Annotated in this window: 380 protein-coding genes, 7 tRNA genes, 3 rRNA genes, 10 pseudogenes and 1 riboswitch (1 of these 401 only partly in view); of the genes and pseudogenes, 186 read left to right on the top strand and 214 right to left on the bottom strand. The window is 42.3% G+C overall.

The window, feature by feature from the left end:
- Nucleotides 1-303 precede the first annotated feature (303 nt).
- Together BDD30_RS25050 and BDD30_RS24235 are read right to left on the bottom strand one after the other, a co-directional pair.
- Nucleotides 304-390, bottom strand: coding sequence for a DUF7706 family protein (locus BDD30_RS25050; RefSeq protein WP_422615914.1), 87 nt, complete (start codon nucleotides 388-390; stop codon nucleotides 304-306).
- A 274-nt stretch (nucleotides 391-664) separates the two neighbouring features.
- A complete protein-coding gene (locus BDD30_RS24235; RefSeq protein WP_249039930.1) occupies nucleotides 665-844 on the bottom strand; it encodes a type I toxin-antitoxin system SymE family toxin in 180 nt (59 codons plus the stop codon).
- Nucleotides 845-888: 44 nt separating this feature from the next.
- Here BDD30_RS24235 and BDD30_RS24240 point away from each other — a divergent pair, with 44 nt between their 5' ends.
- On the top strand, nucleotides 889-1,050 hold the full coding sequence (locus BDD30_RS24240; protein ID WP_249039931.1) for a hypothetical protein: 162 nt from the start codon (nucleotides 889-891) through the stop codon (nucleotides 1,048-1,050).
- Nucleotides 1,051-1,104: 54 nt separating this feature from the next.
- Here the strand turns inward: BDD30_RS24240 and BDD30_RS24245 are convergent, their stop codons facing one another.
- Nucleotides 1,105-1,323 (bottom strand): helix-turn-helix transcriptional regulator, encoded by a 219-nt coding sequence (locus tag BDD30_RS24245; RefSeq protein WP_249039932.1) that lies wholly within the window; start codon nucleotides 1,321-1,323, stop codon nucleotides 1,105-1,107.
- 102 nt (nucleotides 1,324-1,425) lie between these two features.
- On the opposite strand from BDD30_RS24245, the pseudogene BDD30_RS12300 reads away from it, so the two are divergent.
- The 5 genes and pseudogenes from BDD30_RS12300 (at nucleotide 1,426) to BDD30_RS12320 (ending at nucleotide 8,038) form a co-directional block, all read left to right on the top strand.
- Nucleotides 1,426-4,195 (top strand): annotated as a pseudogene (locus BDD30_RS12300) (CHC2 zinc finger domain-containing protein).
- Between the two features lie 844 nt (nucleotides 4,196-5,039).
- A complete protein-coding gene (xerC, locus tag BDD30_RS12305) occupies nucleotides 5,040-6,074 on the top strand; it encodes a site-specific tyrosine recombinase XerC (protein ID WP_049795249.1) in 1,035 nt (344 codons plus the stop codon).
- Between the two features lie 925 nt (nucleotides 6,075-6,999).
- Nucleotides 7,000-7,092: pseudogene (locus BDD30_RS25055) on the top strand (RHS repeat-associated core domain-containing protein); the annotation flags it as partial.
- A 117-nt stretch (nucleotides 7,093-7,209) separates the two neighbouring features.
- Nucleotides 7,210-7,482 carry a hydrolase gene (locus tag BDD30_RS24250; RefSeq protein WP_012777140.1) on the top strand — a complete coding sequence of 91 codons (273 nt, stop codon included), beginning with the start codon at nucleotides 7,210-7,212 and terminating at the stop codon, nucleotides 7,480-7,482.
- Nucleotides 7,483-7,495: 13 nt separating this feature from the next.
- A complete protein-coding gene (locus tag BDD30_RS12320) occupies nucleotides 7,496-8,038 on the top strand; it encodes an SMI1/KNR4 family protein (protein WP_012777139.1) in 543 nt (180 codons plus the stop codon).
- 50 nt (nucleotides 8,039-8,088) lie between these two features.
- On the opposite strand, the gene BDD30_RS12325 is transcribed toward BDD30_RS12320, so the two are convergent.
- From BDD30_RS12325 to BDD30_RS12335, 3 genes are all read right to left on the bottom strand, one after another.
- Complete coding sequence (locus tag BDD30_RS12325; protein WP_041381610.1) at nucleotides 8,089-8,286, bottom strand: DUF7706 family protein; 198 nt, start codon at nucleotides 8,284-8,286, stop codon at nucleotides 8,089-8,091.
- A gap of 13 nt (nucleotides 8,287-8,299) precedes the next feature.
- Nucleotides 8,300-8,623 carry a SymE family type I addiction module toxin gene (locus BDD30_RS12330; RefSeq protein WP_012777138.1) on the bottom strand — a complete coding sequence of 108 codons (324 nt, stop codon included), beginning with the start codon at nucleotides 8,621-8,623 and terminating at the stop codon, nucleotides 8,300-8,302.
- Nucleotides 8,624-8,695: 72 nt separating this feature from the next.
- Entirely contained in the window at nucleotides 8,696-9,097 is a 402-nt protein-coding gene (locus BDD30_RS12335; protein ID WP_012777137.1) for a helix-turn-helix domain-containing protein, read from the bottom strand.
- 102 nt (nucleotides 9,098-9,199) lie between these two features.
- On the opposite strand from BDD30_RS12335, the gene BDD30_RS12340 reads away from it, so the two are divergent.
- The 4 genes from BDD30_RS12340 (at nucleotide 9,200) to BDD30_RS12360 (ending at nucleotide 15,550) form a co-directional block, all read left to right on the top strand.
- Nucleotides 9,200-11,968 carry a CHC2 zinc finger domain-containing protein gene (locus BDD30_RS12340; RefSeq protein WP_012777136.1) on the top strand — a complete coding sequence of 923 codons (2,769 nt, stop codon included), beginning with the start codon at nucleotides 9,200-9,202 and terminating at the stop codon, nucleotides 11,966-11,968.
- Nucleotides 11,969-12,812: 844 nt separating this feature from the next.
- Entirely contained in the window at nucleotides 12,813-13,847 is a 1,035-nt protein-coding gene (gene xerC, locus BDD30_RS12345; RefSeq protein ID WP_049795249.1) for a site-specific tyrosine recombinase XerC, read from the top strand.
- 1,069 nt (nucleotides 13,848-14,916) lie between these two features.
- Entirely contained in the window at nucleotides 14,917-15,198 is a 282-nt protein-coding gene (locus tag BDD30_RS23910) for a hypothetical protein (protein WP_012777133.1), read from the top strand.
- 4 nt (nucleotides 15,199-15,202) lie between these two features.
- Nucleotides 15,203-15,550, top strand: coding sequence for a hypothetical protein (locus BDD30_RS12360; protein ID WP_012777132.1), 348 nt, complete (start codon nucleotides 15,203-15,205; stop codon nucleotides 15,548-15,550).
- Nucleotides 15,551-15,596: 46 nt separating this feature from the next.
- Here the strand turns inward: BDD30_RS12360 and BDD30_RS12365 are convergent, their stop codons facing one another.
- From BDD30_RS12365 to BDD30_RS12375, 3 genes are all read right to left on the bottom strand, one after another.
- Nucleotides 15,597-15,794, bottom strand: a complete 198-nt coding sequence (locus BDD30_RS12365; RefSeq protein ID WP_012777131.1) for a DUF7706 family protein — start codon at nucleotides 15,792-15,794, stop codon at nucleotides 15,597-15,599.
- Nucleotides 15,795-15,807: 13 nt separating this feature from the next.
- A complete protein-coding gene (locus BDD30_RS12370) occupies nucleotides 15,808-16,131 on the bottom strand; it encodes a SymE family type I addiction module toxin (RefSeq protein WP_012777130.1) in 324 nt (107 codons plus the stop codon).
- Nucleotides 16,132-16,207: 76 nt separating this feature from the next.
- Nucleotides 16,208-16,600: a helix-turn-helix domain-containing protein gene (locus BDD30_RS12375; protein WP_012777129.1), complete on the bottom strand. Its 393-nt coding sequence runs from the start codon at nucleotides 16,598-16,600 to the stop codon at nucleotides 16,208-16,210.
- A 113-nt stretch (nucleotides 16,601-16,713) separates the two neighbouring features.
- On the opposite strand from BDD30_RS12375, the gene BDD30_RS12380 reads away from it, so the two are divergent.
- The 5 genes from BDD30_RS12380 to BDD30_RS12405 all read left to right on the top strand — a co-directional run bounded on the left by BDD30_RS12380 (nucleotide 16,714) and on the right by BDD30_RS12405 (nucleotide 22,379).
- Nucleotides 16,714-19,413, top strand: a complete 2,700-nt coding sequence (locus BDD30_RS12380) for a CHC2 zinc finger domain-containing protein (RefSeq protein WP_012777128.1) — start codon at nucleotides 16,714-16,716, stop codon at nucleotides 19,411-19,413.
- 10 nt (nucleotides 19,414-19,423) lie between these two features.
- Nucleotides 19,424-19,621, top strand: a complete 198-nt coding sequence (locus BDD30_RS23165; protein WP_147408123.1) for a hypothetical protein — start codon at nucleotides 19,424-19,426, stop codon at nucleotides 19,619-19,621.
- Nucleotides 19,622-19,631: 10 nt separating this feature from the next.
- A complete protein-coding gene (xerC, locus tag BDD30_RS12385; protein ID WP_012777127.1) occupies nucleotides 19,632-20,654 on the top strand; it encodes a site-specific tyrosine recombinase XerC in 1,023 nt (340 codons plus the stop codon).
- A gap of 1,178 nt (nucleotides 20,655-21,832) precedes the next feature.
- Nucleotides 21,833-22,072 carry a hypothetical protein gene (locus BDD30_RS12400; RefSeq protein ID WP_012777125.1) on the top strand — a complete coding sequence of 80 codons (240 nt, stop codon included), beginning with the start codon at nucleotides 21,833-21,835 and terminating at the stop codon, nucleotides 22,070-22,072.
- Nucleotides 22,073-22,079: 7 nt separating this feature from the next.
- Nucleotides 22,080-22,379 carry a hypothetical protein gene (locus tag BDD30_RS12405; RefSeq protein WP_012777124.1) on the top strand — a complete coding sequence of 100 codons (300 nt, stop codon included), beginning with the start codon at nucleotides 22,080-22,082 and terminating at the stop codon, nucleotides 22,377-22,379.
- Here BDD30_RS12405 and BDD30_RS23585 read toward each other — a convergent pair.
- The gene (locus tag BDD30_RS23585) at nucleotides 22,360-22,518 is read right to left on the bottom strand and encodes a hypothetical protein (RefSeq protein ID WP_158307052.1); all 159 of its coding nucleotides are present in this window, start codon (nucleotides 22,516-22,518) and stop codon (nucleotides 22,360-22,362) included. The genes BDD30_RS12405 and BDD30_RS23585 overlap by 20 nt on opposite strands.
- 93 nt (nucleotides 22,519-22,611) lie before the next feature.
- A complete protein-coding gene (hpaR, locus tag BDD30_RS12410) occupies nucleotides 22,612-23,049 on the bottom strand; it encodes a homoprotocatechuate degradation operon regulator HpaR (RefSeq protein WP_012777123.1) in 438 nt (145 codons plus the stop codon).
- 513 nt (nucleotides 23,050-23,562) lie between these two features.
- On the opposite strand from hpaR, the gene BDD30_RS12415 reads away from it, so the two are divergent.
- From BDD30_RS12415 to hpaA, 11 genes are all read left to right on the top strand, one after another.
- Nucleotides 23,563-24,195, top strand: a complete 633-nt coding sequence (locus BDD30_RS12415) for a fumarylacetoacetate hydrolase family protein (RefSeq protein WP_012777120.1) — start codon at nucleotides 23,563-23,565, stop codon at nucleotides 24,193-24,195.
- Entirely contained in the window at nucleotides 24,192-24,956 is a 765-nt protein-coding gene (locus BDD30_RS12420; RefSeq protein WP_012777119.1) for a fumarylacetoacetate hydrolase family protein, read from the top strand. Before BDD30_RS12415 ends, BDD30_RS12420 begins: the two co-directional genes overlap by 4 nt.
- Entirely contained in the window at nucleotides 24,953-26,419 is a 1,467-nt protein-coding gene (gene hpaE, locus BDD30_RS12425; protein ID WP_012777118.1) for a 5-carboxymethyl-2-hydroxymuconate semialdehyde dehydrogenase, read from the top strand. Before BDD30_RS12420 ends, hpaE begins: the two co-directional genes overlap by 4 nt.
- 64 nt (nucleotides 26,420-26,483) lie before the next feature.
- Nucleotides 26,484-27,362, top strand: a complete 879-nt coding sequence (gene hpaD, locus BDD30_RS12430; protein WP_012777117.1) for a 3,4-dihydroxyphenylacetate 2,3-dioxygenase — start codon at nucleotides 26,484-26,486, stop codon at nucleotides 27,360-27,362.
- A gap of 13 nt (nucleotides 27,363-27,375) precedes the next feature.
- Nucleotides 27,376-27,762: a 5-carboxymethyl-2-hydroxymuconate Delta-isomerase gene (locus BDD30_RS12435; RefSeq protein ID WP_012777116.1), complete on the top strand. Its 387-nt coding sequence runs from the start codon at nucleotides 27,376-27,378 to the stop codon at nucleotides 27,760-27,762.
- Between the two features lie 2 nt (nucleotides 27,763-27,764).
- The gene (locus tag BDD30_RS12440) at nucleotides 27,765-28,988 is read left to right on the top strand and encodes a Bcr/CflA family multidrug efflux MFS transporter (RefSeq protein WP_012777115.1); all 1,224 of its coding nucleotides are present in this window, start codon (nucleotides 27,765-27,767) and stop codon (nucleotides 28,986-28,988) included.
- A complete protein-coding gene (locus tag BDD30_RS12445; protein WP_012777114.1) occupies nucleotides 28,985-30,460 on the top strand; it encodes an NAD-dependent succinate-semialdehyde dehydrogenase in 1,476 nt (491 codons plus the stop codon). Before BDD30_RS12440 ends, BDD30_RS12445 begins: the two co-directional genes overlap by 4 nt.
- A 4-nt stretch (nucleotides 30,461-30,464) precedes the next feature.
- On the top strand, nucleotides 30,465-31,268 hold the full coding sequence (gene hpaH, locus BDD30_RS12450) for a 2-oxo-hept-4-ene-1,7-dioate hydratase (RefSeq protein ID WP_012777113.1): 804 nt from the start codon (nucleotides 30,465-30,467) through the stop codon (nucleotides 31,266-31,268).
- Nucleotides 31,269-31,279: 11 nt separating this feature from the next.
- Nucleotides 31,280-32,086 carry a 4-hydroxy-2-oxoheptanedioate aldolase gene (gene hpaI, locus BDD30_RS12455; protein WP_012777112.1) on the top strand — a complete coding sequence of 269 codons (807 nt, stop codon included), beginning with the start codon at nucleotides 31,280-31,282 and terminating at the stop codon, nucleotides 32,084-32,086.
- Nucleotides 32,087-32,183: 97 nt separating this feature from the next.
- A complete protein-coding gene (hpaX, locus tag BDD30_RS12460; protein WP_012777111.1) occupies nucleotides 32,184-33,560 on the top strand; it encodes a 4-hydroxyphenylacetate permease in 1,377 nt (458 codons plus the stop codon).
- 25 nt (nucleotides 33,561-33,585) lie between these two features.
- Nucleotides 33,586-34,476, top strand: coding sequence for a 4-hydroxyphenylacetate catabolism regulatory protein HpaA (hpaA, locus tag BDD30_RS12465; RefSeq protein ID WP_012777110.1), 891 nt, complete (start codon nucleotides 33,586-33,588; stop codon nucleotides 34,474-34,476).
- 402 nt (nucleotides 34,477-34,878) lie between these two features.
- Here the strand turns inward: hpaA and BDD30_RS12470 are convergent, their stop codons facing one another.
- Complete coding sequence (locus BDD30_RS12470) at nucleotides 34,879-35,358, bottom strand: Hcp family type VI secretion system effector (protein ID WP_012777109.1); 480 nt, start codon at nucleotides 35,356-35,358, stop codon at nucleotides 34,879-34,881.
- A gap of 1,045 nt (nucleotides 35,359-36,403) precedes the next feature.
- Between BDD30_RS12470 and BDD30_RS12480 the strand changes: the two genes are divergently transcribed.
- The 7 genes from BDD30_RS12480 to BDD30_RS24695 all read left to right on the top strand — a co-directional run bounded on the left by BDD30_RS12480 (nucleotide 36,404) and on the right by BDD30_RS24695 (nucleotide 39,662).
- A complete protein-coding gene (locus tag BDD30_RS12480) occupies nucleotides 36,404-36,709 on the top strand; it encodes a YjeO family protein (protein WP_071823678.1) in 306 nt (101 codons plus the stop codon).
- A gap of 283 nt (nucleotides 36,710-36,992) precedes the next feature.
- Nucleotides 36,993-37,472, top strand: a complete 480-nt coding sequence (locus BDD30_RS12485) for an Hcp family type VI secretion system effector (RefSeq protein ID WP_012777107.1) — start codon at nucleotides 36,993-36,995, stop codon at nucleotides 37,470-37,472.
- A 1-nt stretch (nucleotide 37,473) separates the two neighbouring features.
- Nucleotides 37,474-38,343: an RNase A-like domain-containing protein gene (locus BDD30_RS12490; RefSeq protein ID WP_012777106.1), complete on the top strand. Its 870-nt coding sequence runs from the start codon at nucleotides 37,474-37,476 to the stop codon at nucleotides 38,341-38,343.
- A 17-nt stretch (nucleotides 38,344-38,360) separates the two neighbouring features.
- Nucleotides 38,361-38,672 (top strand): contact-dependent growth inhibition system immunity protein, encoded by a 312-nt coding sequence (locus tag BDD30_RS12495; RefSeq protein WP_012777105.1) that lies wholly within the window; start codon nucleotides 38,361-38,363, stop codon nucleotides 38,670-38,672.
- Between the two features lie 45 nt (nucleotides 38,673-38,717).
- Nucleotides 38,718-39,017, top strand: a complete 300-nt coding sequence (locus BDD30_RS12500; protein WP_041381608.1) for a contact-dependent growth inhibition system immunity protein — start codon at nucleotides 38,718-38,720, stop codon at nucleotides 39,015-39,017.
- A gap of 55 nt (nucleotides 39,018-39,072) precedes the next feature.
- Nucleotides 39,073-39,396, top strand: a complete 324-nt coding sequence (locus tag BDD30_RS12505) for a hypothetical protein (RefSeq protein WP_012777104.1) — start codon at nucleotides 39,073-39,075, stop codon at nucleotides 39,394-39,396.
- Between the two features lie 131 nt (nucleotides 39,397-39,527).
- Nucleotides 39,528-39,662, top strand: coding sequence for a hypothetical protein (locus BDD30_RS24695; RefSeq protein ID WP_282958034.1), 135 nt, complete (start codon nucleotides 39,528-39,530; stop codon nucleotides 39,660-39,662).
- 235 nt (nucleotides 39,663-39,897) lie between these two features.
- Here BDD30_RS24695 and BDD30_RS12515 read toward each other — a convergent pair whose 3' ends face one another.
- From BDD30_RS12515 to BDD30_RS12530, 6 genes are all read right to left on the bottom strand, one after another.
- Nucleotides 39,898-42,864 carry a PfaD family polyunsaturated fatty acid/polyketide biosynthesis protein gene (locus tag BDD30_RS12515; RefSeq protein WP_012777103.1) on the bottom strand — a complete coding sequence of 989 codons (2,967 nt, stop codon included), beginning with the start codon at nucleotides 42,862-42,864 and terminating at the stop codon, nucleotides 39,898-39,900.
- Nucleotides 42,865-42,868: 4 nt separating this feature from the next.
- On the bottom strand, nucleotides 42,869-47,119 hold the full coding sequence (locus tag BDD30_RS12520) for a hotdog fold thioesterase (protein WP_041381606.1): 4,251 nt from the start codon (nucleotides 47,117-47,119) through the stop codon (nucleotides 42,869-42,871).
- A gap of 79 nt (nucleotides 47,120-47,198) precedes the next feature.
- Nucleotides 47,199-49,784, bottom strand: a complete 2,586-nt coding sequence (locus BDD30_RS24255) for an SDR family NAD(P)-dependent oxidoreductase (protein ID WP_041381605.1) — start codon at nucleotides 49,782-49,784, stop codon at nucleotides 47,199-47,201.
- Entirely contained in the window at nucleotides 49,766-53,884 is a 4,119-nt protein-coding gene (locus BDD30_RS24260) for a type I polyketide synthase (protein WP_231849187.1), read from the bottom strand. The genes BDD30_RS24255 and BDD30_RS24260 overlap by 19 nt, the downstream gene beginning before the upstream one ends.
- Before the next feature lie 137 nt (nucleotides 53,885-54,021).
- Nucleotides 54,022-54,174 carry a hypothetical protein gene (locus BDD30_RS23590; protein ID WP_158307051.1) on the bottom strand — a complete coding sequence of 51 codons (153 nt, stop codon included), beginning with the start codon at nucleotides 54,172-54,174 and terminating at the stop codon, nucleotides 54,022-54,024.
- A gap of 60 nt (nucleotides 54,175-54,234) precedes the next feature.
- A complete protein-coding gene (locus tag BDD30_RS12530; RefSeq protein ID WP_012777099.1) occupies nucleotides 54,235-54,546 on the bottom strand; it encodes a DUF6347 domain-containing protein in 312 nt (103 codons plus the stop codon).
- 935 nt (nucleotides 54,547-55,481) lie between these two features.
- On the opposite strand from BDD30_RS12530, the gene hpaB reads away from it, so the two are divergent.
- From hpaB to BDD30_RS12590, 12 genes are all read left to right on the top strand, one after another.
- Nucleotides 55,482-57,044, top strand: a complete 1,563-nt coding sequence (hpaB, locus tag BDD30_RS12535; protein WP_012777097.1) for a 4-hydroxyphenylacetate 3-monooxygenase, oxygenase component — start codon at nucleotides 55,482-55,484, stop codon at nucleotides 57,042-57,044.
- A 20-nt stretch (nucleotides 57,045-57,064) separates the two neighbouring features.
- A complete protein-coding gene (gene hpaC, locus BDD30_RS12540) occupies nucleotides 57,065-57,580 on the top strand; it encodes a 4-hydroxyphenylacetate 3-monooxygenase, reductase component (RefSeq protein ID WP_012777096.1) in 516 nt (171 codons plus the stop codon).
- A 337-nt stretch (nucleotides 57,581-57,917) separates the two neighbouring features.
- A complete protein-coding gene (gene dtpB / locus BDD30_RS12545) occupies nucleotides 57,918-59,387 on the top strand; it encodes a dipeptide/tripeptide permease DtpB (RefSeq protein ID WP_012777095.1) in 1,470 nt (489 codons plus the stop codon).
- A 666-nt stretch (nucleotides 59,388-60,053) separates the two neighbouring features.
- Nucleotides 60,054-64,187, top strand: a complete 4,134-nt coding sequence (locus tag BDD30_RS12550; protein ID WP_012777093.1) for a DUF637 domain-containing protein — start codon at nucleotides 60,054-60,056, stop codon at nucleotides 64,185-64,187.
- Nucleotides 64,177-64,377: a hypothetical protein gene (locus BDD30_RS12555; RefSeq protein ID WP_012777092.1), complete on the top strand. Its 201-nt coding sequence runs from the start codon at nucleotides 64,177-64,179 to the stop codon at nucleotides 64,375-64,377. The genes BDD30_RS12550 and BDD30_RS12555 overlap by 11 nt, the downstream gene beginning before the upstream one ends.
- A gap of 1,423 nt (nucleotides 64,378-65,800) precedes the next feature.
- Entirely contained in the window at nucleotides 65,801-65,998 is a 198-nt protein-coding gene (locus BDD30_RS12560; RefSeq protein WP_012777090.1) for a hypothetical protein, read from the top strand.
- Nucleotides 65,999-66,635: 637 nt separating this feature from the next.
- A complete protein-coding gene (locus BDD30_RS12565) occupies nucleotides 66,636-73,166 on the top strand; it encodes a Tc toxin subunit A-related protein (RefSeq protein WP_012777088.1) in 6,531 nt (2,176 codons plus the stop codon).
- A 121-nt stretch (nucleotides 73,167-73,287) separates the two neighbouring features.
- The gene (locus BDD30_RS12570) at nucleotides 73,288-74,616 is read left to right on the top strand and encodes an IS4 family transposase (protein ID WP_012777087.1); all 1,329 of its coding nucleotides are present in this window, start codon (nucleotides 73,288-73,290) and stop codon (nucleotides 74,614-74,616) included.
- A gap of 386 nt (nucleotides 74,617-75,002) precedes the next feature.
- Nucleotides 75,003-82,196 carry a Tc toxin subunit A-related protein gene (locus tag BDD30_RS12575; protein ID WP_012777086.1) on the top strand — a complete coding sequence of 2,398 codons (7,194 nt, stop codon included), beginning with the start codon at nucleotides 75,003-75,005 and terminating at the stop codon, nucleotides 82,194-82,196.
- A 57-nt stretch (nucleotides 82,197-82,253) separates the two neighbouring features.
- Nucleotides 82,254-86,660, top strand: a complete 4,407-nt coding sequence (locus tag BDD30_RS12580) for a SpvB/TcaC N-terminal domain-containing protein (RefSeq protein WP_012777085.1) — start codon at nucleotides 82,254-82,256, stop codon at nucleotides 86,658-86,660.
- 52 nt (nucleotides 86,661-86,712) lie between these two features.
- Nucleotides 86,713-87,021: a phage holin family protein gene (locus BDD30_RS12585; RefSeq protein WP_012777084.1), complete on the top strand. Its 309-nt coding sequence runs from the start codon at nucleotides 86,713-86,715 to the stop codon at nucleotides 87,019-87,021.
- Between the two features lie 125 nt (nucleotides 87,022-87,146).
- Nucleotides 87,147-87,989, top strand: a complete 843-nt coding sequence (locus BDD30_RS12590; RefSeq protein ID WP_012777083.1) for an RHS repeat protein — start codon at nucleotides 87,147-87,149, stop codon at nucleotides 87,987-87,989.
- 392 nt (nucleotides 87,990-88,381) lie between these two features.
- Here the strand turns inward: BDD30_RS12590 and dhbA are convergent, their stop codons facing one another.
- The 10 genes from dhbA to fepB form a co-directional block, all read right to left on the bottom strand.
- Nucleotides 88,382-89,140 (bottom strand): 2,3-dihydro-2,3-dihydroxybenzoate dehydrogenase, encoded by a 759-nt coding sequence (gene dhbA, locus BDD30_RS12595; protein WP_012777082.1) that lies wholly within the window; start codon nucleotides 89,138-89,140, stop codon nucleotides 88,382-88,384.
- Between the two features lies 1 nt (nucleotide 89,141).
- Entirely contained in the window at nucleotides 89,142-90,017 is an 876-nt protein-coding gene (locus BDD30_RS12600; RefSeq protein WP_012777081.1) for an isochorismatase, read from the bottom strand.
- A complete protein-coding gene (locus BDD30_RS12605; protein ID WP_012777080.1) occupies nucleotides 90,004-91,647 on the bottom strand; it encodes a (2,3-dihydroxybenzoyl)adenylate synthase in 1,644 nt (547 codons plus the stop codon). Before BDD30_RS12605 ends, BDD30_RS12600 begins: the two co-directional genes overlap by 14 nt.
- On the bottom strand, nucleotides 91,644-92,825 hold the full coding sequence (locus BDD30_RS12610; protein ID WP_012777079.1) for an isochorismate synthase: 1,182 nt from the start codon (nucleotides 92,823-92,825) through the stop codon (nucleotides 91,644-91,646). The genes BDD30_RS12605 and BDD30_RS12610 overlap by 4 nt, the downstream gene beginning before the upstream one ends.
- A gap of 277 nt (nucleotides 92,826-93,102) precedes the next feature.
- Nucleotides 93,103-93,942 (bottom strand): ABC transporter ATP-binding protein, encoded by an 840-nt coding sequence (locus BDD30_RS12615; RefSeq protein WP_049795184.1) that lies wholly within the window; start codon nucleotides 93,940-93,942, stop codon nucleotides 93,103-93,105.
- A gap of 167 nt (nucleotides 93,943-94,109) precedes the next feature.
- Nucleotides 94,110-97,247, bottom strand: a complete 3,138-nt coding sequence (locus BDD30_RS12620; RefSeq protein ID WP_012777077.1) for a condensation domain-containing protein — start codon at nucleotides 97,245-97,247, stop codon at nucleotides 94,110-94,112.
- A gap of 136 nt (nucleotides 97,248-97,383) precedes the next feature.
- Nucleotides 97,384-99,510, bottom strand: coding sequence for a TonB-dependent receptor (locus tag BDD30_RS12625; protein ID WP_012777076.1), 2,127 nt, complete (start codon nucleotides 99,508-99,510; stop codon nucleotides 97,384-97,386).
- A gap of 666 nt (nucleotides 99,511-100,176) precedes the next feature.
- Nucleotides 100,177-101,241, bottom strand: a complete 1,065-nt coding sequence (locus tag BDD30_RS12630; protein ID WP_012777075.1) for a FecCD family ABC transporter permease — start codon at nucleotides 101,239-101,241, stop codon at nucleotides 100,177-100,179.
- The gene (locus tag BDD30_RS12635; RefSeq protein WP_249039933.1) at nucleotides 101,238-102,188 is read right to left on the bottom strand and encodes a FecCD family ABC transporter permease; all 951 of its coding nucleotides are present in this window, start codon (nucleotides 102,186-102,188) and stop codon (nucleotides 101,238-101,240) included. Before BDD30_RS12635 ends, BDD30_RS12630 begins: the two co-directional genes overlap by 4 nt.
- Before the next feature lie 125 nt (nucleotides 102,189-102,313).
- A complete protein-coding gene (gene fepB / locus BDD30_RS12640) occupies nucleotides 102,314-103,297 on the bottom strand; it encodes a Fe2+-enterobactin ABC transporter substrate-binding protein (RefSeq protein ID WP_231849186.1) in 984 nt (327 codons plus the stop codon).
- Between the two features lie 272 nt (nucleotides 103,298-103,569).
- Here fepB and BDD30_RS24700 point away from each other — a divergent pair, with 272 nt between their 5' ends.
- The 3 genes from BDD30_RS24700 (at nucleotide 103,570) to BDD30_RS12650 (ending at nucleotide 105,403) form a co-directional block, all read left to right on the top strand.
- The gene (locus BDD30_RS24700; RefSeq protein ID WP_269450449.1) at nucleotides 103,570-103,692 is read left to right on the top strand and encodes a hypothetical protein; all 123 of its coding nucleotides are present in this window, start codon (nucleotides 103,570-103,572) and stop codon (nucleotides 103,690-103,692) included.
- Nucleotides 103,689-103,841 carry a hypothetical protein gene (locus BDD30_RS23595; protein WP_170152960.1) on the top strand — a complete coding sequence of 51 codons (153 nt, stop codon included), beginning with the start codon at nucleotides 103,689-103,691 and terminating at the stop codon, nucleotides 103,839-103,841. The genes BDD30_RS24700 and BDD30_RS23595 overlap by 4 nt, the downstream gene beginning before the upstream one ends.
- A 218-nt stretch (nucleotides 103,842-104,059) precedes the next feature.
- The gene (locus BDD30_RS12650; RefSeq protein WP_012777070.1) at nucleotides 104,060-105,403 is read left to right on the top strand and encodes a condensation domain-containing protein; all 1,344 of its coding nucleotides are present in this window, start codon (nucleotides 104,060-104,062) and stop codon (nucleotides 105,401-105,403) included.
- Nucleotides 105,404-105,467: 64 nt separating this feature from the next.
- Here the strand turns inward: BDD30_RS12650 and BDD30_RS12655 are convergent, their stop codons facing one another.
- Nucleotides 105,468-108,599, bottom strand: a complete 3,132-nt coding sequence (locus BDD30_RS12655) for an amino acid adenylation domain-containing protein (RefSeq protein WP_012777069.1) — start codon at nucleotides 108,597-108,599, stop codon at nucleotides 105,468-105,470.
- 83 nt (nucleotides 108,600-108,682) lie between these two features.
- Nucleotides 108,683-110,332, bottom strand: coding sequence for a condensation domain-containing protein (locus BDD30_RS12660; RefSeq protein ID WP_012777068.1), 1,650 nt, complete (start codon nucleotides 110,330-110,332; stop codon nucleotides 108,683-108,685).
- 521 nt (nucleotides 110,333-110,853) lie between these two features.
- Between BDD30_RS12660 and BDD30_RS12665 the strand changes: the two genes are divergently transcribed.
- Nucleotides 110,854-113,637, top strand: coding sequence for an RHS repeat domain-containing protein (locus BDD30_RS12665; RefSeq protein WP_012777067.1), 2,784 nt, complete (start codon nucleotides 110,854-110,856; stop codon nucleotides 113,635-113,637).
- A gap of 162 nt (nucleotides 113,638-113,799) precedes the next feature.
- Here the strand turns inward: BDD30_RS12665 and fbaA are convergent, their stop codons facing one another.
- From fbaA to BDD30_RS12730, 13 genes and pseudogenes are all read right to left on the bottom strand, one after another.
- Nucleotides 113,800-114,876, bottom strand: a complete 1,077-nt coding sequence (fbaA, locus tag BDD30_RS12670; protein WP_012777066.1) for a class II fructose-bisphosphate aldolase — start codon at nucleotides 114,874-114,876, stop codon at nucleotides 113,800-113,802.
- Nucleotides 114,877-114,929: 53 nt separating this feature from the next.
- Entirely contained in the window at nucleotides 114,930-116,093 is a 1,164-nt protein-coding gene (gene pgk, locus BDD30_RS12675; protein WP_012777065.1) for a phosphoglycerate kinase, read from the bottom strand.
- A gap of 82 nt (nucleotides 116,094-116,175) precedes the next feature.
- The gene (gene epd / locus BDD30_RS12680) at nucleotides 116,176-117,195 is read right to left on the bottom strand and encodes an erythrose-4-phosphate dehydrogenase (RefSeq protein ID WP_012777064.1); all 1,020 of its coding nucleotides are present in this window, start codon (nucleotides 117,193-117,195) and stop codon (nucleotides 116,176-116,178) included.
- Nucleotides 117,196-117,415: 220 nt separating this feature from the next.
- Complete coding sequence (locus BDD30_RS25060; RefSeq protein ID WP_197535165.1) at nucleotides 117,416-117,682, bottom strand: transposase; 267 nt, start codon at nucleotides 117,680-117,682, stop codon at nucleotides 117,416-117,418.
- Nucleotides 117,683-117,732: 50 nt separating this feature from the next.
- A pseudogene (locus tag BDD30_RS12690) lies at nucleotides 117,733-117,905 on the bottom strand (IS1-like element transposase); the annotation flags it as partial.
- A gap of 309 nt (nucleotides 117,906-118,214) precedes the next feature.
- Nucleotides 118,215-118,295, bottom strand: coding sequence for a cytochrome bd-I oxidase subunit CydX (cydX, locus tag BDD30_RS12695; protein ID WP_071823676.1), 81 nt, complete (start codon nucleotides 118,293-118,295; stop codon nucleotides 118,215-118,217).
- A 15-nt stretch (nucleotides 118,296-118,310) separates the two neighbouring features.
- The gene (cydB, locus tag BDD30_RS12700) at nucleotides 118,311-119,450 is read right to left on the bottom strand and encodes a cytochrome d ubiquinol oxidase subunit II (RefSeq protein ID WP_012777062.1); all 1,140 of its coding nucleotides are present in this window, start codon (nucleotides 119,448-119,450) and stop codon (nucleotides 118,311-118,313) included.
- Nucleotides 119,451-119,479: 29 nt separating this feature from the next.
- Nucleotides 119,480-121,030, bottom strand: a complete 1,551-nt coding sequence (locus BDD30_RS12705; RefSeq protein WP_012777061.1) for a cytochrome ubiquinol oxidase subunit I — start codon at nucleotides 121,028-121,030, stop codon at nucleotides 119,480-119,482.
- 97 nt (nucleotides 121,031-121,127) lie between these two features.
- Nucleotides 121,128-121,724, bottom strand: coding sequence for an HvfX family Cu-binding RiPP maturation protein (locus tag BDD30_RS12710; RefSeq protein ID WP_012777060.1), 597 nt, complete (start codon nucleotides 121,722-121,724; stop codon nucleotides 121,128-121,130).
- Nucleotides 121,725-121,728: 4 nt separating this feature from the next.
- Nucleotides 121,729-122,460: an HvfC/BufC family peptide modification chaperone gene (locus tag BDD30_RS12715; RefSeq protein ID WP_012777059.1), complete on the bottom strand. Its 732-nt coding sequence runs from the start codon at nucleotides 122,458-122,460 to the stop codon at nucleotides 121,729-121,731.
- A 10-nt stretch (nucleotides 122,461-122,470) separates the two neighbouring features.
- Nucleotides 122,471-123,301, bottom strand: coding sequence for an MbnB/TglH/ChrH family RiPP precursor modification enzyme (locus BDD30_RS12720; RefSeq protein ID WP_282958035.1), 831 nt, complete (start codon nucleotides 123,299-123,301; stop codon nucleotides 122,471-122,473).
- Entirely contained in the window at nucleotides 123,274-123,591 is a 318-nt protein-coding gene (locus BDD30_RS12725) for a hypothetical protein (RefSeq protein WP_012777057.1), read from the bottom strand. Before BDD30_RS12725 ends, BDD30_RS12720 begins: the two co-directional genes overlap by 28 nt.
- Nucleotides 123,592-123,594: 3 nt before the next feature.
- On the bottom strand, nucleotides 123,595-124,545 hold the full coding sequence (locus BDD30_RS12730) for an MBL fold metallo-hydrolase (protein ID WP_012777056.1): 951 nt from the start codon (nucleotides 124,543-124,545) through the stop codon (nucleotides 123,595-123,597).
- 241 nt (nucleotides 124,546-124,786) lie between these two features.
- On the opposite strand from BDD30_RS12730, the gene BDD30_RS25065 reads away from it, so the two are divergent.
- Complete coding sequence (locus BDD30_RS25065) at nucleotides 124,787-125,002, top strand: IS1 family transposase (protein WP_071823675.1); 216 nt, start codon at nucleotides 124,787-124,789, stop codon at nucleotides 125,000-125,002.
- A gap of 378 nt (nucleotides 125,003-125,380) precedes the next feature.
- Here the strand turns inward: BDD30_RS25065 and tkt are convergent, their stop codons facing one another.
- Complete coding sequence (gene tkt / locus BDD30_RS12740) at nucleotides 125,381-127,375, bottom strand: transketolase (protein WP_012777055.1); 1,995 nt, start codon at nucleotides 127,373-127,375, stop codon at nucleotides 125,381-125,383.
- 623 nt (nucleotides 127,376-127,998) lie between these two features.
- On the opposite strand from tkt, the gene BDD30_RS12745 reads away from it, so the two are divergent.
- The 3 genes from BDD30_RS12745 (at nucleotide 127,999) to BDD30_RS12755 (ending at nucleotide 130,141) form a co-directional block, all read left to right on the top strand.
- Nucleotides 127,999-128,688, top strand: coding sequence for a PAS domain-containing protein (locus tag BDD30_RS12745; RefSeq protein ID WP_012777054.1), 690 nt, complete (start codon nucleotides 127,999-128,001; stop codon nucleotides 128,686-128,688).
- Between the two features lie 125 nt (nucleotides 128,689-128,813).
- Nucleotides 128,814-129,455: a helix-turn-helix transcriptional regulator gene (locus tag BDD30_RS12750; RefSeq protein ID WP_049795247.1), complete on the top strand. Its 642-nt coding sequence runs from the start codon at nucleotides 128,814-128,816 to the stop codon at nucleotides 129,453-129,455.
- Between the two features lie 17 nt (nucleotides 129,456-129,472).
- Nucleotides 129,473-130,141 (top strand): helix-turn-helix transcriptional regulator, encoded by a 669-nt coding sequence (locus BDD30_RS12755; protein WP_012777052.1) that lies wholly within the window; start codon nucleotides 129,473-129,475, stop codon nucleotides 130,139-130,141.
- 306 nt (nucleotides 130,142-130,447) lie between these two features.
- Here BDD30_RS12755 and BDD30_RS12765 read toward each other — a convergent pair whose 3' ends face one another.
- Nucleotides 130,448-131,479 (bottom strand): IS630 family transposase, encoded by a 1,032-nt coding sequence (locus BDD30_RS12765; RefSeq protein WP_041381472.1) that lies wholly within the window; start codon nucleotides 131,477-131,479, stop codon nucleotides 130,448-130,450.
- Between the two features lie 649 nt (nucleotides 131,480-132,128).
- Here BDD30_RS12765 and BDD30_RS12775 point away from each other — a divergent pair.
- Complete coding sequence (locus BDD30_RS12775) at nucleotides 132,129-132,380, top strand: helix-turn-helix domain-containing protein (protein ID WP_012777049.1); 252 nt, start codon at nucleotides 132,129-132,131, stop codon at nucleotides 132,378-132,380.
- Nucleotides 132,381-132,491: 111 nt separating this feature from the next.
- Here the strand turns inward: BDD30_RS12775 and BDD30_RS12780 are convergent.
- Both BDD30_RS12780 and dnaQ read right to left on the bottom strand, forming a co-directional pair.
- A tRNA-Asp gene (locus BDD30_RS12780) sits at nucleotides 132,492-132,568 on the bottom strand.
- Between the two features lie 129 nt (nucleotides 132,569-132,697).
- Nucleotides 132,698-133,444, bottom strand: coding sequence for a DNA polymerase III subunit epsilon (gene dnaQ, locus BDD30_RS12785; RefSeq protein WP_012777048.1), 747 nt, complete (start codon nucleotides 133,442-133,444; stop codon nucleotides 132,698-132,700).
- A 56-nt stretch (nucleotides 133,445-133,500) separates the two neighbouring features.
- On the opposite strand from dnaQ, the gene rnhA reads away from it, so the two are divergent.
- Nucleotides 133,501-133,971, top strand: coding sequence for a ribonuclease HI (gene rnhA / locus BDD30_RS12790; RefSeq protein ID WP_041381603.1), 471 nt, complete (start codon nucleotides 133,501-133,503; stop codon nucleotides 133,969-133,971).
- Here rnhA and BDD30_RS12795 read toward each other — a convergent pair.
- Complete coding sequence (locus tag BDD30_RS12795; RefSeq protein ID WP_012777046.1) at nucleotides 133,968-134,684, bottom strand: methyltransferase domain-containing protein; 717 nt, start codon at nucleotides 134,682-134,684, stop codon at nucleotides 133,968-133,970. The two genes, rnhA and BDD30_RS12795, sit on opposite strands and share 4 nt — an antisense overlap.
- 43 nt (nucleotides 134,685-134,727) lie before the next feature.
- Here BDD30_RS12795 and gloB point away from each other — a divergent pair, with 43 nt between their 5' ends.
- Nucleotides 134,728-135,480: a hydroxyacylglutathione hydrolase gene (gene gloB, locus BDD30_RS12800; protein ID WP_012777045.1), complete on the top strand. Its 753-nt coding sequence runs from the start codon at nucleotides 134,728-134,730 to the stop codon at nucleotides 135,478-135,480.
- 71 nt (nucleotides 135,481-135,551) lie between these two features.
- On the top strand, nucleotides 135,552-136,916 hold the full coding sequence (gene mltD / locus BDD30_RS12805; RefSeq protein ID WP_012777044.1) for a murein transglycosylase D: 1,365 nt from the start codon (nucleotides 135,552-135,554) through the stop codon (nucleotides 136,914-136,916).
- A gap of 234 nt (nucleotides 136,917-137,150) precedes the next feature.
- Here mltD and BDD30_RS12810 read toward each other — a convergent pair whose 3' ends face one another.
- Nucleotides 137,151-137,468 carry a hypothetical protein gene (locus BDD30_RS12810; RefSeq protein WP_012777043.1) on the bottom strand — a complete coding sequence of 106 codons (318 nt, stop codon included), beginning with the start codon at nucleotides 137,466-137,468 and terminating at the stop codon, nucleotides 137,151-137,153.
- 969 nt (nucleotides 137,469-138,437) lie between these two features.
- Here BDD30_RS12810 and BDD30_RS12815 point away from each other — a divergent pair.
- Together BDD30_RS12815 and BDD30_RS12820 are read left to right on the top strand one after the other, a co-directional pair.
- Nucleotides 138,438-139,631 carry a 2OG-Fe(II) oxygenase family protein gene (locus BDD30_RS12815; protein ID WP_012777041.1) on the top strand — a complete coding sequence of 398 codons (1,194 nt, stop codon included), beginning with the start codon at nucleotides 138,438-138,440 and terminating at the stop codon, nucleotides 139,629-139,631.
- A 1,049-nt stretch (nucleotides 139,632-140,680) separates the two neighbouring features.
- The gene (locus BDD30_RS12820) at nucleotides 140,681-141,616 is read left to right on the top strand and encodes a 2OG-Fe(II) oxygenase family protein (RefSeq protein WP_041381599.1); all 936 of its coding nucleotides are present in this window, start codon (nucleotides 140,681-140,683) and stop codon (nucleotides 141,614-141,616) included.
- Between the two features lie 411 nt (nucleotides 141,617-142,027).
- On the opposite strand, the gene BDD30_RS12825 is transcribed toward BDD30_RS12820, so the two are convergent.
- The 8 genes from BDD30_RS12825 to BDD30_RS12860 form a co-directional block, all read right to left on the bottom strand.
- A complete protein-coding gene (locus BDD30_RS12825) occupies nucleotides 142,028-143,209 on the bottom strand; it encodes an MFS transporter (protein ID WP_121302669.1) in 1,182 nt (393 codons plus the stop codon).
- A 49-nt stretch (nucleotides 143,210-143,258) separates the two neighbouring features.
- Nucleotides 143,259-143,930: a dTMP kinase gene (locus tag BDD30_RS12830; protein WP_012777038.1), complete on the bottom strand. Its 672-nt coding sequence runs from the start codon at nucleotides 143,928-143,930 to the stop codon at nucleotides 143,259-143,261.
- On the bottom strand, nucleotides 143,923-145,056 hold the full coding sequence (locus BDD30_RS12835) for a radical SAM protein (RefSeq protein ID WP_012777037.1): 1,134 nt from the start codon (nucleotides 145,054-145,056) through the stop codon (nucleotides 143,923-143,925). The genes BDD30_RS12830 and BDD30_RS12835 overlap by 8 nt, the downstream gene beginning before the upstream one ends.
- A gap of 4 nt (nucleotides 145,057-145,060) precedes the next feature.
- Nucleotides 145,061-145,906, bottom strand: coding sequence for an inositol monophosphatase family protein (locus BDD30_RS12840; protein WP_012777036.1), 846 nt, complete (start codon nucleotides 145,904-145,906; stop codon nucleotides 145,061-145,063).
- Nucleotides 145,903-146,358 (bottom strand): hypothetical protein, encoded by a 456-nt coding sequence (locus BDD30_RS12845; protein WP_012777035.1) that lies wholly within the window; start codon nucleotides 146,356-146,358, stop codon nucleotides 145,903-145,905. The genes BDD30_RS12840 and BDD30_RS12845 overlap by 4 nt, the downstream gene beginning before the upstream one ends.
- A 39-nt stretch (nucleotides 146,359-146,397) precedes the next feature.
- Nucleotides 146,398-146,925, bottom strand: coding sequence for a hypothetical protein (locus BDD30_RS12850; RefSeq protein ID WP_049795183.1), 528 nt, complete (start codon nucleotides 146,923-146,925; stop codon nucleotides 146,398-146,400).
- A gap of 21 nt (nucleotides 146,926-146,946) precedes the next feature.
- Nucleotides 146,947-147,987: a hypothetical protein gene (locus BDD30_RS12855; protein WP_012777033.1), complete on the bottom strand. Its 1,041-nt coding sequence runs from the start codon at nucleotides 147,985-147,987 to the stop codon at nucleotides 146,947-146,949.
- Nucleotides 147,988-148,633: 646 nt separating this feature from the next.
- Nucleotides 148,634-150,019, bottom strand: a complete 1,386-nt coding sequence (locus BDD30_RS12860) for an SLC13 family permease (RefSeq protein WP_012777032.1) — start codon at nucleotides 150,017-150,019, stop codon at nucleotides 148,634-148,636.
- A gap of 572 nt (nucleotides 150,020-150,591) precedes the next feature.
- Between BDD30_RS12860 and BDD30_RS12865 the strand changes: the two genes are divergently transcribed.
- The 3 genes and pseudogenes from BDD30_RS12865 to BDD30_RS24265 form a co-directional block, all read left to right on the top strand.
- Nucleotides 150,592-151,314 (top strand): helix-turn-helix transcriptional regulator, encoded by a 723-nt coding sequence (locus BDD30_RS12865; protein ID WP_041382701.1) that lies wholly within the window; start codon nucleotides 150,592-150,594, stop codon nucleotides 151,312-151,314.
- A gap of 698 nt (nucleotides 151,315-152,012) precedes the next feature.
- Nucleotides 152,013-152,735, top strand: a complete 723-nt coding sequence (locus BDD30_RS12870; protein WP_041381597.1) for a helix-turn-helix transcriptional regulator — start codon at nucleotides 152,013-152,015, stop codon at nucleotides 152,733-152,735.
- A 50-nt stretch (nucleotides 152,736-152,785) separates the two neighbouring features.
- Nucleotides 152,786-152,854 (top strand): annotated as a pseudogene (locus tag BDD30_RS24265) (hypothetical protein); the annotation flags it as partial.
- 381 nt (nucleotides 152,855-153,235) lie between these two features.
- Here BDD30_RS24265 and BDD30_RS12875 read toward each other — a convergent pair.
- The 3 genes from BDD30_RS12875 to pyrG form a co-directional block, all read right to left on the bottom strand.
- Entirely contained in the window at nucleotides 153,236-153,445 is a 210-nt protein-coding gene (locus BDD30_RS12875; protein ID WP_041382700.1) for a helix-turn-helix domain-containing protein, read from the bottom strand.
- A 374-nt stretch (nucleotides 153,446-153,819) separates the two neighbouring features.
- A complete protein-coding gene (gene eno / locus BDD30_RS12880; protein ID WP_012777028.1) occupies nucleotides 153,820-155,121 on the bottom strand; it encodes a phosphopyruvate hydratase in 1,302 nt (433 codons plus the stop codon).
- Between the two features lie 72 nt (nucleotides 155,122-155,193).
- A complete protein-coding gene (gene pyrG / locus BDD30_RS12885; RefSeq protein ID WP_012777027.1) occupies nucleotides 155,194-156,831 on the bottom strand; it encodes a glutamine hydrolyzing CTP synthase in 1,638 nt (545 codons plus the stop codon).
- A 455-nt stretch (nucleotides 156,832-157,286) separates the two neighbouring features.
- Here pyrG and BDD30_RS12890 point away from each other — a divergent pair, with 455 nt between their 5' ends.
- From BDD30_RS12890 to BDD30_RS12900, 3 genes are read left to right on the top strand one after another with little or no spacing between them, the layout of a single operon-like run.
- A complete protein-coding gene (locus tag BDD30_RS12890; RefSeq protein ID WP_012777026.1) occupies nucleotides 157,287-157,634 on the top strand; it encodes a hypothetical protein in 348 nt (115 codons plus the stop codon).
- Between the two features lies 1 nt (nucleotide 157,635).
- Nucleotides 157,636-158,256: a restriction endonuclease fold toxin 5 domain-containing protein gene (locus tag BDD30_RS12895; RefSeq protein ID WP_012777025.1), complete on the top strand. Its 621-nt coding sequence runs from the start codon at nucleotides 157,636-157,638 to the stop codon at nucleotides 158,254-158,256.
- The gene (locus BDD30_RS12900; protein ID WP_012777024.1) at nucleotides 158,257-158,979 is read left to right on the top strand and encodes an Imm52 family immunity protein; all 723 of its coding nucleotides are present in this window, start codon (nucleotides 158,257-158,259) and stop codon (nucleotides 158,977-158,979) included.
- Between the two features lie 385 nt (nucleotides 158,980-159,364).
- Here the strand turns inward: BDD30_RS12900 and BDD30_RS12905 are convergent, their stop codons facing one another.
- The 8 genes from BDD30_RS12905 to rlmD form a co-directional block, all read right to left on the bottom strand.
- Nucleotides 159,365-159,583, bottom strand: coding sequence for an AAA family ATPase (locus BDD30_RS12905; protein ID WP_012777022.1), 219 nt, complete (start codon nucleotides 159,581-159,583; stop codon nucleotides 159,365-159,367).
- A complete protein-coding gene (locus BDD30_RS12910) occupies nucleotides 159,580-159,996 on the bottom strand; it encodes an ATP-binding cassette domain-containing protein (RefSeq protein WP_012777021.1) in 417 nt (138 codons plus the stop codon). Before BDD30_RS12910 ends, BDD30_RS12905 begins: the two co-directional genes overlap by 4 nt.
- Nucleotides 159,989-161,104 (bottom strand): hypothetical protein, encoded by a 1,116-nt coding sequence (locus BDD30_RS12915; RefSeq protein ID WP_147408133.1) that lies wholly within the window; start codon nucleotides 161,102-161,104, stop codon nucleotides 159,989-159,991. The genes BDD30_RS12910 and BDD30_RS12915 overlap by 8 nt, the downstream gene beginning before the upstream one ends.
- Before the next feature lie 20 nt (nucleotides 161,105-161,124).
- Nucleotides 161,125-161,370: a TauD/TfdA family dioxygenase gene (locus BDD30_RS25070; RefSeq protein WP_422615915.1), complete on the bottom strand. Its 246-nt coding sequence runs from the start codon at nucleotides 161,368-161,370 to the stop codon at nucleotides 161,125-161,127.
- 331 nt (nucleotides 161,371-161,701) lie between these two features.
- Nucleotides 161,702-162,481: a nucleoside triphosphate pyrophosphohydrolase gene (gene mazG, locus BDD30_RS12925; protein WP_012777019.1), complete on the bottom strand. Its 780-nt coding sequence runs from the start codon at nucleotides 162,479-162,481 to the stop codon at nucleotides 161,702-161,704.
- Nucleotides 162,482-162,582: 101 nt separating this feature from the next.
- Nucleotides 162,583-164,814: a GTP diphosphokinase gene (gene relA / locus BDD30_RS12930; protein WP_041382699.1), complete on the bottom strand. Its 2,232-nt coding sequence runs from the start codon at nucleotides 164,812-164,814 to the stop codon at nucleotides 162,583-162,585.
- Nucleotides 164,759-164,887 (bottom strand): hypothetical protein, encoded by a 129-nt coding sequence (locus BDD30_RS24705; RefSeq protein WP_282958036.1) that lies wholly within the window; start codon nucleotides 164,885-164,887, stop codon nucleotides 164,759-164,761. Before BDD30_RS24705 ends, relA begins: the two co-directional genes overlap by 56 nt.
- A gap of 195 nt (nucleotides 164,888-165,082) precedes the next feature.
- Complete coding sequence (gene rlmD / locus BDD30_RS12940) at nucleotides 165,083-166,414, bottom strand: 23S rRNA (uracil(1939)-C(5))-methyltransferase RlmD (protein ID WP_012777017.1); 1,332 nt, start codon at nucleotides 166,412-166,414, stop codon at nucleotides 165,083-165,085.
- A gap of 91 nt (nucleotides 166,415-166,505) precedes the next feature.
- Between rlmD and BDD30_RS12945 the strand changes: the two genes are divergently transcribed.
- Nucleotides 166,506-168,836, top strand: a complete 2,331-nt coding sequence (locus BDD30_RS12945) for an ATP-binding protein (protein ID WP_012777016.1) — start codon at nucleotides 166,506-166,508, stop codon at nucleotides 168,834-168,836.
- A 4-nt stretch (nucleotides 168,837-168,840) separates the two neighbouring features.
- Here BDD30_RS12945 and dgt read toward each other — a convergent pair whose 3' ends face one another.
- Nucleotides 168,841-170,367, bottom strand: a complete 1,527-nt coding sequence (gene dgt / locus BDD30_RS12950) for a dGTPase (protein ID WP_012777015.1) — start codon at nucleotides 170,365-170,367, stop codon at nucleotides 168,841-168,843.
- Between the two features lie 126 nt (nucleotides 170,368-170,493).
- Here dgt and mtnN point away from each other — a divergent pair, with 126 nt between their 5' ends.
- Nucleotides 170,494-171,195: a 5'-methylthioadenosine/S-adenosylhomocysteine nucleosidase gene (mtnN, locus tag BDD30_RS12955; protein WP_012777014.1), complete on the top strand. Its 702-nt coding sequence runs from the start codon at nucleotides 170,494-170,496 to the stop codon at nucleotides 171,193-171,195.
- Nucleotides 171,196-171,344: 149 nt separating this feature from the next.
- A complete protein-coding gene (gene btuF, locus BDD30_RS12960; protein WP_012777013.1) occupies nucleotides 171,345-172,172 on the top strand; it encodes a vitamin B12 ABC transporter substrate-binding protein BtuF in 828 nt (275 codons plus the stop codon).
- A gap of 88 nt (nucleotides 172,173-172,260) precedes the next feature.
- Here the strand turns inward: btuF and erpA are convergent, their stop codons facing one another.
- Nucleotides 172,261-172,605 carry an iron-sulfur cluster insertion protein ErpA gene (gene erpA / locus BDD30_RS12965; protein ID WP_041382698.1) on the bottom strand — a complete coding sequence of 115 codons (345 nt, stop codon included), beginning with the start codon at nucleotides 172,603-172,605 and terminating at the stop codon, nucleotides 172,261-172,263.
- Between the two features lie 136 nt (nucleotides 172,606-172,741).
- Here erpA and BDD30_RS24710 point away from each other — a divergent pair, with 136 nt between their 5' ends.
- The 3 genes from BDD30_RS24710 (at nucleotide 172,742) to hemL (ending at nucleotide 175,183) form a co-directional block, all read left to right on the top strand.
- Entirely contained in the window at nucleotides 172,742-172,867 is a 126-nt protein-coding gene (locus tag BDD30_RS24710) for a hypothetical protein (RefSeq protein ID WP_282958037.1), read from the top strand.
- A 197-nt stretch (nucleotides 172,868-173,064) separates the two neighbouring features.
- Nucleotides 173,065-173,850 (top strand): DUF1460 domain-containing protein, encoded by a 786-nt coding sequence (locus BDD30_RS12975; RefSeq protein ID WP_012777010.1) that lies wholly within the window; start codon nucleotides 173,065-173,067, stop codon nucleotides 173,848-173,850.
- Nucleotides 173,851-173,899: 49 nt separating this feature from the next.
- On the top strand, nucleotides 173,900-175,183 hold the full coding sequence (hemL, locus tag BDD30_RS12980; protein WP_012777009.1) for a glutamate-1-semialdehyde 2,1-aminomutase: 1,284 nt from the start codon (nucleotides 173,900-173,902) through the stop codon (nucleotides 175,181-175,183).
- A gap of 39 nt (nucleotides 175,184-175,222) precedes the next feature.
- Here hemL and BDD30_RS12985 read toward each other — a convergent pair whose 3' ends face one another.
- Entirely contained in the window at nucleotides 175,223-175,459 is a 237-nt protein-coding gene (locus BDD30_RS12985) for an antitoxin (RefSeq protein WP_231849184.1), read from the bottom strand.
- A gap of 437 nt (nucleotides 175,460-175,896) precedes the next feature.
- Between BDD30_RS12985 and BDD30_RS12995 the strand changes: the two genes are divergently transcribed.
- Complete coding sequence (locus BDD30_RS12995) at nucleotides 175,897-176,484, top strand: beta-class carbonic anhydrase (protein WP_012777007.1); 588 nt, start codon at nucleotides 175,897-175,899, stop codon at nucleotides 176,482-176,484.
- Between the two features lie 1,509 nt (nucleotides 176,485-177,993).
- Here the strand turns inward: BDD30_RS12995 and BDD30_RS13005 are convergent.
- The 5 genes from BDD30_RS13005 to hrpB all read right to left on the bottom strand — a co-directional run bounded on the left by BDD30_RS13005 (nucleotide 177,994) and on the right by hrpB (nucleotide 186,152).
- The gene (locus tag BDD30_RS13005) at nucleotides 177,994-178,461 is read right to left on the bottom strand and encodes a DUF6392 family protein (RefSeq protein WP_041382697.1); all 468 of its coding nucleotides are present in this window, start codon (nucleotides 178,459-178,461) and stop codon (nucleotides 177,994-177,996) included.
- Nucleotides 178,462-178,498: 37 nt separating this feature from the next.
- Nucleotides 178,499-178,966, bottom strand: coding sequence for a DUF6392 family protein (locus tag BDD30_RS13010; RefSeq protein ID WP_012777003.1), 468 nt, complete (start codon nucleotides 178,964-178,966; stop codon nucleotides 178,499-178,501).
- Entirely contained in the window at nucleotides 178,966-180,645 is a 1,680-nt protein-coding gene (locus tag BDD30_RS13015) for an S-type pyocin domain-containing protein (protein WP_012777002.1), read from the bottom strand. The genes BDD30_RS13010 and BDD30_RS13015 overlap by 1 nt, the downstream gene beginning before the upstream one ends.
- Nucleotides 180,646-181,189: 544 nt before the next feature.
- Nucleotides 181,190-183,655 carry a bifunctional glycosyl transferase/transpeptidase gene (gene mrcB, locus BDD30_RS13025; protein WP_041381594.1) on the bottom strand — a complete coding sequence of 822 codons (2,466 nt, stop codon included), beginning with the start codon at nucleotides 183,653-183,655 and terminating at the stop codon, nucleotides 181,190-181,192.
- 58 nt (nucleotides 183,656-183,713) lie between these two features.
- On the bottom strand, nucleotides 183,714-186,152 hold the full coding sequence (gene hrpB, locus BDD30_RS13030; protein ID WP_041381592.1) for an ATP-dependent helicase HrpB: 2,439 nt from the start codon (nucleotides 186,150-186,152) through the stop codon (nucleotides 183,714-183,716).
- A gap of 91 nt (nucleotides 186,153-186,243) precedes the next feature.
- On the opposite strand from hrpB, the gene sfsA reads away from it, so the two are divergent.
- The 8 genes from sfsA (at nucleotide 186,244) to panD (ending at nucleotide 193,066) form a co-directional block, all read left to right on the top strand.
- Nucleotides 186,244-186,954 (top strand): DNA/RNA nuclease SfsA, encoded by a 711-nt coding sequence (sfsA, locus tag BDD30_RS13035; protein WP_012776999.1) that lies wholly within the window; start codon nucleotides 186,244-186,246, stop codon nucleotides 186,952-186,954.
- A gap of 304 nt (nucleotides 186,955-187,258) precedes the next feature.
- Complete coding sequence (gene dksA / locus BDD30_RS13045; protein WP_011145244.1) at nucleotides 187,259-187,714, top strand: RNA polymerase-binding protein DksA; 456 nt, start codon at nucleotides 187,259-187,261, stop codon at nucleotides 187,712-187,714.
- Nucleotides 187,715-187,773: 59 nt separating this feature from the next.
- Nucleotides 187,774-188,670: a tRNA glutamyl-Q(34) synthetase GluQRS gene (gluQRS, locus tag BDD30_RS13050; RefSeq protein WP_012776997.1), complete on the top strand. Its 897-nt coding sequence runs from the start codon at nucleotides 187,774-187,776 to the stop codon at nucleotides 188,668-188,670.
- A gap of 79 nt (nucleotides 188,671-188,749) precedes the next feature.
- Nucleotides 188,750-190,321: a polynucleotide adenylyltransferase PcnB gene (gene pcnB, locus BDD30_RS13055; RefSeq protein ID WP_012776996.1), complete on the top strand. Its 1,572-nt coding sequence runs from the start codon at nucleotides 188,750-188,752 to the stop codon at nucleotides 190,319-190,321.
- 2 nt (nucleotides 190,322-190,323) lie between these two features.
- The gene (gene folK, locus BDD30_RS13060; protein WP_012776995.1) at nucleotides 190,324-190,839 is read left to right on the top strand and encodes a 2-amino-4-hydroxy-6-hydroxymethyldihydropteridine diphosphokinase; all 516 of its coding nucleotides are present in this window, start codon (nucleotides 190,324-190,326) and stop codon (nucleotides 190,837-190,839) included.
- 66 nt (nucleotides 190,840-190,905) lie between these two features.
- Nucleotides 190,906-191,697, top strand: coding sequence for a 3-methyl-2-oxobutanoate hydroxymethyltransferase (gene panB / locus BDD30_RS13065; RefSeq protein WP_012776994.1), 792 nt, complete (start codon nucleotides 190,906-190,908; stop codon nucleotides 191,695-191,697).
- A 53-nt stretch (nucleotides 191,698-191,750) separates the two neighbouring features.
- Nucleotides 191,751-192,605, top strand: coding sequence for a pantoate--beta-alanine ligase (gene panC / locus BDD30_RS13070; protein WP_012776993.1), 855 nt, complete (start codon nucleotides 191,751-191,753; stop codon nucleotides 192,603-192,605).
- An 80-nt stretch (nucleotides 192,606-192,685) separates the two neighbouring features.
- Nucleotides 192,686-193,066, top strand: a complete 381-nt coding sequence (gene panD / locus BDD30_RS13075; protein WP_012776992.1) for an aspartate 1-decarboxylase — start codon at nucleotides 192,686-192,688, stop codon at nucleotides 193,064-193,066.
- A 200-nt stretch (nucleotides 193,067-193,266) separates the two neighbouring features.
- On the opposite strand, the gene BDD30_RS13080 is transcribed toward panD, so the two are convergent.
- Together BDD30_RS13080 and BDD30_RS13085 are read right to left on the bottom strand one after the other, a co-directional pair.
- Nucleotides 193,267-194,037: an ABC transporter permease gene (locus BDD30_RS13080; protein WP_012776991.1), complete on the bottom strand. Its 771-nt coding sequence runs from the start codon at nucleotides 194,035-194,037 to the stop codon at nucleotides 193,267-193,269.
- Complete coding sequence (locus tag BDD30_RS13085; protein WP_012776990.1) at nucleotides 194,034-194,960, bottom strand: ABC transporter ATP-binding protein; 927 nt, start codon at nucleotides 194,958-194,960, stop codon at nucleotides 194,034-194,036. Before BDD30_RS13085 ends, BDD30_RS13080 begins: the two co-directional genes overlap by 4 nt.
- 187 nt (nucleotides 194,961-195,147) lie before the next feature.
- On the opposite strand from BDD30_RS13085, the gene can reads away from it, so the two are divergent.
- The 3 genes from can to BDD30_RS13100 all read left to right on the top strand — a co-directional run bounded on the left by can (nucleotide 195,148) and on the right by BDD30_RS13100 (nucleotide 196,960).
- A complete protein-coding gene (can, locus tag BDD30_RS13090) occupies nucleotides 195,148-195,801 on the top strand; it encodes a carbonate dehydratase (RefSeq protein ID WP_012776989.1) in 654 nt (217 codons plus the stop codon).
- Nucleotides 195,802-196,364: 563 nt separating this feature from the next.
- A complete protein-coding gene (locus BDD30_RS13095) occupies nucleotides 196,365-196,619 on the top strand; it encodes an AbrB/MazE/SpoVT family DNA-binding domain-containing protein (RefSeq protein ID WP_041381588.1) in 255 nt (84 codons plus the stop codon).
- A complete protein-coding gene (locus BDD30_RS13100) occupies nucleotides 196,619-196,960 on the top strand; it encodes a type II toxin-antitoxin system ChpB family toxin (RefSeq protein ID WP_012776987.1) in 342 nt (113 codons plus the stop codon). Before BDD30_RS13095 ends, BDD30_RS13100 begins: the two co-directional genes overlap by 1 nt.
- A gap of 150 nt (nucleotides 196,961-197,110) precedes the next feature.
- Here BDD30_RS13100 and hpt read toward each other — a convergent pair whose 3' ends face one another.
- Nucleotides 197,111-197,647: a hypoxanthine phosphoribosyltransferase gene (hpt, locus tag BDD30_RS13105; RefSeq protein WP_041381586.1), complete on the bottom strand. Its 537-nt coding sequence runs from the start codon at nucleotides 197,645-197,647 to the stop codon at nucleotides 197,111-197,113.
- 363 nt (nucleotides 197,648-198,010) lie between these two features.
- Complete coding sequence (cueO, locus tag BDD30_RS13110) at nucleotides 198,011-199,585, bottom strand: multicopper oxidase CueO (RefSeq protein WP_012776985.1); 1,575 nt, start codon at nucleotides 199,583-199,585, stop codon at nucleotides 198,011-198,013.
- 193 nt (nucleotides 199,586-199,778) lie between these two features.
- On the opposite strand from cueO, the gene BDD30_RS13115 reads away from it, so the two are divergent.
- The 3 genes from BDD30_RS13115 (at nucleotide 199,779) to speD (ending at nucleotide 201,923) form a co-directional block, all read left to right on the top strand.
- Nucleotides 199,779-200,126, top strand: coding sequence for a YacC family pilotin-like protein (locus tag BDD30_RS13115; protein WP_041381584.1), 348 nt, complete (start codon nucleotides 199,779-199,781; stop codon nucleotides 200,124-200,126).
- Between the two features lie 110 nt (nucleotides 200,127-200,236).
- Nucleotides 200,237-201,097 (top strand): polyamine aminopropyltransferase, encoded by an 861-nt coding sequence (speE, locus tag BDD30_RS13120; protein WP_012776983.1) that lies wholly within the window; start codon nucleotides 200,237-200,239, stop codon nucleotides 201,095-201,097.
- Between the two features lie 31 nt (nucleotides 201,098-201,128).
- Nucleotides 201,129-201,923: an adenosylmethionine decarboxylase gene (gene speD, locus BDD30_RS13125; protein WP_012776982.1), complete on the top strand. Its 795-nt coding sequence runs from the start codon at nucleotides 201,129-201,131 to the stop codon at nucleotides 201,921-201,923.
- A gap of 91 nt (nucleotides 201,924-202,014) precedes the next feature.
- Here speD and BDD30_RS13130 read toward each other — a convergent pair whose 3' ends face one another.
- The 5 genes from BDD30_RS13130 to BDD30_RS13155 all read right to left on the bottom strand — a co-directional run bounded on the left by BDD30_RS13130 (nucleotide 202,015) and on the right by BDD30_RS13155 (nucleotide 205,822).
- Nucleotides 202,015-202,554 carry a cysteine hydrolase family protein gene (locus tag BDD30_RS13130; RefSeq protein WP_012776981.1) on the bottom strand — a complete coding sequence of 180 codons (540 nt, stop codon included), beginning with the start codon at nucleotides 202,552-202,554 and terminating at the stop codon, nucleotides 202,015-202,017.
- Between the two features lie 649 nt (nucleotides 202,555-203,203).
- Nucleotides 203,204-203,608, bottom strand: coding sequence for a DUF1240 domain-containing protein (locus BDD30_RS13140; protein WP_012776979.1), 405 nt, complete (start codon nucleotides 203,606-203,608; stop codon nucleotides 203,204-203,206).
- Nucleotides 203,601-204,299 carry a hypothetical protein gene (locus BDD30_RS13145; RefSeq protein WP_012776978.1) on the bottom strand — a complete coding sequence of 233 codons (699 nt, stop codon included), beginning with the start codon at nucleotides 204,297-204,299 and terminating at the stop codon, nucleotides 203,601-203,603. The genes BDD30_RS13140 and BDD30_RS13145 overlap by 8 nt, the downstream gene beginning before the upstream one ends.
- 253 nt (nucleotides 204,300-204,552) lie before the next feature.
- Nucleotides 204,553-204,951, bottom strand: coding sequence for a DUF1240 domain-containing protein (locus BDD30_RS13150; protein ID WP_041381582.1), 399 nt, complete (start codon nucleotides 204,949-204,951; stop codon nucleotides 204,553-204,555).
- On the bottom strand, nucleotides 204,944-205,822 hold the full coding sequence (locus BDD30_RS13155; protein WP_012776977.1) for a hypothetical protein: 879 nt from the start codon (nucleotides 205,820-205,822) through the stop codon (nucleotides 204,944-204,946). The genes BDD30_RS13150 and BDD30_RS13155 overlap by 8 nt, the downstream gene beginning before the upstream one ends.
- A 278-nt stretch (nucleotides 205,823-206,100) precedes the next feature.
- Here BDD30_RS13155 and BDD30_RS25075 point away from each other — a divergent pair.
- Both BDD30_RS25075 and BDD30_RS13160 read left to right on the top strand, forming a co-directional pair.
- Nucleotides 206,101-206,181: pseudogene (locus tag BDD30_RS25075) on the top strand (hypothetical protein); the annotation flags it as partial.
- Nucleotides 206,182-206,377: 196 nt separating this feature from the next.
- Nucleotides 206,378-206,857, top strand: coding sequence for an Hcp family type VI secretion system effector (locus BDD30_RS13160; RefSeq protein ID WP_012776976.1), 480 nt, complete (start codon nucleotides 206,378-206,380; stop codon nucleotides 206,855-206,857).
- 68 nt (nucleotides 206,858-206,925) lie between these two features.
- Here BDD30_RS13160 and BDD30_RS13165 read toward each other — a convergent pair whose 3' ends face one another.
- The 14 genes from BDD30_RS13165 to agaR form a co-directional block, all read right to left on the bottom strand.
- Complete coding sequence (locus tag BDD30_RS13165; RefSeq protein WP_012776975.1) at nucleotides 206,926-207,360, bottom strand: DUF1240 domain-containing protein; 435 nt, start codon at nucleotides 207,358-207,360, stop codon at nucleotides 206,926-206,928.
- Nucleotides 207,353-208,249, bottom strand: a complete 897-nt coding sequence (locus BDD30_RS13170) for a hypothetical protein (protein WP_071823670.1) — start codon at nucleotides 208,247-208,249, stop codon at nucleotides 207,353-207,355. Before BDD30_RS13170 ends, BDD30_RS13165 begins: the two co-directional genes overlap by 8 nt.
- Nucleotides 208,250-208,589: 340 nt before the next feature.
- A complete protein-coding gene (locus BDD30_RS13175; protein ID WP_231849183.1) occupies nucleotides 208,590-209,006 on the bottom strand; it encodes a DUF1240 domain-containing protein in 417 nt (138 codons plus the stop codon).
- A 404-nt stretch (nucleotides 209,007-209,410) separates the two neighbouring features.
- Nucleotides 209,411-209,812 (bottom strand): DUF1240 domain-containing protein, encoded by a 402-nt coding sequence (locus BDD30_RS13185; RefSeq protein ID WP_012776971.1) that lies wholly within the window; start codon nucleotides 209,810-209,812, stop codon nucleotides 209,411-209,413.
- Nucleotides 209,805-210,569: a hypothetical protein gene (locus BDD30_RS13190; protein ID WP_012776970.1), complete on the bottom strand. Its 765-nt coding sequence runs from the start codon at nucleotides 210,567-210,569 to the stop codon at nucleotides 209,805-209,807. The genes BDD30_RS13185 and BDD30_RS13190 overlap by 8 nt, the downstream gene beginning before the upstream one ends.
- Nucleotides 210,570-210,989: 420 nt before the next feature.
- Nucleotides 210,990-212,894 (bottom strand): hypothetical protein, encoded by a 1,905-nt coding sequence (locus BDD30_RS13195; protein WP_012776968.1) that lies wholly within the window; start codon nucleotides 212,892-212,894, stop codon nucleotides 210,990-210,992.
- Nucleotides 212,895-212,938: 44 nt separating this feature from the next.
- Nucleotides 212,939-213,793, bottom strand: a complete 855-nt coding sequence (locus tag BDD30_RS13200; RefSeq protein WP_012776967.1) for a tagatose bisphosphate family class II aldolase — start codon at nucleotides 213,791-213,793, stop codon at nucleotides 212,939-212,941.
- Nucleotides 213,794-213,802: 9 nt separating this feature from the next.
- A complete protein-coding gene (agaF, locus tag BDD30_RS13205; RefSeq protein WP_012776966.1) occupies nucleotides 213,803-214,237 on the bottom strand; it encodes a PTS galactosamine/N-acetylgalactosamine transporter subunit IIA in 435 nt (144 codons plus the stop codon).
- Between the two features lie 22 nt (nucleotides 214,238-214,259).
- Nucleotides 214,260-215,153 carry a PTS system mannose/fructose/sorbose family transporter subunit IID gene (locus tag BDD30_RS13210; protein WP_041381581.1) on the bottom strand — a complete coding sequence of 298 codons (894 nt, stop codon included), beginning with the start codon at nucleotides 215,151-215,153 and terminating at the stop codon, nucleotides 214,260-214,262.
- A complete protein-coding gene (gene agaW, locus BDD30_RS13215; protein ID WP_012776964.1) occupies nucleotides 215,143-215,928 on the bottom strand; it encodes a PTS N-acetylgalactosamine transporter subunit IIC in 786 nt (261 codons plus the stop codon). Before agaW ends, BDD30_RS13210 begins: the two co-directional genes overlap by 11 nt.
- 10 nt (nucleotides 215,929-215,938) lie before the next feature.
- On the bottom strand, nucleotides 215,939-216,421 hold the full coding sequence (agaV, locus tag BDD30_RS13220; RefSeq protein ID WP_012776963.1) for a PTS N-acetylgalactosamine transporter subunit IIB: 483 nt from the start codon (nucleotides 216,419-216,421) through the stop codon (nucleotides 215,939-215,941).
- Nucleotides 216,387-217,604 carry an AgaS family sugar isomerase gene (locus BDD30_RS13225; RefSeq protein ID WP_012776962.1) on the bottom strand — a complete coding sequence of 406 codons (1,218 nt, stop codon included), beginning with the start codon at nucleotides 217,602-217,604 and terminating at the stop codon, nucleotides 216,387-216,389. The genes agaV and BDD30_RS13225 overlap by 35 nt, the downstream gene beginning before the upstream one ends.
- Nucleotides 217,601-218,896, bottom strand: coding sequence for a D-tagatose-bisphosphate aldolase, class II, non-catalytic subunit (locus BDD30_RS13230; protein ID WP_041381579.1), 1,296 nt, complete (start codon nucleotides 218,894-218,896; stop codon nucleotides 217,601-217,603). Before BDD30_RS13230 ends, BDD30_RS13225 begins: the two co-directional genes overlap by 4 nt.
- Nucleotides 218,897-218,931: 35 nt before the next feature.
- Nucleotides 218,932-219,705 (bottom strand): transcriptional repressor AgaR, encoded by a 774-nt coding sequence (gene agaR, locus BDD30_RS13235; protein WP_012776960.1) that lies wholly within the window; start codon nucleotides 219,703-219,705, stop codon nucleotides 218,932-218,934.
- 401 nt (nucleotides 219,706-220,106) lie between these two features.
- On the opposite strand from agaR, the gene ampC reads away from it, so the two are divergent.
- Nucleotides 220,107-221,264 (top strand): class C beta-lactamase, encoded by a 1,158-nt coding sequence (ampC, locus tag BDD30_RS13240; RefSeq protein ID WP_012776959.1) that lies wholly within the window; start codon nucleotides 220,107-220,109, stop codon nucleotides 221,262-221,264.
- 94 nt (nucleotides 221,265-221,358) lie between these two features.
- On the opposite strand, the gene BDD30_RS13245 is transcribed toward ampC, so the two are convergent.
- Nucleotides 221,359-222,882 (bottom strand): Tle-like phospholipase domain-containing protein, encoded by a 1,524-nt coding sequence (locus BDD30_RS13245; protein WP_012776958.1) that lies wholly within the window; start codon nucleotides 222,880-222,882, stop codon nucleotides 221,359-221,361.
- Between the two features lie 1,186 nt (nucleotides 222,883-224,068).
- Here BDD30_RS13245 and BDD30_RS13250 point away from each other — a divergent pair.
- From BDD30_RS13250 to BDD30_RS13285, 8 genes and pseudogenes are all read left to right on the top strand, one after another.
- Nucleotides 224,069-224,224: pseudogene (locus BDD30_RS13250) on the top strand (helix-turn-helix domain-containing protein); the annotation flags it as partial.
- Between the two features lie 269 nt (nucleotides 224,225-224,493).
- Nucleotides 224,494-225,126: a response regulator transcription factor gene (locus BDD30_RS13255; protein ID WP_012776955.1), complete on the top strand. Its 633-nt coding sequence runs from the start codon at nucleotides 224,494-224,496 to the stop codon at nucleotides 225,124-225,126.
- Nucleotides 225,123-226,667 carry an MASE1 domain-containing sensor histidine kinase gene (locus BDD30_RS13260; protein ID WP_012776954.1) on the top strand — a complete coding sequence of 515 codons (1,545 nt, stop codon included), beginning with the start codon at nucleotides 225,123-225,125 and terminating at the stop codon, nucleotides 226,665-226,667. The genes BDD30_RS13255 and BDD30_RS13260 overlap by 4 nt, the downstream gene beginning before the upstream one ends.
- 217 nt (nucleotides 226,668-226,884) lie before the next feature.
- On the top strand, nucleotides 226,885-228,183 hold the full coding sequence (gene uhpC, locus BDD30_RS13265) for an MFS transporter family glucose-6-phosphate receptor UhpC (protein ID WP_012776953.1): 1,299 nt from the start codon (nucleotides 226,885-226,887) through the stop codon (nucleotides 228,181-228,183).
- A gap of 52 nt (nucleotides 228,184-228,235) precedes the next feature.
- Entirely contained in the window at nucleotides 228,236-229,267 is a 1,032-nt protein-coding gene (locus BDD30_RS13270) for an ABC transporter substrate-binding protein (RefSeq protein WP_012776952.1), read from the top strand.
- A gap of 124 nt (nucleotides 229,268-229,391) precedes the next feature.
- Entirely contained in the window at nucleotides 229,392-231,470 is a 2,079-nt protein-coding gene (locus BDD30_RS13275; RefSeq protein WP_012776951.1) for an ABC transporter permease, read from the top strand.
- Nucleotides 231,471-231,485: 15 nt separating this feature from the next.
- Entirely contained in the window at nucleotides 231,486-232,541 is a 1,056-nt protein-coding gene (gene fbpC / locus BDD30_RS13280; protein WP_012776950.1) for a ferric ABC transporter ATP-binding protein, read from the top strand.
- 191 nt (nucleotides 232,542-232,732) lie between these two features.
- Nucleotides 232,733-232,939, top strand: a complete 207-nt coding sequence (locus BDD30_RS13285) for a hypothetical protein (protein WP_041381578.1) — start codon at nucleotides 232,733-232,735, stop codon at nucleotides 232,937-232,939.
- Nucleotides 232,940-233,291: 352 nt separating this feature from the next.
- Here the strand turns inward: BDD30_RS13285 and BDD30_RS13290 are convergent, their stop codons facing one another.
- The 5 genes and pseudogenes from BDD30_RS13290 to BDD30_RS13310 all read right to left on the bottom strand — a co-directional run bounded on the left by BDD30_RS13290 (nucleotide 233,292) and on the right by BDD30_RS13310 (nucleotide 239,424).
- Nucleotides 233,292-234,449 (bottom strand): MFS transporter, encoded by a 1,158-nt coding sequence (locus BDD30_RS13290; RefSeq protein WP_012776949.1) that lies wholly within the window; start codon nucleotides 234,447-234,449, stop codon nucleotides 233,292-233,294.
- A gap of 5 nt (nucleotides 234,450-234,454) precedes the next feature.
- A complete protein-coding gene (locus tag BDD30_RS13295; RefSeq protein ID WP_012776948.1) occupies nucleotides 234,455-235,687 on the bottom strand; it encodes an aldehyde dehydrogenase family protein in 1,233 nt (410 codons plus the stop codon).
- Between the two features lie 113 nt (nucleotides 235,688-235,800).
- Entirely contained in the window at nucleotides 235,801-237,402 is a 1,602-nt protein-coding gene (locus BDD30_RS13300; protein WP_012776947.1) for a hypothetical protein, read from the bottom strand.
- Between the two features lie 676 nt (nucleotides 237,403-238,078).
- Nucleotides 238,079-238,700, bottom strand: a pseudogene (locus BDD30_RS13305) (pyridoxal-phosphate dependent enzyme).
- A 100-nt stretch (nucleotides 238,701-238,800) separates the two neighbouring features.
- Entirely contained in the window at nucleotides 238,801-239,424 is a 624-nt protein-coding gene (locus tag BDD30_RS13310; protein ID WP_012776945.1) for a TetR/AcrR family transcriptional regulator, read from the bottom strand.
- 226 nt (nucleotides 239,425-239,650) lie between these two features.
- On the opposite strand from BDD30_RS13310, the gene BDD30_RS13315 reads away from it, so the two are divergent.
- Together BDD30_RS13315 and BDD30_RS13320 are read left to right on the top strand one after the other, a co-directional pair.
- Complete coding sequence (locus BDD30_RS13315; protein ID WP_012776944.1) at nucleotides 239,651-240,871, top strand: Tm-1-like ATP-binding domain-containing protein; 1,221 nt, start codon at nucleotides 239,651-239,653, stop codon at nucleotides 240,869-240,871.
- A gap of 689 nt (nucleotides 240,872-241,560) precedes the next feature.
- Entirely contained in the window at nucleotides 241,561-241,992 is a 432-nt protein-coding gene (locus tag BDD30_RS13320; protein ID WP_231849182.1) for a bleomycin resistance protein, read from the top strand.
- A 474-nt stretch (nucleotides 241,993-242,466) separates the two neighbouring features.
- Here BDD30_RS13320 and BDD30_RS13325 read toward each other — a convergent pair whose 3' ends face one another.
- Genes BDD30_RS13325 through BDD30_RS13345 form a run of 5 tightly spaced genes read right to left on the bottom strand, consistent with a single transcriptional unit; the run spans nucleotide 242,467 to nucleotide 246,702 of the window.
- Nucleotides 242,467-243,903 carry a carboxypeptidase M32 gene (locus BDD30_RS13325; protein ID WP_012776941.1) on the bottom strand — a complete coding sequence of 479 codons (1,437 nt, stop codon included), beginning with the start codon at nucleotides 243,901-243,903 and terminating at the stop codon, nucleotides 242,467-242,469.
- Nucleotides 243,900-244,778 (bottom strand): DMT family transporter, encoded by an 879-nt coding sequence (locus BDD30_RS13330; protein WP_012776940.1) that lies wholly within the window; start codon nucleotides 244,776-244,778, stop codon nucleotides 243,900-243,902. Before BDD30_RS13330 ends, BDD30_RS13325 begins: the two co-directional genes overlap by 4 nt.
- Nucleotides 244,771-245,442: a 2OG-Fe(II) oxygenase family protein gene (locus BDD30_RS13335; RefSeq protein ID WP_012776939.1), complete on the bottom strand. Its 672-nt coding sequence runs from the start codon at nucleotides 245,440-245,442 to the stop codon at nucleotides 244,771-244,773. The genes BDD30_RS13330 and BDD30_RS13335 overlap by 8 nt, the downstream gene beginning before the upstream one ends.
- On the bottom strand, nucleotides 245,432-246,553 hold the full coding sequence (locus BDD30_RS13340; protein ID WP_121302677.1) for a HesA/MoeB/ThiF family protein: 1,122 nt from the start codon (nucleotides 246,551-246,553) through the stop codon (nucleotides 245,432-245,434). The genes BDD30_RS13335 and BDD30_RS13340 overlap by 11 nt, the downstream gene beginning before the upstream one ends.
- Before the next feature lie 47 nt (nucleotides 246,554-246,600).
- The gene (locus tag BDD30_RS13345; protein ID WP_071823668.1) at nucleotides 246,601-246,702 is read right to left on the bottom strand and encodes a pantocin A family RiPP; all 102 of its coding nucleotides are present in this window, start codon (nucleotides 246,700-246,702) and stop codon (nucleotides 246,601-246,603) included.
- A 1,435-nt stretch (nucleotides 246,703-248,137) separates the two neighbouring features.
- On the opposite strand from BDD30_RS13345, the gene BDD30_RS13350 reads away from it, so the two are divergent.
- The gene (locus tag BDD30_RS13350; RefSeq protein WP_012776937.1) at nucleotides 248,138-249,478 is read left to right on the top strand and encodes an MATE family efflux transporter; all 1,341 of its coding nucleotides are present in this window, start codon (nucleotides 248,138-248,140) and stop codon (nucleotides 249,476-249,478) included.
- A gap of 160 nt (nucleotides 249,479-249,638) precedes the next feature.
- Here BDD30_RS13350 and BDD30_RS13355 read toward each other — a convergent pair whose 3' ends face one another.
- The 4 genes from BDD30_RS13355 to BDD30_RS13370 all read right to left on the bottom strand — a co-directional run bounded on the left by BDD30_RS13355 (nucleotide 249,639) and on the right by BDD30_RS13370 (nucleotide 253,010).
- Nucleotides 249,639-250,310 (bottom strand): DUF799 domain-containing protein, encoded by a 672-nt coding sequence (locus BDD30_RS13355; RefSeq protein WP_012776936.1) that lies wholly within the window; start codon nucleotides 250,308-250,310, stop codon nucleotides 249,639-249,641.
- Nucleotides 250,307-250,666 (bottom strand): DUF4810 domain-containing protein, encoded by a 360-nt coding sequence (locus tag BDD30_RS13360; RefSeq protein ID WP_012776935.1) that lies wholly within the window; start codon nucleotides 250,664-250,666, stop codon nucleotides 250,307-250,309. The genes BDD30_RS13355 and BDD30_RS13360 overlap by 4 nt, the downstream gene beginning before the upstream one ends.
- 21 nt (nucleotides 250,667-250,687) lie before the next feature.
- The gene (locus BDD30_RS13365; protein ID WP_012776934.1) at nucleotides 250,688-251,359 is read right to left on the bottom strand and encodes a CsgG/HfaB family protein; all 672 of its coding nucleotides are present in this window, start codon (nucleotides 251,357-251,359) and stop codon (nucleotides 250,688-250,690) included.
- A 571-nt stretch (nucleotides 251,360-251,930) separates the two neighbouring features.
- The gene (locus tag BDD30_RS13370; protein ID WP_012776933.1) at nucleotides 251,931-253,010 is read right to left on the bottom strand and encodes a Fic family protein; all 1,080 of its coding nucleotides are present in this window, start codon (nucleotides 253,008-253,010) and stop codon (nucleotides 251,931-251,933) included.
- A 327-nt stretch (nucleotides 253,011-253,337) separates the two neighbouring features.
- Here BDD30_RS13370 and fdnG point away from each other — a divergent pair, with 327 nt between their 5' ends.
- From fdnG to BDD30_RS13415, 9 genes are all read left to right on the top strand, one after another.
- Nucleotides 253,338-256,385, top strand: a complete 3,048-nt coding sequence (fdnG, locus tag BDD30_RS13375) for a formate dehydrogenase-N subunit alpha (RefSeq protein WP_012776932.1) — start codon at nucleotides 253,338-253,340, stop codon at nucleotides 256,383-256,385.
- Between the two features lie 18 nt (nucleotides 256,386-256,403).
- Nucleotides 256,404-257,324, top strand: coding sequence for a formate dehydrogenase subunit beta (gene fdxH, locus BDD30_RS13380; RefSeq protein WP_012776931.1), 921 nt, complete (start codon nucleotides 256,404-256,406; stop codon nucleotides 257,322-257,324).
- Complete coding sequence (fdoI, locus tag BDD30_RS13385; protein ID WP_012776930.1) at nucleotides 257,324-257,962, top strand: formate dehydrogenase cytochrome b556 subunit; 639 nt, start codon at nucleotides 257,324-257,326, stop codon at nucleotides 257,960-257,962. Before fdxH ends, fdoI begins: the two co-directional genes overlap by 1 nt.
- A 649-nt stretch (nucleotides 257,963-258,611) precedes the next feature.
- A complete protein-coding gene (locus BDD30_RS13390) occupies nucleotides 258,612-259,934 on the top strand; it encodes an SLC5/6 family protein (RefSeq protein WP_012776929.1) in 1,323 nt (440 codons plus the stop codon).
- Nucleotides 259,935-260,825: 891 nt separating this feature from the next.
- Complete coding sequence (locus tag BDD30_RS13395; RefSeq protein ID WP_041381573.1) at nucleotides 260,826-261,599, top strand: HisA/HisF-related TIM barrel protein; 774 nt, start codon at nucleotides 260,826-260,828, stop codon at nucleotides 261,597-261,599.
- Nucleotides 261,600-261,601: 2 nt separating this feature from the next.
- Nucleotides 261,602-262,783 carry a phosphoribosyltransferase gene (locus tag BDD30_RS13400; RefSeq protein ID WP_012776926.1) on the top strand — a complete coding sequence of 394 codons (1,182 nt, stop codon included), beginning with the start codon at nucleotides 261,602-261,604 and terminating at the stop codon, nucleotides 262,781-262,783.
- A 24-nt stretch (nucleotides 262,784-262,807) separates the two neighbouring features.
- Nucleotides 262,808-263,470, top strand: a complete 663-nt coding sequence (locus tag BDD30_RS13405; protein ID WP_012776925.1) for an HAD family hydrolase — start codon at nucleotides 262,808-262,810, stop codon at nucleotides 263,468-263,470.
- A 206-nt stretch (nucleotides 263,471-263,676) separates the two neighbouring features.
- Complete coding sequence (locus tag BDD30_RS13410; protein ID WP_012776924.1) at nucleotides 263,677-264,936, top strand: adenylosuccinate synthase; 1,260 nt, start codon at nucleotides 263,677-263,679, stop codon at nucleotides 264,934-264,936.
- An 11-nt stretch (nucleotides 264,937-264,947) separates the two neighbouring features.
- Entirely contained in the window at nucleotides 264,948-265,376 is a 429-nt protein-coding gene (locus BDD30_RS13415) for an NUDIX domain-containing protein (protein ID WP_012776923.1), read from the top strand.
- Between the two features lie 934 nt (nucleotides 265,377-266,310).
- Here BDD30_RS13415 and BDD30_RS13425 read toward each other — a convergent pair.
- The 10 genes from BDD30_RS13425 to BDD30_RS13470 form a co-directional block, all read right to left on the bottom strand.
- Nucleotides 266,311-266,610 (bottom strand): helix-turn-helix domain-containing protein, encoded by a 300-nt coding sequence (locus BDD30_RS13425; protein ID WP_041381569.1) that lies wholly within the window; start codon nucleotides 266,608-266,610, stop codon nucleotides 266,311-266,313.
- A gap of 34 nt (nucleotides 266,611-266,644) precedes the next feature.
- Nucleotides 266,645-267,460: an MrpH family fimbial adhesin gene (locus tag BDD30_RS13430; RefSeq protein ID WP_012776921.1), complete on the bottom strand. Its 816-nt coding sequence runs from the start codon at nucleotides 267,458-267,460 to the stop codon at nucleotides 266,645-266,647.
- Between the two features lie 35 nt (nucleotides 267,461-267,495).
- The gene (locus BDD30_RS13435; RefSeq protein ID WP_012776920.1) at nucleotides 267,496-268,041 is read right to left on the bottom strand and encodes a fimbrial protein; all 546 of its coding nucleotides are present in this window, start codon (nucleotides 268,039-268,041) and stop codon (nucleotides 267,496-267,498) included.
- A gap of 11 nt (nucleotides 268,042-268,052) precedes the next feature.
- A complete protein-coding gene (locus BDD30_RS13440) occupies nucleotides 268,053-268,544 on the bottom strand; it encodes a fimbrial protein (RefSeq protein WP_012776919.1) in 492 nt (163 codons plus the stop codon).
- A gap of 13 nt (nucleotides 268,545-268,557) precedes the next feature.
- Nucleotides 268,558-269,124 (bottom strand): fimbrial protein, encoded by a 567-nt coding sequence (locus BDD30_RS13445; protein ID WP_012776918.1) that lies wholly within the window; start codon nucleotides 269,122-269,124, stop codon nucleotides 268,558-268,560.
- Nucleotides 269,117-269,716, bottom strand: a complete 600-nt coding sequence (locus BDD30_RS13450; RefSeq protein ID WP_012776917.1) for a fimbrial protein — start codon at nucleotides 269,714-269,716, stop codon at nucleotides 269,117-269,119. Before BDD30_RS13450 ends, BDD30_RS13445 begins: the two co-directional genes overlap by 8 nt.
- 30 nt (nucleotides 269,717-269,746) lie before the next feature.
- On the bottom strand, nucleotides 269,747-270,490 hold the full coding sequence (locus tag BDD30_RS13455) for a fimbria/pilus periplasmic chaperone (RefSeq protein WP_012776916.1): 744 nt from the start codon (nucleotides 270,488-270,490) through the stop codon (nucleotides 269,747-269,749).
- A 37-nt stretch (nucleotides 270,491-270,527) separates the two neighbouring features.
- Nucleotides 270,528-273,134: an outer membrane usher protein gene (locus tag BDD30_RS13460; protein WP_012776915.1), complete on the bottom strand. Its 2,607-nt coding sequence runs from the start codon at nucleotides 273,132-273,134 to the stop codon at nucleotides 270,528-270,530.
- A 20-nt stretch (nucleotides 273,135-273,154) separates the two neighbouring features.
- Nucleotides 273,155-273,709, bottom strand: coding sequence for a fimbrial protein (locus tag BDD30_RS13465; protein ID WP_041381565.1), 555 nt, complete (start codon nucleotides 273,707-273,709; stop codon nucleotides 273,155-273,157).
- Nucleotides 273,710-273,791: 82 nt separating this feature from the next.
- Nucleotides 273,792-274,331, bottom strand: coding sequence for a fimbrial protein (locus BDD30_RS13470; protein ID WP_041381563.1), 540 nt, complete (start codon nucleotides 274,329-274,331; stop codon nucleotides 273,792-273,794).
- Between the two features lie 684 nt (nucleotides 274,332-275,015).
- Between BDD30_RS13470 and BDD30_RS13475 the strand changes: the two genes are divergently transcribed.
- From BDD30_RS13475 to BDD30_RS13510, 10 genes and pseudogenes are all read left to right on the top strand, one after another.
- A complete protein-coding gene (locus tag BDD30_RS13475; protein ID WP_012776912.1) occupies nucleotides 275,016-275,591 on the top strand; it encodes a tyrosine-type DNA invertase in 576 nt (191 codons plus the stop codon).
- A 513-nt stretch (nucleotides 275,592-276,104) separates the two neighbouring features.
- Nucleotides 276,105-276,230, top strand: a complete 126-nt coding sequence (locus tag BDD30_RS24715; RefSeq protein WP_282958038.1) for a hypothetical protein — start codon at nucleotides 276,105-276,107, stop codon at nucleotides 276,228-276,230.
- A gap of 814 nt (nucleotides 276,231-277,044) precedes the next feature.
- The gene (locus BDD30_RS13485) at nucleotides 277,045-277,653 is read left to right on the top strand and encodes a plasmid pRiA4b ORF-3 family protein (protein WP_012776910.1); all 609 of its coding nucleotides are present in this window, start codon (nucleotides 277,045-277,047) and stop codon (nucleotides 277,651-277,653) included.
- Nucleotides 277,654-278,406: 753 nt separating this feature from the next.
- Nucleotides 278,407-280,326 (top strand): lipase family protein, encoded by a 1,920-nt coding sequence (locus tag BDD30_RS13490; RefSeq protein WP_012776909.1) that lies wholly within the window; start codon nucleotides 278,407-278,409, stop codon nucleotides 280,324-280,326.
- Nucleotides 280,323-281,072, top strand: coding sequence for a hypothetical protein (locus BDD30_RS13495; RefSeq protein ID WP_012776908.1), 750 nt, complete (start codon nucleotides 280,323-280,325; stop codon nucleotides 281,070-281,072). Before BDD30_RS13490 ends, BDD30_RS13495 begins: the two co-directional genes overlap by 4 nt.
- Before the next feature lie 78 nt (nucleotides 281,073-281,150).
- The gene (locus BDD30_RS23600) at nucleotides 281,151-281,315 is read left to right on the top strand and encodes a hypothetical protein (RefSeq protein ID WP_012776907.1); all 165 of its coding nucleotides are present in this window, start codon (nucleotides 281,151-281,153) and stop codon (nucleotides 281,313-281,315) included.
- The gene (locus BDD30_RS13500; RefSeq protein ID WP_012776906.1) at nucleotides 281,312-282,061 is read left to right on the top strand and encodes a hypothetical protein; all 750 of its coding nucleotides are present in this window, start codon (nucleotides 281,312-281,314) and stop codon (nucleotides 282,059-282,061) included. Before BDD30_RS23600 ends, BDD30_RS13500 begins: the two co-directional genes overlap by 4 nt.
- An 80-nt stretch (nucleotides 282,062-282,141) precedes the next feature.
- Nucleotides 282,142-282,306 carry a hypothetical protein gene (locus BDD30_RS23605; protein ID WP_012776905.1) on the top strand — a complete coding sequence of 55 codons (165 nt, stop codon included), beginning with the start codon at nucleotides 282,142-282,144 and terminating at the stop codon, nucleotides 282,304-282,306.
- Nucleotides 282,307-282,359: 53 nt separating this feature from the next.
- Nucleotides 282,360-283,103: pseudogene (locus tag BDD30_RS13505) on the top strand (hypothetical protein).
- Nucleotides 283,104-283,294: 191 nt separating this feature from the next.
- On the top strand, nucleotides 283,295-284,062 hold the full coding sequence (locus BDD30_RS13510; protein WP_012776902.1) for a DUF4123 domain-containing protein: 768 nt from the start codon (nucleotides 283,295-283,297) through the stop codon (nucleotides 284,060-284,062).
- A gap of 672 nt (nucleotides 284,063-284,734) precedes the next feature.
- Here the strand turns inward: BDD30_RS13510 and BDD30_RS23610 are convergent.
- The 9 genes from BDD30_RS23610 to fucA form a co-directional block, all read right to left on the bottom strand.
- On the bottom strand, nucleotides 284,735-284,887 hold the full coding sequence (locus BDD30_RS23610) for a hypothetical protein (protein WP_012776900.1): 153 nt from the start codon (nucleotides 284,885-284,887) through the stop codon (nucleotides 284,735-284,737).
- 548 nt (nucleotides 284,888-285,435) lie between these two features.
- A complete protein-coding gene (gene cas6e, locus BDD30_RS13515; protein ID WP_012776899.1) occupies nucleotides 285,436-286,110 on the bottom strand; it encodes a type I-E CRISPR-associated protein Cas6/Cse3/CasE in 675 nt (224 codons plus the stop codon).
- The gene (cas5e, locus tag BDD30_RS13520; protein ID WP_041382685.1) at nucleotides 286,097-286,843 is read right to left on the bottom strand and encodes a type I-E CRISPR-associated protein Cas5/CasD; all 747 of its coding nucleotides are present in this window, start codon (nucleotides 286,841-286,843) and stop codon (nucleotides 286,097-286,099) included. Before cas5e ends, cas6e begins: the two co-directional genes overlap by 14 nt.
- 11 nt (nucleotides 286,844-286,854) lie before the next feature.
- A complete protein-coding gene (gene cas7e, locus BDD30_RS13525; RefSeq protein ID WP_012776897.1) occupies nucleotides 286,855-287,889 on the bottom strand; it encodes a type I-E CRISPR-associated protein Cas7/Cse4/CasC in 1,035 nt (344 codons plus the stop codon).
- Between the two features lie 20 nt (nucleotides 287,890-287,909).
- Nucleotides 287,910-288,491 carry a type I-E CRISPR-associated protein Cse2/CasB gene (gene casB / locus BDD30_RS13530; RefSeq protein WP_012776896.1) on the bottom strand — a complete coding sequence of 194 codons (582 nt, stop codon included), beginning with the start codon at nucleotides 288,489-288,491 and terminating at the stop codon, nucleotides 287,910-287,912.
- Nucleotides 288,492-288,499: 8 nt separating this feature from the next.
- Nucleotides 288,500-290,092, bottom strand: coding sequence for a type I-E CRISPR-associated protein Cse1/CasA (gene casA, locus BDD30_RS13535; RefSeq protein ID WP_012776895.1), 1,593 nt, complete (start codon nucleotides 290,090-290,092; stop codon nucleotides 288,500-288,502).
- Between the two features lie 14 nt (nucleotides 290,093-290,106).
- Nucleotides 290,107-292,824, bottom strand: a complete 2,718-nt coding sequence (locus tag BDD30_RS13540) for a CRISPR-associated helicase/endonuclease Cas3 (protein ID WP_012776894.1) — start codon at nucleotides 292,822-292,824, stop codon at nucleotides 290,107-290,109.
- A gap of 622 nt (nucleotides 292,825-293,446) precedes the next feature.
- Entirely contained in the window at nucleotides 293,447-294,802 is a 1,356-nt protein-coding gene (locus BDD30_RS13550; protein ID WP_012776893.1) for a Fic family protein, read from the bottom strand.
- A 113-nt stretch (nucleotides 294,803-294,915) separates the two neighbouring features.
- Entirely contained in the window at nucleotides 294,916-295,563 is a 648-nt protein-coding gene (gene fucA / locus BDD30_RS13555) for an L-fuculose-phosphate aldolase (RefSeq protein ID WP_012776892.1), read from the bottom strand.
- Nucleotides 295,564-295,982: 419 nt separating this feature from the next.
- On the opposite strand from fucA, the gene fucP reads away from it, so the two are divergent.
- From fucP to miaE, 10 genes are all read left to right on the top strand, one after another.
- Nucleotides 295,983-297,293 carry an L-fucose:H+ symporter permease gene (gene fucP, locus BDD30_RS13560; protein WP_012776891.1) on the top strand — a complete coding sequence of 437 codons (1,311 nt, stop codon included), beginning with the start codon at nucleotides 295,983-295,985 and terminating at the stop codon, nucleotides 297,291-297,293.
- 13 nt (nucleotides 297,294-297,306) lie between these two features.
- Complete coding sequence (fucI, locus tag BDD30_RS13565; RefSeq protein WP_012776890.1) at nucleotides 297,307-299,085, top strand: L-fucose isomerase; 1,779 nt, start codon at nucleotides 297,307-297,309, stop codon at nucleotides 299,083-299,085.
- A 51-nt stretch (nucleotides 299,086-299,136) separates the two neighbouring features.
- Complete coding sequence (fucK, locus tag BDD30_RS13570) at nucleotides 299,137-300,576, top strand: L-fuculokinase (RefSeq protein WP_041381558.1); 1,440 nt, start codon at nucleotides 299,137-299,139, stop codon at nucleotides 300,574-300,576.
- Between the two features lie 12 nt (nucleotides 300,577-300,588).
- On the top strand, nucleotides 300,589-301,290 hold the full coding sequence (gene fucR, locus BDD30_RS13575) for an L-fucose operon activator (protein WP_012776888.1): 702 nt from the start codon (nucleotides 300,589-300,591) through the stop codon (nucleotides 301,288-301,290).
- Entirely contained in the window at nucleotides 301,291-301,461 is a 171-nt protein-coding gene (locus tag BDD30_RS23615) for a hypothetical protein (RefSeq protein ID WP_170152961.1), read from the top strand. It begins immediately after the preceding gene.
- A 650-nt stretch (nucleotides 301,462-302,111) separates the two neighbouring features.
- The gene (locus BDD30_RS13580; protein WP_012776887.1) at nucleotides 302,112-303,203 is read left to right on the top strand and encodes a PLL family lectin; all 1,092 of its coding nucleotides are present in this window, start codon (nucleotides 302,112-302,114) and stop codon (nucleotides 303,201-303,203) included.
- 634 nt (nucleotides 303,204-303,837) lie between these two features.
- Complete coding sequence (locus BDD30_RS13585; RefSeq protein ID WP_012776886.1) at nucleotides 303,838-304,947, top strand: PLL family lectin; 1,110 nt, start codon at nucleotides 303,838-303,840, stop codon at nucleotides 304,945-304,947.
- Between the two features lie 505 nt (nucleotides 304,948-305,452).
- Nucleotides 305,453-306,565 (top strand): PLL family lectin, encoded by a 1,113-nt coding sequence (locus tag BDD30_RS13590; protein ID WP_012776885.1) that lies wholly within the window; start codon nucleotides 305,453-305,455, stop codon nucleotides 306,563-306,565.
- A gap of 470 nt (nucleotides 306,566-307,035) precedes the next feature.
- Nucleotides 307,036-309,591, top strand: a complete 2,556-nt coding sequence (mutS, locus tag BDD30_RS13595; protein WP_012776884.1) for a DNA mismatch repair protein MutS — start codon at nucleotides 307,036-307,038, stop codon at nucleotides 309,589-309,591.
- A gap of 4 nt (nucleotides 309,592-309,595) precedes the next feature.
- Nucleotides 309,596-310,357, top strand: coding sequence for a tRNA isopentenyl-2-thiomethyl-A-37 hydroxylase MiaE (miaE, locus tag BDD30_RS13600; protein ID WP_012776883.1), 762 nt, complete (start codon nucleotides 309,596-309,598; stop codon nucleotides 310,355-310,357).
- A gap of 74 nt (nucleotides 310,358-310,431) precedes the next feature.
- Here the strand turns inward: miaE and BDD30_RS13605 are convergent, their stop codons facing one another.
- The 14 genes from BDD30_RS13605 to cysG form a co-directional block, all read right to left on the bottom strand.
- The gene (locus tag BDD30_RS13605) at nucleotides 310,432-310,761 is read right to left on the bottom strand and encodes a zinc ribbon domain-containing protein (protein ID WP_012776882.1); all 330 of its coding nucleotides are present in this window, start codon (nucleotides 310,759-310,761) and stop codon (nucleotides 310,432-310,434) included.
- Nucleotides 310,762-310,770: 9 nt separating this feature from the next.
- Entirely contained in the window at nucleotides 310,771-311,478 is a 708-nt protein-coding gene (locus tag BDD30_RS13610; protein WP_012776881.1) for a zinc ribbon domain-containing protein, read from the bottom strand.
- Between the two features lie 1,015 nt (nucleotides 311,479-312,493).
- Complete coding sequence (gene rpoS / locus BDD30_RS13615; RefSeq protein ID WP_012776880.1) at nucleotides 312,494-313,492, bottom strand: RNA polymerase sigma factor RpoS; 999 nt, start codon at nucleotides 313,490-313,492, stop codon at nucleotides 312,494-312,496.
- Between the two features lie 51 nt (nucleotides 313,493-313,543).
- Entirely contained in the window at nucleotides 313,544-314,521 is a 978-nt protein-coding gene (gene nlpD / locus BDD30_RS13620; protein WP_041381556.1) for a murein hydrolase activator NlpD, read from the bottom strand.
- 168 nt (nucleotides 314,522-314,689) lie between these two features.
- Nucleotides 314,690-315,319 carry a protein-L-isoaspartate(D-aspartate) O-methyltransferase gene (locus tag BDD30_RS13625; RefSeq protein ID WP_012776878.1) on the bottom strand — a complete coding sequence of 210 codons (630 nt, stop codon included), beginning with the start codon at nucleotides 315,317-315,319 and terminating at the stop codon, nucleotides 314,690-314,692.
- Nucleotides 315,313-316,077 carry a 5'/3'-nucleotidase SurE gene (gene surE / locus BDD30_RS13630; protein WP_012776877.1) on the bottom strand — a complete coding sequence of 255 codons (765 nt, stop codon included), beginning with the start codon at nucleotides 316,075-316,077 and terminating at the stop codon, nucleotides 315,313-315,315. Before surE ends, BDD30_RS13625 begins: the two co-directional genes overlap by 7 nt.
- Complete coding sequence (truD, locus tag BDD30_RS13635) at nucleotides 316,055-317,104, bottom strand: tRNA pseudouridine(13) synthase TruD (RefSeq protein WP_041381554.1); 1,050 nt, start codon at nucleotides 317,102-317,104, stop codon at nucleotides 316,055-316,057. Before truD ends, surE begins: the two co-directional genes overlap by 23 nt.
- Nucleotides 317,105-317,107: 3 nt before the next feature.
- Nucleotides 317,108-317,581 (bottom strand): 2-C-methyl-D-erythritol 2,4-cyclodiphosphate synthase, encoded by a 474-nt coding sequence (ispF, locus tag BDD30_RS13640; RefSeq protein ID WP_012776875.1) that lies wholly within the window; start codon nucleotides 317,579-317,581, stop codon nucleotides 317,108-317,110.
- A gap of 12 nt (nucleotides 317,582-317,593) precedes the next feature.
- A complete protein-coding gene (ispD, locus tag BDD30_RS13645; RefSeq protein ID WP_012776874.1) occupies nucleotides 317,594-318,331 on the bottom strand; it encodes a 2-C-methyl-D-erythritol 4-phosphate cytidylyltransferase in 738 nt (245 codons plus the stop codon).
- 5 nt (nucleotides 318,332-318,336) lie between these two features.
- Nucleotides 318,337-318,657: a cell division protein FtsB gene (gene ftsB / locus BDD30_RS13650; RefSeq protein ID WP_012776873.1), complete on the bottom strand. Its 321-nt coding sequence runs from the start codon at nucleotides 318,655-318,657 to the stop codon at nucleotides 318,337-318,339.
- Between the two features lie 144 nt (nucleotides 318,658-318,801).
- Nucleotides 318,802-319,434, bottom strand: a complete 633-nt coding sequence (gene cysC, locus BDD30_RS13655) for an adenylyl-sulfate kinase (protein WP_012776872.1) — start codon at nucleotides 319,432-319,434, stop codon at nucleotides 318,802-318,804.
- Nucleotide 319,435: 1 nt separating this feature from the next.
- A complete protein-coding gene (cysN, locus tag BDD30_RS13660) occupies nucleotides 319,436-320,878 on the bottom strand; it encodes a sulfate adenylyltransferase subunit CysN (RefSeq protein ID WP_041381553.1) in 1,443 nt (480 codons plus the stop codon).
- Between the two features lie 11 nt (nucleotides 320,879-320,889).
- Entirely contained in the window at nucleotides 320,890-321,798 is a 909-nt protein-coding gene (gene cysD, locus BDD30_RS13665) for a sulfate adenylyltransferase subunit CysD (protein ID WP_012776870.1), read from the bottom strand.
- A gap of 10 nt (nucleotides 321,799-321,808) precedes the next feature.
- Nucleotides 321,809-323,221 (bottom strand): siroheme synthase CysG, encoded by a 1,413-nt coding sequence (gene cysG, locus BDD30_RS13670; protein ID WP_012776869.1) that lies wholly within the window; start codon nucleotides 323,219-323,221, stop codon nucleotides 321,809-321,811.
- Nucleotides 323,222-323,407: 186 nt separating this feature from the next.
- Between cysG and BDD30_RS13675 the strand changes: the two are divergent.
- A pseudogene (locus tag BDD30_RS13675) lies at nucleotides 323,408-323,720 on the top strand (type II toxin-antitoxin system HicB family antitoxin).
- 241 nt (nucleotides 323,721-323,961) lie between these two features.
- Here the strand turns inward: BDD30_RS13675 and BDD30_RS13680 are convergent.
- From BDD30_RS13680 to cysJ, 3 genes are read right to left on the bottom strand one after another with little or no spacing between them, the layout of a single operon-like run.
- Nucleotides 323,962-324,696 carry a phosphoadenylyl-sulfate reductase gene (locus BDD30_RS13680; protein ID WP_012776867.1) on the bottom strand — a complete coding sequence of 245 codons (735 nt, stop codon included), beginning with the start codon at nucleotides 324,694-324,696 and terminating at the stop codon, nucleotides 323,962-323,964.
- Complete coding sequence (gene cysI / locus BDD30_RS13685; protein WP_012776866.1) at nucleotides 324,693-326,423, bottom strand: assimilatory sulfite reductase (NADPH) hemoprotein subunit; 1,731 nt, start codon at nucleotides 326,421-326,423, stop codon at nucleotides 324,693-324,695. The genes BDD30_RS13680 and cysI overlap by 4 nt, the downstream gene beginning before the upstream one ends.
- Nucleotides 326,423-328,225: an NADPH-dependent assimilatory sulfite reductase flavoprotein subunit gene (cysJ, locus tag BDD30_RS13690; RefSeq protein WP_012776865.1), complete on the bottom strand. Its 1,803-nt coding sequence runs from the start codon at nucleotides 328,223-328,225 to the stop codon at nucleotides 326,423-326,425. Before cysJ ends, cysI begins: the two co-directional genes overlap by 1 nt.
- A gap of 267 nt (nucleotides 328,226-328,492) precedes the next feature.
- Between cysJ and queD the strand changes: the two genes are divergently transcribed.
- Complete coding sequence (gene queD / locus BDD30_RS13695) at nucleotides 328,493-328,855, top strand: 6-carboxytetrahydropterin synthase QueD (protein WP_012776864.1); 363 nt, start codon at nucleotides 328,493-328,495, stop codon at nucleotides 328,853-328,855.
- 45 nt (nucleotides 328,856-328,900) lie between these two features.
- On the opposite strand, the gene queE is transcribed toward queD, so the two are convergent.
- Nucleotides 328,901-329,572, bottom strand: coding sequence for a 7-carboxy-7-deazaguanine synthase QueE (gene queE, locus BDD30_RS13700; RefSeq protein WP_012776863.1), 672 nt, complete (start codon nucleotides 329,570-329,572; stop codon nucleotides 328,901-328,903).
- 170 nt (nucleotides 329,573-329,742) lie between these two features.
- Between queE and BDD30_RS13705 the strand changes: the two genes are divergently transcribed.
- Nucleotides 329,743-331,128 (top strand): amino acid permease, encoded by a 1,386-nt coding sequence (locus BDD30_RS13705; protein ID WP_012776862.1) that lies wholly within the window; start codon nucleotides 329,743-329,745, stop codon nucleotides 331,126-331,128.
- A 345-nt stretch (nucleotides 331,129-331,473) separates the two neighbouring features.
- Here the strand turns inward: BDD30_RS13705 and BDD30_RS13710 are convergent, their stop codons facing one another.
- The 9 genes and pseudogenes from BDD30_RS13710 to gmhB all read right to left on the bottom strand — a co-directional run bounded on the left by BDD30_RS13710 (nucleotide 331,474) and on the right by gmhB (nucleotide 339,667).
- Complete coding sequence (locus BDD30_RS13710) at nucleotides 331,474-332,256, bottom strand: endonuclease/exonuclease/phosphatase family protein (protein ID WP_012776861.1); 783 nt, start codon at nucleotides 332,254-332,256, stop codon at nucleotides 331,474-331,476.
- Between the two features lie 88 nt (nucleotides 332,257-332,344).
- Nucleotides 332,345-333,116: pseudogene (locus tag BDD30_RS13715) on the bottom strand (IS982 family transposase).
- Nucleotides 333,117-333,279: 163 nt separating this feature from the next.
- Nucleotides 333,280-333,356, bottom strand: a tRNA-Asp gene (locus BDD30_RS13720).
- A gap of 53 nt (nucleotides 333,357-333,409) precedes the next feature.
- A 5S ribosomal RNA gene (rrf, locus tag BDD30_RS13725) occupies nucleotides 333,410-333,525 on the bottom strand.
- Nucleotides 333,526-333,646: 121 nt separating this feature from the next.
- Nucleotides 333,647-336,668: ribosomal RNA gene (locus BDD30_RS13730) — 23S ribosomal RNA — on the bottom strand.
- Between the two features lie 161 nt (nucleotides 336,669-336,829).
- A tRNA-Ala gene (locus BDD30_RS13735) sits at nucleotides 336,830-336,905 on the bottom strand.
- Between the two features lie 129 nt (nucleotides 336,906-337,034).
- A tRNA-Ile gene (locus tag BDD30_RS13740) sits at nucleotides 337,035-337,111 on the bottom strand.
- Nucleotides 337,112-337,180: 69 nt separating this feature from the next.
- Nucleotides 337,181-338,725 (bottom strand): 16S ribosomal RNA (locus BDD30_RS13745).
- Together the 16S, 23S and 5S rRNA genes with 3 tRNA genes alongside form the textbook arrangement of a ribosomal RNA operon.
- Before the next feature lie 375 nt (nucleotides 338,726-339,100).
- Nucleotides 339,101-339,667 (bottom strand): D-glycero-beta-D-manno-heptose 1,7-bisphosphate 7-phosphatase, encoded by a 567-nt coding sequence (gmhB, locus tag BDD30_RS13750; protein WP_041381550.1) that lies wholly within the window; start codon nucleotides 339,665-339,667, stop codon nucleotides 339,101-339,103.
- Nucleotides 339,668-339,861: 194 nt separating this feature from the next.
- On the opposite strand from gmhB, the gene metN reads away from it, so the two are divergent.
- From metN to proS, 6 genes are all read left to right on the top strand, one after another.
- The gene (metN, locus tag BDD30_RS13755) at nucleotides 339,862-340,893 is read left to right on the top strand and encodes a methionine ABC transporter ATP-binding protein MetN (protein WP_012776857.1); all 1,032 of its coding nucleotides are present in this window, start codon (nucleotides 339,862-339,864) and stop codon (nucleotides 340,891-340,893) included.
- The gene (locus BDD30_RS13760) at nucleotides 340,886-341,539 is read left to right on the top strand and encodes a methionine ABC transporter permease MetI (RefSeq protein ID WP_012776856.1); all 654 of its coding nucleotides are present in this window, start codon (nucleotides 340,886-340,888) and stop codon (nucleotides 341,537-341,539) included. The genes metN and BDD30_RS13760 overlap by 8 nt, the downstream gene beginning before the upstream one ends.
- A 65-nt stretch (nucleotides 341,540-341,604) precedes the next feature.
- Entirely contained in the window at nucleotides 341,605-342,420 is an 816-nt protein-coding gene (locus tag BDD30_RS13765) for a MetQ/NlpA family lipoprotein (RefSeq protein ID WP_012776855.1), read from the top strand.
- A 144-nt stretch (nucleotides 342,421-342,564) separates the two neighbouring features.
- Nucleotides 342,565-342,963: an Rcs stress response system protein RcsF gene (gene rcsF / locus BDD30_RS13770; RefSeq protein WP_012776854.1), complete on the top strand. Its 399-nt coding sequence runs from the start codon at nucleotides 342,565-342,567 to the stop codon at nucleotides 342,961-342,963.
- Nucleotides 342,960-343,667: a tRNA (N6-threonylcarbamoyladenosine(37)-N6)-methyltransferase TrmO gene (gene tsaA / locus BDD30_RS13775; protein WP_012776853.1), complete on the top strand. Its 708-nt coding sequence runs from the start codon at nucleotides 342,960-342,962 to the stop codon at nucleotides 343,665-343,667. The genes rcsF and tsaA overlap by 4 nt, the downstream gene beginning before the upstream one ends.
- Before the next feature lie 126 nt (nucleotides 343,668-343,793).
- Entirely contained in the window at nucleotides 343,794-345,518 is a 1,725-nt protein-coding gene (gene proS, locus BDD30_RS13780) for a proline--tRNA ligase (protein WP_012776852.1), read from the top strand.
- 93 nt (nucleotides 345,519-345,611) lie between these two features.
- Here the strand turns inward: proS and nlpE are convergent, their stop codons facing one another.
- A complete protein-coding gene (nlpE, locus tag BDD30_RS13785) occupies nucleotides 345,612-346,277 on the bottom strand; it encodes an envelope stress response activation lipoprotein NlpE (RefSeq protein ID WP_041381547.1) in 666 nt (221 codons plus the stop codon).
- 268 nt (nucleotides 346,278-346,545) lie between these two features.
- Between nlpE and rof the strand changes: the two genes are divergently transcribed.
- Nucleotides 346,546-346,812 (top strand): Rho-binding antiterminator, encoded by a 267-nt coding sequence (rof, locus tag BDD30_RS13790; protein ID WP_012776850.1) that lies wholly within the window; start codon nucleotides 346,546-346,548, stop codon nucleotides 346,810-346,812.
- A 33-nt stretch (nucleotides 346,813-346,845) separates the two neighbouring features.
- On the opposite strand, the gene tilS is transcribed toward rof, so the two are convergent.
- From tilS to rpsB, 19 genes are all read right to left on the bottom strand, one after another.
- The gene (gene tilS / locus BDD30_RS13795; RefSeq protein ID WP_012776849.1) at nucleotides 346,846-348,174 is read right to left on the bottom strand and encodes a tRNA lysidine(34) synthetase TilS; all 1,329 of its coding nucleotides are present in this window, start codon (nucleotides 348,172-348,174) and stop codon (nucleotides 346,846-346,848) included.
- The gene (locus BDD30_RS13800) at nucleotides 348,174-348,353 is read right to left on the bottom strand and encodes a hypothetical protein (RefSeq protein WP_147408134.1); all 180 of its coding nucleotides are present in this window, start codon (nucleotides 348,351-348,353) and stop codon (nucleotides 348,174-348,176) included. The genes tilS and BDD30_RS13800 overlap by 1 nt, the downstream gene beginning before the upstream one ends.
- 33 nt (nucleotides 348,354-348,386) lie before the next feature.
- Complete coding sequence (gene accA, locus BDD30_RS13805) at nucleotides 348,387-349,346, bottom strand: acetyl-CoA carboxylase carboxyl transferase subunit alpha (RefSeq protein WP_012776848.1); 960 nt, start codon at nucleotides 349,344-349,346, stop codon at nucleotides 348,387-348,389.
- Nucleotides 349,347-349,358: 12 nt separating this feature from the next.
- A complete protein-coding gene (gene dnaE, locus BDD30_RS13810) occupies nucleotides 349,359-352,841 on the bottom strand; it encodes a DNA polymerase III subunit alpha (RefSeq protein ID WP_012776847.1) in 3,483 nt (1,160 codons plus the stop codon).
- 208 nt (nucleotides 352,842-353,049) lie between these two features.
- Nucleotides 353,050-353,637, bottom strand: a complete 588-nt coding sequence (rnhB, locus tag BDD30_RS13815) for a ribonuclease HII (RefSeq protein ID WP_041381544.1) — start codon at nucleotides 353,635-353,637, stop codon at nucleotides 353,050-353,052.
- Entirely contained in the window at nucleotides 353,637-354,821 is a 1,185-nt protein-coding gene (gene lpxB, locus BDD30_RS13820) for a lipid-A-disaccharide synthase (RefSeq protein ID WP_012776845.1), read from the bottom strand. The genes rnhB and lpxB overlap by 1 nt, the downstream gene beginning before the upstream one ends.
- Nucleotides 354,822-354,825: 4 nt before the next feature.
- On the bottom strand, nucleotides 354,826-355,614 hold the full coding sequence (gene lpxA / locus BDD30_RS13825) for an acyl-ACP--UDP-N-acetylglucosamine O-acyltransferase (protein ID WP_012776844.1): 789 nt from the start codon (nucleotides 355,612-355,614) through the stop codon (nucleotides 354,826-354,828).
- A gap of 3 nt (nucleotides 355,615-355,617) precedes the next feature.
- Nucleotides 355,618-356,070, bottom strand: coding sequence for a 3-hydroxyacyl-ACP dehydratase FabZ (gene fabZ, locus BDD30_RS13830; RefSeq protein ID WP_012776843.1), 453 nt, complete (start codon nucleotides 356,068-356,070; stop codon nucleotides 355,618-355,620).
- A 120-nt stretch (nucleotides 356,071-356,190) separates the two neighbouring features.
- Nucleotides 356,191-357,219, bottom strand: coding sequence for a UDP-3-O-(3-hydroxymyristoyl)glucosamine N-acyltransferase (gene lpxD, locus BDD30_RS13835; protein ID WP_012776842.1), 1,029 nt, complete (start codon nucleotides 357,217-357,219; stop codon nucleotides 356,191-356,193).
- A 3-nt stretch (nucleotides 357,220-357,222) separates the two neighbouring features.
- The gene (skp, locus tag BDD30_RS13840) at nucleotides 357,223-357,720 is read right to left on the bottom strand and encodes a molecular chaperone Skp (protein WP_041382682.1); all 498 of its coding nucleotides are present in this window, start codon (nucleotides 357,718-357,720) and stop codon (nucleotides 357,223-357,225) included.
- Between the two features lie 110 nt (nucleotides 357,721-357,830).
- Complete coding sequence (gene bamA, locus BDD30_RS13845) at nucleotides 357,831-360,224, bottom strand: outer membrane protein assembly factor BamA (RefSeq protein WP_012776840.1); 2,394 nt, start codon at nucleotides 360,222-360,224, stop codon at nucleotides 357,831-357,833.
- 34 nt (nucleotides 360,225-360,258) lie between these two features.
- Complete coding sequence (gene rseP, locus BDD30_RS13850; RefSeq protein WP_012776839.1) at nucleotides 360,259-361,614, bottom strand: sigma E protease regulator RseP; 1,356 nt, start codon at nucleotides 361,612-361,614, stop codon at nucleotides 360,259-360,261.
- Nucleotides 361,615-361,644: 30 nt separating this feature from the next.
- Nucleotides 361,645-362,493 (bottom strand): phosphatidate cytidylyltransferase, encoded by an 849-nt coding sequence (gene cdsA / locus BDD30_RS13855; protein WP_012776838.1) that lies wholly within the window; start codon nucleotides 362,491-362,493, stop codon nucleotides 361,645-361,647.
- 9 nt (nucleotides 362,494-362,502) lie between these two features.
- Nucleotides 362,503-363,198: a (2E,6E)-farnesyl-diphosphate-specific ditrans,polycis-undecaprenyl-diphosphate synthase gene (gene ispU, locus BDD30_RS13860; RefSeq protein ID WP_049795242.1), complete on the bottom strand. Its 696-nt coding sequence runs from the start codon at nucleotides 363,196-363,198 to the stop codon at nucleotides 362,503-362,505.
- 409 nt (nucleotides 363,199-363,607) lie between these two features.
- Nucleotides 363,608-364,804, bottom strand: coding sequence for a 1-deoxy-D-xylulose-5-phosphate reductoisomerase (gene ispC / locus BDD30_RS13865; RefSeq protein WP_012776836.1), 1,197 nt, complete (start codon nucleotides 364,802-364,804; stop codon nucleotides 363,608-363,610).
- 147 nt (nucleotides 364,805-364,951) lie between these two features.
- Nucleotides 364,952-365,509 carry a ribosome recycling factor gene (gene frr, locus BDD30_RS13870; protein WP_012776835.1) on the bottom strand — a complete coding sequence of 186 codons (558 nt, stop codon included), beginning with the start codon at nucleotides 365,507-365,509 and terminating at the stop codon, nucleotides 364,952-364,954.
- A gap of 120 nt (nucleotides 365,510-365,629) precedes the next feature.
- Entirely contained in the window at nucleotides 365,630-366,358 is a 729-nt protein-coding gene (gene pyrH, locus BDD30_RS13875) for a UMP kinase (RefSeq protein ID WP_012776834.1), read from the bottom strand.
- 146 nt (nucleotides 366,359-366,504) lie between these two features.
- Nucleotides 366,505-367,362 carry a translation elongation factor Ts gene (gene tsf, locus BDD30_RS13880; protein ID WP_012776833.1) on the bottom strand — a complete coding sequence of 286 codons (858 nt, stop codon included), beginning with the start codon at nucleotides 367,360-367,362 and terminating at the stop codon, nucleotides 366,505-366,507.
- Nucleotides 367,363-367,514: 152 nt separating this feature from the next.
- On the bottom strand, nucleotides 367,515-368,240 hold the full coding sequence (gene rpsB, locus BDD30_RS13885) for a 30S ribosomal protein S2 (RefSeq protein WP_012776832.1): 726 nt from the start codon (nucleotides 368,238-368,240) through the stop codon (nucleotides 367,515-367,517).
- Nucleotides 368,241-368,667: 427 nt separating this feature from the next.
- Between rpsB and map the strand changes: the two genes are divergently transcribed.
- From map to BDD30_RS13905, 4 genes are all read left to right on the top strand, one after another.
- Complete coding sequence (gene map / locus BDD30_RS13890; RefSeq protein ID WP_012776831.1) at nucleotides 368,668-369,465, top strand: type I methionyl aminopeptidase; 798 nt, start codon at nucleotides 368,668-368,670, stop codon at nucleotides 369,463-369,465.
- Nucleotides 369,466-369,602: 137 nt separating this feature from the next.
- Nucleotides 369,603-372,275 carry a bifunctional uridylyltransferase/uridylyl-removing protein GlnD gene (gene glnD / locus BDD30_RS13895; protein ID WP_012776830.1) on the top strand — a complete coding sequence of 891 codons (2,673 nt, stop codon included), beginning with the start codon at nucleotides 369,603-369,605 and terminating at the stop codon, nucleotides 372,273-372,275.
- A 29-nt stretch (nucleotides 372,276-372,304) separates the two neighbouring features.
- Entirely contained in the window at nucleotides 372,305-373,129 is an 825-nt protein-coding gene (gene dapD / locus BDD30_RS13900; RefSeq protein ID WP_012776829.1) for a 2,3,4,5-tetrahydropyridine-2,6-dicarboxylate N-succinyltransferase, read from the top strand.
- A 212-nt stretch (nucleotides 373,130-373,341) separates the two neighbouring features.
- A complete protein-coding gene (locus tag BDD30_RS13905; RefSeq protein ID WP_012776828.1) occupies nucleotides 373,342-373,728 on the top strand; it encodes a DUF3461 family protein in 387 nt (128 codons plus the stop codon).
- Between the two features lie 64 nt (nucleotides 373,729-373,792).
- On the opposite strand, the gene BDD30_RS13910 is transcribed toward BDD30_RS13905, so the two are convergent.
- The gene (locus BDD30_RS13910) at nucleotides 373,793-374,242 is read right to left on the bottom strand and encodes a flavodoxin (RefSeq protein ID WP_012776827.1); all 450 of its coding nucleotides are present in this window, start codon (nucleotides 374,240-374,242) and stop codon (nucleotides 373,793-373,795) included.
- A 660-nt stretch (nucleotides 374,243-374,902) separates the two neighbouring features.
- Here BDD30_RS13910 and BDD30_RS13915 point away from each other — a divergent pair.
- Nucleotides 374,903-375,244, top strand: coding sequence for a hypothetical protein (locus BDD30_RS13915; RefSeq protein WP_012776826.1), 342 nt, complete (start codon nucleotides 374,903-374,905; stop codon nucleotides 375,242-375,244).
- Nucleotides 375,245-375,476: 232 nt separating this feature from the next.
- Here the strand turns inward: BDD30_RS13915 and truC are convergent, their stop codons facing one another.
- The 4 genes from truC to BDD30_RS23620 form a co-directional block, all read right to left on the bottom strand.
- Nucleotides 375,477-376,247, bottom strand: a complete 771-nt coding sequence (truC, locus tag BDD30_RS13925) for a tRNA pseudouridine(65) synthase TruC (protein WP_012776825.1) — start codon at nucleotides 376,245-376,247, stop codon at nucleotides 375,477-375,479.
- A 1-nt stretch (nucleotide 376,248) separates the two neighbouring features.
- Nucleotides 376,249-376,581 (bottom strand): YqcC family protein, encoded by a 333-nt coding sequence (locus BDD30_RS13930; protein WP_012776824.1) that lies wholly within the window; start codon nucleotides 376,579-376,581, stop codon nucleotides 376,249-376,251.
- Nucleotides 376,582-377,118: 537 nt separating this feature from the next.
- Nucleotides 377,119-377,670, bottom strand: a complete 552-nt coding sequence (gene syd / locus BDD30_RS13935) for a SecY-interacting protein (protein ID WP_012776823.1) — start codon at nucleotides 377,668-377,670, stop codon at nucleotides 377,119-377,121.
- Between the two features lie 110 nt (nucleotides 377,671-377,780).
- Nucleotides 377,781-377,957, bottom strand: a complete 177-nt coding sequence (locus tag BDD30_RS23620; protein ID WP_170152962.1) for a hypothetical protein — start codon at nucleotides 377,955-377,957, stop codon at nucleotides 377,781-377,783.
- Between the two features lie 679 nt (nucleotides 377,958-378,636).
- Between BDD30_RS23620 and BDD30_RS24720 the strand changes: the two genes are divergently transcribed.
- From BDD30_RS24720 to BDD30_RS13980, 10 genes are all read left to right on the top strand, one after another.
- Nucleotides 378,637-378,759, top strand: coding sequence for a hypothetical protein (locus tag BDD30_RS24720; RefSeq protein WP_282958039.1), 123 nt, complete (start codon nucleotides 378,637-378,639; stop codon nucleotides 378,757-378,759).
- A 342-nt stretch (nucleotides 378,760-379,101) separates the two neighbouring features.
- Nucleotides 379,102-380,421, top strand: coding sequence for a B12-binding domain-containing radical SAM protein (locus tag BDD30_RS13940; RefSeq protein ID WP_012776822.1), 1,320 nt, complete (start codon nucleotides 379,102-379,104; stop codon nucleotides 380,419-380,421).
- Between the two features lie 132 nt (nucleotides 380,422-380,553).
- On the top strand, nucleotides 380,554-381,936 hold the full coding sequence (locus BDD30_RS13945) for a hypothetical protein (protein ID WP_041381538.1): 1,383 nt from the start codon (nucleotides 380,554-380,556) through the stop codon (nucleotides 381,934-381,936).
- 76 nt (nucleotides 381,937-382,012) lie between these two features.
- On the top strand, nucleotides 382,013-382,648 hold the full coding sequence (locus BDD30_RS13950; RefSeq protein WP_041381537.1) for a 2OG-Fe(II) oxygenase: 636 nt from the start codon (nucleotides 382,013-382,015) through the stop codon (nucleotides 382,646-382,648).
- Nucleotides 382,649-382,706: 58 nt separating this feature from the next.
- Nucleotides 382,707-384,128 carry an AMP-binding protein gene (locus BDD30_RS13955; RefSeq protein ID WP_049795182.1) on the top strand — a complete coding sequence of 474 codons (1,422 nt, stop codon included), beginning with the start codon at nucleotides 382,707-382,709 and terminating at the stop codon, nucleotides 384,126-384,128.
- 2 nt (nucleotides 384,129-384,130) lie between these two features.
- The gene (locus tag BDD30_RS13960) at nucleotides 384,131-385,219 is read left to right on the top strand and encodes a type III PLP-dependent enzyme domain-containing protein (protein ID WP_012776818.1); all 1,089 of its coding nucleotides are present in this window, start codon (nucleotides 384,131-384,133) and stop codon (nucleotides 385,217-385,219) included.
- On the top strand, nucleotides 385,212-386,285 hold the full coding sequence (locus BDD30_RS13965) for a hypothetical protein (RefSeq protein WP_041381535.1): 1,074 nt from the start codon (nucleotides 385,212-385,214) through the stop codon (nucleotides 386,283-386,285). Before BDD30_RS13960 ends, BDD30_RS13965 begins: the two co-directional genes overlap by 8 nt.
- A 69-nt stretch (nucleotides 386,286-386,354) precedes the next feature.
- Complete coding sequence (locus BDD30_RS13970) at nucleotides 386,355-388,196, top strand: ABC transporter ATP-binding protein (RefSeq protein WP_012776816.1); 1,842 nt, start codon at nucleotides 386,355-386,357, stop codon at nucleotides 388,194-388,196.
- 36 nt (nucleotides 388,197-388,232) lie between these two features.
- Nucleotides 388,233-389,471, top strand: coding sequence for a condensation domain-containing protein (locus tag BDD30_RS13975; RefSeq protein ID WP_012776815.1), 1,239 nt, complete (start codon nucleotides 388,233-388,235; stop codon nucleotides 389,469-389,471).
- 157 nt (nucleotides 389,472-389,628) lie between these two features.
- A complete protein-coding gene (locus tag BDD30_RS13980) occupies nucleotides 389,629-389,823 on the top strand; it encodes a phosphopantetheine-binding protein (protein ID WP_012776814.1) in 195 nt (64 codons plus the stop codon).
- Here BDD30_RS13980 and BDD30_RS13985 read toward each other — a convergent pair.
- Nucleotides 389,820-390,851 (bottom strand): IS630 family transposase, encoded by a 1,032-nt coding sequence (locus tag BDD30_RS13985; RefSeq protein ID WP_041381472.1) that lies wholly within the window; start codon nucleotides 390,849-390,851, stop codon nucleotides 389,820-389,822. The two genes, BDD30_RS13980 and BDD30_RS13985, sit on opposite strands and share 4 nt — an antisense overlap.
- Nucleotides 390,852-391,099: 248 nt before the next feature.
- Here BDD30_RS13985 and BDD30_RS13990 point away from each other — a divergent pair, with 248 nt between their 5' ends.
- The 7 genes from BDD30_RS13990 to BDD30_RS14020 all read left to right on the top strand — a co-directional run bounded on the left by BDD30_RS13990 (nucleotide 391,100) and on the right by BDD30_RS14020 (nucleotide 396,311).
- Nucleotides 391,100-392,233 carry a hypothetical protein gene (locus tag BDD30_RS13990; protein WP_012776812.1) on the top strand — a complete coding sequence of 378 codons (1,134 nt, stop codon included), beginning with the start codon at nucleotides 391,100-391,102 and terminating at the stop codon, nucleotides 392,231-392,233.
- A 72-nt stretch (nucleotides 392,234-392,305) separates the two neighbouring features.
- Nucleotides 392,306-392,836: a GrpB family protein gene (locus BDD30_RS13995; RefSeq protein WP_012776811.1), complete on the top strand. Its 531-nt coding sequence runs from the start codon at nucleotides 392,306-392,308 to the stop codon at nucleotides 392,834-392,836.
- A 25-nt stretch (nucleotides 392,837-392,861) separates the two neighbouring features.
- Nucleotides 392,862-393,263, top strand: coding sequence for a hypothetical protein (locus tag BDD30_RS14000; protein WP_012776810.1), 402 nt, complete (start codon nucleotides 392,862-392,864; stop codon nucleotides 393,261-393,263).
- A gap of 30 nt (nucleotides 393,264-393,293) precedes the next feature.
- Nucleotides 393,294-393,911 carry a 2OG-Fe(II) oxygenase family protein gene (locus BDD30_RS14005; RefSeq protein WP_012776809.1) on the top strand — a complete coding sequence of 206 codons (618 nt, stop codon included), beginning with the start codon at nucleotides 393,294-393,296 and terminating at the stop codon, nucleotides 393,909-393,911.
- A gap of 32 nt (nucleotides 393,912-393,943) precedes the next feature.
- The gene (locus BDD30_RS14010) at nucleotides 393,944-394,732 is read left to right on the top strand and encodes a hypothetical protein (protein WP_012776808.1); all 789 of its coding nucleotides are present in this window, start codon (nucleotides 393,944-393,946) and stop codon (nucleotides 394,730-394,732) included.
- Between the two features lie 2 nt (nucleotides 394,733-394,734).
- Nucleotides 394,735-395,724, top strand: a complete 990-nt coding sequence (locus BDD30_RS14015) for a hypothetical protein (protein ID WP_012776807.1) — start codon at nucleotides 394,735-394,737, stop codon at nucleotides 395,722-395,724.
- The gene (locus BDD30_RS14020) at nucleotides 395,721-396,311 is read left to right on the top strand and encodes a tyrosine-protein phosphatase (RefSeq protein WP_012776806.1); all 591 of its coding nucleotides are present in this window, start codon (nucleotides 395,721-395,723) and stop codon (nucleotides 396,309-396,311) included. Before BDD30_RS14015 ends, BDD30_RS14020 begins: the two co-directional genes overlap by 4 nt.
- Here the strand turns inward: BDD30_RS14020 and BDD30_RS23625 are convergent.
- From BDD30_RS23625 to BDD30_RS14035, 4 genes are all read right to left on the bottom strand, one after another.
- A complete protein-coding gene (locus BDD30_RS23625) occupies nucleotides 396,306-396,452 on the bottom strand; it encodes a hypothetical protein (RefSeq protein ID WP_170152963.1) in 147 nt (48 codons plus the stop codon). The genes BDD30_RS14020 and BDD30_RS23625 overlap by 6 nt on opposite strands.
- 37 nt (nucleotides 396,453-396,489) lie before the next feature.
- On the bottom strand, nucleotides 396,490-396,981 hold the full coding sequence (locus tag BDD30_RS14025) for a P-loop NTPase family protein (RefSeq protein WP_012776805.1): 492 nt from the start codon (nucleotides 396,979-396,981) through the stop codon (nucleotides 396,490-396,492).
- Nucleotides 396,959-398,014, bottom strand: a complete 1,056-nt coding sequence (locus tag BDD30_RS14030) for an aminotransferase class I/II-fold pyridoxal phosphate-dependent enzyme (protein ID WP_012776804.1) — start codon at nucleotides 398,012-398,014, stop codon at nucleotides 396,959-396,961. The genes BDD30_RS14025 and BDD30_RS14030 overlap by 23 nt, the downstream gene beginning before the upstream one ends.
- 216 nt (nucleotides 398,015-398,230) lie before the next feature.
- Nucleotides 398,231-398,833 carry a 2OG-Fe(II) oxygenase family protein gene (locus BDD30_RS14035; protein ID WP_012776803.1) on the bottom strand — a complete coding sequence of 201 codons (603 nt, stop codon included), beginning with the start codon at nucleotides 398,831-398,833 and terminating at the stop codon, nucleotides 398,231-398,233.
- 434 nt (nucleotides 398,834-399,267) lie between these two features.
- Here BDD30_RS14035 and BDD30_RS14045 point away from each other — a divergent pair, with 434 nt between their 5' ends.
- From BDD30_RS14045 to xni, 5 genes are all read left to right on the top strand, one after another.
- Nucleotides 399,268-400,299 carry a nucleotidyltransferase family protein gene (locus tag BDD30_RS14045; protein WP_012776802.1) on the top strand — a complete coding sequence of 344 codons (1,032 nt, stop codon included), beginning with the start codon at nucleotides 399,268-399,270 and terminating at the stop codon, nucleotides 400,297-400,299.
- 7 nt (nucleotides 400,300-400,306) lie between these two features.
- Nucleotides 400,307-401,113 (top strand): 5'-nucleotidase, lipoprotein e(P4) family, encoded by an 807-nt coding sequence (locus BDD30_RS14050; protein ID WP_012776801.1) that lies wholly within the window; start codon nucleotides 400,307-400,309, stop codon nucleotides 401,111-401,113.
- Between the two features lie 391 nt (nucleotides 401,114-401,504).
- Entirely contained in the window at nucleotides 401,505-402,353 is an 849-nt protein-coding gene (queF, locus tag BDD30_RS14060; protein ID WP_041381530.1) for an NADPH-dependent 7-cyano-7-deazaguanine reductase QueF, read from the top strand.
- 154 nt (nucleotides 402,354-402,507) lie between these two features.
- Complete coding sequence (gene ppnN / locus BDD30_RS14065) at nucleotides 402,508-403,875, top strand: nucleotide 5'-monophosphate nucleosidase PpnN (protein WP_012776799.1); 1,368 nt, start codon at nucleotides 402,508-402,510, stop codon at nucleotides 403,873-403,875.
- Between the two features lie 65 nt (nucleotides 403,876-403,940).
- Nucleotides 403,941-404,699 (top strand): flap endonuclease Xni, encoded by a 759-nt coding sequence (gene xni / locus BDD30_RS14070; RefSeq protein WP_041381528.1) that lies wholly within the window; start codon nucleotides 403,941-403,943, stop codon nucleotides 404,697-404,699.
- Here the strand turns inward: xni and BDD30_RS14075 are convergent.
- The 8 genes from BDD30_RS14075 to BDD30_RS14110 all read right to left on the bottom strand — a co-directional run bounded on the left by BDD30_RS14075 (nucleotide 404,696) and on the right by BDD30_RS14110 (nucleotide 415,191).
- Entirely contained in the window at nucleotides 404,696-406,069 is a 1,374-nt protein-coding gene (locus BDD30_RS14075) for a TolC family outer membrane protein (RefSeq protein ID WP_012776797.1), read from the bottom strand. The genes xni and BDD30_RS14075 overlap by 4 nt on opposite strands.
- 2 nt (nucleotides 406,070-406,071) lie before the next feature.
- Complete coding sequence (locus BDD30_RS14080) at nucleotides 406,072-407,400, bottom strand: HlyD family type I secretion periplasmic adaptor subunit (RefSeq protein WP_041381527.1); 1,329 nt, start codon at nucleotides 407,398-407,400, stop codon at nucleotides 406,072-406,074.
- Nucleotides 407,401-407,466: 66 nt separating this feature from the next.
- Nucleotides 407,467-409,197, bottom strand: a complete 1,731-nt coding sequence (locus BDD30_RS14085; protein ID WP_012776795.1) for a type I secretion system permease/ATPase — start codon at nucleotides 409,195-409,197, stop codon at nucleotides 407,467-407,469.
- Between the two features lie 75 nt (nucleotides 409,198-409,272).
- Nucleotides 409,273-409,668 carry a protease inhibitor Inh/omp19 family protein gene (locus BDD30_RS14090; RefSeq protein WP_012776794.1) on the bottom strand — a complete coding sequence of 132 codons (396 nt, stop codon included), beginning with the start codon at nucleotides 409,666-409,668 and terminating at the stop codon, nucleotides 409,273-409,275.
- 53 nt (nucleotides 409,669-409,721) lie between these two features.
- Entirely contained in the window at nucleotides 409,722-411,176 is a 1,455-nt protein-coding gene (gene prtA, locus BDD30_RS14095; protein ID WP_012776793.1) for a serralysin, read from the bottom strand.
- Nucleotides 411,177-412,467: 1,291 nt separating this feature from the next.
- The gene (rlmM, locus tag BDD30_RS14100; RefSeq protein WP_012776792.1) at nucleotides 412,468-413,568 is read right to left on the bottom strand and encodes a 23S rRNA (cytidine(2498)-2'-O)-methyltransferase RlmM; all 1,101 of its coding nucleotides are present in this window, start codon (nucleotides 413,566-413,568) and stop codon (nucleotides 412,468-412,470) included.
- The gene (locus tag BDD30_RS14105; protein ID WP_012776791.1) at nucleotides 413,561-413,956 is read right to left on the bottom strand and encodes a DUF423 domain-containing protein; all 396 of its coding nucleotides are present in this window, start codon (nucleotides 413,954-413,956) and stop codon (nucleotides 413,561-413,563) included. The genes rlmM and BDD30_RS14105 overlap by 8 nt, the downstream gene beginning before the upstream one ends.
- Nucleotides 413,957-414,270: 314 nt before the next feature.
- On the bottom strand, nucleotides 414,271-415,191 hold the full coding sequence (locus BDD30_RS14110; RefSeq protein ID WP_012776790.1) for a transcriptional regulator GcvA: 921 nt from the start codon (nucleotides 415,189-415,191) through the stop codon (nucleotides 414,271-414,273).
- 448 nt (nucleotides 415,192-415,639) lie between these two features.
- Here BDD30_RS14110 and csdA point away from each other — a divergent pair, with 448 nt between their 5' ends.
- Together csdA and csdE are read left to right on the top strand one after the other, a co-directional pair.
- Nucleotides 415,640-416,848: a cysteine desulfurase CsdA gene (gene csdA, locus BDD30_RS14115; protein WP_012776789.1), complete on the top strand. Its 1,209-nt coding sequence runs from the start codon at nucleotides 415,640-415,642 to the stop codon at nucleotides 416,846-416,848.
- A gap of 3 nt (nucleotides 416,849-416,851) precedes the next feature.
- The gene (gene csdE, locus BDD30_RS14120) at nucleotides 416,852-417,313 is read left to right on the top strand and encodes a cysteine desulfurase sulfur acceptor subunit CsdE (RefSeq protein ID WP_012776788.1); all 462 of its coding nucleotides are present in this window, start codon (nucleotides 416,852-416,854) and stop codon (nucleotides 417,311-417,313) included.
- Here the strand turns inward: csdE and tcdA are convergent.
- Together tcdA and mltA are read right to left on the bottom strand one after the other, a co-directional pair.
- Nucleotides 417,310-418,122, bottom strand: a complete 813-nt coding sequence (tcdA, locus tag BDD30_RS14125) for a tRNA cyclic N6-threonylcarbamoyladenosine(37) synthase TcdA (RefSeq protein ID WP_071823773.1) — start codon at nucleotides 418,120-418,122, stop codon at nucleotides 417,310-417,312. The genes csdE and tcdA overlap by 4 nt on opposite strands.
- Nucleotides 418,123-418,170: 48 nt before the next feature.
- The gene (gene mltA, locus BDD30_RS14130) at nucleotides 418,171-419,268 is read right to left on the bottom strand and encodes a murein transglycosylase A (RefSeq protein WP_012776786.1); all 1,098 of its coding nucleotides are present in this window, start codon (nucleotides 419,266-419,268) and stop codon (nucleotides 418,171-418,173) included.
- 216 nt (nucleotides 419,269-419,484) lie between these two features.
- On the opposite strand from mltA, the gene BDD30_RS14140 reads away from it, so the two are divergent.
- The 3 genes from BDD30_RS14140 to BDD30_RS14150 all read left to right on the top strand — a co-directional run bounded on the left by BDD30_RS14140 (nucleotide 419,485) and on the right by BDD30_RS14150 (nucleotide 419,824).
- Nucleotides 419,485-419,561: transfer RNA gene (locus BDD30_RS14140), tRNA-Met, on the top strand.
- A 79-nt stretch (nucleotides 419,562-419,640) separates the two neighbouring features.
- A tRNA-Met gene (locus tag BDD30_RS14145) sits at nucleotides 419,641-419,717 on the top strand.
- 30 nt (nucleotides 419,718-419,747) lie between these two features.
- A tRNA-Met gene (locus BDD30_RS14150) sits at nucleotides 419,748-419,824 on the top strand.
- Between the two features lie 93 nt (nucleotides 419,825-419,917).
- On the opposite strand, the gene amiC is transcribed toward BDD30_RS14150, so the two are convergent.
- Nucleotides 419,918-421,165 carry an N-acetylmuramoyl-L-alanine amidase AmiC gene (gene amiC / locus BDD30_RS14155; RefSeq protein WP_012776783.1) on the bottom strand — a complete coding sequence of 416 codons (1,248 nt, stop codon included), beginning with the start codon at nucleotides 421,163-421,165 and terminating at the stop codon, nucleotides 419,918-419,920.
- Between the two features lie 245 nt (nucleotides 421,166-421,410).
- Between amiC and argA the strand changes: the two genes are divergently transcribed.
- Entirely contained in the window at nucleotides 421,411-422,745 is a 1,335-nt protein-coding gene (gene argA / locus BDD30_RS14160; protein ID WP_012776781.1) for an amino-acid N-acetyltransferase, read from the top strand.
- Between the two features lie 245 nt (nucleotides 422,746-422,990).
- Here argA and recD read toward each other — a convergent pair whose 3' ends face one another.
- From recD to BDD30_RS14200, 8 genes are all read right to left on the bottom strand, one after another.
- Complete coding sequence (gene recD, locus BDD30_RS14165; protein ID WP_012776780.1) at nucleotides 422,991-424,847, bottom strand: exodeoxyribonuclease V subunit alpha; 1,857 nt, start codon at nucleotides 424,845-424,847, stop codon at nucleotides 422,991-422,993.
- Entirely contained in the window at nucleotides 424,847-428,452 is a 3,606-nt protein-coding gene (gene recB / locus BDD30_RS14170; RefSeq protein WP_012776779.1) for an exodeoxyribonuclease V subunit beta, read from the bottom strand. Before recB ends, recD begins: the two co-directional genes overlap by 1 nt.
- Complete coding sequence (gene ptrA / locus BDD30_RS14175) at nucleotides 428,449-431,337, bottom strand: pitrilysin (RefSeq protein ID WP_012776778.1); 2,889 nt, start codon at nucleotides 431,335-431,337, stop codon at nucleotides 428,449-428,451. The genes recB and ptrA overlap by 4 nt, the downstream gene beginning before the upstream one ends.
- A 15-nt stretch (nucleotides 431,338-431,352) precedes the next feature.
- Complete coding sequence (gene recC, locus BDD30_RS14180) at nucleotides 431,353-434,727, bottom strand: exodeoxyribonuclease V subunit gamma (protein WP_012776777.1); 3,375 nt, start codon at nucleotides 434,725-434,727, stop codon at nucleotides 431,353-431,355.
- Nucleotides 434,705-435,091, bottom strand: coding sequence for a prepilin-type N-terminal cleavage/methylation domain-containing protein (locus BDD30_RS14185; protein WP_012776776.1), 387 nt, complete (start codon nucleotides 435,089-435,091; stop codon nucleotides 434,705-434,707). Before BDD30_RS14185 ends, recC begins: the two co-directional genes overlap by 23 nt.
- Nucleotides 435,088-435,555 (bottom strand): YgdB family protein, encoded by a 468-nt coding sequence (locus tag BDD30_RS14190; protein ID WP_012776775.1) that lies wholly within the window; start codon nucleotides 435,553-435,555, stop codon nucleotides 435,088-435,090. Before BDD30_RS14190 ends, BDD30_RS14185 begins: the two co-directional genes overlap by 4 nt.
- Nucleotides 435,556-435,560: 5 nt before the next feature.
- Complete coding sequence (locus BDD30_RS14195) at nucleotides 435,561-436,148, bottom strand: prepilin peptidase-dependent protein (RefSeq protein WP_012776774.1); 588 nt, start codon at nucleotides 436,146-436,148, stop codon at nucleotides 435,561-435,563.
- 167 nt (nucleotides 436,149-436,315) lie between these two features.
- The gene (locus BDD30_RS14200; protein WP_012776773.1) at nucleotides 436,316-436,831 is read right to left on the bottom strand and encodes a prepilin peptidase-dependent protein; all 516 of its coding nucleotides are present in this window, start codon (nucleotides 436,829-436,831) and stop codon (nucleotides 436,316-436,318) included.
- Between the two features lie 636 nt (nucleotides 436,832-437,467).
- Between BDD30_RS14200 and BDD30_RS14205 the strand changes: the two genes are divergently transcribed.
- Both BDD30_RS14205 and BDD30_RS14210 read left to right on the top strand, forming a co-directional pair.
- Entirely contained in the window at nucleotides 437,468-437,779 is a 312-nt protein-coding gene (locus BDD30_RS14205) for a type II toxin-antitoxin system HigB family toxin (RefSeq protein ID WP_012776772.1), read from the top strand.
- Complete coding sequence (locus BDD30_RS14210) at nucleotides 437,776-438,198, top strand: helix-turn-helix domain-containing protein (protein WP_012776771.1); 423 nt, start codon at nucleotides 437,776-437,778, stop codon at nucleotides 438,196-438,198. Before BDD30_RS14205 ends, BDD30_RS14210 begins: the two co-directional genes overlap by 4 nt.
- 198 nt (nucleotides 438,199-438,396) lie before the next feature.
- Here BDD30_RS14210 and thyA read toward each other — a convergent pair whose 3' ends face one another.
- The 4 genes from thyA to rppH form a co-directional block, all read right to left on the bottom strand.
- Complete coding sequence (gene thyA, locus BDD30_RS14215; RefSeq protein WP_012776770.1) at nucleotides 438,397-439,191, bottom strand: thymidylate synthase; 795 nt, start codon at nucleotides 439,189-439,191, stop codon at nucleotides 438,397-438,399.
- Nucleotides 439,188-440,063 carry a prolipoprotein diacylglyceryl transferase gene (gene lgt / locus BDD30_RS14220; protein WP_012776769.1) on the bottom strand — a complete coding sequence of 292 codons (876 nt, stop codon included), beginning with the start codon at nucleotides 440,061-440,063 and terminating at the stop codon, nucleotides 439,188-439,190. The genes thyA and lgt overlap by 4 nt, the downstream gene beginning before the upstream one ends.
- Before the next feature lie 74 nt (nucleotides 440,064-440,137).
- A complete protein-coding gene (gene ptsP / locus BDD30_RS14225) occupies nucleotides 440,138-442,384 on the bottom strand; it encodes a phosphoenolpyruvate--protein phosphotransferase (protein ID WP_012776768.1) in 2,247 nt (748 codons plus the stop codon).
- A gap of 9 nt (nucleotides 442,385-442,393) precedes the next feature.
- Nucleotides 442,394-442,924 carry an RNA pyrophosphohydrolase gene (gene rppH, locus BDD30_RS14230; protein ID WP_012776767.1) on the bottom strand — a complete coding sequence of 177 codons (531 nt, stop codon included), beginning with the start codon at nucleotides 442,922-442,924 and terminating at the stop codon, nucleotides 442,394-442,396.
- Between the two features lie 112 nt (nucleotides 442,925-443,036).
- Nucleotides 443,037-443,141, top strand: a riboswitch (TPP riboswitch).
- 100 nt (nucleotides 443,142-443,241) lie between these two features.
- Between rppH and thiB the strand changes: the two genes are divergently transcribed.
- The 6 genes from thiB to rluA all read left to right on the top strand — a co-directional run bounded on the left by thiB (nucleotide 443,242) and on the right by rluA (nucleotide 453,470).
- Entirely contained in the window at nucleotides 443,242-444,228 is a 987-nt protein-coding gene (gene thiB / locus BDD30_RS14235) for a thiamine ABC transporter substrate binding subunit (RefSeq protein ID WP_197535163.1), read from the top strand.
- Nucleotides 444,204-445,808 (top strand): thiamine/thiamine pyrophosphate ABC transporter permease ThiP, encoded by a 1,605-nt coding sequence (thiP, locus tag BDD30_RS14240; RefSeq protein ID WP_012776765.1) that lies wholly within the window; start codon nucleotides 444,204-444,206, stop codon nucleotides 445,806-445,808. The genes thiB and thiP overlap by 25 nt, the downstream gene beginning before the upstream one ends.
- A complete protein-coding gene (thiQ, locus tag BDD30_RS14245) occupies nucleotides 445,801-446,517 on the top strand; it encodes a thiamine ABC transporter ATP-binding protein ThiQ (RefSeq protein WP_012776764.1) in 717 nt (238 codons plus the stop codon). Before thiP ends, thiQ begins: the two co-directional genes overlap by 8 nt.
- Before the next feature lie 1,207 nt (nucleotides 446,518-447,724).
- The gene (locus BDD30_RS14255; RefSeq protein WP_012776763.1) at nucleotides 447,725-448,642 is read left to right on the top strand and encodes an AEC family transporter; all 918 of its coding nucleotides are present in this window, start codon (nucleotides 447,725-447,727) and stop codon (nucleotides 448,640-448,642) included.
- A 1,067-nt stretch (nucleotides 448,643-449,709) separates the two neighbouring features.
- Entirely contained in the window at nucleotides 449,710-452,616 is a 2,907-nt protein-coding gene (gene rapA, locus BDD30_RS14265) for an RNA polymerase-associated protein RapA (protein ID WP_012776761.1), read from the top strand.
- A 161-nt stretch (nucleotides 452,617-452,777) separates the two neighbouring features.
- The gene (rluA, locus tag BDD30_RS14270; protein ID WP_012776760.1) at nucleotides 452,778-453,470 is read left to right on the top strand and encodes a bifunctional tRNA pseudouridine(32) synthase/23S rRNA pseudouridine(746) synthase RluA; all 693 of its coding nucleotides are present in this window, start codon (nucleotides 452,778-452,780) and stop codon (nucleotides 453,468-453,470) included.
- Nucleotides 453,471-453,708: 238 nt separating this feature from the next.
- Here rluA and djlA read toward each other — a convergent pair whose 3' ends face one another.
- Complete coding sequence (gene djlA, locus BDD30_RS14275; protein ID WP_012776759.1) at nucleotides 453,709-454,527, bottom strand: co-chaperone DjlA; 819 nt, start codon at nucleotides 454,525-454,527, stop codon at nucleotides 453,709-453,711.
- Nucleotides 454,528-454,710: 183 nt separating this feature from the next.
- Here djlA and lptD point away from each other — a divergent pair, with 183 nt between their 5' ends.
- The 6 genes from lptD to apaH all read left to right on the top strand — a co-directional run.
- A complete protein-coding gene (lptD, locus tag BDD30_RS14280; protein ID WP_012776758.1) occupies nucleotides 454,711-457,065 on the top strand; it encodes an LPS assembly protein LptD in 2,355 nt (784 codons plus the stop codon).
- A gap of 69 nt (nucleotides 457,066-457,134) precedes the next feature.
- Nucleotides 457,135-458,436, top strand: a complete 1,302-nt coding sequence (gene surA / locus BDD30_RS14285) for a peptidylprolyl isomerase SurA (RefSeq protein WP_012776757.1) — start codon at nucleotides 457,135-457,137, stop codon at nucleotides 458,434-458,436.
- Nucleotides 458,423-459,415 (top strand): 4-hydroxythreonine-4-phosphate dehydrogenase PdxA, encoded by a 993-nt coding sequence (gene pdxA / locus BDD30_RS14290; RefSeq protein WP_197535162.1) that lies wholly within the window; start codon nucleotides 458,423-458,425, stop codon nucleotides 459,413-459,415. The genes surA and pdxA overlap by 14 nt, the downstream gene beginning before the upstream one ends.
- On the top strand, nucleotides 459,408-460,226 hold the full coding sequence (gene rsmA / locus BDD30_RS14295) for a 16S rRNA (adenine(1518)-N(6)/adenine(1519)-N(6))-dimethyltransferase RsmA (RefSeq protein WP_012776755.1): 819 nt from the start codon (nucleotides 459,408-459,410) through the stop codon (nucleotides 460,224-460,226). The genes pdxA and rsmA overlap by 8 nt, the downstream gene beginning before the upstream one ends.
- Nucleotides 460,227-460,238: 12 nt before the next feature.
- Nucleotides 460,239-460,616, top strand: a complete 378-nt coding sequence (apaG, locus tag BDD30_RS14300; protein ID WP_012776754.1) for a Co2+/Mg2+ efflux protein ApaG — start codon at nucleotides 460,239-460,241, stop codon at nucleotides 460,614-460,616.
- Between the two features lie 2 nt (nucleotides 460,617-460,618).
- Nucleotides 460,619-461,373, top strand: partial view of a bis(5'-nucleosyl)-tetraphosphatase (symmetrical) ApaH gene (gene apaH, locus BDD30_RS14305; protein ID WP_012776753.1) — the 5' portion only. The gene runs 70 nt beyond the window's last position; the window shows 755 of its 825 coding nt (coding positions 1-755); its start codon is at nucleotides 460,619-460,621; the stop codon falls past the right edge of the window.

Consider the following 461,373-nt stretch of genomic DNA (forward strand, 5'->3'; position numbering starts at 1 on the left):
AGACCTAAAGAGTTTATCGTTATAGCAATATCTGATCCTTATACCATATTACTAAACACTATTACTGGTGAGGTTTTTGTTATGACCAGTGAATCTATCAATGGATGCACTTTGAACAAGTTTCAGCTATTTTGAATTATTTATCAGAGGCGGTGCTGGAACTATTTTCTTAGGTAAAGAAACATTCACAGAGAATTATCAAATATGTTGGGCCTCTCAGACAAATGAGTTGGGAAGAAATAGCAAATTAAATGATGTTAAGGTCGGAAAGATCCGGCGTGATCTTCCGGCCTTCTTATTGATCTATCTTGGCGCATACCCTCGGTAAGCCAGAGCAGATCGAAGCTTAGAGATCGCATCCTTAATCTGATACGCTTCCTCGTCATTCACCGCGCAAGCCCGTATCTCCGCCCAGTTCAGCCGCTTAACCAGTTGGGCCAAAGGCCAGCGCTTCAATGTGGGTTAACTGAATGTCCTGTAAATGTTTCAATCACCATTTTCATTTTATCCCCTCCCTTAGCCCGCGTTGTACTCAGCCAGCATCTCACGCATCCGCAGCTTAAATCTCATTAAGCTGGTTCTGTTGCCGCTGGTATTGCTGATTGCTGTTGTTGGGTGGCTTCGCTGTCCTGGTATTCAGTACCAGACAGCCATCCATCAACCTTCACCGTAATCTGGCCGCCGGTATTAAACCCCGCCTGTTAAGCCACTGGCCCTTAAGATGTATTGCCGGGGTGACATTGTTGACCTTATTCCCGTTCGCACATACCCCACCGTGTAATAACGTTTCTGTTTTCACGGCTTTATTTATCGCCGCTTCTGCCTTAGAATGCGCCTTAGCCATAGTAACTACCCTTTTAGTTGCTTGTGGTAAGCGGCAGGGGTGAGGTGCGAACTCACTGTCTGCCGCGCTATTCTCAACGCTTAGTACCGTTAAATCCCATTGCCTGTTTCAACCATCGCTTTCTTGACAAAGCTGTCAAGTACCACGATCAACGCTTGTTGATCGGTATCTGGCAACAGGTCCGCTTTTTGCCACAAGGAATGTAATGTGTGGTTGCGGGATCTTCACTTCATCCGATATAGCCTTGCGGCCAACCAATTTCATCTATCGTGACCTGGAGTAACATCAGCGATCTTAATAACCGTTTCCAGATGGGGCGCACTCGCGCCTTTCTCCCAACGATTATAAGCGCGTGGATCAACTCCCAGCAGCTCAGCCAGCCGAACCTGACTTAAATTACGTGCCTCACGCAACAAACGAAGACGCTCTGCAAATGCTGACATATCCAACCCTGCACACAATGAATCAATAGGGTTCATTGTACCGTCTCCTTTTTTAGCTGCCTGTTGCAAATCCCACAATGTATAGATAATATAATCTACATATATGTCTATTGACAAGGGTTTAAAAGGAACATTTTTATGGCCCGCATTCCCGAAACCGAATTACAGCACCTGAAAGCCGCCGTCTCCTTAGTCGCCGTGGTGGAGCAACAGGGGCGACAGCTCTTTAAACGCGGCAAAGATTACGTGCTGCTGTGCCCGTTCCATCAGGAGAAAACCCCGTCAATGGTTATCTCACCGGCAAAAAATCTTTATCACTGTTTTGGCTGTGATGCCGGCGGCTCCGTGCTGGACTGGGTAATGAAAACCAAAGGCTTAAGTCTGCGCCGGGCCGTGGAACAGTTGCGCGGGATACTGGGAGATAACCCCTCGGTGGTGCCCGCTGGTGCAACCGGATGAACCCGCCATGCTGGCCGATGATGACGCCGGACGGCAGGCGCTGCTCAGTCGGGTCGTCGGGTTCTACCATCATACGCTGTTGAATGCCCCCGAAGCCCTGGCTTATCTGGAAAAACGGCGGCTCAACCACCCGGAATTAGTCGCCCAGTTTAAACTGGGCTTTGCCAACCGCACGTTAGCCTATCGCCTGCCCATCAAGGCGGTGCAGGCCGGCGCACAGATCCGCGCCCGTCTTCGGGCCGTGGGGCTGATGCGCGACAGCGGGCACGAGCACTTTACCGGTTCGCTGGTCATACCGGTTATCGACCCGAACGGCCAGATCCGTGAGATCTACGGGCGCAAAATCACCGACCGCTTACGCAGCGGAACGCCGCTGCATCTGTACCTTCCCGGCGCACATGACGGGATATGGAATGAGCCGGCGCTGATCAGTTCAGGGGCGGTTATCCTCTGTGAATCCTTGATCGACGCCCTGTCGTTCTGGGTAGCCGGTCACCGCCATGTCACCGCCGCCTATGGGGTGAACGGCTTCACCGATGAGATGCGGCAGGCGTTTCAGCGGTATGGTGTTAAGCAGGTCTTGATCGCCTACGACAATGATCCGGCAGGCAATGAAGCGGCGGTAAAACTGGCCGCCGAACTAACCGCCGTCGGTATCACCGTGTTCCGGGTGGTGTTCCCCGAGGGCATGGATGCCAACGGCTATCTGTGTCAGGTCGCCGAGCCGGAACGGGCCTTCGGGTTGTTGCTCGACAGTGCCGTGCCGATGCAGGAAGCGGCAGAGGTACAGGCCACCACCGCAACAGAGCGGGCCGCACTGGCTGAACATCAGCCGGTTCCGGTGCCGGAAACGGTCAGCACCTTAGCCGCCGGTATAGCCGCGTTGCCGTCAATGCCGAATGTGGTCTGGGAAACCGGCGCTAATGGTGAGATATCCCTCACCCTCGGCACACAACAGTGGGGTATCCGGGGCCTGTCACAGGTGAAAACCGGGGCGGCGGTGATGAAAGTGAATGTCCAGGTCGTTGATACCGACAGCGGCGTGATGTTCGCGGACAGCGTGGACATGATGAGCGCCCGCAGCCGGGGCGGGTATGCGCGACTGGCCGCCACCGAACTCGGGCTGGCCGAAGGCGACCTGCGCCGGGCGCTGGGGCAGGTGTTGCTGGTACTGGAACAGTGTCAACAGGCCGGTGTCAGTGAACAAACCGAAACCCCACCGGTTCCCGAACTGAGCGAGGACCAGCGTGCAGCGGCGCTGGCGCTGCTGCAAGACCCGAAACTGAGCGAGCGTATCACCGCTGACTTAGCCGCCTGTGGTGTGGTAGGGGAAAGCACCAACCTGCTGGCCGGTTACTTAGCTGCCGTCAGTCGCAAGCTGGACCGTCCGCTGGCCGTGCTGATACAGAGCAGTAGCGCCGCCGGGAAAAGTTCACTGATGGATGCGGTACTCAATCTGATACCGGAAGAAGAACGATTGCAATACAGCGCCATGACCGGCCAGAGCCTGTTCTATCTGGGCGAAACCAATCTCCAGCATAAAATCTTAGCCATTGCCGAAGAGGAAGGGGTGCGGCAGGCCGCCTATGCGCTTAAGCTGTTACAAAGCGACGGCGAACTGACCATTGCCAGTACCGGTAAAGATGACGCCAGCGGCAATCTGGTGACTAAACAGTACACGGTAAAAGGCCCGGTGATGCTGATGCTCACCACCACGGCAATAGATGTCGATGAAGAGCTGTTAAACCGCTGTCTGGTGCTGACGGTGAACGAATCGCGGGAACAGACCGAAGCTATCCACGCGTTGCAGCGCCATAAGCAGACCCTCGAAGGCTTACTGGCGGAGAATGAAAAGACGTATATCACCGAACTGCATCAAAACGCCCAGCGGCTGTTACGCCCGCTGAATGTCGTTAACCCTTATGCTTCACAGTTAACGTTCATGAGCGATAAAACCCGCACCCGACGCGACCACATGAAATATCTCACCCTGATACAAAGTATCGCCCTGCTGCATCAGCACCAGCGGGAGGTGAAAACCGCGGAACACCGGGGCAAACGGCTTGAATATATCGAGGTGACCAAAGACGATATTAGCTTAGCCAACCGACTGGCCCACGAGATATTAGGCCGCACGCTGGATGAGATGCCGCCCCAGACAAGGAAACTGTTGCTGCTGATACAGCAAATGGTGAAAGAGACGGCGGCAACGCAGCAACGCCCGGTGAATGCTGTCCGTTTTACCCGCCGGGATATCCGCAGTTACACCCAATGGAGCGATAACCAGTTAAAAGTCCATTGTCAGCGACTGGCCGACATGGAATACCTGTTAGTCCACGGCGGCAGCCGGGGCCATCTGTTGCAGTATGAACTGCTGTGGAACGGCGACAGCGCAGAAGAAGCCCACCTGTGCGGCCTGATTGACCTGACAGCGCCGGAAAAACCCTGAATATGACTCACGCAAGTTGGACTGACTGAACCGCAAGTTGCCCCTAAGTTGGGGTCAAGTTGGGTCCAAGTTGGAGGTCGTAAAACCGGCTTCAGGCCGCAGCAATACTGGATGTAACGGTTCGCAAGTTGGGGAAGGCTGAAAAACACTGTTCCGGCAATAATAAGAAAAAGTCGTCGTATCGTACTGCCAGCTCATCATCGAACCCGAAAACCCGGAATACGACCGACGCAAGTTGGACTGACTGAACCGCAAGTTGCCCTCAAGCTGGGGTCAAGTTGGGTCCAAGTTGGAGGCCGGAAAATGGACGCCAGACCGCAGCAATACTGGGTGGAGCGGTCCGCAAGTTGGGGCAGACAGAAAAGGACTGTTCCGGCCACTTAAAAATCAAGCCATCGTACCGGAGTGACGTATCACACACCGATAACAATAACCGCTGTTCCCTACAGGAAATCCCATCATGTCATCACCCGTTAAACATCAATCCACCCCCCGCCCGCTGACCCTGCGCCAGCATCTGGACGCGTATCTGGATACCCTGCTGTTGCAGGGGGCGAGTCAAAAGAGCCAGTCCGCCCGTCATGAACGGCTGTCACCGTTCGTCAACTGGTGTGAGGAACAGGGCATCCTGTCAGCTTCACAGGTGACCGGGCCGTTACTGGAAAACTGGCAGCAATATCTGGCCCGGTACCGCAAAACCAACGGTCAGCCTTATACGCCGGACAGTCAGCGCCGACGCCTGCGCGCCTTACGCCTGTGGTTCGACTGGTTGCAGCAACAGCACGCTATCCCGACCAGCCCGGCGGCAACACTGGCCGCGCCAGACAGAAAAAAACGCCCCTCAGTGACGGAGACCCACGGTCAACCCGACGCCATACCGGCCCGCTTCGCCACCTTACGCCAGCATCTGGCCGCCTGGCTGGAAGCCGTGCGGGGACAGGGCTTAAGCGAACGGACTCAGGAGTCCTATGAAGAGCGGCTGTTGCCGTTCATCAGCTGGTGCGAAGCGCGTGGCGTGATGACGGCGCCGCAGGTCAGCCTGCCGTTGCTGGAAAGTTACCAGCGCTGGCTGAGAAGCTCCCGTAAAGCGAACGGTCAACCCTACAGCCCGGGCAGTCAGCGGGACCGCCTGAGTGTCTTACGTCAGTGGTTCCGCTGGCTGCTGCAACGTCACCATATCCTGTATAACCCGACGGATAACATGGTATTGCCAAGAGAAGAAAAACGGCTGCCGGCGCAGGTGATGAATGAAGACGAAACCCACACGGTATTAGCCGCAACGGATATCAACACCCCAACCGGGCTGAGAAATCGCGCTATCCTTGAAGTACTGTGGAGTACCGGTATCCGGCGGATGGAAGTGGCGAACCTGCTGTTAAGCGAGGTGGACTTCGGGCGCGGCGTAGTGCTGGTCAGACAGGGTAAAGGCGGTAAAGACCGGGTGGTGCCCATCGGCGAACAGGCGCTGCACTGGTTAAGTCGCTGGCTCAGCGTCCGGCCCGAGTTAACGCGGCGGGGGGACAGCGGTCACCTGTTTATCACTAAGAAAGGCCGGGGACTGGCCAGAGGCACGTTAACCCAGATAGCCGCCGACAGCATCCGTAAACAGGCGCAACTGGCTAAACCGGGGGCCTGCCATCTGTTCCGCCACTCAATGGCAACCCAGATGCTGGAGAACGGCGCGGACACCCGGCACATCCAGGCGATACTGGGGCATGAAAAGCTGGAAACCACCCAAATCTATACGCGGGTGGCAATCGGCCACTTAAAGGAAGTGCATGAGCAGACGCACCCGGCAGAACGGCAGTCAAAGCAGGCAACGCCGCCAGACGATAAGCAGGCAAATAGCGACCAGCCGGACAGCCCGAAGCCGGTCTGAAACCTCAGTGCGGCTGGACAGTCCGAAGGTTAGCCGGTTCCCTGTAAGCGAGTGGGGTGCAGTGAAAGGCAGACTGTGCGCGTCCCTGCGCACAGACTGCCTCCCTACCTTCGGCGTGCCCGGCAGTAAATGCCGGCCGCCCGGCGCTGAACCCCGGCGTTCTCTGTGACAGTCGTTGCCGGTCAGCCGCCATTCAACATAATGTGGCATTAAGCGCAATGGGCCTGAACGGCCCGCCACGCTTAACAAAACATTATGTCGGCGCCGCCCACCCAAGGGCGCTGCGCGGTCACCTAACCTCCGGTGCGCGGCTGGCCGCCGGGTTCAGCCTCTCAGCCCCAGCGGCGCACCGGGTTCGCTCGCTCACCCGCTGCTGTCACTATCAGTGCTAAAATCCACCGCCGCAGTCGCCGCCGTCCGTGGCGGCTCCGGCGCCCAAACCTGCCTTAAATCGTTGCCGGTCAGCCCGTTAAGGTCAACGGCCCTGAAGGCAGGCCAGCAAGCTGGCGCGGTTTATGGCCCCCGCCCAACCCCGCTGCACTGGCTGCGTCCGGCTCGCAGTCGCAGGCTCCTCGCTCGTTCCCGTCCTCGCCATCTCCGCCCCGTCCGCCCCCGCAGGCAGGGGCTCCCCGCTTAACGGCTTCACCTGCGGGCCTCGCCGGCCCGCCCCCGGCCAACCCGCGTCAGCGGCGCAGGCAAGCTGCCCCGCCGTCGCGAGTTCCCGATAAAACCCGGTTCCGGCAGGAAAAGGGGGCTGAAACCCGGCGCTGACGTCGGGGAAAAAGTGAGCTACAATCGGCAAAGTGCCCGTCGGGGCGAGTTGGCATGCTCTTTAACAGGGTGGGAAAAGGTGGCCAGAAAAAAGGCTGCTAAATCAGGGGGAAAAGTCGGCTAAACCGTATGATGGCGTCGGAATAGTGCCGAAGACCCGCTCGGGCTGGAAGGGGGTCCGAATCCCTATTCGTATGTTCATAACCCGGCGAACTGGATTGATCCGCTTGGTCTTGCTAGTTGCCCTAGCACAAAAGAAATTTCAAGGGGTGATAATCCTTATCAAACAAGGGTAGATCCAAGAATCCCAAATAGACCTGATCCCAAGTATTCAATAGACACAAGTACTTTCACTAGTGGCAAAATGACTGCTAATGGTGGTATCAGAAACAATAAAGAATTTTGGCAACAATGGAGTAATTTGCAGCCAGATTCTTTGAGTAAAAGTAATATGTACCGAATAAAAGAGTTAGGATTATCACCTAAAATAGATAATCAATGGATTAAAGCGTTTCCAGAACATGTGAATTACAAAGGTGAAACATTAATTCACCATCATGTTGATTTTGGGCGTTACGCAATACCTGTCCCGAGTTCAACTCATGTTGGCAGCGGCGGTATATGGCATACAAAATAAAAAGGAGAATTTTATGTTGCTAACGATCAAAGAAATAAGCGAACAATTAGATGAAAAATTCTCACCGTTAGGCGATGACTTTGATGATCTGAAATTATCGAAAAGATACAAACCGTTATTAAACGTTGAAATTTCAGAAAAAAAACTGAATATCATATTCCCTAAAGAATTTCTATCATTCATGAAAGACTATGATTTAGATAATTTTTCATTAGGAAACATATCATTTGGTAATAGTTCTGATTATCTCGAAATGATAGTAAATATTAATAGTGAGGGTACTTTTAATCATTGGTGGATTGGTGAAAATAGACCTAAAGAGTTTATCGTTATAGCAATATCTGATCCTTATACCATATTACTAAACACTATTACTGGTGAGGTTTTTGTTATGACCAGTGAATCATCAATGGATGACTTTGAACAAGTTTCAGCTAATTTTGAATTATTTATCAGAGGTGCTGGAACTATTTTCTTAGGTAAAGAAACATTCACAGAAATTATCAAATATGTTGGCTCTCAGACAAATGAGTTTTGGGAAGAAATAGCAAATTAAATGATGTTAAGGTCGGAAAGATCCGCGTGATCTTCCGGCCTTCTTATGATCTATCTTGGCGCATACCCTCGGTAAGCCAGAGCAGATCGAAGCTTAGAGATCGCATCCTTAATCTGATACGCTTCCTCGTCATTCACCGCGCAAGCCCGTATCTCCGCCCAGTTCAGCCGCTTAACCAGTTGGGCCAAGGCCAGCGCTTCAATGTGGGTTAACTGAATGTCCTGTAAATGTTCAATCACCATTTTCATTTTATCCCCTCCCTTAGCCCGCGTTGTACTCAGCCAGCATCTCACGCATCCGCAGCTTAATCTCATTAAGCTGGTTCTGTTGCCGCTGGTATTGCTGATGCTGTTGTTGGGTGGCTTCGCTGTCCGGTATCAGTACCAGACAGCCATCCATCACCTTCACCGTAATCTGGCCGCCGGTATTAAACCCCGCCTGTTTAAGCCACTGGCCCTTAAGATGTATTGCCGGGGTGACATTGTTGACCTTATTCCCGTTCGGCACATACCCCACCGTGTAATAACGTTCTGTTTTCACGGCTTTATTTATCGCCGCTTCTGCCTTAGAATGCGCCTTAGCCATAGTAACTACCCTTTTAGTTGCTTGTGGTAAGCGGCAGGGGTGAGGTGCGAACTCACTGTCTGCCGCGCTATCTCAACGCTTAGTACCGTTAAATCCCATTGCCTGTTCAACCATCGCTTTCTTGACAAAGCTGTCAAGTACCACGATCAACGCTTGTTGATCGGTATCTGGCAACAGGTCCGCTTTTTGCCACAAGGAATGTAATGTGTGGTTGCGGATCTTCACTTCATCCGATATAGCCTTGCGGCCAACCAGTTCATCTATCGTGACCTGGAGTACATCAGCGATCTTAATAACCGTTTCCAGATGGGGCGCACTCGCGCCTTTCTCCCAACGATTATAAGCGCGTGGATCAACTCCCAGCAGCTCAGCCAGCCGAACCTGACTTAAATTACGTGCCTCACGCAACAAACGAAGACGCTCTGCAAATGCTGACATATCCAACCCTGCACACAATGAATCAATAGGGTTCATTGTACCGTCTCCTTTTTTAGCTGCCTGTTGCAAATCCCACAATGTATAGATAATATAATCTACATATATGTCTATTGACAAGGGTTTAAAAGGAACATTTTTATGGCCCGCATTCCCGAAACCGAATTACAGCACCTGAAAGCCGCCGTCTCCTTAGTCGCCGTGGTGGAGCAACAGGGGCGACAGCTCTTTAAACGCGGCAAAGATTACGTGCTGCTGTGCCCGTTCCATCAGGAGAAAACCCCGTCAATGGTTATCTCACCGGCAAAAAATCTTTATCACTGTTTTGGCTGTGATGCCGGCGGCTCCGTGCTGGACTGGGTAATGAAAACCAAAGGCTTAAGTCTGCGCCGGGCCGTGGAACAGTTGCGCGGGATACTGGGAGATAACCCCTCGGTGGTGCCGCTGGTGCAACCGGATGAACCCGCCATGCTGGCCGATGATGACGCCGGACGGCAGGCGCTGCTCAGTCGGGTCGTCGGGTTCTACCATCATACGCTGTTGAATGCCCCCGAAGCCCTGGCTTATCTGGAAAAACGGCGGCTCAACCACCCGGAATTAGTCGCCCAGTTTAAACTGGGCTTTGCCAACCGCACGTTAGCCTATCGCCTGCCCATCAAGGCGGTGCAGGCCGGCGCACAGATCCGCGCCCGTCTTCGGGCCGTGGGGCTGATGCGCGACAGCGGGCACGAGCACTTTACCGGTTCGCTGGTCATACCGGTTATCGACCCGAACGGCCAGATCCGTGAGATCTACGGGCGCAAAATCACCGACCGCTTACGCAGCGGAACGCCGCTGCATCTGTACCTTCCCGGCGCACATGACGGGATATGGAATGAGCCGGCGCTGATCAGTTCAGGGGCGGTTATCCTCTGTGAATCCTTGATCGACGCCCTGTCGTTCTGGGTAGCCGGTCACCGCCATGTCACCGCCGCCTATGGGGTGAACGGCTTCACCGATGAGATGCGGCAGGCGTTTCAGCGGTATGGTGTTAAGCAGGTCTTGATCGCCTACGACAATGATCCGGCAGGCAATGAAGCGGCGGTAAAACTGGCCGCCGAACTAACCGCCGTCGGTATCACCGTGTTCCGGGTGGTGTTCCCCGAGGGCATGGATGCCAACGGCTATCTGTGTCAGGTCGCCGAGCCGGAACGGGCCTTCGGGTTGTTGCTCGACAGTGCCGTGCCGATGCAGGAAGCGGCAGAGGTACAGGCCACCACCGCAACAGAGCGGGCCGCACTGGCTGAACATCAGCCGGTTCCGGTGCCGGAAACGGTCAGCACCTTAGCCGCCGGTATAGCCGCGTTGCCGTCAATGCCGAATGTGGTCTGGGAAACCGGCGCTAATGGTGAGATATCCCTCACCCTCGGCACACAACAGTGGGGTATCCGGGGCCTGTCACAGGTGAAAACCGGGGCGGCGGTGATGAAAGTGAATGTCCAGGTCGTTGATACCGACAGCGGCGTGATGTTCGCGGACAGCGTGGACATGATGAGCGCCCGCAGCCGGGGCGGGTATGCGCGACTGGCCGCCACCGAACTCGGGCTGGCCGAAGGCGACCTGCGCCGGGCGCTGGGGCAGGTGTTGCTGGTACTGGAACAGTGTCAACAGGCCGGTGTCAGTGAACAAACCGAAACCCCACCGGTTCCCGAACTGAGCGAGGACCAGCGTGCAGCGGCGCTGGCGCTGCTGCAAGACCCGAAACTGAGCGAGCGTATCACCGCTGACTTAGCCGCCTGTGGTGTGGTAGGGGAAAGCACCAACCTGCTGGCCGGTTACTTAGCTGCCGTCAGTCGCAAGCTGGACCGTCCGCTGGCCGTGCTGATACAGAGCAGTAGCGCCGCCGGGAAAAGTTCACTGATGGATGCGGTACTCAATCTGATACCGGAAGAAGAACGATTGCAATACAGCGCCATGACCGGCCAGAGCCTGTTCTATCTGGGCGAAACCAATCTCCAGCATAAAATCTTAGCCATTGCCGAAGAGGAAGGGGTGCGGCAGGCCGCCTATGCGCTTAAGCTGTTACAAAGCGACGGCGAACTGACCATTGCCAGTACCGGTAAAGATGACGCCAGCGGCAATCTGGTGACTAAACAGTACACGGTAAAAGGCCCGGTGATGCTGATGCTCACCACCACGGCAATAGATGTCGATGAAGAGCTGTTAAACCGCTGTCTGGTGCTGACGGTGAACGAATCGCGGGAACAGACCGAAGCTATCCACGCGTTGCAGCGCCATAAGCAGACCCTCGAAGGCTTACTGGCGGAGAATGAAAAGACGTATATCACCGAACTGCATCAAAACGCCCAGCGGCTGTTACGCCCGCTGAATGTCGTTAACCCTTATGCTTCACAGTTAACGTTCATGAGCGATAAAACCCGCACCCGACGCGACCACATGAAATATCTCACCCTGATACAAAGTATCGCCCTGCTGCATCAGCACCAGCGGGAGGTGAAAACCGCGGAACACCGGGGCAAACGGCTTGAATATATCGAGGTGACCAAAGACGATATTAGCTTAGCCAACCGACTGGCCCACGAGATATTAGGCCGCACGCTGGATGAGATGCCGCCCCAGACAAGGAAACTGTTGCTGCTGATACAGCAAATGGTGAAAGAGACGGCGGCAACGCAGCAACGCCCGGTGAATGCTGTCCGTTTTACCCGCCGGGATATCCGCAGTTACACCCAATGGAGCGATAACCAGTTAAAAGTCCATTGTCAGCGACTGGCCGACATGGAATACCTGTTAGTCCACGGCGGCAGCCGGGGCCATCTGTTGCAGTATGAACTGCTGTGGAACGGCGACAGCGCAGAAGAAGCCCACCTGTGCGGCCTGATTGACCTGACAGCGCCGGAAAAACCCTGAATATGACTCACGCAAGTTGGACTGACTGAACCGCAAGTTGCCCCTAAGTTGGGGTCAAGTTGGGTCCAAGTTGGAGGTCGTAAAACCGGCTTCAGGCCGCAGCAATACTGGATGTAACGGTTCGCAAGTTGGGGAAGGCTGAAAAACACTGTTCCGGCAATAATAAGAAAAAGTCGTCGTATCGTACTGCCAGCTCATCATCGAACCCGAAAACCCGGAATACGACCGACGCAAGTTGGACTGACTGAACCGCAAGTTGCCCTCAAGCTGGGGTCAAGTTGGGTCCAAGTTGGAGGCCGGAAAATGGACGCCAGACCGCAGCAATACTGGGTGGAGCGGTCCGCAAGTTGGGGCAGACAGAAAAGGACTGTTCCGGCCACTTAAAAATCAAGCCATCGTACCGGAGTGACGTATCACACACCGATAACAATAACCGCTGTTCCCTACAGGAAATCCCATCATGTCATCACCCGTTAAACATCAATCCACCCCCCGCCCGCTGACCCTGCGCCAGCATCTGGACGCGTATCTGGATACCCTGCTGTTGCAGGGGGCGAGTCAAAAGAGCCAGTCCGCCCGTCATGAACGGCTGTCACCGTTCGTCAACTGGTGTGAGGAACAGGGCATCCTGTCAGCTTCACAGGTGACCGGGCCGTTACTGGAAAACTGGCAGCAATATCTGGCCCGGTACCGCAAAACCAACGGTCAGCCTTATACGCCGGACAGTCAGCGCCGACGCCTGCGCGCCTTACGCCTGTGGTTCGACTGGTTGCAGCAACAGCACGCTATCCCGACCAGCCCGGCGGCAACACTGGCCGCGCCAGACAGAAAAAAACGCCCCTCAGTGACGGAGACCCACGGTCAACCCGACGCCATACCGGCCCGCTTCGCCACCTTACGCCAGCATCTGGCCGCCTGGCTGGAAGCCGTGCGGGGACAGGGCTTAAGCGAACGGACTCAGGAGTCCTATGAAGAGCGGCTGTTGCCGTTCATCAGCTGGTGCGAAGCGCGTGGCGTGATGACGGCGCCGCAGGTCAGCCTGCCGTTGCTGGAAAGTTACCAGCGCTGGCTGAGAAGCTCCCGTAAAGCGAACGGTCAACCCTACAGCCCGGGCAGTCAGCGGGACCGCCTGAGTGTCTTACGTCAGTGGTTCCGCTGGCTGCTGCAACGTCACCATATCCTGTATAACCCGACGGATAACATGGTATTGCCAAGAGAAGAAAAACGGCTGCCGGCGCAGGTGATGAATGAAGACGAAACCCACACGGTATTAGCCGCAACGGATATCAACACCCCAACCGGGCTGAGAAATCGCGCTATCCTTGAAGTACTGTGGAGTACCGGTATCCGGCGGATGGAAGTGGCGAACCTGCTGTTAAGCGAGGTGGACTTCGGGCGCGGCGTAGTGCTGGTCAGACAGGGTAAAGGCGGTAAAGACCGGGTGGTGCCCATCGGCGAACAGGCGCTGCACTGGTTAAGTCGCTGGCTCAGCGTCCGGCCCGAGTTAACGCGGCGGGGGGACAGCGGTCACCTGTTTATCACTAAGAAAGGCCGGGGACTGGCCAGAGGCACGTTAACCCAGATAGCCGCCGACAGCATCCGTAAACAGGCGCAACTGGCTAAACCGGGGGCCTGCCATCTGTTCCGCCACTCAATGGCAACCCAGATGCTGGAGAACGGCGCGGACACCCGGCACATCCAGGCGATACTGGGGCATGAAAAGCTGGAAACCACCCAAATCTATACGCGGGTGGCAATCGGCCACTTAAAGGAAGTGCATGAGCAGACGCACCCGGCAGAACGGCAGTCAAAGCAGGCAACGCCGCCAGACGATAAGCAGGCAAATAGCGACCAGCCGGACAGCCCGAAGCCGGTCTGAAACCTCAGTGCGGCTGGACAGTCCGAAGGTTAGCCGGTTCCCTGTAAGCGAGTGGGGTGCAGTGAAAGGCAGACTGTGCGCGTCCCTGCGCACAGACTGCCTCCCTACCTTCGGCGTGCCCGGCAGTAAATGCCGGCCGCCCGGCGCTGAACCCCGGCGTTCTCTGTGACAGTCGTTGCCGGTCAGCCGCCATTCAACATAATGTGGCATTAAGCGCAATGGGCCTGAACGGCCCGCCACGCTTAACAAAACATTATGTCGGCGCCGCCCACCCAAGGGCGCTGCGCGGTCACCTAACCTCCGGTGCGCGGCTGGCCGCCGGGTTCAGCCTCTCAGCCCCAGCGGCGCACCGGGTTCGCTCGCTCACCCGCTGCTGTCACTATCAGTGCTAAAATCCACCGCCGCAGTCGCCGCCGTCCGTGGCGGCTCCGGCGCCCAAACCTGCCTTAAATCGTTGCCGGTCAGCCCGTTAAGGTCAACGGCCCTGAAGGCAGGCCAGCAAGCTGGCGCGGTTTATGGCCCCCGCCCAACCCCGCTGCACTGGCTGCGTCCGGCTCGCAGTCGCAGGCTCCTCGCTCGTTCCCGTCCTCGCCATCTCCGCCCCGTCCGCCCCCGCAGGCAGGGGCTCCCCGCTTAACGGCTTCACCTGCGGGCCTCGCCGGCCCGCCCCCGGCCAACCCGCGTCAGCGGCGCAGGCAAGCTGCCCCGCCGTCGCGAGTTCCCGATAAAACCCGGTTCCGGCAGGAAAAGGGGGCTGAAACCCGGCGCTGACGTCGGGGAAAAAGTGAGCTACAATCGGCAAAGTGCCCGTCGGGGCGAGTTGGCATGCTCTTTAACAGGGTGGGAAAAGGTGGCCAGAAAAAAGGCTGCTAAATCAGGGGGAAAAGTCGGCTAAACCGTATGATGGCGTCGGAATAGTGCCGAAGACCCGCTCGGGCTGGAAGGGGGTCCGAATCCCTATTCGTATGTTCATAACCCGGCGAACTGGATTGACCCATTCGGGTTAGCAGCTTGTCCAACACAAAAATACGAAGTTAGTACATTCGATGATTTACAGAGACGTTCTAAGGTGGGTGATAAATTAGATATCCACCATGCGGCTCAAAAACATCCTGCGGGGCAGGTAATTACTGGTTATGATCCTAAAGTAGCTCCATCAATAGCTCTCCCTAGAGGAGAACATAAACTGATTCCTACTATGAAAGGACCGTATACGGGATCGGCTAGAGATTTATTGGCAAAAGATATTAGAGATTTGCGCAATTATACTAATGCCCCTCCTTCAGCAATAAAAGATTTGCTCAATTTAAATAAAGAAATGTATCCAGAAGCCTTCACTAAAATAAGGTAATAAGATGAATTCTCAACTATTTGTAGATATATTAAAGCTTGTAGTAAGAGATGCTGCTATCGAAGACACTATCTCAATACTTGAATCTCCCCCAGGTAGAAAGCCACAAAGGGAATTAACTGAACTATCTGATTTTTATAATGAAAAATCGAAGGAAGAGAAAGAAACAATCAATAAAATAATAAGAATAGTGGCTGATAATACACTGTTCGGTATTCTTTGTGTTATTGATGGTGTACGTGCAATAGAAAATGAAGAAAATAAAGGTGAGCTAATATTGACCTATAAAAAGGAAAGTATAATTAACTTAAATAAAAATAGTAATCTACACGATATATATAATGCTAGTTAATTAATAAAGTCGGAAGATCCCCGAGATCTTCCGGCTTTATTATGATCTATCGTGGCGCATACCCTCGGTAAGCCAGAGCGGATTGGAGCTTAGCGATCGCATCCTTAATCTGATACGCTTCCTCGTCATTCACGGCACAGGCGCGTATCTCCGCCCAGTTCAGCCGCTTAACCAGTTGTGCTAAGGCCAGTGCTTCAATATGGGTTAACTGAATGTCCTGTAAATGTTCAATCACCACGTTCATTTTATCCCCTCCCTTAGCCCGCGTTGTATTCAGCCAGCATCTCACGCATCCGCAGCTTAATCTCATTAAGCTGGCTCCGCTGCCGCTGGCATTGCTGCTGATAGTGTTGCGTGGCTTCACTGTCAGGAATGAGCACCAGACAGCCATCCATCACCTTCACCGTAATCTGGCCGCCCGTATTAAACCCCGCCTGTCTGAGCCACTGGCCCTTAAGATGTATCGCCGGTGCAGCGTTGTTGACCTTGTTCCCGTTCAGCACATAACCCACCGTGTAATAACGTTCTGTTTTCACGGCTTTATTTACAACGACTTCTGCCTTAGAATGCGCCTTAGCCATAGTAACTACCTCTTTTAGTTGCTTGTGGTGAGCGGCTGTGACAGGGGGCAACCTGTCTCAGTCGCGCTATCTCTCTTTACTCTCTGTTATGACCAATCACCGTATCCAGCATCTCCGACACAAACTTCTGTCTGGCTTTCGGCAACTGACTGATAATCTCAATCTGTTGTTCCAGTCGGGAACTGGGTCCCCGTTTACTATTACGCCTGACCGAGGGCAATCCAAGCAGTTCATCCAACGATAAGTTCAGTATCTGCGCCAGTAATGGCAGAAGTGCCGCTGAAACTTTTAATCGCCCGCCTTCATAATGCGCCATTGTCTGCTGAGCAATCCCCAACTGGTCCGCCAGTTGCTGCTGGGTGAGTTGTTGCTCCTTGCGAGCCAGCGCAATCCGCGCGCCTAACTCTTTAAAGAATGTTTCATCCTTCGTCTTCATGGCCTGTATCTGCCTGTGAGTTAACGGTGCCATGAGGATACTCCCTGTTTTTAATCTTACAGTTGACAATACTCTATTTTAGAGTACTCTGCAACAGAGTTATTTTTACTCTTTGCATCTTGACAGGTTTTTGGAGGAACAGCTATATGGCACGGATACCCGAAGCCGAATTACAACACCTGAAAGCCGCTGTCTCCTTAGTGGCCGTGGTGGAACAACAGGGCCGAAAGCTGGTTAAACGGAGCAAAGATTACGTGCTATTGTGCCCGTTCCATCAGGAGAAAACCCCGTCAATGGTATTGAGTCCTGAAAAGAACCTCTATCACTGCTTCGGCTGCAATGAAGGCGGCTCGGTACTGGACTGGGTGATGAAAACCGAAAGCTTAAGCCTGCGCCATGCGGCAGAACGGTTGCGTGCCTTGCTGGGCGAAAATCCGGCGGTCAAGCCGCTGGTTGCGCCGTCTGAACCAGCGTTGCTGGCCGAAGATGAAGCGGGCCGGCAGGCGCTGCTGCATCGGGTGGTGGAGTTCTATCACCATACGTTGCTGAACGCGCCGGAGATGCAGGCGTACCTGACACAGCGGCGGCTCAATCACCCGGAGTTAGTCGCTCACTTCCGCCTGGGCTTTGCCAACCGCACGCTGGGGTATCGGCTGCCGTCGAAGAAGCTCAAACCGGGCGCGGAAATCCGGGCGCGACTGCGGGCAGTTGGCCTGATGCGGGAATCGGGTCATGAACACTTTACCGGCTCGCTGGTTGTGCCGGTTATTAATCCTCAAGGGCAAATACAGGAAATCTACGGACGTAAAATCGGTGACCACCTGCGGGCGGGTACGCCATCGCACCTTTATCTGCCGGGCGCACATGGCGGCGTCTGGAATGAAACGGCGCTGATGGCCGCGAAAAGCCTTATCGTGTGTGAATCGCTGATTGATGCGATGTCGTTCTGGGTCACCGGTCATCGGAACGTGACCGCCGCTTACGGGGTCAACGGGGTGACAGCCGACCACTGGCAGGCGTTCGAACGGCATGGCATCAAACAGGTGCTTATCGCGTTCGACAATGACAGCGCGGGCAATGAAGCCGCGGTGAAACTGGCGGAGGCGCTGCTTGTGCGGGGTATCACACCGCTGCGCGTGATGTTCCCCCCTGAAATGGATGCCAACGACTATCTGTGTCAGATGGCCGAGCCGGAAGCCGCTTTCGCCCTGCTGCTTGAGAGCGCGACGCCAATGTCAACCGCAGTGACAACGCGCACGGAAGTGAAGGTATCAGCAGAAGCCGCCCCGCCTCCGGCTTTAGCCGCTGCTGTGGCGGCAGTGCAAAACCCGACGCCCGGCCTCATCTGGGAAGCGGGGGCAGACGGGGAACTTAAGGTCTCGCTGGGCAGCCTGCACTGGTGCATTCGGGGGTTGTCTTCCGTGAAAGCGGGCGCAGTTGCCATGAAGCTCAATGCGCAGGTCATTGATACCCAAAGCGGCGTGATGTTCCTGGATGGCGTTGACCTGATGAGCGCACGCAGCCGTCAGGGTTACGCGCGGATGGCAGCGGCTGAGCTGGGGCTGGCTGAGGGGGATATTCGCCGGGCACTGGGACAGGTATTACTGGCGGTTGAACAGTGGCAGCAGCGGGCGGAAATGGGAACTGAGCAGAAAACGCAAGAAATGAACGACGCCGAGCGGGCAGCGGCGCTGGCGCTGCTGCAAGACCCGCAACTGAGTGAGCGCATCACCGCTGACTTAGCCGCCTGTGGCGTGGTGGGGGAAAGCACCAACCTGCTGGCCGGTTACTTAGCTGCCGTCAGTCGCAAGCTGGACCGTCCGCTGGCCGTGCTGATACAAAGCAGTTCGGCGGCAGGTAAAAGCAGCTTAATGGATGCCGTACTCAATCTGATACCGGAAGAAGAACGGCTGCAATACAGCGCCATGACCGGCCAGAGTCTGTTCTATCTGGGGGAAACCAATCTCCAGCATAAAATCTTAGCCATTGCCGAAGAGGAAGGGGTGCGGCAGGCCGCCTATGCGCTTAAGCTGTTGCAAAGCGACGGCGAACTGACCATTGCCAGCACTGGTAAAGACGATGCCAGCGGTAATCTGGTCACCAAACAATACACAGTGAAAGGACCGGTGATGCTGATGCTCACCACCACCGCGATTGATGTCGATGAAGAGCTGTTAAACCGCTGTTTAGTCCTGACCGTGAACGAATCGCGGGAACAGACCGAAGCTATCCATGCCTTGCAACGTCATAAGCAGACCCTTGAAGGTTTACTGGCGGAAAATGAGAAGACCTATATTACCGAACTACATCAAAACGCCCAGCGGCTGTTGCGCCCGCTCAATGTGGTTAACCCTTATGCTTCACAGTTAACGTTCATGAGCGATAAAACCCGTACCCGCCGCGACCACATGAAATATCTCACCCTGATACAAAGTATCGCCCTGCTGCATCAGCACCAGCGCGAGGTGAAGACAGCGGAACACCGGGGCAAACGGCTTGAATATATCGAAGTCGCCAAAGAAGATATCCGCCTGGCGAACCGGCTGGCCCACGAGATATTAGGCCGCACACTGGATGAGATGCCGCCGCAGACGCGCAGGCTGTTGCTGCTGATACAAAACTGGGTCAGGGAAAGCGGGCAGCCGCGCCATGAAATGTTATTTACCCGCAAAATGTTGCGGGATGCGGTGCAGTGGGGCGATACCCAGCTGAAAATCCATCTCTCGCGGCTGGTTGAAATGGAGTACCTGCTGTTGCACCGGCGCGGGCTGACGTTCATCTACGAACTGTTGTTCGACGGGGAAGACAGCGACACCGCGCACCTGAGCGGGCTGATAGTGCCCTGAATGGGACAGTATGAAATCGTCCGGTCGGGGTAAGGCGTTAAATGGTCGCCTTCCGGTCGGTATCAAGTCGGCGAGAGGTCGGGTTAACCGTATCAGCGCAAAGGCAGGCACAACAAGGCTTCACAACAAAACGGTCGGGTTCAGCGAAAAATCACTGTTCCGGCAGGACAGAATAAAAAATCGTAGCGTACCGACAGCACACCCATAAGAGGCAGACGATGGAAACACAACCGACTTTTACCCTTGCAACCTTACGCCAGCAGCTTGAGGCATATCTGGAAATCCAGACCGCCAGCGGGCACAGCACCCGGACACCGGAAACCTACCGGGAATGGTTAACGCCGTTCGTGGACTGGTGCGAGATGCGGGCGGTCTACCATGCGCCGCAGGTCTCTCTGCCGTTGCTGGAGAGCTGGCAGCGGTATCTGCGCCGTTACCGCAAGGCAGACGGACAGCATTACGGCAACAACAGCCAGTTACAGCGACTTCGTTGCCTGCGGGGTTGGTTCCGCTGGTTATTGCAACGCCACCATATCCTGTATAACCCGGCTGACATGCTGATACTGCCGAAAGAAGAGCAGCGGCTGCCCGCGCAGGTACTGAGTGACGTCGAGACGGAGCAGGTACTGAACAGTCTCGACACCCAGACGCCTCTGGGTCTGCGTAACCGCGCCGTGCTGGAAGCGCTCTGGAGTACGGGTATCCGGCGCACAGAACTGATTAATCTGAGACTCGGCGACATAGACCGCCATCGCGGAGTGGTAGTTGTGCGACAGGGAAAGAACGGACACGACCGGGTGGTGCCGATAGGGGAACGGGCGCTGGCGTGGCTGGAACGGTATCTGGCTGACGTGCGCCCGCAACTGGCTTACCGATATGACAGCGGATATGTGTTTATCACCGTCAGAGGTAACCCGTTATCACGCAACACCTTAACGCAGATGGCAGGGCACACCATCCGTGAGGAAGCCAAACTCGACAAAGCCGGGTCATGTCACGTGTTCCGGCACTCAATGGCCACGCAGATGCTGGAGAACGGCGCTGATACCCGGCATATCCAGGCCATACTGGGGCATAAAAAGCTGGAGACGACACAAATCTATACGCGCGTGGCTATCGGTCACTTAAAAGAAGTCCATGAGCAGACGCACCCGGCAGAGCGGAAACCGAAAAAGCAGAAAACGCCGCCGGACAACAGGCAGACGGAGAGCGCTAAGCCGGACAGTAAGCAGCCGAACTGACTGCCCACAGTCGCCGGAGAATTTTTAATGTTAGCCGGTTCCCTGTGAGCGCGTGGGGTGCAGTGAAAGGCAGACCGCGCGCGTCCCTGCGCACGGACTGCCCCCCTGCCATCGGCGTGCCGGCGGTAAATGCCAGCCGCCCGGCACTGAACCCCGGCGTTCTCGGTGACAGTCGTTGCCGGCCAGCCGCCATTCAACATAATGTGGCATTAAGCGCAATGGGCCTGAACGGCCCGCCACGCTTAACAAAACATTATGTCGGCGCCGCCCACCGCAGGGCGCTGCGCGGTTACCTCAACAACGGTGCGCGGCTGGCCGCCGGGTTGAGCTTCTCAGCCCCAGAGGCGCACCGGGTTCGCTCGCTCACCCGCTGCTGTCACTATCAGTGCTAAAATCCACCGCCGCAGTCGCCGCCGTCCGTGGCGGCTCCGGCGCCCAAACCTGCCTTAAATCGTTGCCGGTCAGCCCGTTAAGGTCAACGGCCCTGAAGGCAGGCCAGCAAGCTGGCGCAGTTTATGGCCCCCGCCCCAACCCCGCTGCACTGGCTGCGCCCGGCTCGCAGTCGCAGGCTCCTCGCTCGTTCCCGTCCTCGCCATCTCCGCCCCGTCCGCCCCCGCAGGCAGGGGCTCCCCGCTTAACGGCTTCACCTGCGGGCCTCGCCGGCCCGCACCCGGCCAACCCGCGTCAGCGGCGCAGACAAGCTGCCCCGCCGTCGCGAGTTCCCGATAAAACCCGGTTCCGGCAGGAAAAGGGGGCTGAAACCCGGCGCTGACGTCGGGGAAAAAATGCGCTAACATCGGCAAAGTGCACATCGGGGTTTTGGGTTCGCGGGGGGGAGTGAAGTGGGGAGATATGGCTCTTTAACAGGCTGTTATTAAAGAAAAAAATCCCGTCTAAAAAGTATGGTCGTGTCGGGGTAATCCCTAAGACCCATTCGGGTTAGCTCCTTGCCCAACCCCGCCTAAAAAAATCAACCTAACTAAAGATGGTGTTTAGCATGTTAAGGATAGGCATGTTGGTAACGTCCCTGGCTGGTCACACAAGAGTAAGTGGACTCTCAATAATGCTGATGTCAAATCAACCATAAGGGATGTATTCCGTAAGCCAGATATACCCAATGGATTTCAAGATGCATCGCGACGGCAAGGGAGCGAATCCCCGGGAGCATAGATAACTATGTGACCGGGGTGAGTGAGTGCAGCCAACAAAGAGGCAACTTGAAAGATGACGGGTATAGAGTTATTCGAGATGGTGATCGTTTTATATATGAAAAAACTTTGAAAAGGGATGTAGGTATAACTCCAGAGGGGGAAATGTTGAATAAAGTAAGGGTTGTGACTGAATCAAATGGTGATCTAGTTACGGCATTCCCGCAAAGTGTGTTTAAAGATCTTAAGCCAACCGATGTGATTTTTTGAGGATATTATGGGACTAGATATACATTTTACGACAAAAAATAATGAAATTATTCATATTGTTATGAGCAAAACTCTACATTCAAATATATTCTCCTCTTCAACCAGATGGAGTAGTGCAAAGAATTTAAGAAAGATTAAAGATTACTATAAAACTGATTGTTTATTGAAGAACAAGGATGCCAGTTCTTTTATTCACGAATTGTCTGAAATGAAAGACAGAATCATTGAAGGAAAAGATAAGCTGCATAAGATCATTGAAAAAATAAACGGAAAAGAAATCAGTTTTATTAGAATAAGCGGTGATTAGTAATCCTTGAAATCAGCCGGAAGATCCCCATGATCTTCCGGCCTTGTTGTTTCTTACCGTGGGGCATACCCGTGATACGCCAGCTCGACTGGAGCCGCCCTATTGCAGCCTTAATCTGCCAAGCTTCTCCATTATTCACCGTGCAGGCATGTATCCAGCCCCTACTATCCAAGAGGTTAAATCTCACCCATCAGTAAGTATGGCTATAGCAATGAAATCTCTCTCTTATTCCTTACTTTTCAGTACCTATCTGCGGATCATCACCCACGGCAATCAATTCCTCCAACAAAACTAAAAGCTGAGCCAGCTTCTCCGGTGAAAAGGCTTTTTCAATAGCCTGATATCCCTGTTCCACCTGCTCTTTTGCCTTTTCATAAAGTTTCTGCCCTTCCGGCGTTAAAGAAACATAAAGTTTGCGCTGGTCATTTATCGGCTTAAGGCGAAAGATCAATCCATCACGCTCCATGCGCGTCAGTATTCCAGTCAAACTTGGACGAAGAATGCAAGTCTGGCAGGATAAATCATAAAAATCGATTGACCGGTTATCAGATAGCACACGAATGATACGCCACTGCTGTTCAGTCAAATTATGACTTTTAAGGATTGGGCGAAAAAACCCCATCGCGGTTTCCCGCGCCTGAAGTAATGCAATTGTCAGAGATTCATGCATGAGTAGTGAAGGCTCTTATCTTAGTTAATCACTAATTTACTCCCTGTCGAGAGTCTATACCCTTCATCCTTCAAGTTGCTGCTTTGTTGGCTGCTTTCTCTCACCCCAGTCACAGAGTTATCTATGCTCCTGGGGATTCGTTCACTTGCCGCCGCGCTGCAACTCGAAATCTATTGGGTATATATGTCATTTTATAACCACAACAAAAAAAGACTAACACGTCCTACCACTAACCACAAAGAAAAAATCATAAAGATATTAATAAGTAAACAAAAATAAAACGCTAATACAAGGTTAATAAAAAGTTAATATAAAAATAAAGCTTTTATTTGTAAAAATATTAATACATTGATTAATAACAACAAAAAACAAATTTAGCAAAGAAATTGTTACCAAGATCACAATTAAAACTAACAAAAACATTAGCATATTGCAACAAAACGATTTATATTTTATTAACATATTAATAAATGCATCTTAAAACTGTCTGCTTAAGTTTATGAGGAGTTGTTAATGAAAGGCACTGTTTTCGCCGTAGCCCTCAATCATCAGAGCCAGGTAGATTTCTGGCATGACTCATTTCAGCAAGAACCTTATAAAACCTTACCTAAGACACCTGTATGGTTTATCAAACCACGGAATACCGTCATCAGCTCCAACGAAGTTATCCCCCACCCTACAGGTGAAGAAGTTCAGAGCGGTGCAACACTAGCACTCGTAATAGGCAAAACTGCTCGCAAAGTCGCCATTGAAAACGCAGCCAAATATATCGCAGGTTATGCGTTAGCGAATGAAGTTAGCCTGCCTGAAATAGCTTTCTATCGCCCAGCAATTAAAGCTAAGTGTCGTGATGGTTTTTGCCCTATAGGTCAAATGGCAAATCCAGAATCAATTGATGAGCTGGATATCATTACTGAAATCAATGGCCAGGAAGTTGATCGTTGGTCAACAAAAGATCTGGTGCGCTCCGCCGCAGAATTAATCGCAGCATTAAGCGATTTCGCAACACTGCAAGAGGGTGATGTGATCCTACTTGGAACGCCACATCAACGTGTATCCATCAAACCAGGTGACAAGGTTGTTATCCGGGCAGCAGGCTTCCCATCGCTGGAGAATCACGTTGTGCAAGCAGGAGAAAAAGCATGAAGCACGCAAGAGTCCATTATCAGGGTCAAGATCTGAATGTTACTGTTGATGATCAGGAAAGTATCTGTCTGCCAGATGGCAGTAAAGTCAGCTGCGAATCCGTTCAATGGCTACCACCAGCAAATGGCACGCTATTTGCCCTCGGTTTGAACTATGCTGATCACGCTACTGAACTTGAATTTAAACCACCTGAGGAACCACTGGTTTTTATCAAAGCATCCAATACCCTGACCGGTCATCGCCAGATTTCTGTTCGTCCTGATAATGTGGAATACATGCATTATGAAGCTGAGCTGGTTGTTGTCATCGGCAAAACCGCCCATAAAGTTACCAAAGAAAATGCCATGGATTACGTTGCCGGATACACCGTCTGTAACGATTACGCGATCCGCGATTATCTGGAAAACTACTATCGCCCTAATCTCCGCGTCAAAAGCCGCGACACACTGACACCGATTGGTCCGTGGATCACAGATAAAGCCGACGTACCCGATCCCCATAATCTGATATTAAGCACCTGGGTCAATGGTGAACTACGTCAACGCGGCACAACTGCCGATCTCATCTTCGATATTCCTTTCCTGATTGCTTACCTAAGCGACTTTATGACTCTGCAACCGGGAGACATGATCGCCACCGGTACACCCAAAGGGCTATCTGACGTAATTCCGGGTGATGAAGTTGTTGTTGAAGTTGAAGGTGTTGGGCGTCTGGTCAACCGTATTGTCAGCCAGCAAGAATATGAGGAGAGCTTGTCATGACGATGATTAACCATTGGATAAACGGCAAAAACGTCACCAGCAAAGAGTATTTTGAAACCACAAACCCTGCTAGCGGTGAAGTACTAGCTGAAGTTGCGTTTGGTGGTCAGGAAGAGATTAATCAGGCGGTTGCCGCGGCAAAGGAAGCTTTCCCGAAATGGGCTAATCTGCCAATGAAAGAACGTGCTCGCCTGATGCGCCGTTTAGGGGAACTGATTGATGAGAATGTGCCTGAAATTGCAGCAATGGAAACCAAAGATACCGGTTTGCCAATTCATCAGACGCAAAATGTTCTCATTCCACGTGCTTCTCACAATTTCAATTTCTTTGCCGAGATTTGTCAGCAAATGAACGGTAGTACCTATCCAGTTGATGACAAGATGCTCAACTATACGCTGGTGCAACCCGTCGGTGTTTGTGCACTGATCTCGCCGTGGAATGTGCCATTCATGACTGCCACCTGGAAGGTTGCACCTTGTCTGGCGCTGGGCAACACCGCTGTTTTGAAAATGTCAGAGCTTTCTCCATTAACCGCAAATCGGCTTGGGGAATTGGCTCTGGAAGCAGGAATTCCTGCCGGTGTACTGAACGTGGTTCAAGGCTACGGTGCGACTGCCGGTGATGCACTAGTGAAACATCACGATGTACGCGCCGTTTCTTTTACCGGCGGTACCGCAACGGGTCGCCAGATTATGAAAAATGCTGGCCTGAAAAAATATTCAATGGAATTGGGCGGTAAATCGCCGGTTTTGATCTTCGAAGATGCCGACATTGAACGCGCACTCGATGCGGCCCTATTTACGATCTTCTCGATTAACGGTGAACGCTGTACCGCAGGCTCACGTATTTTCATTCAGGAAAGCATCTATCCTGAATTTATTAAACGTTTTGCTGAACGCGCTAATCGCCTGCGCGTTGGCGACCCGCAAGATCCAAACACGCAGATTGGTGCACTTATCAGCAAACAGCATTGGGAAAAAGTCTCCGGTTACATCCGTCTGGGTATTGAAGAAGGCGCAACTCTGCTGGCAGGAGGCCCAGATAAACCGATTGATTTGCCGGAACACCTAAAAGACGGCAATTTCCTGCGCCCAACGGTTCTGGCGGATGTTGATAACCGTATGCGCGTCGCTCAGGAAGAGATCTTCGGCCCGGTCGCTTGTCTGCTGCCATTCAAAGATGAAGCAGAAGGTCTGCGCCTGGCTAATGACGTGGAGTATGGTCTGGCTTCTTATATCTGGACGCAAGATGTCAGCAAAGTATTACGTCTGGCCCGTAATATCGAAGCAGGTATGGTATTTGTCAACACCCAGAACGTCCGCGATCTGCGCCAACCATTCGGCGGCGTGAAAGCCTCCGGAACAGGTCGTGAAGGCGGTGAATACAGTTTTGAAGTGTTTGCTGAGATGAAAAACGTCTGTATTTCTATGGGCGATCACCCAATCCCACGTTGGGGGGTGTAACAGATTCATCAGCGTTAACCACGGCAAACCCCGGTTTGCCGTCCTGATATCAAGCGAGGATTTTATGGGTAAGTTAGCGTTAGCAGCCAAAATTACACATGTGCCATCTATGTATCTGTCTGAACTTCCGGGGAAACATCACGGTTGCCGTCAGGGAGCCATTGACGGACACAAAGAAATCAGCCGCCGTTGCCGTGAAATGGGCGTCGACACCATTATCGTGTTTGATACACACTGGCTGGTGAACAGTGCCTATCACATCAACTGCGCCGATCATTTCTCCGGCATTTACACCAGTAATGAATTGCCACACTTCATCCGTGATATGAGCTATGAATATGACGGTAACCCTGAACTTGGGCAAATAATTGCAGAAGAAGCCCGCAATATGGGCGTGCGAGCTCAAGCACATGAAATCCCAAGTCTGAAACTGGAGTACGGTACTCTGGTACCAATGCGCTATATGAACAGTGACAAACATTTTAAAGTGGTCTCTGTCTCCGCATTTTGTACCGTCCACTCTTTTGAAGACAGTCGTCGTCTTGGGGAAGCCATTCTGAAAGCCATTGAAAAATATGATGGTACGGTTGCCGTGCTAGCCAGTGGTTCCCTCTCTCACCGCTTTATCGATGATCAACGGGCCGAAGAAGGTATGAACAGTTATACCCGCGAATTTGATGAACAGATGGATCACCGGGTCGTCCAGCTTTGGAAAGAAGGTAAGTTCAAAGAGTTCTGCAAGATGCTGCCAGAATATGCAGATTACTGCTATGGCGAAGGTAATATGCACGACACCGTGATGCTGTTGGGATTACTCGGCTGGGATAAATATGACGGTAAAGTGGAATTTTTGACTGAATTGTTTGCCAGTTCCGGCACGGGACAAGTCAATGCCGTATTCCCGCTGCCTGATTACATTACTAATAAACAAGTTATCGCCTGATTTGGAGTAACCCATGCCACATTTTTATGCTGAATGTACGGAAAACATTCGTGAACAAGCCAATCTGCCAGAGTTGTTTAGTAAAGTGAATCAGGCGCTGGCGGAAACTGGCATTTTCCCATTGGGGGGAATCCGCAGTCGCGCCATTTGGCTGGATACCTGGCACATGGCTGACGGTAAACATGATTACGCATTTGTCCATATGACGCTGAAAATCGGCGCTGGACGCAGTCTTGAAAGCCGTCAACAGGTTGGTGAGCTGTTATTCACGCTGATTAAAGAACACTTTGCCTCGCTGATGGCGCGACAGTACCTCGCCCTCTCTTTTACGATGGAAGAGTTGGACCCGGTATTAAACTACAAACAAAACAACGTCCATTCCCTATTTCGTAAGGAATAACGATGCCGAAGCCCTTTAATCAACATCCCCCGCGCTGGCTGATCCCTTTATTGGGTTCACTGGCGGCTTTCGGGCCGCTGTCGATTGATATGTATCTGCCGGCCTTGCCAGAAATGGCAAGGCAATTACAAGCAACACAAGGACAGATGCAATATACCTTGGGCGCATTTTTCATCGGTTTCTGTATTGGAATGCTGTTATATGGTCCATTGAGCGACCGTTTAGGGCGAAGAAAACTGTTGCTCAGTGGTATGACGTTATTCGTCGCCGCCAGTCTGTTGTGTACGCAGGTGACACAAATTGAGCATCTGATTTTACTGCGTGCATTACAGGCATTTGGCAGCGGTGCAGCGGTTGTCATGGCCAGAGCCATCGCCCGTGATATCTATGGCCCACAGGAATTACCCCGGGTGATGTCACTCATGACTTTGGTGACCATGATAGCGCCACTTATCGCACCGTTACTTGGTGGCCTACTGTTAACCAGCTTCAACTGGCGGGCCATATTTATTCTACTAACCCTGGTCGGCTGTATCAGTGGATTATTATTATTGTTTTTGTTACCAGAAACACTGCCTGCCAATCATAACAGTGGAAAGCTTATCACCACGTTTAAAAACTACGGCAAGTTACTGGCTGACGGTGAAGCAATGGCAATTATCAGCACGGTGGCGTTCTCTTGCGCTGCCATGTTCGCTTTCATCAGTGGTTCACCTTTCGTTTATATCAACTATTTTCAGGTTCCAGCCAATTATTACGGACTATTGTTCGGCTGTAACGTATTGGGCATGATCGCTATGGTGTTGCTCAATGTCCGGTTACTAAAAGTTTACAACCTTTCCCGTCTGTTATTGATCCAAACCAGTGCGCAATTACTGTTTGGCATTTTATTGGTTATCTTTTATCAGCAAAATCTTACTGTTATCGTTACTTTGGTCGTACTGGTTATATCACTGGTTAATGCCATTGGTACTAATGGCCTCTCTTTATTACTTCAACATCGAGGCCAATTTGCCGGCAGTGCCAGCGCACTCGCTATTGCTACGCAATTCGCTATGGCGGCACTCGCCAGCATTGCAGTTTCCTTATTACAGGATGAAACCCCTTTTGCTATGGCTCTTGTGATGGCAGTTTGTGCTGGATTGAGTTGGTTATGTCAGCAACTGGCAACCGCTCGCCAGCAAACATCATGCACACAAGTTTTTTCAGGAGAAAAAAAGCAATGACAAATAATAATGTCAATATCGCCCTACTGCGTCAGCAAGCTTATATCAACGGACAATGGATCGATGCTGATAACAAAGTGACTTTTAATGTGGCTAACCCAGCAAATGGAGAAGTTATTGCACAAGTTAGTGATCTGGGCGCTGCTGAAACAGAACGCGCCATTGAAGCGGCTCAACAAGCCCTGCCAACCTGGAGAGCAATGACCGCCAAGCAACGTAGCCAACTTCTGCAACGCTGGTTCCAGTTAATAATGGAAAATCAACAAGCACTAGCTGAATTACTCAGTCTGGAACAAGGGAAACCACCAGCAGAAGCAATGGGAGAGATCGCTTATGGCGCCAATTTCATTGAGTGGTTTGCGGAAGAAGGTAAGCGTACTTACGGTGAAACTATCCCAAGCCCTCTACCGGGCCGTCGGCTCATCACTATCAAGCAGCCAATTGGCGTTGTTGCTGCCATCACGCCGTGGAATTTCCCTAATGCCATGATCACCCGCAAAGTTGGCCCTGCTCTGGCAGCCGGTTGTACTGTGGTACTAAAACCCGCCTCAGAAACACCGCTTTCAGCCTTGGCTCTGGCGGCTCTGGCTGAACAAGCTGGTATTCCGGCTGGCGTACTGAATGTGGTCACCGGAATCAATGCGAAAACCATCGGCGGCGTTCTGACCCGAAGCCCAATTATCCGCAAACTCTCTTTTACCGGTTCAACCCGCATCGGTAAGTTACTGATGGCACAAAGCGCCGATACCGTGAAAAAGTTATCACTGGAACTGGGTGGAAATGCACCATTTATTGTCTTTGATGACGCGGATATTGATGCGGCAGTACAAGGCGCATTGACAGCCAAATTCCGCAACAGTGGCCAAACCTGTGTTTGTGCTAACCGTATTCTGGTCCAGGAAACCATTTATGACACATTCGCAACACGTCTGGCACAAGCGGTCAATACATTGCATGTTGGCCCAGCCAGTGATGTCAAATCACAACAAGGCCCGCTGATCAATCAGGCTGCTATTGATAAAGTGCAGGAACACATCAGTGATGCCATTTCTCACGGCGCACGCATACTGACTGGTGGAAAACCACATGCTCTGGGCGGTTTATTCTTCGAACCTACCGTGCTAGCTGATGTCAATGAATCCATGCTTGTCTCCCATGAGGAAACATTCGGCCCCATTGCGCCTCTATTCAAATTCCGTGACGAAGCAGAAGCTATTCAGCTGGCCAATGATACTGAATTTGGACTGGCCGCCTATTTCTACTCTCGTGATATTGGCCGAATCTACCGCGTAGCTGAAGCGCTGGAAAGCGGCATGGTCGGAATCAACGAAGGTTTGATTTCTAATGAAGCCGCTCCATTCGGCGGCATTAAACAATCTGGGCTAGGGCGTGAAGGCTCACGTTACGGCATTGAAGATTATCTGGAAGTGAAATATCTCTGCTTTGGTGGCATAGAAGATGCAGGAGCTTAACCGCATGTTACAGAAAGAAGTCATATCACAAATTGCACACCGGCTGCATCAGGCAGAGAAAAGCCGTGAGCAAATACGCCAGATCTCGTTGGATTATCCTGAAATAACCATTGATGAGGCTTATGCTATTCAGCGCGAATGGGTAGATTTAAAAATTGCGGAAGGTCGCATACTCAAAGGCCATAAAATTGGCCTGACCTCTAAAGCCATGCAAGCCAGTTCGCAGATCAGTGAGCCAGACTACGGTGCGCTGTTGGATGATATGTTTTTCCCTGATGGCAGCGACATTCCATGTGATCGCTTTATTGTTCCCCGTCTCGAAGTCGAACTGGCATTCATATTGGCAAAACCTTTACGTGGCCCGAACTGCACGCTGTTTGATGTTTACAATGCAACAGATTATGTCATTCCAGCACTGGAATTGATCGATGCCCGTTGCCACAACATCGATCCAGAAACCCATCGTCCGCGCAAAGTGTTCGATACGATTTCAGACAATGCCGCCAATGGCGGTGTGATTATGGGAGGACGCCCGATTAAACCAGAAGAGTTTGATCTGCGCTGGATCAGCGCCCTGCTCTATCGCAATGGCGTGATTGAAGAATCCGGTGTCGCGGCAGCGGTACTTAATCATCCAGCTAACGGTGTCGCATGGTTAGCAAACAAACTAGCCCCACATGGTGTTCAACTTGAAGCAGGACAAATCATTCTCAGTGGCTCTTTTACTCGCCCGGTTCCAGCAAATAAAGGAGATACCTTCCATGTGGATTACGGCCCCATCGGTGCTATCAGTTGTCGTTTTGTTTAAAGAGGAAAAATATGGATCGGTTAACCAATAAATTTAAACAAGCATTAAAAGCAGGCCGCCCACAAATCGGCTTATGGTTGGGGCTTTGCAGCTCCTATAGTGCAGAATTAGTTGCCGGAGCCGGTTTCGACTGGTTACTCATTGATGGCGAACACGCTCCGAACAACGTTCAAACGATTCTAAGCCAATTACAAGCAATTGCCCCATATCCAAGCCATCCCATTGTACGTCCGCCCTGGAATGATCTGGTGATCATCAAGCAGCTACTGGATGTGGGTGCCCAAACTTTATTAATTCCCCTGATACAAAACGCCGAGCAGGCTTACGAAGCGGTTCGTGCAACCCGTTACCCACCAGAGGGTATCCGTGGTGTAGGTAGCGCTCTGGCAAGGGCTTCCCACTGGAACAGAATTCCTGATTATCTGCATCGTGCCAACGATGAAATCTGCGTTCTGGTTCAGGTAGAAACCCGTGAAGCACTGCGTAACCTGCCGGAGATCCTCGAAGTAGATGGTGTGGATGGTGTTTTTATCGGGCCGGCGGATTTGAGTTCAGATATGGGTTTTGTCAATAATCCGCAACACCCTGAAGTAAAGGCCGCAATTGAGCAGGCAATCGCCCAAATCAAAGCAGCGGGTAAAGCACCGGGCATTCTGATGTCAGCGCCTGATGTTGCTGAACATTACCTGAAACTCGGCGCGCTATTTGTTGCTGTTGGTATTGATACGACTTTGCTGGCACGTTCAGCAGAAGCGCTGGCTGCACGATTCGGCGCAAGTAAAGACCTGCCAGCAACACCTTCATCTGATGTCTATTAATCTCAACTAGCGCAACATTAACAACCGATTTACCCGACAACTTTTTGATTTGCCATAACAATGTAATACAGATAAAAAAATAATAAGGAAAATTACAATGAGCGATTCATCAACTGCCGCGCAACAGCCGGGCAATCTAGCAGCTCAACATAAGCAACTCACGGCACAACAGCAATCCGTCATTAATAAACTATTTCGTCGTCTGATTATTTTCCTATTCGTATTATTTGTATTTTCATTTCTGGATCGAATCAATATCGGGTTTGCTGGCCTGACAATGGGTAAAGATCTTGGACTGAATGCGACAATGTTCGGTCTGGCAGCAACGCTATTTTATGCCACTTATGTCATCTTCGGCATTCCCAGTAATATCATGCTTAGTATTATCGGGGCACGACGCTGGATAGCCACGATCATGGTGCTCTGGGGGATCTCTTCCACTGCCACCATGTTCGCCACCGGCCCAACCAGTCTGTACATCTTACGTATGCTGGTCGGTATCGCCGAAGCGGGTTTCGTACCGGGTATCCTGTTGTATTTGACTCATTGGTTCCCGGCTTACTATCGCGCCCGTGCTAATGCGCTGTTTATGGTGGCAATGCCGGTAACAATGGCTTTTGGTTCTCTGGCTTCCGGTTATATTCTGGAAATGGATGGCCTGATGAACCTTCACGGCTGGCAGTGGCTATTCCTGCTGGAAGGTTTTCCTTCAGTATTACTAGGAATTATCGTTTGGTTCTATCTTGATGATTCGCCAAAACGAGCTAACTGGCTGACAGATGAAGACAAAAAATGCTTACAAGAGATGATGGATAACGACCAGTCTGCTCTGGAGCAATCGGCAGACTCATCAACTCATCAGGCAATGCAAAAACGCAGTATATGGCGTGAGATTTTCGCGCCAATCATGCTGATGTATACCTTGTCCTATTTCTGCCTGACCAACACACTAAGCGCGATTAATATCTGGACGCCGCAGATTGTGCAAAGCTTCAATCAGGGCAGTAGTAACATTACGATCGGCATTCTGACCGCCATTCCTCAGTTTTGTACCATTGTCGGGATGGTTTACTGGAGTCGTCGTTCAGATCGGTTACAAGAACGTAAAATACATACAGCTCTGCCCTATCTGTTCGCTGCCGTGGGCTGGATATTGACCTCATTAACCAACCACAGTGTCATTCAACTGCTTGGGATTATTATGGCTTCAACCGGTTCATTTACCGCAATGGCGGTCTTCTGGACCACGCCGGATCAAGCTATCAGCTTACGAGCAAGAGCGATCGGCATCGCAGTTATTAGCTCTACAGGTAACATAGGTTCAGCACTCAGCCCGTTATTAATCGGCTGGCTGAAAGATCAGACAGGGAGCTTTAATACCGGTCTCCATTTCGTCGCCGGATTACTGGTCATTGGTGCCGTCATTATCTGGATGATCCCAATGAAACATTCCAGACAGAAAACAACGTCATAATTTTCAATAAAAAGGAAAAACCGTCATGATTGAGCCTATCATTGCCAATATTGATATCAGCAAAGACTATGATGAGACTCAAGGCACTGATGATGTGCATTATCAAACATTTGGCCGAATGGCAGCATTTTTCGGTCGTAACATGCAGGCTCATCGCCATGATGGTTTCTTCCAGCTTCATTTTCTGGTCACCGGACATATTGAATTACAGTTAGATGAGCAACACTATTCTGTACAAGCCCCGCTGTTTATCCTAACGCCGCCATCTGTTCCTCACGCTTTTTTTACTCAAGATGACAGTGACGGATACGTCCTTACCGTGCGACAGGAACTGATATTACCGCTATTAGAATCACTCTATCCTGTAAACAAAGACGTTCTTGATATTCCCGCTATTTGCTTATCTGTCGCAGATAAACCGGCAGAGTTAGAGGCTTTTAACCATTATTGGGCGCTGATAGCTCGCGAATCATCTAATAACTTTGCCGGGCGGGAACAATCATTAACATTTTTAGCGCAAGCATTATTCACCTTGCTATTGCGCAATATTCCTCTTGATGACCATCCCGTTAATGGTGTGCGAGGGGAGATTAAAATATTCCAGCGATTTAACCAACTAATAGACAGCTATTACCATCATCACCTTGCCGTACCAGAATATGCTAACAAATTAGGAATTACAGAATCGCGGTTAAAAGATATGTGCCGGAGGTTTGCCAACCGGCCACCTAAAAGATTAATTTTCGATCGCCAGTTACGTGAAGCTAAACGACTACTATTATTCAGTGATTGCGCCATATTTGAAATTGCCTATCAACTTGGGTTCAAAGATCCCGCCTATTTTGCTCGTTTCTTTAATAGATTGGTTGGCTGCTCCCCCAGTTTTTGGCGGGAAAGACATATTCATGAAAAATAAATGTCAGTGCTGAACAGCAAAAACTAAATAATCAAGTATGCTCATCAGGAAAATATGCCTATTTTATTGTTTGCAGAAATAGCTATATTTTTCGAACAATGGATTAAGCATTATATTTAGGTAGCGATAACTGAACGCTACCTATACCCGTTATCTTTCAAGTTGCCTCTTTGTTGGCTGCACTCACTCACCCCGGTCACATAGTTATCTATGCTCCCGGGGATTCGCTCCCTGGCCGTCGCGATGCATCTTGAAATCCATAGGGTATATACCCGTTATCTTTCAAGTTACCTCTTTGTTGGCGGCACTCACTCACCCCAGTCACATAGTTATCTATGCTCCTGGGGATTCATTCACTTGCCACCGCGCTGCAACTCGAAATCTATTAGGTATAAATGTAAACTAATATACGCGATCTTCACAAATACTATATCCAGATGTCCCGGCGATATAGTGCTTCCAGGTTATATTTTGATAAGAAATTGACAACATTTCCTCTGGTTGATTATCCGCATGAGTTACTGAATGAGGATACAACACACTAAAACTCTTTATCGTGGCCTTGGTAATCATGACTGAATAATATTTTTCCTGAGCACCTATACTTGACGTTCTGTAGAATTCAAAAAGAAGCTCCAGCTCTTCATTATCAGAGATAGCAATACCTAATAACGGCGATGATTTATCTATTGGTTTGACAAATCTAACAGGTTGATGATTAACATTTTGCTCTCTGGTAATATCATGTTCGAAAGATAGAACAAATATCTGATCCTCATGACCAATTTGATATTTATTACCAATGGAATCATAAGATGAACACCCAGCAGATATCAGTCCTTGTTTCTTTCCTCTTATCGTAACGTAAATGGAGTTAGCCATTTATCTCTACCTTTTTAATTTAGTTAGTAAAAAATCATATAAAACATCTACTCTTAGGCTGGATATCGTCCTCAGCCATAAACTCAGCATACAATAATAGTACTTAATTATCGCATCATGCACAGATACTTAAACACTAAAGCACTCATAGATACTTTCCTCCTCTTTCTTCTCTCCTTCCTATATCACCCCATCAATTTGTACGCAAGGCTAATCAAAGTTGCTACTATTAATTCTACAGATAACCCAAGTTCAGCACTTCGTCTACTATTAACTATCTGTCTGAAAACCCAGACAGACTGTTTTGATTTTATTCTATATTTCGTTATCAAATTATTAATTCTGAAATTATCTGGATGATGCCAATGAAAAAAATCCCAAACTAAAAGCAATACCATGGCTTAAATAAAGAAGAAGAAATCATTATGACTGAATCTATCATTTAAACGACAAGCCATATAACAGCTACCGTCCTATCTGCTTTTTAGTTGTGACGACTTTCTGTTATCAACTTATCCAAGATTTAACCATTTTTATTACAAAACCTCTTTCCTGAATTAAAATTCTGAATATACTGGAGCTTTACGATTCACGGTAACTATGAAGGATAAGTGATGGCAACCGGAATGCCAATATAGATAATTTTATCAAATAAAAGGAAATAACAGATGAAATCTCCTTACTATACGGTAGATAAATTGGGATCTTTAGGTTCTGATGTGACATATCCCATACTCCATAAATGGCTACCTAATAACTCGCGCAATGTATCTATACCCAATAAATTTTGAGTTGCAGCGCGGCGGCAAGTGAACGACTCCCTAGGAGCATAGATAACTCTGTGACTGGGGTGAGTGAAAGCAGCCAACAAAGCAGCAACTTGAAGGATGAAGGGTATAGTCAAAGCGGTTTACGGGTATATAAGGCAATCTGTTCACAAAGCAAAAAAACTTAATAATAAAGTACGCTCACTAAGGTAAAACACCTATTTTACTATTTATGGAAGTAGAGAAAAGACAATGCATTTAATCATGAGAGTTCCAGAATGAGCAAATTAGCTTTAAATATCACTTATGCCATCTTTTGTACGTTATTTATATATATGATGTCCTCTTTAGAAGAAGAATATTACACCAATGGTAGTAATGTAAAGGACATCTGTGATACTTATAGAGCACTGCTAGATGATACCCGCGAGCTATTCTCTCCAACGTGTTTACTGATTATATCACCCCTAATTTATGCAACTGTAAAAAAAAGATTTAAATCATTTTCCCTTAATATCATTACATTCACTCTATTGGCATATTGGATATGGCGTTTTTTTATCAGACTAATGATATGTATTTAGAATAATTTCAACTGTTCAGGTGGTGACTGGCAGGGGCTGCCTGAATATAAATGCGATTGTCACAAACATGTTCCCCGAATACGAATAGCTCAAATTCTTAAGTCCACTTTGTATTAGATTTTTTAGCTAGCTATTCTTATGTTTTTTCATTTTCATGCTTTCATTCTCTTTGACAAATGTAAATTATTTCAAATTTACAAATTTATGGTTGATTTTTACACACCCCCTACTTTATACATTTCTTGACTCAGAATCGAAAAAGCTGCATTAAGGAGTAACGAGTATGGCAAATATCATTTATTTAACACTGAAAGGTAAAAAACAGGGGCTGATTTCTGCTGGCTGCGGCTCCTCAGACTCTATAGGAAATAATTATCAACACGGCCATGAAAATGAGATTTTTATTTACTCACTTCAACATTTAATGACGAGAGAACAACATGTATCTCATCATCCGGTTATGGTGATAAAACCCATCGATAAATCTTCGCCTCTATTGGCTCGAAGCCTTGACGAGAATGAGGAACTAGAATGTCTATTTGCGCATTACAGAACATCGCTCACTGGAGGATTAGAAAAACACTATTCCGTCAGACTGGGTCATGCCTCTATCACCAGCATAAAATACAATTTTCCGCATTCTAAAGATAATAATGCAGGCATACCACAAGAAATTATCTGTTTCTCTTACAAAGATATCACATGGAACAATATTATCTGTTCAACAGGTTCTTATAGCTTCTGGGATGACAGAGTTTATTAATATGAATAATACTGCCTATTTGACTGATGACACTGTTGATTTAGATTCTGAAAATGGATTACGCATTGTTTTATCGCCGGTTCAGCTAGCGGCAATTCTGTCAGATAATACCATCACAGAAGAGGAGACCTGGAGTAATAGAATATTAGGTGGTGCGGGTTTAGCCGCAGGGGTAGTTGAACTTATTGGCGCTGGCGGTCTTTGTCTGGCACCTGATCCGACAACACTAACTAAGGCTGCCTGTGTTATTGTCGGGGCACACAGTCTTGATGTGATGAATGCTTCTGTCAGTCAAATGATGACTGGCAGAGAAACAGCGACGGAAACTTATCGTGCAGCAGTAGAACTAGCAAAAGAATTTGGTGCTGATAATTACACCGCTTCTGAAATAGGACTCACCGTCGATATTGCTGTACCGTTGTCATTCGCTTCAATGGTGGGTGCTATTAGAGTTGCCTCTGTACGGGTAGGCAGAATTAAATTAATTGAGCATGAATCTCCTACAGGTTTAAAACCGGGCGGCCATACTTTAGCTAAACATGTTGGGTTATCTGAGCAGGAATTGAGGACTAGAATACTAAACAGTAAAGGAAGATTAAGAGAAGCAAGCACATTTTATAATCAAGATGTTGCAGAGAAAGTGATTTCGAAAGCCTTAAAGAATAATCAGATAAAAATAACCACTTTATTGAAATACACCCCAAAAGGAGTAAGACAAGAGATAGATTATATATCAAACACGCCTGTTGGTTTCGGATTTATTAAAGGATCTGAAAACTTGCAAGAATTATACAAAGTTAGAATAGTTTTAACTCATTCCGAATTTAATGGTAAACTGTATTATATATTAACAGCGTTTCCCACATATTAAGATCTTAGGAAAGAAAAATGGAACTAAATCGCCTAATGTTTGCTTATTTCAATCAAGACTATGACATAATATCTGGCCCTGAGCTTGATGATGTTATCAATGACTATCTTGATACCACGAATGAAGCAATGAAGAAAAATCTAATACAGGAGATAGCGTCTTTTATCCATAATTCAGAAAACATAGAGAAAGATTTTCAAGCGCTCTATTATAGTTCCAGTTTTTGCCCTAAATTATGGGATACCACAGCACTTGAGTTTTTAGAGCACGTATCAAAAAAAGCACAAAATTTCCTAAACGAGCATACTAAAAAAGATGAATACAAATAGTTAAAGTATTCTTAAATGAAAAAATACATAAATAGGTTTAATTCAATGGAAAGAGGAATAGAAAGAAAATCTATAGCTAATTTAATGACTACTTATTTTTATCAATATTATCAATCATTTGATAAAACAACAGATGAAATAATGGCTGACCATCTAAACTGTCAATATCCAATAATCATAATAAGTTTAATAAGAGGAGTTAATAATTTTACCCGTAATTCTGATGACGTAGAAAAAGACTTTCATAATTTTAATTATGATGAATTTGTTCCTAAATTAATGGGAAACCACCACGTTAGACTTTCTAAATCATGTATCCAAATCAGCCCAATAATATTTGGATAAAGATGGCTAACCATAGTGATTTTTAATGTAACAGTAAATAAAAAGGTCAAATACAATGGGAATGAAAGAAAGATTACAATATATAGATAAGTTTAAAAAAGCTTTTGATCGTCAAGATTATGAGTTACTTGGCAAGATGCTTAATGAATTAGGTGAATTACGAATGAATTATCTTAATACCGTACCAATAGTATTATTAGACAGTATTCATTTACTTATCTGCTATGTTAAAGATATCAAAAAAAATTCTGCTAACTCGCATTACAATGAATTTGAGCAGAAATTACGTGAAACTATTGACACTATATTAGAACACTTAGAGAATACATCTCAAATAATGCAAAATTTTATAAATGAACACCTTGAAAAGGATGAATAAATCAATTTTATCACCGTGAAATTCTTAAGTAAAAACAGGCGCTTTTGAAGGTAATAAATAATTATACCCAATAAATTTCGAGTTGCAGCGCGGCGGCAAGTGAACGAATCCCCAGGAGCATAGATAACTATGTGACTGGGGTGAGTGAAAGCAGCCAACAAAGCAGCAACTTGAAGGATGAAGGGTATAGACATTATACTTCAAAAGCGCCATTCAATGATAATCTATATCCAATAGATTTCGAGTTGCAGCGCGGCAGCAAGTGAACGCATCCCCAGCAGCATAGATAACTATGTGACTGGGGTACGTGAAAGCAGCCAACAAAGCAACAGCTTGAAAGATGAAGGGTATATACCTAGAAAATAAATACTGACCGATGATTAAGAAACATATTGAATAGGCAAAAATGAAGCCATTTAAAATTCTTATAACTGAATAAGGTGTTTCTTCTCAGAGAAGAAACACCTCAAACTATTAAGGTTTGTTTTTGGTTGTTATAACTCAATCAGCCCCTTCTTTGAAAGTGATGTCGATGATCTGGCGGGCGTTAGCCATAGCATCGAAAATACGCTCTTCAAAGAAGCACACATCATCCTGCGACATTGACAGGTTAGAATACATTCGCGATAACGGTGAGAACTGGATGCCGTAGTGTTTGGCAGTCTCACGAATGATGATGTCGCAGATCTTTACCTTATCACTGTAGTCTTGGGATCGTTCGAGCGGCTCCTGTTGACAATGATACACCAGCGCGGTTGGCATGCCCTGAATCACCAGCGGTAAATCAGCTGCTTCAGCCGCCTTGACGAAGACGTTGGACAGTTGACGGGTAATGTTAGCCATGCGGTCGTAGCAACCCAGATCACGCTCAATCAGAGAGAGGGTTGCCTTGATAGCCGCCAGCCCCAGCGGATAACCGTTAAAAGTACCGGCATGGATCACCTTGCCACGGGTATACAAGTCCATGATGTCGCGGCGGCCAACGATGGCAGAAACCGGCATTGCACCGCCGCCCAATGCCTTACCAAAAGTCGCCAGGTGTGGGGTAACGCCCAACAGTTGCTGTGCACCGCCAAGACCCAAACGCACACCAGTGATAATCTCATCGAAAATCAGCACAATATTGTATTTTTCACACAACGCCTTGGCCTTCTCCAGATAACCTTCACGCGGGAAAATGCCACCACCGTTGAGGCAGATAGGCTCCATCAGCACAGCGGCGATTTCATCATGATAGCGCTCAATAGTAGCCTCAAGTACGTCGATATCGTTCCACGGCAGCATAAAGGATTGCTCAGCAATCGAGCCAGTCGCTCGTCCCCAAGTATCGAGCAAGTCGCCCTGGAATTGCTCCGGCACCGGATAGTGAAGATCCTGCTTATTCCGCCATCCAATGATATTATCGGCACTGCCGTGGTAATGACCGTGGAAACGGATAAAACGATTTTTACCGGTAAAACCACGTGCCAGACGTAATGCGTTCTGTACCGCCTCAGTACCACTCAGGCAGAAGCGCACCATCTCAGCACAGGGAATATGCTTCACCATGGTTTCACACACATCCACTTCCAGATCGCAGGTATCCACCGACGTGACCTTACCCATGTACTGGATCAGCGACTCGTTATAGGCTTCGTTATGATGGCCGACAAACAGCGCGCCGAACTTACAGAACAAATCGAGGTATTCATTACCATCCAGATCCCAAATACGTGAGTTGCGCCCACGGTTGAACGGGATCACCAATGGCCGTTCAGCATCGCCGAAGTTGTAATGAGTGCCACCTGGCAACAGATCGCAGCACTTTTTATAAAACTCTTTTGACCTTTCCAATGACAGTTTTGTTGCTGTGTCCATAAATTGCTTACTCTCCACCTGTGTTTGTGATGTCAAATTACCGTTGGTATAGCTCGCATCTTTGAATAAGTTAAACGGCACGTACCGTTTAACCGATTCTGGAAGTGTGACGTGCATCAGTTCAAGCAGGGCAATGCGAGTCAGGTAAGCGGCACCATTCATCAGTAGATGAGCAAGTTCTGCCACCTTGCGCTGAGCCACGTCCTCCAGTGGCGTGCCCTGCAACCACTCGTTCATCGCCCCCATTGCCGATCCGCACCAAATCTGGTAATCCATATGCCGGGTCGCTTCACCGTTTATCGCCCAACGTGATGACTGACCGAGATACCACTGGAACAACAACGCCATTTTTTTCTTTGGCCGCTGTTCCGCCTTTTCAATCTCCGCCGGCAAGTTGCAACGCTGGAAATAGGCCACCGTTTCCTGCCAGATATCAGCCAGCGGTTTATGGAAGATCTGCGTTTCCAACAAGGCCACGTCCTGCGCCGAGAGTTCATCCAAACTGTCGTACTGCTTATATAGTGCCTGAAGTTTCTGGGCGCGTATTGCATACATATTGCCCAGTTTTAGTACCTGTACTTTAGCGCCCAACTCAAACATATCCGCCGATGGCACCATCGCCACGTCGCCTATTTGGGCCTTACCTAACATCTGTTTTACCACCTCAGAAGTGCCAGCCTCTATACAAGCTTGGTTTATTGACCCAGTCACCACATACGCTGCGCCAAGAGCAAAGGCAGACAAAATAGCGTGAGGGGTTCCCAAACCACCGGCTGCCCCAATCCGCACTCGGAAACCATAGCAAGATTCGCGCTCAATATCGTCGCGTAGTTGTACCATGGAGCGAAAAATGCAGGACAGCACCCCTTGATCAGTATGGCCGCCGGAGTCCCCTTCCACAGTAATGTCATCTGCCATCGGTACCTGACGCGCCAGCTCTGCCTGCACGACAGTAATCATTCCCTGATCCAACAGTTTTTTCAGCATGTTTTCCGGTGCCGGACGCAAGAAATTTTGGGCAACCTCACGGCGTGATACCTTGGCTATGATGCGGTTTTGGCGCAGGATGCTACCATCTTGTTGCTGTGTCAGCCCACAAGCTCGGTAGTACACCAACGCCACGCTCAGGTTGATATAAGCCGAAGCCTCAATCACCCTGACCTGTTGCTCCATGCACAACCGCACACAGGCCATTTCCCATTCCGGATTGCTGGGAGTATGAAGTAGGTTGACACCGAATGGCCCGTTAGGGAGATGCTGGCGCAACGTGGTAATCGCCTCAGCAATGCGTGAAATGCTCAACCCGCCAGCGCCAAATATGCCCAAGATACCTTGCTGGCCCAAGGCAATTACCATCTCTTCCGAGTGAATGCCATTTGCCATCGCCCCAGCGTAATAGGCCAGACGTACACCATAATCCCGTCGGAAACTGTCATCCCCCAGATCGGCTGCCGTCACCGCCGGTAACGTGCCGAGCACAACCGCCTGTTCAGAGGGAAGTGGCTCACTGGCCGGTAACAGCACCACTCCGTCACCCAATTGCACGACTTGCAGAGCATGGTCAAGATCATACAAACTGGCAGATTGGTTAACAAATAAACGATAACTCATTTTTTCATGCTCCCTGTGTCAACAACATCGTAGAAGAAGTGGCTGGTAGAGACAGGCGCCGGGTAAAGCCTACCCCCAGGTTATCGCACAAACCAATGACGTTGCCGCGATAAATGATTTCAGCAATGAAGATCAGCGAGATAGCCGTCAAGGCGGTGCCATTATCTTGGTACTGTGCATCGATCGATTTACAGGTCAGACGATAACGTAACACGTCGCGCTCACGCTTGACTTCACTACGGAATTTGGCGCTGTACTGAAGGTTATACAGTGTTTGGGAGACCAAATCGCTTTGCGACTTCAACCCCAGATAATATAGGTAGAACTTCATCAGTTGTTCACAGCCTTCAACCAATAACGTGGCCGGCATGATCGGATCGTTCTTGAAATGCACTTCGAATACCCAGTGCTCGGGATCAATATCCACTTCACCGATCACCTCCCCCAAGCCAAAAGGCCCTCCGGACAGGTCAACATCCAGTACTCGGCTAAGCATGCGTGAATGTGGAGCAGAAAGTCTGCCAGTGCCTTCAACGGCATATTGCGGGCCAAAACAGGCGGCAATGTCTCCTTGCATCAGAGCATTAATATGTTGTTCGTCAAAACGTCGGCGCGAACAACGTAGTGGCGGAGTGAAGGGCTTGGCCCGTTTTGCGGCGGCAAAATACGGCGTGGTATCTATCTGCCTGACTTTGGCAATGTCGCGCATAGTGAAAAAGCCCGAATTAGCCTCCTGTTTTAACACCAAACGCTCACCGACATAGCAGTAATATTCATAGGCAATTAAGACCATGCCTCCAGCTCGCACGCAGGATTTGATATCAACCCGGCCACGCAACACCTCACCCACCTTCGGCATCTCGCTGTACATCGTGGTTTGGCTGTCTACCGCGCGGTAGCTCAATTGTCCTTTGAATAAGTGGTCGCAGCCAATGACGGTGAAAGCCACTATCAGCGCGTGGGACGATTCCAAGACGATAAAATCCGGAGTCTTACCGTCTACCACATACCAGGCATCAACAGGGATATCGTACTCCCACTCAATGTAACAAGGCTCAAGCCGATCCTTAACCGCGGACAACGCGGTAATGCGCGAGACAAACAGGTAAGGTGGAGATGGCATGCGGGTACGTACCGGATAACAATCCACCTTGTCATACTCAGCTCCCAGCACATTCGCCACTAAACCGTCAGTCAGTTCAACAATCTGACGTTCATCAAACAATGGCGCACTAGCGACGGGGGAATGCTCGTTTAGGATGCGATTGAGCAACTGATAATAGGACTGTTCAAGGCGCAGGTACTGCAACTGAGTTTGCGCATTGCGCACCAGGTACTTAAGCGCGGTAGCCGTAGGGGTTATCTGAGTATCAGGGTTCGCCGCAATATTCACCGCACCAGAGAAACGTGCCAGATTGGTCTCATTGATAATGAAATCAACCAGCATTTTCTCCCCGGCGGTATAGACCGTAACTTTCAACCCCTCCGTAGCAGGTGCTATGGTTTTCGCAGGCCGGGTACGGGTGCCATCCTGTGGTTCGCGCAGGATCATATGACTGTAAGCGCGGTCAATACCGATATGATTGATCGCCGCACGCCGTAATCCCCGTGCCGGTTGCGGCCAAAACTGTGTTTGCCTTGGTAGGGAAAAATGATCTCCGACGTTATCAGCCAACTGAGTGGATTGTGCATAAATGGGCAACGCCGGCAGGTAACGCTGGGTTAGTTGCAACGCTACCTTGATAATTCCCAACAGACCATTAGCCGCCGACAGATGACCATAGTACGCCTTCAGTGTGCCTAAGGTCAGCGGTGCCTGACGCTGCGGTGAGGCATATACCCGGCTCAATGCGGCCAGCTCGGTGGCAATCTCATCAGGCCGCCCACCAGCGTAAACTTCAACGTAGCCGATCTGTTCCGCAGTGCAACCCGCGGCTACCAGTCCCTGCGTCGCCGCAGCAACCATCTCCTTTTCATCGATTTTAAACGCCAGTTGGCGATCCACCGTATGACTGATTGCCAAACCTTCAACTACGGCATAAATAGGGGTAGCCTCACGCAGAGCATCCTGTTCACGCCGCAGCACCACAACACCACCACCATCTCCCACCGCTTGATTCGCCTGACATGACTGATGATCCCATAGGACATTTTCCACCCCGCCGGCAAAACTACAGCTGGCAACAATCACGGCCTCGACTTGTTGACGGGCGAGCAGGAATTGCGCCAGCTCAAAAGCTTTGAACGGCGCGCTTTCTTCACTGTACAACGAAAACACCGGGCCATTCAGGTGCAAGTGTGCGGCAAGCCGACTCGCCACTACGTTACCAATTCCACCAGTAATACCCTCTGGGTACGGGGCTGAACATAGACTGTCCTTCAGGATGGTTTGTAACGCCAGCACATCGGTATCAGGTAATTCAATGCCATGACTGCGCAGACTATGTTCCAGTTGCCAGCCAATTTCATTGCGTGCCTGACTACGCAGGCTGCCATAGTCCACTCCACCGGCCACAATTACGGCAATATTACGTTTACTGCCATCTAGCGTATAACCCGCATCGAAAAAAGCTCGCTCAGCTACCGGCAATAAAAACAAATGGGAAAGTAGATATGGACTGACTACATTCGGTGGTAGTTTGAAACGTTTGCAGTCGAATTCGAATTTCTCAATGTAGGAACCCAACGGTGGTTGTTCTACCCCACGCATCGCCAACACATCAGCTCGCTGTTCGATCCCCTGCCAACGCGTTCGCGGCAATGGATACAGATGCTGTATCCCCTGCTGTACCACTTGGTCCAAGGTATCGGTATCTTCTGTCTGCGCCAAGTGTACGCCCACACCCACCAGCGCCAAAGGCTCGATCGCCAGCGGACGCCAGGATTCGCTTTGTGTAGCTCGCAGCCGTGGATGATCCTCACTGATCACCATATGAGCATTGACACCACCGAAGCCGAACGCATTAATCCCAGCACGCTTTGGTCGGCCATTGGCAGGCCACGGCAGGGCACTACGAACCACGTGTTCCAAACCAATCTGGCCGCCCGGCGTAGTGACCAGTTGCTGAACGCCAAGGGTCGCTGGAATCAAATCGTGCTGCATGGCCAGGAGCACTTTCAACAGGCTGCCCATGCCAGACGCTGTCAGCATGTGGCCATTGTTGGCTTTGTTGGCCCCCAATAGTGGCCTCTTTTCCACGCCGTCAAAGAAGGCTTCGACCGTCGCCAATTCGATTTGATCACCTACCGGAGTACCAGTAGCGTGGCACTCGAGGTAGTCGATCTCCGGGCTGCTGTTGCGGTAGGCACGCTCCAGCGCCAATCGCTGCCCGTTGATGTCTGGTACCAAAATATGCTTGGCACCGGCGTCGTTGGATAAACCGACCGATTCAATTACGCCATAAATTTTGTCATTGTCGCGGATAGCATCGGCATAGCGTTTAATCGCCACAATGCCAACCCCTTCACCAGCTTTCAATCCTTCAGAAGTGCGGTCAAAGGGCACCGATGCACCACCATCTGGGAAAGCCCGTAAAACATTAAACCCTTGATTAACATAGATATGATCGGCATGACAAACAGCACCGGCCAGCATCATCTCTGCCTTGCCGCTGGCAAGGTAATCCATCGCCATTTTTATCGCGTAAAGCGCAGATGAACAGGCGGCATCCAGAGCATAACTCGGCCCCTGCAAGCCCAATGCCTGAGCGGCGATGGTGGCATTATGTCCACCGGTTATCAGGTTAAGGTCTGAATGCTCTTCTTCCGGCCAAAATTGATCAAAGCCGAAATCAGGACGCCCAATTAATTGCTGGATATATGGCGTTAATAAACGATGGTAAAACGGATTCATCAAACGCTTACCGCTGTGCGTCGGCATACCGATGTTACCAATTAACAACCCTGTCTTTTTTAACACGGCTGGCTTATCTCGATATCCGCTATCATTCAGCGCTTTTGCAGCCGCATAAATCGTCCACTTAAACAAATTATCTAAAGTAAGTATTTCATTCTCAGGCAGCGCATAGCCTTTCGCATCAAAGTGAAAATCGCGAATATGTCCATTTCGGTTATAGTTTATTTTATCAACAGTGCCTGAAATCGGATGATAATAAAGTGCAGGATCGACACCGAGTTCCTTAGCAGACAACGGGGTTGCACTATCATTTTTCAGGCAAAGATTTTCCCAGTATTTTTCAATGGTATCTGCCTCAGGAAACAGACAACCCAACCCCACAATGGCAATATTTTCCATGACAGAGTAACTCCTAAGCATGACAAAATTTCCCTGAGTACAACGTCTGCACTCAGGGGCATACCAAACTGATTTCGTTTTACTCGGAAAGATTAGCTTGTGTTTTTTCCACCTGTTTCGAGTCGATTTGGGTGAATAATTCCCTCAACGCAGCCGAGACGATAAATTTGACATTATGCAAATGGCTGTAAACATTCCCCATTGAGTTATGTAAGGTAATATCAGCAACTAGCTCTTGGGCAGTTTTGGTATTAATTCGCATAACGGCATAGAATTCCTCACCAAATGTCAAGGCAGCATATTGTTCAATTTTACCAATTGCGCATGGCAAGCCTGCTTCATCAGATCGCTGCATTAACCAGAATAAGGGCAATTGCAGAGCAACATCATGAATAAACAGGTTGAAGGAATTAACTGGGAACTGTCCCTGTAATTCAGGCGCTACATTATCCAATCGGCATTTCAATATCAGATATTGATCATCAATATAGATAACCTGACGTATTCCCCGGAATATGCTGCCATGGAACAACATACCGCCCTGACGCATATCACCATATAAAGGATACGTCTGGGCAATCTGAGTGTTCAAATCGGTATACAACGCTTCGCTGGCCGCAGCCCGGCAATGGATGGCGAGGAATAACGTGGCTTGATAGTGTCTGATCACACTTTTTCCCTGCTGACTAGTAATGGCAATATCTAACGCCAGCCTCTCATCCCCGCGCATATAGCTACAGTTGGGCGTCAACACCGCGGTGTAGTTGCCAATCTGGGTACCATCAAACACAATCTCCTGCAATACACTGAAATCCATCACATCCTGAAGTTGGTAGCCCGGGAAACGCTCTTCGCAGATACGCGTCATCCAGCTGATCGCTGCGGTGGCAGGTAATACCGGGTTGTTGTTGATAACATAGTGATACAGGAACGGGTTGGCTTCCAGCGTTAGAAAACGCTCAACTTGCTCCGCATCCGGCAGCGATTTCACTCGTTGCGTAACCTTGTAGTTTTCACCACCAACAATCACCTGCTTAGATTTGGTATCAATAAATTCCTGTACGAAATAGTGGGTTCCCACGCTACCAGGGATGATCACCATGTTGCGGGCACTATAGGAGCGTCTTAATGTGTCGTTGACCATGCCTGCGTCCCACGGTCCCCAGTTGATAGCGCGGATGACCAGACTGTTGTCTCCTTTCAGCGGCAAGTAGGCAAATTTATTTAGGGTTTCATTAGCCATCGCATAATCGGTTTGCCCGGCATTGCCGAAATAACCAACAACAGATGAAAACAGCACCACATGGCGCAAGCTGGCGATATCCATAATCCGGCACAGGTTTTCTAACCCTTTGATCTTAGCGTCAAACACCGAGCGCAAATCATCCAGCGTTTTCTTCTCAATAAACTTGTCCGCCAGGTTGCCGGCACCGTGAATGATACCAGTCACTGGCCCAAATACCTGCTGAGCTTCGGCAATCGCCGCCGCAACCTGTTGCACATCGGTAATATCACAGTGCAAGTAACGGGCTTCGCCTCCAACCTGCGCAATCTCTAGCAAAGTTTGGTTAATCTCATCAGCATGTACCAACCTACTCAGCATAGTGTCGATCTTTACCGGTGTGGGCTGGATCTGCTGAGATCGCAGGTAAGCTATCGCGGCAGACTTGCGCTCATTAAGCGTAGTGGCACCCCGTGCCCATGTTGGCAAAGGTGCATCTAAATCGGTTCTTCCCAACAAGACAAAACGAGCCTGACTGCGTTTAGCCATCTCGATGACACATTGGGCCGTGATGCCGCGTCCTCCGCCGGTCACCACAAAAACGTCTTCACGGCTGACCAAGAATGGTGCATCAATGGGTGCCTTCGTAGCAGGCGTCAGCACCAGCGTCATCCGCTCGCCATTCACACCACGACCAACTTCGGCCAAATCGGTACGGCTATCCTGTAGTTCTTCAATCAGGATCTGAGCAACATCATTAGGTTCCACCCAAACGTCGACGTCGAGAGTACGGCAGAACACGTTTTTCCACTCAATATTCAGTGATTTGGTCAAGCCGCTGATCCCGCTAGCAACCACCTCAGACAGCTCATTGTTATCCGATGTTGACAGCGCACCATCCCCACGGACGACAACAAAGAAATAACCCACATGGTTTTCATCACGGTTCAAACTGCCCTGCAAACGCTTAGCCAACAGGAACGTGGTTTCAATCGAGAGATAACCCTGCGCGCTGAATACCTTAGCCAGCGTTTTCACGCTCTGCCGTGGCGACTGAAGGTAGATCACACCATCTATCGGCCCCTGCGCCTGTTCAATTTCACTGATTGCCACATCCAATGTGGCTTCATCAACGCGGTTCAGAGCGTAGTATCTGGTAGTTTTGGCACATTTTTCATTTTTTGCTATACCCGCTCCCAAAGTCAGTATCGACACTTGCTGGCCCTGCTGTTGCAGCTGTTTAACCACTTCATCGACGGCTGTTTTGCCCTCATCCACCACCAGCCAGTGCCGAGACAACGCAAACGCCAGCGGGTAACAATCCGGGGCCGGTAACGACTGTGATATCACCGTATAACGTGCAACCTGATGTTCAACTGACGCGACCTCTTCGGCAAAAATAGACTGAACCGCAGGCATAACGCTCAGTTGCGGTTCAGCCAAGACTTTTTTGCGCTATCGGCCTTTGGCACAGAGGAAGTTGAAGTCACGAAGCCCAGTGTGCGCAACGGTGCTTCTGCCCTCCCCCCTTCTAACGCTTGCAGGCTATGCTGGGTCTGGCCGTTCCCCTGTTCACGAGCATTGTCGCCAATCAAGGAATCCTTCGACGCCGCCGCTTCCTCTATCGGTACATCACCTGAATTTTTACGACGAATATCGGCGATAATCTCATCGTTCATCTGTTTAAAGAACATAGAGATCTTACGGATATTACTCAGCACTTCGATATCAAAGGCTTCCAGATATTTGTTCTTCAATACATCGTGATAAATGCCGGAGTCTGCGGAGAAGGTATCAAACATCGCGCCGAAAATTTCCAGACGTTTGATAGAGTCAATGCCAAGATCGGCCTCAAGATCCATTTCCGCATCGATCATATCCTGCGGGTAGCCGGTTTTGTCGCTGATGATGGCAACCAGTTTGCCAATGATGTTTGCCTCGGTAATTTGCTCTAACCGTTTGATTTTTAGTTCTAATTCCGGGTCACCTATACTGGGTTTAGCCAATGTAACTGGCTGATTCATCACCGGCGCGGAAGGGGTGACAAACATGGCCGGACGCGGCTCAACAATTTCCTTCATGATCGGTGCCGGCGCGACGACAGGAGTAACCTTCGGCGTCACAACGGCAGCCACTGACTGCACGGCCTGCCCTGACTGGAACAAACTCTGCTGGGTAGCAAAATATCGCTCATGATTGGAGTGATACAACTCCAGGTTTTTTTCCAGCAACTGCACACTTTGCCCCAGACTGGACAACATAGTCGGCAAGTTCTGGTGATCTTGAAACTTTTCCAACAAGGTATATTGCTTGTTCAACAACGACCCCAGTAGTTGGATATACTCTTTCTGGTTGGTCTGAAACTGCTCATGCAGCTGGCTCATGACCCGCTGCGCCTGCAACAGCCCCTCCAAATTGCTATCCCCCATGTTCTCATTCAATTGATTATTTTGTTCCATAGGATTGTCTCGCTTCTGAATTGCAACTGACGTACTTCGCTGTAAGAGTGGAGTTGGCCCCTTTGGCGATCCCGTCTGTATCACCGGCGCTGGTGGCGGTTTGGAGATGACTGGTGCTGCCACAACAGGCGCACGATTGGCCATGAACCGCTCCACCATAGCGGTGTCGCCATCACGCATCGCGCGCTCGCGCCGTGCCTGATTCTTATCTGACATGAAAAAACCTCCACTGAGCCTGAAAGTCAGATGGTTAGTTTTTTCCTCCGATGGCAGTTGTACACGGGCATGCCGATCCAAAACATTTAACCTGACTCCCTCTGCCAGTAACCTGGCCTGAGCCCGAGCCAGCTGTAACCTCTCCTCACCTTTATCACTGGTATTGACCGAAATGATACTGTGCTCCCTGCCATTGAGGATGTCCGCAACCAACTTACTCAATACCCCTTTTGGACCAATTTCGACAAACAGGCGGCCACCTCGTTGATAGATGGTTTCGATCGTTTCGCGGAATCGTACTGGCATAACCAATTGTTCCGCCAGCAGGCTGGCAATGTCCGCAGGTGACTGACTGTAAGGTGCCGCCGTCGCACTTGAGAACAGTGCGCACTGAGGTGACCGAAAGCTGATTTGCTCCAAATATTCACGGAATGGCGCATAAGCCGATTGGATAAATTCCGTGTGGAACGCAGCTGATACAGGTAACAGGCGGCAGTGGATTTGTCTGGCCTTCAGTTCATTATGTAGCTGGTGGATCAACGTTGTGGCCCCAGCCAGCACCACCTGCGAGGCGGAGTTATCGTTAGCAACAGTAATCTCCGGATAGAGTTCGAGTATATTTTCACGTTGTTCTAGTGTTAACGACGCCGCCAGCATTGCCCCAACGTCTGCTCCCCGGTCATCGACAGCCGACGCCGCAGCCATTCCTCGCGCCAGTGACACCCGGTAAAAATCAGCATCCGACAGCACACCAGCCGCCCATAAAGCGGTAACTTCACCATAGCTGTGGCCGGCAACAAAATCAGGGTTAAAGCCACTCTCTTTCAGAATCGCAAAATAGCCGGCGCTGATAGCCCCCAATGCCGGTTGGGCATTAGCCGTATCGGTCAGGATAGCGTTTTGTTGTTGCCGTTCAGCGTCGGAAAACACAGGTGTGGGATAAATCACGTGTGACACCCTCTGGCCGCGCTCGTTGACCGCGATTGCATCCAAAGCCTCCAACGCCTGACGCATTTCAGGGTAATCATTGGCAATATCACGACCCATATTGACATACTGCGATCCCTGCCCGGGGAACAACGCGACCACTTTACCATCCAGATTTTTCGCCGAGGGCTGGTAGTAAATTCCCAGTGGGTGTTCCCAGCCACTCGCACTCTTTTGCTTTAACTGTTCCACCGCCACCGCCATAAGTTCCGCCGCCTGTGTGGCAGACGTAGCAACAAACAGCAAACGCGCTTGATGAGGTTGCAATCCATTAAGATCCTGATGTACAAGGTGTTCGCGTAACACTTGCCCAGCAGACGACGCACTGCCAAAGCGTGCTAGCGCCGCCTCACATCGGACCAACAATTGTTGGGGGGTCTCGCCGCAGAACAGCAAGGTGACTGCTTGTCCATTCAAACGATAGGCACCACTCTGTTCCGGCTCGTACTCTTCCAGAATTGCGTGGAAATTGGTTCCGCCAAAACCGAAAGCACTGAGAGCCGCGCGACGCGGCGCACCGTTGAGAGGTCGTAACCAAGGGCGAGGCTCATTGTTGATGTAGAACGGTCCATTATCCCCGGATAGCATTTCGTCAGGCTGGCTGACGTTAATCGTAGGAGGTAACACCTTGTGGTACAGTGCAAGCGTCGTTTTAATCATTGATGCTGCCCCCGCCGCACTACGGGTATGCCCAATCTGAGACTTAATGCTGCCTATAGCCACTGATTTCGCCGCGATATTATATTCATCAAAGACCATACGCAGGCTTTTTAGCTCTGTATTATCACCGGTAGCTGTCCCGGTGCCATGCGCCTCGATCAGTTGAATATCTGCTGGAGTGAGGCCGGCACTAGCATAAGCACGCTTAAGTGCTTTTACTTGGCCTTCGTAACGAGGGGCAAAAATGCTTTTTGCTTTACCATCGCTAGACGCTTCAATCGATTTGATCACCGCATAGATTTTGTCACCATCCAACTCGGCATCTTTCAGACGTTTCAACACCAGCATGCCCACACCATCACCGAGCATGATGCCATCGGAGTCACGATCGAAAGGACGCGACAAGTTGCTTTTCGACAGAGCCGGGGTCTTGCTGAAACAGATAAAAGAGAACGCTGAGTTCTCCAAGTTGACTCCCCCCGTCAGCACAACATCACAGCTGCCTGAATTGAGCTCACCGATGGCAGCTTTAATCGCCGCCAAACTGCTCGCACAAGCAGCATCCACCATGTAGGTCGTCCCTCCAAGGTCAAAATGGCTGGCGATACGACCACAGGCCACATTACCGAGAAAGCCGGGTAAACTGTCCTCATTCCATTCAAGGCATGAATCATGCACCCGATCGATCACCTCGTCCACAACCTCCTCTGGTAAGCCGGACTTGATCATGATTTTACGCAGATACGGGGTTTGCTGGCGAGCCGACAGCGAGAATAAGGTATTGCCATTACCGCTGCCGCCCAAAATAACGCCGATACGATCGCGGTTCACGCACTTATTTTCCTGGCCAATTAATCCGGCATCCAGCATTGCCTGTTTAGCCACATACAATGAAAATAATTGGATGGTACTGATTGAATCAATGATAGTTGGTGGAATTTTAAATTCCACTGGGTCAAAATCAATGGCAGGAACAAAACCAGCTTTGTGACTATATGTTTTGTCTGCAACCGATGCATCTGGATGATAAAAATCCTCTTTACTCCAATATTCTATCTCTGACACCGTGGTAATATCGGTCAAAGAATCTCTTTTAGCTATTATATTTTCCCAGAACTCATGCAAATTTGAAGCATCGGGGAAATGGCTAGCCATGCCGATAATAGCAATATCGCCCTGACCTTTCTTACCATACATTGAAATTGAATATGTCTCAGACATATACTCCTCACGCTGTAAGTGAAATAATCTCATGCACAACACACATCAATAAATTGTATTAGGCGCTGTGAATTCACCGCCGTTATTGATACCAAAATGATCTTTCCATGACCGTTTAATAACACATCAAAAATTTCTTACTGTAATATTGTTATATTTCCTGCGACGACAGCAATTACGGCGATTAACGCTACAATAACCGTAACCTGCATCGCAGAGAATGAATCAAGGGAAATTATAAATATGGCGACGATGATAAACGCACTGAAGGCACGGATTAAAAAGTACATTAACCATTCTCCCAGCGTTTATACCCTTCATCTTTCAAGCTGCTGCTTTATTGGCTGCGTTCACTTGCCGCCGCACTGCAACTTGAAATCTATTGGGTATATAAGAATATTATTACCAAGATAACTCTTATTTTCACGATCATATTTTTTGACAGTCTGTATCACACTGTCAAAAATAACTTCCACCGTAACGGAAACAATCGCCACCAGTGAATATAATGCCAGAAAAATATCAATGGAGGTTGGATTTCTTGCCATGCTACTGAGGAAAAAATAAATACCACCAATAAGCATAGTATCAATAACACTACGAATCACAGAATTAAGGAAAACCGATCTAGATAACCTGTTACCCCTAAAAATTGCGGTCATAATATTCTCTTACCTTGCTAATAGATATACCCCACTATACCCTTCATCCTTCAAGTTGCTGCTTTGTTGGCTGCTTTCACTCACCCCAGTCACATAGTCATCTATACCCGTCATCTTTCAAGTTGCCTCTTTGTTGGCTGCACTCACTCACCCCGGTTACATAGTTATCTATGCTCCCGGGGATTCGCTCCCTTGCCGTCGCGATCCATCTTGAAATCTATTGGGTATATGCTCCTGGGGATTCGTTCACTTGCCGTCGCGCTGCATCTTGAAATCTATTGGGTTTATTTTGTATTTTCCAAGGCAATAAAACCGGCCTTATTTTATAATAATTGATATACATCGGTTTAGCTTAACTTTCAAATTTCAGTGAAAATTGATTTCTATCAAGAACCAAAGATAATATATCTCCTTTAAATCAATTAAATACAAGAATAACCACGTATTAAGAAACCTTTATATCTATAGACAATGGTAAAAAATGGAAGATAAGACTACAAAAAAATAAAAAATAATATTTTATACCAAATAAAATAAAAAATTAAAAAATACAGCGGAATAGATAATAAAATCGTAAAAATTACGTTAAAACAAACTCATCACTAAAAGATCGCCTGGATCACAGTTTAGTGACAAATCACAGCCGCTCAACGAAAAGTACCAGCGAACCTTCCAAAAATCTATTCAAGAAAAGCCGTTCTGAGGCTTCAATTAAGAAACACAAAATAAACATTAAATTAACATATCAGTGCCAATATTGATTATATTTATACCCAATAAATTTCGAGTTGCAGCGCGGCGGCAAGTGAATGCATCCCCAGGAGCATAGATAACTATGTGACTGGGGTGAGTGAAAGCAGCCAACAAAGCAGCAACTTGAAGGATGAAGGGTATATATCAAAACAGGCGCTTTTTATTCAGACTGTGAGGTAGACATGAAACCAGAAGATTTTCGCGCCGATAAAAAACGCCCGTTTACCCGTGAAGAGTACCTAAAAAGCCTTCAAGATGGCCGCGAAATTTATATTTATGGTGAACGCGTAAAAGATGTCACCACACATCCTGCGTTCCGTAATTCTGCTGCTTCAATCGGTCAATTATATGACGCACTGCACTCCCCAGAAACTCATGATACTTTATGCTGGAATACCGATACCGGCAGCGGTGGGTATACTCACAAATTCTTCCGCTTTGCCACCTGCGCAGATGAGTTACGTCAGCAACGTGATGCTATCGCTGAATGGTCACGTCAAACTTATGGTTGGATGGGTCGTTCACCTGACTATAAAGCGGCATTCGGCAATGCACTAGGCGCATTTCCTGAATATTATGGTCAGTTTTCCGACAACGCTCGTATCTGGTATAAACGCATTCAAGAAGCGGGCGTTTACTTTAACCATGCCATCGTTAATCCACCAATCGATCGTCATAAACCCGCTGATCAGACGCGTGATGTTTATATCCAACTGGAAAAAGAAACAGATGCAGGTATCATCGTCAGCGGTGCAAAAGTGGTAGCGACCAACTCAGCACTGACTCACTATAATTTTATTGGTTTCGGTTCCGCGCAAATAATGGGAGATAATCCTGATTTCGCCCTGATGTTTGTCGCACCAATGAATGCTGATGGGGTAAAACTAATTTCCCGCGCTTCTTATGAACTAGTAGCAGGTGCAACAGGTTCTCCATTCGATTATCCCTTATCCAGTCGCTTTGATGAGAATGATGCGATTCTGGTAATGGATAAGGTACTTATTCCTTGGGAAAATGTCCTGATTTACCGTGATTTTGACCGTGCTCGTAACTGGGCAGTTCAAGCCGGATTCGCAAGCTTATACCCATTACAGGCTTGTGTACGTCTGGCCGTGAAACTGGATTTTATTACCGCCTTACTGCAAAGGAGTCTGGAATGTACCGGAGTGATAGAATTCCGGGGTGTTCAAGCTGATTTGGGTGAAGTGGTTGCCTGGCGTAACCTATTCTGGTCGCTGAGTGATGCAATGTGGGCCGAAGCCAAACCGTGGAAAGGCGGAGCTTATATGCCGGATATTCAAGCGATACAAACTTATCGGGTTATGGCACCAACGGCTTACACTAAGATTAAGAATATTATTGAAAAAAATGTTACCAGTGGCCTGATTTATCTGCCATCCAGTGTACGCGATATGAATAACCCAGAAATTAACAAATATCTGGCCAAATATGTTCGCGGTTCCAACGGCATAGATCACGTTGAACGAATTAAGATCTTAAAACTGATGTGGGATGCAATTGGCAGTGAATTCGGTGGTCGTCATGAGTTGTATGAAATCAATTACGCTGGCAGCCAAGATGAAATTCGTATGCAATGTCTACGTCATGCCCATGGTTCTGGCAATATGAAAAAAATGATGGATATGGTTGATCGCTGCCTTTCTGATTACGATCAGAACGGCTGGCTCAGACCACACTTATACAACAATAACGATATTAACCAGTTAGATAAGCTGCTGAAATAACCAGTAGCAGGAGGCCAATTATGTCTGTAGAAAATGAACATCGCCTGCGTTTCAGAGATGCGATGGCGAGCCTGTCAGCAGCGGTGAATATCGTCACCACCGATGGCAATTCCGGATGCTGTGGTATTACTGCCACAGCGGTATGCTCGATCACCGATACGCCACCCACTCTGATGGTATGTCTTAACCGTAACAGTGCTATGAATGTCGTTTTTCAGGAAAATGGCCGCCTGTGTGTGAATATCTTAAACCACGAGCAAGAATTGATGGCACGCCACTTTGCTGGTATGACTGGAGTTAGCATGGAAGAACGCTTTCGCTGGAATATTTGGCAGAAAGGAGTGCTAGGTCAACCTGTATTGACCGGTACCCTCGCCAGTCTTGAAGGTGAAATTGAACAAGTTCAGGAAATAGGTACTCATAATGTATATCTGGTCCAAATCAAGCATATTACGGTGAGCGAACAAGGACATGGTCTAATCTACTTCAAGCGTAATTTCCGTCCAGTTATGCTGGAAACGGCAGCCGCTGTTTAACTACCTATCCATCAGATAACTTAAACTGCTCCTCCAATATTCAGGCCCTAAGCGGCCTGAATAGTCTTCTTTTCTTGTCTGACAGTTAACCACTCTACTAAACCCTACAATTTTTGATATTCACCTGATGAATATACTATTAAATTCGACATTGTTATTCATATTAGTGTGATCGGCCACTAGGAACCCATTTTAACCATATAATAATCTACCTTTCTCACAAACAATCGGACAAATCATATAAAAATATAACATTATCGACAGATAATGTTGCTAAACGTTACTGTACATTTCTGTGTGTATTCCAATCCATAATATTAACTTGAGGCAATTAACTATGAATAAACCCGCTTCCATCGGTTTATTACAACAACCCAAGCCGTTCTTTATGATTTTCTTTGTCGAGCTTTGGGAGCGATTCGGCTACTACGGCGTACAGGGTATTCTTGCTGTTTATTTTGTACACAAACTAGGATTTTCCCAAGAACAAGCATTTACCACCTTCGGAGCATTTGCTGCGTTGGTCTATGGCCTGATCGCTATTGGTGGCTACGTCGGTGACCACTTACTGGGAACCAAACGAACCATTGTGTTAGGTGCCATCGTTCTGACGGTTGGTTACTTTATGACAGGTCTTTCCATCTTGAAACCTGAATTAATTTTCTACGCATTAGGAACAATCGCCGTTGGTAATGGCCTGTTCAAGGCCAACCCGGCCAGTCTGCTATCTAAATGCTATCCACCGAAAGATCCTCGTCTGGACGGAGCATTTACTTTGTTCTACATGTCAATCAACATCGGCTCATTGTTCTCACTCGCGATTGCACCAGTCATTGCTGAAAAATTCGGTTATGCCGTTACCTACAATATTTGTGGTATTGGCCTGATTATCGCCTTGTTGGTCTATGTCTTATATCGCAATACGGTTCGTAATATTGGCTCTGAACCGGATCATCGACCAATCAACTATAAAAACCTGCTTCTGGTTCTGGCAGGAACTGTTACGATGGTTTTCGTCTGTGCATGGCTGATGCACAATGTGAAGATTGCGAATATTGTTCTGATTGGGCTGTCTGTGGTTATCGTGTTTATCTTCTTCCGTGAAGCATTCAAACAGGATAAAGTTGGCCGTAACAAAATGTTTGTCGCTTTCATTCTGATGCTTCAAGCCATTGTGTTCTTCATCCTATATGCTCAGATGCCAACATCCTTGAATTTCTTCGCCATCAATAACGTTCACCATCAGTTACTTGGTTTTAATATCAACCCAGTCAGTTTCCAGGCCCTTAATCCATTCTGGATAGTGGTTGCCAGTCCGATATTAGCGGCTCTATACACTCACTGGGGTTCTAGAAGTAAAGACCTGACAATGCCAGCTAAGTTTACAGTTGGTATGTTCCTGTGCTCCTTAGGTTTCCTGACTGCCGCGGCTGCCGGTTTGTGGTTTGCTGATGAACAAGGTTTGACTTCACCTTGGTTTATCGTTCTGGTTTATCTATTCCAAAGCCTTGGTGAATTGATGATCAGTGCACTCGGTCTGGCAATGGTTGCGGCTCTGGTTCCTCAGTACTTGATGGGCTTTATTCTGGGGATGTGGTATTTAACGCAAGCAACTTCATTCCTACTTGGTGGCTATGTGGCAGCCTTTACCGCGATACCTGAAGGTATTACTGACCCACTAGAAACATTACCAGTCTATACTAACGTATTCGGCAAAATTGGGATTACAACCTTTATTGTCGCCATCATCATGGCAATCACCGTACCGTTGTTAAACCGTATGATGAATGGAAAACAGAAAGCATAATTTACTTCAAATAAAACCTCGCCAAAGGAGGTTATACCGCTCGTTTATATATTTTATGCGGGCGGAATTCGCTACTTTTCCTCTATTCATAGTAAAATATTAACAATCTTATTTTTAATAAGCATATGAAATAAAGGTTAATTATTTCTTACATTTATTATTAGAAAGTCCTATTACAAATTTTATAATTGTTTTATCTCTGATATTTAAAAAAAATAATAGCGCTGTGATTTTCTGAAATATTTGGATGATATATTTTTACTCTCTAACCAATTCAGTTCAAATTTCATCCAATCATCAGAAATCATATTTGTTGCCTCTTTCCTGACAGGAATATACCCAATAGATTTCAAGTTGCAGCGCGGCGACAAGTGAACGCAGCCAACAAAGCAGTAACTTGAAAGATGAAAGGTATAAATAACCTTTTTATTTTATCCACGATACAGGGGCAACATGGATATTTTATTTACCTCATATTTAAAAGGAATCAAAGCATGAGCTCATACACACCAGAACCAGCGTGATATTACTTTAAATGTTAATGGCAAAATTGAACTGGGAAATATCAGATCTAAAACCGATTTTAATCTGAGTGCTAAAGAAACTCATATTGCGCCAAATATCCAGATACAGGCAGGACAGGATATTACTCTGGCAAGTACTCAATTGGATAATAAAGGCAGTGTAACAGCCGACCGGGATATGCGGATATTTGGTGATACTCTGCGTAATAGCGGTGATAAAGCCTTGCTACAAGCCAATAATAACATGTGGATACAGAAAGATGCTCAGGGGAATAAAGGTAAACTCGTCGAGAATAGATCGGCGACAATAAAAACCGTCAATGGAGATTTGGTTGTCAGGACTCATGAACTGAATAATATCCGGAGTATCTATTATTTCGAAAAAAGAGAAACCGTACCCAACCCGACAGATAAAAATTTTGATATCCTTGCAGCACAATATAAGAGTGAATATAAATTAAAAAGCATGCAACCCAGTGTCATCCTGTCTGGCGGAAATATTTATGTTAACAGTGACCTGTTATCAAATCAGGAAATGAGCAAAATTAAAGCCGGAAAAGATATATTTTTGACGGGCAAAAATCTTTCCAATACCAGCAGAATATCTGAGGACACATCAGGATCTTTTAATCTCTTTGAATACTTCCCTAAGGATACTTATGTTTCCATAACCGATTCACTTAATATCCCTACGGGTATCTATCAACTGGCTTCTAATGGTATTTCTGGAAAAATTGAAACCTATCATCAATGGGATGATAAAAATTATCATATCTTACCAAACGGTGCAGTGAAATATGATATTCGAAAAGACAAACTGGTTGCTGAACGCGCAAGTATCATCACAAAAGGTCATCTTGTCGCCGACTTTAGTGACAGTATTCATATTGATACTCATTATCCTTACAGTTCCCCGACGGGGTTAAGTGTATTCCATTATCCCGTCGACAGTGAAAAACTGCCAGCAATACTGTCCGCTGAAAATATCTTATTGCATGCGGGAAAAATAACCCTCAGGGATAAAATCACAGCGGCTCATGATATCAATATTGTTTCCGAGAGTGATATCACCCTAAAAAATTCCATACTGTTGTCACCCAATAGTTTATCTATGGCGGCTATCAATAATATTCATCTCTGGCGCAGTCATATAAGCGGAAAGGATGTGACCACTATCAGCCGTCATGGGGATATTGAATTTCATAACGGTGATGAAGTCGGTTATATTTGGGAACAACATAAAACGGGTGAGCATCCTGCATCTAATCAATTAAATGCCAGCGGTAATTTAACTATCAACTCGGGTAAAAACCTGCTTTTACAAAATGTCTATTTACAACCGAGTGAAAATATCTCTTTGTCAGCCCATCATGATGTTACGATAGAAAACCATGCAGATACTTATACTTTTGCAAAATCAAACACAGCCAATCGGCATAATGCCCCCATATCGGGGATTTTACATGCCTTAAAATCATTAACGATTAATGCGGGGAATAATCTTTCTGCCAAAGGCTCAGAGATGTCTGCCGGAAAAGAGATTTATTTAAGTGCGGCCAAAGATATTGATCTGAGTGCCTATGAACCCACGTATCAGGCTGATTTACCTTTATCTAAAGAATCAACCGAATTCAGCAGCAAAATCACGGCAAAGAATCATATCAGCGTGATGAGTGGTGGAGATATTAATGGGACATCCGCTCAGATACAGGCCAACGGTAATACATTATTATCCGCAGGAAGGAATATTACTCTCTCTGCCCTGACTTATTCTGCCCTTAATAAGACCAACGATAATAATAAAGATGACCGGCATATTATTGCTCAGGTTCGTGGCGATAAAAAATTGACGATGGCGGCAAACGGTGACATCACCACCGCAGGTTCTCAGTTGACTTCGGGGGGTGACATCACGCTCTCCTCCGGCGGCAATATGCGTTTTGAATCTGTCCAAAACCACATCTACCGGGAAGGTAACCGGGAATTCACCGAATCCGTCACTCAGCAGGCCACTGAACTGGTCAGCGACGGCGTCCTGACGGTTATCTCAAACGGCAGCATTCTGTTTCAGGCCACCAAACTGGCTGCCAAAGGGGCCATGGATATCGCGGCGAAAGGGGGTTATCTGTACGCTCAGGCCATGGAAGAATCCAGCCACTATGAAAAAACAGAAACTAAACGTCAGTGGTATGGCAAAAAGAAAACCATTAAACGTACCCGTCATGATGTCACCAACAAAGTCACTGAATTTACCGCGGGGGGTGACATCAATCTGCTAAGTCGGGACGACAGTACTTATGAAGCCAGCAAAATTGCCACTCATCAAAATGCCAAACTGACCAGTACACACGGTAAGGTCGACTTCAAAGCAGTAAAAGACAGCACTTTTGAACAGACTATTACCCACTCAAAAGGCTTTTATATCAAACAGACGGATAAAGGCTATACCGAAGATAAGTGGGTGCTTCCTGCTATCTATATCGGCGGAGCATTCACCGTCGAGGCGGCCAATGGGGTTAGCGCGGATATCAAAGCCCAGAATGGTCAATCGTTACACAATGCGGTGTCAGTCTTCGGCAATACGCCGGAAACCGCCTGGCTGAAAGGGCTGAATGAACGTCAGGATGTGCAATGGAATTTAGTCAAAGATGCGTATGACAGCTGGGATTACAAAAGCCAGCAGCTAAATCCGGTGGTTTCTGCGGTGATAGCCATTGCGGCAGCGGCGGCAACCGCAGGCAGTTCTCTGGCTGCATCCGTTGCATCTCATGCCGGCAGTAGCGTGGCCGGCGGGGCGTTAACGGCGGGAATGTCATCACTGTCGGCACAGGCGGCGGTCGCTATTGTGGATAGTCAGGGGGATCTATCCAAAGCATTAAAAGCGTTGGGGAGCAGTGATGCAGTGAAATCCACCATTACTTCCATGGTGATGGGGGGCGCATTGGCGGGCTTTGATTCCTATATGGGATGGGATAAGGCTGCGAATGGCACGCCAATTGACCCGGCGAAAGCAACATTACCTTCACTGAGTAATGGTGACTGGAGCAAAGTGGCTCAACGAGTAGCAGGCCAGTCCGTCATCAGTTCCAGCCTGAACACCACCATTAACGGTGGCAGTTTTAAAGACAATTTCACCGCCGCACTACTTGCCAATGTTGGTAGCCAGATTAACGCCGAAGGTGCCGGGTTAATTGGTGATAATGGTCAGGTGTTAGGTTTACCCGGAAAAGCCATCAGCCATGCGGCGGTCTCTGCACTAGCGACGGAAATTGGCGGCGGGGATGCCAAAGGGGCTGCTGCCGGGGCATTGGCCGCAGAACTGGCCGCTATCACGCTGGATAAAACCTTCAGCGACCCGATGGCAATTCAGGTAGGTGGCAAAATCATCGGCGGCGTTGCGGGGGCGATTGTAACCAACAGCGCAGAGGGCGCTAATAGTGGTGCCAATGCTGGGGAAATTGTGATTCTCTTTAACCACCTGCACTCCATAAATGCCTATAATCTGGTCAGAGAACTTCAGGAAGCGAATAAGCAAGGCACTTCTACTGAAGCAATCTGGAACAAATATAGAAACTTAAGTGCAGCGGAACGGGCAGAATTTTTGTCTAATTGTGCCGGGAACGGGGGATTATGCACACTCACCTATCAGGCCGAAATGGAAGGTGGAATAAAAACAGCGGATGCTATTAGTGGTTTAAGATGGATGTTTGACTTATCGGCTGAGGATGCCCATCGTATCAGCCAGTTTGTGACGACAGAAAATCAGAACGATTTAGGGCTGTTATATAACTCGTTGCCAGCTTGGGAAAAAGGAGTCCTGATAGCCAAAGAGGCGATAGAATCTGCCGGTATTGGTGGTGCTATCGGCGGTAAAGCTTCGGTTGCTTCGATTGTTAGAGGAAATAAATCAACTAACATAGGGAAAGGAAGTAATGTACGTATTAATAGTGAATCATCTGTAAGATCAAATAATCAGATAACTATTCCTAAGTCACGAGTTGGACATATTTTCCGCAAAGCGGAAGGACACGTGGCTGATACTCCTGAAAATAGAAAATTAATATTGGATGTTGCAAATGATAAAACGGCTATTTTAGGTGGTGATCGTTATGGTAACAGTTGGTCTGCACGCATGTTGCCGGATGGAACTCAAGCTTGGGTTCAAACTCGTGGGGACACAGTGATAAATGCTGGGATAAATAATCCACCTAAATCATATGACCCTCAGACAGGACTATCTTCACTGAAGCCAAGAGGTAGTAAAAATGGACAATAAGATGATTACAATAGAACAAGCTTACAAGGCTATGTTTTATTTTTTGGAACATGAATACGAATTGACGAAGTCGGATGATATCGGTTGTTTATTGGGATCAATGGATTGGACGATCTGGGATGATTCAACTGGCCCAGCAGATCCAGCTATGTGGGAAGAGTGGTTAGCTGCGGTTAAACGGACTTTATAATAGATTAGAGTGAACTGCACCCCAAAAGTTGGATACTCAACTTATAAAGGTGCAGTTCACACGGCCAGCTTGGGAAAAAGGTGCCCTGATAGCCAAAGAGGCGATAAAATCAGATTAAAAACGTCACGTTTAAAACCAGTAAGCGATATCAGGGGAAGAGTATTTATCAAGCTAGAACTCAAGCCGTACAATGGAGAAAACTTAAAATAGCCTGACGATATAAAGACACCCTTTTATGTTTTTTCATATAATCCCCCTTTTTTCAGGATTTAAATTCTGCTTAATTAACCTGTTTTCCTGTTTTTTTATTGCATGATTTTAATGACTTGCTTGGTAAAATGATGGATAGAAAATACCTGAATATTAGCTTGTGCGGATAATATTCTTTTTCTTACTGATTTCTTTTCAATTCTCGGTTAAAGATTAATGGATTTCGATAAAATGTCATTAACTGTTCTGCTAATAATTTTCACTTATTGGATTAAATCAGGATTTTATATGAGGTTTTTAATCTATCTGTATTCTCATTTTTAAATGATCATGGCAAGTTAAATCAATGTAAATAAAAGGAGAATTAAATACATTAAATATGATAAGAAGCAATCCGTTTTTAATTAATCCGTGTTTTTTAAATAGAGTATTAATGGCGTGCTGATTTTTTAATCCTGAGTTAACCTACTACCGATAAAAAAGGATAAAGTAAAAAGAGAAAGTGAATAATTTAAAAAGATGAAAGGGATAAACCTGTAAAACGATTATTATTACGGTGGTTTATTATTTTTTTAATTAAAAACTTATTGAGTAAATAAGGTTTCATAATTCCGCCACACGTGGTTTTCTTCAACCCATTGTTATACATAGGATTGTTAGTAGATAAGGTGTAGCACCATTTTGGAAAGTTATTTACATGACTTTCATTAAACCATTTTTTTAAACGCGAATGGCTTTTTCCTTTTTCCAGGTTTAAAATCCAAGAGGGTAAAAGACAGGCTAAGGGGATTAAAATTAACCCCCTGATTCTTTAATTATTTTTAATGATGATAAATAAACCTTTTGGTGACTTTTTCACGGCTAATGTGTTTAATGAGGTTAATTTTGTTAAAGGTTTTAATCTCATCGCATATTCTTATTATTGGGTTAATTCTGTCATTTGGTCACCTCATTTATCAGTTTAAAATCCGTTTTTCCTGACATTTTCTCTTTCAATCAGTCCGATTGATATAAGATTTAAAACAAAATGAAAGATATAGGATTTCATGGTGGTTATACCGTTTATGAGCATGGCCCTGCTTCAGATGTGATTGTTTTTTTCAGTGTATAACTATCTATACCCGCCATCTTTCAAGTTGCCTCTTTGTTGGCTGCACTCACCCCGGTCACATAGTTCTCTATACTCCCGGGGATTCGCTCCCTGGCCGTCGCGATGCATCTTGAAATCCATAGGGTATATACCGAATATGATTTTAGTTTATTAACAGATCGTCTCTATCGTCGTTATCTGAAACAAAATGAGCTCAGACCAGCAATGGAATTTATGTCTATTGTTGAGCGTTTATTTGGCAAGATTCAAAGCAATACAGCTGATTGGAAAATGATGGGAGTGAATTTTGAGGTTTGGTGAACAGAACTTAGTTAAAACAAAGTTCCAGACAAAAAACCAGCACTTTGTCAATAATCTGAGCCCCAAAAACGGGGCCTGTAAACAGTCAGAATTGTTCCTTTTGTTACTGTTCCCCGCCCAGTGCAAGGGTTTACGGCGGATTTTTCTAACTATTCCCACAGCCTATTACAAAATATTAATCATCTTATTTCGTAAAGCTTCGTCTAAAATAAAAACAATTATTTCATGTACTTATTATAATCATAAACAACTATTATTGATGAAACTATAAATTTTGTTATTGCATAACAACGGCTGTTTAAATAAACAATAATGTAATAACGTTATGAAATAGTTAATAGTTGAATGATTTCTTTTTATTTGTCAGTTAATTTCAATTTATTTCAAACCATTATCAGACGTTATATTCGCTGCCTTCTTTTGATGAATATATACCCAATAGATTTCGAGTTGCAGCGCGGCGGCAAGTGAACGCATCCCCAGGAGCATAGATAACTCTGTGACTAGGGTGAGTGAAAGCAGCCAACAAAGCAGCAACTTGAAGGATGAAGGGTATAAATAACCTTTTCATTGTATCCATGACACCCATGGCAGCAGCATAAGTGTTTTATTTATTTAATATTTAAAAGGAATAAACATGAAGACACTCACGCCCGAATTCAAAAAAGTATTAAAAGATAATGGCTTTAATTCCCCGATAGATATTTGCCACCTCTCTTTTGACGAATTTCACCACAAGATGGACGGCAAGCTCTCTTGGTCAAAGATCCTAAGCTTATATCTTAATGCACAACAAGATAATCGATTACATGAAGCACGTATTCTCAAACGTGCTAATCCTCAGTTACAAAATGCCATACATCTTGCTCTCACAACCCCTCATGCTGATCTGCAAGGTTATAACCGTAAATTTGGTGGTAGAGCCAATCAATACGTAATGCCAGGAGCGGTATCTTCCATGTTTTCTCCTGCAGCTTATTTAACAGAACTTTATCGTCACGCGCAGGATTTACATGTACAAAGTTCTATTTACCATCTAGATACACGTCGCCCGGATCTAAAATCACTGACACTCAGCCAGCAAAATATGGATGATGAAGTTTCTACCCTTTCTCTGTCTAATAAGGTGTTGCTGGCAGGGATTAAGACTTTACCCGGGTTGGAAAATCATACTAAGGTAATGCAAGAGTTATCAACCTTCCGCCTTGCTGGTTCAATGCCGTATCACGATGCCTATGAAAATATACGTCAAGTTATTCAGTTACAGGAGCCAATATTAAACCCATTTAATATATCCCCAGAAACCCCAATTGCTAAGCTGATATATCAAACCTCCTTGCTCAAGATTAATGCTTCTGTCTCTCCTGATTTGTTTAATATTCTAACAACCAAGGTTACAGAAGATAATGTCCAAGACCTTTATCAACTGAGCTTTGGTGATATTTCCCCCACTCTAATGGTCAAATCAGAACAGTTGGCAGGTTATTATCATCTGACTGATCAAGAAGCCCATCGATTTATTAAACAGGAAGAAATTGCACGAGTACATCAGCTGATGAGTGATGAAGACAGTGATCAACCCGCTCAATACTATCTACTGAGAATCAATAAGATTATTCGTTTGTCTCGAATAACAGAACTCTCCCCAGCCATCCTTAAAAGCATTATCTCTAGTAGTATCCATATATCTCAACCTACAGCATCTGAAGATGAAGATATTTATGACATCATAGAAGTTCCCGCCCTTCCTCCATACAATGAATTTCGTGACGAGCCGGATATTAATACAGAGACATTAAGAAAGGTCTTTCATGTTAAATATTACATGCAACGTTACGGTATTGATGTGGCAACTGCACTGATACTGTGCAAAATTCCCATTTCAGGAGAAGCTGATACAACAAATTTTTCTCACCTCAATTTGACCAAATCGCTGGCAGATATTCATCAGTTAACTATTAATGAGCTGGATTTATTGCTAGTTGCCATCGGTGAGAGAATAAACAATTTATCCGATATCAGTGATAGCCATCTGTCTGCTCTAATTGACAAACTTTATACCGTTACCGAGTGGCTACGTACACGAAAATGGAGTGTGTATCAGCTGTTTGTCATGGCTACCACCAGCTATGACAAAACGATAACCCCCGAAATCCAAAACTTACTTGATACTATCTACAATGGCTTGCAAGGCTTTAACCATGATGAAAGTAAGCCGGGCCAGCTATTGGCGGCCCTGTCTCCTTATGTCGCTGCTGCCCTGCAATTGCCGTCTGAGAACGTCGCTCACCATGTGCTCACTTGGGCAGATCAACTAAAACCTGGCGACGGCACAATGACGGCAAAAAAATTCTGGGAATGGTTGCAAGTTCAACATGATTCAGAACAACCATCACTTTCTGTCACACCAGAACACGCTGCCCAGTATTGCCAATGCCTGGCGCAACTGGCGCTGATTTATCACTCCACTGACCTCAGCGAAAACACCTTACGTCTGTTTGTGACAAAACCACAACTCTTTGGCATGACAGCGTTAACGCACAATGCATTATCACTGATAATGCTGACGCGTTTTGCTGATTGGGTTAATTCACTAAGAGAAAAAGCCTCTTCTATATTGGTCAAATTTGAAGAGGAAACATTGACAGCTGAACAACTGGCCAGCGCTATGGATCTTGATGAAAACCTACTATTGCAAGCCAGTCATCAAGTGCAAAATAATTTATCTAACTGGGCATCTATCGACACCCTCCAGCAATGGGTTAGCGTCGCACGTCAATTAAACATCTACCCCCAAGAAGTTTCTACGCTGGCACAACTACTTACCGCAGAATCTCCCCCTACCTATGCTCAATGGGAAAATGTAGCTGCGATATTAACCGCTGGACTGAATACTCAAAAAGCCAATGCCTTATACACTTTTCTGGATGAATCCCGTAGTACTGCTTTGAGCGAGTACTATATCCGTAAGGTCGCCAACGTAAATGCAAAAATTAAAAACCGTGATGACCTGTATCAGTATTTATTAATCGATAACCAAGTTTCCTCCTCTATCAAAACTACGCCGATCGCGGAAGCCATCGCCAGTATCCAGCTGTATATCAACCGGGCATTGAAAAATATGGAAGGAGATATCGTCACAAACGTCACCTGCCGTCCATTCTTTACCGATTGGGATAAATACAATAAACGCTATAGCACCTGGGCCAGTGTTGCTAAGCTCATTTATTACCCTGAAAATTACATTGATCCGACAATACGTATCGGGCAAACAAAAATGATGGATGCTCTGCTGCAATCCATCAGCCAAAGTCAATTAAATACCGATACCGTAGAAAATGCTTTTATGTCTTATCTGACATCGTTTGAACAAGTCGCTAATTTGGAAGTCGTCAGTGCCTATCACGACAATATTAATCGTGATCGAGGGCTCACCTATTTTATCGGACACAGTAAAACAGAAATTCATCAATATTACTGGCGTAGTGTGGATCACAATAAATTCAGCGATGGTAAATTCGCGCCTAATGCCTGGAGTGAGTGGCTCAAAATTGACTGCCCGATGAATCCTTATAACAGCACTATTCGTCCGGTCATATACCAATCTCGCTTATATTTGATCTGGCTGGAGCAAAAGAAGATCGCTAAACAGACAGCAACTAATCAAACAATCGAAGACTATTATTACGAACTGAAACTGGCACATATCCGTTATGACGCCACCTGGAGCGCACCAATAACCTTCGATGTGAATGACAAAATATCTGTTGTTTTTAGAACATTAACACCGTTAGAACAAGTGAACACATCGATATTATTAGAACAATTAATCAAATATCAAAAGCAGCTAGGGGAGAAACTGACGGAACAACAAGACATAGAAGAGAAAACAAGGTTAGCTGGTATGACACCACTAAATCCACTCAGTCCACCCATTCCTGAGGAACCACAGGAATCGTCGGAAATATTGCAGGCGTTAATAAAACAGCGGAAGGAACAACTGAGACTATGGGAGGAAGAACTGAAACAACGAGGACAATCAACGACGGAAATAAGCATACTGAAAAAACAAAAAGAATTGAATCAACAGGAGATACAGAAACAACAGTATCTGCTGGAACAAAAACCGGGGTTCTATTGTGCAAGTGATCAAGACAATAAACTACTGGTAATGTTCTATCAAAAACAGGAGACAGTAAATAAATACACAATAAATGAACCAATAACCGGGCTGAATATCACCTCAAATATGTTATCTGAAGATATAAATCTCGGAGATTACATAACTAATACTCGTAAACAGTTTGATACCGGTGCTGGAATTAATAGTGTCATCAAGGTCAATAACTCGTATGAAACCGCATCATCAACAGGGGCTAATAACGATAATATCTTAACGCTTTACCATAATATAAACGGGGCTCAGTATATACAGTGGGGAGCTTATCGCATTCGCCTTAATACCCTGTTTGCCCGTCAATTGGTTAACCGCGCCACTGCCGGAATTGACACTATTTTAAGTATGGAAACTCAAAATATTCAGGAGCCTCAGTTAGGTAAAGGCTTCTATGCTACATTTGTGATCCCCCCCTATAATCCATCGATTCATGGTGAGCGTTGGTTTAAACTTCATGTCAGATATCCTGCTGGTGATAATCCATATACTATCTACTCAGGTCAGTTAGAAGATACCAATGTAAATATCACGCTATTTATCCCGCTAATCTCCGATCCTAATGCTCTTCCCAATCCTGATTATCACGTCAGAGTTAATATGACTTTCCAGAATGTCCGGGAAGATTCATATAATTACCGCCCAGGCTCTCTCTTTATTAAAAACCATCAAGAGCAAGTATTCGTAAAATTTGATTCTAATCTAGAACATTTCCAGAGCGTCGATGTTCTGAATGATATTAGCAGCGAACCCATGGATTTCAGCGGTGCTAACAGTCTCTATTTTTGGGAATTGTTCTACTATACCCCGATGTTAATTGCTCAGCGTTTGCTAAACGAGCAAAACTTCGATGAAGCTGATCGTTGGCTGAAATATGTCTGGAGTCCATCCGGTTATATTAAACATGGTCAGATTCAACACTACCGCTGGAATGTCCGTCCACTGCTAGAAGACACCAGCTGGAATGATGATCCCTTAGAATCAGTCGATCCTGATGCGGTAGCACAACATGATCCAATGCATTACAAAGTTGCTACTTTTATGCGTACCCTTGATTTGTTGATAGCTCGTGGAGATTACGCCTATCGGCAGTTGAAACGAGAGACGCTCAATGAAGCTAAAATGTGGTATATGCAAGCGTTGCATTTGTTAGGTGATAAACCGTATCTATCGTTCAATTCAGTGTGGAGTAAACCAAGTCTGGGTGATGCCGCTAAAACCGAAAAACAAAAAGAACACTCCAGCGCAATAGTCGCCTTGCGGCAAGGTAATGTTGAGTTACACAACAACCCAACAGATCTCTTTCTGCCACAAGTTAATGAAGTGATGTTGAACTACTGGCAGACACTAGAACAACGACTGTACAATCTGCGCCATAACCTCTCCATTGATGGTCAGTCATTGCATCTGCCGATATATGCTACACCAGTAGATCCTAAAACATTACTCAGCGCTGCTGTCACCAACTCACAGGATACTAAAAATCTGCCATCTGAATTTATACCGTTATGGCATTTCCCTCTGATGTTGGAAAACGCCCGCAGCATGGTGAATCAGTTAACACAATTCGGTTCCACATTACAAAATATTATCGAACGTCAGGATGCAGAAGCATTAAATAGCCTCCTGCAAAATCAGGCAAAAGAGCTGATATTAACGACTCTGAGCATACAGGACAAAACTATTGAAGAATTGGATGCTGAAAAAACTGTACTGGAAAAAACCAAAGACGGAGCGCAATCACGCTTTGATAGCTACAAAAAGTTATACGATGAAAATGTCAACGCCGGTGAAAACCGAGTGATAGCGTTGCATGCCTCCGCTGCCGGCCTCAGCACAGCCTTTCAAACATCACGTCTGGCAGGTGCCGCTCTGGATCTCGCACCCAACATTTTCGGTTTCGCTGATGGAGGCAGCCGCTGGGGAGCGATTGCCGAAGCGACAGGTCATGTCATGGAGTTTTCTGCCAATGTCATGAATACAGAAGCGGATAAAATTAGTCAGTCCGAAGCCTACCGTCGTCGCCGTCAAGAATGGGAAATCCAGCGGAATAATGCCGAAGCAGAGATAAAACAAATCAATTCTCAACTCAGTTCGCTAGCAATACGCCGTGAAGCCGCGGTATTGCAAAAAACTAGCCTAAAAACACAACAGGAACAAACCCAGGCACAATTGGCTTTCTTACAACGCAAATTCAGCAATCAAGCGCTGTATAACTGGTTACGTGGTCGACTGTCCGCTATTTACCTCCAATTCTATGATTTGGCAGTAGCCCGTTGCTTAATGGCAGAAATGGCCTATCGCTGGGAGACTAATGATACTTCTACCCGCTTTATTAAGTCCGGGGCCTGGCAGGGAACACATGCCGGCTTGCTTGCAGGCGAAACCTTGATGCTGAATTTGGCACAAATGGAAGATGCACATCTGAAGTGGGATCAACGCGCTCTGGAAGTAGAACGTACTATCTCATTGACACAAGTATATGAAACATTGCCAGAACAACCGTTTAATCTGGCAACACGTATTTCTACCCTGCTGGTAGGTACAACCGAATCGCCTGACGATGACAATCATCCTGTCACGCTGAAAAACAACCAACTACGCACCACAATCTCTTTGGCAAGTCTATCCCTACATAATGACTATCCAGAGGATAACGGCGTCAGTAACATCCGACGCATTAAACAGCTCAGTGTTACCCTACCAGCCCTGTTAGGGCCATACCAAGATGTGCAGGCAATTCTGTCCTACAACGGAGATACCTCCAGGTTAGCCAAAGGATGTCAGGCTCTCGCCGTTTCTCATGGCATGAATGACAATGGTCAATTCCAGTTAGATTTCAACAATGGAAAATGTCTGCCATTTGAAGGGATCGCTATTAATGATACAGGCACATTAACGCTGAGTTTTCCGAATGCGACAGGTAAACAGCAAACTATATTGCAAACATTAAGCGATATCATTTTGCATATTCGCTATACCATTCGCCAATAACCCGCTCAATTCAGTGCTAAAACAGGCTCCTAGTGGGGTAATGCCGATCAGTTAAGGATCAGTTGAACGATCCAGTGGTTGTGTAAGAATCCGGAAATGTTCCTTATTTCCGGATTTTTTTATGCGTATTGCTCAGGCTCTTGACCTCGTTTCCTGTTATGACACCACCCGCAACCCACTAACCTCCCTCGGAGATTTTCTCAACCCTGACCTTATCGTCCGCTGCCTCGCCGAATCTGGCACTGTCACCCTGCGCAAACGTCGTCTCCCCCTGGAAATGATGGTCTGGTGTATTGTCGGCATGGCGCTGGAGCGCAAAGAGCCCCTTCATCAAATCGTCAACCGTCTGGATATTATGCTGCCTGGCAACCGCCCCTTCGTTGCCCCCAGCGCCGTTATTCAGGCTCGTCAGCGCCTGGGAAGCGATGCTGTCCGTCGTGTGTTTACACAAACAGCAAAAATGTGGCATGACTCTGTGACTCATCCCCACTGGTGCGGTCTGACATTACTGGCCGTCGATGGGGTGGTCTGGCGAACTCAGGATACCCCGGAGAATGATGCCGCCTTCCCGCGTCAAACCTACTGCGGACAACCGGGACTTTATCCCCAGGTAAAAATGGTCTGCCAGATGGAGCTGACCAGCCATCTGTTAACCGCAGCCGCCTTCGGTACGATGAAAGAAAGTGAATATACGCTGGCGGAGCAGCTGATAGACCAGACCGGTGACTACACCCTGACCCTGTTTGATAAAGGTTACTACTCGCTGGGGTTGCTGAATGCCTGGCATCAAGCGGGAGAGCATCGTCACTGGATGATACCGTTGAAAAAAGGGGTTCAGTACGAGGAGATACGGCGGCTGGGTAAAGGTGACTCCCCGGTCAGGCTGAAAACCAGCGCTCAGTCGCGGAAAAAATGGCCGGGACTGGGAGAAGACATGACGGCCCGGTTGCTGACGTTTACCCGGAAAGGAAAACTCTGTCATGTCCTGACCTCAATGACAGACGGCATGCGCTACCCGGGAGGGGAAATGGCAGACCTTTACAGCCATCGTTGGGAAATTGAGCTGGGTTATCGAGAAATCAAACAGACAATGCAGCTGAACAGGCTGACGCTGAGGAGTAAAAAACCGGAACTGGTAGAGCAGGAGTTATGGGGCGTGCTGCTGGCCTACAATCTGGTGAGATATCAGATGATAAAGATGGCAGGAAGCCTGAAAGGTTACTGGCCGAATCAACTGAGCTTCTCAGAATCGTGCGGGCTAGTGATGAGGATGCTGATGACGTTACAGGGTGCCTCGTCGGGTCGAATCCCTGAACTGATGCGAGATCTGGAGAGTATGGCGCAGTTAGTGAAGCTCCCGGTAAGGAGAAAAAGGGCCTTCCCGAGGGTAGTAAAGGAAAGACCTTATAAATACAGAAAAGCCCAGAAAAACAGCCAGTCAGTTGCTTAACTGACTGGCATTACTCCTAGTGGGGCCTGTATCTCTTTGCTAAATCAGTATTACAAAATATTAATCATCTTCTTTTTCATAATAGACCATATGTAACAAAAGCAATTATTTCATTTCGTTATTGTTAATTAATTATATTACTTTGGATGCAATTATAAATTTTGTTATTGCATTATAACGGCCATTTAAAGAAATAATAGATAATAACGTCATGAAATAGTTGAATGGTGTTCTTTATTTACCCACGACGTTCAATCTATTCAGTCGGCTATCAAACGTTGTTTTTGCCGCCTCTTTTGATGGATTTAAACAACTTTTTTCATCGTACCCACGATAAGCAAGGCCGCATAAGTGTTTTATTTACGTAATATTTAAAAGGAATAAATATGAATACACTCAAACCTGAGTACCAACAAGCATTAGGAGAAAGCTTTACTTCTCTGACCGATATCTGCCATCTCTCTTTTGATGAACTCCGCCAAAAGGTACGGAACAAACTTTCATGGTCACAAACCCTCAGCTTATATCTTGATGCAAAACAGGCGCAAAAAGATAATCGACTGCATGAAGTTGGTATTCTGAAACGCGCTAATCCTCAGTTACAAAATGCGGTACAACTTGCCCTGATCAACCCCCATGCTGACCAACAAGGTTATAACAGTAAATTTGGTAACCGTGCCAGTCAATATGCAGCACCAGGCTCAATTTCTTCCATGTTCTCTCCTGCCGCTTACCTGACTGAACTTTACCGTCAAGCATGCGATTTACATGCGAGAGATTCTAATTATCACCTGGATACACGCCGCCCAGATCTACAGTTACTAACGCTAAGCCAGAAAAATATGGATACTGAAATATCCACACTTTCTCTGTCTAATAATATATTGCTGGAAGGTATTATTAGCCATCAGGGAGGACGAGGTAGCTATGCTGAAATAATGGAAAAATTATCAACCTTCCGTTCTTGTGGATCAATGCCATATCACGATGCTTACGAAAGCGTGCGTAAAATTATTCAGTTACAGGCTCCAGTATTTGAACAATCCAGTACATCACCGAAAACAACCATCGCCAAACTCATGTATCAAATCTCTCTGTTGGAGATTAATTCATCTGTCTCACCTGAATTGTTTAATATCCTGACAGAAGAAATTACCGAAACCAATGCAAAGAATCTTTATAATAATAATTTTGGTAATATTGATCCTTCCCTAATAGAAGATCCGGAATATCTGAGAAATTATTATAATTTGACTGATGAAGAATTTAGTCATTTAACTAAATTAAATATTACATTAACTACAAAAAAAATAAGAAGCATAAGACCTTCTGTCGAAGAATATGATTATCTTCTGCTGTTGAAACTGAATAAATTCATTCGTTTGTCCAAAGCAACAAACCTGCCAATAACAATATTGGTAGAAATTACCCTTAATACCAACCCAGAGCTAAACATCAATGCAGAAGTATTAAAGAAAGTCTTTCGTGTAAAATACTACATGCATCGTTACGGTATTGATGCTGAAACTGCACTAATACTGTGTAAAGTCCCCATTTCACAACGTAATGATAATAACAGCTCCAGCCAATTTGATCGTTTATTCAATACGTCAAAACTGCATGGACCAGATTTTTCTGCCGAGAATAAGGAAATTGATTTAAATCCAAACAATACTAACGACTGGAAAAAAACTGCGCTTAAACGTGCTTTTAATGTCGATGATGCCTCACTTTATCGCCTATTAAAGATCGTCAATGGTGGTAAAACGACTAGCAAAATTGTCCATGATATAGAGAATCTTTCTCATCTCTATCTAGCCAAATTACTGGCAGATATCCATCAGCTAACTATTGATGAATTAGGTTTATTACTAATTGCTACGGATGAAGGAAAAACCAACTTACTCAAGATCACAGCTAATGAGCTGGCCTCGTTAATTAACAAACTCTATGACGTTACCAAATGGCTGCATGCACAGAAGCTAAGTGTATATCAGTTGTTCATCATGACCACTAATGACTATGATAAAACCCTGATCCCAGAAATATATAACTTACTAGACACTGTATATAACGGCTTACAAGATTTTGATAAGAAAGCGGATAAAACCAAAAAAAATCTGTTGGCAGCCATTTCACCTTATATCACCGCCGCTTTGCAATTACCGTCTGATCATGCGGCACATGCCATCCTCACCTGGGCGGATAAGCTAGAACCCGGCAAAGGAAAAATGACAGCTGAGAAATTATGGAGCTGGTTACGGGTAAACCCTGTTACCACTCAATCGGAATTCCAGAAACAGGCTGAACCCGTTATTCAGTACTGCCAATGCCTGGCACAACTGGCGCTAATCTACCGTTCCACTGGTCTCAGCGAAAACGCTTTCCATCTGTTTGTAACAAAACCGCAAATCTTTGGCACTACAGCCGAAACGGAATCAACACCTAACGCATTATCATTGATCATGATGACACGCTTTGCTGACTGGAGTCATTCACTAGGTAAAAAAGCCTCTTTTGTCCTGACCGAACTTGAAAAAGGAACATTAACGGCAAAACAGCTGGCTGGCGCTATGAACCTTGACAAAACTCTGCTATTACAAGCCAGTACCCTAGAACAAAAACATAGCCCATTAATTTCAGTAGTTACCAACGAAATAAAGCCAATCAATCCCTTCCTCAGTTGGACATCTATCGACGCCATTCTGCAATGGGTTGACACAGCACGCCAATTACATGCCTCTCCAGAGAATGTTTCAGATCTGGCGGAATTACTCACCAACAATCTTTCCGCTGCTTATAGCAAATGGGCAAACATAGCTACGACATTAACCGTGGGTTTAACTACCCAAAAAGCCAATACTCTGCATGCATTTCTGGAAGAATCCCGCAGTACGGCATTAAGCGAGTACTATATCCGCAACGTCGCCAACAAAGACCTCGCGATTAAAAACCGTGATGACTTGTATCAGTATTTATTGATTGATAACCAAGTTTCCGCCGCGATTAAAACTACGCGAATTGCTGAAGCGATTGCTAGCATCCAACTGTATATTAACCGGGCATTGAAAAACATAGAGGAAAATACAGTCCAGAATGTAACCAGTCGTCAATTCTTTACCGATTGGGATAAATATAATAAACGCTACAGCACTTGGGCCAGCGTATCGAAACTCGCTTATTACCCTGAAAATTACCTTGATCCGACCATGCGTATCGGACAAACAAAAATGATGGATACATTGCTGCAATCTGTCAGTCAAAGTCAATTAAATACCGATACTGTAGAAGATGCCTTTAATTCTTATTTAACGTCATTCGAACAAGTGGCTAATCTGGAAATCGTCAGTGCCTATCACGACAATATTAATAGTGATCAGGGACTAACCTATTTTATCGGACACAGTAAAACAGAAGTTAATCAATATTACTGGCGTAGTGTGGATCACAATAAATTCAGCAACGGCAAATTCGCCGCTAACGCCTGGAGTGAGTGGTACAAAATTGACTGTCCAATTCATCCTTATAAGGACACTATCCGCCCGGTAGTTTACCAATCCCGCCTGTATATAACCTGGCTGGAACAAAAGAAGATAACTAAACAGGAAGAAAATAGCCAAAAAACTACCCAAGAATATCATTATGAATTGAAGCTGGCACATATTCGCTATGACGGAACTTGGAATACCCCCATCACCTTTGATGTAAATAGCAAAATATCTGCTTTAAAATTGGACAATAAAGCACTCGGATTCTATTGTGCAGGTTATCAGGGGGAAGATACCTTGCTGGTTATATTTTATGGCAAGGAAAATAACTTGAATGATTATAAAAATGTCTCAATGCAAGGATTGTATATTTTCTCAGATATGTCCTCAAAATCCATGCCAATTACACAAATTACATCTTATCGGGATAATAGCTATCAACACTTCGATACCAACAATATCATAAGAGTGAACAATCGATATGCAGAGAAATATGAGATCCCCTCATCAATAAACAATAATAAGGGTTACGATTGGGAAGAACATTACCTCGGTATGGTATATGGTGGGAATATTTCAGCTATCAGCCTCGAATCTAAATCAGATAATTTAAAAATCAAAATCTCACCTAAATTAAGAATTATTCACAACGGATATGAAGGCCAACAACGTAATCAATGTAACTTAATGAAGAAATATGGCAAATTGGGCGATAAATTTATTATCTATACCAATTTGAGCATCAACCCAGATAACTCAACAAAGAAACAACTATTTTTCCCCATCTATCAGTACAGTGGAAACACCAGTAAGCTTGATAGAGGAAGACTGCTATTCCATCGGGATACCAATTATTCATCTAAAGTCGAAGCATGGATACCTGATGCAAAGCGAACATTGCGCAAAGATAATGCTGCCATTGGTGATGATTATATTACCGATCCCCAGAATCAGCCGAATGATCTTAAGAAATACATCTTTATGATTGACCACATGGGAATTGCTACTGATGTTTCCGGACCAATAGATATCAACACGGAAATTTCTTCGACAAAAGTTAAAGTAACTGTGAATGCTGGCAGCAAAGTACAAACTTTTACAGCAAATACACATGTTGCCACTCAACCATCACCCAGCTTCGAAGAGATGATTTATCAGTTTAATTCCCTCGAAATAGATGGTTCGGGTCTGAATTTTATTAATAATTCAGCCAGTATCGATATCACCTTTGCCGCATTTGCTGAGCCATTTGCCGAAGGAGGAAATGATCGTAAGCTGGGAGAAGAACATTTCAGTATTACTGTCACTCGTAAGGTAAATGCCGATAATAATGTCCTGACCCTTTACCATGATGCAAACGGGGCACAATATATGCAGTGGGGGCTCTACCGTACCCGCCTTAACACACTGTTTGCCCGCAAATTAATTAGCCGCGCTACCGCTGGGATCGATACTATTTTAAGTATGGAAACTCAGAATATTCAGGAGCCACAATTAGGTAAAGGTTTCTATGCTACGTTTGTAATACCCCCTTATAACCCATCGATCCATGGTAATGAACGCTGGTTTAAGCTTTATCTCAAACATGTCGTAGATAATAACTCACATATTATCTATTCAGGTCAGCTAGACGATACCCATGTAAGCATGACTTTATTTATTCCTCTTGATGATGCTCCACTCAATCAAGATTTTCACGCCAAGGTTTATATGACCTTTCAGAAATCACCGTCAGATAGCACTTGGGGGGGACCTCATTTTGTCAGAGATGCTAAGGGGGTAGTCACAATAAACTCTAAATCTATTTTGACCCATTTCGAAAGTGTCAATGTTCTGAAAGATGTTAAGGGCGAACCGATGGATTTCAGCGGCGCTAACAGTCTCTATTTCTGGGAACTGTTCTATTATACCCCGATGCTGATTGCTCAACGTTTGCTGCACGAACAAAACTTTAATGAAGCTAACCGTTGGCTAAAATATGTCTGGAATCCGTCTGGTTATATTGTTAATGGTCAAATTCAGCATTACCGCTGGAATGTCCGCCCATTACAAGAAGACACCAGTTGGAACGATGATCCACTAGATTCTGTTGATCCTGACGCCGTAGCTCAACATGATCCGATGCACTACAAAGTTGCTACGTTTATGCGTACCCTCGATTTGCTAATAGCGCATGGAGATTATGCTTATCGTCAGTTGGAGCGGGACACGCTCAACGAAGCAAAAATGTGGTATATGCAAGCTCTACACTTATTAGGTGATAAACCTCATCTTTCACTCAATTCAACGTGGAACGAACCTGATCTGAGAGATGCCGCTGATATTGAGAGACAAAAAGGCCATTCTCGTTTAATGACAGACTTACGACAAGGCCAATCTACAAACGACACATTAACAGACCTTTTCCTGCCGCAGATAAATGAAGTCGTACTGAGCTACTGGCAGAAACTGGAACAACGGTTGTACAACCTGCGCCATAACCTGTCGATTGATGGTCAACCATTGCATCTGCCTATTTACGCGACACCAGCAGATCCGAAAGCGTTGCTCAGTGCCACCATCGCCAATTCACAGGCTGGAGGGGCGCTTCCGCAACCATTTATATCACTATGGCGTTTCCCTCACATGCTGGAAAACGCACGCAGTATGGTAAGCCAACTCACCCAGTTTGGTTCCACATTGCAAAATATTATCGAACGCCAGGATGCAGAAGCATTAAATACGCTGTTGCAGAATCAAGCAGCAGAACTGATATTGACCAATTTAAACATACAGGACAAAACCATCGAAGAGTTGGATGCTGAAAAAACGGCGCTGGAAAAAAACCGTGCGGGAGCTCAATCACGTTTCGACAGTTACAGCAAACTGTATGATGAAAATATCAATGCCGGAGAAAAACAGGCAATGACGTTGCGTGCCTCCGTAGCTGGCCTTTCGACTGCTCTTCAGGCGTCACATCTGGCAGGCGCAGCACTTGATCTGGCACCCAATATTTTCGGTTTCGCTGATGGCGGCAGCCATTGGGGGGCGATTGCTCAAGCTACCGGTAATGTCATGGAGTTCTCCGCCAGTGTCATGAACACAGAAGCGGATAAAATCAGTCAATCTGAAGCCTACCGTCGCCGCCGTCAGGAATGGGAAATTCAACGTAATAACGCTGAAGCGGAACTAAAACAAATTGACGCCCAGCTCAATTCGCTGACTATACGTCGTGAAGCCGCGGTATTACAGAAAACCAGCCTGAAAACCCAGCAAGAACAAACTCAGGCACAACTGACTTTCTTGCAACGTAAGTTCAGCAACCAAGCACTGTACAACTGGCTACGTGGTCGACTATCCGCTATTTACTTCCAGTTCTACGATTTGGCGGTCTCACGTTGCCTGATGGCCGAAATGGCCTATCGTTGGGAAACTAATGATACTTCTGCACGCTTCATTAAACCCGGAGCCTGGCAAGGAACACATGCCGGCCTGCTCGCAGGTGAAGCCTTGATGCTGAATCTGGCACAAATGGAAGATGCACACCTAAAACAGGATCAACGTGTATTGGAGATTGAACGTACAGTCTCACTGGCAGAACTCTATAAAAATAAAGGTCAATTTTCTCTGACGGGAAAAATGACAGAACTGGTAAATAAAAGATCAGACTATGCCGGTAGTGGAAATAATACCCTGAAATTCGATGCAAGAATTAACTCTCTACAAGCATTGATTTCATTAGCTGATTTAAAAATCCGCGATGATTATCCAACAGATAGCGGAGTAGGCAACATTCGCCGTATTAAACAACTCAGTGTCACACTGCCAGCGCTGTTAGGACCATATCAGGATGTACAAGCGATTCTATCTTATAGTGGAGAGGTCGCCGGATTAGCTGAAAGTTGCAAATCACTGGCGGTTTCCCATGGGATGAATGACAGCGGTCAGTTCCAGCTGGATTTCAATGATGGCAAGTTCCTGCCGTTCGAAGGAATCTCAGTCGATAATGGTACTCTGACCTTGAGCTTCCCAAATGCAACGGGAAAACAAAAAGCCATGCTGGAGAGTCTGAGCGATATCATTCTGCATATTCGCTACACCATTCGCCAATAACCATCTCAACCAAGTATTAAAACAGGCCCCAAAACGGGGCCTGCAAGGAGTCTTTATATGCAAAACTCACAAGATTTCAATATTACGGAGCTGTCGTTGCCCAAAGGGGGGGGCGCTATCACAGGTATGGGTGAAGCATTAACACCCGCCGGACCAGATGGTATGACCGTACTTTCTCTGCCGTTACCTATTTCTGCCGGGCGCGGTTATGCCCCCTCATTAACCCTGAACTATAACAGCGGGTCCGGTAATAGCCCATTTGGACTAGGCTGGGATTGCAACGTTATGTCGGTTCGCCGCCGCACTCATTTCGGTGTCCCCCATTATGACGAAACCGATACCTTCCTCGGACCAGAAGGCGAAGTTCTGATTGTCGTGGATCACCCACGCGATGAATCCACATTACAAGACATCAATTTGGGTACCACTTTCACCGTTACCCGCTACCGTCCCCGTTTGGAAAGTCATTTCAGCCGGTTAGAGTACTGGCAACCGAAAACAACAAACGCAACAGATTTTTGGCTGATATACAGCCCAGATGGACAGGTACACTTGCTAGGCAAAAATCCTCAAGCACGCATTAGTCACCCATCAGAAACCAAAACAGCTCAGTGGCTACTAGAAGCTTCAGTGTCACCGCATGGTGAGCAAATTTATTATCAGTACCGCCCCGAAAATGAAACAGGTTGTGAAACTGATGAGATTACAGCACATCCACAAGCTACGGCTCAACGCTATCTCCACACCGTACACTACGGCAACCTGACAGCCAGCGAAACGCTGCCAGGTCTGGATGGTCATGTCTCGTCACAAGCAAATTGGCTGTTCTGTCTGGTATTTGATTACGGCGAACGCAATAATGACTTACAAACACCGCCAGCATTTACAACAACGGATAACTGGCTTTGCCGACAGGACCGTTTTTCCCGCTATGAATACGGTTTTGAATTGCGTACTCGTCGCTTATGCCGCCAGATATTGATGTATCACCGTCTGCAAAAACTGGCCGGACAGGCAAAAAAACACGATGAACTGACGTTGGTTTCACGCTTGATATTGGATTATGACGAAAGCGCAATAGCCAGCACGCTGGTCTCTGTTCGCAAAGTGGGGCATGAACAAGATGGTACCGCCATCACCCTTCCACCATTAGAATTTGCATATCAGGACTTTGCGCCACAGCATAATGTTCGTTGGCAACCGATGGATGTGCTGGCAAATTTCAATGTAATCCAGCGTTGGCAACTAATTGATCTGAAAGGCGAAGGGGTACCCGGTCTGTTGTATCAAGATAAAGGGGCTTGGTGGTACCGTTCTGCACAGCGCCAAACTGGAAGCGACCCCAATGCCGTCACTTGGGAAAAAATGCAACCCTTATCGGTTATTCCCTCTCTGCAAAATAATGCATCACTGGTAGACATCAACGGCGATGGCCAGCTTGACTGGGTAGTCACCGGGCCAGGATTACGGGGATACCACAGCCAACTTCCAGATGGCAGCTGGACACGTTTTACCCCACTCAACGCTCTGCCAGTAGAATATTTTCATCCCCGTGCCCAACTTGCCGATTTAATGGGAGCCGGGCTGTCTGATTTGGTCCTGATCGGGCCAAAAAGTGTGCGTTTATATGCCAATACCCGTGACGGTTTTACCAAAGGTCAGGATGTAGTGCAATCCGGTAATGTAACCTTGCCAATACCGGGCGCAGATGCCCGCAAATTAGTGGCTTTTAGTGATGTACTTGGCTCCAGCCAAGCACATCTGGTTGAAGTCAGCGCAACTAAAGTTACCTGCTGGCCAAATCTGGGACACGGGCGCTTTGGTCAGCCAATCATCCTACCGGGATTTAGCCAGCCTGAAGCTGAGTTTAACCCAGCTCAGGTTTATCTGGCTGACCTGGATGGTAGCGGTCCGGCTGACCTGATTTATGTTCATACAAACCGTCTGGATATCTTCCTAAATAAAAGTGGCAACAGTTTTGCCGCACCTGTGACATTAACCTTTCCAGATGGTCTACGTTTTGATAATACCTGTCAGTTACAAGTCACCGACATTCAAGGCTTGGGCGTCTCCAGCCTGATACTGAGCGTACCACATATGGCGCCTCATCATTGGCGTTGTGACCTGACACTGCATAAACCCTGGCTCCTCAGTGAAATGAATAACAATATGGGGGCTAATCACACGCTGCGTTATCGCAGTTCCGCCCAATTTTGGCTGGATGAAAAAGCCAAAACACTCGCCTCTGGACAAACACCGATTTGCTATTTGCCCTTCCCAGTACATACTCTCTGGCAAACGGAGACAGAAGACGAAATCAGCGGCAACAAATTAGTGACAACCATGCGTTATGTTCACGGTGCCTGGGATGGACGTGAACGAGAATTTCGCGGATTTGGTTATGTTGAACAAACGGATAGCCATCAATTAGCTCAAGGCAGTGCACCTGAGCGTACACCACCAGCGCTGACCAAAAACTGGTATGCTACCGGTCTCCCTGAAATAGATAACACATTATCAACCGAGTATTGGCAAGGCGATACTCAGGCGTTTAATGGTTTTACACCACGCTTCACCACCTGGGCAAATAACCAAGATGTTCTCCTGACACCAGAAGACGACAACGCCCGATACTGGTTAAGCCGGGCGCTGAAAGGCCAACCGCTACGCAGTGAACTGTATGGGCTGGATGGCAGTGCACTAGAACAAATTCCCTATACTGTCACCGAATTCCGTCCACAGGTACGCCGATTACAGAATACAGATAGTCGATATCCTGTACTTTGGCCATCCGTGACAGAAAGCCGCAGCTATCACTATGAACGTATTGCCAGCGATCCACAGTGTAGCCAAGATATCACGCTATCCAGCGACTTATTCGGCCAGCCTCTGAAACGGATTTCAATCCAATATCCACGTCGCAACCAACCTACAATCAGCCCGTATCCCGATACATTACCCGAGACCCTGTTTGCCAGCAGTTATGATGATCAGCAACACAAATTACGGCTAACCTATCAACAATTCAGTTGGCACCATCTAACTAACAATACCGTTAGGATGCTGGGATTATCGGATGGTACCCGAAGTGATACGTTTACTTATGACGCTGAATATCTCCCTACCGGTGGTTTAAACCTGGAAATTCTGCATGCTGAAAATAGCCTCATTGCAGATGACAAGCCGCGTGAATACCTTGGTCAGCAAAAAATATTTTATACCGATGGACAAAATACAACACCTCTGCAAATACCAACACGGCAAGCACTGATTGCTTTCACAGAGACAACTGTATTTAATCAATCCACATTGTCAGCGTTTGATGGGAGTATCACATCTGAGAAATTGCCAACAACGCTGAAACAAGCAGGGTATCAACAAGCAGATTATCTGTTCCCTCGTACCGGAGAAGGCAAAGTTTGGACAGCGCGTCATGGTTATACTGATTACGGTACAGCCACGCAGTTCTGGCGCCCGCAAAAACAGAGCAACACCCAGTTCACGGGAAAAATCACATTAACCTGGGATGTCAATCATTGTGTTGTGATACAAACACGAAATGCTGCCGATCTGACAACATCAGCGAAATATGACTGGCGTTTTCTAACGCCCATACAACTCACCGATGAGAACGACAATGTACACTTTATCACGCTGGATGCACTGGGCCGCCCGATAACACATCGCTTTTGGGGAACAGAAAACGGTGTGATGACCGGTTATACCTCACCGGAAAAGACCGCGTTCCTTCCACCAACCGATGTAAACGAAGCTATTGATCTGACTGGACCGCTCCCTGTGGCACAGTGTCAGGTCTATGCGCCGGAAAGCTGGATGCCAACATTAAGTCAGAAAACCCTAAGTATATTGTCAGCACAAGAACAACAAATGTTGCAAAATTCCCGAATCATCACCAAAGACGGGCGTATCTGCATATTAGCTCATCGCCGCTGGTTACAAAGCCGAAGCGTATCCACTCAATTAATCAGCCTGTTAAACAGCACCCGTTTACCCCCTCACAGCCTCACACTGACTACGGATCGTTATGACAACGATACTGCTCAACAAATTCGTCAACAAGTGACATTCAGTGACGGTTTTGGCCGTTCGCTGCAAGTAGCGGTCCGACATGAAGCGGGCAAAGCCTGGCAACGCAATAAAGAAGGGTCGCTGGTCACGAAAATTGAGGACACCAATACTCGCTGGGCGGTAACCGGACGTACTGAATATGACAATAAAGGACAACCCATACGGACCTATCAGCCTTATTTTCTCAATGATTGGCGTTATGTTAGCAATAGTAGCAGCCGACAAGAAGCTTATGCTGATACCCATATATATGACCCCGTTGGTCGAGAAGTGAAGGTTATCACCGCAAAAGGCTGGTTTCGACGAACCTTGTTCACTCCCTGGTTTACTGTCAATGAGGATGAAAATGACACAGCAGCTGAGGTGAAAATGTAACTTGATAAATCCCGCCTGGCTAACGGGCGGGAAACAAATATAGAGGTGAAAGGTGTCGTTCATAATACCGTCAGATACTCAACTTATTATCTGGTTGATCGTTGGTTTTATTGCGGCCTGGGGTGGATTAGTCAGATATATCATAGACATGCAGAATAAACAGTATACATGGAGTTGGATTAACGTACTCTGTCAACTCATCATTTCCTGCTTCACTGGTGTGCTAGGAGGATTACTGAGTTTTGAAAGTGGCGGCAGCATCTATATGACTTTTGCAATTGCCGGGCTGTTCGGCACAACAGGAAGTACTGGGCTGAATTGGCTCTGGCGCCGACTTTCTATTCACCACGGAGGAAAGTAATAACCGTTTTTTTTCATTAACAAGAATCTAACCGCCATTATATGAACACCTCAACACCAACTATGCTGAGGAAACTGCGATCGCAGAAATAATTAAATGCAGCAATATAATAAAAGAGGCAAGTCATGAAAGACATGAATCCCAAACTTTATCAATCCACTCCCACCGTCAGCGTCCATGATAACCGTGGCCTGACTATCCGTGACATTGGTTTTCATCGTGTTATCCACCATCAGTATGATGTTCGCGGGAACTTGAACCAAAGCATTGCTCCGCGTCTGTACGACGAAAAGCAAAATGATAGTACGATAAAACCTAACGTTATCTGGCAGTATAATTTAACCGGCAATACCCTGTGTACAGAGCGCATTGATGCAGGTCGCACAGTCATCTTGAATGATATTGAAGGCCGCCCAGTATTAACCGTGACTGCAAGTGGTGTCATACAAACCCGGCAATATGAATCTTCTTCCCTACCCGGCCATCTGCTGTCCGTAACAGAACAAGAACCAACGGAAAAAACACCTCATATTATCGAACTCCTCATCTGGGCCAGAGGTACTGAACCAGAGAAAAACCATAACCTTGCCGGTCAGTGTGTACGACACTACAACACCACCGGAGTAACCCGACCAGAGAACTTCTCGCTGACAGGTACCGTTTTATCACAATCCCAACAATTGCTACTCGATGGTCAAGAGGCAAACTGGGCCGGTGACAATGAAACCATTTGGCAGAACCTATTGACCAGCAGAGTCTATACTACCCAAAGTACCTATGATGCCACTGGCGCTTTACTGACTCAGATTGATGCGAAAGGAAATATCCAGCGTCTGGCCTATAACGTAACTGGTCAATTAAAAGGTAGCTGGTCAACGCAAAGAGACCAAAATGGACAAATTATCGTCAAATCTCTGACTTATTCCGCTGCCGGACAAAAATTATGCGAAGGACACGTAACAGCGTGATCACCGAATACGGTTATGAACCGGAAACCCAGAGGCTTATCGGTACCAAAACTTATCGCTCATCAGACTGCAAAATATTGCAGAATTTACACTACGAATATGACCCAGTAGGTAATGTCATTTGTATACATAATGACGCAGAAGCCACTTGTTTCTGACGTAATCAAAAATTAGTATCGAAGAACACTTATCTCCATGATTCTCTGGATAATTTAACCAAAATCCAGCATAGAGCATCTGCTACCCAAACAATGACACCGCAGATAGATCGCTTAATAGAAGCATCGCCCTTTAGGGCGGTGAGCAGTCACAGAGGTCGGATGCTAGAAATGAAAAAAGTATTTCATTTCTAGCAATCTCTAATACAGCACGTTATTCACAATGATAGGCGATTAAGCACCAAGTGTTGCACCACCATCGATGACAATATCTTGTAAAGTAATATGGCTTGCCAGATCAGAAGCCATAAACAATATCGCATCAGCAATTTCTGTTGGCGTCGCTATCTTCCCAAGCGGAATGCCAAGTTTGAATAATTCAGAAAATCCCTGAATAACTTGCTGCTTAGAAGCTTCTGTTTGCCACATATCACGCTGCATTGGCGTATCTGTCGATCCCGGTGAAACAAGATTACAACGAACGCCATAAGGTGCTAATTCCAGCCCAACACTCAGACAGAGACTACGTAATGCTGCTTTAGAAGCACAATAGGCCGACATTCCAACACGAGGAACATGAGCCGCATTTGACGCAATAGTGACGATAGCCCCCGCTTTTTGACGTTGAAACTGGGGAATAGTCGCCTGAAATAGATTGAATGCCCCCCCCGCGTTGACAGACAAGCACTGTTGCCAATCTTCAAACGTTATCTCTTCAGTCGCTCCAAGGCGTAATATTCCTGCACCATTGACCAGTACATCAAGTCGTGGCTGTTGTACAAGGAGCTGTTCGCAACAACGTGAAACGGCAATCGTATCGCTGATATCAAGCAAATAAGGTGTAAAGGGCAAATCCCCCTCTGGGAAAGTGATATCAAACCCAATCACTTTCGCACCCGCTTGCTGAAAACGGTAAGCTGTCTGATAACCAATACCGCTACCAGCGCCGGTTATCCAGACAATTTTATCGCTAAAATCAAGCGTAATACTCATTTCAGGCTCCCTGATGCTCAGTGAATAACGCCATCCAACCATTTACTGTTGGATTTTTCATTAATGAAATAAAATCCACTTCATATCCTTGCTGGCGCCAATGGGAAATGAGAGACATGATGCGTACAGAATCCAACCCATAATCGAGCAAGTTTTCATCGTCACCAATATCACCACTATCCTCATCTAATAAAGGCAGTAATAGCCCTTTTAGGCGAGTCTTATTCCATTGCACTTGTTTTGCATTTAAGGCAATAAGAAGTTGTTCGGTAGTCTCTACACGTCCACAGCGCCCAGCGGTATATTTAAGCGCCATCATATGTTCTTCATAACTGAAATCAGCTAAAGCATCCGCCACCATAAAGGGCTGTATATCACGCATAAACGCATCAGTTGCTGTCATTAGACAACCAATATGTGCATAAACCCCACAAATAATCAGTTGATCACGTCCAGCTACTTTCAGCTGTTGCTCAAAATCAGTACGCTGAAATGCGCTATATCGCCATTTCTCCATAACAGTATCGCCAGCCTGAGGTACGAGCATATCTGTGATCTTTTGCAGTTCGGGGTGGCAGTTTAGCCCTGGCCCCCACATATCATTCAACAACGCCCTCTTCTCATCACTTTGCTGGTTAGGTTGAGCGGAATAAAATACCGGTATTCCATTCTCCCGACAGGTTTCTACCAGTCTGGCAATATTAGCCACAACTTGATTAATTAATGGGCTATTTTCTTCCCAGAAGTTAAGAAAGTAATTTTGCATATCATGAACTAACAATGCAGCCCGATTTTTATCCAATGACCAATTGACCTTGTTTGTTGGAAGTTCTTCTGCCACGGGTAAATCATAACTATTCAGTTTAGGAATGCTCATTTCTTTCTCCAACAAGTGATGACTGAACAAATTGCTTAACAAATTGACGTAATTGTTGCTTGTCTATTTTTCCAATATGTGTCAATGGCAGTGAAGGGACAGATTCAAACCGGTCAGGTAATTTATAATCTGCTATTCCCTGTTCACGTAGATAACGTCGTAAGGCTACGGCTTTTATCGGTTTTCGTGATACGACAAAAGCACAGCTTTTTTCCCCCATTAACTCATCAGGAACAGCGACAAGCGCGGCATAAATGACATCAGGATGCTGAAGTAATAGATTTTCAACTTCCTCTGTAGCAATTTTTTCCCCACCGCGATTGATTTGATCTTTTTCACGTCCTACTACTTGTAAATAACCATCAGGTGTCATGATGACAAGATCACCAGAACAATAGAATCCATTACTATCAAAGCATTGCTGATTATGCTGTGGACTGCGGTAATATCCACGGAAAGTATAAGGCCCCTGAGTCATCAATCGGCCAGCAATACCATGAGGAACAGGATTACCATCGTTATCAGCAACCCAAACTTCATCATCCGGACTTATAGGGCGGCCTTGGGTCATAAAAATATGCTGTTCGTCATCATCCAGCCGGGTATAGTTCACTAATCCTTCAGCCATACCAAAAACTTGTTGTAATTGACATCCCATTTCTTTTGGAATACGTCTGGCCAGGCTCTCGCTTAACCTTGCCCCACCGACCTGTAGCAATCGCAAGCTTTTTAGTGCGTCGCAGTTACCACCAAGAGCTATCGCTTCAAGCCACACACTGACTGCTGGCGGTACCAGTGCAACAGCATTCACCCGATGTTGCTGGATCAGCGGAAAACAACAATCAGCGCCGGGGTTATGCGCTAAAATAACCTGTCCTCCGCAGTAAAATGCCCCTAACGCTCCCGGTGAACTCATAGGAAAGTTATGCGCAGCAGGAAGTGCACATAAATAGCGAGTTTCAGCATTAAACTGACAAATTTCCGCACTAGCGCGAATACTGTAGTAATAATCATTATGCGTTCGGGGAATAAGTTTAGGTGTTCCCGTACTTCCTCCCGACAATTGGAAAAATGCAACTTCATCAGCAGGTGTTGGATTAGCGACAAAGTCGCCAGCACCTTGTGCCAACAGAGTCTCAACATCCAGAATACTGTCATTATCACCACGTAAGACAACGTGACATAAAGACGGGATACGGATTCTGAGTTCATCAATAAAATCGTCGTCGCTAAATAAGGAATGGTTGCGATCGGCAATTAATAATGCGGGGTTAATCTGATCAGCATAAGCACAAAGTTCACTACGCTGATGGCTAAATACCGCATTAATCGGAACTACGCCAAGTCGCAATAACGCAAAGAAAACAATATAAAACTCAGCCTCATTGCCTAATTGAACTAAGGCGGTTTGTCCTCGTTTAACGCCTCGTTGTTGTAGTGCTGCGGCTAAACTATCCACTAGCAGATTAAGTTCAGCATAGCTGAACTGACGTTCTCCACAGATAAGTGCAATTTTTCCGTTGTCTGACTGACGGGTAAAAATGTCACAAAGAGGGAGATCTATCCAATAACCAAGCTGACGATAGCGTTGTTCCAACGCTTTCGGCCAACGATTAAATTCAACTATCATGCCGGGCATACCTCCTGTGAAAACTCGAATGCACGTAACATTGTTGAAAACTTAACCTCTGTTTCCTGCCACTCTGACTCTGGATTCGAATCAGGCACAATGCCAGCTCCCGCAAACAACCTTATCCGCGAACCAATCACTTCACCACAACGGATAGTCACCACCCATTCACCATCCCCTTTCGCATCGCACCATCCCACAATGCCGCCAAAGAGATTTCGTTTAAACGGCTCTAATTTCTCAATTAAGTTTTTCGCAGTCTGATACGGCGTGCCACAAAGAGCTGGCGTAGGATGAAGCAAACAAGCAACAGAAAGTGCGTTTTCCTGCGGTGCCTTTAGCACTCCTTCGATATCAGTCGCAAGGTGCCATAGTACAGGCGTACTGATGGTGGAAGGCATTTTAGAGATATGTAGCTTTTGGCAACGGCTTTCGAGTACGTTTCTGATCATATCGGTCACCAACCGATGTTCATAATTATCCTTGATAGACTGAATAAGCGCTTGGCGTAATTTGTGATCATCTTCTGGGTTTTCACTACGCTTTGCTGAACCTGCCAACGGTTGAGAAAAGATAGTGTTGCCCTGTTTACGTACTAATAATTCTGGGCTAGCACCAATCAATGCCCCATTTTCCAACGGAACATGGAAGTTGTAACACCAACTATTTTGCTGATTAAGATGTCGTAATAATTGAATGGAATCTAATGGCTGATGAGTTTCGATATCAAGTAACCGCGAAAGGACAACTTTGTCTAATGCATGATTGTGCATTGCATCAATAGCGGTATTCACCATATGGCTAAAGTGTACTTTATCAGGCCACTGACAGCGTCTCTTTTCTGTATAGATAGAATTGGAAATAGGCGCTGGAAACTGCTGTCTTTGGAACCAATGGCATTTTTTAGGAACAAAAAGTGCCGCATTTTGCTGTTTATCGAATGGAATTGCCCCCACCAGAATAGGATTTTCAATCCCATCATTCTTCGCTTGCTGGAATAATTGACCTATTTCTTGCTGAATCAAGCTATCAGGGTTTACTGCATCATCAAGTGGCTTTGATAAAATCGCATATTGTCCCTGTGCTAACAGACTTTTACTGGATGAAAGAAACAGAAAATCCTTATTATTAAGATTATTAAAACCAGTCAGCAAAGCATCTCTATATAGATCTAGCACAAGTCTTACCTCTATCGGTTAATCGTGTAATCACGAAAATGGAATTTCCCTCGATATAATTTTGCATCACTTGCTACAAATAAAATTATGACTTAGATGGTCAATAATTAAATTTCGATATAATTTAATCTTATTAAAGTCTATATCTTAAAAATATTTCTCTCTTATTCCATTTAGATATTTTATTCGTTCCATCCTATTATTCTGTCCGATATTAAAAGTTATTGCTTAAATCTATCAGGAATATCATTTTAATAAATAAGTTTAAAAATCATAGCTATCCCCCGATAAAACGCCGTCTTTGCGGGATAATTAAAGGAGTATGACTGATGGGATCATCAATAATGACACAATCGAGCCCAAAAACCTCAGAAACCAATGTTGTCGTCATAATCTCACCAGGAGCCCCTTCCACCACAATCCGCCCTCCAGCCATCACAATCAAGTGATCTGCATACCGGCAAGCCTGATTTAAATCATGAAGTACGGCGATAAGTGTATATCCAGCTTCTTGATTAAGGCTACAAAACAACTCAAGCAACTCAATTTGATGAGCAATATCAAGATAGGTTGTCGGTTCATCAAGCAATAACAATGGCGTTTGCTGAGCCAGCACCATGGCAATCCAAACCCGTTGGCGCTGCCCGCCTGACAGCTCGTCAACAACACATTCAGCAAGCTGTGTTATACCGGTCATATCCATTGCCTGGCGCACCGCTTCATAATCCTCATGACTCCATTGACGCAATAACCGCTGATGGGGAAAACGCCCGCGTGCCACTAAATCAACAACTGTGATCCCCTGAGGTGCTTGTACACTTTGCGGTAATAATCCCAGCTGACGAGCCAAAGCGCGTGTCGGTATAGTGTGAATATCGTGGCCATCAAGGCAAACTCTGCCATATTCCGGACGTAGCAGGCGGCATAAACTTCTTAACAGCGTAGATTTACCACAGCCATTAGGGCCGATAATCACGGTAAAACGACTATCAGGAATACGCAGATTCAGTTCATCACAGACGATATGTTCACCGTAACCCAAGCGCAATTCTTCCACACTCAAACGACAAGGTAATAAAACACTTTGGCTATCATGTTTTGGCGTCAACGTTGTCATCAACTCTCTCACAGAAACACTATTAATCAGCCAGCATCAATATTCATATAAATTCTGACTTCAAGAGGATCATTCAGTATTAAATAGAAACCCTTATTCAAAGGGTATCTATACCTGTTATCTTTCAAGTTGCCTCTTTGTTGGCTTCACTCACCCCGGTCACATAGTTAGCTATGCTCCCGGGGATTCGCTCCCTGGCCGTCGCAATGCATCTTGAAATCCATAGGGTATATACACGTGGATAATCTTGGTAAGATCGCTCTAAGCGGTATATCGCTATCCTGTGTTTTTGCAAACAGTATCAAAATGTCATTGATAGTTTCTGATATTTGAGCGATTTGAGCCGTACTATAACGATCTGAACGATAATTAAATAAAACACGTACCGTTTCTTCACCTGCAATCATTTCTTCCGTAATTTCAAAGTGAAGCCCCAGCAGAGATTCCTGTTTTTCCAAAACAACCTGTTGAAATGCAATCTGGCTTCCATCCAACATATGGAATTCACCGCTCAAACTACTTTTCGCATGAAACTGAATATATACCTCAAACAAATGATCTTTTCCTTGATCTGAGTGGCCTGATAAAGCTTCTTCAATCAGATCAATAGGAATATCGGTATAAGGTAACGAGTCATTGATGTTACTCTTAACCTGAGTGATAAGATCAGTAAATGTCATTTGTTCAGTAAAACGAACCCTGTGTATCACCAGTGTGGTAAAATAACCAATAGTATCAAAGAAGCTCGCATCATCACGTCCCGAAGCTGACGTTCCCACAAGCAGATCATCAGTTGCCCCCAGTAAATTGAGCGATGCAACAATACTGGCGTAAAGAATATTAAAGAATGAAGCACCATTTTTTCTGGCCAGTGACTGTAAGCCTTGAGCCACCACTTTTTCAATCTCAAACTCAACAGCTTCACAGGAATTTGCCTGCCCAGATAATTCGCTGGCCGCATTTTTAAAAATGGGTTCTCCGCTTGGTGCCCCCCGTAAATGATTAACCCAATAATCAAGATGAGACTGATTTATTCCCTCATCATTTTGTCTAATTGCATATTGATAGAATGGTAAGGGTTGCTCTTGCCACGCAGGCGTCTCATTTATCAGCCTATATTTATAAGCATGTTTAAGCTCTTCCATTAACAAAACAATAGACCACTCATCAAGTACGACATGATGGAATAACATGGATAAAAACTGCTGGCCTGAAGCGTTATCGGTTACAAATTTAATGCGCAAAGGAAGTTCTTCAGATATATCAAACTGATATTTTCCCTCTTTTTTTAATATTTCTTCCGAGGAAAGGGAGCCATATTCGCGAGAACCCCAGAACCACTGGTAATTCGATAAATCTTTCATTGGGACGACACGTTGATAAACTTCTCTCTCTTTCTCATAAAATAAGCTACGCAATACAGAATGTCTTTGCAGTACATCAAAAAAAGCTTCCTGGAGTACCCGCTCATCGATATTTGCAGAAAATTTTAAAATAAAAGGTAAGTTGAAGATATCGTTGAAATCAAATGCCGCATACGCTTTCCATAGCGATTTTTGCGCAAGGGATAAAGGTGCAACAACCGCAATATCTCCTTCAAATTGTTCTTCACCCAACTCATTGTTGTTCTCATCAATAGGATCATGACATTGTGCATATTCGGCAAGTTTCCATGCCGTCGGATAACTAAAGAGATGATTAATATGGATCTCTATGTTATGTAAGCTCAGTAATCTGCCTATCACACGGGTGCCAATAAGTGAGTGCCCGCCATGATCAAAAAAGTCATCACTGGCTGTCATTTCTGGTGAAGAGAGCGCTTGTCTGAATTCATTTAAGATAATATTGGCTATTTTACGCTGGTTATCGCTTCTGTCAGTTGCTTCATGTTTTTTTTGCTGTTTGACAACAGTCAGTGATGCGTCACTGATATCTTCATGTTTTTTCTTCGCTGGAAGCGAAAAAATAGACGTAAATTTTGGCGCAATAGCAACATTTTGTTCATGAATAAATGTGCAAAAACCTTCTAACAGAAATGCACCAATATGTGCAGACACTGACGGACCCGTTATTAATTCAAAAAACCATTGTTCCTCATTTACATTTCCAGCAGCCAATGAGATATCAAAATGGGCATTCAACGGTGGAATGGATAATAACTCAACAATTGCATCATTCAACCTAAGTGATAACTGGGATTCATTAAGCCAAGTCACAAGAATATGTGGGTTGTCATGCCCGTACTCTACTTCATTGCTAGCTTGTGGATTGCCACTTTCTATCTGCCTTTCAATATCGACAATTATTTTGTTAAAGCTTCTATCATCCTGGCACACACGCAATGACATCAATTTTGAATCGAAAAATGGGCTGTTGAGTTCATCATGTGTATATTCCGGGTCGCACGATACACTAACATTCACATCCAAATGAGAGCCTATCACTGCAATATAGCAACCGAACAATGTCACTATCGTTGCCAATGCTGAATATGCTGTTTTCTCCGTAGGTAAAAATGGAGCAAGTGCATCAACATCAATTGTAGTACGATATCTAGTTACAAGACGATCATGAATGGAATCATCGAGATAACTAATTTTACCCGTTTCTTTAATTAACGCGTTCTTGGCGGTATCGGATTTATAGAGCCAGGGAATGCCTATTTTTCCAGACTCACATGATAACCATTTAGCCGAAAGTCCCTGTCTAAATAAATCTTCCTTTCCAAACCCGATGGTCTTCAAATCATTATTATAAGCATCGGAAAGCATGATAAGCATCTGCGATAATGATACAGTATCTCTCAGAATATGATGCACGATCACACCCAAAATAACCCCACGCCTTCCATTCATAAACAACATAAATTTAACAGGTGGATGTTCATCAAGACCGATAGGTTTACACTGTTCCTTGAGGAGACTATTTATCGCTTCTTCATCAGACTGAACCTGATAAATTTCAACAGGAGAATTCGCTGTTATATCGAAATACTTACGCAAATCGCCTTCATCATCAAAACGATACCGAACATTAATTCCAGCCATCTCTTTAGTAAGAAACGCTAGTGCTCTGATAAGCCGACCTATGTTGATATTTCCTGTCAATGACCAAGCACAGGCAAACTGACCAGAAGTATCAGAATCCTGTTGATGATGAAGCCACATCATCTCTTCAAATTCCGTTAAATCCTTTTCAATTTCCTGGACTTCCGAAGGTGAATAACTATCAGCATGGGTATGAAATACTTCATCCAGAAGCAATGCTTCATCATCTGTCAGTAACCGCTTAAACTCTCTTGCCATATTCCCACTTCTCCAGTCAACGCTGGGTTTACATATAATCTTTTACCATTTTTCGGACAGAGGGGTGCCGTGATTCCGCTTATACCTTTGTCCGGTTACTTATTGAGTTATTGTTTCAAGCCGTTGATTGATCACCTTAAAACTTCAGTTCAAACGTCGCACCAATCATTCTCGGACGCTGATAAATTGCTGAATTAACATTATTATCTGGAACTAATAAACGTTTGTCGGAGTCGAACAGATTCTGCGCAAATAATGTGGCACGTCCCCACTTGAAGTTATAACCAAGCTGAAGGTTAGCTATCCAATATGCTGGGATTTTCCCGCGGGCAGAATTGTCATACTGAGAGTAGTAAGTATCTGAGAACATAACATTGCCGCTAACATCAATATCTTCTGTCAGTAAATATTTAGCCAAGAGGTTTGCGGTATATCCTGGCGCCCGAGGTAATTCATTACCCTGAATACCGCTCTCTGAGAAGCTTTTAATCTTCGTTTTCAGCAAACCGAGACTACCGTTTAGCTCAAGTTTTTCAACCGGCTGCCAGCGAGCACCCACTTCTGCACCATACGTTTCAACCTGATTAGCATTACGTATCATGGTTGCATTTGGCCCCAGGTAGTAAGGTAACTGCATATCCTTATAATCGTTATAGAAAAGATTAGAAGTGAGTTCCAGCTTACCATCCATCAAGCTGTTACGTGTATAAAGGCTGTAGTTCCAGACATATTCAGGATCATAGGTATAATTAGGATCACCGGTATAAGTATTGTCAAGGATAATCCCTGCACCACCTGCGTTATAGCCTCGACCAACAGCTATTCCGATGGTTTGATCTTTCTGCGGTTTCCAGGCGATATCAATTTTAGGCAGAAAAGCGTTATAGGTTTCATTAAAATTAATTTTTACACGTTCGCTTCCCCCTCCTTTACGCGTTCTATGCTCACGTTCAAAGCGGCTTGATAAAGTTACATCAACCTTGGGAACAACCGTGTAGGTCAAGACAGTATAGGCAGAGGCTGTTTCTGTTTTATCATCAAATTTGCTGCCCCCGAAAAGATCGATAGACTCATCCTGTTTACCATAGAAATAACGCACACCCGCCAAACCATTCAGCCTATTATCAAGCCCTTGAAAACGGATAAGCGGTTCAAATTCTAACTCTTTACCATCAGTATCCGCTTTTGGAATTTTAGACGAAGTTAATCTGTGATAAGCAAGATCGGTATAAATTAATTTATTTTCCAAACTAATGGTATCTGACAAAGCCCATGAAACATCCCAGATCCCACTGGTCGTTTTTCGTTCTATAACTGGCCTGAACAGCTCATGCCTTAAATTAAGCGTATGCCTTGGATTGTATGCTTCGTTCTGAGGAGCCCGACTATCAAGATGGTTAACCGTTAATTTCGTGGATAACTCTGGAATAGACAGTGGTTCAAACAGCAGCTTCGCGCGGACCGTGGTTGATTCAATTTTGTGCGGATCGCCAACAGGATCATAAGAGACCAGGTTTGCAAAGCTGTCGCGATCTTGACGATCGACACTAAGACGGAAAGCCAGTTGATCTTCAATCAAAGGGCCAGAAGCCATCGCAGCAATTTGCTGATAGCCCTGATTTGCGAAACCACTTTTGATTGCGCTCTCCCAATAAAAGGTAGGATCGAGTGATTTAATGATCACTGCTCCTGCAATTGCGTTCCTTCCCTGAATATAACTTTGTGGATCACGAAATACCTCGACACTTTCTACATCCCATAAAGATTGTGTACCAAAAGCCAGCTCATTATAGGTAAACGAGCGCCCATCAATAGAGACGTTGATTCTGGGCCGTGTCCCACTAAGGAAAGCCATCCCGCCCTGTGAAGGGCCTGAACCATCAACACCGCGAACAGCAGGGAGAGCATTACTAATACCGTTATCAACAACGTTTGGTGTCATTTGCAGTAACGTGTTGACATCAGGGTTGGGAATAGATTTTATTTTACGAAGATTATAAACAGAGACACTGGAACCACTATCATAAATCGAGCGGTTGACTTTCTCTCCGGTTACCACCAACACATCTTCTTCTGGTGATAATGCCTTGGTATCTCCTTTTCGATCGTTTTGTGTGTTTTTTTCCTCTGCCGCAATAGCATCAGTGCCTGTCAACACAATAGCACCGAGAAATAAGGCACTAAAAGTACTTACAAAACGTGATTTTTTAGTATGCTCTCTTTCTGATGCATCATGTTGCAGAGTTGAGTGCAGCCTATTCATTCATTTGTCTCCTTTAGCCAGCTTACACGAAATAGTTTTAATTGATTAATAAATTAAATCGTGACATTGCTGACCGGTGTACCCCAGTCTGTAAAAACATGGTGCGACTTAACCCATGTTAATTTCGTATAGAATAATTTCGTACTATTATTAATACTTTTATGTTTTGGTCTATTATTTCTTAAATAGTAATAATTATCATAACAAGGTATATTATTATATGTAAATAAAAATCATTATCATTAAATGTGATCAGCACAACAGAAAAATAAATTTCCCATACAAAACAATTTTTTATTTCAAATAAATAAAGAAAACAAAAGATAACTCGGTAAAATATGTGGTTTTAGCAAGGTATTTAGCCAGAAAAGAAATTAACTGAGAATATATCCCTATATTTTATGGAATTAATTTTTAGTCCTAAAAAACAAGCTAGGAAAATAAAGAAGTAATTCACAGCCTAAGTTAGCAATATAAATAACTAAAATCTTCCGTCAATTGAGGAAGATAATGAACCCCAAAATAAATATATACCCTTCATCCTTCAAGTTGCTGCTTTGTTGGCTGCTTTCACGCACCCCAGTCACATAGTTATCTATGCTCCTGGGGATGCGTTCACTTGCCGCCGCGCTGCAACTTGAAATCTATTGGGTATAGAGGTTTTTATTAAATTTGCCGAGAACGGGTCAGTAACCAAATCAGATAAACTCCGCCAACGAGCCCTGTCATTAGTCCGATGGGAACTGCTGCTTGTAAAGGTAAAAGCTGTGTAAACAGATCAGCTGCCAGCAAAAGGCAAGCACCCATTAATGCGGCACTGACGATAGGAATATTTTTCGAACAGGTCAAGCGAACGACAAGCTGAGGTGCGGCCAAAGCAACAAAAGCAATCGGCCCTGCTGCGCCGGTGGCAAGAGCAGCTAACACTACAGCACAGAAAATCATGATAAGACGAACGCGTTCCACCTTAATGCCGAGCTGACTGGCAATATCATCCCCCATCTCGATAATGTTCAATTTCCTTACCGTAAAAAGAGCCAAAGGTACCAGCAATACAACTCCCGTTAAAACAGGAAAAACATGTCCCCATGTGCGCGCATTAAGTGATCCAGCAAGCCACAAATTTGCCATTACGGTATTATCCAGATTTCCTTTTACCAGTAATAAGCCATTCAGGGCAGTTAGCACTGAACCCACACCAATCCCCGTTAAAATAAGACGATATCCACCTATTGCACCCGATTTTAAAGATAACAGATACACAACTATTGCAGTCAAAATTCCACCAGCAATAGCGGCAATCGCCACTTGTGTTGCATCATTATCAGATAAAACTATCTGCATAATGGCACCCGTCGCCGCACCTGTTGTAAAACCAATTACATCTGGAGAGCCTAATGCATTTCTAGAAATAGACTGAAAGATAGCACCAGATACCCCCAGTGCCGCGCCTACAAAAATTGCGGTTAACACTCGAGGTAAACGAATATCCATGATGATCTTTTCGCTGATAGTACCGGAGTCCGCCCCCAAAAACGTACTGATAATTTGTGTGATTGTAATATTGAATTTGCCGATAGTCATAGAAAAAACGGCTAATACCATAATCAACAGTAGCATAACACAAATCACCATAAGGTTTCTGGGAACAAAAACAAAAGACATTTTTCCTTGTCGCCAGACCTTACCGGAAATATTAATCTCAGTCTCGCAGTAATTCCGTCTGCTCATAATTGGACAATTTTCCATTTTCTGATAAGGAAAACAAAGCACGGCCCTCCGATTAACGCCACCATAATGCCAACACTAATTTCCCCAGGATACCCTACGACTCGTCCCAAGCTATCAGCAGCAACCACCATCACTCCAGATATAAGCATAGAATAAGGAAGTACCCAACGATAATCAGGCCCTGCAATTAAACGAGCAAAATGAGGAGCTGTCAGGCCGATGAAACTAATGGGTCCTGCGGCTGCCGTTGCACCGCCAGATAACATAATGATAACCAGTGCAGATAAAATCCAAACTTTGGTTTGATTAACACCCAGTGATTTTCCCAGATCATGACCAAGTGCTACCGTATCAAGAGACTTTGTCAGCATTAAAGCGATCATCACTCCTGAAACTACCAGAATAGAGATAGGGAAAAGTACTTCATAACCTCGCCCTTGAAGTGAACCCACCACCCAGTGCCGGAATTGATTAAATACCTCGTCTTCACTATTTATGGTGATAATCTGGGTGACAGAGAATAATACAACGGACAAAGCAGCACCCGCCAATACCATTCTTACCGGGTTCAAGCCATGCTGAATTCCCCCAAGTAAATACACTCCACAACCCGCAATGGCCGCCCCTGCCAGACCAAACCACATATAGCCAATAACGTCGGAAATACCCCAAAAAGCAATTGCTGAGACAATCGAAACCGCTGCCCCAGCATTGATACCTAGGATACCCGGATCAGCCAATGGATTACGGGTAAGTGCCTGCATAATGGCACCAGCGACCCCCAATGAACAACCAACAATAATCGCTAGCAGAGTACGAGGCACTCTCAGATAACGAACTAATAAATGTTCACTATTAGCAGGATTAAAAGCGGTGAATGCCTCCCAAGTGACTTTTAGCGTGACAGGACGAGTCCCAACAAAAAGACTAAAAACTGAAAATGCCACAAGTAATAACCCGCAAATCAGCAACCCTTTTCGCTGAAATTTAAATTGCCGGTTATGGGATTGCGCACCAGAATTAGCAGCTGAAAAAATCAATTTTTTCATATCCAGCTCAAATAATTACTCAGTTATTTCGCTTTCTGCTTAATGCCAAATCGTTTAACAATGCTGTCGGCAATTTCTTTTGCACTGTAATAGTCAATTCGAAACGAATTCACACCAAGACCATAGACTTGTCCTGTTCTAACCGAAGCCAAATTAGCAAGTACAGGGTCCTTTAAGAATTCAGCAGCTCTGTCATTTCCTGCACTTAAAAGAAATGTCGTGGGTGCGGTTAACTGCGTAATATTTTCATATTGTGCCCAAACAAAATCGCCGGTTTTATTTCCACTGTTATGCCACGCAGGATCTGCCGGCTCGATAGAAAATCCAAGCTGTGAAAGCAGTAAAGCATGTGGACTTATACTCGTTGATATGGGGTTAATCGTTCCCGGTCCCCCATAGCTGATAATATTAACCTTACCCTCAGGTATTGCAATTTTTGCCCGGCATTCAGCAAGATAGTTATCAAAACCAGTAATTCTGGCCGTCACTTTATCTTCAAGCCCTGTCGCTTTTCCTAATTCAGTCGCCAAACCTTGCCATGTCTGTTTACCATAATCCAAGATAATCGTAGGCGCGATTTGTTTAAGTTGTTCTACCTGAGCATATGCAGAATCAGCGCCACTCATAGAAACCACAATCAGATCGGGTGCAACAACATAAGCCATTTCCAGATCAATATTGCCGGCTTGCCAGAGCTTTTCCAGTCCCCGTTCTTGGGCAACATTGTCCCATTGAGCGAAAAATTGCCCATTCGTGGCTGTTGCACTTGCGACCACAGGGGCATCAATTGATAACAGTATTCCTGTTATCGAAACGGTAGCTGATAAAATACGCTGGGGTTTTGTGGGGATAGTGGTGATAGAGCCATCAGCATTTTTAAAATCTCTTGGCCAAGAAAGGCTTTCCGTCTGAGCTGCATTTTCTGCATTTGCAGCATAAACAGTCCCCCCAAATAAACTGACCAGAGTAATGACCAAGCCATATACAAGGGTTAACATCGATTTCATTCTGGCATTCTCAGATAGTGATTGTAGTTCAGCGATACAGAAACTTCGCATACCCTTTCAGATAATCCAAAGTGGACGTAATGTATCATTTTGTCTAATATCCGACAATGAGATTAATAATGATTATCATACACAATAACGATGATCACGAAATACGTCACATTATTGTTGTATTACACAACAAATGTTTCATTTTCTCAGTAATAAAACCAACTCAGATCTCAGCCAGAGTAATAAATGAAAAATGGTACTCAAACAGGAGAGTGAATGTCATGGGAACAAATAGGCAATTATGCATTGGCTTGTCCATCGCAACGACTTGGTTACTTGGCCGTTCAATTCATTTACTCAATTTATACCCAATAGATTTCGAATTGCAGCGCGGCGGCAAGTGAACGCATCCCCAGGAGCATATACCCTATGGATTTCAAGATGCATCGCGACGGCCAGGGAGCGAATCCCCGGGAGCATAGATAACTATGTGACCGGGGTGAGTGAGTGCAGCCAACAAAGAGGCAACTTGAAAGATAACGGGTATAGATAACTCTGTGACTGGGGTGAGTGAAAGCAGCCAACCAAGCAGCAACTCGAAGGATGAAGGGTATATTCCTGGAAGAGCTGATATCTGCATTAACTAAGGAAAGCTTGTTCAGATGGGAATATCGTGGCTCAACATTGCGTAAACACCTATCACAAGCATAGAAGAGAGTTTTATCCATTTTTTTATTCTATTTTCTATGATGAATTCATAAGGTTTATCCAATGCTAAATATCACTCAAACTTCTAGCTGGATGCCATTGACACAGGCACAACAATATTACTGGCACGAGTTCAGCCTGCATTCTGAAAAAGTTGTTTCGACTGTCGCCCACTATCTGGATATTCAAGGTAATGTCGATCAGGAAGCACTTTGCAAAGCAATAACGATGATGATTAGTGAAACAGATGTACTCTCTATTCGTTTTCAGCTCCTCAAAGAAGAGCGGTTCCCTTCACAACAACCGAATCAAGCCACCACACCACAGCTAAAATTCATCGACTTACAGACGCAACCCGATGCCTTCCAAACAGCGTTACAACTTATGCGGGCCGATGTGGAATCTCCGCTGAATTTATTAACTCAACCGCTATCCGCTCAGTGGCTATTCAAATTAAGTGAGTCTCATTATCTCTGGTACAACCGCGCTCACCATATTCTTCTTGATGGATTTGGTATGGCACTTATTGAACATCATTGTGCGCATTTCTATTCATACTATCTTGGTAAGAAAACCAATTCTGATACTTCCTTTCATTCACTCAGCAGCTACCTCACTGAAGAACAAGAGTACTGCAACAGTGAGCAATACGAAAAGGATCGCTTGTACTGGCAAAATTACCTTTCATCCACGCTCCTTACAACCATGGATATCGCCCGTGCCGATTATAGTACCAAACACCATTACGCCAGTTGCACGCTCTCCGAAGATATTGCCACAGGTTTAACGCGTTTATCGGCAAATATAGGGATCGCCTGGCCTGATCTGTTAGTGGCACTTTCAAGCATCTACCTACTTCACCATTTCTCTACACAGACACAAAATGGTGAATATTCAATGCCGTTATGGTTACCCTATATGAATCGCCGAACCCGTTTCAGAACCAATACACCGGCATTAATGACGAATATTCTTCCCTTATTGATAAACGCCAACCCGAATGAGACATTAGAAACCTTTTTGAAAAAAACGATCAATGCACTTCATACTCAACGGACTCATGCCAGATATCGTATCGAACAAATCTTTTTAGATCATAACTTACCTCAAGATACCCGTTATTTATTTTCTCCACTTATTAATGTATTACCTTTTGACTCTCCCCATTTTGTCAATTGCCAGACTAAACGCCACATACTCACCAGCGGGCTTTACGACTGTTTTAGCTTTAACATTATCTATCGCGGGAAAGTCGATGCTGGGGAATTAGTTGTTGATCTTGATGCTGATTCATCAATGTTTGGCAAAAAAGAGGTTGAAAATCATCAGAAAAACCTGACTGATTTTCTACAAAAAGTACTTACAGGAAACTGGCTTTCACTGCCTATAAAAGCGCTTTATTCATAGAATAAAAAAATCACTTACCTATAAAAGAACCGGAGTCTGACTCCGGTTCTTTAGCAAAAACAGGTTACATGCTTTGTGAAAGCAAAGAGAAAACCTGCCGGGCATTCCTGCATTTAACTAAAAGCTGAGGCGTCAGAGCAACACCAAATTTTTCAGTGAGACACAACGCGATTTCTTTGAGATGAGAAGGTCTTAATCCCAGCGCTAAAAACTCAGAATTTTCATTCAAACCAGATAACTTCTGAGCACCAATGGCATGCAAATAAATGCCAAGGATTGATTGGTAATATTCATCTTCTGCGCTGTTATTGACTCTTTGACTCTCCGATATAACGGACTTGTTATCAGCCAAATTATCTGTCTTCGATTGCGTAAAGAATGCCCTAATTTGATGTCGATCTATTTTACCGTTTGCAGACAAAGGAAATGCCTGGATATGAGCAAAACGTGTTGGTATATGAGAGACAGGTAAAAGTTTGTGAGAAAAATCCCGTAATTCTGAAGCAGGAATTTCCCGACTATTTAGTGTCGTATACATAGCGCCTAACGTTGCGTCACCATTTTGCTCATTTGGATAATCAACGATCACAATATTATTGATTTGTGGATGCTTACATAGCTCACTTTCAATATCAGGCAGAGACACTCTAATCCCCCGAATTTTGACATAACCATTTACTCTGCTAGCAAAAATAATTGTGCCATCCTTTCGGTAATAGCCCTGATCTCCTGTTCTAAATGCTCTTAACTGTTCACCTTTAGGCGTAGTGATAGTAACAAAATCTTTTTGCACCACAATACCACCTTCAAGATAACCTAAAGCAAGATTAACGCCCGTAGTATAAATCCGGCCAGTTACAAACGCCGGACAATGTTCATGGCTATCATTACAGATAAAATATTGAGTCGCCGGTAAGGGCTTACCATAGGGAATAAGGCTAACATCCTCTGAGGTAATTTCATGCCATATACTCCAAATTGTCGTTTCAGTCGGTCCCCCCAGAGAAAATAATCGGATATCAGGATAAGTTGTTCTAATTTCCTTGATGACCATAGGCTTAATATAATCACCACCCTGCGCTATCAGTCTGAGAGAAGAGAGAGAACTTCCTTTTTGGCATGCAATTAACATTTCCAAAATTGCAGGCACTGAACACCAAATAGAAACTTTGTGTTTCGAAACCAGCCGATTCCAATGGATAGCATCTTTCTCTTCATGAGGTTCAGGAATAACCAGTGTTGCACCGATAGTCAGTGATGCAAAAAGGTCGAAAACAGACATATCATGATGTAATGGCGTAACGGAAATAAACACATCATCCTGTTTAACCTCCCATTTATTCATCGTTTGCTCGATAACATTAGATGTTGCTTTGTTATTAAGTACAACACATTTGGGTTTACCTGTTGTTCCGGAGGTATACAGATAATAAGCGGGGTCAATGCTATGACTCAGTGATGATAACGTCTCTAAGGAGAATAAAGCGTTTTCAGAAACCGATGTGAGTAGTGTCTCCAGTGTGATGGCTTTATCACTATTCAACTCTCCGGTATTTACAATGAGATCAGGATGGCAATTCGTTAGCAAATACTCCAAACGTTCAGAAGGGGAATTAACATCAATCGGCACCCAGATAATCCCCAAAAGCGCACATGCGATTGTCACCATTACGTGCTCAGGACTACGAGGCAAACAAATCGCAACAACACTCCCTTTATGCATCCCACAACGATGCAGGTTATTCACTATCTTTTGAACATATTCCCCCAACTCAGAATAAGCAATTTGCCGCTCCCCACAGATAATGGCGGATTTTTTTAATTTTCCCCCCAATAGGTTATCTGCGATACGAGTTAGGAAATTTGAACAAATGAAATCACTATCATCACCGTTATCTTTATAATGGTGATATTCAATCGCCTCAGAAAAATCCACCATGAGATTTCCCTGATGGCAGATAAGCGTTATTGTCTGAGTGATTGTTTGTAAAATATCCTGCACGATATTTTTTTCTAGCGCTTTTTCCGCATAATCAAGGGATAACACCAGATTTTTATTCTGGTCTAGGGACAAACGAATATCCATCGCAACTTGTGGCGTCTGCGTTAATCCATCATAAAAATAGACATCGCTAGATGCAGATAGTGTTTTCCATGACAAACCATTCGTTAATACAACGGGTAACGCTAACCCTATCTGATGTTGATTAAATATCAACTTATTAATATCAACACCGGAAAAATCCCGATGTTCCAAAGATGCAAAAATATCATTTTGAAAAGCACTTGCTCTTTCCAAAAATGGCACTTGGTCTCTTTTAAAATAAGCAGCAATAAATGAAGACTCATTACTAAACTGCATTTTCTGGCCGGGAATAGCAACCGGAACACCGATACATAACGTACTATCTTGTGTCCAAAATGACATTATTTCCAAGATAATCGTGGATAAAATCGTATTTTGAAACAGGCCATAAGATGAAGCTATTTTAGATAAATGACTCAATGTTGCGCTGGGAACGGTGACCGTCTCCCTGCTGTAACGAGAGGATTTAATTGATTCTGGTGGTCTCTTCCAAGGCAAAGTCGGCGGGCCAGGATATTCTTTCAGTTTTTCCGACCAATATTTAGCATCACTTTGTTTTTTCGAGATAGAAGGCTGTGGAAGCAGGTGAGCAATATTGCTCGTTTGCCTACCGCCTTTCTGTTCATTCCCCTCTTCCTCAAACAATTTAAACAATATTAGAGAAATAGCACTGCCATCCAAAATCAGTGCGTCAAAACTCACAAACACCATTGTCGTAAAATGGTCATTATCCTCATCTTCTGGCTCTGCCAATTTAATGACCCAAATATGCCAAGGAGAGCGAGAGAGATCGTGGATTTTATGAGAATACATCTGCCTCATCTCATCGATCTTTTGATAAGCCACTGAACGCGGGATACCTGTGAAATCAATTTCATCAAGATTCAGAATAATGGCATCGGAGACATGTTGCACCAATGAACTTTCATCTATATGGGTACGTAACGCATCATATTGCTGTACTAATCTGGTTAGCCGAGTCCTAATGACAGAAAACTCGATGTTACCTCTAAATTCCCTGAAATCATGCATGGCAACACCACCCAATGGTAGCAATTCACTTCGGCCAAGTAGGTACGCGCGTTGTAATGGTGTCAGTGCGGTATCCATGATATTCCCTCGATTTTTGATTATGAGAAAGAACAAAACCTACGTTAACGAACTAAATATTTAACACCCTTCAAACAGAAAGATTACTTCGGCCTGCTAAGGATTTTCAGTAGTGCCTCAGCCGTCTTTTCAGCCATTCCCTGCGATCTCAACGTTATCGTCTGCGCCAGTGCATTTAATGTTCGATGAGTCTTAATATCTGCAATTATCAGCTCTGCCTGTGGGATATATTTGTTAATAAATGCCGTTAATTCTTCCGCGACATCAACATCAATATCCAATGCAGAAAGAGAAGTATTAGCGTTGATATTTTCTTCATTCGTCAGCCGAGACAGTAGAAGAATGAGCATTTTCTCAACACAAGAGGAGGTCACCTTTTCAGTATCCACATCCTGATGCAAAGCAGAAAAATGAGATGAGAAAAAATAATCCAAGGGCTGGTTTATCAATTCAGGCGAACGAATGATCATCCGAATCAAAGAGAGATATGTATCAAACATTCTGCGGATATACGGTTCAGGAAAAATATCCAGACGAACATCCCAATTAACCAAAATTCCTTCATAAGAAGGCGCAACCTGGACATCCAACGCAACCTGTGGCCCTTGCGAAATAACAAAGGTCATTTCACCAAAAGCACGGGTTACATTTTCGGAAAATAAATTATCGCCACTGATACCAAAACCGGATGTAAAAACGATGGGCGAAATTTGCATGTTACCGTGGTACCTGGAAAGATCTCGCATAACGCTGACTCCCGGGTAAGCACGGTGAGAAAGGAGTAAAGCGATTTGATCCGCAAAATGATGGCATAACGTAACCATCGACTCATGACGCTGTAATTCAACACTTAAAATAAATAAATCTGAAAAATCACCAACAATTTTGTCTACATCACCGAGGTAATATTCTCGCTGGAACGTAGGCACATTTAATCTAAACTTGTCAGACTGAGTGCAAATCCCCACCGTACAAGCGAAAAGAGATAGGAATAGTGTTGATAGCGTAATCTGATATTCTTTAGCTGTTGCCTTTAACGATTGCTTTTCTTCTTTAGTCAGTTGAACAGCTAATCGATCACTACAATATTCTCCCGTTGGGAAATGGCGATGCATATGAGGTAACTTCGGGGCTTGTGGAATTTGCGCAATACGCGTACTCCACCACTTTTTATCACGCTCACGTAAAGCCAATAAAAGTTTATCAGCCTGCATCCGCTCTAAATAGTGAAAATAAGTGCGCCCTTCTTCTTTCGGTTGATGTTCAGGCTGGTGATAAAATCGGGCTAGATCTTCCATGAGGATACGAAAACTTTGCGCATCACCTGCAATCATGTCCAGATCAACATGCAAACGAAAGTCTCCATCCTTTAAAAGAGTGACACTCAAATCGATAGGCTGACCATGTTCAAGATCCAGTCTCTGGTGAGTTTTGCTTTTTCGTTTCCTTTCCAAAAAATCAGCAATGCCTTTTTCGTCATATATGCTGACATCATCAATGTGCAATTTGTTATTGGAAGACAGACTTTCTATAGTTTGCATGCCATCCGGTGTAACGCGCAGTCGTAACATCGGATGAATATCAAAGAGGTACTGTACAGCAATTTTCAGCCGTTCAAGATCAAGTCCCGTACCATCAAATTCTGCATACAAATGTGCGGTAACACCACCCAACGTCTGTTCATATTGCCGGCCAACCCAATAAGCGGCCTGCATGGTCGTTAGCTCTCTCATTTGGTTTCCATAAAGTTTAGATTATCAATGACAACAAGAATACGTATTACATGAGAATGATAATAAAAATTATTATTATTTGATAAATAAAGCAACATGAATATGAATTATCCTGATGTTGAATATTGATCCTATTGATCATGTTGAGAGTAATCTAAAGGTAAAAACTGCCTGGTTCTATGAGCGCCAAGTCCTTATGGGAAGAATCATGTAAATTGATAGTATTTTATTAAGTCAGTTATAAAAATTCGGCCCTCGATATATAGTTAATATTTTTCACCATAATCAGGGCTGAATATAGTGACTTTCTGCCACTACAAAGTGACAAACAACTTCAGCCAGGATACATATCACGATCTGACTCTTTAACTCCTATCAACTTAATCTTAAAAAGTAACAACGTGTTTGCATTAATAATATAGTAACAAATCGCTTTCCTTGCCCATTTAATGATAAGTTTTTTTTGTTGTTATCGTGACTTAAACTTCCCCTCAGATTAAACAGCACAAAGGAACTGAAATATGAGCAGTTATCATTCCGCAATTTCTCAAAAAACTCCATCAATCAATGTATTAGATAACAGAGGAAGGAATATACGCACTCTGGAATACTTACGTACTCAAGCTGATGAAAACAGTAACGAGCTGATTACTCTCTATGAGTTCAATATTCAAGGGTTTCAGGTGAAAGGTACTGATCCACGCAAAAATAAAGACCAGAGTGGCCCTAACTTCACGCGTATCTTTAATCTGGCAGGCAATGTTCTACGTGAAGAAAGTGTTGATGCTGGTCAGACTATCACTCTCAACGATATTGAAGGCCGCCCGGTGTTTACCATCAATGCAACAGGTGCCCGCCATAATCATCACTACGAAGGCAACACGCTGCCCGGTCGTCTGCTCACTATCACCGAACAAATACAGACAGAAGAGAAAATTATTGAGCGCCTGATCTGGGCAGGCAATACAACTACAGAAAAAAACAATAACCTTTCTGGCCAGTGTACTCACCACTACGACACAGCAGGTTTAACCCAACTGAACAACCTTTCTCTAACTGGAGCAGTTTCATCACAATCTCAACAGTTATTAATCGATGGCCAAGTAGCTGATTGGACCGGTGAAGACCAAAGTATTTGGCAGAAAAAACTGAGTAATGATATCTACACGACTCAAAATAAAACTGATGCTACTGGCGCTTTATTGACCCAAACCGATGCAACAGGGAATATCCAGCGTTTGGCCTATGATGTAGCTGGACAACTAAAAGGTAGCTGGTTAACACTCAAAGGCCAGAACGAACAGATTATCGTTAAATCCCTAACTTATTCCGCCGCCGGACAAAAATTACGTGAAGAACACGGTAACGGCGTTATCACTGAATACACCTATGAACCGGAAACCCAACGGCTTATTGGTATCACCACCCGCCGTCTGTCAGACACCAAAGTGTTACAAGATTTACGTTATGAATATGACCCGGTAGGTAACGTAATCAGTATCAATAATGACGCAGAAGCCACTCGCTTCTGGCGCAATCAAAAAGTTGTACCAAAGAACACTTATACCTACGATTCCCTGTACCAACTTATCAGTGCGACAGGGCGTGAAATGGCAAATATTGGGCAGCAAAGTCATCAGCTCCCCTCCCCGGTTCTGCCCTCTGATAACAACAGCTACACTAACTATACCCGCAGCTACAGCTACGATCACAGCGGCAATCTGCTGCAAATCCGACACCATTCAGCCGCCACTCAAAATAGCTACACTAAGGACATAACGGTATCAAATCGAAGCAATCGAGGGGTTCTCAGCACATTAACTACAGATCGAAATAAAGTTGATACACTGTTCGATGCTGGTGGACATCAAACCAGTCTGTTGCCCGGACAAACTCTGGTCTGGACTCCACAAGGTGAGCTGCAACAAGTCAACAACGGTACAGGAAATGAATGGTATCGCTACGGCAGAGATGGGATTCGGCGACTGAAAGTGAGCGAGCAACAAACACAGAATACTACCCAGCAACAGCGAGTCACTTATCTACCTGGATTGGAACTCCGCATAACACAAAATAGCACCACCATAACAGAAAACCAGCAAGTTATCACAGTCGGTAAAGCCGGTCATGCGCAGGTCAGAGTACTACATTGGGAAAATGGTAAACCAGAAGCCATCAGCAACAATCAACTGCGCTATAGCTACGACAACCTTATCGGCTCCAGCCAGCTTGAACTGGATCACGAAGGACAAATTATCAGTCAGGAAGAGTACTACCCATTCGGTGGTACCGCACTATGGGCGGCAAACAATCAGACAGAAACCAGTTATAAAACCATTCGTTATTCAGGTAAAGAACGTGATGCAACGGGGCTATATTATTACGGCTACCGATATTATCAGCCATGGGCAGGACGGTGGTTAAGTGCTGATCCAGCAGGGACAGTGGATGGATTAAATTTATATCGAATGGTGAGGAATAATCCTATATCCGCATTTGATGATAATGGATTAATGTTTTCTAAAGCGGTGATCAAAGGAGTTACTTCAGCAATAGCCGCTGCCGGTGGACTTGGCTATGAAGCCTATAAACATGCTAATAAACCGCCAGAAACACCAGCCGTTGAACAACAATCCATTTCAAGCGTAGGTAATAATAAAATTCATACACAACATCTGAAAGCAGCCGAAAAGCAACAAAACTTTAGTCTACTTGATACAGTGAAAAAGAACTTTTCTGGCAGAGGAAAAGTCTTCTCAGATGCAGCTGAAGGCAAATTACCCGCTCATGAATCAGTAATGAATGAAGGAGGAAATATCGCAGCATTATATGAGTTTTCTAAAACGGGTAATATTTCTCAGTTGGATAAAACGAGCTTGTTGAGTAATGCCGCACAAGATGCCAAGGAAAACATTCCCACTCGCTTTAAACAAGCTACAAAGGCATTAGTAACAGTGGGTACAACAACGCCTGAAGGTGTAAAAGAACTTGCAGAAACCGCTAAAAAAACCGTCGATGTTATGGAGGATACCGCCATCGTTGGCGGCTCAATAGCTCTCGCAGGTAACGCTGCAATTACTGCGGCCAAAATCGCTTTTCCTGTTGCGTCTATCCCATTAACCATTGCACAAGCAGCATGGGTTGCAAGCTCGGTAGGAAAAACAGTTAACGACGTTAATGATGTAGCGAAAAAGCATATTGAAAAAAGCGAAATTACGCATAACACAAGAACTGATTTATTAACTCAAGTTAAACAAATTAACAAAGAGAACCGGCAAAAGATCATATTTGGCAAAAATGAATAATTCCATACGAATAAAATAAATACTCAACTAATGCCAGTCAGTTAAATCAATAACTGGCTGGCAGTTTCAGAAACAGCATTCTGTCGCACAATAGAATTTTTTCAAAATAGCGGATACGTGTTGCAAAAAGCCCCCGCTATAGTCGCGGCGGGAGCAAATCACTTACAACACATCAACTGCATTTAATTCCTTGAAAGCCTGTTCCAGACGGGTGGTCATAGAAACCTGGCCTGCACGCAGCCATACGCGCGGATCATAGAATTTCTTATTTGGTTTATCTGCGCCTTCTGGGTTACCCAGCTGGCCTTGCAAATAGCCTTCGTTCTTCTTGTAGTAGTTCAGAATACCTTCCCAAGTCGCCCATTGCGTGTCAGTATCGATATTCATTTTAACGACACCGTAGCTAACAGCTTCTTTGATCTCTTCTGCTGTAGAACCAGAACCGCCGTGGAAAACGAAATCCAGGCTATTGTGTGGCAAATTGAATTTTTCAGAAACATAGTCTTGAGAATTACGCAGAATTTTTGGCGTCAGCTTAACGTTACCTGGCTTATAAACACCATGAACATTACCAAAAGAAGCCGCAATGGTGAAACGTGGGCTGATAGCATTTAGCTTCTCATAAGCGTAAGCAACGTCTTCCGGTTGAGTATATAGGGCAGAGCTGTCCATATGGCTATTATCAACACCATCTTCCTCACCACCAGTACAACCCAATTCGATTTCCAGTGTCATATCAATTTTTGCCATGCGAGCCAGATACTTACTGCAAATTTCAATATTTTCTTCCAGGGATTCTTCTGACAAATCGATCATATGAGAAGAGAACAACGGCTTACCGGTCGCTGCATAATGCTTCTCACCAGCATCTAACAAACCATCAATCCATGGCAGCAATTTACGTGCACAGTGGTCAGTATGCAGGATCACAGGAACACCATAATGCTCAGCCATCTGATGAACATGGTGAGCCCCAGAAATTGAACCCAGAATAGCCGCTTGTTGGCCTTCAGCTTTCAACCCTTTACCGGCGATAAAAGCAGCACCACCGTTAGAAAACTGAATAATAATTGGAGAACGAACTTTTGCGGCAGTTTCCAAAACTGCGTTGATTGAATCAGTACCTACACAGTTTACCGCTGGCAACGCAAAGTTGTTTTCTTTGGCTATTGCGAACACTTTTTGAACATCATCACCAGTGATGACACCCGGTTTTACGAAATCAAAAATTTTAGACATGTTACGTGGGTCCTGTTTGGAGCGGGCAGATAAACCTGCCCGTCATGACTTAATTACTGTTTTGCACGTTCTTCCAGCATCACAACCGCAGGCAGTTTTTTTCCTTCTACAAATTCAAGGAAAGCCCCACCACCGGTAGAGATGTAAGAAATCTTGTCAGCAATACCGAACAGGTCGATCGCTGCTAGAGTATCGCCGCCACCTGCGATAGAGAATGCATCACTATCAGCAATTGCGCGGGCTACAATTTCAGTTCCTTTACGGAAATTAGGGAATTCAAATACACCAACCGGGCCATTCCACAGAATAGTCTTGGCATTTTTCAAAATCTCCGCCAGACGTTGAGCAGATTCATCACCCAGATCGAGGATTTGCTCATCATCTTTAATATCGCTGGTAGATTTCAGGGTTGCTTCTGCGGTTTCAGAGAATTCTGTCGCTACCCGAACATCCGTCGGCACCGGGATATCACAACTTGTCAGCAGCTTTTTCGCTTCTGGGATCAGATCATCTTCATATAGGGAACGACCAACATTATGGCCTTCTGCGGCAACAAAAGTATTCGCAATCCCGCCCCCCACAATCAGTTGATCAGCAATTTTTGACAACGTGTCCAGAACAGTCAACTTAGTTGAAACTTTAGAGCCACCAACGATAGCAACCATTGGACGAGCTGGCTTATCTAATGCTTTACCCAAGGCTTCAAGTTCTGCGAACAACAACGGACCCGCGCAGGCAATAGGAGCAAACTTAGCCACACCATGAGTAGAAGCCTGAGCACGATGAGCCGTACCAAACGCGTCCATGACATAAACATCACACAAGGAAGCGTATTTTTTAGCCAGTATTTCGTCGTCTTTCTTTTCACCTTTATTAAAGCGAACGTTCTCCAGAACAACCAATTCACCTTCTGCTATATTCACCCCTTCCAGATACTCTTTCTCCAGACGAACCGGAGAAGATAATTTCTCTTTCAGGTAGTCTACTACTGGTTTCAGCGAGAATTCTTCCTTATATTCGCCTTCAGTAGGGCGCCCAAGGTGAGAAGTGACCATGACTTTGGCACCCTGTTTTAATGCTGCTTCGATGGTCGGCAAAGAAGCACGAATACGCGCGTCAGAAGTGACTTTGCCATCCTTTACCGGAACGTTCAGGTCAGCACGAATCAAAACTCGCTTACCCGCCAGATCTAAATCGGTCATCTTAATTACAGACATGGTGAATCCTCTCGTTGATTCTCTAAATTATTTAATCTTATGCCGTGTGCAGATCTATTATGCACCGTCTGCCAGCAACAGATCATTTAAACCCGGTAGCAGCCATCGCTAACGTTGTATCCAACATTCGGTTAGCAAAGCCCCACTCATTATCACACCAAACCAGTGTTTTAATCAGATGTTGACCACTGACCCTCGTTTGTGTGCCATCAACAATCGCACTGTGGGGATCATGGTTAAAATCTGTTGAGACTAACGGCAATTCTGTATAGTCAACTATACCACGAAATGAAGTCGCTGCTGATTCCTGCATTAATTCATTGATTTTTCTAACATTTACTGGGGATTTTACCGTAACACTCAAATCGATAGCCGTAACGTTAATCGTTGGTACACGTACTGAGATAGCTTCAAAGCGGTCACAGAATTTTGGAAAAATCCGAGTTATCCCTACCGCCAATTTAGTATCCACCGGAATAATAGATTGGCTGGCTGCCCGGGTACGCCGTAAATCTTTATGATAGGCATCAATCACTGGCTGGTCATTCATTGAGGCATGAATTGTTGTCACTGTGCCGGACTCAATTTCAAATGCATCATCCAATAATTTAATGATGGGAATAATACAATTAGTGGTACAGGAAGCATTGGATACAATGCGATCCCCAGTTGTCAATAAGTGCTGATTTACACCATAAACCACCGTCGCGTCTAAATCATTTCCCCCCGGATGAGAAAACAGCACTTTTTTTGCACCACTGACAAGATGCGCTTCCCCATCAGCTCTGCTGCCATAAATCCCGCTGCAATCAAGGACAACATCAATCCCCAGTTCTCGCCAGGGTAGAGCCGATATATCTGGTTGATGAAACAAGCGAATATTATCGTCACCAACCTGCAACAAATCATTGTTCAGACGCACATCCCAAGCAAAGCGGCCATGGCTGGAATCATACTTCAGCAAGTGAGCAATTCCTTCGGCATCTGCCAACTCGTTAACAGCAATAATGGCTATTTCTGCCCGGCGACCAGATTCATAAAGAGCACGCAAGACACTGCGCCCTATCCTGCCAAAACCGTTTATTGCTACCTTGATTGTCATGTTACTCCCGAATAATAGTAATTATCACGCAACCGCTTAGAATAACCGACTCAATCATTAATGTACCGACTGTTTATCACAAAATTGTTAAAACAATGACACCCAAAACGCCTTCAGACAACAAAATGAAACGATTCAGCTATTAAGGCCATGAGATTACGGGAAAAGGAAATTGAGCGCAATAGCAAAAAGTAATCAATTCACAAGTTGATAAAACTTATTACGTTGACATCCTCCCCGCCCTAAATAGGGTGCCGCAAAAGACTGGCATTGAAAATAAACCCACAGAGATTGATGGCCTGTTATTGGGACTGACACCCCATAACAGGCTAAAAATAACCCATAATATCAGGGCAACGGCCCTTGATAAGTTATAGGCTATGGCGTGCAAGGTAAATTCCCCTCTGACTGCCGATAAACCTCTGCGCCGAAAACGCTCCAACCCCTGGATACCCCGTAAGGCAGAAAATACCGGATTGACTGTAATGTAATACGGCCGAAGCTACCCCTTCAAAAAACGAGCCCATCAGTGTGGATTGATGTTGAGAGTCCTGCAGGGTGTGAGTTTTTTAACGCCCGTACGACGGTGTTATGCCGAGCTTCAGCGTTCTTGCTGTATCCCTGACTTCTGCGCCGTTATGTGCCATTTCAACGAGTTGCTCTTTAACGCCAGGTTTTCGGGCGTCATAGGTATAGGTCAGCTGGAAAACAATCAGGTTGATAGTGATTGGCATTCTAATAACACAGGTTCTGCTTTTTATATTTTATCATGTGCGTGTATTCAAATTTAATTTCTACTAATCCACAATGTGTTTGTGCTATTGCATTCATATTAAAAATTAACTATTTCTCGTAAATAATAGGGCACTGAAATAGTACCCTATCAGAGTTATACCCGTCATCTTTCAAGTTGCCTCTTTGTTGGCGGCACTCGCTCACCCCGGTCACATAGTTATCTATGCTCCCGGGGATTCACTCCCTTGCCGTCGCGATGCATCTTGAAATCCATAGGGTATATATTAATCATCACTTGCCAGTGCTACAACAATAGCTACAGCACACGCTAACAGAGTTCCAAGCACCCAGGCAAAATACCACATAGTCTCTCCTTAAACTCAGTATAGCGAGTGTGAATTTTCTTCAATCATATGTTCATCAAGACGGACGAACATTTTATAGTAACACCAGATAGTATATATCAGGATAACAGGAACCATCACGCCTGCAACTACTGTCATGATCTGCAGAGTAAGCTGACTTGAAGTACTGTCCCACAGTGTTAGGCTGACATTTGGCTCGCTTGATGAAGGCATAACAAACGGGAACATAGCCACAGCCACAGTACTGATAATACCCAGAATAGATAATGATGAACTGAGAAATACCAGACGAAAATGATTAGCTCTGGCAAATAATGTGGATACCAGAGGCATAACTATTCCTGTTAATGGAAGCCACCACAGAACTGGATTATGATAATAGTTTCGTAACCATGCTCCGGGTATCTGTGCAACAGTTTTTCCCAGTGGATTTGAGAGCGCAGAATGATCGAGCTGTGAGGTCAAAACAAAACCCTCGATATTTTCCATCACCATACTTCCGGCAATGAGGAAAAGCACTGTAGTCAGCACTCCAGCGACCTGAACACTACGCTTTGTACGTACATGTATACTCCCGGATGTACGTAACAGCAGGAATGCGCTTCCATGCATTGCAAACATACATAATGCTATTGCGCCGGTTAAAATCCCAAACGGATTAAAAAGAGCAGGAAAGCTACCAATGTATGTAATACGCATCCATTCATCAATGTGAAAAGGAACACCTTGTAGCAAATTACCGATGATTAGACCAAAAATAAATGGTGGTACTACACTGCCAATAAATATTCCCCAGTCCCACATTCCACGCCAGTAAGGATTCTCAATTTTTGAACGATAATCGAAACCCACTGGTCGGAAAAACAATGATGCCAATACCAGAATCATTGCACCATAAAAACCTGAAAATGCCGCAGCATACACTATAGGCCAGGCTGCAAACAGTCCTCCACCAGCGACGATCAACCATACCTGATTTCCATCCCAGTGAGGGGCGATACTGTTGATCATAATACGTCGCTCTATATCTGTTTTACCAATAACACGAGTCAGTCCACCAACCCCCATGTCAAAACCGTCAGTGATAGCAAAAGCCACACAGACCACACTTAATAATATCCACCAGATAATTCGAAGTGTTTCGTAACTTAACATAAATTGCCTCTGTGACAATATGAAAGATTTCAGCTTCTTTCGAAATGATAACGACCGGTATGGAGACAACTGGGTCCCAGACGGGAGAACTTAATCATCAGAAACATTTCAGCAATTAAGAACAGACTATAAAGTCCACAAATTATTAAAATCGAAGTTATCATATCTGTAGTACTTAGGCTGGAGTTAGCCACGGCAGTAGGCAGGATTTCACCAACAGCCCATGGCTGACGACCATATTCAGCCACAAACCAACCTGACTCACAGGCAACCCACGGCAGAGGAATACAACAGAATAGAACCCAATTAAGCCAGCGTGACTGTCCTGCCCGTTTACGTATCACACTAAAGAACACCAGAGATATGGCAATCAGCAGCATCATTCCACTTGCGACCATAATACGGAATGCAAAGTAAAGTGGGGTGACAGAAGGAATACTGTCATCAGTAGCTCTATTAATATCAGATTCTGTAATGTCTTCTGGATGAACACTATACTGCTTTAACAACAGACCATAACCAAGATCTTCCTTTACCATATCAAACTGCTGGATAATATCTGGAGAGTCTTTACCCTGTCTGATATTCTCCAGTAAAGCCCATGCTTGAATGCCATTAATGATACGTTGGCGGTGCTCAGCTTTAAGGTCTTTCAAACCGGTGACTTGTTTATTTAGTGACCGTGTAGCAATCAGACCTAATGCATAAGGGATCTTAAGAGCATACTGGTTGGTCATATTCTCCTGATCGGGTATGGCAAAAAGATTGAACGATGCGGGGGCTGGGACGGTATCCCATTCAGCCTCAATTGCCGCAAGCTTCACTTTCTGAACTTCTCCCATTACGTATCCAGATTCGTCACCAAGAACAATCACAGACAGGCAGGACATCAGCCCAAACGTTGCAGCTATAATAAAAGAACGTTTAGCAAAAACAACATCACGACCTTTCAGCAGATACCAGGCACTGATACCAAGGACAAAAAATGCGGCAGTAACGTATCCTGCCGATACGGTGTGTACAAACTTTACCTGTGCAACCGGATTGAAAAAGACGTCGCTAAGACTTATCATCTCCATGCGCATAGTTTTTGAACTGAATTCGGCCCCTACGGGATTCTGCATCCATGCATTAGCCACCAGAATCCACATAGCTGAAAGGTTAGATCCTAATGCAACCAGCCAGGTTACAGTCATATGTTGTACTTTACTAAGACGATCCCAGCCAAAGAAAAACAGACCAACAAAAGTCGATTCCATGAAAAATGCCAGCAGTGCTTCTATCGCCAATGGCGCACCAAAAATATCCCCCACATAGTGCGAATAATAAGACCAGTTTGTGCCAAACTGAAATTCAAAAGTTAACCCTGTAGTGACACCAAGGGCAAAGTTAATAGCAAAAAGCTTTCCCCAGAATCGGGTCAAATCTTTATATATCTCTTTATTGGTAATGACATACAATGTATTCATTACAGCCAGCATCACTGATAACCCAAGAGTTAAGGGTACAAAAAGAAAGTGATAAAGTGCTGAGGCAGCAAACTGAAATCGCGAAAGTGTTACTACATCAATATCGATCATAGCTATCTCTTCTATAAAGATAAAACTAATAAATTACAGAGTGTTCTGGCCATAGAATAACTCTGGCTATATTTAGTATTTAACGATCGACTTTACTTTATTTTTTAAAATAGGATCGAAAGGCTACTTTTAACCAGTGGTCGACACTCAAGTATTTACCGCCACCGTAGACTAATAGAACTAGGAGCATGATGAAATAAGTTGCAGAAAATTCAATTCCATTATTAAGAATTACAGGGTCACCTAACTGTGTAATATAGTTATACCGTCCAGGGAAATTCTCAATTAACCACTGCAAAAAAGCCGTCATTCGTTGACTGGATTCCATATTGTTACTGGCAATGGCTAGCCATCCATGAGACCAGTGAACCATCAGGCTGGCCACACTCATTACAACCATCATTGGAATAGCCATAATACGAGTAAAGAGACCGAGAGCAATACATATCAGTCCCAATACCTCAGTAGAGGTTGCCAAAAATGCCAGCAACCATGGAAATGGCAGGCCGAGTCCGCCCTCTGCTGTCGGTTGTGCAAACCAGGCAACGGTACCACTGAAGCCTAATACCTTCGAGTGCGCTCCTTCATAAATTACGGGAATTAAATATAGACGGATTAGCAATAGCGCAATGAAATCCAACTTCATGATTGTAGATACGATAGTATTATATCTTGAAACTACTTTTGTAAACATATGATTAACCCCTGTACTTTAATAACAAAACTTCGTCACTACTGTTGGTTTCCAGCCACGACATCAAATTTTCATCAGAAAATAATGACAGAGAATCACGCTGAATAAAGGTTTCCACTGTCATTCTGCCATTAATCTCTGATATCAACTTTAAGTCTTGATCGTTAATATTCTTTTGGTAAATTGAATTATCCCGCTTTCTATATATTATATAATAATACATGAGTGGGAAATTTTCATAACACGGCTTACCTTTTTTAATTTGGAATGGCAAGCAAGTTATTTTTAACGTTGGATTTATTATAATGTCAACACAATGCATTTTCTCTGTCAGCGAAATTATTTTCTGTCCCTTTGAAACATTGCTATCATCAATTTCAATTGAATATATTAACCATTCATATTCAAGTAAAGCCAGATATCTGAGTGGTATATTTTTTTGATGGCAAATAAAAATAAGTAATTCAGTCGCTATCTGATGAAATTCTGGCTGACTGGCACAGTGCGCATAAATAAAGTCATTGACCAGTGTACACATACAGTCGCCGCTAATGTTCTGACAAAATAAAGGGAAAACGCTCTGTAAAACACTATCAATATTTTCTCGTATAATCTTCCTGTAAAGGATTTCTCCAGGAGACAGTGCTTTCCCCTCTATATTCCTGGTACGAATTAGTGTAGAAAATGCCTCTTCCGCTGAAGATAATAATACAGGCACTGAATGATGTGCTTTCATTGTACCTCGATTACGAAATGTATTTTCTTATTTCTGTTAATTCTGAGCATAGTTCATCCAGTGGAGGAACATTATTATCCCGCTCAAGTAATAATGGCCTGGTGCCATGGATCTTAAATGTCATTTTCGCCAACTCAAGTACATCGTCTGCAACAGGCATACCATGTGTATCAAGCAGGAATTCGTCATATGCCAGATGACCAGCAATGTGATAATATACAATAGAGTTTGTTGGAATGCAGCGGATATACTCTAAGGCATCAAACTTATGATTATAAGCATTTACATACACATTATTAATATCCAGTAACATTCCACAACCCGTACGAATTAGTAGCTCTCCCCAAAACTCAGCTTCAGGCATTTCGCCTTCATAACGATAATAAGATGATATATTTTCAAGTACCAATTGTCGACCTAACACATTCTGTACCTGATCTATTCGCTTAGACAGATAAGGCAACACCTCGGGAAAAGCAGGAACCGGAAATAAATCATAAAGATATCCTTGTGAGTCACGTGAAAAACTTAAATGATCGCTATAAGTATCAATGTGATATTCGTCCAGAAATTGACGAATATCATTTAAATAAACCTCATTTAGTGGATTAGTATCCCCAATTGATAAACTTAAACCGTGGGCGATAAAAGGGTATTTTTTTCTAATGTCCAGCAAACACTCTTTTTTCGCACCGCCAATATTCATCCAGTTATCCGGAGCCAGCTCAAGAAAATCAATATCCCTTCTTGGTGGCTGCTGTAGCAGTGCCATTATATGTTCACTCCGGAGCCCTATACCCACACTGTTATTAACTATTTCCCGCATATGCCATTGACACATTTACTATTTTCTACCTGTTGAGGGGATTCTTTATTACCAATTCCTTTCCCGGACAAACCGCATTTACCATCTCTGGAACGCACCAGTTGATCCTGTGGGTCATGCTTCAATTCTGCCTGACCATAAATTTTCTCTGTTCCACATTTACCACTGGCACATTTACCGGTACTGGTTGGTGATTTATTCTCTATCTTGCTAGCCTGTAAAGCCTCAGTTGCAGCTGCCGAAGCAATTCCTCCTACCGCTATACCTGCTACAACTACAATTGATAGTACAATATCTCTTTTCATTGATTATTCCTTCTCATTAGCTAAGCGTATTGGAAAACAAGAAAGATCCCGACTGCTATACACTGCACCATGGTAATACTGCTTCACAATCTTGATTGACTGTTCTTTTTGACGCAGGCCTTTTCCCATAAAGTGATTTAAAATAAGTACCTTAGGATTGATTTCGGCAGCCACTTTGCCAACAACTTCAGGAGATGCGTGCAGAAAGTTAGAAGTTTCATCTGCATTCGCTTCAATTGCCAATGGCATGACCAGCATGTCAGCACCTTTGGCAAAAGGAATGAATGCTTTATTACTACCATTCTGGTCAGCTGAAATGACAATTGTACCTTTACTGGTTTCAATACGAAACGCCAGACAGGGCACATCACCATGTGGAATGCCAATAGCAGTAATTTTCATTTCTCGATCCTGATATACCAGTTGAGGTTCTGCTGATGAGTAATCCACATCTTTTATATTGCTGGATATTTTTATACCGTCAGTGGCGTTATACACTCCATTTAGATAGGAATAAGCTCCCCCTTCCTTTTTAAACAAATCAGAAAAATATTTCGTCATTGAAGGGAAAGCTCCGCCTCCTGCAGGCCCAACAATATCAATATTCTCCTTATCCTTCAGAAAATACCCACCCTTTAAAATTGCAGCAAGATCAGATACATGATCAGTATGAAAATGCGTTATACCGATAAACTTCAAATCCTCAAGACGGGCTCCAGACTGACCAAAACGGAGAAAAACGCCACCGCCAGCATCGATCAAAATAGCTGATTTGCCATTTAACCAGATAAGCTCGCCTGAAGAGGCTCGTTGATCATCGCTAATTGGCCCACCAGAGCCTAAGATCTGCAGTGTAAAGTCCTTTTTTTCGCATTGCATACCCGCAGCTAACGTATTAGCAGATAATACTATTGAGAATGAAAGTAAAACTATTTTGCTGAGTCGAAAGTGCATAATATACATTTCCTTTTTATAATCACGGGAATTATGTTATTGATGAAAAATATATTACATTCCCTTAAAACTATAAAACTGATTATATTTGTAATATTAACCACTTTTATCAATATAAGAGTATGTAAACAGTTCTCCTATTTTATCAATAGGTTACCTTTTTATACTTTTTGTATGATTTTTTAGTAATGTCTCCAATCAATAGAAATCTCTGGCACTCTACTGGTATTTTAGGTTTTCTGTGGCTACCGTTACTGTTCATTGCCCCAGCTGCCATTCAGATGAAGTTTACGTCATGGTCATAACTGTTCCCAACACGAGCGCTTTCAGCTATCAGGATGTCATCCCAAAACGCTCTTACTGGATGCCGGTTATTTTCATGATGAGGTTATCGCTGAGGCTCAAAAACACGGTTTATTTATCATACGGAGAAAGACCTGTATATTTGCTCGGCTAATGACAGGTTACGTCATGTCAGTACAGTCAAACCGTCCGAAAAAAGCCGTGGGCATCGGGCCTATATTCTGCCTTACGGGGTATCTAGGGGTCGGAGCGTTTTCAGCGCAGAGGTTTAGCGGCAGTCAGAGTGGAATTTACCTTGCACACCATAGCCTATAACTTATCAAGGGCCGTTGCCCTGATATTATGGGTTATTTTTAGCCTGTTATGGGCTGTCAGTCCCAATAACAGGCCATCAATCTCTGTGGGTTTATTTTCAGTGCCAGTCTTTTACGACACCCTCTAAAGGAGGAGCTTTACGGCGCATCGGATAAATCAATAAAGAGCACACCCAGCTAAAGTTTGATCCGGATGCGCTCGCTGACAAACCTACTGATTATTTCAGTAGCGCTTTAGCCTTAGCGACTACATTTTCTACAGTGAAGCCGAACGCTTTAAATAATTGCTCGGCTGGCGCTGATTCACCAAATTGATTCATGCCAACAATAGCACCATTTATACCGACATATTTAAACCAGTAATCAGCAATACCGGCTTCGATTGCAACACGTGCAGAAACCGTAGCAGGCAGAACAGCTTCGCGATACGCCGCATCCTGTTTATCAAAAGCATCAGTAGACGGCATAGAAACTACACGTACCTTACGGCCTTCCTGAGTCAATTGATTGTAAGCCCCTACAGCTAATTCAACTTCTGAGCCTGTTGCGATCAGAATCAGCTCTGGCTGACCTTCACAATCTTTCAGAATGTAAGCACCTTTCTCAATATTAGTCAGTTGCTCAACGGTACGTTCTTGCTGAGCCAAATTCTGGCGAGAGAAAATAAGTGCTGATGGACCGGTTTTACGTTCGATAGCGTATTTCCACGCAACCGCAGACTCAACCTGATCACACGGGCGCCATGTACTCAGATTTGGCGTTACACGCAAACTTGCAATCTGTTCCACCGGCTGATGGGTTGGACCATCTTCACCTAAGCCGATTGAGTCATGGGTATAAACAAAGATGCTGCGAATTTTCATCAGTGCCGCCATACGCACTGCATTACGAGCATATTCAACGAACATCAGGAAAGTGGCACCGTAAGGCACAAAACCACCATGCAGAGCAATACCGTTCATAATGGCTGACATGCCAAATTCACGCACTCCATAATGGATGTAGTTACCAGCCTGATCTTCGTTCAATGGCTTAGAACCTGACCACATAGTCAGGTTACTTGGTGCCAAATCAGCAGAACCGCCCATAAACTCAGGCAACACTTTACCGAATGCTTCCAACGCATTCTGAGATGCTTTACGGCTGGCAATATTGGCCGGGTTCTGTTGCAACTGTTCGATAAATGCTTTTGATTCAGCTTCCCAATTTGTGGGTAATTCACCACAGGTACGGCGTTTAAATTCAGCCGCTAATTCAGGATACGCTTTTTCATAAGCAGCGAATTTTTCATTCCAGATTGCTTGTTTTGCTTTACCCGCTTCTTTTGCATCCCACTCTGAATAGATTTCCGCTGGAATTTCAAATGCTGGATGATTCCAGCCTAACGCTTCACGAGTTGCGGCTATTTCTGCATCACCCAATGGAGCACCATGAGAATCGTGAGTACCTGCTTTAGTTGGTGCGCCAAAACCGATCACCGTTTTACACATCAACAATGAAGGTTTATCAGAAACTTTACGGGCTTCTTCAATCGCTGCTTTAACCGAGTCTGCATTATGCCCATCAACACCGCGAACCACATGCCAGCCATAAGCCTCAAAACGGCTTGCTGTATCATCGGTAAACCAGCCTTCAACATGACCATCAATGGAAATACCATTGTCATCATAGAAAGCAACCAGTTTGCCCAGTTTTAATGTTCCCGCCAAAGAACACACTTCATGAGAAATGCCTTCCATCATGCAGCCGTCACCCATAAATACATAAGTGTTATGGTCAACGATATCATGACCGGGACGGTTAAATTGCTCAGCCAAGGTACGTTCAGCAATCGCGAAACCTACCGCGTTGGCAATCCCCTGCCCTAAAGGACCCGTCGTAGTTTCTACGCCTGGAGTATAACCATACTCAGGATGGCCTGGGGTTTTGGAATGTAACTGACGGAAATTTTTCAGATCTTCGACTGAAACCTCATAACCGGTGAGATGCAACAGACTATAAATCAACATAGAACCATGACCGTTAGACAATACAAAACGATCACGATCGGCCCAATGTGGGTCAGTTGGGTTATGATTCAAATAATCACGCCATAAAACTTCAGCGATATCAGCCATTCCCATAGGCGCACCAGGGTGCCCTGATTTTGCTTTCTGCACAGCATCCATACTCAGGAAGCGAATCGCATTGGCAAGGGTTTTACGAGTGGTCATTTTTTACTCCAAGTGGGATAAAAGCGTTTAGGGGATAATTTTCTCAGCACAGCGTACAAACCGCAATCTTTAAAGCCCAAAAGGGAAACTATCTTAATTTCACCTGGACGGCAATTCTTTGATTTAGGTTGCTGCTTTACATGAATTTCAGCGTTACCAGAGCAATAAACAAGCTAACTACGTAATATTGAAGAAATGAGTTCATTAAACATAACCATTAGCCACAAATCAAGACATAAGGCGGCAAGACATAAAATACCCAATTGAATGAAAATACGTCTTTGATTTATGGTAATTTCCAGCTCTTACATTCGTTGTTTATATTGGTCATATATTGCATATCAATATCCTGTCAGTGTTCTGATTTATAGATATTACTGTCACACTCAACAAAAAAATTAAATAATGCAAAATAAAATAATAATTATGGTTATATTTTCTTACATGATGAAATTTTTACGAAAAATAATAAGTAATTCTATTAACAAACATCGATAAAATAAAAAATTATTATTTTTTAGTGAATTAATTATTGCAATCCATTATATGATCAGGTTATTTTAAATAGAATAATAAAAATAGCCACTCAGATAACTATTTAATTAATCATTAGGACAATTCTTATGTCGAATAGAAAAAACAGACCAAATAATATCACTCCGCAATTAATTTATATGTGGGAAAAAAGTGATGAACCATGGGGAGCCAAAGATTGCCAGTCAAAATTTATATATGCAAATCCTGCTTTTTACCAACTGCTCAACCTGCCTGAAGATTTCGATATTGTAGGACGTTCTGTCGGTGAATTACCCTCAACCATTGCAGAATATGACGAAGAATTCAACCTTCAAGATCAAAAAGTCATTCAAACAATGCAAACAGTCACTTCATTTAAGACCCATCTGTTTGGCAAGAATAAAGTTAAACAAACCTACCTCTGCGATAAATATCCACTTTGTGATGAAGATGGTAACTGCATCGGTATCACTTTTCACCTGTATAAAACGCAAGATTTTTCTGTTTCTTACTATTATGAAAGAACATCGCCAAGAGCTCTGGAATTCACGCCTCCTAACGACACACTAACTCAAATTGAGTGGGAAGTTCTTTTTCTGGCCCTGCGCTCATTGGATGAAGAAAGTATCAGCGAAGAATTAATGATTAGTACAGAGGATGCAATTAACCATATTCAGTCAATTTACCGAAAATTCAATCTACCTCTACATATAGAACTGGAAGATTTCTGCAAAGAAAATAACTTTGATCTTTACATTCCTGAGAGATTTGCCGCTATAAGAAGCAAATCATTATAAGTTATTACTCATTACAGGCTTCATAAATATCCAGAACTAAGGTCAAGGCTCAGGTATTTTTTTAATAAAATAGGGATTATACTGTGCATTACAAAAAATTAACTGTATCTCCTCAAATTATTAATATGATGGAAACCAGTCATGAACCGTGGGGAATTAAAGATGCAAGCTCCCGCTTTGTTTACGAAAACAAAGCGATGGCAATGCTGAGAGATCTTCCCGTTGGTTTTAATGTCGAAGGGCGTCTTGATAATGATTTGCCATGGGCAGGTGCAGAATTTGCCGAGCAATTCCAAATACATGATAGAGCAGTAATGCAATCAGAACAAAGAATATGTTCATTAGAAACACATTTATATGGTAAAGAAAAACTTCTTTCCTCATATTTCTTTGAAAAATTCCCCTTTTATGATGAAAGTGGTCAATGTGTTGGCACCATTTTTCATGCCTGGAAAGCCGAAGCCTTTTCTCTAACACGCTTTTTTTATGGTAAACTTCCAGCTTCTATCATGTTTCAGCCTCCCTCTGAATTATTTACTCAACGGGAATGGGACGTCATTTTCCTATTTTTGCAGAAATACACCAGCAAACAAATCGGACGAATATTAAATATTTCTTATCGCACTGTAGAAACGCATATGTTACGAATATATAAGAAAATTGGTATTAATTCCGGTCAACAATTAGAAGAATTTTGTCGTCTTAATGATTTCGATTTGTATGTTCCTGAAAGATTTTTAAAACCAGGAAGTAAAATGTTTATATAAAATTAAGAACAAAAAATATGAAAACTAAACACAATATATCGGCACAGATAATAAACACAATGGAAAATAGTTATGATCCTTGGGGAATTAAGGATAAAAGCACTTGTTTTATTTACGAAAATAAAGCAATGACTATGTTACAAAATATTCCTGTTGATTTTAATGTCGAAGGGCGTTTTGATAGTGAATTACCCTGGGCGGGAGCTACCTTTGAAGAACAATTTCAACGACATGATAGAACAGTAATGTATTTGGGAAAAAGTGTATATTCATTAGAAACACATATATTTGGCAAAGAAAGACTTCTTTCCTCATATTTATTCGAGAAATTCCCTTTTTATAATGAAAATAATGAATGTATTGGCATAATTTTCCACGGGCAGAAAGCAAAACCCTTCTCTTTAAAACAGTTTTTTAATGGAAAACTACCACCTTCCATTATGTTCTGCTCGCCCTCAGAGCAGCTTTCATCGCAAGAATGGGAAATTATTTTTCTTTTCCTAAAAAAACACAGTAAGAAAAAAATCAGTCAAATACTTAACATTCCTTATCTATCTATAGAAAATCATATGGAAAGAGTATACAAAAAACTAGAAATTAATTCTTATTCTCAATTAGAGGAATATTGCCGATTAAATAATTTTAATTTTTATATACCGGAAAGATTTTTATTTCATTACATATAAATACTATCTTTATAATAAATTTTTTATAAGTTATATCACATTATCAAGGGAAAATATCAATCTTTCCAGGAAGAGAAAGAATTTTATTTTAGTTATTTTAATGTAATTTTTATTAAAATAACTAAATTTTCTAAAACTTTATTATTACAGCACATATTGATGAAAAATTATCTATACCCGTCATCTTTCAAGTTGCCTCTTTGTTGGCTGCACTCGCTCACCCCGGTCACATAGTTATCTATGCTCCCGGGGATTCACTCCCTTGCCGTCGCGATGCATCTTGAAATCCATAGGGTATATACCCGCTTAACTTGAAGATGCAGGATTCAGAATCTGAAAATTGTCATTAATACGGCGTGACAGACTCCCGGCAAGTTCCGGTAATATTTCCGTAAAAAAGTGATGTATTGCCTGCCTGAACAAGGCCGCCGAGGCGAAGTAACGATTATTTCTGACTTGTTCATTCATCACTTTCCACAGCCTTTCTATCGGGTTCAGATTTGGGCTGTAGGGCGGTAAGTAATGAAGTTCAATATTCATCACATAAGCCCAGTCTTTCACCAACTCACTCCGGTGATAACCGGCTCCGTCAAGGATAATATGAACCTTCTGACTGACCGGATAGGTTTCACGCAGGGCAATGAAGAATTCTGCGATGTGATAACTGTCGATACGATCATATTCGTGTACGACTGTTTTGCTGATATCGGCCAGATTCAGGGCTCCCATCAGGTTCAGACGGGTACGGCTTCCCGTGGTTTTCACTACGGTTTTCTGGCCTTTACGCATCCAGCCATAAGCCAGTTTCGTCCCCTGAGTGGGATGGACGCCATCAATGAACAGGATGGGCTCATTGTCTCCGGCTTCCTGCTTGAGTTTCCCGTAGGTTTCTATAAAGGCCCGCTGCTGTTCCGCGTTGAACTTGTGTGGCACGCCGGTCGGTTTTTTATAACTAAATCCATTGTGGTGCAGCCATTTATTCATGCCGGGAACGGTGTAACTGATATTCCACGCTTCTTTGACAAGGTGGATAACCGCCTGTGTGGTGGGCAGAAGATTCGCGGTCAGATAAGCGATAAGTTCCTTCGTCTGTGTTTCGCTGAGGTGGCTCTGAGAGCCGCCATTGTCGGGCTTGAGTTTGCGGTGATTAAGGTAATCGCTGATATGACGATTAACGGTCATTTCATGCAGGCGCAGGGCCTGAGCGATCATGACAGAGCTCCAGCCCTCAGAGGCCAGCAGGACCGCTTTGATACGATCACACTCCCGCTTATCACGGCAGGTGTGATGAAGGTGTTCAAGTTCGGCTTTTTGTTCGTCGGTAATGAATATTTTCATGACGGATACCCTGAACCTCATTTGGGCGAAAATCAAGCAGTTTCAATGAGCACGGGTATATACCCGTCATCTTTCAAGTCGCTGCTTTGTTGGCTGCACTCACTCACCCCGGTCACATAGTTATCTATGCTCCCGGGGATTCTTTCCCTTGCCGTCGCGCTGCAACTCGAAATCTATTGGGTATAAACCCATTGATCAATTTTCTAATCTTTTTAAAGAACATAATCGTAGGTCTTAAAACACATATAGAAGTCGTTTTTACAATATACCATTATAAAAAGAGTGGGTAATAATTCTTTATTCAGCCATAATATTAGAACTAGATTTATCACTAGTGAAACTAAAGTTTCATATCCTATTGTAGGAAAATAGGATTAAAGTACCTTTGAGAAACTATAAATCAACTCAGCTATTAAATTAATAATACTTCACAAGAATAATAAATTTGATCTTTACATTCTACAATAACACCTTCAATATATGGGGAATATTCTTTTCAAACCATCCATTAAATTATTAAGTATTCTTTTCTATAGCCTCTTTAATTCACCCTCATTGATAATCTGTGCTTAATTACTATTAAACAATAAAAATATTGATAATTTATTTGTTATCAATATTTCCTCATAATTAAAATCAGGAGATTATTATGGGTATCCAAGATTGGCATCCGGCAGATATTATTGCAGCCCTACGCAAACAAGGAACAAATCTTTCAGCGGTTTCCCGCAAAGCAGGCTTGGCATCATCTACACTGAGTAATGCATTACATCGCCCATGGCCAAAGGGAGAAGCCTTGATCGCTATCGAATTGGGTCTACATCCATCCGATATTTGGCCATCGCGCTATAAACCCGGCAAAGAAAATAAGTTCCTGATAAAAGGCATAGAATGCTGGTAGCGTACTAATGTCTTATTTCAATGCAATTTCACCATTGTCTATAAAGAGATTATTATGTAGATATGACGTCAATGAAAAAGCCCCGGGAAATTACCCAGGGCTTAGGAATCTTGGCGGTGCGGACGGGACTCGAACCCGCGACCCCCGGCGTGACAGGCCGGTATTCTAACCGACTGAACTACCGCACCGCGCAGCGTTCTGGTTGAGAACGTGTTGAATACTACGAATCCAAATTCATTCCGTCAATGTTTTTTATAACAAAGCGGCGTGTTTGATCAACTTTTCACCCTAAAAGGTAATTTATTTGCTATTTTCTTTTAACTCTGTCCAGAATTTGTACGCCACAAGCAACTTCCACCTTTCTTCTCAACTAAATCCAACCTGGATTCATGAGCCGCAAGTTCTTCACCTGTTGCATAAATAACTTTTAACGCAGTTTGCGGACGAGTAATACGCTGCACTTCAGAAACATTAGCACTACCAGATACTTCACCTTCCATCGAAAATGCAAGAGCAGTCTGCCCGCCTGTCATTATTAGATAGACATCTGCCAATATCTCAGCATCAAGTAATGCCCCGTGCAGGGTTCTTTGAGAGTTGTCTATATCATAACGATCACACAACGCATCAAGGTTGTTTCTTTTCCCCGGAAATAACGCTCTCGCGAGTTGTAAGCTATCAGTAACCTTGCAGAAATCAGTAGTTGGCGGGATATCACGGTTCAGTTTCCCAAACTCATAATCCATAAAGCCGATATCAAAGGGAGCGTTATGGATGATCAATTCGGCACCGCGAATAAATTCAATAAACTCATCTGCAATATCAGCAAACAGCGGCTTATCTTGCAAAAATTCATCACTTATTCCATGAACTTCAAATGCTTCAGGATCGACCAATCTATCAGGCTTAACATAGATATGAAAATGGCGCCCAGTCAGACGACGGTTAACAACCTCTACAGCCCCAATTTCAATAATTTTGTGTCCTTCATAGTGAACACCTAATTTATTCATACCAGTGGTTTCGGTATCGAGGACAACTTGTCGTGTAATTGCAGTGCTCATAATGCCTTTTTGTGTCAGACTTAAGGTTTTGGATGAATAAGAAGAGTCTACCAGAGATGAGCAAGCAGGTAGAAATTTTCACCGATGGATCTTGTCTCGGAAATCCGGGGCCAGGTGGATACGGTGTTTTACTACGTTATCAACAACACGAAAGAACCCTCAGCCAAGGCTTTCATCACACAACTAACAACAGAATGGAGCTGATGGCTGCCATTATTGGTCTGGAAACACTGACCCGCCCCTGCAAGATTGTGTTAACCACTGATAGCCAATATGTACGTCAAGGCATCACAAAATGGATTCATAACTGGAAAAGACGCGGCTGGCGTAAAGCAGATAAATCCCCTGTCAGCAACGTAGATTTGTGGCAGCGCCTTGACCAAGCAATTACTCGCCATGATATTGACTGGCAATGGGTCAAAGGTCACGCCGGGCATCATGAAAATGAACGTTGTGATGAATTGGCTCGCACCGCGGCAAACTCACCAACAGAAACCGACACTGGATATATCGAAAACACAGATTAATTGCGTTTTCGATAACATTTTGTTGCGCCAACTGCACTATTCAATTTGGGCTTTAGCAGTGTGACTTTTATCTGATTTAGGGTTAGTGGCAATGTCCGTTTACGGGCAATAATCAGACTCACACAACCAAATACAGGGAAGTATCGATTAAAAAAGCCGGTTTCATTTCGCCAGGGTAATACCTGAAAATTTCCGCGATACAACACTTCGTAATTAAGCAGACTTAACCAGTCAAGTTGGCGCATCAGGGAAAACATATGGCTACAATAAGGCTGATAGCGCCATAATCCGGGCACTAATTTCCCTAAACCAAGCAGACTCAATGAATTGAAGCCACTAATGATCAACCAACCATCATCAATCATCACGCGATCAACTTCTCGTAACAGGCGATGCGGATCATCACTGTAAGCCAGCATATGACTAAGCAGACAAGCATCAACACATTTTTCTTCAAATGGCAAATGGTAAGGATCGGTAATCACCTGCATATTCTTCCCTTCCTTACCGACATTAATCTGATTAAAAATTGGACACTCTTTACTATCAATTTCGGCACTCAAGTTACCGATTTTCAACAGATGGAAACCAAATATTTTCTGCCACCAAGGTTGCAATTGACGTTCCAAAGCGGCACGGTAATATTCCCCCCAAGGTAAATCAGCCCAAGAAGCCGGGGGACTCATGTTCTGTATTGTATGTGCAGATTTCATTGGCTTCTTTCCTTAATAAACTGCTGTTAATAAGAGGCATACAATGAAGCTTATCAGCATTCCTGCCCTTTCAGATAATTACATTTGGTTACTCTGTGATGACAATAGACATTCTGTAATCGTCGATCCGGCGGAATCACAGCCGGTTCTTGATACCTTAAAATCACACGGCTGGATACCCGATGCGATTCTACTTACCCATCACCATCATGATCATGTTGGTGGTGTTCCAGGCATTCTTGATCAGTTCCCTGAACTACCAGTATACGGCCCGGAGGAGACACAGAGCAAAGGTGCTACCATGATAGTACGTGGCGGTAATAGCATCAATTTTGGTAATTTTTCTTTCCAAGTTATAGATGTTCCAGGCCATACTCTGGGACATATTGCTTTTTATCAAGCACCTTACCTCTTTTGTGGGGATACATTATTTTCCGGTGGCTGCGGGCGACTCTTTGAAGGAACGGCTGAGCAAATGTATACATCTATAGGAAAAATAGCCGAGCTACCTGATGACACACTCATCTGTTGCGCTCATGAATATACCGTTTCTAATATGAAGTTTGCGCACGCGATTTTGCCCAATCAAGCTATCAGCGAATATCAACAAAAAGTAACCCAAATGAGGGAAAATAATCAACCAACAGTACCAACTACGTTACAAATAGAGAAAAAAATCAATATTTTCCTAAAATGTGATGATATTGATTTACAAAGAAATATTGGAATTAAACCTAACTCTCAACCACTTTCCGTCGTTTTCCGTCAACTCAGAATAAATAAAGACCGATTCTGATTTAGATAGTTGCCATATCAAGCTAAGATAAGTATCATTGCTCGTCTTTTAAGCAACTATAAAAATTAATCATGAAGACAAAAGCGATCCTATTCGCATCTGTCTTGCTGGTTGGCTGTCAATCCGGGCCAGATTGGTCAACGACAGCCGGACAACGGGCACAGAATTCGTCTTCAACGAGTCTGAAAACAGGCAAGACCGCAGCAACTGATGATACCGGTCAGTTTGCTGCCCGCTGGAAGGATGGTGATCCTGGCAGTCAACAAGAGCTGTGGGAATACATCCGTGATGAGTTGAAGATGAAGTTCCCTGATAACTACAGGGTTCGTGAACAACGAAATTACTACTTAAAACACAAGAGCTATCTCCACGATGTAACTTTACGGGCTGAACCGTATATGTACTGGATAGTCGGGCAGATCAAGCAACGCGATATGCCGATGGAACTGGTGCTAGTGCCCATAGTGGAGAGTGCTTTTAACCCGCATGCTACCTCACGCGCTAAAGCAGCAGGTCTGTGGCAGATCATCCCAGATACTGGCCGCAACTACGGTCTTACTCAAGACAAATGGTACGATGCACGCCGAGATGTTGCCGCCTCAACAACTGCCGCATTGGACCTATTGCAACGCCTTAATAAAATGTTTAATGGCGATTGGCTATTGACTATTGCTGCTTACAACAGCGGTGAGGGCCGTGTTATACGTGCAATGAAAGGGAATGAAGCAAAAGGCAAGCCGACAAATTTCTGGTCATTATCACTGCCAAGAGAAACTGCGATCTATGTGCCTAAGGTTCTGGCGCTTAGTGATGTTATTCGCAACAGCGATAAATATGGCGTTACGCTGCCAAAATCCAATAATCAACGAGCTCTTGCGCAAGTTGATGTTGGACAACAAATCACACTGTCTCAAGCCGCAGAAATGGCAGGCATGTCTCTGACTTCTATTAAGGCATACAACCCTGGATATAAACGAGGAGTGACATCGCCTAATGGCCCGCATTACATCATGCTGCCAAAGGCAAAAGTTGATCAATTTAAAAACTTACTGGCAAATGGAACCGTTTTAAACAATATTCGTCAGGAAGTTGCTAAAAACAACCTCCGCCTGAATAAACAAAGCCAATATAAAGTTCGTTCAGGTGATACCTTATCCGTAATTGCAAAACGGTTTAATATTTCCATCCGTGAATTACAGCGTATGAATAACCTAAGGACTGCTAATTTATTGAAAATTGGGCAGACATTGAGGGTAAATAACGACAACGCCATTATCTACCGCGTTCGTCAAGGCGATTCAGTGGCCAGCATTGCTAAACGTCACGGTATCAATATCAAGGACTTAATAAGCTGGAACGATGGTATAAAAATTACAGATGTAAAACCTGGAATTGAATTAACGCTTTATGTCAATGAATTTTCTGATGAAGCGTAAGATCTTTTCCAAGTGATATTTTATTGTTGAAGCAAATAATAGATGGCCCTCTTTGGGGGCCATTATCTTTACATCCGGCGAGATAAAACTAAAATTGCAATAGGCATATACCTAATAGATTTCGAGTTGCAGCGCGGCGGCAAGTGAACGAATCTCCAGGAGTATAGATAACTATGTGACTGGGGTGAGTGAAAGCAGCCACAAAGCAGCAACTTGAAGGATGAAGGGTATAGATCACAGTGCAGTATCTGTTACACATTGGATAAAAGGTTTTATCTCTTCACTTCTTTTCTTATCTAAAGGTTTTTTTGTTTCATCGGAAACACTAAACTTTCCTTTAAATTTTCCATCTGCATTCGCTGTTTTCTTATCTGACTTTCCAACAATACTAATTGTGTACACATGCCCTTTAGGCAATAAATCCGTACATTTACTTAAAGCACCTTTTTCTTCCGCATTAATTTCATTATTAACATCATTTACTGATATTTCTGCAAAAGAAAACGGAATGTAAGCCAAACCAAGCAATAAAGCACATGATAGAAATTTCATCTCTTTTCCTTATTTAATAAATTGATATAACAATTAACAGCACTAACTAACATTGACATTTCTTTAATAAAGACAGATTCTGTTCGGTAATTACTATTAATAACGCGAGATCTTTAGATTTCACTAAGCTAAAGGTTAGTCATTCGATCCAATTTTGAAGAATCTGTCATACCTACCCCCATCCTCAAACATGATTACACTATAGCCTAAAATTTCCCCAAAATAATACTTTCTTATCGTAAAACGATAATAATTTTATACCCTATTAGGATAATTAAGTAAAAGATACCTTTTACCTTTAAGAACCTATCTCAGTTGGGATTACCTCATGATATAAAAAACAAAATATACTTCAGCTGTTATGTCGATTCATTATCTGGAATAAACGCCTATTAGGATAAATACTAAATAAATCCGCTATCAAAACATTAATTCATTAAATAATTCACATTGTCAGTATTGCTGTTGTTTATGGCAATTAGATGCAGACGAAATTATTAATATAAATAAAAAACGATGAGTAAAATATATAGTCACATCAGGTAAAATCAATTTAATCAACATATAACAATTAGATAAAATTTTTATTAAAAATAATCTTTAGATTAATTCTCGACACTCTATCCAACATAGATAATTACAGTAGAATTAATAACGAATGTAAAAATAACCATATTCACGGGCCAATAAAAAGAGTAATAAAACATAATTATTAAGATCTATACCCAATAGATTTCAAGTTGCAGCGCGGCGGCAAGTGAACGCATACCCAGGAGCATAGATAACTATGTGACTGGGGTAAGTGAAAGCAGCCAACAAAGCAGCAACTTGAAGGATGAAGGGTATAGGTTTAATGAAGAAACGGATTAATACACTATAATAGAAAAAGATAAATATATTTATACCCAATAGATTTCAAGATGCATCGCGACGGCAAAGGAGCGAATCCCCGGGAGCATAGATAACTATGTGACCGGGGTGAGTGAGTGCAGCCAACAAAGAGGCAACTTGAAAGATAACAGGTATAAACAAAATTTTTCAAACTCAAAGGTAAACAAAGTGGAGATAAATTATGTCGAATACAACTTATCAAGTTCCATTTCCAAACTTCTTTTATTTCGAACTAATAAGAATGGAAGATCTGAATGGCTAACGAATTTCACCCAAGAATCGAAAATATTTACGAATAAAACAAAAATTCTATCACTACACCTAAGGAATACGACGATGGAAAACTCCTCAACAATGCGAGCACCAGTGAAACTACCACCAATGCCATCTGAAAGCACCGCCTTAAAAACCTGTAAATCGGTTAACATGGCACGATCCCGTCTGGAAGGGGAGGAACTCATTTTTACTGACAATGACGGCTTCGAACGAGCCATCCGGGATGGTTTTTTCCTCTTGGAAGCGCCATCCTACATGAATTTTAAATACGGCGATCGATTGGCATACCATTTCTTTGAACCCGCTACAGAAGGGGATCTTCGGCCTTATACGGGATTCAAATCGTATACTTTCTCCAACAGTTACGAAGGTTATTCCGATAAAAAACATGATCAATGGGAAAGTTTCCGCATCGAACGGGAACACTGGAATCTCATTCCAGCCGAGGTTGCAACACTTGGTCGTCAGATGGTACATGCTGGTATATGTATATTACGCTCAGTATTAAATTATGTTGGCATTCCTCGCAGTGACTGGGAATTAGTCACAGGCGGCTGTTCAGAAGGGCTGGGAACCCAGAATATAAAGTTTAATCATTACCGATCAGAGAAAGCCACTCGTGGCTCCAAGCTTCATCGAGATGTAGGATGGGTAACAGTCCTAAGAACAACTGAACGGGGTCTTCTGGCCTATATAGATGATAAGCTTTTAGCTATCGATCCCGTTCCTGGTTACCTAATTATTAACTTTGGTAGTTCAATCGAAGTGTTGACAGAAAATCTAATCAAGAATGTTCGGGCCAGTATACATGGCGTTGTTCGTACAGAACGAAACGGGCAGCGCGATAGAGTGTCATATACAGCGTCTTTAGCCAACAATCTGACTGATAATATCTACAAATATGGTCCAAAAGGCCCAATCAGCGTTCAATCCGTCAAAGAATATGTTGCCCAGGAAGTTAGTCGGTCATACGATGATGATGATAATACTTTGTAGATTACTTCTTTAATGAAAGCACCAAATATATTAAAACTATTTTCTAGCAACCTGTTTACGACAAATTTTTCTTTATCTAAAACCGAGAGAATAGGAATAATGTAAACAGGTTTTCTACGTGCTTTTGATTTGGTAAAAATATCAGCGAATACGTATATCACTAATAAATATAACAAAGCTTTATCCTTTGAAATAAGCTTTAAATAATTTTTTAATAAAATTATATTGCCACCTCATTCCTTTAAGTTACTCATCATCAACAAATTATAAAATAGCCATCTATACAGACCAGATTAATTTCAAAAGGAGATCAATTCGTAATAGAATGAAAAAAAATGAATTATTTCTGCAACACAGAATAATTATGAAAAAACAACGCCAGATTGAATAACATCCAGTCAGTTAGCATTCTAATCATAACAATTCTATAAACTTTCTACTGTAAGAGATAATTATATTAATCTGTTACAATGTTTAAACTCAAAATCTGAGTTTTAATTTATATACCTATGATTAAACAAGAGATTAAATTAAAACAGAACGTTTATTATCTTACTCGATATCAATAATTGCAGAAAAACCAATTCCAATTCTGGAAAAATTTCATCTATAAATTATCATATTTATCAAAACATAACGGGATGATTTATATGATTTTTATTAAAAATAAATTTTTAACAAAAAAATATATTGTTTTTTTATCGCAGCCATTTGCTTTTTAATTCTTTCTATGCCATATATTAATTACATAGATAAGAAACATTAATTATGTAAATGCATATGTGGCGAAATTGTTACTTATAGCTATGATAAATAATTATATGCTATCTCTTTTCTAAAAAACGACCAATATCGAGTGAAGATAAGTTTACTTTTGCATCCACAATTGGACCAAGGGGGGATTAATATTTCTATCAATATGACAAAAATAGCATTCTGACACCAATAAAACCATTCCTCAATTTTCAAAATAAGAAGATTGAAGAAATCATTTATGAATTTAATTTAAATTAATAGCCTTTTTGCGACATTATCGCAGGACCATAATCATGAAAACATCATCAACCATGCGATCTACAATTAAACTACCAGCAATGCCATCCGAAATAATTGCTGCAAAAACTTATAAATCAGCAAACATAGTACGCTCCCATTTAGAAGGAGATAACCTTGTTTTTACTGATAATGATGGCTTTAACCAGGCTCTTCGACATGGTTTTTTCCTCCTGGAAGTTCCACCTTATATGGATTTTGAATATGGTGATCGATTTGCATACCACTTCTTTGAACCCGCCACAGAAGGAGAACTTCGTCCCTATACGGGATTTAAATCATGCACATTTTCCAACGGCTACGAAGGTTATTTCGATAGAAAACATGATCAATGGGAAAATTTTTATATCGAACGAAAGCACTGGAACTTAATTCCGACCGAAGTTGCGACACTTGGTCGCCAGATGGCACATATAGGTATATGCATATTACGCTCGGTGTTAAACCATGTTGGTATTCCTCGTAGTCACTGGAAATTAATCACTGGTGGTCTTTCCGAAGGACTAGGACACCAAATGTTTGGATTCAATCATTACCGCTCAGAGAAAGCGACCCGAGGCTCCAAATTTCATCGGGATCTAGGTTGGGTAACTATCCTAAGAACAACTGAACGAGGGCTGTTAGCTTATATAGATGATGAGCTTTTGGCTATCGATCCCGTTCCTGGTTATCTAATCATTAACTTTGGTAGTTCAATGGAAGTGCTTACAGGAGATTTAACGACGAAAGTTCGGGCTAATATACATGGCGTTGTTCGTACAGAACGAAATAGGCAACGTGATAGAATGTCATATGTGATGCTTTTAGATAATAACGCAGCTGGTAATATCTACAAATACGGTTCAAAAGGACCGATTAAAGTTCAATCTGTCAAAGACTTTGCTGCCCAAGAAGTTAGTCGGGCATACGATAGTAATGATAGCGTTTTATAAATATTTTCAGCACAATAAACCTGTACTCAATAGATATTGTCGTTTGAATATAAACGATAGAGATAAATAGGAATCCGCCAAGCTATAAAACAGCAAACTTCCGGCGCTATTAATAGATTTAATTATATGGTAAAAGATGGTTTCTTCTGACAATCGCAACCTGTTTGCAAAAAACTTCTCTGCAAACAGGTTTTTGCTTACATTTCACTGATAATAGTCTTAATAAAATACCAGCGAAAGCTGATATCCTTATAACCTCTCTGTATATAAAGAGGATGGAATGTAAACCAAGTAGAATTGACACAATGTGCTTTTTGTTCACAGGGCTCCCGCAATAGTAAAAGGAGAAAACTGTTTTAGGAAAGCCTAAAATATCGTGTATACCCTCCACTGGCCTTTAGTAAAACTGTGTCATGACGTGGATTTACGATTTATTAAAACAACCACAATTATGGTTAAAAAAATACCTATAAATGTTGTAAAAAAAACGATACTTATGGAAAAAAAATAAGATATTGTGGAACCTATCAAAGGGCCAATAAACATGGAAAAACCAACAGAAATTGACGTTAAGCCAAATATTTTAGCCGAGTTATCATGAGTTGCGAATTTTTGCATATAAATAGTAACAATAATATTATTCATAGACGATCCTATTCCTATTATTACCATTGCTAAAAATATAAAAAATAAATTGATTTTATCAGGAAATAAATCGTTAAATTGATTTGCTATTCCTATTAAAAGATACCCCGCCCCCCACAAAAAGAATGAAAATAATATAATATTTAAAGATATGTTAATCTTATACTTTCCAAATACTAAACCAACTAAAACACCTGAAACACCAGAAAGACACATGGCAAAACTATAATGGCTACCATTTAATCCCAGCGCCATAAAGCTAAGAGCTATCAAGCTATCTGATAGATAGCCAAAACAAGTTAAAGTGGAAATAACAATAAATGGAAACAATATTTTATTATCTTTCATTATATTGAAGTAATTAGTTAGTGATATCTTGTTTTTCTTGCGGTTAACATTAATCAATGGTTCTGAAATAAAAATATATAAGATTGCTGAAATAAAATAAAGCATTGATATTAAAATAAGAGTCTGTTTTATTGAGTAATAGATAAGAATAAAACCTAAAAATAACGGGGCCGCCATTTTATATATTTGAAATAAAACCTGCCAATAACTAAATTTCTTTTCAAATTGGTTGGTTGATATGTTTTTTAATATTATAAAATTAGAAGGCCCTAGAAATAAACGAAGGATGTTTTTAATAAAAGAATAAAGAATATATATATTAACGTCATCAATGTTGTATTGAAATGTGGTAATAACACCACAAAGTAACGAAATAATAATAATACATTTTTTTGGTTTTATATTTTCATCTACAAATGACGAAACATAGGGCGTTAGAAATAGTAAAGATGCAGCATATGAAACAGTATATAAAGATGAATATATCGCTCCACCATTCCAATGATATGTGATTAGCGTGAATGATATTATCATCTCCAAATACAAGGTGAAAGAATTTCCTGATGAGGCTAATATTAATTTTCGAAATTCTTTATCCATCATTTTTCTCCAACTAAAATAGACTTAATAAATATAGTGCTTACAGTAATTACATCTTTCTTAGTATTTCCCCTTGAATAATATCCACGGTTAATTTAATGACTGCATCTTTAGTTAAAGTGTCAGTATCAATAATCTTCCAAGTGTCATCATAAAATGTCTGGTATTGATTAAGAACGTGTTTTTGATACTCTATAAAATCATATTTTTCATTTTTCTCCAATTTTCCAGATTCACTAGGCTTTAACATTTTTTTTCTTTTTTCGGCAATATCTGGAGGAACATCAAGATATATAACCATGTCCGGCTTTGTATTTATAGATAGAACCGAATTACTTAATTCTGCTAATTCCGTAGATTTAAGTAAGAACCTTGCTAAATATTTATAATACCAACTATCACATATAATAATTTTACCTTGCAATAAACTAGGTTGAATAATTAAACTATCCAAAACAGCAAACCATGATGCTATCAGTAGAATCCAATGCCGGTCACCCAATTCACCCAACGGAGCTGAAATGTCATAATCCCAAAGCACATCTCGTATTTTCCCCATGTGGTACATACTATAGCCAGATGGTAGTAAAGGATAATTCTTATCTAAAAAAACAATATTATTATAATCTAGAGATAAAATATCATAAACTTCGCGTGAAATTGTCGATTTACCTGCACCATCATTCCCTTCAAAAGCTATAAATAAACCGCGTTTAATCATTTCTTTTTTCCCCGTAGTACGCCTCAGTATCAAGTGAATTTCTACCACTACCGATAATAAATGGTTTGAATCCATATTTTTTATATAACTTATGCATCTCAGCATATGTTTTATAAATATCTTCAAAAATAGGTCTAGGGTGATTTTGATATTCAGAACCATGATCGGGATGAAAGACTGCTACTGCTGGAACTATGCCATTTTTTGAAAAAAACTCCATCCCTTGTACTAAATCATTTACAGGTTCTAATCCCGCTACAAACCCAACATAAACATTACCTTCACCTAACTCTGAAACAGCAGCCAGGTATGCTGCTAATAGATTATTTCTCCCGTAGTCTTGTGATTTACCAGGGCATATCTGTTCAAATAATTTAGGATTAAATATTTCTAAACTAATAGCCCAGCTATCAACAAACTCAGAAATCCCCTTTATTTTATTTAAATCTCTAGGAGGCATTGATATTAGATGACTGTTAAGATCGTTTTTTTCACAAAAAGGTTTTAGAGAAATTAATAATTGTTTGTGCATTTCAAAACCAATATCATAATTACGAGTTGTACCTCCATTGATGAGTATTCTTTTATATCTATTAATGTTGTTAGCTTCTATTATGTTCATAACTTCAATTACTTTTGACGGTCTAATAGACTTTTTATGATCTGATAAACTATTTCTAGCTTCACCTAATGAACAAAATTTGCACTGGCGGCCATCATTAAAATAATAACAATGCCCAGGAGAGAAAAAACCCAAAGTTGTATCACCATACACCGTGACGTATTCTTCTACTCTACTGCCATCTGAAAGTTCTATACCATATATGTCTGGTTTAATGGGAAATATAACCTTAAACAAAATGTTGTCGGCTTTTATGTGAAAATTTCCATTTTCATGTATTAAATCATAATCAGAATTTTCATTATAGTTGCAGGCAATAATTGTACCATCTTCTAAAATAATTTCTTGAGGTACGGAATGTGTTGTTTCTAATTTAGAACTATCACCTGTTCCATACGCCCTTCTTTTAGGAATAAAACTCCTTTTATTGTACTCATATATCACGTTTTTATCATATTTTAATCCAGAACATAATACTCTAATTTTTAATTCTATAGTGTTCATTTTTTTATATCCTCAGTAATTCTAATATTGTATCCCCTGCACTTTTAGAAGAAACAGCTATGATTGCTTTTTTCTCAAAAAATAAAGAATCTGTAGGTGATAAAATATTATAACTATTTCCATCACGAGTCATTATGTATCCCCCCGACTCCTCAAGGATTAGTTTAGCTGCTGCTATATCTACACAACGTTCGTGACCCATAAGTGATAAATCTAAGAATGTATGTAGAACGCCACTAGCGATCAAGCATATATCTAAACTTGAACAAGATGAGATTCTGACTTTATTTGCTTCATTAATAATTTTATTCTGAACCTCTGTATACTGATTATTTTTCGCCCTATGAAATGATACTCTCAAATCGTTTAGTTGAAATGAGGGACTTGTATATATTCGCTTGCTGGTATATATGCTTTGTATATAAGAACCTTCTCCTAATGATGCTTTATATATAATGTCTCTTGGAATATCATATACCCAGCCCATAATGTATCTATCATTCTTGTAAACAGCTATTGATGTAGTATAGGCAGGATAACCCATAAGTAAGTTATGAGTACCGTCAATAGGATCAATGAGTAAGTAAACCTCATCTTTAATATTTACAGATTGTGATTCAGAATCGTCTTCTGAAATAATGGTGACCTTTAATTCTGATTTATCTAAGTGCTCGTAAATTATATTATTTAAAATGATATCTATTTCTACTGTTTCGCCATGATATTTGTTATCATATCCGATATGAATAGTGGAAAGCTTGGCAAGCCATATTCTACGAATCTCTTCTCTGAGTTTGTGAAGGTATATTTCTAAATAATTGCTAACTTCATTATTGAATACATACCTCATGTGACATGATCTCCCAAATAAATGAGTTTTTTATGCCAATCTTCGGCTGTTAAATATTCTATTGTCTTTTTTACATCAAATAATCTGCCTGCATAAATTGCATAATCTGACGATGAAAATGCTCCTAATGTTTTTGGCGAAAACGATACTTTATATATTTTCGATTTGTACCCAACTAAACTTACAAGCATCTTGTAAGCTAATTGAATACTTCCGCCTGTGTAGGATTTATCAATTATCAGCCAACTTTCATTTTCTTTTCCTTTAAATTTTGGGTATATTTCATTGAATAACTTTCTTTTATGCAGCAAACCACTATCATTTTCACGATGTATTTCACAGAAATATATATTATTGTCTAGTGTTTTTGCATGATAAGATAACGCAAGGGGGATTCCTCCTGAAATAATAAATAATTTGTTTTTAGCTATCGTAAAAACCTTATCCCACACATAATGATCTTGGTAAATGTTTTCTATGTTTAATGTGGGTCAAGTTTCCAATGAAAATAAATTAATACTTTTACTGTATTCGTAACGAAACTCATCATATAAATCAATTGTTTTTTGTGGCGCGTCCTTTAATTTTACCGATTTATCAAGCCCTCTTGAATATATTAATTCTAATTTATTTGTTATTCCTTTGTTCAATATTGTGGATAGGATATTTTCTTTGTTTTTTCTCAACTCGCATAGTTCAGTACCATATAAGGCTAATTCTGGATCTAAGCCATATCCATTTACTAAGTTACCCATATCAGATGTAATTTTATTTATATTTAAATAATCAACTAGTTCATTCCAAATATGTATTATTTCAGTGCTTGATAATCTTGATATGGGTGATGACAAATTACTTAAGTCCATTAGCATTTCTTCTGCATCACGTAGATGAAATATTGTTTCTTGTAATTGGCATCCATTATTTATTTGGTTCAAATATTCTTGAAAATTATTGGTTTTGGTTCCCTTTAATGTTCTCCAGCAGTGGTGCTTACTTATAATTTTTATTCTTTCCATTGTATTTCCCATATGCATTATTTATGATAATGCCCCTAGTCTTTCGAATTCCGATATGTAAAAATTAGCATTTTCATTAGTTATTCCAATTTTTTTCAATTCTGAAACAACTTCAAACTCTGTTTTTTCATTATCTATTACTAACCAAACCTTATATGCATCTGAATTAATTTCACATAATGCTTTTTTTGCGAAAAGTATTAATTTCCCATCTTTGCACAAGACTCTATACCATAAATTTTTTATTATTGGTTCGTTATTTTTATCTGATAATAAAATGTCGGATGTATTAGCTATTCTTTTTTTCGTAAAAGATACATTGTAACTGAAAATATCTTTTCCTTGACAATAGTCTAAAGTTAACTGCCACATTTTAGCAACTGAGTTTATGTAATCAATTGTTGAAATATCATTGATTACATTAAATTTCGAACAAATCATCAAGTATATAGATGTTATTGGATGGTCTTTTCCAAACACCTTCATTGCATTTTGATAACGCCACTTTATTAAGGTGGATGTGTTTTCACTTGAAGCCAGAATATAATCCATTGCTGAATTAACTGTTCGTTCAAAGTTGAATGCTGCTGATATTAGGTCATTATTTAAAATATTTCCAATCCCATCGGAAAAGCACTTTTCGCCAAAGTTTTTTGCTTTGGTCTTAAGTATTTCACATAATTTAGCTTTATTTATGTCTCCTTTTAATTTGTTAAAATTATTTGATTTTATAATCGATTCCCCTGTTAATATCCTATGAGATAAATGCAATTTATACCAATCGGAATTTGGGCTTCCACTGTTGATTATCTTCATGATTTCTTTTATCTCTTTTAAAGAGATGATTGTCACTTCTAACATTCCTATATCGGATGGTATAAATATCTCTTCGCATTCTACCTCTAGCTCTCCTTCCAATATAACATAGACATCATAATCAGATTTTGGTGTTGCAAATCCTTCAATAACAGAGCCTGATAAGTAGCAAGTATACAGATCAGTATCATTAAATTTTTTATTTATTATTACTGTTATTGCCCTTTTTACGTTAATAATGTCCATGTTTTACCTTTTATCTTATAAATGAAAGGACAAATAAAGGAATAAAGGTTACGGTATACCTTTATTCCTTTCTCTATTAATTAGGGGATGAATTCATTAAACCATTATCATAATTTAATGTTTCATCATTAGTTAGTGGTCTAAATGCTTGTGCTGTTATCATATTCACCTTATCCTCCTATAGGATTTTTTTTAACAAATATACCGGGTTAAAATTTAATCCAGCTTTGTAATATTAACAGTTTTTATTATTTCAGCTATATAATAGTTAATATATTTGTGAATTCCATCACAACTAAAAATATAACTTATTGAAAAATAGTAAATTATTTGTTGATTTTTGTGATAAAAATTGTATCAAGCTTGATATGCTTTCCAATAGGTTTATTTGATGTAATTATTTGAATTTATTGTCATTATTTTTTCGATCATGTATTCAATGCGGTGATCATCATATAAAATTCTGTCATTTATTAGAGAATTCTTGATGATCAAAGTTGACGTGAAGTTCCCGTTTTATCAGCAGACCTCACCGGTGAAAAACATGGGTTAGGTTCATCCGTATGAATCTTTTTCCTCTGGCTTTTCTCCCCCGCCAGCATATTGGGCGGGGTCGTGCTCAAAGGAACATTAATTAAGCTTTCAGTTACAACCAGAAGAACCAAGCAAACAAAGAGATGATAACGATACAAGCAATGTTTAAAACCATCCCCACTCTTACCATTTCAGTCTGTTTGATATGGCCGGAGCCGAACACAATCGCATTAGGCGGTGTGGCAACCGGCAACATAAAAGCACAAGACGCACCGAAACCGATAATCAATGTCAACGTCATCACCGGCATACCCAATGCTTCCGCAACTGTGGCAAATACTGGCACCAACAAAGCTGCACTCGCTGTATTACTGGTAAATTCAGTCAGGAAGATAATAAACGCCGCCACCGCAATAATGATCACAAACCAATGGCTTGCACCGAAAGTCGCCGCCATACCATTCGCCATAATTTCACTGGCACCTGAGTTTTTCAAAATGGCGCTTAAAGTCAGGCCACCACCGAACAGCATCAATACGCCCCACTCGGTGTTATGCTGAATCTGAGCCCAACTCGCAACACCGGTTACACCAATCAGAATAGCGGCACCAACAGCGATAATGGTATCCAGATCTTTCACACCACCTAGAGCTGAGCTAATTACAGTACTCGATATCCAACAGCACACCGCAGACAGAAAAATCAGCATGGTCATCAAACGCTTGCCAGTCCAATCTAGTTTTTCTAGCTTCAGGTCGAATTTATGATTCAGATTTGGGCGCAACATCAGATACATGACTCCCACCATCATCGGCATCAAAATAACAACCAGAGGAATACCAAATTTCATCCAACCAAAAAAATCGATGCCCAGTTGAGCCGCCGCAATCGCATTTGGTGGGCTACCAACCAACGTACCTAAACCACCAATACTGGCACTATAAGCAACCCCCAGCAATACAAACACAAAGGTATGGCGCTCAGTACGTACATCTAAGTTAGACAAAATCCCCAATACCAATGGCAGCATCATCGCGGCAGTCGCTGTGTTACTGATCCACATGGAAAGGCCAGCGGTAACACCAAACAACAACATCACCGCGACAGACAAACGTCCACGGGCAATCATCAGCAAACGATTAGCGATCAGTCTATCTAGCCCTTGTATATGAAGTGCCGTTGCCAGTGCAAAACCACCAAAAAACAGAAAAATGATGGGATTAGCAAAAGATTTCAGCGCATCCCCCGTATTCATCAATCCCATGCCAACAGCCAGAATTGGAATACATAACGCAGTAATCGTGACGTGAATAGCTTCAGTCAGCCACAACACACCAACAAATACCATCAGTGCCAAACCCGCATTGGCTTTTTCATCAAACGGTAAGGTATTCAGTAGAAGAAACAGTAATACAATATCAGCAGCCAGAATAATTAAGCCTTTTTTATTAGAAAAATTTGGCTTCATGGCTGGTGTTAACGATTCAGAAGCATCCATGGTGACTCCATTAGCGCCGGTGATATCTAATCCACCATTGCTACAATTATTAAAGAATACAAGGCGTGTGAATATAAGGAGTTCAGCTTAGGAAGAAAATGCAGTTCTTTGAATTTTGGGATCTAAAGCGTGAGAATCAAGCAGATTAAATCATAACAGACGGCGTTTTATACAAATTTTCATTGTTACATCACATTATTACGTCTTGATAGGTATAGTAAATCTCTGCATTTTATGCATTTTTTAGGGTTCAAAAACAGATGCACTTTACCTTTCCTTAAGTATTAACGAGACCACTTTTTTACTGATAACTCTATAATGAGTAGATTTTAAACTGTTATTATACCCAATAAATTTCGAGTTGCAGCGCGACGGCAAGTGAACGAATCCCCAGGAGCATAGATAACTCTGTGACTGGGGTGAGTGAAAGCAGCCAACAAAGCAGCAACTTGAAGGATGAAGGGGATAAAAGCCATTATTTGCACTTCTGGTTTAATCGGTATAAAGTTTTGATGATTTTTTCACTACTTTTCATGTCTATTTTTTTAAGTTTAATCATCATGGATGAAATTATGAACGATAAAAATATGAGTTTCTCTGTAAACAAAGATCTGGATGTTCATTCAAAAAGCTTTGATGCCTTCATATCATACATGGAAAACAGCAACGATCTTTGGGTTATAAAAGACAACGAATCTCGATTCGTCTATGCTAATGATGCTACACTTTATTACAGTGGCCTGCCTAAGGGGTTTAACATAGAAGGGAAGCTTGATAGTGAATGTCCAGCACCGTGGGCTGAGTTTGCAGATATTATACAAGCTAATGATCAAAACGTAATGACTAGTTTAAAAACCATTCCGGTATTAAACACCTTAACTTATGGTGGGAGGCAAAAAATAATCCAACCATTTCTAGCCAATGTCACACCGCTAATGAAGGATGGAAAATGCATTGGGGTTGTTGGTCACGGTAAAAAACTAGAAATTTATTCCATGTATCATTTTGAAAACAATCGACATCCTGATTCATTAACTCTTGGCACACCAACTGATCTATTTACTGATAGAGAATTCGATATCGTATTTTTTGCGTTGCAATCACTAAGCGCCAAAAATATAGCCAAAAAATTAGGTATTTCATATAGAACGGTACAAAGTAGGTTACAACTTATTTATCAGAAAATAGGGATAAATTCATTAAGTCAGCTAAAAGAATATTGCAGGGGTAAAGGGTATGATAACTATGCTCCTACCCGATTTATTAACCCTAATCCCTATATACCTCTGGTATAACAATGCTCAATATCTATGCCGTCACTATGCTATTAGGGCTCTGCTTAGCAGAACCCTATACCCCGTCGAAATTCGCTTATTTTCACGCTTTAACACAAGTGAGGCATTTTAATTCTCGCTACCAACCGACAAACTCATTTAAACTGTTATTAAAAACCATTGTATTAACTCCTGAGTTTAATCGGTATAAAGTTTTAACGATTTTTTTACCACTTTTAATTCTACTTTTTTAAATCTTTGTATAAGGATTGAATCCTGCCACATTAACCGTTTTACCCTCCCCCCTTTTTTATCGTATTATTTTTATGGCTTGATTCGTAAAATAACAGAGAGAAAGTAACTAAGTATGCTCCTGTTCGGATAATATTTTATGTACTTTAAATTAAATCCATATTTTCTATAAAAACTTTTATCTCGCTATATTCGTGTTTTTAAAATCTGGTATTAATAGGAGGGATTTTTTTAATCCTTATCTGACCGCAGGGTAGATTAATACATTTAAAACTTAAAAAACGTCATTTCCAGAGGCTATTGTTTTAAATCCACGAAACATAATTATCCCTCTAGTCGTAAAAGTGATAACCTCACACAGAAGTTATTACTGCTTTATAGTTTTATAGTTTTATAGTTTTATAGTTTTATAGTTTTATAGTTTTATAGTTTTATAGTTTTATAGTTCAATCATGATAGGTGAAATTATGAAAGATAACACTATGAGTTTCTCTGTAAACAAAGATCTGGATGTTCGTTCAAAAAGCTTTGATGCCTTTATATCATACATGGAGCACTGTAATGAGTTTTGGTATATAAAAGATAAAGAGTCGAGATTTATCTATATGAATGATTATGGACTTCATCATAGCGGACTACCCAAAGGATTTAATGTTGAAGGTAAACTGGATAGTGAATGTCCGGTTTATTGGTCTGAGGTTGCTGATATCATTCAATCTAATGACCGTAGAGTGATGGAGGAAAAAAAAGTCATTCCTACTTTGATTACATTTATGTATGGTGGTAGGGATAAAATTATTCAACCATTTATGGCGGATGTCACTCCTTTGATAAAAGATGGAGAGTCGATTGGCGTAGTAGGCAGAGCCAAAAAGCTAGAAGTTTTTTCAATGTATCATATGGAAATGAATAAACCTCCTGAATCACTATCATTTGGCAATCCAACTGAGATTTTTACCGATAGAGAGTTCGATATCGTATTTTTTGCGTTGCAATCACTCAGCACTAAAGATATCGCTAAAAAATTAGGTATTACCTATAGAACAGTACAAAGTCGGTTACAATTCATTTATCAGAAAATAGGGATAAACTCATTAAGCCAGTTAAAAGAATACTGCCGGGGTAAAGGGTATAATAATTATGCTCCTACCCGATTTATTAATTCTAATCCCTATATACCTCTAGCATAATATTGTTGTCGTCATTATGCCATTAGGGTTCTGCTTGGCAGAGCCCTATGCTCTCATCACTCCGTATATCAAACTTTCTCATTCCGAACCCCGATCTTCGACACGCCTTTAATGCTCGCTAAAATGCTCATGGGTTAGATATACCTGTCATCTTTCAAGTTGCTCTTTGTTGGCTGCACTCACTCACCCCGGTCAATAGTTCTCTATGCTCCCGGGGATTCGCTCCCTTGCCGTCGCGATGCATCTTGAAATCCATAGGGTATATATTAAATAAAAAATATCCGCGAAATCAGCAGAAATATAAGAGAGGGGAATGTCAACATAATACAAAAAATTAAGTAATTGATGCAGAAAAATTATTTATGACAAACATCAAGCCAAGATGTTAACAATCCTATTTTAATCTTATGATCATACCTGAAGCTTTCCAAAAGACATAAGAAAATTTTCAGGTACTTAATATCTTCTCATTAACTCTTTTACGAGAATTTTATTTTAATTCATGTAGAATATCTGCTTGGCCATATTTCAGAAGGCTCACAATCTAAAGCGGTAGCAATGAGTTGCTCACCCTTAGGCCACCGACGATGCAAAGCATTTGATAAAGTGGATGATGCAAATCCCGCTTCTCTTGAAATAGCAGCTAACGACGTTCCTCGTTTTTTAAGTCCTGCAATAATATCCGCTGGGTGCCAGTCGTTTTTTACAATCATTCCTTCCTCTCCTCTCCGTTTGGTTATTCAAGGTGCTATATTCATACTCTCTTCAAATTAATATTTTTATATTGTTACAGCTTTTCCCTGAGTCCACACTGGTGCGAAATACTAAAAAATAGCTGTACTAAAACGTTAAATCTCGCTAAGTTCAGCTAAATATTTTCCGAATAGAAAAACGACTAAAAGGTCATAAGTGAACTTTAATTGCTCAAAAATGCTCTTTTATAGATACTAGAATGTTCAGAAAGTTTAGTTATTTTCAGAAATATTGGAAGTCGCATTAAATACGTTAATGAACATCCTAAAAAAATATATTTATTAAAGCATTAAGGAGGGTTTTACCCCTCCTCTTAATACTTAATTACTAATTAAGCCTGACCTTTTACTTCTTTCAGGCCCCTGAAAGGAGCGCGGTTACCCAACGCTTCTTCAATGCGGATCAGTTGGTTGTATTTAGCAACGCGATCAGAACGGCTCATAGAACCTGTTTTGATTTGACCAGCGGCTGTACCAACTGCCAGATCGGCAATAGTTGCATCTTCAGTTTCACCGGAACGATGAGAGATTACTGCGGTATAACCTGCATCTTTTGCCATTTTGATAGCAGCCAGAGTTTCAGTCAAAGAACCAATCTGGTTGAATTTGATCAAAATGGAGTTAGCAATGCCTTTCTCGATGCCTTCTTTCAAGATCTTAGTGTTGGTAACGAATAAGTCGTCACCCACCAACTGGATTTTTTCACCTAACACTTTGGTTTGGTAAGCGAAACCATCCCAATCAGATTCGTTCAGGCCATCTTCGATAGACACGATTGGATATTCTCTGGTCAACTCTTCCAGGTAATGCGTAAATTCTTGAGAAGTGAAAGTTTTTCCCTCACCTTTCAATTCATAGTTACCTGTTTCTGAGTTGTAGAATTCAGAAGCTGCGCAATCCATAGCCAAAGTGATATCTTTGCCCAGAACATAACCTGCTTGTTCTACCGCTTCTTTGATCGCAGCCAGAGCCGCAGCATTAGACTCTAGGTTAGGTGCATAACCGCCTTCGTCACCCACAGCCGTACTCATGCCTTTTGCTTTCAGAACCTTAGCCAAATTGTGGAATACTTCAGAACCGATACGAACCGCTTCTTTCAACGTTTTTGCACCAATCGGCTGAATCATGAATTCCTGAATATCAACGTTGTTATCCGCGTGCTCACCACCATTGATGATGTTCATCATCGGTAATGGCATAGAGAATTTACCCGGGGTACCATTCAGTTCAGCAATATGCTCGTACAATGGCATACCTTTCGCGGCAGCAGCAGCTTTAGCGTTAGCCAGAGAAACCGCCAGTATCGCGTTAGCACCGAATTTCGATTTGTTTTCGGTACCGTCCAGATCGATCATGATTCTGTCGATGTTAGCTTGATCTTTTGCATCCTGACCGATAACCGCCTGTGCAATCAGGCCATTTACCGCATCAACCGCTTTTAGTACACCTTTACCCATAAAACGGGATTTGTCACCGTCACGCAGTTCCAATGCTTCGCGGGAACCGGTAGATGCACCAGATGGTGCGGCCGCTAAACCAACAAAGCCTCCTTCCAGATGCACTTCTGCTTCTACGGTTGGATTACCGCGGGAGTCAATGATTTCACGACCGATCACTTTAACGATTTTGGACATTAGGTTTTCCTCAGTACAAGTTATATTTCAAGTAAGTGGCAGAACATTTCATACCGCCACTTACTGCACATCTTATTTGAGCTGGCCTTTCTGATATTTACCGGCGGCTTTTACAAAACCAGCAAATAACGGATGACCGTCACGAGGAGTAGACGTAAATTCTGGATGGAACTGACAAGCCACGAACCAAGGATGGTCGGGGATCTCAATAATTTCCACTAATTTATTATCTACTGAACGACCTGCTACCCGCAGACCAGCATCTTCAATGCGTTTCAGTAGCAAATTATTAACCTCATAACGATGACGATGGCGTTCAATGATAGTATCCGTACCATACAAGGTACGAACCAAACTGTCTTTTGTCAGGTGGCATGGCTGACCACCCACACGCATCGTTCCACCGAGATCACTTTCCTCGCTACGCACTTCTAAATTACCGTCCTCATCACGCCATTCGGTGATCAGGCCAACCACCGGGAATCTGCAATCAGGCTCGAATTCTGTTGAACTGGCTTTTTCCATGCCTGCGACATGGCGTGAGAATTCAATTAATGCGACTTGCATTCCGAGACAAATCCCTAAATAAGGAATTTTGTTCTCACGGGCATAACGGGCGGTCATGATTTTGCCTTCCACACCACGACCACCGAAGCCACCTGGAACCAGAATCGCATCCAAACCCTTCAATAATTCAATGCCACGAGTTTCAATATCCTGTGAATCAATCAGCTTAATGTTAACTGTCAAACGATTTTTTAATCCACCGTGCTTTAATGCTTCAATCACGGATTTATAAGCATCAGGCAGTTCAATATACTTGCCAATCATCCCGATAGTCACTTCACCGGAAGGATTCGCTTCTTCGTAAATAACCTGCTCCCATTCGGACAGATTTGCTTCCGGACAATCGAGGCTGAATCGTTTACAAATATAATCATCTAATCCCTGAGATTTCAATAGCCCTGGGATTTTATAAATGGAATCAACGTCTTTCAGAGAGACAACCGCTTTTTCTGGTACATTACAGAAAAGCGCAATTTTTGCACGCTCATTAGCCGAGATGACACGATCTGAGCGGCAAATAAGAATATCTGGCTGAATACCGATTGAAAGCAACTCTTTTACAGAATGTTGAGTTGGCTTGGTTTTTACTTCTCCAGCCGCAGCCAGATAAGGAACAAGTGTTAGGTGCAAATATAAAGTATGTTCACGACCAACTTCTACCGCCATCTGACGAATAGCTTCAAGGAATGGCAAGGATTCAATATCACCGACAGTACCACCGACTTCCACCAGCACCACATCATGACCTTCACCACCGCTGATGATGCGATCTTTAATTTCATTGGTGATGTGAGGAATAACTTGAACGGTTGCGCCCAAATAATCGCCCCGGCGTTCTTTACGCAGAACTTCGGAATAGATCCGACCTGTAGTGAAGTTATTACGACGCGTCATTTTAGTGCGAATGAAACGCTCGTAGTGACCTAAATCGAGATCAGTTTCAGCGCCGTCTTCAGTAACGAAAACTTCCCCATGCTGGATTGGACTCATCGTTCCCGGATCAACGTTGATGTACGGGTCCAGTTTCATAATAGTGACATTGAGTCCACGGGCTTCGAGTATAGCGGCTAAAGAGGCTGCGGCAATGCCTTTCCCCAGAGAGGATACGACCCCGCCGGTCACAAAAATATAATTAGTTTTCATGCTGAACCTGAAAGTTTAGGTTTAAAGATGATGGATATAACAGGACGGGAAAGCAGTATACCTTAACCTTAAATGCGCTACAAATAATCTGCGCATAAATATACCCGTTATCTTTCAGTTGCCTCTTTGTTGGCTGCACTCACTCACCCCGGTCACAGAGTTATCTATGCTCCCAGGGATTCGCTCCCTTGCCGTCGCTAAGCACCTTAAAATCCATTAGGTAATAAGGTTATTTTCCCCTTCACCGCATTCTCAATATAGACATGAATACATACAAAAACTTAATTTCTCATGAAGCCAATCGTTATTGGCCCTGCTCAACGTCGAATGATTTCAGTGACATAATTGATTAAAAAACAGTATGATTGCTTCCGCCGTGATCGTTTCGTCTGAATTACACACAGATAAAAGACCCAATATAGGTAATTATAGCTTATGAGTTAAGGAGCGATGCCATGATTATACTGACTCAGGAACAATTCGATAAACTTATTGATACAGAGGACAATGCTCATATTGAAAAAATCAGGCAATGCATTTTGTCAGAACATGCCGACTTGGTTGTACATGAGGATGAGAAAAATTTGCATAAGCGACTTAAAGAAGCATATCGGTATTTAATCGACGATCTGGGCTTTAAAGATAAAAAGCTGATTAGATCATACCTTTATTTAACGGCATTTAATCGTGACTTCCATGATGCACCAGAAATCAAAAATGCCCTTGAAGCAGGAGAAAACCCGGAACAACAATACAAAGATATCTTGAGAATAATAGATAACTTGTTGAAAAGGAGAAATTAACATGCCTTTACCTCTGGTAGTTCCGGTCGCACTGACTGCTGCTGAATATGCAGCATCAGCCCTTACGGGCATATTGGTTGGCGTTGGTGTTGGCCTCGGCGTTACGGAAATGACAAAAGACAAGGATGATGAAAAAGAGCAAGAGGAAACCCGAACGGATATAATCAGTACAGCAAGGGAAGAATGCAAAGCGTGCCCAGCCATTGAGAAAGTGAGCCCCAGTTGGGAGAGTACCAGTTCATATTCACAGGTTACCCTTGATTATCAACTCCAGATAGCCAAAACCGTTTACAAACCGGACGCAAAACTCATACAGGTATGGGAATGTCTGGGAGTCAGTTTTGATGGCTGGCGACCAAAAGCATGCCTGTTTCTAGAATCCAAAGCTAAATATGATCAGTTTTTTAGGAAAGGAAAGCCAATGGGATGGTGGACGGGAAAAGATTCAATGAGAAATCAAGGAGGGCGGCAGCAAGAAGTATGCACTTCATTGAATAGCATTCCACGTTCCCACTGGCATTTTATGGAACCTATGAGCGCAGCTTACTATTCAAAGGAATTTTCTAAGTATCCCAATATTAAAGTATTTCACACCCCTTACTTGGATAATGCGAGGCAATAAATGATTATTTTATCACCAGAGATAAAACTGTATTTTGACCGGCAGGAACCCTTAACTCCCCAAATAGTATTGGCTGATTTGTATCGAATTACTCAACAAATCGATCACTTTTTTAGTCGTCATAAAACCTGGTATTTGACTGGACACACTCGTAAGGAAGCATTAGAGCATCCTGTTTTTGAAGGACAGCATCCAACGAAAAAAGCAGTTCAGGTATTCGAAAAAAATTATAAAGAAAATTTCCCTTTTATAGGAAAAAGTATTTGGGATGGTGAAGATGACGATCTTGCCTGTTCGCTATTTTATGAGAACTATCGTAGTGACAGGCTAGGACAAACTGAGATAACAATAGATCTCAATATTGACGAAAAAGAGTTTCAATTTTCACGGTTGATTGATTTTATTACTTTTTTAGTTCTCAGCCGTAATGCCCCCTATATTATGGTGGAAACTAACGGTTATACCTTGCAGCAAAATCAGGTATTCCCCGACAGATTAAGTGCAGGGTGGATGATTTATTTACCCTTTGTTATAGACCCCGCATTATTACCGATGGCAGATGAAATCTTACCTATTACCAATGATAAAGAGCAACTGGGGACATTAATTATCACCAAAAAAGGCATTTTTGACGGCGAAAATCAGGATGATATTGATAAAGCCAATGATGTTGAAATTCAGTTGTTGAATTTGGGATTACTGCCATTAATTACTGAGGTTTAACGGCAATGGCGTTGTTTTACATTCGGACAACGCTACATTTTTACTGATGATGACATTGAACACATTCCACTGACAGCCAGTTCTAATGCCCTGTTACTCACCTGACACTCCAGAGGATAATGAGTTTTATGGACAAGCCATTTTTTCTAGCATTCATTGAAGATGAATCATTGGTCACAAATAGTTTTATTTTCAGAGAAATAAAAATTCATACCTAAAAATCTATTTATACCCTGTGGATTTCAAGATGCATCTCGACGGCAAGGGAGCAAATCCCCGGGAGCATAGATAACTCTGTGACTGGGGTGAGTGAGTGCAGTCAACAAAGAGGCAACTTGAAAGATGACGGGTATATTGGATAGGTTATAAGTTCAATTAGGATATTTTATTCCTCATGATGCATTATTTTATTATCATGTATTTCATAAGTAGTGAAGTTTAATCCCTGTAAAAAGCTGTCATCATGTGAACTAAAAATAACAATTTTCTCTTCTGCCAGAGAAAGCATCAATTCTATTAAAAATGTTATAGCATTTGAATCAAGCCCATTTGTTGGTTCATCAAAAATATAAACATCTGCATCTGTAATAAAAGCGGATGTCAAAATAAGAACTTCTTTTTTGTTCCAAGTGACATTTGTCCATATTCAATACCAGAATATTTGGATATGCCAAAACCATTTAAATAGTGGTCTAATTGATATCTTAGATTACTTTTCCTATAACGTTTGCCTAGCTTTATTACATCCATTCCAGTAATAAAATTATAAAAATCAATATCATCCGAGACGTAAAAACCATGTTTCTGTAAACTAAATCGATATTTTTTCTCATTTTTTATAAAGTTAACCATTCCTTTTTTAACCTTGTTTACACCAGCAATACTTGAAAGAAAAGTTGTTTTACCCGCCCCATTAATTCCCGCAATACGGTTTAATCCAACACAAAAATTACAATTTACCCCTGAGAAAACGGTCTTATCATTAATAACAACTTCCAGTCCAATAACTTCAAGCATAAACAACCCCAAAAAAGTATGTGAAAGAGAAAATAACACAAAGAATAATAAATTTCGTATACTGTGTTCTCAATAAAGAGATAAATGAGAGAATAACTGAGAGAAAAACATAAGATATAAACATAATAACAGGAAATGATTTAACAACAAAAAAACAAAAAGAAAAAATTAAAATAGAAAATATAAACAAAGAAATACAATAATTATAAAACAAAATTTTTTGCATAGATAAGAAATTAGATAAATATGAAAATAAATTCATTTCAATATATGAAAAATTATAAAACGATAACATACAGATATATATAGCGACACTGAAATATATTAATAATATATAATCAGACTTGGTTGGGATTTGAGAAAATGCACTTTCACATAATATATATAAAATCATAACAGATAACAACATAATAAGTGACGATATTTTATTTTTATGAAAATGATATCGTAGATTTATAATATAAGGTAATGAAAAAAATCCTGCTGAAAATAACTTCTTATTTTGGTTAATTATGTGACATGATGCAGAGTTTAAATATAATCTAAATGCCATTAATAAAATAGCCAATGTAAAAATAAAATTATATAATACTCCACTTCTGAATGATGCAGAAAAAATAAAGAATGTAGCAAAAAACACAAAATATAATAAATTTAACTCAAATAAACAAAATCCAATTACAGCAAAAGAAATAATCAAAAACAACATAGATGAAAAATAAGATAAATAATTAACATTTACAGAAAAAGAACCTAAAAAAAAGAAAATAATCATCGGAAAAGTACTATAAATAAAAAACACGATATTACAAAGAAACAATGTTTTTTTATCTACCAAAGAAACAATGATTGAATTTTTTCTTGCAGTGGGGAAAAATCTTTTATTAACTGAATAGAACAAAACATACATTATTAAAGATATAAAAGAGAAATAAAATGATTTTATGTAACTCTCTGGAGTAACAATATTAGAAGACAAGACAATCAAGATTTCAAATATACCACTGGCTTTTGCCGGAAGTAACAAAAAACAAAGAAATATAATGACATTTTTATTCCCGGAGGCAAATTCTTTTATCCTGCCTTTATATTCCAATGCATCAGCCATTATTAAATTCATACAACCCTCTAAAACCAAAATCTAAATAATGTCCTTTGTGAGTCTTTCGGAAATTTCGTCCTAGAATGTAAATACAAATAATTACTAAACACAATACATTGATCTTTCCTTAAATGCAATCGGTATTGATTTTCCTTTTGATGTATAAACATATTGATATCCATAAGCATAGAATAAACCTCTTCTGTACATTTAAAATTATTGAGTAATGGTGAAAACGATATTCCAATATTACCTTCTATTCTTGAAAATATTCTTTTTTGAAAAAACCTATCATTGGAAAAATGAGAAAGACATTCATCATGAAATAATAGATTTCATATTACGTTGTAGGATAATAAATTAAGTAACTTCCTATAATGAAGCTAAACAATCCAGATATGTTTAATAAAAATTCAATTTAACAATACTTAATTCCTTCTCAAACAAAGCTCAGGAAAATTTATTCAATATATACCCTTCATCTTTCAAGCTGCTGCTTTGTTGGCTGCGCTCCCTTGCCGCCGCGCTGCATCTTGAAATCCATTGGGTATAAATTTTTCCCTCAAAAAATAAAATTTCTAGCTTTCAAACTATTGTTTCAAATTACTGTTTCTTAACCTGTTGCCACATTTGCTCCATTTCTTCCAATGTCGCGGTTTCCAACGTATGGCCTTGACCCCGGATTAGCTTTTCCACTTCTCTGAAACGACTCTCAAACTTATTACATGCTTTCTGTAATGCAAGTTCAGGTTTGTACCCCAAATGACGCGACAAGTTCACAGCAGCAAATAGTAAATCGCCAATCTCTTCTTCCAAATGCTGCTCATCAACAACAGCCTGATGAGCTTCATCCATCACTTCGTCTATCTCTTCATAGACTTTGTCCAGCACCGGCCCCAAAGTATTCCAGTCAAAACCAACGGAAGCACAGCGTTTCTGGATTTTATAGGCTTTCATTAGTGCCGGCAGGCTCGCCGGAATATCATCCAAGACGGAATGAAGATCTTTTTGCGCTCTTTCCTGCGCTTTCTGTTTCTCCCAGCCTCTAACAGCCACATCACTGCTGATATTCTGCTGCTGAGCAAATATATGCGGATGCCGACGTTCCAGCTTATCGCTGATCCCATTGCAGATATCATCAAAATCAAACAGTTGCTGTTCTTTGCCCATTTCAGCATAGAACACCACTTGAAATAACAGATCACCCAATTCTTCTTTCAGATCAGAAAAATCACCGCGCTCAATAGCATCGATAACTTCATAAGTCTCTTCTAACGTATAAGGCGCAATCGTTTTGAATGTCTGCTCTTTGTCCCAAGGACATCCCTGCTGAGGATGGCGCAACTGCGCCATAATCCCCAGTAACCGTTTTATACCCGTCATCTTTCAAGTTGCCTCTTTGTTGGCTGCACTCACTCACCCCGGTCACAGAGTTCGCTATGCTCCCGGGGATTCACTCCCTTTCTTATCCCTTTTCTCTGCTGTCAGTTGCCATGAAGACGTTTAGCTTCAATGACATCCGGTAACTGATTGATTTTTGCCAATATCCGTCCCAATACTTGCAGGTTATAAATCTCAACATCCATATCAATAGTAGCAATCTGCTGTTTTATATCACTACGGCTGCTAACCCCCAGCACATTGACCTTTTCATTAGCTAAGATCGTGGTGATATCACGCAGTAATCCACTGCGATCATTTGCCACAACACGCACAATCAATGAGTAACCACTGGAATATCTCTCTCCCCAAACCGCATCCACTACCCTTTCAGGGGCATTTGCCTGCAAATCTGCCAGTTGTTCACAGTCAACCCAATGGATAGATATTCCCCTTCCTCGGGTAATAAAACCAACAATCTCATCCCCCGGGATTGGCTGACAACAACGCGCTATGTGATGCATCAAATTACCTACACCTTCTACCACAATCCGCCCATTGTCTTTAGCAGAACTACGCTGTACATGGGGTTTACTTTCCAAATTGCGAAGCGCTTCCCGATCTGCATCTTCTGCAGTCGTTTTATTAAATTTGCTCTGCAAGAAGTTAATCAACTGGTTGATACGGATATCACCAACGCCAATTCCTGCCAATACTTCATCAAGTGTGTGGACGTTATAACGGGCAATCAGCAGTTTTTCGGCTTCTTTTAGACTGATCCCCAAGTGTGTCAGTTCGTTATCCAACATCTGACGCCCAGCAATGATGTTCTTATCCCGATCCTGTTTACGGAACCAGTTATGAATTTTCGCCCGGCCACGGCTTGTCGTGACATATCCCAAATTTGGGTTCAGCCAATCGCGGCTTGGGTTCGGGTGTTTTTGCGTGATGATGTCAATCTGATCACCCATCTGCAACTGATAGCTGAATGGCACAATACGGCCACCAATTTTTGCGCCAATACAACGATGTCCCACATCGCTGTGAATATGGTAAGCAAAATCCAGTGGTGTGGAACCCGCCGGCAGATCAATAACATCCCCTTTAGGCGTAAATACATAGACTCGATCATCAAACACCTGGCTGCGAACCTCATCCAGCATTTCGCCAGAATCTGCCATCTCTTCCTGCCATGCGATCAGTTTACGCAACCATGCAATACGCCCTTCATATCCCGCACGGTTAACCGCTGTTGCACCCTCTTTATATTTCCAATGTGCGGCAATCCCTAATTCAGCATCTTCATGCATCTGACGGGTACGGATCTGAATTTCCAGTGTCTTACCACCCGGCCCAAGTACGACAGTATGGATAGATTGGTAACCATTGGGTTTTGGGTTGGCAACATAATCATCGAATTCATCCGGCAAATGGCGATAGTGAGTATGTACTATCCCTAAAGCCGCATAACAATCCTGTAAACGTTCCACCACAATCCGCACCGCCCGAACATCAAACAGCTCATCAAATGCCAGTGATTTTTTTTGCATCTTGCGCCAGATGCTGTAGATATGTTTGGGCCGCCCGTATATCTCAGTCGTTACGTGTTCTTTGAGCATATATTTACGTAATGTACTGACAAAGTGATCAATATACTGCTCACGATCAATGCGACGCTCATGCAATAGCTTGGCAATTTTTTTGTATTCATCAGGATGGAGATAGCGGAAGCAGTAATCCTCAAGTTCCCATTTGAGTTGACCAATTCCCAGACGATTAGCTAATGGCGCATAAATATTGGAACACTCTTTGGCAACCAGTACCCGCTCATCTTCTGCCGCTTCTTTGACTTCCCGCAGATGCGCAATCCGCTCCGCCAGTTTGATGACAACACAGCGAAAATCTTCCACCATTGCCAATAACATACGACGGACATTATCAACCTGCACAGAACAGGTTGAATCGTTATGTGTGGCTTTCAACTGGCGAATAGCATCCATTTCCATCACGCCGTTCACCAGATTAGTAATCGCACCGCCAAACGCAGCTGTGACAGTTTCATCATCGAGTAATTTGGCATCAACCAATGGGAACAGTAACGCAGCACGCATACTGTCATTGTCCATACTCAGCGTAGAAAGGATCTCGACCATTTCTACGCCACGCCACAATAGAAGTTCTGAATCAGGATGATTTTGCGCTTTTTCGTAACAATAACGCCAGGTCTCGGCCAATTTCTCGCCCAATTGAGGATTCACTATACCTAAACTCGCGATCCACTTATGTACTGCAAACTCTCCCGCAGGGGTTAAATGAGCACTTCTTATTGCAACCATAATCTCTCCCACTTCTATACCCTTCATCTTTCAAGCTGCTGCTTTGTTGGCTGCACTCACTCACCCCAGTCACATAGTTCTCTATGCTCCCGGGGATTCGCTCCCTTGCCGCCGCGCTGCAAATCGAAATCTATTGGGTATATACCCTTCATCTTTCAAGCTGCTGCTTTGTTGGCTGTACTCACTCCAGTCACTGAGTTATCTATGTTCCCGGGGATTCGCTCCCTTGCCGTCGCGCTGCATCTTGAAATCCATTGGGTTATAGCAACTACCCGCCGCAATCAATACGACTAAATAGCACCATTGACTCCAAATGACCTGTATGCGGAAACATATCCAACATCCGCACACTGATAATATGATAGCCAGCCTCAAGCAGCGTCTTACTGTCCCGCGCCAATGTTGTTGGATTACAAGAGACATAAACCACTTTTTCAGGGGCTAGCTTGACGATGTGTGACATTACTCCTGCTGCACCCGCACGCGCCGGATCTAATAAAACCTTATTAAATCCCAGTTTTGCCCAAGGTTGCTGATGTATGTTAGCTTCCAAATTTTCATGATAGAAAGAGATGTTATCCAAATTATTTAATTTAGCATTATATTGCCCATTAGCTACTAGCGTGGCAACCCCTTCCACGCCAACCACTGCCTGCACTTTTCGCGCAATAGGTAAGGTGAAATTCCCCATCCCACAGAACAGGTCAAGGACTCTGTCATTTGGTTGTAAGTCGAGCCACTCCATCGCCTGCGCAACCATTTGCTGATTTACCGTCTCATTAACCTGAATAAAATCTCTGGGGCTAAACACCAGTTTTAACCCATCCACCTGATACCAAGGTTCCGGCGAGTTATTTAATGGCTCAAGTGTGGTCTCATCTGCCATCAGATAGACAGCTGCATGATGTTGCACCGCAAACGTGCATAATTTCTCTTTATCTTCCCCTTTCAAGGGATCAAGATGACGCAATATTATCAATGGCCCATTATCTGCTAACACCAGCTCCACATGCCCCAACCGTTTAGCTGCTTTCAAATTACTCAGGCACTGAGATAATGGCTGCAATAACTGTTCCAATTCCGGCTGCAAAACCGGACATCTTTTTACAGCAACGATTTCATTGGATTGATTTTGCCGAAAACCCATCACAAGTTGACGTTGTTTCATGTGATACTGTAGGCCAAGTCTTGCCCGGCGCCGATAGCCATATTCAGGGCTGAGAATCACGGGTTTAGCGGAAACTGTGACACCGGTTTCCCGCCAGATAAGATGTTCCAGAACACTGGCTTTACTTTCACGTTGTAAATCAGGTGCAACATGTTGTTGCTGACAACCGCCACATACGCCAAAATGCGGACAACAGGGGCTTACACGATATGGACTATCAGAAAGACGCTTAACCAGTTTTGCTTTTGCAAACTGGCGTTTCTCTTCTGTTAGTTGGACCTGTGCCTGTTCGCCGGGCAATAACCCAGCGACAAAAACGGTTTTGCCTTGATGGCGAGCCACGCCCTGTCCCTGAGCATCCAGATTATCCGCAGTGACTGTGATGATATGTCGATTTATTGTTCGACGATTAGGGGAATAAAATTGCACCATGATTCTTATGGACTATGAATTATTAATTCCCTATCCCAATAGGGCTATTGGGATAGGCTCTAAGTCCTTATTTTCCCATACATAGGCGCCTATGACCAAATATAGCTTACTCCTGCGAATGATGAGCCTGCTTTTAGTTCCAATTTTACTCATTGGCATGTTTCTCAGTGTCTCATTTATCTATTACCACTATAGTGAAATAAAAAACCAGATCGTCCGATCCGGCATCAGTATTATTGAACCTCTTACCATCGCCAGTGAAATTGGCATAAACCTACATAACCGTGAGCGTGTCAATTCATTGATAACCCGGCTTCACCGCAGAAATTCTGAGATAGTTCGGGCAATTGCTATCTTTAATGATGATAATCAGCTATTTGATATATCAAACTATAAATACGATTCAACCCAACTACAAATCGCACCAAATACCCCACTCCCCCTCACTCTGGCAAAAATGGAGATCAAAAACAGTATTATCTTACGAATGCCAATTATCTCAGAGCATCACTTATCCAAAAATCAACAGAATGCAGATCCCCCCGCCCTGCATCCCATTGGTTATATCGCCATTGATCTTGACTTACGAGCCGCTCACTTACAGCGATATAAAGATATCGCTATCTTTATATTACTCTTGGTCATTTGCCTCGGCGGAGCATCATTATTTGCCTACTATTTGGTTCGTAAAATCACGGAACCCATCAGCGAAATAGTTCGTACTGTTGATAGAATTCGTCAGGGACAGTTAAACAGTCGTGTCAGCGGCAAGTATTTTGGTGAACTTGATACGCTAAAAAATGGCATTAATGCCATGGCAAAATCCCTGTCTAGCTATAAAGAAGAGATGCAACACGACATTGATCAAGCCACTTCGGATTTGCGGGAAACAATGGAACAGTTCGAAATTCAGAACGTTGAGCTGGCAATAGCAAAGAAACGCGCTCAAGAAGCCGCCAGAATAAAAACGGAATTTCTGGCCAATATGTCTCATGAATTACGTACACCACTGAATGGCGTCATTGGTTTTACCCGCCAAACCCTGAAAACATCCCTGACAATACAACAAACTGAATATCTGCATATTATTGAGCGTTCTGCTAATCATCTGCTGAATATTATCAATGATATATTGGATTTTTCACGACTTGAGGCTGACAAGTTAATACTCGAAAACATTCCATTTCTCCTACAAGAGACTATTGATGAGGTTATTGTTTTACTGACACCGAGCGCCAAAAATAAGAATATTCAGCTTACTCATAGTATTGATCCGCAAATACCGAATTTAGTCATAGGTGATCCTATGCGTCTCCAGCAAATATTAACCAACCTCATAGGTAATGCGATTAAATTCACTGAACAAGGCTCAGTAAAAATAGACATTAATTTGGTGCAACAGCAACATCATAAAATCAATTTAGCAATGACTGTCAGCGATACCGGTATCGGTATCAGCCCTGAACAGCAACCTCATCTGTTTCAAGCTTTTCATCAGGCAGATGCCAGTATCTCCCGCCGCTATGGTGGCACCGGCCTTGGTCTGGTGATTACACAGAAACTGATCCGCGAAATGGGCGGAAATATCAGTTTTACCAGCGAACAAGGAAAAGGTTCTGTTTTTCATTTTGATTTGTGGCTGGAAAAAGATGATTTCATTCTGACCGGGTCCGTTGTGCCACAAAAAGTACTTCCTCATTCCCCTCGTTTACCAATAACAACCATGGCCGTTGATGACAATCCAGCTAATCTCAAATTAATCGGCTCATTACTAGAAGAAATTGTGGAAAAAACGGTTCTGTGCAGCAGTGGAGAAGAAGCTTTACAAGCGGCAAATGATCACCACTTTGACGTCATTCTCATGGACATTCATATGCCAGGTATGGACGGCATCTGCACTTCTGAACGCATCCATCAGCTACCACAACACCGAAGTACACCAATCATCGCGGTCACCGCCTATACCTGTCGGCCCAAGGTTGATGCAGCTCAGTCACCATTTAAGGGTTTTCTGACCAAACCACTGGATGAACATCGTCTAAGATCTATGTTAAGCCGCTATGTCAAAACGTTCGAACCACAACATATTGATTGGCAGTTAGCTCTGCAACAGGCCGCAGGCAAAGAGCAACTTGCGCTGGATATGTTACAAATGCTGGTAGATTTACTGCCAGATATTAAAGCAATAACAGAGGCCGTTTTGTCAGGAGAAATGGTTGAAGATTACCCGCAACAGATCCATAAGCTGCACGGTAGTTGCTGTTACAGCGGCGTGCCACGACTAAAAGCACTCTGCCAATTGATTGAACAACAATTACAAAAAGGTGTTTCATTCACGGATATAGAACCTGAATTGCTGGAACTGGCGGATGAAATAGATAATGTCCTCACCGCTGCGCAAAAAATATTGAACAACGGTTGAAGCATTAATTACGTACTGTGAATTTACAGTATTCTTCATAGGCATAATTATCTGTCATGCCACTGATGTAATCCTGAATAAGACGGGCGCGATAATAAAACTCGATCAGGTCTTTTTCAGATTCATCAGTAGCAATAATTTTTTCTACCGCTTCGCTGTAAGCCAGACGATGTTTGGTGGAAAGTTTATGCAGCATCCGGGTTTCGATAAAATATTTTTCATGGCAATTATTCTGGTCTAATTCCACAAAATGCTGACGAGGCATCTTTAATAATGGGTAGTAAAAATCCAGTAGCCCATTAATAACTTTGTATCCCTGTAACTCTAGTTCTTCAACTTCTGGATGATTAAATACCCTTTTGCAAGCAACGTTTTTCAGCGTCTTAAGTAACCGATGCTCTTCACTCTTATCCTCAAGCAATGCCTGATTAAATGTCCCTGCAAAAACGGTAGGTAGATGATCAATAAAACGGCGGGCAGTATAAGGCACAAGTTTACCGGTAATATAAACCCTTAGATACATAAAGAATTGGTCTTGCTGGCTACGGCGTAATTCGTTGCCAACCGTTCTCTCATAAGCCTCGTTGATAGTCGTTTCAAATAAATCCCCCGCCCGATGACCACCGCTTTCTTGCCACTCCTGTTTGAGATATTCCATCAGCATATCTACGCCAAAAATATCTTTTTCAACAGCATCATCCAGATCAGCAATGCAATAAGAGATATCATCTGCGGCTTCCATAATATAAGTCAGCGGGAAGCGGCAAAATTCCCCCATTTTAAGCTCACGGCATAATTCGCGGACAAAACTCTCTTCCGACCAATAAAAACCCGGTTTTTTCATCAAGTAATTAAACTGTTCCGGTTCTGTTTCAAGACGAAAAGCCGGCAGAGTATATTTTAAAATACAACCAATTTGGGCATAAGTCAGATTGAGTTTTAGCAGGCTGTGGACCATACGGATCGCCTGAGCATTCCCTTCAAACTGACATAAATCTTTACGCAATTGGCGACGGAAGAGATCCTTTTTCAGATCACCGCTTAAATGCAATGCTAATATTTCACATTGATCTTTTTGCCCCATATTTTTCGGGTCAAAATTAGGATCGAGCTTTCTGGTAAACCAATCTTTAATCGCAGCTTCACCAAAATGACCAAAAGGTGGATTACCAATATCATGCATTAAACAAGCCATTTCAATCAGGCTTTCAAATGGCAACAGACGTTTATCCAATCCATAATGAGCTAACAAATTACGCGATTTCAACTCACTAATAATGGTTTTCGAAATATAACGTCCAATTTGCTGCACTTCTAATGAATGAGTCAGACGACTGCGAACAGCCGCATTATGTTCCAGTGGGAAAACTTGTGTTTTCTGTTGTAAACGGCGAATAGCCGCTGAATTTATTATCCGTCCGCGATCACTTTCAAACTGGAGAATAACTTGCTCTTCATTATTAGGATCAACATCATACTGACTGTATTTACGTTGATAATTAAGCTTCTGACTAAAGTCTATTCCGGACATTGATCCCCCGACTTGTGAGATAGCACTGTTTTACATCACAGATTATCTGATTGTTCAGTATTCGATGTTAAACTCAAGAACTGAATGATTTTATATGATTAATTAATCAACAGCGAGTATGACATAATGAAAGTAGGCGTGATAGGTGCTATGGAGCAAGAAGTGACTTTACTGCGTGATCAAATTGAAGATCGCCAGACATTGTCACAAGGTGGCTGCGAAATCTATACCGGTAAACTCAACGGCGTGGAGATCGCACTGTTAAAATCGGGTATTGGTAAAGTTTCTGCCGCAATTGGTACGACTTTGCTGCTTGAACATTGTCATCCAGATGTGATTATCAATACGGGTTCAGCGGGTGGCCTTGATCCGCAATTGCAAATTGGTGACATCGTGGTATCCAGCGAAGTTCGCTATCATGATGCTGATGTGACTGCTTTTGGTTATGAACCCGGTCAAATGGCGCAATGTCCTCCAGCTTTTGTGGCGGATAGCCAGCTAATCACATTGGCAGAAAAGTGTATTCATGCACTAAATCTAAATGCGATACGTGGGCTAATTTGCAGCGGTGATGCATTTATTAACGGTGCTGAGCCTCTGGCACGTATCCGGGCTAATTTCCCACAAGTCACAGCGGTAGAAATGGAAGCTGCAGCGATAGGACACGTTTGCCAACAATACAACACCCCGTTTGTTGTTGTACGCGCTATCTCCGATGTGGCAGATAAAGAATCTCATCTCAGCTTTGATGAATTTCTTTCGGTGGCAGCCCGCCAGTCCACATTAATGGTTAATGCAATGCTGACCGAATTAGCCGAAAATAAATAAGATATACCCAATAGATTTCGAGTTGAAGCGCGACGGCAAGGGAGCGAATCCCCGGGAGCATAGATAACTATGGTGACCGGGGTGAGTGAGTGCAGCCAACAAAGAGGCAACTTGAAAGATGACGGGTATATTTCAGAGAGCACATCTTCATGAGATGGATAAAAAGCCTGAGTTCAGTTTGGTTACTGCTTTTACTGCTTCTCAATGGTTTCTGTCATTCGCTATATGCCAAGCCTCTGCGGGTAATCAGTTTATCCCCATCAACCACAGAATTAGCCTATGCCGCCGGATTAGGTGACAATTTGATCGCAGCCAGTGCTTATTCTGATTATCCTCCTCAAGCCAGTAAACTGGAACAAGTGGCTAGCTGGCAGGGCATTAATCTGGAACGTATTGTTACTCTTAAGCCCGATATCATTCTGGCATGGCGTGGCGGTAACCCCCAACGCCCACTGGAGCAACTCGCTTCTCTTGGTATTCAAATCTTTTATTCCGATCCGGAAACCACCGAACAAATAGCTCAGGATTTAGAACGGCTGGCTGAATACAGCTCACACCCCGAACAGGCAAAAAAATCCGCAACGGAACTTCGCCAACGATTTGCCGCGCTGAAACAACAATATGCTGCTATCGCACCAAAACCGGTCTTTTTACAATTCGGAACTCATCCTCTGTTTACCGCCTCAGGACATACACTACAAAGTGAAGTGCTTTCAATCTGCGGCGGTAGAAATATCTTTGCTGACAGCCCGGTTCCCTGGCCCCAGGTAAGTCGTGAGCAAGTACTCACTCGAAAACCTGAGATGATTGTTATCAGCGGTGGAGAGGAACAGATCAGATTAATCGAAAATTTTTGGCATCCACAATTGCATGCCAAAGTGATTACATTAAATGAAGATTGGTTTCATCGCGCAGGGCCACGCATTATTCTGGCAGCCGAACAACTATGTCAGCAATTGAATGACAAAGGTTCTTGATAAGCAAAATCATTTAATCGGATTGTAAAAGGACTCTCGTAATGGGTCATATTATTCAGCCCCATTACGAGAAACAAATAACCCAGAATCAGATACTGAAAGAAGAGCCGCAACCGCAGGTTGTCTTCGCATTAGGGTTGGTAACGATAAAACGTGAACCTTCCAGACCTTCGGTATAATCAACACAACCGCCAACCAAATATTGCAGGCTCATCGGATCAACAACCAACTCTACACCTTGTTTCTCAATGGTCATATCACCTTCATTGATTTGATCATCAAAGGTAAAACCATATTGGAAACCACTACAACCGCCACCCGTGATATAAACCCGTAAACGCAGGTTCGGATTTTCTTCATCAGAAACCAAGATCTTCACTTTATTGGCGGCAGCATCCGTAAACTGTAAAGGTAACGCCATATCATCGCTCATCATTTTTTACTCCAGACCGGAACCCGGCAAAAATATTGAGAAAACCACAAAATTTGCCGATTATTAATATACCCTATGGATTTCAAGATGCATCGCGACGGCAAGGGAGCGAATCCCCGGGAGCATAGCTAACTCAGTGACCAGGGTGAGTGAGTGCAACCAACAAAGAGGCAACTTGAAAAATAACGGGTATAGCTCGAATTATCCAATACCTGATGAGTTCGTTCAAGTTTTGTCATTATCGGTGAACACGAACCACTAAAAAACTGTCACATATTGGGCTTACCATCATTGATGCTATTTTATCCAAAAACACTATCCTCAATCAGGACAATCAGCTGTTACCTATAATTAAACCATTTGTTAATCAATTAACAGTTAAGGAGGAAAAAATATTGATTTATTATGATTATTAGTTAACTTGCTAAACGTTTATCAAAGTAATAATAGGGAGTTTCTATGCGAAAAATATTGCCACTTATGCTGGTTATCACCCTGGCGGGATGTACAGCTCATAGCAAACAAGTTGATATTGACAGTAACACCGCGAAAAAAATTAACGACATTATAGAAAATCAGGTAAAACCAGCCAATAAAGACAATCCTGGTGAAATAATAAAAAACGTATCTTATAAGTTCCTGAACACGCCTTATGCCGCAAACAAACTGATAGGTTCTCCTACGGAACCTGAGAAATTAGTGATAGATTTTAGCGGACTGGACTGTTTTACTTTCCTTGACTATGTAGAATCTTTAAGAAAATCCAACGACCAAAATGATTTTGTAAAAAATCTCATCCAAACAAGGTATATCGACGGAAAAATTAACTTCTTACACAGAAAACATTTCTTTACCGACTGGTCAACCCGAGAAAAATTAAATGCCAAAGATGTAACAGATGAAATCAGTTCCTCTTACATAAAAATCACAAAAAACCTGAATATAAAACCGAATGGTAGCGAATATATCCCCGGACTCGGTGCTATCAAAAGGGATATTAAATATATTCCAGGAGATAAGGTCGATGATTCCGTTATTAAGAACTTAAAGACCGGCGATTATATAGGAATATATACCCATCTTGCCGGGTTGGATGTCACCCATACCGGGATTTTTATTATGACAGATCATGGCCCAATGCTTAGGAATGCCTCCTCACTTGCTGCGAATAAAAAAGTTGTCGATTCGCCATTTCTTGAGTACGTCAAGAATAAACCCGGAATTATCGTTCTAAGAGCATTATAATCCGAGGGTAAACGGCAAACTCACTTAAAAATAGATTCAGGAGCCTTTCATGAGCCAGTCCGACATTCTTTACTCTCAGGCAAAGCAACTTATTCCCGGTGGTGTCAACTCTCCGGTACGTGCATTTAACGGTGTTGGCGGTACTCCGTTGTTTATCAAACATGCTGATGGCGCTTATCTCTATGATGTTGATGGCAAAGCCTATATCGACTATGTCGGCTCCTGGGGGCCAATGGTACTGGGACATAACCACAGCGCTATCCGTAATGCCGTCATCAAAGCCGCAGAGCAAGGGTTAAGTTTTGGCGCCCCCACAGCGGCTGAAGTGGAAATGGCGCAGTTGGTGACTGAACTGGTGCCATCAATGGATATGGTGCGCATGGTTAACTCAGGCACCGAGGCGACCATGAGTGCTATCCGTCTGGCTCGTGGCTATACCAACCGCGATAAGATCATCAAATTCGAAGGTTGTTATCATGGTCATGCTGATTGTTTGCTGGTAAAAGCGGGTTCTGGTGCTCTGACTATCGGTCAACCCAACTCTCCGGGGGTTCCAGTTGATTTCGTCAAACATACGCTAACCTGTACCTATAACGATTTGGACTCAGTGCGGACAGCGTTTGAAAGCTATCCTGAAGAGATAGCCTGTATTATTGTCGAGCCTGTTGCCGGTAATATGAACTGCGTACCGCCACTGCCAGAATTCCTCCCGGGTCTGCGTGCACTGTGTGATGAATTCGGTGCTCTGCTGATTATCGATGAAGTGATGACAGGTTTTCGCGTAGCGCTATCTGGCGCGCAATCTTATTACGATGTCGAACCTGATCTGACTTGCTTGGGTAAAATCATTGGCGGGGGTATGCCAGTTGGCGCTTTCGGTGGACGTTATGCAGTCATGGAAAAATTAGCGCCAACCGGCCCGGTGTATCAGGCTGGCACCTTATCTGGTAATCCAATTGCTATGGCGGCGGGTCTTGCCTGCCTGAAAGAAGTCTCGCAGCCCGGCGTACATCAACATTTGACTAAACTCACCGATAATCTAGCCGCTGGCCTGACGAAAGCAGCAAAAGCCGCCGACATTCCGCTGGTGGTTAACCATGTCGGCGGAATGTTTGGTATTTTCTTTACGGATGCGGAGGAAGTCTCCGGTTATCAGGATGTGATGAATTGCGATATTGAACGTTTTAAACGTTTCTTCCACCTGATGCTTGCTGAAGGCGTTTATTTAGCACCTTCTGCATTTGAAGCGGGTTTTATGTCTATCGCTCACACTGATGAAGATATTCAGCGCACTGTTGATGCTGCCGCCCGTTGCTTTGCCAAACTGAAATAATTTTTTATTTTAAATAACAGCGCCGTATTCTTACGGCGCTCATTCTTTCCATCCTTCGAACGGATCACGAGATTGCTCTTGTTGACACCGCTCTTCTTTACTCAAAAAATCATCGGGAATAATTGTCTCCTTCAATGCCGCAAAAAAACCATCCCAGTCGGGTAGATTACAGGACAGCATTACATCTCCGGTCTCAGTATCCTTCCGAATAAAAACTTCATCAAAGTCAAACCGATAAACCGCTGGTAAACTCACCGCTTGATTCCTCCCATTCATGAATAATTTCTCTACAATATCAAAACATATGCCAGACATTGATACATATCAAGGTACAGACCAAATATGATGCTATAAAGCTATCGATTTAACGGTAAGTTAAAAATCCGTTATCCGTCAAAAAAACGCCCTGTTTCACTTGACCAGTACAAAGGATACAAGTATATATTTTTCATAAATTTTCTTTATATACCGTATTTCAGACTCATATTTATTAAATGGATATCCTGGCTTTATTAAGAAGTTGAGTTTTCTTTCTATCTTTTGTTTTAAATCACAATTTACTATACCCAATAGATTTCGAGTTGCAGCACGGCGGCAAGTGAACGAATCCTCAGGAACATAGATAACGATGTGACTGGGGTGAGTGAAAGCAGCCAACAAAGCAGCAACTTGAAGGATGAAGGGTATAAATCAGAAAATATGAAGGAGAGAGGATGAGCAGCGCTATCAAAGAAATAAGTGATGCTAACATTGCATATGCAGCAACTTTTGATGATGACAAAAAAAACCTTGGTTTACCTGCTGTCAGACGATTTGCCATTTTAACTTGTATGGATGCCAGATTAGACCCAGCAAAATTTGCAGGTTTATCTGAAGGTGACGCCCATATTATTCGTAACGCTGGTGGAAGAGCCAGTGATGATGCCATTCGTTCACTTATCATTTCTTACAAACTTTTCGGAACAAAAGAGTTGTTTGTCATTCATCATACTCATTGTGGGATGGAGCTTTTTACAGACAATATCATGGGCGATTTACTGGAAAGCAGCCTGGACAGTGTCATCATGACGGATGAGGGATTTAAAGATATCGGCACCAGCACCGGTTCACCTGAGGGAAAATATATCAAATGGCTTACCATTGATAATCAAGTTAATAGTTTAATTGAAGATATCCACCGTATTCGTACTCACCCCCTTGTACCCGCAAGTATCGCCATATATGGGTACATCTATGATGTGAAGTCAGGAAAATTAATTGAAGTTCCTGAAGCAACAAGCCTTGCAAATGCAGAGTCGTAAATCAAACTTGTTGGTATACCGTAATCATTGAAGATGTTTAATTTACGATAGGCTTTTGTGATTTACTCCCCACGTTCAATCTATAAGTGATGAGCGTGGGATTTCTTACCCGCAATCTATACTTTGCTTATTTTACTGCTATATACCCAATAGATTTCGAGTTGCAGCGTGGCGGAAAGTGAGCGAATCCCCGGGAGCATAGATAACTATGTGACCGGGGTGAGTGAGTGCAGCCAACAAAGAGGCAACTTGAAAGATAACGGGTATAGATAACCATGTGACTGAGGTGAGTGAAAGCAGCCAACAAAGCAGCAGCTTGAAAGATGAAGGGTATATACTCAATAGATTTCAAGTTGCAGCGCGGCGGCAAGTGAACGCATCCCCAGGAGCATAGATAACTATGTGACTGGGGTAAGTGAAAGCAGCCAACAAAGCAGCAGCTTGAAAGATGAAGAGTATAAACATTTAAAAATTCGAGCATCTGAATATTAAAGCTTTTATATAAGGGGCGGATTTAACCGAATAAATGCAGATTTTCAAAAAGATAATTAGCAATTAACTGCGTTTAATCGAAGCCGATTAATCTTAATAAAGAGTTAAAAAACAATCAGTGTGAAAAGAATATTATCTGAATAGACTAATATTAAAACGTATTCTCACCGTTATTTTATGCAATAAACCCGAAAAATAACACAATAAAAAATGGATAAAACGATTAATCTGGCAGGATTTAAGACCTAAAAATAGGGGATTATCCGTGAGGACAACTTATTAAAACTATTCAGGATTACCGGTAAAACAGCATCATTAAAACTAAAATCGGCTATGATTAACGTTCATTAAACGTAAAACCACGATATGCCATGATGATTAAACTTGATAAAAATCAGATGGTAAAACTTTACACCGACTAAAACTGAGGATTAACACGATAACTTTTAAAACAGTTTAAAACCGACTTATTATAAAACCATCAGTAAAAAATGAAAAATAAAAATCAACTCTACTAATTCTTATATCCATTTTTGAAAAAAAGAAAAATAAGAACATGATTCGTTTAATCAGAAAGTATATTTTCCAAAAGGAAATGATTTTATTAACTTTTTCAATCTGAAGTAAACTTTATCGTAGATAGATTAAATAGTCATAATTAATACATTTTACCCCCCAAATAATAATTAAAAGATTGCTTTTCAATAAAAAGTTTCCTGATAAGATTTTTTCAGGTTATTTATTAAAACTTCAACATTAACCACCATTATTTTTACAACCTCTTTATCCAATAAAAACATAAAATTGGAAAAACATTCAAATTATTAACCGTAATAATTTCCTTTTCAATAAATTACTCTGCGGTTTTCTCTCAGCAATTTATTAACACATTAACATTAATCACCTTTATTTATATAATCCCCGTTCTTGGTTAAACCAATTCATCTGCTATTTGGATTTCCAAGTTTCTCACAAATGAATTGGCTCTTAAAAAGAATCTCCCATATTTATTATTGACTACCAACGCACTTCTGATATGGGTAAAAACATGACAGAATTAACATGCTCAAACAAATCATAATCAACCTGCATACTGGTTGGTATCCGGAAATCCAATAGCGTATACAGTTCCGTCCAGCCAACATCTTTCTTAAGAAATTTTCTCGGTGGGAGAACCTTTTCAGGCTGACCAAACTGCTCATGAATCCATTTCCTGAACATTAAGGGCTTCAAGGGAGAAGGTAATTCATTAGGGAATTGGTATGAAGATTTCTTCTGATCAAGCAAAAAAAGCTCTACAGCGAATAAAATCTTACCATCTCTTTTAAAAGCTAAGTGCATGCCCTCTTTAGCCATATTCAAGGCAATAAACGAAGCTCCAGGGTATCCTGTTGGTTTGGTTTTATAAGGGATTAATCCTTGATCAAAAATCTCCTGATAAGATTTTCCCAAGCTATTTATTAACGCTTCAATGTTTGTCGCTATTATTTGTATAACCCCCTGTTTTTGGATTAAGCTAAGATTATATTTTCCGCTCAAAAACCAATCCTCTAACACGCAAGTCAACTAAATATAGGACACGAATATTTGTATCAGGATACATAGAGTGAAGTTTCCGAATATAACAATCATGTCCGCCGACAACACCAATCACAGGAATTTTTGTTTCCTCTGAAGTAACATCAGGTTCCCCCATCAATGCTCTGACAGCAACTTTATCCATTAACAATGTAAACGGAGGAGGCATTTCCCCATGATACATTTCACTATTTCCAGAACGTCTAGAAGTACTAAGCAGTGTAAATTCAACTGACTTCAATTTTCTCGATTTATCATCGAATACCAATATAAGACCAGCTTCAGGCTCATAATTAAACGTATCAACTCCTTCAAAAAGGTATTCAAATTTTTCATCAGAAATAAGTTTTTTTTCAACTAGCTGCTCTACTGTCTGTCCCAGACTTTTAATTATCGTCGTAATATCTACCATTATTCATACCACCCTTTTTCTTTATTCAGTCGGTGTAGTTGCCCTAATGCTTTGCCCAACTGCTCATCGGTATAGCCTTCTTCCCGTAGGCCAAGAACTTGGGCGTTAAAATTACTGTCTACGGCAGCTTTTAGATTCATTGAATCTTTTACTGTTTTCTCTGGAATATTCCTATCACCATAGGTTTCACTATATTTTTGGTGTACTCGCTTAGGAATAGCAATCGAGATACCCTCTTTCAAAGCATTTTTAATATCTTGCTCTTGAATCTTTTCTCCGTAGGTTCTTATTAAATACTCTCTCAACGCTGCCTTAGAAGGAATATGATCAATATCCAACCCATCATTACGACTACGTCCAGCCAGATCCTGATATTCTCCCACTTCCAACGGTTTCACCGGCGGTTTACTCAAATACACATACACCGGCGGCATATTCGGAATAGGGAGTACCAGAATATAATCGCGGAAATCCTTTTCTTCCGGCATCGGTAGCGATTCAATATCGCTGCCCACTTTGTCCGGGATCGGCAATACGGTTATTTGCGATGGAATAAACGGCGGTTCTTCATTCCCGGTATGGGCTGGAACTTTGAATTCCTGTTCGTTCGGCGTCCATAAAATCGTCGGCCTGTTCTCTCCCGGTTCCCAGAACTCGTAATTCCCCGTGGTCCGGTTCAATCTCATCACATGAACCGGTACTTCATCCAGCCCACTTTCCGGGCTGACGTGATACCCCTGAACCGTCATCCTGCCGCTTTCTTCATCTCTGATCCAGCGGAAACGAACACGAGTCAGCGCTTTACCAAACTGTTCAGCTATTTGCCTGAGTTGATACTGACTGAGATAATCCTCCTCACCCTGATTCAGCGACGGCGAATAGAACAGTCCCATTAGCCCCACCGTTACCGGATTCGGGGCCGCCAGCCAGCGTCCGGCACTGATAGCACTACCACCGATGTAACGCATCGCCAGTGCTTCCCCTTCCGCTACTGCGCTGCGGGCAGTCGCAGCCACCGCGGTCGCGGCGGCTTCGGTTTTATCTTTGCCATCACTCAACCACCGTTTATACCACGGCAATTTTTTATCCTGCGATTTATCCGGTTCCGGCGGGTGTTTCTTACTTGGTGGCGGTGGTTCCGGTTTCGGCGGTGTCACCGGCGCAGGCGATGACGAAACCTGATATATTCCCATGCGCCCGAAATTATCCGCGGGTTCCGCGTCGGTTCCAGCATCAGTACAGCCTTTACCCCGCAGACAAGACTTGGTAAACACCGGGGTTGGCGGCGGGGCTTTTATCACCGGAGGCGGCCCGGATTGCACGCTTTCCGCTTCCTTAACCGGCGATGAGATATTCTGAGCCGCCATATTAACCGGCGCTGTGGCCGGATGATTGGGCTGCTCCTGTTTTTCGTAACTGTCCCTCTCCGAATTAATAAACCGGGCCCGACAGGGGCAAGTACTGACACTGTCCAGTGTTCCAGCCAGTTTTCGCACCATGTCAAACACATCTGAAACACCCCCGACAATCATATAAGTACCGGGATGTTTACCACAGATAACTTTATCCCCTTCACGCGCGGTTGCCCGCCCGTTAAATGTCATGGTGTGGTCACCGGTAATAATCTGTCCACCACAGGTTGTTTTGTCACCAACGAGCAGAAAATATCCTATTGCCATCTATTCACTTCTCCATTGACTAACCGCATGAAGAGTGGATCTGACTGGAATTATCATGTTCTTACCACCTATTACTTAATATTCATGATTAATAATTCATCAGATTTCACTTTAGAAAGATATAGGAATATTCAGAAAGTTGCCGATTTTTTCGTCTCAGATGGGGGCAAAAACCCATATATTGCAATATTTTTTATACAAATAAACAACATTTGTGAGCATTACTACTGCGATAATGGTGTAAAGCCGAAAAGGTAATGACGCGGTATGTTTGGGAAACTGGTGAAAAAAACGGTGAAAGGTGGCTTTGCAGACGAAAAATAATATTCAGAAAGTCAAAACGCTGACCAGAAGCTCAGCGTTTTGTCATTTATCTTATCAAATATTTATACCCTATGGATTTAAAGATGACGGGTATATACCCTTCATCCTTCAAGTTGCTGCTTTGTTGGCTGCTTTCACTCACCCCAGTCACATAGTTATCTATGCTCCTGGGGATTCGTTCACTTGCCGCCGCGCTGCAACTCGAAATTTATTGGGTATATTATTGGCCAAACATCTCCCGCAACCAGCCCGGCGCTTGTTCTTGTTGCTCAATAGGTTCTGGCACAGCTGCTTGCTGGCATAAACTCTGTGGATCATCAGTCCAAACCGGTAATGTTCTCCAGCCACTACCACTGCAGTTAAAACTGCCATCTTCATTAACCGCCATATCCACAATCCCTTCTGGCGGAATGTTGTTCAACATGAGCGGTGTCTGATTTTCCAGATAACGACGATATACATTTAACGCACCAGTAGAACCCGTCAGATTAGTCGGTTCATTGTTATCCCGACCAACCCATGAAATCACCACTTCTTTACCATCGATACCGGCAAACCAAGTATCACGCAGGTCATTAGTTGTACCTGTTTTACCAGCCAAATTATAACGACCAAACTTAGCCGCCAGAGAACGAGAAGTCCCTCTCGCCACAACCTGCTGCATACCATACAGCGTCAGATAAGCCGCCTGAGCAGGTACAGCCCGTTCAGCTTGCGGGTAACTCTGATATATCACTGTGCCATCTTCCATGATGACAGAACGTAACGCAGAAAGCGTCGCGCGGTTGCCGCCGCTCGCCATCGTCTGGTATTCCTGAGCCACTTCTAATGGTGTCAAACTAAGAGAACCCAGTAACATCGCCGGAACCTGATGAATAACTTCCTTCGGCACGCCAAGCCGGACTAAGGTGTTGCTGACATGATCAAGTCCAACAGCTAACCCAAGATTCACCGTCGGAATATTTAATGAACTCGCCAGTGCATCAACCAACATGACTCGCCCACGGAAACGACGGTCATAATTTCTCGGCGCCCAATCCTTACTGTTAGGCAGTTTTACCTTAAGGGGTTCATCTGCCAGCCAGGTATTTAACCGATATTGATCAGGTTCACTCAGCGCCGCCAGATAAGTAGAAGGTTTTGCCAGCGAACCAATTGAGCGACGTGCCATCATCGCCCGGTTAAATCCCGCATACTGTGGTTGAGAACCGCCAACCATCGCCCTGATTTCACCACTAATGCGATCGACAATCACCATCGCCCCTTCAAGATCAGCAATCTTGCGGGTTTTTCTCAGGCTGGCAATCCCTTCTTCCACCGCATTCTCTGCCGCATCCTGGGATACCGGGTCCAAAGTAGTGAAGATTTTCACCCCCGACAGATCATTAACTTTATCGCCCAGTTTGTCCTGTAATTCCTTGCGAACCAGTTGCATAAACGCCGGTTGTGGGGTAATCACACCACTTTTCGGTTTTACTCCTAATGGACGAGCACTCAGTAACTTGTAAAGATCTTCATCAATAATTTGCTGATTTTGTAAAAGCTTGAGCACCACATTACGACGTTCAAGAGCCAACTTGGGATTACGCCACGGGTTATAAAGAGAAGCCCCTTTCACCATACCAACCAACAATGCTTGCTGATCCAAACTCAATTCATCCACCGGGCGACCAAAATAATAGAGGCTCGCCAGTGGGAATCCTCGAATCTGTTCATCACCACTTTGGCCTAAAAACACTTCATTCAGATACAGTTCGAGAATCCGATCTTTGCTATAGCGGTAATCCATCAGAAGCGCCATGTACGCTTCATTGGCTTTACGTACAACAGTACGTTCATTGGTCAGGAATAAGTTTTTGACCAATTGTTGCGTTAGGGTACTTCCTCCTTGGACGGTGCGCCCCGCAACCAGGTTAGCTAACGCCGCACGCCCGATAGAAAGAACACGGATACCATCATGCTGATAGAAATAACGGTCTTCTGTCGCCAGCAAGGTATTAACCAGTAAATCTGGAAATCCCGAACGCGGTACAAACAATCGCTGCTCGCCATTGGGCGACTGCAACATAGTAATCAGTTTCGGATCAAGGCGGAAGAAACCAAACTGGCGCTGGTTTTCGATATTTTCGATCCCTGCCAGATGATTATCACTGAAAGTCAATAAAGCGTGGATCTGTCCTTCTTTACTGTCAGGGAAATCAAACGGTCGACGCAACATTTCAATGGTTTCGCCTCTGACAGAAAACTCCCCAGGACGGGTAATTTTTGTCACCTGACGATACTGCATTCCTTCTAGCAGATGTACCATCTCTTTTTTACTGTAGTTCATGCCCGGTTCAAGGTTAACCATCCGGCCATAAACTGCTGCTGGCAATTCCCAGACTTTTCCATCAATGCGGTCACGGATTTTGCCATCCAGATAGACACCATAAATTCCCACTAATACGGCAAAAACAATAAATATTTTGAATAATAACCAGAACCAACGCCACTTTTTCTTAGGTGGACGGGCATTTTTTCCTTTCTTTGTCATAGGTTGGTCCTCTTCATCATCGTAGTCACCATCTTCTTCATAGCCATCATCATAATCATCTAACAGATGCCGTCTTCTTAATGATGGCGGTTTACGACGGGATACAGATTTTTTGCCTTTACGTCCGATTGGTTGACGATCTTCACCAGACATTCCAAAATTCTCCAAAACCGTTCAGATGCTAATAATTGATCTTTATATCTTTACTCTGTCACGAATATTTTTTTACCCGCCGGGTTGGTGCCGTATTTGCCGGATCATCCGGCCATAGATGTTTTGGGTAACGTCCTTTCATCTCTTTTTGCACTTCGCGGTATGATCCTTGCCAAAAAGCAGCTAAATCCTGTGTGATCTGCAATGGCCTCTGGGCCGGCGATAATAATTCAAGCACCAATATTACCCGACCTTTTGCCAGCGATGGGCTTTGCTGTTCACCATACATTTCCTGCATCCTAACTGATAATACGGGTGGTTTATTATCAAAATAATGGATTGCTATCCGACTGCCAGTAGGTACAGTGTAATAAACAGGCAGTTCATTATCCAGACACTGTCGTTGTTGCCAGTCCAGTAAACTTTCCAAGGCTGGCAATAAATCAATCTGTTTCAATTCTTTCAAATCGCGCACACCAGCAAGAGAAGGCATTAACCAATGATCAAGAGAAGCGATTAGTGAATCATTATCTACCGCAGGCCACTGCATTTCAGGCAACCACTGAGCTGCACATTGGATACGTGTGCATAACTGAACAGCCGCAGATGACCAATTCAATTCATGTAATCCCTCACTACGTAACCAGTTTAGCAGGGCCTGCTGTAATTGCTCATCCGAAGGTTTTGCCAATAATTGGGCTTTTACTGTCAGGTTGCCGCATTGCAACCTTTTCCAGGCCCTTAATGTGCCTTTATTATCATCCCATTCAACAATATTTTGTTCGCTGAATAAATCCGGTTGTTGTTGTGCCAGTTGCTCAATGTCCAGTGAACAAGCTAGCAAAATGCGGGCATCAGGGGTTCTGCTGCTTTGTAATAATGAAGGAGCCACCAGCCACGATTCGTCAGATAATTTTTCTTTTTCATCGATCATCGCCCCTAAACCATTTGCTAGTTGAAAGCGACCATGTTTATCTCGATTTTTAGCTATTCGGTCAGGAAAACCCTGAGCCAACAACATTGCGACAGCTCCACAGGCTGGTTCGCCAAAATGACCGCCAATATTTCTGACCAACTGCTTTGCCCGCCGTAACCACTGAGTCTGACGCTGCTCAACCCAATAAGTGATATCCAGCTGACCATCACGGGGAGGCTCCTCCAGAATCGCTGTCAGCATAGCGGCGGTTGCCAGTGTATCAGCGCCCTGCGCCAAACCGGCACATAACATAGCAGCCAGACGCGGATCACTGCCAGATTCCGCCATTTTCCTGCCTCTAGAAGTCAGCTGACCACTATGATTTACCGCGCCTAACTGTAATAACAGCGATTTCGCTACCGCCAGCGCAACAACTGGCGGCTTATCCAACCAGTGCAGTTGGGAAATATCATGACATCCCCACTGTAATAAAGAGAGCCATAAGCTACTGAGGTCAGCATTCCGTATTTCTGGCTCATTATGCTCTGCGGCCCTTTCGGCCTGTTCCTGGCTGAATAGATGCCAACAAATTCCAGCTTCCAACCGTCCTGCACGTCCAGCTCGTTGTGTCATAGAAGCCTGACTAATGCGTTGAGTGATCAAACGGGTCAATCCGTTTTTTGGCTCAAAACGCGTCGTGCGTTCAAGACCGCTATCAATCACCAACCGAACTCCTTCAATCGTCAGGCTGGTTTCTGCAATGTTAGTCGCCAAAACAATTTTACGGCGTCCAGGTGGTGAAGGTTCAATCGCTTTTTGCTGTTCAGCTAACGATAAGGCACCGTATAACGGACAGAGATCGGTATCTTCTGCCACTTTCCCGTAAAGCAATCCCAATACCCGTTGAATTTCCCCAATTCCCGGCAAAAACAGCAATAAAGAACCCTGTTGCTGTTGGAGTAATCGCAATACAGTGGTAGCCACACTTTGCTCAAAAGGCTGATGAGCCGGTAACGGATGATAGTTTCTGGTTACAGGAAAGCTGCGTCCTTCAGAAATAATCACCGGCGCATCAGGTAATAAAGAAGAGAGGCGCTGATTATCCAACGTCGCCGACATGATCAGAATCCGCAGATCATCCCGCAATCCTGCTTGTACATCCAGAAGCAATGCCAGCGCCAAATCAGCCTGTAAGCTACGTTCATGGAATTCATCCAGAATCACCAGAGAAACCCCTTCCAGCATCGGGTCCTGCTGTAACATACGCGTCAAAATACCTTCTGTTACCACTTCAAGACGGGTTGCCGTACTCACTTTCGTTTCTGAACGCATCCGGTAACCGACCGTCTGTCCAATATTTTCATTCAGTTGAGCCGCAAGACGGTTAGCAACACTACGAGCGGCAATCCGTCGTGGCTCCAACATAATGATACGTCCGGAAAAATCAGCTTTTTTCAGGAGTTCCAATGGTAACCCCGTAGACTTCCCAGCACCGGCAGGAGCATGCAGTAGTACCTGCAGTGAACTTTTCAAAGCATTCAGAACAGGTTCGATGACCTCATATACAGGCAATAAAGACACAAACACTCCATTCAAGAAGGTTAACTTTCAACGATCAACATTGTAGCATTACCTGCTTCGTTCTTATGCCATCGGCCATTCAGGAGTTTTTATGGAGTTCCACCCTCCCTTGCGATCTGCCACTTTAATCCGTCGTTATAAGCGTTTCCTGGCTGATGTCATCACACCAGAAGGAGAAACACTGACCATCCATTGTGCCAATACTGGTGCTATGACCGGCTGTGCTACACCAGGAGATACCGTTTGGTACTCCACGTCCGACAATCCAAAACGTAAATACCCCAACAGTTGGGAGTTCACAGAGACACAAAATGGTCACTGGATTTGCGTCAATACTCTCAGAGCGAATGATTTAGTGGCAGAAGCTATTAAACAAAATGCTATTTCAGAATTTTCTGAATACAAAAAAATCAGTCGGGAAGTAAAATATGGTGAGGAGCGCAGTCGGATAGATTTGTTGTTACAAGCCGAGCAGCAAGTTAACTGCTATATTGAAGTGAAATCAGTCACGCTTCTTCAGGAAAATTGCGGCTATTTCCCCGATGCTGTAACCACTCGCGGACAAAAACACTTACGGGAGTTGCAGCATATAGCAGAACAAGGACAAAGAGCGGTGCTATTTTTTGCTGTCTTGCACTCTGGGATCAAACAGGTCGCAGCGGCGGCACATATTGATCACAATTATTCATCTCTCTTGGAACAAGCGCAAAACTCTGGGGTCGAAGTTATCTGTTACCAGGCCAACATGACAGAAAAGGGGATGGTTTTAGGTGATAAATTATCTTTTATTCTGAATGATTAATTTATTGATTCACCTAATATACCTAATAGATTTCGAGTTGCAGCGTGGCGGCAAGTGAACGCATCCCCAGGATTATAGATAGCTATGTGACTGGGATGAGTGAAAGCAGCAACTTGAAAGATGAAGGGTATATATACAGTCAGGTTGTACAGAGTGTAAAGACATCCGATACGTTTGTCTTCACTCCATTGTGAAACTAATAGCAGGAACAATTGCCAACCCATGCTCCATCTGCTATTTATAGCGGCCTGTTTTTTTCCCCGCTAGGGGTTCGTTTGATAGTGCGTGTGTTAGGAGAAGTATTATGCAAGAAGGGCAAAAACGTAAAACCTCGTCCTTAAGCATTCTCGCCATCGCTGGGGTAGAACCTTACCAAGAAAAGCCAGGTGAAGAATACATGAACGATGCCCAGTTGGCGCATTTCAAGCTAATTCTTGAAGCATGGCGCAATCAACTCAGGGATGAAGTAGATCGTACTGTATCTCATATGCAAGATGAGGCAGCGAACTTCCCTGATCCAGTTGACCGTGCAGCGCAGGAAGAAGAGTTCAGTCTTGAATTACGTAACCGTGATCGTGAACGTAAATTGATTAAGAAGATCGAGAAAACACTGAAAAAAGTCGAAGATGACGATTTCGGTTTCTGTGAATCCTGTGGAATTGAGATAGGTATCCGCCGATTGGAAGCCCGTCCAACCGCAGATTTGTGTATTGATTGTAAAACCTTAGCCGAAATCCGCGAAAAACAGATGGCTGGCTAATTAATCGTGTTCTAATACGGCGTCTTCATGGCGCCGTATCAACCCTCACTGATCCCAATATGATAAAACCTGAACGTCCCTACGCTTATATTGGGCGTTTCGCCCCATCACCTTCGGGCGATCTTCACTTTGGTTCATTAATCACAGCAATTGGCAGCTATTTGCAAGCTCGTGCTCATCAGGGAAAATGGCTGATACGTATTGACGATATTGATCCACCCAGAGAAGTTCCCGGCGCTGCCAGCCGTATTCTCCAAGCCCTTGAACATTATGGCCTACACTGGGATGGTGAAATTCTCTATCAATCCCAGCGTCATGAAGCTTACCGCGATGCCCTTAATCAGTTGCAACAACAAGGCTTAAGCTACAACTGTATCTGTACCCGTCAACGTATTCAGCAAGCTAATGGTTTTTATGATAAAAACTGCCGTGAATTAAATCTGCCTCTTAATCATGCAGCAATCCGACTTAAGCAGAGCAATCCTGTTTATGGTTTTGAAGATAAATTACTAGGATACCTGAGCGCAGACCCTGCCATGGCTGAAGAAGATTTCATCATTCATCGTCGTGATGGCTTATTTGCCTATAATCTGGCAGTTGTTATTGATGATGATTATCAAGGAGTGACCGAAGTCGTAAGAGGAGCTGATTTGATTGAGCCAACCGTTCGGCAAATTGCACTTTATCAGCAATTAAAGTTAAAGATACCTGGTTATATTCACCTACCACTGGCTCTGAATAAAAACGGCAATAAACTTTCCAAACAGAATCACGCCCAACCAATCCCACTGGATGATCCCCGACCGTTACTCATTGCAGCATTATCTTTCCTTAATCAGCCCGCCATAGAAAACTGGCAAGATCTTTCCCGTGATCAATTGTTGAAGAAAGCAACAGCACATTGGGAGCTGGACCGGATTCCACGACAAGGTAAAATATACAAGTTACATGAATAAAGTTACCGTTAGTCATAACAACCATTCTCAAAAAATACACAGTAGGCTATGATTAGCCGCTGTTTTTTATTCGTTTTACATGATTAGTTACTTATCGAGGTGTACCATTTTTAACCGAGTAGCAAATTTCTGCCGTAATTTATTGATCCGCGAGGGAAAAATTAACCGCGAGCTACAGGCAGCCAGTGAAAGGCCAGTCACCGTATCTGACCGTTCTTCTCAGGAAGAGTACGTAACTCTTCAATCTAATCACCAAAATACCTGTCAGCTTTCATCCAGCGTGAACGCTCAAGAGGAAGTTGAACAGGAAAATCTTCATTCAGATTTACCCATAACGGTAATTTCACGGGAACAACACAATATTTCCCGCAGGGATATCAGTGAAAATGCACTGAAGGTACTTTACCGTTTAAATAAATCCGGTTTTGATGCCTATTTGGTTGGCGGCGGTGTCCGTGACTTGCTGCTAGGCACAAAACCGAAAGATTTTGATATTGCAACTAATGCAACACCAGAACAGGTCCGTAAATTATTCCGTAACTGCCGTCTGGTGGGACGCCGTTTCCGCTTAGCTCATATTATGTTTGGTCCGGAAGTGATCGAAGTTGCAACATTCCGTGGTCCGCATGAACAAACTGATGCTAATAATGAGAAAAATCAGTCACAACAGGCTCAGAGCGGTATGCTGTTACGGGATAACACCTTTGGTTCCATTGAAGAAGATGCTATGCGCCGTGATTTCACGATCAACAGCCTCTATTATGGCATCAATGACTTCTCTCTGCGTGATTACGTTGGTGGTCTTAATGATCTGGAAACTGGCGTTATTCGTCTGATTGGTGATCCAGAAACCCGCTATCGGGAAGATCCCGTAAGAATGCTGCGGGCAATTCGTTTCGCCAGCAAACTGAATATGACCATCAGCGAAGATACCGCCGAACCTATTTCTCGTCTGGCTTTTCTATTGAGTCATATTCCACCAGCCCGCCTGTTTGAAGAGTCTTTGAAGCTTTTGCAAACAGGCCAAGGCTACAGCACTTATAAGCGGCTACGCGAATATCATCTGTTCCAGCCACTATTCCCATTGGTTGAACGCTATTTCACCGCAAATAACGATTCTCCAATGGAACATATGCTTAATCAGGTTCTGAAGAATACCGATTACCGATTACAAAATGATAAACGGGTTAACCCGGCGTTTTTGTTCGCTGCGATGCTTTGGTATCCACTCATTGAACATGCTGAAAAACTATCTCAGGAAAGTGGGTTAACTTACTACGACTCTTTTGCATTAGCGATGAATGATATTCTGGACGAACAGTGCCAATCTATTGCCATTCCTAAACGTCTGACAACCATCATGCGTGATATCTGGCAATTGCAGTTACGTCTGCCGCGCCGTCATGGTAAACGGGCAAACAAATTGATGGAGCATCCTAAATTTCGTGCCGCCTATGACCTGCTGGAACTGCGTGCCAATGTTGAAAACCGTAATGAGCTAAAAGACCTTGCCCACTGGTGGGGAGAATTCCAGCAAGTCAATGCCTCACAGCAACGGTGTATGATTTCCGAACTGGGCAATGATATTGTTCGTCGCCGTACACGAACACGCCGTTACTACAAACCCAAATTAGGCAGGGATAGCAGATAATCATGGCCCGTGTTTATATCGCGCTTGGTAGTAATTTGGCGAAACCCGTTCAGCAAGTAAAAAACGCGCTTGCTGCATTAAAAGAATTACCAGAAACAGAGTTTATTACCTGTTCCTCGATGTATCGTACCAAACCTATGGGGCCACAGGATCAACCTGACTTTCTGAATGCGGTGGTAGCACTGGAAACCACTCTAGCACCGGAAGAATTACTCAATCACACTCAAGCGATTGAATTGGCTCAAGGACGAGTAAGAAAAAATGAGCGCTGGGGGCCAAGGACACTTGATCTGGATATCATGCTATTTGGTGATCAGGTCATTAATACCGAACGCTTGACGATTCCCCACTATGGATTAAAACAGCGCGAATTCATGCTTTATCCGTTGGCTGAAATCGCCCCTGACCTCGTTTTCCCTGATGGTGAAGCTTTATCTGAAAGACTGAAACACATCCCAGAAAACGGCCTGGCACTCTGGCTACAACTACAGCCCTCTGAGCCCAATAATTGCCTATAAGGATCTCAGTTCAGTCCGTGGCCGCTTTCTGTACATAACAAGAAAAATTGCAGGAGAAGATAGATAATGAAACCAATGACCATGACTGATCTGAATCAGCTCAAAAAAGAAAAACGTAAATTCGCGACGATAACCGCTTATGACGCCAGCTTCGCTCAACTGTTTGCCGAGCAAGGTATTAATGTCATGCTGGTTGGTGACTCTCTGGGTATGACATTACAAGGGGCTGATACCACCATTCCAGTGACCGTTGAAGATATTGTCTATCATACTCGTTGCGTCCGCGCCGGTGCACCCTATACTTTTCTTATTGCCGATATGCCTTTCATGAGTTATGCCACACCTGAGCAGAGTTGTGAAAACGCGGCCAAGCTTATGCGTGCCGGCGCTAACATGGTTAAAGTTGAGGGCGGTAGCTGGTTATACGATACCGTTAAGATGCTTACCGAGCGCTCCGTACCGGTTTGCGCTCATTTAGGGCTAACGCCCCAGTCGGTCCATGTTCTGGGAGGTTATAAAGTTCAAGGACGTGATGAAATATCGGCCAATGAATTGATAAAAGATGCTATTACATTAGAAAAGGCGGGTATGCAATTGCTGGTACTGGAATGTGTTCCCGTTGAATTAGCTAAACGTATCACCGATGAATTACAGGTCCCAGTAATCGGTATTGGTGCCGGTAATATGACTGATGGGCAAGTTTTAGTGATGCATGACGCATTAGGCATTACAGCAAGCCCACCTAAATTTGCGAAAAATTTCCTTGAAGAAGCTGGAAATATACGTGATGCCATCCGTCTATATAAAGAGCAGGTGGAAAATAGCATCTACCCTGGCAAAGAACACTCATTTTATTAATAACTCACCCTTGTTAGCTCAAAAGCTTTGAACAAATTAAGGAGTATTAAGCAATGCTGATTGTCGAAACTATACCGATTCTACGCCGTGAAATCCGCCGCTGGCGTCAAGAAGGGAAACGCATTGCACTAGTGCCAACAATGGGTAACTTGCACGACGGTCATATAACGCTAGTCAATGAAGCCAAAGCGCAAGCAGACGTTGTTATCGTCAGTATCTTCGTTAACCCGATGCAATTTAATCGTCAGGATGACCTGGCAAAATATCCACGTACCTTACAAGAAGATTGCGAGAAACTTCACCATCATAATGTTGACCTCATATTTGCGCCTTCTGATAAGGAAATATACCCTAATGGTATGGAACATCAGACTTATGTTGAAGTTCCTAAACTCTCTACCATGCTAGAAGGTGCCAGCCGTCCCGGTCATTTCCGAGGTGTTTCAACGGTAGTCAGTAAACTGTTTAATCTGGTGCAACCGGATTTGACCTATTTTGGCGAGAAAGATTTTCAACAATTACAGCTTATTCGCAAAATGATTGCCGATCTGGCTTATGATATTACTTTGGTTTCAGTACCGACTGTGCGCGATAAAAATGGCCTGGCTCTCAGTTCACGTAATAACAACTTAACAGCTGATGAATACAAGATTGCGCCAAAACTAAACAAGATCATGAAATCTATAGCTGAAAAAATGGCACAAGGTGAACGCTACACAGAACAATTGCTCACTGAAGCTGCCGAACAGCTACGCGAAGCGGGCTTTATCCCTGATGAGCTGTTTATCCGTGACGCCGAAAATCTGGCCCCGTTAAATATCGAGAGCAAAAAAGCGGTTATTCTGATGGCTGCCTGGTTAGGACAAACCCGTTTGATCGATAATCAGCAGGTAGATTTAACCCAATAATGGCCCGTTGTATCAGACATTATTGATGCAGGAAAACAAAATAACAGATTCTAAGTTGTCATCGAATCAGGAGAAAAACCATGTTGCGCACTATGCTACAGGGGAAGCTTCACCGAGTAAAAGTCACTCAGGCAGATCTACATTATGAAGGTTCCTGTGCAATTGATCAGAACTTCATGGATGCAGCGGGTATTCTGGAATATGAAGCCATTGATATCTATAACGTGGATAACGGTGAGCGTTTTTCCACTTACGCGATTGCGGCTGAACGTGGTTCTAGAATAATTTCAGTCAACGGTGCCGCAGCGCGTCGTGCCGCAGTAGGTGATAAGCTAATTATCTGCTCATATGTACAAATTTCAGATGAAGACGCCCGTCATCATAAACCGAATGTTGCTTACTTCGACGGCGATAATATTATGAGCCGTATTGCCAAAGCAGTACCGGTTCAGGTGGCTTAAATACTATACCCAATAGATTTCGAGTTGCAGCGCGGCGGCAAGTGAACGAATCCCCGGGAGCATAGATAACTATGTGACCGGGGTGAGTGAGCGCCGCCAACAAAGAGGCAACTTGAAAGATGACGGGTATAGATGACTATGTGACTGGGGTGAGTGAAAGCAGCCAACAAAGCAGCAACTTGAAAGATGAGGGTATACAATTAAGTCCTCAATCCCCGCCCCGCTTCAATCAAATACCAAGCTACAAGATAAAAAACTGCAATAAATGCAGCCAAAACCCCCAACGTTATGACTAAAGAAACATCGGTAATTCCCAAGAAACCATAACGAAAGCCACTGATCATATAAACTATCGGATTGAGTTTGGAAACAGCCTGCCAAAATGGGGGTAATAATGTCAGCGAGTAAAACACCCCGCCAAGATAGGTCAGTGGCGTTAATACGAACGTTGGAATAATACTAATATCATCAAACGTTTTAGCAAAAATTGAATTCAGCAATCCCCCTAATGAAAACAGAATGGATGTCATCAACAACGTGATAACAATCATCCACCAGGAATGAATATGAAGCGGAACAAAGAGCAGAGAAACCAACGTCACCAAAATACCGACACAGACACCACGAGCAACACCACCACCAACAAAGCCCGTGATAATAATATGCGTTGGTACCGGCGCTACCAGTAATTCCTCAATACTGCGCTGAAATTTCGCCCCAAAGAAAGAGGAAGAAACATTAGCGTAAGAGTTAGTAATCACCGACATCATAATAAGGCCTGGGACAATAAACTGCATATAATCCACGCCCCCCATTTCCCCAATACGCGAACCAATCAAACTACCGAAAATAATAAAATAGAGTGACATGGTAATAACCGGCGGTAATAAAGTTTGTACCCAGATACGACCAAAACGGGTAATTTCTTTAATCCAGATGGTTTTGAGTGCCACCCAATACAACTGAATCATTTACCACCTCCTTGCACGTTATTGACCAGGCTAACAAACAGCTCTTCCAAGCGATTCGCTTTATTACGCATACTCAGAATATGCACCCCCCGAGCGCTTAATTGGGTAAATACGCCATTTATTCCCTGCCCACGTTGAACATCCACTTCCAAAGTAGACGCATCCAACAGCCGATAGTCATATCCTACTAGTTCAAGAATTGGGTTTTGTGTTGCCAGATCGAAGATGAATGTTTCAGACTCGACCTGACTAAGCAGATTTTTCATACTGGTGTTTTCCACCAATTCACCATGCTGAATAATACCAATATTACGGCACAGCATTTCTGCCTCTTCCAAATAATGGGTGGTTAAAATAATCGTGGTTCCCTGCGTATTTAATTCTTTTAAAAAATTCCACATCGAACGACGAAGTTCAATATCGACACCCGCTGTCGGTTCATCAAGGATCAATAACTTAGGCTGATGCATCAAAGCACGTACAATCATCAGACGACGTTTCATACCACCGGATAGACGAATCGCCCGTTGATCACGTTTCTCCCACAGATCCAACTGAGACAAATAGGTTTTCGCTCTAACCTGAGCCACATTCCTAGGTACACCGTAGTAACCTGCCTGATTGAGTACAATCTGCAACACCGTTTCAAACGGATTAAAGTTAAATTCCTGTGGAACAAGACCTAACTGACGTTTAGCATTGACAAGATCCGTATCAATATCGTAGCCAAACACCTTAACCTTACCACTGCTTTTATTAACCAGAGAACTAATAACGCCGATTGTGGTGGACTTCCCTGCACCATTCGGACCTAATAATGCGTAGAAGTCTCCTGCTTCCACCTTCAGGTCAATCCCGCGCAGCGCCTTAATACCACCAGTGTAAGTCTTGGTAAGCTGCGTTAACTCCAATGCATAAGTCATAAATTAAAAAACACCTTTATTATCTAGCCGCCTTTGCGCTCAATATGAAAATATAATGCTCCTTTCCTGATTCACTTTCTTTGCAAAAACAGCAGAAAGATTAAAAACAAGCAGTAACAAAATATTAAAATTTCAATTGATGTTGTATATGATTCTATCTTAAAGAAACACTAACAGGCTATTAACCATGATGAAAAAAATAGAAGAACTGCTTGCCAATAACAAACAGTGGTCAGAATCGGTTAACGAAGAGAATCCGAAATTTTTCAAAGAATTAGCAAAAAAGCAGAAACCTCATTTCTTGTGGATTGGTTGTTCTGACAGTCGAGTACCCGCAGAGAAACTGATTGATGCTGCTCCAGGCGACTTATTTGTTCACAGGAATGTCGCAAACTTGGTTATTCATACTGACTTAAATTGCCTTTCTGTTATTCAATACGCCGTAGATGTACTGGAAGTTGAACATATTATTATCTGCGGCCACTATGGTTGTGGTGGTATTGAAGCGGCAATTGATGGTACCGAACTAGGATTGATTAATAACTGGCTGTTGCATATTCGTGATCTTTGGTACAAACACAGCTCTATGCTAGGCGAATTGCCACCGGGTGAGCGCTTAAACCGTCTGTGTGAAATTAACGTTGTTGAACAGGTATATAACCTTGGTCACTCAACCATTATGCAATCAGCGTGGAAACGAGGTCAAAAAGTGATGATCCATGGCTGGGTTTATGGAATCCATAATGGTCAGTTACAAGATCTTGAAGTCACAGCTGACAGTCGCGAAAAGTTGGAACTTGCCTACCGTCAGACCGTATCCAAACTGACGAATAAAAAATAAGTTTTCAGATAACTAACAAAATACGCTGTAGAAAAGATTATATTTAACCTCTTCTACAGCGTAATTAAACTAAGACTTACATACCCTTCATCCTTCAAGTTACTGCTTTGTTGGCTGCTTTCACTTACCCCAGTCACATAGTTATCTATGCTCCTGGGGATGCGTTCACTTGCCGCCGCGCTGCAACTTGAAATCTATTGGGTACATACCCTTCATCCTTCAAGTTACTGCTTTGTTGGCTGCTTTCACTTACCCCAGTCACAGAGTTATCTATGCTCCCGGGGATTCGCTCCCTTGCCGTCGCGATGCATCTTGAAATCCATAGGGTATACAGATTTTAATTTTATTAAATCGCAACCTATTTAAGTATCAAGTATCTATTTTAATTTCTTTATTTTACGAATGTACGCATATGGTAATAAAAAGAAAACAAAATAATTCATGAAAAAGAACATTTTTATGGGCTATCGAATCACATTACCTGTAATAACAATGTTGACACTTAGGCAAAACCACTCTAAAGTGTCAACAATGTGATAACCGTTACTTACGAGGAAAGTTCTATGCTCACTCATGTCAGAAAAATTGGGAACTCTGTTGGTACTATTATTCCAGCTCAACTATTGAAATCCCTCCACCTGAAAGAGGGTGACCAATTATCAATTGTCGAAGAACAAGGGAAAATCGTGATCTCTGCGGTAAACCATCGTCCCAAGTACAAATTAGCCGATCTACTTGCTCTATGTGACTCAGAAGCACCAATGCCTGAAATATTAAAAGAATGGGATGCCAGTAAACCTACAGGGAATGAAATGTAATGGCAATATTTCAACGAGGGGATATTGTTGAGGCTTGCTTAAACCCAGTCGCTGGTCAAGAGCTGCAAGGTGATAAAAGGCCATGCTTAGTAATAAGTCCATACGATTTTAACAAATTAGGTTTAACAATTATTATTCCGATAACACAAGGAGGAAATTATGCCAGGTTTGCAGGTTTTGCCGTGACATTGATGGGCACCGGAACACAGACTCAAGGAGTTCTATTAGCGAATAGCATTCGTTCAATCGATCTAAATGCAAGACAGGCAAGAAAAATTGAAGAAGCACCGACGTCTGTAGTTAATGAAATTTTAGCCATGGTATTCAGCATATTGGAATAAATTCTGCCAGGGATATCTGCTGATATAGTTCTACGGCTGGATTAGGCACCCGTGCTGAAATGCAGATAGGGGCGCAGCCCTATGCATTATTCCTGAATCACAAAATAAAAACAGCAACCCGAAAGTTGCCGTTTTTAAACTCGATAAAAATTACTCTTCCAATAAAATCACATGCCCGATATAAGGCAGGTGGCGATAATGTTGTGCATAATCAATACCGTAACCCACCACAAATTTATCTTCAATTGAATAACCAATCCATTCAACCGGAACATCAACCTCACGGCGGGAAGGTTTATCAAGTAAGGTACAGATTGCCAATGATTTTGGCTCACGCAGTGCCAAAATTTCACGCACTTTATTCAGCGTGTTACCTGAATCAATAATGTCTTCCACAATCAGCACATGCTTACCACAAATATCTTCATCCAGATCTTTCATGATTTTCACATCACGAGTGGAATTCATACCATTGCCGTAACTGGAGGCCGTCATAAAATCTACTTCATGAGGCACCTGAATTTCACGGCATAAATCCGCCATAAAAATAAAGGAGCCTCTCAGTAATCCGACCAGCACCAATTCACTACCGCTATCACGATAATGTTCAGTGATCTGTTTTCCCAGCTCAGCGATACGTTGCTTAACCTCCTGTTCGGAGATCATAACTTCTACAGTGTGTTTCATTATAAATTTAACCAATTGTTTTTAATGAATAAGCATATGAAAATCAATAAAAAATCATAACCAGTTGACATGCCAATTAATACACTGTTCTTCTAGCAATATTGTTGAACAGTTCCTTTTCCCTAGGATATCTAAAGGCAAGTATGGCATAAGATAAGGATGTTTATAGTATTTAGAAGAGAAACCAATCTACAGATCATACACCAAAACTATTATTTAGTAACATAGCTCACCATTAACCGAGAAATTGTTCTAACGATGCCAATATATTGCGCTTCTGACCACGTTTCATTGTTGGGGAACGCTTAACCGCCTTATAATCCCTGTACAACGCTTTGTTATGCTCCATTGCGGTCAGCACAATTATTTACTGACAGTAAAACCCAGCATCATACCGGTATCTTCATGTTCCAACAGATGACAGTGCGCCATAAATGGATGTTTGGCTCCCGCTGTATGCTTGAATTGAACCAACACTTCACTTTCCTTACCTTCCACATGAACAATGTCTTTCCAACCACTGCGGTGAGCGGCGGGTTTACGGCCATTTTCACTCAAAATACGAAAACGGGTACCGTGGATATGGAACGGATGCAGCATCATATCGCCAACCCCCGAAATCACCCAGCGCTCATATTGCCCCTGTTTAACATCAAAGGCAGGTTCTGTCATTGAGAAAGCCTGGCCATTGATGGTATTCGCGTGACGGAAATTTAATTCACCGCCCATATGACCACCTTTCATCATACTGCCGCCATGATCCATATTTTCATGAGACATATTTCCATGATGCATTTCCATACCTGCCATGGCTTGTTCACCATAGCGCTGAGACAGCAACATCATGCCCTGCATATCCAAACGACTATCCATCGCCAGATGCAAATGACGCCTGTTCAATCCTATAAGGGAAGGCAATGCAGGAAGCGTTACAAGCTGCTCCGACAATATCGTGCGACTCGACGTCAATAACGGTTGAATACGCAAAACTGGTAGCGGCTGATCAAATGGCGGTAATGTCATACCCATCTGAACCACAGGTAAGGTTACCAGATCAAAAGGTTTGCCATCCGAACCATCTATCACTATCTCAAAACGTTCTCCTGCCAAAAGCGGCAACTCATTAACTGCCACTGGCTCCGCTAACAAGCCTCCATCACTGGCAACAACATACAATTGACGGCCATCACTGGTCGCAATATTGAGACTACGGGCATTACAGCCATTCAGCAATCGCAGACGTAACCAACCTCGTGGTGCAGTATGTTGAGGCAAGACAACACCATTGGTCAGCAGCATATCGCCAAACCAACCCACAGCCGCATTCATTACATCCAGTTGATAATCAATTTGTCCCTCGTTATTCAAGCGCTTATCCTGCAACACCACCGGAATATCATCCACGCCCCATCGATTTGGTAAACCCGTATTAATACTGTTCTCATCTTCAATCAGTACTAATCCACCAAGCCCCATTGCAACCTGATAACCCGTCTTGCCATGCGTATGTGGGTGAAACCAACAAGTTGCTTCCGGTTGTTCAGGCGTAAAACTAACCGTCCGACTCCCACCTGGCGCAATCATCGCATGCGGGCCACCATCTGCCTCGCCAGTAATCTCCAGACCATGCCAGTGAACCGTGGTCTCTTCTGGTAGATGATTACGAATATCGATAGTAACGGGTTCACCAGAAGTCAATTTCAGTGCCGGACCGAGCAAATCACCGTTGTAACCCCAAGTCTTAGTCACCGTTCCTGCTTTAAAACTGGATTTTCCCGCTTTGATTTCAATAGCGATTTTACCTGTCGCATCTGGCTCCAGTTGCGGGGGGATAGGTAGTGCCGGATAAGATTCAGCTAAGGAGAAACGGCTCCATACAGGCAACATACTGGATACACCAATAACAGCACCTAATTTAATAAAATCACGTCGTTGCATATTCATTTCCTGATTAAATCAACCGAAAATAAACGATAAAAAGAAGAAACCTAAAGGTTCCCCTTACAGGAAGGTCAAGTGATGGGAATGTGATTTAGGTCGATCTTTACAATAATTTAAAAAAATAAATTTTAGCGAAAAAAGATATTAATATGTTAACGTAACCTGACATGAGTTGATTATAATAAGACAGATGCGAAAATTACCCCTCTTGATTTACATATTAGTTCTTTTCGGTTTTTCTCACCCCGCAAAAGCGCTGACAGAAGATGAAGCTGAAGATCTGGCAGATCTAACAGCAGTGTTTATCTACCTAAAATATGACTGCGGTTACAGCCAAATTCCTGACCGGGAAATTAAACGAGCCATTATCTATTTTGCCCAGCGTAACAAGTGGGATTTAAATAACTACAACAGCCAATTGATGAACACACTTAATGAAGAAAGCTATCAGGATCTGAAAGGTATTTACCTATCCAATGCGATAAAGTGCCATGCGCTCGCCAGAGATTCCCTGAGTTTATTCGCCTACGTTAAATAGCCCTTTTCCTACTACTCCTTAAGGAGTAAATTTCACCGTGCAACTATGAGAATTGTTGGCTATTATGTGGCCCAATTTTCACAGTTGTCACAGTGGAGGAAAGCTGGGACATGTCACAAAAAGAAATTTGGCACGAAACCCTGCATGCCAATTTTGGTCAGTATTTTTCGGTCGATAAAGTGCTCTATCATGATAAAACCGACCATCAAGATCTGATTATTTTCGAGAATGCAGAGTTAGGCCGCATTATGGCGTTGGATGGTACGGTACAAACGACTGAACGTGATGAATTTATCTACCACGAAATGATGACCCACGTTCCTCTATTCTCCCATGGTAGCGCCAAGCGAGTGTTGATTATCGGTGGCGGTGATGGCGGTATGTTACGTGAAGTCTGTCGCCATCAATACCTTGACAATATCACTATGGTTGAGATTGATGCTGGCGTCGTTGAATTTTGCCGCCAATATCTGCCTAAGCATAATGCCGGTGCTTATAACGATCCTCGCTTCCAGCTAATCATCGATGATGGGGTTAATTTCGTTAATACCACCGATCAGAAATTTGATGTCATTATCTCTGATTGCACTGATCCGATCGGACCTGGCGAAGGGTTATTTACATCTGAATTCTATCAAGGTTGCCAACGCTGCCTGAATGAAGGGGGTATCTTCGTTGCACAGAATGGAGTCTGTTTCCTGCAACAGGATGAAGCAGTCACCAGTCATAAAAAACTAAACCGCTATTTCATTGACAGCAGTTTCTATCAAGCGGCCATTCCAACCTATTATGGCGGAATTATGACCTTTGCATGGGCAAGTCAAAACCCGACATTACGTCATGTAGATCTAGTAACGCTACAACAGCGCTTCAACCGCGCAGGCTTCACCTGCCGCTATTACAACCCAGCCGTTCACGCAGGTAGCTTTGCCTTACCGCAATATTTGCTGGATGCACTATCTATAAACTAATAATCACCTATTAGCCAGGAGGTGAAATAAATTGCACAAGTTGAAATTGCACGGCTTTAATAACCTGACAAAAAGCCTGAGTTTTTGTATTTATGATATCTGTTATGCAAAAAGCCAAGCCGATCGGGATAGTTATATCGCTTACATTGACGAACAATATAATGCTAATCGTTTAACGGAAATTCTCAGCGAGACCTGCTCGATCATTGGTGCAAATATTTTAAACATTGCCCGCCAGGACTATGAACCACAGGGGGCCAGTGTCACTATTCTTGTCAGCGAAGAGCCGATCGACCCAAAGAATGTGGATAATACCGAAAATCCAGGTCCATTACCTGATTATGTTGTTGCTCATTTGGATAAGAGCCATATCTGTGTTCACACTTACCCAGAAAGCCATCCAGATGGTGGCATATGCACTTTTCGAGCTGATATTGAGGTATCGACCTGCGGTGTTATTTCACCTCTCAAAGCGCTCAATTATCTGATCTACGAACTGGAGTCTGACATTGTCACAATGGATTACCGCGTCCGTGGTTTCACCAGAGATGTTAATGGCGTGAAACACTATATCGATCACGAAATCAGTTCTATTCAGAATTATATGACTGAAGAAGTACAATCGCAGTATTACATGATGGATGTAAATATTTATCAAGAAAATCTATTTCATACAAAAATGATGCTAAAAAGATTTGACCTGAATGATTATCTATTTAATGCCACACCAGAGCAACTCAGTGAAACTGAAAAGCAGGAAATTACCCATCTCTTGAAAAAAGAGATACAAGAAATTTATTATGGTCGTAATTTACCTAGTATTTAGGTTTCACTAATTTACATTTAGCTGGCAGATACTCTATTTTCAGGTATTTGCCAGATCATTTCTTAATAGCTTTACAAACAAATTATCCTGATTATACATCTAGCGCAGTACTGGTTGTGATTTCCGCCCCATAAATAGATTTAAGATAATCAAGAGCTGCTTGTTGATCGACACCGGGAAAGACACACACAGCATCTGACAACACCTTAATTCGATAACCACGCACAAACGCACCATAAGCAGTATGTCTGACACAACAATGAGTATGTTGGCCGGTTAGCACCACTTCCGTCACACCATACTCTCTAAAAACCTCTTCCAAATTGGTGCCATCAAAAGCCCCATAAAATCGCTTAGGTGAAACAATTTCACGATCTGCTCCGACAGGAGCCAGAGCCTCAATAACATTAGCACCAGGAGTTCCGGCCATTGCATGTCTGCCCCAGATACTCATTTCCCGATCATCGGCTCGGTGAGCATCATTAGCATAAACTACCAGCCAATCAGGTTGGCATCGGGCGTAATTAATCAACCGTTTAATTACCGGTACGATCTTCATCGCATACGCCTCATTAGCGAGTGCTCCTGTGACAAAATCGTTCAACATATCAACTACAATCAACGCTTTCATTAATTTTGTCCTTTAAATGGATTCTTAAAAAACAATTACTGTGACTTACCCTACCGCTCAGTCACAGGCAATTCTGACAAGATCTTCTTATGATTCATATTAGCCCATAAAACTGGGTTGGTCGGATTTTTAACTGCTCCAACATCTAATAAAACACCATCACAATAGTTTCCCCAAATAATCACTGCCCTGAATAAAATAGTTTATTCAACGAATCTCTATAATAGTGATTTTGTTTTTTACAAAACTGGTCAAGCCGGACAATTGGAATTATTCTGTAAAGTAAAAATTACTGAAGCCACTATTACTGATATTTCTTTTATACCCGTCATCTTTCAAGTTGCCTCTTTGTTGGCTGCACTCTCTCACCCCGGTCACATAGTTAGCTATGCTCCCGGGGATTCGCTCCCTGGCCGTCGCGATGCATCTTGAAATCCATTGGGTATATATACCCGCATTCTATAAATTATTTTAATGCCATACCATATGAAAGTTTTTTTCTAAATTAAAAATTCATCTCATGAAATCATATAACAGCCGGCCCATCTGCCTATAATACATAGGACGATCACACCTATTGAACAATTACCACCTCCCCAAGAGGTGGTTTAAGAATGACAATGTAAATAAACATAGCAGCATACTATGCTTATTTACATAGAGAGATATCTTTTACATATTTATTAGGTGCCATCCATGACGATTTACTACACGTTATATACCCCTCTGTCTTTAATTTATCATCAACATAAAAAGACACAAATAAAGTAAGAATAAAACCGGCTATTGACACATAGGAAACATAATCTCCTATTTTACTATTAAGACGTTTCATGTTACCCAAGGAAATTCTATATAAAAGATAAGCAAGATAAATCAACACAGGACTAAACCAAATAGCTCCCGCGCTTTTCCATGAGAATGTAATAACACCATCACCCTTAAAAAAACCGACATAATCACTAAATGAAAACATTATAGACAACATTGCCATAAAAAGAAGCAATAAAATCCCTAAATATAATTTTGCTTTATTTTCATTTATATTATCCACGGCTAAACCTCCCCCACATATTAAGAAACTGATCTGGATGATATGGTGTCGAATTTATTTTTTTATTCTTTATATTTTTAATTACAGTTTCACTCATTTTAAAGTGGTCATCTAGCCAATATAAAGCAAGAGAAGTTAAAAACCCGATAGCAAAAACGCCAAGGGTTACAAGCATAAGACTCCCCCCTATAGCTAAGAGTGGAGAAACCAGTAGAGTATTAGCGGCCGTAGCAATACCTATTGAGATAGCTAATTTTGCACCATCTATTGTTAAGTTAACGAACAAATCAACTAATCCATATTCGTCTTTAAATATTAACTCAACTAATCTATATGCGGCTGAAAATACTACACCAAATCTAGCACCTTGGGCAATTCCAGCTTCAATATCTAGCGTACCTACCCCAAAAGACACTATACGGGGATTATTAGCAAGATACCTTGTAGCATTTAAATAGTTTCTTACACCAGGGTAACCTGATAACTTTATATACTTTCTTCCATCCTTACCAAAATACTCTGTTGCTTCCACACTAAAACTTCTTAAATCATTTACTATTTTTGCCACTCCATAAGAATCTTTTATATTGCTAGCAAATGATGAAGATGGATCAGCATATGAATAAAAGGTTTTAACATTATTTTTCCATTTATTATAGAAATTATGATCTCGTGTTTTTATATAAGCCATTGCCTCATCCTCTGTTAATAACGGGGATCATATTTCATCTTATAACTCTATTTATAGTTAATTGATATCTTATCGGAATCGGCCATTTTTTCTTTAATTTTTCTGAACTTTTGTGAATTGGATCAAGTTTCCCTGTTACAGCCGGCCCATCTGCCTATAATACATGGGACTATCACACCTATTGAACAATTACCACCTCCCCAAGAGGTGGTTTAAGAATGACAATGTAAATAAACATAGCAGCATGCTATGCTTATTTACATAGAGAGATATCTTTTACATATTTATTAGGTGCCATCCATGATGATTTACTACACGTTATATACCCCTCTGTCTTTAACTTATCATCAACATAAAAAGACACAAATAAAGTAAGAATAAACCCCATTATTGATATACACGAAATATAGTCCCCAATTTTACTATTGAGATCTTTTGTTCTATCTTTAGCAATCCGTAATAAAACATAAGAAATATGAATAAGTAAAGGAGTAAACCAAATAAATCCCGCACTCTTCCATGAGAATGTAATAACGCTATCACGTCTAAAAAAACCTATATAATCATTTAATGAGAAAAATACGAATAAGGCCGCCATAAAAAAGACAAATGACGAACCTAAGTATATTTTTATTTTATTTATATTATCCATGGCTATATCTACCCCACATATTAAAAAATTGATCTGCCGCAGGTGTTCCCACAAGAACATTTCTTTTTCTATTTTTTATATTTTTAATTATGCTTTCACTAATTTTAAAATAATCATCCAACCAATATAAAGCAAACGAAACTCCAACCCCAAGAGCAAAAACGCCAATAGTTACAGCCAAAAGACTCCACCCTATAGTTAAGAGTGGGGCTGCTATTAGTGAATTAACGCCCAAAGCAACTCCTGTTGATACCGCTAATTTTGCACCATCCATTGTTAAGTTAACAAACAAATCAACTAATCCATAATCATCTTTAAGTATTAACTCAATTGCTCTATATGCAGCTGAAAACACTATACCGAATCTAGCACCTTTAACAATCCCATCATGAATACCTAGAGTACCTACTCCAAAAGATACTATACGTGGATTATTAGCAAGATACCTTGTGGCGTTTAAATAGTCTCTTACACCAGGATAACCAGTTAATTTTATATATCTTTTACCATCTTTCCCAGCATATTCCGTTGCCTTAATACTGAAACTTCTTAAATCATTTACTATTTTTGCCACGCCATAAGAATCTTTTATATTGCCAGCAAATGATGAAGCTGGATCAGCATATGAATAAAAGGTTTTAACATTATTTTTCCATTTATTATAGAAATTATGATCTAGTGCTTTTATATAAGCTATTGCCTCATCCTCTGTTAATAAAGCAATAACCTCTTGGTTTAGTTTAAATTGATGTTCCAATTCCAATAGCATACGGTTATATTTTTGATCTTCTATTTGTTTCTTAAAATTAAGATGGTCCTCATATCTATAATCATCCTCAACAAATGTTCTTAAACGGGGATCATATTTCATCTTATAACTCCATTTATATTTATAGTTAATTGATATATTATCGGAATCGACAATTTTTTCTTTAGTTTTCCTGAACTTTTGTGAATTGGATCAAGTTTCCTTGTTGAGGACTGACACTCTGTTTTAATCTGTTCGATAAGGTGATAAATGGCTGCAATTACGTTGTAATCTCTCAGCAGGTCATAACATCACTCAAGGAAAGCACGACAAAAATCGTCGACATCAAGAAAAGTTCAACTCATTTGTCTATGCCTGCTCCTTAAGTTAGCCTTAATGACTTTAGAACCACATTGGGAACTGAAGATAAATACTCAAAATTTAGAGATTTGAATAAATTTTTCTTTAAAACCAGCCATTAAACAATTAAATCAAAAAATAAAATTGTGATTTGAATCACCATTTTTACAATTAATTTTAATGCAAGTAGCAAACAATATTTTAGATTTCTATTTCTTGATTTATATTACTATTGTAATTTTTACTTATGTATTAGGTTACATACTTCACTTACTTAGAATATTAAGTTTAATTATAAAAATTTAGGATAGTAATTTTATGTCATACATGATTTATTTGTCTTTGAATGGTAAAAAGCAAGGACTGATCTCTGCTGGGTGTTCAACCCTAGATTCAATAGGAAATAGGTATCAAAATGGACACGAGGACCAAATACAGGTATTGAGTTTAAACCATACAATAACAAGGCAGCAGAATGTTAGTCATCAGCCCATACAATTCATTAAACCAGTAGATAAGTCATCACCATTGTTAGCTATGGCAATAGATTCAAACGAATCTCTAAATGGTGTTTTTATTTTTTACAGAACTGGTCAAGCTGGGCAATTAGAATTATTTTATGAAGTAAAAATTACTGAAGCCACTATCACAGATATTTCTTGTATATACCCGCATTCTATAAATGATTTTGATGCCATGCCATATGAAAGGGTTTTTCTAAATTACAAATCCATTTCATGGAATCATATAACAGCCGGTACATCTGCCTATAGTATATGGGACGACCGAACCTATTAAATAATCACCACCTCCCCAGGAGGTGGTTTAATGATGTCGATAAAAATAAGCATAGCAGCATGCTATGCTTATTTACATAGAGAGATATCTTTTACATATTTATTCGGTGCCATCCATGATGATTTAGCACATGTAAAATAATTTTCATCTTTAAGTTTAAAATCAACATAGAAAGAAAAAAACAAAGTAAAAACAAATCCAATCATACCTATAAAGGTAAAAGCTCCTCCGATTTTACTACTCAAAGTTACCTTGTTTTTATTACTTAAAGTTATCTTTTTTTTATTTAAAAGAGACTTAAATAATAGCAAAGATAAATACATACACAGTGGGCTACACCAAATAAACCAAGAGCTTTTGGTTGAAAATGTAATAATGTCACTTCTAGTTAAAAGCCCTAGATAATCAATTATTGATGCTAGCCCACCAAATATAGAAACACTCATGAATATGAGTGCAGAAATAAATATTTTCACTCTAGATGTAGCATTTACATTACCCACGAGAATATTTACCCCACATATTGAAAAATTGATCAGGATGATAAGGTGAAGGATGTTTTGTCTTATATTCTTTTAATTTTTTAATTATACTTTCACTGATTTTTAATTCATTATCTAACCACATTAACCCCCAAACAACAGCCACTCCAACGACAAAAACACCGAAAGCTATGGCAGTAGCACTAAAGGCTGTGGTAACAATGAGCGAAGTTGCTCCTGCAATTGCCAACCTAGCTATTGTCGTAGATACAATTAACTTCGCCATATCCATTGATACATTAACAAAAAAATCCGTTAGACCATATTCATCCTTAAGCAGTAATTCGACAGCTCTATATGCAGCAGAAAATACAATGCAGAACTTAGCACCTGAAACAATACTACCTTCCATAGCGACAGCCCCTACTCCAACCTCTATTATTTTTTTATTATCGATGAGATATCTTGTCGCATTCAAATATCGTCTAACCGCTGGATAACCAGATAACTTTATATATCTTTCACCATTCTTACCTAGATATTCTATAGCTTTTACACCTTTTCCTTTTAGTTCATTTACTATATGAGTAATTATTCCTACATCTATAGGCTTGAAATGTTTGGCTACTTTAAAGACTCCAGGAGCATCTTTTACATTTCCAGCAAAATTTGATAATGGATCAGCTACTGAATAAATAGAATCTCGCCATGATTTAAGATCATTCTCAAACGTTTTCAAGTAAGTTAGAGCTTCGTCTTGAGTTAGTAATGCATAATGTTCTTGGTTTGTATTTAACTGTATTTCAAGGTCTTTATATCTTTGATCATCTATTTGTTTCTTAAAATTAAGATGTTCCTCATATCTATAATCATCCTCAACAAATGTTCTTAAACGTGGATCATATTTCATCTTATAACTCCGTTTATATTTATCCCCTTCATCCTTCAAGTTGCTGCTTTATTGTCTGCTTTCACTCACCCCAGTCACATAGTCATCTATGCTCCTGAGGATTAGTTCACTTGCCGCCGCGCTGCAACTCGAAATCTATTGGGTATATAGTTAATTGATATCTTATCGGACCCGGCTATTTTTTCTTTAATTTTTCTGAACTTTTGTGAATTGGATCAAATTTCTCTGTTATAGCCGGCCCATCTGCTTATAATATATAGGACGATCAAACCTATTAAACAATTACTACCTCCCAAGGAGATGGTTTAAGAATGACAGTAAAAATAAGCATAGCAACATGCTATGCTTGTTTACATAGAGAGATATCTTTTACATATTTATTAGGTGCTATCCATGATGATTTAGCACATGTGAAATAATTTTCATCTTTTAGTTTAAACTCAACATAAAAAGAAAAAAACAAAGTAAAAATAAATCCAATCATACCTATAAATGTAAAAATACTTCCTATTTTATTGTTGAATGCCACCTTATGATTAACTATTGTGAATTTAATAAACTTTAAGGAAAAGTACATAGATAAAGGACTAAACGAAATAAACCAAGAACTTTTACTCGAAAACGTAATTATGTCACTTCTAGTTAAAAATTCTTTATAATCAATTATTGATGAAATCCCACCAAATATAGAAATACTCATAAATATGAGTGACAGCATAAATACTTTCACTCTAGTTTTAATATTTAAATCATCCACAAGAATATCTACCCCACATATTAAAAAATTGATCTGGATGATAAGGTGAAGGATGTTTTGTCTTACATTCTTTTAATTTTTTAATTATACTTTTGCTAATTTTATATTCGTTATCTAACCACATTATCCCCCCAACGACAAAAACACTAAAAGTTATAGCAGTAGCACTAAAGACTGTGGTAACAATGAGTAAAGTGGCTCCTTACCAACCTGGCTATTATCTCTGACCCGGCTATTTTTTCTTTAATTTTTCTGAATTTTTATGAATTAGATCAAGTTTCCCTGTTACAACCGGCACATCTGCCTATAATATATAGGACGATAGAACCTATTAAACAATTACCATCTCCCAAGGATGGTGGTTTAAGAATGACAGTGAAAATAAGCATAGCAGCATGCTATGCTTATTTACATAGAGAGATATCTTTTACATATTTATTAGGTGCCATCCATGATGATTTAGCACATGTAAAATAATTTTCATCTTTTAGTTTAAAATCAACATAAAAAGAAAAAAACAAATTAAAAATAAACCCTATTACAGCTAAGATACCAAAAACACTCCCTATTTTATTATTGAATACCACCTGTTTTTTGGTTATAAGGTATTTGAATAGCAATAAAGAAAAATACATACATAATGGACTAACCCAAATAAACCAAGCGCTTTTGGCTGAAAACGTAATAATTTCATTTCTAGTTATAAACGAAATATAATCATTTATCGATGCTAATCCAGCAATCACAGCAACACACATAAATGCTGCTGCGACTACAAATACTTTTAATCTGTTTACATTACCCACGAGAATATTTACCCCACATATTGAAAAATTGGTCTGTGTGATAAGGTGTAGGTGATTTTATCTTATGCTCTTTAAGTTTTTTAATTATAGTTTCACTAATTTTAAATTCGTTATCTAACAAATATAAAACATAAGCAACACCGAGTCCAGCAGCAAAAATTCCAATAGCTACAAGGGTAGCACTAGCCCCAATAGCAAAAATTGGCGAAGTTACTATTGCTCCAACGGCAAGCCTAGCTATTGTCGTAGATACAATTAACTTTGCTATGTCCATTGATACATTAACAAAAAAATCCGTTAGACCATATTCATCCTTAAGCAATAATTCGACAGCTCTATATGCAGCAGAAAATACAATGCAGAACTTAGCACCTGAAACAATACTACCTTCCATAGCGACAGACCCTACTCCAACCTCTATTATTTTTTTATTATCGATGAGATATCTTGTCGTATTCAAATATCGTCTAACCGCTGGATAACCAGATAACTTTATATATCTTACACCATTCTTACCTAGATATTCTTTAGCTTTTACGCCTTTTCCTTTTAGTTCATTTACTATATGAGTAATTATTCCTACATCTATAGGTTTGAAATGTTTGGCTACTTTAAAAACTCCAGGAGCATCTTTTATATTTCCAGCAAAATTTGACAATGGATCAGCTACTGAATAAATAGAATCTCGCCATGATTTAAGATCATTCTCAAACGTTTTCAAGTAAGTTAGAGCTTCGTCTTGAGTTAGTAATACCATAATGTTCTTGGTTTGTATTTAACTGTATTTCAAGGTCTTTATATCTTTGATCATCTATACCCTTCATCCTTCAAGTTGCTGCTTTGTTGGCTGCTTTCACTCACCCCAGTCACATAGTTATCTATGCTCCTGGGGATTCGTTCACTTGCCGCCGCGCTGCAACTTGAAATCTATTGGGTATATTTGTTTCTTAAAATTAAGATGGTCCTCATATCTATAATCATCCTCAACAAATGTTCTTAAACGGGGATCATATTTCATCTTATAACTCCATTTATATTTATAGTTAATTGATATATTATCGGAATCGGCCATTTTTTCTTTAATTTTTCTGAACTTTTGTGAATTGGATCAAGTTTACCCAAATAATCGTTGCCCCGAATAAAATAGTTTATTCAGGGCAGGTTAATAACACTGTGATTATTTCGATGGCGTCAGAGAAAAGGTCAGTGTCTCTAACGGCTGAAGGGTAATCAGCGCCGTTTTATTGATAAACTTCGGCACCGAGTTGTTCTCACCATAATCGATATTAACGTCATATACCGAAGGTTGATCATCAGGTAATTCGAGATCGCTTTGCAGATCCAGATAATATTGTTTCACTTCATCCGCAGGATTGCGCAAAGTAATAATCGACTTTTTCGGACTCCAGGCTCCCCAACCGTACACCTCTAGATCCGTGGGATCTTTCCCAATCCAATGGGTATCAAACAATACATCTTGGTTTTTCTCTGACCATTTAGCCGCGTTTGCCAGCGTATCCCAATCCTCTATAGTCAACAGTTCAGGCGTCACATACATCTCCTGTAACTGAGTACCGCTGCCAAAATAGCTCCAGACTTGATCAGAAAAATCTTTAGGTGACTGTTTATCCAGATGCCTAGCCTGTTTAGCATAAACAATGCCATGTAGCATCAACGAATTCAGTGGGAACAGCGGCCCCTTTCTTACGACATTACGATAAGTTTCCGCATCACGGTAGGTAAGCCACTGCTGCACTTTGGAACCTTTACCGTAAAACTCAACATCATAGCCACCACGCCAAATAGAATCGGCGAAAAATAGCCAGGAAGGCGTGGCTTTGGTGCCGGTCGTCAAGTTGATAAACAGATCGTTTCTTGTACTGCGCATATCTTCAATTAGATGGATAGCCGCATCAAAATCACTGGTGAATGAACTCCCTTTAATCACACGATCAGCATTGCCAGTGCCATCTAACTTAAACATGGATACATTTTGTTGTTGAATTAAGTTGAGCACCCGGTTATGGAAATTGGCGTAATAATTAGGGCCTGAAAGCGCAAATCTGCCATCTATTACTTCATAACCAAACTCCGCCGCATGAGAAACACGTTGCTCACCAGGTGGGCCATAACCGCCCCAAGGAGAAAGCCAAATACCTAAACGAGTACGATATTGATCTGCTGCCTGTTTAAGATTTTTGAACTCATGGGGAAACGCCTGACTAAAACCCCAATCTCCTTTGAGGTTATCCCAACCATCATCAAACAGATAACCATTCAACGTCACACCGCGCTTAGTCACCAACTCCTGCCCAAACTGATTGATACGGGTCAACGCCTCCTGTTCGGTATAAGGCGTGAAGAAACCAATATCGTACCAAGAGTTGTAATGTAGGTAAGGACTATATTTACGCGGACGAGCATTGTTCAAAAACTCATTGACGTTGCGCCGCAATTGCCCTTCCTGATAAACACCAATATACGTCTTATAACTTAACGTTTTCCCCGGCTCCAACGGGATAGAGAGTGCAATTTTTTGCGAAACGCTGCCTTTATAAGCCTCAGTGTTAATCAATGGATTACCAGGAACAATAAAGAAGCTATCGCTGATAATCGGTGAACTGACGATAGAGCCGTGAACAAAAGGAATTGTAGAGCGAAATGGCATCAACGAGACAGAGCTGAGCTCCAACGCGTTTTCTTGCGGTGTAATGGTGATTTCAAACGAGCCGTATTTATCTTTATCCTCCACAGTAATTATATTTTTTACCTGTATGTCGCCATGTTTCAGGGAGACAACAATACGATTGTGCTTTTTGCTGATATCAGTAATCTGAAAATCTTTAGCCGCAAGCTTCTCTCCTGATTTCAACGTGATTTCAAACAGATTGTCAGTGATAATTTGATCGCGGTTTTTCGGGTTCTCAAATTTTAACTGAGTGGTTTTACCCTGCTCGTCGCTAACAGCCACGCGGTAATTATCCCCCTGCAACTGCCAACTACCCGCCCAAACCGATGTACTACACAGCACAGAACTGGCTAACAAACTAAGCGTAATTTTATTTAACGTTCTTATTTTCACAGCAATTTCCTTTATCAGATAATTGAAAAAACAGAACCTTACCTTTACAACTTACCTGCACTGCCACAAATCTGAATCTTTTCTTCAACCACTGCCTGCATAGCCTGCTTTCCTGGCACGATATATTTGCGTGGATCATTCGCATCCGGATGCTGAATAAAATAGCTTTTTACTGCATCAGCAAAAGCAATTTTCAGATCAGTTGCTACATTGACTTTACAAACGCCAAGCGCAATCGCCTGATGTACCATAGCTTCAGGAATACCCGACGCACCATGCAACACTAACGGAATATCTACCTGTTCCCTGATCGCCGCTAACCGCTCAAAATCCAGATGAGGTTCACCATGATACAAACCATGAGCAGAACCAATCGCTACCGCTAGCGAATCGATACCGGTACGGGCCACAAAGGCTTTCGCTGCCAGCGGATCGGTAAAGAAGCTATCGGCGTTGGAAACATTCAAATCATCTTCCTGTCCCCCCAGCCGCCCCAATTCCGCCTCAACGCTAACATCGTAACGATGGCAAAATCGTACCACTTCAGTCACTTTACGAATATTCTCTTCAAAGGGTAAATGCGAGCCATCAATCATTACCGAACGCACACCTACGGTCACTTTATGGCTGATATCCTCCAATTCCTCATGATGATCGAGATGTAACGCCAGCGGCAAATTATGACAACGCGCCGCTTCCTGACAAATCGACACCAAATAGTCAGTACCCGCATAGCTAAAGGTAGCTGGTGTACCCGCTAGAATCACGGGGGATGCCAGACGTGCCGCGGTTTCCGCTACCACCTGAACCGTTTCCAGATTGTGGACATTAAAAGCAGGGACTGCATAGCCTTCACGCAGAGCTTTTTTCAGCATTTGACGACTGGAAATCAGATACATATAAGCTCCTTAGATACCATCCAAATTTGGGCTGCTATATCCCTGTTTCTGCTGTTCATGCCACAGGCTAGTCAACCCGCGCCGCCCACACTCTAGCGCCATATCACGAAATGCTTTTGGCACCAGCCCCTCACGATCCAACATCATTTCTACCGCCAGTTGCATATTAGTCCCCGTGATAACTTCATAATGTGGATTGGTTATCGCGAGTTGTGCCGCCTGCCGGAACGGTGACCCCCCCAGTAAATCACTGAGAATAATCACACCATCACCACTGTCGCAGACAATGCAAGCCTCCTCCAACAACACCAGCAATTGTTCCGTACTGACTCCTTCCGGAAAATCGACAGCGCAACATTGGGGCTGTTGCCCTACTATCTGTTCCACTGCTTGCAACAAACCGCTGGCGAAACGACCATGCCCGGTGATTACAATACCTAACATTCCATCCCCTCAACGTCGCTTGTTAAAGAAAACCAACAAATTTACCTACAATGCCGAGCACTACCGTCAAACCAATTAACTTGACCGGCGAGAATCCTTTTTTCATCAGCCAAAACACCAACAGGGTGAAACACAATGGCAGCAAGTTAGGCATCAATTTATCCAACACATCTTTTTGTAGCGCCACACTCGCTTTACCCGCATTGACCACCACCGGCGTCGAAAAACGGACATACGAAGCCACTAGTGCTCCTATCACTGTCATCCCAACGATTGATGCCGCATGGGAGATATTTTTAGTGTGTGTTTTTAACAACGCTAATGCATTGATACCCGCCCGATAACCATAATGGGCCAAACCAAAACGCAAACCGAAATGTACGATGTTGAATAGCAATAAGAATACGATGGGACCAAATAAGCTCCCCTGTAGCGCCAAAGATGCGCCAATACCGGCGCAGATAGGTAACAGCGTCAACCAGAATAATGCATCACCAATCCCGCCCAGCGGTCCCATTAGCGCCACTTTCACCGCGCGAATAGTGGAAATTTTTTCCTTATTTCGCTCCATCGCCAGCACCAAGCCCGACAGTAAAGTGGCATCAAATGGATGCACATTGATAAACTCCATATGCATCTTCATTGAATTCCCCAGATCCTGCGGGTTCTTATGGATCTTACGCAATCCGGGAATCAAGGTGTATAACCAGCCCCCCGCTTGCATACGCTCATAGTTAAATGATGCCTGTAACAACAAAGAGCGCCATGCCATACGATTCAGATCGCCTTTAGTCAGCGCCTCACCCGGCATACTGTCCTGATAGTCATCTTGCTCAACCTGACTGGTCGCCAACGCCTGTGCCATCCTTTTCTCAGCTTTATCTGCCATAGCAGTATCGGTGTCGTTAAATGCCATCTTCCATCTCCTGAGATTGGGTGGTAGGTGCGCTGCGTTCAGCCACATCTTCCATACGGGAACGGTTAAAGAAATCGATTAAAGCAATCGCAAATGCACCGAGTGCTACGGCGATAATCGGCATATTAAGGAATGTGACCGAAATGAAACCCAGAATAAAATAGGCAACATAGGTTTTTTTCATCATCATTTTCATCAGCATTGAAAAGCCGATGGCAGGCATCATACCGCCAGCAACCGCCAGACCATCTAGCAGCCACTGTGGTGCTTTCTGTACCATGATACTGGCAGCGTCGGCACCAAAATAAATTGGCAAAAATGCCACGATAAAATAGAAACAAAACAGAATGGTAATGCCCAGATAGTTGACCCGCTCCACACCGCGCCAGTTCAATTCTTTCACCATCTGATCGCATTTATGCATCATTGGTGAGAACACAGTAAATAGCAGGGTAATGCAACCCTGTACCGCAATGGAGAATGGCACTGCAATACCAATTGCTACTTTAGGATCAGCATTCGTTAGAATGGCAAATGCCGTCCCAATCACACCGCCAATCACCACATTAGGCGGCTGGGCACCAGCCAGCGGCACCATTCCCATCCAGACCAGCTCCAGCGTCCCCCCCACCAATAAACCCGTCTGTACATCCCCTAAAATCAGTCCAACCAATGGACCAATTACTACCGGACGGTGAAAATGGGTCAACCCATCAAATAGATCCACCCCCGCCAACCCAGCCAATAATCCTATCAATATCGCATCAATCAGCATAACTCACCTCTCAGGCCAGTAACTTAGCGATAGGTTCTCCCGCTTCGTCCGGCACTCGTCGAACCTCGCAAGTGATACCTAATTGCTCCAATTCACGAAACACCACCACGTCACTGTCATCAACCGAAACCGTCTTATGGATTTGACGCTTGCCTTCGGCAAAATGCATATTACCCACATTAACAAAACTGATAGGTACTCCTCCCTTGACCAAGGTCAGTACATCCTGTGGCGTTTTACAAACGATAAAAATCTTCTGGCGTTCAGCCGCTTTATGGATCACATCAATGGTTTTCTGTAAGGTGAAATAACGAGTCTGAACCCCATCGGAAACCACCATATCCATTAGGTTTTGCTGCACCAAATCACTGGCAACTTGATCGTTAGCCACCAATACCAGATTAGCTCCCAGTGAATTGGTCCAGGTCACACCTACCTGACCATGCACCAACCGGTTATCAATTCGAGTCATTAAAATATTCGGTATCGACATAATCACTCCTACTACATTCAGTTGTTTGTGAGTACGCTAGATGGAAAGGATAAATTTCCACTCCCTTCACCACACGGTTGACTTCCCCTGTCGGACATGGATTGTCTGGCGTTATGCCCAGAGCCAGCGAGGTTTCAAACGCTAACATCTGCAAAAACATCAAATAGGGGAACAACAGCCAGATATCATCTTGTTCACTATTAATTACCGTGAACCCTTTCCCCTGTGTGCCACTCAATGCCACAATTTGACACGCCAATCCGTCATGATTCAGCTCATGCCACAAATCGAGATCATAACGACGGCGATACTGATCAGCAGAGAGCATCATGACGACCAGCGTATCCCGTTCGATCATAAACTTCGGCCCATGACGTACTCCCATTGACGAGTCGTAACGCGTAGCAACATACCCGGCAGTCAACTCCAACATCTTGAGGGCGCCTTCTTCTGCTACGCCGGTAAAACAACTGGAACCCAGACACATCATGCGCTTAAAACCACTGCGTGCTAGCAACTTAGTCTGTACCTGCCACTGCTTCCATTCCCGCTCACATAACGCGGCCATCGTCATCAATGGCGCTCGACTCTGTTCCAATGTTAACGGTCCCAGCAACAACGCAGTTGCCAGCGTCATACAACTAAAACTGGAAGTCATGGCAAAACTTTGATCATGAGAACTCTGTGGCATGTTCAGTGAGTAAACGTGGGAACGACCTTCGGCATAACGCGCTAATGCGCCATCAGGATTACAAGTCAGCATCAAGTGATAACAGCACGGCAACAACTGATCAGCCAGCTGCACCGCCGCCACACTTTCCGGGCTATTGCCCGATCGTCCGTAAGAAATCAGCAATGTTGAACGCGTTGGATCAAGATACTGCAAAGGAGCAGGCACAATATCTGTCGTGCTGTACGCTACCACCTTCAGCCCACATTGCTCACGTAACCAAGGTGCCAGAGCACGCCCAACAAATGCTGAGGAGCCTGCACCGCACAGCACTATTTGTAATTCCGGATCAGACAACAAAGGTGCCAAAAATGGTTGCCACAGTTCTTTCTCACGTTGCAGGTTTTGATATAACTGACGCCAAAGCTCAGGCTGCTGATGAATTTCTCTGGCCGTGTATAGCGCGTGATGCTCACGTAGCCAGGCTTCGGTGTAGGAAAACAGTTCACTCATACTAACGCTCCTTGTACCTCAAACTCACAAGCCTGAGCATAACTCAGCAACACAGACCGAATCTTATCCAACACCCAAGCGTGCGGATCATTGTCCAACCGTCCAGCGTTAACTGCCTGCGCTTGCTCTGGCAGGTACTGACTTAGCAATGAAAGGGAAACAGGACGACGACGCAGGTTATCCATCAAAGTGTTAACGGCTTGCTGTACCTGCGGGTGCGGCCAGTAGTAACGCACGCGATCGCTCAAACTGTATTGACGATCAATAAATTGTTGCTGCGGTGTGCCGTGGTAATAACGATTCCAGTGCTCCGGCTGCTCAAGCATGACCTGTTCCAAAGTGGCACACAAATGAGCGGCTTGCTGTTCACTATTCCATTCACTATCAATCTTATCGAGTGCGAAAAGCGCTTCACGCAGGGCAAAAGTCAACGCTGGGCCGACTTTCAGAATAGCGAAATGATCACGTACCAGTTCACGGTAAGCTTGTGCCGTTTGATAATCAGTAGAATGAGCTTCATAGACCAAATAGGGTTGGGATTCGATATATTTACTCAGTGCCGCCGCACGCTTAGGTTGGTAGTGTTCGATATGATGGTGATCGAACTCTACACCCGGCTGAACCACCAGCGCAATTACTCGCGGCCATACCTGCTCCAACCCAGCCAACTGCCAGGCTTGCCGGTGCACATTCAACGTTGTGGCCGCTGCCTGAGGCGTAGTGACTTGCATACCTGCCAGTGCTTCTTTAGCGCCACCCGGTACGGGCACTTCGGTACCAATTACATAAACAGGCGGTTCTCCCCCCACCTGTTGCCAACAGCGCTCTGCCACCTGACACAAACGCGCAGCCCGTACCGCAACCTCCTTGTCACCAAGCGGTATCGGATCATCAGCACAAGACATAGAGCAATCAAGGTGGATCTTACGAAATCCCGCCGCCACATAATCATGTACCAAGGTTTCTGCCAGCTTCATTGCTTCCTCTGCGGGGTGATCTTGCCAGGCATTCGGCCCAAGATGATCACCGCCCAACCAGATACGATCACGCGGTAAACCAATGCGATCTGCTTGTTGCCAAACTGCATCACGAAACTGAACGGGTTGCATACCGGTATAACCGCCAAATTGATTGACCTGATTAGATGTTGCTTCAATCAGTACCGATGTCTTACGCTCTTTAGCGACGCACAAAGCACTTTCCAATACCCAAGGATGGGCAGAACAGACTGAATAGATCCCCACCGCTTCACCTGATTTGTGGCGACGGATAAGTTGTAATAGTGATTGCATGGTATCTCCCATGCGAGCAAGAACCTTGGTAAGAGCTACTCGTCGGCAATAATTACATCTACGCCGAGTTCAGTTAATGCCCGCCTGTAGTTATCGGGGACCCGGCTGTCAGTAATCAGCCGATGAATCTGTCCGGCCTGACGGATCATACAAAAGCTTCTGCGCCCAAATTTACTGGCATCCGCCACAGCGATAATTTCATGTGCCACCTCACACATTACGCGATTAAGGTGAGCTTCACCGGAGTGTGGCGTGGTTATCCCTGCTTCCAGATCAAACCCATCGACGCCAAGAAACAGAGTATCAAAACGATATTGACGCAATTGCTGTTCCGCAGCCGGACCATAGAGTGAGTAGGAGTTCTGACGTACACTCCCGCCAAGTACCATCACATTTATCTGGTCAAATCCCGCTAGTTCATAGGCGATATTCAACGCGTTTGTCATGACCACCAAATCACGCCGTTCCTTAAGATGTGGCACGATTTGCGTAGTCGTTGAGCCGGAGTCAAGGATCAATGCATCACCGTCCTTAACAAACTGTGCTGCTTTAGCCGCAATGCGCGATTTCACATCACGATTCATTCGGCCCTTATCTTGCAGAGGGCGATCAAAGGCAAATTGCTGATTTAACATGGCACCGCCATAGGAACGCAAAACACAGCCTTTCTGTTCGAGATAACGCAGATCATTACGGATAGTGACGCTAGAAACCCCAAAACGAGAACTCAAATGCTCAACACGTACACTGCCCTCATGGCACAGCAGGTCGATAATCTGTTCACGTCTTTTTACGGTATCCACAGCCATTCCACTATGCTCCTCAGATTTCCAGCGACATATTCACGTCACCTGTGATGGATTGCTTTCTCTCTCTTTCGGTTTAATTACAGCAAAAGCAATGAAATGAAATTGTGATCGGTATTACAGTCTATTATATAGCCAAAAACCAACCAAAAAACTTTCGATTAGAAACAAAGTGAAAGAAAACATTCAATTCTCTGGTTACTGACTATTTACCCAAGAATCAGTTTTCATCCACATTTTGGGTAACAATTGATATGAAGAAACGAAAGCGCTTGGTTTTCAATCATCAACCGCAAAGTTTTATTTTGTCAGGTGATAAAGATCACAAATTTTGTAATTGGGTGTGCAAATCCTGATAAAATCTAGGACTGAAAGTACTCACTGTAATTTAGGAAACGACACAAATGACAAAACGATTTTCGGTGCTGACTGGCAGTCTGCTGCTTGCCGCATCTCTCGGCGTTCAAGCCTCGAATACACCCGATCAGACCCGTCTGACAAATACGGTTGATAAGACCATACACTCCCTGATGCAGGAATATGACATTCCAGGAATGGCGATTGCGGTAACTTTCCGCGGTCAACATTTTTTCTATCAATACGGTGATGCATCAAAAGAGAGCAACACGCCGGTCACCAAAGAGACAATCTTTGAATTAGGTTCGGTCAGCAAAACCTTTGCCGGCAGCTTGATTTCCTGGGCACAGGTGACGGGAGCCATTTCCTTCTCCGATAAGGCCAGCCAGCATTTTCAACCGCTTGCAGGCAGTGCTTTTGACAACATAAACTTGCTGAATATTGCCACCTATACTGCGGGCGGCCTGCCATTACAATTCCCTGATGAAATCGACAACAATAGCAAAATGGTAGACTGGTTCCAGCACTGGCAGCCAAAGTACCCCCCCGGAACCTACCGCCAGTACTCCAATCCCAGTATTGGCCTGGCAGGCTATATCGTTGCCCAACGCCTTGAAAAACCTTACTCAATACTGGTGAAAAACCAGATCCTTTCACCGCTTGGTCTGCACCATACCTGGTTTAACGTGCCCGCGCAGGAGATGAAGAATTATGCATTGGGTTATTCAAAAGAGAATAAACCGATTCGCATAAACCCGGGCGTGCTGGATGAGGAGGCCTATGGCCTGAAAACCAGTGCACAGGATCTGATCGGCTTCGTTGATGCGAATATCGATCCTTCCCGCGTAGGTGACAGCAAACTGGCACAGGCCATTCGGGCAACTCATACCGGCTATTACCGAACGGGTGAGATGACGCAAGGGCTGGGCTGGGAGCTTTATCACTGGCCCGTTACCCTTGAGCAGGTCCTGAGCGGTAACTCCGCGGAGATCGCTTATCAAGCCAACAAAACCACGGAACTATCACCGCCAGAGCCGCCAACGGATGCGCTTTTTATCAATAAAACCGGTTCCACCAATGGCTTCGGCGCGTATGTCGCGTTTGTGCCGCAAGAGCAAATGGGTATTGTGCTACTGGCCAACAAAAACTATCCCAATGAGGCACGCATCAAAGCGGCCTGGCAAATCCTCAAAGCACTGAAATAACACGCAATTGCGTTAAGTACTGGGTCTTTAAATACCGTGTCTGTTAGCAGCGATAACGCCTCCCAGGAGGCGTTGTCCATGACATATCGAGTCGTTAAGCCAGTAAGGCTTCCAAACCAGCGGTCACCGACTCCATACGGTGACCACCTGAGTCCTCAATCACATAACGCTTGCCCACCTGGGAGCTGGCATCCAGACCAAAAATGCCATGTTCAACCTTTTGACTCAGCGGATCATTACTGGTATTGATGTGGGTGACATTGACACTATCCAACTTGTCGGCTAACCGATCCCGCAATCCTACATGCAATCCCATGCTATTGAATACGGTGACCTTGATCCCATGTTTGATGCCCGCATATTGCGCCAACCCGCCGCCCAAGGAGTGACCTAGAACCTCAACCTTATTGCCATATTGTTTAGTAAAGGCTTTAATCAAGCGGTCTGCATCTTGAAACGCGCTGTCCTTGATCCCCAAAGCAGCGCAGACATCACTCTTTATAGTACCAGGACGTTTAGTTGGCTGAGTGCCCACAAAGGAAAGCACCACGGTATCGTCACGCTTGTAAACAGCGACCTTGAGCGCAGACCAGGCATCTCCTTCAAGGATTAAAGGATCATTCTCCCCCTTGCCGGGACGAACATGCAGGGTTAACGCCTCGCCGGTCCCGCCACTACCATCCTCTCTGCGAGCCAATATCGAAGACGGGATATCAGCCAAAGTGGCATGACTGTAACCTGTCGGCATCTCCCGATAACTACTGGAGCAACTGATTCTCGCCAATCGGGCCGCATCCATCACTGCTCTGGCTCCTGCAACATTCAACGGCTCTTGCTCTGCTTTAGCTACAAACGTTGGTTTGACGAGTACTTTGGCAGTATTCAGCAATTTCTCGGCACGCGTTCTAGCCTGTAAATGATCAGACACACCAAGCGGTAGATACGAAACTCCCTTCATAACCGCTCCAGACAGCCCTAAGGCTGAAGATACCAACAAACGCCCCGTGAATTCCGCCAGGTTTTTAACTCCGGCAACACCGACCGAGATCGCACCACTTATTACACTACTAGCGCCGCCCATGATATTGGCCAATCCCTTAATAATGGCCCCAGTCCAATAAAGCGCCTTACCTTTAGCACTTTGTGCATGGGAGTCATGTCCTCTCTGTATGGCAGTACCAATCTTGCGAACTGGGGCATTCAGAGTCAGACATTTCAGTGTGGTGGTCAGCACCTTGCCCGGTGACACTTGGGTACCAAGGCCAGTACTGGTATAACGGGAGGCAAGACGATGCTCAACATTATGACAACTTTTATCCATTAACTCCTGAATACGGCGTTCTGGTGATGACAAATGATGTGCTTTTGGAGATGATTTTTTTTCTGCCGGCTTAAGGACCCCTATAGTCTCCTCATTTTCTGATTTAAGTTTAAGAATGTTTGGGTTCTGTTCCTTAAATTCTTCGACATTTTTCGGAGTATTTTTGTTATGTTGTAAAGAGGTATTTTTTATCCCTGTTATTAGTTTTGCTAGGTCTGAATTTTCTGCTTTTGCTGCTTCGTTTACTTTGGTAGATCCACATAATAAGTGCGACACCGTTACTCTGGCAGTAGACATGTTCGTATTCCTTTAAATAACTCATTGGATTTATACCCTTCATCCTTCAAGTTGCTGCTTTGTTGGCTGCTTTCTCTCACCCCAGTCACATAGTTATCTATGCTCCTGGGGATTCGTTCACTTGCCGCCGCGCTGCAACTCGAAATTTATTGGGTATACAATCGGTATTTTAAATAAGATTCCCAAATAGCATCACATCTTATCCCACTCATAATTCTATTTATAACAATGAATTAAGAAGGCCATGTGTGGCAGAATTATGAAACGTTATTTAATTATTTTATTAAATATTCATACATAACTTATCTGATTTTTATAGCCAGATTTACTAAACTCCCTCTTAATCCATTTCTCTAATAATGTTTTTAACAAATTTATAGAAAATAGAAGTTATGTCATTTATCGCACTTATGGAACAGAAAAAACAATATCTCGAGTGTTTTCTGTTTTTGTTGCATAACAATCGCACGCATATGTGAATTCAAAACCACAATATATTTCCTTGTTATTTCAAGAGATAACTATATCAATATCGTGTGGAGATTTCAGTTTACTAGTTGTGATTATTTTGGATTTTTCGTGAAGGTGACTTGTTCCTTAATTAGATATCCGTGGTTGTGTGCACAGCCTTATCCGGTTGCCAAAACCCAGCTCATCAATATTTTCATTTCTATCGAAGATTACCCCTTCCAGATTTCCCTGGGGACGATAAACTTTCTTTAAAAAAAAGCATAGACAGTTTTAACTTCTCTTAATTCCTGCTCTCTTAATCGTATCCAATGTTCAAATTCAAGGGGGATAAAGACGCCTATTTTCTATTTTTCATCACTAATAAGTGACATGCAACCAAACTAATGTTAATGATTGTAAAAATAAATATCATGAAGTTGTCATATTATTGATAATAAATGACTTTATTAAATCACCCCTTTTAGTCCCTATAGTATATACCCTTCATCCTTCAAGTTGCTGCTTTGTTGGTTGCTTTCACTCACCCCAGTCACATAGTTATCTATGCTCCTGGGGATTCGTTCACTTGCCGCCGCGCTGCAACTCGAAATCTATTGGGTATAAGGCATTGAAAATACCGTATAACCATATTGTTGGCATATAAAGAAGGAAGTAAATTGGTTTGTAAAAAGGAGGATCGAAAGAGTGTGTCTACTCTCTTGGATTAAATTAATTGGTGAAACAACAGGAGCTTGCCGTAGCAGTTGGTGTAAGCTATGACTTGGTAAAAAGCGGGGAAAGTAAACGTTGCCAACCAACTGGCGCAGCAAGAAAGCCGCTTATTTTATTGCAGATTAATCCTTTTATTATTAACCAGATCAAATCTACCTGACGTTATTTCAGCGCGCCTAAATGGGCGCGCTGCATTTTGTACCAGGGATTTAACACTCATTCTTCCCATTTTCACCCATACTCAACGTTATACAGGTTGATCACAAACTCAAGGCTAACAAACCCGCTCTTTCACTGAATCTACTTAATTATCACGTAAAAATTCACTAAATTTGTTAGCTTTCTTACAGATTTAGTTGATTAATTTGCACAACCTGCTTTTCCTGCACATCATGTAAGTTATTGTGTTTATAATTAATAACAAAAATTATGATTAGAATTGCACTTATTGACGACCACGTCGTTGTCCGTTCCGGCTTTGCCCAATTACTGACTCTTGAGAATGATCTTGAAATCGCCGGACAATATAGCAGCGCCAACGAAGCCTGGTTAGATTTACTCAGGAACCCGATTGATGTTGCGGTAATGGATATCGCGATGCCGGATGAAAGTGGTTTGCACCTGCTCACCCGGTTACGGCAAAAACGGCCCGATTTCCGAACCATTATTCTCAGTATTTATGACACCACCGCATTTGTACAAAGTGCATTGGATGCCGGTGCCTGCGGCTATCTCACCAAACGATGCGGCCCAGAAGAGTTGGTACAAGCCGTTCGCTCAGTACATAAAGGCGGTTGCTATTTGTGTGCTGATGCACTGAAAGCCCTACGTCAAACACCACAAGACATTAAAGCACTGCAAATTCTCACCCCCAGAGAACGCGAAATATTTGATCTGCTTATCAATGGCATCAGTGCTAAAACTATCGCCGAGCAACTCAATCTCAGCCCTAAAACCGTCCATGTTCATCGTGCCAATATTCTTGGTAAATTACAGTGCGATAGCACCATCGAGCTGGTTCATTATGCCCTGCAACACCAACTTCTAACGAGGACTCCATGAGCGGTGGATTACGCTTTAGCTTGTTATCACTATTTCTGCTGATTTTTTATTCACTGAGCTGGCTTTCTCTATGGACCATCAGTTTCTACCTGAATGATAACGGGCAACAAGCCACACTACTTCTACCACAAGGATTAAGGCTAGCGCTGCTTATTCTACTGGGGCGGCGCTATCTGCCAACCTTATTAGTCACTGAAGTCATCATCTTACTATGGCTCGGCAGCGAACAGCTTATTACTGACAATATCATTCTGTTATCGCCATTTCTCAGCCTGATACCCACTTTTATGGTCCAGCGGATCTGGTGGCGCTATATCTTGTATTGGCAGCGGCTCTCCATTTTACTGGCAGGTGTAGCCATCAATAGTGTATTGCAAGCGGCTTGTTTAGGATTTGCTCTGACTGCGGAACCCAGCTACTTATTTCTTACCTCTCTAACTGGTGGTGTTCTACTGTCACCCTTTGTTTATCTGATCTATGAATATCTGCGCCAGCAACATCTGAAAAATATGCTGGATTCTGGCTATTTTGATCCACAATTACGCACTTCCCTGCTGATGTGGTGCTGCCTGTTCTGCTTACTCGGGCTGAGTGCCCAAATCTTTATATCACCAGAAATTGAGAGTCTTTTGGTGATACTGATATTTATCCCCAATGTATTTATGGCCTATCGCTATGGCTGGCAAGGTGGTGTGCTGGCTGCTTTATTGGGCAGTCTGATGATCACATCAGCCCGACAACTCAACGGAGCTTTTAACGATTTAGGCGAACTGGAAATGTTCCTGATCATTCAGGCATTGTTAGGAATCGGTCTTGGGATAGCTATCAGCCGTCAGCAACAACTCGCTGAAAACCTGCAACGTTACCGTGAACTATTGGAGCAAGAGCTAACCGCCCGCCATATCCTGATGAAGAAGCTAGTTCACACAGAAGAAGACATCCGTAAAAGTATCGCCCGCGAGTTACATGATGAAATTGGTCAGAATATTACTGCTATTCAGATTCAGGCAACGTTGGTAAAACGGACTGCCACTTCTCCAACAACAGAAATGATCGCAGAGCAGATCAACCATCTTGCTCAACAAATTCATCAATCCACCCGCCAATTACTGCGCCAGTTGCGGCCTCCAGTTTTGGAAGAGATGTCTTTAGAAAAAGCGCTCCACCATCTGATCGATGAATTCGCATTCAAACAACAGGATATTGATTGTCAATTAAATTATCAGCTTCCCCAAAATCCAGTGAATGAAACGGTGATTTTTACCCTTTATCGTCTGGTTCAAGAGTTGCTGAACAATATCAGTAAACATGCCAAAGCTACCCACATCAATATCACGTTGCGACAACGCCGGGATGTGATTGAACTCAGAATTAGTGATAACGGAATCGGTATCACCGAAGATAAAAGGAAAAGCGGTTTTGGTCTTCAGGGCATTGAAGAACGTATCCAGGCGCTAGGCGGAGACTGGCAGTTAAGTAATGATAACGGTACACGCATAATTGTTAACCTGCCCACAAATTCTGATGAAAATCAGGCATAACTAAGCATTATTCTTAGTTACCTAAAACCTTATCCCATTCATTTTCATTAATTTTTCTTTACATTCATTTTCCATAGCGGTCGGGCTGACGGTGTTAGCCCACGGAGGGAAGGTAAGTCTTGACTCGCGTCACTGCGGGTCCGGCACATCTCTGTGAAGTGGGAATCCTCTTCTTTAAGTAGAAGTAGAAGAAGGAACAGTCAAGGAGGAATCGCCTATGCAAGCCACCAACCAAGAACAGATCTTACAACGCTATCGCTATTGGCGTAGCCGTTTACTGATTTCTATGATCATTGGCTATGCCGCATTTTATCTGACGCGCAAAAGTTTTAACTTTGTCATGCCTGTTATGCAGTTAGAACTAGGGCTAGATAAAGGAGATATCGGTTGGATAACCAGTCTATTTTATCTGGCTTACGGCAGCTCAAAATTTGTTTCCGGTATATTCCACGATCTCACCGGCTATCGCTGGTTTATGGGGGCCGGATTAGTGATGACAGGCGTATTGAACATTATGTTCGCTTTCTGCTCATCATTTTCTGCCCTACTGATCATCTGGACGTTGAACGGCTTCTTTCAGGGCTGGGGATGGCCCCCCTGCGCAAGGTTACTGACACACTGGTACTCCCGCAATGAACGAGGCTTCTGGTGGGGATGTTGGAACATCTCTATTAATATTGTTGGCATCACTATTCCAATGTTGTCAGCTTTTCTGGCAACAACTTACAGCTGGCAGGCTGTTTTGATGATGCCGGGAATTATCGGCATTTTATTGGGTATCTGGCTCTGCTATCAGTTATGTGGCATACCACAGCAACAAGGTTTACCCAGTATAGGACACTGGCGACAGGATTTACTGGAGCTGCGACACGAACAGCTATCGCCTCCCATGCCAATGATGCAGATACTGCGGGATACCATTCTGACTAATAAGACTATCTGGTTATTGGGACTATCCTACCTTCTGGTCTACCTCATCAGAATGGCGATTAATGACTGGGGGAATCTGTGGTTGTCAGAAATACATGGCACCAATCTACTCAGTGCCAATGCAACACTTTCACTGTTTGAACTCGGTGGTCTGGCAGGTGCGCTCCTCTCCGGTTGGGGATCTGATTTGCTGTTCCGCGGCCAGCGCGCCCCTATGATTCTACTATTCGCGCTGGGATTATTTATCTCTGTCACCGCATTGTGGCTAACCCCCATTCATCACTATGCACTGTTGGCAGCCTGTTTTTTCAGTATCGGTTTTTTCGTATTTGGCCCGCAAATGCTGATTGGGCTGGCAGCAACAGAATATTGCCATAAACAAGCCGCCGGAACGGTCACTGGTTATCTGGGATTGTACGCCTATCTGGGCGCTGCCATGGCAGGCTGGCCAATGAGTCAGGTGATTGCACATTATGGTTGGTCTGGAATATTTGCCCTGCTTACCGTCGCAGCTGCCATGATGGGTTTGCTATTGATGCCTCTGTTAATGGCAGACGTTAGTAAAAGGGAACATATGGCCGGGTAACACCGCCACTTTCCTCCAATGATAAGAAGTTCTGAATACAAAGGACAAAATAATGAAACTAAAACCTCTCTCTACACTCATCGCAGCAGGTCTAGCCGTCGCTGCATTCACCAGCAATGCTCAAGCAGCTGGCCGTTTGATTGTTTATTGCAGTGCAACTAACGCCCTATGTGAAGCTGAAACCAGAGCATTCGGTGAAAAATACGATGTCAAAACAACATTTGTCCGCAATGGTTCAGGCAGCACACTGGCAAAAATTGAGGCAGAAAAACGCAATCCACAGGCTGATGTCTGGTATGGCGGTACGCTAGACCCGCATTCTCAGGCGGGGGAAATGGATCTACTGACCGCATATAAATCACCTAATCTGACGCAAATCATGCCGCAGTTTCGCGATCCCGCTAAACGTAAAGGCAACTACACCTCCGCGGTTTACGTTGGTATTCTTGGCTATGGCGTCAATACCGAACGCCTAAAAGAGAAGAAGATCCCAATTCCTACCTGCTGGAAAGATCTGACCAAGCCGATATATAAAGGTGAAATTCAAATTGCTGACCCTCAAAGCTCAGGCACGGCTTATACCGCACTGGCAACTTTTGTCCAATTATGGGGCAAAGATCAGGCATTTGATTACCTGAAAAAACTGAATGCCAACATTTCTCAATACACTAAATCCGGTGTCGCCCCGGCACGTAATGCAGCTCGTGGTGAATCGGCAATTGGTATCGGTTTCCTGCACGATTACTCACTGGAAGTCGAAAATGGCGCTCCATTAAAACTTATCGCACCATGCGAAAGTACCGGTTATGAAATTGGCGGTGTCAGTATCCTTAAAAATGCCCGCAATATGGACAACGCTAAACTGTTCGTTGACTGGGTGCTATCCAAAGAAGCACAAGAATTGAGTTGGAAGAAAGGCAAAGCTTATCAGATTCTGACCAACACCACGGCGAAAGCTTCTCCTTTGGCACTGAAATTATCCGATCTGAAACTGATCAATTACGACATGGATAAATATGGCACCAATGATGTACGCAAAGAATTAATCACCAAATGGGTGACCGAGGTGAAAATGGCTAAATAAGGTCAATTAAGGGCGGTCTACTCCGCCCTTAGAAGCTATCTATCAAGCTACCTCATTAATCACATCCTGGAGGATAGATTCTTACTACTGTTATCTCACGATAATAATAAAAAAGAGGGAAATTATGTCTCACACTTTTACTTTGCCTATCAGACAGAAGCGGGATGCTATGTTCTGGTGGATTGCTCTGATATGGCTGGCTTTCGCGCTTTTACCATCATGGAGCCTGGACTATGGCCTTTTCGATTCTACTCAAGATGAGCTTTTCACCGCCTATGGTTGGAACGGATTAAACATCAGTTTACTGTGGTTCCTGTTACCATCAGCGCTACTACTACGCCCACTGGCACCAGCAAACCGCAATCAGCGCAACCGCCACTATTTCGATGCGGGTTATGCCTTATTATGCGCTCTATTGGTCATTATCAGTGCGGCCATTATCGGGCGTGGGCTAGGTTACGCTACCATTATCCTGTTTATCTCACTGGGAGCGATTATCACTCTGGCCCTGTCTCGCCTTGAATGGCTAGGGGGCGACAGTTTTGTCATTGGCTCACTGGTGGCAGTTATTGCCCTGATAGGCGTATTTATCCTTTATCCGAGTATCGCCATCTTTATCCCAATGTTTACGGATGATACCGGTCAGTTTGCCCCATTTGCTTTTATATCAATACTGGGGCAAGCACATATTATTCAGGTTATCATTAACTCCATTTTGCTCTCTCTGGCCGTTGGTGTCGGTTGCACTTTCTTCGGGCTAGTGCTAGCAATTTATACCGCCAGAATCGCGCGCCGTTCCGCTATTATTGGCCGGGTATTTTCTATTTTACCCATCGTAACACCGCCGTTTGTGGTCGGTTTAGGTGTCACATTGATGATGGGCCGCTCTGGTTACATTACCGAGTTTATGGCAACCTGGCTCGGCCTGACCAACACCAATTGGCTGTACGGTTTTACCGGTATCTGGCTAGCTCAGGTACTGGCCTTTACGCCAATGGCATTTATGATCCTTGATGGTGCCATCAAAACCATCCATCCCTCACTAGAAGAAGCCTCCTATACTCTGCGCGCCAATCGTTATCAGACTTTCTTTAATGTATTTATCCCACTGCTGAAACCAGCACTGGCAAACGCTTTCCTGATCGTCATTGTTCAGTCACTGGCGGATTTCAGTAACCCATTGGTACTAGGCGGTAGCTTTGATGTACTCGCGACCCAAATTTATTTCTACATAACCGGTTCCCAACTTGACTATCAAGCCGCCAGTACGCTCGGTGCTTCACTGCTGGTTTTCTCTCTGCTGATATTTTGCGTCCAGTACATGTGGATTGGTAAACGTTCCTACGTCACGGTTTCTGGTAAATCCTATCGTGGAGATGTACAGCCGTTGCCAACTTCGCTGGTTTGGGGTGTCTGCGCCATCTTGTTTATTTGGGTTGTGTTCAACATTTTATTGTACGGCAGCATCTTCTACGGCAGCTTCACCGTCAACTGGGGGGTGGATTACACCCTGACTTTGGATAACTTTATCAAATTGTTCGGTCAAGGAATGCATGACGGCGCATGGCCTTCATTACTGGATACTTTACTCTACGCCGGTATCGCTGCCCCTATCACCGCCATCCTTGGTCTGCTGATTGCTTATATTGTTGTGCGACAGCAATTCCGCGGTAAGAAAACTATAGAATTCACTACCATGCTGTGCTTTGCCGTACCGGGTACGGTTGCAGGGGTTTCCTATATTCTGGCCTTCAACGATTCACCTTTTTACCTCACAGGAACCGCCGCTATCGTCATTATTTCCATGACCATGCGAAATGTACCGGTGGGTATCCGCGCCGGTATTGCAGGTCTTGGACAGATTGATAAATCATTGGATGAAGCCTCTCTGAGCCTGCGAGCCGGATCAATGAGAACCATTTTCCACATTCTGTTGCCGTTACTGCGCCCAGCAATTCTATCTGCACTAATTTACAGCTTTGTCCGTGCTATTACCACCGTCAGCGCCATTGTATTCCTGGTGACGCCGGACACTCGCGTGGCAACTGCCTATATCCTGAATCGGGTGGAAGATGGTGAATACGGCGTCGCCATTGCTTATGGTTCGATCCTGATTGTGGTCATGCTGGCCATTATTTTCCTATTTGACTATTTGATTGGTGAAGCGCGGATTTCTCGCTCTAAAGCCAAAAATACACAGTAATCACGGAGTGACGACATGACACAACAAAATTTTGTCGAACTGAAAAATGTAACCAAACGGTTCGGTAACAACACCGTGATCGACAATCTGGATCTATCTATCCCACAAGGGCATATGGTAACGCTATTAGGGCCATCTGGTTGTGGTAAAACTACGGTATTGCGTTTAGTTGCTGGTTTAGAAAAACCTAGCGAAGGTAAGATTTTCATTGATAGTGAAAACGTTACAGATCGTTCTATTCAGCAACGGGATATCTGTATGGTATTCCAGTCCTACGCCCTATTTCCGCATATGTCACTGGGAGAAAATATTGGTTATGGGCTGAAAATGCTAGGACGGCCTAAAGCGGAGATACGCGAGCAGGTAAAGGAAGCTCTGGAATTGGTCGATCTGGGAGGTTTTGAAGATCGTTATGTTGATCAAATCTCCGGCGGTCAACAACAACGGGTTGCTCTCGCTCGCGCCCTGATACTCAAACCCAAAGTACTGCTATTCGATGAACCGTTGAGTAACCTTGACGCTAACCTACGTCGCAGTATGCGCGAGAAAATCCGCGAATTGCAGCAGCAATTTAACATCACCTCGCTGTATGTGACTCATGATCAAAGTGAAGCATTTGCGGTTTCCGACACCGTATTGGTGATGAATAAAGGCAAAATCATGCAAATTGGCGCGCCACAAACGCTTTATCGTCAACCTGCCTCTGAGTTTATGGCGAGTTTCATGGGAGATGCCAATATCTTCCCTGCTACTTTGGGTCCTGATTATGTGGAAATTTTCCAGTATCGCCTGCCACGACCTGAAAACTTTATCAGCAATCGACAATCGGTAACGGTAGGTGTCAGGCCAGAAGCCATTACGCTAAGCCATCACGGACATGCAAGCCAGCTCTGCACCATCAGCCATGTGGCTTATATGGGGCCACAATATGAAGTGACGGTAAACTGGCAAGATCAAACTTTACTACTACAAATTAATGCTACCCAATTGCAACCTAATGTTGGTAATCATTACTATCTGGAAATTCATCCATTCGGCATGTTTATTTTAGCTGAAAAAAGTAACCGTTAATTTGATTGTAAAAAATCCTAACTTTCGATCAGCAGGCCGCCATACGGCGGCCTTAAACTGATTTCGCAAGCTTTTTCATAATCGGTGTGGGACAGAATTCAACTCTATGAAATGGTGTTCAGGTGTTCATAATTTTCTTTGCTGGTATTATTAACATTAGCAAACCTGATTAAACAAGAGGAGTGAAGCTCGTGGAATGGGTGATTGGTGGAATAATTTTATTGGTGATTCTTGGTGCGATATTGAAGCCAAGTAGATGTGATATTTGTAACACTGGCTTCAAAAGAAAATATTACACGTGGGAAATTGAAGGTAAAAAACAGCATTTATGTCCTAACTGTAGTAGCAAAATGGACAGAAGAATGAGCTCGAAAAAATTTAAAGACAGGTTCGGTTAATTATTCAATACATTGTTTTTATTATTTTTTCTTCAGACATCCCGGTGAGTTTAGACAAAACTAAACCAAAAACGATAAGCCAAGCTTTAAAAAGTAACAAAAATTAGACACAGGGTGAAAAGGATTTCATACATCCTTTTCACCAAAGATTTAAATATTTTTATCTATACCCAATAAATTTCGAGTTGCAGCGCGGCGGCAAGTGAACGAATCCCCAGGAGCATAGATAACTATGTGACTGGGGTGAGAGAAAGCAGCCAACAAAGCAGCAACTTGAAGGATGAAGGGTATAGATATTCAGCTAATATCCTGATAATAACTAGAGATTATTTTTAAAAATATCCTTACCAACTCATGCCAATGAAACAACTTTCTTTGGAATCAGATGGGAGACGATAAATAGCAGACCGATTGAAATGAGCATTATAATAAACCCATCTTTGCCAAAGATCGTCATGGCGGTCCCCGTCATTAAAGGACCTAAAAGGCTTCCCACTCCCCAAACAACCCCAAAAAGAGAATTTACAGCAACTAAAGCCTGCCCTGAATATTTTTTTCCTACCCTGACTAATGAGAGAGTATAAATTCCACCACCAAATGCCCCTAATATAACGACATTAATCCATAAAAGAATGGTATTGATAGTCAGCGGTAATAACAATAAAGAAATTACGAAGACGGTTCCACAAATAACATGCACGCGTTTTAAACCCACTCTATCAGCAAACCAGCCCAGAGGCATTTGAAAAAGTGCATCTCCGCAAAAAAGCAATGTCACTAAAGTAATCGTCACTTGCTCGGATATTCCATTTGATATCCCATATAAAGGGAGCATCGATAATGCAGTTGCATCAAAAAAAGAAAAACAGAAAACACCAACCACAAGGCAAGGAATAGACATCACCAGAGATAAAATAGGCAATTTAGTCTTTTCCTCTGTTTGCTGTGATAATAAGGAAGATGGGTTTGTTAATATCAGTATAATACAAAAGACAACTAAAAATGACAGCAAAGCTGAGGGAATTAAAGATTTTACTCCAAATACTGAAATTAATAGCGGCCCTATTAGCTGGCACCCGGTAAAAACCGAAGTGTATAACCCCATTAATGTCCCTCTATATTTATCACAGATATTGCTACTCAACCATGATTCACCAATGACAATGATAACACCACATGCAAAGCCCATCAGAAATCTTGGCAAAGCCAGATAAAGTAACCGATTAAAATAAGAGGAAAACAAACAGGACGCTGCCAATAAAAATAAACTGATAACCAGTAATTTATTTAAACTCCAGGTACGAATAAATATTGGCATTAAGGTTGAAGAAATAAACATTCCTATAGCCGGAAGCGCTGACATAATACCTAGCATAGCAGGATTATGTTCTTGACTTGCCAACTTCAAACTGACCATAGGTAATGTATATCCCATTGCCAATCCCACGAGAGATGAACCTAATATCATTGATATTATGTATGATTTTGGTGTTTTGAAGCTGGCTTGCATTTATTTTATCCGTTATAGGGCTCAACTAAATAGTGATATATATCGCGCTGTGGTAACGTACTTCCACTAATTCTATTACCTTCATACCAAAGGCATGACGCTGCCGGTCCTTGACCACCATATGGAAGATAACCGTGTTCCTCTCGATGTAAGTCAGTATTACTAAGAATACTATCAGGCAAGTGAAAATGTTCACTGAGTTGATTATGGATATATTCACTTGTACCAAACAAAGAGATATACATAGCATTAGTTGCATACAAAGGATCAGAGAAATAATGGGTTAATTCTTGATCATGATAATATCTTTGTAGGAAAAAAACAGGGGCAAAAAACTCTTTATAATTACCGCCTAACGATAATTCCTTCTCAAAAACAGTTGGCTTTATCATGCCATTTATAGGATTGACGTCTCCTCCATACGTACAATATGGCCTGTAGGCTTTAAATACTGACGCAATTTTCACACTGTGATCAATATCGCTATTGGGACCGACTATATTTTTATAATCACTATAAGGCCCAACTTTATCTTCAATATTCTTCAAATCAGAGATTAACCGTTCCCTGAATAAATCGTATATATCATTGTGTACTAATATCGTGTTCGGACCAGCACAATCTTGCCCTTGATTATAAAGAACAACTCGCTTGGCACTTTCAACTGCCAAATCGATGTCTGCATCTCTTGAAACAATAAGAGGATTATGGCCCGCGCCATTAAGGATAAATAACGTGTTTTTCCTAAAATGCTTACGTACTTTGATAGCATTCTCTGGCGTTCCCGTAAAGATTACCGCATCAGTTATCTTTACTCGTTGACTTAAAAATAACTCTTTATCTTCATAAGAAATAGATAATGCCGGAGAAAACTCAGATAAATTAAGAATTTTCTCAAATCTTTTATAATGTGTATGCATTGCTGTAGGTGGGCGTATACATACATTTTCTGCCATCAGTGAGGGTATAAAACCAAAACACACAGAAGCATAAATAGGCTGATTAAGAGGGAGAAATGATGTGACACCATAAATTTTCTTTCTAAAATATTGACTATTTTTTTCAATATTACTTAAAACATCTACTGAACGAAGAATTTCATCTTCAGTTACATTTTTACATTGATAGCCAGAGAGCGCATCAACCAAAGCTTCACGGTTATTCTGTAAAGCTGAGGAAAGCTCGCCACATTTTCTTTTGATTTCGCTGAAATCAATATTACTGTATAACTTAGTCATATGTATTTGACCCTCCTAAATTATATCTCTTATTAACATATCTTTCTGAGCTATACCCGTCATCTTTCAAGTTGCCTCTTTGTTGGCTGCACTCACTCACCCCGGTCACAGAGTTATCTATGCTCCCGGGGATTCGCTCCCTGGCCGTCGCGATGCATCTTGAAATCCATTGGGTATATATTGTTTTTACTAGTCACTATATTTTTATCATGACTTTTATACGGATTTTCAAAATGAGCTAAAATATGCTTCATACAATTTAAATATAACCATGTTTTAATTCGTGGCCCTTCGATATCTCCAAATAATCCTCTATAAAGTAGAGACCATACTTGGGATAATTCATTATCCGGAAAATATTCTTCATATATCTTAGTTATCAGTTGGAAAAGTTGATCTTTAGATGATATTTCTCCAGAGCTTATCGAGTGAGAAATGGCTGAAAAATATTTTTCTTCTTTAATGTTTCTTAACCCTTCATTTTTGCCATCACGTGTCCTTTCGTAATAGTTATAACTTATCTCTAATTCCTGAACTGAAATAGATTCTTCCTGTTTTTTATACAGATTTAAGAAATTTTCAGCTGCGAGTCTACTTGCCGGTTTTGATGCGCGTAATATTCTTACCATCTTTGAAAAAGACAATCTTTTCCTATCGTGTTTCTCAATATTCACCTGATCATTTAGGCGTGGTGCCTGTTCTATATAAAATTTATAAGATTTCTGTGGCTCTTTTGATAAGTAAATTCGGATTGCATCTCGTGTAAGCAAATTATGAACATCATCCAGAGAGAAACCATTTCCTTTTGATTTCGATATTTTTTTACCTGAAGCATCAAGAAAAAGTCCATATTTGTAAAAACGTGGGCCCGGTTTGTTTAATACACCAGCGATCTTACTCGCAACAGATGCGGAGGCCAGCAGATCTTCACCATGCATTTCAAAATGAATATTTCTAGAAAGTAGGCGCATACCCCAATCTGCTTTCCACTGAAGTTTAGACTTACCATTCAGTACCGAAATAGTTTGCTCTTGATCCAAGACTTCATTTTTATAAAGTTCCCGAATTTCTACTCCGTATTCATAACCAGGTTTATTAACGACTTCATCACCAGGTATGTAATAGGTAATTTCCCCAGATTCTGGGTTTACGCCTGTCACAACAATATGCTCAAGTACTGTCCCAGTCTTTTCAGAAATGGGCATTATTATACTATATGTTCTTTGTCTTAAAGGTCCCGTAGATTCTTTGCATATTTGATTTATCGCTGAAAAATTTTGAAGAAACAATTTAATTTCATCATTGTAATCCCCATTTTGATAAGCTAAAGAGTTTCTTACCAGCTTACAATCTATTTCGTATTCTGCTGCAAGTTTCATTAATTGGTATTCAGCCATTTCAGAAAATGACTGGAAGTTGCCGAAAGGATCTGGCACCTGACTCACTGATTTACCTAAATAGGGAGTTAACTTTTCAGGATTTAGAACATTCAAAGGAATTTTTCTAAAAGGGTCCAAATCATCTGAAACGAGATAAAAATTAACTGTTCTGCCTGCTTTCTCCAATTCAGTTTTTATAAGATTAGCACGAAGAATTTCACAAAGGGTACCTATATGTGGAAGCCCTGTTGGTCCAAAACCAGCTTCGATATTGATTGATTCCCCAGACGGTACAGCCTGATTAATTTCAAATGCTTCTTTAACATACCATTTCACTTACAATTACCTCCTTCATAACATGATACTTATTTAGGGTTAATGGTGATAAATATGGTAGTACTGCCAGTTTGACAGGAAACTCTTAATAATCCTGATAGAAGAATTCTTCAAGATGTTAAATTATTCTGTTTTTTATGTAATTCACTAACCCTCTATATGACTTTTAAAAAGCAAACAATTAACTCTAGTTAATTAAATAATGCACTGTTTAGGAACAAAACAAAAATAATGTAATTGTTGTTTATGGTCAAGCAGTACTCATAAATTTTTTTATATTTTTTCTCCCCTTCTTTATAAATTATTTTGATTAACATGTTCGCACTAAATCCTTTTCACCAAAAATGCTAATAAATTTGCATAGATGAAATAAATAGGCTATGGAAAGTAATACAATAAGGCGACTGAAAGTGAATTTTTATCTTTAATAACACAATATTAATTTAATATTTTTATCTAGGACAGAATCCTGAAAGTGTATTTAAAGCCGTAAAGACATCACAAGACAAGAATAACAAGCCAGACTTTAAAAAGTAGAAATAATTAGGCAACCCGAAAACGTTAAAATGCAATATAGATAATAACCTCCTTTACTAGACCGACATTCTGTACGATTGAATAATAGAAGTTTTTTTCACAGTAATACCAAAATATAAGATTTTTATCGTGTCTGAGATTATTTTGCTAATAAAGCGCAATAACATGCAATATCCACATTCCCGCCACTAACAATGATCCCAACTCTTTGCCCTTGCAATTGCTAACTTATTTTATGTACAGCAGAAAAACTCAAGCACCTGTCGGCTCGACAATCATCTTCATTCGTTCAGCATAAAAACGCATTGTCTCTACCAATTCCTCATCAGAAACAGTGAAAATATCATCAATATTTTTTCGAATAATTTCGAAAGTATATTGCCCAATATGTTGAGTTTGCGCGCATCAGCAATCGTTTTAGAGGTATCGATATGAATAATTTTACCCTGACGAAATGACTGTTGGGCATCATTGCCCGCTTCCGGCTCTACACCATAAATTTTGCATCCAGGAGATAAATAACGGGCAGCAAGTGCACTCCTTGAAAGCAAACCACCGCCACCAAGACAAACAAATAACGCATTAAAAGCACCACGAAATTTAAACGCCCCCATCTGCTGGTAGTTTTCACATTTGAAAAATAACCTGGCTCCTGTCATTTCGTTAGCAGTCCGGGAAGTCAGGACTGGAGTACGGTAAGCATAGTTTTCTATACGCCGGGCGGCGGAAATCACATCTTCGTATATGGGGATATTTTGCATTAGGGATAACTATCAGCTAGATGAAATAGAGACAAAATACCCACTGCAAGAAAATTTTTCAATGATAAATCTTTATTATTCAACTGGTTATCTAAAGTAACTATAACCCTGAATCTCTGTGCGCCTGATTAATAATGGCTTTTGCCATCCATTTAGTGATTTCAATAATTTCTGCATCATCCATCTGCCAGATATCCTTCATCACCAGAAAAACTTCGGAACCATAAATCAGGGAAAAAGAACGAATGACATTCTCCAAAGTGTCTGGCGGGAAATGCTCTTTTAATGGTTCAACAACCATCGAAAGGATCTCTTTACGGTGCCCACGTACCAATTTCTTTTCCTGTTTATCCTCAGATAAACGCCCCTGTGCCCATTGCTGTAATGAAACCAAAAGAGCCGCTCTCAATGCACCTTCATGTTGGAACATTCGGGGATAGGCAAAATCCAATAGTTCAATAATCCGCTCCTCAGTTTTTTCACTGGCAGGCTTCCAAGTAAGGATCGGCCCAAGGCTGGCACTAACGATTGCATCAATTAAATCACTTTGCGTCGGAAAATAGCGGTATGCCGTCGCTCTAGAAACACCAGCATACACAGCCAATTCGGAAACCGAAGGTATCGCTCTCTGTTCAAAAAGCTCCAATGCAGAATTTATTAGCAATGTATAAGTTTTTTTCCGAGTACCAGTAAGAGGTTTAATATTCGAGTCCATCATTGACACAACTCTTTCACAATAAGATTCTCTATAAGCGTATGGTAAAATATCTTTTCGACATCATCACTCTACTAAACTATCTACAAAACGCCCAAATTGATTCAATTTATTTATAGATAAAATGAGACGGCTGTCTCAATTTGATGATATAACAGTGATACTAGAGTCTCATATTGACTATAATCTGTCCATGAATTAGTAGCCAGCACCAGGGGAAACATTCATAATTATAATGAAAATTAATCAAGGCTATATCTATATTGTCACCATTTTTGATACCAAGAGCGCAGAAATCTTCTACGTCAGGGATCTAATAAAAAAAACTGGCCTTGCCGTTCGTACCGTGGACTTGACTACTAAACCTAACCCACAGGAAAGAGGGGCGGATATTACTTCATTAACAGTAGCAGAGCATCATCCACAAGGCAAAGAGGCCGTTTTCTGTGGTGATCGAGGTAAAGCAATTTCCGCAATGGCAATCGCCTTTAAGACTTTTTTATCAAAACAAACTGATGTTTTAGCTATTCTAGGACTAGGGGGTTCTGGCGGGACAGCACTGATTACACCGGCCATGCAGTCTTTACCTGTAGGCATACCAAAACTTATGGTTTCTACCATGGCTTCCGGTGATGTTTCTGGTTATGTTGGAGTCAGTGATATCGCTATGCTGTATTCAGTTACTGATGTATCTGGCCTTAACCGGATCTCCCGCCAGGTATTGAAGAATGCGGCCAACCAAATTGCTGGTGCCGTTTATTTTCATGAAGAGAGCAATATTGAAGACAAGCCGGCTATCGGATTAACAATGTTTGGTGTAACAACACCTTGTATACAGTTATTGACCAAAGAATTAGAACAACAATATGACTGTTTGATTTTCCATGCAACTGGCAACGGCGGCAAAACCATGGAAAAACTGGCTGAAAGCCGCTTGCTTAACAGTCTGCTTGATATGACTACAACTGAAGTCTGTGATTATCTGTTTGGTGGTGTTCTGGCCTGTGATGCCGACCGTTTAAGTGCAATAGCCCGCACACAAACGCCTTATATCGGTTCTTGCGGCGCGTTGGATATGGTGAATTTCGGTCACCCGAATACTATCCCAGGACACTATAAAGGTAGGCAATTTTATTGTCATAATCCTCAAGTGACATTAATGCGTACGACACCAGAAGAAAACCATCAAATGGGGATTTGGATCGCTGAAAAACTTAATCAGTGCGAAGGAAAAGTAAAATTTATTATTCCTGGGGGCGGTTTTTCTGCGCTAGATATTGAAGACGGGCCATTCTGGAACCCTGAAGCGACTCAAGCATTCATCAACGCTTTTGAGTCTACATTTATAGAAATGGAAAATAGACAACTGATTAAGAGTGCTCATCATGTGAATTCATCTGAATTTTGCCAACAGGTGATCAGCGAATATCAGCAAATGATGAATTCAGTTGTATAGATTGGTCAGCATTGAAATAGGAGGAAAACTTAATGAAACAGAACACTGATGATAATACCAGTATAAAAACAGTACTAACACTGAAAGATTATGTACAACTAATTAATGACTAGGCAAAAAGTTGCCAAAACAGGGCATTCTGATGTTATTGTTCTATCAGTCGCGACTTCTACGGCATGTCTGTCGAGTAATCGCACTAAAAAGGATAAAAGCAGCCAAGTACTCGTGTTCCAAAGGGAAGCCACAAGAACTTCCTGTTAATAACCTAGCTGTAAGATGTTGGAAGTTAACAAACTAAATTAAAACATAAACATACTTGCTTTGTTTTCTTCCTTTCGGAGCTTATCTCCGTCAACACCAGGCTCCTGCGGCCCCCACCGCAGGAGTTTTTTTATGAATATACAGGCAACTGGCTAAAATTTGTTAACATCCACCATGGCCTAAAGGATGTGGATGCTTACTGATTCCAGACTAAAATCGGCGTACTTGGCTGGTACAAGTTAACTTGACCACCTCACCATCGCTGCTGACAACACATCTCATACCAGCAACGCGGCGGCAAGTGAACGAATCCCCAGGAGCATAGATAACTCGGTGACTGGGGTGAATGAAAGGCAGCCAACAAAGCAGCAACTTGAAGGATGAAGGGTATATACCTATTTTCGCAGCATCAAAGGTCAGGAATAATAATGGATCAACATAAACCTTATTGGAATCGTATGGTTCCAGAACTTACTGTCACAAATTTTTCTCTATCTCTGGATTTTTACCAAAGAATCCTCGGCTTCCAATTACTTATTCGTCGAGATAACCCTAACTTTGCATATTTAGCATTAGGTGAAGCACAACTCATGCTAGAAGCTCGACATAATGATGGTTGGAACACAGCTTCATTAAATTACCCTCTGGGAAGAGGAGTAAATTTTCAGATTGAAGTCGATGATTTGACCCCTTTATTAGATAACTTAAAAGCTAATTCGATAAAATTATACCGAGAAGTTAAAGATAATCACTACTATGTTAATGAAGTCATTGCATGCCAACGAGAATTTTTAGTGCAAGATCCTGATGGCTATCTGCTACGATTCAGCCAATTCATAGAAAATATAATAACATATTGAACATAATATTCTACTATACCAAATAACCTCCTCACTTTTTCCAATATCTAATATGAAACTATTTAAGGGTTCTTATACCCAATAGATTTCAAGATGCATCGCGACAACAAAGGAGCGAATCCCCGGGAGCATAGATAACTATGTGACCGGGGTGAGTGAGTGCAGCCAACAAAGAGGCAACTTGAAAGATAACAGGTATATAACCCTGATTCCCCTGTGCTAATCGCTTTCATTACAGCCCGATGGGCTGCTGGATATCCATCTCCCCTAACCCTCAAAGTTCGCTTCGCTCTCAATGAGAATTTAAGGGGAGAAATCCGCAGTTTTGTTAAAACGACTCAATTGAGTATCATCGAATTAAAACAGGTCAATCAAATATCCCAAGAATGAAATCAGGGAACGAGAAGACAACGACAAAGTTAATAAAACTCGTCGTAAACCCTCGCATTAGATAAGGGTTTATCGCTGTTTTTGCTAAATATTTTCATATTTAGCGATAATCATATCCCTTGCGTATAATGTACTTATTTTCTCTTCTGTACTAGATTCGATTATATCAACAGGTGAGAAAAAGGCACCTTTTGACCAAATATTTTTTCTTAGCCAAACAAGAGTATCTTCATAGTTTAAATCACCTATTTTTTTATATATCTGTGATGCATATATATAACCGAGCATATAACATGGAAAATAACCCAAAAAACCTGCACTCCAATGAATATCCTGCATACACCCATTTTTATAATCGTTCCCTGAACTTATTCCTAATAATTTTAAGGAAAGTTCATGCCATAATTCAGGTATATCATTAACAGTTATATTTTTATTAATCAACTCCTTCTCAATTAAATAACGCAGATAAATATGCTGCAAGTAATGTATTTCATCTGTATTTATCCTGGTTTCATTAGGTTTTAATTTCAATAGGTGTTTCTTTATACTATTTGCTGATATATTAAATCCATATTTAACTGTTTTTTTTGATAAATAATTAATAAAAGAGTCAGAATAACCATAACACATTTCAAAGAATAAACTCTGACTTTCATGTATTCCAATAGAACAAGGATAAGATACTGGCATACCTAAAAATTCATTGGGAAGATTTCTCTCATATAGAGAATGTCCGAATTCATGCAAAGAAGCATAAATTCCACCAATAAAATTAGAATCTGAGTATTTATTCGTGATTCTTATATCATCTCTGGTTCCACCACAAAAAGGATGAGCACTGACATCCAATCGTCCTTTGGAAAAATCAAATCCTAGTTCAGAAAGCATCTCTTTATTTATCTCTATTTGCTTTCTAATTGGAATTTTCTGATTTATATTTCTATTTAATAAATTTGATTTAAACCGTTCTGTTAAACCAGGTAGCCATATCTGAATCTCTTCAAAAAGATTATCTAACATATCCGTCTTCATCATTGGTTCATACTCATTCAATAATGATTCATAGGGACTGACGCCTGAAGCCTCAGATAAAATACTGGCTTTTTCTCTTAATAATTCGACTAATTTTGTTAAATCTTTTGAGAACCCCTGCCAATTATTTATTTCTTTATTTTTAATCCATGAATATTCACACTGACAGGTAATCTTCTTTATTTCCTTTACTAATGAAATAGGAAGTAGTCGGTTTTGTTCAATGTCCTTTTTAGCAGAAAGAAGGGCCATTATTGTGACATTATCCAGATTATTATCTAAGAGTAATTTTTCTATCGCATCAAAAATAGCTTGTGATGTCTTTTTTTCATGGATAATTAACTCTGCTTCTGAAAGAGCTTCAGCCCTTGCTAAGAAGCTATTCTCAGGCATCATCGTAGTTTGATCCCAATAACATATATCCATCAAATGCTCGATATTATATATTGATTTATAGTACTCTTTTATATCAGATAATTCCCTCATTTCTTTTTCCCTCTAAATACTATTATGACACTGGAAAATATAAACAACATGCCAACAAACATATTCCTAGTGATTGATTCGTTTAGAAAATAATAAGATATCAACACACTAAATATAGGCGATATAAGTGCAGAATAAGCAGTTAACTCGGCCCCACCACGCTCTATCATGTAAAACCATAAAATATAAACAACAACCCCACTCGCTACCCCCATATATAGAATAGGCATAAAAATATGGGTAAATGCTTGAATAAAATCACCATTAAAGTTAAATATATTAAGGTTTGTAGATAAAAATGGCGTTATAGTTATCATTAATAAAAATGAAACAATATTTTGATACAACACCTTTGAAAATATATCTAACTGAGTGGGTATTTTCTCTGATAAAAAGGTTCCTAATGCCCATACGAAGGCACTGATTAATATAATACACTCACCAAAGCTTATTTCTTTTAAGGATATGAATATCAAAACTCCGGATATACAAAGTATAGACACAGTAATTGATCTAAAACTTATCCTTTTGCTACTTATCATTGTTAGAAAAGAGGTAATAGCAGGCATTGTGTATATAAGCACTGATGCTTTTACAGAATCTGTATATTTTAATGATATGTTATTTAAAATAGGAACTAAGAAAACATTTAAAATACCCAGTGGTATACAAAATAACAGATCATAAAAATTCGGTTTCTTTTTGTATAAAATAAAAACCAGAAAAATTAATATCAATACGGAGGTAATCGTTGAGTAAAAACGAAAAGGCCATACTCCAATTTGCTCAATAGCTATTTTTGAAACAGGAAATCCACCTCCCCATAATATTGCTATTAGGATAGCGGAAAAAAGTACTTTTTTATTTCTAGTCATATCTAACCACCAAGGCCATCCTCTTTTTTTTACTCTCAGCAGTCACCATAGACACAAAATGAGGTATTTCCTTTTCACTGGTATCGAAAATCAATGTCGTCAAATTATATGGAACTAACGTATCCACGATAAATTTACGTTCATTATCAAGAATAACCGTTAATCCTCCATGGTTTGGATTCCAATTATCAGTCAGATTTATTACTATGCCAAAACTTTCTCCTGGATCACAATGCGTCGTTAAAAAATCACCTTTATCAAATCTGTTTAAATATAACAAAGCCATTTTCTTAATCTTCCTACCTGTTATTGATGTAAGAAACGACTTAAATTTTTCACTGCCTACTATGTCTTTTATTGCAGAAAAATAGGTTATTTTCCCACTTCTATCATTATCGGGAAGTCGCCTGAAAGAAAATGAAAAAACACCATTATTATAGTCCTCAAATGAAAGTAATTTCTCCCTTTCAATTTCCTCCATACTATTTTCACTTAAATAAAAATCATGCTCTCCATACCTGTTTTTTATAATATAAGACCATTCACTGTCATTAATTGAATTAAAATTATCTGAAAAAAAAGAAAATTCAGGAAAAAATTCATCTATTGAAAAACTCACATAGCCTTTATTCTTAAATGCTGCGTGCAGATCTTTAATGCTCATCAAATATATGCTCCTCTCTGGTTTTAAAATCCCTAAGCGAGATATAAAGCTTTTTACCGACAAGAGCGGGTTCATCATATCCAGTGATTATTTTTACCACCTGATCAGCAACCAACCCAGACATTGCCGCTAATGATGGTGCACTTTGCCACGCATTAACCTTCCTGTTACCGTCTAAGAATTGCTGTTTCATCCTGGCTTCTTGAAATTTCTTTACATCATTATTTTCACTATAAAATTGTCTTTTAATACTTTTCTTCGCATCAAAATAAGTCTTATCCTGCCCATTATTTAAATAAATTGGCCCGACAGATATTTCAAACGGATCACCTCCAAGTTCTATAACTGGTATATTTTTATTACAAGCAAGTTCATGTACCATTCCCTCAACAGTACTTTTCCTGAAATAACCTAGACTGGCCCATGCAAGTAAGACCAAATCAACACCATCTAACATCTCTTTAAGTCTATTTTCATCTGTTGTGGCAAATTCAAGATATTTTTCTACATTCGTGTATTTATTGTGCCTTTTTATTCCTTCCTCAGCAGCATCTACTTTATTCTTTCCAATATCATCAAAAGTATAAAGAACTTGCCTGTTCAAATTAGATAATTCAACATCATCACCATCAACAATTCTTAATGTTCCCACACCAGCTAATGCTAATTGTAATGAGCACCAAGTTCCCCATCCCCCCATACCAAGCACTAAAATTCTACTTTCTTTTAATCTTTCTTGGTATTTTATCGAATTTATATTTTCGTTATCTATTAAAGAATATTGCAGAAGTTGTCTGTCGTATAACTCAATTTCCTGTGATGTAAGGATATCTGAAAATATTGAGTTATCTTCAATCAACCCAAATGAATTTAACTTCTCAATAAAATTAACAATTTCGTGATCATTTATTTCATATCCCATATGTGAGATTTCTTTTATTATTCTTGGGATCGTATGGAAACCATCAAGTTTAGACAAAACAACTTTCACCCATTCTGGCGGATTTTTAATAATTTGGGATTTTTTAGGTATTTCACCTATACAAATATCACCATCATCAGAAAGGATGATGTGATGAGAACGCTTAATCAACGGCTTAGTAACTCTCATATTCATTTCCCACAAAAGCCGCCTGATTGGCGGCTTTTATCCAGTTCTTATTCAAGTTCAATAGATTCTTCTTCAGTGTACATAGCTTTTTCTTCACTGATAGAAGAGATACGTTCTTCGAGTTCTACAAAAGACATTTCTTGATTCATGGTATATACCTCAACTAGATTATTACGTTATGTTTTCCTGTATTAGCCATTTAATTACAATTAGCTAACAAATAAATTAATAATATAAAAATAACTAAAGTCAAGTGTTTTTATAAAACTACAGTAAAACTATTAATCAGATAACGTTTTTACCTAAAAAATATGATAATTTATAAAGAGTTATCTAATACCAAACTATTTAAATTATCCTAATAATCACAAATAGTAATCATCACAATTATAAATAGTTTTTTTAAAACATAATTTTATTAAATAAGTTATTTCTATTTAATATGAAAAAAAGTATTTTCAGTCAAAACAATAAATATAATCATCATCCCTTAACAATACATTTAAAACTTACTGCCTACCTATTAGGTAATTATACTTACCCTTATTTATCATCAAAGATAAATATAAAATGAATTCAGACTAGCTGCAAAAATTATGCCGACTTTAAGATTAACTTAATTACAGAATCCGCCCTTATTACAGGGCGGAATAGAAAGAATACAAAAACAGAAACGAAATTCCGTATAACAAAATAATTGTGCCACTTTTGGAAATTAATACCAATTTCGATTAATTATTGTCCCTTAAATATAATAGGAGTTGAATCATTGTGACTATTAGAACCGATAAGACATGTTGCCATATTAGGTGAAGAAATAATACATTTCACAGCACATATAGGTAAATCTGGCGCAAATATACAAGCATAGATAGACGCAGAGAAAGTAGAAAAACAAGTCAATGTTAAAATGGCTATAAATAACTGACGTTTTAATCTGTTTATCATCATATCACCTCGTTAAATAGTACATTTTTATTTCCATATATTCTGTTCCCTGAATTAATTGTAGAACAAAATTTAATCACATATATTTTTTTATAATTTCGTTGATAAAGCGTTTAAGTTTCAATTAAAACCCCAGGGAATTATTTAAATAAATTTAACTATAAATACCTTACAAATATAACCATAAATAAAATTTAACGAATTTGTTAAACATAAAAACATTAAAATATTAAAAGAGATGTCGAGATAATAATTTAATCGCATGCTTAATAACCTCACCTGACATACCTATCACCAACGTTAACAATTGATTAAATAAATTATACAAATGATATTCTATAATGAAAAGTTTCAACTTCTTTATTAATTGAAATATTCATTTAAATACTTAACGCTATAATATAGCACTCAATACTTAACTGCCTCTTGATTTAAATACCCTTGCAAGTAAATAGTGCCGGTATTTCCATCATCAGCATACACATCAACAAACTGTCTTATGGTTACAGTCGCATTATCTTTATTCCCTCACTGTTAACCGTTGAATAAACCATGTAGAATGAGTGAATATCTTCTGAGTACGCTGCATTTCAAGAAACAATTAATTTTTACCTTTTTCAACAACAGGTTTTTCAAATGCATCAAACCGATGTTACTGAGCACTCGCTCTTTTCATTAAGCTGGCCGATTTTTATTGATATTCTTCTTCATCTGGTCACTTTATTAATTAACACCTACATGGTGAGCCATGTTTCTACTTCCTATCTGGCCGCTATGGCAGTCGGTAATCAGGTATTTGACCTGTTTATCACTATCTTCAATTTTATCAGCGTCGGTTGCAGCGTCGTTATTGCTCAATACATTGGTGCTGGCAAACGAGATAAAGCCAGTCAGGCGATCCATATTTCTATTGCATTCAACTTTTTACTTGGATTCAGCTGTGCATTAATTACTATCTTCTTCGGCTATAAAATCTTGCATATCATGAATATGCCAGAACATCTCATGAAAGATGGTTTTAGCTATCTGCACATTCTGGGTATTTGTCTGATCCCTGAAGCGATTTCAATTATTCTGGCAGCTTGTCTGCGGGTTTATGGGAAATCTAAGGCTGCAATGTATGTCACGTTGATTGCTAACTTGCTGACTGTATTGGGTAATATGATTGTCCTGTATGGCTTCTTCGGGTTGCCTAAATATGGTCTGGAAGGTGTCGCTTGGTCTACAGTCTTTGGCCGAATTGTTGCTGTGATCCTGTTATTCTGTCTGCTCAGTTATGGCCTACGGATTAAATTTACGCTGTCAGGTTTCCTGTTCTGGTCAAAGAGTATGTTGGGCAAAATCTTACATGTCGGTTTACCCGCTGCGGGCGAAAATGTCGTGTGGATCTTACAATATATGGCTGCCATCGCCTTTATTGGCTTGATGGGCGAAACCTCACTGGCCGCCCAAACGCTCTACTTCCAGCTATCGCTGTTTGTGATGCTGTTTGGTATTGCCACCAGCATTGGTAATGAAATCATGGTCGGCCATTTGGTCGGCGCTAAACGGTTTGAAGACGCTTATATTCGTGGACTCAACAGCCTGAAAATTGGCTGTGTCGTGACAATTGGTGTTGTCACCGCTTTTTGGCTGTTCAGAGTACCGATTCTGCATTTTCTGACGCAAGATGAAGCCATTATCAAGCTTTTATTGCCATTATTCTTACTATCTGTATTTCTGGAGCCTATCCGTACCGCAAATATCGTTATGGTGAACGCATTGCGAGCATCCGGTGATGCGCGTTTCCCGCTATATGCTGCTCTATTCTTTATGTGGTGTGTTGCTATTCCGATAGGGTACTTTCTTGGGATAAAAATGCAGATGGGTATATTAGGTATTTGGATCGGTTTCTTCTGTGATGAATGGCTGCGTGGACTCACGAATACATGGCGTTGGAAATCTAAGAAATGGCAAACCAAACGATTAGATATTTAATCAACAATCACTAATCACCAAAAAATAACGGTGATAATAAGCAGGATGTTGCTAACTGCCCATTATCACCGTTTATACCCTTCATCCTTCAAGTTGCTGCTTTGTTGGCTGCGTTCACTTGCCGCCGCGCTGCAACTCGAAATCTATTGGATATATCCATTTAATTAGCGGTTAAATGTTCTTCTTTGCCGTAATGTTCAGAACGTGGTCCATAGAGTAAACCTCGGCGGCCACCCGCTGTCAGTAGGCGATAACTTGTAATACCCGCAATTTCATGACCTTTATCCGTAATGGTATTCGCGATTTGTGAAATTACCGCCGACACTAATATTCCAACAAGATTACCATTCGAATTGCTGTCATTTTCAGTCGATGAGGCAACAGCCCGACCATTCCACAAGTGTTTGCCACTACGCAGATCCACCAGCTTCGCTGAAGCCGTTACCCGGGTATCACTGTTAATAATCTGATATTGCGTACCGTATTCTTCAATATCCAGATAGAGCGCTGAATCCGCACCAAAAATCTCATGCAGTTTTTTATAACTGATATTTTGAGCATCCTGCGCCACTGTCACGCCATTTTGCTGCAACGTTTCTTCTACAACGGCAACCGGAAAAACATAGTAGCCAGATTCCGCCAGTGGATAAGTTACTTGAGAAACCAAGCTGTGCCCCGCTTTTACTTCTAGAGACTCATTCACTGCCGGCAACACCAGAATGGATTTTGGTTTGCTCTCTTTAAATGCCGTGTAATCATAAGGGACTGATTTGCTACACCCTGTTAGCATAAATGCAGCCAATAAACTTAACGCCACAAGAATACGGTTCATTGCATTGTTCCTTTATTTTTATTTAATAAAAAATCCATAAATGGCGCTGATTCAGGAAACAATTTTTTCTCTGCTTCAAACTGATGGAACGCTTCTGAAACACGACCAGACTTGCTATAGAGCAAACCCATCTGTGCATGCAGCCCAGGTGGTACAGGTTTATCTTTCGCTTTAGCTTTTTCAATCACTTGCTGCAAAGCCTGTAGCTGCTCTTCAAATCCCATCTTATCTTGCTGATAATACTGATAAATTGTAGGTTCGTATTTACCCCATTCATAAATCGTTTTTGGTTGACTGATGCAACCCGCTAAGAACATCACTGCCAGTAATAAGCCCGTTTTTTTCATTAATATCATGAGAATATATCCCTAAATCTCTTAATTAGATGGCTTCCATGCACCAGTTTCAATATTTTCAACTAGGCTATTTACCGCTTCACGAATTGCCAGATCCAGCACTTTACCATTCAACGTAGAATCATAGCTGGCAGTACCGCCGAAACCGATAATTTCACGGTTAGATAATTTATATTCACCAGCCCCAGCCACAGAGAAAACCACTTCAGACGTTTCTACATTCACTACATTTAGCATAACTTTTGAATAAGCTACTTGTGATTTACCTCGTCCGAGCAGGCCCCATAACTGATGATCACCAACTTCTTTGCGACCAAATTCGGTCACATCGCCGGTAATGATGTAGTTAGCGCCTTTCAGCTTCTGCGGCTTGCCTTGTAAGCCTGCTTCGGCTCTCAGTTCCGTCATATTAGTACGTTCCAGAACCGTAAAACGTCCAGTCTGTTGTAAGTGGGTGATTAAAATCGTTTTAGATTGATTACCCAGACGATCAACTCCATCAGAGAAAATCCCGTTTTGATAACTGGAACGGTTTTCAAACTTACCGATAGCAATTGGGCTACGAACGCCTTGATATACCGTGTTATAAGAATTAACTTTCTGTACCTGAACGGTATTGGAAGATTCAGTGGCACATCCAGTTAATATTGCTGAAGCCAAACAAATTGAAGATAAAACCAACTTACCTTGCATAACAACCTATTCCTACATAAAGAATTATTCGTTTATCCGCCTGATATCAGCTTGTAAGATGCAAAAATTGGCAGATAACATTTTCATTAAAATTTATTTACATCAGAAATTATTATGAATAAGCCTGAGTTGTGTGGCTAGCACTTTATACTAAAACAGTAAAAAAACACCTGTTATATCACATTGTTATTAATTGCCTTTATCTGTGTAGTTAATAAAACCGCATTAACTTAAATTAAAATTTAAATATTTTATTAATGTTTATATTATTAATTAAATTTTTCGCATTCTCTGTCACAAATGTTCATTTATTAATGACTAAATATCATTCAAAAATAACCGGTTAATTAAGTTAAACAGGTAAAATAGCCATTTTTCAACATGGAATAACATAATCGAGATAAATATGAATAAAGGAAAATTGCTATCCAATTAATCTCACTATCCCCACTGATGAAAAATTCGGTATTTATATACACAAGCCTCTGGCAGAAAAACACCAGAGGCATTTTTTTGAACTTCCTTTTTTCCCCACCGTTTAACACATTATTTTTGCGAGCTACCCGGCTACCTACTGCATGGATTGCTTCACAAATTCCGCAAATAGCTTTGCATTCTTTCCTACCGAAGCCGATTCCAATGCCGATAGATACTGAGTTCTATTTTTAAGCTTAATCACTGTCCAGGGGTATCCACCGATTACCAGCAAGAAATTCATTAAAAATCTGGCAGTACGGCCATTACCATCAGAGAACGGGTGAATATAACCCAGAAAAAGATGACCCAAGATAGCCTTGACTACAAAATACTCTTCATTCGCGATCAACTCTTTCAGTGCTTCCATACAATCCATCAGCTGCTCACTGGCTGGCGGTACATGCATTGAAGTACGGATATAAATCGGCACTTTACGGAACCCCGCCAAATCCAATCTGTTGATAATTCCAGCATCCACACAGGGGTTAAACAATGCTGTGAACCAGTCAGTCAAACCAACATCGACCAGATAGCGGATATCCAGGCTCTCTCTATCCCCATGTGCCTCACGTAGCAGCCCTTTAACCTTATTAAACGCATCATAATAACCTCTGGCAGCCAGTGCGTCCTTTTGCTCCTTATCCTTTTGAATTGTATCTGGCGACCAGTCACCATTAGATAAACACTCAATTAACTCTGGCATAACCTTGTAACCTTCGATAGATAACGAGTTGTAGGCATCGCTCACGTAGAGACTGCTCATCATCGCATGTATCTCTTCGATTGAACGCTCAAAGAAGTCAAAACGGGGTGGAAAATCGTCAAATACTTCAATTACATCCTGTCTCATCTCCTGCCACAGAATCCGCACACGAATTGCACTTGGGGATTCTCCCCGACTAGCGCCTACAATTATCGGAGTATGGTCAAATGGGTTAACCCACTTAACACCTTCAAAACCGGCACCCTCCATGATGGTTTGTAATTTTCGGCTTTCGGCTTTCATCTTTAACTGTTCATAAGCTCCAATTAACCGGTTTCCCGATGCAAGGTTCTTAGTGGTCAGCAACGCTTCTGAAAGCAAACTTAGATCAGCACGCTGGAGCGCCAACTGAATATTTAATGGATTAGCTTTGAAGGTTTGTGGGCCCGTTTCAACTAGCGCACTTTCCAATGAAGGGAAAATTAATCTAATTCAAATATACCGTCACCTTAATTACAAATAATTTCACAACATAATTATAAAATAATTTTAATATTATTGCTTATTTTACAACAAGATTATCTATATTTAACAACATAATACTCTTTATGATACTATGGATAATAATAACCTCAGGTAGTTTATAACTCATCAATGCAGTGGGTTCTCCGCGATACCCAGGAGTGTTTTGAATGAAAAACGAGCCGGGCTATGAAAGCAATTTCGCCTGATTCGTCAAGGTGTTATTGCATCAAAAGTAAAGCAATATCGTCATTCAAAAAATTAAGGAGAAGACCGATGCAGGTCAGCAGAAGAGCTTTCTTCAAGATCTGCGCAGGTGGTATGGCGGGAACAACAGCCGCCGCGCTGGGATTTGCTCCATCCGTTGCGCTGGCTGAGACTCGTCAGTACAAACTACTGCGCTCACGTGAAATTCGTAATAACTGCACTTATTGCTCCGTTGGCTGTGGCATTCTCATGTACAGCCTAGGTGATGGTGCGAAAAACGCCAAAGAAAGCATTTTTCATATCGAAGGTGATCCTGATCACCCAGTCAGTCGTGGCTCTCTGTGTCCGAAAGGTGCCGGAGTGCTTGACTATATTCGCAGTGAAAACCGCCTGCAATACCCCGAATACCGTGCTCCGGGTTCTGATCAATGGCAACGTATCAGTTGGCATGAAGCAATTGAGCGGATTGCTCGTCTGATGAAAGATGACCGTGATGCCAATTTTGTTGAGAAAAACGAAAATAATGTCACCGTCAATCGTTGGCTGACAACAGGTATGCTCTGTTCCTCCGCCGCCAGCAATGAAACCGGCATCCTCGATCAAAAATTCACCCGCGCAATGGGCATGATCGCCATTGATTGTCAGGCACGTCTGTGTCATGGCCCGACGGTATCGGCTCTGGCGCCAACGTTTGGCCGTGGTGCTATGACCAATAACTGGGTCGATATTAAAAACACCAACGTTGTCCTGATCATGGGCGGAAATGCTGCCGAAGCGCATCCAGTCGGTTTCAAATGGGTTATTGAAGCCAAAATTAAAAATAATGCCCAAGTGATTGTGGTTGATCCGCGTTTCAATCGCAGTGCCGCGGTAGCCGATTTCTACGCGCCGATTCGTGCCGGTTCAGATACCGCCTTCTTACTGGGTATGATCCGCTATTTGATAGAGAATAATGCTATCCAATCTGAGTACGTTAAAGCTTACACCAACGCCGGTTTCATCGTTCGTCAAGATTACCAATTCGAAGATGGCTTATTCAGTGGCTTTGATCAAGCCACCAAAAGCTATGACAGATCCTCATGGCATTACGAAACCGATGAGCAAGGCTACGCCAAACGAGATGACACACTGTCTCATCCACGTTGTGTATGGAACTTATTAAAAAATCACGTTGAACGTTACACCCCAGAACAGGTTTCCAACCTGTGTGGGACTTCAAAAGAAGATTTCCTCTATATCTGTTCCCAGCTGGCAAGTACCGCAGTCACCAACCGCACCGCAACCATTCTCTACGCACTCGGCTGGACTCACCATACTGGCGGTGCTCAAATTATCCGCGCAGCTGCTATGATTCAATTACTGTTAGGTAACGTAGGAATGCCGGGCGGCGGTGTTAATGCATTGCGTGGTCACTCCAATATTCAGGGCTACAGTGACCTTGGTTTACTGTCGCTTAACTTGCCCGGCTATCTGCCTTTACCAAGTGAAAAACAGGAGAATCTCACAACCTATCTGGCGCAAACCACACCGAAAACCATCGTGCCAGATCAAGTTAATTATTGGAAAAATACACCGAATTTCTTTATCAGTTTGTTGAAAAGCTTCTGGGGGGAGCACGCCACAGCCGAAAATGATTGGGGTTATGACTGGCTACCGAAATGGGACAAAAGCTACGATATCATGACACAAGCTGAGTTAATGGCTCAGGGTAAAATGAATGGCTACATTGTCCAAGGTTTTAACCCGCTGGCGGCATTCCCAGATAAAAATAAATCCAGTAAGGCACTCTCAAAACTGAAATATCTGGTGGTGATTGATCCATTGGTCACAGAATCATCTAACTTCTGGCAGAATCATGGCGAGATGAATGATGTCAATCCGGCTAATATCCAGACCGAAGTTTTCCGTCTGCCCTCCTCCTGTTTTGCAGAAGAAAACGGATCAATCGCTAACTCAGGCCGCTGGCTGCAATGGCATTGGGCTGGCGCACAACCACCGGGAGAAGCACTGCATGACGGTAAAATTCTTGGCAAGTTGTTACTACGTCTGCGTGAACTTTACCGAATAGAAGGTGGCGCTTACTCTGAACCTATCATGAAGCTGTCATGGGATTATCAAAATCCTGAAGATCCAACACCAGAAGAAGTTGCCCGTGAAGCCAATGGTAAAGCCTTAGCGGATATTAAAGATGAAAATGGCAATATCATGCTGAAAAAAGGCCAGCAACTTTCTAGCTTCTCTCAACTAAAAAATGATGGCACCACAGCCAGCTTCTGCTGGGTTTACACTGGTTGCTGGACCGAAGAAGGCAACCAAATGGCGCGCCGCGATAATTCAGATCCCTCCGGGCTGGGTTGTACTCCGGGTTGGGCTTGGGCATGGCCGCAAAACCGCAGAGTGCTCTACAATCGTGCATCGGTTGATCCACAAGGTAAACCGTGGGACCCAAACCGTCAGTTAATCAAATGGGATGGTAATAAATGGAGTGGCTTTGACGTTGTTGATTACAGCAATGCCGCACCGGGAACCCATGTCGGACCGTTTATCATGCACCCAGAAGGGGTCGCTCGCTTATTCTCCATTGATAAAATGGCGGATGGCCCTTTTCCTGAACATTACGAACCGATCGAATCACCTATCAGCACAAATCCACTTCACCCAAATGTTATCTCCAACCCAGTTGCGCGGATCTTTCATTCTGATGTTGCTTATATGGGAGAAGCGCATGAATTCCCTTATGTTGCAACCACTTACTCCATTACCGAGTTGTTCCGTCACTGGACAAAACACGCCCAGCTTAATGCCGTCGTTCAACCCGAACAGTTTATTGAAATCGGTGAAAAACTGGCGGCAGAAAAAGGCATTATTCAGGGTGATGAAGTCAAGGTGTCCTCCAAACGTGGTTTTATCAAAGCCAAAGCAGTTGTCACCAAGCGCATTCAACAACTGACCATTAACGGTAAACCAGTTGAAACCATTGGTATTCCTTGCCACTGGGGATTTGCTGGGGCAACCCGAAAAGGTTTTCTAGCCAATACGCTCACGCCTTCTGTGGGTGATACCAACGCACATACACCAGAATACAAAGCATTTTTGGTAAATGTGGAAAAGGTATAACAGGAGCGAAGATTAACCATGCAATCTCAAGACATTATTCGTAAATCCGCCACGCATTCCTTCACTCCAGCCCCTCGTGTCCGTGATCATCAGGAACAAGTGGCAAAACTGATCGACGTTACCACCTGCATTGGTTGTAAAGCCTGTCAGGTGGCCTGTTCAGAATGGAATGATCTCCGTGATGAAGTCGGTTTTAACGTCGGTGTTTATGATAATCCTACCGATCTGACGGCTAAATCCTGGACCGTGATGCGCTTCTCCGAAGTCGAAGAACACGGCAAACTGGAGTGGCTGATTCGTAAAGATGGCTGTATGCACTGCGCTGATCCGGGCTGTTTAAAAGCTTGCCCATCAGAAGGTGCAATTATTCAATATGCCAACGGCATTGTGGACTTTCAATCAGAGCACTGCATCGGCTGTGGTTATTGCATCGCGGGCTGCCCGTTCAACGTGCCGCGAATCAATAAAGAGGATAACCGAGCGTACAAATGTACTTTGTGTGTTGACCGGGTTGGTGTCGGTCAGGAACCCGCCTGCGTGAAAACCTGTCCAACTGGGGCCATTCATTTCGGCACCAAAGAAGACATGAAAAATCTGGCATCCGAACGGGTCACTGAGTTAAAAGGTCGCGGTTATCAGAATGCAGGTTTATACGATCCGGCTGGCGTTGGTGGCACTCATGTGATGTATGTTTTACATCATGCAGATAAGCCACAGCTTTATCATGGCTTGCCTGATAACCCGACCATCAGCCCAACCGTGACTTTCTGGAAAGGCATCTGGAAACCACTGGCTGCTGTGGGTTTTGCTGCAACCTTTGCCGCCAGCATTTTCCACTATGTTGGCATTGGCCCAAACCGTACCAGCGAAGAAGATGAAGAACATGCCCGTCAGGATGACGAGGTGCCTGAGCAATCCACTCATGGGGAGAAATCGTGATGAAAAAGAAAGATACTATTCTCCGCCACTCACCGATTGAGCGAGTAAATCACTGGGCGGTCGTACTCTGTTTTCTATTTACCGGGATCAGTGGGTTAGGATTCTTCTTCCCATCCTTTAACTGGTTGATGAATATCTTAGGTACGCCCCAGTTAGCCCGGATACTGCATCCGTTTATCGGTTCAGTGATGTTTTTCTTATTTACCTTTATGTTTGTCAGATATTTCAAACATAACTTTATCGACAAAGAGGACATTGTTTGGCTGAAAAACATTCGTAAAATCATCAGGAATGAAGAAGCTGGCGATATCGGTCAGTACAATCTTGGTCAGAAAGGGATCTACTGGTCTATTAGCATCTGTCTAATCTTACTGGCAATGAGTGGCGTGATTATCTGGCGTCCCTATTTCGCTGATTTTTTCTCCATCCCGTTGATCCGGCTTGCGCTTTTGGTCCACTCTCTGGCTGGCGTTGGCCTGATCCTGCTGATTCTGATACATGCCTATGCCGCGTTTTGGGTGAAAGGATCTATCAGAGCAATGGTTGAAGGCTGGGTAACTCGCGGTTGGGCGAAGAAACATCATCCTCGCTGGTATAGAGAAATTCGTCAGAAAGAGCAGCAGGAGAAAAAACCTTAACTCATGGTCTAACTGGATTTATCTGAACCATGCCCACTTGATGTAACAATAGCGATATTCCGGCATGGTTCTTTTATGCAAAGATAAAGGTAGTGAAACACTGCAATATTTTATACCCGTCATCTTTCAAGTTGCCTCTTTGTTGGCTGCACTCGCTCACCCCGGTCACAGAGTTCGCTATGCTCCCAGGGATTCACTCCCTTGCCGTCACGATGCATCTTGAAATCCATAGGGTATAAATAATTATTTTATTCTGTTATATTCCCACTTTGCCTATTTAATGCCATAACATTCACCATTATTTTTTTACAATTGTTTGTTCTTTTCACTTAAATTTTCCTGTTCCCTGTTTATCAGGCAATGAAAAGAAATGAAAATCAATTAATTACAATACTTCACTATGCAATTGACACCATTAAAAAACAATTCCTATTTTCTCCCCAGAGACAGTCAATCACACTGTAAATGGAAAATTATTTCCATCTATCTTCTTAGAACGACAAAATAATAAAAAGATTTCTCTGCATTGTGAGCTACCATCCATACATAATAAAAAAACCTGTACAAAATAGGGTTATTGCATCATATCGTGCAGTACCCCTCTCCATAACACTTACATTTTTAACGGAAATAATAAGCGAGAGCCATTATGGAAACGGCAAAAAATAATCATGCCATTATCTCAGATTCTCCCGCAGCAAAGCGGGCAAACATGACCGAAAGTGAATGGCAAAAAGCGATCAAATTCGACAATACTGATGTTGGCTGGGTCATCATGAGCATTGGTATGGCAATTGGTGCCGGTATTGTATTCCTGCCGGTCCAAGTCGGTTTGATGGGACTGTGGGTTTTCCTGCTGTCATCGGTGATTGGTTATCCAGCGATGTATCTGTTCCAAAAGCTGTTTATCAATACGCTGGCGGAATCTCCTGAATGTAAAGATTATCCCAGCGTTATCAGTGGTTACCTCGGTAAAAATTGGGGCATTCTATTGGGTGCTCTCTACTTCGTGATGCTGGTGATTTGGATGTTTGTTTACTCAACGGCCATCACCAATGACAGCGCTTCCTATCTACAGACTTTTGGTGTCACGGAAGGTCTGTTATCTGATAATCCACTCTACGGGCTGGTATTGATTTGTATTCTGGTTGCGCTCTCATCCCTTGGTGAACGACTGCTGTTCAAATTATCCAGCGTTATGGTGCTGTCCAAACTGTTTGTAGTCGCAGCGCTGGGCTTATCCATGATCGGTCTGTGGCACTTATATAATGTTGGCGTGCTGCCACCGGTAGAAAAACTGATAAAACAGGCGATCATTACACTGCCATTTACCCTGACTTCCATTCTGTTTATTCAGACCTTAAGCCCAATGGTGATCTCTTACCGCCATCACGAGAAAAATCGTGAGGTTGCCCGCTATAAAGCATTAAGAGCGATGAATATCGCCTTTGGTGTCCTGTTCTGTACCGTCTTCTTCTATGCAGTTTCATTCACCTTAGCGATGGGACATGATGAAGCCGTTCAAGCTTATGAGCAAAATATCTCAGCTCTGGCGATTGCCGCAAAATTCCTCCCCGGTGGCTGGGTAACCGTTATCAGTGTCTTATTGAACATCTTTGCTGTGATGACCGCCTTCTTTGGCGTCTATCTTGGCTTCCGCGAAGCCACCCAAGGCATTATTATGAATATTCTGGCACGTCTCATGCCAACAGAAAAAATCAATGAAAACTGGGTACAAAAAGGCATCATGGTTTTCGCTATTCTGCTGGCTTGGGGAGCGATTATCCTCAATGCACCGGTACTGAGCTTTACCTCCATCTGTAGCCCAATCTTCGGGATGGTCGGTTGTTTGATCCCTGCTTATTTAGTCTACAAAGTGCCCATGTTGCATAAATATAAAGGTGTTTCTCTGATTCTGATTATTTTCACCGGATTGCTGTTGTGTATCTCACCATTGCTAGCATTTTCCTAAGTTAAAATAAAAATATTAATTAAGCAAAGCGCAGTCCGATGACAGACTGCGCTTTCTAAAAGCTTAATTCACTCTTGAACCTTCATATTTACATTTCAGCTCAAAATAAGAAACAATCCTAAACTGATTTGATTTCGATTATTTAGGCTGCCTATTCCTTCCTGTCGATATTTCCAACGCCTTATACCATAAGTCTTGAAGGGATATTTTTATACCCTTCATCTTTCAAGTTGCTGCTTTGTTGGCTGCACTCACTCACCCCGGTCACATCGTTATCTATACCCTTCATCTTTCAAGCTGCTGCTTTGTTGGCTGCTTTCACTCACCCCAGTCACATAGTTATCTATGCTCCTGGGGATTCGTTCACTTGCCGCCGCGCTGCAACTCGAAATCTATTGGGTATATATTTATCTTTACTAAACTCATTATTATTGAAAAATATAAAACAGAAAAAAAACAACAATAACCTCAACAATTATTATATATAATAAATACATATGGCAAATTTATTATTTACAGATGAAATAGATACTACTTTAATTAATAAACTTTAAAATATACATCACAAAAATATCACTAGTGAAATTAGCGTTAATTACTTGCACCATTCAGTCCAATTTTACCTCATCCACCATCAAATTACCTCCTATTAAGTAAATGTCAAATTAAGTAACCTAACAAAGCTACAAAAACCATTAAATCAATTAATAATTTTATTGAGGAATTTTTCCTTTTCATTATTGTTCACCAATGAAGTTTTGATTTAGTTCATTCAATTAATTAGCTCATTTCAATAAATCAAAAGGGACTTCTGTTAATCAAGTTAAAACCTGTAATCGTATTAATCACAATTGTTATTAATTTAAAATTATATATTTGGATGCATCAACGATGAATAAGGAACCATTCGAAATATTTCCCTCTGTCGATATTGTTGACGGAGTCGCCATGACATCGAATTCTGCCATTCGATTAACTCGTGGTGAAAGTCCAACATTACGGAGACCCTTAGGTACCCCGGTCGAGGTCGCACTCGCCTGGCAAAATGCCGGAGCGAAATGGATACATGTTGTTGATCTTGATGCCGCATCAGGACGAGGCTCAAACAGCCATCTTATTGCTGATGTTATTGCTGCGGTCGATATCAACGTGCAAATCTGCGGCGGGATCAGGGATGAAGTGATTTTGAACCGCATATTAGCGACCGGATGTCAGCGAGTTAACTTAGGAACAGCGGCATTAGAAAAACCAGATTGGTGTGCTCGGGCTATTGCAGAACATGGCGATAAAATCGCAATTGCGCTAGACGTAAAAAGCACATCAGAAGGCTATCAACTGGCAACACATGGATGGAATGTAAGTAACGGCAATCTCTGGGATGTCCTTGAACGCCTTGACAAACAAGGTTGTCAACGCTACGTCGTGACCGATGTTGAACGGGGCGGCATGATGAGTTCGCCAAACTTTACTCTATTACGTGAAGTCTGTGCACAAACTTCATCACCAGTGATTGCGGGCGGCGGAGTATCTAGTCTCAATGATCTCCGTGCTCTAGCAGATATGTCTACCCTCGGTGTCGAAGGTGCAATTCTTGGTCAAGCTTTACATATTGGGTTGATTTCTCTCGAAGATGCCCTTGCCGTCACCCAATTACCGAAGGACTGAATATGTCCAAATCTTTATTTCCTATTTTGGATTTTCGCTCTATAGGTTTACTGGGTGAGTTACGCAGCGTACCTGAAACAAACTTTTTAACCAAAAAAGTGATGACACTTCCCGGTTTATTGGCCAAGAAATCAGTATTTGTCGGTTCGCGCGGCGTCGCTTATTACGAACAAAGATCCTGCCATGAACTCCTGACGGCAGCAAAATATTACACGCAGTACATCACTGAACTTCAATGTACAGACAAACAGTGTGCCGCCTCAGCAAAATACATTTTGGCGGATCATAGCCTGGCAAAGTTACTCAGAGTGGTTGATAGCTTATTAAGCTCTCCCCAGATTGTTAACGAAGATATCGTGCCGTTCATTGATGGGATTAAGGAATGTGCCAAGGTTATTAGTTCAACGTTGACCGGCACTGCATTCACTTTTTCACCCTCTTTAATCGATGACCTGAAATTACCTCTGTCTACTGAACACAAGGTACCCAGAACGTTTATTGACGGGGATAACCATCTGTTAACTTTAGTTGCGGCACAAATTGACATAAATCCAAACTCCTCTGTAGTTGGAGTCATGTTGGGGGGATCAGCAGCGGCGGCAGTAACCGCCGCCACATGGAATAGCGATCTCCATTTAGTGAAAGTTTCACGTTACGACGATGCATCACATAAAAATCATCGTCTCTGGGGACGTGATATTCCATCTGGACGAACGGTTACGATTATTGATGATAATTGTGGAACAGGCGATACCTTACATCAAGCAACCGATCTGGTCATAGCGCAGACCGGACTACGCCCAAAAGCACGAGCTGTCGAATTACATTGGGGAAAATTATTACGAACCCGTGTTTATGGGCATCCGGATCGGGTCTTTAACCCCGAAACATTGGATGTATTAACACCTTGGTGTTTCAGACATCATCGGGTCCTGAATAGTTTGGTCGATCAGATGTTAACGGATGGCAAGCATGCGCATACAACTACGGCGGATTGGCTCGCCTATTCACACAGTTTGTTATCTATCCTTAATGACAGCCTGACAGGCTCAACATGGACAACAAAATTATTGCGTCTTTTATCGAGTCTGAGATCACAAACGTCTCTGAACAATGAGCAGCCGATAGATGCTTTTAAAGCTTTGGCATATCAATGCCCTGAATGTTCAGCTCACAAAAGTTAGTTTGGAAAAGGGAATAAATTAGTCATGACAACAGCGCATATTATTTGGGATTGGAACGGAACATTGCTTAATGATGTCAATGCCGCATTGAATGCAACGAATTTTGCACTTGCTGAAATTGGCATTGAACCACTGACTCTGGAACAATATCGGCAATATTATTGTGTTCCAGTACAAGCTTTCTATAAACAAGTGATTGGACGTGAACCATCATCTTCTGAATGGTCAGTGATAAGCAATACGTTTAATCTTCATTATCGACCAGGTCTTCAGAAAGCCAGCTTAACAGACGGTGTCAGCCAACTACTGGCTTCCAGATATCAAGCCGGTGCAACTCAGTCTTTATGCTCACTGATGCAACATGATGAGTTGTTACCTATGATTGACAATCATGGTATTGGCAAATTCTTTACCTATATAGATGGTAGAAATACGCCACTATTAACAACTGGCAAATCAGTGCAGTTAGCTAATCACATAAAAAATCTGAATATTCCTCCTGAGCAAAGTGTTGTTATTGGTGATGCCACCGATGACGCAATCGCTGCATTAGCGGCAGGCACTCACGCCATTCTTTATACCGGAGGAACCCACAGCAGGGGAAGTCTTGAAACCGCAGGTGTTCCCGTTGTGGATACATTAAGCGAAGCCTTATTAATAGCGGATTCGTTGGTATATAAACAATAAGAAGGAAAATTCCGCAAATAATTAATTCTCTCAAATAACCATATAAGAAAAAATTCACCTGGTTGTTTAAAAAATTAATGATTCATAACGGAGTATAAATAGAGATTCAACGCCAAAATCCAAAGAAGAAACTTAGCATCGTTAAACAAACAGTAAGATATAAAATTATTATTTAGAATGGCTCAATAAATAAAAGGAATAATTTCATGTTAATAGCTGTAGTTGGTCTCCAATTTGGAGATGAAGGCAAAGGAAAATTTGTTGATTACTTATCTGGCAATGTAAATAATATTGCCAGATTCAATGGCGGAGCCAATGCGGGTCATAGTGTGCAATATGGTAATATAAGAGTTTCATTTTCTCAATTACCCTCATCACTCAATAAAAAAAATCTATATATATGTCAGGGAGCATTAATCAGCCTGCCGATACTCATTAGAGAGATAGAGTTCATACAAAGAGAAAATATTCATTCTAATATACTTATCGATCCCCGCTGCCATATCGTATTACCATTACATGCTGAGCTAAATAAAGCATCAGAAAAATATAAAGGAAAAAATAAAATAGGTTCGGTTGGTGTAGGCATCGGTGCCTGCGTTGAAGATAAATCTAATCGTCATGGCATTCGTCTTATTGATACCTTAGATAAAGAAAGATTAAGGAGTAAATTAAAATTTCTTTGGGATATTAGAGAGAAGCAGATTAAGCATGTTTTTAATGGAGATAACACATTAGATTTTGAAGAGATGCTAGAGAAAACGCATCAATATGGAAAGAGAATAGAACCTTATTTCACATTCACTAATGAAATTATCGGTGATTTACTGAATTCTGGTGAAGATGTTTTACTTGAAACATCGCAAGCTACGTTCTTAGATAATAGTTTTGGTACTTATCCTTATACTGTAGCGTATCAGACACTGGTTCAAACTTGCTTTGCGATGATAGGTATACCAGCACAGAAAATGCATATTGTCGGTGTGATGAAATCCTATATGATTCGTGTAGGCCATGGACCATTCCCCACCGAGTTATTGTCAGAATTGGCTGATTATATCAGGGAACGTGGAAACGAATATGGCACCGTTTCAAAAAGACCACGGCGTTGTGGTTGGTTGGATTTATGTCTGATTAAACATGCGGTAAAACTCAATGGGGTAACAGAACTGGCCATAACAAATACTGATGTTCTGGCTGACTTACATGAAATAAAAGTCGCTATTGCCTATGAAATTGACGATAAAATTGTTTGTTGCGATGACGCATTATTACAGTTTGATAGAGTAAAACCCATCTATAAGTCATTTAAAAGTTGGGGAAAACTAAAAGAGTCATACACATCTTTAGCAGAACTTCCCATTGAACTGATTGACTTCTTATCTTTTATTCAAGACTATGCTGGAATACCAATTAAATACATTTCGTATGGACCAGACAGAAATCAGACATTAGTCATAGAATAGTGGGGAAGATAATGATTAACTATGTAACAGGGTTTATGTTTTCTAAAGATAAAAAACATGTATCCCTGATTTCAAAATTACAGCCCAGTTGGCAAAACGGAAAACTTAATGGAATTGGCGGAAAAATTGAAGCAGGTGAAAGTCCTCAGCAAGCCATGGCAAGAGAATTTGCTGAAGAAGCCGGAATTGAGACACACCCAGAAGAATGGCGATTATTTACAGTCTTAACCCGCCCTGAAGTTTATCGGGTTAATTTTCTCTATATGTTTGATGATCGTGTTTATTCGGTAAAATCTGTTGAAAAAGAGATCGTCAATATTTATGAAACCAGTGTATTACCAGATAATGTCATCTATAATTTGCGTTGGTTAATTCCTATGGCTGCCGATGAACATTTACGTTTCGACAAAGCAGTAGAAATAACAGAAATGCGCGGTTAGATACGCTATTATTGATATAATTAATACTTTATACCCAATGGATTTCAAGATGCATCGCGACGGCAAGGGAGCGAATCCCCGGGAGCATATACCCAATAGATTTCAAGTTGCAGTGCGGCGGCAAGTGAACGCATCCCCAGGAGCATAGATAACTATGTGACTGGGGTAAGTGAACGCAGCCAACAAAGCAGCAGCTTGAAAGATGAAGGGTATAGATAACGATGTGACCGGGGTGAGTGAGTGCAGCCAACAAAGAGGCAACTTGAAAGATGACGGGTATATATGATAAATATTTTATAAATACGGAAGCATCTGTATTTTAAATGGGTGCTTCTATCTATCATCAAGGACTAAAATATCGGTAAAGTCGTTATAAAGGAAATTTAGATAAATACATAAAAATATCATTTATCCAAAAAACCTTTACAAACTAAAAATGCTCTAATTTTATCGTGGAATTTCAATAAGAGTAGACCAGTAAAGAAAATCAAAACCATTATCATGTTAAATATTATTAAATTATTAATTGACGAGAAAATAAAGAAAGAAAAACAGAAGAAAAAAATAGAGCCGCCAATAAAAAAACCAATAATTGTCTCTATAAATTCGAAAATTAAATTAAGAAGATACTTCATTTTTTCATTCACCTACGTTCTCGATAAATCTTTCAATTATATCATTAATCGTACTCTGACAGCCTTACAAGAAGCCAAGTAACTGGAAATAAAAGCAAAACATCGTTATCACTCCGTAGAAGCCATGCTCAAGGGACTGAATAATAAGCAATAAAGATAAGATAAATAGATAAAAACGAACTATTTATTTCTAGAGATGGCATCGCTAATTAATAAAAAACCATGAAAGTGACCGTTCCATCGGTCACGCAACTAACCGTAAACCCGTTTATGCATCCTCCTATTTAAGCTGTATTCAATTAACAACCGAACTTACCCAATGTTGCTTCTGCAATAGGGATATATTGGTCCGTTAATTTATTAATATTAATCTTAGTTGCAGGGGAACAACAATCAAGGAAAAACCAGTTTATCGGTGTATCCAATATTGAAGCTATCTGCACCAAGTGGGACAAATCAATTCGGTTTATCCCTCTCTCATAACGTGAGAGTTGTTGTTGGCTAATACCAATTTGTCCCGCCAATTTTACTGCGGTCATACCTAATTCTTTCCTTCTTTTCTGAATACGCTTCCCTACTAATAGATGATCTTGTCTCATTTTCACCTAGCCCTTAGCTTAAAAAAACACCCATTTATGGCATTGCCAAAATAATTGCGCCTGATCCTGAGAATGGCCCGGCTTCTACTCTGCCGTTTTTCTGTAAAATCGATTTCACCGTAACGGGTACAGTTCCTCCAGCCGGTACAAAAATAGGAACGCCTTGTTCGCCTTTTCGGTCATTTAATAACAATTGGGCTTTCAAGCTTCCATCGCCTCTCAAAGGTACAACTCCTCTATCTGGCCCAGTCGCGGTCACGACAATATTCATATCCCGATTACAGGTGACATTGATATTTTCAGATCTGGTTGCACCTTCCAATTTTGCTTCATCAATGTTGCCGTAGTTAAGTTCAACTGAGCCTTCACTCACCTTACAAAAACCGATCGGCGGGGGCGCAACACCACATAAAGAACCGGGCAATAACCTTCCCCTAAAACCATTACGATCTGTTTCATAAAATAACCCGACACATTCCTGGTGAGACTGAATAGCCGGGCCAAAATGTTTTGCCACCCCAGTGATCGGAAAACTTGTTTGTTTCAATATCACCTGCTGAACTTGTTTCATTGTCCTGTATCTTTCTACACGAATATTGAATAGCCTAAATGGTTGCCCTGAATAACCATCTACAGTATGACGGTGGTTAATAGATATCCAACAAGCTGAATAGCCATAACAAGGATTTGGCGTAAAATCGTCTTCTTCGTCCCAGCGTTCAATGACAAAGGTATAATATGCATTAGTCGGAATACCTTCCGATTTAGTGATATACGAAAATATTGATGCCGCAGCCCCTGATGAGAACAGTGATAAGAGTACCAAACAAATAAGAAATAACTTTTTCATTTAGGTTACCTAATAATAAAATCCAAGCCGTGCAATTAGTCATAATTCAGATTAAACGTGGCAACAGCATGAAATGTGCCACGCTTAATCGTCTGGTTGGCGATTGCAGCCGGCTCAGCCTGCACATACGCTTTCAATTCAATTAAGGTTTCACCCTCTTTTAGCGGATATGTATCCCCTTCTTTATTCAGTGGCAACCGTTTGCCTTCAGCAGTTTCCATCCCAATAGCAACCCCAGAAGCCAAACTACCCGCTCCTAACGCTAATAAGCCCGGAAGCTGCGTATTCTCTATGCCACTGAATGTCAGTTTTATCGACTTCCCTACACTGATATCACATCCAGATAGCCTTAGTTGAAAAGGCTCGCTATTAGTCCGACCATGCTGGTATAAGTATTTTTCACCAATGGTTCCAAAATCGAGTTTGATATCTTCATCACCCGGTTGAATCGTGCAGGGTTCTTCAACTAATGCCCCATAAAAACGCATATTATCCGCAGCCTGTACGGCCTGATTGCAGTAAGCTGTGGTAGCAATCACCATAAAACCAATACGCAACACGAATAATTTAAAATATTTCATTGGTTTTCCTTTCACTGGTATTCCGCCAGTAATGTCGCCGTTACTTCAAACGCCCCCTCCGGCAATGTACTTCCCGGTTTTTTCACTGGTACAGCCTGTATTACTGGCTGTTTTTCTGAGGTAACTGAAATACGTTTGTTAAGCGTAAATGCTTTACCATCCAGAGTGAGACGGATGCCCAAATTAGCGATATTGGTTTTTAAGGCGGCATCATCAAATGAGGCTTGTGGACCAATCACTGTCAATCCTAGATTCCAGCCAGAGGTATTAGGCACACATACCAATTGATAATTCACTGGCCGGGTATAATTCACCCCATCCACCTTATGTATTCCAACATTGTGACCAAAATAGACATCAATCATATTGCCGTCATTGATAACACAAGGAGGTGGTTCCAGCAGTGTGCCGTGAAACCACATATTATCTGCTGCCCAACCCGGTATCACACTGATCAAACCCAGGCAAACAGTCCAAAAAGCACGATAAATCAAATGATTCATCTGTATCTCCTGTTCACTGGTACTCAACCATCATAGTGGCTCCGGCACCAAAATTGCCGCCTTTCAATACCGCACTCATCTCTTTCACTGGTACCGCATGTAATTCAGGAAAATTGGGATAAGTAAATTTCATCCAGTCATTCACAGGTAATTTCTGTCCGTTATGAATAACAGCAATCCCAAGTCCAGCACGATTAGTTTCTAACACCATCCGATCAAAACTGGCAGTGTTACCCGCTATCTTCATTTTCATTGCATTAACCGGCATTTTTTCGCATTTCACTGTGTATTTAACGGGTTTCATGTAATTAACCCCATCAATCCGGGTAATCATCACTTCACCAAAATCCACATCAATGGTATTACCATTATTAATCTCACAAGGTGGAGGAGCGATAACAACCCCATAAATGTTGACCGGCGTTTTACCTGAAGGATCGTTTATCGGTATTGCCGCTATATTTATCCTTTTTGTCGGTAAATCAGCCTGAGTACCGACACTGAGCAAACAACCAAGCAGTAATACGCTCAGTTTTTTCCGCCAGTAATACGGTCCTTTCATTCGCAGAGACCTAATCATAATTCACCCTGAAATCGACAACTGCCCGGTATTGCCCGGTTCCCAGTGCTCTCGGTGTCCGTACCGGCGTCACGTAATATTCCAGACTGTCCTGCTCCGACGCGACAAAACGCGGGTGGCCCCGTTCTCCCAACCGGATATCATTATTCTCAGTGTCCGTTATCTGTAATCCCAACCCAGTTATACCCATTACTCGTACCAGATGGGGATAATCCTGATCCGCAGGTGCCACAAAACTCACCGTTACCACCGGCTGTAAATGACTCCACGTCAGATGACCTGTCCGCGCATCACGCACGGCACCTTTGGTCCGCAGACAGTCACGAAACTTCAGCGTAAACGGTATCGGCGTGCCTTTATCCCCTGGGCGACGTAAATCACTGCTCGGTGTTGTCCCCAGAGACACTTCCTGCCACTCAGAGGTCATATCCAGACGGCATGCCGCCTCAGTCAGCGTACCAAACACCTGTAGTTCGCCGTGATATCCCTCGATATCTACATCTGTGGCTCGGTTATCTACTGCCTGACTGACCGCAACCGGTATCAGCAAGATCACCAATGCCAGTGCACGGCCAGTCTGTTTGATGTGCATCGTCCCTCCTCTCTACGCCGCCCGCTACGATTAACGTTTAGCTACCTGACAATGGTTCCCTGCACAACTAAAAGTCAGTTGTGGTCGGCCTCCATAATCATTGATATACGTTAGCACTGGCGCACTCCCTAACGCCCCCACATGACCTCTCAGCACCGCACTACTTTTTGGTGCCACCATCAACGGCTGAAAACCCGCCACAGTCGGCCCTTTAAGTTGGTTCGACGCATCGACCACGGTGATGTAATACGGTGTCGGGTTGTTTACCTGATACTGGTCACCCTGACGCGTTAGTGTCATTTTTTCCTGCCACGGGTTATCCAGCTCAGTGCGGCCAGCAAAAATCGCTTTTGGTCGATAAAACAGTTTTATTCGGGTTTGCAACGCAATCTGTAATGTGTTCGGTTTCTTACTACGTGGCGGAATCTCACGCAGGTTAAAATAGAACAAGCTCTCCCGATCCTGTGGTAATTGTGCTGTTGTTGGTAATGACTGTATTTTTACCTGACTCCTCTCGCCCGGTTCCACTCGCTGTACGGGAGGTGTCACTACTAACGGACCGTTGATTTTGTTACCCTGCTCATCCTCTATCCAGCCCTGAGCCAAATATGGTAGCTCTTTGTTTTGATTGCTAATGTCCATACTGGTGGATTTTTCCTCACCGTTAAACACGATCCTGGTACGATCCAATGCAATAGCTGCCCTTGCCTCACTGACTACTGACAGACTCAGGACAGCGATCGTTGCTGCATTCATTGTGTTCTTCAATTTCATGCTCAATTACTCATTCTCAGAATATGTCATTTCAGAATTAGTTACGGGCCTCTGCCGTCAACGTTGATGACGATAGCGAGGCATTCGCGCCATGGCTGTTATTACCGTTGGCCAACTGGCACAGCAACAACAAGGAAGCCATCTCTTCTACTGCTGGTAACTTGTGTGGCAACTCAACGACACACTGCAATTCACCATCCCAGCGCACATCCAGCTTTTCACCTGGATTTATCCCGCTCAGGTAGGTATTCCCGCCATCATTGACGATACCGATTTCCCGTTTATCCTTATTCAACACTGCCGCACCAAACGGTGGCGTACTCCCATCGGATAAACGGATCAATCCCATGGCCTTCTCTCCAGATATCACCTGGAATTTACGGTAACCAATCGCACCTTCTGTCAATGTTGCTTGTTGTACGGAACGTATTGCCTCCACATTGTCTGGCAGTTTATTCAAGTCAATGCTCGCACTATTACGATAGTAGTTATTCACATCAGAGATCACCGCCTTACCGAATATATTGGTATGGGTAATCGCACCGAAGCCTTTCACGGGTACTCCCCCCACACCTTCGGTATCCACCATCAGGCGCGTTGTTCCTGGCATATTGATACGGTGCAGCGCCGCGCCTTCTGTCGTAGCGGTCACTCCGCCTTGGATAGAAAGTGCTGCCGTGGTGTAACGTCCATCCTGATAACTCGCACTGGTCGTCAATTGGGCGCGGTCACCATAATGAGTGAAATAACCGTTAGCCGCTGCCTTACCATCAATACTGGTACCCGCCGCTAAACGATAACTACTGTTCTCATTCATCCGTCCGTAATAACCAACCGTGTTGGAGTTACCTCTCCGATTGACCATCGCGTTATAACTGATCGTTCCTGAATGCCCCCACGGCAAGGACAATGTCAAATACATGCCGTCGTCATTCTTGCCTTCATATTTATTACGATAAGCCGATAAGTTCAGGTTAATATTCTTAAAAGTACCAATATCGAAATAGCGCGATACAGATACGTTATAGCGATCATTATTCGGTCGATTCCAGTAAGTCTGATGGCTGTAGTTCAGGTAGGTGCTAATCCCCAAAGTCGTAAACTGTTTATTCAGCATAATGTTATAGAGTTCTTTTCCACTCTCCGCATCGCCATCGTGATAACGGCGATCCAGATATTGACTCATGCTCATGAAATCACGTTCTGAGAAGCGATAACCCGCAAAAGTCACCTGGCTGTCATACTCTTCAAAGCGCTTGGAATAACTCAAGCGATAAGACCCTCCGGTCAGAGTTTGATTCTCATCCGGTAAATGAGCGCGGGATTCAGTGACATCAAAGGACAGAGCACCGAAGGCCATCAGATCACGCCCTAGCCCCAGCGACAATGCGTTATAATCTCCTGCCCCCAGTATCCCACCATACAGTGACCAACCATTGTTTATCCCCCAGGAAAATTCCCCGACACCAAAACCCTTGCCTTCACCGTGATGCTTCCAGTTGGTCGGCTTACCTGCTGCGAGTTTGTACTGTACCCGCCCCGGACGGGTCAGATAAGGAATACTTGCAGTATCAACTTGAAACTCCTGTACGCCACCTCCCTGCTCTTCCACTCGCACATCCAATTTGCCACTGACTGCATCATTGATGTCCTGAATACGGAATGGCCCCGGCGCAACCTGAGTCTCATACAACACCCGCCCTTGTTGACTAATCGTCACTTTGGCATTAGTTTTCGCCACACCGGTCACCTCTGGCGCATAACCCCGTAGGTTTGGCGGCAACATGTTGTCATCAGTTACCAAACTTGCCCCGGTAAAACGGAAGCTGTCAAAGATACCTGAATTGAGATAATCCTCACCCAGCGTCAGCTTGGCCTGCAAATGGGGTATTGCCCGATACATGTAGTAACGGCTCCAATCCCAATTCCTCTCTGTGCTACCTGTCCGGCCAGTGACGTGGTTATATTGTGCCTGCCAGTCTGCCCGCAGGCGCCATGCCCCAAAGTTTATCCCTGTCGTACCATTGGCGCTGACATTCTGATTTCCGTTGCCCTTAGTTGGTTTGGATACTTGGGCGTTGACGTTGTAATCAAACAACATTCCCAATACTCCCTCATCCCAACGTGACGGCGGGTCCCAATCCGGCGAGCTATATTCAAGATAAGCCTGCGGCACACTCAGATATAACGTATCGCTGCCCAAATCCCCACGCACCATCATGCCGGGGAGCGTTTTAACCTCCAAGCATTGATTATTATTCCACCAAGTAATCTTTGCTTCCCATTCCGCCCGTAGACCCAGTTGTTTCACCAAATCCGGCGGCAAACATGCCACACTCCCTCTCGGATCATCTGGTGGTACCATAAAAGTCACCGGCATCTCCGGCAGTTCACTGTTATTCAGACGTACCATCATCTGGTAATCCCCCGGCATGATATAACCCGCACGGGAAAACTCTTTTAAATCAATCCGCGAGCGATCCTGAACATCCAATACATCCGTATTAAATTCAATTTCTTCTTCCGCATACGCAATGTGAGTACCCATCACAGCGAACAATACCAAAACAGCGAGAGGTTTCCGGACACACCGAGCCAAGGCCACCCTGTCATGTTCAGTGGTCAAACCCAAAAACAAAGCCATAACATTCTCTGAATCGATGATTAGTAATAATCTAGCCTGAACCGGACGGTGGTTCGATATTGCCCCACCTGTAATAACTGATGATTACCCACTAAGCGCATCGCGTAATTAAGGGTCATATGCCCTTCTTGCAAAGCACCTACCGGCAGTGGGGTCCCCGGATATGCCTGATTGCCCCGTGTATCAGTAATTTGTAACGCTACACCTCGTGCCACACCGTATAACCGGAAATTATTCCCATCCGGCGCACCATCAAACGTCACCTGAAAGTGACGCCAATCTGGTGTACCCGATGTCACTGAGGCAAGTACACAGTTAATCAAGCGGATGGAAAAGGGGCGTTTCGGCCCCTGTCCATCACGTATCACCCGGCTGACTGGCATAGTGGCCAATTCAATCGTTTGGTCACGACTACCCGCATCAATCGCACAGGCCGTATCAATGATGGCTCCTTGCATGCTAACGCGACCATGCCCTTGTGCTGCTCCTCGTGGAGCAATCGCTTCAGCACCAACAACAATGCAAGAAAACATTAGCATGCAGGGCACCACACCAACGACAGCATATCGGCTCATGACTTTTCTCCGGCTAAACTCATGCAAAACTTTTTATTAGGAAACGCCTACTGCCAGTAAGCGTTTCCATGCATGAAAAGAGTTATTGATAAGCTAGCTGGAAATTGGCAATACCAGTGAATTCACCTGGAACAACTGCATCAGGCGTTGTATCCCCCTGAAGATAAGCCGCAAAGTTGAGATCATTATTACCATCATGCAGCGCTACAGCGGGAGAAGGCGTGCCCAGTTTAATCTTATTCCCGCCTGCATCAGTGATTGCAATACCTGCACCTTTAGCCGTCCCTTCAATACCTAACAGACCGTCACCGCCAACTATATTGGATTTGGCACCGACAAACGTGGTTGTTACCGTACTTATCGTATCGGTAGTGCAGTTTTCTAAAGAAATTTTGAACGACCTGGAGGAAGAACGGCCACCGTTTTTCAACGCTGCGTTAGAAATAGCACCCATTGGTACAACCTGATCAACCGTTTCCGGTGTGATAGAACAAGGTGCATCAATGATAGAACCAGTAAAAGTCACGGTTCCATGACCTTGACTAGGGTTAGCTGCATTTACAGAGCCCACAGCTAGAACCACACCTAATCCCAGAGCCATAACCAATTTATTCAATTTCATGTAAGTTAATTCCTTGAATTTAAGGATAAAATACCCATAACCATAAACAAATAGCAGTGCAGGATTCCAACTCCATACACCAGATATCCAGCGCAAAATAGGGTTTTAAAATTTCGGATTAATATTTTTAAAACCAAACAAAATGCACCAAACTGTTTTATTTAGTTAAAAAAACTAATCATAAGTAATAATTTGAAGTAAAAATTCAAAATTACATACAATTTTGAATTTATAATCTAAGTGATTAACTAATATCTGATTGAATTCAGATGAACTAACTGATTTTTTACAATATATTAATAATGAAACATGAAAAATAGTAAAATATAATGAAAAAATCTCCTATATTATAAATAGTTAAATATTGGCAATCCTACATTACACAAAATTTGACTTAAGAGGTAGTTTTGTAGGAACATATTTACAGTTTGGTGCATTCTGTTTAGTTTCTCTTTATTACCTAATAGTTTCTTAATATACAATTACAAAGTTTACAAGCTGATATTTTCTATTAAAAAATGGCTATTTATGACTATCTAAAAACAGTCTTTATAGATTTTCTCCCAAATAAATAGAATTACCAGCTAATAATTTTATAATAGTTCTATTAATTGGTATATTCCGGTAGATTAATATTATTTTCTACCCATAACTATCTGCTCAAATTTCACAGGAACTATTTTCATGAAGAAGCGTAAATTCTTAACCAGACATGAAATTGATGCGATCTTAGAAAAAGCACGTCAGGGTCGTCATGCTGAACGAGATTACTGCATGTTACTCATGTGCTTCATTCATGGGTTTAGAGTCAGCGAGCTATGCAATTTAACACTATCCGACCTTGACCTTAGTTCAGAAATTATTCATGTGAGGCGATTAAAAGGGGGTTTATCAACAACACATCCATTAATATCTGAAGAAATTAACGCATTAAATCAATGGCTTAAAATCAGAAAGAGTTGGAGGGAAGCAAATACACCGTGGGTCTTTTTATCGCAAAAATCAGGCGCTATTTCACGTCAACAGGTTTATGGTTTATTAAAGCGATATGGCAAGCAAGCATTAGTCAGTATTTCACCTCACCCACATATGTTAAGACATGCCTGCGGCTATGCTCTTGCTGATTTGGGGAGAGATACGCGCCTTATTCAGGATTATCTCGGTCACCGCAATATATCCCATACCGTGATTTACACAGCGAGTAATGTAAAACGATTTTCCAGAATATGGGAAGTTCCGTCAAAAAGACTCCTCGATTAAAATATCTCTTTTTTACAAAAATATTTTAATATGAGTTGTTATTTTCCTTGAAGCCTTAAAATATCATCTGATTATCCAAAATCCTCGTCTATATACTGATGAGGATTTTTTATTTTATAAAATAACCATTAACATCATAAAATACTTTTATTTATTTCTTATAATTAAATTAGAAATAAATTTTTTTAGAAACTAATAGATGATGTTATTAAATAAAAATATGTATTTTTAATATCTATACCCTATGGATTTCAAGATGCATCGCGACGGCAAGGGAGCGAATCCCCGGGAGCATATACCCAATAGATTTCAAGTTGCAGTGCGGCGGCAAGTGAACGCATCCCCAGGAGCATAGATAACTATGTGACTGGGGTAAGTGAACGCAGCCAACAAAGAGGCAACTTGAAAGATGACGGGTATATCTAAATCCTCTTTTCACATGAATATACCCAATAGATTTCGAGTTGCAGCGCGGCGGCAAATGAACGCATTCCCAGGAGCATAAATAACGATGTGACTGGGGTAAGTGAAAGCAGCCAACAAAGCAGCAGCTTGAAAGATGAAAGGTATATAATACAAGGAGCCAAAAACCTCTTAGCTCCTTTTATCACACCATCAGTTCATCAAAGGCCAAAATGAAACTGCCTGTACGGCAGTGAACCGATCTGGAAAGATGATGGCATTATGGTTACTTTTCTAAGCTGCCTGTACGGCAGTGAACATCGGAATAATGAAATTGTTTTGTTGCTGTGTTTTCTAAGCTGCCTGTACGACAGTGAACGTTAGATATTAGCGTTAACCCGCTGATTATTAAAGAGCGATAGTAATAAAAAGTGAAAAAACCCTTTTTATAAGCAACAATTTATTTCCAATATAAATCAAAATGTTACGATTTACCGCAAAAAAAGGGTTACAACCAAAGTAGATCACCAGCCCCAAAGTATCGAAGGAAGTATTAAAACATGCTTAATACCCCACTACTGGTAGAATACAATGAAAATGTTGAAAATATCAGTAAATTAGCTGAAAACAGCAGCCGAGTTTACTTCCAATACGATAATAACTATTTACCCGTATAATAAAAGCTCTATCGCCATTTAACCTCAAATTTGATAACTCATTACAGGTTACATAGCCGATGATAAATGACAACTGGCATATATCCCCTTTTTACGACATTATGTATAGCCCATCGCGCTATAATGAACATATGACAGCTTTCAATGGTTACGGATCAAATATAACAAAAAAAACAATAGAATTAATGGTAGGGCTATCTGGGGCAAAAGTAATTATTAATATCGCTACTGAAATTTATGACATCGCTAAAGACTTTCACAGGAAGCTAAAGTTGTTGGTATTCCAACAATTTTAGCCAAAGAAATTCAACGAAATATTGACAACAAATGGAACCCGTTGAAAGAATCATTCCGAAACCCTTAGGAGATGAGTAATGAACGAGAAATTCTATCAGTTAAAAATTACCCTCATAGATTCACAACCTGCTATCTGGCGACAATTTGTCGTTCCTGCCTCGATCCCACTCGACAGATTGCATGATGCGATACAAATCGTTATGGGATGGCAGGATAGCCACTTGCATGAATTTCGTATTGGCAAGCAGCGGCTAACGGAAATGCCAGAAGAGCCATCTGATGGAGAGGAAGAAGGTTTATATCGCCTGATAGATTTAGTTAAGCAAAAAGGCCGAACGTTTAGCTACATCTATGATTTTGGCGATAACTGGGAACATGAAATTACCTTAGAAAACAGTAATTATCCTGAGAAAGATCTTCCTCTGCCTATTTATTGTCTGGATGGTGCACGCGCCTGCCCTCTTGAAGATACTGGCGGTGTCTATGGCTATGAGAATTTAATAGCAATACTTAATGACCCTTCCCACGAAGAATACGAAGAAATGCGGCAATGGGTAAATGGATTACTTGATTTAACGGAAAATGATCATTTCGATCCTGAACTATTTTGTCCAAACAGCATTAATGGCTTTTTAGCCCTTTATTATCGCTGGTCACGCGATCGTTACCAACCCTTGTGGAATTGAAAAATTTCAGATGAATCACTATTACGGACCTTGGTGCTTGATTTGAGCTACTTTTTTCATGGAACAAATAATATGTAATTCAGTATTGAGTGCAGTTTCGACGGTGTTGTAAATTAACTCCGGGCAAACTGCACAGGTACTTTACACAACAATCATACCGTCCTCGCTAGCCCACTCGCTTCTTCAATACAGGCACTTAAAATACCTAGCCCTGGCTAATTCTCAACTGAATGAGCCGTATCACACGCGTAAATATGTAACGCAGAAACAGGATATTATTCTCTTATTTGCCAGCAACGAAGATTTAACAATCAATAAAACGGATAAGCAGATGATGTAATTAATCATTTTAAATAGAAGATAAATAAATTCGAAACTTCTTTTTTTTCATTTTGATACTTTTTTAGGTCTATTTAATTATGATATCTGTTTTTAGCTTCTAACATTCTCTGATCAATTTATTTTTTGTAATATTAAAAAAATAAATTTTTTTCTTGCTATTCGATGACAATTTAATAATTATTGTTCTAAATTTCATCACATGGGTCAGATAAAGAATAGTTCGGGTTTTGTTCCTCTTATTCACAAGAATGAATCGAGTGGAAGTTCATGCCTGTAATCTTGTCGTCCAATTGACTATTCATCACCACATAGACTGTGCTTTTTTTGTGGCAATAGGATTTTCAGTATCTTATTTCTTTGGTGAAAAAATTAATCATTTCAACTTCTGACAGAATTAAGGAAATAATATCGATGAGCAAATTAAGCCCACTTGATTGTCTTGACTGTAAAAAAATTCTGAAACACTGGGTAGAATTTCAGTTGGTGGATGAACAGGGAAAACCGCTGGTAAATATGTCTTATAGCCTGATAAGCAGAGGACTACCGAATTATGTGCGTCGAGGGAAGACGGATGGTTTCGGAGTGCTCAGGGAAGAAGACCTGTCGGCTCATCCAGTGAAGTTGTATATTCACGCCCAATCGCTGGCGGATGAGATGGAACGGCGTCCGTTGCGGGAAAAACGTGGTGAAGAGGCATCGGTAGTGAAGCCAAAAGCCGAAGCGGAAGGTTATCAATACCAATATGTGACGATCGGGCTGATCAGTGATGGTTTGCCTGTGATTAAGGATTGGTATGATCCTAAAAAAATTCCGCCCCCTTATCATTTCCCTAACCCAGAGCCAAAGGGTTATGAGGTTCATCCGTTAAACCAGCGGTATGTATTGGAGGTGTGTCCGTTCCGAGCCTGGGTTTTGCAATTGCATCATCAGAAAGAGTATTCGATTGTGAATGCCTATAACCAGAGTTTGATGAGCGTGCTGGCTTATGCCGGTAAGGATGTCGATGTTGAAGGCTCTGTACTTCACTTTTTTAACCGGCAAATGGTGGATGTCTCGAAGCTGCCTTATCGGGTGGAAAAAATGTCGGCAACACCAGTGGTTTACGATGTGCCGTTCAGTGAACGTTATACCCGGGTAGAGTTTATTGATTCAGAAACAGCAAATAAACAGGGTGATACCCGACTGTTTTATATCGCCAGCCACAGTGATGCTCTTGTTAGCTGGCGGGGCACTGCCAGTCTGACGAATGACCTGACTGATGCGACTTTTCAGCCGTTAAGCTTAAGTTGCGACGATGATAAAGCCCTGTGCAGTGAGTTTATTCACCGTGGCAAAGTGCATAAGGGATTCTGGGAGGCATTCAGTCTGGTTGGGAAGTTAAAAGTTCCCAGTGATAAAACCAAAGAAGTATTCGGTGATATTCTGAATTTGGTCACAAGAAAAAGGTTATTCATCTGTGGTCACAGTCTAGGGGGCGCACTGGCATTACTGCACAGCGCACAATTGAAAGAAAATAATCCCTGTCTCTACAGTTACGGGATGCCAAGAACATTAACCCGCAGTGCAGTACAGGAATTATCTTCTATCATCCATTATCGCCATGTTAATGAAAATGACCCCATTCCTTTGGTGCCCTTTGAACAGGATATGGATAATGTTTTCTTCAATTACTGGACGCCCGCAGGGTATGAATGGGAAATCATGAAATTGTTGTCACCATCACCGATTATTCAGGCAATTAAACAAGCAACAGCCAGTAAAGAAATTTATCTGCATCATGGTAAAGTGGTTCATTTTTTAAAAGCCAGTGCCTGCCCGGAGTGGCTGATTGCCGCCAGTAATGTATCGCTGATAACGGGATTGAGTGCAGAAAAAATATTAAGTAATACAACAAAACTGTATTTAATTCCTGAGCTGGATAAAGAAACAGAACGTTTTTTCGCTCAAGCCGGTGAACAGCAAAATGCCCTGTTTAATCAGCTAAGCCCACAAGAACAGGATAAACTGTTTGATGAAAATAAAAATCCTGATTTAAAAAGCAGATTAGGTATTCTTAATCACAGTTCATATAAATATGCCGGTTATATTGATGCACGCCTTAGAGAGTTATGCGAACCAGATAAAACAACAAGTTATCAGGACAGCCAACGCCGATTTAAAGAGAAAATGGACGCTGAAAAAAAACTTATCCCAGATACTATTTACTACCGTAATCTCTGTTTTCTGGAAATGGATAAACAGTTAATAAAATCATTGGCCGTCAGTCAACAGGAAGAAAAATGGGTATTGGCTTTACAGCATTACTGCGATGGGAAGGAACTTTCAGTATGAGGATATTAAAAGTCACATTGTTATTATTACTGTTGTCTTTTATTTACTGGTCGATGGGAGATACCTTTTTTAACTGGCTATTTCCCTTTTCATCTAAGGGAAAAGGGCCATGGATAACGATGGACGGTGTTATGCCGAAATACACCGCGCCGTATGTGGCGGCAAGGTATATCTCAAAAGATTGTCTTAAATATGAGTTTGATGCGGGGATGTCACCTCATAAAGTACCGACTTATAACGTGCTTTATCAGGAGGTAACCGCAGATCCCAAAACCGGTTATTTTCGGACTAAATTGCCTTTTAGTGGCGGAGGCTGGTGCAAATGGAAAATCGAGCAAGCTTATGTATCAGCTTACTATACCGATGTCAGTCACCTGGTGAAAGATGCCGTACCCTATTCAGGGACAGGTTTAACCGCTTTTATCAACGATGCCGCACGAGAGCAGTATTCTGAAGCCTCTGAAACTCGCGCAGTGAATACAATAGATTATAGCCCGGTTATTTACCCTGTTTTGAAAATGGTTGAAGGACGTCCAAACAGAATTTCCTTACAGGGTGTGGTGGATTCATTTCCCTTTCGATTGCAATTAATTCCAGGAGCAGAATGGAAAATCACCTTTAAACCTAAGCTGGATGAAACCAAAATGCCGAAGGTCATCGTGACTAAAGAAAAGGAATTGGTTGAGTATCCTAATGGACACATTGAAACCGATACCCAAATGGTAGATATCCGTTACATAAAATAATGCCAGTGGGCTTTCCAGCAAGATAAATGAAAAGAATTACTATCATTGCTCCTGATTATTTAGGCAATTAAGGCGAAAATGGATACTGATAAAAAACTTATCCCAGATACTATTTACTATCGTAATCTCTGTTTTCTGGAAATGGATAAACAGTTAATAAAATCATTGGCCGTCAGTCAACAGGAAGAAAAATGGGTATTGGCTTTACAGCATTACTGCGATGGGAAGGAACTTTCAGTATGAGGATATTAAAAGTCACATTGTTATTATTACTGTTGTCTTTTATTTACTGGTCGATGGGAGACACCTTTTTTAACTGGCTATTTCCCTTTTCATCTAAGGGAAAAGGGCCATGGATAACAGTGGAGGGTGTTGCACCAAAATATACAAAGCCGTATGTGTCGGCTGTATATAAATCAAAAGATTGTCTTGAATATGAGTTTAGTGCGACTATGACACCTCATAAGGTACCAACCTATAACGGATTAAGTCTGGATGTAAAGGCTGATCCAGAGACTGGTTATTTTCAGGCAAAATTGCCTTTTAGTGGCGGTGGCTGGTGTAAATGGAGAATTGAGCAGGCGTTTGTAACTGTAGGTTATACCGATGTCAGTCATCTGGTAAAAGATGCTATTATGTCTGAAGGAGGGAGAGGGACAGGTTTAACTGTATTTATCAACGATGCACCTCGGACATATCTTAGCGAAACTGAAGCATTAAATACCATCAATTACAGTCCTACTATTTATCCTATTTTAAAGATGGTTCAGAGTTGGCCCAAAAGAATATTCTTACAGGGTGAATTAGGTATGCGTCCCTTTCGGTTGAAATTAACGCCGGGAGCAGAATGGAAAATCACCTTTAAACCTAAACTGGATGAAACCAAAATGCCGAAGGTCATCGTGACTAAAGAAAAGGAATTGGTTGAGTATCCTAATGGACACATTGAAACCGATACCCAAATGGTAGATATCCGTTACATAAAATAATGCCAGTGGACTTTCCAGCACAAGATAAATGAGAAAAATTACTATCATTGCTCCTGATTATTTAGGCAATTAAGGCGAAAATGGATACTGATAAAAAACTTATCCCAGATGCCATTTACTACCGTAATCTCTGTTTTCTGGGAATGGATAAACAGTTAATAAAATCATTGGCCGTCAGTCAACAGGAAGAAAAATGGGTATTGGCTTTACAGCATTACTGCGATGGGAAGGAACTTTCAGTATGAGGATATTAAAAGTCACATTGTTATTATTACTGTTGTCTTTTATTTACTGGTCGATGGGCGATACCTTTTTTAACTGGCTATTTCCCTTTTCATCTAAGGGAAAAGGGCCATGGATAACGATGGACGGTGTTATGCCGAAATACACCGCGCCGTATGTGGCGGCAAGGTATATCTCAAAAGATTGTCTTAAATATGAGTTTGATGCGGGGATGTCACCTCATAAAGTACCGACTTATTTAGTGCGACTATGACACCTCATAAAGTACCGACTTATAACGTGCTTTACCAAGAGGTAACCGCAGATCCCAAAACCGGTTATTTTCGGACTAAATTGCCTTTTAGTGGCGGAGGCTGGTGCAAATGGAAAATCGAGCAAGCTTATGTATCAGCTTACTATACCGATGTCAGTCACCTGGTGAAAGATGCCGTACCCTATTCAGGGACAGGTTTAACCGCTTTTATCAACGATGCCGCACGAGAACAGTATTCTGACTCGCGCAGTGAATACAATAGATTATAGCCCGGTTATTTACCCTGTTTTGAAAATGGTTGAAGGACGTCCAAACAGAATTTCCTTACAGAATGTGGTGGATTCATTTCCCTTTCGATTGAAATTAATTCCAGGAGCAGAATGGAAAATCACCTTTAAACCTAAGCTGGATGAAACCAAAATGCCGAAAATCACTATTACTAAAGAAAAAGAATGGGTTGAATATCCAAATGGCCGAATTGATCTTAATCGGCAATCAATAGATTACTGGAAAATAACGTCACCAAAGTCTACGGCAGACAAATAGAGAAATACGGCCTTAACACGCTATACAGATAACGCTACGAGGAAAACTGACCATGATAAATACCATATTACTCATCTGTTTAAATACCAATATCAGAAATAAGGAATCCCAATGAATGATGGATTAAAACCAATTTATGCTGTTCCAACACAACGGGAAACTAATTTGATTATCGATAACCAGGAGGATGTATGAATATTTCAATGACTTGGCAACAGTGGCTGCACGCCCCTAATAAACCCCCTGTTTTCTTTATGCTCAATTCATTGGCAGAACCTAACCCCGTTGCTCTGTTCTATACTAACGACTGGGTGGAGCAAGCTTTTCCGCTGTATAGCTGTACGCCAATGGATCACTTGCTGGCACAAAGCCCTTGGCTGATTCAGCCCAAATTAGGTTCATTGTCCATCATAGGTCATTTGCTTGACAGCCACTCCCTGAGTGATAACAGCTGGGGCTGGGCTTATCGCAGTAATGATCCTTGGTCGCAACAGCTGAATCACTGGCGCTCACGTCAGCAGGTGATATTGCATGAGAAAAAGGTGATTCTGCGCAGTATGGACTCGCGGGTTTTCAGCCAATTATTACCGGCAATGATCACGAGCGATTGGTCAGCATTTTTGACGCCAGTGAGTGAGTTAATGATCGATATGCCTGACTCCCAGTGGTATTCCCGCCCTGAAAATTGCGGTCAAAGTGGAAGTGAACAGCCCTTTGTCTTGGGTAATCATTTATGGCATACCTGGCATCAATCCGATTACGCCCTGAGAGGAATGTCATTCAGTATCTGTAATGATCTGTGGGAACACCACGGTGGACTGGCTAAGAAACTGGATGAGCCAGAAGGAAAGTTACAAGAAAAGATTATCGATTGGCTAAAAGAGCATCGGGAAAACAAAGGTAACATTAGCAACCTTACCAGTGCCGATTACTTACACATGCTGAATGAAAACACTTGACATCCTCCCTGCCCTAAAGAGGGTGTCGCAAAAGGACGGGGTTTTACGGCGCATCGGATAACCACGATATCCCCATATGCACAGGGAACACTTCACTCTCATTACTTAACTCTTTTCGATTATCGGTTTATCCCCGTAAATACGGGGAACCCTTTTACCCTGCCATCATCACAAAGCCTGAATCCGGTTGATCCCTGTGAACCTGAATAACTTTAGCACCCTATCGGAGTTTCCTCTCGGAGAGCAAAACCCTACAGGCCACAGGGAACACATTGCTATAGACAAAAATAGCTCTGTTTTTAGCGGTTTATCCCCGTCAGTACGAGGAACGAGTATATCCCTGTTGTATCAAACGCTAACTGTTCGGTTTATCCCCGTAAGCACAGGGAACATTTTACCAAAACCAGAACACATCAGTATCAGTTCGGTTCATCCCCGTATATACCCTTCATCCTTCAAGTTGCTGCTTTGTTGGCTGCTTTCACTCACCCCAGTCACAGAGTTATCTAGGCTCCTGGGGATTCGTTCACTTGCCACCGCGCTGCAACTCGAAATTTATTGGGTATACAAGAAACGTTTATTAGTACTTTTAGCCTAACATCCAAAACCGTTTATCCTCATAGTACAAGGAACACTGATTGCTGCTTCATTACATCTCTGTTGCTGTCCGGTTCATCCCGCAGAAACAGGAACGAAGGGAAAACAAATCAGAAGTGTCATTTTCATACGGTTTATCCCCGAAAGTACAGGGAACATTTCTTTAACCTTATACCCTTCATCCTTCAAGTTGCTGCTTTGTTGGCTGCTTTCACTCACCCCAGTCACAGAGTTATCTAGGCTTCTGGGGATTCGTTCACTTGCCGCCGCGCTGCAACTCGAAATCTATTGGATATATACTATTTAGAGCACTACTCGGTTCATCCCCGTGAAAACAGGGAACATTTAGTGAGCAAAATAAAGCATCACTCTTGACGCGGTTTATCCCCGTAACGACGAGGAACACCTCAGAAAAATGACCGACCCATTTTAAATACTCTGGTTTACCCCCGCAAATACAAGGAACATTCACATTATCTCATTGATAAGATTTATCGAGTTTGGTCCATCCCCGTCAGTACAAGGAACATTACTTCACGTTATCTCTTAACTCGTTAAGTATAGTGGTTTATCCCATTGAGCACAGGGAATACATTCTTTCTGGTCCGAATGTACACAGAGCTTATGTTCATCCCCGCTAGCGCGAGGAACGTGGTAATCATTTTACCGATGCTTTTTAGAATAGCGACTAATTCCTGCTCTATCAAGGAAATCGCAACGTTAATATGTTTATTCCAACGAAGATTATTGAATTACGATCTTCAATAAACATGCCATTATACTGTTCTGATTAACATTAATCCGCATCCCATAGCCTTAGCCCGACCAAACCCCTTTGCATACTGAGCCAAATATAAATCACTATTAGTAACGGTCAGCAGACCTTGAAAATCGACGCTGGAAAATTGTATCTTCTGCCCTTTCTTTTTTACGCTTCGATGCTGGGTATAACCTTCAACATCCAGTAAATCATCAAACTGAACACCCCATTTCTGCATACGACGATTATTCAGGAGCCAATTACGGGCAGCATCCTCCATCATGTCCTTTATTTTTTTCTGTTCAGTTTCCCCTCTCTGCCTTGCCTGAAACTTAGCATGCATCAAGACGTCATGACGCCGACGTTTTCCAGAAGGCTCGAAAGTACAGATTGTCGGATTGACACGTAATTTGAATGCTAAACGTTGTCCCTCTTTTAACAGTGGATAAAATGCTTTCGTTTGAACATCGAATAATGGTGATTCAACTTGCGGTGAAGTTTTGGACAAAACATAGAATACCGGTAATCCTATTATTCCAATTTCTTCCCGAAATAAAAATTGACGTTTTTCATCTTCTGAAAATAACTTCCATAACAATTGATGAGAAGTATAAACGCCATTTCCACCAAGTTTTGCCAATATATTTGCAGTCTCACTTGATTGTCGGAGCATAATCTTAGATAGATACATCAACACCCTCCTCAACAGAAAGTTGATACATAATACGTTGCCTGAATTGCCAACGCCCTCGATTAATCGGCTCATCCCAAGGATGGTTTATCAAGATATTTCTAGCGATCATTTCATCTTTATTCCCTTCCCAAAAATAAGTAACAAAGCCATTCGCTCTCAGCCATGATTTATCTTCTTTATCAGAGTGAGTCAGCGGTGGAAAAGGCGTATCTAATGCAGCCTTTAATTTCGATGATTTAATCAATTTAGGACAAAGAGGTAAAGCTGGCGGGCAAGATTTACGTCCAAGATACAAAACAAATACCGGTTTAAGTAAAGCATCCCGCAATTGTTCAAGAGTAAGAGAAGCATGCCTCGTTAATGAAATAGCAACTACCCAAATACCATCACAACGATAATCCCGATTCGATAATATGGTATTCAGTTTATTTACACTTAATTCACTTTTACGGCTCTGATGAACAACATTATTATCGTGAGTCGGGACTTGTGTCGTATGATAATCACGTATTAAAAAACCGGGAACAATTTGTTTAATTGCTATCAATACACTTTTTTGTAATTTTGCTAATTCAGATTCATTATCTCGTCGAATCCCTAATGCCGCCCCCAATAATCCCAAAATTGCAGAGCGGCCAGGATACAATTCCGTTAACCTCTCCCCTCCAATCGCAGGCTGTCCCCAGCTTGCCATAGGGCCATATAATCGGAAGACTAAATATGCTTTCATTCTGCCCCCCATTACTGCACCACAAATTCAAGCAGTTCAGCCAAACGCCCTTCCCCTGTAAATGCGTTAAATTTATATCGCTTATCCGCGCAATCACCATAAACCTTATCAATATTTTGCATCTGCTTTTCCAATGCATTAATTGCAGAAGGACCTAGATCACTGTCATTTATCGGTTTTAAAAATGCGACAGATAAAGAACGGGGTTGCTGTTCTCCTTTTTCAGCAAGAGCAAAACTGGCATAAGCGCGAGAAGCGAAACTATTTTGTTTACCCGTTGGCGATATTTTTATAGCGGCTTCTGTCAATGCTTTAATCGCTTTATTAGCAAGCACTTCATCACCGCCTAAATTCTCTATTAATTGCGTTTTATTAATACAGACATAGCTGTAAAACAGTGCAGCCGCAAAACCCGACTCCCCTATATGGGCTGAACCAGTATCTGATTTACCATCATTTAAATCATCCACCGCTGTAAAATAATCATCTTCAACGACAACACTATGTACACTAATTGCATGAGCAACCTGGCAAGCCGCTTCGACGTTAAATGCAGGACTTGAAGCTAACATTCGACCAAACAAGGCAATATCTACCGCCGTTTGCTCAGCTTTTAACAAATTAAGTTCTTCGGATGTCGGCGCTCGGTTTTCTTGCGCCAATATAGCAACCAGCGACATAACAGACCGTTGCTCTGCCGGGCTGATATGTGCCAATTGTTCAATTTCTAACGCATCTTTTTTCGTTTTTCCAAAAACACCCGCAATCGTTGAAGCTAATGCCTTAGCCGATTTTTCTTTCACGCCGGCACTGAGCAAGGCTTCAAATACCTTAATACCAAAACGCTTTGTGCGAATACCAATATTCTCTGATAACGCTTGCTCAAATAATTCAGAAGTACGCCAGTGACGTTTCAAACTTTGAGAACTCACACGTAAACGTTCAAATCCCCCCATTTTGGCTGTTTTAGGGCGACCTAAATCATCACGATTAAGGTTAGATGGCGCATAGGAAGTTAACAGGTGTAATTGAATAAACTGACTCATAATAATTATCCCAGAATTAATTAACGAAAATCTGATAAATCAATCGATTTGCCGCTTGCAGCACGGTAATAATCCATAACCCATTTCACATTGATACGCTTATCTGCCCTACATGGCTGTAATTGTCCATATTCAGCAAACCATTCTTCAATATCCTGAGCCAAAGCCAGAACAGAAATATTACCTTTTACTTGCTGTAGAATTCGACGTAATCGGCGTAATAATTCATTAGGCGTTTTAGCACTTTGTAATTGTGAAAATCTCAATTCACTGACAACCGATTTATTTCCTCCACCTTTCCTACCTGCTGCTACCCCCAACTTTATGTTACTGTTACTTCTAACATAAACTAATGCGACCGCTATCATCGCCCAATATTCTATTTTTACCGGATTACTAGATAAACTAATTTCATCAGGTAAGTGGAGCCATAAATCGCGAAAGCCTTCAGTTAACATGGCCATTTCGATATTTTCACAGCGCTTCAGTTGAGCTTTATAAGTAGAAGGTGCCGGAGTAATACCTTTCTCTTTTAATTGTTCTGGTGATAAAAACATGCTTTGCCACCAGCGCAACAATATGATTTCAATTTTACAGTCCATGACTCTTCCTATTTACCAGATTGAATATGGTTATTGGAAATAAATATTTTGATCTCTCTTAAAGCATTCTGGCCATACAACCCCATCATTAACTGCTGACGCGCTTTGATACGTCTCGCGACTGAACGCTCATTGCCAAGCACAGATAATTCAATATGTTCATCAAATAAATCTCTACAAAGATGGCACAAGGTATTGAGCCAATGTTCGGCTTGCTCAGGAGTAAGAATAGGCTTCTTTTGTTTTGCATTATCGATAAGTTGATAAGCGATTGAAAAGAATAAAGACTCACTGCGTTGCCAAAAAATCAGGTCAATAAAAGCAATATCGCCTTTTACATCAATAGGCTTTTCAAACCAAGCCGCTTTTATCTGGTTTCGGCATAGCCAAATTACATTGGTTGCCAGCTTTTGTAATTCTTTGACTTGATTCAGAACCTGTTCTTGTTGTTCCGGTAAGACAAAAAATAATGGCATAGAGACAGAATACCAGCAACGTGCTTTCATATTATCCATATCGTAGCCAAACACCCACAAACGAGGCATTACACTTTGTAGTTCAGTAAAATCACGACATAAAGCATAAAAATGGCTTACTACAGGCGCACAACGTTGTCCTCTATCCCGATGGCTAAAAACCAAAATATCCCAGATTTTATATGTCACCCCTCCCGGTTGGCCTTTCAGAGATAACTGTTCTGTTGGTCTTTTAGTATCCCATTTATAAGGTGTTAACGGATGAACCCAATTACCGGAGTAATTGCCACCATAGTTTTGTGCACGATATTCAGAAACAGTCAACGCAGAACACTTACCTGAAACTTTGCAAACTTGCTTATTCTTCATTACAACAAGACGTATACGTCTCGGCATCGCCCAATACATATGTAAAGGATGAACATCCGCAGCACAAATTTCCGTCCCTTGCTCAACACTCACTTTTGTTGGTGCTAACCAAGGAAAAACTTGGGCACTCGTCAAATCAGGCTCCGCATAATGCCATTCGCTGCGATTAATGACGTTTAACCATAGTTTTCGCCATAACGTTACATCATGTTGTGGCAGCAATAATGTGGTTAATGGTCCTCCGCCCCGTAATCCAACACGGTGCCCCGATCCCCCCGACGGCGCATTAATTTGTAAGGTAAAAAGTGCCAATGCTGCCATTTCAAGAGACATCACATCCCCAACACCTCGTTTAATAAAATGATCCGTATTAAGTTTTAAACCATTAGCTCCCGGTGCTTCAATTAATAGCCCAGCAACGGTGGTTGATTTTATTTTTCGCAGCGGATCAAAATCCTGCATAAAAAGAGGCCCTGTACCAGTAACATTAAAAGCATGTACAACTTTATTAAAAGCTTGTTGTAATGTTTTCTTATCAGGTGATACTTGATACAGAGAATGCCATTGATATTTATCTTTCGGCGCAAAAACAGTTTGCAATAAACCAATAGCAAATTGGTAAGCAGCTCCTTGAAAATCAGCTCGCGGTAACGCAAAGTCCATAACATCATGATCACATATCGCATTCATAGGCAGTATTTTTTCACTACCATCACGTAAGCGGAAAGGTAACCACGGGTCCTGAACTAAGTTCATAACGCCTCCTGCTTTTATTTTTTACAAAAGCCTATTGTTGAAAAATAAGTAAAATTCGGATCTTTTTCTGGCAACCAAGGTTGCAAGTATTTAATTTGATGGTATCGCTGTTGCAATCTATTGAGCGCCGGAATTAATTTAGTCGGAATTCGGGCTAATTTATCCGCATATTTATTTTTAGATAATTTAACCGTACTTAATGGCACTGAAAACTCAGCCGCATTTACCCATGGTACGAGTTGTCCCGAATCGGTCTGTCTAAGTAATAACACCTCAACAGTTTCAATATCGCAGTAGCGCGTATTAATACCTGAATTATCTTCATACCAACTGTCCGCACTTCGATCACAGTAACCATATAACTGCCATTGCAACCAATAAGATTTAGCTTTAGCTGCCTGACTTCGCTCTTCGCCAATTAATTCATCTTCTCGATGTCTTAGCGCTTCAGGTATTTGTTCATCATCGTAACCATAAACTGCTTCAATTAATTGGCGGGCATCCGTAGGCATACGTATTGCCCCTAATTTTCTCAATACTCGCATGCCTAACCACAAACGTGCCGGAGATCGATAAACATATTGTGTATTACGGAAATTATGGCTTAACCAATCTGATTCAGGATTTTCCTTCCAGTTAGGAGCATGGACAAAGAGTACTGGAGCAGAGCGTGAGTCTTTAATGCCATGTTGATAAATACCATCACTATCACGCGTATGGCGATGTAAACGTCCAGATCGCTGAATCAGATCATCGATAGGACAAATATCTGAAATCATAACATCGGCATCAGTATCTAAACTTTCCTGAAACACTCGCGTAGCAATTAACGCCTTGCCCCGACGCATCTCACCATAGCTATTTTTACCAAAGATCGTCAGCACACGACTTTCAATTTCTTTTCGATGTTGCAGTACAAATCGGCTATGAAATAATAAGCAACGCTCAGGTTCAGTGAGCAAATTTCGCAACGCTTGATAAGCTTCGATTGCATCATCTACTGTATTCCGAATCCAAACTACGCATTGCCCTTGTACAATTGCGGCCAATACTTTTTCAACACAACTTCCAAAGCTATTTAAGAACTCGACCTTAACTTCCCGATTAACGTCTTTTCGACTCGATAATGGTTGTTCAATAATGGGTGCTACAAGGTTTAAATCTATTTTTGTTGCTAGCGGGAAATCAATTTTTCGCAGTAATTGAGAATTCAATCCACCCGTATTCAACCAAATATCCGCTAAACGTTGACGCTGTTTAAGGGTCAGTGTTGCTGTTAATAAAATAGCCGAACCACCCTGATAAAGGTGCAACGCTAATAAATTTTCCAGTAAATTAAACATAAATTCATCAGCAGCATGGACTTCATCAACGATTAATACCTTGTGATTAAGCCCCAATAATCTCAATGATTGATGACGCCTTGGTAATACAGCCAATAATGCTTGATCAATGGTTCCGATACCAATAGGCGCTAACAGTGCTTTTTTACGTGAGTCTGCTAACCACTGACTACACAGCGCTGAAGCCGTGATATCTTTTTTACCATCTCTGCTATCCGTATATCCTGAGACCAAAGCAGCGGCACGAAATTGCTCATTCATCCTCCGTACATCATGAGCCAAAACAATATTTGGCCCGCTACCATCTTGTGTCGATAGCATTTGTTGATAATGCTCAACCACTCGGTTAAACATTGCATCGGATGTCGCCATACTAGGCAGACCGAAATAAAAACCATCAGCAGCTTTTGCTTGCATCAAACGATGTGTGAGCGCTAATGCCGCTTCTGTCTTTCCTGCCCCTGATACATCTTCCAAAATGAATAATTGGGGAGAATTATCTATTGGTATTGATTCAGCCCATTGTTGCAAAGGAGTTGCGGCAAACCCGTAATATTCTTGTATGGAAATAAATGGTTTTACTATTGGCACCTTACCTAATTCTGTCGCCAGAACCGCTTTTTTTGCCACTATTTGCGCATATTGCCAATAATCCGTTAATGGCATAGGTTCAGACTGATATTTAAAATAGTGATTATCAGAACCAATCCAATCCGCCAATACCGTAATACCGGCAAACTGCCAACTCACTTGCTCTAATCGTCGTCGCCATTCTTTAGATTGTAGTTTTTCAATAGGAAACTCAGGTTGTAATAATTCAATTAAATGATGAGTAAAGAGTGTAGCAGCATTGAAGTTATGAGGTTCAGTAAAACGTTTAATCGTTTTATAGTCTGTTTTATCAATTGGCTGGCCATGATGTCCTAACACACAATCCATGAACACCATTAAGGTATCAAGCATTTCTTGCTGCTCTCCTTGCTCAATACCTTCAATATTAACGAGTCTCTTAAGTAACTGAGTTTTGATATTTTCCCAAAAATATAACCCCAGACGAGCATGGCTAAAATAACGGCCATTATATTTCTTCAAGCAATAGGGTTTAAACAGACCGACTGCTTGATGGGAAAACAATCTTTGAAAAGCAGACGCAAATTTACCAATATCGTGCAAAGCTAATACAAAAGAGGCTATGCTTTGTAATTGCTTCGCAGATAATGCCAGAAAACTAGCAAGATCTTTGGTCAATGATCTTTCTAAAGAAAGTAGCTCTATTCCTACCGCAGCCACATCCAAACAATGATAGGGAAGTAGATGATAATCTGCATTATTAGCCTCTGGCTCTTGCTTCGACTTACCCCAGTATTGAAAATAAATTGGTATTTCCATCTAAAACCCTTCACTTAAACACTTTTTCAACATACTTTTAGAACATAATGCGAAAATTTAGATCAAAAAAATACTACTTTCTGTTTTTTTAGGATAATTCTGTATAACCCACCCATCCAAACAGATTAAATTTCACACTGCCCCCTCCAAACATCAACCTGAATTAGCATGACATCGTATTGCAATAAAACAGCTTGATTGGATAATCCACCGATAAATAGGTATTTGATAAATAGAGAGAATCATATGAAAGGTCCGCACCATTTCACCAAAAATTCATTTAGATAGATTACCCCGCCCATAGGACGTCAGGTCGATATGAGATGAAACTACTGATGGGTGTTTAGCTCTGTCAATATACAAATAGATTTATGAATCACATTTCTAATCATTGACCGTATAAATTTAATCCCTGATGCAAAAACATAGTGAAAGAGTTAATTAATCAACTTACCTGAAGCAGTAGCATGATTAACATATACCCAATAGATTTCAATTTGTAGCGCGGCGGCAAATGAACGAATCCCTAAGAGCATGGATAACTCTGTGACTGAGGTGAGTGAAAGCAGCAACTTGAAAGATGAAGAGTATAAACGCTCTTGATTTAATCGAGTGAATACGACTATCGGTGTTTTCCCTTCCATTGTTTAAACTGAGAAGGCCGAAGTCCATACCGCGCCAAAACACCTTCATGCAATCGCCGTAATTCCTCAATAACCAATGCTTTTAACGTGTCACGTTCAGATGAACTTAATTCATTGGAAATTAATTTATCTATAACCTCGATCGAATCCATTTCCGGTGTCACGACAACCTGATAAACAATCCGCTTAATAGTATTTCTATATTGCAACCTTAACGGGTCTGGTTCAGTTATTTCCTGTTTAAGAGCCAGATATTCTTGAGTAGAACGCTCGTAAGCCCATAAATAAAGATCTCGCAACAATTCAACTCTGGTCATTTCATAAATACCAAGCATTGCACGGCTATATGCCTCTTCTGGCACATCCAGAAAAGTCAATGGACATAGATTTGAACGAAGCAACGGCAAATTAGCCGCCAGGCGGGAAGTTCGTTTATTGATATCTGCAAAAGGTTGTAAATACGGCAAGTGGACCATTATAAAAAAGGATTGCTCAAATGGATCTGAGATAACTTGTGCTTTCGCCAGCAACGAATCCAAAATTTCACTAATATAGACCTCTCCTGATAACGGTCTGAAAACACTTTTTCCTATTTCAACCTGATGCTGACGGATACGCCCTTCATCTATAGGATTGAACAGTAAATTTTCAGCTAATGTACTATGCAAATTGAGAATGGTATATCGGTTAAAATCAGCTTCCGCTATGCCATCAATAAGTAATTCAATAGCGGACTTATGGTTGAGGATCATTTGAGTTTCAATCGCATTTTTTCCTACCGCAGCTTTGCCATACTCAATTAATTCGATCGTATCTAATCGACTGTAAGTATTCCCCTCCAAACGACTTGAAGCCCACGACAAATCAATGAGTAAACGATCCAGAATATCTCTACCATAAGTTCCCGCTGGTTGTGAGGTTTGTTTTGTATCTCCCATTCTCCGAAGCTGATTACGAATTGGAACTGACAGGTAATGAGTCACATTGGGTTCATACGATTCCAGAAACTCTCGTTGATAACCAACTGGCACCCTGACCTTCATGGGTTGATCAATATAACGGAGAATATCCTTACTATCTTCAGACAATGGAATATAGCTCGGGAAATTGCTGGATCTTTCTATTACTTGCTTCGATGTTTTTCTCGCAGAAATAACATAGCGACGACTTCGTCCCTCGCCCAAAGCGTGTACTTTTCCATTTCCAACAAGCTGTCCTAAACAACGTTGGACAGTCCGTCTGGAAACAGAAGGATGCACAGCTAATAAATCCGAAACAGACATAGGTTGTGATGCAACACACAACGTCTGGTAAATATTGTTCATTAAGTTCATAGCGAAAGAGATTCCTGTGAAAATATGGCGCGATTATGGCGCAATTCAGATAATCGCGCCACTTTTGTGCCAGTCAAATGGCGCGATTATGATGACTGCCAGATAAAGTGATCTCATTCTTCAATTTTTAAGCCATATGTCTTAAATTTCTCAAGCACAATCGCTATTTCCTCTTGACTCAGAACAGGGACTGGATTTTGGATCACTAGGGTTTGTAAATACAGGCGAGCGAGTATTTCAACTTCATGTGCAAGCCACAGTGCTTTTTGTAAATTAACCTCACAAGCGATCATCCCATGATGCTGTAATAAAATGGCTTTTCTATCTTTAAACCCATCAAATACATAGTCAGAGAGTTGTTTAGTACCAAATGTTGCATAAGGTACACAGGGAATAGAATCGCCTCCCGCCGCCGCAATCATATAATGAATAGCCGGGATAGATTTATTTAAAATAGAAACCGCGACGCAATGAATTGCATGATTATGGATAACTGCATTTGCATCGGGTCTGGCATGGTAGACCGCCTGATGAAAACGCCATTCACTAGAGGGAATCTTATGGTCCTCGTGTTGACCATTTTCATCTACATAGACAATATGTGCTTCAGTCAATTGTTCATAAGGTATCCCTGTCGGAGTAATTAACATGCCATTTTTATAACGGACACTGACATTACCTGCCGTGCCTTGATTCAATCCGAGTCGGGTCATTTCTAAACATGTATCAATAATTTCTCGAGATAATGTATTTCTTTTCATTATTATTTACCCAATTTAAAATTGAATGATGAGATTCACTCTTTATTTTTTGTATTACTTTGTTGTTTTTAAATAAACGTTTTAGTTAGTTTTTGTGATTAAGCTCAAATGTTTTTACTACTTTCTCTGTTTTTTAAATATCTCTATTTATTTTTTTATTCCGTATTTTTCATTTCTAACTTAAACAGTCATTTATTGGCTTGATTGACCGTTTTTTTATAAAAAAAATCATACGGTCATTTTTATGACCAAATTAAATAAAAAGAAAAGATAGATAAACATCTGTAATAGGTTTATTTCAGTGATTAAGTTCACAGTTTAGCAGCCTGAATAAATAAATGTGATTTAGATCCTTTTTTCATCTCATAGATGACTAAAAATACTACTGCTTCTGGATCAGCTGTAATATAGAGGGTAATATGGATAACATATCGATACAACCAAATATAGCTCGAGATAAGAAGAAAAACAGAGGTTACTTAATTCCTTTTGCTATTTTGTGCTCTCTCTTTTTTTTATGGGCTGTGGCAAGTAATTTAAATGATATATTATTGCCTCAGTTTCAAAAAGCGTTTACCTTAACAAACTTCCAAGCGGGATTAATCCAATCGGCATTTTATTTTGGTTATTTTATTATTCCTATTCCTGCTGGCATATTAATGAAGAAGTTAAGTTATAAAGCGGGGATAATGACTGGATTATTGTTTTATATTGCTGGCGCTGCTCTTTTTTGGCCCGCGGCAAAAGCGATGAATTATACACTATTCCTGTTCGGGCTTTTTATTATCGCCGCTGGGTTAGGCTGCTTAGAAACAGCGGCTAACCCTTTCGTCACCGTGTTAGGACCCGAAGAAACGGGGCATTTTCGAATTAATCTGGCACAAACGTTTAATTCATTTGGCGCAATTATCGCCGTTGTTTTTGGGCAAAATTTGATTTTATCTGACGTTCCCCATTTGCCCCAAGAAACACTTGATAAAATGACCGTTAAGCAACTTGATGCCTATAACCACAGCCTGGTCTTAGCGGTACAGTCTCCTTACATGATTATCGTTGCCGTCGTTTTAGTCATTGCCTTATTAGTTTTATTTACCAAATTTCCAGTAATACAAAGTGATGTACATAATAATCACAGCTCATTCTTTCAGTCTTTGGGACGTATTATCAAAATCAAGCATTGGCGCTGGGCGGTATTAGCCCAATTTTGCTATGTCGGTGCACAAACCGCTTGCTGGAGCTACCTTATACGTTATGCCATTGATGAAATTCCGGGGATAACTCCGGGGTATGCCGCCAATTACCTGACAGCAACAATGGTCTTTTTCTTTATTGGTCGATCAAGTGGTACTTGGTTAGTTAAGCGGTTCGCTCCAGAAAAAGTACTGGCTTATTATGCCTCGATATCCATGATCCTTTGCATTATTTCCGCATTCGCAGGGGGATACATCGGCTTAATTGCATTGACTATTTGTAGCATGTTTATGTCTATTCAATACCCAACCATCTTCTCATTAGGCATTAAAGGATTAGGTCAGGATACCAAATATGGCTCTTCATTAATTGTCATGACCATTGTCGGTGGCGGCATCGTAACGCCTATTATGGGATTTGTCAGTGATACTGTAGGCCATATTCCAACTGCTGAGCTGGTCCCCGCCCTCTGTTTTGCTGTGATCTTGATTTTCGCAAAATTCCACGCCAATACGGCGCCTAGTAATTCGTTTAATTAAAGAGGCAAATAACATGAAAAAGCATATGAATCTACCTAAGATTGGTATTCGCCCAGTTATTGATGGTCGTCGTCTGGGGGTACGTGAATCACTCGAAGAGCAAACCATGAATATGGCAAAAGCGACAGCTAATTTATTAACTCAACATATTTGCCATACTTGTGGTACCCCTGTTGAATGCGTTATTGCCGATTCGTGCATTGCCGGTCTTGCTGAATCTGCCGCTTGTGATGAAAAATTCAGCACATTAAATGTTGGTCTAACCGTGACTGTCACACCATGTTGGTGTTATGGCAGTGAAACAGTAGATATGGTACCAACCAGACCGAAAGCTATCTGGGGTTTTAATGGGACTGAACGTCCCGGTGCAGTCTATCTTGCCGCAGCTTTAGCGGCTCACGCGCAAAAAGGTATCCCCGCTTTTTCTATATACGGACATGAAGTTCAAGATACTGATGACCCGCACATTCCTGATGATGTTAAAGAAAAATTGCTACGATTTGCACGGGCTGGATTAGCTGTTGCCAGTATGAAAGGAAAAACTTATCTCGCTGTTGGCGGTGTCTCAATGGGCATCGCAGGCTCAATTGTTGATCATAACTTTTTTGAATCCTGGCTTGGTATGAAAGTCCAATCTGTTGATATGACTGAATTACGCCGTCGGATTGATAAGCAAATATATGATGAAGAGGAACTTGAACTCGCTTTATCTTGGGCAGATAAGTATTTTCAATATGGTGAAGACCTGAATGCTGAACAATATCGCCGTTCACCAGAAAATCATCGTCAAATTCTGCGCGAAAGTCTACTTATGGCTATCTGTATTCGTGACATGATGCAAGGAAATCCAACACTGAAAGTTAAAGGGTACAGCGAAGAAGCTCTCGGCTACAATGCGATTGTCGCAGGCTTCCAGGGACAACGTCACTGGACAGATCAATACCCTAATGGCGATATGGCAGAAGCCATTTTAAATAGTTCATTCGACTGGAACGGCATTCGTCAGCCATTGATGATTGCAACAGAAAATGACAGTCTAAATGGCATTGCGATGTTATTTGGTCATCTGTTAACAGGCACAGCCCAGATTTTTGCTGATGTTCGCACTTTTTGGTCTCCAGAATCTGTTGAACGTGTCACGGGTCAAAAACTTACGGGACCGGCAGAAAATGGGGTGATCCATCTCATTAATTCAGGTTCTGCAACATTGGATGGAACCTGTTGTCAAAAAGACGAGCAGGGTCACCCTACAATGAAACCTCACTGGGAAATTACCGAAGAGGAAATGAATGCCTGTCTGGCTGCAACGCAATGGTATCCAGCAATCCATGAATATTTCAGAGGTGGAGGATTCTCCTCCAAATTCTTAACGAAAGGGGGCGTTCCTTTCACCATGAGTCGGGTCAATATGATTAAAGGTCTTGGTCCTGTCCTGCAAATAGCTGAAGGCTGGAGTGCAGAATTGCCCAAAGATATTCACGACGTTCTGGATAAACGCACCAATGAAACCTGGCCCACAACCTGGTTTGTTCCACGGTTAACCGGTAAAGGCGCCTTTAAAGACGTCTATTCTGTTATGGCGAATTGGGGAGCTAATCACGGCGTACTTTCTATTGGTCATGTTGGCGCAGACTTCATTACATTAGCAGCAATGCTAAGAATCCCAGTTTGTATGCATAACGTGGATGAAAAAGCCATTTATCGTCCTGCTTCATGGAGTGCGCATGGTATGGACCCTGAAGGTTCAGATTACCGAGCCTGCCAAAACTATGGCCCTCTCTATAAGCAATAATTGCTGTTGGCGGTACCCATTGTGCCGCCGCTATCCATGACAGGAGATCGCATGACTCAAAATGCCATTTTAGTTTTAGATTGTGGAGCGACGAATGTGCGGGCTATTGCGATTGATCCACAGGGTAATGTGATTGCAAAAGAATCAACACTAAATACCAGTGAGCCTGATAAGACCAATCCTGACTGGCATCTATGGCCACTGGATGCCATTTTAGGGCGGCTAGCGAGCTGTTGTCGTGTGATTATCCCTAAATTATCAGGTTATAAGATACACGCAGTCACAGTGACAACCTTTGGTGTTGACGGAACACTGGTCAACGCAAAGGGTGACTTACTATATCCAATAATTAGTTGGAAATGTCCACGCACGATCCCTATTGTTGAAAATATTGCTCGTTACTTCTCTGCTGAGAAATTACAAACGATATCCGGTGTCGGGCAATTTAATTTTAATACACTTTATAAGCTAATCTGGTTAAAAGAAAACTATCCTACCCTTTTAAATCAAGCTCATGCTTGGTTATTTATCTCTTCTTTAATCAATTATCGCTTAACCGGAGTGATGTCTACTGACAGAACCATGGCCGGAACCAGCCAGTTACTCAATATTCATCATGATCAGTTTAGTGAAGAAATTTTAGATACGATTTCTATTTCGGCGTATTTATTTCCTAAACTCGTTTCTGCTGGCGAACCAATTGGCAATTTAACACCAGCAGCAGCCAGAAAGTTAAACTTGCCTTCAGGAATCCCGGTTATTTCTTCTGGACATGACACACAATTTGCTTTATTTGGCTCAGGCGCTGATTTAAATCAACCCATCTTATCTTCGGGCACCTGGGAAATTCTGATGGTACGCACCCCTCATGTGAATACCCATATTTTACCTCATTACGTGGGTTCCACTTGTGAATTGGACGCGAGAAAAGGACTCTTTAACCCAGGATTGCAATGGCTGGCTTCCGGGGTACTTGAATGGATACGACAACTTTTCTGGAAAGATATTCCCCCTTCAGAAGCCTATCCCCAAATGATCCATGAAGCTCTATCGGTGCCTCCTGGTTCGAATAACTTAAGCATGAATTGTCATTTATTAACCTCTAAAGCGGGATGGTGTGGAATAACATTGAATACTGAGCGCCGTCATTTTTATCGCGCCGCATTAGAAGCTTTGGGATATCAATTAAAACAAAACCTGTCTCTTTTAGAAAAAATAAGCAGATTTCATGCTAAAGAATTAGTGTTAGTAGGTGGAGGTAGCCGAAATCATCTCTGGAATCAAATAAAAGCAGATATTCTAAACCTACCAATAAAAGTACTTAATGAAACAGAGACGACGGTACTAGGCGCGTCTTTCTTTGCCTGGTCTGGCGCAGGTTATTATGAATCGTCGGAAAAAGCCCGTGAACAATTTGCTTATCACTATGAACTTTATACACCCGGCGAACATCAAGCAGCTTATGATTCATTAGCCCAAGATTTTATATAAAGAGATTCCCCTATGAGAAATGAGCGTCATCAAAGAATTATGGATCTTCTCCATCAACATGAATCATTGACAACGACTGAACTTGCCCAAGTTTTACACGTAAGTAGAGAAACAATACGTCGAGATCTGCGATTGCTTCAGGAGCATGGTCGTCTTCTGCGTTTACATGGAAGAGCAAAAAGCTTAAACAGAGAAACACTAGATAATGGAGACCCTTTTAGCATCCGAGCTAAAAGCCATTTTTCGAGTAAATCGCTTATTGCTAAGCAAGCTGTGACTTGGATAAGCGAAGGAATGATCATTGCACTTGATGCAAGTTCAACTTGTTGGTATTTAGCAAAACAACTCCCTGATATTAATATCACTGTTTTTACGAATAGCATTCGTATTTGTCATGAATTATCAAAGAGAAAAAATATTCAATTAATCAGTTTAGGGGGAGTTCTTCATCGTAAATATGCTTGTTACATTAGTTCATCACTTATTGCACAATTAAAAAATTTAGAGATCGATCTCTTCATTTTTTCCTGTGACGGCATTGATGTAAATGGCGATTTATGGGATTCGAATATTGATAACGCAGCATACAAAGAGATTCTTATAAAACGAGCATTACAATCAATTTTATTAATTGATAAAAGCAAAACTAACCGAAAAAGTGAAATTAAAATAGAAAATCATGGAAATATCACTGATATAATATCGAATGACTAAATGGTAGTTGTTAACTGTTATACCCTATGGATTTCAAGATGCATCGCGACGGCCAGGGAACTAATCCTCGGGAGCATAGATAACTATGTGACTGGGGTGAGTGAGTGCAGCCAACAAAGAGGCAACTTGAAAGATGACGGGTATATAATCCTTCCTGATATTTTCACATAATAAGTCTGATACTGGTTTCCATGGGCCTTTATAGCTAATAGATTTTAAAATCAAAACAAAATTTACAAATTAATACCAGACTCCATCAATATCAGCTGATAAAGCAATCAAGTCATTAGTTCATTTAAGTTGTTATAAGTAAACCATTAGTAAATATGATTGCAAATAAATTCACTAAATAATTCAATTTTTTCATTAAAAATTTTTATTTTCATTGTTCATTTCCTGTATCTGGCTATTATTTCACATGGAAACAAAATAATTATTATACAAATATATTGCAAATAGAAACACAGAGTGATTTTCAAATAAAAAACAGTTTATATTTAATTAATTATCTTTGAACAATTACATGTAAAAAACATATCAACACACGGCGTTTATAATATATAATTATATTTATACCCTATGGATTTCAAGATGCATCGCGACGGCAAAGGAGCGAATCCCCGGGAGCATAGATAACTATGTGACTGGGGTGAGTGAGTGCAGCCAACAAAGAGGCAACTTGAAAGATGACGGGTATATTTGATGATCTATTGTTCATAAATCAGCATCAAATAAAATATTAGCCTAACAAAGCAATTATCTTGCGTATTAAATGGTTATTTAGTGAATCTGAAAGATTATTTTTTTAATGAGGCGTATATATGAAAATAAATTCGGCTGAAACATTAAATCTATATAATACTGAATACTCGATAAACGCATTATCCGGAGTTGTCTCGCTGGGAAAAAATGCAGATAATCGGCTCGAAATTTTCGGTGTAGGCACTGACAATGCCGTGTGGCACAATTGGCAAACGGTATCAGATACAAGCTCCACCTTATACGGCTGGTATTCACTCCGGGGAACAGCGACTAGCAAACCTGCCGTTCACATCAATTCAGACGGTCGATTGGAAGTATTCGTTCGAAGCACAGATAATGCACTATGGCATAACTGGCAATTCTCTCCCAATTCCGGTTGGGCAGGCTGGTGCTCTTTAGGTGGCTCGCTCACCAGCGACCCGGTGGTAGTATGTGCTAACTACGATGGTCGGCTTGAAGTCTTTGCACGCAGCAGTGATAACGCACTCTGGCACATCAAGCAAACAGCTCCCCATTCCTCTCCATGGTCAAGCTGGCAATCGCTAGGTGGCGTGCTCACCAGCAACCCAGCAGTATATGCCTATCCCGGTGGGCGACTTGAGATTTTTGCACGTGGCACCGATAACGCACTCTGGCACATCTGGCAAACAGAACACGCGGGTCCATGGTCCACATGGGAATCATTAAATGGCGAGATCACCAGCGAACCAGTGCTCATCAGTAACGCCGATGGGCGGCTTGAGATTTTTGCGCGCGGCACCGATAACGCACTCTGGCATGTCTGGCAAAAAACATACGCTGGTCAATGGTCGAATTGGGAGTCGCTAGGTGGCACGCTCACCAGCAACCCAGCGGTAGAAGTCAACACTGACGGTCGTCTAGAGGTTTTTGTGCGTAACGCCAATAATTCAGTCGGGCACATCTGGCAGACGGAAGCCCATTCAGGTCCATGGTCTGACTGGGCCTCATTAGGTGGCGCGATTACCAGCGCGCCAGTCGTAATGAAAAGCTCCTCCGGTCGGTTTAACCTCTTTGCACGCGGTACTGATAACACACTCTGGCTCATCCAGCAAAACACACCATCCAAACCATCGTGGGATACTTGGTGCTCCATTGGCGGCATCTTGATCGACGCTTCCGCGGCCAAATAGTCTGAAAGGTCCCAGTTTCGTACAAGACAAATGTAACCTTCAGCCCGATGCAAAAAAAATCTTCACTGTGCCGCATCGGGCCTGCGGTATCTCATTTGCTAGAATTAACCCAATATTCGACACAAAAATCCAATAAAAATTTAAATTCACACACATTACTTTGATGACAAAAGTCTATTTTGTCTATCCAGAACAGAGTCTTAGCTAAATATTCTCAGAAAACAATTTCAAACAAAGCATCCATTTCATAGAACATTCATAAATTAAAATCTTTGTTTTTTTAATCTCCAGTCTGCAAGCTATGCGTTTTCGTAAAATTTAGATGATAATTATAAAGATACATTTCGAAATATAAGCAAAAAGAAATTTTAAAACAGCAAAACAATTCATAAATAACTTTTTATTTTTAAATAACAGCCTGTAAAAAATATATATAAACACATGGAGTTTTATAATGTAGCATCACATTCACCAGACACCTTTACGGATCATAAACAAACATCAAACAGAATATTAATCATTTCTTTAAAGAATAAAGCATGAAAGTGCGAATATGAATTCAAAGAATTAAATACCTTGCTTATTAAATGACTATTTTAGTGAACCCCAAAAATTATTTCTAAAGAGAATATATATGCAACCCATTAATACATCAAATCCAGATAATACCGCATCATATGTTAAAGACGAGGTAGAAATAACGAGTTCTACAATCGCGTTGTCTGAAATTGTTTCAGTGGTAAACACCTCTGACGGTCGGCTTGAGGTTTTCGGTGTGGGCACTGACAAGGCTGTATGGCACAACAGGCAAATGGCACCACATACAGGCTCTCCCTGGTCCGGCTGGAGCTCACTTAAGGGACAGGTCACCAGCAAACCCGTCGTTTACATCAATACAGATGGTCGACTGGAAGTATTCGCACGCGGCACAGATAATGCACTCTGGCACATCTGGCAAACCGCCACCAATGCCGGTTGGTCAAACTGGCAATCTTTAGGTGGAGTGATTACCAGTAACCCTGCGATATATGCCAACACTGATGGCCGCCTTGAAGTTTTTGCACGCGGCGCTGATAACGCACTCTGGCATATCTCACAAACTACCGCTCATTCCGGCCCATGGTCGAGCTGGGCCTCGTTGAATGGCGTGATCACCAGCAACCCCACAGTCCATATCAACTCCGACGGTCGGCTTGAGGTCTTTGCTCGTGGTACCGATAACGCACTCTGGCACATCTGGCAAACCGCTCCTGATTCCAACCTGTGGTCAAGTTGGGAGTCACTCAATGGCATAATTACTAGCGACCCTGTGGTCATTGACACCGCTGATGGTCGGCTTGAAGTCTTTGCGCGTGGTGCCGATAACGCACTCTGGCACATCTGGCAAACTATTTCCCATTCCGGTCCGTGGTCAGGCTGGCAATCTTTAAATGGCGTAATCACCAGCGCTCCTGCTGTAGCGAAGAACTGCGACAACCGGCTAGAAGCCTTTGCACGCGGTACCGATAACGCACTCTGGCACACCTGGCAAACAGTTTCCCATTCCGGTCCATGGTCAAGCTGGCAATCTTTAAATGGCGTGATCACCAGCGCACCAACGGCGGTAAGGGACGCCGATGGCCGGCTTGAAGTCTTTGCTCGTGGTACCGATAATGCACTTTGGCTCACCTGGCAAACCGCATCATCATGGTCCCCTTGGATATCCCTCGGTGGTGTCTTAATCGACGCTTCCGCGATCAAATAATCTAAAAAGGAACCCATTTCTCCCGAGGAGAGCGTAACCTTTCTGGCCCAATATGCTAAGGAAAACATTCACTGTGTTATATCGGGCCAGTGGTATAACCGAATTTGCTAGAATTAGCCCAACGTTCAGCTAATAAAATATACCTATACGAATTGTGTTCCTTAATAACGATTATCAGATATTTTTAATAAAAACAAAATCGTCATTAAAATAATATCTACAAAATAGAAAACAAAAGAGATTTTAAAATAAAAAAACAGTTTATATATGATTAGTTTTTTGGCTGGTCATATTTAAAAAGATATATCAACACATATAAAGTTATAATATAAGGTCAAATTTTTATGCTAATTTAATAATCAGGAGTTAACTTCAGATAAAACATTCATTACCCATTTTGCAAATAAAAGGATGTGAACAAAAACATTAATATTAAATTCAATATTTTTCTTATTAAATTGCTACTTAGTGAATATAAAAAATAACTTTTAAAAAGGGTATATATATGCAAAAAGAACCTATTAAAACATCCAATCCAGATAATACCGAGTCATATGTTAAAGACGAAGTAGAAATCGAGAATGCTGCAATCGCATTGTCCGCAATTGTTTCAGTGGCAAACAACTCTGATAATCGGCTCGAGGTTTTCGGTGTGAGCTCTGATAATGCGTTATGGCACAATTGGCAGACTGCCCCTAGCTCCGGTTGGTCAGGTTGGCAGTCATTGAATGGCACAATCACTAGTGACCCAGCGGCATTTGTCAACGCCGATGGCCGGCTTGAAGTTTTTGTACGTGGCGCCGACAATGCACTCTGGCACATCTGGCAAACCAAACCTCACGCCGGTCCATGGTCTCAATGGGAATCGTTAGGCGGCGGAATTACCAGCAATCCAGCGGTACATATCAACGCCGACGGTCGGCTTGAAGTCTTTGTACGCGGCGGGGATAACGCACTCTGGCACATCTGGCAAACCAAACCCTCTGCCGGTCCATGGTCTCAATGGGAATCATTAGGCGGCGGGATCACGAGCGATCCGGCAGTACATCACAACGCCGATGGTCGACTTGAAGTCTTTGTGCGCGGTGGTGATAACGCGCTCTGGCACATCTGGCAGACCAAGCCTTCTGCCGGCCCATGGTCTAAATGGGAATCATTGGGCGGCGGGATCACGAGCAACCCCGCGGTATATCACAACTCCGACGGTCGACTCGAGGTCTTTGTACGCGGCGGTGATAACGCGCTCTGGCACATCTGGCAAACCAAACCCTCTGCTGGTCCATGGTCTAAATGGGACTCATTGGGCGGTGTAATTACCAGCAATCCGGCGGTAAATATCAATGCCGATGGTCGGCTTGAGGCCTTTGCACGCGGCGGAGATAACGCGCTCTGGCACATCTGGCAGACCAAGCCTTCTGCCGGTCCATGGTCTAAATGGGACTCATTGAAGGGGGTAATCACCAGCGCCCCAGCAGTCGGGAAAAATTCCAACGGCCAACTTGAAGCCTTTGCACGCGGCGGAGATAACGCACTCTGGCACATCTGGCAAACCACATCATCGTGGTCCGCTTGGGCCTCACTTGGTGGAACCTTAATTGACGCTTCAGTGATCAAATAATCTGGAAGGAGTTAGAATTAGCTTCACACAAGATAAACGTAATCTTCTGGCTCGATGCATTAAAGAAAACATTTACTACACTGCACTGGGCCAGCGGTACTTAATTTACTGGAGTTAGCCCCATTTTAACTTCCAAAGGGTACTCCCGCCGACACAAGGCGGGAGTACCCTTTGGAGGAAAAGATGCAGAATATTTATCCATGAAATAATCCATTATTGAATCTCTAAGACCAAAATAAATCCTTTTTCTGCCGTTCTTCTAATTTTTCTGTTATTTTTTAATTTCATCGCGCTGTAGCAGTATATCTGTCCTTACTTTCTGACTGATCTATTCAGATCCTTACAATTTAACCAGACCAAAATTACAACTCACTTTGCGAATTACTTCCAGATTTTACTTGTGTAAGTTTAAAGCTTGGTGCGATACCATAACGAAAGAATTGATTCACAAACTTAACTAAGACCACTGCATGATTAATACAGAAACTTTCGACACCCACACGCCCATGATGCAGCAGTATCTCCGTCTTAAAGCGCAGCATCCCGATATCCTGTTGTTCTACCGAATGGGAGATTTTTATGAGCTCTTTTATGACGATGCCAAAAAAGCAGCAAAACTCCTGGATATCTCGCTGACCAAACGAGGACAATCCGCCGGTAATCCGATTCCAATGGCAGGCGTGCCACATCATGCAGTAGAAAACTATCTGGCTAAATTGGTTCAATTGGGTGAGTCAGTCGCTATCTGTGAACAAATTGGTGATCCTGCCACCAGCAAAGGTCCTGTTGAACGTAAAGTCGTTCGCATTGTGACTCCTGGAACGGTGACAGATGAAGCTTTATTACAAGAACGGCAAGATAACCTGCTAGCAGCTATCTGGCACGATAATCAGGGATTTGGTTACGCCACTCTGGATGTCACTTCCGGTCGCTTCCAGATATCTGAAATGGCAGAACAGGAAACGATGGTCGCCGAATTGCAGCGTACCCGTCCCGTTGAATTACTCTATCCTGAAAGCTTTGAACATATGGCTCTGATTGAACATTGCCATGGTCTGCGCCGCCGTCCTTTATGGGAATTTGAACTGGATACCGCAAAACAGCAACTGAATCTGCAATTTGGTACCCGTGATCTGGTTGGTTTTGGTGTGGAAAAAACCGCACTTGCTCTGCGCGCCGCAGGCTGCTTATTGCAATATGTCAAAGATACTCAGCGCACAGCTCTGCCACATATCCGTGGCATTACGATGGAACGCCAGCAAGATACGGTTATTATGGATGCAGCAACCCGCCGTAATCTGGAACTGACACAAAACTTGTCTGGTAGTACAGATAATACTCTAGCTTCCGTTCTTGATCTGTGTGTTACCCCAATGGGTAGCCGAATGTTAAAACGTTGGTTGCATGCTCCTGTCAGAGATCGCCAGATATTAGAAAATCGTCAACAAGCTATCGCTACCTTGCAGGAAATTGGGTTGGAATTGCAGCCATTTTTGCTACAGGTAGGTGATCTCGAACGTGTGTTAGCACGTTTGGCTCTACGCTCTGCTCGGCCAAGGGATCTGGCAAGAATGCGCCACGCATTCCAGCAACTACCAGATATCCATCAAATTATGGACTCCTCAGATTCCCCCTATATCAAGCAATTGCAGAAAAATATCGGCAGGTTTGATGAATTACAGGAATTGCTTGAAAAAGCGATTGTAGAAATACCCCCAGTATTGGTTCGGGATGGTGGTGTAATCGCACCGGGTTATAACAGCGAACTGGACGAATGGCGCACACTGGCTGATGGTGCCAGTAACTATTTGGAACAACTGGAAATCCGCGAACGAGAAAAACTGGGTATTGACACTCTGAAAGTCGGCTTCAACGGTGTTCATGGCTACTATATTCAAGTCAGCCGAGGACAGAGCCATCTGGTGCCAATTCATTACGTCCGCCGCCAGACACTGAAAAACGCCGAGCGTTATATCATCCCTGAGCTAAAAGAATATGAAGATAAAGTTCTGACCTCCAAAGGGAAATCTCTGGCAATAGAGAAAGCGCTTTACGAAGAATTATTCGATCTATTACTGCCTCATTTGGCCAAATTACAAGCCAGCGCCGAAGCACTGGCTGAACTTGATGTATTGGCAAATCTGGCAGAACGCGCTGAGACCCTGAATTATGTTTGCCCAACATTGAGTGATAAACCAGGAATTCAAATCACCGGTGGGCGTCATCCGGTTGTTGAGCAAGTTCTGAGTGAACCATTTATCTCAAACCCGCTCTCTTTATCTTCACAGCGGCGTTTGCTGATTATTACCGGTCCAAATATGGGCGGAAAAAGTACCTACATGCGCCAAGCAGCATTGATTACACTTCTGGCTTACATCGGTAGCTTTGTACCTGCTGAGAAAGCTGTCATCGGCCCGGTTGATCGCATATTTACCCGAGTGGGTGCTTCCGATGATCTGGCATCTGGCCGTTCAACCTTTATGGTAGAAATGACAGAAACCGCAAATATTCTGCACAATGCAACAGAGCAAAGTCTGGTGTTAATGGATGAAATTGGCAGAGGCACATCGACCTACGATGGTCTTTCTCTGGCATGGGCATGTGCAGAAAATCTGGCGAACCGCATTAAAGCAATGACCTTATTTGCCACTCACTATTTTGAGTTGACTACGTTACCGGAAAAACTTGAAGGAGTGGTTAATATTCATCTGGATGCGGTAGAGCATGGAGATACTATTGCATTTATGCACAGCGTACAGGATGGTGCGGCAAGTAAGAGTTATGGGCTGGCAGTCGCCTCCCTCGCAGGAGTTCCCCGCGAAGTCATTAAACGGGCACGTCAGAAGCTTAAAGAGCTAGAATCTTTATCCAACCATGCAACCGCAAGCCATGTCGATACACCACAGCTTGCGTTGCTAACAGAAGAGATATCACCGGCAGTCGAAGCATTGGAAAATCTCAATCCAGACTCATTGACTCCGCGTCAAGCATTAGAATGGATCTATCGGCTAAAAGATATGGTGTAAGAACGTGTTTGACAAAAAACTCTTACAACCAATATACCGTTTTTTGCAATGTGAAACCCCGGATTTGTGGGTAGACAAAGCAAAACAGCCTGAAAATTTACCTGTGCTTCTACGGGATCATCTGTTATGCGAACTAAAAGCAGCACAGAGCGCTATGTATTTGATCCGAAAATATGCTTTAGATCAGCAAAGTGCGGATACACTTCTGGCATGGTTTAAGCCTTATGAAGATTTTGCTTATAAGAAGATTGGCGATCTTAATTCATTAAGAGGTCAAAATCAGGCTACCAAGCAGATCACCGCCAAAACGAATTCACCATATAGTCAAGATCTGATTGATAAAATGGTATTGCTGATTAAAGAAGAATTACATCACTTCTACCAAGTGCTAGAGATCATGGATGCACGTGATATCAGCTATGAAAGCATCAGCGCCAGCCGTTATGCCAAAGGCATGCTTAGCCATATCATCAACCACGAACCTTATACACTGGTAGATAAGCTGATTATCGGCGCTTATATCGAGGCGCGTTCTTGTGAACGTTTTGCCAAACTAGCTCCTCATCTGGATGAAGATCTGAGTAAATTTTATATCTCACTGCTTCGCTCTGAAGCACGTCATTACCAGGACTATCTTTCACTGGCACAATCTATTGCTAATAAAGATATTACTGAACGAGTTAATTATTTTGGTCGTGTTGAAGCTGAGTTGATTCAAAATCCAGATAGCGATTTTAAATTCCACAGTGGTATCCCTGTAATTTGAATATAGCAATGTCGCATTGATTAAAAAAAGGTGAGCTTATACTCACCTTTTTTAACTCAATCTGTTAAACCCAATTAAGCTTTCGGACGGGTAAGGAGCACAAATATCCCTAAAATGATATCCCCAACAAGCCAAATCCCCAGAATCATTGCAGCACCAAGTCCTGTACCAATAGCCGCACCAATCTGTTCAGCATTAGATAATTGATCCATATTTTCAGTAGCTGCATTCATGCCACCAATGAGCCAATAGGCCATGAGCAGATTAAACGCGATAAATACCCATTTAATGATCTTGCCAAAAAAGCTCCGTTTAGGCTTTCTCAATTGAACACCGCAAGTCGGGCATTTAATCGAAGTGTCGCTAACACTATTTGAACATTCAGGGCAATTTATTAATGCCATTTTTTATCCTTAATTAACAGTTCTCACCGAGAAAAATTTAAATAAAAATTCTGGATTTTTCATAGATCCATCAGTGGTCATGCTCTTTTCTTCGAAAGAGTCAATCGATGATGAGAAGAAATACCCGGAAAATTCGATTTTCTGGCCAACAGATAACGAAAAGAGCTCATCGTAAATAGCAGAGTCTTTTTCAATTAACGTACCCGAACGAATATCAGAAAATTCATTATTCCATGTTGCCAACTCAATATTTGGCGACACCTTTACTGACAAAATAGCTTTCCCGTCATTGTTGGTTCTTAGCTCGACTATCGTACCAATCCAAGAATTAACAGAATTTTGAGTAAATGCGTCAGCAAGTGCCTCTCTCCGCTGCTCCCTTAAAGATGACTTTTGGAGTTCGTTTTTTGCACTCGCATATTTATCCACGAAAGATGATACTATCCGGATAAATTCAGCCTGATCGGATGGTATAGTGACTTCATGTTTTTTTATTACAGTCTTAGTACCAGAAGCCGTATCCGATTGAAACTTTGCATCATCCTCATCCCAACCCACTATCATCTTAATCAATATTAAAATAGCGATGCACAAAACAAGAATTTTAATAAGATTTGTTTTTTTTATCTTTACACCGCATCCCGGACAAAATTTAGCTGTTTTACTAACATCTTTTCCGCAAGCTTTACATTTCTTAAAAAGACTATCGCTACTCACTTGCCCCCCAAGTCAACACACTATCATATGCAATCATTGCATTCTTTAATTGATTTACTTATTAATACTACTAAATACATTTGGCGTCTTATTTTTATAAGCGCAAATCAATGAGAAAATTTCAGATTATAGGTTTTCGCACACTTAAAACTAAGCTTTAGCATTTTCTATTCCAGTAAAAATGCCATATACCCATTTGTTCCTGCTGCTAAACAGTGATTTAAACTAATTCCGAATATACCCTTCATCTTTCAAGTTGCTGCTTTGTTGGCTGCGTTCACTTGCCGCCGCACTGCAACTCGAAATCTATTGGGTATATACCTCATTAGATTTTGTTTTTTGCATAGAATATATTCTCTTTTTCTAACAATAGAAGAGATACAAATACTTAAACAACACATTTTTCTCCGATAATTAAAAGCCAAATTACATAAAATCTGGTTTATAGTATAATAATTTATTGAAAATAACCCATCATTTGGCCATTAAACAATCAATCACCTTATGGAAAAATACCTGTATATCACAATCCAGTGTTAATATCTCTACAAACTATGTTGATTTCGCTGATATTCATTTACCTACAAAGCCCAAAGGCAACTGTCGTAGCTCTGTTTTTCCCAACACTAAGAATATCCTGCCGAGAATCTATCCCTACTTCTTTAAGTTAACAACTTATTCTATCTTTCACTCATAAAACCAGCCCTATATATTATCAGCAAAAATATATTTGTCATTAAATTTATTAATTCATGACAGATATGACCGATAAGTAAATTTTCTCAGAAACACGATCAATTGCTATAGCAGTCATCTCCCTCACCCAGGGAAAACGACTATAGCCTATGGCTAATAAAGTGATAAGAAATCCGTTTATAATTAGTGTAACCAATTCTCAATTAGAGATAATTTTGACTACAGAGTACTGAAGAGCTTAATAACAACACCGAGCGCCAACAACGCAAAAATACGGACAACAGCTCTTCAGTACCCAAGTAACTAAACTACTCAACCATTAAGTACGGAACAGCGCTTCAATATTCAAACCTTGGGTTTGCATAATATCTTTCAAACGTCGCAAACCTTCGACCTGAATCTGACGCACTCTTTCCCTTGTCAAACCGATCTCTTTACCCACATCTTCTAAAGTTTCCGCTTCATAGCCCAAGAGACCAAAACGACGCGCTAATACTTCACGTTGTTTCGAATTTAATTCAAACAACCATTTGACGATACTCTTTTTCATATCGTCTTCCTGTGTTGTTCCCTCCGGACCTGTTTCATTCTCATCTGATAAAACATCCAATAGCGCTTTATCAGAATCGCTACTAATAGGTGTATCAACCGAAATGATACGTTCATTCAATCGCAACATGCGGCTGACATCATCAACCGGTTTATCCAGTTGTTCTGCTATCTCTTCTGGACTGGGTTCATGATCTAATTTGTGGGCAAGTTCTCTTGCAGTACGCAAGTAGACATTAAGTTCTTTAACAATATGGATAGGCAACCGGATGGTACGGGTTTGATTCATAATAGCCCGTTCAATAGTCTGCCGAATCCACCATGTTGCATAGGTAGAAAACCTAAACCCACGTTCTGGGTCAAATTTCTCAACAGCACGGATAAGACCAAGATTACCTTCTTCGATCAAATCAAGAAGAGCTAAGCCTCTGTTACTGTAACGACGGGAGATTTTAACAACCAATCGCAAGTTACTTTCAATCATTCTCCGGCGGGCCAATACATCGCCACGTAATGCCCGCCTTGCGAAAAAAACCTCTTCTTCTGCCGTTAACAGAGGAGAAAAACCAATCTCTCCGAGATAAAGCTGTGTTGCATCAAGAACCCGCTGGTTCATACCTTGCAATACATCTAAGTCATTCTCAAGATCAGTTAGGTCATCCTCACCATTCTTCAACAATTTCTCATCGAAGTCGTCAGCTTCAATACCACTTTCATCTAAATCCGCATCATCATAAAACTCACTAACTTTCAGCGTATTTTGGCTCATAAGCTGCCCCTACCCGAGATAATGCAGGCAGAATTCAGCATTCTGCCCAGTTTATCGCTGCGGAAGATAACGCAGCGGGTTTACGGATTTTCCCTTGTAACGAATTTCAAAGTGTAATCTTACAGAGCTAGTACCGGTGCTACCCATAGTGGCAATTTTTTGCCCTGCTTTAATATCCTGTTGCTCACTAACCAGCATTGTATCGTTATGAGCATAGGCACTCAGGTAGTCATCGTTATGTTTTATAATTATCAGATTTCCATATCCACGTAAGGCATTTCCGGCGTAAACTACCCGACCACCTGCTGTCGCAAATACTGACTGACCACGACTACCTGCAATATCAACCCCTTTGTTACCCCCTTGGGTATCAGAGAAATTTTCAATCACTTTACCTTCAGCAGGCCACATCCAATTACTGACAGCACTATTTCCACTGCCTATGGTTGTCGTAGGTGATTTTACATACGTATTGTTTATTGTTGAGGTCGTTGCCTGTGGCAACATTTTTACACTCTTTTGTTTTCCGGAATTTGCAGGATACGCATTAGTTGATTGAGAATCAACCAGGGTTGTTTGAATTTGATTATGGTTATAAGTGGTTAACATCCCACGACTACCCGTCCTCAAAGTCTGCCCCACTGTTAGACTATAAGGCTCTGAAATATTATTTTTGCTCGCAAGATCACGAAAATCATTGCCCGTGATCCATGCGATATAAAACAGAGTATCACCATGTTTTACAGTGTAAGTATCGCCGTTATAACTACCTTTAGGAATACTGTCATAATTACGGTTATAAACTATTCCCCCTTGTGAACCATCACCAGTAACACTAATTGATGAAGGTGAAGATGCCATTGGTGTAGATATAGCAGAGCTGCCAGAAGATATTACCGGACGATGGATACTCCGACTTTGTTCCTGATCAACACTGGTGATAGGTGCTGGACGAGTTGGTGTATTTGCACAACCAACTAACCAGATTCCTACCAATGAACAAGCTACAATCCGCTGTATTTTTTTCATTGGGCTTCCTGAATTCATACTTCTTTCCCCCATAACGGCAAATATAAGCGTAAAAACCAATAATTCTCAAAGATCATACATAATCACAAAAATCGCAAAACAAAAATATTTCGCTTATTAAAGCAAATATAACCATTAATTGAAAAATAGTTGCAATAGGCTACGAAATTAAGCTAATTCCCCTTGCACAAGAGGAACAAAACGTACAGCTTCGATCACTTCGCTGTGAAAACCATTGCCATGACGTTTCACCGACTTAAGCAGCTGTGTATGCTCACCAACGGGCAAAACCATCACACCACCATCAGAAAGCTGGGACATAAGTTCCTGTGGGATATACGGAGGAGCTGCGGTCACAATGATAGCATCAAACAACCCACGCGATGGCCACCCTTGCCAACCATCTCCATGGCGGGTTGAAACATTATGCAAATCAAGTTGTTTCAATCTACGTTTAGCCTGCCACTGTAAACCTTTTATCCGCTCTACCGAGAAAACATGTTTAACCAAATGAGCTAATATTGCCGTCTGATAGCCAGAGCCGGTACCAATTTCCAGCACCTTAGCATCCGGTGTTAATTGAAGCAGTTCAGTCATGCGAGCAACAATATAAGGCTGAGAAATCGTTTGCCCGCAACCTATCGGTAAGGCGGTATTTTCATAAGCTTTATGAGCCAGTGCTTCATCGACAAAACGTTCTCTGGGTACAGCAGAAATAGCGGACAGTAAACGCTCATCTTTTACTCCCTGCTGGCGCAATTGTGTCAGCAAATTTTGCATTGCTCGACTACTCAGCATTCTCCATCAACCTCAGCTTTAACTAACCAATCTTTCACTAACTCCTGCGCTTTATACGCAGTCAGATCTACCTGCAATGGCGTAATAGATACATAGCCTTGCTCTACAGCCGCAAAATCTGTTTCCGGACCGGCGTCACGTTTATCTCCCGGCGGCCCCAACCAGTAAAGCATATTTCCTTTGGGATCTTGCATGGAATAGACTTCTTCCGCTGCATGACGACTACCACAACGTGTAACCCGAAAACCTTTAATTTGCTCAAGTGGCAGATCAGGAACATTCACATTCAGAATATTACCCGCTCTCAAAAACGTTGTTTGTAACATTTGTAACAAACGACACGTGATTTCTGCCGCTGTTTCATAATGTCGATCGCCATCGAGTGAAATAGCCAACGCAGGTAATCCCAAATGACGACCTTCCATCGCAGCAGCGACTGTGCCGGAATAAATCACATCATCCCCAAGGTTAGGACCTCGATTAATACCAGCGATAACGATTTCCGGACGTGGGAGAACCAGACGATTAACACCGAGATAAACACAATCTGTCGGTGTACCATCCAATACCGATATGTCGCCATTCTCCAGGGTATTAATTCTTAACGAACGATCAAGTGTCAATGCATTAGATGCGCCACTCCGGTTACGATCTGGAGCAACAACTTGAACATAATAATTTTCCTGCAATGCTGCCGCTAAAACCTGAATTCCTGGTGCAGTGACACCATCATCATTACTCAATAATATTCGTAACATCATTTTGATCCTGATTGATAATTTCCCTGACCACACTGGTAGCAAAACTACCAGCAGGTAACCAGAAACTGATTTTTACGGTGGCATTATCCAACCATTCCCAACTCAGGTTCTGAGGTTGCACCAGTATGGCCCTGCGGGAACAATCCACTCTTTCACGCTTAATGAGTTCCCACAATGACTCATAAGGCTGCAAATACTGCCGTTCAAAATCCGCAGACTGATGCTGTGTTCCTAATTCACCATCGCCAGGCAACGGAGCCGTTATCTGTAGTTCACCGTCAATGACCCGCTGTTGCAATGCGGGCAACTCGGCTTCGCTAGCCACAAACCAACTGCCTCGTCCTGTCAATTGTAAAGCGTCACCATTAATCACTTGCTGTTGCTGACTCCGAGCAATCCGCGCACTGGCCACCGTATTAAACATAGCACTGCGGCTGGCTGAAAGATAAAAACTACGTTTATTTCTCTCTCTTACACGGATTTCATTATTTGCCCAACGCTGTGCTTGAACCAGATTTTGTCCATCTCGCCCAAAACGCTGTTCGCCAAAATAATTAGGCACTCCGCCTTGCTGAATCAGTTGTAATCTATTTTCAACAAACGGGTGATGACTGATTTCCCGTAAAATCAGCGTGAATGAATTTCCTTTTAGTGCCCCAATGCGGAGTTTACGTTTCTGACGCTCTGTCGCCAGAACTTCACATCCTTCAAGCTGAAACGAGGTAAAATCAGGGTCTTGTTTACCCGGTAGGTGTAAGCAAAACCACTGTTCTGTCACTGCATGACGGTCTTTTAAACCCGCATAGCTAACCGATTTAGAAGATACTCCAGCAAAACGAGCGAGGCTATCTGCAACAAATTGAGTGTTGCAACCGGTTTTACGGATATGCACCATCAAGTGCTCTCCTTCCCCGTCAGGAGAAAACCCCAAATCTTCACACACAATAAAATCTTCTGGCGAAGCTTTTAATATTCCGGTTGCTTCCGGTTGTCCATACAGCCAGTTTAATTCAGCCAATACCATCAATTATTCCTTAACCAGCAAAGCAACCGCTTCGCAAGCAATACCTTCTTTACGCCCAATAAACCCCAATTTTTCAGTGGTTGTAGCCTTTACATTGATATCATCAATGTGGCATTGCAGATCTTCAGCCAGATTGACTCTCATTTGCGGAACATGCGGCAACATTTTTGGTGCTTGTGCAATAATTGTGATATCCAGATTACCAATCCGGTAACCCTTTTCCCTAATACGGCGGTAGGCTTCACGCAATAACTTACGGCTATCTACCCCCTTAAGTGTGGGATCAGTATCTGGAAACAATTTCCCGATATCTCCCAACGCAGCAGCGCCTAACAAGGCATCTGTTGCCGCATGGAGCGCAACATCACCATCAGAGTGCGCCAGTAGTCCTTGCTCATAAGGGATACGGACACCACCGATAATAATCGGCCCTTCACCACCAAATTTATGCACATCGAAACCATGTCCAATTCTCATGATGCCTGTTCCTTACTTTTTTCTAGACAGATAAAATTCTGCCAATGCCAAATCTTCAGGGAGCGTGACTTTTATATTATCCGAACGCCCGTTAACCAATATTGGTTGATAACCACAATATTCCAATGCAGAAGCTTCATCAGTGATGTTGACATGTTGTGAAAGCGCTTTTGACAAGCAGTCCCTCAGTAACATCAATGGAAAAAGCTGCGGTGTCAGTGCATGCCAAAGATCTTGACGCTCTACCGTATGGTCAATAATTTCCTGGCCAGTCCGACTACGCTTCATCGTATCGCGGACCGGAGATGCCAAAATACCACCACATGTCATATTTCCCTGTTCACCTGATTCTGTCAGTTGTAGCAAACGTTCAAGATCATCACGGTGTAAACAAGGACGAGCTGCATCATGAACCAAAACCCAGTAATGATTGTGTTCGGCCAAATGCGCCAGATAATTTAAACCTGCCAATACAGAATCTGCACGCTGTTCACCACCGGTTACCGTAGTAATGCGTGGATCTGAAGCAACTTCAAGGAATTGAAACTGAGTGTCAACAGGATTTAAAACAACCACAACGCGCTGAATACGGGGGTGATCAAGTAATGCAGCTAAGGTATGTTCAATAACAGTTTTTCCCACAATAGACAGATATTGCTTTGGGCAATCCGAACTCATTCGGCTACCAATACCTGCTGCCGGGATCAAAGCAATAACATCAGCACAGGAATGAAATAATAGATTGTTCATTTTGATTATTGAGTATTATTAGGTGTCGAGGGGTGTGGAGTGTTTTCTTTGGATTTATCAGCGACTAAACGATAGAAGGTTTCACCAGGTTTTACCATACCCAGTACACTACGCGCTCGTTCTTCAATGGCTTCCTGCCCACCATAGAGATCATTAATTTCCGCCGATAGCTGCTCATTGCGCACTTTAAGTTTGCTGTTCTTGAACTCTTGCACAGCAACATCATTCTTAACCTGCGCATAATCATGAATACCATTTTTGCCAAGCCACAGCGAATACTGCAACCATCCGAGTAAAACCAATAATAGCAGCGTTAGCTTACCCATTTCCGCCCCCTGAAATATCCGTCAATCATCCCATAACTCAAAGAATGACGCTACTACCACAAAACATGATAGGGGAAAAAATAGTTGAATGAAGCCATTGCATAAGCACATCATAGAAGTTTTATAATGTGCCTTATATAAATGTTATACCGGATTAGTTGCTAAACGTATAATTCCGCCTTTTTCCAGTTCCATCAGCAACTGTTCCACCGATGCTTCAACGGGTTGCTGGCCTGAAAGATAAATTTCCGGGTTATCAGGAATCTCATAGACTGAATCAATCCCCGTAAAATGACGAATTTCACCCGCGCGGGCTTTTTTATATAGCCCTTTAGGATCACGGGATTCGCAGATTTCCAACGGTGTATCAACAAAAACTTCAATAAATTTCCCCGGCTCCAGTAGTCCACGAACCTTTTGCCTCTCTGCTTTATGAGGGGAAATAAAAGCAGTCAGCACGATTAAACCCGCATCCACCATCAGATTGGCAACTTCACCCACACGACGGATATTTTCCTGCCTGTCCTGTTCAGAAAATCCCAAATCACTACAAAGGCCATGACGCAGATTATCGCCATCAAGCAGATAAGTTTTTATTCCTCGTTGAAACAGTGCCTGTTCCAAAGCACCGGCCACCGTGGATTTCCCAGAACCGGATAAACCTGTGAACCAAATAACCAGTGCAGGATGTCCATTTTCAGCTTCCCGCTGCGCTCTGGTCAGTTGATGCGCATGCCAGACCACATTTCCCGGTGCCAAACTTTCAATTTCAGCCAATTTATTTACCTCCCAGTAAATCTCTGGCTCCCCAGTGCGGGAAATGACGACGAATTAACCTGTTTAATTCCAGTTCAAATTCGCTAAATTCTTTTGGTCCTTCATAAACATCTGTCTGAATTTCTCGTACCAAACCCGCACCAACAGTAACATTAGTCAATCGATCAATAAAAATAATGCCGCCAGTATCACTATTTTGCTGATAGCTATCGAGCATTAATGGTTCTTCAAAAGAAAATTCTACCAATCCAATCGCGTTCAAAGGCAAATCAACAGTAACCCGTTGTGTCAGGCTAGTGATATCCACTTGATACTGAATATTCTCAACTTTTCCGCGACTTTTTTTACCTGCCACTTTGATATCAAGATTCTGCCCCTGCACCAACGGCTGTTCAGACATCCACACCACATCCACCAACGCATGCCGAGTAACAACCATCTCATCATCAGCAGAAATTAGGAGATCTCCCCGGCTGATATCGACTTCATCTTGCAGTACCACGGTGATTGCTTCACCAGGCACCGCAAAATCCAAATCGCCATTGAAAGTCACGATCCTCTCCACTTGAGAGCTCACACCAGACGGCATGACTTTAATTTTCTGTCCCTTACGTAAAACACCAGATGAGAGAGTGCCACTGTAACCACGAAAATCGAGATTAGGTCGGCTGACATATTGTATCGGAAAACGTAATAATTGCTTCGATGCTTCTTTCTTCACATCTACTGTTTCAAGAATATCCAACAATGTTGACCCTTCATACCAAGCCATATTGGTACTTCTGGTAACAATATTATCGCCATCCAGTGCAGAAATCGGAACAAAATGAACAGCCAAATCTATCGGCAATTGAGCGGCGAAGTTCATATAATCCTGTTTAATATGATCAAAAACTTCCTGACGGTACTCCATTAGATCCATTTTATTCACAGCAACCACTAAATGGCGAATCCCCAGTAATGTACTGATAAAACTGTGACGACGGGTCTGCTCCTGAACACCTTTACGGGCATCAATTAACAGAATAGAGAGATCACAAGTCGATGCGCCAGTCGCCATATTGCGGGTGTACTGCTCATGACCCGGTGTATCAGCAATAATAAATTTGCGTTTTTCTGTTGAGAAGTAACGATAAGCGACATCAATGGTAATACCCTGTTCGCGCTCTGCAGCAAGACCATCCACCAGCAAAGCCAAATCCAATTTTTCACCCTGAGTACCGATCCGTTTACTGTCATTTTGCAAGGTTGAAAGCTGATCTTCGTAGATCTGACGGGTATCATGCAACAGACGTCCGATCAGCGTACTTTTACCATCGTCCACGCTGCCACAGGTCAAGAAACGCAGTAATCCCTTATCCTGTTGAGCACGCAGATAAGCCTCTACACCACCCTGTTGTTTAATTTGATGAACAATAGCTTCATTTTGTGCGAGTGCTGACATGGTTGTTCTCCTTAGAAATAACCCTGACGTTTTTTCAGTTCCATAGAAGCAGATTGATCACTGTCAATCAGCCGCCCTTGCCGCTCACTTGTCGTAGATATCAGCATTTCTTCAATAATTTCGGGTAGCGTTTCAGCATCGGATTTCACCGCGCCTGTTAGCGGCCAGCAACCAAGTGTACGGAATCGCACTTTACGTTGGCTGATAACTTCGCCAGGTTTCAGATCGATCCGGTCGTCATCAACCATAATCAGTGTGCCATCACGCTCCAGTATCGGACGCGGCTTGGCAAAATAGAGAGGAACGATATCTACTTGCTCCAAATAGATATATTGCCAAACATCCAGTTCAGTCCAGTTAGAAAGCGGGAATACACGAATGCTTTCACCTTTGTTAATCTGGCCGTTGTAATTACGCCACAATTCAGGGCGCTGGTTTTTAGGGTCCCAGCGATGCGAACGATCACGAAATGAATAAATACGCTCTTTGGCGCGCGATTTCTCTTCATCACGACGCGCACCACCAAAAGCCGCATCAAAACCATATTTATCCAATGCCTGCTTCAATCCTTCCGTTTTCATGATGTCAGTATGTTTGGCACTGCCATGAATAAATGGGTTTATTCCCATCGCCTCCCCTTGCGGATTGCGATACACCAATAGTTCAAATCCATAATTCTTGGCGGTACGATCACGGAACTCGTACATTTCACGAAATTTCCAGCCTGTATCTACATGCAATAAAGGAAATGGCAATGTTCCCGGATAGAACGCCTTACGCGCAAGATGAAGCATGACTGAAGAATCTTTACCAATGGAGTAAAGCATCACCGGATTTTCAAACTCCGCAGCCACTTCCCGCATAATATGGATACTTTCAGCTTCAAGCTGCTGCAAATGTGTCAATCTTTTCTCGTCCATTACGGCTCCCTTATGCAAAATCGACTATTGCCGGACGGCTTACCGTGGCAATAGGTTGTTGCCCGAACCAGGCTATCTGATGATGGAGTTGAGCAACTTCTCCCACTACCAGTAAGGCCGGTGACGGTGCCTGATGTGCTAACTGTTCCAGTTCGAGCAAAGTGCCTGTCAATACTTGCTGTTCTGGGCGAGTACCACAACCAATGACGGCTACGGGTGTATCTTCCGCTCGCCCATGTAAAATAAGTTGGTGACTTATCAAGGCGGCTTTTACCGTTCCCATATAAATCACCAATGTCTGATGACCTCTGGCCAAAGCTTGCCAATCCAACTCATGACCATTTTCTCGGCAATGACCGGTAATAAAAGTGATACTCTGCGAATGTTCCCGGTGAGTTAGCGGAATTCCGGCATACGCCGTCGCTCCAATAGCGGCAGTAATTCCCGGTATAACCTGAAAAGGAATACCTACTAATGCTGCAACTTGTAACTCTTCTCCCCCGCGACCAAAAATAAAGGGATCACCACCTTTAAGACGAACTACTTTTTTCCCTTGTCTGGCAAATTTCACTATTAACCGGTTAGTTTCCGCCTGAGAAACAGAGTGATTACCCGCTCTTTTACCAACGCAAATTTTATCTGCATCACGACGAACCAGATCCAGTACATCTCTACTGACCAAATGATCATAAAGCACCACATCAGCCTGCTGAATAACTTGTAATCCCTTTAACGTCAGTAATCCCGGATCACCTGGGCCCGCCCCAACTAAAGCCAGTTCTCCCTGTGAATCAGGCTGTTCCAGTTGTTGTTCAAGCTGTTTTTCCGCCTGTTGAATCTGACCGTTTGCAACCAACATTGCGAAACGTCCATTGAAAACCTGTTCCCAAAAAGAGCGACGCTGACGCATGGAAGTGAATCGCTGTTTTACGCGTTCACGCCAATTCCCAGCAATTTTAGCCATCGTACCAAGACTGGAAGGCAGTAATGCTTCCAGTTTTTCTCGGATTAAACGTGCTAATACCGGTGCTTTTCCGGCTGATGAAATCGCCACCAGAACGGGCGAGCGGTCAATTATTGATGGAAAAATAAATGAGCAATGAGACTGATCATCAACCACATTGACCAAAATACCGCGCTTATCAGCCTCGGCAAAGACCCAATGATTAAGAGCGTGGTTATCAGTCGCGGCAATCACTAAAAAGATGCCATCAAGATATTCAGGCTGGCATTCTCTCTTATCCCATTCCAACTCACCAGCTTGATAACGCTGTTGTAATTCTGAGCACAATTCAGGGGCTACAACCTGTAATAATGCACCTGCCCGTAGTAGTAGAGTGGCTTTACGTGCCGCCACCTCTCCTCCACCGACAAGTAATACAAGTCGCCCTTTCAGCTCAACAAATATCGGTAAGTAATCCACAATTGCCCTTGATATCCAGTGAAATATTTATAAGTACTGAAACTGTTTCGAATGAATATATGAGTCGGTGGTAAAGTTACAAAATGACAAAAAGGAATTTTATGTTCTGTAATGGAATATAGGTGACTTCGTCGAAATAGTTTTTCATGAGATTGCATGAGGATAAAGATGAAAGTACAAAATATAATGGTAGTAGCTGGGCTACCGGCTGTTATTAGTTACGAGCCGGAAATCGGCATGTTCAGGGGTAAATTTTTAGGGCTGTCTGGTTATTGTGATTTTATCTCTGATAGTATTCAGGGATTGCAAGATGAGGGTGAAATATCTCTACATGAATATCTTGAAGATTGCAGCGCATCAGGTATTGAACCTTATGCAGGGCAGGAAAAGCTACTCCAAATCACTTGAGGAGCGATTGCATTGTGCAACAACTGAACATCAAATTTCGGTGAACGCGTTTATCATTGAAACGTTAAATGAGCGAATGAAACACGCGTAAGAGCCCATTGAATAAAGGATTAAATTGTTTTTCAGACTATTTATACCCTATGGATTTCAAGATGCATCGCGACGGCAAGGGAGCGAATCCCCGGGAGCATAGATAACTATGTGACCGGGTGAGTGAGTGCAGACAACAAAGAGGCAACTTGAAAGATAACGGGTATATATTAATCATCACCCTCGCCCTAAAACAAGGCTAGGGTTTTATCATTATTCCCACTCAGGAAATACTGGTTTTTTTAATTCTCATGTAACCCACATTCTCGCTTCAAGCCAAAAAAACGGGTTTGTTCTTCACTCATGCCCGGTTCCCATTTTTGGGTTGTATGGATGTCACCAACAGAGAGATAACCTTGTTCCCATAATGGATGATATTCCAAGCCATGCTTTGTCAGATATTGATGCACACGCCGGTTATCCCAGTCAATAATTGGTAGAATCTTAAATACTCCACGCTGTACAGCCAGAACCGGTAATTTTGATCGACTTTCAGATTGCTGACGGCGCAACCCCGCAAACCAACTTTGCGCATTCAAATTTTTCAAAGCGCGATTCATTGGCTCAACTTTATTAATCTGATTGTAACGTTCTATTCCTTCTACACCTTGTTGCCACAATTTTCCATAACGAGCTTCTTGCCAGGCTGGAGAATATTCAGCACTGAATACTTGCAGATTCAGTTTCAGCTGCGTTGTGAGTTTATCGATGAATTGATAAGTTTCAGGGAACAAATAGCCGGTATCAGTAAGAATGACCGGAATATCCGGGTATTCCTGTGTCACTAAATGAAGACATACCGCCGCCTGAATACCAAAGCTGGAGGAAAGAACAAACTCCCCCGGCAAATTTTCCAGTGCCCAGTTTACCCGCTGGGGAGCATCCATCATTTCAAGTCGTTGATTGATTTCCGCCAATGATTGCTCTTGCTGTTCAGCCGTCATACCAACAAACCGAGATAAGCTGAATTGGCTCATATCGCCTCCTGCCAATCGTAGAAATCGCGGGCTGAATCCAGTACTGGCTTAATAATATCCGTGCGGATCAGGAAATCGCCAAAGCCTTCATTTGGCTGCCGACCTATAGCCCAGCGTCCGATAAGTTCATCCATGATGGATAAGATCTCTTCCGAACTGATATTCTCTTTATACATGCGTGGAATACGGGTACCGATCCGATTACCACCAAGATAGAGGTTATAACGATCAAGCGCTTTACCCACCAACCCCACTTCCGCCAACATAGCTCTGCCACAGCCATTGGGACAGCCTGTCACCCGTAAAACAATATGTTCATCACCAATACCATGTTTATTCATTAACTGTTCAACGTAGGTAACAAACTCCGGTAAGAAACGTTCAGCTTCAGCCATTGCCAACGGACAAGTTGGGAAAGAGACACAAGCCATTGAGTTTTCACGCTGAAGAGTGGTTTTATCATCAATCAACCCATGTCCACGAGCGATAGATTCAATTCGTTGCTTATCACTTTCAGGAATACCCGCAATAATTAAGTTCTGATTGGCAGTCAGACGAAAATCCCCTTTGTGAATTTTTGCAATTTCAGCAATGCCACTTTTCAACGGTCTACCGGGGTAGTCTAAAAGGCGCCCATTCTCAATAAACAGTGTTAAATGCCATTTATCATCGATTCCTTTTAACCAACCGATTCGATCACCACGACCAGTAAATTCATAAGGCCGAATTGCTTCAAATTTCACACCAGCGCGTTTCTCCACCTCTTCCTTAAAGGCGTCAATACCAACTCGTTCCAACGTATATTTGGTTTTGGCATTTTTACGCTCAGTCCGGTTACCCCAATCACGCTGAGTTGTCACCACAGCTTCAGCAATCGCCAATGTATGCTCAAGCGGAATATAACCAAACTCACTCGCCAAACGCGGATAGGTATTTCTATCGCCGTGAGTCATTGCCAAACCACCACCTACCAACACATTAAAACCAATCAACCTGCCACCTTCTGAAATGGCAACAAAATTCAGATCGTTGGCATGTAGATCAACATCATTCTGTGGAGGGATAACTACCGTTGTTTTGAACTTACGCGGTAAATAAGTCGGTCCAAGAATCGGCTCTTCATCGGTCGTTGCGACTTTTTCTTTATCCAACCAGAGTTCAGCATAAGCACGAGTACGTGGCAGCAGGTGTTCTGAGATTTTTTTTGCCCATTCGTAGGCTTGCTGATGCAACTCCGATTGAACCGGGTTTGAGGTACAAAGCACATTTCGGTTAACATCATTCGCTGTCGCAAGCGAATCCAAACCAACCTGATTCAGCAACTGATGCGCAGGTTTTACATTTCCTTTCAAAATGCCATGAAATTGAAATGTCTGGCGATTAGTCAACCGAATACTGCCATAAAGGGTATTCTCCTCAGCAAACTTATCAATGCCCAGCCATTGCTGTGGCGTAATAACTCCACCAGGCAGACGGCAACGCAACATCATTGCATGACGTGGTTCCAGCTTTTGCTCTGCTCGTTCGGCACGGATATCACGATCATCCTGCTGATACATGCCATGAAAACGAATCAACAGGAAATTGTCCCCTTCAAAGCCCCCCGTCAAGCCATTAGTTAAATCTTCGCTGATCGTACCTCGCAAGAAATGGCTCTCTCGCTTCATACGCTCACTGTCAGCCAGTTTACCTTCGACAATCAAAGGACCATGTTGCTTATTGTTCATTAGTACACATCCCTCTGATAACGGCGCTCAAGGCGCAGTTCACTTAAAAATTCATCTGCCTGTTCGGTATCCATGCCACCATGCTCAGAAACGATATCTAACAACGCATGTTCCACATCTTTAGCCATGCGGTTTGCATCACCACACACATACAGATGTGCCCCCTCCTTTATCCAACGCCACACTTCTTCACCTTGCTCACGCAACTTGTCCTGAACATAAACTTTATGCTGCTGATCACGGGACCATGCCAGATCAATGCGGGTTAACAGACCATCTTTTACATAACGTTGCCATTCCACTTGATAGAGAAAATCTTCAGTAAAATGTGGATTACCAAAGAACAGCCAATTTTTCCCTTCAGCACCATCAGCCTCTCTTTGCTGCATAAATGCCCGGAATGGTGCAATCCCAGTCCCCGGTCCAATCATGATGACAGGCGTTTGTGGATCGGTCGGCAAACGAAAATTATCGTTATGCTCAATAAAAATACGAATATCATCCTCTTCCGATAAACGATCAGCTAAGTAGCCGGACGCCCCGCCAGTACGAGCTCGCCCATCAATTTCATAACGAACAACACCTACTGTAATATGAACTTCATTTTCTACTTCAGCCTGAGAGGACGAAATTGAATATAGCCTCGGTGTCAGAGGTCTCAATAAATCAATAAATTGCTGTGCTTCGGGCTGAGAAGCTGCTTCTCTTATCATATCGGCGATAGGTTTATTATTGGCGTATTGCTGTAATGCCTGCTTATCGGCAACCAAAGAAAGTAACTTCTCATCTTTCGCCAGAACAGCGTATTTTTCTACAATCACACTGGTATTTTGCGTGAGTTCAACATGGCTGAGCAGTGCTTCCCTTAATGATAATTTCTGACCATTAACTTCAACTTGTTCCGTTCCCTTCAACCAAAGCAGATTCAATACTTCATCCACTAGATCTGGATCATTTTCAAACCAGACACCCAAAGCATCACCTGGCTGATAGCGTAGACCTGAATCTCCCAGATCAATTTCAATATGGCGAACATCTTTATCAGAACCACGCCCAGTTATTTTCTGACCAGTTGATAAGGTAGCGGTCAATGGTGCTTGTTTAGTATAAGGGGATGAGAAAACTTCATTTACCGAGTCGCTCTGTGTAGAAACAATCACAGTGTCTGTCTGAGCAGGAATACGCTGTTTCAAGATTTCAGTTAATTGCTTACGCCATTGAGTTGCAGCTTCCTGATATTCCACATCGCCATCTACACGATCCAGCAACCGTTGAGCACCCAGTTCACTCAGACGGTTATCGAAATCTTTTCCTGCCTGGCAGAATTTCTCATAAGAAGTATCACCCAGACTAAAAACCGCAAATACAGTATTACTCAGATTTGGTGCTTTTTTAGAATGAAGATATTTATATAGTGCAACCGCTTCTTCAGCAGGTTCTCCTTCCCCTTGAGTAGAAGCGATAATTATCAATACCTTCTCTTGAGCAATTTGCTTAAATTTATAATCACCGGCGTTGACCAGATTAACCTTGAGTTTTTCTGCCAGCAAAGCATCACGCAGTTGCTCAGCTAGACGACGAGCATTACCTGTCTGTGAGGCTGAAATTAATGTAATCGCCTCTTGTACCGGGGCTGCCGAAATCACAGCCTGAGGCTGCGGTTGTTGATTCACCATTCCCCAAAAATAACCAGACAGCCAAGCTAACTGATTTGGAGAAAAATCCCCAATTGCCGATTGCAAACGCGCTAACTGTTCAGGCGAAACGGGAAGAAGTGAAATTGAAGGTGGTTTTATGCTCATTATCCTGTACTGCCCTTTACGATTACCAGTGTCCGTTATTTTTAGTAAAGAAAATAAATAGGGATAGTTAGTAAGGTTATCTCAGCAACTTGTCACTAATTAAAGAAACTATCGCAATATCAAATAACCAAAACGCCTAACCATATTTACAGATTTAATATATCTATAAAACAGTTAATAAGGACAATTGCAAAAAAAGGAAAAAACCAAGTTTAATTCAGAAGATCGGGTAGAATAGCGGGTTTTTTGAAGTCAGGGAGAACCACTATGAGCACAACGATTTTTAAAGACTTTCAGTTTGAAGCCGCCCACCGTCTGCCACATGTTCCAGAAGGCCATAAATGCGGACGCCTACATGGGCATTCGTTTATGGTACGGCTGGAAATTACCGGAGAGGTAGATCCTCATAGTGGCTGGATTATAGATTTTGCTGATCTAAAAGCTATTTTCAAACCTGTTTGGGAACAGTTAGATCACCAGTACCTAAATGATATTCCAGGGCTGGAAAACCCAACCAGCGAAGTACTGTCAGCCTGGATTTGGGCTAAAGTTAAACCTAAAGTTCCACAACTCAGTGCTGTTATGGTGAAAGAAACTTGTAACGCAGGCTGCATTTTCCGCGGAAAATAAAAATAAGTTACTGCACCAGGGAACCTCCAGTGCAGTAATCTCTTCTCAAGCAATATTCAGATATTTATGTGTTTGCATAGAAAGCCGCCAATTGCGGGCAATACAGGTTTCAATACATAAACGGGTAGCGTCTTCTTTCTGGCTTATCGGTTGCAATGCAATAATACGCGATGAGTTGTTATCTAATGTCGCCAATAACTCATCTAATGCCTCAATATCTCTTTCCCGTGCAACTGGATGTTTTATTTCATTAGCTCTTTGCAAAGCTTGCTGCAATACCTGATAACCACCACGCATTTTAACTTTTGGTGAAACAGTCACCCAAGTAGCAGCAGAGCATTCAACATGATACGTACCACTGGTTTCTATCTGACATTGATAGCCAAGATTTTCCAATTCTTCTGTCAAAGGAATAAGATCATAAATACAAGGCTCACCACCAGTAATCACAACATGGCGCGCGGTATATCCCTGTTGAACAAAAAGTGTCGCAATTTGCTTAGGTGATGCTTCACCCCATTCATCACTTTCATTCGTCTTCAGTAAGATTGTCTCCAACATCTGCTGCTTTTCGGCTTTTTTCTCCCAAGTATGCTTAGTATCACACCAGCTGCAACCGACCGGACACCCTTGCAGACGAATAAAAATTGCTGGGACTCCCGTGAAAAAACCCTCTCCCTGCAATGTCTGAAATATTTCGTTAATCGGGTAAAACATAAAAATCTCTGGTTTCATTAGGTAAGAGCGCATTATTGCAGATATCTATCCCGCGAACATCAATCTTTATGGTAAGGTACAGGGTTTGCTTCGCTTGGCTAACATGCAGCTCGTCGGGGCACTGTGTGCTTAAAATATATCTAGCACTGAGAAAGTGACAGGAATAAATAATGCAGAATAATGAAACTCAGCTGAAACGGGGTCTAACCGGGCGGCACATCCGCTTTATGGCATTAGGCTCCGCAATAGGCACTGGGCTGTTCTATGGCTCCGCAGCTGCTATCCAGCAAGCTGGCCCAGCCGTATTACTCGCCTATTTAATCGGCGGTGCCGCCGTATTTATGGTGATGCGTGCATTAGGTGAAATGGCTGTTCACCATCCAGTAGCCGGCTCTTTTTCACACTATGCTAGCCATTATCTCGGTCCTTTGGCCGGATTTCTGACCGGATGGAATTATATATTCGAAATGTTAATCGTCTGCCTGGCTGACGTTACTGCATTTGGTTTTTATATGAAACTTTGGTTCCCTCATGTGGAACAATGGATCTGGGTACTGAGCATTGTCTGCTTCATTGGTGCAATTAATCTTTGCCATGTAAAAATTTTTGGTGAAATGGAATTCTGGCTTTCTATTGTGAAAGTCACTGCAATTATCGCTATGATTGTTGGCGGTATGACCATTATGATATATGGATTCGGTCAACAAACAGACCACGTAACTGGCATTTCCAGCTTATGGGAATATGGTGGTTTTATGCCTAATGGCATTAGTGGTGTAATAGCTTCACTCGCTATTGTAATGTTTGCTTTTGGTGGTATTGAAGTCATTGGTATTACAGCTAGCGAAGCCAAAAATCCCGAAAAAACTATTCCAAAAGCAATCAACGCTGTTCCTTTCCGTATCCTACTATTCTACGTATTAACCTTATTTATCCTTATGTGTATTTACCCGTGGAATCAGATCGGTCAGGAAGGTAGCCCATTCGTACAAATTTTTTCTAGCCTGGGCATCAATTCCGCGGCAAATATTCTTAATATCGTCGTTATTACTGCCGCAGTTTCGGCGATTAACAGCGATATTTTTGGTGCTGGTCGTATGATGTATGGTATGGCCCAAGAAGGACAAGCACCTAAATCATTCACCAAACTGAGCCGTAATGGTGTACCATGGATGACAGTTGTCGTCATGTCAGTTGTCCTATTGGTTGGTGTTATACTCAATTATCTAATCCCAGAACAAATTTTCATTATCATTGCTTCTATCGCAACATTTGCCACTGTGTGGGTATGGCTGATGATTCTACTTTCTCAGGTTGCTATGCGTCGCAAAATGAATAATGAAGAAATTAAAACGCTAAAATTCCCTGTTCCTATGTGGCCAATAGCACCAGCGTTAACAATTATCTTTATGGTATTTGTCATTGTATTGTTAGGCTATTTCGAGAAAACCCGTATTGCATTAATTGTGGGAATTATATGGATAGTTTTATTATCAATTGCCTATCTCTTGACCATAAAGAAAAAAAAGAATTCTAAATACCATCGAACTAAATAAATAATTTATACTAATAAGTGCCAGATTATTCTGGCATTTATTTTTATCACTCTGAATATTTCTATTTAATTATTTAAATGGTAAGTTAAATTTATTTTTACAATACATAAACAATAAATAACATTAAAATATCCAAAATTTAATTTTAAACACAATATATTAAATCCCATATATAAATACAAAATTATAATAGTAGATATAATTAAGAAATTAATTTAATCTTATGAGCCATTATCTCATTATCACAAAAATAAATTATAATTTTTTCAAAAAGTTAAATTAAGTAAACATTTGCTATCAATAAAAAAATCTATTTTATAAAAAAATATTCTCAAAATAAAAATATTAATAAAAACTTACAATAAGGGGATTATGATCGGAAGCGTCGGTAGGCATAACAGTAGCATTAGCTACACTCAATTCTCGGTAAAAAATAAAATCCAACGGTCTTCCAAACACAATCGTTCGACAGTCATCAACAAAAGAAACTTCATTAAGATGCAAATATCGGGTAAACCGTTTAAGGGCATTTAATCGTTGCTTACTCCATGCATTAAAATCACCAGCCATAATTACCGGGCCATGATGTAAACGAACGTGGGCACCAATATTACTAAGTTGACGACTATATACATCTACACCAAAACTAAAATTTATCGCATGTACATTGATAACCATTAGCTGACGATTATCCTGTAAAGGGTAAACAGTAATAAGAGCTGATTTAGATAAACGCAAAAGAGGTTCTTTCTCTCTCAATGGACAACAATAAATAGGATGAGAAGTTGCTAATGTCATCACACCAGAGGGATGCTGTGGCAATACAAAGGCAGGAACTTGATCAGCTGTCAGATAATTTGAAGTAGCAAACTCAACTAAATCAGGAGTTGTTTGCGCTTCTTGTAATAAAATTAACTGGCTTCCTTTAGTTAGCTCCTTCAAAACTTCTCGCCATGAAGGCCGCTGCTGTTTATAGATATTCCAGACAACAACCCTAAGCCCATTTGTATCAGTAATTAAAGGCATTCCTACAGGCAATGACTTCCCAAGCTGATGAGCTGACATAGGAAAGACACGTTCAACAGGCTGTCCAGCGACATATCTTATTGCATAGGTTTTCTTTACCACGAGAAAAACCCCTTTAATGCACAAAGCAACTATTATTAAAACAATCTGATTTTATCAAATATAATAAGATAATTAACCCGAATTCTGTTTAAGCCATCACTGGCAAATCGTCTTCTGAGTAGAAAACTTTCAGTGATGGTTTTTTTAATTTAAGGCAGTAAGCAATCACACCACCTAAAACGGTCAACAGAAATCCTGTTATACTTCGGTGGAGCGAATGCTCTATTTGAGAAAGGGTTTTTAATTGCCCATTAATCGTTTCGATGATAAAACGCCTTGATAACATGATCTTATCCCACTCTGCCAGCATACGCGCTTTCATGTTACGACGTTTCTGCGTGATGAAAGTGACACCCGTTTTGGCCAAATCGTCTGCCAGTTCCTGGCTGAGATAACCTTTATCTCCATAGAGAGAACCCGTTAATTCTTTTGTTAATTCGCGAACCGGTTCCCGATCATCCACATTACCCGCAGTCACTTTCAGCGCCAGAATTTCGCCCAGAGGGTTAACAACCAGGTGTAACTTGAAGCCGTAAAACCATCCCATTGAGGTTTTTCCTCATTTTGTGCTCCCTTCAAAAACCTAATGACGGGCAATGCGGATGTTATGGCAAATAGCAGAGCAAGGCGGGAAAATCCTTGTGGTGATATTTCCAAAGATGCTCCAGATAAAAATGTTTAAAATCCCGGTAATGTGACAGATGAAAGAGGATCAGGATAGCCATAATTTCACTGGGATACATGCGACCTTGTCGGCGGCGTAGACGGTATCCGTTATCAAGACAAAACTGCGTCCACAGAGGGATGAAAAAACGGCAAAAATCGTCGACATCGCAGAAAATTTCCACTAACTTATCCATAGCCTGTTCCTCCCCGGAGCTGTTTTCGGCGTTCACCAAAACTTTGCTCCCGGAACAGGCTTCTCGTCAATTTTTTATCCAGAACTCAGGTTAATTATTGATTTTAATATTTATAAACAAAAAAACCCTGAGATTTCTCTCAGGGTTTCCTTTGGAAATTAGGTGGCGGTGCGGACGGGGCTCGAACCCGCGACCCCCGGCGTGACAGGCCGGTATTCTAACCAACTGAACTACCGCACCACCGAATTCCTTGTGTCCTATGTTGCTACCACAACACAAAACGCTAATTTCAAGCCTGGCAGTGTCCTACTCTCGCATGGGGAAGCCCCACACTACCATCGGCGCTACGGCGTTTCACTGCTGAGTTCGGCATGGGGTCAGGTGGGACCACCGCGCTATCGCCGCCAGGCGTATTCTGTTTTACTCCGACCGTTGCGACGCTCTCTGCCGCAACCACCGGAACCAATCTCTGAACAAGCTGAAATTCATCTCTCTTCCGTCTTCTGACACCAAAACACCTTCGGCGTTGTAAGGTTAAGCCGCTCGGTTCATTAGTACTGGTCAGCTCAATGCATCGCTGCACTTACACACCCAGCCTATCCACGTCTTCGTCTTAAACGTTCCTTCCGTGACTCAAGTCAAGGGAAGACTCATCTCAAGGCAAGTTTCCCGCTTAGATGCTTTCAGCGGTTATCTCTCCCGCACTTAGCTACCGGGCTATGCCATTGGCATGACAACCCGTACACCAGCGGTGCGTCCACTCCGGTCCTCTCGTACTAGGAGCAGCCCCTTTCAATCTTCCTACGCCCACGGCAGATAGGGACCGAACTGTCTCACGACGTTCTAAACCCAGCTCGCGTACCACTTTAAATGGCGAACAGCCATACCCTTGGGACCCACTTCAGCCCCAGGATGTGATGAGCCGACATCGAGGTGCCAAACACCGCCGTCGATATGAACTCTTGGGCGGTATCAGCCTGTTATCCCCGGAGTACCTTTTATCCGTTGAGCGATGGCCCTTCCATTCAGAACCACCGGATCACTAAGACCTACTTTCGTACCTGCTCGAGCCGTCACTCTCGCAGTCAAGCCAGCTTATGCCTTTGCACTAACCTCACGATGTCCGACCGTGATTAGCCAACCTTCGTGCTCCTCCGTTACTCTTTGGGAGGAGACCGCCCCAGTCAAACTACCCACCAGACACTGTCCTCAGCCCGGTTCACGGGCCCAAGTGAGAACATCGAACATTCAAGGGTGGTATTTCAAGGTCGGCTCCATGCAGACTGGCGTCCACACTTCCTAGCCTCCCACCTATCCTACACATCAAGGCTCCATGTTCAGTGTCAAGCTATAGTAAAGGTTCACGGGGTCTTTCCGTCTTGCCGCGGGAACACTGCATCTTCACAGCGAGTTCAATTTCACTGAGTCTCGGGTGGAGACAGCCTGGCCATCATTACGCCATTCGTGCAGGTCGGAACTTACCCGACAAGGAATTTCGCTACCTTAGGACCGTTATAGTTACGGCCGCCGTTTACTGGGGCTTCGATCAAGAGCGTCGCCTTGCGGCTAACCCCATCAATTAACCTTCCAGCACCGGGCAGGCGTCACACCGTATACGTCCACTTTCGTGTTTGCACAGTGCTGTGTTTTTAATAAACAGTTGCAGCCAGCTGGTCTCTGCGACTGGCTTCAGCTCCAGAGGTCAACTCCTTCACCTAATGCCAGCGTGCCTTCTCCCGAAGTTACGGCACCATTTTGCCTAGTTCCTTCACCCGAGTTCTCTCAAGCGCCTGAGTATTCTCTACCTGACCACCTGTGTCGGTTTGGGGTACGATTCAATATGACCTGATGCTTAGAGGCTTTTCCTGGAAGCCGGGCATCAACCACTTCACCGCCGTAGCGGCTCGTCATCACGCCTCAGTGTTCACAGAAGAGCGGATTTGCCTGCTCCTCCCACCTACCCGCTTAAACCGGGACAACCGTCGCCCGGATGGCCTAGCCTTCTCCGTCCCCCCTTCGCAGTCACATTCAGTACAGGAATATTAACCTGTTTCCCATCAGCTACGCTTTTCAGCCTCACCTTAGGGGTCGACTCACCCTGCCCCGATTAACGTTGGACAGGAACCCTTGGTCTTCCGGCGAGCGGGTTTTTCACCCGCTTTATCGTTACTTATGTCAGCATTCGCACTTCTGATACCTCCAGCAGGCCTCACGGCGCCACCTTCCACGGCTTACAGAACGCTCCCCTACCCAGCGACACTTACGTGTCGCTGCCGCAGCTTCGGTGCATGGTTTAGCCCCGTTACATCTTCCGCGCAGGCCGACTCGACCAGTGAGCTATTACGCTTTCTTTCAATGATGGCTGCTTCTAAGCCAACATCCTGGCTGTCTGGGCCTTCCCACATCGTTTCCCACTTAACCATGACTTTGGGACCTTAGCTGGCGGTCTGGGTTGTTTCCCTCTTCACGACGGACGTTAGCACCCGCCGTGTGTCTCCCGTGATACCATTCTTCGGTATTCGCAGTTTGCATCGGGTTGGTAAGCCGGGATGGCCCCCTAGCCGAAACAGTGCTCTACCCCCGAAGATGAACTCACGAGGCGCTACCTAAATAGCTTTCGGGGAGAACCAGCTATCTCCCGGTTTGATTGGCCTTTCACCCCCAGCCACAAGTCATCCGCTAATTTTTCAACATTAGTCGGTTCGGTCCTCCAGTTAGTGTTACCCAACCTTCAACCTGCCCATGGCTAGCTCACCGGGTTTCGGGTCTATACCCTGCAACTCATTTCGCCCAGTTAAGACTCGGTTTCCCTGCGGCTCCCCTATCCGGTTAACCTTGCTACAGAATATAAGTCGCTGACCCATTATACAAAAGGTACGCAGTCACCCCACCCCAAAACGCTCCACTGCTTGATTGTTGTGTTGGGCGTCGCTACCGCTCCGCCAACCGCGCATCAGTGATGCCGTTACGCATTTTGTGCACCACGCAAAGCGAAACGCTTTGGTGGTGGGGCTCCCACTGCTTGTACGTACACGGTTTCAGGGTCTCTTTCACTCCCCTCACCGGGGTTCTTTTCGCCTTTCCCTCACGGTACTGGTTCACTATCGGTCAGTCAGGAGTATTTAGCCTTGGAGGATGGTCCCCCCATATTCAGACAGGCTTTCTCGTGTCCCGCCTTACTCGTCGAACTCACAGCCACCCCCACTTCAAGTACGGGGCTATCACCCGCTATCGCCGGCCTTTCCAGACCGTTCCTCTGAGACGGTGGCTGATGCTGGTTCTGGGCTCCTCCCCGTTCGCTCGCCGCTACTGGGGGAATCTCGGTTGATTTCTTTTCCTCGGGGTACTGAGATGTTTCAGTTCCCCCGGTTCGCCTCATTAACCTATGGATTCAGTTAATGATAGTGCACCGCAGTGCACTGGGTTTCCCCATTCGGACATCGCCGGCTTATCACGCTTCATATCAGCTCACCGACGCTTTTCGCAGATTAGCACGTCCTTCATCGCCTCTGACTGCCTAGGCATCCACCGTGTACGCTTATTCGCTTAACCTCACAACCCGAAACTGTCTCGGATTGTGCAGCTTGAGAGACTCGTCAATAATACCTCGGTGATATTATCAACAGTTTCAATTTTTCAGCTTGTTCCAGATTGTTAAAGAGCAAAATAATTCGCAGCATACTGTCACCAATATACTCTGAACTAGTTTCATATGGTGGAGCTAAGCGGGATCGAACCGCTGACCTCCTGCGTGCAAGGCAGGCGCTCTCCCAGCTGAGCTATAGCCCCATACAGAAAAATGCCGTTACCGTCTATCTGACCAACTCGCTTAGCCGCCGGGTATTTCAACGCGAGTAACGCAGTGTGCGCGAGCACATGAGTCACGCAGCGTTTGGAAGACCCTAGGATAAGTAGAGTTGGTAGGCCTGAGTGGACTTGAACCACCGACCTCACCCTTATCAGGGGTGCGCTCTAACCACCTGAGCTACAAGCCTATCGCGATAACGTCATTCTCTTCTTTCATCAGACAATCTGTGTGAGCACTGCACTCAACGCATCTCAGGTAAGGAGGTGATCCAACCGCAGGTTCCCCTACGGTTACCTTGTTACGACTTCACCCCAGTCATGAATCACAAAGTGGTCAGCGCCCCCCTCGCGGTTAGGCTACCGACTTCTTTTGCCACCCACTCCCATGGTGTGACGGGCGGTGTGTACAAGGCCCGGGAACGTATTCACCGTAGCATGCTGATCTACGATTACTAGCGATTCCGACTTCATGGAGTCGAGTTGCAGACTCCAATCCGGACTACGACAGACTTTGTGTGTTCCGCTTGCTCTCGCGAGGTCGCTTCACTTTGTATCCGCCATTGTAGCACGTGTGTAGCCCTACTCGTCAGGGCCATGATGACTTGACGTCATCCCCACCTTCCTCCGGTTTATCACCGGCAGTCTCCTTTGAGTTCCCACCTCAACGTGCTGGCAACAAAGGATAAGGGTTGCGCTCGTTGCGGGACTTAACCCAACATTTCACAACACGAGCTGACGACAGCCATGCAGCACCTGTCTCAGAGCTCCCGAAGGCACAACCTCATCTCTGAGGTCTTCTCTGGATGTCAAGAGTAGGTAAGGTTCTTCGCGTTGCATCGAATTAAACCACATGCTCCACCGCTTGTGCGGGCCCCCGTCAATTCATTTGAGTTTTAACCTTGCGGCCGTACTCCCCAGGCGGTCGATTTAACGCGTTAGCTCCGGAAGCCACAGCTCTAGGCCACAACCTCCAAATCGACATCGTTTACAGCGTGGACTACCAGGGTATCTAATCCTGTTTGCTCCCCACGCTTTCGCACCTGAGCGTCAGTCTTCGTCCAGGGGGCCGCCTTCGCCACCGGTATTCCTCCACATCTCTACGCATTTCACCGCTACACATGGAATTCTACCCCCCTCTACGAGACTCTAGCCAACCAGTCTTAGATGCCATTCCCAGGTTGAGCCCGGGGATTTCACATCTAACTTAATTGACCGCCTGCGTGCGCTTTACGCCCAGTCATTCCGATTAACGCTTGCACCCTCCGTATTACCGCGGCTGCTGGCACGGAGTTAGCCGGTGCTTCTTCTGCGGGTAACGTCAAAATTTAACCCTCTTCAGGCCAAACCCTTCCTCCCCGCTGAAAGTACTTTACAACCCGAAGGCCTGCTTCATACACGCGGCATGGCTGCATCAGGCTTGCGCCCATTGTGCAATATTCCCCACTGCTGCCTCCCGTAGGAGTCTGGGCCGTGTCTCAGTCCCAGTGTGGCTGGTCATCCTCTCAGACCAGCTAGGGATCGTCGCCTAGGTAGGCCATTACCCTACCTACTAGCTAATCCCATCTGGGTTCATCCGAGGGCGTGAGGCCCTTTCAGGTCCCCCACTTTGGTCTCGCGACATCATGCGGTATTAGCCACCGTTTCCAGTGGTTATCCCCCGCCCTCGGGCAGATCCCCAGACATTACTCACCCGTCCGCCGCTCGTCAGCAAAAGCGCAAGCGCTTTCCTGTTACCGCTCGACTTGCATGTGTTAGGCCTGCCGCCAGCGTTCAATCTGAGCCATGATCAAACTCTTCAATTTAAAGTTTGATGCTCAAAGAATCGTCCTGTTAGTTCGTAATGAATTAACTGCTGTTCACTCTTCAAGACTTTAAAACGTATTTTTTGTGATACCGTCTTGTGAGTGCCCACACAGATTGTCTGATTAATTGTTAAAGAGCAGGCCAAATCAAAAATTAATATTCTCGGTCAGCCGGGCTGCGTATATTACGCTTTCCGCCCGCAGAGTCAAGCCCTTATTGGCTTTTCTCTGCCTGGCCTGACAACGTTTATCAGCGTTGTGTCGGTCAGTGGTGGCGCATTATAGGGCGTTTTTCCGCGCTGGCAAGTGTTTATTTGCAAAAAACTTTCGACAGCGGATTTTTTCAACAAAACGATGATATAAAGCACAAAAATCCTATTTTTTGATGTCTTTAATCACTTTAGGCAAGTCTACTAAGCTATTTATTATCAAATCAGCTGCTTGTTCAACTTCATGAGTAACTGGTTTACCTGTACGAACTAATACTTTAGTACCAACTTTTGCTTCCGTTGCTGCTTGCATATCTTCCAGTTTGTCACCAACCATAAAAGAAGCACTCATATCAATATTAAGCTCTTCCTGTGCTTCCAGAAGCATACCTGGTTGTGGTTTACGACAATCACAACTCTTCTTATATTGTTCTTCAGTCGCATCTGGATGATGAGGACAATAATAGATACCGTCCAAATCTACCCCACGGTCTGCCAGTGACCAATCCATCCATTCTGTCAGTTGCAAAAATTGCTCTTCATTGAAAATGCCGCGGGCAATGCCCGACTGGTTTGTAACTAATACCAGTGCATACCCCATTCTTTTCAATTCAATCATGGCTTCAATTACACCATCAATAAATTGAAAACTATCTATTTCATGCACATAACTATGATCGATATTTATTGTTCCGTCACGATCTAAAAATACAGCAGGAATACTTTGCGTCACCCGATTGCTCCAAAAATGTAAGAAGGCTTCAGTATCGCATGATTTAGCCATGAATGAGAATGCAGCAATTAATTTATTCCCGGTTGACTTAGCCGTCTAGACACCTTAACATCCAATTCAACGGGTGGTTTGTTTTTTCAAAAATGTTCAAGCTATCAATTTCGAATTTTTATAAGAATAAATAAAGAATAAAAATGATAAAACTGTCTCATATCAACAAAATATTCCAGCAAGGTGCCCGTTCTATCAAAGCACTTTCAGATATCAGTCTACATGTCCCACAAGGGCAAATTTATGGTGTCATCGGCTCATCGGGTGCGGGTAAAAGTACACTAATTCGCTGTGTGAATATGCTTGAACGCCCAACTTCCGGGCAAGTACTGGTTGATGGCCAAGATCTTACTATCCTATCTGATAGTGATTTAACCCACGCACGCCGTCGGATCGGCATGATTTTCCAACACTTCAATTTGCTGTCTTCGAGAACAGTTTTTGGCAATATAGCCTTACCTTTAGAATTAGATAATGTTCCAAAGACTGAGATCAAAAAGCGAGTAGACGAGTTATTAGAACTTGTTGGTCTTGCAGATAAACATGATGCTTATCCTGCAAATTTATCTGGCGGACAAAAACAACGTGTTGCTATTGCCCGCGCTTTAGCTAATTCACCTAAAGTACTTTTATGTGATGAAGCAACCAGCGCTCTAGATCCAGCAACAACGCGTTCTATTCTAGAATTATTGAAAGACATTAATCGTCGTCTGGGTCTAACTATTCTATTGATCACACACGAAATGGATGTCGTCAAACGGATTTGCGACCAAGTCGCGGTTATCAGCGGTGGACAGTTGATTGAGCAGGATATAGTCAGCGAAGTGTTCTCTCATCCCAAAACACCTATCGCTCAAGCATTTATTCAATCAACTTTGCATCTGGATATCCCGGAAGATTATGTACAAAAAATGCAAAGCAACCCAGCACCAGATCTTAGCCCGCTACTGAAATTAGAGTTCACCGGTCAATCTGTAGACGCGCCACTGATTTCAATGTCGGTACGCCGTTTTAATATCGATATGAACATATTAAGTTCTCAAATTGACTATGCTGGCGGCGTTAAATTTGGTGTGATGTTGGCTGAATTGCACGGTGAAAATGGTAGTGTCGAATCAACAATTAAGTTTTTACAAGATCATCATGTGAAAGTGGAGGTTCTCGGTTATGTCTGAAGGAATGATTTTATTGCTAGTTAAAGGCGTCTGGGAAACTCTAGTAATGACTTTTGTTTCTGGTTTTTTTGGTTTTATTATCGGGCTGCCAATAGGCGTATTATTATATGTCACCCGTCCGGGTCAGATTATGGAAAGCAATAAACTCTATCGTTTTCTTTCCGCGATAGTTAATATTTTCCGTTCTATCCCGTTTATTATTTTACTGGTTTGGATGATTCCCTTTACCAGATTAATTATGGGAACATCTATCGGTTTACAGGCGGCCATTGTTCCGTTAACTATAGGTGCAGCGCCATTTATTGCTCGTATGGTGGAAAATGCTTTATTAGAAATTCCATCAGGATTAATTGAAGCAGCTCGCGCAATGGGAGCAACTCCATTCCAGATTGTGAAGAAAATTCTGTTACCTGAAGCATTACCAAGTTTACTCAATGCAGCCACTATTACTTTGATAACTTTAGTAGGTTATTCCGCAATGGGAGGTGCTGTAGGTGCAGGCGGTTTAGGCCAAATTGGCTACCAATATGGTTATACCGGCTATAATGCAACAGTAATGAATACCGTATTAGTGTTGCTGGTTATTTTAGTTTACTTAATTCAACTAGGTGGTGACCGTTTAGTTAAAGCCACAACACGTAAATAATAAAATTATTTTAATAACAGCACTGACATCAGTGCTAATAAATCAGTATTCAATAGGGGTAAAATATGTCTGTTAAATTAAAAACTATCGCAACTATCAGCGCCCTTTTAGGTTCATTAATCTTGGTTGGTTGTGGTCAGGAAAAACGAGATCCAAATCATATTAAAGTAGGCGTTATCGTTGGTGCAGAACAGGAAGTTGCTGAGATTGCAAAAAAAGTAGCTAAAGACAAATATGGTCTTGATGTAGAATTGGTAACTTTTAATGATTTTGTACTACCAAACGAAGCTCTGAGCAAAGGTGATATTGATCTAAATGCATACCAACACAAACCATATTTGGATCAACAAATCAAAGATCGTAGTTATAAACTAGTCACTGTTGGCAACTCTTTTGTTTATCCAATTGCTGGTTATTCCAAAAAAATCAAATCGCTGGATGAATTACAGGATGGTTCTCAAATCGCACTACCAAGTGATCCAACGAACTTAGGCCGTTCTTTATTGTTGTTACAGAAGCAAGACCTAATCAAACTGAAAGATGACATAGGCTTATTGCCAACAATTTTAGACATTGTTGAAAATCCTAAAAACCTAAAATTAGTTGAACTGGAAGCCCCTCAATTACCACGTTCACTGGACGATCAAAAAATTGCTCTGGCAATTATTAATACGACGTATGCAAGCCAGATTGGCCTGACTCCGGCAAAAGATGGTTTATTTGTTGAAGATAAAGACTCTCCATATGTAAACCTACTTGTTAGCCGTGAAGATAATAAAGATGCCGAAAATGTTAAAAAATTCGTTAAAGCCTATCAATCTGACGAAGTTGACGAAGCTGCTAATAAGATCTTTAATGGTGGTGCAGTGAAAGGTTGGTAATCTTTCATATTGCTCTCATCAATATTAGAATAATCAGGCGGACAGATTGTCCGCCTGATATGTTATGACATCATATTTTCGATACATTTTTACTAACCTGATCGATTAACTTAACTCTAATTATCACAATTCAAGGGGTTATTAATGCGTTGGCTACTTGTTCCTTTATTAGTACTGTTCATAGCAGGATGTTCAATGCAACAGACAACTTTTACTGATTCTTCCCAGTTATCGGATATGAGACTCAAAAAACTACCAACCGAAGAAAAAGGGAACCTTTCTTCATCCGTAAAGTTATATACCAAGAGTGAAGAATTATTAGGTACCCCATTTAAAGATTTAGGGATTGTCTCTGGTCAATCATGCCGTAATTCGTTACAAGACCCACCAGCTAATATCACCATAGCGCGTAACCAGATGATAATGAAAGCCACTTATTTGAATGCTAACGCCGTTTTATTACATCAATGCGAAATGTTATCAGGTCAAGGATGCTACCAGATAGCAATATGCGAAGGTTCAGCTCTGCTTATTACCCAATGACCGACTTTCATTTCACACAAATAGGGGTTATTCACTCCCCTTATAAAGAGAAATTTGCTGTTCCCCGACAACCAGGTCTTATTAAAGATGGCGGCGGGAAATTAGTCCTTCTTCCGCCTTATAATCAGCCAGATGCAATTCGAGGGTTGGAACAATTCAGTCATCTATGGGTGATTTTTATTTTCCACCAAACAATGGAAGGCGGATGGAAGCCAATGGTGCGCCCTCCCCGTTTAGGTGGTAATGCAAAAATGGGTGTATTAGCAACCCGTTCAACTTTCCGGCCAAATCCAATTGGTATGTCTCTGATTGAGCTTAAAGGAATTAAATGCACAAAAGGTAACGTGACTCTAGAACTGGGTAGCATGGATTTAGTTGACGGTACCCCTGTTATTGATATCAAGCCTTATCTGCCTTTCGCTGAGTGTCAGCCACATGCAATAGCAGGTTTTGCTCAGGAAGCGCCTCCTGCTGATATGGATGTGATATTTTCACCTGCCGCTGAACAGCAGCTCATCTTGATTCAAAGCACTTACCCGAATTTACGCCGATTTATCAGTCAGGTTCTAGCTCAAGATCCTCGCCCTGCTTACCGTAGAGAAGAATCGAAAAATCGGGAATATGCTGTTCATTTGCTAAATTTTAATGTGCGCTGGAAAGTTTGTGGCACACTTACCGAAGTGGTTTCCATAGAATCCCGCTAAAAATCAGCATATACCCTTTTGGCATCTTAAACTCACTGGTAGACTAAAGGTTTATTTTCACTATTTTATTGGCTGGCAAATTTTTGCCAGTCAGAAGCAATTTGCTGCTCTAATGGAACCCTAATAATGCGCACTAGCCAATATCTGCTCTCTACATTAAAAGAGACTCCCGCCGATGCAGAAGTTGTCAGCCATAAACTGATGCTTCGTGCAGGCATGATCCGTAAGCTCGCTTCGGGCCTATATAATTGGATGCCTACAGGTATCCGCGTACTAAAAAAAGTCGAAAAAATTGTTCGTGAAGAAATGAACAATGCTGGAGCGATTGAGATATCTATGCCTGTAGTGCAGCCAGCAGATTTATGGCAGGAAAGTGGTCGCTGGGAACAATACGGCCCAGAATTACTGCGTTTTGCTGATCGAGGGGATCGCCCTTTTGTATTGGGTCCAACCCATGAAGAGGTTGTCACTGATTTAATCCGCAATGAAGTCAGCTCATATAAACAGTTACCACTGACTTTGTTCCAGATCCAGACTAAATTCCGCGACGAAGTTCGACCTCGTTTTGGCGTAATGCGCTCGCGTGAGTTCCTGATGAAAGATGCTTACTCTTTCCATACTACCCAGGAATCATTACAAGAAACTTATGACAATATGTACGAAGCCTACAGCAAAATCTTTACCCGCATCGGTTTGGATTTCCGTGCTGTCCTGGCTGATACTGGTTCTATCGGCGGTAGTGCTTCCCATGAATTTCAGGTCTTAGCTGCCAGTGGGGAAGATGATATCGTTTTCTCAACAGAGTCTAATTATGCAGCTAATATTGAATTGGCTGAAGCTGTTGCTCCTGCTTATGATCGCGCTGCACCAGCAGAAGATATGTATCTTGTTGATACCCCGAATGCAAAAACAATTGCTGAACTAGTTGAACAATTCAATCTACCAATTGAAAAAACCGTTAAGACTCTGATTGTTCACGCTGCTGAAGATACAGGCCATAAATTAATTGCCTTACTGGTTCGTGGCGACCATGAACTTAATGGAATCAAAGCAGAAAAATTACCTTTGGTTGCCAGTCCCTTAACTTTTGCCACAGAAGAAGAAATTCGCACAATCGTTGGAGCCGGTCCAGGCTCATTAGGCCCCGTCAATCTGCCAATGCCAGTTATCATTGACCACAGTGTGGCAGTGATGAGTGACTTTGGCGCCGGGGCCAATATTGATGATAAGCACTATTTCGGTATCAATTGGGAACGTGATCTACCAATACCAGAAATTGCTGATATCCGTAATGTTGTTGAAGGTGATGCCAGCCCAGATGGTAAAGGTACATTGCTCATCAAACGTGGTATTGAAGTTGGTCATATATTCCAACTCGGTACAAAATATTCTGATGCAATGAAAGCAACCGTTCAAGGAGAAGACGGCCATAACCAGATCATCACTATGGGTTGTTATGGTATTGGTGTTACCCGTATTGTCGCAGCAGCGATTGAACAGAATCACGATAATCGCGGTATCATTTGGCCTGATGCAATTGCACCATTCCAGGTTGCTATTTTGCCGATGAATATGCACAAATCATATCGTGTGAAAGAAATTGCAGAGAAACTGTATGCTGATCTGCGCGCCTGCGGTATTGATGTTATTTTTGACGATCGGAAAGAGCGCCCAGGCGTGATGTTCGCTGATATGGAACTTATTGGCGTACCACACACTATAGTTATTGGTGACCGTAATCTGGATAGCGGAGAAGTAGAATATAAATATCGTCGCTGTGATGACAAACAGATGCTAAAACTAGATTGCGTTGTTGACCATCTGAAACAACAACTTGGTTTTATTAATTAGAGTTATTACAACAACTCATTGAACAGTATGGTGATAATGGTCAGATCACTAAGATAGAGTAGCCATTATCACCATCAAATACTGAAACTAGAATTATTTCTTCATATTACAAGATTTCGATTTATCGAAATGGATTTTACCCGTCTGAATTAAGGCTGGATCAAATTGTCCATCTTCCATTGAAGGTCGAACGCTGTAATAACCTTCAACTTCAACATAAACTGGCGTTCCTCCTTCTACGCCAACTTGATGATAGCCTCGCTCCAAATCCAAACTTTCCGTTACGGCATACTGCTTACCTGTATTACAATCAGTAAATGAAGCAGCATCAGCCATGTAACTGTATTCGCCAATCAGTTTCTTCGGTTTTACCCGTTTCAGCTCATAGTTGAATTGTGATTCAATTGGATTACCTTCAATATCCAACATCACCAAGTTTCCACCTTTCGACAGATAGTAATATTTTTGATTATCTGATTTTGTCAGGCGAATTTTTTCTCCATTTTTCACCCATTGACCGGATTCAAAGAATGATTGATCACCATCACGGGTACCAAGGTAAGTTTGTTCCAGAATATAACTACCATCACCATCCAATAACAGAGTGGTATCAATACCAGAACAATCAGCACAAGGAAGAACCCCCTGAAAAGTTTGATCTACTGGCTGTGAACTTGTTTGTTGTGGCAAGTTACCTTTACATCCTATCAAAGTACATACGCTCACAGCAGCTAACGTTGCCAAAAGTTTTTTATTCACATTTATCTCCAAACAGTATAATGGGCTTTGTGACTCGCCCTTTTAAAGGCGTTGCCCAATGATAGCGAAATGATCTGATTTTAATACTTTTGTCAGGAACTTACTGTGAAATCAAACTTTTATTTACTTACTGTTCAAAGGAAACAGCCAGAGTTATTCATTAATCACGACTGATTTCCTGTGCTATAGTCATTAATAGTGCTTTTGAGTTACAATTTTAACAACCACAGGCGGCAATAACCGCCACTAACCATAGTGGTGAGCAAATATGTCTATAAATACTGAATATCAACCAATTAACTGTGACGACTATGATAACCTTGAGTTAGCTTGCCAACATCAACTCCACCTACACATAAAGTTGCGAGGGGGTGAACTTATTGAAGGAAAAGCCTGTGATTTGGTTTTAAGGAAAAAAGTTGAATACCTGATAATCGAAACAGAAGACAACCCCCGTGAATTACGGTTGGATTATATTGCCAGTTTCAGTAATCCTAAAATTGGTACTGTTATTATTCAACACTCCGAATCCTGAATACAAAATAGCCGCCAAAGGCGGCTTAACTTGTTATTCTAACAGCGTTTTATTCCAATGAATTGTCAATATTTCCTGCCCTTCTACCACTTCGCCTTCTTTAGTGACAAAAATACCTAATGCAGCCATCAGTTGTTCATTGTAATAAAGCAATGGAATTCGCTCTCTAAGCCACGGAGCAACCCCAAACTCTTGCCACAATTTCTTACTGTGCCGAGAGTGTTGACGGCCTACAATACTCATCATTCCTTGAACACCAAAACGGATAGTCACCCGCTCATTATCAGTTGGAGCTCTAACTTTAACACCGCAATCAGAAATATTCAGTTTTCCTAAGCTATCCGGTAATAACAAAGTGTTGCAAATATCCCATTCAATAACAATGCCTCTCAAAGGTTGCAATTGAGGAACCAGCCAAAGTTTTTGCTTGTAACGACGTACATCATGCTGACCAAATTGTAGCCTAGGCTCAGCATCAGTGCGGGCAAGAGCCACCTCATACCAAAGCCTACAAAGCTGCTCTCGCGAAGGCATTTTCATACCATGAAAACCAAACCAGCGACGCAGCAAAGCATTTCGTTTAACTTCTGAATACCCATCTAAAGGCGAAATAGCCAGAGCACCATCCTGAGCTATCAATTTTTTCAGCGATTCATTCAATAACTCATCAAGAAGTTGCTCTTGCTCACCACATAAGTTTGCACTACGTGCGACAGACTGTGGAAAATACGGCCAGCGTTGATTCAGTAACGGCATAATATGTAAACGCAGAAAATTTCGATCATAGCGATCATCTTGATTACTGTCGTCTTCAATCCAATTTAGACAGTGTTCATTGGCATATATTTCTAGTTCATTCCGGCTATAACCAAGTAACGGGCGCAGCAATAATGTATCGGCAAATACCGCGATTGGAGGCATAGAAGCAAGACCAGCCGGGCCACTACCACGCTTTAATGCCAATAAAAAAGTTTCTGCCTGATCATCAAGATGCTGAGCTGTTACCAGAATTTCATCTTTTTGTAATTCACGCTTAAATACCTGATATCGGGCGTCACGAGCAGCAGCTTCAATACCTTTTTGGCGCGCATCTATCGTTACTTTTTCAAAAAAGAATTCAACTTGCCAATCATCACAAATCTGTTGGCAATGTTTAACCCATTGATCTGCTTTTATGTTTAAACCGTGGTGAATATGAATTGCTCTTAATTGAACATTCTGATTGTATTGATTGCGCCAATTAACCAGCAAATAAAGCAAAACTGAGGAATCTAACCCACCACTGAACCCAACCAATATTTTCTTATGTTCACCAAGCTGTTTAGTCAAAGTGACAAATAGCCGCTCATCAATGTTTGTCATTACAAATTCAAGAGTTCCTTAGCTTGCAACAATATGAATTGATTACCATCAACTTTATTAAGCTTAAAACTACTGCTAGTCAGATAACATTTCCCGCTATTTTCATTAAGAATATAAAATGGCAAAAAAGCAAATACAACAAGGGATGAAGGTGATTGAAATTCATTGATTCCAGCCACTTCCATCCCCTATTCAAATGGTTAATTCAGATATCAACAATAACCATATTGCATCAGGCGCTGATATCGGCGGTTAATCAATTCTTCAGATGCCAAATGATCAAGATCGGCCAGATCAATCAACAACTGAGCCTTCAATGATGCTGATATTGCTTCGTAATCACGATGAGCACCACCTAATGGTTCCGAGATCACGGTATCGATCAATTCCAACTCTTTCAAACGAGGTGCGGTGATCCCCATCGCTTCCGCCGCTAAAGGTGCTTTCTCCGCACTTTTCCACAAAATTGAGGCGCAACCTTCCGGGGAGATAACAGAATAAGTGCTGTATTGCAGCATATTCACTTTATCACCGACACCAATCGCCAAAGCACCACCAGAGCCACCTTCACCGATTACAGTACAAATAACAGGCACAGACAAACGAGACATCTCACGAAGGTTGCGGGCAATAGCCTCAGACTGACCACGTTCTTCTGCACCAACACCAGGATATGCTCCTGGAGTATCAATGAAAGTGATAATTGGCAGTTTAAAACGATCTGCCATCTCCATCAAACGTAAAGCCTTGCGGTAGCCTTCTGGCGCTGGCATACCGAAATTACGGCGAATTTTTTCTTTAGTTTCACGGCCTTTTTGATGACCAATAATCATCACCGGACGCCCATCAATACGAGCCAAACCACCAACAATCGCTTTATCATCAGCATAAGCGCGATCACCCGCCAACTCTTCAAAATCAGTAAAAATATGCTGAATATAGTCCAACGTATAAGGACGACGTGGGTGACGTGCTAGCTGAGCAACCTGCCAAGCCCCTAAATCTGAAAAGATTTTGCGAGTCAATTCCAAACTCTTTTCCCGCAAGCGTTGTACTTCTTCATCCAGATTTATATCTAATTTTTCATCTTGACGGCTAACTGCGGTTAGCGAATCAATTTTCGCTTCCAGCTCGGCAATCGGCTGTTCAAATTCAAGAAAATTCAGACTCATAACATTCCTATTTTAGTCAAATTCTAATTCTACCTGCTCATTACCCAGCAGAGTTCGCAGATCTGTCAGAAGGTTATCCGTTGGCGTTACCCTCCACGTCGCGCCGAATCTTAAACGGGCGCGGGCGTCTTCCCTCTGGTAATAAAGATGAACCGGTATCGTACCCGAACGATACGGTTCCAATGTGCCACGAAGACGGTTTAACAATTGATCATCAATTTGCCTGTCCAACAGCGAGATAGCAAGACCACGTGCATATTTTTCACGCGCTTCGCTAATATCCATTAATTCACGAGCTGTCATTTTAAGACCACCATTAAAGTCATCAAAGCTGACCTGCCCCGTAGCTATCAATATTCGATCTTGTTCCAGCAAATGCCGGTGTCTTTCCAAGGCATCGGAAAATAACATAACTTCCAAGCGACCTGAGCGGTCATCCAGTGTACAAAGACCTATCCGGTTACCTCGTTTGGTCATAATCACTTTGGATGCCAGCACCAAACCTACCACAGTTGTTACTTGACCACGTGGTGTCGGATTCACATCCTTTAACCGCAGCCCATTAGTATAGCGCTCAATTTCTTTTAAATAACGGGTGATCGGGTGCCCAGTTAAATAGAGTCCCAGCGTTTCTCGTTCACCGTCAAGAACTACCTGTTCTGGCCATTGGGAAACATTGGCATAAGAGCGCTCAACTTCTTCCGGCGCTTCTGCCAACACACCAAACATATCAGTCTGACCAATAGCCTCTGCTTTGGCATGTTGATCTGCCGCCTTCAAGGCATCTTCCAAAGAAGACATCAAAGCTGCGCGGTGTGGCCCCAGACGGTCAAATGCCCCTGACATGATCAGTTTTTCCATCACCCGGCGATTTAATTTCTTGGTATCAACACGGGCACATAAATCAAACAGTTCTCTAAAATAACCGTCTTTCTTTCTGGCTTCGATGATCGCTTCAATCGGGCCTTCACCTACTCCTTTAATCGCACCGATGCCATATACGATCTCTCCATCATCATTAACATGGAAATGATATAAACCGCTGTTAATATCAGGTGGTAAGATTTTCAGCCCCATGCGCCAGCATTCATCAATCAATCCAACGACTTTTTCTGTATTATCCATATCAGCAGTCATTACCGCAGCCATGAATTCAGCAGGATAATGTGCTTTCAGCCATAAAGTTTGATAAGAAACCAGCGCATACGCAGCAGAATGAGATTTATTAAATCCATAACCGGCAAATTTCTCTACCAAGTCAAAGATTTTCATCGCCAATTCGCCATCAATGCCGAGTTTTTTGGCACCTTCCTCAAATACAGAACGCTGCTTAGCCATTTCCTCCGGCTTTTTCTTGCCCATTGCCCGACGAAGCATATCTGCACCACCGAGAGTATATCCCGCCAGTACCTGAGCAATCTGCATCACTTGTTCCTGATAAAGGATTATGCCGTAAGTTGGCTCCAACACAGGCTGTAAAGATTCGTGCTGCCACTGTATATCTGGGTATGAAATCTCTTCCCGACCATGTTTACGATCAATGAAGTTATCAACCATGCCTGATTGCAAAGGGCCTGGACGAAACAATGCCACAAGCGCAATCATATCTTCGAAGCAGTCGGGCCGCAGACGTTTGATAAGATCCTTCATACCACGGGATTCAAGCTGGAATACCGCTGTCGTTTCAGCCCGTTGCAGCATATCAAAACTTTTGTTGTCATTTAGTGGAATCGCTGCGATATCAATCGGCTCCAAACCTTTTTTCGCTCTGCGTGCGTTGATCATCTCTAACGCCCAGTTGATGATAGTCAGCGTCCTCAATCCGAGGAAGTCGAATTTCACTAACCCAGCATATTCCACATCATTTTTATCAAACTGAGTCACCGGGTTCAAACCTTCCGGATCACAGTAGAGAGGCGCGAAATCAGTGATCTTAGTTGGTGCGATAACGACCCCACCCGCGTGTTTCCCGGCGTTACGGGTGACACCCTCCAATTTACGCGCCATATCTATCAGCGCCTTAACTTCTTCATCCGCTTCATAGATTTCAGGAAGTTGTGGCTCTGCAACAAATGCTTTTTCCAGGGTCATTCCCGGATCAAGCGGTATTAATTTAGAAATTCTGTCAACAAATCCGTATGGATGCCCCAGCACACGACCAACATCCCGGATTACGGCTTTCGCGGCCATCGTACCAAAAGTGATAATCTGAGATACGGCATCACGGCCATATATATCAGCCACATGATCAATCACCAGATCGCGCTTTTCCATGCAGAAATCGACGTCAAAATCAGGCATAGAAACACGTTCAGGGTTAAGGAACCGTTCAAACAGCAGGTCAAACTCCAAAGGATCGAGATCGGTTATTTTCAGGGCATAAGCCACTAAAGAACCCGCACCGGAACCACGACCGGGCCCCACAGGAACACCGTTGTCTTTCGACCACTGAATAAATTCCATCACGATCAAGAAGTAGCCTGGGAATCCCATCTGGTTGATAACCCGAAGCTCAACATCAAGTCGCTCATCATATTCAGGGCGTTTTTCTGCTCGTACTTCAGGATCTGGATAGAGAAATGTCAAGCGCTCTTCTAATCCTTGCTTAGATTTCTCAATCAGATAATTTTCAGTACTCATTTCCCCTGTCGGGAATTGTGGCAGGAAATATTCACCAAGACGGATAGTGACATTACAACGCTTGGCAATTTCTACACTGTTTTCCAGCGCCTCAGGAATATCAGAGAATAACTCACACATTTCCTGTTCACTACGCAAGTATTGCTGAGGACTGTAATTTTTTGGACGTTTGGGATCAGCCAATGTATAGCCATCATGAATCGCTACACGAATTTCATGCGCATCGAAATCTTCTTTGTCGATAAAGCAAACATCATTAGTCGCAACAACAGGCAGATTCTTTTCTGTTGCCAATGCAACCGCTGCATGAAGATAATTTTCGTCATCTACACGACCAGTACGAATTAGTTCCAGATAATAGCAGTCGGGGAAATGTTCCTGATAAAACTCAAGGCATTGGTCTACCATGGCCCGATTACCGCGCAACAGGAATTTGCCCACATCCCCCATGCGACCACCAGAGAGCAGGATAAGCCCTTCTTTGCGGCTTACCAGCCATTTCTGTTTAATTGTTGGACCGGCAGCACCATACCCCTGCTGATAAGCCTCTGATATCAGTAAAGTCAAGTTATGATAGCCAGTATTATTACGGGCAAGAATGGTCAAATTAGCATACTCATCCCCGAGCAGCTCACTTTCCATATAAAAATCAGCACCAATAATCGGTTTTACCCCAGCCCCATGAGCACTACCATAAAATCTCACCAACCCACATAGGTTAGTAAAATCAGTGATCGCAAAAGCCGGCATACCTAACTGAGCCACTTTTTTAACTAAAGGGCTAGTTTTGGCTAAGCCATCAATCATTGAATAGTCGCTATGAACACGTAAGTGTACAAAACGGGGATCAGCCATGTGTTTGTCCAGATGATTAATTGATTGTGCTTTATATCTTTAATATCAGTTCGAAGAATAACTATACCCTTCATCTTTCAAGTTGCTGCTTTGTTGGCTGCTTTCACTTACCCCAGTCACAGAGTTATCTATGCTCCGGGGATTCGTTCACTTGCCGCCGCGCTGCGGCTCGAAATCTATTGGGTATATATTCAGTCAACAAACTTACTTAAAGACCAATTGCTCTTTTAACCGGCGCAAAACTTTTACGATGATGTTTTGTCGCTCCCAGCAGAACCAACTTTTCTAAATGAAGGGCCGTTGGATAGCCTTTATGCTTAGCAAACCCATATTCAGGAAACAACTGATCAAGTTCAACCATTTCCCGATCTCTGGTAACTTTTGCCACAATAGAAGCCGCACTAATTTCAGCAACCAATCCATCGCCTTTTATAACCGCCTGTGCCGGCATTGGCAATTCAGGACAACGGTTACCATCAATCAGCACATATTCAGGAGAAATAGATAAACCAGCCACAGCCCTTTGCATTGCCAGCATGGTTGCATGCAAGATATTCAGTTGATCAATTTCTTCCGGCTCTGCACGCCCTAAGCTCCAGCATAACGCTTTTTCTGTGATTTCCAGATACAGCTCTTCACGGCGCTTTTCACTAAGTTTTTTAGAATCGGCTAACCCAGCAATCGGGCGAGATGGATCTAAAATAACAGCCGCAGTCACAACCGCACCGACTAATGGGCCTCTGCCAACTTCATCAACTCCAGCAATCAGATTCGCCGAAGGGTATATAAATTCCATCATTTTCCTGCTAGTTCCAGTACAGCCTGTGCAGCTTGTTCATCAGCATTACAACGAATACTTTCGTGCAGATGTAAAAACGTCTGTTTCAGTGCTTCAACCTTTTCACTACCTTGTAGTAACGGCAGCAATTCATCTGCAAGTTTCTGTGGCTGACATTTTTCCTGCAATAATTCTTTAACCAGCTCCTTACCAGATAACAAGTTAGGTAATGAAACATAAGGTGTTTTTACAAGGTGTTTTGCCAACCAGAAAGTAAACGGCTTCATCCGGTAACCTACTACCATTGGGCATTTTGCCAGCATACATTCCAGAGCAGCAGTTCCAGATGCCAAAAGTGTGGCATTACTTGCGATCATGATTTCTCGCGCCTTGCCATCCACCAGATGAATATTCAGATCCGGCGCAATTTCCTGTTTAATTCTCTCAAATTGTTCACGCCGTTTAGTATTCACCAGGGGCACAAGCACATACAAACCTGGAATTTTTTGCCGTAATAACTGAGCAGTTTTAAGAAAATCAGCACTTAGCATCTCAACTTCAGAATGGCGGCTTCCCGGCAACAAAGCCAGACAAATAGACTCTTGTGGGATTCCTAATAGCTCACGCGCAGCCACTCTATCTGGTTTTAATGGCATAGTATCTGCCATTGTATGTCCAATAAATCGGCAATGAACATTAAACTTATCGTAAAACGCTTTTTCAAAAGGCAAGAAGGCCAAAACCATATCTGTGGCTTTACCAATTTTGAAAACACGTTTCTGACGCCAAGCCCATACTGATGGGCTGACATAATGAATGGTACGAATGCCCTGCCGTTTTAACCGACCTTCCAAAGTGATATTAAAATCCGGCGCATCAATACCGACAAACACGTCCGGTTTCAGCTCCGTGAAACGGGTTGTCAGGTCCTTACGTATCTTCAGCAAACGAGGCAAACGCTCAAGAACTTCGACAACCCCCATTACAGCTAGTTCTTCCATCTCATACCAAGCTTCACAACCTTCAGCTTGCATAAGAGGACCTGCAACACCAACAAAACGCGCATTAGGCACTTTGGCTTTTAATGCACGGATTAAACCTGCTCCAAGGATATCACCGGAGGTCTCTCCGGCGATTAATCCAATAGTTAGCGGGCGTAGACTATCAATAGAAGAAATGGTAGCCAAAGGAGTATCCTTCATCTACTTAACGGATAATGCCACGGGTAGAACTTGCCAGAAAATCGCTGAAGATTTTTACATACTGATTATCTTCAGCCAGCTCAGCAATTTCTTGTTGTGCTTCTTCTAAAGTTTTTCCGCTACGATACAACAACTTATATGCATTTCTGATTGCATGTAGTGATTCTTTATCAAAACCACGACGCTTCAGACCTTCGACATTAATACCAAAAGGTGTTGCATGGTTACCCTGAGCGATAACATATGGTGGAACATCCTGCACCACACCAGAACAACCACCCACCATGGCATGAGAACCAATCTGACAGAACTGATGAATCGCACTCATACCACCGATGATGACATAGTCTCCCAGAATAACATGCCCACCCAAAGTACCATTATTAGCAATGACACAGCGATCACCAACAATGCAGTCATGAGCAATATGGGCATTAATCATCAGCAAATTATCATTGCCGATTTTCGTTATCCCCCCTCCCTGAACTGTTCCACGATGAATGGTCACATTTTCACGGATACGATTACGATCACCAATTTCAACCCTAGTTGGCTCACCACGATATTTCAGGTCCTGATTCATTTCCCCAACAGAGGCAAACTGAAAGATCTGGTTATCACGGCCAATTTTGGTTATTCCATTGACAACAACATGAGATTTCAGCTCTGTACCTTCGCCAATCTCAACCTGAGAACCAATGCAACAAAATGGGCCAATACGAACATTGGCACCAATAATCGCACCATCTTCCACAATAGCACTGGGATGTATATAAGCGGTTTCATCAATCATAGACTAAGCCTCACGACGGCGAGCACACATCATTTCTGCTTCGCACACCACTTCTCCATCGACTTTTGCTACGCCTCTACAGCGAGCAACCCCGCGACGTTCTTTAAGAAACTCTACTTCTAACACCATTTGATCCCCTGGCACTACTGGGCGTTTAAAGCGAGCACCATCAATAGCAGCAAAGTAATAAAGTTCATCTGACTTTAGTTTACCCACACTCTTAAATGCCAGAATTCCAGTAGCCTGCGCCATAGCTTCAAGGATCAAAACACCTGGGAAAATAGGTTTGCCCGGGAAATGTCCCTGAAAGAAGGGTTCATTAAAAGATACGTTTTTGACTGCACGTAAGAATTTACCTTCCTCAAAATCAAGAACGCGATCCACCAATAAAAACGGATAACGATGTGGAAGCAAATCCAAAATTTCTTCAATGTGCAGAGTATGATTTTCACTCATCTAAATACTCTTCCTGTCTAAAAAGGACTAATGGTATCAACGACACGGCCCGCTTAAACCCCAAATCCAGAGTTCCCAGGCAGGCCGCAAAAATAAAACACAACCAAAAATACAGTGTAATTACTCGTTTTTGTCTTCCAGCTTACGCTCCACTGACTTAAGACTCTTATTCATTTCATTGATATTCATGACTAAGGCCGCCGTCTTACGCCAAACTTTATTCGGTTGTGCCGGAATGCCAGAAGAGTATACACCAGGTTCAGTGATTGGACGCATAACCATGCTCATGCCCGTAATTGTCACCTTATCGCAGATTTCCATATGCCCGTTAATTACACTAGCACCACCAATCATACAATAACGACCAATTTTCAGGCTACCAGCCATGATCACACCGCCAGCAACTGCTGTGTTATCTCCAATAATAACATTATGAGCAATTTGACATTGGTTATCGATAATGACGCCATGGCCAATAATGGTATTATCCAGAGCACCCCGATCGATAGTCGTACAGGCTCCAATCTCAACCCGGTTGCCAATTATAACTGAACCTAATTGAGGAATTTTGACCCAATTACCACGATCATTTGCATAACCAAAGCCATCAGCGCCAATAACTGCCCCTGACTGAATCAAACACTGTTCACCAATTTCAATATCATGATAAACCGAGACATTCGCCCAGAGACGGCTACCCGCGCCGATATGAGTATTTTTACCAATAAAACAACCAGCACCAATCACAACATTGTCGCCAAGAACAACACCCGATTCGATAACAGCATTAGCTCCAACAGAAACATTTTTACCTAACGTTACCTGAGGTGAAATCACTGCCGAAGGATGAATATCTTGTGCAGGAGCTGGTGTTGTATCCATAATCTGAGCCATATAGGCATATGCCAGATAAGGATTGGAAACAACCAAGGCAGGAACATTACAATAAGAGAGATCAGGTTCACTAAGAACCACAGCAGCAGCCTGACATTCACCTAAGCGCTCGCGGTAACGACTGTCAGACAAAAAAGTGATTTGCTCGTTATTAGCCGAATGCATTGGTGCAATACCAGTGATGACCACATCGCCATCACCATGTAATTGCGCATTCAACTGCTGAGCTAAATCAGCTAATCGAATTGAAGACATCTATTATTTAACCTGTTTCAATACATCTGCGGTAATGTCTTTACCGGATACTGAATAAGCAACAACATTCGCATTAATTACGACGTCATAACCTTCTTTAGCTGCAACCACTTTGATTGCATCCTGAATACGGCCCAGAATTTTATTACTTTCTTCCATATGGCGACGGCGGTTATCTTGTTCAAAAGCCTGAGCTTTTTTTCCAAATTCTTCACGCTTAGCCATAACGTCTTTTTCCAGATTAGTTCGCTCGCTGGATTTCATAGTAGAACCATCGCGTTGTAACTTCTGGATTTTAGTCTGCAAATCATTTTCCATACGTTGCAGTTCAGATGCGCGGCTTTTGAACTCATTTTCCAACTGCTTCTCAACAGCTTCACGGGCAGGCAACTGCTGGAAAATCTCACCTACATTTACAACGGCAATTTTGTCTGCTGCCTGAGCACCAGCAGAGAAGGCTAATGCAATACCAAGGCTTGCTGCACACAACAATTTCTTCACTATAAACTCCTTAAACCACGCTATCTGTAACATCTTGGAAGATTTAGCCAATGCCCTGAAACCGAAAGTTTCAGGACTTGCCTTATCAATAATAAGATAAAAACGCATTATCACCAGGTTTTGCCAATATTAAATTGGAATTGCTCTGATCTATCACCTTCGTAGTCTTTGATCGGCTTAGCATACGAGAATACCAACGGTCCCAAAGGAGATAACCATTGCAATGCAATACCTGTCGAAACGCGGATATTACCTGGTTTACTATAATCAGGTATACCTCTGTCTCTCATCGTTGCAGAATCACTCCAATTAGTATCCCAAACCGTACCTGAATCAATAAAGAATGAAGTCCGAACAGAGTTCGAATATTTACCATCAAGGAATGGCGTTGGCGTGATCAATTCAAGGCTAGCCACTGCCATGGCGTTCCCCCCGATAGCATCACGAGATGGACTATCTTTCTTAGGATCACCATTTTTATCTAGGTAAATAGCTTTAGGACCGATATTGTTAGAACGGAAACCACGAACAGTACTGGAACCACCGGCATAGAAGTTTTCATAGAATGGTAATTCTTTACCACCTAATCCATCACCATAGCCTAAACGACCACGCCCCAGGATCACCCAAGTACGAGCATCATTAATTGGATAGTATGCAAAGGTATCAAGGGTAATTTTATAAAATTTGTTATCCGAACCAGGGATCGTCACTTTACCATTCAAAGTCGATTTCACACCTGATGTCGGGAAGAAACCACGGTCAAGATTGTTGTATGTCCAGCCCATAGTTAAAGCAAAGTCATCCGCTTTAAACTCGGCTTTCTTTTCATAATCAGGTTTCTCACCCATAGAATTCAAATAACGCCACATCGCTGCCTGCGGGAGCATATCAGACAAAGAGTTATGAACATAACCCAATCTAAAATTCAGAGAGTTATTTTCATTAACCGGGAAACCGAGGAAACCATCCAAGCCATAGGTTTTATTGGTATAACCGGACAAGTCAGCATCATCAGCTCTAAAATCATTGTAGAACACCCGACCACCGAGACTCACACCATTAACAGTGAAATAAGGATCAGTGAAAGAGAGTTCCGCATAAGTTGAGTAATCATTCTTACTGGCATTAATCCCAACAGAGTTGCCCGTCCCCAACCAGTTATCCTGCTGAGCACCAATTTGGAAACTGACACCACTTTCTGTACCGAAACCAATACCAAAGTTCATAGAACCAGTATTGCGCTCTTTAACTTTATAAACGATATCTACCTGATCAGAGCTGCCTGGTATACGCTGAGTTTCAACATCAACAGTTTCGAAATAACCTAAGCGATTCAGACGCTCTTTGCCCAGTTCAACTAGATCACTCCCCAACCATGCCCCTTCCATCTGGCGCATTTCACGGCGTAAAACGGAGTCTTTACTGGTGTCATTACCAGAGAAACGAATTTTACGAACATAGAAACGGTTACCTGCATCAATGTTGACATGCAGTTTTACGGTTTTGTCCTGATCATTGATTTCAGGTTGAGTCATCACCCGTGGGTAAGCATAACCATAACGGCCAAGCAGATTTTTGATTTCACTTTCCATTTTAGTCACCTGAGTCCCGTTATATAAGGAACCAGGCTCAATGGTAGCCAATTTAGTGATTTCTGACTGATAACCCGCCATATTACCGTTCAGATCAATACCAGATATTTTGTACTGGTCACCTTCAGTAATATTCAACGTGACATAAATACCTTTTTTATCTGGCGTCAAACTGACCTGAGTCGAATCAATGTTGAAACGGGCGTAACCGCGATCAAGGTAAAAACTGCGCAGTGTTTCAAGGTCACCGGCCAATTTTTGTTTCTGATATTTCTGATCAGCAGTTAAATTCCACCACGGTATATCATCTCTCAGTTGGAAACGATTCAATAACTCATCAGAAGAAAATGATTTATTACCAACGATATTAATCTGCTGAATTTTTGCAGACACACCTTCAGCGAAAACTAATTTTAAATCGACGCGGTTACGTGGTAGAGGTGTAACAACCGCTTTTACACTGGCATTGTATTTCCCTACGCTGTAATAGAAATCTTCCAGCCCTTTTTCGATATTGGACAACATCGTGCGGTCAAGCGCTTCACCGACCCGAACATGAGATGCTTCAAGATTTTGTTTCAGCATGTCATCTTTCACCGATTTATTCCCGGAGAAAGTAATGTTGGCAATAGTCGGCCGTTCTTTTACCTGAACAATAAGTGTATTGCCATCACGCAGGACACGAACGTCTTCAAAGTTACCAGTAGCAAATAGTGCCTGAATGGTACGACCGATATCTTCATCGCTGACCGTATCACCTACGCGAACTGGCATATTCAATAATGCTGCACCTACGGCGACGCGCTGAAGACCTTCAAAGTGAATATCCTGAACTACGAATCCGTTTGCACCGTATGCAGTGGCGCTGCCGAACAGCAGCGACGCTATGAGTAACTTTTTCATCGCCATCGTTGTAATGCGTCTTCCTAACCAGTCTTCCGCTCTAGAAGCGGGAGAAATCATTGAAAAGTGCAAGCCCCATCAATAACACCAGTAACATGGTACCAATGCGATAGCTGAAGTCTTGTACGCGCTCGGAAACTGGCCCACCTTTTATCTTTTCGATAATCAGAAAAAGCAAGTGTCCACCATCTAACACAGGTAATGGGAGCAAATTAATGATCCCTAGATTGACACTTATTAGCGCCAAAAACATCAGATAATACACCAAGCCTGAATCAGCCGACACCCCCGCCCCTTTGGCGATAGAGATAGGCCCACTCAGGTTATTGATTTTCACATCACCAACGATCAGCTTGCCAATCATACTGACAGTTAACCGCATCAGTTGCCAGGTCTTATCTCCTGCCTGATAAATAGCAGAGAAAGGCCCATACTGCTGAACTATTTTATATTCATCTGCCAACGGTATAATTCGCAGTTCCACACCTGCAAACCCCAACTCTTTACCACCGGCCTGCCGTCGCGCTTCCGGTGTCATTGAGAGAGAAATAATATGACCAGCCCGCTCTACTGAAAGTTCCAGCGGAACATTAGGATTATTACTGACAAAGGATGTAAAAGTATGCCAAGCATCTATTTCCTGACCGTTGACTTTAACTATCCGGTCCCCCTTTTGTAAACCCGCTTTTTCTGCCGCGGTACCAGGAGTAACCTTATTCACCAGAGAATCCAATCGGGGGCTAACAGGCATAATCCCTAATGACACCACAGGATCTTGCTTATCAGGATTAAAGCTCCATTGCCGCAAATCCAGAATTTTCTCTATCGGATGGGATGAGCCAGAAGGTATGACCTGAACAGTCATATTGTCATCACCTATCTTACCGACCAGAGCAAAACGCGCTGTATTCCAGTCAGGCGTTTCGATACCATCGATAGCTTTTAGTTCCATTCCCGACGAAATATTTGCTTGGGCAGCAATAGAATCAGGTTTGATATCTGCAATGATTGGACGTATTGCTGGCACACCAATAATAAACACCAGCCAATAAGCCACAATCGCCAGTAAAAAGTTAGCGACTGGCCCTGCACTAACAACCGCAGCACGTTGGCCAATAGTTTTATTATTAAATGCCATATGCCGACGTTCAGGAGAAACAGGTGAAACACGCTCATCAAGCATTTTCACATATCCCCCCAAGGGAATAAGAGCTATGACATATTCAGTTCCCTGACGATCTGTACGCCGCCACAACGCTTTACCAAAACCAATGGAAAAACGTTCAACATGAATACCACACTTTCTAGCAACCCAGAAATGACCGAACTCATGCACAGTGATCAATATACCTAACGCGATAATAAAAGCCGCCAGATTCCAGAGAATTCCCATCATATTCCTTTAAATGCCGTCAAAATAGAGAGATCAAGATACCAGCAACATCAGGCCGGCAAAGACAGGGATCGCAGCAGTTAAGCTGTCGATACGATCCATAATACCACCATGCCCGGGAATTAGCTGACTGCTGTCTTTAATACCAGATTCACGTTTGAACATACTCTCAGTCAAATCACCAAATACTGAAGCGATCACAACAATTGCAGAACACAACATGAGTTTTTCAGGCATTGCAGGCACTGGAGCATATTTACCAAACAACCATGAAATAATAGCCGCAGTCACTAAACCACCAATTAATCCTTCCAGCGTTTTTCCCGGAGAAACTTTTGGTGCCATCTTATGTTTACCTAAAGTACGTCCAAATAGATAAGCCCCAGAGTCAGCTCCCCACACCAGTAACATGACATACAATAACCACCATGCACCGTGATATGAATTATCGTCATACCCCTGAACCCGTAAGGCAATCATTCCACAGTAAAACGGCACTAATGTCAGGACACCAAACAGAAGACGCAATAAAATGGATCTTTTCCAGATTGTAGCGGAAGAAGGATAGGTAATGACCAAAAGAGTGGCAATAATCCACCAGATCATCCCCGCCCATAAGATAAAAATGATTTGCTGTTGTTTGAGCAAATCAGTGAAACTTGGCAAAGTATATTGTAAAGACAGTAAACTTATCGCAAACAAAACGGCCAAAATAACCCGTTTCTTTTGGCTAAATAAGCCAACAAACTGCCCCCATTCCCATGCAGCAAGGACTGACACAGCAATAATGACCAACCCAAACGCTGTTGGCGGCAACAAAAACAAAGCTGCAATCACAAGAGGGATTAATATCACAGCCGTTATAAGACGGTACTTTAGCAAGAGTTCCTCCTATGATCCCGCATCGGCATCGTCTGGTATTGTTCCGCCAAATCGGCGTTCTCTTTTGGCAAAGGCATTAATTGCACCTTCAAAAACTGTTTCATCAAAATCAGGCCAGAGTATATCGGTAAAATAGAATTCTGCATAAGCTATCTGCCATAACAGAAAATTACTTATACGGTGCTCCCCTCCGGTTCTGATTACCAAATCAACCTGAGGCTGCTGGCTCAGGTTAATGTAATTATTAACCAATTCTTCAGTAATATCCTGTGGTTCAAGCGAATTATCCTTAATCTGCTGAGCAATTTTCTGAACACTTTGAACTATATCCCAACGACCACCGTAATTTGCAGCAATATTAAGTTGCAAGCCAGTATTATTAGCAGTCAACTTAACTGAGCGACGAATACGCTCCTGCAAACGCTCACTGAATCGGCTGATATCGCCAATAATAGATAATTTGATATTATGTTTATGTAAGCTTTTGATTTCATTGTCTAGTGCAAAAATAAACAATTCCATTAGAGAACTAACTTCTTGTTCTGGCCGGTTCCAGTTTTCACTACTAAAAGCGTACAGAGTCAACGACTCAATTTTATGTTTAGCTGAGAAACTCACCGCACTCCGTACCGCCTTAATCCCTGCACGATGACCAAAGACTCTTAATTTCCCACGTTTCTTTGCCCAACGTCCGTTACCATCCATAATAATAGCAACGTGCTTAGGTAATAATGACGACAAATCGTTATGATGATCGCTGGATAATATCACTCAATTAATCCTTTACTGGTCAAGGTAATTCTCTTACAAATGCAGGCATTCAAATATAAATAAAGCCGTGTCTGGCATCACGGCCTGAGTAACCGCCTAAATTATCTATACCTGTTATCTTTCAAGCTGCCTCTTTGTTGGCTGCACTCACTCACCCCGGTCACAGAGTTATCTATGCTCCCGGGGATTCGCTCCCTTGCCGTCGCGATGCACCTTGAAATCTATTGGGTATATAAGATAATCCTCCAAAATTTGAACTGCTAATTATATCAACCCAAAGTTATACACAAACTATACCACCAGCTAAAAATGCGAACAAATCCCCCTTTACCTATCAGGAATACTACCTGATAAACGAACTGATAGTCTTTATCGCCAAATCTCTCGCGAACTTATCAATCTGTAAGACTTCTTCAATACTCTGAGGTTCCGGTAAATTCAGTTTTTCTACAACCTGCCGATTTATAATCGCAATATCTGTGAAAGAGATTCCATTTTGTAAAAAAACCTTAACGATTTCTTCATTTGCCGCATTCAACGCCGTAGTTGCAGCCTGACCTTCGTGGCATGCTTCAATAGCCAGCTTCAGGCATGGATATCGCTCATAATCTGGTTTCGAAAAACTCAATGTACCTAGAGAGCAAAAATCAAGAGGTTTAACACCAGAAGAAATACGTTCTGGGTATGCCATTGCATAGGAGATCGGTGTACACATATCCGGAGTTCCCAACTGAGCAATAACGCTACCATCCAGATAACGGACCATAGAATGAATGACAGATTGGGGATGAATCACCACTTCCATTTCAGCAGCAGAGGCATTGAACAAACAACAGGCTTCAATGTATTCCAAACCTTTATTCATCATTGTTGCGGAATCTACAGAAATCTTGCGCCCCATCGACCAATTCGGGTGAGCACATGCTTGATCTGGTGTAACAAAGGGCAACTGTTCCAAAGACGTATGGCGAAAAGGCCCGCCAGATCCGGTCAGAATAATACTAGCAATACCGTGTTGTTTCAGTTCTTCGCGCCCAAGATTTTGTTGTATTACCTCAGGTAAACTCTGAAAAATAGCATTATGCTCACTGTCGATAGGTAACAATTGAGCATTGTACTTCACTACAGCATCCATAAAAAACCGACCACTGGTGATCAACGATTCTTTATTAGCAAGTAAAATCTGTTTACCCGCCCGGATAGCAGCTAACGTCGGCAATAGACCGGCAACCCCGACAATCGCAGACATAACCTGATCAACATCATTCAAAGCAGCCAAATCACATGCAGCCTGTTCCCCGAAAAGTACCTCGGTTTTACAACCTTGTTCAATCAGTAACTGACTAAGCTCTTTTGCGGAAGATTCATCTATCATTGCCGCGTATTGAGGCTGAAATTCCAGACATTGCTCAACCATAACCTGAACATTTTTCCCGGCAGCCAGTGCCGTTACTTCAAATTTCTCAGGATTATTGCGAACTACAGCGAGTGTACTTTTGCCTATAGAACCCGTGGAACCAAGGATGGTCAACCTTTTCATACTGACGCTCTGAATTGTTCTGTTTGATGTGTGTTAATACTTGCTGATTTGTCTGGCTCAGAATATGAATATCCATGACTTCAGAAAAATGCCGGATAAAAAATAGCGCCGCACGATAGCGACGCTTAGTCTATCTCATGAAAGAGATTAGAACTCCATAAGTTCTTCTTCTTTCTTGGCTAAAGCTTCATCAACCTTTTTAATGAAATTATCAGTCAGCTTCTGAATTTCATCCTGTGCACGACGCTCATCATCTTCACTGATTTCTTTATCTTTCAGCAAAGCTTTGATCTTATCATTAGCATCACGACGAATATTACGTACAGAAACGCGCCCTTGTTCAGCTTCACCACGCACAACCTTAATCAGATCCTTACGACGCTCTTCAGTCAGTGGCGGTAAAGGAACACGAATAATTGTACCTGCTGAAGATGGATTCAGCCCCAAATCAGAAGACATAATAGCCTTTTCAATCGCTGGGGTCATAGAACGGTCAAATACCGTGATAGCCAGAGTACGCGCATCTTCAGCTGTGACATTAGCAATCTGGCGCAGAGGTGTTGGTGCACCATAATATTCAACAGTGATACCATCCAGCAGACTAGGAGAAGCACGGCCAGTACGAACCTTGCTGATTTGGTTTTTAAGTGCTTCGACGCTTTTTTCCATACGGTCTTGTGCGTCTTTTTTGATTTCATTAATCACGTTACAAACCCTTGGGAACTGGTTGTTTTTCAAGCCATAAGTCATTATGACCATGTATTGTTAAATTTGGCATATCTGGCGGCTAATCATAGCGCCAAACATCACTGGTGTCTCTGAACATTATTCATGAGAAATCAGAGTACCTTCATTTTCACCCATAACCACACGACGCAACGCACCAGGTTTATTCATATTGAATACACGAATGGGTAAGCTGTGATCACGAGCCAGAGTAAATGCTGCCAAATCCATGACTTTTAATTCACGTTCTAACACCTGCTGATACGACAACTTATCGAACAAGATTGCATCCGAATCTTTTGCCGGATCAGCAGAGTAAACACCATCTACTTTAGTTGCTTTTAGCACAACATCCGCTTCAATCTCAATACCTCGCAAACAGGCTGCCGAATCTGTAGTAAAGAACGGATTGCCAGTACCCGCAGAGAAAATAACAACACGGCCATGACGTAACAAACTAATCGCTTCTGCCCAACTATAGTTATCACAAACGCCATTTAAAGGAATAGCAGACATTAGACGGGCGTTCACATAGGCGCGATGTAATGCATCCCGCATTGCCAGACCATTCATCACTGTTGCCAACATGCCCATGTGGTCGCCTACTACACGGTTCATTCCTGCTTCTGCCAAACCAGCGCCACGAAACAGGTTACCACCGCCAATAACGACACCGACCTGTATGCCTAACTCGACCAGTTCTTTAATTTCCTGAGCCATGCGGTCTAAGACGCTGGCATCTATACCAAAACCTTCTGCACCTTGCAGGGCTTCGCCGCTGAGCTTAAGCAGGATACGCTGATATACGGGTTTTGCATTGGTTGCCATGGTGTTCTGTCCTAAGCAGAAAAGTATATTGGGGATTTACATACATCTGGGCCACTCTGACCAGATGCAAAAACTCAGTGCCTATTGGGTAGGCAGTTTAGATTGGATAAAACAGAACCGCCATTTGGCGGCTCTGCTTATAAAAGTTAAGACTGTTTGCTCATTGCAGCAACTTCTGCTGCGAAGTCAGCCTCAACTTTCTCAATGCCTTCACCAACTTCATAACGGATGAAGTTAGTTACTTTAGCATTGTTTTCTTTCAGCAGATCGCCAACCGTTTTACTTGGGTCCATAACAAAATTCTGACCTGTCAGAGAGATCTCGCCGGTGAATTTATTCATTCGGCCAGAAACCATTTTCTCTGCGATTTCACGTGGTTTGCCTGACTGCATTGCGATATCCAGCTGAATTTGATGCTCACGATCAACAACATCAGCAGGTACATCACTTGGGTTAACATATTCTGGTTTGCTTGCAGCGATGTGCATAGCCACATGCTTAATCAGCTCTTCATTAGCGCCTTCAGCCACAACCAGAACACCAATACGTGCACCATGCAGGTAAGTACCCAGTTGTTCACCTTCTAATACAGAAACGCGACGAATATTGATGTTTTCACCGATCTTAGCAACTAGTGCAGTACGCTGTTCTTCGAATTTAGCTTTCAGGATTTCAATGTCAGAGATTTTATCAGCTAATACTGCTGCCATAACTTCTTTACCGAAAGCAATGAAACCTGCATCTTTAGCAACAAAATCAGTTTCACAGTTCAGTTCAACCAAAGCGCCGAATTTGCCATCAGCAGCGACTTCTGCCAGGATGATACCTTCAGCAGCAACACGGCCAGCTTTCTTAGCTGCTTTTGCCTGACCTGATTTACGCATGTTGTCAATGGCTAACTCGATGTCACCATTAGCTTCAACCAGCGCTTTTTTACATTCCATCATACCTGCGCCAGTACGCTCACGCAGTTCTTTTACCAAAGCAGCGGTAATTCCAGACATTTGTTTTATTCCTCGATGTATCCCGCGGGAAAAAAATATTCCACATGGATAGTTCTTATATCAGATACGTAAAAGGGGGCCATAACAGGCCCCCCTAACCAATATATTCCAATACCTGGTTAATAAGGGCTCAATTCACTGAGCTTGCCTTATTATTCAGCTTCTACAAAGCTTTCTTCTGCCTGAACAGCCAGATCTTGAGAACGACCTTCACGAACAGCGGTAGCAACAGCACCCAGATACAGTTTTACTGCACGGATTGCGTCATCGTTACCAGGGATGATGAAATCAACACCATCTGGATCAGAGTTAGTATCAACGACAGCAAATACCGGAATGCCCAAGTTGTTTGCTTCTTTGATAGCAATGTGTTCATGTTCAGCATCGATAACAAACAGAGCGTCAGGTAAGCCACCCATATCTTTGATACCGCCCAGGCTGTTTTCTAACTTACCAAGTTCACGAGAACGAATTAACGCTTCTTTCTTGGTCAGTTTATCAAAAGTACCGTCCTGAGACTGTGCTTCCAAATCTTTTAAACGTTTAATGGACTGACGAACGGTTTTCCAGTTAGTCAACATACCGCCTAACCAGCGGTGATTAACAAAGTACTGATCACAGCTCTGAGCTGATTCTTTAACCGCTTCACTTGCAGCACGTTTCGTACCAACAAACAGGATTTTGCCTTTACGTGCGGCAATTTTGTTCAGCTCAGCTAACGCTTCGTTGAACATTGGAACAGTTTTTTCCAGGTTGATGATATGCACTTTATTACGAGCACCAAAGATGAATGGTTTCATTTTTGGGTTCCAGTAACGAGTCTGGTGACCGAAGTGAACGCCCGCTTGCAGCATATCGCGCATGGAAACAGTTGCCATTGTAAACCTCTGTAAAATATTAAGTTGGGGTTATGCCTCCACGAACCCCATAACACCGACTCCTAACCGCATATTCTGCATGAGAGCACCCCGGTGTATGTGCCGGCCCGTGTGTGTTATTTACACAATGAGTATATTTAGCGTCCTTATTGTTTCGTCTCAGTGACAAATACACAAAACGCCGGCGCGCTTTATATCATAAACCGGCCTAAGACACCAACTTTTGTTGTCATTTTTTGCCGGCTCAGTGGGGGGTAAAAAGTGCCATTTACAGCAGGTATTGTTGGTAAGCACCGCTAACGAGGGAAATATGGCTGTCAACGGTTATTGGCAGATATTCTGTAGGCTGATACCATTAGTTCAACACTTTTTCCTTGTTAATAATCATACAACCAGCAAATTTGCTGGCTTTGAGTGGGCAGATTTCATGGCAATCTCAATTAAGACATCTGAAGATATTGAAAAAATGCGCATCGCTGGTCGTTTGGCGGCGGAAGTACTAGAAATTATTGAACCTTACATAAAACCCGGTATAACAACTGGTGAATTGGATCGTATCTGTCACGAACACATCACCAATAAGCAACAAGCTATTTCAGCTTGTCTTGGTTACCACGGTTTCCCAAAATCTGTTTGTATTTCTGTTAATGATGTCGTCTGTCATGGCATTCCAAGTGATGATAAGACGCTGAAAGATGGCGACATCGTTAATATCGATGTTACCGTCATAAAAGAGGGTTTCCACGGCGATACCTCAAAAATGTTTATTGTCGGTAAGCCAACCATTCAGGGTGAACGCCTGTGCCGTATCACTCAGGAGAGCCTCTATCTGGCATTGAAAATGGTAAAACCCGGCATTCGTCTGCGAACGCTTGGTAAAGCCATTCAACAATTTGTTGAAGCTAATGATTTCTCTGTGGTTCGTGAATATTGTGGTCATGGCATCGGTGCAGTCTTCCATGAAGAGCCACAAGTCCTGCACTACGATGCAGATGATGGCGGCGTCGTATTGCAAAAAGGCATGGCTTTCACTATTGAGCCAATGGTTAATATCGGCGACTACCGCATCCGTACCATGAAAGATGGCTGGACCGTCAAAACCAAAGACCGCAGCCTGTCCGCCCAATATGAGCACACCATTGTTGTTACTGACAATGGCTGTGAAATCATGACACTACGTAAAGAAGAAGAGCCGTCTCTTTCCGCAATACTGATTAACCAATAATTAATCGTAAATATGAAGCCTTGCCTTGCTGAAACCATACAAGGCTTCCAATCTCCTGACCATAATCTCTCCTGTTCAACACAACATTTTCTCAGTAATCTGGCCGTTATAATTCGCTTTCTCTCGGGTTCATACTTATGCCAGCAGATATCGCCGCAATTCAAGCACCTATCCCACCATTTTCTCCATCTGATTTCTCCAGTGAAGACCTTTGCTACCCAGTGTTGAAACAACACCTCGAAGAATTTCAGCTTTGGCTAGAATGTGCATTTAAAGCGGGTATTTCCGCAGAAGCCTTGATTTCCGCGCGTAGTGATTACATAGACCAATTACTACAACGGCTATGGCATGCCTATGGATTTGATAAAATTTCTTCACTTGCATTAATCGCCGTCGGCGGATATGGCCGACAGGAACTGCATCCACTCTCTGATATTGATTTGCTGATACTCAGTGAACACCCACTCACACCACATCAAGCACAGAATATCGGGCAATTTATCACCTTACTGTGGGATATACGACTGGAAGTAGGCCATAGCGTCCGCACATTTGAAGAGTGTTTACTGGAAGGGCTATCAGATCTGACTGTTGCGACGAATTTAATTGAATCACGTTTAATTTGTGGCGACTTACCTATTTTTCTCCGCTTACAACGATACGCATGTAGTGATGGTTTTTGGCCTTCTACTGAATTCTTTGATGCCAAAATTGCTGAACAACATGAACGCCACAAACGCTATCACAGCACCAGTTATAACCTGGAGCCTGATATCAAAAGCAGCCCTGGCGGATTACGGGATATTCACACCTTACTGTGGGTTGCTCGCCGTCACTTTGGTGCAACCTCAATGAATGAAATGGTTGATTTCGGCTTCCTGACAGATGAAGAACGTAATGAATTAAATGAGTGTCAAAGTTTCCTCTGGCGTATCCGTTTTGCCCTTCACTTGGTCGTTAATCGTTATGATAATCGCCTGTTGTTTGATCGCCAATTCAGTATTGCTCAGTTACTGGGCTATCAGGGAGAACGTAATCAACCCGTAGAATGGATGATGAAAGATTTCTACCGGATGACACGCCGTGTCAGCGAACTCAACAATATGCTACTACAACTCTTTGATGAAGCCATTCTGGCACTGGAAACCAATGAAAAACCTCGTCCACTAAATAATGAATTTCAGTTACGCGGACAATTGATTGATCTGATTGATGAAACTCTGTTCATCAAAGAGCCCGCCGCTATTATGAGGATGTTTTATTGCATGGCTGAACATGCAGAAGTTCAAGGCATCTATTCGACTACACTACGCCAGCTCCGTTATGCCCGCCGCAATTTACACCAGCCATTATGTGAATTACCCGAAGCCCGCCAAATCTTCATGGACATCCTGCACCACCCCAGAGCAGTAGAAAGCGCATTTGTGCCCATGCACCGCTACAGTGTTCTTGGGGCTTATACACCGCTTTGGGGCAACATTGTCGGCCAAATGCAGTTTGATCTGTTTCATGCCTATACCGTCGACGAACATACAATCCGAGTGTTAAAAAAATTGGAAAGTTTTGCTGATGAGAATAATCGCACAGCTCACCCACTTTGTGTCGAGTTATACCCTCGCCTGTCTCAACTTGAGATCTTGCGCCTTGCCGCGCTGTTTCACGATATCGCCAAAGGACGTAATGGTGATCATTCGGAACTTGGCGCTGAGGACGCATTAGCATTTTCACTGCAACATGGGCTGCATTCACGAGAAGCTGATTTGGTGGCTTGGCTGGTTCGCCATCATCTCTTAATGTCAATCACTGCTCAACGGCGAGATATCCAAGATCCGGAAATCATCAAGCAATTTGCCCATGAGATACAGAATGAAGCTCGGTTACGTTATCTGCTCTGCCTAACCGTCGCTGATATCTGCGCAACCAACGCTAGCCTGTGGAATAGCTGGAAGCAGAGCCTATTAAGAGAACTCTATTTTTCTACAGAGAACCAATTGCGCCAGGGAATGCAAAATACGCCGGACTTGCGGGAACGTATCCGCCATAATCGCTTTCAGGCACTGGCTTTGCTGCGCCAGGATAATATCAGTGAACAGAAACTTCATCAGCTCTGGAGCCGCTGTCATGCAGACTATTTTCTACGCCATACACCAAAACAACTTGCATGGCACGCTCGTCACTTGGTGAAACATAATTCTCAAGAACCGCTGATCCTGATAAGTACCAAGCCAACCCGCGGCGGTACAGAGATTTTTATCTGGAGTCCGGACCAACCATCCCTATTTGCCGCAGTTGTCGGCGAACTGGATAGGCGAAACCTCAGCGTTCACAACGCTCAAATATTTACCAATCGTGATGGTATGACGATGGACACCTTCGTGGTACTGGAACCTAATGGCCATCCTTTAGCATTGGATCGCCACGAAATAATCCGCAACGCACTTTTACTGGTTGTTCTGGCCCCACATACTAAAACGCCAAAAGTACGAAGCTTGCCAGCCAAACTGCGTCATTTCAATGTACCAACGAAGGTGAGTTTTCTGCCCACTCACAATGAGCGGCGAACCTATATGGAACTGTTCGCACTCGATCAACCAGGATTGTTGGCCAGAGTCGGCAATATTTTTGCCGAAATGGAAGTTTCACTGCACGGCGCGCACATCACCACTATTGGCGAACGTGTCGAAGATTTTTTTGTCCTGGCAGATAAAGACCATAAAGCACTAAATAAAAAAGTCAGAGAAGAATTATCAGAAAGGTTGACAAAAGCCCTAAATCCAAAGGATAAAATGTCACTGAATACAAACTCATGATTCGGTTGATAACTAAGGAACCAGATGCAATGCAGCAATTAAAATCCATTATCGAAAGTGCTTTTGAAAACCGCGCAGCTATTACTCCAGCGACAGTAAACAGTGAAACACGTGATGCTGTTACTCAGGTCATAAATCTGTTGGATAGTGGAAAACTGCGTGTTGCAGAGAAAATTGATGGTCAGTGGGTTACGCATCAATGGCTGAAAATGGCTGTGCTGCTCTCTTTTCGTATTAATGAAAATCGGATCATAGATGGTGCTGAAAGTCGTTATTTCGATAAAGTTCCGATGAAATTCTCTGATTATGATCAGACAAGATTTGAACAAGAGGGCTTTCGCGTTGTCCCTCCTGCGGCAGCACGTCAGGGCAGCTTTATTGCCCGTAACTGCGTATTGATGCCTTCTTATGTCAACATCGGTGCTTATGTTGATGAAGGAACCATGGTAGATACTTGGGCAACGGTTGGTTCCTGTGCCCAAATCGGTAAAAACGTACATTTATCTGGTGGTGTTGGTATTGGTGGTGTATTAGAACCTTTGCAAGCCAACCCGACTATTATTGAAGATAACTGCTTTATCGGTGCCCGCTCTGAAATTGTAGAAGGTGTCATTGTCGAAGAAGGCTCTGTCATTTCAATGGGCGTCTATATCGGCCAAAGCACCAAAATCTATGATCGTGAAACGGGCGAAATCCATTATGGCCGCGTTCCTGCTGGCTCCGTTGTTGTCTCTGGCAACCTCCCATCAAAAGATGGAAGTTACAGCCTGTATTGTGCTGTCATTGTGAAAAAAGTGGATGCTAAGACACGGGGAAAAGTGGGCATTAATGAACTCTTAAGAGCGATAGACTAAACCTAAAAATATAGCGGATAATAAGTCCGCTATTTTTTTGCTTTTTATCATCTTTACCAATCTCAGTCAGTGTTATTAATACGGATAATCTGAACATGGACAACGTGCATAACCCACAGTGTACATAAAGTACATAAAGAGTTTGCATCCGTCCCATATTCAAAATGACGCATAAAATAACCAACTTGGAAAAATACCCTTAAGGTGGTGCCATGTACGATAACTTAAAGAGTCTAGGAATCACATATCCCGAAGAAATTGACCGCTATAGTCTGCGTCAGGAAGCTAACAACGACATTTTGAAAATCTATTTTCGCAAAGATAAAGGTGAATTCTTTGCCAAAAGCGTGAAATTCAAATATCCACGTCAACGCAAAACGGTTGCTGCAAACGATGCAGAACAAGGATACAAAGAGATTAACGAAATCAATACTAACTTACGTTATGTGATTGAAGAGTTGGATCAAATTTGCAAGCGTGATCAGGTAGAAATGGATTTAAAACACAAAATCCTTGATGATTTGCGTCATCTTGAACACGTTGTTGCCAATAAGATTGCCGAGATTGAAGCCGATCTGGAAAAACTGACTCGTAAATAAGGCGGTTCTATTAATCACACCGCTTATACCCTACCCGGTATAAGCAGTGTATTAAAAACCTGGATTACTCAACTAGCTCGCCCCACTGTTTAATCCAGGGCTGAGCAAACACTTCCGGTTCAGCTTCTTCCACTGCATCCACCAGAAGAATTTCACCAATTCTTATTGCGCCTTGCTCTTGTAGTAGCTCATCAAAAGTACGACCACCACCGCAAAAATTCTCGTAACTCCCATCACCCAAAGCGATAACGCCATAGCGTAATTCTGGCTGATAACCTAATTCATCTCTCAAGGAACAATAAAGTGGCTGAATATTATCGGGTAAATCCCCTTGCCCAGTCGTTGAAGTGATAACTAAAATCACCTGATCAAGATAGGATTGCCACTGCTCCAGCTCTCCTTCTTCAAATACTTCTATCTCATGACCCTGTTGTTCAAGGATCTGCTGTGCTTCTTCTGCAACTGCCAGGGCATTACCGTAAACAGTACCAACAAAAATACCAATTTTCGCCATAGCTTCTAATCTCTTTTTAAAGGAATTATTAGTTATCCTCGCTGACAACAACAGAAAACTCCCCTCTGCCCAAATTAGGCGATAAGGATAATGACACTGCCAGCTAAGAGCCTATCCCTCCCTTTCAGGCCGCCCTAAAGTGCGTTCAAAAGCTATCGCTTTTGCCGGAACACTGCCCAAGTTCACTCTTTATTACAAAATCGAAGCAAATAAAAGGGCTTTAATGGGATAGACAGTAAGTCGTCGTACCAAATATTGCCATTATTAAGTTCAATCTGTCATGTAAACAATATCCCGTCAGCACTAATGACTAACGATATATCTGCCAAACTAATTACAGGCAGATGAACTGATCAATGATGGTGGTTATTCTACACAAAACGGTAACAGCTGATGATCAAGATCATTGTTATCTGTGATAACTATTATGGAACAGCTAAAGTAAGACAACATTAAACTCAGTTATTTATTCGATAATAATTTAATGTTAACATTACTTCCTGAAACAAATTTAGCCATAATATTTTCATGCATATTAAAGAATACGACATGCTCTATTTCAATAAAAAATAGCAAAAACAAATCATTAATAAAGAGAGCAAATCACCATATTTAATAATAGAGCCGTTATGCTTAATATGTTATATAGTAGGTAATATCATGCAATTATTTTCTCTTGGATTCTGTCTACTTGGCATTATGATAAATTCTGGCATACTCTATTTGCTATTCACAATTACGGTATTTTTAGCTAATACAATTATGCAACCTGTTTTCTTCTCTTATCTAGGGTTATATTCAAAAAAAACACTTTATACTTTAGGTATGCAATCAGGAATTTATGTATTTATTACTATGATTATTCTTTTTTATACCATTTACTTAGGTGTTGGTATTGAAGAAATCGTTACTGGATTTACAATATTATTAATTTCTTCAGTAATTATCTCAACGCTTTTTCTTTCAAAAATAAATTTAAAAAACACTAATATTAACCAGTAAAATAAAACCATATATACCCAATAGATTTCGAGTTGCAGCGCGGCGGCAAATGAGCGAATCCCCGGGAGCATAGGTAACTATGTGACTGGGGTGAGTGAAAGCAGCCAACAAAGCAGTAACTTGAAAGATGAAGGTTATATTAGCAACCTTTATTCATAATATCTCAACCTTGCCTTATCTCTTAATTGCCTCAATTAAGAAATAAGGCAAAAGGGTATTCTTTGAAAATACGCTAATCTATAAAATTTTCTACCTTACTCACTTCATCATATTCCAAATCAGGGATAATACCCTGCCAACCAAACTGTTGAATTAAATGCTGCCACGACGCATCCCATTTTGCCGTAAGCGATAACTGCTCACCTGTAACAGGATGATCTAGCTTAAGATGACTAGCATGAAGCATTAACCGATTAGTCTGATAATGAGCGCTAATTCCTCTGTTTTGCCGTAAATCGCCATGTGTCGTATCACCAATAATTGGATGCCGAATATGTGCCATATGGCGTCTCAACTGATGTTTCCGGCCTGTTTTCGGCGTCAATTCCAATAAACTAAAACGGGATGTAGGATAACGACCAATTTCCACTGGACATTCTACTTTGGCCAGTGGGCGATAATAAGTAATACTCGGTTGCGCCCCTTTATCACTATCCGCAAATTTATCTGCGATCTTATCCAACTCTTCAACCAGAGCATAATCAATAACATCTGATTCCAGCACATAACCCCGCACAACAGCATGGTAGGTTTTCTGTAACTGATGATGTTCAAACTGTTGAGAAAGCTGACGAGCAATATCACTGGAAAGCGCCATCAATAATACGCCTGATGTCGGCCTGTCCAGACGGTGTACAGGGAAAACATGCTGACCAATTTGATCACGCAATGTCTGCATAACAAAGACTGTTTCGTGACGTGCCAACCAACTACGATGAACTAACCAACCAGCCGGCTTGTTAACCGCCACAATATGATCATCCTGATATAACACTTCCAACATATCAGGCATTATCCTGAATAAATAAACGATCTAATGCGCGAAGATGTCCAAGTAGTTGATGATAACGACCGGCAGTATCTTCTTTATAAGATTCCTCAAAATAAGGCGCAATAACGAATGCCGCCGGTAACCCCGCCCCCTGCTCCAATAACGCATACATTCTCGGAATTAATACCCACTGCAACCACTCTTCCGCTAACATCGTATCAATTGAAAATGGTTCAACACTTTCAAAAGCCTCCGCCTTAGGCGGATACTCCTGCCACAGGTTAATTTCCTTCATTGTTTTTTCAATTAATTGTAATATATGCAGAATTTGTTTTTCAGTACTCATATTTCCAGCCTAATAAATATTTGCCCGAAGCGACAAAGCTGATAAGAATATCACTGATATCGCTTAAGCTGAAAATCTTACTTTTTCCGTCAAACACAAAAAGAGAAGGGAGCGAACAAACGCTCCCTTTAAATTGATTATATAGCAATCCCGCTAATAGTTTGCTCCCTGCTCACTCCCTGATAAATTGTCCCTTAATGGTTATCCTTTACCCATCATTTTTATTTATATTGCATACGATCCAGTTATGCATTGTGTCAGTCATATTGACCATCATCACATAATCTATCCTTGAGAGATTGTAGGCAGAAATTCCTTTTCCTGCGGAAGACAGAATGAATTAATTCGATTTATGAAACAAGCCATATAAATGGAACTGTTAAGTCAGTGAAAAGGGGATAAAATCCGTAATTATTTATAGGCTATTGAAATAAAATAAAAATAATAAACCAATGTGAAACTCACTGTAGTAAACATTGATATCTCTTACATGAAGTGTAAGAGATATCTCACAAATGCTCAGTTAAAAATCCGGGCCTAACAAATGAAGACCGGTTTAATTGCACTAAGAAACCCAATTAAATCGGTAAACAGCGGAGTTCTCTTATTACTACCAAACTGCTCCAGGATCACTTCGCCGGTCAAATTACACAGAGAAATAATACTCATATCCGAATCTACAGTCGCAATGAACGCCGTTGGTGACAATCTTAGTCGCTTCTGCGTCACCAAATGCCCTATTAAGTTTTCCTGCAAACGGATAAAGTCCTCTTCACTCCAGACCTGAATCAAACTAAGTTGTTGGCCTTCAAACATTGCAGTCATATCACCAGCCAATTGGAAGGTATAAAAATCATGAATTGCTGGCTGCAATTGGATATCCAGTGCAACTTCAACTTTATTCAATTTATCTTCCGAAGGAAAAGGTCGCGGAAGCCAGTAAACAATGTCATCGCCAGTATGGGTAATACAAGGTGATGGCACACCATAAAGTTCACTGCTGGCAGGTGAAACTCCTGTTTCTTTTTGCCACAAATCAACATAACGACGGGTAAAATCAGCCAACGCCTCTGTAACATTAGAAATCATATTATTTTCAACCAGTAACTGTTAGGGTGTACTTAATATTTTGATATACAGGATGATATCTTCCCCAGTGACTGCTCACCGCCCTGTGCAGAGGTTTACGGCGGATTTTGCTAAAAACTCAGTAGAAGATTTCTGTCCAATAAACGCCATTGTACAACCTGACAGTACCATTCCTCCACAGATAAGCGCAGCCAGTGCAACCGACGTTTCAGCTTCAAGGCATTCATTCTATACCTGTTATCTTTCAAGTTGCCTCTTTGTTGGCTGCACTCACTCACCCCAGTCACATAGTTATCTATGCTCCCGGGGATTCGCTCCCTTGCCGTCGCGATGTATCTTGAAATCTATTGGGTATATAGTTAGATAAAATAAGGGTTGGATAAAAAAGTGACACATATCACATAAATTTGTAATTAATAATTTATAAATATACTTAATTTGTGATTCACATTAAATTTATTACACCATATTAATAAAACTCGTGTAAATAATTTAAATTATGTTTATATATACAAAGTTAAAAATAATAGATTACTTGAAGTGAATGACCAACACGCAAATATACTAGCAATAAGTCAAATATTTATTAACCTGTTATCAAAGATAATCAATAACTCTGATATCATGTGAAGGCACTATCTTATTTCAAGATGCGCATATATTTGAGTTAAAAAGTGCGTATCCGTTAGTTCTATTCCCTTACTTTGAAGGAAAACAAGCTCAATTTTATTAACATTCATGATTTAAAACAATCAAAGTAACTTATTAAATCATTTTTTCATGAAATTACTATTTATAAATTATGCTATCAGTCCCCTTAAAGAAATAAAATTGAACAACAGTGACAATCGTAATATGAAGCTATGACACGGAATTATTGTTACCAATCCATACGATATTACCCAATAGATTTCGAGTTGCAGCGCGGCGGCAAGTGAACGAATCCCCAGGAGCATAGATAACTATGTGACTGGGGTGAGTGAAAGCAGCCAACAAAGCAGCAACTTGAAAGATGAAGGGTATAAGTCATTAAACATGGTAATAAGTATCAATATAAAAAGCCTAAAAATGAACAATCAGCTTTTTTAGTTTCTGACGACGCCAAATGTTGCCCCAATTTTACTAGCAAAATCGACGACAGTTTCTTTTGTCATCAAAGCCAATAGACTGATTCAGTTATTTTTCGCAATTTGTAGTTTAACCAATACATTGAAGAAAGCATTGATATCCCAAATGGTTGTTTCAGGATTTGAGAACTTGACTCAAGGGCGGTAGCATTCTTATTTTCTTCTGCTGAAAAATTTTTTCACCGCTTTTCATGACGGAATGACTCAAGCGAAACCCATCAACCATTTTTAGTTTTCATACAAGACGGCATTCATTAATGAATGAGTGCTTTTCAATACCGGACTGTTAAAAACCAATTTTCTTATGAAAATATTGATCATAATTCCTCCTTATATACCAAGCTATTTTAATGCTGGTCACCATCTACCTATTTTCCAAGTTTCCGCTTTTATACGGAGAAACTTACCGAATGTCGATGTTCAATGTCTAGATGCAGCGGCATTAAATGTACACTGGAAGAATATATGCGAGCTACTAATTAATAACGAGTTCGATATTATTATAGCGATGAATGATTTTGATGGCATAGACACATTCCAAAGATTTGTACATTACTGCAAAAAATTATCCCCCAAAAGCAAGTTGGTAACATTTGGCCGTTTGAGTAAACAAAATCCATTTATTTTTAGACAATTTGGATTTGATGCAATTCATTATTCTGGCGACTATGAAGCCGCAATATTAGACTACATTCTGGGATTAAGAAACGGGATTACCGCATCGGGTTTTCTTGTCCAGGAACTGGGTATTTACCATAAAACGGGTGACGGGCGAATGCTTGATCCTACACAGTGGGTTTTTCCTAATGTCGAAGAAATTCCTTATATTCATTATGATAAAATGTATATTGATGATTTTAATAAATTTTGCGGCATTCCCCAACGCCGTGAGTTAGTCGTACCTGTAGCCAGAGGATGTAGCGTTGGTTGTCAATATTGTGATGTACCCGCAATGCAAGGCAATAAGGACCGACGCGTAACGGTAGATTGCACTTTAAATTATATTCAGGATACCTTTTCCAGACAGCCCTTTGACTATGTGACTTTTTATGCTCCTACTTTTACATTGAATAAACAATGGGTTATTGAACTTTGCCAACAGATAGAAGAAAGGGAAATGTCAATACCGTGGAAATGTGTCACCACCTTATCCTTCCTCAATGAACGATTGATAAAAGCTATGGCCCGTGCTCATTGCATCAGAATAAGTTTAGGCGTAGAAACCATTGAAAGTAACGTCGCCAAAAATAATTTACCAAAAATAAAAATCGATGCGTACAATAAACTCGGAAAAATTTCAAGAATTTGTCAGGAAAACAATATTGAACTTAATTGTTTCATCATGATGGGAATGCCTGGTGATTCAATTGAGGGTTTAAAAAATACAATTAAATATATACATGATAATAATGCCCGTTATCGACCAACTATTTACACCTCTTATGCGGAAATTACAGATGACATGCAACTTTTTGATGTATCCCTATTTAATCGACAACTGTTCGCAAACCGTAACTATAATGATATTGATGAAATTGAATATTATCGCCTTTTTCATGGTTTCGAATACCGGAAAGACTCTGCAATAAATAACAAAATATCAATAAATAAGGCAGCGAAGTAATAATATTATTTCTAATCCTCATTTAATGGTCGCAACCTCAATCATTATTATCGTATTAATATTACGGCTTATCATAAAAATAACAAAATTATAATAAAAACACCTACCCAATAGATTTCAAGATGCCGCGTGGTGGCAAGTGAACGCAGCCAAAAAAACAGCAACTTGAAGGATGAAGAGTATACTTCACTTATGAAATCATTAAAGGTAACACCCAGCCGACTGACGGGGGGAAATATCAAAGTTAGTGGCTTTAAACATGCAGTAACTTTAGTTATGGCTGCTTCTGTTGCTCTAAATAACAAAGTTATTATCCGCAATGTTCCCCATGTTTTAGATACCATTATTATTAGCCAAATTATCAATGAGCTTGGTGGCACTTGCATCCATAAAAATGATTACCTAGAAATCATATGTACTCAGTTAAACACACCAATAATTCCCCCTTTCATGGCAGATAAAATCCACGGTTCTATTTATTTGATTCCGGTATTACTGGGAAAATTAGGTCAAGTTACTTATCAGTCTTTTGGTGGATGTACAATAGGTCAGGGAGGTTCCAGACCAATTAAACACATGTTAAGTGTGTTAACACGCTTTGGTGCCAGCTTCTCGACTGCTGGTGAAACGACGACTGGTTATACTAACGGATTTAGTGCTTGTTCAATAGATATCATGGACTATTCGGATGTTGCCGATGAATTGACAGGCTCTTTGGTCTCCGGAGCGACTAAAACAGCAATTTTAGCAGCAATGTTTGTCACTAACGGTCAAACCGTGATTCAAAACCCCTATATGAAACCGGATGTTACCGAATTACTGGATTTCTTATCGACTGCGGGTTATCGGGTATCTGGAACCTCCAAAGAAATAATCATTGAACATGGTACTGTTGATTCTGCTGAGAATACTACGCGTATTATCGAAATGACGCTTGTATCCGATGTCTCAGAAATCATTACCTACCTTACTTTGTCTGTTTTGGCTAAAGTTTCCATTCAATTAGAATGCAAAAAAATTGAGAAAGTTCAATCAGGACTTTGTGCTGAAATAACACTGTTCAAGGAGATGGGTATTGATGTAAATTTCAATAAAGATAAAGTCTTTATCCTAAAGGTCCAGCAATTATATAAAAGTAAAATTATCGTCAAAAGCCACGGCATTTATAGCGACCATCAACCATTTTTTGCACTTTTAATGTGTTATGCTGATGGTCATTCATGCATAGAGGAAAGGGTCTGGGCAGAGCGTTTTGCCTATGTTCCTGAATTAAAAAAATTAGGTGCTAATATAGCAAAATGCGCTAACCGCATATCGATATTTCCCAACGTGTTACACGATAATCAAACCGAAGTTTTCGCCACTGACTTAAGAGCCGCCGCGGTCCTGTTAATTGCTTCATTAATTAGAGGCGGTGAAACAACAATTAAAGGAGCACACCACTTAGAACGTGGTTATAGCAATATGCTAGCTAATTTACGAATGCTAAATGCCAACGTGGAAACTATCGAATAAATTCAAACCCCCATCAGTCTTCCCTAGATGCTAATTTATAATTAACTAATAACCACAAATTAAATTGACTATCATGATGAATTTTTCTAATTTTAAAACGGGTACTCCTTGGCCATGGAGTTTAAGTGATAACATACTAGCAACTCCTGTTATTAATAACCTTATAGATAACTTTCCTGAAAAATATTTACAAATGTCAGAAAGAAAAAATGGCTCTGATAAGACTTATTTATGCAAGCAACTGAAAATTTACAGCGAGTTTGAAACTTCTCCGATATCCATTGAACTCAATAAATGTTGGTTAAACTTTATTGAATATATTAAATCGAATCAATACAGAAAGAATATAGAACGTATCACCAACTGCAAACTTGCTAACGGGAAAATTGAGATCATTTTAAACCAATATATTGAGAACTGTTTTATGTCCCCACATACTGACCGGGAACCTAAGTTAGTCACCCACCTGATTTATCTCAGTGGTAGTCTTGGTACCGATCTTGGCGGTGAATTTGTGGTCCACGATACTCATGGAAATGTTGTAAATATGATAGAACCCTACCCTGGAAGGTCTATTGTCTTCAAACGTTCAGACCACTCTCTACATTCCGTTAATGCCATGCGTAAAAATTATAAAAGAAACTCGATCCAAATAGTATTTTGGTCATCTCAACCTAAAAACTCACTTAAAGGAAGGATAATACATGCCTAAACGTATTAACGTTAGGTATTATCTTGCCAGAAACAGTGGATAAGAAAAAACCGTAAGATTGTTTGATGTTGGTAGAACCTCTCTGCGGCTCTGGGTTAAAAAAATCGGATATTTTATAATTACCATTATCCATTTTGAGAAAATATTACCGAAAATAATTGATGGTGAAATTTTGAGAATTATAACGAGTAAAGGCTTAGAGTTGGATTATTATGATGTAATAGAAAAAAGCAAAAATCTATCCTGCTCTATTTATAACATTCCTAAAATTTATGCACTCTGTTGCTGGTCAAAAGAAAAAATAGATTATATTTTTTGCTATGAAGCCGCACAGATTTTAGATATTCCTTTTATTCCTTTACCTTCATCAATTGAATTCAGTTATGTAAAATCACTAATCCAATCTCTCCCTTTTGCTGTTGCAGTTTATAAAGATAATAACATTATACCATTCAATAATACTCACACTCATCTTGTTTCCGATTGGTTACAGCTGGCAAGACTCTGTTTTTTTACTTCAGGTTCTACCGGAGATAAAAAATTGGTATTTCTGTCTGATAACAACATCAGCACAGCAGTTTCATCTATCCAAGAAAAATTAAAATATTCTCACACGGATCGAGTGATAAATTTCCTGCCGATGGCTTTTGATTATGGCTTTTATCAATATCTTCTAGTCAAAAATATTGATGCAACTATTTGTCTTATTGATGAAGGTATGTCAATCTCATCCGTAAGTTTTATCGACAAATTTGATGCATCTATTTTACCTATTGTCCCCTCTATGGTTACAGCACTTATTCCGCTTTTTAGAACACGATTTAATGGTGATTCAATCAAGAAAATAACTTCTACCGGTGAAGCCATTTCAACTGGTCTGATTAATCAGATAATCGATTTATTTCATAAAACCGAATTTTACACAATGTACGGACTAACTGAATGTAAAAGAGTCAGCATTTTACTGCCCGATGATAAACCTGATTTTCCAGGGTCAGTTGGACAGGCAATTTCCTGCGCAAGAATAGCTATTGATAATCCTGATTCTCAAGGCAGAGGAGAAATTATTGTTTCAGGATCAAACGTTGCACTAGGAACACTTTCTTTTATGCCTTCTGGCGAAATTATTCGTAAAAACTTCCATGGAACATTAAATACCGGAGATTTAGGCTTCACTGACAGTAAGGGATTCTTATATGTTGAAGGAAGAAAAGATTCACAAATTAAAATCTTGGGTCAAAGAACCAGTGCCGTAGAAATAGAAAATGCGGCATTGTCCATCCCTGGTATAATAACCTGTAAAGCCTCCGCCGACGCTTCTGGATGTTATTTGCAATGCATCTCTGATAACACGATTACAATACAATATATTCGTCAATCTCTGATTAAACAGCTAGGTACAATTGCAACTAAAATAGCTATAACTATCTCAACCCACTTAGATATGACTGCTAATTATAAATCCAAGAGGCCGGAATAAAGATGAAACATTCTACTACCCGATTTATTTATCGTCTTAGCGAAATTAAAGAACGATACAACGAACTAAAATCATCAATTCCTGCCCACAGAATTTACTACTCTATTAAAGCCAATCCTAATATTGAAATTTTAACGTTTATATCACAGCTGGGCTTAAAGGCTGAAGTGTCATCACCAGGAGAGCTAATTATTGCAATAAACGCAGGTTTTAACCCCGCTTACATTGTTTATGGCGGGCCAGGAAAAACCATTAAAGATATCGACTTTGCAGCAGAAAAAGGCGTGAATTATTTCAGTTTGGAGTCACTCTCTGAGCTTGATAAACTTGATATCGTTGAAAAACAAATCGGAAAAAATTTTAAACGGATTCTACGCTTATTCATTCCTAACAATAATGGCCGCTTAAATATGATGATGCCAAATTCTAAATTTGGTATCACTCTTGAAGAAGTGAAAAATTACGTCGCAAATGGTGATAACGATGTGTATGGCATTCATCTTTATAGTGGCACACAAATAAACGAAACTGGATTCAGAGCTTCTGTTATTCAAACCAATCAAATTGTATCTGAAATCGAATCCATAATTGGATATAAATTAAAGTATGTTAACTATGGCGGTGGCCTAGAATGGCCATTTATGCGCTCTGGAAAACCCATTATTTCCCCTACTAAAGTAGAAGGTATTTTGCCTGATATCGAATCATGCTTTGAGTTCGGAAGATATCTTGTTGCATCATGTGGTATTTTAGAAACAGAAATTTTAGATGTTAAAGAAAGAAATGGTTATCAAATATTGATCATAAGTGCCGGTATAAATATTTTAAATGGGATTTCAGCTAGTGGCCGATTAATCCATCAACAGCCGGATTTTCATGTTTCCAATAATAAAAATAACAATATCATGCTACCTACAGCTATATATGGTCCTCTATGTACACCAGTCGATTATTTAACCCTAAATACGTTATTACCGCAATTATTCCAAGGAGATATACTAACGATTCCTAATTGTGGCGCTTATGCTGCTAATACAGGGATTTCAAATTTCCTCATGCGAGAACCAGCCCAGGAGATTACTGTTGAATAATAATATTAAAAACTCCCATGAGTCTATTCTTAGGACTTTTGGACTAAAATATTTTCAGACCTGTGATTACAATAATGAGTTTCCTCGTGAGTATTTTAATTCATTAAAAGCCAATAACCTACTTTATCACCTTATTACTGATTATGAATCTGCTAATCTCTTCAGTTATATAGCGCATCTTATTGGTCAATACTCTATTTCTGCATCCATTTGCTGGGTTATGCATAACCAACAGATAAATACAATCCGTCAATTATCTCCGAAAATATATGAACAGCTTGTGCGTGATCAATCATTAATTGCTTCTGTAACTTCTGAATATAATGAAATAGCGAGTAATGTTCTGTCTGAAGAAAGGGATAAACTGAGGGTGATACGCAGCGCTCCGGTCTGTAGCTATAGATATGATGCTGATTTTTTTGTTATTTCCATGCAACATAAAGACATAACGCCTTCTGACAGATATTTAGTTTTACTGCCAAAGGAATACGTAAAATCTACTAGCGGCTACCCTCTGAGCAGCAATAGATCAACCTCTAGCGGTCCAATTGAGATTGATACTTATATCAATACTGAGCAGATAATAGGCAACCTTTCAACAATCTTTGCATCAACTTTTGTTCCAATTGCGCACATTGGCTGGATGTCTTCTTATAATGGTGGACTAGAAGGTGTCCTTAGTCGAATAAGATCCTCTTTCCGGAAAAAAAAGAGTCTGTTGAGCAAAAAGTTATCTGATGCCTTATTTCGAAATCGTATATCCCAGGTCATCGCTTTAGAATATACCAACAGATGTCTTATTCAGGACTGCTTATACAAAAATTACAGTATCTCTGATACTTCTCGCAAACTTTCTTTAAATGTTATCAAAACAGAAACTGCAAGAAATATCCGTAATGCATCATATCTTCTTGAAGAAGCACTAGGTTTAAAATATACCATGACACCTTTTGATGAGTTTGGCGCTGAAATATTCTGTCGCGATGCTAAGTCTGCCAGTCTAATGGTTCATAATGATAGGTTTTATCAAGATATTTTCGATTTATGGATTTTAAAAATGACCTAGTAAAATATAACAAACAATTTATTCATACCAGTATCTTTCTCATAATCCAAATTATAGATAACGCTTGCTATGTTTAAAAAACTTAACATTAATAATTGGTTTGCTAACTGGATTAAGCCTTTTAATTCTATTGGAAGTATGCCACCAGATTCATCCATTAAATTCATTACTCATTATTTAAAACAGGCAAAGTTGCCTATTTTTTTCATGTTACTGTTGAGCGGTTTTGTTGCCGGAATAGAAGCGGGTATGTTTTATTTTATTGGCCATATTGTTGATATGCTCAATACTTCTCCCAAAGATTTATCTGCACTAATCGCATTATACGGCACTGAGCTTTTTATCATGGCTGTCATCATAATCTTTATAAGAACGTTATTCACTTGGTTATTATCGCTAATTCAGAATTTAACCATCACACTGGGTTTCAGTATGATGGTACGCTGGCAAACATATACCTACATAATTCAACAAAGTTTGAATTTCTTTAACAGTAACTTAGCCGGTTCCATAGAACGTAGAGTCTGGGATGCGGGTGGTTCTATCGTGAATTTAATCAACACGCTGATCCAAACGCTATGGTTTATTATTATATATACATTGACTACCATATTCCTCATTGGCAAAACTGAACCCATGATAGCGGTTACGTTACTCATCTGGGTTGCTATTTATTTTGCGATTGCATTCTTTTATGTTCCCAGAATCCGTAAGTACGCAGTGCAACATTCTGACAGTGGTTCAAAAGTAAAAGGTGCAATTATAGACAATTTTGCTAATGTCGTTACTCTGAAACTTTTTGGTGCTAATAGTCAAGGTTCAACTTTTGTCAGAAATAACTTCGACGAATACTATTCAGATACAAAACTACTTACCGGTAATATCTCAAATGCCACCAATTTAGTTACATTATTATCAGGTTTAATGATCGCCATGACGACGTGGATTTCATTTATCAGTTGGTCAGATAACGTATTAACAACCGGCGCAATCGCTTTTACACTGGGCTTAGTGTTACGGTTAAATACCATGCTTTCTGGCCTATTGTCGCAACTAAATCTTCTCATGCGTCATATTGGCGCTCTGCAAAGCGCCGCCAAGCTAATATCAAAACCGCTTGAAATAACTGATGCTCATGACGCAACAGAATTAAAAATATCCACAGGGGAAATCGTTTTTGAAAATATCTGCTTTGGCTATCGTTCAAATAAGACCGTAATAAATGATTTAAATCTTAAGATTAGACCCGGTGAGAAAGTCGGTATTGTTGGTCCATCCGGCTCCGGTAAGACAACAATTCTCAACCTACTTTTACGTCTTTACAACCCCAACTCTGGCAGGATTCTGATTGATGGACAGGATATTGCTAAAGTCACACAAGTCTCTCTGCGTAATGAAGTTGTCGCTGTTACCCAAGAAGGCGGGTTGATTCACCGTTCTGTCCGAGACAACCTTATTCTGGGTAGAGATGATATTAGTCAGAATGATATAGAAATCGCGGTAAAACTTGCCAGAGCTGACGAATTCATTCAAGACCTTGAAGACAAAAATAAACGCAAAGGCCTTGATGCTTTTGTTGGAGAAAGAGGAATAAAACTTTCCGGAGGCCAACGACAGAGGATAGCCATAGCCCGAGTTATGTTAAAAGACGCTTCAATTTTCTTATTTGATGAAGCCTCCTCGGCTTTAGACAGTGAGATCGAAGCAGCTATTCAGCAAGAGATATTGTCTAAAATGGAGGGTAAAACGGTTATTATGATTGCTCATCGTCTTTCCACCATTACTTCAATGGATCGATTAATCGTCTTACGAAAAGGTGAAATCGTAGAACAAGGAACTCATGACCAGTTGCTTAATGCAAACGGCATATATAGCAGATTATGGAAACTCCAGTCCGGCGGATATCATTGATCCCGTGTTTAACTTCATTAATACAGGTAAATCACAATGACAATAAATATTGCTCCCTTTCAGTATTATATGCTCGAATATGAAAAAATTTTCCTTGCCCGACAAAATAATGCCGCAATTCTTTATGAATTGCCCAGTGATGTATCAGATTTACAAGTTAAAATAGCCGCTTTAGGTATTTTTGAGTTATTTCCAGCATTAAAGTCAGTCTTTAAGAAAACTTCCGGCGAATGGCACGCCTCTCTGAATACAAAAGATGTCTCTCTATATTATTCAGAAATAGAATGCCATGAGGATGAGCAAATTACGGAAGCAGCCAACAGGATTTTCCATGACTACAATTATCACCTTAATATTTCGGAAGGCCCATTAACGCATTTTATTCTAATTAGAAAAGATACGGAACGTAATCTCCTTTTTATTGGAAATCATCTTGTCTATGACAAGCTGTCTTTAAGGAACATAGAATCCAGTATGTGGAAATTACTTCATAATAAAACCGCCATCTTACCCCATTGCCGTTTTCTAGATTGGACGTCTGAAGTTACACACTATCTCCATAATGACTTCCATAAAGATATTTCTTACTGGCTAAACACTGATTGGAACAAATCAGCTCAACTTCCTGTATTTCAACATATTGAAACTAAACCTGCGACCAGAAAAAGCTGGACAGTCCAGTTTTCACCTTCAGCCAGTCAATATCTTCTTTCTTCAATGGGTACTTCTATCACATTAATTGATATCCTGCTGGCTAAACTTAATTTAGCTGTCTCTGAATTTATGTCCTCTTCTTCTCTGTCTGTCGAGCTATGGGATAATGGACGAGACTCTCTCAAGGATAGATCTTCCGTTGGGCCTTATACTTCTTTTTGGCCTATTCTCATTAATAAGTCTTCAGGTTCTTTACTGGACGAAGCAAAAAAGATTGGGTACACAAGAGCAACAGTACCACCTAAATATGGCTATCTATTAGGGCGTTTTAAAGGAAGAAGCGAATATGAACGACGCCTTTTTGAAAGTATCCCCACTCCTCAGTTTAAAGTAAATTTCCTTGGACACATATCGGGAACGCGCAGAAATACAAAGAAATTATTAAGAATAACTAAACTACCTTCATGTATTCCTATTGATCATTTAGCGTATTCCCATATATCTATTATCTTTTCTGTTGAAAATGGTATTGTCACCATGAACTGGTCACATTCTTCCGCAGCACACAAAGAAGAAGATTTAAAACAGATAGCCAAAATAATGATTGATATGTCTCTTTAGACCAAAAATAGAAGTGTATCGGATCATTATTGGTCAATATAAAGGAATAAAAGCCGGGCGGTAACAAGTTCATAAAATAGATCGATTCATATATTTCCAAAGTTACCAGCACTCATTTGAAATATAAAAATCACCTTTTCATATAAGAGCTTATATAATGATAACTGTAGAAGAAGTCTGCGCGCAAATCTCAATGATTGTTCCTGATGTTACTGTTAATCCAGATGATAAACTGGATGAAAGTGGAATTGATAGTATGACGTTGGTACGATTAGTTTTGCAACTTGAAAATGAGTTTGACATTATGATTCCTGATGCATTATTAGGCCCGGAAACATTTATACCCGCTTAACTTGAAGATGCAGGATTCAGAATCTGAAAATTGTCATTAATACGGCGTGACAGACTCCCGGCAAGTTCCGGTAATATTTCCGTAAAAAAGTGATGTATTGCCTGCCTGAACAAGGCCGCCGAGGCGAAGTAACGATTATTTCTGACTTGTTCATTCATCACTTTCCACAGCCTTTCTATCGGGTTCAGATTTGGGCTGTAGGGCGGTAAGTAATGAAGTTCAATATTCATCACATAAGCCCAGTCTTTCACCAACTCACTCCGGTGATAACCGGCTCCGTCAAGGATAATATGAACCTTCTGACTGACCGGATAGGTTTCACGCAGGGCAATGAAGAATTCTGCGATGTGATAACTGTCGATACGATCATATTCGTGTACGACTGTTTTGCTGATATCGGCCAGATTCAGGGCTCCCATCAGGTTCAGACGGGTACGGCTTCCCGTGGTTTTCACTACGGTTTTCTGGCCTTTACGCATCCAGCCATAAGCCAGTTTCGTCCCCTGAGTGGGATGGACGCCATCAATGAACAGGATGGGCTCATTGTCTCCGGCTTCCTGCTTGAGTTTCCCGTAGGTTTCTATAAAGGCCCGCTGCTGTTCCGCGTTGAACTTGTGTGGCACGCCGGTCGGTTTTTTATAACTAAATCCATTGTGGTGCAGCCATTTATTCATGCCGGGAACGGTGTAACTGATATTCCACGCTTCTTTGACAAGGTGGATAACCGCCTGTGTGGTGGGCAGAAGATTCGCGGTCAGATAAGCGATAAGTTCCTTCGTCTGTGTTTCGCTGAGGTGGCTCTGAGAGCCGCCATTGTCGGGCTTGAGTTTGCGGTGATTAAGGTAATCGCTGATATGACGATTAACGGTCATTTCATGCAGGCGCAGGGCCTGAGCGATCATGACAGAGCTCCAGCCCTCAGAGGCCAGCAGGACCGCTTTGATACGATCACACTCCCGCTTATCACGGCAGGTGTGATGAAGGTGTTCAAGTTCGGCTTTTTGTTCGTCGGTAATGAATATTTTCATGACGGATACCCTGAACCTCATTTGGGCGAAAATCAAGCAGTTTCAATGAGCACGGGTATAAAACGCCTCGCAGCATAACCAATGCGTTGAATATGAGTAAAGAATAAAAACGAGCCATATAAAATGACTACCAACCTAATTTTAATAAATCAGGAATTTATAATTTTCTATGATAATAATTTAAACGCGTTAAACTCCTAACCTATCCATTCTTGAGAATACACAATACTATGAAAGGCAATAATTAGATGCAACATATCCGTTTAAGCTTTGCAGGAGAATTTATAAGCATATATGGCAATACAGATATATGTGATAACGTCCAGGACTGTTTGCTACCCGCATTTAAAATCCATGGCAATGCTGATGTACTGAAAATATTGTGCCATTTTGAACTTAACGCTGTAGATAACCTTCACAGCGTTATTCGTGAACTGAACATCGAATTGGATTACAGTAAACCTCATCGCCTTCCTCCAATATTAATGACCGATGAAGTACTGGGTGAAGGAATGAGGATTTTAAAATATGACGGGCAGACTACAAAAATATTGTGTGAAAAGACACCTGAACAGGATGAAATTCTCATCGATATTAGTCAGCAAGGTACAAACTGGAAGATCACATACGAGCGAAATAATATGCTAGCGGGTAGAGCTATTGTTCGTATGATAAAATATATCGTTGGCTGCGCTCTGTTTAAAAAAGGCTGTCTATTTTTTCATGCCTCTGGCATTAACTATCATGGACAAAATTATATTTTCTATGGTGTTAAAGGTGCAGGAAAAACCAGTACCATGTTTAAATCCTGTTTTCACTTGGGTGCAAGTTTTTTATCAGATGATATGATTGTCGGCTGGCTTGATGGTGACGAATTAAAATTCTCCGGCTGGCCTAAACGTGTTGGGCTGAACTTAAGTGCAATTAGCCACGATCATTTGTGTTCATTGGATATTAATTCTAACCGTCCCCAAAACATCTCCCCTGATGAGATTTATCGATATGCGGGACAACATTTACCGCCGGATGAGCGAAAACGACTTGAATTTGACACAAAAGAGTTTATAAATATTTTTAAACTTAAATATCAAGGAGATAGAAAAAATGCCATTTTTATAAACCTGAAATTTACAACCCGTGATATATTTTCAATTGCCGCACAAGATCTTAAGCATAGTGAATTATTCCTAGAAGAGAAAAATATAAAATACTTTATTGACTACTTGTCTATTACCCCCAAAATAACGCAAGACATTAGAGAAAAAGTGAAAATGAAGCTTAGTAAATTACCCTCTTACGGTTGTTGCTATAGTTATAACGATACGGAAAATTTCGATTTATTCTTTAATAAAATTATTAAATTTTGCAATAATAGACAATAAGAAACTTTAATGAATATAATTAACATTAACACTTATTACTGAATAACCATATACCTTGATGGAATAAAGCATATGATAAAAAGAATAATTGAAGTTGTTGAGTACGATTCACAATGGCCTGCATTGTATCAAACAGAAGCAAATTTATTAAATAATATACTTAACGGAAATATATACCGAATCCACCACATTGGTAGTACCAGCGTCGAATACCTCGCTGCCAAACCAATCATCGATATTTTAGTGGAAGTCAATGATATTAACGAACTCGATAACTATACCGATATTATGCAGTCTCATGGCTATAAGGCCAAAGGTGAATTCGGCATCACCGGCCGGCGCTATTTTCAAAAAGGGGGTAACAACAGGACACATCAGGTACACGCATTTAAAGTCGGCGATCCACAAATCGTAAAGCATTTAGCTTTTCGTAATTATTTAAGAAGACATCCCCATATTGCAAAAGAATATGGCGATCTAAAAAAACAAGTAGTAAAAATCTGTAATAATGATATAGACAAATATTGTCATGGTAAAGAGGCATTTATCATTCACCATCTTGTTGAAGCCCTTAAAGAATATCCAAATTATATGACTGAATAAACGCAAGCTAACAACCGGTAAAAAAATGTTTAATATATCTGAATGCAATCAAAAAAAATCGAAAATTACAGACTTTTACCAATTAATTTATCAAAGGAAACAGTACGATAGTGCTAACGATATCCTGGCAGAAAACTATTCTGGATTTTTTCTTAAATATCCACAAGTCAAAGGAATCAGTGATTTTATAGCTAGCGTAAAAACATTTCACTCAAATTACAGTAATATTTCTATTGATATAGAAAGATTTTATTTTAATAACGAAAATGAGGTTTGTATTATAGCTAATATGAACAGGACACGAAAAACAAGTGTTAATTCACATTTTAGTGAGGAAATTTCCGAAAAGCTTAAGTTCATTGACATATATGCCTTTGATGAAAAAATCAGAATCACATCAAGGCGACATTACAAAATAAACTCTTAATCTCAAAATATAAATTATTCGAACAACAAAATGATTGATTTTAATGCAATAAAAAATGCCGAGTTATTGGTTAAACCTTTTAAAGTTGGCATCACAACCAATCTATTTACTGATCCCAAGCCACTTTTTAAGTCTTATCCCAATAGTGGTTTTCACAATATAGAAAAAGGAACAGAACATGAGAAACAGTACCGCTTTTCAGTTCGTGAAATCACCACTTCCGATCTTGAGAATGATTTTAAAAATCTCGGGAAATGCTGGCAAATTCTATATCAGGAAGTTTCTAGTGTTCAATATCGAGATGCTATTCTTAAAGCCATAGATTTGGATATATCGGGACTAAAATTCAAAATGGGATTTTATAAATATTACCGTACTGGTGATTGGATTTCACCTCATAAGGATAAACCTGAAAAAATTCTGAATCACGTGATGTTTTTTAATGAAACCTGGAATTGTGCCAATGGCGGACAATTTTTAGGTTTAAGATCACAAAATATGGATGATATTGTTTTTGAAGTTGAGCCACTAGTCGGTAACTCAGTGTTTTTTGAACCGAGAGAAAATTCGTGGCATGCTGTGAGGCCATTACTCTGTGACCAGCCACGGCTTTCTGTCCAGATTGAAATTTTCAGAACTCAATTTTAATGTGTTACATTTATCCCAGGAAAAGATGAATTATGATCATATTATTGTTAGGTGCTCCAGCCACAGGAAAAAGTACTCTTGGGCCTTTATTAAATGCAATTATCCGGTTAAATGAGAGAGTCTGGAAACTGGATTTTCTCAGGCTAAATACTTTACTTGACCAATTAATTGAATCATTTGCCGGACAATATTCACAATCCGACGATAAAACAGCATTAGAACATCTTATTCGTATAGGTAATATCTCGGTTCCAGACTTCCACTGTCTAAATAATCTCAGAGAAAGTGATTTTAAATGTGCAGAAATTGATAATTGCAAAGACTACCGTGATGGTCAAGGAAATCTGAAAACAGATTTAACGTTTAAAGCCCATGCTTTTATTCAGCAGCAAGTAATTTACGATATCAGCCGAATCCTTATTCCTGGTACCGGAATGTGGCTTAACAGACTATTGCCTTTATTAGAAGAAAAACCAAACACACTATTTAAGGTCGTTGTCCCTGACCCACAATTACAAGGTTATTTTTTTAATGAATTGGCATTGGCAATAAAAAGAAGGTCTTCTAAACAAGCTCAAAAACAGCAAAAATTTGTTACTCAAGAAGTTATGAAAGACATTTATAACCGACAACGACAGTTTCTTAGCACCAATGGCCCCTGGAGTAAAATAAAAGGATGTCAAAGCGGCAAAGCACTCTCAAATAAAATAAAGCATGTCCTTAGCGATATCGGCGATCCAGTGCGGTTAAACCAAGAAACCCAAAAAATCCGCGATGAACTCAAACAACTTCTCCAATACAGCGACACACGGGAGGAATAGAATTGTTAGTTGTTCAAAACCATAGCGAGGTAAATGCCGTTGAATGGAATGCGTTTATGGTTCATCATTCCAGTACGCCCTATCCTCAAACGACTATTCACGCGGAATACGTCCAACAGTGCTATAGCGCATCACCGTTATACATCACAATACAATCTGAACGTGCAGAATTAAGATGTCTGATCTTTATCAATAAAAAAAGCGGTACAGTCACTTGGTACTGTGGCCCCGTCATCAAAGGAACCAGTGTAGTAATAAACATATTAATTGACAGATTCTTGCGCTGGATAACGCAATTTGGATTTCCAATCAGAAACGCCAGCTGCATCGAAATGGCTGGCCTGCAAGCGATATTAACCAGCAATGAAATACTGAATTATGCCGCTCAATATAATATTACGTCTACCCTAGCCACTCTCATTAAAATAAGACTGGATTGCGATATCTGGGAACAAGCTATTTACCACACGGGAGGAAAGAAACGGAAAATTAAAAACATGGTATTAAAAAGCGTTAGAGACGGAGTAGTGGTAAGTTCATCGTCGGAATTTCTCCCCCTAGAAGAATCAGTCTTATATATGGAAAAATATAAAACCCTAATGGAACGAGGATTTCAGCGCAATGCCATTACACAACAGGATGCTTCAGGTGCATGCAAAATATTACGGTCTCAGGACAAGAGAGGAGACAGTAAAACTTTTTTTGCTTTTAAAGGGAAAGATGTTTTAGCATGCCTTAATTTCGCAATTATTGGGTCAGAAGCATATTTGCGTAAGCTGGTTTACGACGACAAAAGCTATCTATCCAATAGCGGAGTAACCTATCATGTAATGATGACCGCCGCTGAATGGGCTCAGTCTCAGAAACTGAAAACACTTAATCTCACCTCGGTGCGATTATCTAAAGACGACAAAACAAGGCATATGAGACAGTACAAAACACGCTTTGGTGGAACTATTTTCCCTATATATGAATTTTCCTCTGAAAAATGATTAACATTAGAAAACTCAGTTTTGCTGGCATTAACTATTATCGAATGGCTTTAGGTTACGGAGACATTTCCTTTTGTCCAGAATTGCTGGATGTGCTGGTTGATTTTCGTAATCCTCAGGAAGCCATTCGTAATACAACTATAGCGAAATGTTGTATTAATTTACCAATGACGGATGCAGGCAGTAAATACCGTAATATCCGTATACCCTGTATCAATGATCTGCTGGAATTTTATATAGAGATTGTAGAGCGTTATCAGCCTGAATTTCGTCAGTTAAATACCATAGTAAGCAGCAATAAATTAGTGGGTTTCGGTTGTTATTTTGGTAAAGACCGAACTGGAATCGCTTCATATTTTCTTAGTAAAATGTATGGTCTTCCTTGGGAAGGGATTATCTATGATTATGAACAATCTGGCATAGAATTGATAAGAAAAATTGATTATTTTTCATCTCATTGGGAAAAAAGAAATATAACCAAACAAGATTATATGAACAGATTAAAAACGGATGGAAAAGCTATTTTGCAATTAGACGACTACATTATAAAAAAATATGGTTCTGTTGCTAATTACTTAATATCATAGTTTAATTTTCTCAGCTATATACCCTGCATCCTTCAAGTTGCTGCTTTGTTGGCTGCTTTCACTCACCCCAGTCACATTGAACTGGGGATTCGCTCTCTTGTCGCCGCGCAATCTATTGAGTATATAAAAAATAAGATTCACTCCTATTAGCACTACAAATAAACACATAAAATTACATTTAATATCTGTGAATTTTAACACAATCACTCGATTTATTTATCGCCTCATTAAACTGATGGTAAAATTTATAATAGAAAACTATTTTCTTAAAGAAAAACTTTATATTGAACTCCCTATACCAGCCAGAATAACTCGTATTTCGCTCTTTTTTGCAAGCTCGCATCACAATACGTCTAAAGTAGCGATAAACGGCTTTATACCAAGTACAATTCAATATTATGATATCACTACAATAATGCATACGAAACGCCAAAGTCTGTAAATAGTTTCCCGCAATAATCCACTCCTCCAACTCCAAAACCTGTTTTAAATTTTCTTTAAATGTTGCATCATCTGGACGCCGCCATCCTTTTTCCCAATAAATATCATCCAAGTCAAAAAGATTTATCCCTGTCGTTTCAGATAACTGTTTACCAAGAGAAGTTTTACCGCTACACGGACGGCCTACTATTAGAATTTTCCTTCCCTTAAAATCGTTTAATCGAATCAATCAATTTTCCTCTTGCGTCTTCCTTACACACTGTCACTCTATAATGATTTTCAAACCCCGGAATGTGGTTCAAATTCGCAACATAAACCCCTTGAGAAAGTAACTCTTTCCACAACTCCCCAGAAGAAGCGGTTTTTAGCAATTTAAATAATACAAAGTTACTCACGCTCTGCGTATAAGTTTCAATACACTCCAGCATGACCATTTTATTTATCAGTTGCATTCTATTGTATTGAATACTATTGCGATATTGTAATAAAAAATCAGGTTTTTTAATTAATTGATTCGCAATATAGAGACTGATACCCGACAATGTTGATTCAGGAAACAAACAACCTATATCTTCTATATTTTTTGCATTACCCGCAATCCAACCAACTCTTAATCCTGGTAATCCATAGGATTTAGAGAAGCTGTTCAGTACGAGTAAATTATCATAGGTTTTAGTGAGCATAATATCTGAATCACGGCCAAAACCCGAATAGACTTCATCCAAAATAACAGTGATGCCACGGTCTTTGCAGTTCTGGAGAAATACGGTGATCTGATCGCGTTCAAAACAATCACCAACAAAAGGGTCTGGGTTAGTCAAAACCAATAAATTACACTGATTCCTTAACGCCTGTTCATATAAAGATGATAAATCAAACGGGCTATCTGGTGTTCTCGAACACTGTACATAAGGTATTTCATTAATATTAAGATAAAGAGAATAGCCATCATAATTTGGTGTCGTTAATAAAACTTTATTTTTTATCTTATCAAGGCTACTAAAGAGTACTCTAATAGCATCATGGCAACCGCTGGTCAATACAATATTTTCAACACCAAGATGTGATTTAAGACGATGATATATATCATCGTAAACTGGATACTTAAGAAGCTCAATAGGATCGACATTATTTAGTAATGTCCGAAAAAACAAGGGATCATCTGTTACCAGATTTTCATTACTCTTCAGATTTAAATATCGCCTTTTGTTCTCTTTTGTTCGGCGAATTATCTGTATTCTTGAATTGATGCTATGTAACATATTGCAATACCTTTGCGTCTAATTTTTCCATCTGCGTGTTCACTCTAATATCAAGTAGCGAAATATAAACTTGAATGGTTATACTCGTTATCTTTCAAGTTGCCTCTTTGTTAGCTGCATTCACCCCATTCACAGAGTTATCTATGCTCCCAGGGATTCGCTCCCTTGCTGTCGCGAAGCATCTTGAAATCCATAGGGTATACACACAGGTTATTTTCATGATTTTAAAAAAATAATTTGCATACAATATCTATCCACACCTTCAACCTTAACAGGAGAGACGCTATGCCATGATTTATCGTCAGTTTTTATCACCACTGAGTTTTGATAGTGTGGTTCAATATGGGCTATAACTGAAGCCTCATCAGACGTTGTTAGAATATTCAAACAGCCACCATAGGATTTTAGCCATTCCTCACTAAAATAAATAAGATGAGTAACATATTTTTCGGCTTTATCTAAATGCGGTGATAAATAGTTTTGATTTGAATATTTCCAGATATTGATGACGCACTCTTTATCCAATAATGCTGCTGTTGTGAACTCACTTAACGCTTTTATATATTGAATAGAGCGTACATCTTTCAGTAATTCATTTAATCTCTCTCCCCGCACATTCTGTCTATTAGTTTCAAACAACGACATACTATAGCTTTTGTCACTTCTCTCTGCCGCAATAGGACGAAAATCCAACCATTCTATTTCAGATGCAATTTGAATCGCATCCTGTCTTGTTATTAAATTATTAATAACGCCCCATTCCCAAGGATAATTATTAAATTTAGCAGATTGAAAGGCTGATAACTTTAAGATTTTCATACTAGCATTTTTATTCAGTTATTTTTGGTTAATAGTATTTAAAATCATTATTTTTTGCAATACATATCGTATATTTCCCCTCCCACCTGATGTCAACTTACCGGGCTGATTCAATACCAGCTACATTGTAAAGGGCTTTAATAAAAAACGCCTAAAAATAACATTGTGATTTAATAAAATCCTTAAAGAATATATAGTTGCACACCCTTGGCAAATATTATAGCATAAGAATATTAGATAATTTATACCCTTCAAGTTGCTGCTTTGTTGGCTGCTTTTACTTACCTCAGTCACAGAGTTATCAATGCTGCTGGGGATTCGTTCACTTGCCGCCGCGCTGCAACTCGAAATCTATTGGGTATATTCATTTTAGAAATAGAAAAAGTAAATTTTAAGAACAAAATCAATCAATACATACTGACGGATGTAAAAATATGCACGATATTCTTGATAAAAAAAACATAACCTCAGCCAATTATATCATCAGTGATTATTTAGGTATAAAAAAAAATGAGGACTTAGATTTAGATAATGTTATCTCTGCCGATCTGCATTTTCTGGGAAAACATAAACTCATTCCAATATGGTTTGACCTGATAAAAAAATATGGTGAAGTAAAGAAACTCACACGGCAAACTTACTATATGCTGTCATCATATCTCACGTATATGAGAAATCAGCAAGAAACAAAATTGCAGGAAATACAGAACATTGGTAAGCAATTTGATCAAAATAACCTGCCTTATGCCATTAGAAAAGGGCACGCTTTATCATCTCTGTATAAAGATAAAATACACAGGAATTATAATGATATCGACTTATTAATAAACAATTCACAACTAGAAAAGTACTTAGATATTCTTTATTCACAAGGCTATATTGAAGGGATTTACGACTATAGCAAACAAGAAATTATTAAATATTCTCGATTCGATCTGATTAAATACCAGTTAAGCCCCGACCATCATCCACATCTGATTAAATTAATTGATGATATACCTGTCGCTATCGATCTCGCATACACATCTTGCTGGCACACTCACCCAGAAGCAAAAACATTTCATATAAATAACTCAGATACAGAAATTATTGATGGCGTCCGCTGTCTGAGCGGTAAATCTCTTTATTACGATACGATGTTTCATCTATACAGAGAAAGTCGATTTCTTAGTTCATTAGAAGGTAGATCTCCATTTTTATTAAGTTACATAGATCTGATGCTCTTGAAAAACAGTTATCCTGGCCTCATTCAACCTAAATTTAAAGAAAACGAAGCACTCGAAAAAGATATTTCTGTCATTTTATCAGATGATATTGATAATATCCTAAATTATAAAGTTAAATTAGCTGATATAAAAAACAACACTTTCTTTAATCTCTTTTTATACACCGCCAAGAGTTCAAAAAAGGAAGCTAAAAAAATGATTGAAGACGTTAGAAAAGAAAATTTGAAAAACAGGAAATAAATTTATTATGAAAACAAAAACGACTTTTTTTGCTATTTCATTTATAGCGATACTATTAGCTGGCTGCGGCTACAATCAGCAAGATAGTGAAACGATTCTCACAAAACAAAATACCAGCGCTGTGTTATGGATGCAAAACTCCAGCGAATATCTCGCATTAGTGGCACAAGCTTTTAATATAGCAAAAGACGCTTTTGATCGTGCAGATAACATACCAGGTAAAAAGAAAGCTGTTGTGGTAGATCTTGATGAAACGATCTTAAACAGCACATCATATAACGCTCAACAAATTAAAAGTGGTGAATTGTCTAACCAGAGAAACTGGGAAGAATGGGTATCAAAGGAAAAATCCAGCCCTATTCCTGGCGCTGTTGATTTTGTAAATTATATCATCAATAACGGTGGAGAAATATTTTACGTTTCGAATAGAAAGTCTGACGATTACCAGCATACTATGAATACTCTGATCAAAAATGGGTTCCCACATGTCTCAGAAAAAACATTACTTTTACGGGATAAAACGTCCAACAAACAACACCGTTTCAACACAATCATTGCGTCCGGTTATCACATCGTGGTATTTATGGGAGATAATTTAAACGATTTTGGCGATATTTTTTATCGTAAAAAAAACAATAAACGTAAAGAATTAGTCATGATGAATGCTCCGAATTTTGGTTATAAATTTATTATGATGCCAAATCCTATTTATGGTTCTTGGGAAAATGTATTAACTGACAATTACCCTAGATTAAACCTCAATGGAAAAATTGAAGCACGTAATAAACTCATTCATGATAAGAGTTATAAATAAAACAGGTCATCATTAAAAACCTATCCCCAAAGCCGGTATTTGTACTTAGACTTGTCAAGGTTTAGTCGGGATTGATATCTCTAAAGCTTCTCTGGATATCACTGCGGGTAGTGAAATAAAACAATTCACTACCCGCAGTGATAAATGATATTGGATGGCTTTGACACCATTTTCGGCAGTAAATAAATAAGACTCTGATAAAACCCCGTAGCTTGCTAAACTTGGGCAATGACTACGATCACTATTATACCTAATAGATTTCGAGTTGCAGCGCGGTGGCAAGTGAACGAATCCCCAGCAACATAGATAACTCTGTGACTGGGGTAAGTAAAAGCAGCCAACAAAGCAGCAGCTTGAAAGATGAAGGGTATATCAGATTTTGAGGAATAACATGTCGTTATATCAGGATCATCAAGCTCTTGAGCCGCTTACTCTAGGTAAAACCACTTCATACCATGACCAATACGACGCCAACTTGCTGCAAGCAGTGCCGCGCAGTATGAACCGTGAACCCCTGAACATTTTTCCTGACAATTTGCCGTTCCACGGGGCTGATATCTGGACGCTTTATGAACTATCATGGCTGAATAGTCGTGGCTTGCCGCAAGTTGCTGTCGGGCATGTCAGCCTGAATGCAAAGAGTAAAAATCTGATTGAATCTAAAAGTTTCAAACTCTATCTGAATAGCTTTAATCAAACCCGTTTTGAAAACTGGCAAGCCGTTGAAGAAACATTACAGCGTGATCTCGCCGCTTGTGCTGATGGTCATGTAACAGTGACACTTCATCATTTAGATCATTTCAATAACCAACCGATTTCTGCTTTTACCGGTGAATGTATTGATAATCAAGATATTGACATTACTGAATATAATTTCAACCGCGATTATCTGCAAGGTGCTGCGCAAGGCCCGTTGGTGGAAGAGGTTTTGGTTAGCCATCTACTGAAATCCAATTGTCTGATTACCCATCAACCTGACTGGGGATCTGTCCAGATTCACTATAAAGGAGCAAAAATTAACCAAGAATCGTTACTACGTTATCTGGTATCATTTCGGCATCATAATGAATTTCATGAGCAATGTGTTGAGCGTATTTTCAATGATTTACAACAGCTATGCTCGCCAGAAAAACTCTCGGTCTATGCCCGTTATACCCGTCGCGGGGGATTAGATATCAATCCATGGCGCACAAATAGTACCGACTTTGCACCAAAAACAGGCAGACTGGCACGTCAATAAATAGAGTTTACTGAGTGCAGTCGGTGAAAACCAAGCTGAAATAGGAAATGTGACAGATTTAGCAAAAACCGTCGTAAACCCTCGTCCAGTACGGGCGGGAGCAGTCGTTTTACGATATTGAGGTGAAACCCATACACGATATAAGGAGTCATTCTTGATTACACATATCAACCCACTCGGTTCAATGGATTTATTATCTCAACTTGAAGTAGATATGCTGAAAAGTACCGCAAAAAGCGATCTTCATCGCTTGTTCCGAAACTGTTCACTGGCTGTACTCAACTCTGGTAGCCAAACTGATAATAGTAAAGAGCTCCTCGCTAAATACACGGATTTTGATATTAACGTATTGCGCCGTGAGCGTGGAGTGAAACTGGAATTGGTAAATCCACCAGAAGAAGCATTTGTTGATGGGAAAATTATCCATTCACTACAAGCTAATTTATTCGCAGTGCTGCGGGATATCTTGTTTGTTCATACTCAGATTACTGATTCAGGAAAACAGCATCATCCCAATCTGGAAAATGGTGCCTATATCACCAACACCATCTTCTCTATTCTGCGTAACGCCAGAGCGTTACATACCGACGAAGATCCCGATATGATTGTCTGTTGGGGCGGCCACTCAGTGACTAAACAAGAGTATCAATATAGCCGTAACGTTGGTCATCAACTTGGACTACGAGGGCTTAATATCTGTACCGGCTGCGGCCCTGGTGCAATGGAAGCACCGATGAAAGGTGCAGCCGTAGGTCATGCACAACAGAATTATAAAGATAGCCGTTTTATCGGTATCACCGAGCCATCAATCATTGCAGCTGAACCACCTAACCCATTAGTGAACGAATTGATTATCATGCCAGATATAGAAAAACGTCTGGAAGCCTTCGTTCGTATTGCCCACGGTATCATTATTTTCCCAGGTGGCGTCGGCACAACAGAGGAATTACTCTACCTGTTGGGTATTCTGATGGACCCGGAAAATCAGGAACAGATATTGCCATTGATTCTTACCGGTCCGAAAGAAAGCGCAAATTATTTCCAAGTCTTGGATGAATTTATTGTTCATACATTGGGAAAAGAAGCACGACGCTACTATCACACCATTATTGATGATCCACCTGAAGTTGCCCGGATAATGAAAGAAGCAATGCCATTAGTAAGAGATAACCGTCACAGTACCGGTGATGCATACAGTTTTAATTGGTCAATGAAGATCAACTATGATTTACAACAACCGTTTGCACCCTCTCATGAAAACATGGCTAATCTTAATCTCCATCCTGATCAGTCGCCTGACAAACTGGTAGCTGCACTACGCCGTGCTTTTTCTGGGATTGTTGCCGGCAATGTGAAAGAAATTGGTATTCAAGCGATTGAAAAACATGGCCCATTCAAAATCCACGGAGATGCTGAAATAATGCGCCATATGGACAAGCTGCTGGCAGACTTTGTAGAACAGCACCGGATGAAACTACCCGGTGGGACTGCCTACGAACCTTGCTACGAAATTAGCCGATAAAACTTACTGCCCGAAAAAATATCTGCTCCATGGATGGAGCACAATGCTGCTTAATAGTGAACCCTATGATACACCTTCTAATTGTTGATGCTCTTAACCTTATCCGCCGCATTCACGCTGTGCAGGGTAGCCCATGCATTCCTGCTTGCGAGAACGCACTAAGGCAGTTGATCCAACATACCAATCCTACCCATGCTGTCGCAGTCTTCGATGAAGAGGCTCGTAGTAACAGTTGGCGGCATCAAATATTGCCTGACTATAAAGCCGGTCGCTCTCCAATGCCTGACAATCTGAAACAAGAGATGCCGCAGATCAGAATATCATTTGAACAACAAGGTATTGCCTGCTGGCATGCCCAAGGGCATGAAGCTGATGATCTCGCCGCAACGTTGGCAGTAAAAGTCGCTGCTGCCGGTTACCATGTTACGATTGTTTCTACTGATAAAGGTTATTGCCAATTACTTTCACCCAATATCTGTATTCGTGACTACTTCCAGAAACGCTGGCTAGATATGCCATTTGTTCAACAAGAATTTGGTGTTGCTCCGCAACAATTGCCTGATTACTGGGGATTAGCGGGGATCAGTAGCAGTAAAATCCCCGGAATTCCGGGAATTGGACCTAAAACTGCCACTATTTTACTGCAACAGTCCGGTACGCTGGATAATCTTTTCCAGAACCTCAAGCAACAACCTGATAAATGGCGCAACAAATTGGAATCAAATAAAGAAATTGCGTTTATCAGCCGGAAAGTTGCGTCATTACGTACCGATTTAGCTTTAAATGGCAACTTACAACAACTCCGGCTGACAACAGCAAACTAACGAAAATACCCGGCTACCTTATCCAAATGTTCACCTTTTAACTCACCGGCCTCATTAAGTAGGCCGACCCAAGCTTTAATATAATTATATTTGGCCTGAGAGAGATCACGCCGGGCAGTATATAGCTGCTGCTCAGCATTCAGAACATCCACATTAACCCGCTGCCCAAGAACAACGCTCTTACTGGTTGCATCCACCTGCAAGCTAGCTGATTCAACGGCCATTTCATACGCATTAATCCGCTTTTCGCTATTCAGGTACTGATTATAATTCCGACGTAATGCATTAAGAACTTCTCCTGCCTGGGCATCAAGCTCATATTTGGTTCTTCCATATTGCGCCGCCGCCTGACGCACAGCAGCAGATGTACCACCACCATTATAGATATTCATGCTCATCCGTAATCCAATGGTATCGGTTCGATACTTCTGATCTACCGTATTATCGCTGCTAGATTCGCTTTCAGAATGGGAAGCATAAAGTTCCAACTTAGGTAAATATCCTGCCCGATTACGTTGCACTTCATGGTACGCCGCTTTCACTTCCTGACGGGAAGCGGCCAGAACCGGATTGTTAGCTAATGCCAGTTTTTCCCATTCTTCATAATGGCTTGGCGACAACTGCAATATTTTAAACTGCTTTTTATCTGATAACCGCTGCACCGGTAAATCAATGGGAAGAGGAACACCAACAATCAATTGTAAGCCTCGGATTGCGGCATCCAGATCGTCTTTAGCTGCTATCTCATCCGCAATAGCCTGGCTGTAACGGGATTGTGTTTCCACCACATCAGTGCGTGTCCCTTCACCAGAAGCAAACAATTTCCTGTTCAATTCCAATTGTTTTTCATACGCCATTCTCTGACGTATCACTAAGTCAATCTGATCCTGTGCATAAGCCACATCCACGTAAGCATTCACTACCCGGACAGCCAGTTGCTGAAAATCTGCCCGAAAACGTTCATTGCTCATCAACGTATGCGCCTGACTGGCTTTATAACGTGCCCATATCTCAAAATCTATCAATGGCTGAGTCAACACAACTGCCACGTTATAACTGCTATATTGGCGATCCCGGCTGGCAGTTGTCTTATTTCCCCGACGATCATACGCAGGTTGCTCCATATGTTGCCAGTTCCTCGGTGAATTCTGATAAGACATCATCACCTTAGGTAACAATTCTGCCCTACCTATCTTTTCATACTCTGCTCCACCTTCTCTCTCTTTTACCGCTGCGAGGAAAGTAGGATCATTTTCTAATGCCAGCGCATAAGCCTCTGTCAGACTCAGTGCCCATACAGGAAAAGAGAACAAACTGACGCTGAAAAGAATCAACAAACCCACTGATAAAGAAGCATGATTTAGTCTCATAATCACTCCTCTATCAACGATGTCGAAGCCCGATCCCACAATGGCTTAAACAGATAACTCAACAAGGAACGTGAACCGGTTTTGACAAATACCTCAACTGGCATCCCCGGCCTAATATCCAGCCCTTTCAGTTTTTCCATCCCTTCAGGGGATACGACAGCTCTCATCTGATAATAAGGTTGGCTAGTCACGGGATCTACCAGTCTATCTGCGGAAACCATGACCACTTTTCCTTCAATTTTGGGTGTCCGGTTCTGATTAAAAGCGGTGAACATCAGATCTACATCCAGTCCTTTGCTGATTTTATCCGCCAAATTAACCGCAACCCGGGTTTCCACTTCAAGCGCCATTTGGTTCGGCAAGATTTCCATCAGTTTTTCACCGGGAGCAACAACACCACCCTGTGTAAAAATATTTAACCCAACAACTGTGCCATCAACCGGCGCCACAATTGAGGTATGCATAAGTTCAAACTGGGCAGTATCCAACTTATTTCTGTATTCACTGGCGGCAACCTGCTCTTCTGCCAATTGCGTGCGCACTTCACGCTGATAGTCTGCTTTACGTTGAATGATACGTTGTTGGGTTTCCTGTAGCTGTTTTTCAAGCTGACCGGCACGTCCTTCCATTTCCGCTATGCTGCTGTTCAGCTCAGCCTGTTCACGCAGAAGTTCCAAATAACGATTACGCGGGAAATACCCCTCATCCGCTAAAGATTTAAGATTAGTCATCTGCTCTTTAAGTGCTGTCTGTTGCACTCGCTTACTGACAAGAGAAGCTTTCAGTCCTTTAATCTGAAAATGGGTCCCTGCCACAGACTGCTCAAGCCCTGCCAAATCGCTTTGCAGCATTTCACGGCGTGATGCGAACAATTGTTTTTGCAGCGCGATAATTTCTTTCACCCGAGGTTCAGATTGTAATTGCTGCAATATTTCGGGAAAAACCAGCATGTCATCACCATGCTGTTCAGCCAATAAACGAGTTTCCGTTGCTAGCGTGGTATACAGTTGATCCTGAATCGCATCTACCTGCGCTTTTGCCTGCACCTGACTGAGCTGGACAAGGGTTTGGCCCGCTTTTATCGTTTCTCCCTCAACAACCATAATCTGGCTGATAATACCGCTTGCCGGAGCCTGAACCGTTTTGCGGTTGCCATCCACAACCACCACACCTGAAGACGCAACCCCTTTATCCAACGGCGCGAATGCTGCCCAAATGAGAAACCCCAAGATCCCCACACCAATCACCAACCATCCTAGTCGTAAAAAATGCCCTTCTTCTAGTGGCAACAATCCTTTTCCATCCACTACCGGCGTATTCTGATCAGACATATCCACTCCCGGACAGAAATCTCCGTCTCAGCTATTTGATATTATTATAATTAAATGCCTATTTACTTATGATGCCTGAGCAACTGCCTTAGTTGCTGAATGTTCCTGACTCTTATTCTGTTGTGATAAAGCCGTCATTACTTGTTGAGATGACCCAAACATCTTCATTTTTCCCTGAACCAGCAGCAATATTTTGTTCGTCTGTGACAACAATGATGTGCGATGAGTAATCACAATCACGGTTTTTCCTTGCGCTTTTAGCTGAGCAATAGCTTGATTCAATGCTCTTTCACCCGCTTCATCCAGACTGGAATTCGGTTCATCTAAGACCACAAGTGACGGTTCATCATACAACGCACGAGCAAGACCGATTCGCTGCTTCTGCCCACCAGATAGTCCAATACCTCCAGCACCAATAATGGTGTCATAACCCTTATCCAGCGCTAATATCAGTTCATGAACCCCAGCTTTCTTTGCCGCCTGAACAACTTTTTCGGGTTCTACCTCATTGAAACGAGCAATGTTCTCAGCGATAGTGCCGCCAAACAGCTCAATATCTTGCGGTAAATATCCTATTGAAGAGCCCAATTCATCTTTGTTCCATTGATAAATATCTGCATTATCCAAACGGACTACACCTTCCTGTGCCGGCCATATTCCGACCAGTAACCGGGCGAGGGTCGATTTCCCCGAAGCACTGGGGCCAATTAATCCCATCACATCACCCGCATCCAGCGCGAAACTGACATCCTGCAACACAACCTTACTGTTTCTTCCCGGAGGTGCTGCTGAAACTTTTTCTACCACCAAATTGCCTTTTGGCGCCGGTAATGACATTCCCGATTTCCGTTCCGGTTGCTGCTCCAGCAGATCGGTTAACCGTTGCCATGACAAACGAGCGGAGCTCCAACCTTTCCAAGCTTGAATCAGCTGTTCAATTGGCGAAAGTGCCCGCCCCATCAGAATTGAAGCCGCAATCATCATTCCCGGCGTAATATGCCCACCAATCGCTAACCAACCACCTAGTCCGAGGATCAGCGACTGTAACGCCAAACGCACCGTTTTAGTGACCGAATTAATCACTGAAGCCCGTTCACTAGCAATACGCTGGAAATTCAGAAAACGTTCATGTAATCCAAACCATCTCCGGCGCAGTACTGGCAACATACCCAACGCCTCTATTACTTCAGCATTACGCAAGTTGGTGCTGGCAAGGCTAGCTGAACGCAGAGCAAGTTTATTGGCTTCTGATAAAGGCTGACTTGATACCCACTGATTCAATACAGCAAGGGCGATCAATACCAACGCACCCACCAATGACAACAAACCAAGCCAGGGGTTAAAAAGAAAAATAACCAACAAATAGATTGGAAACCAAGGAGCATCAAAGAAAGCAAATAAGGCGTTACCCGTCAGAAACTGGCGAATATTTGCCAAGTCATTGAGCATCTGACCCGCATCTGTTGTACCATTTTTCAAATTTGATTCGTAAGATGCGGTATAAACCCGATTATTCAGCTTCATATCAAGCTGACTACCAATACGGATAACAATCATGCTGCGGATATATTCCAGCATTCCCATCATGGCAAACATGCCAAGAGTGATCAGGGTCAACATCAGCAAAGTGATTTCATTGCCCGATGGCAACACTCTGTCATAAACCTGCAACATATAAACAGACGGAACTAACATGAGCAGGTTAATAAAAGCGGTGAACAACCCGATAGTCCAAAACACCCGACTACGGGCACGAATGACGTCAGCAATCTCATCCTTTGGGAGTAGTAATTTCACGGCACTTCCTTAATAACTATCTGATATATCTTGTTGTTATAAATATATGACTATCTGATGTTAACGTTCCTTGCCTTATTCCCTTTGCTCACCAGGTCTCATTATCAGTTCCCGACCATCAGCAAACCGGGCAAACCAACCATCTGATTCATGAGCAAAGAAAGCCAGACCACTCCCCTGATTATCTGTAATCGTGATGCCATCAGGTGTAGGCCGCCAACCAGCAGGTACTTCGCCAAACATATCCGCCAAACAAGCATTATCACCATTAAGTGACCAAATTGATCCTTCCGGTAATGGCTGGTCAGTCAATGACACATCACATTGTTGACGTTTATCTGATAGTTGCCATATGCCTTTCAATTCACTGGCGTGTGGGAGATCAAGACTACTTGCCATACTTCCTCCGATAATGCCGAATGTAAGAGCAACAAAGAATGCAAATTTCAGATACCAAACTGCAAAAACCATGCCGCCTCCAAACGAATAACCGCATCCAAATCAGATGCGGTTGTGTTGTTGTGTTATGAAAGGATGAAATCAGACTCTAATATTGGTTCTCCGACAATTTTTACCCAAAAATCATCGTAAGATAATTTTCCACCCATATTAATGACGAAATCATTCACCTTATCAACGGTGTTATAACGAAGCACAGCTTCTCCAACGGCACCAGTGAACTCCTCGACAAACTTAACGCCTCCTTTCCCTAACTCACCCAGATCGAATAATGACACATCAATCTTGTCCTCACCTGAAACAAAATCATGTATCCAATCACGCTCAAGCGGAGGAGATTCTTTGGCGCTCAGGTAGACAAATGTATCTTTACCTTCTCCACCCCAAAGATTATCTGCTCCCAGACCACCGTAGATGATGTCATCACCAGCACCACCCTTCAGAGTATTGTCAGCATCATTGCCTATTAGGACGTCATTGCCACTGCCACCAATCGCATTTTCAATCGTTACACCACGAGCAATAGAAACATTCCCTTTCAGACCACCAACATCCGAGAAAGAAGCTTCATTCAGGTTGATGCGCTGATCCTGCGTAAAACCAGAGAAATCAAACGTATCATTACCACCCGCATCCCAAGCAGTGAACAACAGTTTGCTGTTCTCATCTTTTGCAGTATAGAAGTCGCGCTCTGTATTGGAATTAAAGCCATATATCGTGTCATCGGTACGGGTTGTATTATTAGCGCCGTACACTTCCTGAATGGCAGAAATATCGTTAAGTAATGGTGCAGAAGAATAAATACCTTTAAAGTCTTGCCCGGTATTTTTCTCACTGAAATAACTCATGACGGTGTAAGCACGACTATCTTCAAAATAGGTAGCACTATTCTTATAAGTTGGGCTCACTTTATCAGACGCATTATAATCAGCCGGATGCTGTAACCCCAATGTATGGCCGATTTCATGAGTAAACGTTTGACGGCCATAACCATTCACGTCGATATCATTATTTGTGAAAGTACGGCTTTTGGCGTTATACCAAGTTCCTAATTGTGTCTTCTCCGGCCTCGGCAGATAAGCAAATGCATAACTCCCCGTCAAACTAACATCAAAGAACCCAAAGGTGATATTCGCTTCCTTGACATCAGAAGTTTCAACAAAATTAATATTAGCAACATCAGCCCAAGATTGTATTGACAGTTTTGCGGCCGCTTTTTGCTCTTCATTAAATGCTGAAAATTCAGAAATATGCCATGGCATATCATCCGGTTTACTTTCCAGGAAATTATACTTTAATTGGAAAGCTTTCGATTTATCGTCGTCCTGATGCCCCCAACGATAATCACCTCGGATTAATTCTTTAGCGGCATCTTTGCTGGGCTCATGTTCAACGACAATATTAGAATCCTTACCTGGTATATAAGCCTGTAACCATTTCAGCAACTCATTTGCCTTTTCTGAACCGCTAACTTCTTCCGAGTATGAAATTTTTTTCTTTAAAGACATATATTTCTCCATAAATTCAGGACTTAGATATAAAAATCTTTTTATTTTATTAAATACAAGTCAATAAAACCTGAAAACGACAGACCGCCCCTGGTCAGATAAATTAAGAACTAAAATCCCTTTCACATCAAAGTAACACTAAAGTTAATTATGTAAAAAGCAATTAACATATTTTTTTAATATAAACGTGATAAAAATAACATAAAACAAATAAGCGATTGTTTTATATAACATAACTATTTAAGGCGAAAAAAATACCGCTAATTTCTTAGCGGTATTTTATTACTCATCAATTATCTATTATTTAACTATCTCATAAAGTAAACTTTAAAAAATTTATAGAATTATTGTTGATAATTTTAATAAGAAATTATCCCAGACCGTTATATGAATAGACAAAATAAGAATAATCTTCCTTATTCAACTGCAATATTGAACGACATGACGCATTATAGAAGGAATCTAACTCAGTAAATTCCTATACATTATTATCAAACAAAGTAATAACAACTTGGTTAAATCAATAAAAAATATATATCACATGATGGTTACTACTTTATTTATTCTAAATCATTATTTGCTGATATAATTAAATTATATTTTCAGTTTTCATCAATTAAATAATAATATCAGCACAACTGATTAAACATTCTTAAAAATAAGATACAAATTCAATATATTCATAAGGATATCAAGTTTAAAACCGTAACTTAAGTTAAGATAATATTTATCTTAACTTAACACCACAATTAAATTTCACACTCTAAAATTAATTTAACAAACAATCAACTCCATTATTTTTAAGTTTATAATATCAATTTATTAGATTATTTTACATTAATATTATGTTTCATTAATCAATTATAATAATATACCCTTCATCCTTCAAGTTGCTGCTTTGTTGGCTGCTTTCACTCACCCCAGTCACATAGTTATCTATGCTCCTGGGGATTCGTTCATTTGCCGCCGCGCTGCAACTCGAAATTTATTGGGTATATATTTATTTTGTTATTTATTTTAAGTCAATTTAAAAAATCAACAATTTCTCGACGCAAATCATACAATATTCATTGTCATATTACATCACAATAACCTCGCAATAGAATATTATTGTCATATACTCTCTGTTGAATAAATAGGTTAAATCACTTCAACATTCCACTTTTATTATACATAGGAGTGAAAAACAAAATGCAATAATGTCATTAAATATTTAAATAAAAACGCCTCAGAATATCATTGAGGCGCTTTATGAAGTCTTATTTTAGGAATTTATTCCAAGATAATGATGAACAACAGTTAATCAGTCATTATTCCGACTAGCTGCATAAGCAGACCAAATACGGCGAACATGAACCGTTATTTCTTCCCTGTCATGATAAAGGTGCTTTGCCTGAATTTGTGCATTTATACCATTCTCTTTTAATTGCAGATTCATTTTCTGCAAATTATGCGCAACTTCTTCATAACGCTTTTTCATGGGCAATTTGAGATTAAAAATAGCCTCCCGGCACCAACCATTAACCAGCCAATCTGCCATTAATTGCGTCACTTTTGCTGGCTTTTCTACCATATCGCACACCAACCAATAGATGTTTTTTACCAAAGGTTCAAACTTAAAACCATCCACTTTGTGATGCCGAACCTGCCCGGTATCCATCAGGCTTTGCGACATTGGACCATTATCCACAGCATGAACCATCATACTGCGTTTCACCAATTGGTAAGTCCAACCACCAGGACATGCCCCCAAATCAACCGCATACAGACCACTAGCTAATCGCTCTTCCCATTCGTCATAAGGAATAAAAACATGAAAAGCTTCTTCCAACTTCAGTGTTGAACGACTTGGTGCATCTGAAGGAAATTTCAGCCGGGGAATGCCCATATAAAATGGCGAGTTGTTATGACTGTAAGAATAACCAACATAACAGCAACCCGGCGCAATAAAGAAAACGTGTATTACAGGACGCTTGGTGTTTTCCCTAATCTGCAAAATTTTTTCCTGGCGCATCGCATTACGCAACGGCACAGTAAATTTCCGGCAGAATTTCAGTAACTCTTTACTTTCATTAGTATCAGGCACTTCAACCCGCAAGTCGCCTGCTCGTTCAATGACACCGTGCAACATACCAACGATTGGACTTACCCGATCTTCAGGCGGCAAATCGCGCAATAATTCACCCACGACCAACATTTGGCGGGCAAAAATCAATTCCCGAAAAGGTATCTCACGAATAAGCCGATCTGCATCTTCATGCTGATAACACTCAAACAGGACATAACCACTGTTGTCTTTTACCCGGGCAAAACCGTAAATCTCTTTTTGACCCGCTTTATCGGTGATTTCTGCCGCACACTCTTTTTCAAAACCAGGGCGACAATATAAAGCAATTTTATTCATGGCGAAGCGCCGATTTCCTTAGACGCAAAGCGCCGATTAATACTAAGAGCCAGCCAACAAGAAAGCTGAACCCTCCAATTGGAGTAATATAAGCGAAAAATTTAACCTGTAATAAGGCCATACAATAGAGACTGCCACTAAACAACAAAATACCTACCGCGAAAAAGACACCACTCCAGTAAAACCAGAGAACAACTTTACGCATCAACATGGCAGATATAGCCATCATTGCCAGAGTGTGAATCCCCTGATATTGCAGGCCAAGTTCAATCCAACCTAGCTGATATTTTGCCATAATCGGGGACAATAAATGCGACCCGATAGCACCAAACGCCACATAGAAAAAACCACTAATACCAGCAAAGATAAGCATTAAACGACTATTCACTGTTATCTTCCTTTTTCATATTTATACCCGTCATCTTTCAAGTTGCCTCTTTGTTGGCTGCACTCACTCACCCCGGTCACCTAGTTCTCTATGCTCCCGGGGATTCGCTCCCTTACCGTCGCGATGCATCTTGAAATCCATTGGGTATATACCCTTCATCTTTCAAGCTGCTGCTTTGTTGGCTGCGTTCACTTACCCCAGTCACATAGTTATCTATGCTCCTGGGGATGCGTTCACTTGCCGCCGCACTGCAACTTGAAATCTATTGGATATATATCTGAGAGCTCTCGTAACCCGAATGACTTATCCTTTTCTTATTCATTGGTAATAAAACCCAATTTTTCCTGCTCACTAGCAGCCTGTGCCAGAACCCATTGCCGGAATGCCGCGATTTTCCCCAACTCAGCCTGACTGTCATGACAAACAAGGTAAAATGCATTCTTACTCACTAACACATCATTAAATGGGCAAACTAAACGCCCAGCATCAATTTCAGTCTGAGCCATGACATTATTTGCCAATGCAACCCCTTGTCCATGAACAGCCGCCTGGATCACCATTGCGCTATGGCTAAAGATCGGCCCTTGCTGAACATTTATCTGCTGCTGCATATCAAGTTGGCGTATATAAGCCTGCCAATCACGGCGAGAAGAATCGTGCAACAATGTATGACGCGCCAAATCTGCTGGTGTCTTCAGAGGATTCTCCCCAGTCAGTAGCGAAGGAGAGCAAACAGGGAGCAAATATTCTGCATAAAGACGATCCGTCCGCAACCCTGGCCAGTTTCCACGACCATAAAATATAGCAACATCTACATCATCAGCGAGTTTATCTTCTTCCCGATCCACCGCTTGTATCCTGACATCAATTCCTGGATAAGCTAAATTAAAGCCAGATAACCTTGGAACCAACCACTGAATAGCAAAACTGGGTGACAGGCTGACAGTCAAAGCCCCTTTCGCACTCCGCGCCTGAAGTTTACGCGTTGCTTCATTTATCGACGTGAAAATTTCTTTAATATCCAAATAATAGCTTTGTCCCTCTTCAGTCAACAACAGTGATCGGTTGCGACGACGAAACAGCTTTAGCCCCAGAAAATCCTCTAAACTTTTCATCTGATGGCTAACTGCGGCCTGCGTCACAAATAACTCCTCAGCTGCCTTAGTAAAACTTAAATGGCGCGCCGCAGCATCAAAAACCCGCAACGCATTAAGTGGTGGTAAACGTTTGGACATGTGAGCCCTTATTCAATATTGGTGATACCGGTAACTCTTTATATTTAGTTATTAGTTTTTGTAATCCGAACCATTATAAATTGTCCATTGAGGATACACCAGTAAATCCCTATAGTGGCGCCACTTCCTAAGCCGGAACGAAAAGTGAATTAGCAGTAACGCTATGAAACTTTTGGCTTTGTGGTTGTGATGTTGTGTTTGCAAGTTGTCTGGGAAACTAGACTGTGTAGCTTAAGCTACTGTTTTTTTTCACTTCCTGTACATTTACCCTGTCTGTCCATAGTGATTTTTTAATGCACCGCAGTTGCGGTGCTTTTTTTTGGCATAATCACTGGAACATGGCACTATTACTTAATGTAACAACCTATCCATTTTCAGCCAAAAACAAACGACTAATCGCTATTACCAACAGAATAGCCTGATAAACAACAACGAAATAAAATCAACTATGAAACAGTTCGAACCAGAACAATTCCGCCAGCAATTTCCAGCCCTACAACAACAGACTGTATTTTTGGATAGTGCAGCAACGGCACTCAAGCCACAAGCTATGATAAAAGTAACGCAGGATTATTATCAGTGCAGTGGTACTACAGTACATCGCAGCCAACATCACGCTGCACTGGAAACCACATCCCGCTATGAAAATGCTCGGCAGCTGGTTGCTGAACTCATCAATGCCCCAAAACCTGAGAATATTATCTGGACAAGAGGAACAACAGAATCCCTCAATCTAGTTGTTCAGAATTATTTTCGTACTCATCTCCAACTAGGCGATGAAATTATAGTGAGTGAGCAGGAACACCATTCCAACCTAATCCCTTGGTTAATGCTGGCAGAGCAAATTGGTGCCAAGGTTATTAAATGGCCTTTAGGCAACGGCAAGTTGCCAGATATCAACACCTTGCCTGATCTTCTGAACCAACACAGTCGATTGATAGCCATTAGCCAAATGTCCAACGTGACCGGCGGAGCAGTTGATTTAACTGCAATAACAAAAATAGCGCACCAACATGGTTGCCTGATCGTAGTTGATGGCGCGCAAGGCGTTGTTCATAATCCTGTTGATGTTCAGCAAACAGATATCGATTTCTACGCATTTTCGGCTCATAAGCTCTATGGTCCAAATGGTGTTGGCGTACTTTATGGTAAAAGTGAACTACTTGAATCCATGTCTCCTTGGCAAGGCGGCGGTAAAATGCTTACCCAGGCATCATTCAGCGGTTTTACACCGGAAGCTGTACCATTCAGATTTGAGGCGGGTACACCGAATGTTGCCGGTGTGATTGGTTTTGCTGCCACACTGGAATGGCTGAAAGATCTTGATATGACCAAAGCTGAAGCCCATGCTGTCACTCTCACTGACTATGCCGAAGAACAACTTTCCGCTTTACCCGGATTTATCAGCTACCGTATTGCCGGTTCCAGCTTATTAGCGTTTAATTTTGCGGGTATTCATCACAGTGATTTGGCAACCATTCTGGCAGAACAAAATATTGCTTTACGCTCTGGTCAGCACTGTGCTCAACCACTGATAGAGACTCTCGGTATCAGTGGCTGTTTACGGGCATCTTTTATGCCTTATAACAATCAGCAGGATGCCAACTCTTTAGTTCAAGCAGTAAAATTCGGCCTTTCTCTATTACAAGATGAATGATATATGACACAATCCACTGAAACCTTGACTGCCCCACATCCATTCGGTCAAGAAATTAGCCAACAACAGTTAATCGAAACTTTTAACCAATGCCGCCAATGGGAAGATCGCTATCGCCAGTTAATTTTACTGGCAAAGAAGCTACCAACATTGCCTGACAATTTGAAACAACAGGATATCGAAATGTCAGGCTGTGAAAACCGAGTTTGGTTAGGGCATCAATTACTATCAGATGGCAATTTGCACTTTTATGGTGACAGCGAAGGCCGCATTGTAAAAGGTCTTCTGGCAATAATCCTAACCGCCATAGAAGGAAAAACACCGAAACAAATTTCGGAAGCTCACTTGCTGGCGTTGTTCCACCAGCTCGGACTAGAGCAACAGTTAAGTGGTTCACGGTTGAACGGCGTGAAATCGCTGATTCATACCGTGCAAAATATCACAAAACATTACATCAAGGGTTAAAGTTCACCTTGGCGTTGAGCTTTAGCCACCATCTTTTTCAATGCATGGGAAACCGCAACAAACCCAAATGTTGCCGTGACCATCGTCGCGGCACCAAAACCGGAAGCGCAATCCATTCGTTTACTCCCTTCGGCTGTACTTTTAGCGGCGCAAACAGAACCATCGCTTTGCGGATAAACTAATTGCTCTGTTGAAAACACACAATCAATTCCCAACTTGCCTTTACTATTCTTCACAATGTGATAATCAGATTTCAGCCGTTCCCGCAACTTAGCTGCCAACGGGTCCTGAATAGTTTTCGCTAAATCAACAACCTGAATCTGTGTAGGATCGAGTTGCCCGCCAGCGCCCCCCGTTGTCACCAACGGAATTTTATGGCGACGACAATAAGCCAACAAAGCTGCTTTTGGCCTAATGCTATCGATAGCATCAACCACATAACTGAACCCGGCAGACATAATTTCCTCGACATTATCTGGTGTGAGAAAATCATCAATACACGTCACTTTGCATTCAGGGTTAATTGCCAGAATACGTTCTGCAATCACTGCCGTTTTGGGTTGCCCAATATGCTGTTTTAAAGCATGTAACTGACGGTTAGTATTCGTAATGCATACATCATCCATATCAATCAGGGTGATCGCACCTACTCCGGTACGAGCCAAAGCCTCAGCTGCCCAAGAACCCACACCACCGATGCCCACGACGCAAATATGGGAATGAAAAAATAAAGAAAGCGCTTTTTGACCATATAAACGAGCAGTACCCGCAAAACGTTGCATGTACGCATCAGAAAGAGAAACTTGTATCACTGAATATCAATCCTGAAAACCTGTTATAAAATCCATGAAGAAGCACTACTGATTTACCATCAGCATAGCCGGTTGCTCTTTTTTCAGCACCCAAACTCGACCATAGTGGTTATAAAACCCCGCTATCATACCAGCCTCACGACCAATACCATGATAGATATCGAAGTGATGACCTTTTATTGCACCGCCGACATCCAATGCAATCATCAGACGCATCTGATACTGACCGGTAAATTTACCCTGTTTATCCAACAAAGGTACCTCTGCCAACAATGTTGTTCCTGGCGGAATAAGCCTTTTATCTGAAGCCACAGACGCTTTTGCAATCAAAGGAACAGCACTAGCTCCCCGCACCGGGGCGTAAACTTCAGGTTTAAAGAAGACAAACGAAGGGTTCTGTTCCAGCAGCTTGCGGACTTCTGCCTCACTATGAGATTCAATCCATTTACGAATCGCCAGTATAGATATATCTTCCTGCGCGATTTCTCCGCGGTCAATCAATAGCTTGCCAATACTGCGGTAAGCCCGCCCATTTTTACCAGCATAACCCAAAAAGATCAGCGGCCCACCATCACCAAAATCAACATAGCCACTACCCTGTACTTCCATTAGATAATTATCAATCAGTGAACGACTGTAACCAATAACCAGATTAGGATTGAGGGCGCCATTATATATCTCAGCCCGACTTGGTAAGCGATATCTGCTTTTGGGAGGCATGCGGTACAGAGGATATTTAAATTCACCTTGTTTAACACGGCGAGCTTGTAATATCGGCGTATAGTAACCCGTGAACTGGACATTACCGTAATTATCCACACCTTCCATCTGATAAGCATGTAAATTAAACAAATTCAATTTACTGGTTTCTCCACCAGCTAACATCCAGTTCTGAACAGCATCAAAAGTCGAGCTATTATTCTTATACAGACGAGGGGCAGACTGACTAATAAACGCAACCTGCTCTGAAAAATCTTTAGCATTAACCGGCCTACCCTGAGCATTAGGTTGATTCACTAGCAATAAATCCTCAGTAATATGACCATCTTTATATTGTTGGCCCTGATCTATTGGGCGGGAATGACATCCAACCAGCAGTGAAATCATGACCCCACACAGAAGATGCTTATTCCAAAGTCTCATTGTTGCTCTCTCTCACCAACATGCTCAGCGGCAAACAATACCAAACCAACAAAAATAATGAAACTTACCATAAAAAATAACGTAACGAGACAACGACACAAACGAACAAAAATACGCCAATATGCAGAGTAACTAATCAAAAACGTAATGAAACAAACAATAATTAATAAAAAAACTTGCAACGGATCTCATCCTGAGTATAGTGCCCGCATCGGACGCGGGGTGGAGCAGCTTGGTAGCTCGTCGGGCTCATAACCCGAAGGTCGTCGGTTCAAATCCGGCCCCCGCAACCAATACTATGAAATAGTTAGATATTTGCGACTAAGAGCCTATTCCGGTAAGTATTATCAAGGCAAGATAGGTTATGACGGACGCGGGATGGAGCAGCTTGGTAGCTCGTCGGGCTCATAACCCGAAGGTCGTCGGTTCAAATCCGGCTCCCGCAACCAATTTTTCGCAACTCAGAATACTAAAACGGACGCGGGGTGGAGCAGCTTGGTAGCTCGTCGGGCTCATAACCCGAAGGTCGTCGGTTCAAATCCGGCCCCCGCAACCAATTCTCTGTGCATTTCAGCATACAAATTCCAAAAAAAATTCATCGATGCTTTTATCTCCATTATGTCCGCGTTCAGTTTAAATGGCGGGTATTTCACCGCCGAACCAAATCACCACCATTCCTAAAATAAGCTTTGATACCCGCAAAAATTGACTCTGCTACCTGTTGCTGGAAACGCGCAGTTTTCAGTTTTCGCTCCTCTTCCAAGTTACTAATAAACGCCGTTTCTACCAGAATGGAAGGGATATCTGGGGCTTTGAGTACCGCGAACCCTGCCTGATCTACCCGGTTTTTATGCAATTTATTCACTTTGCCCATGCGCCTGAGTACTTCACTGCCAAATTTAAGGCTGTCATTGATTGTCGCGGTTTGTAGCAAATCAAACATTGTATGATCCAGATATTTATCGCCGCTTTTACTTACCCCACCAATCTGGTCAGCCTCGTTTTGAGTCTGAGCTAAAAAACGTGCGGTATTACTGGTCGCACCTTTAGTAGAAAGTGCAAAAACTGAAGAGCCACGTGCCGCTCGGTTAGTAAAGGCATCAGCGTGAATAGAAACGAATAAATCAGCTCGCATCTTACGCGCTTTTGCCACCCGAACTTTTAGCGGAATAAACACATCTTCATTGCGGGTCATATAAACTTTCATATCTGGCTCACGCTGGATAATACTTTTCAACCGGCGGGCAATTTGTAGCACAACGTCTTTTTCTCGGGTTTTATATTTACCAATAGCACCAGGATCTTCTCCCCCATGTCCCGGATCAAGCATAATAACAATCGGCCTGTCCTTACCTGCTTTGCCTGGTTTTGGGGTTTTCGCTGGCAAATCCTCGGCCAAATTACCTTTATTATATTCCTCAAGCAGAGCAAGTAGTGGATCATCATCGGTATTAGTTCCCGCTGCCGGATAAAGATCCAGTACCAGACGATGCTTAAATTCTGCCACTGGTTTCAAAGTAAACATGTGTGGGCTGACCGGCTGTTTAACTTCAAACACCAAACGAACAGTTTTAGGATCAAATTGCCCGGCCCTAACCAGTTTAAGATAAGGATCACGGGATTGGATCTGTTCTCCCATCCCTTTTAAGGTGTGATTCAATTGTACGCCTTCAAGATCAACAACAATTCTGTTTGGATTTGTCAGCATAAATTGGCGATATTTGAGTGGAATATTAGACTCAAGCGTTACACGGGTATAACTGGATGCAGGCCAAATACGTACAGCAATAATTTTTGATGACGATGCGTAACCCACATGGCTGACACTAAGCAACCACATTGCCGCGGCTCCCTGCAACAAGCGACGTCGTGACAGATTATGATCTGAATGACTCATCTACTATTTTATTCCATTCATAAAATACAAATATTCAGAGTGATATTTACCAAAGGAAACAGCAAGTGAAAAACTCTAACCAATCAACATTATGCTGTCATCAGCAAAAGGCATTTTATATTCTGCAAATTATTAACGTCCACATCTATATCGCAATGTTTTTGTCTTAATTGCCTCTTGCCATTCCTCCCCAAAAGGAATAAAAATACATAAATTTCGAATAAAAATTCAATCGAGAGTCTGTTATGAAAGAACGAAGCACCGAATTAGTTGAGGGATTTCGCCACTCGGTTCCGTACATCAATGCACACCGTGGCAAGACTTTTATTATTATGCTTAGTGGAGAGGCAATTGCTCATGATAACTTCCCGAACATCATCAACGACATTGGATTACTGCATAGTTTAGGCATCCGTCTGGTTGTCGTTTATGGGGCCAGACCACAAATCGAACAAAATATTGCAGACCATCATTATGAGCCGGCTTATCACAAACACACCCGTGTAACTGATAACAAAACATTGGAATTTGTCAAGCAATCTGCTGGCTTAGTGCAACTGGATATCACCGCTCGTCTTTCCATGAGCCTGAATAATACTCCATTACAAGGGGCGAATATTAATGTTGTCAGCGGTAACTTTATTATAGCTCAACCTCTGGGAGTTGATGATGGTGTCGATTATTGCCACAGCGGCAGAATTCGTCGCATTGATGAGAATGCCATCAACCTTCAGCTAGACCATGGCGCAATAGTGCTGATTGGCCCTGTTGCGGTTTCTGTCACTGGTGAGAGTTTTAATCTATCATCCGAAGAAGTTGCTACCCAGTTGGCTATCAAGCTACAGGCTGAAAAACTGATTGGTTTCTGCTCTTCTCAAGGTGTACAAGACAAAGATGGAAAAATTCTGTCCGAAATTTTTCTTAACCAAGCCCAAGAATACATTGAAGAATTGGTAGCCCAAGGTGATTATTATTCAAGTACAACCCGTTTTTTACGCAGTGCTGTGAAAGCTTGTCGTGGTGGTGTTCGTCGCAGCCACCTATTAAGTTATCAGGCAGATGGTGCTCTGGTTCAGGAATTATTCTCCCGTGATGGTATTGGCACCCAAATAGTCATGGAGAGTGCAGAACAAATACGCAGGGCTAACATTAATGATATTGGTGGCATTCTCGAACTTATCCGGCCACTGGAACAACAAGGAATTCTGGTACGGCGTTCAAGGGAGCAACTTGAGAGGGAAATTGATAAATTCATCATTATTGAACGCGACAACCTGACTATCGCCTGTGCTGCACTTTACCCTTATCCTGATGAAAAAATTGGAGAGATGGCTTGTTTAGCCGTTCATCCCAAATATCGAAGTTCGTTAAGAGGTGAAGTACTATTGAATCGTATCTCAGAACACGCTCAACAGCTCGGGTTAGAAAAACTTTTCGTCCTGACTACTCGTAGCATTCACTGGTTTCAGGAACGGGGTTTTGAACCTGCCGAAATCTCCATGCTACCGATTCAGAAACAAGCACTATATAACTATCAGCGCTGCTCAAAAATCCTTATGCTGAGTTTGGAACCACAGTAATAAAATGACCCGTGCCGAAAGGCTTACATTGCCCTTGACGCGTCGGCAATGATATTAAACCTACGGCACAGACTTATTAATTCAATGGCATCTTACAACCAACATTCAAGATAATGTTTTTCCTTATTCTATTTTTACCTTTAAAATAACGAACAATCCCATTTTAACTTCAAGCCATTGGTAATAATGTGCAACGCTACTTCTCATCCTGATCTGAGACTACCAAAACAAACCGATGTTTCTTACTAATCCACCAGCCGGCTAAGACGTTCAGCCAACCCACTACGCCTTTGAGTGGGCGTTTGAATGGCCTGACGCAATACCGCATCATGTGTATAAAGCGTTAGCTTCTTTCTAGCCCTAGTCATCGCTGTATAGACCAGTTCTCGGCTAACAACCGGTACAAACTGCGTTGGCAGTACCAGAGCCGTATGTTCAAATTCTGATCCCTGCGATTTATGTACAGTCATCACATATGCTGTTTCATGCTGTGGTAAACGGCTTGGTTGAATTCCTTTAATCTGTCCATCTGGTAGTTGAAAATAAGCACGTAGTTCACTATTTTCATCCCTGAGCATAATACCGATATCACCATTAAACAGGCCAAGTATACTGTCATTACGGGAAATCATAATTGGTCGACCTGCATACCCACGACTAAAAATCCCCATAGGGCGACGAATAAGCCCCTGACGATGTAATAGCTGTTCTATACGCTCATTAAGTCCACTAACACCAAATGGCCCTTCTCTAAGTGCACACAACAAACGATAGCGGTTAAATTCATCCAAAACCTCTTTAGCCGGTGCTTGCTTTGCAACCAGTTGCAAATAAGAGCGATAACTCAATACCGTTTCAGCCAGTAACCGCTGATAATCTTCATCGTCAAGCAATGGGTAAAAACAGATATCATTCAATGGCTGTTGCAAGATAGAGAGAGCTTGCCGACTCTTTCCCTGATTAACTGCCGCAGCAAGTTGACCTATCCCCGAATCTACATCAAAACGATAACTTCTGCGTAAAAGGCACAAACGATCACGAACTTCCGGGATATTCTCCTGCTCGCCTGCAACTAACTGGCATCCAGTCAATCGGCTTAGCTGCTCCACTCTCACGGCGCTATATCCCATCTCAACAAAACGGCATACATCTCCCAATACAGCTCCAGCCTCCACTGACGCCAATTGATCACGATCACCAAGCAAAACAATTTTTGCATATAACGGTAACGCATCAACCAACCTAGCCATCATGGGCAAATCCACCATTGAAGCTTCATCTACCACCAAAACATCCAAACTCAATGGGTTATCTCGGTCATAACGTAACTGCTGACTATCCGGCTGAGCCCCTAATAAGCGGTGAATCGTCTGGGCCTGATCTGGCATAGATTCAAACTGTTTCTCCGTCAGAGAAAGCTTTCTGACAGCACTGTTAAGAGATTCTGTCAATCTGGCAGCTGCTTTTCCCGTCGGAGCAGCCAATCGGATCACCAGATTTTTGTCAGGATTAAGTTTGATTAAAGCTGCCAATAACTTCGCAACAGTTGTTGTTTTCCCGGTTCCCGGCCCACCAGAGATAACTGAAACTCTGCTAGTTACCGCTACAGCAGCAGCCACCTTTTGCCAGTCCATTGTCTCATCAGATAGCGTAAATAATTCATCCAGAATAGTTCTCAGCTGCTCTTCCTGAATACTATCGGTTGATTGATTGTTGGTAGAGAAAAAAGCAGCAACTTGGCACTCACTTTGCCACATCCTTTGCAAATAAAGTCGGTTATGCGAAAGAACAACGGGTGCTGGCTGAAAGCCATCACTAACAGCAGCACAACTCTCTAATGCTGCACGCAAGCTCTGCTCATCAGGTTTCCCTGCCACCTGCCATAACTGCTCTGCAAATTCACGCTGCCGCCCATCAAAAAAATATTCAGGCATTATCCGGCTAATAGGTAGGCAAACATGCCCAGCACCAGCTTCAGCACTTAATAGCGCCATCACCAGCAACAGAGCAGGATTTTCATCCCCAATCAACGCATGAGCGAACTGTAAATCCAATGAGCGCAGAAGCCTGAGATCTACTGCCTGTTGTAATAACGAAATCATCAGTTTTTCTCTTTCTCAGGTTGTTCATTGCCACTAAACAGCAGATCCAAAGCATTAACAAATTCGGCCGATGGCCGACAACTGAAAATACCATTTCCCGGTTGTTGTTTATTAATTCCTCTCAGGAACAAATAAATCACTCCGCCAAAATGTTGCTGGTAATCATAACTAACCAGCCTGTGACGCAAATAACGATGCAGTGCTAGTGTATAAAGCTGATATTGCAAATCATAGCGATGCTCAATCATAGCGGTTTCCATCGCTTCACGGGTATACGCCTGGCTATCATTTCCCAACCAGTTTGATTTGTAATCCAACACATAGAACCGATTTTGCCAACAGAAGACTAAATCAATAAACCCTTTCAGCATTCCTTTCACTTGCTGAAACTCCAATTGGGGACAACGGGCAGAAATAGGATCATAGCGACGCATTACTGCATCTAGCTCTTGGGATCGTAAAAGTTGTTCAACCGGCAAATAAAACTGCATTTCATCTTGCTGATGATGAAGCGGAATTTCTGAAAGCTGCATACCTTCATCATCCAAGGGAGTCGTAAAAATATCTACCATCCACTGCCGTAATATCTCACTCCAATGTTCATCAAACCCAGCTGATTTCAGTTGTTCAACCAACCATTCCTCATCAGGTAATTGGCTGAAATTGAGCTCTTCCAATATCGAATGCAAAAAAGTGCCGGCAGAGGCTCCCCGTGGAAACGTATGTGGCGTCATTTCATATTGTTCTGCTATTTGCTTTTCACCATTAGCATCAACATCCAATTTTGGTGCAATAGACTGAACAATGACATCAATAGATTCTTCGCCAGCAAAAGGGAAAACCGTACCGCGATGAACAACGGCGTTTTGTAAACCAGAATAGCTGGTAATACGCCAGTCATCCTGAATACGGCGCTTAAACTGCTTTGCCGACAGCCCCAAATCATGTTGGCTTTGTGACTCCCAAGGATGATCACCCATATCATTGATTGATGATACAGCGATTCCATCTCCGCTTAATTCTTTAAGGCATGTGGCCAAAAAATCAGCATCACCTTTAGCACCATTTTGCAGAAGGTAACCCAGAGCACACTGATGCAGATCAGTATCCCCTACCTTTTTCTTATTACCTTTTATCAGTGGAGCCACGCCGACACTGCAATGGTAAACAGAACGTGTCAATGCGACATAAAGCAAACGCAAATCTTCTGCCAATCGTTCTTGCTCAGCCAATTTGATGGTTTCCTCACCAGGGAAAATATCAAGACAAGCATCGAAGCTTACACGATCATGATATATCGCCTGTTTCTGCATCCTGAAATTACAGGCAAATGGTAACCATACCAGCGAGTACTCCAGACCTTTAGATTTATGGATAGTACAGATTTGTACCAAATGACGATCACTTTCCAGCCGCATCTGTTGGTTTTCTGATTGTGGATCAGGATGGGATATTTGCTGAGCCAACCAACGGGTGACCGCATGTTCACTATCGAGTTGTAAAGATATCTCTTGTAACAACTCGCCGATATGCATCACATCCATCAAACGCCGTTCACCGTCATAACTGGCAAGTAAATTCTCAGCAATATGGTGGTTTGTCATTACTGCCCGTAACATAGGCAACACCCCACGACGCTGCCACAAACGGAAATAGCCATCAAACTCCTCAACGAGCTGATCCCACGCCTTTTCATCATGATTCAGTTTGTCTATCTGCCGAGCAGTCAAACCAAATAAACCACTGGCAAGCGCACTTCTCAAAATCCGTTCTTTCTCTGGTGACAACACAGCTTGCAGTAACCAAAGAATATCCTTTGCTTCTGCGGTATCAAATACGCTCTCCCGATTAGAAAGAAACACAGAAGGAATAGATAACAGATTAAGTGCATCACGGATCAGTATGGCTTCTTTTCTGCTACGAACCAGAACAGTGATATCAGCAGCAGTAACAGGCCGAACCTTCTCATCTTTATGTAACAGAGCTCTCCCTTCACTACCCGCTTGCAACCAATCACGAATTTGTGCTGCACAGAATCGTGACATCATTTGCTCATAATCTCCGGTAGAAACCCCTTCCCCTGGCTGTAACCAAAAATTCAATGCGGCTTGTTCCTTAGTACCATAACTAAAAGCAAACCCACGGTTTTTCTCCGCCGCAGAAACCTCAACAAAGGGAATTTGTTCAAACAAAAAGGGATTTTCTGAACGCATAAACAACTTGTTTACTGCCCGTACCATTGACTCAGCAGAACGCCAGTTTGTCTCTAGAGTATAGTGAGCACTTACCTGAGAGCGAGCGCGAATATAAGTAAAAATATCGGCACCACGAAATGCATAAATAGCTTGTTTAGGATCACCGATAAATAACAATCCATTTTCAGGCTGATTGCCATAGATGGTGTGGAAAATTCGATATTGCTGTGGGTCGGTATCCTGAAATTCATCAATCAACGCAACTGGATAGCGCTGACGGATAGTCTGAGCAAGTAAATCACTACCAGGGCCTTTCAAAGCATCATCAAGGCGGGTTAATAAATCACCAAACCCCATCTGACCACGCATTAATTTTTCCTGACGGATTGACTGGCGAACCTCGATAATAGCTTTAGAGATAATCAAATCACGTAATGTCAATGGTTGCTGATACAAATTATCTATCGCAACAAAAAGTGAGTGCTCAGGTACATTACCTTTTTTTGTCTTTTCCACTAATACTGACTGCCGGAATTTCTCCAGCTCTTTTGGCAACTGATAATCTTCTGTAGGCTGCTGAGCCCAATCAGTAACTCTGTTCAGCCAGTTTGGTAAGTGCTTACTACTGTAACTTCTTTTATCTACACCAGAACCCGCGATTAAATCATGCAACTCTCCAGCAGCTTCATTCCATTGACATTTAACTCCATAGATAAACTGTGTAATTTTTTCATGACGGCTTAACAGCGTTTCATCACTGTTTGGCGCATCAACGATATATGGCACATCCCCTTGCAAATAAGGGTGTAATTCGGCCAACAGTGCTTCCGGCCCACTCCAATCCAGGCTAATAACCCGGGCCATTGATAATGGTAACGGATAACAGTGTCGCCGCCAGAAATCGGCACACCCCTGCCTCTCTAATGGATGTTCATCCTGAATTAATGTCTGTTCAAATAAGATTCCGGATTCAAAGGCATTATGTGCCAGCATTCTTTGACAAAAACCATGAATGGTATAAATCGCAGCCTCATCCATCTGTCGTTCTGCGGCCAGCAACCAGATAGCGGCCTGCTCTTTATCTGGGATTTCATCTAATAGCTGTTGATAGGCAGACTCTGTACCTTCTACTTCATTTCGAATACAAGCAAGGCGAAGTGTATGGATGTTTTCACGGATACGCCCACGTAGCTCATCTGTTGCTGCCTCAGTAAATGTCACTACCAAAATTTCTTCCACGCTTAAGGGGCGAGGAAAAGCAGCATTTTTCCCCAACCCAAGTAGAAGACGCAGATATAGAATACCAATAGTGTAAGTTTTACCCGTCCCGGCAGAGGCTTCAATCAGCCGCTGACCATTCAGCGGCAGAGTGAATGCATTAAGCTTGTGGACAGATATCTCTGTACTCACTGACTTCTTGCCTCAACGGGTAGCTGTTTCTGAAATTCAGTAACATCATGATAAGTTTTCCAGCCTTTCAGTTTCGCATATCCATCTGAGCTTCCTGATTTACCAATCACTTGTGAAATAAATGACAGCCCACGATGCTTTATTACCGCATCCCGATAAAAATTAATCAGTTGTTTCTGTGTGGTTTTCTTCAGTATCTCAAGCATTTTATCTCTGCTGTCGAAACTAAAGTTATTGCGGCTGAAATCACCAGAGAAACGAGCAACTTCGGCATAGAACGTTTGTGGCGGTTGCTGCCTTGCATTAATCAGTGCGTTCTTGTACTGCTCAAAATCAGTTTGGGACATGGCCTCCAGTTTACTGCTCGCCTTTTGGTAGAAATCCTGATAGCGCTGATTCAAATATTTTGGTTGCTTACTATTACTTTGTAGTAAAAAACCCAGCCCCCATTGCTCCCCAACACTGATATTGAAAGCAAACACCGCATATCCCAGCTGCTCTGTTGTTCTCAGTTGCTCATAGAACCACGGATTGAGCATATTGCTTAGCAAACTCGAATAAGCATAACTTTCTATACGGTTATAACCAGTCGGAATATAAATTTCTGCCAAGGCTCCATCGGTACTACTACCAACACGCTGAAAATTAACCCGGTGATTTTTATCAATCACCACCTTATCGCCCCCCCACCAATGACTTCCTTGGTTCGCCAATTGATTATGGGCAGATTCAGCAATGATTTTGCTCTGCTGTTCGGTCAAGTTTCCAATTATCATCATCTGCAAAGCAGAATTTTTTATTAACTCATGGCGATACTCCACAATATCCTGAACGGTGATAGACTCTAATTCTTTCAAACGAACGGACTGTTCAGTATAAGGCACCACAGAAAGACGTTTCAGCGGCTGCATCGCCATGTCATAAGCTTTCGCGTTATTAGAAACCGCTATCTGTTCACGATACCAAGATTTAGCTTGTTCTAGTTGATTCTCAGTTGGCATAAACGCCATGTAATCATTAATTAAAGAGGTTAGAAGCTCTGGAAGATTCTGAGTGTAACCACTTACACCCAATTGCAGCCCGTCCGATGAACTAGTAAAAATATTCATTCCTGCAACAGAAGCCTGATAACTAAGCTGGTCAAGGGAAAGCCCGGCCAAATAGTCAAGTAAAGAGGAAGTTACCTGCTTACGGGCACTATTCAAGCTTTCGTCGTTGTGCAAATCAAGAGCGATACTGGCTTTTGGCTCATCAGCAAAATATTGGCTCGGCATATAGAGTAAGCGCACATTCTGCTGTTCAAGGATCATCTTTGGATGCTTCTGACTTTTATCTGCCTTTATTAACTGCAAGTCATGGGGAATATAAGGATTTGGCACCGGCAGAGCAAAGTTCATCTGCTCCTCTAACTGCTGCCATTTCACTCGTTGCTGTGATGTGATTCGATCAACCTGATAAGGTGCTTGGACAAAATAAGCCTGTTTATTGTGCGGCTCTTTTGGACTGATATACCAGATACGTGCATTTTCAGGGGTCAATTCACCGAGTCTGCTGGCGATTGCTTTTGGATTATAGTCATCAGCCAAATAACCAGCATTAAGTACATTGGAAACAGGAACTCGCAGCATAGCATCCGATAACCATTCTATGTAATTCATATTACGAACAATGGAGCCATACCGGAAAGACAGATTCAAAACCTTTGCGATTTCATCAAAATAACTTTTCTGAATGCCTTTTTGTTTTAACAAATTAATATAAGCAAAAATGGCCGCAACAACCTGATCCCGATGTTCAAGCCCTTTGTCTGTCAAGGTAACATAAATAAAAAATATACCTTTGTTGCGGTCAATCATCGGTTCAGCTCCGGCACTGATACTTTCTGCCAACCCCTGAGTTTGCAACCAGTCTGATAATGTATTCAGGCTACGATTACTTATCATATAACCGAGATATTCATCCGTTTTACTGCGGAAATCAGCACTGTTATTGTCAATACTGAACTCCAATTGCAACGCTTTTTGCGGCTGAGCAGGAACATAATGGATGATAATCCCTTTCTCTTTTTCTGTTACTGCTGGAACAGTAATAGCAGGCACACTGGCTTTTCTATCAGGTATCCGACCAAAAGTATCAACAGCTATCTGAGTTAGTTTATCGATAGGCTGATTGCCGTAAATGACACCTTTCATCAGATTAGCTGAATAATAGCGTTGATAGAAATCCACTAACTCTGTTTGTAATTTACTCCCTGGTTTATCTTTCAATGTTTCTAGATTACCACCAGAGAAACGGGCATTTGGATGTGCAGGATTCAAGGTTTCTGAGCGTATTTGAGCAACCCGCATCCCATCACGAGAACGCGCCATTGTTAGCTCTGCATTAACGGCATTTCGTTCCCGATCTGCATTGACCGGGTCAAGCAAAGGTTCTGCCAATGCATCAGCCAAGCGATCTGTAGCATTAGCTAACGCTTCATTTTCCACTTCAAGGTAGAAAGCCGTGCGATAAGAAGCAGTGCTGGCATTATGACTACCGCCGTGTTTTTGCAAAAATTCAGATAAACCGCCCGACTGCGGATAACGCTGAGATCCCATCAGAACCATATGTTCCAGATAATGTGCAAGCCCTAGCTGACTGTCTGGGTTTTCCATACTGCCAACTGGAATCGCTACCGCTGCCAGAGATTTCGTTGCCTTTTCATCAGACACCAGCAAAACCGTCATATTGTTTGCCAACTTGATTCCCTGATACTGACGATGATCATTTTCGCTTTTATAAATTGTCTCTTGCAGTGGCTGCCACTGTGGTGTTTGAGCATAACTTGCCGTTCCCCAAAAAAGCAGGAACATCACAGCAACCATGCGGACAAAATGTTTATGCATTATCTAATATTCTCCCTATGTACTCTGATATCGCGCTATCGGTAACAAATAATTGAGCGCTTCCTGTTTAAGTTTTGCCAAAAATAATTTATCAACCTGCCTGAAAGCTCGCTGAACATAAGGATCATCGCCTTCACCTTTGCGTCCTTGATCCCCAAACCATGTTTTTAGTAGCTGACCTTCAGCTTTTAACTGAATCTCATCACTGTCATCAATCTGGCCAGTTTCTTTATTCATACATGCGGAAAGCCACATCCAACCACTTTTACAAAACAGCGGTAAAGGCACCGATATTCCTCGTTGATAACCTTCAACCAATTGATTTAGATAATCTTTAGCTTGTTCTGAAGCTACAGGAACAAAACGCCATTCGCTGTCGTCACGCCCATAACTACGGCTTTCACCCTGACCACCCGCAAGACAGTAAGCCAAATGCTCAATCCATAATTGCATGCCATCATTGGCAGTCAAACTAGCTGGACGCCAGCGTAACAAGCCATCCGGCTGTACCTTATTAATTCGCCCTGTCAGAATGACCTTCCCTAAATCATGATGTAAATCGACAGACAAAGCTTCCATTTGTTGTTCACGAATCTTATCCGCCAAAGGTTGCATCTCTTTCTGCTGCTTCAACCAATAAACCTCCCCAAAAGCGCCAAAAGGCAATCCTCCAGCAGCACGAAGACGATTGAAAAGCAATACAGGTGATTGCTGCTCAATCAGCGTATTCAGCAATAACTGATTAAATTGATAACGTCGAAGATTATCCAAAACGAAAGGTTCTTCCTCTGGTAATTCCGTTTCTTCAATGACAAAGTTTACTTTCAAGCAACGTTGGAAAAAAAACCTAACAGGATGACGATAAAAGCGACTCAAATCATCGAGTGTAATCTCCCGAATTTGTTCCGCTTCAATAGGTTGACAAAATTCAGAATGTGCAGCACCTTGTTCAGATGCTGCCGGCAGCCATTCTGCTGCATAACTTTGCTGATAACTACCCGATATAAAATTTCCCGGCGCAAATGGAACACGAGTATGAAGACACAGCAGATGTTTTCTGACATTAGCAGCACTTTCATCAACATTGAATTTCTCACTTCCTGGCAAACAAAAACTTTGGCAAACATAATCCAGCAATTCATTAACCAGTACTGAAGGATTGCATTCCGTATTATCACGAATGGATTTACCAATGTAACTGATATAGAGGAATTGTTCGGCAGATATCAGAGCTTCAAGGAATAAATAACGGTCATCATCCCGTCGTTTTCTATCTCCCCTTTGGCTTTTTTCTGCCATCAAGTCAAACCCAAGCGGTGGAATTGAACGGGGATAAATACCATCATTCATCCCCAATAGACAAACAACTTTAAAGGGGATAGAACGCATCGGCATCAGGGTACAAAAGTTGACAGATCCAGCGAGAAAACGTTGACTAATTTTTTCATTATCAAATCGGAGCGCCAATTCATCCCTTAACAAAACCAATGGCACGCTTTCCTGATAGCAGGCATTCAACCCATTACCTATGACTCTCTGCCACTGCTGTTCTATCATTGCCAGAACTAATTCAGTTTCACTGTCTGATGCAAAAAATGCTTCCAGCAACTGTTGGCAGACAGGTAACCAATCCCCTAATGTCTGGCTCTCACTAAGAATTTTGCGCCAATAGCTCAGTTGCATTAAAAACTCAGCCAATTGACCTGCAAGCTCCGCGGCTAAACCACTGGAGTTATCATAAGGCAACACATCTTTCCAAGGACCTGACCGGCTATCCATTGCATAACCCAATAACATTCTAGTCAATCCAAAACGCCATGTATGCTGGCCTGTTACCGGTAAGGATAACTCTTCCACATTATCATCATCCAATCCCCAGCGAATACCAGATTCATCAACCCAACGCCTTAATAAACGCAGCCCATCTTCATGAATGCCAAATTTATTTGCCAACGCCGGAACTTCTAGCAATGCTAAAACCTGCTCAGTGGTAAAACGGCTTTGAGGTAAATCAAGCAGTGTAATAAATACCTGTAAAATTGAATGCGCCTGACGAGCCTTACGATCAGAAATGGCAAATGGAATATAACGTTCAGCGGAGGCATTACCAAACACCGCCTGAACATAAGGGGTATAACTGTCAATATCTGCAACCATCACAATAATATCTCTTGGCGTCAGTGATGGATTATCTTCCAGTAACCTTAGAAGCTGATCTTGTAAAACTTCCACTTCACGTTGAGGGCTATGGCAAACATGGAAAGATAAAGAACGATCTAATGGATTAAGCAGCCGTTTTTTCAGGCTATTTTCAAATGCTTCCTTCGTTGAGCCAATTTGAGCATGATCTTCCAGATAAAGGAGATCCCTTTGCAGCTGATGTAATACATTATCCGGTTCTAACTCAACAAAGGCGTGAACATCTGAACTTTGCTCAAGTTGCGACAATAAATAAAGATTATCACGACCTAATCGTCCCCATGACGCTAATAGAGGATTACTGACATCCTGTTCACCCTCATCATTAAACAATGATTGAGCATTTCCAGGATCTTTAAAATATTCCAGTTCTCGCTCACTCTTATAGTGACGTGGCTTACGGTTACTCATTTTTGCCAGAAAAGAATAATTCTGAATATCTCCCCAATAATATTGACATGGATTAGTAAACATTAGGTGAATATCAATGTGCCGTCCCAATGCCTGTAAAGCCTGTAAATAAACAGGCGGTAAAGCCGAAATACCACAGATAAATACTCGTTTGGGTAAACAACAAGCTGAAAAGTCAGCACTATTTTCCAGTGTAGAAATAAAACGCTGATATAAGTTAGCACGATGCCATTTAGGTTGTTGCAACTGGTGAGTATATTCCGTCAGTTCCAGCCATAATCTTTTTTGCCACAACTGATTATCACTCAAACCATCAATAAGCTGCCCTTGCTGCCAACTTTCCAACCATTGTGGGCGATAAACAAGATATTGGTCGAACAGGTCAGCAACTCGTCCAGCCAATTGATGAATCTTCCGTTTATCAAGATCTTGATCAAGGTAGTGCCTGAGTGCGACAAATTCTGCTTCTGGCAATAATTGCGGCAATAATGCCATCAATTTCCATGTCATAGCATCCTTACTGAAAGCGCTTTCTTTAGGAATATCAGACAATACTTTAGTAAACATATCCCAGATAAAAGTAGCCGGAAGTGGAAACGAAATATTAGCTGATATGCCTATCCTTTCAGCTAGTTGGATTTGCAGCCACTGTGACATTCCAGGGCTTTGTACCAAAATAACTTCCTGTTCAAACGGATCAGGCAGCGGATGATCCCCGATAAATATTGCTATCAATTCTTTAAGAAGATCTAACTGATTAGAATGATAAACCTTGAACATCAGAACTCCCGTTTGAACAAATCCATCGGCTTGATTTGCTTTGCTGATTATAAGGTGTTGTTACTATAACTGTAAGCTGATAGCAATCGGACGACTGATAAGTTGTCTGAAATTCAGCATGCCATCCCGATGGCAATGTTATTTCTGGTAAAGGACTTTGACCTGCAATTAATTCATATTGTTCCAGATACTCATGAGATAATTTGTCTGCCCTTGATTGTTGCCAATGTTGCTGAAACCCCAATAATAACGCTTGATGATAACGTATTAATCCTAACAAAGAGATAGAAAAGACCATAACGGCAACCATCACTTCGGGTAAACTCATTCCTGACTGATATTCATGAAAAGGCTCCGATTTCATGAACAAAACCCCATATCTACTTCAGGACAAAAATCCAACCACCCACTTTCTACCGGAATAAGAGAATCACTTCCACCATAAGAGACTAATTTCATCCATTGATATAATCCAACAGATTGCCCAGATGCCACATCTGCCACACCTTTCAGCAGAAAAAAATTACTCGATTGCCTTTTTAAACAGCTTGTTAGATAGAACTCATTCTGTTGCTGGCAATGCCATTCTTCTGTTTTATCACTATGAAATGGCCATGACTGAGTCATTCCCCATGCCAATGAAGATTCTGCTTGCTGAAAAGCATTTAAATATCTGCGTTCATCAACCATCATGATTAATGCATTATCCAGATGATGGTGCAAAGCTTTCAACATCATCAGGCTCACAGCCAACAACATTAGTACTGAAATCAGCAATACATTACCTTGCTGAAATTGAAGACAGATATTCGGAGAATGCTCAGCCATGGTACCTATTCCCTGATATTGCGCAAACGTATTACTGCCTGATATTGGTAGTTTATCGATGGATGTTTAAACCAATGTGCAATAAGCACCAATTTAATAAAAACTAAGCCATCGTTTGTTCGTAATTTTTCAATTGTGAATGAATCTACTCCTATTTCATTTGGATCAAATAATCTTTCCCAACCATTTTCCTGACAGTTACCAGCCCCTCTTTTCCACTCTACTGACTTATTACTAAGGCGATAGCCGAAGAATTCCGATTCACTGTGTTCTGGTGGCTCCCATCGGTTATTAATGTTAAGATCATAGGCAATAATTAGGCATGAATTCTCACTTTCATCACTTTTATTATTGATTAATATTGGATTCCCATCGCAATAATGTTGACAATATCCAGCACGACGAATGTCTTTCTCTATAATATGTAATGCTTGTTTAACGAAGTAAGCCAAACGATATCGCTGATATAATTCCATTATTTGTCTGGTGAAAACCGGATAACTTTTGGCAATCGCCATTAAGATAATACTACCAATAGCCATTGCTACAATCACTTCTAATAACGTCATTCCAGTTTGGCTTTTATTTTTCATTATTCCAATATAACACCAATTATTGTATAGGAAAAAGCATATACCCGTTATCTTTCAAGTTGCCTCTTTGTTGGCTGCACTCACTCACCCCGGTCACAGAGTTATCTATGCTCCCAAGGATTCGCTCCTTTGCCGTCGCGATGCATCTTGAAATCCATAGGGTATAATTAACTACAAGCTGGAATACTATTAAACTTATTATTACTACATGCTCTTACCCTGCCTCGTGAAGAAAAAATAACAGATATTTCACCAGCGGAATTAGCCAGAGTAAAACTCGCAGGTATCATCGTGTTTCTTATCCCATGAAACGCTATCTGCTCCTTAGTTGCTGAACTTATAACAACATCCTGATAAGGTGATTTTATTCCCTCAATATTCTCCAAATCACAATCAACAGATACAGTATTAGAAAGCGCTATGCACCAATCTTTACCCGTTCTTAACCACAGTACTACTTCTTTATTCAGATAATTTGCTAAAGATTGCTGCCTGGCTATAAATGTCAATATTTTTTGTACTGAATCCTGTAATCTGGTTCTTTCTTGATGATTACCCCATTTTTGTATTCCCCATAAAGAAAACATTGACACTAAGACAATAACAATCATCAATTCCAATAAAGAAAACCCCAATTGATTATCAATACTATAACTACCAATTATATTAATATTATTTCCCATTAGTAATTCCTTATATCCTTTTGTAAGACATTCTATTCATTTTAAAAACAGAATAAACATACAGTTCAATTTTATGCGAGAATGAATCAATAAAAAAACCAAAATACGTTATTGTTACATTTAATTTGCGTAGAGCTTCGCAAAAACCAATAAGAGTGAATATTTTTGTTTTTTATTATTTTAATACGCAGTAAACTCATATGGCTATGAAAGGGAAGTGTCAGGAATACAATTAAAGGGAAATATCGCATTTCAAATAACAAACCTATTTTTATTAAAACGATCTATACCCAATAGATTTCAAGTTGCAACGCGGCGGCAAGTGAACGAATCCCCAGGAGCATAGATAACTATGTGACTGGGGTAAGTGAACGCAGCCAACAAAGCAGCAACTTGAAGGATGAAGGGTATAGATATCAACAATGACTCTTTCTATAGGCCGAACCCATCAGGACATGTTTGACCAATGTGCCATTCTGGTTGGTGCCTTGAACAGTTTCGGTACCGATCCCTGTAGAGTCTATTTTATTAATATCAACATCTATTTAATATTCACATTTTGCAAAGTAAAAATTCACATATTGTAAAATTTTATTTTTGGAGTATACTATCCGAACAACTTAAGGAAGGGGAACAATGCGGGTTATATCCAGAACACCATTTATTGAGGCGCAAAAGCGTTTCCCCAATGAACGTGACGCTATACAGGGTGTATATCTCCTACTTAAGTCACTAAATGTCAAAACCCCGCTTGAATTAAAGCAGTATTTCCCCAGTCTTGATCGTTTTAAGTATCGCGCTCGATGGTGGTGTATTGATATTGGTGGTAACAATGTCCGGTTACTGGCCTTTATCGAGTTTTCAATGGGGCACTGTTACATTAAACACATCTTATCCCACACAGAATACGACAAGTTAACCGACTACTACCGGAGAAACAGAGCATGATCAATTTTGTAGTCGTTCAGGAACGAGCTAACGCTCTGTTTTCAGAGATCCCTTGGCTGACTTACATCAATACCTCAGAACAGCACAAAGAAGCACTGGATTTGATTGATGAGCTTTTTAAAAACTATGAAAATAACAAAGGGTTAATTGAAATTCTAGCTACTGCAATTGAACGCTATGAAGATACTGCCCCTGAATTTGCAGAATTTAATCAGGCTATTGAAAATATTCCTACCGGGGTTGCAGCCCTGAGGGTTCTGATGGATCAACACGGCCTTAAACAAGCCGACCTTAAAAACGAAATCGGGGGAGCTTCCCTCGTATCACAAATTCTGAGTGGAACGAGATCGCTGACAGTAACACACATAAAAGCCTTGAGTACACGCTTTAAGGTTTCTAGTGCAATTTTTATCGATTAGCTTTATCTGTTCCCTTAAGGAGACAATTTATAATAAATTGTCTCCTTCCAGATTGCGGCTAACAACTATACCCAATGGATTTCAAGATGCATCGCGACGGCCAGGGAGCGAATCCCCGGGAGCATAGCTAACTATGTGACTGGGGTGAGTGAAAGCAGCCAACAAAGCAGCAACTTGAAAGATGACGGGTATAAACAACTAAATAGCAACCGGCGCCTTTATACCTGGATGCGGGTCATAATCCACGATTTCAAAGTCATCAAATTTATAATCAAAAAGTGACTCTGGTTTACGCTTAATCATCAGCTTTGGCAATGAACGCGGCTCACGGCTGAGTTGTAATTGCGTCTGCTCCATATGGTTACTATACAGATGAGTGTCACCACCGGTCCAAACAAAATCGCCCACTTCCAAATCGCACTGCTGCGCTATCATATGCACCAACAATGCATAGCTGGCGATATTGAACGGCAAACCAAGGAATACGTCACAAGAACGCTGGTAAAGCTGACAGGAAAGTTTGCCATCAGCAACATAAAACTGGAAGAAAGCGTGGCATGGCGCTAATGCCATTTTATCCAGTTCCCCCACATTCCAAGCCGAAACGATAATTCTACGTGAGTCTGGGTCACTTTTAAGTTGTTCCAGTACGGTTTTTAATTGGTCGATTTGGCGGCCATCAGCAGCCCCCCAGGCACGCCATTGCTTACCGTACACAGGACCCAAATCGCCGTTTTCATCCGCCCATTCATCCCAAATAGTGACACTATTATCATGCAGATATTGAATATTCGTATCACCATTAAGGAACCAAAGTAGCTCATGAATAATCGAGCGAATATGACAACGTTTGGTTGTAACAAGTGGGAAACCATCCTGCAAATTGAAACGCATCTGATGCCCGAAAATGGAGATAGTGCCAGTCCCAGTGCGGTCTGCTTTCGAAGTGCCCTCTTCAAGCACTCTTTTCATTAAGTCCAGATACTGTTTCATTTTACCTCTTGTACCTTATTACTTTGGCATTTGTATGCCCATACCATCATTAAAATTCCCGCCAGAATCATTGGAATGGACAGAATCTGTCCCATGCTGATCCCATCAAATAATCCTAGCTGTGCATCCGGTTGACGGAAGAATTCCACTATTATCCTGAACGCACCGTAACCAATTAAGAATAAGCCAGAAACACTGCCCATTGGACGAGGTTTACGGATAAATAAATTCAAAATAATAAACAGGACGATCCCCTCCAACACCATTTCATAGAGCTGTGAAGGATGGCGGGGAAGAACACCATATTGTTCAAGTATTGATAGCAATGAAGGATCAGTTGCTGCCAAAGCAATATCTTCACCACGGGAACTTGGGAACAACATAGCCCACGGCGTATCCAATGTGACACGTCCCCATAATTCGCCATTGATGAAATTACCGATTCTCCCCATGCCTAAACCAAAAGGTACTAGCGGTGCAACGAAGTCAGAAACTTGTAAGAAATGGCGTTTAGTTCTACGGCCAAACCACCACATGGCGCAGATAACCCCAATCAAACCACCGTGGAAAGACATTCCTCCATCCCAGACTTTAAACAGATAAAGAGGATTATCGAGAAATACCGGGAGATTATAAAACAGCACGTAACCAAGACGACCACCAACAAAAACACCAACAAAACCCGCATAGAGTAAGTTCTCTACTTCGTTTTTTGTCCAACCACTATTTGGTTTTGCTGCCCTGCGTGTTGCCAGCCACATAGCGAATACAAACCCTACCAAGTACATAAAACCATACCAATGGAGGGATACGGGACCTATTGAAAAAATCACCGGGTCAATATTAGGAAATGCCAGGTAGCTGTTACTCATCGTTCCCCACTTAATATTTAAATTAATGCCCTAAGGCAAATGATTACAAATCACAGCACAGGCCATTAAACGGATTAAATGCCACCTCTGACCAAACCGCCAACCCCATGCTGCTCCATAAACGTTGCAGATAACTCCTTGACTCTTACACTAGTTTCAGCCTGTAGCACTTCAGCCATTAACTTTTCAACCTGAGCGATTTCCAGATGGCGTAATAAATATTTAATTCTTGGCACACTACAACCACTCATACTCAAGCTGCGATAACCAAGGCCAATCAATATCAAAGCTCCCATAGGAGAACCCGCCATTTCACCACAAATACTAATCGCAAGACCTGCTCGCTGGCTATTTTCAAATACCAATTTTAATGCCCGAATTACAGCCGGATGCAAACAATCATAAAGGGAAGCAACGTGTGTGTTATTTCTATCCACTGCTAACAGATACTGTGTCAAATCATTAGTTCCAATCGAAACAAAATCGACCCTGTTTTTTAATTGTGGCAACAGAAAAATAACCGAAGGAACTTCAATCATCACGCCAAGCTGCGGCATAGGTATTTGGCGCGCCAAAATTTGCTCAACTTCTTCTTTCGCTCTGTCTATCAACCGCTTAGCTTCATCAACTTCCTCTATACTGGTCACCATTGGCAACAGTATTTTCAAATTACCCATCTTGACATTAGCTCTGAGCATAGCTCTAAGCTGAATAAGAAAAATTTCCGGCTGATCCAACGTTACTCGTATACCACGCCAGCCCAAACAAGGATTTTCTTCTCTAATCGGCATGTAGGGTAGTTGCTTATCTGCACCAATATCCAGTGTACGTAACACCACAGGTTTATCGGGAAATAATTGTAGCATCTCCTGATAACGGGCTTTTTGCTCATCTTCTGAAGGGAAACCACAGTGCAACATAAAAGGTATTTCGGTTCGATAGAGACCAACACCATCAATACTATCAACTATCTGTAATTCATATTTCAGGCTTAAACCAGCATTAAGCTGAACAAGAACACGCTCGCCACTTTTAAGTCGGGCTTCCTGATCAACATTTCCCTCAGCCAGCTTACTCAGTGCTTTTTCCTCTTCAATTATCTGCTTATATTCCTGAGAAATGAGCGGTTCAGGTTCAATAAAGATTTCTCCGCGGAAACCATCAAGAATAAGCATACGATTGTGAAGAAGTTCTGGTTGAATATCAGCGCCCATAATCGCAGGGATACCCATTGCACGGACCAATATGGCAGAGTGTGAGTGAGTTGCGCCATCACGAACAATAACCCCAGCCAATCTCTCCTGCGGCATTTCTGCCAACAAATTAGCACTCAATTCATCAGCAACCAGAATAAACCATTCAGGCCACTGATGGCTGATAGTCAATGAATCATCCAGATGAAATAGTAATCGCTGCCCAAGTGCCCGTAGATCTGATGCTCTCTCCCGCATATAAGCATCCTGTAAACCAGCAAATTGCTCTGCGTATTTTTCAATAACTTGTTTAACAGCCCATTGCGCAACATATCCCTGTTCAACACAGGAAAACAGATCTTGTTTTAATTGGGGATCATTCAAAATGTAGGAATAGAGATCAAAAATAGCGGCAGTTTCTTTCTGAGAACCAGCGGTAAAACGCTTACTCAGCCGTCGACATTCTGCTGTCGCATCTTCAAGCGCCCTAATCAGCCGAGAACGTTCTGCCGCATGATCAAGAGTCGATGCTTTAAAAACTTGTTCAAGTGACGGTTGGGAGCAATCCTGCCAGCCTTGAGCCATGACGATTCCATTGGAAATTGCCAGCGCTTTAATTCTGGTTTGTCGATAATGACCAAACAAGCCCTTTGTTTGAGCCTGAGCAAGAATCACAGCCAGTTGCGTCGCCAATGTCACCATAAAAGACTCTTCGCTTTCATTGAACAAACGTTGTTCCTGCTGCTGAACAACTAAGACACCTTGCAGCTGGCGACGATAAATAACCGGAACCCCAAGAAAAGCACGAAAATTATCTTCTTTAACCTGAGGTAAATATTTGAAACTTGGATGACTACGCACATCAGCCAGATTGATCAGTTCAGATAATTGGCCAACTTGTCCAACTACCCCTTCATCAAAAGCCAGACTGATAGCCCTTCCCCGGGGTTTCTGCAATCCCCGCGTTGCCATCAGGTAATAACACCGCCGTTGATGATCAGCAAGGTAGATAGAGCACACATCCGTGTTCATCGCCAGACAAGTTTCATTTACCAATAGCTCAAGCGCTTCGGCTAGATTAGTCGCCATAGCAACCTTTTCAACAATTTCCCGTAAACGCATCAACATGGGACTAACCTAACTTCTTTTACGACGATAAGAATATGAAGGACGCGGCAACAATAGGTTTTCCTGTATTGGCATCACAGCTGAAGCAAATTCTTTCATCACACGCCGGTAAACATCACGTTTAAAAGAGACCACCTGCCGGACAGGATACCAGTAGCTGACCCAGCGCCAACCATCGAACTCCGGCGTATTACTGTGCTGCACATTGATATCTTCTTCATTACAAAGCAGTTGTAATAAAAACCACCGCTGTTTTTGGCCAATACAGACAGGTCTTGTATCCCAACGCACCAAACGCTTGGGTAATTTGTAACGTAACCAATTACGAGTGGAAGCCAGAATACGTACATCTTTCCGACCTAAACCAACTTCTTCATACAGTTCCCGGTACATAGCCTGTTCTGGTGATTCCCCCGGATTAATGCCTCCCTGAGGAAATTGCCAAGAATGCTGCCCATAGCGCCGGGCCCACAAAACTTGGCCTTGCCGATTACAAATTACAATTCCTACATTCGGGCGGTAGCCATCATCATCGATCACAGACTACCTCGATAAACTAAATTTGAAAGATAGCTAATTGTTTCATACTACCCTCAAGTGGTAAACCTCTATCATTGGACTTTGCAGTAGCCAGCTAAATCTCTACAATAGCGTCATCTCAACGGGGTGCTGGCTGTTTAAAACAGCCTTGCTGAGAGTAAACCCGCCGAACCTGATCCGGCTAATACCGGCGTAGGGATTTGAGCTGCTAATCATTTCACAACGGAAACTATCTTTCCGTTTAGCACTTCCTCAGATCCTTTGCCAATCCTCTTATTAAGGAGAGCAAAGTGTTTAAGACGTTATTTTCTAAATTAATCGTACTAACAATATTGCCAATCTCTGCTTTGTTACTTAGCCAAGTCGCACAGGCAAAACCGGTATTAACTGTTTATACCTATGATTCTTTTGCCACCGAATGGGGTCCTGGGCCTGCAATTAAAAAAGCGTTTGAGACTGAATGTGACTGTGAACTGAAACTGGTTGCTCTGGAAGATGGTGTATCTCTACTTAATCGCCTAAGAATGGAAGGAAAACGGACCCCTGCCGATGTCATTCTCGGGTTGGATAACAACTTAATTGAAGCCGCTCAACAAACAGGTCTGTTTACTGAAAGTAAAGTGGATATCAGCAAACTGAAACTCCCTGTGCCATGGCATAACAATGTATTTATTCCTTATGACTATGGCTATTTTGCCTTTATTTACAACAAAAATACTTTGCCACATCCGCCTAAAAGCATGGATGAACTCATTAACAGCCACAATAATTGGAAAGTTATCTATCAAGATCCCCGAACCAGTACCCCAGGACAGGGCTTACTGTTGTGGATGCAAAAAATTTATGGTGATGACGCCCAACAAGCCTGGCAAAAGCTTGCTAAAAAAACCCTCACTGTCACTAAAGGTTGGAGTGAAGCTTATGGTCTGTTCCTGAAAGGGGAAGGTGATCTGGTCTTGAGTTATACATCTTCACCGGGTTACCACCTCTTATCTGAGAAGAAAGACAATTATGCGGCGGCAACTTTCAGCGAAGGTCATTATTTGCAAGTCGAAGTTGCCGCACAACTGGCTTCCAGCAAGCAGCCAGAACTTGCCCAAAAATTTATGCAGTTCATGCTAACTCCAGCTTTCCAACAAGAAATCCCAACCACTAACTGGATGTATCCAGTCATTGATATCAAACTCCCTGAAGTGTATTCGCAGCTTTCAGTACCAGAAAAATCTCTGCAATACAGTGCTGAAGAAGTTGCCAAACACCGTAACAAATGGATTCGTACATGGCAAAGCGCTGTCAGCCACTGATTGCCGGATGGCTGTTGCCGGGGGCTATTACCTCCGGTTTTTTACTGTTGGTCGCTTTACTGGCGTTTGGCACACTTTGGTTTAACGCCTCCGAAGGTAGCTGGCACCTACTAATAGAAGATAGCTATCTGTGGCATGTGGTTCGTTTTACCTTCTGGCAAGCTTTTTTGTCAGCTCTATTCTCTGTTATTCCAGCTATTTTTCTTTCCAGAGCACTTTACCGACGCAATTTTCCAGGTCGAATCTTGTTTTTGCGCCTGTGTGCAATGACACTGGTTTTACCCGTATTAGTCGCTTTGTTTGGCATTCTGACTGTCTATGGCAGAGTCGGCTGGTTGGCACAGTTTTGCGAATGGATCGGCATCAATTACCACTTCACACCTTATGGTTTACCAGGGATTTTGCTGGCACATATCTTCTTTAATATGCCATTGGCAACACGACTTTTACTGCAATCACTGGAGAATATTGCGGTGGAACAACGACAGTTAGCGGCTCAGTTAGGTATGAATGAATGGCAACATTTCCGTTTTGTTGAATGGCCTTATCTGCGCCGCCAGCTCCTACCAACAGGTGCACTGATTTTTATGCTCTGTTTCGCCAGTTTTGCCACTGTACTTGCTTTAGGTGGCGGCCCTGCTGCAACGACTGTCGAACTGGCAATCTATCAAGCGCTAAGCTATGACTACGATCTTAACCGTGCTGCCTTGCTAGCTTTGATTCAGCTTACTTGTTGCCTTAGCTTTGTTCTCTTTAGCCAGAAACTTAACAGTGCTCTATCTGTTGGCTACAGTACCCAACAACAATGGCATAATCCACAAGATACGTTGCCGAAAAAAATCTGTGATAGTCTGCTAATTGCCGCAGCCTTATTACTGCTGGTGCCACCATTACTGGCTGTCGTCGTGGATGGCTTGAATAGTGGAATACTGAATGTATTACGCCAACCTGCATTGTGGCAGGCGTTTATTACCTCAGTTGCCATTGCCTTAGGTGCGGGATTCTTGTGTGTTTTGTTCACTATGATGCTGCTGTGGAGCAGCCGCGAGCTATACCTGCGTCATTCCCCCCGCTGGGGACAAACGATGGAAATCAGTGGCTTATTGATCCTGGCTATGCCCGGCATTGTATTGGCAACAGGGTTCTTTCTGTTGCTTAACGATACCATCGGCTTACCCCGTTCACCTTATGGCCTGGTGATTTTAACCAACTCGTTGATGGCAATCCCTTATGCACTGAAAGTTCTGGATAATCCGATGAAAGATTTGGCCGCCCGCTATAATCCACTATGCCGATCCCTGAATATTCAAGGTATTAGCCGGCTGCGCTGGATTGAACTGAAAGCACTGAAAATTCCGCTGGCACAAGCTCTGGCTTTTGCCTGTGTCCTCTCCATTGGTGATTTTGGCATTGTGGCGCTGTTTGGTAATGAAGATTTTCGTACACTTCCTTTCTACCTATACCAGCAAATAGGGGCTTACCGTAGTCAAGATGGCTCTATCACCGCCTTATTGCTGTTATTATTATGTTTTATGCTGTTTAGTTTACTTGAACGCTTACCAGGACGACGTAATGCTTAAACTTGAGAATCTGACTTACACCTATGAACATCTGGCGATGCTCTTTGACTTGCAGATTCAGGCTGGAGAACGTATTGCCATTCTTGGACCCAGTGGAGCAGGTAAAAGTACGCTACTGAATTTGATTGCCGGTTTTCAAACAGCAGAAAAAGGTTCCCTATGGCTGAATGGAAAAAATCATACCAATACATCGCCTTCTCAACGCCCTGTATCCATGTTGTTTCAGGAAAATAACCTCTTCTCTCATTTGACGATTGAGCAGAATATTGGGCTGGGGTTACACCCCGGATTGCGCCTTAATAGCAAACAGAAGCAGGCGTTACAGCAAATAGTCTCCCAAGTTTCGTTGGAAGATTGTCTTAGCCGTCTGCCAGCTCAGCTTTCTGGAGGGCAACGACAGAGGGCAGCATTAGCGCGTTGTCTGGTACGCCAGCAACCCATTTTATTACTTGATGAGCCTTTTTCCGCCCTTGACCCAGCATTGCGTAATGAAATGCTGGTATTACTGGAACAAGTTTGTAACGAACGCCAGCTTACATTACTGATGGTTTCGCATAATCTGGATGATGCCGCCCATATAGCTGACCGCGCTTTATTAATTGTTGATGGCAATATTCATTATGACGGATCAACAAACGCGTTGGTTACCGGTACTGTTTCTGAGGCGGCTATTTTGGGAAGACAGGTCGATGCGGTCGGACATTATTAACTCTTTCGTTTTCCCCAGAATTACAGACTACTTTTTTGACCTCAATTCAGTTAATTGTGATATAAAGAAGGTGGCATTGATATAATCACTTCAATATTTAATTTTAATCTCATTGAGTCATTTTTATATAACTTATTTTTACAAGTTATATAATTCATTTAAAAAAATAAAATTAGATTAATTATCTATTTTATTTTCGTCACCGTCTTTATTCTTTATTAACTCTATATTTATTCCACTTGATTTATAGCTTATTGCTAAAACAAACAAATATACGGTGTATATTCTGTCAGTATTTTAAGCTTAATCCTATTTTTAATTTTATTAGAATCCCCCATAAATAACTTAAAATCACAATCATCAAAGTAGTATCTGTAATTTCATTTAATTCCCATTACATATTTAACACTTATTTTTAATATCGTTAATATGCCGTATGTTTTACAAAGTAACTAAAATTTGGCGATTTGTATAAAACTGTGTTGATGTTTTTATAAAAGGAATACAGTATTTATGTTAAAAAAACAGTTAATCTATAATCGTAAATTAACCTACTATTTTATTAATAAACATCAATCTATTTAACTCAAATTTTAAACGTTCAAGTTACTAGAATTATTCTATATTATAAATATAATTCCTATAGCAATCATAATAGCTCCCAAAAAAATCAAATATAATCATTTAATTTAAAGTGATTCACATCACACTCTCTATTAGTTTTGGTTTTAAAATCGAATAATAGATGTAACATATTCCTGATTTTGAGGTTATTTAACGTTATTATTTTTCAAAGAGAATGATAAATGGATTATCAGAATTTATTTCAATTAACTACTTTGGGAAAATTCTACGGTTTAATTAAAGAAAATTTGGTAGGAATACGTATTGAACCAGACGATTTAATTTATACCCGTCATCTTTCAAGTTGCCTCTTTGTTGGCTGCACTCACTCACCCCGGTCACATAGTTATCTATGCTCCCGGGGATTCGCTCCCTGGCCGTCGCGATGCATCTTGAAATCCATAGGGTATATATAGACAATAGATTTACTTTGCATTCAAGGGATAAATTCACTCCAACATTCGATAATATAGGAACACCATTACGCTGGTTACAACGTGTATTTATCTCATCCAATCTTTGGAATCACAGATATCTAAATCAAATCGAACATAGAATTTTCTCTATTTAGAAGGATCTCCAAATGTTAAATGTTTTCTTTTCAATCCTGCCTATATTCTTACTAATTATCCTTGGCTTCTTATCCAAGAAATATATAAAAGATATTTTTATTTTTTGGAACTTTTCAGATAAATTTGTTTATTATCTCTTTTTCCCAGCTCTATTAATTTTAGATATTAGTGAAGCTAATTTTTCTGGTGCTAACAATTTCTACCCAATAATATCAACGATAAGTTCAACAATCATCATTGCTATTATTATTTTTACCAGCAAATTTTTCTTTAATACTACACCCGCTCTATTTACCTCTATCTTTCAAGGTGGAGTTAGATATAACTCATATGTTTTTATAGCACTTTCACAATCACTATTTGGCAGTGAAGGTGTTGCATTATCTGGATTTTTTGTAGCCTATATGATAATTATCACTAATATTATGAGTGTACTGGTAATGAATCATTATGGTAGTGGAAGTAAAAAAAGCCTCAGTAGCGCTATTTTCGCTTTAGCCAAAAATCCGCTAATTATTGGTGCAATCCTTGGCGTGTTACTAAACTTTTTTAACATTCATATTACTGGCCCAATTAAGCAACTTTTTGTCTACTTATCGAATGCAGCGACACCATTAAGCTTAATGTCTGTAGGCGCAGGATTGATTATTAACATGCACATAAAAAAGATACTTTCAATATCCTACGCAACAATACTTAAATTGCTTGTAATGCCATTGATAACCATATTAATAATTAAATATTTTGGTGCATCAGGCGTTCCTGCGAATATTGCTATTCTATATTCCGCAGTACCTTGTGCTGGTAATGCTTATATATTAGCTAGACAAATGGGAGGTGACCATGAAGCAATGGCATCCATTATCACATGGACTACGTTATTATCCATCATTACTGTCACATTAATTCTCGGTAGTACAAGCTTATAGAAATACATATAAGTACCAAAACACAAAAATATAAAAAACGTATTACTAAAAAAATGTAATACGTTTTTTATTATTAAATTTCCATAGGAACATTAAACAACTCAAAATTATATAAATATTTTCACGAATCAAAAATCTATTTATTCTGATGTCATTAATACTTCAATAATAAAATAATTAAGTTATTCACATGCAATTGGCATTCATGATTTAGTATTATTATCTTCTTATAAAACCAATATTTTAATTCCCCAAATTATTTACATATGAAAATCTTAATAAGATAAATATTTGGACTCAAAAGCACCCTTGAGTTGGAATTTGAAATTCACTCTTGCCATTTTCTGATGTCAACCATCCGTGGTGCTGAACAAAGGCAGTACAAAACGTTGCCCGGTCTGAGTGGTTATAAATAAAACAGTACGCATTGACTGAACACCTCTGGCACAGGATTTCCAGAAGCAACTATATTCACTGGTTTTTCATGAGCAGCCCTATCAGGAATTTATCCGTAGCTATGTATTACCAGTATCCTGCAAGGTAAATTTGGTGATAAACTAACCTGCCGTAATAAGGTTGGGCCATAAGCTGTCTGACTATCAGCGTAATGTGCCGCCACATGTAAGAACAGCAAGACTGGCAGATGAATACAATCTGCAACATAACCGACCGGCGCAGTATAAAATGGTGGTTGAATAAGTTATGTCATGACACAATCCGAGCCAGAACCGCAGAAAAACCAGCATGCGTCACTGGATTATGATCACGATATCAATAAGCAACTTCAGCCTATCTCCGATGCTATCTTGCTATTTTTACAGGATAATTTTATAACTTTGCTCATCGGGCAGAGGGTAATGCCTTTTAGCTAACCACTATTTGGCTAATTACTATTTTTTGCAGGTGACGACTAGCTTTGCTTCCATTAACATATCGCCCCTTTAACGAGTGATAAGGGGATTTATGGGGCATCTTTGCATCTGCCCATTATCTCCGTTAGATCAAATAAAAGCTGTCGTCCTTCACCTATCAATAACATTTATCTAACAGAAACTGAGTCAAAATTTATGCCATTTACCCTCGGTCAACGCTGGATCAGCGATACAGAAAGCGAACTTGGATTAGGAACCGTTGTTGCATTGGACGCACGAATGGTCACTTTGCTTTTTCCTGCCAGCGGAGAAAACCGCCTTTATGCACGCAATGATTCCCCTATTACCCGTGTGATGTTCAACTCAGGGGATGTTGTCACCAGCCACGAAGGCTGGCAACTCAAAGTAGATGAAGTCCAACAAGAAAATGGCCTGCTCATTTATGCAGGTACACGCCTTGATACCCTGGAAGAAAATGTCAGTCTGCGCGAAGTATTCCTCGACAGTAAACTCACCTTCAATAAACCACAGGATCGCCTGTTTGCTGGTCAGATTGATCGGATGGATCGCTTTGCTCTGCGCTTTCGTGCCCGTAAATATCAAAGCGAGCAATTTAAACTTGCTGAAAGCGGTCTGCGCGGTATTCGTGCAAGCCTGATCCCCCATCAGCTTCATATCGCTAACGAAGTAGGCAAACGCTATGCCCCAAGGGTGCTGCTGGCTGATGAAGTTGGCTTAGGTAAAACTATCGAAGCCGGGATGATCATCCACCAGCAACTGATGGCTGGTCGTGCTGAACGTATTCTGATTATTGTGCCAGACAGCCTGCAACATCAATGGCTGGTAGAAATGTTGCGCCGTTTCAATTTACGCTTTGCCCTATTTGATGATAGCCGCTATACCGAAGCACGGCATGACAGTGATAATCCATTTGAAACAGAACAATTGGTGTTGTGCTCACTGGATTTTGTCCGCCGTAATAAACAACGTTTTGAGCATATGCTTGAAGCCAATTGGGATTTGATGGTGGTGGATGAAGCTCACCATCTGGCCTGGAGTGAAGATGCACCAAGTCGTGAATACCAAGTTGTTGAAGAATTGGCTGAACAGATCCCAGGTGTTTTGCTGCTAACTGCAACCCCGGAACAATTAGGGCAGGAAAGCCACTTTGCCCGCCTGCGCCTGCTTGATCCAAGCCGTTTTCATGATTATCAAGCTTTTATTGACGAACAACAAAACTACCGCCCGGTTGCTGATGCTGTCACTCTACTGCTCTCAGGTGAACAGCTCAATAATGGCCAATTAAATCTGATGAGTGAGCTGATTAGCGAACAAGATATTGAGCCGCTGTTGAAAGCCGCTAACAGTAGCGGTGATGATAGTGAAACCGCACGCCGTGAACTGATTTCCATGCTGATGGATCGCCACGGTACCAGCCGTATTCTGTTCCGTAATACCCGTAATGGCGTAAAAGGTTTCCCTCATCGGGAACTACATCAGATTAAATTGCCTCTGCCTGCTCAATATCAAACAGCCATTAAGGTCTCCGATATTATGGGCGCTAAAAAATCGCTGGAATCCCGCGCCAGAGATATGCTTTACCCAGAGCAGATTTATCAGGAATTTGAAGGCGAAAACGCCACCTGGTGGAACTTTGACCCTCGGGTAGAATGGTTACTTGGTTTCTTAATGGCAAATCGTGATGAAAAAGTCCTGGTAATTTGTGCTAAAGCCACCACAGCCCTACAACTTGAGCAAGTCCTGCGTGAACGCGAAGGTATCCGCGGTGCTGTTTTCCATGAAGGGTTATCATTGGTTGAACGTGACCGCGCCGCCGCTTATTTTGCTTCTGAAGAAGATGGTGCTCAGGTATTACTGTGTTCTGAAATTGGTTCAGAAGGCCGTAACTTCCAGTTCGCTAACCAGTTAGTCATGTTCGATTTGCCATTCAATCCGGATTTGCTGGAACAGCGCATTGGACGTCTGGATCGTATCGGCCAAAGCCGTGATATCCAGATCAATGTGCCATATCTGGAGAATACCGCCCAAGCTGTCTTGATCCGCTGGTACCACGAAGGTCTGGATGCGTTCGAACATACCTGTCCAACAGGCCGTACTATTTACGATCACTATTACGAAACGCTGCTAAATTATCTTGCCAAGCCGAATGAGCAGGAAAAATTTAGTGAATTTATTGATCAATGCCGCCAACAACATGAACACCTCAAACAACAATTAGAGCAAGGGCGTGACCGACTGCTGGAAATGAATTCCAATGGCGGAGAGCACGGTTTGCAATTGGCGGAAAAGATTGCAAAATATGACAATGATATTGAATTAGTGAATTTCTCTCTCAACTTGTTTGACATCGTTGGTATCAATCAGGAAGATCGCAGCGACAACATGATAGTGCTCACCCCCTCTGACCATATGCTAGTCCCAGATTTCCCAGGGTTACCACAAGATGGCTGTACTATTACATTTGATCGGGAACAAGCACTGTCTCGAGAAGATGCTCAGTTTATTAGTTGGGAACATCCGATTATCCGTAACGGGTTAGACTTGATCCTGTCTGGCGATACTGGCAGCTGTGCTGTTTCTCTTTTGAAAAACAAAGCATTACCTGTTGGAACGCTGTTGGTAGAGCTGATTTATGTGGTTGAAGCACAAGCACCAAAACATCTGCAATTGACTCGTTTCCTTCCACCAACCCCACTGCGGATACTGATGGACTTGAAAGGTAATAATCTGGCTGGTCAGGTAGAATTTGAAAGTTTTAACCGTCAGCTTAATGCTGTAAACCGCCATACCGCAAGTAAGTTGGTTAATGCAGTACAAAAAGAAGTTCACGCTATTTTGCAACAAGCAGAAGGTTTGATTGAAACACAAGCTCAATCATTAATTGAACAGGCAAAGCAAGAAGCTGATGAAAATCTCACTGCTGAACTTTCCCGCCTGGAAGCCCTGAAGGCCGTCAATCCAAATATCCGTGATGACGAGTTGGAAGCAATTGAATCTAACCGTCAACAGTTATTACTTAACCTGAATCAGGCAAGCTGGCGTCTGGATGCTATTCGTCTTGTTGTTGTTACACATCAGTAAGAAAGGTTAGAAATACTCGGATTTAGTGCGGGATGGACATAAACGCCATTCCCGCATTTTCCCCCCAATAATCTAACTTTTTTAACGAACAATATTGATATACCCAATAGATTTCAAGTTGCAGCGCGGCAGTAAGTGAAAGCAGCCAACAAAGCAACAGCTTGAAAGATGAAGGGTATTTACTGTCCTCTACCGGAGTCTCAATGGAAGCTTATAACCCTCCTACCGATCCCTGGCTACATGTGCTCTATCAGGATCAGCATATTATTGTGGTCAATAAACCCAGTGGGCTGCTCTCTGTTCCTGGCCGCGCTGAAGAACACAAAGACAGCATTATGACGCGGATACAACAACAGTTTCCTGCTGCGGAATCTGTTCACCGGCTAGATATGGCAACCAGCGGCATAATGGTCGTTGCACTGACCAAAGATGCAGAGCGTGAACTGAAGCGTCAGTTCCGTGAACGGGAACCGAAAAAAACCTATATTGCGCGAGTTTGGGGATATCTAAAACCAGAAACCGGCACAGTTGATCTTCCCCTGATTTGTGACTGGCCAAACCGACCAAAGCAGAAAGTGTGTTTTGATACTGGGAAATCAGCGCAGACTGAATATGAAGTACTCGTTTACGAAGATCAAGCAACCAGAGTTAAACTTTCACCGATCACAGGTCGTTCACATCAGCTTAGGGTACATATGCTAGCACTTGAGCACCCTATTCTGGGAGACCGGTTTTATGCTCATCAGCAGGCAAGAGCAATGGCACCTCGCCTGCAATTACATGCTCAAGAGCTATATATCACCCACCCGGCCTATGGAACTCCAATGCATTTTCAATGCACCGCTGATTTTTAATCAGTTCACAAATACAGTTATCGAATCTAAGGAAGCCAATATCAAACACAAAGCTACGCCAAAACCACCTAAGAGAGCACGGATATTTGCCATTTTTTGCATCCCCCTTTAGTTAAAGTAAAAACATAAATCATAAAAACATCTAATATTTTAGAGCAATAAAAAATAAACTCAATAACAGTAGGGGAGATTATTCCCCTATGTATTTAATAAAATGTTTTTTAAAAAGAAAAATTGATTACTTGAAACCTTTTTCTTTTTTAATGAGATCATACGCAGCCTGAATTGACTGGGCTTTTTGTTTAGCAATTTCCATCATTTCCGGTGGTAAACCTTTTGCCACTAGCTTATCTGGGTGGTGCTCACTCATCAATTTGCGATAGGCGCGTTTAATCACCGTCACATCATCATTTTCAGCTACACCCAGTACCTTACAAGCATCTGTAAATGTTGGCCCCTGAGCTGCTCTCTGATAGCCACTATACTGTTGTTGCCACTCTTCACCACCACCGAAATTGCGGCCACCTTCCATCATGGCAAGGAATTGTTCAAACTGGTTACGAGAGATCCCAAGTTCATCCGCTATGATAAACAGCACTTTCCTCTCATTCGGATGCAACTGACCATCAGAAAATGCAGCCTGCAACTGAATTTCCAAAAACATCCGAACCAAATCAGACCGCCCAAAACAGGCACGACGTAATTGTCTCAATGTCTCACGCAAAGGAAAATTGGGCTCTTTACCCTCACGAAAAGCTTGCTGTGCCGCTATTCGAGCTTGTCCGTGAAGTTGCATCCGGTCCATTAACCGGCTGGCGAGCTGGATATCCGTTTCGGTTACCCGTCCTTTTGATTTAGTTATATGCCCCATCACTTGAAAAGTACTGCTAAAAAACAGTGTCTGACGGGACTGATTATTTGCAAAAAACCCCTGGCTTCTGCGTACACTGGCCCTATCAAACATATGACCGATAAATAAACCAATGACAATGCCCCAGAAGCCTGCTCCAGATATCACGCCAAAGATCAACCCAACCAATTTTCCCCAATAATGCATATACTCCTCAATTCACCAATGCCCTGAGCGCAGTTTTGCATTATCATACTATTCATTCAGCTCCATGCCTAACGGCAAGATAAGTAAAGGTGTGACTTTACGCTGGCGCATATTCATTGAGTGCGCTAGTCTCTTGAAGTTTGCCGGCATAATGCCACTGATGACGGAACCGCATAAATATCTATGAAGAAATGTTATCCAACTTTGCTGGCCACAACGGTATGGGCCGCACTTTATAGTCAGCATGCACATGCTGATCTCGCAGCACAATGTATGCTGGGTATACCTATTTATGATCAGCCAATAATTAATGGCGATCCCAATCAATTACCTGTCAATATTCTGGCAGATGATTCACGCGCAGATTATCCACGCTCTGCTGAATTCAGCGGTAATGTCAATATTAAGCAAGGTAATAAAACGCTGACCGCCGATAAGGCACAACTTGAGCAAACAGAAGATGAAGTTCCGCTAAGAACAGTTACTGCAACGGGTAATGTTCATTACAATGATCCGCAAATTATTCTAAAAGGTCCACGAGCCTGGTCTAATTTAAATAATAAAGATACAGATGTTGATCAAGGTGATTATCAGATGGTCGGGCGTCAGGGACGCGGCACCGCAGATAAAATGAAGTTACGCGGTGCAAACCGTTATACCATTATGGATAACGGTACCTTTACTTCCTGCCTGCCGGGTAATGATAGCTGGAGCGTTGTTGGTTCTGAAGTCATTCTCGACCGTGAAGAAGAAGTGGCTGAAATATGGAATGCCCGTTTCAGGGTAGTTAATGTTCCGATATTTTACAGTCCATATCTTCAATTACCGATCGGTAGTAAACGCCGTTCCGGTTTCCTTATTCCTAACGCCAACTATTCCAAAAATGACGGCATTACATTTATGTTGCCCTATTACTGGAATATCGCACCAAATTATGATGCTACGATTACGCCGCACTATATCAGTCAACGCGGTTTAAAACTGAATAATGAATTCCGTTACTTAACTAAAGCAGGTACAGGTACACTGGCACTGGACTGGCTAAATAATGACGAACAATATGTCAAAGACAAAAATGCCAGAACACGTACTGCCAGAGAAAGTGATAATCGCTGGTTATTTTATTGGAATCATAATGGTGTGATGGATCAAGTATGGCGTTTTAATATCGACTATACCAAGGTCAGTGATCCTGAATATTTTTCTGATTTCTCTTCTCAATATGGTTCTACCACTGATGGCTATGCCACACAAAAATTCAGCTTGGGATATGCTCAACAAAATTGGAATGCCACACTATCAACTAAACAGTTCCAGGTATTCTCAACCGGCGGCAACAAAAATGCTTATCGCGCAGAGCCACAATTAGATCTGAATTATTATCAAAACGATTTGGGTCCATTTGATTTTCGTATCCACGGTCAAGTGGTAAAACTCACCAGCATTGAAAAAAATAACCCTGAAGCCACCCGCTGGCATCTGGAGCCATCTGTTAACCTGCCACTCTCCAATGGTTGGGCAAGTATCAATAACGAAGTTAAACTAATGGCAACCCACTATCAGCAGGATATTCCTGACATCAGAAAAAATTCTGAGTTAAAGGAATCTGTTAACCGGGTTCTGCCACAGTTTAAAAGTGAAGCCAAAATGGTGTTTGAACGTTCAATGTATCTGAACAACGATTACACCCAAACATTGGAGCCGCAGGTTCAGTATTTGTACGTGCCATACAAGAACCAGGATAACATCAATAACTACGATTCGGCCCTGTTACAGGCTGACTATACAGGTCTGTTCCGTGACCGATTTTACGGTGGTTTAGATCGTATTTCATCCGCGAATCAGGTCACTACCGGTCTGACTACTCGTATTTATGATGAAGATTTAGTTGAACGTTTTAATCTATCATTAGGTCAAACCTACTATTTTGAGCGTCCACGCACTGGTACCAATAAGGAAAATCTCATTAACAGTAAAGATGGGTCAGATATGATGGCCTGGGCTGGTGACACCTATTGGAGGATTAATGATTCCTGGGGCTTGAAAGGTGGTTTACAGTACGATAGCCGCCTGAGCAGCGTGACAATGGGGAATGCTATACTGGAATATCGCCGTGATGATGATAGGCTTGTGCAATTGAACTACCGTTTTGTTGACCGAGATTATATCCAAGCAACCCGTTTGCGCACTTGGGATCAAAAAGCAGAAACTGCCCCCGCATTTCAGCAAGGGATTTCTCAAATTGGTTTAGTTGCAAGCTGGCCGTTAAATGATCGCTGGGGTTTAGTTGGTGCTTACTACTATGATACTAAGAAACAGCAACCTGCAAGTCAGTTAGTGGGCTTGCAATACAACACCTGTTGCTGGGCAGTTAACGTCGGCTATGAGCGTAAGATCGTTGGTTGGAAAGATGATAGTAGCGAATATGACGACAAATGGTCATTTAACTTTGAACTCAGAGGCTTAAGTAACAATCATAGTCTGGGTAGCCAGAAAATGTTGCAATCTGGCATTATGCCATACCAACGCGCATTTTGATGCTAATAACACTTTGATATTAAACACTATAAATCTGCTAATGCGGAATTTACATATGATGGAAAAAGTATGAAGAACTGGAGAACTCTCATTCTTGGATTGATGTTTTCAGTGAGTACTGCCTTCGCTGCGCCTCAACAAATGGATAAAATTGCTGCGGTTGTTAATAACGGGGTAGTTCTGGAAAGCGACATCAACAGCCTCTTACAGTCCGTTAAACGGGATGCACAACATGCAGGCCAGCAAATACCGGACGAACACACTCTACGTCATCAGATCCTTGAGCGACTGATTATGGATAATATCCTGCTGCAAATGGCAAAGCAGATGGGGATCACTATTCCTGATCAAACACTGGACTCTACCATTGCCAATATTGCAGCCCAGAACCACATAACGCGGGATCAAATGAAACACCGTATCGTTGCTGACGGAATGAGTTTCGATACTTACCGTAATCAGATTCGTAAAGAGATGCTGATAGCAGAAGTGCGCAACAATGAGGTTCGCCGTCGTGTCACAATTCTGCCGCAAGAAATCGATACTTTGGCTAAACAGATTAGCAACCAAAATGCTAATGATAGTGAGCTGAACATCAGCCACATTCTGATCCCATTGCCAGAAAATCCTGATCAGACACAAATGGAAAAAGCTACAGCTGTAGTACACAAGATTATGTCTGAGCTAAAGAATGGCGTTGATTTTGGTAAACTGGCTATCGCTTATTCCGCTGATCCACAAGCCCTGAAAGGCGGTAATATGGGTTGGAGTAAGCTTCAGGAATTGCCAACCCTGTTTGCAGCACAACTGCAATCAGCCCAGAAAGGCGCTATCGTTGGCCCAATTCGTTCCGGTGTTGGTTTCCATATCCTCAAGGTAAATGATATCCGTGGTGGTAATGCAACAATCGCAGTTACTGAAGTTCATGCCCGCCATATTCTGCTGAGAATTTCTCCTGTCATGACCGATGAGCAAGCGCGCGCTAAGTTGCAACAAATCGCCGGCGATATTCGCAGTGGAAAAACTGATTTTGCCGATGCAGCAAAAGAGTTTTCAGAAGATCCAGGTTCAGCCTTACGTGGCGGTGATCTCGGCTGGAGTACACCTGATATCTTCGATCCTGCTTTCCGTGACGCGTTAATGCGACTGAATAAAGGTGAAATCAGCCAACCTATTCATTCGTCTTTCGGCTGGCACCTGATCCAACTACTGGACACCCGCAAAGTTGATAAAACAGATGTCGCCCAAAAAGATCGTGCTTACCGTATGTTATTCAACCGTAAATTCACTGAAGAAGCACAAAGCTGGATGCAGGAACAACGTGCCTCAGCTTATGTGAAAATTTTAGATGGCAGCGATGCACAACAATAAACCTATTGTTATTACCCCCGGCGAGCCTGCCGGGGTTGGACCCGATTTAATTGTCGCTCTTGCTCAGCAAAGCTGGCCAATACAATTGGTCGCCTGTGCAGATCCTAATTTGCTTCTGGACAGAGCCAGACAGCTCAATTTTCCTTTGCAATTACAAGAATATTCTCCGGATAAAGCGCAGGAGCCACAAGCTGCCGGAACATTGACAATATTGCCAGTTCCTCTTCATGTGCCAGCAGTCGCTGGTGAACTGAATCGGAAAAATGGCAGATATGTCACTGAAACTTTGGCAAGAGCCTGTGACGGTTGTTTGAACAGAGAATTTTCAGCGTTAGTCACAGGGCCAGTTCATAAAGGAAACATCAATGATGCCGGTGTGCCCTTTATCGGCCACACTGAATTCTTTGCCGATCGCAGTGGATGCCAGCGGGTTGTCATGATGCTTGCTACAGAGGAGCTCCGGGTTGCTCTGGCAACCACTCATCTACCCATTGTTGATGTGCCAAAATCCATTACTTTCGATAGCCTGCGGGAAGTCATCACGATCCTTAACCATGACTTAAAAACAAAGTTTGGTCTGCTAAGACCCTGTATTTATGTTTGTGGTTTAAATCCCCATGCAGGAGAAAGCGGTCATATGGGACATGAAGAGATTGATGTCATTATTCCTGCATTAGAAAGTCTGAGAGCAGAAGGCATTGTGCTGGAAGGCCCTTTACCCGCTGATACCCTGTTTCAGCCAAAATATCTTCAACATGCAGATGCCGTTCTCTCGATGTATCACGATCAGGGGCTGCCTGTGCTAAAATATCAAGGTTTTGGCAGAGCTGTGAATATTACGTTGGGCCTGCCGTTTATCCGTACTTCTGTCGATCATGGCACAGCATTGGAATTGGCTGGTAAAGGTCAAGCTGATGTGGGAAGCTTTATTACCGCATTGAATTTAGCAATTAAAATGATACAAAACAGTAATGAATAACAGAGTCCACCAAGGGCACTTTGCCCGTAAACGCTTCGGGCAAAACTTTTTAACCGATCAATTTGTCATTGACAGTATTGTTGCAGCTATCAACCCACAACCAGGCCAAGCCGTGTTAGAAATTGGCCCTGGTCTTGGTGCATTGACTGAGCCGGTTGGAGAACGAATGGATAAAATGACCGTGGTTGAGCTTGACCGCGATCTAGCAGCACGCCTGCAAGTTCATCCACAATTAAAAGATAAACTTACTATTATCCAACAAGACGCAATGACCGTTAATTTCGGCGAACTGTCTCAGCAAAGAGGGCTGCCACTGCGGGTCTTTGGTAATTTACCTTATAATATTTCTACGCCATTAATGTTCCACCTTTTTAGCTATACTGATGCTATTGCTGATATGCATTTTATGCTGCAAAAAGAGGTAGTGAACCGTCTGGTAGCCGGTCCCGGCAGTAAAGCCTTTGGACGTTTAAGTGTCATGGCCCAATACTACTGTCAGGTTATCCCGGTACTGGAAGTACCACCAACAGCATTTACTCCCGCACCTAAAGTCGATTCAGCCGTTGTACGTCTGATACCGCATAAAAGCATACCTTACCCGGTCAAAAATATTCGTATGCTGAGCCGGATCACCACTCAAGCTTTCAACCAAAGGCGTAAAACTATCCGTAACAGCCTGGGTGATCTTTTCACTGTAGAACAACTCACCGAATTTGGTATCGATCCAAGCACACGTGCAGAGAATATTTCTGTTGAACAATACTGCAAAATGGCAAACTATCTATCGGAACAACCTGAAATGCAGTTATAACAGGAGTCAATCATGATTAATGCGCCTAGAGTTTCTATTCAGGTACAAAGTGTTTATGTAGAAAGCCAATCGTCTCCCGAACAACAACGTTTCGTTTTTGCCTATACAATCACTATCCGTAATCTTGGGCGCGAACCGGTTCAACTACTTAACCGTTACTGGCTAATTACCAACGGTGATAACCACCAGACTGAAGTCCAGGGGGAAGGCGTTGTTGGTGAGCAACCAGTAATCCTGCCAGGTACAGAATACCGTTACACCAGTGGCGCTATATTGCAAACGCCTCTGGGTACGATGGAAGGCCATTATGAAATGGTCGATCACAATGGTGATTTATTCCGCGTTGATATTCCGGTTTTTCGGCTGGCTATACCAACTTTGATTAATTAATTATGTCTACATATCTCATCGGTGATATTCATGGCTGCTATCGTGAATTACGTACTTTATTAACTAAGGTCAATTTTGATCCCAATAGAGATACATTATGGCTGACAGGAGATCTCGTTGCCCGCGGCCCAGATTCCCTTGATGTTCTCCGATATGTTAAACAGTTGGGTTCAGCTGTAAAAATAGTATTAGGCAATCACGACCTCCATTTATTGGGGGTTTATGCCGGGATTAGCCGTAATAAATCCAAAGATAAAATCGATGAGTTACTATCTGCCCCAGATGCTGACGAATTAATTAATTGGTTACGTAAGCAGCCGTTATTACAAATCGACGATGATCTGAAATTGATTATGACTCACGCAGGTCTCACACCTCAATGGGATCTGGAAACCGCTAAAATGTGCGCCCTTGAAGTTGAAACTATGCTTAGTAGCAGCAGCTATCCTCTGTTTATCGATTCAATGTATGGAGATATGCCAAACAACTGGTCACCGGAGCTCTCTGGACTGGCACGTTTACGTTTCAGTACTAACTCATTGACACGTATGCGTTACTGCTTTCCTAATGGTCAATTAGATATGGTTTGCAAGGATAAACCTGAAAATGCTCCTGTGCCATTAAAGCCTTGGTTTAAGCTACCACAGCAAATCCCAGAAGAATATTCTATTGTTTTCGGTCACTGGGCATCACTAGAAGGTCAAGGGGCACCGGACAGATTTTATGCATTGGATACAGGTTGTTGCTGGGGAGGCAA

Source organism: Photorhabdus asymbiotica (genome assembly GCF_003634575.1).
Taxonomy (GTDB): Bacteria; Pseudomonadota; Gammaproteobacteria; order Enterobacterales; family Enterobacteriaceae; genus Photorhabdus; species Photorhabdus asymbiotica.

What these genes read in the sequence shown, in the direction of transcription:
- BDD30_RS24235 (WP_249039930.1), bottom strand. Translation starts at nt 844, where the DNA reads ATGGCTAAGGCGCATTCTAAGGCAGAAGCGGCGATAAATAAAGCCGTG.
- BDD30_RS24245 (WP_249039932.1), bottom strand. Translation starts at nt 1,323, where the DNA reads ATGAACCCTATTGATTCATTGTGTGCAGGGTTGGATATGTCAGCATTT.
- BDD30_RS24250 (WP_012777140.1), top strand. Translation starts at nt 7,210, where the DNA reads ATGACTGCTAATGGTGGTATCAGAAACAATAAAGAATTTTGGCAACAA.
- BDD30_RS12320 (WP_012777139.1), top strand. Translation starts at nt 7,496, where the DNA reads ATGTTGCTAACGATCAAAGAAATAAGCGAACAATTAGATGAAAAATTC.
- BDD30_RS12325 (WP_041381610.1), bottom strand. Translation starts at nt 8,286, where the DNA reads ATGAAAATGGTGATTGAACATTTACAGGACATTCAGTTAACCCACATT.
- BDD30_RS12330 (WP_012777138.1), bottom strand. Translation starts at nt 8,623, where the DNA reads ATGGCTAAGGCGCATTCTAAGGCAGAAGCGGCGATAAATAAAGCCGTG.
- BDD30_RS12335 (WP_012777137.1), bottom strand. Translation starts at nt 9,097, where the DNA reads ATGAACCCTATTGATTCATTGTGTGCAGGGTTGGATATGTCAGCATTT.
- BDD30_RS12340 (WP_012777136.1), top strand. Translation starts at nt 9,200, where the DNA reads ATGGCCCGCATTCCCGAAACCGAATTACAGCACCTGAAAGCCGCCGTC.
- BDD30_RS12360 (WP_012777132.1), top strand. Translation starts at nt 15,203, where the DNA reads ATGAATTCTCAACTATTTGTAGATATATTAAAGCTTGTAGTAAGAGAT.
- BDD30_RS12365 (WP_012777131.1), bottom strand. Translation starts at nt 15,794, where the DNA reads ATGAACGTGGTGATTGAACATTTACAGGACATTCAGTTAACCCATATT.
- BDD30_RS12370 (WP_012777130.1), bottom strand. Translation starts at nt 16,131, where the DNA reads ATGGCTAAGGCGCATTCTAAGGCAGAAGTCGTTGTAAATAAAGCCGTG.
- BDD30_RS12375 (WP_012777129.1), bottom strand. Translation starts at nt 16,600, where the DNA reads ATGGCACCGTTAACTCACAGGCAGATACAGGCCATGAAGACGAAGGAT.
- BDD30_RS12380 (WP_012777128.1), top strand. Translation starts at nt 16,714, where the DNA reads ATGGCACGGATACCCGAAGCCGAATTACAACACCTGAAAGCCGCTGTC.
- BDD30_RS23165 (WP_147408123.1), top strand. Translation starts at nt 19,424, where the DNA reads ATGAAATCGTCCGGTCGGGGTAAGGCGTTAAATGGTCGCCTTCCGGTC.
- xerC (WP_012777127.1), top strand. Translation starts at nt 19,632, where the DNA reads ATGGAAACACAACCGACTTTTACCCTTGCAACCTTACGCCAGCAGCTT.
- BDD30_RS12405 (WP_012777124.1), top strand. Translation starts at nt 22,080, where the DNA reads ATGGGACTAGATATACATTTTACGACAAAAAATAATGAAATTATTCAT.
- hpaR (WP_012777123.1), bottom strand. Translation starts at nt 23,049, where the DNA reads ATGCATGAATCTCTGACAATTGCATTACTTCAGGCGCGGGAAACCGCG.
- BDD30_RS12415 (WP_012777120.1), top strand. Translation starts at nt 23,563, where the DNA reads ATGAAAGGCACTGTTTTCGCCGTAGCCCTCAATCATCAGAGCCAGGTA.
- BDD30_RS12420 (WP_012777119.1), top strand. Translation starts at nt 24,192, where the DNA reads ATGAAGCACGCAAGAGTCCATTATCAGGGTCAAGATCTGAATGTTACT.
- hpaE (WP_012777118.1), top strand. Translation starts at nt 24,953, where the DNA reads ATGACGATGATTAACCATTGGATAAACGGCAAAAACGTCACCAGCAAA.
- hpaD (WP_012777117.1), top strand. Translation starts at nt 26,484, where the DNA reads ATGGGTAAGTTAGCGTTAGCAGCCAAAATTACACATGTGCCATCTATG.
- BDD30_RS12435 (WP_012777116.1), top strand. Translation starts at nt 27,376, where the DNA reads ATGCCACATTTTTATGCTGAATGTACGGAAAACATTCGTGAACAAGCC.
- BDD30_RS12440 (WP_012777115.1), top strand. Translation starts at nt 27,765, where the DNA reads ATGCCGAAGCCCTTTAATCAACATCCCCCGCGCTGGCTGATCCCTTTA.
- BDD30_RS12445 (WP_012777114.1), top strand. Translation starts at nt 28,985, where the DNA reads ATGACAAATAATAATGTCAATATCGCCCTACTGCGTCAGCAAGCTTAT.
- hpaH (WP_012777113.1), top strand. Translation starts at nt 30,465, where the DNA reads ATGTTACAGAAAGAAGTCATATCACAAATTGCACACCGGCTGCATCAG.
- hpaI (WP_012777112.1), top strand. Translation starts at nt 31,280, where the DNA reads ATGGATCGGTTAACCAATAAATTTAAACAAGCATTAAAAGCAGGCCGC.
- hpaX (WP_012777111.1), top strand. Translation starts at nt 32,184, where the DNA reads ATGAGCGATTCATCAACTGCCGCGCAACAGCCGGGCAATCTAGCAGCT.
- hpaA (WP_012777110.1), top strand. Translation starts at nt 33,586, where the DNA reads ATGATTGAGCCTATCATTGCCAATATTGATATCAGCAAAGACTATGAT.
- BDD30_RS12470 (WP_012777109.1), bottom strand. Translation starts at nt 35,358, where the DNA reads ATGGCTAACTCCATTTACGTTACGATAAGAGGAAAGAAACAAGGACTG.
- BDD30_RS12480 (WP_071823678.1), top strand. Translation starts at nt 36,404, where the DNA reads ATGAGCAAATTAGCTTTAAATATCACTTATGCCATCTTTTGTACGTTA.
- BDD30_RS12485 (WP_012777107.1), top strand. Translation starts at nt 36,993, where the DNA reads ATGGCAAATATCATTTATTTAACACTGAAAGGTAAAAAACAGGGGCTG.
- BDD30_RS12490 (WP_012777106.1), top strand. Translation starts at nt 37,474, where the DNA reads ATGAATAATACTGCCTATTTGACTGATGACACTGTTGATTTAGATTCT.
- BDD30_RS12495 (WP_012777105.1), top strand. Translation starts at nt 38,361, where the DNA reads ATGGAACTAAATCGCCTAATGTTTGCTTATTTCAATCAAGACTATGAC.
- BDD30_RS12500 (WP_041381608.1), top strand. Translation starts at nt 38,718, where the DNA reads ATGGAAAGAGGAATAGAAAGAAAATCTATAGCTAATTTAATGACTACT.
- BDD30_RS12505 (WP_012777104.1), top strand. Translation starts at nt 39,073, where the DNA reads ATGGGAATGAAAGAAAGATTACAATATATAGATAAGTTTAAAAAAGCT.
- BDD30_RS12515 (WP_012777103.1), bottom strand. Translation starts at nt 42,864, where the DNA reads ATGAGTTATCGTTTATTTGTTAACCAATCTGCCAGTTTGTATGATCTT.
- BDD30_RS12520 (WP_041381606.1), bottom strand. Translation starts at nt 47,119, where the DNA reads ATGGAAAATATTGCCATTGTGGGGTTGGGTTGTCTGTTTCCTGAGGCA.
- BDD30_RS24260 (WP_231849187.1), bottom strand. Translation starts at nt 53,884, where the DNA reads ATGTCTGAGACATATTCAATTTCAATGTATGGTAAGAAAGGTCAGGGC.
- BDD30_RS23590 (WP_158307051.1), bottom strand. Translation starts at nt 54,174, where the DNA reads ATGTACTTTTTAATCCGTGCCTTCAGTGCGTTTATCATCGTCGCCATA.
- BDD30_RS12530 (WP_012777099.1), bottom strand. Translation starts at nt 54,546, where the DNA reads ATGACCGCAATTTTTAGGGGTAACAGGTTATCTAGATCGGTTTTCCTT.
- hpaB (WP_012777097.1), top strand. Translation starts at nt 55,482, where the DNA reads ATGAAACCAGAAGATTTTCGCGCCGATAAAAAACGCCCGTTTACCCGT.
- hpaC (WP_012777096.1), top strand. Translation starts at nt 57,065, where the DNA reads ATGTCTGTAGAAAATGAACATCGCCTGCGTTTCAGAGATGCGATGGCG.
- dtpB (WP_012777095.1), top strand. Translation starts at nt 57,918, where the DNA reads ATGAATAAACCCGCTTCCATCGGTTTATTACAACAACCCAAGCCGTTC.
- BDD30_RS12555 (WP_012777092.1), top strand. Translation starts at nt 64,177, where the DNA reads ATGGACAATAAGATGATTACAATAGAACAAGCTTACAAGGCTATGTTT.
- BDD30_RS12560 (WP_012777090.1), top strand. Translation starts at nt 65,801, where the DNA reads ATGCATCTTGAAATCCATAGGGTATATACCGAATATGATTTTAGTTTA.
- BDD30_RS12565 (WP_012777088.1), top strand. Translation starts at nt 66,636, where the DNA reads ATGAAGACACTCACGCCCGAATTCAAAAAAGTATTAAAAGATAATGGC.
- BDD30_RS12570 (WP_012777087.1), top strand. Translation starts at nt 73,288, where the DNA reads ATGCGTATTGCTCAGGCTCTTGACCTCGTTTCCTGTTATGACACCACC.
- BDD30_RS12575 (WP_012777086.1), top strand. Translation starts at nt 75,003, where the DNA reads ATGAATACACTCAAACCTGAGTACCAACAAGCATTAGGAGAAAGCTTT.
- BDD30_RS12580 (WP_012777085.1), top strand. Translation starts at nt 82,254, where the DNA reads ATGCAAAACTCACAAGATTTCAATATTACGGAGCTGTCGTTGCCCAAA.
- BDD30_RS12590 (WP_012777083.1), top strand. Translation starts at nt 87,147, where the DNA reads ATGAAAGACATGAATCCCAAACTTTATCAATCCACTCCCACCGTCAGC.
- dhbA (WP_012777082.1), bottom strand. Translation starts at nt 89,140, where the DNA reads ATGAGTATTACGCTTGATTTTAGCGATAAAATTGTCTGGATAACCGGC.
- BDD30_RS12600 (WP_012777081.1), bottom strand. Translation starts at nt 90,017, where the DNA reads ATGAGCATTCCTAAACTGAATAGTTATGATTTACCCGTGGCAGAAGAA.
- BDD30_RS12605 (WP_012777080.1), bottom strand. Translation starts at nt 91,647, where the DNA reads ATGATAGTTGAATTTAATCGTTGGCCGAAAGCGTTGGAACAACGCTAT.
- BDD30_RS12615 (WP_049795184.1), bottom strand. Translation starts at nt 93,942, where the DNA reads ATGACAACGTTGACGCCAAAACATGATAGCCAAAGTGTTTTATTACCT.
- BDD30_RS12620 (WP_012777077.1), bottom strand. Translation starts at nt 97,247, where the DNA reads ATGGCAAGAGAGTTTAAGCGGTTACTGACAGATGATGAAGCATTGCTT.
- BDD30_RS12625 (WP_012777076.1), bottom strand. Translation starts at nt 99,510, where the DNA reads ATGAATAGGCTGCACTCAACTCTGCAACATGATGCATCAGAAAGAGAG.
- BDD30_RS12630 (WP_012777075.1), bottom strand. Translation starts at nt 101,241, where the DNA reads ATGAGCAGACGGAATTACTGCGAGACTGAGATTAATATTTCCGGTAAG.
- fepB (WP_231849186.1), bottom strand. Translation starts at nt 103,297, where the DNA reads ATGAAATCGATGTTAACCCTTGTATATGGCTTGGTCATTACTCTGGTC.
- BDD30_RS24700 (WP_269450449.1), top strand. Translation starts at nt 103,570, where the DNA reads ATGGGAACAAATAGGCAATTATGCATTGGCTTGTCCATCGCAACGACT.
- BDD30_RS12650 (WP_012777070.1), top strand. Translation starts at nt 104,060, where the DNA reads ATGCTAAATATCACTCAAACTTCTAGCTGGATGCCATTGACACAGGCA.
- BDD30_RS12655 (WP_012777069.1), bottom strand. Translation starts at nt 108,599, where the DNA reads ATGGATACCGCACTGACACCATTACAACGCGCGTACCTACTTGGCCGA.
- BDD30_RS12660 (WP_012777068.1), bottom strand. Translation starts at nt 110,332, where the DNA reads ATGAGAGAGCTAACGACCATGCAGGCCGCTTATTGGGTTGGCCGGCAA.
- BDD30_RS12665 (WP_012777067.1), top strand. Translation starts at nt 110,854, where the DNA reads ATGAGCAGTTATCATTCCGCAATTTCTCAAAAAACTCCATCAATCAAT.
- fbaA (WP_012777066.1), bottom strand. Translation starts at nt 114,876, where the DNA reads ATGTCTAAAATTTTTGATTTCGTAAAACCGGGTGTCATCACTGGTGAT.
- pgk (WP_012777065.1), bottom strand. Translation starts at nt 116,093, where the DNA reads ATGTCTGTAATTAAGATGACCGATTTAGATCTGGCGGGTAAGCGAGTT.
- epd (WP_012777064.1), bottom strand. Translation starts at nt 117,195, where the DNA reads ATGACAATCAAGGTAGCAATAAACGGTTTTGGCAGGATAGGGCGCAGT.
- cydX (WP_071823676.1), bottom strand. Translation starts at nt 118,295, where the DNA reads ATGTGGTATTTTGCCTGGGTGCTTGGAACTCTGTTAGCGTGTGCTGTA.
- cydB (WP_012777062.1), bottom strand. Translation starts at nt 119,450, where the DNA reads ATGTTAAGTTACGAAACACTTCGAATTATCTGGTGGATATTATTAAGT.
- BDD30_RS12705 (WP_012777061.1), bottom strand. Translation starts at nt 121,030, where the DNA reads ATGATCGATATTGATGTAGTAACACTTTCGCGATTTCAGTTTGCTGCC.
- BDD30_RS12710 (WP_012777060.1), bottom strand. Translation starts at nt 121,724, where the DNA reads ATGTTTACAAAAGTAGTTTCAAGATATAATACTATCGTATCTACAATC.
- BDD30_RS12715 (WP_012777059.1), bottom strand. Translation starts at nt 122,460, where the DNA reads ATGAAAGCACATCATTCAGTGCCTGTATTATTATCTTCAGCGGAAGAG.
- BDD30_RS12720 (WP_282958035.1), bottom strand. Translation starts at nt 123,301, where the DNA reads ATGTGTCAATGGCATATGCGGGAAATAGTTAATAACAGTGTGGGTATA.
- BDD30_RS12725 (WP_012777057.1), bottom strand. Translation starts at nt 123,591, where the DNA reads ATGAAAAGAGATATTGTACTATCAATTGTAGTTGTAGCAGGTATAGCG.
- BDD30_RS12730 (WP_012777056.1), bottom strand. Translation starts at nt 124,545, where the DNA reads ATGCACTTTCGACTCAGCAAAATAGTTTTACTTTCATTCTCAATAGTA.
- tkt (WP_012777055.1), bottom strand. Translation starts at nt 127,375, where the DNA reads ATGACCACTCGTAAAACCCTTGCCAATGCGATTCGCTTCCTGAGTATG.
- BDD30_RS12745 (WP_012777054.1), top strand. Translation starts at nt 127,999, where the DNA reads ATGTCGAATAGAAAAAACAGACCAAATAATATCACTCCGCAATTAATT.
- BDD30_RS12750 (WP_049795247.1), top strand. Translation starts at nt 128,814, where the DNA reads ATGATGGAAACCAGTCATGAACCGTGGGGAATTAAAGATGCAAGCTCC.
- BDD30_RS12755 (WP_012777052.1), top strand. Translation starts at nt 129,473, where the DNA reads ATGAAAACTAAACACAATATATCGGCACAGATAATAAACACAATGGAA.
- BDD30_RS12765 (WP_041381472.1), bottom strand. Translation starts at nt 131,479, where the DNA reads ATGAAAATATTCATTACCGACGAACAAAAAGCCGAACTTGAACACCTT.
- BDD30_RS12775 (WP_012777049.1), top strand. Translation starts at nt 132,129, where the DNA reads ATGGGTATCCAAGATTGGCATCCGGCAGATATTATTGCAGCCCTACGC.
- dnaQ (WP_012777048.1), bottom strand. Translation starts at nt 133,444, where the DNA reads ATGAGCACTGCAATTACACGACAAGTTGTCCTCGATACCGAAACCACT.
- rnhA (WP_041381603.1), top strand. Translation starts at nt 133,501, where the DNA reads ATGAGCAAGCAGGTAGAAATTTTCACCGATGGATCTTGTCTCGGAAAT.
- BDD30_RS12795 (WP_012777046.1), bottom strand. Translation starts at nt 134,684, where the DNA reads ATGAAATCTGCACATACAATACAGAACATGAGTCCCCCGGCTTCTTGG.
- gloB (WP_012777045.1), top strand. Translation starts at nt 134,728, where the DNA reads ATGAAGCTTATCAGCATTCCTGCCCTTTCAGATAATTACATTTGGTTA.
- mltD (WP_012777044.1), top strand. Translation starts at nt 135,552, where the DNA reads ATGAAGACAAAAGCGATCCTATTCGCATCTGTCTTGCTGGTTGGCTGT.
- BDD30_RS12810 (WP_012777043.1), bottom strand. Translation starts at nt 137,468, where the DNA reads ATGAAATTTCTATCATGTGCTTTATTGCTTGGTTTGGCTTACATTCCG.
- BDD30_RS12820 (WP_041381599.1), top strand. Translation starts at nt 140,681, where the DNA reads ATGAAAACATCATCAACCATGCGATCTACAATTAAACTACCAGCAATG.
- BDD30_RS12825 (WP_121302669.1), bottom strand. Translation starts at nt 143,209, where the DNA reads ATGGATAAAGAATTTCGAAAATTAATATTAGCCTCATCAGGAAATTCT.
- BDD30_RS12830 (WP_012777038.1), bottom strand. Translation starts at nt 143,930, where the DNA reads ATGATTAAACGCGGTTTATTTATAGCTTTTGAAGGGAATGATGGTGCA.
- BDD30_RS12835 (WP_012777037.1), bottom strand. Translation starts at nt 145,056, where the DNA reads ATGAACACTATAGAATTAAAAATTAGAGTATTATGTTCTGGATTAAAA.
- BDD30_RS12840 (WP_012777036.1), bottom strand. Translation starts at nt 145,906, where the DNA reads ATGAGGTATGTATTCAATAATGAAGTTAGCAATTATTTAGAAATATAC.
- BDD30_RS12850 (WP_049795183.1), bottom strand. Translation starts at nt 146,925, where the DNA reads ATGGAAAGAATAAAAATTATAAGTAAGCACCACTGCTGGAGAACATTA.
- BDD30_RS12855 (WP_012777033.1), bottom strand. Translation starts at nt 147,987, where the DNA reads ATGGACATTATTAACGTAAAAAGGGCAATAACAGTAATAATAAATAAA.
- BDD30_RS12860 (WP_012777032.1), bottom strand. Translation starts at nt 150,019, where the DNA reads ATGGATGCTTCTGAATCGTTAACACCAGCCATGAAGCCAAATTTTTCT.
- BDD30_RS12865 (WP_041382701.1), top strand. Translation starts at nt 150,592, where the DNA reads ATGAACGATAAAAATATGAGTTTCTCTGTAAACAAAGATCTGGATGTT.
- BDD30_RS12870 (WP_041381597.1), top strand. Translation starts at nt 152,013, where the DNA reads ATGAAAGATAACACTATGAGTTTCTCTGTAAACAAAGATCTGGATGTT.
- eno (WP_012777028.1), bottom strand. Translation starts at nt 155,121, where the DNA reads ATGTCCAAAATCGTTAAAGTGATCGGTCGTGAAATCATTGACTCCCGC.
- pyrG (WP_012777027.1), bottom strand. Translation starts at nt 156,831, where the DNA reads ATGAAAACTAATTATATTTTTGTGACCGGCGGGGTCGTATCCTCTCTG.
- BDD30_RS12890 (WP_012777026.1), top strand. Translation starts at nt 157,287, where the DNA reads ATGATTATACTGACTCAGGAACAATTCGATAAACTTATTGATACAGAG.
- BDD30_RS12895 (WP_012777025.1), top strand. Translation starts at nt 157,636, where the DNA reads ATGCCTTTACCTCTGGTAGTTCCGGTCGCACTGACTGCTGCTGAATAT.
- BDD30_RS12900 (WP_012777024.1), top strand. Translation starts at nt 158,257, where the DNA reads ATGATTATTTTATCACCAGAGATAAAACTGTATTTTGACCGGCAGGAA.
- BDD30_RS12910 (WP_012777021.1), bottom strand. Translation starts at nt 159,996, where the DNA reads ATGCTTGAAGTTATTGGACTGGAAGTTGTTATTAATGATAAGACCGTT.
- BDD30_RS12915 (WP_147408133.1), bottom strand. Translation starts at nt 161,104, where the DNA reads ATGGCTGATGCATTGGAATATAAAGGCAGGATAAAAGAATTTGCCTCC.
- mazG (WP_012777019.1), bottom strand. Translation starts at nt 162,481, where the DNA reads ATGACGGGTATAAAACGGTTACTGGGGATTATGGCGCAGTTGCGCCAT.
- relA (WP_041382699.1), bottom strand. Translation starts at nt 164,814, where the DNA reads ATGGTTGCAATAAGAAGTGCTCATTTAACCCCTGCGGGAGAGTTTGCA.
- rlmD (WP_012777017.1), bottom strand. Translation starts at nt 166,414, where the DNA reads ATGGTGCAATTTTATTCCCCTAATCGTCGAACAATAAATCGACATATC.
- BDD30_RS12945 (WP_012777016.1), top strand. Translation starts at nt 166,506, where the DNA reads ATGACCAAATATAGCTTACTCCTGCGAATGATGAGCCTGCTTTTAGTT.
- dgt (WP_012777015.1), bottom strand. Translation starts at nt 170,367, where the DNA reads ATGTCCGGAATAGACTTTAGTCAGAAGCTTAATTATCAACGTAAATAC.
- mtnN (WP_012777014.1), top strand. Translation starts at nt 170,494, where the DNA reads ATGAAAGTAGGCGTGATAGGTGCTATGGAGCAAGAAGTGACTTTACTG.
- btuF (WP_012777013.1), top strand. Translation starts at nt 171,345, where the DNA reads ATGAGATGGATAAAAAGCCTGAGTTCAGTTTGGTTACTGCTTTTACTG.
- erpA (WP_041382698.1), bottom strand. Translation starts at nt 172,605, where the DNA reads ATGAGCGATGATATGGCGTTACCTTTACAGTTTACGGATGCTGCCGCC.
- BDD30_RS12975 (WP_012777010.1), top strand. Translation starts at nt 173,065, where the DNA reads ATGCGAAAAATATTGCCACTTATGCTGGTTATCACCCTGGCGGGATGT.
- hemL (WP_012777009.1), top strand. Translation starts at nt 173,900, where the DNA reads ATGAGCCAGTCCGACATTCTTTACTCTCAGGCAAAGCAACTTATTCCC.
- BDD30_RS12985 (WP_231849184.1), bottom strand. Translation starts at nt 175,459, where the DNA reads ATGAATGGGAGGAATCAAGCGGTGAGTTTACCAGCGGTTTATCGGTTT.
- BDD30_RS12995 (WP_012777007.1), top strand. Translation starts at nt 175,897, where the DNA reads ATGAGCAGCGCTATCAAAGAAATAAGTGATGCTAACATTGCATATGCA.
- BDD30_RS13010 (WP_012777003.1), bottom strand. Translation starts at nt 178,966, where the DNA reads ATGGTAGATATTACGACGATAATTAAAAGTCTGGGACAGACAGTAGAG.
- BDD30_RS13015 (WP_012777002.1), bottom strand. Translation starts at nt 180,645, where the DNA reads ATGGCAATAGGATATTTTCTGCTCGTTGGTGACAAAACAACCTGTGGT.
- mrcB (WP_041381594.1), bottom strand. Translation starts at nt 183,655, where the DNA reads ATGTCTGGTGAAGATCGTCAACCAATCGGACGTAAAGGCAAAAAATCT.
- sfsA (WP_012776999.1), top strand. Translation starts at nt 186,244, where the DNA reads ATGGAGTTCCACCCTCCCTTGCGATCTGCCACTTTAATCCGTCGTTAT.
- dksA (WP_011145244.1), top strand. Translation starts at nt 187,259, where the DNA reads ATGCAAGAAGGGCAAAAACGTAAAACCTCGTCCTTAAGCATTCTCGCC.
- gluQRS (WP_012776997.1), top strand. Translation starts at nt 187,774, where the DNA reads ATGATAAAACCTGAACGTCCCTACGCTTATATTGGGCGTTTCGCCCCA.
- pcnB (WP_012776996.1), top strand. Translation starts at nt 188,750, where the DNA reads ATGATTAGTTACTTATCGAGGTGTACCATTTTTAACCGAGTAGCAAAT.
- folK (WP_012776995.1), top strand. Translation starts at nt 190,324, where the DNA reads ATGGCCCGTGTTTATATCGCGCTTGGTAGTAATTTGGCGAAACCCGTT.
- panB (WP_012776994.1), top strand. Translation starts at nt 190,906, where the DNA reads ATGAAACCAATGACCATGACTGATCTGAATCAGCTCAAAAAAGAAAAA.
- panC (WP_012776993.1), top strand. Translation starts at nt 191,751, where the DNA reads ATGCTGATTGTCGAAACTATACCGATTCTACGCCGTGAAATCCGCCGC.
- panD (WP_012776992.1), top strand. Translation starts at nt 192,686, where the DNA reads ATGTTGCGCACTATGCTACAGGGGAAGCTTCACCGAGTAAAAGTCACT.
- BDD30_RS13080 (WP_012776991.1), bottom strand. Translation starts at nt 194,037, where the DNA reads ATGATTCAGTTGTATTGGGTGGCACTCAAAACCATCTGGATTAAAGAA.
- BDD30_RS13085 (WP_012776990.1), bottom strand. Translation starts at nt 194,960, where the DNA reads ATGACTTATGCATTGGAGTTAACGCAGCTTACCAAGACTTACACTGGT.
- can (WP_012776989.1), top strand. Translation starts at nt 195,148, where the DNA reads ATGATGAAAAAAATAGAAGAACTGCTTGCCAATAACAAACAGTGGTCA.
- BDD30_RS13095 (WP_041381588.1), top strand. Translation starts at nt 196,365, where the DNA reads ATGCTCACTCATGTCAGAAAAATTGGGAACTCTGTTGGTACTATTATT.
- BDD30_RS13100 (WP_012776987.1), top strand. Translation starts at nt 196,619, where the DNA reads ATGGCAATATTTCAACGAGGGGATATTGTTGAGGCTTGCTTAAACCCA.
- hpt (WP_041381586.1), bottom strand. Translation starts at nt 197,647, where the DNA reads ATGAAACACACTGTAGAAGTTATGATCTCCGAACAGGAGGTTAAGCAA.
- cueO (WP_012776985.1), bottom strand. Translation starts at nt 199,585, where the DNA reads ATGCAACGACGTGATTTTATTAAATTAGGTGCTGTTATTGGTGTATCC.
- BDD30_RS13115 (WP_041381584.1), top strand. Translation starts at nt 199,779, where the DNA reads ATGCGAAAATTACCCCTCTTGATTTACATATTAGTTCTTTTCGGTTTT.
- speE (WP_012776983.1), top strand. Translation starts at nt 200,237, where the DNA reads ATGTCACAAAAAGAAATTTGGCACGAAACCCTGCATGCCAATTTTGGT.
- BDD30_RS13130 (WP_012776981.1), bottom strand. Translation starts at nt 202,554, where the DNA reads ATGAAAGCGTTGATTGTAGTTGATATGTTGAACGATTTTGTCACAGGA.
- BDD30_RS13145 (WP_012776978.1), bottom strand. Translation starts at nt 204,299, where the DNA reads ATGGCTTATATAAAAACACGAGATCATAATTTCTATAATAAATGGAAA.
- BDD30_RS13150 (WP_041381582.1), bottom strand. Translation starts at nt 204,951, where the DNA reads ATGGATAATATAAATAAAATAAAAATATACTTAGGTTCGTCATTTGTC.
- BDD30_RS13155 (WP_012776977.1), bottom strand. Translation starts at nt 205,822, where the DNA reads ATGAAATATGATCCCCGTTTAAGAACATTTGTTGAGGATGATTATAGA.
- BDD30_RS13160 (WP_012776976.1), top strand. Translation starts at nt 206,378, where the DNA reads ATGTCATACATGATTTATTTGTCTTTGAATGGTAAAAAGCAAGGACTG.
- BDD30_RS13170 (WP_071823670.1), bottom strand. Translation starts at nt 208,249, where the DNA reads ATGAAATATGATCCACGTTTAAGAACATTTGTTGAGGATGATTATAGA.
- BDD30_RS13190 (WP_012776970.1), bottom strand. Translation starts at nt 210,569, where the DNA reads ATGGTATTACTAACTCAAGACGAAGCTCTAACTTACTTGAAAACGTTT.
- BDD30_RS13200 (WP_012776967.1), bottom strand. Translation starts at nt 213,793, where the DNA reads ATGTATCTGATTTCCAGTCGTCAAATGCTGAAAAAAGCTCTGCGTGAA.
- agaF (WP_012776966.1), bottom strand. Translation starts at nt 214,237, where the DNA reads ATGTTAGGTATTGTAATCACCGGGCATGGTCGTTTCGCCAGCGGTTTG.
- BDD30_RS13210 (WP_041381581.1), bottom strand. Translation starts at nt 215,153, where the DNA reads ATGGCATTTAACGACACCGATACTGCTATGGCAGATAAAGCTGAGAAA.
- agaW (WP_012776964.1), bottom strand. Translation starts at nt 215,928, where the DNA reads ATGCTGATTGATGCGATATTGATAGGATTATTGGCTGGGTTGGCGGGG.
- agaV (WP_012776963.1), bottom strand. Translation starts at nt 216,421, where the DNA reads ATGTCGATACCGAATATTTTAATGACTCGAATTGATAACCGGTTGGTG.
- BDD30_RS13225 (WP_012776962.1), bottom strand. Translation starts at nt 217,604, where the DNA reads ATGAGTGAACTGTTTTCCTACACCGAAGCCTGGCTACGTGAGCATCAC.
- BDD30_RS13230 (WP_041381579.1), bottom strand. Translation starts at nt 218,896, where the DNA reads ATGCAATCACTATTACAACTTATCCGTCGCCACAAATCAGGTGAAGCG.
- agaR (WP_012776960.1), bottom strand. Translation starts at nt 219,705, where the DNA reads ATGGCTGTGGATACCGTAAAAAGACGTGAACAGATTATCGACCTGCTG.
- ampC (WP_012776959.1), top strand. Translation starts at nt 220,107, where the DNA reads ATGACAAAACGATTTTCGGTGCTGACTGGCAGTCTGCTGCTTGCCGCA.
- BDD30_RS13245 (WP_012776958.1), bottom strand. Translation starts at nt 222,882, where the DNA reads ATGTCTACTGCCAGAGTAACGGTGTCGCACTTATTATGTGGATCTACC.
- BDD30_RS13255 (WP_012776955.1), top strand. Translation starts at nt 224,494, where the DNA reads ATGATTAGAATTGCACTTATTGACGACCACGTCGTTGTCCGTTCCGGC.
- BDD30_RS13260 (WP_012776954.1), top strand. Translation starts at nt 225,123, where the DNA reads ATGAGCGGTGGATTACGCTTTAGCTTGTTATCACTATTTCTGCTGATT.
- uhpC (WP_012776953.1), top strand. Translation starts at nt 226,885, where the DNA reads ATGCAAGCCACCAACCAAGAACAGATCTTACAACGCTATCGCTATTGG.
- BDD30_RS13270 (WP_012776952.1), top strand. Translation starts at nt 228,236, where the DNA reads ATGAAACTAAAACCTCTCTCTACACTCATCGCAGCAGGTCTAGCCGTC.
- BDD30_RS13275 (WP_012776951.1), top strand. Translation starts at nt 229,392, where the DNA reads ATGTCTCACACTTTTACTTTGCCTATCAGACAGAAGCGGGATGCTATG.
- fbpC (WP_012776950.1), top strand. Translation starts at nt 231,486, where the DNA reads ATGACACAACAAAATTTTGTCGAACTGAAAAATGTAACCAAACGGTTC.
- BDD30_RS13290 (WP_012776949.1), bottom strand. Translation starts at nt 234,449, where the DNA reads ATGCAAGCCAGCTTCAAAACACCAAAATCATACATAATATCAATGATA.
- BDD30_RS13295 (WP_012776948.1), bottom strand. Translation starts at nt 235,687, where the DNA reads ATGACTAAGTTATACAGTAATATTGATTTCAGCGAAATCAAAAGAAAA.
- BDD30_RS13315 (WP_012776944.1), top strand. Translation starts at nt 239,651, where the DNA reads ATGAAAATTAATCAAGGCTATATCTATATTGTCACCATTTTTGATACC.
- BDD30_RS13320 (WP_231849182.1), top strand. Translation starts at nt 241,561, where the DNA reads ATGGATCAACATAAACCTTATTGGAATCGTATGGTTCCAGAACTTACT.
- BDD30_RS13325 (WP_012776941.1), bottom strand. Translation starts at nt 243,903, where the DNA reads ATGAGGGAATTATCTGATATAAAAGAGTACTATAAATCAATATATAAT.
- BDD30_RS13330 (WP_012776940.1), bottom strand. Translation starts at nt 244,778, where the DNA reads ATGACTAGAAATAAAAAAGTACTTTTTTCCGCTATCCTAATAGCAATA.
- BDD30_RS13335 (WP_012776939.1), bottom strand. Translation starts at nt 245,442, where the DNA reads ATGAGCATTAAAGATCTGCACGCAGCATTTAAGAATAAAGGCTATGTG.
- BDD30_RS13340 (WP_121302677.1), bottom strand. Translation starts at nt 246,553, where the DNA reads ATGAGAGTTACTAAGCCGTTGATTAAGCGTTCTCATCACATCATCCTT.
- BDD30_RS13345 (WP_071823668.1), bottom strand. Translation starts at nt 246,702, where the DNA reads ATGAATCAAGAAATGTCTTTTGTAGAACTCGAAGAACGTATCTCTTCT.
- BDD30_RS13350 (WP_012776937.1), top strand. Translation starts at nt 248,138, where the DNA reads ATGCATCAAACCGATGTTACTGAGCACTCGCTCTTTTCATTAAGCTGG.
- BDD30_RS13355 (WP_012776936.1), bottom strand. Translation starts at nt 250,310, where the DNA reads ATGAACCGTATTCTTGTGGCGTTAAGTTTATTGGCTGCATTTATGCTA.
- BDD30_RS13360 (WP_012776935.1), bottom strand. Translation starts at nt 250,666, where the DNA reads ATGATATTAATGAAAAAAACGGGCTTATTACTGGCAGTGATGTTCTTA.
- BDD30_RS13365 (WP_012776934.1), bottom strand. Translation starts at nt 251,359, where the DNA reads ATGCAAGGTAAGTTGGTTTTATCTTCAATTTGTTTGGCTTCAGCAATA.
- fdnG (WP_012776932.1), top strand. Translation starts at nt 253,338, where the DNA reads ATGCAGGTCAGCAGAAGAGCTTTCTTCAAGATCTGCGCAGGTGGTATG.
- fdxH (WP_012776931.1), top strand. Translation starts at nt 256,404, where the DNA reads ATGCAATCTCAAGACATTATTCGTAAATCCGCCACGCATTCCTTCACT.
- fdoI (WP_012776930.1), top strand. Translation starts at nt 257,324, where the DNA reads ATGAAAAAGAAAGATACTATTCTCCGCCACTCACCGATTGAGCGAGTA.
- BDD30_RS13390 (WP_012776929.1), top strand. Translation starts at nt 258,612, where the DNA reads ATGGAAACGGCAAAAAATAATCATGCCATTATCTCAGATTCTCCCGCA.
- BDD30_RS13395 (WP_041381573.1), top strand. Translation starts at nt 260,826, where the DNA reads ATGAATAAGGAACCATTCGAAATATTTCCCTCTGTCGATATTGTTGAC.
- BDD30_RS13400 (WP_012776926.1), top strand. Translation starts at nt 261,602, where the DNA reads ATGTCCAAATCTTTATTTCCTATTTTGGATTTTCGCTCTATAGGTTTA.
- BDD30_RS13405 (WP_012776925.1), top strand. Translation starts at nt 262,808, where the DNA reads ATGACAACAGCGCATATTATTTGGGATTGGAACGGAACATTGCTTAAT.
- BDD30_RS13410 (WP_012776924.1), top strand. Translation starts at nt 263,677, where the DNA reads ATGTTAATAGCTGTAGTTGGTCTCCAATTTGGAGATGAAGGCAAAGGA.
- BDD30_RS13415 (WP_012776923.1), top strand. Translation starts at nt 264,948, where the DNA reads ATGATTAACTATGTAACAGGGTTTATGTTTTCTAAAGATAAAAAACAT.
- BDD30_RS13425 (WP_041381569.1), bottom strand. Translation starts at nt 266,610, where the DNA reads ATGAGACAAGATCATCTATTAGTAGGGAAGCGTATTCAGAAAAGAAGG.
- BDD30_RS13430 (WP_012776921.1), bottom strand. Translation starts at nt 267,460, where the DNA reads ATGAAAAAGTTATTTCTTATTTGTTTGGTACTCTTATCACTGTTCTCA.
- BDD30_RS13435 (WP_012776920.1), bottom strand. Translation starts at nt 268,041, where the DNA reads ATGAAATATTTTAAATTATTCGTGTTGCGTATTGGTTTTATGGTGATT.
- BDD30_RS13440 (WP_012776919.1), bottom strand. Translation starts at nt 268,544, where the DNA reads ATGAATCATTTGATTTATCGTGCTTTTTGGACTGTTTGCCTGGGTTTG.
- BDD30_RS13445 (WP_012776918.1), bottom strand. Translation starts at nt 269,124, where the DNA reads ATGATTAGGTCTCTGCGAATGAAAGGACCGTATTACTGGCGGAAAAAA.
- BDD30_RS13450 (WP_012776917.1), bottom strand. Translation starts at nt 269,716, where the DNA reads ATGCACATCAAACAGACTGGCCGTGCACTGGCATTGGTGATCTTGCTG.
- BDD30_RS13455 (WP_012776916.1), bottom strand. Translation starts at nt 270,490, where the DNA reads ATGAAATTGAAGAACACAATGAATGCAGCAACGATCGCTGTCCTGAGT.
- BDD30_RS13460 (WP_012776915.1), bottom strand. Translation starts at nt 273,134, where the DNA reads ATGGCTTTGTTTTTGGGTTTGACCACTGAACATGACAGGGTGGCCTTG.
- BDD30_RS13465 (WP_041381565.1), bottom strand. Translation starts at nt 273,709, where the DNA reads ATGAGCCGATATGCTGTCGTTGGTGTGGTGCCCTGCATGCTAATGTTT.
- BDD30_RS13470 (WP_041381563.1), bottom strand. Translation starts at nt 274,331, where the DNA reads ATGAAATTGAATAAATTGGTTATGGCTCTGGGATTAGGTGTGGTTCTA.
- BDD30_RS13475 (WP_012776912.1), top strand. Translation starts at nt 275,016, where the DNA reads ATGAAGAAGCGTAAATTCTTAACCAGACATGAAATTGATGCGATCTTA.
- BDD30_RS13485 (WP_012776910.1), top strand. Translation starts at nt 277,045, where the DNA reads ATGAACGAGAAATTCTATCAGTTAAAAATTACCCTCATAGATTCACAA.
- BDD30_RS13490 (WP_012776909.1), top strand. Translation starts at nt 278,407, where the DNA reads ATGAGCAAATTAAGCCCACTTGATTGTCTTGACTGTAAAAAAATTCTG.
- BDD30_RS13495 (WP_012776908.1), top strand. Translation starts at nt 280,323, where the DNA reads ATGAGGATATTAAAAGTCACATTGTTATTATTACTGTTGTCTTTTATT.
- BDD30_RS23600 (WP_012776907.1), top strand. Translation starts at nt 281,151, where the DNA reads ATGGATACTGATAAAAAACTTATCCCAGATACTATTTACTATCGTAAT.
- BDD30_RS13500 (WP_012776906.1), top strand. Translation starts at nt 281,312, where the DNA reads ATGAGGATATTAAAAGTCACATTGTTATTATTACTGTTGTCTTTTATT.
- BDD30_RS23605 (WP_012776905.1), top strand. Translation starts at nt 282,142, where the DNA reads ATGGATACTGATAAAAAACTTATCCCAGATGCCATTTACTACCGTAAT.
- BDD30_RS13510 (WP_012776902.1), top strand. Translation starts at nt 283,295, where the DNA reads ATGAATATTTCAATGACTTGGCAACAGTGGCTGCACGCCCCTAATAAA.
- cas6e (WP_012776899.1), bottom strand. Translation starts at nt 286,110, where the DNA reads ATGTATCTATCTAAGATTATGCTCCGACAATCAAGTGAGACTGCAAAT.
- cas5e (WP_041382685.1), bottom strand. Translation starts at nt 286,843, where the DNA reads ATGAAAGCATATTTAGTCTTCCGATTATATGGCCCTATGGCAAGCTGG.
- cas7e (WP_012776897.1), bottom strand. Translation starts at nt 287,889, where the DNA reads ATGAGTCAGTTTATTCAATTACACCTGTTAACTTCCTATGCGCCATCT.
- casB (WP_012776896.1), bottom strand. Translation starts at nt 288,491, where the DNA reads ATGGACTGTAAAATTGAAATCATATTGTTGCGCTGGTGGCAAAGCATG.
- casA (WP_012776895.1), bottom strand. Translation starts at nt 290,092, where the DNA reads ATGAACTTAGTTCAGGACCCGTGGTTACCTTTCCGCTTACGTGATGGT.
- BDD30_RS13540 (WP_012776894.1), bottom strand. Translation starts at nt 292,824, where the DNA reads ATGGAAATACCAATTTATTTTCAATACTGGGGTAAGTCGAAGCAAGAG.
- BDD30_RS13550 (WP_012776893.1), bottom strand. Translation starts at nt 294,802, where the DNA reads ATGAACTTAATGAACAATATTTACCAGACGTTGTGTGTTGCATCACAA.
- fucA (WP_012776892.1), bottom strand. Translation starts at nt 295,563, where the DNA reads ATGAAAAGAAATACATTATCTCGAGAAATTATTGATACATGTTTAGAA.
- fucP (WP_012776891.1), top strand. Translation starts at nt 295,983, where the DNA reads ATGGATAACATATCGATACAACCAAATATAGCTCGAGATAAGAAGAAA.
- fucI (WP_012776890.1), top strand. Translation starts at nt 297,307, where the DNA reads ATGAAAAAGCATATGAATCTACCTAAGATTGGTATTCGCCCAGTTATT.
- fucK (WP_041381558.1), top strand. Translation starts at nt 299,137, where the DNA reads ATGACTCAAAATGCCATTTTAGTTTTAGATTGTGGAGCGACGAATGTG.
- fucR (WP_012776888.1), top strand. Translation starts at nt 300,589, where the DNA reads ATGAGAAATGAGCGTCATCAAAGAATTATGGATCTTCTCCATCAACAT.
- BDD30_RS23615 (WP_170152961.1), top strand. Translation starts at nt 301,291, where the DNA reads ATGGTAGTTGTTAACTGTTATACCCTATGGATTTCAAGATGCATCGCG.
- BDD30_RS13580 (WP_012776887.1), top strand. Translation starts at nt 302,112, where the DNA reads ATGAAAATAAATTCGGCTGAAACATTAAATCTATATAATACTGAATAC.
- BDD30_RS13585 (WP_012776886.1), top strand. Translation starts at nt 303,838, where the DNA reads ATGCAACCCATTAATACATCAAATCCAGATAATACCGCATCATATGTT.
- BDD30_RS13590 (WP_012776885.1), top strand. Translation starts at nt 305,453, where the DNA reads ATGCAAAAAGAACCTATTAAAACATCCAATCCAGATAATACCGAGTCA.
- mutS (WP_012776884.1), top strand. Translation starts at nt 307,036, where the DNA reads ATGATTAATACAGAAACTTTCGACACCCACACGCCCATGATGCAGCAG.
- BDD30_RS13605 (WP_012776882.1), bottom strand. Translation starts at nt 310,761, where the DNA reads ATGGCATTAATAAATTGCCCTGAATGTTCAAATAGTGTTAGCGACACT.
- rpoS (WP_012776880.1), bottom strand. Translation starts at nt 313,492, where the DNA reads ATGAGCCAAAATACGCTGAAAGTTAGTGAGTTTTATGATGATGCGGAT.
- nlpD (WP_041381556.1), bottom strand. Translation starts at nt 314,521, where the DNA reads ATGAAAAAAATACAGCGGATTGTAGCTTGTTCATTGGTAGGAATCTGG.
- BDD30_RS13625 (WP_012776878.1), bottom strand. Translation starts at nt 315,319, where the DNA reads ATGCTGAGTAGTCGAGCAATGCAAAATTTGCTGACACAATTGCGCCAG.
- surE (WP_012776877.1), bottom strand. Translation starts at nt 316,077, where the DNA reads ATGTTACGAATATTATTGAGTAATGATGATGGTGTCACTGCACCAGGA.
- truD (WP_041381554.1), bottom strand. Translation starts at nt 317,104, where the DNA reads ATGGTATTGGCTGAATTAAACTGGCTGTATGGACAACCGGAAGCAACC.
- ispF (WP_012776875.1), bottom strand. Translation starts at nt 317,581, where the DNA reads ATGAGAATTGGACATGGTTTCGATGTGCATAAATTTGGTGGTGAAGGG.
- ispD (WP_012776874.1), bottom strand. Translation starts at nt 318,331, where the DNA reads ATGAACAATCTATTATTTCATTCCTGTGCTGATGTTATTGCTTTGATC.
- ftsB (WP_012776873.1), bottom strand. Translation starts at nt 318,657, where the DNA reads ATGGGTAAGCTAACGCTGCTATTATTGGTTTTACTCGGATGGTTGCAG.
- cysN (WP_041381553.1), bottom strand. Translation starts at nt 320,878, where the DNA reads ATGTCAGCACTCGCACAAAATGAAGCTATTGTTCATCAAATTAAACAA.
- cysD (WP_012776870.1), bottom strand. Translation starts at nt 321,798, where the DNA reads ATGGACGAGAAAAGATTGACACATTTGCAGCAGCTTGAAGCTGAAAGT.
- BDD30_RS13680 (WP_012776867.1), bottom strand. Translation starts at nt 324,696, where the DNA reads ATGAGCCAATTCAGCTTATCTCGGTTTGTTGGTATGACGGCTGAACAG.
- cysI (WP_012776866.1), bottom strand. Translation starts at nt 326,423, where the DNA reads ATGAACAATAAGCAACATGGTCCTTTGATTGTCGAAGGTAAACTGGCT.
- cysJ (WP_012776865.1), bottom strand. Translation starts at nt 328,225, where the DNA reads ATGAGCATAAAACCACCTTCAATTTCACTTCTTCCCGTTTCGCCTGAA.
- queD (WP_012776864.1), top strand. Translation starts at nt 328,493, where the DNA reads ATGAGCACAACGATTTTTAAAGACTTTCAGTTTGAAGCCGCCCACCGT.
- queE (WP_012776863.1), bottom strand. Translation starts at nt 329,572, where the DNA reads ATGTTTTACCCGATTAACGAAATATTTCAGACATTGCAGGGAGAGGGT.
- BDD30_RS13705 (WP_012776862.1), top strand. Translation starts at nt 329,743, where the DNA reads ATGCAGAATAATGAAACTCAGCTGAAACGGGGTCTAACCGGGCGGCAC.
- metN (WP_012776857.1), top strand. Translation starts at nt 339,862, where the DNA reads ATGATAAAACTGTCTCATATCAACAAAATATTCCAGCAAGGTGCCCGT.
- BDD30_RS13760 (WP_012776856.1), top strand. Translation starts at nt 340,886, where the DNA reads ATGTCTGAAGGAATGATTTTATTGCTAGTTAAAGGCGTCTGGGAAACT.
- BDD30_RS13765 (WP_012776855.1), top strand. Translation starts at nt 341,605, where the DNA reads ATGTCTGTTAAATTAAAAACTATCGCAACTATCAGCGCCCTTTTAGGT.
- rcsF (WP_012776854.1), top strand. Translation starts at nt 342,565, where the DNA reads ATGCGTTGGCTACTTGTTCCTTTATTAGTACTGTTCATAGCAGGATGT.
- tsaA (WP_012776853.1), top strand. Translation starts at nt 342,960, where the DNA reads ATGACCGACTTTCATTTCACACAAATAGGGGTTATTCACTCCCCTTAT.
- proS (WP_012776852.1), top strand. Translation starts at nt 343,794, where the DNA reads ATGCGCACTAGCCAATATCTGCTCTCTACATTAAAAGAGACTCCCGCC.
- rof (WP_012776850.1), top strand. Translation starts at nt 346,546, where the DNA reads ATGTCTATAAATACTGAATATCAACCAATTAACTGTGACGACTATGAT.
- tilS (WP_012776849.1), bottom strand. Translation starts at nt 348,174, where the DNA reads ATGACAAACATTGATGAGCGGCTATTTGTCACTTTGACTAAACAGCTT.
- accA (WP_012776848.1), bottom strand. Translation starts at nt 349,346, where the DNA reads ATGAGTCTGAATTTTCTTGAATTTGAACAGCCGATTGCCGAGCTGGAA.
- dnaE (WP_012776847.1), bottom strand. Translation starts at nt 352,841, where the DNA reads ATGGCTGATCCCCGTTTTGTACACTTACGTGTTCATAGCGACTATTCA.
- rnhB (WP_041381544.1), bottom strand. Translation starts at nt 353,637, where the DNA reads ATGGAATTTATATACCCTTCGGCGAATCTGATTGCTGGAGTTGATGAA.
- lpxB (WP_012776845.1), bottom strand. Translation starts at nt 354,821, where the DNA reads ATGAAGGATACTCCTTTGGCTACCATTTCTTCTATTGATAGTCTACGC.
- lpxA (WP_012776844.1), bottom strand. Translation starts at nt 355,614, where the DNA reads ATGATTGATGAAACCGCTTATATACATCCCAGTGCTATTGTGGAAGAT.
- fabZ (WP_012776843.1), bottom strand. Translation starts at nt 356,070, where the DNA reads ATGAGTGAAAATCATACTCTGCACATTGAAGAAATTTTGGATTTGCTT.
- lpxD (WP_012776842.1), bottom strand. Translation starts at nt 357,219, where the DNA reads ATGTCTTCAATTCGATTAGCTGATTTAGCTCAGCAGTTGAATGCGCAA.
- bamA (WP_012776840.1), bottom strand. Translation starts at nt 360,224, where the DNA reads ATGGCGATGAAAAAGTTACTCATAGCGTCGCTGCTGTTCGGCAGCGCC.
- rseP (WP_012776839.1), bottom strand. Translation starts at nt 361,614, where the DNA reads ATGATGGGAATTCTCTGGAATCTGGCGGCTTTTATTATCGCGTTAGGT.
- ispU (WP_049795242.1), bottom strand. Translation starts at nt 363,198, where the DNA reads ATGGATGGTAACGGACGTTGGGCAAAGAAACGTGGGAAATTAAGAGTC.
- ispC (WP_012776836.1), bottom strand. Translation starts at nt 364,804, where the DNA reads ATGAAAAGGTTGACCATCCTTGGTTCCACGGGTTCTATAGGCAAAAGT.
- pyrH (WP_012776834.1), bottom strand. Translation starts at nt 366,358, where the DNA reads ATGGCAACCAATGCAAAACCCGTATATCAGCGTATCCTGCTTAAGCTC.
- tsf (WP_012776833.1), bottom strand. Translation starts at nt 367,362, where the DNA reads ATGTCTGGAATTACCGCTGCTTTGGTAAAAGAACTGCGTGAGCGTACT.
- rpsB (WP_012776832.1), bottom strand. Translation starts at nt 368,240, where the DNA reads ATGGCAACTGTTTCCATGCGCGATATGCTGCAAGCGGGCGTTCACTTC.
- map (WP_012776831.1), top strand. Translation starts at nt 368,668, where the DNA reads ATGGCAATCTCAATTAAGACATCTGAAGATATTGAAAAAATGCGCATC.
- glnD (WP_012776830.1), top strand. Translation starts at nt 369,603, where the DNA reads ATGCCAGCAGATATCGCCGCAATTCAAGCACCTATCCCACCATTTTCT.
- dapD (WP_012776829.1), top strand. Translation starts at nt 372,305, where the DNA reads ATGCAGCAATTAAAATCCATTATCGAAAGTGCTTTTGAAAACCGCGCA.
- BDD30_RS13905 (WP_012776828.1), top strand. Translation starts at nt 373,342, where the DNA reads ATGTACGATAACTTAAAGAGTCTAGGAATCACATATCCCGAAGAAATT.
- BDD30_RS13910 (WP_012776827.1), bottom strand. Translation starts at nt 374,242, where the DNA reads ATGGCGAAAATTGGTATTTTTGTTGGTACTGTTTACGGTAATGCCCTG.
- BDD30_RS13915 (WP_012776826.1), top strand. Translation starts at nt 374,903, where the DNA reads ATGCAATTATTTTCTCTTGGATTCTGTCTACTTGGCATTATGATAAAT.
- truC (WP_012776825.1), bottom strand. Translation starts at nt 376,247, where the DNA reads ATGTTGGAAGTGTTATATCAGGATGATCATATTGTGGCGGTTAACAAG.
- BDD30_RS13930 (WP_012776824.1), bottom strand. Translation starts at nt 376,581, where the DNA reads ATGAGTACTGAAAAACAAATTCTGCATATATTACAATTAATTGAAAAA.
- syd (WP_012776823.1), bottom strand. Translation starts at nt 377,670, where the DNA reads ATGATTTCTAATGTTACAGAGGCGTTGGCTGATTTTACCCGTCGTTAT.
- BDD30_RS13940 (WP_012776822.1), top strand. Translation starts at nt 379,102, where the DNA reads ATGAAAATATTGATCATAATTCCTCCTTATATACCAAGCTATTTTAAT.
- BDD30_RS13950 (WP_041381537.1), top strand. Translation starts at nt 382,013, where the DNA reads ATGAATTTTTCTAATTTTAAAACGGGTACTCCTTGGCCATGGAGTTTA.
- BDD30_RS13960 (WP_012776818.1), top strand. Translation starts at nt 384,131, where the DNA reads ATGAAACATTCTACTACCCGATTTATTTATCGTCTTAGCGAAATTAAA.
- BDD30_RS13970 (WP_012776816.1), top strand. Translation starts at nt 386,355, where the DNA reads ATGTTTAAAAAACTTAACATTAATAATTGGTTTGCTAACTGGATTAAG.
- BDD30_RS13975 (WP_012776815.1), top strand. Translation starts at nt 388,233, where the DNA reads ATGACAATAAATATTGCTCCCTTTCAGTATTATATGCTCGAATATGAA.
- BDD30_RS13980 (WP_012776814.1), top strand. Translation starts at nt 389,629, where the DNA reads ATGATAACTGTAGAAGAAGTCTGCGCGCAAATCTCAATGATTGTTCCT.
- BDD30_RS13985 (WP_041381472.1), bottom strand. Translation starts at nt 390,851, where the DNA reads ATGAAAATATTCATTACCGACGAACAAAAAGCCGAACTTGAACACCTT.
- BDD30_RS13990 (WP_012776812.1), top strand. Translation starts at nt 391,100, where the DNA reads ATGCAACATATCCGTTTAAGCTTTGCAGGAGAATTTATAAGCATATAT.
- BDD30_RS13995 (WP_012776811.1), top strand. Translation starts at nt 392,306, where the DNA reads ATGATAAAAAGAATAATTGAAGTTGTTGAGTACGATTCACAATGGCCT.
- BDD30_RS14000 (WP_012776810.1), top strand. Translation starts at nt 392,862, where the DNA reads ATGTTTAATATATCTGAATGCAATCAAAAAAAATCGAAAATTACAGAC.
- BDD30_RS14005 (WP_012776809.1), top strand. Translation starts at nt 393,294, where the DNA reads ATGATTGATTTTAATGCAATAAAAAATGCCGAGTTATTGGTTAAACCT.
- BDD30_RS14010 (WP_012776808.1), top strand. Translation starts at nt 393,944, where the DNA reads ATGATCATATTATTGTTAGGTGCTCCAGCCACAGGAAAAAGTACTCTT.
- BDD30_RS14020 (WP_012776806.1), top strand. Translation starts at nt 395,721, where the DNA reads ATGATTAACATTAGAAAACTCAGTTTTGCTGGCATTAACTATTATCGA.
- BDD30_RS14030 (WP_012776804.1), bottom strand. Translation starts at nt 398,014, where the DNA reads ATGTTACATAGCATCAATTCAAGAATACAGATAATTCGCCGAACAAAA.
- BDD30_RS14035 (WP_012776803.1), bottom strand. Translation starts at nt 398,833, where the DNA reads ATGAAAATCTTAAAGTTATCAGCCTTTCAATCTGCTAAATTTAATAAT.
- BDD30_RS14045 (WP_012776802.1), top strand. Translation starts at nt 399,268, where the DNA reads ATGCACGATATTCTTGATAAAAAAAACATAACCTCAGCCAATTATATC.
- BDD30_RS14050 (WP_012776801.1), top strand. Translation starts at nt 400,307, where the DNA reads ATGAAAACAAAAACGACTTTTTTTGCTATTTCATTTATAGCGATACTA.
- queF (WP_041381530.1), top strand. Translation starts at nt 401,505, where the DNA reads ATGTCGTTATATCAGGATCATCAAGCTCTTGAGCCGCTTACTCTAGGT.
- xni (WP_041381528.1), top strand. Translation starts at nt 403,941, where the DNA reads ATGATACACCTTCTAATTGTTGATGCTCTTAACCTTATCCGCCGCATT.
- BDD30_RS14075 (WP_012776797.1), bottom strand. Translation starts at nt 406,069, where the DNA reads ATGAGACTAAATCATGCTTCTTTATCAGTGGGTTTGTTGATTCTTTTC.
- BDD30_RS14080 (WP_041381527.1), bottom strand. Translation starts at nt 407,400, where the DNA reads ATGTCTGATCAGAATACGCCGGTAGTGGATGGAAAAGGATTGTTGCCA.
- BDD30_RS14090 (WP_012776794.1), bottom strand. Translation starts at nt 409,668, where the DNA reads ATGGTTTTTGCAGTTTGGTATCTGAAATTTGCATTCTTTGTTGCTCTT.
- prtA (WP_012776793.1), bottom strand. Translation starts at nt 411,176, where the DNA reads ATGGAGAAATATATGTCTTTAAAGAAAAAAATTTCATACTCGGAAGAA.
- rlmM (WP_012776792.1), bottom strand. Translation starts at nt 413,568, where the DNA reads ATGAATAAAATTGCTTTATATTGTCGCCCTGGTTTTGAAAAAGAGTGT.
- BDD30_RS14110 (WP_012776790.1), bottom strand. Translation starts at nt 415,191, where the DNA reads ATGTCCAAACGTTTACCACCACTTAATGCGTTGCGGGTTTTTGATGCT.
- csdA (WP_012776789.1), top strand. Translation starts at nt 415,640, where the DNA reads ATGAAACAGTTCGAACCAGAACAATTCCGCCAGCAATTTCCAGCCCTA.
- csdE (WP_012776788.1), top strand. Translation starts at nt 416,852, where the DNA reads ATGACACAATCCACTGAAACCTTGACTGCCCCACATCCATTCGGTCAA.
- mltA (WP_012776786.1), bottom strand. Translation starts at nt 419,268, where the DNA reads ATGAGACTTTGGAATAAGCATCTTCTGTGTGGGGTCATGATTTCACTG.
- amiC (WP_012776783.1), bottom strand. Translation starts at nt 421,165, where the DNA reads ATGAGTCATTCAGATCATAATCTGTCACGACGTCGCTTGTTGCAGGGA.
- argA (WP_012776781.1), top strand. Translation starts at nt 421,411, where the DNA reads ATGAAAGAACGAAGCACCGAATTAGTTGAGGGATTTCGCCACTCGGTT.
- recD (WP_012776780.1), bottom strand. Translation starts at nt 424,847, where the DNA reads ATGATTTCGTTATTACAACAGGCAGTAGATCTCAGGCTTCTGCGCTCA.
- ptrA (WP_012776778.1), bottom strand. Translation starts at nt 431,337, where the DNA reads ATGCATAAACATTTTGTCCGCATGGTTGCTGTGATGTTCCTGCTTTTT.
- recC (WP_012776777.1), bottom strand. Translation starts at nt 434,727, where the DNA reads ATGTTCAAGGTTTATCATTCTAATCAGTTAGATCTTCTTAAAGAATTG.
- BDD30_RS14185 (WP_012776776.1), bottom strand. Translation starts at nt 435,091, where the DNA reads ATGAAATCGGAGCCTTTTCATGAATATCAGTCAGGAATGAGTTTACCC.
- BDD30_RS14190 (WP_012776775.1), bottom strand. Translation starts at nt 435,555, where the DNA reads ATGGCTGAGCATTCTCCGAATATCTGTCTTCAATTTCAGCAAGGTAAT.
- BDD30_RS14195 (WP_012776774.1), bottom strand. Translation starts at nt 436,148, where the DNA reads ATGAAAAATAAAAGCCAAACTGGAATGACGTTATTAGAAGTGATTGTA.
- BDD30_RS14200 (WP_012776773.1), bottom strand. Translation starts at nt 436,831, where the DNA reads ATGGGAAATAATATTAATATAATTGGTAGTTATAGTATTGATAATCAA.
- BDD30_RS14205 (WP_012776772.1), top strand. Translation starts at nt 437,468, where the DNA reads ATGCGGGTTATATCCAGAACACCATTTATTGAGGCGCAAAAGCGTTTC.
- BDD30_RS14210 (WP_012776771.1), top strand. Translation starts at nt 437,776, where the DNA reads ATGATCAATTTTGTAGTCGTTCAGGAACGAGCTAACGCTCTGTTTTCA.
- thyA (WP_012776770.1), bottom strand. Translation starts at nt 439,191, where the DNA reads ATGAAACAGTATCTGGACTTAATGAAAAGAGTGCTTGAAGAGGGCACT.
- lgt (WP_012776769.1), bottom strand. Translation starts at nt 440,063, where the DNA reads ATGAGTAACAGCTACCTGGCATTTCCTAATATTGACCCGGTGATTTTT.
- ptsP (WP_012776768.1), bottom strand. Translation starts at nt 442,384, where the DNA reads ATGTTGATGCGTTTACGGGAAATTGTTGAAAAGGTTGCTATGGCGACT.
- thiP (WP_012776765.1), top strand. Translation starts at nt 444,204, where the DNA reads ATGGCAAAGCGCTGTCAGCCACTGATTGCCGGATGGCTGTTGCCGGGG.
- thiQ (WP_012776764.1), top strand. Translation starts at nt 445,801, where the DNA reads ATGCTTAAACTTGAGAATCTGACTTACACCTATGAACATCTGGCGATG.
- BDD30_RS14255 (WP_012776763.1), top strand. Translation starts at nt 447,725, where the DNA reads ATGTTAAATGTTTTCTTTTCAATCCTGCCTATATTCTTACTAATTATC.
- rapA (WP_012776761.1), top strand. Translation starts at nt 449,710, where the DNA reads ATGCCATTTACCCTCGGTCAACGCTGGATCAGCGATACAGAAAGCGAA.
- djlA (WP_012776759.1), bottom strand. Translation starts at nt 454,527, where the DNA reads ATGCATTATTGGGGAAAATTGGTTGGGTTGATCTTTGGCGTGATATCT.
- lptD (WP_012776758.1), top strand. Translation starts at nt 454,711, where the DNA reads ATGAAGAAATGTTATCCAACTTTGCTGGCCACAACGGTATGGGCCGCA.
- surA (WP_012776757.1), top strand. Translation starts at nt 457,135, where the DNA reads ATGAAGAACTGGAGAACTCTCATTCTTGGATTGATGTTTTCAGTGAGT.
- pdxA (WP_197535162.1), top strand. Translation starts at nt 458,423, where the DNA reads ATGCACAACAATAAACCTATTGTTATTACCCCCGGCGAGCCTGCCGGG.
- rsmA (WP_012776755.1), top strand. Translation starts at nt 459,408, where the DNA reads ATGAATAACAGAGTCCACCAAGGGCACTTTGCCCGTAAACGCTTCGGG.
- apaG (WP_012776754.1), top strand. Translation starts at nt 460,239, where the DNA reads ATGATTAATGCGCCTAGAGTTTCTATTCAGGTACAAAGTGTTTATGTA.